This is a genomic window from Mycobacterium ulcerans subsp. shinshuense (genome assembly GCF_002355775.1).
In the GTDB taxonomy this organism is placed as follows: Bacteria; Actinomycetota; Actinomycetes; order Mycobacteriales; family Mycobacteriaceae; genus Mycobacterium; species Mycobacterium marinum.
Map to the genome: position 1 here is coordinate 4323468 of NZ_AP017624.1, position 461373 is coordinate 4784840.

Here is a 461373-nt window from a genome sequence, read left to right on the forward strand (position 1 = left end):
AACTGCGACACTTTCTGACTGCCTCTCAGCCAGGTAGAGCTGAGACATATCATTCCCACAACCCCGCACACACAACCCCTACCCGGTTAAACATGCGTGCGGTTTAGCCATTCTCCGCGTTCGCTCGCCACTACTTACGGAATCACAATTGTTTTCTTTTCCTACGGGTACTGAGATGTTTCACTTCCCCGCGTTCCCCCCCGCACCCTATATATTCAGGTGCGGGTAACACGACATCACTCGTGCTGGGTTTCCCCATTCGGAAATCCTCGGATCCACGCTAGGTTGACAGCTCCCCGAGGCATATCGCAGCCTCCCACGTCCTTCATCGGCTGTCGATGCCAAGGCATCCACCATGCGCCCTTAGACACTTATAAACACAAAAACCAAAGAATAAAATTGCACAACAGAACACGCCACCAAAAGGCAGCGCATCCAATTGATGCTCGCAACCACTATCCAATTCTCAAACACCACACCCCACCACCAAGATGGTGGGACAACATCCCGAAACCAACAGAGATGTTGCCTCAGGACCCAATAGTGTGTCTGGCTTGCTTGTTGTTGTGCACCCGGCTTCCGTCCACTACAGACGAGAACCCCTCACGGCTTACACCCCACCAATTGGAGTGTTTCTCGTGGTGCTCCTTAGAAAGGAGGTGATCCAGCCGCACCTTCCGGTACGGCTACCTTGTTACGACTTCGTCCCAATCGCCGATCCCACCTTCGACAGCTCCCTCCCAAAGGGTTAGGCCACTGGCTTCGGGTGTTACCGACTTTCATGACGTGACGGGCGGTGTGTACAAGGCCCGGGAACGTATTCACCGCAGCGTTGCTGATCTGCGATTACTAGCGACTCCGACTTCACGGGGTCGAGTTGCAGACCCCGATCCGAACTGAGACCGGCCTTAAAGGATTCGCTTAACCTCGCGGCATCGCAGCCCTTTGCACCGGCCATTGTAGCATGTGTGAAGCCCTGGACATAAGGGGCATGATGACTTGACGTCATCCCCACCTTCCTCCGAGTTGACCCCGGCAGTCTCTCACGAGTCCCCACCATTACGTGCTGGCAACATGAGACAAGGGTTGCGCTCGTTGCGGGACTTAACCCAACATCTCACGACACGAGCTGACGACAGCCATGCACCACCTGCACACAGGCCACAAGGGAACGCCTATCTCTAGACGCGTCCTGTGCATGTCAAACCCAGGTAAGGTTCTTCGCGTTGCATCGAATTAATCCACATGCTCCGCCGCTTGTGCGGGCCCCCGTCAATTCCTTTGAGTTTTAGCCTTGCGGCCGTACTCCCCAGGCGGGGTACTTAATGCGTTAGCTACGGCACGGATCCCAAGGAAGGAAACCCACACCTAGTACCCACCGTTTACGGCGTGGACTACCAGGGTATCTAATCCTGTTCGCTCCCCACGCTTTCGCTCCTCAGCGTCAGTTACTGCCCAGAGACCCGCCTTCGCCACCGGTGTTCCTCCTGATATCTGCGCATTCCACCGCTACACCAGGAATTCCAGTCTCCCCTGCAGTACTCTAGTCTGCCCGTATCGCCCGCACGCTCACAGTTAAGCCGTGAGATTTCACGAACAACGCGACAAACCACCTACGAGCTCTTTACGCCCAGTAATTCCGGACAACGCTCGCACCCTACGTATTACCGCGGCTGCTGGCACGTAGTTGGCCGGTGCTTCTTCCCCACCTACCGTCAATCCGAGAAAACCCGAACCTTCGTCGATGGTGAAAGAGGTTTACAACCCGAAGGCCGTCATCCCCCACGCGGCGTCGCTGCATCAGGCTTGCGCCCATTGTGCAATATTCCCCACTGCTGCCTCCCGTAGGAGTCTGGGCCGTATCTCAGTCCCAGTGTGGCCGGACACCCTCTCAGGCCGGCTACCCGTCGTCGCCTTGGTAGGCCGTTACCCCACCAACAAGCTGATAGGCCGCGGGCCCATCCCACACCGCAAAAGCTTTCCACCACAGGACATGAATCCCGTGGTCCTATCCGGTATTAGACCCAGTTTCCCAGGCTTATCCCGAAGTGCAGGGCAGATCGCCCACGTGTTACTCACCCGTTCGCCACTCGAGTATCTCCGAAGAGACCTTTCCGTTCGACTTGCATGTGTTAAGCACGCCGCCAGCGTTCGTCCTGAGCCAGGATCAAACTCTCCAAACAAAAACCCCTCGATAACGAGGTGAATTCACAATCAGAGATACCTGACAAGACGCCAATCAACTGGCATCTAAAAAAACGACTACTCTCTCACACGGGGGTGATAAGGTGTAGTCAAAAAACAACAACAAAACATAACACCAAACACACTATTGAGTTCTCAAACAACATTTCTTACTTGCACTCGCCCCTCTTCGGGGCAACCCTGCCAGCTTAATACAGATCCGGCAGAAAAGTCAAACTCGGATTTTCGATCTTCTCAGTGAAGTCCGCGCCTTCGAGCTTGGCCTTGGCTACTGTACCCGCTCAATCTCCGCTCCCAAAATCCCCAGGTACTCGACGAAAAGTGGGTAGCCACGGTCGATGTGGAACACGTCGTGAACCTCGGTATCGCCGTCAGCGACCAAGCCCGCCAACACCAAACCGGCGCCGGCGCGGATGTCGGAACACCAGACTGGAGCGCTCGACAACTGAGGCAGACCACGCACCACGGCATGGTGTCCGTCGGTGCGGGCATCCGCTCCCAGCCTGATCATCTCTTCGACGAATCGGAACCTGGCCTCGAACACGTTCTCGGTGATCATCGACGTGCCGTCGGCGATCGACGCCAGTGCGATCGCCATTGGCTGCAAATCGGTCGGAAACCCCGGAAACGGCAAGGTCGCGACATTGACAGCCTTGGGCCGCTCGTACTGCACGATGCGAAAACTGTCGTCGGTCTGCGTAACGGTGGCACCGGCGTCGTACAACTTGTGCAAAACCAGCTGCAGATGCGATGGATCGATACCCGTCACGGTGATGTCGCCACGGGTCATCGCCGCAGCGATACCCCAGGTAGCGGCGACGATGCGGTCGCCAATCACGTGGTGCTCGGTCGGGTGTAACCGGGGAACGCTGGTAATCGTCATCGTCGGCGAGCCGGCACCCTCGATCTGCGCCCCCATCTGATTGAGCATCGTGCACAGGTCAACCACATCGGGCTCGCGCGCCGCATTGTGGATGGTCGTCACGCCCTCGGCGACCACCGCGGCCATCAAGATGTTCTCGGTAGCCCCGACCGAGGGGAATTCCAGCTGAATCTCCGCGCCGCGCAGGGTGTCTGCCTGGGCCACCACACACCCATGCTCGATATTGCACTGCGCGCCCAGTTGACGCAGGCCAGCCTGGTGCATGTCCAACGGCCGGGACCCGATCGCATCTCCGCCCGGCAGCGCAACCTTGGCCCGTTTACATCGTCCAACCAGGGGTCCGAGCACACATACGGAAGCCCGAAACTGCCGCACCGCCGCGAAGTCTGCGTCGTATTTCGGCTCGTCGGGCGAGGTAATGCGGGCCACATCTCCGTCGAGTTCGACGGTGGCGCCGAGCCCGCGCAACACCTCTGCCATCAGCGGCACATCGAGGATGTCGGGGCAGTTGGTGATTGTGCTGGTTCCCTCGGCCAGCAGCGTCGCTGCCATGAGCTTGAGCACACTGTTTTTAGCGCCCCCAACAGCGACTTCGCCTGACAACCGGTTCCCACCGGTGACCACGAATCGCTCCGCCACCCGCGTCAGTCTAGTGAAGCGCTATCAGCTTGTCAGTCAACCAGGTAAGTCATCCGGGTACCGTTTGATCATGGCGATCCATCTGACCCGTATCTACACCCGGACCGGCGACGACGGAACGACAGGATTGAGTGACTTCTCCAGGGTTTCCAAGAACGATCCGCGCCTGGTGGCCTACGCAGACTGTGACGAAGCCAACTCCACGATCGGCGTCGCAGTCGCGATGGGCAGCCCCGATCCACAACTCGCCGACGTGTTGCGGCAGCTCCAAAACGACTTGTTCGACGCCGGCGCGGACCTGTCTACACCGCTGAAACGCTCCCAAGACCAGCCAGAGCACGCTGCGCTGCGCATCACCGAGGCCTACATCGAACGGCTCGAGGGCTGGTGTGACAAATATAACGAGACCCTGCCCGCCTTGAATTCCTTTGTGCTGCCGGGTGGTTCGCCTTTGTCCGCACTGCTGCACGTCGCCCGGACAGTCGCACGGCGGGCCGAGAGGTCAGCCTGGGCCGCTGTCGAAGCGGACCCCGAAGGCGTCAGTGCGCTGCCCGCGAAATATCTGAACCGGCTCTCGGATCTGCTGTTTATTCTGGCGCGAGCCGCCAACCCGGACGGCGACGTGCTGTGGCGACCGGGCGGCAACAGGCCCAGCGCCGGATAGATCAGAAGCTAAGCGCTCCAACAGGAACTGCCGACCGGTGCGTCGAGCAGCCACTGTTCGGGCCGCTACTCACCGCGCGAACGAGAGCCGTCAGCGGCTCCGCTTTTGGGCACGAGGCGAAGGACGAGACTCGAGCCAAGACAGAAATGCGGTCAACGCACCCTGATCGAGCGCGAGTTCGGAGCCGGGTCTGCGGTCCTGGGTGCTGTCGCGCAGTTCGAGAACCACGATCTTGTCGGTCATGATGTCGTACTCGTCGCCGCGGGGTCCCCGCCGAGCGATGATCTCGACACCTCGTCGGCTGAGCCGCCGATCCGGCCATAAGCGCAAACTCGACAAGCGGTAGAACCGCGCCTCGCCGCCGCGGTAGCGGATGACGCCGTGACGCCACCCGTGTCCTCCGATAGCCGGGATATCACGCATTATCCCGGCGGTGCCGCCCTGGCGCAGCTTCCATAACCGGTAGCTCAGGGCAAGCACCGCCATACCCAACAGGACAACCAGCACGACCATGCCAACCATGGGCGCGCTCACCAGGCTGTTAGTCGATCGCGCCGACGGCGCGCAATCTAGCGCGACCCCTGGCGGCGGTACGGGGATCGTCGGATTCGGAGTCCTGCCTGGCCACAGCCTCATCGATCTCGGACTCGAACTCCGCGGATTCAGCCAGAATGATGACCCCGGCGTCGGTCACCGACATGAAGCCACCGTCCACTGCGATCCGCAGATCCTTGTCGCCATCGCGTTCAACGCGCACCATCGCGTCGTCGACCAACTGGGCCACCAACGGGATATGGTTCGGCAGAATTCCGATCTCACCGACGGTAGTGCGGGTGAAAAGAAACGTTCCCGCGCCCGACCAGATCTTCCGATCAACAGCAACGATCTCGACGTTCAATTCGGCCATGTCACACCACCTTTCGACTTAGCAGGAGACCAGCCACTACAGTTTGGCGCCGAGGCTCTCGACCTTCTTAGCCAAGTCGTCGAGCCCACCGATGAGGAAGAACGCCTGCTCGGGCACGTGGTCGAACTCGCCCTTGCACAACCGGTCAAACGCTTCGATGGTCTCCTTGACCGGCACCGTCGAACCCGGCCGACCAGTGAACTGCTCGGCCGCCATCATGTTCTGGGACAGGAACCGCTCGATCCGGCGGGCCCGGTTGACCAGCTGCTTGTCCTCTTCGGACAGCTCGTCGATACCCAGAATCGCGATGATGTCCTGAAGGTCCTTGTAGCGCTGCAGGATTCGGATGACTTCCTGCGCCACCCGATAGTGCTCGTCACCAACCACACCGGGGTCCAGGATGGTCGAGCTGGATGCCAGCGGGTCCACCGCGGGGAAGATGCCCTTGGAGAACACCGCACGCGAGAGCTCGGTGGTGGCGTCCAGGTGCGCGAACGTGGTGGCCGGCGCCGGGTCGGTGTAGTCGTCAGCGGGCACATAGACGGCCTGCATCGACGTAATCGAGCGTCCCCGCGTCGAAGTGATTCGCTCCTGCAGCTCGCCCATCTCGTCAGCCAGCGTGGGCTGGTACCCCACGGCTGACGGCATGCGGCCTAGCAGTGTGGACACCTCCGAGCCGGCCTGGGTGAACCGGAAGATGTTGTCGATGAACAGCAGCACGTCCTGGCCGGCCTCATCGCGGAACCACTCCGCCATGGTCAGCGCGGACAGCGCAACCCGCATACGGGTGCCGGGCGGCTCGTCCATCTGGCCGAACACCAGCGCGGTGTCCTTGAGCACGTTGGCTTCCTGGAGCTCGACCCACAGGTCGTTGCCCTCACGGGTGCGCTCCCCCACGCCGGCGAACACCGAAGTACCACCGAAGTTGCGGGCGATACGGTTGATCATCTCCTGGATCAGCACCGTCTTGCCCACGCCGGCACCACCGAACAGCGCGATCTTGCCACCACGCACATACGGAGTCAGCAGGTCGACGACCTTCAGGCCGGTCTCCAGCATCTCGGTGCGGGGCTCGAGGTCCTCGAAGGCCGGCGGCTTGCGGTGAATCGACCAGTGCTCGAAGTCTTCTCCGTAGCCGGGTTCGTCCAAGCAGTCCCCGAGCGCGTTGAAAACGTGCCCCTTGACGCTTTCACCAACCGGAACCGAGATCGGCCGCCCCGTGTCAGTGACCTCCGTACCACGGACCAGGCCGTCGGTGGGCTGCAACGAAATCGTGCGCACCAAGCTGTCGCCGAGGTGCTGCGCCACCTCCAACGTGAGGGTCTTCGCGAGCGACCCGAAGTCGATCTTTGCGTGCAGAGCGTTGAACAACTCGGGAACGGACCCGCGGGGGAACTCGACGTCGACGACGGGCCCGGTGACCCGCACCACGCGGCCGCTGGTCTCTGAACTTGCAGACTTGTCAGTCTTTTCGGCTGTAACAGTCATATCTTTCTTCGCTTCCTCGTGGGCCTGTCTAGCGAGCGTCCGCCAGCGCGTTTGCGCCACCGACGATTTCGCTAATCTCCTGGGTGATCTGGGCCTGGCGCTCCCGGTTTGCCATCAGTGTCAGCGCCTTGATCAGGTCGTCGGCGTTATCGGTCGCCGACTTCATCGCCCGCTGACGCGACGCTAGCTCCGACGCCGCGGATTCGAGCATTGCCGCATACACGCGGGTAGTCAGATACCTCGGCAAAAGAGACTCGAACAGCGTGGTCGCATCCGGTTCAAATGAGTACAGCGTCCGCGGGCCGGTTTCCTCGACATATTCCACGACTATGGGCGCCATCCGGCGGGCCTCCGTCGACTGCGACAACATCGATTTGAACTCGGTAAACACAATGTGCAGTTCGTCGACGCTCTGCTCGTTGTTGGTCTGCAGGTCCTCGCCTTCGCCAGCACCCAGCATGAACGCATCTACCAGGGTGGAAGCGATCTCCGCGGCGTTCTCGTACTTGGGCTGCTCGGAGAAACCCGTCCACGATTGGGCGATGTCCCAATTGCGGAAGGTGTAGTACGCCAACGCCTTGCGGCCCACAACATAGAGAACCGGTTGCTTGCCCTCGTCACGCAGCAGCGAGAAGAGCTCCTCGGACCGCCGGAAGACATTGGCGTTGTACGCACCGCAAAGACCGCGGTCAGACGACACCACCAAGACCCCCGCCCGCTTCGGCTGGGGATGCTCGACCAGCCACGGATGGTCCAGAGCGGCGTCGGCGGCCAAAGTGGTGAGCATCTGTGTGATCTGGTCGGCGTAAGGCCGGGCGGACTCGAGTCGAGCCTCCGCCCTGGCGATGCGCGACGTCGCGATCAGCTCCTGAGCCTTGGTGATCTTCTTGATCGATCCGGCCGAGCGGATCCGTCCACGCAGTTCGCGATGTGTGGCAGCCATCTCATATACCTACGTGTGCTATTTCTTCTTCTGCGGCGCGGGCTTCTTGACCTTCACCGATTCTTTGCCCAGATCTTCCTCATCCATGGCCTCGACATGCTCGTCGAGGACCACCGATTCACCAGTGGACGACGCGAAGCCCTTCTTGAAGTGGTTGATCACCTTGGTCAGGGCTTCCTCGGTCTCCTCAGTGAGCTTCTGTGTGTCGCGAATGGTGCTCAGCAGGTTCTCTTCGGAGGCCCGAATGTGATCCAGCAGTTCGGTTTCGAAGCGCCGGACGTCCTCGACGGGCACCGAGTCCAGGTGACCGCCGGTACCCAGGAAGATGGAGATGACCTGCTCTTCGACCGGCATCGGCTGGTACTGCGGCTGCTTGAGCAGCTCCACCAGCCGGGCGCCGCGGTCCAGCTGCGCCTTCGACGTGGCGTCCAGGTCGGAAGCGAAAGCGGCGAAGGCTTCCAGCTCACGGTACTGCGACAGATCCAGACGGAGGCTTCCCGCCACCTCTTTCATTGCCTTGATCTGGGCCGCACCACCGACGCGGGACACCGAGACACCGACGTTGATGGCCGGGCGAACGCCCTGGTTGAACAGGTCGGTCTCGAGGAAGCACTGGCCGTCGGTGATCGAAATGACGTTGGTGGGGATGTAGGCCGAAATGTCGTTGGCCTTGGTCTCGATGATCGGAAGACCGGTCAACGAGCCGCCACCGAGTTCGTCGGACAGCTTCGCGCAGCGCTCCAGGAGCCGCGAGTGCAGATAGAACACGTCGCCCGGATATGCCTCACGGCCAGGCGGACGGCGCAGCAGCAGCGAGATCGCCCGGTATGCCTCAGCCTGCTTGGTCAGGTCGTCGAAGACGATCAGGACGTGCTTACCGTCGTACATCCAGTGCTGAGCGACAGCCGAACCAGTGTATGGGGCAAGCCATTTGAAGCCGGCGGAGTCGGACGCGGGCGCCGCGACGATGGTCGTGTAGTCCATCGCGCCGCCCTCTTCCAGGGCGCGCCGCACCGAAGCGATCGTGGTGCCCTTCTGCCCGACGGCCACGTATACGCAGCGCACCTGCTTCTTGGGATCACCGGTCTCCCAGTTCTGGCGCTGGTTGAGGATGGTGTCGACGCAGACCGCGGTCTTGCCGGTCTTGCGGTCGCCGATGATCAGCTGGCGCTGACCGCGGCCGATCGGGGTCATGGCGTCGATCGCCTTGATACCGGTCTGCAGCGGCTCCTTGACGCTTTGACGCTGGACCACCGACGGCGCCTGCAGCTCGAGGGCGCGCCGCGTCTCGGCCTCGATGTCTCCGCGGCCATCGATCGGCTGACCGAGCGGGTTGATCACCCGGCCCAAGAACGCGTCGCCGACGGGAACCGACAAGACTTCGCCGGTGCGCTTGACCTGCTGGCCTTCTTCGATGTTTTCGAAGTTACCCAGGATCACCGCGCCAACACTGTGTTCGTCGAGGTTGAGGGCCACGCCGAGCACACCGCCGGGGAACTCGAGCAGCTCCTGAGTCATCACGGACGGTAAACCTTCGACGTGCGCGATACCGTCCCCGACGTCGACAACGGTGCCGACTTCCTCCCGGGAGGTATCCGAGGTGAAGGAGCCTACGTACTCTTCGATCGCGCTCTGAATGTCATTAGCGGAGATTGTCAACTCGGCCATGGCTGCTGTCTTCCTACTTTTGGGTTGTGCTGGCTAGTTCGTGTTCAATCGGGCTTCGTCATCAATCAGGCAACTGAGCCTCGGCAGCGGTCAAACGCGACGAGAGCGTTCCGTCGATCACTTCGTCACCCACGGCAATCGACAGACCCCCCAACAAGGTGGGATCCGTTTGAAGCTGCACGGTCACGGGGTGACCGTAGATGCGACTCAGCACCTCAGTAACGCGGGTGCGCTGTGCATCGCTGAGCTCGGCGGCCGCGCTGACTTGTGCGACAACCTCCCCGCGGCGGGCCACGGCCACCTCGGCCAGCAGCAGCGCCGCGTCCTCGGCCGGCTGACCTCGCAGGAGTTCGACCGTCTGAGACAGCAATGCGACGGCAATCGGATTGACGCTACCCGCGCTGTCGAGGACTTTGCGCAGCAATCCAACTCGGCCCTCGGCCGGAACCACATAGTCGCCGAGCAGGATGGAAAGGCGCGGTTGCGCGTCCAAGATGCGGGAGAACCGGAACAGCTGGTCCTCAACCTCGTCGACCTGTCCGTCACGCTGGGCGACTTCCAGTAGGGCCTGCCGAGACACGTGCTCGATCGCGTCGATCAAATCCGAGCTTGCCGACCACCGCTCCGTGACGGCGGCTCGCAGGATATCCAGCGCGGGATTGCCGACCTGGCCGGATATCAGCCGCTCCAACAGCCGAATCCTGGGTGCTGCGTCTTCGGCGGGCACCGTGAGGTAGCGGGTGACGATGACTTCGCGTTGGAGCAGTTGGGCTACCGACACGAGGTCGCTGGCGAGAGCCGAAAGCGCCGCATTGTCCAGGCCCTTGGCCAAACCGGCGAACTTGTCGACCAAGCTGCCCAGCGCCCGCCGGCTGGCCGACCGCATCTTGGCCGCCACCGGACGCTCGACTTCCGCCGCTGCCGGCGCCATCGCGTCGAGCTCGTCGAGGAAGCGGTCGACCGTGGCCGCCTGCTGCCCTGGGTCGGAAACGTGGTTGCGCACCAATTCGCTTGCCTGGCGGACTGATTCGTGGCCCAGCTCCAATCGCAGCTGACGGGTCAGCTGAGTCCGGAGCAGCTCGACCTGACGAGACCCTTGGACCTTGATCCGTTCGGCTTCGACACCCGCCTGGGTCTGCATCTGCGCCGTGATGCGCTTGGCATCTTCCTTGGCCTCTGCGACGACCTGCTCCGCCTCCGCCTTGGCGGCCTCCACCGCCTTACTGTGCGCGGTGGTCGACTCCGTGAGCCGCACGGCGGCGGTAGCCGCGTCTGCCAATTGCTCGCGAACCGTGTCCTGGCGCGCTGCCATCATGCGCCGCACCGGCGGCACCACGTAACGCCACACCAGAAAAACGATGGCCGCGAAACCAACCAGCTGTCCGATGAATGTCGACATGGTTTGCTACCCCGCCGCGGCTGGGGTAGTCACGTCGACACCGACGATCCGGTTGGCCAGCGTCGCCGACATCGCTCCCACGTTGGCACGCAAATCCAGTTCCACAGCGTCCCTCTCGCGCTTCAGTTGCTCGTTGGCCTGCTGCAATGTCGATGCCACTTCCTGTTCAGCGTGGGCACGCGCATCCTCGACGACCTTACGACCCTCGGCCCGGGCGTTGTCGCGATAGGACGACGCCTGTACCCGGGCCTCGGCCATGGCTTTCTCGTAGTCGGCCTGGGCGGCCGCGAACTGCTCGGCCGATTTCTTGTTGTCGGCCAGCGTCTTGGCAACCATCGCGTCGCGTTCACGCAACACCTTCAGGATCGGCGGTACGACAAATGTGCCGATGACCGCAAGCACCACCAAGAAGATGGCCAGCACGAAGAAAAACGTCCCGTTGGGAACGAGGAAGTTGTTTGTACCGCCTTCCTCTGCTGCCTGGCCCGCAGCCAGGAAAATAGAGTTCACGTCATCCATTACTACCCATCACAACCATTTCAACGGTTACAGCTGCCGAATTACTTAACGGGCGTGGCGAAGACGAACAGCGCCATAAACGCCAGGTTGATAAAGTAGGCGGCCTCAACCAGACCGACGGTGATGAAGAACGGCGTGAACAGCCGTCCCTGCGCCTCAGGTTGGCGGGCAACGCCGGAGATCAGAGCGTTACCGGCGATACCGTCACCGATACCGGCGCCGATCGCGCCGCCAGCCATGATCAGTCCACCGCCGATGAGGGCGCCGGCAGCGATAGTGGGGTCCATTACTTTATCCTCCTTGATAACTCTGGTAGCGGTTTACCAGGTCCCAGTACTGGTATTGGGTCGGGATTTTCTAGGCAGTTTCTCGCAGTTTTAGTGGTGGTCCTCTTCTAGCTCCATCGCTTGGCTGAAGTACAAGATCGTCAGCAGCGCGAAAATGAAGGCCTGAATCGCGCCGACGAACAAGTCGAAGGACTTCCAGATCGCATTCGGCGCCCACATGATGTAGGGCGGGAAGAGCGCGATGAGCGCGACCAAAATGCCGCCGGCAAAGATATTGCCGAAAAGGCGCAGCGACAGCGAGATCGGCTTGGCGATTTCTTCGACGAGGTTGATCGGCGCCAGGATTGCCACGTGCCCCTTGAGCAGCTTGATGGGGTGGCCGACAATGCCGCGACGCCAGATACCGGCCGCGTGGTAGCAGACGAAGACGAACAGCGCCAGCGCCAGCACGTAGTTGATGTCTGCGGCGGCGGGCTTGAGCAACTCGGTGGTCTGCCCGTGTTCGTCGGTGTACTGCACCGGGAGGACCGACAGCCAGTTCGAGATCAAGATGAAGACGAAGATGGTCACCGCGAGCGGCAGCACGAAGGGCGCGATCCGCATCCCGATTGCGCTTTCTACCTGGCCGCGCATCTGGATGGTGATCGCTTCGAAGAACAGCTGCACCCCACCGGGCACCGCGGTCGAGGTGACCTTCGAGCGCAGGTAGAACGCCAACGCGAGCACGATGAGCGCGGCGATCGCCGTCGACAGCACCGTGTCGGTGTTGACGGTCATGCCCAGCCAGGTCGCGGTGTGGTGCTCGCCGACCTCAATCTGGGCGGCCAGGATCGACTCAGTCATCGCTGGCGGTACTCCCTTCCGATCCCTTGAAAACGCCACTATCCGAGCCGACGGGCTGGTTCTGCGCATCGTCGGCCGCAAAGTCCCCGGTACGCAGCTTCTTCCAGACCGGCAGTGCCGTGGATGCCACCAGCAGCAGCTGGAAGAGCGCCAACCCGAACACCACGCCAAGTCCGGCCGGCCGGAAAATATACGCGATGATCAGCGCCATGATGGTAATGACCGCGACTCGAGAGGCCGAGTTGAGGGCCATCGACCTTTTCAGCGGGTGGTCCCGGCCGGTGATCGACTCCACCGAACGCCGGACCAACAGGGCGTTGAGCAAACCGAGCAGCAGCCCGATGCCAAGAAACACTCCGACCATCAGGTGACCGAAGAGTCCGGCGACCACAGTGGCAACCGCGGTGAGTCCAAGGCTGATCACCAATAGACGAACCGGACGGAAAGCAACAGAGGGAAACACCAACGGCGCGTCCTGCGCTGGTGTTGTCACTGCAGCACCTCAATCCCCGGTTAGTGGAGCGGAAACCGCCCGGTCGACTGATCGGTGGCCCGCCGAGCGTATCGCAACGGTTGGGCTGGTTTCACCCAAGGGGTAGCTCCCTGTGTCGGTCGTTAACTGGCGCGGTCGGATAGGCATCCGCCGGGCCGGGGGGCCGGCAACCCACGAGGTTTATTTCGGGGCTCTACCAGGACCGTACCACAAGGTAGATGCCACTACTACCGCCTGTCGTAGACGTGCCCTAGTCCGGGTCGTAGTAGTCGTCGCGACGACGCAGCAACGGGATCGCTGTCACAACCCCGGCGACGACCAGTGCGCCGAGCATCACCGCCGCGGTGTGGCGAGGGTCCACGAAGATCGTGCTGGCCGCCCCGAAGGCGACGATGCCCACCCATAGGTAGATGAGCAGCACGACCCGGCGATGCGAATGGCCGATCTGCAGCAAGCGGTGGTGAAGATGCATCTTGTCGGGGCTGAATGCGCTTCGTCCGGCGCGGGTGCGGCGCACGATTGCCAGTAACAGGTCCAGCATCGGCACGAACATCACCGCCACTACCAGCAAGAACGGCGATAGCAGGGCAAACACGTCCCGGGCCCCATAGGCGTTCTGGGAGATGGGCCCCGCGGCGGTGGTGGAGGCCGCGGCCAGCATCAACCCGACCAGCATCGAACCGGAATCGCCCATGAAGATCTTGGCTCGGTGGAAATTGTGCGGCAAGAACCCGAGACAGGCCCCTGCGAGCACCACCGAGATCACCGCCGGCGGATAGAACAGGACGTCGCCGCCATGGTCACGAAGCAACCCCACCGAGAAGGTGCAGATCGCCAAGGCCGTGATGAGGCCCAGCCCAGCCGCCAGCCCATCGAGTCCGTCGACGAAGTTCATGGCGTTGACGATGGACACGGTCAACGCGAGGGTGAGCAAAATGGACGAGGCTTGGTCCAAGACGATGGTCCCGACACCACCCAGCGGGATGTAGAGCACGCTCCAGGCGACGCCCATGGTGACCAGCACGCTAGCTGCGGTGATCTGACCGGCAAACTTCGTCAGGGCATCCAGACCCCACCTGTCATCGATCAGACCGATACCCATGATCACCGCACCCGCGACGAGCACCGCGGGCATGCCGGTCGAATAGACGAACCCGCGGGTGAGGGCGGGAAGTTGGGAGGCGAGAAAGACCGCGGCGAGCACCCCGAGGAACATCGCCAGCCCACCCATGCGAGGGGTGGGTGTCACGTGGACGTCGCGTTCGCGCGGGTAAGCGACCGCGCCCAGGCGAGTCGCCAAGACGCGAACCGGCCCGGTCGCGAAATACGTGATGATCGCTGCGGTTAACCCGACGAGCGCAAGCTCACGCAGCGGGACACCGGCGCTGCGAACCGAAAGGGCGAGCAAGCCGTCGGCAACGCTGGACACCACGAGACCCTACTTCACCAACCTGAGAACCCGAATAGCCGCGCCCGGCCGCAGCGCCCAGCGGCAGCCACCACGACGGTGCTATGCGGTCAGCGTTGTCGCGTCCACTCCGAGCACGTCAGCGATCCGCTCGGCGCTGACCGGTCCCGGACGCAGGATGCGCGGGGCCCCGGTGAGGTCGACGATCGTCGAGGCGGCCTGCTGCGCCGCGGGACCACCATCCAGGTAGACGTCGACCAGATCGCCGAACTGATTACGTGCATCCGCGACGTCGACCGCCGGCGGCTGCCCCGAGACGTTGGCGCTGGAAACCGCCATGGGGCCCACCTGGCGCAACAACTCGATGGCCACCGGGTGCAACGGCATGCGCAGCATCACGGTGCCGTGCGCGTTGCCGAGGTCCCACTGCAGGGACGGCGCTTGCGCCACAACCAGGCTCAAGGCGCCCGGCCAGAATGCACGGATCAGTTCACGCGCTCCAGCGGGCATCGAGAAAACCAGCCCCTCGATGGTGTGCCAGGAGCCCACCAGCACGCCCACCGGCATATCGCGCCCGCGCCCCTTGGCCGACAGCAGCGCGTTCACCGCGGCACTGTCGAATGCGTCGGCACCGATCCCATAGACGGTGTCCGTCGGCATGACGACCAGCCGACCGGCTTTGAGCGCCCCTGCCGCAGAAGCGATCCCGTTGGAACGCTGGTCGGGGTCGGCGCAGTCGAACACCTCACTCATGGGCGCTGGCCCTCCTTCGCATTCGCTTCGCCCCGCATCCTCACCGCAGCCGTCACCGAACCAGCCTCTTGACGGCGGTCACGAACCTTGGCCGCCCGGCCAGATCTTGCCGAGCCACGATGTCCTCGAAAACGCCTGCGCTTTCGATACATTTAACGGTCTGCCGCGCGGTGGTGTCGTCGTGTTCGACGGCGAACCGCCCACCGGGACGCAACCAACGGCCGGCCAGCCGTACGACGTGGGGTATCACCGCCATCCCGTTCGGCCCTCCAAACAGCGCACGATGCGGATCATGCTGTGCTACTTCAGGTTCCAGAACAGCGCCGTCGGGAATGTATGGCGGGTTGGTCACCACGAGGTCGACCTGTCCATCGAGTTCGGGCATCAGCCCCGGGGTGGTGACATCGGCTCGCACCAGTTCCACCTTGGTGCCCACGGAATTGCGGTGTGCATACTCGAGCGCAGCGGCCGAATCGTCGACGCCAAGAATCCGCGCCGTGGGCCAACGGTTGGCCAACGCGACTGCCAACGCGCCGGATCCGGTACACAGGTCAACAATGACGGGGTCTTCGGAAAGCTGTTGTGCACCAGCCCATTCCAACACTGCCTCGGTCTCTGGGCGCGGCACGAAGACACCCGGACCGACCTGCAAGTCCACCGACCCAAACTGCACCGTGCCGATGAGATGCTGCAACGGCACCCTGCGTGATCGGGCGGTCACCATGTCTTGGTACTGACCGAGAGCATCGGAATCAAGCGGATCGTCAGGCAGGTACAGCAGACCGCGGTCGGTGCCGGTCAGGTGAGCGGCCAACCATTCGGCATCACCACGTGCAGAGTCGATCCCGGCTTCGGCAAGAAGCGCCGCAGCGGAGTCGATCGCGTGGCGCAGCGAGGTCATGACTGCTGCAGCCGGGCCTGTTTGTCAGCGGCAGCCAGTGCGTCGAATAGAGCGTCCAGATCGCCATCGAGGACCTGGTCGAGGTTGTGGGACTTGTAGCCGATTCGGTGATCGGTGATCCGGTTCTCGGGGAAGTTGTAGGTGCGGATGCGTTCGCTACGGTCCACGGTTCGTATCTGGCTGGCCCGATCCGCCGAGGCGTCAGCCATCGCCCGCTCTTCGGCGATCGCCTGCAGACGAGCCCCGAGCACCTGCATGGCACGGATCTTGTTCTGCAGCTGTGAGCGTTCGTTTTGGCAGGTGACCACGATCCCGGTGGGCAGGTGGGTAATCCGCACCGCGGAGTCGGTGGTGTTGACCCCCTGGCCGCCCTTGCCCGACGAACGGTAGACGTCGATGCGCAGGTCCGACTCGTCGATCTGCACCTCGCCGACTTCCTCGGGCTCGGGGTAGACAAGTACGCCGGCCGCCGAGGTATGCACGCGACCTTGAGATTCGGTTACCGGGACCCGCTGCACCCGGTGCACCCCGCCCTCGAACTTCATCCGCGACCACACGCCGTCGGCCGTGTCGCCCTTGCTGGCGATGGCCAGCGTCGCGTCCTTGTAGCCGCCCAGATCCGAGGTGGTCTCCCCGAGCACCGTCACGGTCCAGCCGTGCCGTTCGGCATAGCGGATATACATTCTGGCCAGGTCGGCAGCGAATAGCGCCGATTCTTCGCCACCCTCGCCAGACTTGACTTCGAGCACGATGTCGTCGGCGTCATGCGGGTCCCGCGGCGCCAACATGTCGGTGAGCTGCGAGTCCAGTTCGGCGACCCGGGCCTCCAGTTCGGCGGCTTCGGCGGCAAACGACTCGTCGGTGGCCGCCAATTCGTGCGCGGTCTCCAGATCTTCGCGCGCGGCTACCAGCTTGCGGTAGGTGGCCACGATCGGCGCCAAGCGGGCAAACCGACGTCCGGCTTTGCGCGCCTCGTCGGGCCTGCTGCGCAGTTCTGGTTCCGCCAACGCGCGCTCAAGGTCTGCGTGTTCGGCGAGCAGGACGTCAATCGTCTGCACCGGCGCTGCCATCTCACACCTCCTGCCAGCTCTTACCGCAAACACGAACCGACGCCCGGCCTGTGCTGCTCATGCACAGTTCGGGCGTCGGTAATCCAGCTACTTGTCGGCCGCCGCCTGGTCCTTGTCGGCTCCGGCCTTGCGCTTGCCGTAGCGACGCTCGAAGCGGGCAACCCGACCACCGCTGTCGAGGATCTTCTGCTTGCCGGTGTAGAACGGATGGCACTGCGAGCAAACCTCGGCCACGATACGGCCGCCCTGCTTGGTGCTCCGCGTCTGGAACGTGTTTCCGCACCCGCAGACCACGGTGGTCTCCTCGTAGGTGGGATGAATGTCAGATTTCATGCTGTCCTCTTCGATCGTCGGCCGCTCGTGGCCTCCGGTGCTCCCCGATGTTCAAGCGGCGGTCAGGCTTAACTCAAGAACCTGAGGCGGTTCTGGGTGGTCGAGCCTCGATTATGCCAGGTCAACCACCATCACCCCAAACACCGAGATTTGCGCGGGCATTCCCTGGCACCCGCAGCCGGTGTATTGCTCTAGTCGTTGTCCATATTCCCTGGTGTGGTCTTGGAGACCTGCACGAGGAACTCGTAGTTGTTCTTGGTCTTACGCAGCTGCGACATCAGCAGGTCGATGGCCTGGTGGGAATCCAGGCCGGACAGCACGCGACGCAGCTTGTGGACGATGGCGAACTCATCAGGTGAGAGCAGCAGCTCATCTTTACGGGTACCCGACGGGTTCACGTCGACCGCGGGGAAAACGCGCCGCTCGGCGATCTTGCGGTCCAGCTTGAGCTCGGCGTTACCGGTGCCCTTGAACTCTTCGAAGATGACGGTGTCACCGGTGGAGCCGGTCTCGACCATCGCGGTCGCGATGATGGTCAGCGAGCCGCCCTCTTCGATGTTGCGTGCCGCACCCAGGAATCGCTTGGGCGGGTACAGCGCGGTGGAGTCGACACCGCCGGAGAGAATCCGGCCCGATGCCGGCGACGCGTTGTTGTAGGCACGTCCCAACCGGGTGATGGAGTCCAGCAGCACCACGACGTCTTTGCCCTGCTCCACGAGGCGCTTGGCTCGCTCGATGGCCAGCTCCGCGACCGATGTGTGGTCGGATGGCGGACGGTCGAACGTTGAGGCGATGACCTCACCCTTGACCGAACGCGTCATGTCGGTGACCTCCTCGGGCCGCTCGTCGACGAGCACGACCATGAGGTGGCATTCCGGATTGTTCTTGGTAATGGCGTTGGCGATGTCCTGCAGGATCGTCGTCTTACCGGCCTTGGGGGGCGAGACGATCAGCGCGCGCTGGCCCTTGCCAATCGGCATGATCAGATCGATGACCCGCGTGGTCAGCCGCTCTGTGGTGGTTTCCAAGCGAAGACGCTGGTTGGGATAGAGCGGCGTCAGTTTGCCGAATTCGGGCCGCTTCTTGGCGTCCTCGACCGATCCCCCATTGACGCTGTCCAAACGCACCAGCGGGTTGAATTTTTGTCGTTGGTTAGGCTGCTCGCCTTCACGCGGAACCCGAACGGCGCCGGTGACCGCGTCGCCGCGGCGCAGGCCGTTCTTGCGCACCATGTTCATCGACACGTAGACGTCGTGCGGGCCGGCAAGGTAGCCGGAGGTACGGACAAAGGCGTAGTTGTCGAGCACGTCAAGAATGCCGGCGACCGGCTGGACGACGTCATCCTCACGCAACTCGGCGTCGGAACCGTCACCCGAGCGCTCCCCACGACGCCGGCGGTCGCGGAATCGGCGTCCTCGCCGGCCCTGCCGCCCTTCGCCATCGTCTTCGCCGCGCGATTGCTGGCCACCCGAGCCCTGCTGGCCGGCGCCTTGGTCACCGCCCGACTCCGCTGCTCCCCCGTCAATCTTGGCGTCTTCTTGAGCCTTTTCCGGCGCCTTCTGATTGTTGTCGGCATCGCCGCCGGCGGCCCGCTTCCCGCGTTTATCTGGGCTTTCGCCAGCCGAGTCGGCGCCGTCACGTGACGACGTTTCCGAGTCACGCGAGGATCTGCGCCGCTCGCGGCGCACCGTGTCGCCGGATGAGGCGTTTTGCTCCTGTTGAGGAGCGTCTTTGGTGGCCTCGTTGACCGCTGGGGCCTCGGTACTCGCCGAGGACTTCTGTTCGCCGGAATCTGGGGTCGGCTCGGCGGCCGCGGGCGTGCCGTTGGCGCGGTCCCGAAATTCTTGGATCGCGGCGATCAGCTCGTTCTTACGCATGCCCGACGTCCCCTTGACACCAACTTGGTTGGCCAGCGCGCGCAGTTCGGGCAGCACCATGGTGGCCAGCGCGCCGGTCGGCGCAGCAGTATTGAGGTCGGAACTGTCTTTTGTCACGGAATCCGACTTCTTATCAGCGTCGGTGCTTTCGCCAGCCGTGATGAGGTCCGTATCAGTCACGGAATTCCTTTCTTTCCCTCGCTTGATTACGTCATACGAGGGTTCGTTGCATTCAGCCAAATTGCCGAGTGCGCCCAATCATCGACTCCCCAACGGTGGTCGCCAGGATCTGCGGCGAATACGGCGAACCTCGTCCCCGAGAAGAATTGGTGGTGTCCTAGCTGCAAGGCAGTATGTGTGCAGAAGCAGATGCTGCGATTGCTGGACGGCTCCGAGGATAGCCCGCTTCCTGGCCGGAAGCAAGCAAACCCCCCGCAGGTTGTCAATCAGTCGCTGAATGCCACTCCGGGCTTCCACCGGACCCTGTCACCCGCGGTCATCGCGGTAATTGTGAATCCATTTGCGGCGCCGTACTCGACCGCTTCCGGCGGCAAGTCCGGGTTGGTGGTCAACGCAATCAGCGCCGGTCCAGCCCCAGAAAGAGTCGCTGCCACTTTATGACGCCGCAACAGCTGCAAATATTCCGCCGAGGCCGGCATTGCCGAGGCACGCTGGGGCTGATGGAGGACGTCTTCGGTGGCCGCCATCAACAAATCGGGCCGTTGGGTGAGGGCAACCACAAGCAATGCGGCGCGGCTGATGTTGAATCGCGCATCGTCATGGCTGACCAAGTCAGGCAGCAGCACCCGAGTCTCCGCGGTCGAGGAGCGCACCTCGGGAATCGCCGAGAACAAGTGAATATCGGGGTGAAGATCTAGCTGCACGGCCGAGTAGTCGGCACGGTCACCGCAACGCTCAATCCAAGAAACCACCGCACCGCCGAGCACAGCGGCCGCGGCGTTGTCGGGGTGGCCTTCAAATTCCGAAGACAGCTGGATCAGCTGCTGGTCGCTCAATGGCACCCAGCCAGCTTGTGAGACAAGGCCGTTGACGGCGGCGAGGCCACCAACTACCGCCGACGCGGACGACCCGAGACCACGGGAATGCGGAATATCGTTGCGGCAGCACACAATTAGGCCAGCCGCGGAAACGCCCACGGCTCGCAGCCCGTGCTGGATGGCGCGCACAACCAAGTGTTCAGAGTTGAGCGGAACCTGGCCGGCCCCCTCGCCTTCGACCACCACTTCCAACCCGGAATCGGTTGTCTCAAGCACGATTTCGTCATAGAGACTCAATGCGAGGCCGAGACTGTCGAACCCCGGGCCGAGGTTGGCACTTGATGCCGCTACGACGGCACTCGCCACCAGACCCGAGGGCAATACCTGTGTCACCCACAGGCCTCAGCAAACTGCGCTGCGCCCGGCTGCGCCGCGCTGGCGATCACCACTACGCCAACCCCAGCTTCTCAACCACCGCGACTGGGTCAACGGGTACCGGAGACACCTTCGGCATGTCTTTGAGCGCAGTGTCGGGGTCCTTCAGGCCGTTGCCGGTGACCGTGCACACCACGGTTGACCCGCGGGCCACCCACCCGTCGTCGATGGCCTTGAGCAGACCGGCGATGCTGGCCGCCGAGGCGGGCTCGACGAACACCCCCTCGGCGCGCGCGACCAGGTGATAGGCGGCAAGGATTTCCTCATCAGTCGCCGCCAGGAAGCGCCCCTTGGACTGCTGCTGCGCCTCCACGGCCGACGTCCACGACGCCGGCGAGCCAATGCGAATCGCGGTGGCGATGGTCTCCGGGTGGTTCACCGGTTCGCCGAGAACCAACGGCGCCGCACCCGCGGCTTGGGTGCCCAACATGCGAGGCAACTTCTCGATAATGCCGTCTCGGTGATACTCGGTGTATCCCTTCCAGTACGCGGTGATGTTGCCCGCGTTACCGACTGGAAGTGCGTGCACATCCGGTGCGACGCCAAGCGCGTCGACGATCTCGAACGCCGCGGTCTTCTGGCCCTCGATACGCACCGGGTTCACGGAGTTGACCAATGAGATGGTCGGGAAGTCGGCAGCCATCTTGCGCGCCAGTTCCAGACAGTCGTCGAAGTTGCCGTCAATCTGGATGATCTTGGCCCCGTGCATGACCGCCTGAGCCAGCTTGCCCATCGCAATCTTGCCCTGCGGGATCAGCACCGCACAGGTGATTCCAGCACGGGCGGCGTAAGCCGCCGCCGACGCCGACGTGTTCCCGGTCGATGCGCACAACACGGCCTGTTGCCCACGCGCCAGCGCGTCGGTCACCGCCATGGTCATGCCCCGGTCCTTGAAGGATCCGGTGGGGTTGAGGCCCTCGACCTTGAGGTGGATCGTGCACCCGGTCTGCTTGGAGAGCCGGGGAGCCGCGATCAGCGGAGTACCGCCCTCGACCAGGGTGACAGGAGCCCAGTCATCGGCCACCGGGAGGCGGTCCCGGTACGCCGCGATCAAACCGGGCCAGGGCTTGTGGACCGCGGTCGGCGAGGCGCTCACAGGTCGTTGCCTTCCAGTCGCAGCACGCTGGCCACATTTTCGACGACGTCCAAGTCCGCAAGCGCTTCAACGGTTTCCGAAAGTGCGGCATCGGTAGCCAGGTGGGTGACCACCACGATCCGGGCCCCGATGCGTTGGCCGTCTTGGTCCACGACCCCTTCTTGACGCACCTCGGCGATGCTTACGTCGCGCTTGGCGAACTCGGCCGCTACCGCCGACAACACACCCGCCTTATCGGCGACATTTATGCTGACGTAATAGCGCGTAGAGATGAAACCCATTGGTGCCACCGGTAGTTGAGCATATTTGGATTCGCGTGGGCCACGGCTGCCGAGGACCCGGTTGCGCGCGGCCATCACCAGGTCGCCGGTCACCGCCGAGGCGGTTGGCGCCCCACCGGCGCCCTGACCGTAGAACATCAATCGCCCAGCGGCCTCGGCCTCGACCACCACGGCATTGAACGCACCATTGACCGTGGCCAACGGGTGCGACAGCGGCACCAACGCCGGATACACCCGGGCCGAGACCCGTTGCTGACCTTCGTCAGTGGTGAGGCGCTCACAAATCGACAGCAGCTTGATGGTGCAGCCCAGAGCGCGGGCCGAGGCGAAGTCCGCGGGCGTGATCTTGGTGATGCCCTCGCGGTAGACGTCATCCGCGGTCACCCGGGTATGGAACGCGATCGAGGCCAGGATCGCAGCTTTGGCCGCGGCATCAAAACCCTCGACATCTGCGGTGGGATCGGCTTCGGCATAGCCGAGCGCGCCCGCATCGGCCAGCGCTTTCGCGTAGTCGGCCCCGGTGCTGTCCATTTCGGACAGGATGTAGTTGGTGGTGCCGTTGACGATGCCGGCCACCCGCAACACCGTGTCGCCGGCCAGCGACTGGGTCAACGGCCGGATGACGGGAATGGCGCCGGCCACCGCGGCTTCGAAATAGAGATCGACATGTGCGCTTTCGGCCGCCTGCGCCAGTTCACCAGTAGAGGTGGACAGCAACGCCTTGTTGGCGGTCACGACGGATTTGCCGTGCTCGAGCGCGGTCAGGATCGCCTTGCGTGACGGCTCCATCGGACCCATCACTTCGACGACGATGTCGACGTCCTCACGCGAAACGAGCTTCTCAATGTCGTCGGTCAGTAGGTCGATGGGTACACCGCGGTCGTCCGCAACTCGACGCACTCCGACGCCGCGCAGCACCAGTGGGGCGCCGACACGGGCCGCGAGATCATCAGCGCTTTCCTCGATGATGCGGACAACTTCACTACCAACGTTGCCCAATCCGAGCACCGCTACACCGACCGGCTTTACGTCACCGGACACGGGTTACCTCACCTCCAGACTCAAAAGATCATCAACCGTCTCGCGGCGCAGGACCAGACGCGCCTTACCCGCGCGCACCGCCACCACCGCGGGACGGCCAATCATGTTGTAACGACTCGACAGCGAATAGCAGTACGCACCGGTCGCAGCCACGGCCACCAAGTCGCCCGGCTGCAGGTCGTCGGGCACCCACGTGTCACGCACGATGATATCGCCACTTTCGCAGTGTTTTCCGACCACGCGAGCCAGCATCGCCGGCGCATCACTGACGCGCGAGACCAACCGGACGTCGTACTGAGCGTCATAGAGCGCGGTGCGGATGTTGTCACTCATGCCGCCATCCACGCTGACGTAGCGCCGGTTCGCCGTGGCGCTCACGTCAACGTCCTTGACCGTGCCGACTTCGTACAGCGTGATGGTGCCCGGTCCGGCGATGGCACGTCCGGGCTCGACCACCAACCTGGGCGCGGGCAGGCCCACGGCCGCCGACTCATTGCTCACGATCGCGCCCAGCTTGTCGGCCAACTCCCCTACCGGCGGCGGGTCGTCGGATGACAGATACGAGATACCCAGGCCGCCGCCAAGATCGACCGTCGCAAGCTGCGCGGTCTTTTCCGAACCGAATTCAGCGACCACCTCGCGCAGCAGGCCGATGACACGGTGGGCGGCCAGTTCAAAACCATCCACATCGAAGATCTGGGAACCGATGTGGCTGTGCAGTCCGACCAGCCGCAAGTGGTCGGTCGCAAAGACCCGGCGCACCGCTGCCATCGCCGCGCCGCTGGAGATCGAGAGCCCGAATTTCTGGTCTTCGTGCGCGGTGGAGATGAACTCGTGGGTGTGCGCCTCGACCCCGACGGTGAGACGCACAAAGACGTCCTGGACGATGCCCGCCTCACCCGCGATGGCGTCGAGACGCTCGATCTCGATCATCGAGTCCAGCACGATGTGACCGACGCCGGCTTTGACCGCGGTCGTCAACTCTGCGACCGACTTGTTGTTGCCGTGCAGGGTAATCCGCTCCGGCGGAAAATTGGCGTGCAGTGCGACTGCCAACTCTCCACCGGTGGATACGTCGATCGAGAGTCCCTCTTCGTTCACCCAGCGCGCGATCTCGCTGCACAGGAAGGCCTTGGCCGCGTAGTTGACGTTGTGGCCACCGCCGAATGCCGCCGCGATCTCTTGGCACCGCGAGCGAAAGTCGTCTTCATCGATGACAAACAGCGGCGTCCCGTATTCCCGGGCCAGCTCGGTAAGCGGTACCCCGGCAATCCGGGCACAACCCTGTTCATCACGGGCTGTGTTACGCGGCCAGACATTCGGCGCCAGGTACAACAGCTCTTCGGCAGACTGCGGCCGCTGCGGGCTTTCCGGGTGGCGGCTCTCTTCGGCGTGCCGAGGGCCGGCTGGGTGGACGTTCACATTCTCTCCGGGGCAGTCACTCCGAGAATTCCCAGACCGTTGGCGATGGCTTGCCGCGTGGCCTGACACAGGGCCAAGCGCGCGGTATGCAGCTGCGTGGGCTCCTCGTCTCCCTGCGGCAAGACCCGGCAGGAATCGTAGAACCGGTGGTAGTCACCGGCCAGGTCCTCCAGGTAGCGGCACACCCGGTGCGGCTCCCGCAGTGAGGCAGCGGCCTTGAGCATCCGCGGGAAATCGCCGAGGGTGCGCAGCAGCACGCCCTCCTTCTCGTGGCTGAGCAGCTCGAGATGGTCGGTGTCCGGGATCAACCCGAGTTCGGCCGCGTTGCGGGCCAGCGCCGAGAGCCGGGCATGCGCGTACTGCACGTAGTAGACCGGGTTCTCATTCGACGCCGAGGACCACAGCGCCAGGTCGATGTCGATGGGAGTGTCCACCGAGGAGCGGATCAGGCTGTAGCGCGCCGCGTCCACGCCGATCGCCTCGACCAGATCGTCGAGGGTGATCACGGTGCCGGCGCGCTTGCTCATCCGGACCGGTTGACCGTCACGGACCAGGTTGACCATCTGTCCGATCAGCACTTCGACGGTGGCCGGATCCTCGCCGAAGGCAGCTGCGGCGGCCTTGAGCCGGGCGATGTAGCCGTGGTGATCGGCGCCGAGCATGTAGATGCACAGATCGAAGCCACGTTCCCGCTTGTCCAGGTAATACGCGAGGTCACCGGCGATATAGGCCGGCTTGCCGTCACTCTTGATCACGACACGGTCCTTGTCGTCACCAAAAGAACTGCTGCGCAACCACGTTGCGCCATCTTTTTCGTAGATGTTGCCGGTCTCACGCAGCCGCGCGACGGCCTGATCAACCCGCCCCGTGCTGTGCATCGAGTCTTCGTGGGTATAGACGTCGAAATCCGTGCCGAACTCGTGCAGGGACTCTTTGATGTGGCTGAACATCAGGTCGACGCCGATCTCACGGAACGTCTCGCGCATCTGGGCGTCGGGCAGGCTCAGCGCGTCGGGCGCCTTTTGCAGCACCCGCGCGGCGATGTCGTTGATGTAGGTACCCGCGTAGCCATCGTCGGGAGTCGGCTCACCCTTGGCGGCGGCAATCAGGGAGTTGGCGAATCGGTCGATCTGGGCGCCGTGGTCGTTGAAATAGTATTCGCGCACCACGTCGGCGCCCTGCGTGGACAGCAGCCGGCCCAGGGCGTCGCCAACCGCGGCCCAGCGGGTCCCCCCGATGTGGATGGGTCCGGTCGGGTTGGCCGAAACAAATTCCAGGTTGACCTTGTGCGCAGCCATCAGCTCGGAGTGCCCGAAGCCCGAACCGGCGTCGATGATCGTGTTGACGATCTTGGCCTGCGCCGAGGTCTCGAGGCGCAGGTTGATGAAGCCCGGTCCGGCCACCTCGGCAGAGGCGATGCCGTCGGCCTTCGTCAGCGCCTCGGCGATCCATCCGGCCAGCTCACGAGGGTTAGCACCGACCTTCTTGGCGAGTTGCAGGGCCACATTGCTGGCGTAGTCGCCGTGCTCGGGATTGCGCGGCCGCTCCACCACGACGGTCTGAGGCAGAGCAGACGTGTCGAGGGCATGTTCGCTCAACACCACGGTAGCGGTGGTTTTGAGCAGCTCAGCCAGGTCGGCGGGGGTCACGATCGTCCATCCTATGGTCTGAGGTGCTCGCACCCCGAATCCATAGCGGTGGCAACGCAGTCACCGCGATGCGCTAGTCTGGCGGAGCTTGTTCATGCCCTATGGCGCAGCGCGAAGCAATATGCAGTCGATGCGCCCCCGTAGCTCAGGGGATAGAGCGTCTGCCTCCGGAGCAGAAGGCCGCGGGTTCGAATCCTGCCGGGGGCACCACGGGCTTAGGCAACTAGAAGCCGTTTTCGGCCGCCCGCCTAAACATCGAGCGCCCCGGCGTGCACTTCGGAATCCAATCCGTCTGGTTTCAGCAAGTGCAGCACTGGCGGAAGGCTCCAATGACGCACAACACCACCACCCCGACCGAGGCGCACACCGCGCTCAACAACGCTCTGCAGCACCGACGGCACGCGAGCCGTTGCGCCGCCCTGGTGTGCTCGGTGTCCGGCGGCTACGACTTGGCCTACCGGACGAGTACGGAGCCGTCCTCGCGGCCGCTGCGACACGCGAAAGACCGCCAACCTGCGGGAAGAGTGCTGTGGCCCGCCGCGGATGGGCAGCGTTCACCGGAGCCGCAATCGCGGGCGCGGCGTGGGTGCTGCTGCACGCTGACCCGGTCGCGTTCAACCCGGCCGTCGTCGGCTGGCCCCGCAGACTGGGCGCTACTCGGCGTTGCCGGATCAGGAGCAGGATTGATCAACTGTGCCACCAAATAGCACCACATACCTCGTCATCGCAGTCGCGGTCGTCGCCGCATGCCTAGCCGGCGCCATCGCAGGGTTCGCGTTCGCCCGACTTCGGCCAGGCGTGCTGCACGCGCGTCGCTACGTCGCAATCATGGGTTTTGCCTGGCTTCTACTGGCTGTCAGTGCAATCGCCAACGCAATACGGGGATCGCTGTGGGGGACCGTTGGCAGCCTTGTGCTACTGGTCCTAATCCCCACAGCGGTGTACTCGAAGCTACGTAACAATTCCCCAAGCTAGAGCAGGTCACCAGCGCCAGAAGGCCATCCCGACCGGCGACCGCACCCGAGAGCACTTTGTTGCCGCAGCCGGTGCGCACCGGGCGCCACCCTGACATTCGACGACACAGAAGCCGTCTCGAGACATCAGCACGCGCCGGGCTAGATAAACACGTACGGACGCCCATTCACCAGCGAATAGAGTCCGACAAACGCAATCAGCAAGAAAAATAGGGCACTGGACGCCACCTGAGCCAACGAGGTTGCCACATACTGGCCGCCGTACCGCCACAACAGATCCCAAGCCGATTTCACGCCCGCCGACAGGCCGGACAAAGCGTTGGAGACGGCGGTTCCCGCGGCGACCACGACAAGATGCGGGTTATCGAACAAAGCCTGCAACGAGACGGCGTTGGCGGCCTCCGCGCTGGCATACCCACCGGCGCTGGCGTTCACCTGCGCGGCAAACCGATCGTGAAAAGCCACCGCTTGGCTGGCCACCTTCTGATAGTCCTCGGCATGCTCGGAGAACAGGTGCGCGATGCCGGCCGACACTTCGTCGGCGGCCGCGGGCAGCAACTCGACCGTCGAGGCGGCCGCAGCCGCATGCGCCTCGCCCAGCAACACGCCAATCTTCGCGTAATCGTTGGCCGCGGCCGCCACCAGTTCCGGGGCCACCATTACATCTGACATATCGGCCCTCCCACCCAATCGTGGTTTGATCCATCGGCCAGGGGCCAATATCACACCAAGCCGGCAGCCCAGCAGGCCCTTGCAGCAAACTTTTCTGCCCGATGACAGGCCAGCACCTCGGACCGGGTGTGGCCCTCGACGATGACGGCAGCGACAACCAGGAGAGCATTCGACACCCACCGGCAGTCACGCAATGACCCGATTCGGATGTCTTAAGGCACGCCATTCGCACCATGCGTGGCATGACCGCCATCACCCCTGGTAGTGAAATCCGTAGGGCCTGATGCAGCGAGCGGGCGACGTGCGTGATTCGATCAGGGCGCTGTGCCAGCGGCGCGCAGGCATTCGGCTCCGACAGTGCGGTCCCCACCCGCCCCGTCCGATCAGCCCATTAGTACCCCCAACGTAGGGCCTTCGGACCCTCGTTAGGCCTGACCACGGATGCGTAGCATCGGCTCATCCGCGAGGCACACCGCGCCTCTTCCCGGTTTGAGGACCCGATCATGACAACGACACCAACCGAGTCCGCCTCCCCCGTCGAAGCACCCGCGATCGACAACCTACGCACCGCCGAAATCGACGCCATTGTTGATACCGCCGCTGAGGCGGCCCGCGCCTTCCGCAAGCTTGACCAGCAGCAGGTCGACGCGATCGTCGAGGCGATGGTGCGGGCCGGGGTGCGCGCGGCCGGCGAACTGGCCGGTGTGGCGATCGAGGAGACGGGCTTCGGCGTCTTCGAGGACAAGGTCGTCAAGAACTATGTGGCCACCGAATTCCTGCACGACTATCTGCGCGGCAAGAAATCGGTGGGCGTCATCGACGAGGACGTCGAGCACAACATCGTCTATGTGGCCGAACCGATCGGGGTGGTGCTCGGCATTACCCCGGTGACCAACCCGACCTCGACGGTGTTGTTCAAGGCGATCGTGGCCGCAAAGACCCGCAACGCCATTCTTTTCCGACCGTCACCGTATGCGGTGCGCTGCTGCGAACAAAGCATCGAGATCCTGCGCACCGCGGCCGAAGCGGCCGGGATGCCTCCCGGGGCGCTGCAGGTCATCCCCGATGCCGCTCACGAGGTGACGCACTGCTTGTTCAAACACCCGAAGGTCGACTTCATCTGGGTGACCGGCGGGCCCAAGATCGTCGCGTTGGCGAACTCGGCAGGAAAGCCGGGGCTCAGTGTCGGTCCTGGGAATGCGCCGATCTACATTCACAAGACCGCAGACCTCAAGGGCGCGGTGGTCGACATACTCATCTCGAAAACGTTTGACTCATCGGTCATCTGCCCGGCCGAGCAGACCTGCATCATCGACGACGAGATCTACGACGAGATGATCGCCGAGTTCGAGCGGATGGGGGCCCAGTTGCTCACCGCCGACCAGGCGAAGGCGGTGGCCGAGTTCGCGTTTGGTTGTGGCGACAAGGTCTCCCTCGATGCGGTCGGGCAGAAGGCGCCAGAACTGGCCGCCCGGGCCGGATTCAGCGTGCCTCCCACGGTGAAAATGCTGCTGGCGCAGTTGCCGTCGGACTTGGACGAACTCGCCGCCCACCCACTGGTGCAGGAGAAGCTGATGCCGGTGCTCGGGGTGGTGCGCGCGCGCAGTGTGCAGCACGGCATCGACGCCGCCGTCTTGGTCACCGAGCACGGCGGGTTGGGCCATACCTCGGCGATCTACGCCAACGACGACGACGTCATCGAAGCATACGGGTTGGCGGTTCGCACCGGCCGCATCCTGGTCAACGCGCCAACCGCGGTCGGAGCGCTCGGCGGGGTCTACAACAATCTGACACCCACGTTCTCGCTGGGCTGTGGCACCTGGGGCGGATCGAGCACCACCGAGAACGTCAACTATCGCCAGTTGCTCAACATCAAGACGGTGTCGCGGCGGCGCACGCCGCCGCAATGGTTCCGCGTGCCGTCCAACACCTACTTCAACGAAGGGGCACTGGACAATCTGCGCGAGCTCGACTGCGAGACCGTCGTGGTGGTAACCGACGCACTGACCGAGGAGCGCGGCGTGGTGGAGGCGCTGCGTGGCAAGTTGCGCGCCCAGCACGTGCAGGTGTTCAGCGAAGTGACACCCGAGCCCGACGAGACGACCATCCGCCGCGGTGTCGCGCTCATGCAGCGGGTGCAGCCCGATCTGCTGATCGCCATCGGCGGCGGTTCGGTGCTCGACGCCGGCAAGGCGATGCGGCTGTTCTACGAGCACCCGGAGAAAAGCCTCGACGCTTTGACGATGCCCTTCCTCGACCCGCGCAAGCGGGTGGCTGACTATCCGACCGACCGTCATCGCATCCAACTAGTCGCTGTCCCAACGACATCGGGCACTGGGTCGGAAGTTTCGCCGGCGGCGGTGTTGACCGTTGGCGGGAAGAAGGAGACGCTCGTCGACTACAGCTTGGTCCCCGACCTGGCGATCGTGGACCCGGTGCTGACCTCGTCAATGCCGCAGAAGCTGACCACGGACACCGGCATCGACGCGCTGACCCACGCGCTGGAGGCGATCGTGTCGATCTTCGCCTCGCCCTACACGGATGCGTTGTGCGCCCAGGCGGTACTGCTGATCTTCGATGCCCTGCCCAGGGCGTACGACGATCCCGACGATCTGTCCGCCCGAACGAGCATGTCCAATGCGGCGACGCATGCCGGCCTGGCCTTCTCGAATGCCTTCGTCGGGACCAATCATGCCCTCGCCCACGCCGTTGGTGCGAAATTCTCGGTCCCCCATGGCCGGGCGAACGGCATCTTCCTGCCGCACGTGCTGCGCTACAACGCAAGTCTGCCTACCAAGTTCATGCCCGCGCCTGGATATTCGGCGTACATCGCACCGGATAAATACGCGCAACTCGGCCAGCTGGTGTTTGGTGGCCATCTTCCCGACGACAGCCGCCACCGATTGTTCGCAGGGGTCGACGATCTGCTGGACCGACTGGACATGCCGAGATCGCTGCGGGAATTCGGGGTTGACGAGCAGGGATTCCTGGTCGCGCTGCCGACGCTGGCGATGACCGCGTTCGAGGACCTCAGCAACCGCACCAACCCGCGGATGCCGCTGGTCAGCGAGATCACCGATTTGCTTCGGCTGGGCTACTACGGTGACACCGGCGTTGGGGAGCCGGCCCTGGCGCCGATCAAGCCCGGGGATGTTGATGGACGGTCCGTTTAGGCGGCGCCAATGATTCGTCATTGGCCACCGGTTCGCCGCGCAGGTTCAAACTCCACGAGATCTTCGGAGTCACCCGCAGATACGGCTGATCACCGGCTACCACCTCGGCGGTGCCGTACACACGCAGAAACCGGGGACTCCAGGGCTGCGTGGACACCAAATCGTCGATGACCAATGCGATCTTGTTGTTGCCGTCCAAGACGTTGTGGTGGCGCCGTGTCTTCGATGGCTCAAAGCCGCCGATGTTGATGTAGGTCCCATCGAACTCGAAACCGACCGGGACGACATCGGGTTGACCGTCATCGTCGACCGTCGCGATCCTGGCCAGCGGCTGGCTCTTCATGAATGCGACCTCATCATCACTGAAACTCATCGAAATGCCTTTCTGGACAGTGCAGAAATTACTTAGCCCGGAAAAGATCACCGGTCATGGCGCCACTAAGAGAGGCGGTTCGCGATGGTACCGTCATGGACGAACCACGGCCTGATCCGATAGGTCCTGGCTCCGCTGGTGTGCATGGGATCGGCGTCAGCGATCGCCTGGGCCTCGACCACCGAGCCGGCGCGGTAGATCAGCAATCCGTCGCCTTCGAAGTAATCGCCGTCGTCGGTCCACAACGGGCCGGCGGCAAAGAGCACGCCACGGTCTTCCAACTCCCGCAGGTAGCCGAGGTGATCCTCGATATACGCTTGCACGGCGTCCAATCCCTGCGCCACCGAGGTGACCACGTAAAGCGTCAACCCAACCGGGCGGCCGAAATCCTGGATGACTTTGCGCGATTCGAGTCGGTCAGGCACGGTCGGCTCCATCTTGGCGTTCGCGCACGTCGAGGACGAAGGCGCGCACGGCCGCGCCAATCGCGTCCGGGGAGTCCTCTTGCAGGAAGTGACGGCCGGCGACCTTTACTTCGCGCTGGTTGGGCCACGAGCGCGCGAAGTCGAGCTCGCTGCCCCCTTCATGCAGGATTGCGCCCGGTTCCGCGACTATGAGAAGTTTCGGAATGTCGCTGCGCGATAAGAAGTCTGCATACTCCTGTACCAACGCCTGCACGTCAGCCGGCTCACCCTCGACCGGGATCTCACGGGCCCAGAGCAGCGTGGGGATGCGGCTCTGGGGCGTGGGGTAGGGCTTGCGATAGACGGCCATCTCCTCCTCGGTCAGCTGGCGTTGCACACCTCCAGGCACCACCTTCTCCACAAAGACGTTCTCCGCCAGAGCCATCCGCTCGCCCTGTTCGGTGCGCAGCGCCCGCATCAGGGGCTCATAGTCGGTGAAGCCCGCCCAGGTCCTGGGCTGCACGAGCGCATCCATGTAAGCGATACCGGCAATCTGCTCCGGATAGCGCAGCGCGCGGTAGAAACCCAGCGCCGAACCCCAGTCGTGCACCACCAACACCACGTTCTCGGTAATCCCGACGGCCTCGAACCACGCGTCGAGGTACCGGACATGGTCGGCGAACCGGTAGGAGAAGGTCGGAGAGGTGCCGGAGGCCCCCATGCCGATCAGGTCCGGCGCCAGGCATCGACCCACGTCGCTGAGATGCGGGATCACGTTGCGCCACAGGTAGGACGAAGTCGGGTTGCCGCGTAAGAAGACAATGGGATCGCCCTGCCCCACGTCGATATAGCTCATCGCGCTGTCGAGCACGTCGACCCGTTTCATCGGCCCGGTGACCGCTTCCCGAGGGGCTCCCCCGCTGCCCTGGCCGGCAGTCACGACTGCAGCTCCGACGACTGGGCGGGCAACACTGGAAGGTGCAACCGCGAAGAGGAACGGATGGTGTTGCGGCTGCTGGTGCCGACACTGGCGTGCCGGAAGCTCATGATGGCCGGAGTTGCCGGGTCCTGGTCGTCGCTGGTGAAGATCAGCCGAATGCGGCAGCCGGCCTTGAACCGTCGAGCGTTGGCCACCAACGGTATCCGGTAGACGACATCCTCACCGATGGGTACGGCCTCCATTTCGCGGCACGGCAGGATAGGCGCGCCGCGCCGGCTGGCCTTCTCATCGACGCGGCGCATGCTGGCCCGAAGCCACCCGGCTGTGACGTCGGATACGGTGCCGTCTCGGGCAACTTCGTGCAGCGTCGCGATCCACGCGGTGTCCATTGCGGTAGCCGCGGCAACGAGACGCAGTTCGATATCGCCGACTACATCAAGGTCCCGGGTAAGCGGCGCACTGGTCCAGGTGAGCATCGAGGGCGGATCGATCGCGCTGGCGGCGGCCCGATTCAAACCACCGCCGAGGACCAGGTACTCACGAGCGCCCGGCTCACCCTCGTCATCGCCGAGTTGCCCGTCAGCGCGCAGCGCAAATTCCCGGTAGACAACGCCGGGCGGCGGCCACGTCTCGGTGGTCCGCCATCCCTCGGCGCCGGGCAACACGTAGCGGATGGCCGGCCCGGCCAGGATCCCGGTGTCGCGGCTCTTGAGCCAATGGTCAAACCACGCCAACGCCTCGAGATGAAGACTCTCCCACGGCCAGGTCAAGCCGAACTCCCCGAGCATCCCCATCCGGGTAGAGGGCCCGTCCGCCAACGCTTCCCACGCCGCGAAGGTAGACGGAAGGTGCAACGGGACGTTCTGCCAATCGAAACCCAGATATACCGGCACATCGATCCGGTCCAGCAGAGGATTGAGATCGCGTTCGTCCCACCACTCATCGCGGGTGGGATGCTCGACCGCCGCCGAGAGCCACAACAGGTCCCACGGGCGCGGATTGTGATGAATCTTGGTCAATTGACGCAGCATGGTCAGGGCGGCTTCGCCGTTCATGGCCGCAAACTTCTGATGCAGCCGTGGGGTGTTGAGGACCCGCCGGACCAGCCCGACCAGCTTGCCCCGCCACAGCGCGTCGCTTCGTTCCGACGTAATACCCACCATCGTCAGAAACGGACTGACGAACGACGAGCTGAACAGGCCGTGGTGCACGGCAGCCTCGTAGAGGTCAGTGGTCGCCGCCACTGGGAAGATGGCCTTCAGATGCGGTGGCCGCTCCACGGCCGCCTCCAGCTGCGTCATGGCGAAGTAGCTGATGCCGATCATCCCCACGTTGCCGTCACACCAGGGCTGCGCGGCCGCCCACTCCACCAGATCGTGCATGTCACGGCGTTCGGTGGCGTCGAAGAACCCGAAGGTACCCCCCGAACCCCCGGTACCACGCACGTTCGCGATCACGTGGACATAGCCCCGAGGCACCCAGAAATCGGTGACGCCGGCCTCGATGAACCCCATCGGGGCACCGAGATCTTGGATTTGCCGCGGATACGGTGAGGCGGCGATCAAGGCGGGAAAACGGCCCTGCGCATCGGGCCGGTGCACATCGGCCAGCAACACGGTGCCATCCCGCACCGGGATCGCAACATTGTTCTCCCGCATCGTGTTGTATTGCGGCTCACTAATATTGGCGTATTCACGGCCGGTTGCCTGCGGCCCGTTGAGTTGCCGCTCACCCTTGCCCAAGCCGGATGCTTTTTCTAACCGACGAGCACTGCTCTGCACGGCCATGAGGCCTCCCGCCCTGCGGCTTTAGTTTCATCACTCGTTGAGACTATGACCACAGTACTTCCGGGATAATTTCAACGCAAGTGGTAACTTTGTTTGTCGTCGGCCGGCACTGCCGCGCCGTGGGCAGGGGGCAGATTCACGATGGGTGGCAGACGGGTGAAGCCGGGTCCGCGCGACGAGAAGGGCGTACTCGCCGCCCAGATCCTTTTCGTAGCTCGGGATTCCTTCGCTGAAAACGGTTCGGCTGGAACCACTGTCCGCTCGGTTGCGCGGGCCGCCGACGTCGACCCTTCGCTGATCTATCACTATTTCGGTTCAAAGGAAGGGCTGCTCGACGCAGCGACCACGCCACCGCAACGGTGGCTCGACACGGTCGCCGAGACATGGACCACCCCGAAGGCCGACCTGGGCCGCCGGCTCTTGCAGACCCTCCTGGATAGCTGGGCAGACGACGAGATCGGCCCGTCACTGCGGGCCATTTTGTTGACGGCTGCGCATGAGGACGCCACCCGCCTGAAGTTGCGACGCATTGTCGAGAGTTCTTTGATCGGAGTGTCGCAGCTCGACACCGACGAAGATGACCGCCTCACGCGAAGCGGCCTGATCGCCAGTCAATTGATCGGCCTGGCCATGACCCGGTACGTCTGGCAGATCGAGCCAATCGCGTCAATGAGCGATTCCGAAGTCCTCGCGGCGATAACGCCGAACCTGCAGCGCTATATCGACGGCGACCTGCATCCCACGAAGAAGTCGCCCGCCCAACGTCCTCGACGCACACGCAGACCGTGAGTCGCGCGACTAGATCAAAGCCACTTGCCCGGTAAGCACCTGGGTCACCGCCTCGATCATGGCCACAAGAAGCGTGGCGGCGACAGCGCTGAGCAAAATGAAGCCCAGCAGGGCGGGATACAGACTCTCGGGAGCCGAGGTGAGCAGTCCCATCAGCACCGTGCCGGTGACTCGGACTATCTGAGCCTCCACGGCGGTCCCGAACGAACGCACCATCGTCTTCAACCCGTCCAACAGTGAGACCAGCGCCGCATCAATGCCGAAATACGAGGTCGCGCTCGCCGTGAGGTTCTGAACGAACTGCTCATGAAATGCGGCCGCCTGCCCGGCCAGCGTCTGATAGTCCTGGGCGTGGGCGGAGAACAGTTGCGCGATCCCCACCGACACCTCGTCGCCGGCGGCGGGCAGCACCGCAGCGGTTGGGGCCGCCGCCAGGTGCGCCGCACTCAGTGTCGAACCGATAGTCGCCAAATCCGTTGCCGCCGCGGCCATCAACTCCGGCTCTGCTATCACAAACGACATTCCGACCTCCCGGCAAACCAGACAGCCCAGCCATGGGCCGCCGATCCGTCACCGAAATCGTAGGCCGGATTTCGACCACAACGTGGGAAAACCGAATTTCACCTGACCCGCACGAACGCAAGATTGAATTTCAGTCGTATTGATGTTGCGCGTCAAAGCCCTCGGCCAGCGCGGTGCGAAACGCCACCACCGCCGGGTGGGCGGTGCGTGATGTACGGGTCAACGTAAACAACTGGCGTTTCGGCGAAGCGGGCAACGGGGCAAGCCGCACCCCGCGCATCCGGTCTTGGCCGAGCAGGGCGGGCAAGATGGCAACCGCGAGCCCTGCCTGCACCATCTGCAGATGCACCAGCAGATCCACTCCGTCGAAGCGCACATCCGGTTCGAAACCGGCGGCGCGACACACGCTGCGCGCCCACCGGCCGGGCACAGTGGGTTCTGGGTCCAGGGCCCACGACGCGTATTCCAGGTCGGACAGCGTCGTCGCGTCGCTCCAGGGCCCGATCCTCGGCATCGCGAGAAACAGCTCGTCAGTTCGCAGGTCCACGCGATCCAGACTCGGGCTCGGCGGCAGCGGCCCGCCCGGATACTCCTCCCCCAGCACCACATCGAAGGTGCCGGCCAGCAGACCCGAAGTCGCCTCATCAGCCTCGCGCTGCGCGACTTCGACGCGCAGGTCGGGGTAATCGCGAGCCAGCGCATCAAGCACCCTGGGCAGCAGTGAGAGCAGCAACGTCTGAAATGCCGCGACCCGCAACCGACCGGCTACCCGCCCTTGGCTGGCTGCCAGCAGGGCCTCGGCCCGCTCCAAGGTAGCGATCGCCAACCTGGTGTGCTCGACGAGCGCCTCACCCGCATCGGTCAGCCGCACGCCCCGGCCCACGGGTTCGATCAAGGCCATCCCGCATTCGCGCTCGAGCTGCGCCAGCTGCTGTGAGACCGCCGATGGACTGTATGAAACCGCCTTCGCCACCGCGGCCAGCGTGCCCCGTCGCTGCAGTTCGTGCAGCACGACCACCCGCTGCAAATTCAACATCCGCCGACCCCATATTCATCACATTTGCTTACTAGATTAGATCAGAATCATTCGCTGGACTATTCAATCTGGGCCTGACAGGCTCATTGCATGGCGTCACGCACACCGTTGCCCGTTCTCATGATCCTGGGATCGTGCATTTCACTACAGCTGGGCGCGGCGATCGCGACGCCGCTGCTGGCGCACTTCGGCGCCGGGCTCACCACCGGCGTGCGACTGTTGTTTGCCGCCACCTTGCTGATGGCAATCCACCGGCCCCGCGCGTTCGGCTGGGACCGACAACAGTGGAGATCAGCAGCGCTGTTTGCGGTGGCATTGGCGGGCATGAACGGCTTCTTCTTTGCCGCGATCGCCCGCATCCCGCTCGGTGTCGCAGTCACCATCGAGTTCGCTGGACCGCTGATGCTCGCGGCGGCATTCTCCCGCCGCCCACGCGACCTCGGCTGCGTGATGGCGGCCGCGGCCGCCATCGTGGTCCTCAGTTGGGGCGGCTCGAAATCCGCAGCGCTGAGTCCCGATCTGGCGGGCGTAGCCTTCGCCCTCGTCGCGGCATGCTTCTGGGCGCTCTACATCTTGGCCGGCAAACGCATCACCGGTCAGCAAACGGGTCACGGAGCCCTTTCCGTCAGCAAGTTCATTGCAGCCATTGTGGTGCTGCCCTTCGGGATACCCGCCGTACCCACATTGACCGGGCAACCAGAGAAGCTGATCCCCCTGCTGGGGGTCGCGGTGCTGTCGTCGATGCTTCCGTACTCGTTGGAATTCGCGGCGATGCGCCGCTTCAGCGCCCACACATTCGGCGTGCTGCTCAGTCTCGAACCCGTGGTCGCCGGGCTCGCAGGCTGGATATTGCTGGGCCAGACGCTCGGCTGGGTCCGGGGGCTGGCGATGGTTGTGGTTGTCGCCGCATCCATCATCTGCACCCTCAGCCAGCCATCGCCCGCCTCGGAGCCATCTTCCGCGAAGGAACGGACCCCAACACGCGATCGAGCGCAAGGCAGCGCTGTGGGCCGCCCGCTCGCCCGGGTTCGCAACGGGCTTCAAACGGCACAGCGCCGCGAGCCCGTGGCCGGGCGAGCGGGTGTTCCGTCGCCTGCCGCCGAATGGCTGGACGCCGATGTATCCCTAGGAGATTCGGGGCGCTTTGGTGACAAGATCGCCCGAATAAGCCACCGCGCCAACCCAGTCGACGGCGGCCGCGGCGAGAAGGCACCCATTCGGTCGGCGGCCCAGGTTGGACCCCACTTCGGTGCAACCGGCTCAGCCACTAATCATTCGGCCACAGATGTGCCACGTTGGGCAGATGAGCACCATTCGCCTGCTACCCACGTCACGTCTCAAAGCATTCTCCGACGGCGTGTACGCCATCGTCATCACCCTGCTCGTCCTGGACCGGAAGGTGCCGGAATCCAGCAATGACCTTGGCGGGGCGCTGCTGCGGTCCTGGCCGGCCTTTCTCGCCTATCTGGTCAGCTTCGTGTTCATCGGCAGCTCGTGGCTCGCGCACACCAGATTGACCGTTGCGCTGGTGACCGCGGACGAGGTGTTCAACACGATGAACTTGTTGTTGCTGCTCCTGGTCACATTCCTGCCATTCAGCTCCGCCCTGATGTCCCACTATCTCGTCGGACCGGGGCAGCGGCTGGCGGTCGGTTTGTTCGGCGTGAACGTGACGCTGGCGACAGCGGCAAGCGCCGTCCTGGCCAGCTACGGTCGCTACAAGAGCGAGCTGTCCAGCGCGAAGGATCGCGCGACGCTGGCCGAAATTGCCCAGTCGCGTTGGATGTTCAGCGCACTGATGGGTCTATCGGTAGTGGTGGTGCTGCTGCTGCTGCCGAGCGTGGCCGTGGCGTTTTACCTCTTGCTCTCGGCGCTGATGCTGATGCGCCCGCTGCGCATCTTGACGCTCGGCGGCCGACGGCAGGACGATACCGGCGAAAACGGTGCCTAGGCCCCGGCGTCCGGGTCACTGCCATCGCCGCCGTGAGCGGTCCTGGCTGGGCTGGTCGATGGACCCGTCATCATCGACGCGGTAGGGACATCCTCTCGCCGCAACGGCCAAAATGCCACGTTCAGACGCACCTGAATAAACTAAGCTGACGCCACCATGTTGGCCAATGAGACAGTGTGGACTAGGCGGACTCGGTGGTGAAGACGGTGACGCGTCACGACGGCTCGTTATTGGAAAGCCCGGCCTACGGTTCCTGGCTGCTCGGGGATCTGAACGAAAGCCAGCGCGACCGTCGGATCCGCATCCAAGGCATGTTGACTGCTGTCATTGCGGCCACCAACGTCATTGGAATCTGCGTCGGATTGGTACTGGCGACCGTGGCCGCGCCGGCACCACACGTGTTGTCAGACGCCCCCTTGTGGATCACCTTCGCGGTCATGCCGGCCTACGTCGTGATTGCATTTGCCCTTGGCAGCTATTGGCTTACCCGGCGAACCACGCAAATGTTGCGCTGGGCAATCGAGAGACGAGAACCCAGCCCCACCGACCAGCGCAATACGCTACTGGCCCCATTTCGGTTTGTCATCTTTCATTTCCTGGTGTGGGGAACCTTCACCATCCTGCTGACCGCCCTCTACGGCATGGCCAACAGCATGTTCATCCCGAGATTCCTTTTCGCACTGAGCTTTTGCGGTCTTGGTGTCACCACCGCCAGCTATATGTTCACCGAGTTCGCGCTACGCCCGGTGGCAGCCATGGCGTTAGCGGCAGGCCCACCGCTGCTACGTTGGGCCCCGGGGATCAGGGGCCGAACGATAGTCGTCTGGCTCACCGGTTCGGGCGTACCGCTGATTGGCATGGCCCTGGTGGTGATCTTCGATGAATCACTATGGCAAATAAGCCAAGCCGAGTTTTCGATATCGGTCGTGATCGTATCGTCGGCAATGCTGGCGCTTGGCTTGCTGCTGATGTGGATCCTGTCCTGGCTCACCACGACACCGGTCAAGGTGGTGTGCGCGGCACTCAAGCGCGTCGAGATGGGCGATCTGCCGGGCGATTTGGTGGTGTTCGACGGAACCGAACTTGGCCAGCTGCAGCGCGGTTTCAACGCCATGGTCGCCGGGCTGCGCGAGCGTGAACGGGTACGCGATCTGTTCGGCAGGCACGTCGGGCGGGAAGTCGCTGCCGCTGCCGAACGCGAACGCCCCAAGCTGGGCGGGGAGGATCGCCACATCGCGGTCGTCTTCATCGATATCGTCGGCTCCACGCGGCTGGTGACCACTCAGCCTCCCGCCGAAGTGGTCAAACTACTCAACCGGTTCTTCGCGATCGTGGTCGATGAAGTGGACCGCCACCGCGGCCTGGTGAACAAGTTCCTGGGTGACGCCGCACTGGCTGTCTTCGGCGCCCCGAACCGTCTCGAGCAGCCAGAAGACCAGGCGCTGGCCGCCGCGCGTGCCATCGCCCGCCGGCTGGCCGCCGAAGTTCCCGAATGCCAGGCCGGGATCGGGGTGGCGGCAGGTCAAGCCGTCGCCGGCAATGTCGGCGCCAACGAGCGGTTCGAGTACACAGCGATCGGCGAGCCGGTGAACGAGTCGGCCCGACTCTGTGAACTGGCCAAATCGTTCCCCGGCCGGCTACTGGCATCGGCGGAAACACTTGCCGGAGCCAGCGAAAGCGTCAGCGCCCAATGGCGTTTGGGCGACTCGACGCTGCTGCGTGGACTCGGCCAGCCCACGCGGTTAGCGACGCCGATCGAAACCGCCGAGCTAGACGAGTAGTCGCGCTCAGCGACCACGCCCCGATTCCGGCATTACGGGCTCATCCTGCCTGTCCACCCGATGTCTCGATCTCGACAAGAAGTTATTGAGGATTCGTAAAGACGCCGCGCTGATTCTGAGGTCAAGCCAAAGAGCTAACCAATCAAATCAGCAAAGGAGTCCAAAATGTTCACTCGCCGCTTCGCCGCCTCCCTGGCCGGAACCACCCTGACCGCTGCCAGCCTGGGCCTGGCCGCACTCGGCTTCGCCGCCACCGCCACCGCCACCGCAGGCTCAACCGACGACGCCTTCCTGGCCCAGATCCAAGCCGACGGGATCACACCGCCCAGCGCGGCACGCGCCATCAGCGACGCACACGCCGTCTGCACCGCGCTCGACGAAGGCAACTCACCCACCACGGTCATCAACGCGGTCGCCGAGTCGACCGGTCTGAGCTCCAAGGGCGCCAAGACATTCGCGATTGACGCCGCTTCGGCATACTGCCCCGAATACGTCACCTCGAGCTAGCAACAACCACAGTGTGGGGACCCCGGACGACGGGTCCCCACATTCGTCTGCGCCGTCGACCGCAATCCCAACCTCCACCCGCCCAGCGAGCCGGCCGTCACCGTGGGCCGTGCCCCGATTCCAGACCGGGGCACTTTCGCGAAACGAACTGCCGGTGCGCCCCCTCGCTTGCGGCCATATGACTCCGGCAAACCTTCCACGTGAGCTATCGGACGGGTGCATGCTGGATCGGTGAGCGCAAATAGCCTGATCAGCCGCCGCAAAGCGATACTGGACTACCCGCAGGGCACGGTCTGGGTGCTACCGCTAGTCGGCGTGGTGGTCGGCCTGGGATCCGGCGCCATCCTGTCCCTGATTCCCGTCAAGCCTGACTCACTGATCGACAAGTTGATGTTCCAGGGCACGGCCGGCGATGCCCGCGGCGTACTGATCGTGGTGTCCGCCACGATGATTACCACCATCGGAATCGTCTTCTCGCTGACGGTCCTGTCGCTGCAGATCGCATCGAGCCAATTTTCGGTGCGGTTGCTGCGCACCTTCCTGCGGGACATGCCCAACCAAATGGTGCTGGCAATCTTCGCCTGCACCTTCGCCGACAGCACCGGCGGGCTGCACACCGTCGGCCAGCACGCCGACGGGAGCGCGTTCCTTCCCAAGGTCGCGGTCACCGGGTCACTGGCGCTGGCATTCCTCAGTATCGGGGCGCTGATCTACTTCCTGCACCACCTCATGCATTCGATCCAGCTGGACACGATCATGGACAACGTCGGGCAGCGAACACTGGGGCTGATTGACGACTTGTATCCCCGCCCGGACACCCCGGATCGGCGAAGGGAAACACCGCCAACCCCTCCCGCTGAGGCGGTTGCACTGCTGGCCCCGCAATCGGGCTATCTGCAGATCGTCGACACCCACGACATTGTGGCGGCCGCGGCGGCCAGTGGGCACACGGTGCTGCTGGTCACTTTCGTCGGCGACTACGTCACCGCCGGGGGCCTGTTGGGTTGGTGCTGGCGCCGCAGCAGCCCGCCGAGCCCGGCGGGGTCGAACTTTCAGCAGGACTGCCTGCGCCACCTGCACATCGGCTACGAACGCACCCTGCAACAGGACGTTCGGTTTGGCCTGCGCCAGCTGGTTGACATCGCGCTGCGAGCCCTGTCTCCAGCGGTCAACGACCCGTACACGGCAATTCAAGTCGTGCATCACCTTTCGGCCGTGGAGTCGGTGCTGGCGTCCCGTGCGCTGCGAGACACGGTGCGCCGCGATCGCGCCGGGGAGCTGCTGCTGTGGCTGGTCAGACCGGATTTTGCCGCCTATCTGCACGTCGGATGTTCTCAGATCCGCCGCTACGGGGTGCGTGAACCGCTGGTGCTGACAGCGCTGCTACAGCTGTTGAGCGCCGTCGCCCAAAACTGCGCGGACCCCGCGCGCCGGGCCGCCGTGCAGACCCAGATCGCCCTGGTGGTGCGGGCGGCCCAACGTGAATTCGCCGGCGAATCCGACCGGGCCATGGTGCTCGGCGCAGCCGCCCGGGCAACCGAGGTCGTCGACAGACCTGGGACCTTAGCGCCGCCGTCCTCCGCGTTCGGCCAAGTGGCCGCCGCTCGGGCGGCAGCGTCGACGGTCGCGCCAGCCAACGCAGCGTCGTTGGCCAGAGACCCCAGAGACCTGGGCCGCCACAGCGCGGTGCCTCCGGCCAACCGCTCCTAGGCTGACCAACCCCCGATCGGATCAGCGGGGGATCTTGGCGCTACCCAACCGGCGCCCAGTCGCTCCACGAGTTGCCGAAGTCGAGCGCGACCAACGATGACCGGTCCACGTTGACGATCTCGCGGAAATGATCTTGCCACCCCCACCACGCGCTGACGAAGAACACATGATCAAACCAGCTGAGCTGGTAATCGGGGGGAATCACTTCGCCCTTGTTCTCCGGGGCAAACACCGCGATGGCCAACAGCCCCAGGATGGCAGTTTTCGGTAGCTGGATCTTCCCGTCACTGGCGACCCGTAGTGCCGCACTCCCGTTCACGTACGGAGATACTTCGAACCCGGTAGCCGATTCCTCATCGTGTCCGTGCAACCAACGGTGAATCCCGTACAGGACGTCCGCGATGTCAGGGCGCATCTCGGGCGTCAGGTCCGATCTCACCGCAACCGGAAAGCGCGTATTTTCCAGGTCGACCCCGGGGGTGGCCATCACACCGTAAATGTCGACCGCATCTCGGATCACCCGCCGAAAGCGCGTGCCGGCGCCGAGCGAGGGATAGCGCTTCCTGCTGGTGTCATCCACGGCGTTACATGCGTGAAGCATCGCCACATCCCACATTTTGCGGTCCCACTGTTCGAGCGACTGCTTGACTGATGCACCGACGGTCATGCCGAAAAGGGTATCGGCCGCCGGCAGTTACCCCGATATTGCACCCACCCCACGCCCATTACCGTGTCGCCGCTGATGGCGAATCACTGCCCACACCGATGGGCAGCGACGTCCTCACGATCCAGCGGGAAGCGCCGCTACCGGCATTTGCACCGTGCCCTGGCAGGGGCCGCCGACAATGTCGGTGTGCCAGGTGCCGCGCAGCGACCCGTCCGGCTGAGGCGCGTAATAGGCCCACGACCTCGCCGGTGCCCACACTTTGGCAGCGCCTTCACCCATGTAGCAGTCCCATTGAAAGTCGAAGCGTTCCACCCACTTGGCCCCATTCCAGAAGTAGCGGGACGGCTGGGGCAAGGTCGGATTCTTCGGGGTAGGCCCGTTGGTGGCGGTGGCAACGCACTGTTCGGCCGAACAAGCGGTGGCAAAGACGTAGTCGGCGCTAAACGTTGGTTCCATCTGGCTGGCGGCCATGCTGGTGCCGGCTTTTTGTTCGGCGTAGCGCACGAGCGAGTATTTCCCGTTCCACATGGGCATGGCGGCGTGTGCCGGAGTCGACGGTGGCGCGAACATCGCGGCCGCGATGCCGCCGAGCACCCCTAACACCTGAAGGCGAAGCCTCGATCGCGCACGCATCGTGTCCATGGTGCGGCTTGCAGGACGCGGTGCGATCTCAGCGGGGACACGATCGTGTGCAACAACTACGGCCGGATGGGTGGGGCACGCACGCGACAACTCCGATCGCGTTGGCGCAACGAGGTTGCGCTGCCAGCCCGCCAGACGCCGGCGGCAGGACTATCCCCGATGCAGCAGGAACATGCCGTAGGCGGCGATCGACTGGGAGTCGACGATCCCTCCGGTGCGGATCATCTGCTCGACTTCGTCGCGCGCAAACCACGCACTGCGCATGTCCTGTTCTTCGTGCTCGCGCTCCGACTCCCCCTCGGTTATTCCGGTAGCCAGGAACACCCAACCGCGCTGGCTGGTCAGTCCCGGGGCGGTATCGAGCTGACCGAGCGACACAAACGACGCCGCTCGTAGTCCGGTCTCCTCGCGCAGTTCGCGCGCCGCCAGCTCGGCCGGCTCGACGTCGGACAAGTCGGGAGCGGTCCCTTGCGGAAACTCCCACCGCCGCGCACCGACGGGATAGCGGAACTGCTCGACCAATCGGAATCGGTTCCCGTCGTGCGCGATCACAAGCGCATAGGCCGGTTTGTCCACCACGCCGTAGATGCCGGGACTGCCGTCCGGGCGTCGAATGTCGTCCTCACGGAGCACCATCCAGCGGTTGCGGTAGATCTCCCGGGAAGCGACGGGTTCGATGAAGGGCACACAGCCAGTATCACTACCGACACTCGTGGCGCCGGCAACCGCATCGGGTGGGCCCCAGGCGGGGTCGAGGACACACCATCGTCGCCGATCCGGCGGCGCCGGCAAACCCGTTGCGCCCGTCTCTCGGCGACGGTTGCGGTTGCGCAAGCCGTGCGGGCTGGTTGAAATCTGTACGGTGCGCATAAGTGAGCGCGAACAGCGAACACCAACAAAGGTGGGTGTACCTATGCCGAACGATCCCGGACCACGGCGAGACCTGTGAGCATGCGGCGTCACATCATCGTCAGCGGCGACGACGCGCTAGCGAACACCATTGTCGAGGAGCTGAACAGCGCCGGCGTCACCATCCTCAAGCTGGCCAGCGACGAGGTCAATGACGCCCAGCTCGCTCAGGCCATCGCGGTCATCTGCGCCGGCGACGACGACGCGCGAAACCTCGAAATCGCATTGTTGGCAAGAAGAGCCGACCCGCACGTACGAGTGGTGGCCCGACTGGCCAACGATGTGCTGCGTGAGGCGATGGCCGCTGACAACGGTCCGGGAGCGATCCTTGACGTTGCCGATCTTGCCGCGCCATCGGTCGTCGAGGCGTGTCTGGCCCGCACCGTGCACCCGTTCGAGGCCGCCGGCATCGAGTTCGTCGTCTGGCGCGCGGAGGCGCCGCGGGATGCGACCCTGCGCGAGATCTACGGCGATCTGGCCCCGGTGGCGGTGGTCCGGGGAAAAAACTCGCCCACCCCCGGTGAGGTGTTGACCTGCCCGGGGCGCGACCTGCGGGTCCATGCCGGCGACGAGACGGCGATGGTCGGCACCGCCGAAGACTTGGCCGCCCGCGGCATCAAGGTTCCCCGACCGACCTCGACGCGTTTTCGTCTGCTGCGGCTTCGGCAGATCTCCGATGCGGCACGCGCGCTGCGCAACGACGTCAACCCGATGTTCTTCAAGGCTTTGGCCGCGATGGCGACGCTGCTGGCCGTATCGACGACCTTGTTGCGCTTTGCCTACCGCCACCCTCCGGGGATGACGTGGCTCGATGCGCTCTACTTCAGCACCGAGACCATCGCGACGGTGGGCTATGGCGACTTCAGCTTCTCCCACCAGCACCCCTGGATGCGAGTATTCAGCATTACGTTGATGTTCGCCGGTGTGACCACCACCGCCATCCTGGTGGCATTCATCGCCGACCTGCTGCTGTCGCGCCGCTTCACCCGCGCGGCGGGCCGGCGGCGGGTACGCCAGCTGCGCAACCACGTGATCGTCGTCGGACTGGGTTCATTCGGCATCCGGGTGGTCAGGGATCTGATCGCCGCCGGTTACGACGTCGCGGTCACTGAGCTCGACGAGAACAGCCGCTTTCTGGAGTCGGCGGCCGAGCTGGACGTGCCCGTCATCTTCGGCGACGCGACGCTGCCGCAAACGCTGGAATCGGCTTGCATCGCCCACGCCCGCGCGATGGCGGTACTGACGCAAGACGACATGGTCAATATCGAGACCGGGATCGTGCTGCGGGAAATGTTGGGCGCGGTGAAAGCCAATCGTCGCGATATCCCGCTTGTCCTGCGCGTCTATGACCGTGAGCTGGGAGGCGCGGTTGCCCAGCGGTTTGACTTCGAGAGCGTGCGCTCCACTGTCGAATTGGCCGCGCCCTGGTTCATTGGCGCCGCGATGGGGTTGCAGGTGCTGGGCACGTTCTCGGTAGGACAAAGCTCATTCATGGTGGGCGGGATGCACGTGTCAGCGCAAAGCGAACTCGATGGTCTGTCAATGCGTGAGCTTGTCACCGGAACCCGCGTCATTGCGATCACCCGCCCCGACGAGCCGCCACAGTTACATCCGCGCCGCGACACCCGGCTGCGAGCCGGAGACACCGCCTATCTCGTCGGCCCGTATCGCGAACTGTTGGCGACGTTGCGCAAGGAACAGCCTCCCCAGCAGCCCGCCAGCGGCGATGGGCACTGGCCAGAAGTGGCGACGGTCGACAACGTTGGCCCGCTGGACCGGCCGAACTGAACCGGCTCTCACCCCGATGCGCCGGTAGCGCCGGGAGTACCGGACAGCGTTCCGCCGGCCCCGCCAACCCCGCCGTCGCCGGGCGGCGCGCTGTTGCCGCCGGGCGCCCCCGCTCCACCGTCGCCGCCGTTGCCGATCAGCCTGGCATCGCCACCGCGCCCGCCGGACCCGCCAGTGCCACCGATCGTCCCGAATCCGTTCCCGCCGGATCCGCCGGCACCGCCGCCGCCGCCGTCGCCATAGAGCCACCCTCCGGTACCACCCGCCCCGCCATCGCCGCCGGACCCACCTGGCCCCACGAAACTGCTGAGGTGTAGCCCGCCGTCGCCACCAGCACTTCCCGCGCCGCCGGCACCCACCAGCAGGCCGCCCGCGCCTCCGCCGCCGCCGTTGCCGCCAGCCTCACCCAAGATGCCCAACCCGGCCCCGCCGTTCCCGCCGGCGCCGCCGGCGCCCACCAGTCCGGCTGCCCCGCCGCCACCACCAGCTCCGCCGGCGCCGCCCACCCCGCCGTCCCCACCGAATCCGCCGGTCCCGCCGTCGCCATAGAGCAGCCCACCGTGGCCTCCGGCGCCGCCAGCGCCACCGGCGAAGTGCGAACTGGCAGGACCGCTTGTCGCACCCGCACCACCGGTCCCGCCAGATCCGCCGGCGCCGAGCAGCCCGGCGTCCCCGCCTGCGCCACCGGCTCCGCCGTTGCCGCCTTTGGCGAACCCGCCGTCACCACCCGTGCCGCCACTGCCGTACAACCAGCCGCCATGGCCACCATGGCCACCGGCTCCACCGGGACCGAGACCGGTGGCGGCTCCTCCGAAGCCGCCGTTGCCACCGGCACCGAACAACCAGCCCCCGTTGCCTCCGGCGCCCCCGGCCGCACCGCCGCCGCCGGCGCCACCGAAGCCGCCGTTGCCGATCAGCCCGGCGTCCCCGCCGGCACCCCCGGCCACCCCGGTGTTTGTGCCCGCCGCACCGCTACCGCCGTTGCCGTACAGCAGTCCCCCAGCCCCGCCGCCTTGCCCGGGTGCCGTCCCATCGGCGCCGTCGCCGATCAGAGGACGTCCCAGTAGCGCCTGGGTGGGCGCATTGAGCACGCCAAGCAGGTCTTGCTCGAGGGTTTGCAGTGGCGAGGCGTTGGCCGCATCGGCGGCCGCATAGGCGCCGCCGGAAAGGTTCAGCGCCCGCACGAACTGGGTATGAAACGTGCTCGCCGCGGTGCTGAGCGCCTGATAGGCCTGCGCATGGCCGGCGAACAACGCCGCGATTGCCGTGGACACGTCGTCTGCGCCGGCGGCCAGTATCCCCGTCGTCGGGAGCGCCGCGGCCACGTTGGCAACGCTGAGAGCCGCACCGATGCTGTCCAATTCCGTTGCCGCCAGCGCTAACTCGTCCGGTACAGCAATGAAATAAGACATTGCTAGCCTCCTGGCTGCGCCGCCGCGAGCAACAACAGCGTATCGCCGCGCACCCGCGACAGCCAGGGTCTACCTGACGTGTTCGCCGACCCAGGACTCAGGCCGCACCGAACCTCGTCACCACATCGATTGCCCGACGAAGTTGCTCGACGTCCGAAGACGTCGGGATGAGCTGGACTTCGTCGGTGCCGATCTCTTCGAACCGTCGCAGCACGGCAAGCAGCTCGTCTTCGCTGCCCGCCCAGCCCGTCGTGGGCGCCATCGCATCGACGTACTCGGCCGGGATTCAATTCATGTAGCGCCGCAGATGCCGATGCACCTGTGCGCGCGCGTCGGCCTGCGGCCCGAAAGCGAACCAGAACGACGTCGCCAGGTGCGGCTTGGGCTTGCCCGCCTGCGCCCACGCGGCCCGCGCGACGTCGAATAGCTCATTTTGCTTGGCGACGTCGAGGTCCAGGGTGGTACCCGCTAGACCGTCGGCCCAGGGTGCGGCGCTGCGCAGGGTCTTGGGCCCGATGGTGCCGACCAGCAGTGGCGGGCCTCCCGGCTGGACCGGTAGGGGTCCGACGGGCCGCACCGACTCGCTGATCTGCTCACCCGCCCACACCCGCTTCATGACTGCCACCCGCGTTGCCATTCCGCCCATCGTCTGGGTCTTGGGGTCGGCCCCGACGGCGAGGTAGTCCTCACGCCTACCTCCCACCCCGATTCCCACGGTCAACCTCCCACCGCTCAACATGTCGCCGGTGGCCAGCGCTTTGGCCAGCATGACCGGGTCATGCAACTGCGGCACAATAACGGTCGTCACCAACCGCACCCGATCGGTCCAGGCGGCCAATGCCCCGAGCAGGGTCGAGCTGTCGGGGTTGTCGAATGCGATCCGCTCGCCCCAGCACAGCGCGGAGCACGGGCCTTCGTCGACGGCACGCGCCCAGGTCTTTAGCACATTCGCGTCCAGATCGGGCTCCATTACCGGCATCGTCATAGCTATCTGCACAATCGCGATTCTGGCAGCATGGGACGGATTGGTGTATCGAGCACATCAATCGGGCACGTCCGGCTCACCGTTACCGACATCGAGCGATCGCGGCGGTTTTACGAGAGCGTCTTCGAGTGGCCCGTGCTGATCGAGCTTCCCGCGAACGCCGACGAGGCAACACGGCGCCAGCTGGCGTTTCTGTACGGCGGGGTGATCTACGACCTCGGCGGGGCATTACTGGGGTTGCGCCCGGTCGCCAATGACAGCTTCAACGAGAATCGAGTCGGCCTGGACCACATCGCCTTCCGAGTGGGCAGCATCGACGAACTAAATAGTGCGGCAGCGCATCTGGATGACCTCGGCATTGCGCACGAGCCCGTCAAGGACATTGGTCCGTCCTACATCCTGGAGTTCCGCGATCCCGACAACATCGCTCTGGAACTCACCGCACCCAAGTAGCCGGCCGGGCGGCTTGCGAGCGTGCGCGAAATGTCAGCGTTAACGGCGTGTCGAGGTGCCGACACGCACGCTCGGCACGGACAGGGGTAACGATGGCCATCAGCTTCAACCACACCATTGTCGCGTCACACGACAAGCGAAAATCCGCGGAGTTTCTGGCAGAGCTGTTGGGTCTGCCGAGTCCAGTGACATTCGGCCCCTTCCTGGTGGTCGCGCTCGAGCACGACGCCAGCCTCGACTTCGCGGATGTGCCCGAGGACGTGGAGATTCACCCCCAGCACTATGCGTTCCTCGTCTCCGAGCAGGAATTCACTGAGATCTACGGCAAGATCTCCTCGCGCGGCTTGCCGCACTGGGCAGACCCGGGTGCCCGACGTCCCGGCGAAATCAACCACCGCGATGGGGGTCGTGGGGTGTATTTCCCCGACCCGGCCGGGCACTCGATTGAGATCCTCACCCGACCGTACGGCTCAGGCTCCTAGTCGCCGCTGCGCGCCGAGCCGTGCCGCTCGAACTCCTGCGCCCGGTAGGCGTCGGCGAGTTTCGCGACGTGTCCGGGCAGCGCCCCCGTGGCGACATCGGCCAGCGTCGTCTCTTCCAACACTGATCGCATGCTGGCGCGCAGGGCCCGCCAGACATCGGTCAGCACCGTGGTGGGCCCGGAGTAGGGCAGGTCGCCCAGCCCGATGTCACGAACGCTGGCCAGGGGCCCGTCGATGCAGCGCAGCACGTCGGCGATGCTGATGTCGGTCCCGGGACGCGCCAGTTCATAGCCACCGTCGCGCCCGCGGTGGCTGCGTACCAGGCGGTCGGTCCGCAGGTTGGTCAGGATGTCGACGAGGAACTGCGGCGGTATGCCTTGAGCCTGCGCCAGGTCCTCGGTCTTGATCACCGTCCCGCTGTCGGCTGTCGCAAGTTGGACCATCGCGCGCACCGCATATTCCGCTTTGGCCGACATCCGCATGCTCAGGATTGTGCCATCCGCCCCCGGTTACCAGACGCGACGCCAGATGTTGCTGCAAAGAGCCGGGGAATCCGGCCCGCCGAGGCGACCGAACTAGGGCCGCAGCTCGAGCAAGTCGATGACGTCTTGCGCTTGCTGGTCGAGGCTACGTGCCGGCGTGAGGCGCAGGTCAGGATGCTTCGGGCGCTGGTAGGGGCTGTCTATCCCGGTGAAATGGGTGATCTCACCCGCACGCGCCTTCGCATACAGACCTTTGGGATCGCGCCGCTCGCAGTCGGCCAGCGGGGTGTCACAGAACACCTCGACGAAGTCGAATCCGGCGTCGGTGTGCACCTTGCGAGCTAACTCACGATGCTCGGCCAGCGGGCTGATCGCCGGAACCAAGACGACATGACCACAATCTGCGAGCAGCACCGCGACATGGGCCAGCCGACGCAGGTTCTCCGCGCGATCGGCCATGCTGAAGCCCAAGTCCGCGTTCAATCCGTGTCGTAGGTTGTCGCCGTCCAGGACGTACGCGGCGACGCCTTCTTCTAGCAGCTTGCGCTCGACAAGCATGGCCACCGACGACTTGCCGGCACCCGACAGGCCGGTGAGCCAGACGGTCCTGCCCCGCGGCCGCTCCGTCGTGGTGACCAGCGACTGGTGGCGCACCGTGTTCGGACTCGGTGTGTGGGTCGAGACGTCGCGCAACACCATGCCCGCCGCGACCGTACCGTTGGTGTCCGGGTCAATGAGAATGAAAGAACCCGTGCTCGAGTTTCGGGTGTATTCGTCGAGCAACAGCGGCACCTGGGTACGCAGCGAAATGCGACCAAGTTCGTTGAGCTTCAGTGCAGTTGCCGTCTTGTCGCGATGCAGGGTGTTGACATCAAGCCGGTAGTCCAGCGCGGTGACCCTTGCGCGGGTGGTCCGGGTGGTGTGCTTGATGACGTAGTCACGCCCTGGCTCCAACACCCCCGAATCCGCCATCCAACACACGGTTGCGTCGAAGTCCTGCGCGACTCTGGGCTGGTTGTTGGTTCGGGCAATCATGTCGCCACGCGAGATGTCGATCTCGTCGGCCAGGCTCAGCGAGACGGCCATCGGCGGAAATGCTTCCGGCACCGGACCGTTGGGGCCATCGATCGCGATAATCCGGGTCGCCTTGCCGATCGGCAGGACAACGACCTCATCCCCTGGGCGCATCACCCCACTGGCGACGGTGCCCGCGTAGCTGCGATGGTCCTGGTGCTCCAAGGTGTGCGGCCGGATGACGTACTGAACCGGGAATCGCACGTCAACCAGGTTGCGGTCACCGGCGATGTAGACCTCTTCGAGATGGGGCAGCAGTGAGGGCCCTTCGTACCACGGCGTCTGGTCCGATTTGGTCACCACGTTGTCGCCATGCAACGCCGACATCGGGATGGAGGTGACGTCTTGCACATCCAGGCGGGCGGCAAAGGCGTGGAACTCGTCGCGAATCGCCTCGAATTTTGCCTTGTCCCAACCGATCAGGTCCATTTTGTTGACGGCGAGGACAAGGTGACGAATGCCCAGCAGCGATGCCAGGAAGGCGTGCCGGCGTGATTGTTCCAGCAGGCCGTGCCGGGCATCGACCAACACGATCACCAGCTGCGCGGTGGACGCACCGGTAACCATGTTGCGGGTGTACTGGATGTGCCCCGGGGTGTCGGCGATGATGAATTTCCGCTTCGGAGTAGCGAAATAGCGGTAGGCGACATCGATGGTGATGCCCTGCTCACGCTCGGCCCGCAGGCCATCGGTGACCAGCGCGAGGTCGGTGTATTCGTGACCACGTTCCTTTGAGGTCTGTTCCACCGAGGCCCACTGGTCTTCCATCACGGCCTTGGAGTCATACAACAGGCGCCCGATCAGCGTGGACTTACCGTCGTCGACGGAGCCGGCGGTTGCCAGGCGCAACAGCGTGGTGGATGCGGACATCAGAAATACCCCTGCCGTTTGCGGTCTTCCATTCCAGACTCGGAAATGCGGTCGTCGGCCCTGGTCGCCCCCCGCTCGGTGAGCCGCGCCACGGCGGTCTCCGCGATGACCTCCGCAACGGTTGCGGCCTCCGATTCCACACATCCGGTGCACGTCACGTCCCCGACGGTGCGGAACCTCACCGTCGCCTCGAACACCGGCTCGTCCGCGCCGGGCTGCATGTGCCGATTGACGGCCAACAGCATGCCGTCTCGCTTGAACACCTTGCGCCGATGCGCAAAGTAGATCGACGGCAGCGTGATGTGCTCGGCGCCGATGTAGGACCAGATGTCGAACTCGGTCCAGTTGGACAGCGGGAACACCCGGATGTGCTCGCCTTTGTGGTGGCGTCCGTTGTAGAGATTCCACAGCTCCGGCCGCTGCGCCTTGGGGTCCCACTGGCCGAACTCGTCGCGGAAACTGAACACCCGCTCCTTCGCGCGCGCCTTCTCCTCATCGCGGCGGGCACCCCCGAACGCCGCGTCGAACCGGTTCTCCCGGATGGCACGCAGCAGCGTCATGGTCTGCATCGGGTTGCGCGACGGGAAGGTCTCGACGACCCGTCCGGCGTCGATGTCGTCCTGCACCGATGCCACCACCAACCGCACTCCTGACGCTGCGACCAGCTCGTCGCGGGTCGCGATGACCTCGTCAAAGTTCTGGCCGGTATCCACGTGCATCACCGGGAACGGCAGCCGCCCAGGACGAAACGCCTTGATGGCCAGGTGCAGCATCACGATGGAGTCCTTGCCGCCGGAAAACAGCAGCACCGGACGTTCGAACTCGGCGGCCACCTCACGAATGATGTGCATCGCCTCGGCTTCCAGCGAGCGCAGATGACTCAATTCGTACTGGCCGACGGCGGGGCCCGTTGTTACACCACTGGTGGTCATGGCTTCACCTAACATGCAAAATCAGAAACTCAATACCTGATAATTCTGGTAGAACTGACCACATTTTTTGCTATTGTTACCTATGGAACCAGTCCTGCCCTGCCGCTGTCAATGAAACTTTTGGGAAGCGCGCGGGCAGCTTTGGGAACTTCTTTTCCAGCCGTCGTCGATACGCCAGCATGGACGGATGTCCAATGCTTCAGGTTCGGCCGACAATGCCAGCGGTCGCGACGTCATCGCGCAGTTTCTGCCGCAGTCGCCGTTCGTCACGAAACTGGGAATCGTCGCAGATCACCTCGGTGCCGATGAGGTGCGGCTTCGGCTGCCGTGGGACCCGTCCAACGTCACGATCGGCGACATGGTGCACGGCGGGGCCATCGCTACCCTTGCCGACCTGACGGTCATGGCCGCCGCTTGGTGCAGCGGGCAGGCGCCGCCCGAGCTGCGCGGCGTCACGGTGTCGCTGGCGCTGGACTTCATGGCGCCGGCACGGGCCACAGACGTGATCGGGGTGGGCCGGGTGCTGCGGCGTGGGCGCTCCTTGGTCAACTGCGAGGCCGAGATCGTCGACCCCGAAGGCACGCTGCTCGCCAAGGCCCTGGCGACCTACCAGGTGGGTTGATGTCACGCTAGAGCGTGACCTCGTTGAGCTTGCCGGTGGCGACGTCGAAAACAAAGCCGCGCAATGAGACGTGCTTGGTGACAAACGGGCTGTTCTCGATGCGGCGCAGCGACTGCTTGACGTCCTCCGCCGCATCCGGGAACGCCTCGGCCGCCCACGGGGGTTTGACTCCAGTCTCGTCCTGGATTCCACGCTTGAAGTCGTCATCGGTGAAAGTGAGCATGCCGCAGTCGGTGTGGTGAATCAGCACGACTTCTCGGGTCCCCAGTAGCCGCTGACTGATCGCCAATGAGCGAATGGCGTCGTCGGTGGCCACGCCCCCTGCGTTGCGAATGACGTGCGCTTCGCCTTCGTTGATGCCGAGCAGGCGATAAACGTCCAGGCGCGCATCCATGCAGGCCAAGATCGCAATGTGTTTACTCGGCGGCATCGGCAGCGGACCTTCGAAGCCACTCGCGTAATCCGCGTTGTTAGCCAGGTAGTCGTCGGTAACCGTCACGCACGTCTCCTTATATGTCCCGGCAGAAAATTTGCTACACAAAGCGAAGCCGCGCAGGAGTTTAACAACCGAATGCCCGAATTTCACCGGTGAAAATCAGCAGGATCGCAAAGCGATCGACCCACCCCCGGCGTTGCCGTACCGGCCGCCGCCCGCATCACACGAACCCGTCCCACCGAAATTGAGCGGCAACGCGTGCAGTTGCTGCAAACGCCGAAATCAGCGAGGACCGTCGACATCGGGGGCCGTCTGGTCGGCGTTGTCAGCGACGCTACACACCCGCTTCTCGCTACCCTGTCCCAATGCAACACGGTGGATGGGCATGACACGATTTCTGGCGCGCCGGTTGCTCAACTACGTTGTGCTCCTCGCGCTGGCCTCGTTCTTGACCTACTGCCTGACCTCGCTGGCCTTCTCGCCGCTGGAAAGCCTGATGCAGCGCAGCCCACGCCCACCTCAAGCGGTGATCGACGCGAAGGCCGCCGAGCTCGGATTGAACAAGCCGATACAGGTGCGCTACGCCCACTGGGTCACCCATGCCGTTCGCGGCGACTTCGGTGTCACCATCAGCGGTCAGCCGGTCTCCGCGGAACTGGGCCGCCGCATCGGAACCAGCTTGCGGCTGCTGCTCATCGGATCGGTAGTCGGCACCGCGCTCGGCGTGGCGATCGGCGCATGGGGTGCCATCCGCCAATACCGGTTCAGTGACCGGGTGATCACCATGCTGGCATTGCTGGTGCTGAGCACCCCGACCTTCGTCGCGGCAAACCTGCTGATTCTGGGCGCACTGCGGGTGAATTGGGCGCTGGGATTTCAGCTGTTCGACTACACCGGCGAGACCTCACCGGGCGTGGACGGTGGAACCTGGGCAGCATTCGGTGACCGCCTGAAACATTTGGTCCTGCCATCGTTGACGCTGGCGTTGGGCGCCGCGGCGGGCTACAGCCGATACCAGCGCAATGCGATGCTCGACGTGCTGGGCCAGGACTTCATTCGCACCGCCCGCGCCAAGGGCCTCACCCGCCGGCGCGCGCTCATCAAACATGGGCTGCGAACCGCACTGATTCCGATGGCAACGCTGTTCGCCTACGGGGTTGCCGGACTGGTCACCGGCGCGGTGTTTGTCGAAAAGATCTTCGGCTGGCACGGCATGGGTGAATGGGCGGTCCGGGGCATCGCGACCCAGGACACCAACATCGTCGTAGCGATCACGGTGTTCTCCGGGGCCGTGGTCTTGCTGGCCGGCCTGCTCTCCGACATCTTCTATGCGGCGCTCGACCCGAGGGTCCGGGTTTCATGACCGATCAAGCCACGCAAGTCGAGTTCACCTCACGCCGCACGCTGGTGCTGCGCCGGTTCCTGCGTAACCGGGCCGCGGTGGCATCGCTGGCGGTGCTGGTGGTGCTGTTCGTGGGGTGCTATGCGCTGCCCTCGGTGCTGCCCTACTCCTACGAGGACCTCGATTTCGACGCGCTGCTACAGCCACCGAGCACCCGTCATTGGCTGGGCACCAATGCGCTAGGTCAGGACTTGCTCGCGCAGACGTTGCGGGGCATGCAGAAATCCATGCTCATCGGCGTCTTTGTGGCGGTGATCTCCACCGGAATCGCCGCCACCGTCGGTGCCGTCTCCGGCTATTTCGGCGGGTGGCGAGACCGAGCCCTGATGTGGTTGGTGGACCTGCTGTTGGTGGTGCCCAGCTTCATCCTGATTGCGATCGTCACTCCGCGTACCAAGAACTCGACCAACATGATGTTTCTGGTGCTGCTGCTGGCCGGATTCGGCTGGATGATCAGCTCCCGCATGGTGCGTGGCATGACCATGAGCCTGCGCGAGCGCGAGTTCATCAGAGCGGCAAGGTATATGGGCGTTTCCAGCCGGCGGATCATCACCGGCCACGTGATACCCAATGTGGCGTCGATTCTGATCATCGACGCGGCACTCAATGTCGCGGCCGCCATCCTGGCCGAAACAGGCTTGAGCTTCCTCGGTTTCGGCATCCAGCCACCGGACGTGTCGTTGGGCACCCTGATCGCCGATGGCACCCAGTCGGTAACCACGTTCCCGTGGGTGTTCCTGTTCCCGGCCGGGGTCCTGGTGTTGATTCTGGTCTGCGCCAACCTGACCGGTGATGGCTTGCGCGACGCACTGGACCCGGCCATCAAGACGCTGCGAAGTGGTGACCGATGAACCCGCTGCTCGAGGTGACCGATCTGGCCGTCACCTTCCCCACCGAGAACTATCCGGTCACCGCCGTGCGCGGCATCAGCTACCAGGTAGCCCCCGGCGAAGTGGTCGCGATGGTGGGCGAATCCGGATCGGGCAAGTCCGCGGCGGCCATGGCCGTAGTCGGTCTGCTACCCGAGTACGCCAAGGTCCGTGGCTCGGTCCGGTTGCAGGGCACCGAGCTACTGGGGCTGGCCGACGACGCGATGTCGCGGTTCCGCGGCAAGGTGATCGGCACCGTGTTCCAGGATCCGATGTCCGCTTTGACCCCGGTCTACACCGTCGGCGATCAAATCGCCGAAACCATCGAGATACATCAGCCCACTTTCAGCAGGAAGGCGGCGCGGCGGCGTGCGGTGGAGCTGCTTGAACTGGTTGGTATCGCACAACCCGAGCGACGCGCCCGCGCGTTTCCGCATGAGCTTTCCGGCGGTGAACGCCAACGGGTGGTCATCGCCATCGCCATCGCCATCGATCCCGATCTGTTGATCTGTGACGAACCCACCACCGCTCTGGACGTGACCGTGCAGGCCCAGATCCTCGACGTGCTCAAGACGGCTCGGGATGTGACCGGGGCCGGAGTGCTCATCATCACCCACGACCTGGGTGTGGTTGCCGAGTTCGCCGATCGAGCGCTGGTCATGTACGCCGGGCGAGTTGTGGAAAAGGCTACGGTCAACGACCTCTACCACAATCGCCGAATGCCTTACACCATCGGACTATTGGGTTCAGTCCCCAGGCTCGATGCCACGCAGGGCACCCGATTGGTGCCAATCCCGGGTGCCCCTCCGTCGCTCGCCGGCCTCGATCGGGGCTGCCCGTTCGCACCCCGCTGTCCCTTGGTCATCGATGAATGCCGCTCCGACGAACCCGAGTTGATCGAGGTCGGCCAGAATCACCGGGCTGCCTGCATTCGCACCGATCAGGTGAACGGGCGCAGCGCCGCCGACATCTATGGCGTGCAGACCGAGGCCACCGAGCCGGCGCCCGCCGACTCATCGGTGGTCGTCCGGGTCAGCGACCTGGTCAAGACATATCCGCTGACCAAGGGCGTGCTGCTGCGGCGATCGATCGGCGAGGTGCGCGCGGTCGACGGCGTGAGTTTCGAACTCCGCCAGGGCCACACGTTGGGCATCGTGGGTGAGTCTGGATCAGGAAAATCCACTACCTTGCATCAGATTTTGGAGCTCGCCGCGCCACAATCGGGATCGATCGAAGTTCTGGGCACCGATGTCACCACTTTGACCGCGTCGAGTCGCAGAGCGCTGCGACGCGATATCCAGGTGGTCTTTCAAGATCCGGTCGCCTCACTGGACCCTCGACTGCCGATCTCCGATTTGTTGGCCGAACCACTGCAAGCCAACGGCTTCAACAAGACCGATACCCAGGACCGGGTTGCCGAACTGCTTGACATCGTCGGGCTGCGTCGTAGCGATGCCAGCCGCTATCCCGCCGAATTCTCCGGCGGACAGAAGCAACGGATCGGTATCGCACGAGCGCTGGCGCTGCAACCCAAGATTCTGGCGCTCGACGAACCGGTGTCCGCCCTCGACGTCTCGATCCAGGCCGGAATCATCAACCTGCTCCTGGACCTGCAAGCGCGGTTCAAACTGTCGTACCTGTTTGTCTCCCATGACCTCTCAGTGGTCAAACACCTCGCCCATTCCGTGGTCGTCATGTTTGCCGGCAGCATCGTCGAGCAGGGCAACAGCCAGGAGGTTTTCAGCAATCCGCAACACGAGTACACACAGCGTCTGCTGGGCGCGGTGCCACAACCGATTCCGGGCAATGCTGACTAACGCAGATCGACATGACGGCGTCCAGCCCGGGCCTGGCGCGAGGTCGCGGCGGCCGACTCGCCCCTGGGCACGGCGTCGAATCCGGTGTGCCGGTGACGCATTGCTCACCGTGACGCTCCTGCTTGCCGGCTGTTCGGCCAGCACCCAACTCCCCGCCGCGACCAGCGGGTCCACCGCGGTCGGCAGCAGCAGCGATATCAACCCGCAAGATCCCGCCACCCTCGAAGACGGTGGTGACCTGAGGCTCTCGCTCACCGACTTCCCACCCAATTTCAATATCTTGCATATCGACGGCAACTCGGCGGAGGTTGCGGCGATGGTCAAAGCCACTCTGCCGCGGTCCTTCATCATCGGTCCAGACGGTTCGACGACGGTCGACCACGACTACTTCACCAGTGTCGAACTCACCAAGACCAACCCGCAAGTGATCACCTACACCATCAATCCCAAAGCATTCTGGTCTGATGGCACGCCGGTCACCTGGCGTGACATCGCGAGTCAGATCCACGCGACCAGCGGCGCGGACAACAGATTCGAAATCGCCTCGAGCGGGGGCTCCGACCGTGTCGCGTCAGTGACCCCGGGAGTCGATGATCGTCAAGCCATGGTGACGTTTGCCAAACCCTACGCGGAGTGGCGTGGGATGTTTGCCGGCAACGGGATGCTGCTGCCCAGCAGCATGACCGCCACGCCCGAGGCGTTCAACAAGGGACAACTCACCGGACCCGGCCCCTCCGCAGGCCCGTTCATCGTCACCTCACTGGACCGCAGCGCACAGCGAATCGTATTGACTCGCAACCCTAAATGGTGGGGAAAGAAGCCGCGCCTGCACAGCATCACCTGCCTGGTTCTCGATGACGCCGCGCGGATACCTGCCCTGCAGAACTTCACCATCGACGCGACCGGGATCGGTTCACTCGATCAACTCACCATCGCCGAGCGCACCAAGGGGATCTCGATCCGGCGCGCGCCGGCTCCCAGTTGGAGCCATTTCACCCTCAACGGTGCCCCGGGAGCGGTCCTCGCCGACCCGGCGCTGCGGTTGGCCGTCTGCAAGGGGATCGACCGCCGGACGATAGCCAAAGTGGCACTATACGGCCTGACCAATGATCCGGCGCCGTTGAACAATCATGTTTTCGTCGCCGGGCAGGAGGGCTATCAGGACAACAGCAGTCCCTACGATCCGGAGCAGGCCAAGCGGGAGCTCGACGCCCTGGGCTGGAAGCTCAACGGCAAGTTCCGGGAGAAAGACGGCCATCAGCTCGTCGTCCGCTTGCTGTTCTACGAAGCTCAGAGCAGTCGCCAATTCGCGCAGGTCGCTCAGTACAGCCTGGCCCAGATCGGCGTCAAACTCGAACTGCAATCGAGGTCGGGCAGTGGCTTTTTCAGTAACTACGTCAATGTCGGGGCCTTCGACATTGCGCTGTTCGGCTGGGTCGGCGACGCTTTCCCCCTCTCCTCGCTCACCCAGATCTACATGTCCGACGGGGAAAGCAACTTTGGGAAGATCGGCAGCCCACAGATCGATGCGGCGATCGAGCGGACGCTGCAGGAGCTGGATCCGGCCAAGGCCCTCGCGCTGGCCAATGAGGTGGATAAGCTCATCTGGGCCGAGGGGTTCAGCCTGCCGTTGACCCAATCACCGGGAACGATTGCCGTCCGCAGCACGCTGGCAAATTTTGGCGCCAGGGGCCTCGCCGATCTGGATTACACCGCGATCGGATTCATGCGGAGCTGACCCGGCGATGCAGCAGCGGCGCCGGTAGCGCGTGCTCCGCCATAGCCGCCAGTTCGATCGCTTTCCACAAGGCGCGGATCGGCAGCCGCGCCGGCATTGCGTCCAACTCCGCCCCTCGACCGGTGAGCGCGCCGAACTCCCCCCGACATACCGCCCCGGCAATGGCCAGGGCCGCGGGCTCACGGAAGTCAAGGGCGCTGTGCGCCATGGTCGGTAGCTCTATCAGGACCGCGTTGGGCGGCAATGATGCGATATGTTCGGCGACCATGGCCGGGGTAGTGAGATCGTGCCCGCCCGAAACAACCACGGTTGGCCAGCCGAATCTGGGCATCTCGGCCACCAAGTCGTACGGCTCGGACTCGAACTGATCTGTCGCCGCAATAGTTTCGCGAATCGCCTGAGCGGGATCGAACGGTAGGCCGTCGGGCTCGGCAGCGTAGTCCAGTTCGCGGAACGCGATGCGACCGACCAGGTCCATCTCGTAGCGGTACGGCACCTTGCGTGCATACATGGCAGAGAACCGGAAAAGCACGTGCCACAAGATCATCCGGCCGCACAGCAGGAGATCCAATTGGCGTTCCAGAAGCCGCGCTCCGCCGTACCCGTAAACCGCCGCTGCGACCTGGGATGCGCGGGCCGTCATCACCCCGGCATCGACCAGCTGCCGAACCTTGGCCGCCAGCGCGGCGGTCTCCGGGCTATCCCCGTCGAGTAGCCGCCTACGAATGGTCTCGCGCGCAAGCGCAATGTCATCGCGAGACAGCAACGGCGAATCGAGAATCATCGACCGTACCCGGGCCGGGTGACGGACGCCGACTCCAGCGGCAATGTAGGTGCCGTATGACGTGCCGTAGATGACAGCCGAGTCGACATGGGCGTCATCGAGCACCGCGGCAATATCGTCGACGACCTGATCGATTGTGAAAGCTTCTGGCGGTAGGTCGGCTCCGGAGTCATCGTGGCGCCACATCCCCACTCCGCGGTGCTCGATCATGATGATATCCAGACCGGCAGCGGCGGCACGCCGGCGCAACCCCTTGTACACCAGCATCGACGCCACTCCCGGCCCGCCCGGGATGATGACCAGCGGATGCGCCGACTTTCGGCCGGCGCGCACGTAGTACAGATCAAACTCGCTGTCGTTGCCCGGCGACACCGGCCGGCGCACCGGCCGCACACCCGGCATTCCCGCGAGTTTCTCGTGCGCCCGGCGCCGTTTGTCGCTCAACGTCATCGGCGTCGGCCCATCATGGGCAGTATTCTGCCCAGACGGGCTGTCGTCGGCAGCTCAAGGGGCCGTCGGTTGGGCCCCTAGAACCCGGCTCAATTGCGGATCAGGTCGGCAGCCTTGGCGCCTATCAGCACCGATGGGGCATCAGTGTGTCCACGCACCGTGCTCGGCATCACCGACGCGTCGGCGACGCGCAGGCCGTCGACCCCGCGCACCCGTAACTGCGGATCCACCACGCTCGCCTCGTCGCTGCCCATCCGACAGGTACCCAAGGGGTGATACAGGGTGTGCGAACAGGTGGTGAGGGCCAACTCGAGGGTTGCTTCATCGAGCTCGCTGCTGTTGTGCGGCCGCGCCACCGGCCCCAGCAGGCCGCGGAGCGCGGGCGCCTGGGCGATACGTGCGCAGATCCGCAGGCCTTCCATCATCGCGGCACGGTCCACACCGCCGGGGTCGGACAGGTAGCGGGCTTCGATGATCGGCTTGGCATGGGGATCGGCAGACCGAAGCGTGATCTGACCCCGGCTCTGTGGGGCAACCAAGATCGGCCCGAAAACCACGCCGTGGCCCGGCGGGTGCGCGGGCAGTCCTTCGTCGTAGAACGGTGCCGGCGCGAAGATCAGCTCCAGGTCGGGTAGGTCCAGACCCGGCCGGCTGCGGACGAATCCGTATGCTTCGCCGACGTTGGAGGTCAGCATGCCCCGGCGCCGCAACAGATAGTTGATCAGCTGCATGGGCTTTTCGGCGGCGGCCAGACTGTCCCCGGCAACGTCGAAGCCCAGCCGCGTGATGAGGTGGTCCAGTAGATTCTGGCCCACTTCTGGCGCGTGGTAGACGGTTTCGATTCCGTGATCGGCGAGATGACTACGGTCTCCGATGCCCGAGAGCATCAGCAGCTGCGGGCTGTTGACCGCGCCGCCGCACAGCACGACCTCCCGGCGGGCATGCACCGTGCAGTGTTGCCCCTCGCGCTGGTACTCGACGCCAGTCGCCCGGGTACCGTGGATGACGATTCGGGTCGCCGTCGCACCGGTGAGGATGCTCAGGTTCCTGCACCCCATCGCCGGTCTGAGATACGCGTCGACGGTGCTCCACCGGGAGCCGCGGCGCTGAGTGACGATCGTTTCGCAAAAACCTTCCGGCTCTGCGAAATTCGGCTGCACCGGCGGGAACCCACAGTCGCGTGTGGCGGCCAGCCAGGCCGCAGTCAGCGGACTCGGACTCCGTTGACGGGAGATCTGTAGCGGACCCGTCACACCGCTGTCGTCACCATTGACGAAGTGCCAGGCGGCAGTGACGTCTTCAATCTGGCGGAAGTAGCCGAGCAGCTCGCCGTAGGACCAGTGCGAGCCGGCGAGCCGAGCCCATTCGTCATAGTCGGCGGCAAAGCCGCGCACCCACATCATCGCGTTCATCGAGGACGAGCCGCCGAGCACCTTGTCCCGGGGCCAGTAGATCTCGCGCCCGCCCAGCTGCGGCTCCGGTTCGGTCGTGTAATCCCAGTCGACTTCGCTGCGGAACAGCTTGGGAAACGCCGCCGGAATCCCGATGAAGCGATTCTTGTCGCTCGGCCCGGCCTCGAGCGCCACCACCGAGGTGCCCGAATCGGCGCTAAGCCGATTGACCACCGCCGCCCCAGCTGAGCCCGTACCGACCACTACGTAATCGCACTCAATGTCCACCGCTCATCCCCGTTTTGGGATCAGTGTATGACGCGGGGCGGCCCGATCACTAAAGATTCAGATCGATCCGGTGCGCGCCGGCGACACCGTCGTATCGGTCAGGGCTGCACGTCAGCACGATCACCTGACCATGGGTTCCCACGGTATCGAACACTCCCCCCATCTTGGCCAGGCGGTCTGGATCGGTGAATCCCAGTGCATCGTCGACCACCACCGGAACGGTGTCCTCCTTGGCCACCAGCGCCGCGCCCGCAAACCGGGCCAATATGCCGAGCTGCTCTTTGGCGCCGCCGGACAACGACTCGTAAGGCACCGTGACATCGTCGAGAGTCCGGCTGCGGATCCGTAGATCGCTACCGACATCGACCTCGAACGTGGGCCCGAACACCGGGCGCCCGAGTCGCTGTAGCTCCATTCGATAGGGCTCGACGTAGCGCTGCCGGGTGGTATCGCGATGCCGTGTCATCACCGATCGCAACAGCTGGGCGGCTCTGGCGCGGCGTCCGATGCGGGCGTGCTGACTAGCGGCATGCTCACGTTCGGTCTCTGCCGCATCAAGCTTGCTCTGCCGACCTTCGCTGCCGAACACCGAGAGTTCGACGCTGATGTCGCGCAGCGCGGCGACAACGGCATCGTGGCGCTCATCCAGTGACTGCGCGATCTCGGCGGCTTCCCGTGCTTCGGCGGCTACCGCCTCGGGCTCGGCAGCGTCCAGCACTTCGGTCAGTTCGGCGAGTCGACGCTGCGACGCCTGCAGCACGTGCAGATCGGCATCGGCCGCCGACGCGAGGTCGGCATCGCTAACCGCGGCCCGCGCGGTGGCCAGCCGCGAGGTGGCCGCTTCGACTTCGGCCCGCCCGTTTTCCAGCCTGCTCTGCAAAACCGTGGCCGAAGTAGAGGTTTCGGCGAGACGCCGGCTTGCCGCGAGAGCGAGCTTGCGCTGATCCTCGCACTGCTTGCCGGCCGTTATCCGGGCGGCCTCGGCCGCCTCGAGTTCGGCACGGGCAGCCGTGGCATCGGTCGCAAACAGATCGGGCTCAGCGGGCTGGCTGGCCTGCAGCTGTGCAAGCCGGCAGCGGAGTTGGTCTACCTGCTCGTCACCACACAGCCCGGCCAGGGTGGCGTTCAACTGGTCGCGGCGCCCCAACAGTTCGCGGCGGCGCTGTTCGACCGATCGGGCCTCCGCCAAGGTTGCCACGCCGCCCGCGGCCAATGCCACCGCAAGTTCTTCTTGTGCTGCAACATATTTGGCCTGCGCCTCCAGCGCGGTCGCCCCCTGGGCGATCCGCGCCGTCAGGACCCCGGGGACCTCGACCTCCGCGGGGCCGGTGGCCGTCATCGACCAACTCGAACCCGCCGACAACTGCACCCGTTGACCGCCAACCACCAGCTCGATATCGGCGGCCGCAGTGAACTCCACCGCCGCGGAAATCAACGCGAGTTGCCCGTCCACCCGATCCACGCTCGCCGCAGCGGATTCGATTCGTTTCAGCAGCGCCTCGGTAAGTGTCACCTCGGATAGCTGGGCGCAGACCCGGTCATGGTCACACTGGACCTCTCCGATCCTGGCCAGTCGGGCGCTCAACCGTTGCGCCTGTTCGCGGTCGGCGATCTGGTCGAGAGAGCGCCGGGCGGCTTCGGCACGGCGTTGAACCGCCGTCAGGCTAGCCGTGGCTTCCTCGACCGCGACGGCGCACCGCTGCGCATCGGCGCTCGCCATCGCCCGCTGGTCGGCGGCGTGCTGCGCATCGATTTGCAGGGCCTCGAGCGCCTTGGCGCGACTGTCGATTTCCTCGCACAGGGCACGCCGTTCAGCATGAGCGGCCGCCGAAGCCGAGCTGGTTGCGGCCTTCGCAGCGGTGACGAGCTTGGCCTCATGCGCTTCTGCCTTCAGCCCCGCGACCTTGTCGGCGGCCTGCCGCGCAGCCGCCAGCCGGGAACCGGCTGCAGCCAACTTCGGCGCCAATTCTGCTGCCTGCCTAGTTAGTTCACCATGGCGACTGATGCGCTCGTCGACCTCGGATACCGCCGCGGCGCACTCCGCTACCGCAGTCTCGGCTCCGCTCAGCCGAGCGAGGGTTGCCGCCCATTCGCCGGTGGGACGTCCGGTTGGGGTGAAGTAGCGCGAATACTCGGCATCGATGCGTTCAATCAGCACTGGCTCGGCACCCGAGAGCGCCACGTCGGTGGCCGAATGGGCGGCGGCAATATCGAGCGCGCGGGAAAGCGCATCACAGCTGGACAGATCCACCGCCGTGGTCGACGCGGCCTGCAGCACCCGCTGGGCACGCCACAACTCGGTGTCCACCGTCTCCGCCAAGATCGCCCGGACCCGCTCATGGGCTTCGTCGCCGGTCAACTGTTCGCGACGAGGCGCCAGCACCGTCAGCTGTGTTTCACACTTCTTGTGAAAACGCTTCCGGTAGACGAAACGGTAAGGACCACTGCTTATTTCGGCAGTGACCTCGGATCCGACGTCGGCATTGGTCGGTTTGACCTGCTTGATTTCCTTTTTCGCCGAGCGATCCTTGAATTCCAGTAGGAGATCCAAAGCCTCGATCATCGAGGACTTTCCAATCTCGTTGGCGCCGCACACAACCACCACACCGTGGTCTGGAAACTCGATCTCCCGATGCGCGATCCCGCGGTAGTTGGTCAGTACCAGCCGGTGCAACTTCATGCCGCGCCCCGATCTGTGAGCCGCAGCAGCAGAGCCAACGCCGCCTGAGCATCGACTGCGGATCCGTCGGCACCCGAACGAGCGGTTGCGACCAACTCGTCAACGGCGGCCGCAGCGAAACCGCCGATGCCGAGGTCGCTGAACTCACCATCCGCCGGAATCACGGCCAGGTCGGTGTGGCGTTCCCACAGGCCCAGCCAGGCGAACAACCGCGCATACCTGTCCAGGCACGCATCCAGCGCGGCACGGTCGGTGACGGTCAACGAACCGGTCAGGGCCAACCGCACCACGGTGCGGTCCTTGTCGGTCATCAGATCCAGATTCAGATCGAGGTCGGCAATGTCACGGCTGGTGTCCACTTCCCGGCGCAGCGTGACAAACCGCCAGCAGCCGACCCGCCTGGCTGTCACCGAGACCGGGCGGCACGGGTCGGTTTCGTCAATGTCGACGACGAGGACGTGGCCGGGGTCAGATTCGACGTCGTCGAAGTTGGTGACTTCCGGCGATCCCGAGTACCACACCCTGCCGCTGCCACCAACCTGAGTCAGCGAATGCTTGTCCCCGAGCGCCACATAATGCAACATTCCTCGCGCCACCGCGTCCTCGAGCCCAGCGAGCCGGATCAGCGAGGGCTTGCCGGGATCCGGGTCCAGCGCATCGATTCCCCCGTGGGCGACCAGCAATCGGGTGCCAGCCCCTTCGGACAGTCCCGCCAACACGTCGGCGACAAGATCGGTGGTGGGAGCCTTGGACCGCCACGGAGCGGCGACAAGCTCCACTCCCGGACGCACTTGGTGACTACCGCAGCGATCGAGAACGACAACGTTGTCCGGACATTCAGTACGAAACAGTGCGCCGGTGTATACCGAAGAAGCGTCCAGCGGGTCGTGATTGCCCGGAAGCAGGTAGACCGGAACACCGATGGCGCGCATGGCCTCCAAGGACTGGCTGATGACCTGGGGCGTGAGCTGATTGTGTTCGAAGACGTCACCGGCCACAACCACGAACTCGGCACCCACCTCGGCAGCCAGCGCCCCCAGACCGGCCACCGCATCGCGGCGCGCCGCCGAATAGCGCGGCTGCGCGTCACCGGCGAGAAAGTGGCGGGTCATGCCCAGCTGCCAGTCGGCGGTGTGCAGGAATCGCATCCTGGTGACCTCCTAGCGAAAAAGCGTGTCTATCAGGGCAACGCGAGTGTAGGTCTGGGCACCGACAAGACGCGGGACCTCGCCCGGCAGGTTCGGCTCGCAAGCGGTCGGCACGGGATCGAGGACCCACGCCGCCCGCCGTAGTCGAACATCCATTCGCATCGCGGGCAGCGCAGGGCGGGTCGCCATCTGGTGCGCGGCGAAGTGCGCACGGTGTTCGCCACCGAGCTGATGATTCGCACGCGCGTCGGTGCCGCCAACCCGGTTGGCCTTAGGGTGGGCCGAATGAGTGACCGGCACACGCTGTTGTTGATGCGGCATGCGAAATCCCAATATCCGCCTGGTGTGGCTGACCATGAGCGACCGTTGGCACCGCGCGGGCGTCGCGAGGCCGGATTGGCCGGAGACTGGCTGCGCGGCAATGCGCCAGCCGTCGACGAGGTGTTGTGCTCCACCGCGATCCGTACCCGAGAGACGCTGGCACGCAGCGGTATCGATGCACCGGTGCACTATTCCCAGCGGCTCTATGGCGCCGTGCCCGGCACGCTGATCGGCGAGATCAACCGGATTGGCGAGGACGTCGCGACCCTGCTCGTCGTCGGGCATGAGCCAACGATGTCCGAGGTGGCACTGGGCCTCGCCGGCGCCACCGGCACCGACGCTGCCGCCGCCGAACGGCTCTCGGCGAAATTCCCGACGTCGGCGATTGCGGTGCTGCAGGTGGCCGGCCGCTGGGAAGATCTCGAACTCGGTGGCGCTGCCCTCATCACGTTCCACGTGCCGCGCTAGCGAACCGTCGCCCGACGCGGACCCCCGGGGGTAGCACCCATCCCCGGGTGTCCCGCCAGTCAGGAGTTGGTGGCCAGCGTCAGCTCCATCAGCTTGATGGCCTGCGAGCAGGCATCGATACCGGGGGCCTGAGGATTGACCCACCAGCCGACAACTCCGGCGGCGTCGCTTGCCACGCCGCATGCGCCGTTGGGGTCATTGGGTCGCATCACAATCGAGTCGACGCCCTGAATGGTGCGACTCTCGACCTGATACTTCAGTCCCTCGGCCACCTTGCGTTCGTTGCTCAAGCTGCCCTGCTCGAACCAGTACCGGGTGATGTCGATCAGCCCGGCCGGGTTGGCCGCCTGCCAGCGGCAGATCGCGCCGACGAACGTGCTCTGAATGTCGAGCGGATCGGCGCCCACCGTCTTGGCCAGGATGTCGGTGGTCAGCACTTCACATTCTTTGAGCAGGTTGGGGTACTGCTGCTCGGAATTGTTGTTGCGTGGGACCCCACCCCCGCCCGCTTTGATGGCGTTGCCCGAAATCGACCTCGAGCAGCCGGTTGTCGACACCAGCACCGCCAGCAGCACGGCCGCCGCGCGCAGGCCTGCACCATTACCGCGCCGAGATCCACGACGCATCCCACCGCTCATTTCGAGTTCGCAATCGACTGACGAGTGAGTTCCCTGGCGACGTCACACGGCGGCGGGAATGGCTTCTGGTTGAAGCTCACCGACCATTCGATGAAGTCGTCCTGGAACTGGATCCCTACCTCACACAACGAGTCGCCCAGGGTGGGCTCGTTGCCGATGGCGATGAAGCCGCTGTGGCCGTCGATGTTGATGTCCTCGACACTCGCGCGGGAGAGCTCCTCGGTCTTGCGCTCACGACCGATTGGACTGCCGCGGTACCAGGAGAAGGAGAAGTGCGGGCCCATGATGCCGCCGCCCGCCAACCACTGGCACCCCACCGAGTTCTGAGCCGTGTTGATCAGGCCACTGATCCTGGTCAACTGTGTCACTGTCTGGTCGCTGACACCGCCGCACTGCGGAAAGAACGGTCCGTGACGGCCCTCGGAGCTGCCCGGGGTCGACGAAGCCGTCGCACCGGGATTGTTGTCACCGGAATTGGAGCACCCTGCAACTGCGGGACTCAGAGCCATCAATGCCGCCGCAGCCAGGGCCAGCGTCGTCAAATTACGCCGCACCGCTTACCTCTCTACTGCTGGTCACAGCATGCACTGTAGCCGCAGCCCCGCGGGTCAACCACCGACACGCCACCTGATCAGGCATTTCGTCCTGACCGATGCTGCCGGCCCCAGCACCGGGCCGACACGGTATGCGACAGTTACCCCATGCTCCTGGCACTGCTGCGCCAGTACATCCGGCCGTACCGTCGGCTGGTCGCCGCGCTGATGGCGCTGCAGCTGATCAGCACCCTGGCCTCGCTGTACCTGCCCACGGTCAACGCCGCGATCATCGATGACGGAGTCGCCAGGGGCGATACCAACACCATCATCCGGCTGGGTGTGGTGATGCTCGGCGTGACCGGACTACAGGTGCTGTGCGCGGTGGGTGCCGTCTACTTCGGAGCCCGCACCGGGACCGGCTTCGGCCGCGACCTGCGCGCCGCGATGTTCGAGCATGTGATCACCTTTTCCGAACGCGAGACGGCCAGATTCGGCGCGTCGACGCTGTTGGCCCGCAGCACCAACGACGTCCGCCAGATTGTGTTCCTGGTGCAGACGACTGCCACCATGCTGGTGGCCGCGCCGATAATGAGCATCGGCGGCATCATCATGGCGGTTCATCAAGAGGCCGCGCTGACCTGGCTGCTGCTGGTCAGCGTTCCGATCTTGGCGCTGGCGAACTACTGGATCATGACCCACATGCTGCCGTTGTTTCGCAGCATGCAGGCGTTGATCGACGGCATCAACCGGGTGCTGCGCGACCAGCTGTCCGGCGTCCGGGTGGTTCGCGCGTTCACTCGGGAGCCCTTCGAGCGGGACAGGTTCGCCCAGGCGAACACCGCGTTGGCGAGCACCGCGTTGCGGGCCGGCAATTGGCAGGCGCTGATGCTGCCGGTGACCACACTGACGATCAACGTGTCCAGCGTCGCGGTGATCTGGTTCGGCGGCCTGCTGATCGACCAAGGCCGGATGCAGGTCGGCTCGCTGAGCGCATTTCTGTCGTACTTCGCCCAGATTCTGATGGCGGTGCTGATGGCAACGATGACCTTGGTGGTGCTGCCGCGAGCCGCCGTGTGCGCGGAGCGCATCACCGAGGTGCTCTCGACTCCCGCCGCACTGAACAACCCGCAACACCCCAGATTCCCCGCTGCCGGCATCACCGGCGCGGTCCGGTTGGAAAACATCACCTTCAGCTATCCCGGCGCCGACTGCCCGGTGCTGCAAGACATCTCCTTGTCGGCACCGCCGGGAGCCACCACCGCGATTGTCGGCAGCACCGGTTCGGGCAAGTCGACGCTGATATCGCTGATCTGCCGGCTCTACGACGTTACCGGCGGCACCGTGCTGCTGGACGGGATTGATGTCCGCAACTACCAGACCGAGCGGTTGTGGGCGGCGATCGGGCTGGTGCCCCAGCGCGGTTACCTGTTCTCCGGCACCGTCGCCGACAACCTGCGCTACGGCAAATCCGACGCAACCGACGAAGAGATGTGGGAGGCGCTGCGGGTCGCGGCCGCAGAGGAATTCGTCCGGGCGCACGGCCTGCAGATGCGTGTCGCGCAGGGCGGGATCAACTTCTCCGGTGGGCAGCGTCAACGACTCGCGATCGCCCGGGCGATCATCGGCCGACCCGCGGTCTATCTGTTCGACGACGCATTCTCCGCCCTTGATGTGCACACCGATGCGCGGGTCCGCGCATCGCTGCGAGAACTTGCCACAAAGTCGGCCATTATTATTGGCACACAACGCGTTTCGACTGCCGCACAGGCCGATCAAGTGATCGTGATCGACGATGGCAGAGTTGTCGGGGCGGGCACTCACGATTCCCTCCTGATCGATTGCCCCACCTATGCCGAATTTGCCGTCTCGCAGTCGGTGACCGCCGACATCAGGGGCGTCTCGTGACCGCGGCACTCAACCAGCGACCCCGAGGCGGCGCCCCGGCGCCAACCCGATCGCGCGACTTCTGGGGTTCGGCGACGCGGCTGGTGAAACGGCTCGCCCCACAACGACGGCGCAGTCTTGCGGTGATCGCCCTGGGCATCGTCGGCACCGCGATCGGGGTGGCCGTTCCCCGAATCCTCGGCCACGCCACCGATCTGCTGTTCAACGGCGTGATCGGACGCCAGTTGCCCGCCGGAATCACCAAGGCGCAAGCGATTGCCGGCGCCCGGGCCCGCGGTGACAATACCTTCGCCGAACTACTGTCGGGAATGAAGGTAACCCCCGGCCAAGGCGTGGCCTTCGGTGCGGTGGTACGAACCCTCGCACTGGCGTTGGCCCTGTATCTCATTGCTTCCCTGCTAATTTGGGGGCAAGCCCGGTTGCTCAACGTCACCGTGCAGCGCACCGTGGCAGCGTTGCGCGCCGACGTCGAGCACAAGCTGCACCGGCTGCCACTGTCCTACTTCGACGGACGTCAGCGTGGCGAACTGCTGAGCCGGGTCACCAACGACATCGACAACATTCAGTCGTCGCTATCGATGACGATCAGCCAGCTGGTGACCGCGATCCTGACCGTGGTCGCGGTGCTGTCGATGATGGTGTGGATCTCGCCGCTGCTGGCACTGATCACCCTGCTGACCGTGCCGTTGTCGTTGCTGGTGACGCGAGCGATCACCCGACGTTCACAACGGCTGTTCGTTGCGCATTGGACCAGTACCGGACGCCTCAACGCACACATCGAAGAGACCTACAGCGGCTTCACGGTCGTCAAGACCTTCGGCCACCAGGCCGCAGCACGCGAGCAGTTTCACAACCTCAACGATGACGTCTACCAGGCCAGTTTCGGCGCCCAACTGCTCTCTGGCCTGGTGCAGCCGGCGACCACGTTCATTGGCAACCTGGGCTATGTAGCGGTCGCGGTGATGGGGGGCCTGCAGGTGGCCACCGGTCAAATCACATTGGGCAGCGTGCAGGCGTTCATTCAATATGTCCGGCAATTCAACACACCGGTGTCGCAGGTGGCGGCCATGTACAACAGCCTGCAGTCCGGTGTGGCCAGCGCAGAGCGGGTGTTCGAGCTGCTCGACGAACCCGAAGAAGCCGCCGACCCCGCGTCGGCGCTGCAACCGCCGGTCAGCCGGACCGGCCGCGCCCCGGCCCTGACCGGTCGCGTGGAGTTCGAGCGGGTGAACTTTGCCTATCACCCGGGCCATCCGGTGATCCACGACTTGTCACTGGTGGCCGAACCGGGCAGCACGGTGGCGATCGTCGGACCGACAGGTGCCGGCAAGACCACGCTGGTCAACCTGCTGATGCGGTTCTATGAGGTCGATTCCGGCCGCATCCTGGTCGACGGAATCGACATCACCACGGTGAGCCGGCGGTCACTGCGGTCGCACATCGGCATGGTGCTCCAGGACACCTGGTTGTTCGACGGGACGATCTCGGAGAACATCGCTTACGGGCGTCCGGAGGCCAGCCCGGACGACATCATCCAAGCCGCCAAAGCGGCCTACGTCGACCGGTTCGTCCACATGCTGCCGGCCGGCTATCAGACCCGGATCAGCGGAGACGGCAGCAACATCAGCGCCGGCGAGAAGCAACTGATCACCATCGCCCGCGCATTTCTTGCCCGCCCGCAGTTGTTAATCCTGGACGAGGCCACCAGTTCGGTCGACACCCGCACCGAGCTGCTCATCGCACGGGCAACCGCCGAACTTCGCCGGGATCGAACCAGCTTCATCATCGCCCATCGCCTTTCGACGATTCGTGACGCCGACCAGATTCTGGTGGTGCAGGCGGGCCAGATCGTCGAACACGGCACCCACGCGGAGCTGCTGGCCAACCGGGGCGCCTACTACGCCATGACGCGGGCCTAGAACGATTCTGGCGATGCAGCCCCGCTGGCGGTGGTGGCGCCAAAGCGCGCGGTAACCGTACCGGGTCAGCCCGCTGCGCCGTCGGCGCCGGTACCGCCCTGCACGCCGTTATGGCCGCTGATGCCGTTGTAGGTTGTCCCGACGCCTGGATCGCCACCCACGCCACCGTCGCCACCGACAGCGCCGGCGCCGCCCGCACCGCCAGTCCCACCGATGCCGTTGGTACCCGAGTGACCGATCAACCACCCGCCAGTGCCACCGGCACCGCCGGTGCCGAACCCTCCGCCGGAGCCGCCGTCGCCCCCGGTTCCGCCGTCCGTGGCATCGCCGCCGGAGCCACCGGCCCCGGTGCCAGACGAACTGCCGTCACCGCCAACTCCGCCATTCCCACCGGCGCCGCCGATGCCGCCGGTACCACCGACTCCGCCGTCGCCACCCGCACCGCCGTCGCCGCCATTTCCGAACAGCAGCCCGCCGGCACCGCCGCTGCCGCCAACCCCGCCAACCCCGCCGGTCCCGCCGTCGCCGCCGGTGCCCGCAATGTCGCCGTCGCCGCCAATATTGGCGTCGGCCACGCCACCGTCAGTCGAGCCGGCGGAACCACCAACCCCGCCGGTCCCCCCCGGCGCCCCCGGTGGCGCCGATGCCGCCGGTGCCCCCGGTGCCCCCGGTACCGCCGATGCCGCCGTCGCCGACCAATATCCCGCCACGACCACCGTTACCCCCGCCGCCGCCGGTCCCGCCGGTGCCACCGGAAGCGCCGCTGGCCCCATTGCCGCCGGTCCCGCCAATACCCGCATAGGCGCTGCCGCTGGAAGTGACGGCAGGCCCGCCCAGTCCTCCATCGCCGCCCGAAGCTCCAGGAGCTCCGCCGTTGCCGCCGGTCCCGCCGAAACCTCCATAGGCGTCACCGCTGCCGTCATTGATGGCGAACCCGCCGACCCCACCGGTGCCTCCGGTCACCCCCGAGCCCCCATCGGCACCGCTGCCACCGTTACCGCCGTTGGCATCGCCAATCGAGGTTGTAACGTTGTTGCCCCACGCGCCGGGGCCTGCTGTGCCGTTAGAGGTGTTCACGCCGTCCGCGCCGGCCAGGCCGGTGCCGCCTTGCCCGCCGCTGCCGCCGTTGCCGCCGTTGCCGAACAGGTAGGCGTTGCCACCTTGCCCGGGGTCGCCGCCACCGATACCCGCCGCGGCCGCACCACCCTGCCCGCCCGCACCGCCGTCGCCGTAGAGCCACCCACCGTTGCCGCCGGCACCCCCGGCCGCACCGCTACCGCCGATCCCACCGGCCCCGCCCTGGCCGAACAGCCAGCCACCGTTGCCACCGGCACCCCCGGCCGCGCCAAGCCCCCCGGCCCCACCTGTTCCGCCGGCGCCGATCAACCCCGCGCTTCCACCGGTACCGCCGATCTGGCCGGACGCTCCGGAGCCGCCGTCGCCCCCATTGCCGTACAAGATCCCGCCGTCGCCTCCACTCTGTCCAGTCCCCGCCACCCCATCGTCGCCGTTGCCGATCAACGGGCGCCCCAACAGCGCCTGGGCGGGCGCATTGACCACGTCGAGCACTGCCTGCAACGACGAGGCGTTGGCGACCTCCGCGCTTGCATACTTCCCCGCAGCCGCGTCAAGGGCGGTTACCAACTGGTCGTGAAACGCCGCCACTTGGGCGCCGAGCGCTTGATAGGCCTGGGCATGTCCGGAAAACACTGCGGCGACCGCCGCCGACACCTCATCGGCACCCGCGGCCAGCGCGCCCATGGTCGGCACCGCGGCGGCGACGTTAGCCTGACTGATCGCCGAGCCGATGCTTGCTAGATCCCTGCCCGCCACCGCCAATACCTCTGGCGAGACGACGACAAACGACATCACAACCCTCCCACCTGCTCGTGTTCACCCCAGCAGCCGCGCTGTCTTCTTCGCACGATGCGTCGAGGCGAATCGTATCGTCTTCCTACGCAACATATGTCGCATTTTGGTTAACTTGTCATCGCTACACAAAAGGTGAAACGCATTCACGTTCAGCAACATTGGCCACGAAAGCCATCCGGGCTGTGACCAGCAGATACTTCGCACTCCAACCGCTAAACTCGAAAACCACTCGCATTGCGCCACACTGACCGCCAACCGCAGTCGACACCGTAGACAGCCCAATTTCGCTGCCTAGCCATCAAACGCGAAAATTGCTCGCATAGAGCCACACTGACGTCCACTATCGTCCACGCCGAAGCCAGACTAACTGTGCCGAGCATCGCAACTTTCACGGTCGGACACAACGCCTACCACCAGAATTCGGTTGCTCTCCTTGCTTATAGATCCATCAGGGCATTTGCCGGGAGGAACCACGCAGGAGCGGGCGCGAAATCGTGATCCAGGTCAACGGTGCAGCGCTACAGCCCAATGCCGGCAACGGGAGCGGCATATGGCCAATGGCGCGGATCGAGCTCGCGCGGGCTAGCCACGATGCCGGCGCGCAGCCGCCGCGACGCCATCACTGGAGTGCGCCAAGAAGTTGTTGAGAATCCTTGGAGCGGCCGGCCCGATGCTGGGGTCATCCAGCCAGGGAAACCAGAGCAAAGGACCTCAGCAATGTTCTCAACCCGCATCACCGCAGCCGTCACCACCGCAATCGGCGCAGCCGCCGTCGGGCTAGCCATCGCGACCGCAGGCAGCGCTGCGGCCAGCACCGACGACACCGCCTTCATCTCACAGATGGAGTCGGTCGGGGTCACCTTCTCCTCACCTCAGGCGGCCGACCGGGAAGGTCACCAGGTCTGCCAGGAATTGGCCAGCGGCAAGACGGGCACCGACATCGCCGAGGAAATCCTCAGCCAGACCGACCTGACCTCCAAGCAAGCGGCCTACTTCGTGGTCTACGCCACCAAGGACTACTGCCCGCAGTACGCCAGCCAGCTCGCCTAGCCCTTCGCCAACCACGCGGGGATCCCGGCCCGGGATCCCCGCTTCGGCCTGCTATCGGCGAGTTCAATTATGCGACAGTGCTTTTCAAACCAATCTCAGTGTGCCGATCATCGCCAAGGCGGGTTGGCGGACGGGCGCCAAGAACTTGCCAAGAACTTATTTAGAATCCGCCAAGGCGCCGGCCTCAAGGTGAAATCACCAACGGAAAATCACCGACAGAGGATCGCCACCATGTTCTCACCGCGCATCACCGCAGCCATCACCACCGCAATCGGCGCCGCCGCAATCGGCCTCGCCATCGCCGGCGCCGGCGCCGCGAACGCCAGCACCGGTGACGAGACCTTCATCGCCCAGATGAAGGGAGTCGGCGTCACCTTCTCCTCAACTCAGTCGGCCGTGCGCCAGGGCCACCAGGTCTGCCAGGAATTGGCCAGCGGAAAGACGGGCACCGACATCGCCGAGGAGATCCTCAGCCAGACCAACCTGACCACCAAGCAAGCGGCCTACTTCGTCGTGGACGCTACCAAGGTCTACTGCCCCGAATACGCCAGCCAGCTGACCTAGGACCAACCGACCGGGCGTGCGGGGATCCTGATTTCCGGATCCCCGCATCCGTCGTTTCCGGTCCGAAAGCGGAGCTTGGGGACTTGCCGGCGGATCCGCAATCCCAGTGTCCGCAAGGATCTGCACCCAAAACTTTCACACCCACTCGGGCCCTTCGAGTTCGGTGGTGGATTGTTGACTGCGCCGCTCACAGATTGCTAAGCACGACAATGCCGTGGGCCAACATAAGGAGAATTCCGATGAAGCATCCGCCTCGTTCCGTTGTCGCCACCGCCGTCACACTGGCAGTCGTGCTCGCGATCGGGGGCTGCTCGAGCAACGGTGGTTCCGGCGGACCCGGGACGGCCACCGGCACCACCGTCACCACCAGTAGCGCCGAGGCGGCCACCATCCTCAAGCAGGCCGCCGAGGCCATGCGCAAGGTCACCGGAATGCATGTGAACCTCACGGTGGACGGCGACGTGCCGAACTTGCGCGTGACCAAGCTCGAGGGCGACATTTCCAACTCACCGCAGACCGTGGCCACCGGAAGCGCGACGATGCTCGTCGGCAACAAACAAGAGGACGCGAAGTTCGTCTATGTCGACGGTCATCTGTATTCGGACCTGGGACAGCCCGGCACATATACCGATTTCGGTGACGGGGCATCCATCTACAACGTTTCGGTGTTGCTTGACCCCAACCAGGGGTTGGCCAACCTGCTGGCCAACCTCAAGGAAGCATCCGTCACCGGCAGCGAGCAGGTGAACGGTGTAGCCACCACCAAGATCACCGGGAACTCGGCCGCGGACGACATCGCCACGCTTGCCGGCTCGCGGCTTACCTCCGCGGACGTCACCACGGTGCCCACCACCGTCTGGATAGCTACCGACGGGTCCTCTCACCTGGTGCAGATCAAGATCCTGCCGACCCCGGCCACATCGGTGACGCTGACCATGTCCGACTGGGGCAAGCAGGTCACCGCAACCAAGCCGGTCTAGCCATTGTCGTGAGCGCAGTTCATCGCAGTTCATCGCAAGCCGTTGAAACCGCCGGAGCACCGGCACTTGGAAAGGACTCACCAATGACGACGATCTCCCGTCGGCGGCGGTTAGCGGTGGCCGTCGCCAGTGTGGCTACCGCCACGGCAACTACCCTGACGCTCGCACCCGTCGCTGATGCCGCCGACCAATACGGCGCGATCGCCTACTCCGGCGACGGCTCCTGGGGACGAGCGTCGCACTACCCGACCCGAGCGGCCGCCGAAGCAACCGCCGTCAAACTATGTGGCTACTCCGACTGCAAAGTGCTCACCACCTTCACCGCCTGTGGGGCGGTGGCTGCCGACGGCAAGACTTTCGAAGGCGGTGTCGGGCCCACCCTGAGCGCCGCGATGAAAGACGCGCTGAGCAAGCTCGGGGGCGGCTACATCGACACCTGGGCATGCAACTGAACCTGCCCGACCCATGCGATGACCACCGTCGACCGGCGGGCAGCAGATCACCCCAAGAATTCGTGGAGATAACAAAAAGGCCTACATAAGAACCTTTTCTCAACGCCCACTCCGCACCCGCGGAACTGAGAAAAGGACAGACGATGAAGATCAACAAGATCGCCACCGCCCTCAAGACAGCCACCTTCGCGATCGCCGCCGGTGCCGTTGCACTGGGACTGGCCAGCCCGGCCGGTGCAGCGTCCGGCACGATGTACGGCGACCCAGCGGCTGCCGCCAAGTACTGGCGCTACCAGAAATACGACGACTGCCTCATCATGGCCGTCGCCGACGTGGTCGGTCAGGTGACCGGCAAGGAGCCCTCGGAGCAGGCCAACATCAAGGTGGCCCAGACGACCCCCAGCGCCGTGCACCCCGGGTCGATCTACACCAAGCCGGCCGACACCAAGAACCCGAACTCGGGCCAGGGCACCAGCCAGGCCGACATCGCGACGTTGCTGGCGCACTACGGCATCGACGCTGTTCTTACCAACCTGGACAACGCCCCGAGCAACGGAGTCCTCACCGGCATGGAGGCCCTCGAGCACCACCTGGGCAACGGTCGCGCGGTGATCGTCAGTGTCAACGCCGAAATGATCTGGGGCGTGACCATCGACAACAAGGACGAGGCCGGCAACCCGGTTTCTGACCACGCGGTGGTCGTGACCGGTGTCGACACCGCCAACGGGGTCGTGCACCTCAACGACAGCGGCAGCGACGAGGGGCGCGACGAGCAGGTCCCGATGGCCCTGTTCATGCAGGCATGGGCCACCAGCCAAGACTTCATGGCCGTGACCACCCAAGCCAGCAATTGACCATCGATCACCACCGCGGGCGGCCCACCCGGTGCACACGCACCGGACCGGCCGCCCGCACGGGCATGTTCGCAAGCACACCAAGACAATTCGCATGCAATACCAGTGATCGTCTTGGCAGCGCGGGCATTTCAACGGCCATCGTGGTAACCATCTGCGGCCAGAACCAACGGCCGACACCGATGCCGGACGGCCCCGACACCTCGCCGACGTGCCGGGATCCCCGGTTCTCACCGCATCGGCGAACTTGGTACCACAATAACCAGTAACGACAAACCAGTAATGACACCCGACTGCTAGGGATGCGAACGCGAGTGAAGCCGCGGAGGACCCGGAATGGCTGGTAGCGCAATGGTGGACAAACGTCTCGAATTCGGTCTACTCGGACCGTTGGAGATGACTATCGACGGCGAGCTGGTGCCGCTGGGCACACCCAAGCAGCGCGCGGTTCTGGCCATGCTGGTGATCAACCGCAACCGGCCGGTCGGGGTCGACTCACTGATCACCGCCCTGTGGGAGGAGTGGCCGCCGGCGGGGGCGCGGGCCAGCATTCACTCCTACGTGTCCAATCTGCGCAAGCTTCTCAGCGGCGCCGGGGTCGATCCACGGGCCATGCTGGCCGCCGCCCCGCCGGGCTACCGGCTCAGCATCCCGGATAGCACGTGCGATCTGGGGAGGTTCATCGCCGAGAAGACCGCCGGCGTGCATGCGGCCGCGGCCGGCAAATTCGAGCAGGCCAGCCAGCACTTGTCGAGGGCGTTGGCCCAATGGCGTGGACCCGTACTCGACGACCTGCGAGACTTTCAGTTCGTCGACGCGTTCGCCACCGCACTGGTCGAGGATAAGATCCTTGCCCATACCGCGAAGGCGGAAGCCGAAATCGCCTGCGGCCGGGCGGCCGCGGTGATCACCGAACTTGAAGCGCTGACCGCCGAGCATCCCTACCGCGAGCCGCTGTGGACGCAGTTGATCACCGCCTACTACCTCACCGATCGCCAATCCGACGCACTAGGTGCCTATCGCCGGGTAAAGACGACCCTCGCCGAAGACCTCGGCATCGATCCCGGCCCGACCCTGCGGGCCCTCAATGAACGAATCCTGCGTCAGGAACCACTCGACGCCAAGATGAACGCCAAGTCCACCGCCGTTGGCACAGTCACGGTGCTCGACCAGCGCACAATGGTGTCGGGCCAGCAGGCCGTCGCCTACTTGCACACCATCGCGTCGGGTCACGACTACCCGATTCGGACCGCGGCAACCCGAATCGGGCGGCTCAGCGACAACGACATCGTCCTGGACAGCGCGAACGTCAGCCGCCACCACGCCGTCATCATCGACACCGGAACCAACTACATCATCAACGACCTACGGTCATCCAACGGAGTGCATGTACAGCACCAGCGGATCCGCGGCGCCGTCACGCTCAACGATGGCGACCACATCCGTATCTGCGACCACGAATTCACCTTCCAGCTCACCGCACGAAACCCCCGGTGAGCCAGCTCGTCCAACCGGGTTGTTTAGCAATGCTTTTCGGCGCGCAACGCTTGATCGACGGGCTGGCCTGCGACGCAATCCGAGATCGCCACAAGGCTTTTGGCCAAAGCCATCTCCGTCTCCGCGGCCGTTCCGGCCGGCCGCACCAGCCCGGCTGCCCCACTGACGCCGTCCCACCTTTTGACCGCGACCGGTCGGCACCCGCGAACCCGGGCGATGTGGCCGTTTTCATGCGAGCCGACTAGCGAGGGCTTACCGTCAATGGTTGCTGGGCCGGTGATTGGACTCGGGACGACACGTCGGGCCTGTTGATAAAGTCGCCAGGATTCGGGTTGGGTTGAGGAGGTCAGCAATGGGCGAGGCGCCAGACTCGCGTGTGGGGTCGATGTTCGGCCCTTACCACCTCAAACGGCTCCTGGGCCGGGGTGGCATGGGCGAGGTCTACGAGGCCGAGCACACCGTCAAAGAGTGGACAGTGGCGGTCAAGCTGATGACCACCGAATTCAGCAAAGACCCGGTGTTTCGCGAGCGGATGAAACGCGAAGCGCGCATCGCCGGACGTTTGCAGGAACCCCACGTGGTGCCGATCCACGACTACGGCGAAATCGACGGGCAGATGTTCCTGGAGATGCGCCTGATCGAGGGCACCGACCTGGACAGCATCCTCAAGCGCTTCGGCCCCCTGACCCCGCCACGTGCGGTGGCCATCATCACCCAGATCGCCTCGGCGCTGGACGCCGCGCACGCCGACGGGGTCATGCACCGCGATGTCAAACCGCCCAACATCCTGATCACCCGCGACGATTTCGCCTACCTGGTCGACTTCGGGATCGCCAGCGCCACCGGCGACGAGAAACTGACCCAGTTGGGCACCGCGGTGGGCACCTGGAAATACATGGCGCCCGAGCGGTTCGCCAACGAAGAGGTCACCTACCGCGCCGACATCTATGCGCTGGCATGTGTGCTGTTCGAGTGCCTTAACGGATCCCCGCCCTACCGGTCAGACAGCGCAGGCACGCTGGGCACCGCCCACTTGATGGATCCTGTCCCGCAAGTAAGCACGGTGCGCTCGGGGATCCCCAAGGCCTTCGACGCGGTAATCGCCCGCGGCATGGCAAAAAAGCCCGAGGAACGCTATGCGAGCGCCGGGGATCTAGCCCGCGCCGCCCATGACGCACTCAGCAACCCCGATCAGGACCACGCGGCCGACATCCTGCGGCGCAGTCGGGAATCCACGCTGCCCGGCACCGCCGCGATCACCCCCCAACCGCCGACCATGCCCGCCGTCACCCCGCCACCGGCCATGCCGTATGCCGATCCGGCCAGTTCGGGGCCGTTGCCTCAGTCCGCACCGACCGGGCAGCCCGGGTGGGCGCCCGCGAGCGGTCCCATCCCGGCCGCACACCAACCGGCCCAAGTCCCGCTGTACTACCAAAGCGGCAGCTGGGCAAGCACGCCGCCAGGCACGCCACCGCAACAACCCGTCGGGCCGACGCCGTGGAACCAGCCACCACCCAAACGCAATCCCTGGCCGATCGTTGCCGGCGTTGCCGCACTGGTGTTTGTCCTCATCGTTGGCGGGATCGGCGTCTGGCTGGTGACCAATTCCGACTCCACCCCCAAAGCGGGCCCCGGCACTACGGGCAGCACCACCACTACTTCCCCCAAACCGGAGACCACCAGCCCCGAGACGACGACCACCCCGGCCGGTGACCCTCAGGCCCGGTTGCTGAGTTACCTGCCGTCGGGCTACGCCAGTGGTGTCTGCACCGCAACCACGCCCAAACCCAACAGCGTTTGGACGGGGGCGGTGGCGATGTACAACTGTGGGCAGAACACCAACGATGGCGGACCAAGTCGCGCTGTTTATGGGCTGTTCCCGAGTCTGGAAGCACTCAAGCAGGCCTTCAACGACGACATTGCCGCGGTGGATCTGGCCAATTGTCCGGGCGAGGGCCCGTCTCCCGACGGGTGGCACTATGACCGGACACCGGACGTGACGGCCGGAATGATCGCCTGCGGGACCTACAAGAACCACCCGAACGTGATCTGGAGCAACGACGACAAGCTGATGCTCAGCGACGCCTTCGGAGACCCGGCCACCCTCGACGAACTCCACACCTGGTGGGCGAAGTACGGGTGAACCACTCCTCGCCGGTGCGCCGATCGGCGCTGCGGTCACCGGGTGGCGTTCCGGAACAGACGGCCGTGCCCCACTAGTGGGGCAGGCGACCGCCGAGCATCCTCGTGGCTTGCGCCGCGGCGCTTAGCACGTCGGCGAGCAACCCTTGGGCCCGCTGCGGGGCAGCCGGAAGCTGGGTCCGCTGATCATCGAACACCGGCGCGGACAGTCCGGCGGCACCTTCGTCACGCTTACCGGCGGTAAACGAGAAACCGCTCCGGCAGGTCTGCCAGGTTCGCCGCCAGTCGGTGCACGGTAGACGCGGGAAAGCCGGTGCGAGAATGGATTTCGGCGAGAGTCAGTGCCGGCTCGGCAGGGGTCAATGCATCGAGAACCCCGCGGACCTTCGACCTATACTCCCGCCGCAGAAACCCGGTGACCGTAGCAGCCAAGCGCTGTCTCGCGGAATGCGACCGCCGACGAAGGCAGACATCTGTCCGCGATCCACCCGATCGCGATGGGCCTGACCAGTTGCGCATCATCAATCGCGATTTCGATGATGTCAGCGGGCCTTGCCGTCGCCTGCGGCAGCACCCCGACCCCGAGATTCGCTCCGATCAAGCCACGCAGCGTCCCGACGTCGGTCCCTTCGAACGCCGGGGTCGGATCTATGCCGTGGCGGGCGCACGCCGCATCAACGATGCGACGCAAAGTGTGGTCACGGTCGAGCACCACGAACGGATAGGCGGCCAGTTCGGGAAATCTGATCAGCCGGCGACCGGCGAGTGGATGATCAGTGCTGACCACCGCATAAAGTTGCTGAGTGAATAGCGTCTGCCAGGCTATCTCGCCGTAGCCTTCGAAGGCGGCCGGAAAACTCAAGCTCACATCGGTAACACCGCTGACCAGGTCGCTGAGCACACCTTGACCGGAACGTTGATGCAGTTCGAACCGCGCCTGCGGAAACCGGCTGTGATGCAGGCGAATCAGATGCGGCACCGTCTGCATCCCCAGGGAGTGAAGAAAGCCCAGTGCTACCGTCCCGCCGCTGACACCGGCGAGCTCACGCACGTTGTCGATTGCCGAAGAGACGCTGCGTTGGGCCAGCCGGCTGCCCACCAGTAGAGCCTGTCCATATCGATTGAGCTCGTTGGTGCGGCCTCGCCGGGTGAACAGTTGCACGCCGATCTCAGCCTCGAGCAGCGTGATGGCACGACTCACCGCAGACTGCGACACCAAGAGCTGCTCGGAGGCGCCCCGAAGCGTGCCGCATTCCGCAACGGCCTGAAAGTAGCGCAATTGATAGAGCTCCACCGGCCCAGGATACTTGCGCAAAACTGAACAGTTCTTCGAAACCTTGTGCTAGACGCAAACCTGGTTGGTTCCTAGCGTGGTCGTAGACCCCGAGGAGACCACAAGATGAAACCCATTCCGCGCAGTTTGTTGTTCACACCGGCAACCAAAACCCAGCACTACCTGACCGCGGCAGCGGTGCATGCCGAGGCACTCATCCTCGATCTCGAGGACTCGGTGGCCCCCCGCGACAAGGCGCAGGCTCGCCGGGACGCGCTGAATTTTCTTTGCACCACAACGCCGGCGAAGACGATGGCGGCCATCCGGGTCAATGCCCCCGATACCCTGGATGGCTGGCGGGACCTCACCGCGTTGCTCGACTCTGCGGCCGACCCAGATTTTCTGATGCTCCCAAAGGTGCAGTCCGCGGCCGAGATCGGCCTGGTCAAACGCCTGCTTCGGCAGTCACAGAAGACAACTCGACTCATCGCGACCGCCGAAACCGCTGTTGTGGCGGCAAATCCGGACTGCGCGCTCGACCCGCGCCTGGTCGACGCAGTCATCTTCGGCAGCGCCGAAATGGCAGCCGACCTAGGCGCAGAACCGTCCGCCGCCGTTGTGCGACATGCTCGCAGCACCATCCTCAGCCACGCCGCCGCCGCAAAGATACCGGTCATCGATGCCCCGTTCTTCGACATCGACGACATACCCGGACTGCGCCAGGCCGTCCGCGAGGCCGTCGCAGAAGGATTCGCCGGGAAGGCGGCAATCCATCCCGATCACGTAGCGCTCATCAATTCCGGATTTCTTCCCGGTCAATCCGAAATCAATTGGGCACGCGAGGTATTCAAGTCTGCTCAGGCAGGCGCCGGGTCCGTTGGCGGTCGAATGGTGGACGAGGCGATGGCCCGCCGCGCGCGCGGCATCCTTGCCAGAGCTCAGGGTGTGAACGAGGAGGAACCATGCATGAGCTGATTTCGGCCTATCGGGAAGTCGCGCCCGGCGTGTACCGGGAAACCGCGGGCTTGTACTACGAAGATTTCGTCGTCGGCGACACTTTCGAGCATCGACCAGGCCGAACGATCACCGACACCGACAACATCTGGATGACCCTGCTGACCATGAATACCCAGCCCGTGCATTTCGATGCACGCTATGCGGCAGCTACCGAGTGGCAGAAGATGCTTGTCGATTCCACGTTGACCATCGCGATGCTGACGGGGATGAGTGTTCGGACCGTCAGCGCCAAGGTAGTTGCCAATCTGGGGTGGGACAACGTTCGCGCCTGCCACCCCGTTTTCGCAGGCGACACGCTTTACGCCAGCTCCACCGTGCTCGCCAAACGCGAGTCGAAAAGTCGTCCGAGCCAAGGCATTGTGTCGGTTCAAACCCAAGGGACCAACCAGGACGGAGTCGTCGTGATGACCTTTGAACGCACCATGCTGATCTACAAACGTGCCGGTTCACCCGCGGGTGAGGCGAACTACTGATGGAAAATTGCGTTGCAGTCAAGGACCACGCCGCCCTATACCGCGCCAAGCTAGCCGATCCCGACACCGCCATACTGGCGGTCACCTCTGGATCGGCGGTGGCAGTCGGCCAAGCCGCCTGCCAGCCACCAGCGCTGCTCCAGGCTCTCGCGGCCCGCGCCGAACGCCGCGAGATCGATCGCGTCCGGCTCTTCTACTACCACGCCGAGCGGCCGATGGCCGATACCGTACTGCGTTACGAATTGATGGGGCGGTTCCTGCCCAACTCGATGTTCCTGCAAGCCGCCGAGCGAGACTTGATCGCCCATGGCGAACACGACGGACGCAAAGTTGTGCAGTTCATTCCGAATTCGTTCAGCAATGCGGTACGGCTATTCACCGAAACCATCTCTGTCGATACAACTATCGTGACGGTCTCCCCGATGGATGAGCAAGGCTACTTCACGTTCGGAACCAACAACGACTACACCAGTTCGGTGGCCCGGCAGGCCCGCCACCTCATCGTCGAGGTGAACCCCAACATGCCACGAGTCTTCGGACACTCGATGCTGCACGTCGATGAGGTCGACGCCATCGTCGAAAACGACGCCCCCTTACCCGAGCTGCCGCAACGCCCCATCAGCGAGCTCGATCGGGTCATCGCAACCCATGTTGCCGCGCTAGTGCCCGAGCAAGCCTGCCTGCAGATCGGCGTGGGTGGACTGCCTCAAGCGGTATGCGAACAGCTAAGAGACCGTAGCGATCTTGGTATCCACTCCGAGGTATTCACCCCTGCGCTGGCCGACCTGGTGCGCCGAGGAGTTGTCACCGGGCGACACAAGGCGATCAATCGGGGCGCAGCCGTCTTCACTTTCGCGCTCGGCGATCGCAAGACCTACGAATTCATGGACAACAACCCCAAGTTGGAGAGCTACCCCGTCGACTATGTCAACGATCCTGCGGTGATCGCCCGCAACGACAACGTTGTCTCGGTGAACTCGACGATCGAGATGGACCTAACGGGCGCGTGCAACTCCGAGCATGTCAATGGGCACCAGTTCACCGGCGCGGGCGGTCAACTGGACTTCGTGCGTGGTGCCTATGCCTCGCGCGGGGGCAAGTCGATCATCGCATTCGCATCGACCACCCGCGGCGGGACGATCAGCAAGATCGTTCCGCGACTTTCCGGACCCGTAACCACGCCGCGCAACGAAACACACTATGTGGCTACCGAGTTCGGAACCGTCAATCTGAAGGGCCTGTCGAGTTCCGCCCGCGCCGAGGCGCTGATCGGGCTCGCGCATCCCGACTACCGACCGTGGCTAGCCGAGTGCGCACAACACATGCACCTCATCTAGAAGGGAACCTTGCACCGATGATGAACAACGACAGCCCGGACAGTCAGCTTGATGAGGACGAGGCGATGCTGGTGGCTACTGTGCGGGCCTTCATCGACCGCGACGTGCGGCCCAGCGTGCGCGAGGTCGAACACGCCAACACCTACCCGCAGGCCTGGATCGAGCAGATGAAACGCATCGGCATCTACGGCCTGGCCATCGGGGAAGCCTACGGCGGATCGCCGGTGTCGATGCCGTGCTACGTCCAGGTCACCCAGGAGCTGGCCCGCGGATGGATGAGCCTGGCCGGCGCCATGGGCGGACACACCGTGGTGGCCAAACTGCTGATGCTCTTTGGCACCGACGAACAAAAATCCACCTACCTGCCAGCCATGGCCACCGGCGAGCTGCGCGCCACCATGGCCCTGACCTACCCGGCGGCGGTTCCGAACTCCAAAACATGTCCACCACCGCGATGGCTGACGGACCCGACCAGCTGCTGATCACCGGCGCCAAGACCTGGATCAGCAACGCCCGCCGCAGCGGGCTGGTCGCCCTGTTGTGCAAGACCGATCCCCACGCCACACCCCGCCACCACGGCATCTCGATCGTGCTCGTGGAACCGGGCCCCGGCCTGAACATCTCAGCCGACCTGCCCAAACTGGGATACAAGGGCGTGGAAGCCTGCGAACTGTCCTTCGACAACTACCGGGCACCGACCTCCACGATATTGGGAGGCCAACCCGGTCAAGGGTTTTCACAGATGATGAAAGGACTCGAAACCGGCCGCATCCAGGTCGCCGCCCGCGCCCTGGGCGTGGCCAGCGCAGCACTCGACGACGCCCTGGCCTACGCCCAGCAACGCCACAGCTTCGGCCAACCGATCTGGAAACACCAAGCCATCGGAAACTACTTGGCCGACATGGCAACCAAACTCACCGCCGCCCGCCAACTCACCCACTACGCCGCCCAACGCTACGACAGCGGCCAGCGATGCGACATGGAGGCCGGCATGGCCAAACTCTTCGCCTCCGAAACCGCCATGGAAATCGCGCTCAACGCCGTCCGAATCCACGGCGGCTACGGCTATTCCACCGAATACGACGTCGAACGCTACTTCCGCGACGCACCCCTGATGATCGTCGGCGAAGGCACCAACGAAATCCAGCGCAACGTGATCGCCAGACAACTGATAGCCCGCGGCGGAATCTAACCGCCGCCGGGCGTCGTCAGCAGCCCGTTGTTCATCGCGCCCAGTGTTGGGCTTCCCGAGGTGAGTCGACTAGCACGGCGTCGAGTCCGACCTTCTTGGCGAGCTGGTAGTCGTCGGCAGTCTTGACGGCGAAGCCCATGACGTTCATCGGGGATCCCGACTTGAAGCACTCGACGGCGGCCGGGTCCCATAGCTGCGCGTCTACCTTTGAGGTCCCAACACCCAACGTGAATTCTTCGGTGATCGTGATGCTCCGGTGCAACTCAAAGCCGGCCCACTTGCCAGGATCCGGCGCTGGGTCACAGTGATGGTTCAGCGCCATGTCGAGAAGTCGCTGGCGGGTGATGTCACGGCTTTCGGCGACTCGCAGATGCTGCTGAGCCGCTGCCTCGGTGATGGTCGCATCGGTGGAGTAGACGGTCGCCCGTTCCGCCGCACCGGTCTGGTTCAGCACCCGCGCGACCGCCGATACCACCGGCTGTGCGGGAGTCTGCTTGAGATCCAGAAACAGCGCGATATCGGGCGGGACCGCGGAGATTGCCTGTTCGAGCGTGGGTATCGGCGTAGGCCGCTGCCGGTAGGGATAGCCGTCGACGCCCGGCTCGGTGAAATTCCAGCCCGCGTTGAGCTGCTGTAACTGCCCGGCGGTCTTGGAATTCACTGGTCCCGCTCCGTCGGTCAACGTCGCCAGATCACTCGGCCGGTACAACACCGCCACCCCATCCTCGCTGGCCTGCACGGTCAGCCACACACCGTCGACACCGGATGAAACCGCGTTCGTTATCGCTAGCAGGGTGTTTTCCGGGAAGTCGGCCGCGCCCGCGCGATGGGCGATGATCATCGGCCCGGAAGCCGCAGTGGACGGCGCCGCCCCTGCCACGCAGCAAGCGCCTCCCAGCACGGCAACCGCCGCGACCGCACCCAAAATTGCCGATCTCATTCGTCGATTCCCTTCACGAGTCCCCGCCCTACAGCGCCACACCGCTGCGCAGCGAGGGTCAACCATGCGCGGTCATTGTGACCAAAGTAACTGCCCGACAGCGCATCTGCCCGGACCGGACTGCTCTTCGAGCCATACCCTAGCTGCCGGATGGAAACGGTGACACGGTCCGCTCCCGCAATGGGTTTGGGTTCAGTGCTGGGATCGCAGTGCGATGCGTGTTTGGGTTTGGGCCACCCCTGCGGCGGCTTTCAGCCTGCGCAGGAGGCGATCTAGGTCGGCGGTATCGCGAACCCGGATGTGCAGGAGGTAGTCATAAGGCCCGGTTACGTGGACAGCGTCGCTGATGGCGGGGTCCTTGGCCGCCCATGCCAGAAACTGGTCGCCGTCCTGTTCTGATCGAAGACGCACGTCGACGAATGCCTCGATTCCTCCGTTCGGAGCCTTTTCTGCGGCGAGCACTGCCCGGTAGCCGAGGATGACGCCGGTGGTCTCTAGCCGTCGGACTCTTGCCCCGACGGCGTTCGTGCTAAGTCCGATGGCGCGCCCCATGGCACTGAAAGATGCTCTGCCATCCTGGGCCAAGATGTCGACAATTTCACTGTCAATGTCGTCCATACTGAGAATTTACTGGCTGAGCTGAGACATTTGTCATCGCAAGGTTGGACTCGGCGCGATAGTGGGTAGCCATGTCAGTTGTTGCGGGGATTGCCTCGGCGTTCGGAGTCGGACTGGCCGCCGGGCTTGGCGTCGCGGTGCCGTTAGGCGCGATTGGCGTGCTGCTGCTGCGAGAGGGAGTCGAGCGAGGAGTTCGTCGCGCCGCGGTGGCGGCGGCCGCGGTGTCGTGTGTCGATGTGATGTATTGCGCCGCAGCGATGCTGGTCGGACGTTTTGCGGGGCCGGCGGTCGAAGGCTTGGGCTCCTGGCCCGAAGTCATCGGCGCACTCCTGCTGGTTGTGGTGGCCGCGGCGGGAATCGCACGAGGGTTGCGGCGTTGCGAGCCGGCGACTCAGCACTGGCAATCACCGCGCTCTAGCGATCGATTCGCGTTCTTTTTTGGCCTGACCGCGATCAACCCCGTAACGTTGGTCTATTTCACCGCGATAGCCGCCACACTGGAACAGTCGCTGGGGGGCAGCGCCGCGATCGCCGTTGTCACCGGCGTCGGGCTGGCGTCACTGCTGTGGCAGTTGTTGCTGGTCTGGATCGGTGCGGTCGTTGGCGCTGGTAGCACTGCCCGCACCCGGCGCCTGACCATCCTGGTGGGTAACGTCGTCGGCGGCGCCCTCGGGGTAGTCATGCTGGCCTCCGCGGCCCGGTGATGCCTCACCGGCCGGCGCCACACGGACAAACCGACCGACGATGTCCACTGATGTCCACGGACGAATCGTCAAACGCCAGTGAGCCGTTGGTCCGGCCCGCCATCAGCGTCCAGGTAGTTCGACAGTTCGACGAGGTTATTGCCGGGGCCGCGCACATACACACTGATGATCGGCCCACAGGCGCCGGTTCGCTGTACCGGCCCGTCCACGATCGGCACTCCCGCCGCGTGCAGTTGCGCCGCGACCGCGTCCATCGGATCCTCCACGATCAGACAGAGATCGGCGCTTCCGGGGGTGGGACGCTGGGCTTTCGGCTCGAACTCGGCGCCCCGCTGGTGCAGGTTGATCTTCGACCAGCCAAATCGCAGCGCTCTACGCCCGCCGCCAAACGTTTCCTGCTCCATGCCCAGCACCCGCGTGTAAAACCTGATGGTGGCGTCGATGTCGGCAACCGTGAGGACTAGGTGGTCGAGGCGGTGAATCTTCATGGCTTCCCTATCCGTCTGTGCCGACTGTTACTCGGCGGGCCCCGAGGGGGGACGGGACACGGCGCACGGAGCACGGCTGGCGGCGCGGTGCGGGTGCGATGTGACGGCCCAACTCGAGGGCGCGCCTAGCACCCGGTGCAACGCCGACGATGTCGCCCGCAATCGGCCCTGTCGACCACATTGGGTAATGCAACCCACAGTATGGCAACGGACTCCTCCGGCCACCCGCCCGTCTGGCCGGCATGTCCGGCACGCTCCCGGCATCGTTTGGGCACCGGGTAGCCCGCAGAGGCCGCGAACTCACCCGCCAGCGAGCCACGTCCGGCCCGGAGCAAAGCTGCACCCCAACCCTTTTCGGCACGACGACGCGGCGCAGCGGCGACAGCCCGGATGGGTTTGCTGCATTCATATCATTCACACATACATCGCTAGCAGCTCTCAGGATCTGTGTCCCATGGCAACATTTGCCTGCGAGTCACGCCGCACCGCCCAATGTGATCTTGATCGCTGATCTTCTGGCCAGCAGCGACGGTAACTGCACCTGGGTGAAACCCAGGCCTCGCGCGAGGCCCGCAAGGCCGGGACTCCATTGCGGTCCAGCACGTCGCAAACCCGTCCCACCATGCAGAATTGCCGCAATGGCTTGGTAGCAAACCGCCACGGATATCGGGCACCTCGGCACGTCCACTCCAAAGCCTTTCGAGTTTCCGGCTGCTCGCGGAACCCGCTAAACGCGAACCACAGCTGCGGCAATTCGCAATGGCATTCGCCGCGAGAATTCGCGACATTTATACACCAGAGATCGATAATAGTTAATAGTTCGATGCCATTAATAGTGTGCCGCGAAACTCTGTCGACCCAAATACCGAGACGGACGTCAGCCACGGACACTTTCCCCATCCCCAAAGGTATTGCGGACCATTTCGGCATCGGCCGAGTCGCCCAGCGCACGCGACGCCCGGGTAACTGGGACGATCGTACAGCGCAACTCCGCCACCGGCCGCTAGCGTGACGCCGAGGCGGCTCGGCCGAGGACGCTTCCCCAGGCCGATGCGCCGGCCCCACGAACGCACGCTGGCCGTGAAGCCGCCGCGAGAAGCGGCCCCACCAGCGCCTGAATCAACTCTATAGCAACATATCTCGCACGCGCGACGCCCGTATCTGATGCATCGACTCGAGGCGGATACCGATTCCGATACGCCCGCCAATGCCCCGCGGAGCGGTTGCCAGCGCCCGGGTCCAGCAACCCGACACGACACTCAGCAAAGTCACAGCAAAGCACCTGGCAACCGAAGCCCATCGAGTCGATCACCAAGCCGAGGACGACTCCAGCTTCAGGATCGTCAACAAAAAAATCGTTGACATCTACCGGAATCAGGATTACTAAGAAGGGCCAAGCCTGTAATTCAATCCGCGCATGCGGCAGGGCTCCGGCGTTGTTGATTAGCAGGCTTGTGAGCTGGGGAATTGTGGATTGAGGAGGTCTAGGCGGCGGTTGGCGGTCAAAGCGGTGATCCGGCAGGCTTCGGCGATGTTGTCGGCGCCGTTGAGGCGGTGCAGATTGATCGCGGTGTTGCGTAGCGTTGCTAGGACCTGTGCGCCGTTTCCGGTATGTGCCCTTTGACGGTCTTCGTCGAAGGTGACGTCGCGTATCCAGTGCAGGCTGTTCTCGATTCCCCAGTGTTGACGCATCCAGGTCATGATCGCGGTAGGGCGGGCGTGCTCGAACGGCAGGCTGCAGATGGCATAGACCACCTCCACGCTGCGCTGGTCGGTGGCGGTGATCAAGCGTTCACGAGTGATCCGGATGATTTGTTTTGCGTAGGGGAAGCCGATTCCTCGTGCAGCGGTGATGATTTGCAGGGTGCGGGTCTCGACACGGCCGTGGCCGCGGGAGTCGTCGGTAGCGGCTGCGGGCACCTCGGCCCAGGGCAGCGCGGTGATACGCGCAAGTATTTTGGCTTGGTTGGACTTGACGATCATCAGGTAGTGCGACTTCAAGGTGGCGCAGATCAACTTCGCGGTGACGACCTGGGTATGCATCGCATCCACGGTGACCAGCCACCGCAAGCTACCCGGCAGCAGCGTGAGCAGGGCACGTACGCAGGGAATTTCATTGCTTTTCTCGGCGACAGCGAGTTGACCGAGCACCAATCGGGCACGGTGGGCGAACACCGACACGAGATGCGTGGCTGTCGCTTTGGCGCGTAAAGCACCACGCAGCATCTTGCCGTCCAACGCGATCGGCACCAATCCACTGGGGTCGCTGCTGGCCACGTGTGCAGTGAAGTAACTGCCCATCCTGGCGTTGAGGTCGGCGGGGTCTAGCCGAGACAAAACAGCGCGGAAGGTCTTCTCACTGGGCCGCCGGAACCGGACCCCTAATTGGGCCAACACATCATCGGGAGCGGTGGCCGCCCATGTGGCAAAACCAGCATAGCCGCGCATCCCCGCGGCAGTGGCCAGAACCGCGATCGCCAACAAAGCCATCAGCGAATACCTCCGACCGCGTGGGTCCCTCGGGTCTGGCACCGAGGCCAACACATCGAGAAACTCCGATCCGATGAGCCCGCTGCGCTCACCAGGACTCCAGCGGTCGAACACCTCTGGAACCGACGACACAGGCAATACTGAAACGATAGGCACGGGCAACTCCAGACCAACGACGAACAGTAACCAACTCGATCGTTCTCCAGATAGTCCGTGCCTACACTCCGGCCCCAATAGCGCGGCACCAAAGATCATCAACCCAGCTCACAAGCCTGCTAATCAACAACGCCGGAGCCCTGGCGCATGCGGTGTGCGCGGAATCGACAACCGTTGGGCAGGTAGTAGCCATGAGCAGAGCCTTCATCATCGATCCCACGATTAGCGCGATCAACGGTTTGCACGCTCTCCTTGGGATTGGATTGCCCGAAGACGGCGGCATCATCGACTCCGCACTGTCGTTCTTTGGCAAGGCCCTAGATGACCTAGGGTCGGCGTTCCCCGGCGATGGTTGGCTGGGTTCGGCCGCCGATCACTACTCCAGCAAGAACCGCAAGCACGTCAATTTCTTCAAAGAGCTGGCGGAGCTGGATCGTGAGCTTCAGAAGCTGATCGCCGATCAGGCCAGCGCGGTCAAGACAACGCGCGAGATCCTCGAGGACGCGAAGAAAGGCCTCGAGTTCGTCCGTCCGGTCGCCGTGGACCTGACCTACATCCCGATTGTCGGGTGGGCCATGTCGGCCGCGTTCCAGGCACCGGTGTGCGCGGCGGCGATGGCCGTCGTCGGCGGAGCGCTTGCCTATCTGGTCGTGAAAACCCTGATCAACTCGATGAAGTTGGTCAGCCTGCCGGCCCAACTCGCCAAGTTGTTGGCGGAGGCCGTGGCGGACGTCGTTTCGGACGTGGTCGACATCATCAAGGGCATCCTCGAAGAGGTGTGGGAATTCTTGACCCACCCGTTCGAATTCCTCAAGGACCTGCTGAACAAGCTCGTCTCCTGGGCTTCCTCACTGCTGTCGCAATGGGGATCAAAACTGCAGTCCTTCTTTGGCGGCATCCCCGGCTTGAGCGGTATGGGCGGCGGCTTGTCCCAATTGACCAGTTTCTTCAGCTCAGCCGGGGCAGCCGGTTCGGCCGGGTCGGTCGGCGCGGCGGATTCGGCCAGCCTGGTCAGCTCGGCCGGCTTGCCCGGCGGGCTCGGCCTTGGCGGCGGGTCCGGCTTCGGCTCCATGCCCAACGTGGCCCAGCTGCGTTCGGCCGCGACACGCCAGGATCCGCGTCTGACCAGCGAGGGCCCAACCCGAGTCTCCAGCGCACCGGTCGGCGAACATGCGCAAGCGGCTTCCGCGCAGGGGGGCCAGGGCATGGGCGGGATGCATCCCGCGTCGGCCGGATCGAAAGGCGCGACCAGCAACAAGAAGTACTCGGAAGGCGCCGCGGCGGGCACCGAAGATGCCGAACGCGCGCCAGTTGAAGTTGGGGTGGGTGCCGCTGCGCGGATCGCGGAGCGACGCGCCGGCTAGCCCCACCTGACCAGCCGGATCGACCGCGCAAAGCAACGCTAGACGGAAGGGATACCACCAATGACGGAGAACCTGAAAGTGCAGCCCGAGCTCCTCGGTGTGCTGGCGTCGCACCACGACAATGCGGCGGCCAGCGCCACCTCCGGGACCGAAGTCGCCTCTGGGCTAAGCGAATCGGTGACGGTCACTCACGGTTCGTACTGCTCGCAGTTCAACACCACGTTGAAGATGTATGAAAGTACCCGTTCCGCCCTTGGCTCCTCGCTCAATAGCGACGGTATCGACCTCGCCAAGAATTTGCGCACGGCGGCACGCGCATACACCGAGGCCGACGACACGTGGAGCAAGGCGCTCGGATCGTTATTCAGCTGAACAGCTTCGGTGCGTGCGTCGCGCTGCGGCGTACACACGGGGCAGCTTTTCGATTTGGCCGACGCGTGCGCGCGAAGCCAACTTCGCCATGCTCGACACCAAGGTCAGAAGGGACGCGGTGGTGAACTTGCCCGGAAACGACTTCGACAGCGATGATTTCGATGCCGTAGATCTCTGGGACCCAGACGGAAAGCAGCGGTGGACAGCCGACCCGATTGTCGGCTTCGCCGGGGCAGGGGCCCAGGACAGCGAAGCCAGCGCGGATGACTCCCCCGCGCCACAGGAGCAACCGGAAGAAGACGAGATCGCAGTATTCACCGTAACGAATCCTCAAGGAAGCGTAGCGGTTTCGGCGTTGATGGACGGCCGGACCGAAGATATAGAGCTGTCGAAGAAGGTGGCACGGATGAGCGAGTCGCAGCTCGCCTCCGAGATCCTGGTGCTGGCAGACTTGGCTCGCCAGAAGGCGCAGGCGGCGCAATATGCCTTCATCCTCAACAAGCTCACGCACGCCGCGGACGGAGATCAACAACGCGTCCAACAGTTGCAGGACTTCGTTGGCAACACGTGGAGCTTGCCATCGCCGGAGGAAGCGGCCGCCGCGGAGGCTGAGGTGTTCGCGACCCGCTACGGCGACGACCGCTCCGCCCACGACAGCGCCAGCGAGCAATGTGGTTTCGCCTGACCAACGAGGTTGACCGCCGCAACGGGTGCGTGCCCGCTCGCTGACCCGCGCACGGCGAACTCGAGCCCGCATGGTTGCCCCGACCGAGTAGCCACCACGACCCGACACAATCCTGACACCCGTTTCCTGGGTCCAACGTTGCTAGTGTCGGCTGGGTCGCGGTTGGTTTGGAGGGTCAACGATGAGCGAGGCGCCCAGTGCGCGCGCAGGGTCGATGTTCGGCCCCTACCGCCTCATCCGCCCTCTGGGCCGTGGCGGGATGGGTCAGGTCTACGAGGCCGAGCACACCGTCAAAGGGTGGGCCGTCGCGGTCAAGTTGATGTCGGAAACCTTCAGCAGCGATCCGGTGTTTCGGGAGCGCATGAAGCGCGAAGCCCGCATCACCGGCCGGTTGCAGGAACCCCACGTGGTGCCGATCCACGACTACGGCGAAATCGATGGGCAGATGTTCCTGGAGATGCGCCTGATCGAGGGCACCAACCTGGACAGTTTGCTCAAGCGCTTCGGCCCCCTGACCCCGCCACGCGCGGTAGCGATCATCACCCAGATCGCCTCGGCACTGGACGCCGCGCATGCCGACGAGGTGATGCACCGCGATGTCAAACCGCCCAACATCCTGATCACCCGCGACGATTTCGCCTATCTGGTCGACTTCGGCATCGCCAACGCGGCCACCGACGAGAAACTCACCCAGATGGGCGCCGCGGTAGGCACCTGGAAATACATGGCCCCCGAACGGTTTACCAATGACAGGGTCACCCACCACGCCGACATCTACGCGCTGGCATGCGTGTTGCACGAATCCCTGACCGGGTCTGCGCCCTACCAGTCCAACAACGCCGGGTTGTTGATCAGCGCCCACATGATGGAGCCCATCCCCAAGCCCAGCGCGGTCCACCCGGAAATCCCCAAGGCCCTCGATGCGGTGATCGCGCGCGGCATGGCCAAGAAACCCGCAGACCGCTACGCCAGCGCCGGGGACCTGGCCCGCGCCGCCCACCAGGCGCTCAGCACCCCCGATCAGAACCAGGCAGAGACCATATTGCGGCGCAGCCAGCAATCCACCCTGCCAGGCCAGGTCGTCGAGCAACCTACCCTCGAACACCGGCGGGAGCCCCGTTGCGGGCCGGCCAACCCCCAGCACAGCTCTGGCCCAATGCCCGCCTACAGCTCCGAACCGATCCCCAGGTCGGGGCCCTCAGGGCCGACCCACCCGCCGTCGGGTCCCATCGGCCAGCCGGCCTGGTCCCCCGGCGCGCATCCCGCTGCCCCGGCACACTCCCCCGTTGCGCCCCCGCCCTGGGATGGCGGCATGTCCCCCGGCGCGGCGCCACGCGCGCTGGCGCCGCAACAGCTTGGCGGTACGCCGGCATGGAATCCAGGTGTCCCACAGCGGCCGCCGCGTGCTCGAAATCCCTGGGCGATTGTCTCCGGCGTCGCCGTAGCAATCCTGGTCATGATCCTCGTCGCGATCGTCATCTGGGCGGCCACCCACGATGACAACCCGCAACCAACCGGACAACGAACCACCTCCACCACGGCACGAACCACAACCGGCAGCACGGCCACAACCACACCCGCACCGTCGACCACATCGCGGCGCCCCGACGCCCAAACCCGCTTGATGGGCCTGCTGCCGTCGGGCTACCCCGCGGGTGCGTGCACGCCCGAGACGCGGCCGATGCCGGGCGCAGTGGCATCGGTGAAGTGCAAGAAGAACACCGATGCCGACGGGCCTACCGTGGCCGCCTACGGGCTGTACGCCAACCTTTCGGCGCTCAAGAACGCATTCACCGCGTTCATCGGAACCTTTTCGATCCTCACCTGCCCCGATGGAAAGGCGTCACCAGGAACGTGGTGGCACACGCAGGACCCCAACACCGTCCTCGGCCAGGTCGCCTGCGGCATCTACAAGGGTGCCGAACCGCAGGTGATGTGGAGCAACGAGCGAACGCTGGTATTCGCACTCGTCGCCGCAAAACCGCCCGGACCCAACCTCGACCAGCTCTACGCCTGGTGGTCCTCACACTCATGAACAACCACGACAATCGGAGCTGGGTAGACGCACCGGAGGCGATGCATGCACGACAGGATCGGTGACGCGACGACGAATCCGCCCCGCCTGGAACTCCGGGCCGCCGGACGCACCTGGCATGCCACACCAAACCGGGCCTGGACCATCGGTCGGGCCGCCGAAGCCGATATCCGCCTGGACAATCCACGGGTCTCGCGACTGCACGCGGTCCTCGAGCCGACGCCGGCGGGATGGGTGCTGGTCAACCGCAGCCGCAACGGATCGTTCGTCGGCGGCACGCCGGTGCAGCGCGTGCCGATTCACCAGCCCGTCACGGTGCTGCTGGGGTCCGCGTCTTCCGGACAGGCGATCGAGCTCCACCCCGCTATCCAGGCGCCCGAGGCGCAGCCGGGGCGCAACGTCGCCGCTGCGCCAGACCCGCTGGACGGAACGACAGTCGCCCGGGCGCCGACCACGGTGCACGCCATCGACCAGCTCGTCGTCACGATCGGCCGCGGAGCGGACAACAACGTGGTGTTGAACGACCTGCTGGTGTCTCGGCGCCATGCCGTGTTGCGGCGCTCCGGTGACCAATGGGAGCTGGTCGACAACCACAGCGCCAACGGGACCTACGTCAACGGCAACCGCATTACCCGCGCGCTGATCGGGCCCAACGACATTGTCGGCATCGGGCACCAGCTGATGCACCTCTCCGGTGACCGGTTGGTGGAGTACGTCGACACCGGCGACGTCTCCTATGAAGCGTCCAACCTGCGGGTGGTAACCAAGAAGGGTCGGGTGTTGCTGTCCGACGTGAGCTTCGTGCTGCCACAGCGCAGCCTGTTGGCCGTGGTGGGGCCAAGTGGCGCGGGCAAATCCACGCTGCTGGGCGCCCTAACCGGATTCCACCCGGCGACCAGCGGCACAGTGCGATACGACGAACGCGACCTCTACGACAACTACGCGGAGCTGCGACACCGCATCGGATTCGTTCCCCAAGACGACATCCTGCACACCCCACTGACGGTGCGGCGGGCGCTGAATTATGCGGCGCAACTTAGGTTTCCCCAAGACGTCTCCGCTGAGGAGCGCCGACAGCGCATCGAAGAAATCCTGGCCGAGCTCGGGCTCACGACGCAGGCCGACCAGCGCATCGACAGCCTGTCGGGGGGCCAGCGCAAGCGCACCAGCGTCGCACTGGAGTTGCTGACCAAACCGTCGCTGCTGTTTCTGGACGAGCCCACCTCAGGGCTGGATCCCGGCTATGAGAAGTCGGTCATGCAGACCCTGCGCTCCCTAGCCGATGATGGTCGCTCCGTGGTGATGGTCACCCACAACATCGCCCATCTCAACATGTGCGACCGGTTGCTGATCCTGGCTCCTGGCGGACGTCTGGCCTATTTCGGTCCGCCGCAGCAAGCCTTGAGCTACTTCAACTGCACAGACTTCGCCGACCTTTTCACCCTTCTCGAGCAGGACAAAGCCACCGACTGGACGGCCCGGTTCAATGCCTCACCCCTGCGCGCGGCGCTGACCCCGCACCCGGCCCAACGCCCGGCGCACCCCGCCGCCGCGCGCACCACCAAGCCGGTCGCACAGCAAAGCGCGTTCGCGCAATTCGCGATCCTGTGCCGGCGATACGTGGCGGTCATCGCTGCCGACCGTCAGTATGCGGTGTTCCTGCTGGTCCTGCCGTTGCTGCTGAGCCTGTTCGCCCATGCCGTGCCCGGCAAGGCCGGGCTCTCGCTGGCCAAGGCGATCGAGCTGCGGTCGACCCAGCCCGCGCAGTTGCTGGTGTTGCTGATCATCGGCGGCGCGCTCATGGGCTGCGCCGCGTCGATCCGCGAAATCGTCAAGGAGCAGGCAATATATCGCCGCGAACATGGCATCGGCATGTCCGGCGGCGCCTACCTGGCCTCCAAGCTGGTTGTCCTCACCGCGCTGACCACCGCGCAGGGCCTGATCCTCGGGTTCCTGGGCCCGGCGTTTCTACCCGCGCCCGACCAGTCCATCGTCATGCCCTGGCCGACGGTCGAAGTGGCCGTGGCGGTCGTCGCGGTCACCGTCGTGTCGATGATGATCGGCCTGCTGATTTCGGCGATGATCGGCAACGCCGATCGGGGCATGCCGCTGCTGGTGCTCGTGGTGATGGACCAGCTGGTGCTGTGCGGCGGAATGTTCGGCGTCAAGGGCCGGATCCCGCTGGAGCAGTTGGCGTGGCTGTCGCCGTCGCGCTGGGCCTACGCGATGGCCGCTTCCACCTCAACGACCTGCGTCGCGCCGCGGGCGGCGACCAGGATCCGTTGTGGGATTACAAGGTCAGCAGCTAGCTGATCGCGGCCGGCGCGTGTGTGGTGCAGGCGGCGGTACTGGTGACCCTGATCGCCTGGCGACTCAGGCAGCTCGATCCGCAACGAAAAGCCCGCAGGTGAAACCGGGCTGTCTCAGACGTGCTTCACGACGAATGGGACTGCGCACACGGCCAGCGGCCCGCACGACAGTTGCAGCGACAACAGCCGATACCCGACGTTGTAGACAACGTATGACCAACCGCGCCCGCCAATGCCACCCCACCGCAGCGACAGCATCGTCTTTCCTTCCAATAGCGGGTCCGCCGACAGGGTCGGCGGGGTTCGGCGTTCGGGAAAGCATGTGCCGCAGCGCTTGCCGCATTATTGACGGATCCTTGCCGGCCCATCGGTCAGCCGAGGCCAGGGATTTTGGGCGCGGCGCTGCCCGTCTTGCGCGGGTCGAACGGTCGCCGCTCGCCGCCGGCGGCTTCCCCCTTGGTGATTTGCGAGTGACGCCGCCGTTCCCAGGAAATTGGTAGGGTCGCGACATTGCGAGTTGATTGGGAGGATCAACGATGAGCGACGCGCAGGGCTCGCGAGTGGGGTCCACGTTCGGGCCCTACCGCCTGACGCGGCTGCTGGGCCGTGGCGGGATGGGCGAAGTCTACGAGGCCGAGCACACCGTCAAAGAGTGGACCGTCGCGGTCAAGTTGATGTCGGAAACCTTCAGCAAGGACCCGGTGTTTCGGGAGCGCATGAAGCGCGAAGCCCGCATCACCGGCCCGTTGCAGGAACCTCACGTGGTGCCGATCCACGACTACGGCGAAATCGACGGGCAGATGTACCTGGAGATGCGCCTGATCGAGGGCACCGATCTGGACAATTTGCTCAAGCGCTTTGGCCCCCTGACCCCGCCACGCGCGGTAGCGATCATCACCCAGGTTGCCTTCGCGCTGGACGCGGCCCACGCCGCGGGCGTGATGCATCGCGATGTGAAACCGCAAAACATCCTGGTTACCCGCGAGGATTTTGCCTACCTGGTCGACTTCGGCATCGCCAGCGCCACCACCGACGAGAAGCTGACCCAACTGGGCACCGCGGTGGGAACCTGGAAATACATGGCGCCTGAACGGTTTTCCAACGACGAAGTCACCTACCGCGCCGACATCTATGCTTTGGCGTGCGTGCTGCACGAGTGCTTGACCGGGAGCCCGCCCTATCGCGCCGACAGCGCCAGCATGCTGGTCACCGCGCACATGATGGATCCCATCCCGCAGCCCAGCACCGTCCGCGCCGGCATCCCCAAGGCCTTCGACACGGTGATCGCGCGCGGCATGGCCAAACAGCCCGGGGACCGTTACGCCAGCGCGGGGGATCTGGCGCTGGCCGCCCACGAGGCGCTGAGCAACCCCGATCAGGATCACGCCGCCGACATCCTGCGCCGGAGCCAGGAAGCAACCCTGCCCGGCCCTCCCGACCCCGCCGCTCCCCCGACCATGCCGGCCACCGCGGCCACTCCTCCGGCGCGGCCCGGCCCGGCGGCCACCCCGCCGCGACCTGCGCCCACGCCGCAACAACCGCCCTACTACCCGGCCGCCGCAGCTCCGGCTGCCGGCTCGCCCCCTTCAGGCCCCTCGGCGGTCGCCGGGCCGCCCCGCGGCGTGGCGCCGTCCGGACCCGCGGGACCGTCCGGGCCGATACCCCGGCCCCCGGCGGCCGGCCAGCCCGGCTGGCAGCAGGCGAGCGGCCCCATCCCCGCGAGCCAGCCCACCCCCAGCCCGCCGTACTACCAGGGAGCCGGTTGGGGCGGAGCACCGCCGCCCGGCCAACCCGCCGGCCCATCGACCTGGAATCAGGGCCCGCAGGGTCCGGGACCGCGCGGCCGCAACCCATGGCCGATCGTGGCCGCCGTGGCGATCGTGCTGGTTCTCATCGTCGGTGGAATTGGTGTCTGGATGATCACCCAACCGCCCAAGCCCTCGCCGCCGCCCAAACCGATAGCCGAGGACCGGCTGAGCTCTCTGCTGCTGAGCCCCGCCGAAGTCAACTCCGTGATGGGGGCATCCAATATCCAACCCGGTAAACCCATCACCTCGATGGATGCGTCACCGGTGACGCTGTCGCTGCCGGAATGCCAAGGCGCCCTGTATACCAGCCAAGACCCGGTCTACTCGGGCACCGGATACACGGCTATCAGTGGCCTGGTGGCCTCGGAACCCGGCGATAACAACGACCACTGGGTCAATCAGGCCGTGGTGTCGTTTCCCACGGCCGCCAAAGCCAGCTCGTTTGTGGAGACCATGGCGGGCAAGTGGAAGAACTGTGCCGGTAAGACGGTGACGGTGACGAACAAATCCAAGCCCTACCGATGGACGTTCGCCCAGGTTGTTGGTAGCCCGCCTCGGATCACCATGCTCGAAACCCAGGAAGGCGCCGAAGGCTGGGAGTGCCAGGGCGCGATGAGCGTGGCCAACAACATGATCGTCGACATCAACTCGTGCGGCTACCACATCACCGACCAGGGCGGTGCACTCGCCGACAAGATCGTCGACAAGATCCACAAGGAAACCAAGTACTGAGCTTTGGGCGGTCAGGCCTGCAGATCAGGCCCCTGCGCGCGCAGGTCATCGACCGCTGACATCGCGGTCCGCAGCTTGTCCAGCCACTCCTCGGTGTGCTCACCGACCAGCTTGACCGACCACGCGGGAGCATCGGCGCGGGACCGGGCGACGCCGGCGTCGACAAGCGTGTCCAACACCTGGCGTTCCGGCTGCTTCAGGCGCGTCATCACCGGAACCGCGATGTGGGTGAACAGGATTCGCTCCGTGCCGGCGTCGGAGACAACGTCGACGCCCCAGGACACCTTGCGCGCGTAGCGCTCCTGTGCCTCGTCGGCGATATTCATCCGTTCGGCCCGGGTCTCTTCGCGGAATCGCGAGGCTCGCCCTTCTGAATGCGCCTTGCTCTGCTCCGATCCGGAATTCTCGGGTGCCCCCAACGTGCCGATCACAGTGATCTCCTCCCGGTCCACAACGACGGCGGGGGCGCCCTCGAACCAGTCCTCCGGAAGCCGTCCAGCAAACCAATCGGCGGTATCGCTGGCGTCAGGTTGTTGGGCTTGCTGCCAGCCGCCGGAGCGCCCGTGCCGGCGCCCGTGCATGTGATGATGTGCTTTCATGATTACATGATTACATGATTACATGATTACATGATTACATGATTACATGTGAAAGCAATCGTTGTTCGCCGGCGGCGAACCCCCAACGGACCACCGCCGCCTCGCAAATGTTGCACCCAACAGCACAAAAACCGTTGCTATCAGCGGTTCATGGTTGTATTTTTGTTAGCGAAGCAGGCCCGGAACAGACCGAACTCAAGTGCCGGAGAATGGGGTGGAATCCGGCCGCGTAAGCGCCGCGTAAGACGGACCAAACGCCCCCGGGAGTCGCTCCGGGCCTGCCCATATGACGTCGAGTCAACCTCAGCCCACCGCTAACGGCCCTCTGTTGCGGTGTCGGCCGCAAGGTCCGCAAGGTTTCGCCGAACCCGGAACAGCTTGGTTTCGTTCTTGATTCCCTTCAGACGCCGCGGCCCGGCAAATGACCACTCGAATCCAGCACCGGCGGCCGTGTCACGAACGGCGTCACACACCGAATCCGCGGCCAGCACCGTGCCGGGTCTCGCGACCCCGGTGATCCGGCTCGCCGCGTTCACCGGGCTGCCGAACCAGTCGCCGGCCCGGCTCACCGCCCGACCACACGCAACCCCGGCCCGCAGCCGAGGGAAGGCATCGTCGGTGTCGACGACCTCGACCAGATTCAGCACCGTGTCCAACAGCGGCGCCGAATCCGGACAGACCAGCATCACGGCGTCGCCGATCGTCTTGATGAACCGCACCGGCGGGGCGGTCAGTTCCCGAGCCAGATCGGCCAGCCGGCCGGCGAGCTGGCCCAATTCCTCGGCCGATACCACCTCACCCAGCTTGGTGAAGCCGACCAGGTCGGCGAAAGCGACGCTGACCTCACGTGCACCTGGCAACGGCTTGCCGGCCGCCCGCTCACCGGCGTTGACGGCTTCGGTCTCCATCATGTGCCGCAGCTGCATGAACAGCATCTCCTGGATCATCGGCCCCAGCAATGGCGCGATCTGACTCACCAGCGCCTTCGACCCCTTCGCGATGTCCAGTTCGGTGGCTCCCGGGTGCATGATCGCCTCCAACGCCGTGTAGCGCATGACTTCGGCCGCGCGGGAGAGGCCCTCGGCGAGCACGCGCACCACAAGCACGATCTGATCTGGGTTCAGCCCCAACTCAATGAACCGCTGCGTGTATGCGGCGGCTTCGCCGTCTGCGCGCATGTGGACGACGGCATCCGGGTCATCCACTCTCGCCAAGCCGACCGCACGCTGTACGCGCTGCAGCAGATCCAGGTCGATGCCGTAGGTTTCGCTGATCTCGCGGCTGGACACGTAGGTGCCGTCATCGCCGATGACGTGGCGAGTGGCCAGCAGCAGCGGCGGGTTGGTCGTGCGGATCTCAGCTGCGGTGATGCCCTGGCCGAACAGCCAGTCGAACAGCTCGGCACGTTCCGCGCGGGCGGCACCCTCGAGTCCTTCGAGTAGATCGTCGGTGTTCTGGCCGGCCGGCTCGGGTGCCCGGTCCACGCTGTCCTCCACGACGTCAACGTATAACGCCGCGACGCCACCGGGCGCGCTGATGCCCGCCCCGCGGCACGACACCGCCCCGGGGCCCGCCGGCGGCGGTAACATCCGATCATGCCGTTGCCCCCCGGCTCCGCTTTTGCCGGATACACCATCGTGGGATTGCTCGGCTCCGGCGCAATGGGCGAGGTATACCTTGCGCAACACCCCCGATTACCCCGCCGTGATGCGCTAAAGGTGCTGCCCCCCGACGTATCCGCGGACACCGCGTTCCGCGAGCGATTCCAGCGCGAAGCGGATCTGGCCGCCACCCTGTTCCACCCACACATCGTCGGCGTGCACGACCGCGGCGAGTTCAACGGCCAGCTGTGGATCTCGATGGATTACATCGAGGGAACGGACGCCGCCGCGCTAATCCGCAGCCAGTATCCGGCCGGCATGCCCGTCGCCGAGGTGGTCGCCGTCGTGACCGCCGTGGCCGGAGCGCTCGATTACGCTCACCAGCGCGGCTTGCTGCATCGCGATGTCAAACCCGCCAATATCCTGCTCACCGGGCCGGACAACGCCGGGGGGCCGCGAATCTTCTTGGCGGACTTCGGGATAGCCCGCCAGCTTGACGACATCAGCGGAATCACCGCAACAAACCTGACGGTAGGCACGGCCGCGTACGCTGCGCCCGAGCAGTTGACGGGCGCCGACGTCGACGGCCGCGCCGACCAGTACGCGCTGGCCGCCACCGCATTTCACCTTCTCACGGGGGCCCCGCCATACCAGCATGCCAATTCGGTCGCGGTGATCAGCCAGCATCTCACCGCACCACCACCGGCGTTGGGCGATCGGCGCCCCGAGCTTGCGCCGTTGGACCGAATGTTCGCCGCCGCGCTGGCCAAACAGCCCAACGAACGCTATTGGCGATGCGCCGATTTTGCCCAGGCGCTATCTCAAGTCGCGTCACCCCAGGGCGCGGCCGCAGCGGTTTCGCCGTCGGATCCCACCTTGCCCGCCGCCATCTCCGTGCCTCCCGAATACGCTGCCGCCACCCAAGCCGCCCCCGCACCGATGCCGTGGTACCCGACGGCGCCGGCACCGGCGCGGCCACGGCGCCAGGTCAGCACGATTGTGGTTCCAGTGGTTGTGGCCCTGCTGCTGGTATCTGCCGTCGCGTTCGCCGTCACCCAGGTGTTACGGCCGGACCCGCGGCAGACAACCGCGGCCCCGGCCGAGGCGCCCCAGTGGCAGCCCTACGTCGACCATGCCAAACAGTTCGCGATCTCCTTGACGAGCGTCAACCCGCAGACCATCGATGCCGACATCCAGCGCATCCTGGACGGGTCGACCGGAGCATTTCACAGCGATTTTGCCGACAAGAGCGCCCAATTCAAGCAGTCAATAGTGGACGCGGGCTCGGCGATCCAAGGCAAGGCCACCGGCGCAGGCCTGGAGTCCATCAGCGGCACCACCGCCCACGTAGTTGTGTCGGTGACCTCGAACATCACCAAAAGTACCGGCGTACAACAAGAGCCACGGCAGTGGAGGTTGCGAATCCAGATCGAGAAGATCGACGACGCCTATCTGGCGTCGCGGGTGGAGTTCGTCACGTGACCCAGCATGGAGCACCGCGGGCCGCCTGGTGGGTGGTCGTCCTCGCGCTCACCGCCGCGACGATGATGGCCGCAGCACTGGGCGGCTGGCAGATGCTGGCCAAGAACCGGCAATTGCCGCCCGTCGCCGGCCCAGCACTGGTCGCCGGCCAACCCGCGGCCCGAGAAGCCGTCCTGAAGGTCGCCAAAACCAATGTGGCCAAGATCCTGACGTACACACCTCAGAACGTGGAAGAGGTCGCGAGCGCCGCCGAACGGCTGTTGACCGGCGAATTCCTGTCCTATTACCGGAAATTCACCGGCCAGACAGTGGTCCCCACGGCCCAGCGCGAGGGCATCAGCACCACTGCGACCGTGAGCGGTGCCGGAGTCGAGTCCCTGACCAGCCAGCGGGCCTCGATCTTGGCGTTCGTCGACCAATCCACCACCACTCGGGACCAACCGTCTCCGAAAAGGGCTACCAGCTCCGTTCGGGTCGGCCTGACCAAGGTGCAGGGCACCTGGCTGATCGACTCCTTCAAACCGACCTAACCGCACCCCGCTGTCACGACACCGGAGGTCGCCGATCGGCCCACGGTCGGGCGGCTTCGATCTGCGCGGACAACGACAGCAGTGTCGCCTCGTCGTAGGGCTTGCCCACCAGCTGTATCGAGATCGGCATGCCGTCGTCGTCGAAGTCCCACGGGACGACGGCGGCGGGCTGGCCGGTCAGATTCCAGACCTGCACATACGGAACCCGCTGCGCTACCAGAAGCAGCGTCGACACCGCGCCCCGGCGCTGGTAGGCGCCGATTCGGGACGGACCGTTGGCAGTGCCGGGAGTGATGACGACGTCGACGTCGTCGAAAATCGACTGGATCCGTTTGTTCAGCGCGGCCTCGGCGGCTCGCAGGGCCGCCATCCGGCGGTCCGAGAAGAACGAACCCACCCGCGCGATGGCACGGGTGCGCTCTTCGAGACGATGCGGGTGGGCCAGCGCGTCCGCGTCGTCGCTGATACCGCGAAGGTAGCGGGGCAGGTAATTGGCGTAGAGGGCGGCCGGATAGTCGGGGTCGCGGTTGATCACCTCATGGCCCAGCTCACGCAACAACCCACCGGCCCGATACACGGCCGCCACCTCGGCCTGGCCGACCCGGACCGGAAGCGGCGTAGGAATCTTTGTGCTCAGGGCAATTCGCAGTCGGCCGGGCTCGCGCTGAGCAGCGTCGGCAAACTCGGCGTCGGGACCCGGCACTGTTGTCGTCGCGTCCAGCAGCAGCGCAGCGTCGAGCACCGAACGCGCTATCGGCCCGTTCACGCTCAATCCGTACCAGGCACCGTCGTGGGGCTCTAGCGAGATCCGATCCCGCTGGGTCTTCAAACCGAACACACCACACCAGGTCGACGGGATGCGGATTGATCCGCCGCCATCGGATCCGAAGGCCACCGGCGCCAGTCCCGCGGCGACCGCGGCGGCGCTGCCCCCGCTGCTGCCCCCAGGTGTGCGAGCGGGGTTCCACGGATTGCGGGTGGCCCCGAAGGTCAGCGACTCGGTGTAGGGCATCATCATCAGCTCGGGCACATTGGTCTTGCCGATGATGACCGCACCCGCTGCCCGCAACCGCCGCACCATTTCCGCGTCGGAGCCCGCCGGCGCGCCATGCCCGCCGCTGCCGTAGGTCGTCACCTCACCGGCGACGTCGACGTCGTCTTTGATCGCGATCGGAACACCGAGCAGCGGAAGCCTTTCCCCGGCGTCGAGGCGCTGTTGGGCGACCTCGGCCTCCTCGCGCGCGGCGTCGTAGCGCACCACCCGGTAGGCCCGCAGCTCGCTGTCGAGGCGTTCGATCCGTTCCAGGTAGACCTCGAGCAGCATGGGCGCGGTGACTTCACCGTCAGCGAGCATCCGGGCCTGGGCGGCTGCTCCGGCGAAGGCAAGATCGGACGGGTCCACTGCCGCAGCGTATCCCTCTGCACCAACCGGCAAATCGGCCATCCCCGACCGGCTCGGCGGGGCCAGGCCCGGCCCCCGCCACCGGAGCAGTACCGTGGCGACATGTCCTGCGTGTTCTGCGCGATCGCTGCCGGCGAAGCTCCGGCCATCCGGATCTACGAAGACGACAACTGTCTGGCCATCCTGGACATTCGGCCGTTCACCCGCGGACACACCCTGGTGCTGCCCAAGAAACACACCGTGGATCTGACCGACATTCCGCCGGAAACCCTGGCTCAGATGGCCACCATCGGACAGCGGATCGCAAAGGCGGCCCGGGCCACCGAGCTGGCCGATGCAACCAATATCGGCATCAATGACGGCAGTGCGGCGTTCCAGACGGTGTTCCACATCCATCTGCACGTGCTACCGCGGCGCGACGGGGACAAGCTATCGGTCGCCAAGGGCCTACTGTTGCGCCGCGACAACGATCGGGAAGCCACCGGCCGAATCCTGCGCGACGCGCTGGCCCGCATCGAGGCCAGTCAGTAAGACTGGCCTCATGAGCAATCTCACGCCGTTCGAGCAATACGTGGGCATCCCCATCCTGCGTCTGCACGACACGATCTACCGCAAGACCAACGGCCGAATCGGCCATCGCATCCCGGGTGTGCCGCCCAGCCTGCTGCTGCACACCGTCGGCGCCAAAACCGGCCAGGCGCGCACCACGTCGCTGACGTATGCGCGTGACGGCGACTCGTATTTGATCGTCGCCTCCAACGGCGGTGACGAGCGCTATCCGGGCTGGTACCACAACCTGCGTAAGCGTCCCGATTGTGAAATCAACGTCGGCCCGAAACGAATCGCGGTGACCGCGCGGCGGGTCACCCCCGACGATGCGGACTACCAGCGGATGTGGCAGCTGGTCAACAAGAACAACGCCAACCACTATGACAGCTACCAGCGGCGGACGTCACGGCCCATCCCCATCTTCGCGTTGACACCGGCGGCGTAGGGCTGCGGCTAGAACAGTTCCTTGGCCAGTAGCTCACACGTCGCCACCCGCGCCGGTGCCGTGGCCGGGTCGGTGCCGCGATGCGCGGAGGCAACGGGGTGGACCATGACCTCATCAACACCGAACCGCTGACCCAGAGCGCGCACCTGCTCGGCGGCCTCCTCAGGTGAGCCGACGACAGCCCGCTCGAGTCCGCTGTCCACGATGCGTTGCTGCTCGGGGGTCAACCTGGCGTCCTGGGCTTCTTCGACGAGCTGCACGGCCCCGAGCGGCTGGCCGGTGCGCAGCCGCGCCATCATGTGCAGATTGGGCATCATCAATGCGGTCGCTTCCTCGCGGGTATCGGCCACCGCGGCATTGACGGTCAGGAAGGTCACCGGCCGGGCTGCCAGCGCACTGGGGACGAAGCGGGATCGGTACAACTCGAGCGCCTCTTCGGTGCCCTTGCCGGAGAAGTGATGCGCGAACACGTAGGGCAGCCCCTTTGCCGCGGCCAGCCGCGCCGAATACATCGATGACCCCAATAACCACAGTCGCGGCTGGGTGAGCGCCGCCGACGTGGCCTTGAGGATGTAGTCACCGGATTGCAGCGGTACGCGCACGCCCCGCGCACTCATCAGTGCGACCACATCGTCGAGGTAGTCGGGAAAACTCTCGATATCGCGTTCCTGTTGCGCCGGTGAGCGGCCACCGCGCAGAGCGTAGGACGTGACCGGGTCCGAGCCGGGTGCGCGGCCGATGCCCAGATCGATACGACCGGGGGCGGCCGCCTCCAGCAGAGCGAACTGCTCGGCCACCGCCAGCGGCGCGTGGTTGGGCAGCATCACCCCGCCCGATCCCAGGCGCAGGTGCGTGGTCTGCGCGGCCAGGTAGGCGATCAGGACCGGCGGGTTGGTGGCGCCCACCGATGCCATGTTGTGGTGCTCGGCAACCCAGTAGCGTGTAAAGCCGAGGCGCTCGGCAGTCTGTGCCAGCGACACGGTGGCTGCCAGCGCATCCCGAGTCGACTGATCGGTGCGCACCGGGACGAGATCGAGAACGGAAAGACGCACGCTGCCCACAACGCCTACGGCAGCCCGAACCTTCCCACCGATCCGATCAGCCCTGCCGGTAGTCCTCGAGCTCCAACGAGTTGACGATGCGTTCGAACGCTTCCTCGGGTATCGGCTCTCCGCCGGGGATGTTGTCGGTGACCAGCCATTGATTGCGCTCGCCGAAGCCGCTGAATTCGGCATGGTAGTTCGCGAAACCGCGCTGGTAGTCGTTTCCGGCGGCGGCCAGCTCACCGGCCAGGATGTAGGCGCCCAACACGGCGACACTGGCCCCTTGGCCCGACAGCGGCGAGCAGCAATAGGCGGCGTCGCCGACGAGCGCCACCCTGCCCTTCGCCCAGCTATCCATGACGATCTGGGCCATTTCATCGAAGTAGAAGTCCGGTGCGCTGCGCATGTAGTGGAGCAGCTGCGCACGTACCCAGCCGTCCTCGATCATCCGCCGTTCCAGCTCGGCGAATTGAGCCTCGGTATCGCGGTAGTCGATCTGCAGCTCGGTGTCCATGAAGCCCAGCGCCGCGCGAGCCTCGGAGTTGTCGCGGGCGCTATAGACCCCGGCCATGGTGTTGTCGCCGTAGTGCCACTTCTGCCAGTAGTCCAATTCCAGGAAGTTGGGCACGGTGAAGATCGCCGCGTAGGTGCCCAACCGCTTGATGAACTGCTCCTCCGGGCCGAACACCTTGCGGCGCACATTCGAATGCAGACCGTCGGCTCCGATCAGGAAGTCGAAGGTGCGGGTGCCGGACCGGACGAAGGTCACCTCGACGGCCGCGCCGTCATCCTGCAATGTGGCAATGCTGTCGTCGAAGATGAACTCGGTCATCGATTGGATTGTGCCGTAGAGCAATTCGATGAGATCGTCCCGCAGCAGCTCGATGTTGGGGCTGTCGATGGGACCGCCGGTGGGGGTCGACTCGGTATCCCGGGAGACCTCGTTTCCGTCCCGGTCGACCACCGAAGCTCCCCGGATGCCGGTCTTTCGGTCCCGGGCGGCGTCCAATATCCCCATCCGATCCAGCACAGTCAGCGCCGGGCCTCGGACGTCAATCGCTTGGCCGCCAGGCCGCAGCCCAGGGTGGCGCTCCACGATTGTGACCGAGTAGCCTTGTTGTTCAAGCCAATATGCCGTCGTCAAGCCAGCCACGCTGGCTCCGGAAATCAGAACTTTTTGCACCCCGACCACTTTCTACCCAATCCCGCCAAGTTTCTTGGCATCGCGGAACACGTCATCGAGCATCGCCGGAGTCAACCTACCCGTGAACATGTTCTGTTGGCTCGGGTGGTAGCACCCGAGCAACTGCACACCCGACCCCAGCTCAGCCACGACACCGTGGCCGAAGCGGGGCCTGGGGGCACCCAGCGACCCAGGCAATCCCAGCGCGATCTTCCACGCAAATCCGCCCAGCGCAACGATCACGCGGACATCGTGGGACACCAGCCGCCATTCGGCGTCGAGCCAGGGCGCGCAGGTCTTTCGTTCGGCCGGTGTCGGGGCATTGGCCGGGGGTGCGCAACGCACCGGTGCGACGATGCGGATCCGTTCGGCCCGCAAGCCGTCGGCGGCGTCGACGCTGGTCGGTTGGCCGACCAGGCCGGCACGGTGCAACGCCGCGTACAGCTGATCACCGGACCGGTCGCCGGTGAACATCCGCCCGGTCCGGTTGGCGCCGTGAGCGGCAGGCGCCAGGCCCACGATCAACAGCCATGGCCGCTCCGATCCCCAGCCCGGCACCGGGCGCCCCCAATACGGTTGGTCGGCGAAGGCGCGCCGTTTGGCCACCGCGACCTCTTCACGCCAGGTCACCAGTCGTGGGCAGGCCCGGCACACACTTATCGCAGCGTCGAGTTCGGCGATCGAGCCCGCCCGGCCGGCCAGTTCGGCGACACGCGCCGCCTCGGCCGCGACCGGGGTCTGCGATGACGCCGGATCCCCCGGCCAGCCGGTGCCGGGACGAACCGGCGACCCGAACGGCTGGCCCGTCCTCGGATGGGTAAGCACACGATCATCCTGCATGGCGCCATCGGTCGCCGCGATAATTCGGTGGCTCCGATGGTGGATCGCCGCTAGATTCAGCCGCGATACCCATGAGAAACAGCAGCCGAGGCCCGGCATTCCTGATCCTTTTCGCCACCTTGGCGGCCTGCGCCGGCAATGGCATTTCGATAGTCGCGTTCCCGTGGCTGGTGCTCGAGCGCGAAGGCAGCGCGGGGCAAGCGTCCATCGTGGCCGGAGCGATCACCCTGCCGCTGCTGTTCTCCACGTTGGTCGCCGGCACCGCCGTCGATTACTTCGGACGCCGGCCGGTATCCATGGTTTCCGACGCCCTGTCCGGGTCGGCCGTGGCCATCGTTCCGTTGATCGCGTGGGCGTTTGGCGACGACGCGGTCAGCGTCGCGGTGCTGGCAGCGCTGGGCGCCTGCTCGGCCACCTTCGATCCGGCCGGGATCACCGCCCGGCAGTCGATGCTGCCCGAGGCCACCGCCCGTGCGGGGTGGTCACTGGATCGGATCAACAGCAACTACGAGGCGATCCTCAACCTCGCGTTTGTCGTGGCCCCCGGGATCGGCGGCCTGATGATCGCCACCGTCGGCGGGATTACCACGATGTGGATCACCGCCGGGGCATTCGGGTTGTCCCTCCTCGCCATTGGCGCGTTGCGGCTCGAGGGAGCGGGCAGACCGCACCACGAGACACGACCCGACGGGCTGGTTTCCGGCGTCACGCAGGGACTGCGTTTTGTGTGGAACCTGCGGGTGTTGCGGGCGCTGGCGCTGATCGACCTCACCGTGACGGCGCTGTATCTGCCGATGGAAAGCGTGCTGTTCCCGACGTACTTCAGCGACCGCCAACAGCCCGCACAGCTGGGTTCGGTCCTGGTGGCGCTGTCGCTGGGCAGCCTGGTCGGCGCGCTGGGCTACGGGATGCTGTCGAACTACGTGTCGCGGCGAACGATCATGCTGACCGCGGTGCTGACCCTGGGTGCCGCGACAACCGGCATCGCGCTGCTGCCCCGGTTACCGGTCATCCTGGTGTTGTGCGCACTGATCGGCGTGGTCTATGGCCCCATCCAACCGATCTACAACTACGTGATGCAGACCAGGGCGCCGCACTATCTCCGTGGCTGGGTGGTCGGCGTGATGACGTCGCTGGCTTATGCCGCCGGCCCGTTGGGCTTGCTGCTGGCGGGTCCGGTGGCGGACGCGGCCGGGCTGAAGGTGGCTTTCTTCGCCTTGGCACTGCCCATCGCCATCACCGGGCTGATGTGTATCCGACTGCCGTCGCTGCGCGAATTGGATCACGCGCCCACCCAGGACATCAGCGAGACATCGCTGCTGTAGCCGCGCTCGCTGACCCCGCGGGCCGCAGGCCCCGTAGGATCGGGCCGTGAGTGCCTCGTGAACGCGGATGTGCTGGCCAGCCTGATCGCCGGCTTGCCCGACGGCATGGTGGTCACCGATCCCACCGTCACCGAGGGCTACCGACAGGACCGTGCCCTTGACCCGTCGGCGGGCAAGCCGCTGGCCGTGGTCCGGCCACGATGCACCGAAGAGGTGCAGACCATCCTGCGGTGGGCCGGCGCGAACCGCGTTGCCGTGGTGACCCGCGGAGCCGGTTCCGGGTTGTCGGGCGGGGCCACCGCCCTGGACGGCGGAATCGTGCTGTCCACCGAGAAGATGCGCGATATCACGATCGACCCGGTCACCCGCACCGCGGTCTGTCAGCCCGGCCTGTTCAACGCCGAGGTGAAGAAGGCCGCCGCCGAACACGGACTGTGGTATCCGCCGGATCCGTCGTCGTTCGAAATCTGCAGCATCGGGGGCAACATCGCCACCAATGCGGGCGGATTGTGCTGTGTGAAGTACGGCGTCACCACTGACTACGTGCTGGGCATGCAGGTCGTGCTCGCCGATGGCACCGCGGTGCGGTTGGGCGGTCCGCGGCTCAAGGATGTCGCCGGGCTGAGCCTGACAAAACTGTTCGTCGGCAGCGAGGGCACCCTGGGCGTCATCACGGAGATGACGCTGCGCCTGCTTCCCGCGCAAAACGCGGCCGCCGTCGTGGTGGCCAGCTTCGCGTCGGTGGAATCCGCGGTGGACGCGGTGCTCGGTGTTTCCGCGCGGATTCGTCCCTCGATGCTCGAATTCATGGATTCGGTGGCGATCAACGCGGTAGAGGACACGCTGCGCATGGACCTGGATCGCGGTGCCGCGGCGATGTTGGTGGCCAGCTCCGACGAGCGCGGACAGGCCGGCCGCGACGATGCCGAACTGATGGCCGCGGTATTTGCCGAACATGGTGCAACAGAAGTGTTTTCCACTACCGACCCCGACGAGGGCGAGGCGTTCGTCGCGGCCCGCCGCTTCTGCATCCCGGCGGTAGAGGCCAAGGGATCCCTGTTGCTCGAAGATGTCGGCGTGCCGCTACCCAATCTGGGCAAGCTGGTCACCGGAATCGCCCGGATCGCGCAGGAGCGCGACCTGATGATCTCGGTGATCGCGCATGCGGGTGACGGCAATACGCACCCCTTGCTCGTCTACGACCCCTCCGACGCCGCCATGGCCGAACGCGCACAGCTCGCCTATGGCGAAATCATGGATCTTGCGGTCGGCCTGGGCGGAACGATCACGGGCGAACACGGCGTGGGCCGGTTGAAGCGGCCGTGGCTGGAAGGCTATCTCGGGCCCGACGTGATAGACCTCAACCGCCGCATCAAACAGGCGTTGGACCCCCTGGACATCCTCAACCCCGGTAGCGGGATCTAGATCTCTGCGTTCTGCACTCGGCACTCGACGCGGGTGCGGGCGCTCGACGCGGGTGCGGCATCGAGTGTGCCGTCACGGCCTTGAGCGTGCGCTCAGGTCGGGAATCTCGGGCAGGTTGCGCCCGGACTGCACGGTGGAAGCCAAGGATGCACACCGGCTATGCGCAGGTGTTGACATCTATACAACTATGTCGTACCAATAAGACATGTCAGTGGATGTGTCTCACCGCGCGCCTGTTGCGTTCCAGTTGGCCACCGCCGCAACCTGGCCGGATCCCTGGCCGATGTACCGGGCGCTGCGAGACCAGGATCCGGTGCACCACGTCATCCCGACCCACCAGCCCGACCAGGACTACTACGTGCTGTCGCGCCACGCCGACGTGTGGGCAGCGGCCCGCGACCACCAGACCTTCTCCTCGGCGCAGGGCTTGACCGTCAACTATGGCGATCTGGAAATGATTGGGCTGCAAGATAACCCGCCCATGGTCATGCAGGATCCACCAGCCCATACCGAGTTCCGGAAGTTGGTGTCACGCGGTTTCACCCCGCGCCAGGTCGAAGCGGTGGAGCCCAAGGTGCGCGATTTCGTCGTCGAGCGAATCGAGCGGCTGCGCGCCCAGGGGGGCGGCGACATCGTCACCGACCTGTTCAAGCCCTTGTCGTCGATGGTGGTCGCACACTATCTCGGGGTACCCGAACAGGACCGGGCACAGTTCGATGGGTGGACCCAGGCCATCGTCGCGGCCAACACCGCCGAGGGCGGCATCGCGGGCGCGTTGGCCACGGTCGGCGATGCGGTCGGGTCGATGATGGCCTACTTCACCTCGCTGATCGAGCGCCGCCGCGCCAAACCCGAGGACGACCCGATTTCTCACCTGGTTGCCGCCGGAGTCGGCGCGGACGGCGACATCGCGGGCACGCTGTCGATCCTGGCGTTCACATTCACCATGATCACCGGCGGCAATGACACCGTTACCGGAATGCTCGGCGGCTCCATGCCCTTGCTTCACCGGCGACCCGACCAACGCCGGCTTCTGACCGACAATCCAGAGCTCATCACCGATGCGGTCGAGGAACTGCTGCGGCTCACCTCGCCGGTGCAGGGCCTGGCCCGCACCGTCACCCACGACGTGACGATCGGGAATGTCACCATCCCCGCCGGTCGCCGAGCGCTGCTGCTCTACGGTTCGGCCAACCGGGATGAGCGCCAATACGGTCCTGATGCCGGCGAACTCGATGTACGGCGCTGCCCGCGCAACATCCTGACGTTCAGCCATGGCGCGCACCACTGCCTGGGCGCGGCCGCGGCCCGGATGCAGTCCCGGGTCGCGCTGACCGAACTATTGGCGCGCTGCCCGGACTTCGAGGTCGACGAGTCACGCATCGTGTGGTCCGGCGGCAGCTACGTCCGGCGCCCGCTGTCGCTGCCGTTTGAAGTGAGGTCTTGATGGGCCGAACCGACTGGCTGGCAGCGCACCGCAGCGAGGTCGCCGCCGACCGGATACTCGACGCCGCCGAGCGGCTCTATACCGAGCACGACCCGGCTTCGATCGGGATGAACGAAATCGCCAGGGCGGCAGGCTGTTCCCGGGCCACCCTGTATCGATACTTCGAGAGTCGTGAGGCGCTCAGAACCGCCTACGTGCACCGCGAGACGCTCCGGCTGGGGCGCGAGATCATGCAGCAGATCGGCGACATCGATGATCCACGCGATCAGCTGATCACCAGCATCACCGCCACCTTGCGAATGGTCCGCCAGCGGCCGGCCCTGGCGGCGTGGTTCGCCTCCACTCGACCACCGATCGGCGGTGAGTTGGCCGGACAATCCGAGGTGATCGCGGGACTGGCCGCCGCATTCCTGCAGTCTTTGGGCCCCGAAGCCCCCGCCGCGGTGGAGCGCCGGGCTCGTTGGACCGTGCGGGTGATCGTCTCGCTGTTGATGTTCCCCGGCCAGGACGAAGCCGACGAGCGGGCGATGCTCGAGGATTTCGTCGCTCCGGTTGTAACACCGTTTCCCACCCCCCGTTAGGCCACCAACGCCCATGATCTGGGCATGCCCCCGGTGGCCGGCGTACGCCTGGGCCGTCCCGACGAGGGAATCGGGGACCGAGTTGTCCATCGGGTGACAGTCGGCCAAGTCTCTTGGGCGAGAACAGAGCCGCGCCGCCAGTGGCTGATCGGACTGATCCGCGAAGTGCACGTCGCCTTCCGTGGCACGTGTCGGTCCTGATGACCCAGGCTGGCATCTGCGGCCTGCCTGACCCGGTGCGCCTCAACGGCTGCAGGGATTGGCCACCGCCGATGATCTGGTCAACCGCAAGTTCCACCGGCTTCGGCCAAATGAGTTGTGGGTTAACGACATCACCCAACCCTGCACCTGAGAAGGAGGGCTGTTCTGCTGTGCAGTCCTCAACGCCTTCAGCTGCAACGAAACTCGACCTGTGGGATGGCTGGGAAGTGCCTGATAGCGGCGCTGGGCCGCTGGGAGTGAGATTATCTTGCCGAAACGCCTGGGGGCGATGAGAACTTGATGGGAGACGGGCGATGGCGTATTTGACGGTATTCCCTGACATGTTGGCGGGCGCGGCAGGTGATTTGGTCGGTATCGGCTCACAACTGGCGGCGGCGAACACCGCGGCTATTGGCCCTACCACCACGGTGCTGGCTGCTGGTGCTGACGAGGTGTCAGCGGCGATCGCGGCGGTGTTTTCTGGTCATGGGCAGGCCTATCAGGTGCTGAGCGCCCAGGTCGCGGCGTTTCATCAGCGGTTCGTAGAGGCGCTAAACGCTGGAGCGCAGTCCTACGTCGGAGCCGAAGCGGCCAATGCCACGCCACTGCAGACCCTGGAGCAAGACGCACTGGGCATCATCAATGCACCGACTCAGGCTCTGGTGGGCCGCCCGCTGATTGGAAACGGCGCCAATGGCACCGCGGCGAACCCCAACGGTGGTGACGGTGGCCTGTTATATGGCAACGGCGGTAACGGGTTCGCGCAGACCGGGAACAACAATGTCGCTGGCGGCGATGGCGGTAATGCCGGGCTGATCGGCAACGGCGGAGCCGGCGGTGGCGGCGGGACGGCCTTCGCTGGCGGCAATGGCGGTCACGGTGGCCTGCTGTACGGCAACGGCGGGGCCGGTGGGATCGGCGGGGACGGGACCGGCAACGGTTTCGGCAGTCTTAGTGGCGGCGGTAGCGGCGGCAGTGGCGGCGGCGCTGGACTGTGGGGCGTCGGTGGCGCCGGTGGCAATGGCGGCGCCGGTGGAAGCCCCACAGTCCCCGGGCACGCCGGCGGCAACGGCGGCATCGGCGGCGCAGGCGGTGTGTTCGGCAACGGCGGAGCCGGCGGCAACGGCGGTATCGGAGGTACCGGAGGTACCGGCGGCAACGGCGGTATCGGCGGCAACGGCGCTGCTGGAGGCGAGGGAGGGTTGTGGGGGGACGGCGGCGTCGGCGGGAATGGTGCGGTCGGCGGTAACAGTGGTGGCGGGTTCGGTGTCATGAACGACGGTGGCTCTGGCGGCCATGGCGGCGACGCCCGCCTGTTCGGGAACGGGGGCAACGGCGGGGCAGGCGCGGTCGGGGGTGCCGGCGGCAACGGCGCCGATGGCGGCATCGGCGGTCAGTTCTTTGGCAACGGCGGTGATGGTGGGGCCGGAGGCATTGGCACTGCGGGACTAGCCGGGTCCGGGGGTACGGGTGGCAGCGCCGTGGGGCTGGTGGGCAACGGTGGGACCGGAGGGGCCGGAGGCCTTGGTCCCATCGGTGGGTCCGGCGGCAACGGCGGCGGCGGTGGCGTAATTGGCAACGGCGGCAACGGCGGTGCGGGTGGCGCGGCGAGCGCCACTGTGGGAACACCCGCGCCAGGCGTCGGCGGGAATGGCGGTGCAGCAGGGCTTTTCGGAGATGGCGGTAACGGCGGGGCCGGGGCTCCTGGCTTGTCTGGGCTCGGCGGGGCCGGCGGCAGGGGCGGATACCTGATTGGAAGCGGGGGTAACGGCGGTGCCGGTGCCGGTGGCGGGGATGGCGGCTACTTGTCCGGAAATGGCGGCAACGGCGGCGACGGCGTCATTGTTGGAAATCGATCGGCTGGCGGCGCGGGCGGCAACGCACTCGGGTTGTTTGGCCACGGTGGCGCAGGTGGAGCCGGTGGCTATGACGTCACCACCCAGGCGGGTTTGACCGGCGGGAATGGCGGAGTCGGCGGCAAGTTGGTCGGGGACGGTGGTCTCGGCGGCGACGGCGGCATTGGTCTGGCCGGTACCGGAGGCAACGGCGGCAACGGTGGTGATGCTGTTGGTGTCATCGGCAACGGTGGGGTGGGCGGGGCCGGCGGAGTCGGTGCTTTCGGCAGCGGTGGCACTGGCGGCAACGGCGGCGCAGGCGGTGCAGTCGGTAACGGCGGTGCTGGTGGCGACGCCGGTAGCAGCGGTAACTTGAGTCCGGCTGGCGGCGGTAAGGGCAGCAACGCAAAACTGGTGGGCAACGGCGGTGATGGCGGAGCTGGCGTCTTTGGCGGGCTCGGCGGCGACGGCGGCACGGGTGGTCAGCTTTTCGGCAATATGGGCTTGAACGGACCCGCGTAGCCTGACAAGACACACCTACGGTCGTTCGTTGGCCGTTGCCCATCCTTGTCGCATCAGCAGCGCTGGCGCTTGTTGGTCCGCCCTTTTCCCGAGCTACCAGCCAGAGTTCAATGATCGTGATCATTTGCCTGCGGCCACACCGGTCGACGAAAGCTACGAAGCCGCCGCACGCCACTTCTCACCGAACCGGCTCAATCCCGACATTCTGACGGCCGCAACGATCCGCACCAACACCATATCACGAAACATGCTGTCGCCCTTGGCTACTGACTCGAATTCCAGAGGCCGATCGCCCTCCCCCACCATGCGCTCGTCTGCGACGACGGGATCTGCAACGCGCCTGCCCCCAGAATGACCGGACACAGTCACCGGCACGGAACAGCCTGTCAACATATTTCGTCCAAATCGCTGACGAACTCACCTAGCGGCGATATCTTGTGACTGATCGGCCACCGTCAGGCGGCCGTCAGAAGTGCAATGTCGTCACGGAGGTGCAAGACGACATGTCAGCGGTATACCGGAAGCCGTTCCCGCTCAGCGCATCTCACATTGCATCTGCGCCCGGGAGCCGGATAGCCGACGATCAGGCAGCCGGAAAATGCGGCCACTCAATTGGGTCCGTACGGTAAGGATTAGCGATGACCTATCCCATGTTTCCTCCGGAAATCAATTCGGCGCTCATCGAGGCCGGCCCGGGATCGGCGCCAATGCTGGGAGCGGCGGCGGCGTGGTGCGGGTTAGCCAGCGAGTTGCGCGCGGCGGCGGAGTCCTTCGCATCGATCACGTCAGACCTGGCCAGCGGGGCATGGCAAGGCCCCGCTGCGACCGCGATGACACAGGCTGCCGCACCGTATGCCGCGTGGCTTTGCACCGCGGCCGCCCAGTCCGAGAGCGCTGCCAGTCAGGCGGGCGCGGTGGCGACGGCATTCGAGGCGGCCCGTACCGCCATAGTGTCCCCGGTCATCATCAACGCCAATCGCGCGCTAACCGCCCTGCTGGCCAATACGAACTTCTTCGGTTTGAACTTTCCCGCGATCGCGGCCGCCGAAGGTCTTTATGAGGAGATGTGGGCCCAGGATGTCGCGGTGATGAGCGGCTACCACGCCACCGTGTCGGAGATATGGTCACAGCTGTCGCAGTGGCCCCCGCTTCAGCAACTGCTGCGCCTGCTGCCCGGTTGCAAAGCGCCGTCTTCGTCGGGCGGTTCCCCGTCGCCGACACCGAACCCCAACCCTGATCCATCACCCACACCTGACCCGACGCCGACACCGACACCTGACCCGACCCCGACACCGACACCTGACCCGACCCCGACACCCACGCCCGAGCCGACCCCAGCGCCCGCACCCGAGCCCGCGCCTGAACCGACACCGGTCGAACCTGCGCCGGTGACGGTGCTACCCACGATGTAGTCGGCAGTGCTTGACGTTGCGCCGGTGATCCGCTGACCCACCAGACCCGCCACTTGATTTCGGGTGAGCTGGCCCGCCGTCGCGATGGGTTTACTCGGATCTGACCCGGGTAAAGCGGTGTAGCACCCAGGCCAGCGGGATCGTGATGACCATGGTGGCGATGAACAGGTTCAGCATGGAGCCGGTGTACACCCGGTACCGGACCACGTAGACCATCGCGAATTCCATCGTCACCAGGTGGACCAGGAAGATCTCATAGGAGATTTCACCGAGCCAGACCATCGGCCGGCTGGCCAGCAGTTGGGAATACCAGCCCTGATCCCCCAGGGCCAATGGCGCTACGGCCAGCGTGGCGATCACGGTATAGAAGCAGGCTTTGACCACGGCTTCGGTCAACGCCGAGGGCGACGTGGTGGGGGCACCCGCGATCGGCGTGGCGACGATGAAATAGCAGATGGTGGCCAACGGTAGCGCCGCGAGTGCATAGCATTGCACCTTCATCGCCTGTAGGACCGTCAGCAACATGCCGCCCAAGAACCAGGCGAGATAGCTGGGCAACCACAGGCGAGCTCCGTCGGGAAACAACGAAACGGTGTGTATCAGCACCAGCCAGCCCGGGGTGATGGTGGCCATCGCGAGCAACGCACCGACCACCAACTTCGGCTGCCAGCGGCGTCGGCTGATCACCACCAGCAGCAGGTAGGCCAGGAACGGGAGCAATACGTAGAAGGAGGCCTCCACCGCCAGGCTCCACATTTGGGTCAATCCCTGATGCAGGTATGAACCCAGGTACCCGTCGGTGTAGATCTGGGTCAGCGTGAGGTTGCGCACCAACCCCATCCAGCTGTGTCCGGGGTTCGGTCCGGCGATGCGGTAGTGGTAGATCACGTAGGCGATCAGCACGACGACCACATAGGCAGGCATGATGCGGCGCACCCGGTGTGCCGTGTAGCGGCGCAATGAAGGCGGAGGAGCGCCGGTGACCGCGGAGTGCACCCACGGGCGGAACAGCAGGAAGCCGGATAGCACGAAGAAGATCGGCACGCCGATCTCCATCCGGGCCGACACCAGGCCCCAGTAGCCATGGGTGTACTTGCCGGTGGTGTAAGCCGCGTGGGTGGCGACCACCAGCAGTGCGGCGACCGCACGGATTCCGGTCAGCGACGCAACCCGATCCACGTGCGAGATCTGCTCGAGTCCGCCTTGGGCGTCGGTGGCTTCGGGCAGGGTCATCCGAGGCGTTTCCGCCGAGGTTTGCCACCATCGTTGCGGCGCGCCTTGTACGCCTTATCGGCGGGGCGGTCGGGGCGAAGGTTGATCAACACACCCGAAATCCTGGTTTGTTCGAGCTTTTTCAGTGTTTCGCGGGGCAGTTTGACCGGCAGCTCCACCAGCGAGAAATCCGGCCCGATAGTGATGTGGCCGAAGTCGCTGCGGTGCAACCCGCCCTCGTTGGCGATGGCGCCGACGATCGCGCCCGGACCGACTTTGTGCCGTTTGCCAACCGAGATGCGATACGTGCTGAAGGCGCCGCCGCTTCTGCGACTCTCCGGACGTTCCTTGCGCTCATTGCGGGGATGACGCTCGCGCTGATCTGGTGGCGGATCGGGCGCCAGCAGGAATTCCTCGCCGTCGCGCGACTGCAATGCCAGCGCCGCAGCGATGTCAGCCATCGGGACGTTGTGCTCGCGCTCGTAGTCCTCGACCAGCCTGCGGAACAACTCGATGCCCGTATTGCTCAGCGCGTGGGTGATGGAATCGGCAAACTTCGCCACCCGCTGGGCGTTGACGTCTTCCACGGTGGGCAACTCGGCCTCGGTCAGTGTTTGCCGAGTGGCCTTTTCGATCAGTTTGAGCAGGTGTCGCTCCCGCGGGGAGACAAACAACAATGCCGCACCCGAACGCCCGGCCCGACCGGTGCGCCCAATTCGGTGCACGTAGGACTCGGTGTCGTGCGGGATGTCGTAGTTGAGCACATGCGATATCCGCTCGACGTCCAGCCCGCGCGCGGCCACGTCAGTGGCGACCAGGATGTCGATGCCGCCGTCGCGCAGCGCCGTGATGGTTCGCTCGCGCTGTCCCTGCGGAATATCGCCGTTGATGGCCGCCGCGGAAAACCCTCGTGCCCGCAGCTTCTCGGCAACCTCCTCGGTGGCCTGTTTGGTGCGGACAAACACGATCATCGCCTCAAACGGCTCGACCTCGAGCACCCGGGTAAGCGCATCCATCTTGCGCGGACCGGCCACCTGGATGTACCGCTGCGAAATATTTTCGGCGGTAGCGGTTTTCGCTTCGGATTTGACTTCCAGCGGATCGTGCAGATATCTAGTGGTGATTTTTCGGATTGCCGGCGGCATGGTCGCCGAGAACAATGCGACCTGCTTGTATTCCGGGGTTTCGGACAGGATGCGTTCAACGTCTTCGGCGAAGCCCATGGTGAGCATCTCGTCTGCCTCGTCGAGCACCAAGTAGTCCACCCGGGACAGATCAAGCGTTCGTCGTTCCAGGTGGTCGATGACCCGCCCGGGTGTCCCCACCACAACCTGCGCGCCGCGCCGCAGACCGGCCAGTTGTATGGCATACGACGACCCGCCATAAACCGGAAGCACGTTGAGGCGCGATAGATGGGCGCCGTACCGACTAAACGCCTCAGCCACCTGAAGGGCCAGCTCGCGGGTGGGGGCCAGCACGAGCGCCTGGGTTGCGGTGCTGGTGGTGTCGATTTTCGACAGAATCGGGATCGCGAACGCCGCCGTCTTGCCGGTGCCGGTCTGCGCCAGCCCCACCACGTCGGAACCCGCCATCAGCGCGGGGATGGTCGCAGCCTGAATCCCCGTCGGGGACTCGTAACCGACGTCGGCGATTGCTCGCATGACCGACGGATGAATCTGTAGGTCGGCGAAGGTGGCAGGGGGTACCGCAGGCGGGTTTTCGGGGTTGGCCATCAAGACATGGAGTTTAGTGGGGATCGCGCGCCCGGCGACGCCGGGCGCCACGGGTCACCACCAACAGTTCCCGCGGGGATCGCAAGCCCGGCGACGCCGGGCGCCACGGGTCGCCACCATCAACTCCCGCGGGGATCGCAAGCCCGGCGACGCCGGGCGCCGCGGGTCACCACCATCAACTCCCGCGGGGATCGCAAGCCCGGCGACGCCGGGCGCCGCGGGTCGCCACCAGAAGAGGGTGATCGCGCGGCCACGCCTGCCACACCTGAGGGCCCCGCGACGGTACGGTGCGCGGTGTGAAGTCGCTCCCGTGCCCAGTCGCGCCGCTTACCGGCGCGCTCGCATTGGTTGCCGCGACACTGACCGGTTGCGGCTCGGGAGACTCGATCGTCGCCAAGACTCCAGAAGCCAGAACCACCACCTCAGCCGTCAATTCCAACGAACCGAATGCGGCCGACCCACCCCCGGCGGCCGCCGAGCCCCCGAGCAGCCCCTCGCCGGCCGACCCCTGCGCCGTCAACCTCGCCTCGCCCACCATCGCAAAGGTTGTTTCCGAATTACCCCGCGATCCGCGCAGTGAGCAGCCCTGGAATCCCGAACCGCTGGCGGGCAACTACAACGAGTGTGCCCAGCTGTCGGCGGTAGTCATCAGGGCCAACACCAACGGCGATAATCCGACCACCAGAGCGGTGCTGTTCCACCAAGGCAAATTCATCCCGCAGGGCGTGCCCGATACCTACGGGTTCAACGGGATTGACACCTCGCAGTGCACCGGTGACACGGTTGCGTTGACGTACGCCACCGGCATCAGCGGGTTGGGCAGCGTCGTGAAGTTCCGATGGAATGGCAACGGCGTCGAGCTGATCAGCAATAAGACCGGGTAACCAAACCGGCCGCACCCCTGAGCGCTAAGCCGCCGAGACCGATGCAGATCGGTCTCGACCGGCCCTCATTAGAGTGGCTGCTGTGTTCGTCGCCGGCGACGTCGTCGTCTACAGCGCCTCGGATCTTGCTGCCGCCGCGCGGTGCGAATTCGCGTTCCTGCGCCATTTTGACTCGAAATTGGGCCGGGGTCCCGCCATCTCCGCCGAGGACGATCTGCTGGCGCGCACCACCGAGCTCGGGAATGAACATGAAAGACGCACACTCGACCGGCTGCGCGACCAGTTCGGTGAGATCGCGGTCATCGGCCATCCGGCATACACCCTGGCTGGGCTGACAGCCGCCGCTGAGGCCACCCAACGCGCCATCGCCGACCGCGCGCCCGTGGTGTATCAAGCCGCGATGTTCGACGGCCGCTTCGTCGGGTTTGCCGATTTCCTGATTCGCGACCGCGAACGCTATCGGATCACCGACACCAAGCTGGCGCGCTCACCTAAGGTCACCGCGCTGATGCAGCTGGGGGCCTACGCCGATGCCCTGACCGGCGCGGGTGTACCGGTGGCCCCGGAGGCCGACCTGGAACTCGGGGACGGCACGGTGGTGCATTTCCGGGTCAGCGATCTGATCCCGGTCTACCGGGCCCAGCGTGCCGAGCTGCAGCGGCTGCTCGACGAGCACTACGCCGCGGACACCGCGGTGTGCTGGGACGACCACGGTGTGCGGGCATGTTTCCGCTGTGAGCTCTGCATGGAGGAGCTGCGTCGTCGCGATGATCTGCTGCTGGTCGCGGGGATGCGGGTCAGCCAGCGAGAAAAGCTGCTGGACGCCGGCATCACCACAATCGGCGGGCTGGCAAGCCACACCGGTGCGGTGCCCGAACTCTCAGCGAACGCCCTAGCCAAACTTGCCGCGCAAGCCAAAGTTCAAGTGCAGCAACGCGATACCGGTACACCGCAGTATGAGATCAGCGACCCGCAGCCGTTGGCGCTGCTACCCGAACCAAATCCTGGCGATCTGTTCTTCGACTTTGAGGGCGATCCGCTGTGGACGGCGGACGGCCACGAGTGGGGCCTGGAGTACCTGTTCGGGGTGTTGGAAGCGGGAAAGAAGGGAGCCTTCCGCCCACTGTGGGCGCATGATCGCAGGGACGAACGCAAGGCGCTCACCGACTTTCTGGCTTTGGTGGCCAAACGTCGCAAGCGTCACCCCAACATGCACATCTATCACTACGCGCCGTATGAGAAGACGGCGCTGCTTCGGCTTGCCGGCCGCTACGGAGTCGGCGAGGACGCCATCGATGATCTGCTCCGAAACGGAGTGTTGGTTGACCTATACCCTGTGGTGCGCAAGAGCTTTCGGGTTGGCGCAGAGTCGGTCAGTTTGAAGGCGCTCGAGCCGCTGTACATGGGGGCACAGCTACGTTCCGGCGAGGTCACCACCGCCACTGACTCGATCACTTCCTACGCCCGCTACAGCCAACTGCGTGCCGACGGGCGGTTGGATGAGGCCGCGACCGTGCTCAAGGAGATCGAAGACTACAACCACTATGACTGCCGCTCCACCCGCGAATTGCGGGACTGGCTGCTGATCCGCGCTTGGGAGGCCGGAGTCACACCGATCGGGGTGCAACCCGTTCCTAGGCGGGACGCGATCGAAGACCACGACGAACTGGCGGCAACGTTGTCGGATTTCGCCGGCGACGCAGCGTCCGGCAACCGCACCGCCGAACAGACGGCGGTCGCACTGCTGGCTGCCGCCCGCGGCTATCACCGCCGGGAAGACAAGCCGTTCTGGTGGTCTCACTTCGACCGGCTGAACTATCCCATCGACGAATGGTCGGACAGCACAGACGTTTTCATTGTCGATCACGCCTCGGTCACCGTCACATGGCATACGCCTGCGCGAGCTCGCAAACCACAGCGGCGAGTCCGATTGACCGGAGAGCTCGCACGTGGAGATCTCAAGACCAGCGTGTTTGCGCTCTACCAACCCCCGGCTCCGCCCAGCATGACCGCCGACCCCGACCTGCGAGCCGCAGGCCACGCCGAGATTGTGGAACTCGACGATCCGAGTCTGCCCACCGACGTGGTCATCCTTGAACGGACCGGCGCAGACGGCGCGACCTTTCAGCAGCTGCCGTTCGCACTGACCCCCGGGCCACCGGTACCGACCAGGGCGTTGCGCGATTCCATCGAAGCCACCGCCGCGGCCGCGGCCGCCGAGTTACCGCGGCTCCCCCGCACCGCGTTGATCGACGTGCTGCTGCGATGCCCGCCACGCACCCGCAGCGCGGCGCCACTACCGCGTAGCGGCGATACGGTCGCCGACATCACCGCCGCGGTGCTGGACCTGGATTCGTCCTACCTGGCGGTGCACGGGCCGCCGGGCACCGGCAAGACCCACACCGCCGCGCGGGTGATCGGGCGACTGGTGCAAGAACATTGCTGGCGCGTGGGCGTGGTCGCGCAATCGCACGCCACCGTGGAAAACCTGCTGGACTGCGTGATTGATGCCGGGCTCGACCCGGCACGAATAGCCAAGAAGCGTTACGACCACGGCGCACCCCGCTGGCAGGAGATCGACGGCAACCACTACGCGGCCTTCATCGCCGACCACCCAGGATGCGTCGTCGGCGGTACGGCCTGGGATTTTGCCAACGGCAATCGGGTGCCTCCGGGCAGTCTGGATCTGCTGGTGGTGGATGAAGCCGGCCAGTTCTGCTTGGCCAATACCGTCGCCGTGGCACCGGCGGCGGCGAACTTGTTGCTGCTGGGAGACCCGCAGCAGCTACCGCAGGTCAGTGAGGGCAAACATCCCGAACCCGTCGATGTCTCAGCACTGGAATGGCTGGTTGACGGCCAGCGCACACTACCCGAGGAGCGGGGATACTTTCTGGATCGCTCGTTCCGCATGCATCCCGCGGTCTGCCATGCCGTCTCGATGCTGTCCTACGCGGGCAAGCTGCATTCCCACACCGAGCGCACCACCGCGCGTCGGCTCAGCGCAAGCCCGCCCGGCGTCCACGTGCTTGCCGTCGAGCACCAGGGCAATACGATCGAGAGCGCCGAGGAAGCCGAGGCGATCCTGGCCCAGATCCAGCGGCTACTCGGCTCGCCCTGGACCGACGAACACGGCACCCGCCCCCTGGCCACCCGCGACCTGCTGGTGCTGGCACCGTACAACGCCCAGGTGGCCCTGATCCGGCAGCGACTGCTGTCCGCCGGCCTGAATGGGGTTCGGGTCGGCACCGTCGACAAGTTCCAGGGCGCGCAGGCCCCCGTCGTCTTCGTCTCGATGACGGCCTCATCTGTGGACGACGTTCCCCGCGGAATCTCGTTTCTGCTCAACAGGAATCGCCTCAACGTCGCCATCAGTCGGGCGCAGTATGCCGCGGTGATCGTGCGCTCCGAGCTGCTGACCCGGTATCTGCCCGGCACACCGGCCGGCCTGGTGGATTTGGGCGCATTTCTGGCTCTGACCGAACCAGGCTGAGAACGCGCTCAGGGCAACGAGTGCCCGGACCCGGCGGCGTCGTCCTGGTCGGGGGCCGGCAAGAAGTCGGCGACCGGACGAAATCGGCGCCTGGCATCGACCCGGGCGCCATTGTGTTCGATCGGGGCAGCGTGACCATCGGCGGCATCGTCGCGCCACTTTTCGAACCTGGCCGAGTGTGGTTGTTGCCCGCGGCCGGCCACCGCTGGCCCATTCCCGCTCGCCCCGCTGAGGGGACGTCGGATTTCGGTGTGCCGGTGTGTCCCGACGGCAGGCTCCGGCCGCAGGACGAACTCGACATAGTCGTCATAGTCGTCTTGCTCGCCAAAGTCGTCTTGCTCGCCATAGTCGCCATAGCCATAGTCGCCGCGGTCGACATGGTCGTCACGGCGTGGCTGGCCCGATCGTGCGCGCGCACCAGCGCCGTGCGCGAGCGGACCAGGAACAGGGCGGCAATGATGCCGAACACGGCGATGAATGCGGGCAGCAGCATCGATTGCGACATCGCCGCCCAGAACGGCGTGCGCACCACCTCAGGCAGTTGCAGCCCACCGTCGCCGCCGCTGAATCCGCGGTCTGCGTCGAACCCCGGCGGCATCTCGGCGGTGATCCGCCACGTCATGAACGCAGCCATGCTGGCGCTGCCCAGTACCGCCCCGAGCTGGCGGGTGGCGTTGTAGACACCCGAGCCCGCACCGGCCACATGCGCCGGCAGATTGCGAGTCGCGGTGGCGGCCAACGGAGACCAGACGAACGCCATCCCGGCACCCATCGCGGCAAACGGCAGCACCAGCCGCCAGACTGGCGTTTCGGGCACCATTTCGATCGAAAGCCAGGTCATCGAGATCGCCAGCGCGGAGAAACCGAATCCCAGCACGGGCAGCGGATGCGACCGATCCACCAGCATTCCGACCACCGGTGCGAGCACACCGCTGGCGAGCGCCACCGGAGCTATCAGCACCGCCGCCCGAGCCGGCGACAGCCCACACACCGACTGCGCATAAAACGTCAGCGGCAACATCGGCGCCGTCGTCGCGAATGCGGTGATCCCTACCCCGATGTTGCACAGGCTGAACTCCCAGTCCCGAAAGATCGCCAGCGAGATCAACGGCGCCCGATGGTTGAGCGCCTGCCAGTAGACGAACATCGCCATGAACCCCACACCGGCGACCAGCACCGCCCAGATCCACGGCGCCCAGTCCGCGGCCTGACCTTCCTGAAGCCCGAAAACCAGCAAGAACATGCCCGCCCCGGACAACCCGACTCCGATCAGATCGAAGCGCTGCGCGTGCACGGGCAGATCCGGGACCAGCAAATAGGCCACCACCAGGCCGGCCAGGCCGATGGGGATGTTGACGAAGAAAATCCACTCCCAGCCCAGACCGCTGACCAGGACCCCACCAATCAGCGGTCCGACCAGGCTGGCGACGCCGGCCGCGGCTCCCCACAGGCTCAGGGCGGCGCCGCGGCGGGTTGCCGGGAAGATGCGGGTGATGGTCGACAAGGTCTGCGGCGTCAGCAGCCCGGCACCGATGCCTTGCACCGTCCGAGCGGCGATCAGCATGGCGGCGGTGCCGGCCAGGCCACACCACATCGATGCGGCGGTGAACACCGACAAGCCGATCAGGTAGAGGTTCTTGGGACCGAACCGGTCGCCGAGCCGGCCCGCCACCAGCAACACCACCGCATAACCCAGCAGGTAGGCGCTGGTCCCCCAGACGACGTCGGCATAGCCGATATGCAGCTCAGCCATGATGGTCGGGTTGGCGATCGAGACGATGGTCGAGTCCAACATGATCATGAAGAAGCCGATCATCATCGCCGACAGCGCGTTCCACGGGTTCCCCGAGTAGCCCTTGTCGAGCACTCGACTGGTCACCGCGGTCATGTACGCACCTCGTTTCGGCTCCTGACGGTTGGTCTGAGGTCGCCCAGGAGTCCAGCGTGCATTATTCCGGGTGTGCCAAGGGGCCGTTCGGTCGCCCAGGGGCCGCCAAATCATTGCCGCGGGCGACTCTTGCCCGGTCCGTTACTTCAGTCGGTCTGCAATTCGCGCGCCGGGCGCTAGCCTGAAGGGAAGTCGTTCTCTAGAGAGGCAACATGAGCGCCCGACGAACAAGACAGTCCGAGCCGGCCGCGCAGCCAACCGGGATCATGGGCCGGCCCAAAGCGTCAACGCGGGCATTGGCGCAGGTCATCGAGCGGAGTTCGCACATACAGAGCCCGGCGGCGGAGGCATATGTGGCCCGACTGCGTCGCGCCCATCCGGCGGCCAGCCCGGCCGAGATTGTCAGCAAGATCGAGAAGCGGTTCCTGGCTGTGGTCACCGCCAGTGGAGCCGCCGTGGGCGCGGCAGCGACGTTGCCCGGGATCGGGACCCTGGCCGCGTTGTCTGCGGCCGCCGGAGAGACGGCGGTATTCCTCGAGGCCACCGTGCTGTTGGTACTCGCGCTGGCGTCGGTCTACGATAATCCGCTCGATCACCGGGAACGGCGGCGCGCGCTGGTCTTGGCGGTGCTGGTCGGCGACAACAGCAAGAATGCGGTGGCCGAGGTGATCGGGTCCGGCCGCACGAGCGGGGTCTGGGTATCGGAATCGATGGCCTCGCTGCCGCTGCCGGCCATATCGAAGTTGAACACGCGAATGTTCAAGTACTTCGTCAAGCGTTTCGCGCTCAAGCGTGGCGTGCTGTTGTTCGGCAAACTGCTGCCCGCCGGCATCGGGGCGATCATCGGCGCGATCGGCAATCGCTTGGTCGGCAGGAAGCTGGTCCGCAATGCCCGCTCGGCGTTCGGCGCCCCGCCGGCACGCTGGCCGGTGACCCTGCATGTACTGCCCAACGTTCGTGATGCCAGCTAGCGCTGCTTGACTGGTCTCTCTGGCGAATCGTCAGCAAAGCGTTAGCCTTTATGGGGCGAGACGTTCCGAACCGCCGGGGATGTGAAGCGCCCCGCCAATCCGGGGCTGGAAGAAGTCGCAGGCGTCGCGCGTTGGCGCTTGCAGGACGTTTAGAACAAGGAATTGAGGCGAACAGCGGCCGTGGCCAACATAAGTTCACCATTCGGACAAAACGAATGGCTGGTCGAGGAGATGTACCGCAAGTTCCGCGACGACCCTTCGTCGGTCGATCCAAGCTGGCACGAGTTCCTGGTTGACTACAACCCCGAGTCGACTCAGGAAGCGACGGAACCCGCCGTGGAAAAGCCCGCCGTAGCCCCGGCGAAGCCCGCCGCCGCTCCGGCGAAGCCCGCGCCCGCACCGGCGCCCGCCAAACCCGCCGCCGGCCCGCCCGCGGCGGGTAACGGCTCGCCCGCCGCGGCACCCAGCGCCAAGCCAGCCGCGGCTCCAGCAAAGGCTCCCGCGCCGCCACCCGCCGAGGGCGACGAGATGCAGGTGCTGCGCGGCGCCGCCGCGGCGGTGGTGAAGAACATGTCCGCATCGCTGGACGTGCCGACCGCAACCAGCGTCCGCGCGGTGCCGGCCAAGCTGTTGATTGACAACCGGATCGTCATCAACAACCAGCTCAAGCGCAATCGCGGCGGCAAGATCTCGTTCACGCACCTGCTGGGCTACGCCCTGGTGCAGGCGGTCAAAAAGTTCCCCAACATGAACCGGCATTACCTCGATGTCGACCGCAAGCCAAACGCGGTCACGCCGGCGCACACCAATCTGGGCCTGGCTATCGACCTGCAGGGCAAAGACGGCAAACGCGCGTTGGTGGTGGCCGGGATCAAGCGGTGCGAGACCATGCGGTTCGCGCAGTTCGTCACCGCCTACGAGGACATCGTGCGCCGGGCCCGCGACGGCAAACTGACCGCCGAAGATTTTTCCGGCGTGACGATTTCGCTGACCAACCCCGGAACCATCGGCACCGTGCATTCGGTGCCGCGGCTGATGGCCGGTCAGGGCGCCATCATCGGTGTCGGCGCCATGGAATACCCGGCCGAGTTCCAAGGGGCCAGCGAGGAGCGCATCGCCGAACTCGGTATCGGCAAGCTGATCACTTTGACCTCGACGTATGACCACCGCATCATCCAGGGTGCGGAATCCGGCGACTTCTTGCGCACCATCCACCAGATGCTGCTCGCCGACGAGTTCTGGGACGAGATCTTCCGCGAGTTGAGCATTCCCTACTTGCCGGTGCGCTGGCGCCCCGACAACCCGGACTCGATCGTCGACAAGAACGCCCGGATCATCGAGCTGATTGCCGCCTACCGCAACCGCGGTCACCTGATGGCCGACATCGATCCGCTTCGCCTGGACAAGACCCGCTTCCGCAGTCACCCCGACCTGGACGTGTGCACCCACGGGCTGACGCTGTGGGATCTGGACCGATCGTTCAAGGTCGGCGGCTGCTTTGCCGGACCGCAGAACATGAAGCTGCGCGACGTGTTGTCGATCCTGCGCGACGCCTACTGCCGTCATGTCGGCGTCGAGTACACACACATCCTCGAACCCGAACAGCAGCAGTGGCTGCAGCAACGCGTCGAGGCCAAGCATGTCAAACCGACTGTGGCCCAACAGAAATACGTGCTGAGCAAGCTGAACGCCGCCGAGGCTTTCGAAACGTTCCTGCAGACCAAGTACGTGGGCCAGAAGCGTTTCTCACTCGAGGGCGCCGAGAGTGTCATCCCGATGATGGACGCCGCGATCGACCAGTGCGCCGAGTACGGCCTGGACGAAGTGGTCATCGGCATGCCGCACCGCGGCCGGCTCAACGTGCTGGCCAACATCGTCGGCAAGCCGTACTCGCAGATTTTCAGCGAGTTCGAGGGCAATCTGAACCCGTCGCAGGCGCACGGCTCCGGCGATGTGAAGTATCACCTCGGTGCCACTGGCGTCTATCTACAGATGTTCGGAGACAACGACATTCAGGTGTCGTTGACCGCCAACCCGTCACACCTGGAAGCCGTGGACCCGGTGCTCGAGGGTCTGGTCCGGGCCAAGCAGGACCTGCTCGAACATGGCGAGACCGACACCGAGAATCAACGCGCTTTCTCGGTGGTGCCGATGATGCTGCACGGCGACGCCGCCTTCGCCGGACAGGGCGTGGTCGCCGAGACACTGAACCTGGCGAATCTGCCTGGTTACCGTGTTGGCGGCACCATCCACATCATCGTCAACAACCAGATCGGCTTCACCACCGCCCCCGAGTACTCGCGGTCCACCGAATATTGCACCGACGTCGCCAAGACAATCGGGGCACCGATCTTCCACGTCAACGGTGATGACCCCGAGGCATGCGTGTGGGTGGCCCGGCTGGCGGTGGACTTCCGGCAGCGGTTCAACAAAGACGTCATCATCGACATGCTGTGCTACCGCCGGCGCGGACACAACGAGGGCGATGACCCGTCGATGACCAACCCGCGGATGTACGACGTCGTCGACACCAAACGAGGGGTCCGCAAGAGCTACACCGAAGCCCTGATCGGCCGTGGCGACATCTCGATCAAGGAAGCCGAGGACGCGCTGCGCGACTACCAGGGCCAGCTGGAGCAGGTGTTCAACGAGGTCCGCGAGCTCGAGAAGCACGGTGCCCAACCCAGCGAATCCGTCGAATCCGACCAGATGATTCCGGCGGGGCTGGCCACCGCGGTGGACAAATCGCTGCTGGCCCGCATCGGCGACGCGTTCCTGGCCGTGCCGGACGGGTTCACTACCCATCCACGGGTCCAGCCGGTGCTGGAAAAGCGCCGGGATATGGCCTACGAAGGCAAGATCGACTGGGCTTTCGCCGAATTGCTGGCGCTTGGCTCGCTGGTCGCCGAAGGCAAGCTGGTGCGGTTCTCCGGGCAGGACACCCGGCGCGGCACCTTCTCGCAGCGTCATTCGGTGATCATCGACCGCCACACCCGCGAGGAATTCACCCCCCTGCAGCTGCTGACCACGAACAAGGACGGCAGCCCGACCGGCGGCAAGTTCCTGGTTTATGACTCACCGCTGTCGGAGTACGCGGCGGTGGGCTTCGAGTACGGCTACACGGTGGGCAACCCCGACGCCGTCGTGCTGTGGGAAGCGCAGTTCGGCGACTTCGTCAACGGCGCGCAATCGATCATCGACGAGTTCATCAGCTCCGGCGAGGCCAAGTGGGGCCAGCTGTCGAACGTGGTGCTGCTGCTACCGCACGGGCACGAGGGGCAAGGCCCCGACCACACCTCCGGGCGCATCGAACGCTTCCTGCAGTTATGGGCGGAGGGCTCGATGACCATCGCGATGCCGTCGACTCCGTCGAACTACTTCCACCTGCTGCGCAGGCATGCTCTCGACGGGATTCAGCGCCCGCTGATCGTCTTCACGCCCAAGTCGATGCTGCGCAACAAGGCCGCGGTCAGTGACATCAAGGACTTCACCGAGATCAAGTTCCGCTCGGTGCTCGAGGAACCCACCTACGAGGACGGCGTCGGCGACCGCAACTTGGTGAACCGAATCCTGCTGACCAGCGGCAAGATCTACTACGAGATGGTGGCCCGCAAGGCCAAGGACAAGCGTGAGGACGTGGCGATCGTGCGGGTCGAGCAACTCGCTCCACTGCCCAGGCGCCGGCTGCGCGAAACGCTGGACCGCTACCCCAACGCCAAGGAGTTCTTCTGGGTGCAGGAGGAGCCGGCCAACCAGGGGGCGTGGCCACGGTTCGGTCTGGAGCTGCCCGAGCTGCTGCCCGAAAAGCTGAGCGGCGTCAAGCGCATTTCCCGCCGGGCCATGTCGGCACCGTCATCAGGTTCGTCGAAGGTGCACGCCGTCGAACAGCAGGAGATCCTGGACACCGCGTTCGGCTGAGGACATGCCGCCCGCGACCTGCCCACCATGGGCTGGACGTGCTCCCGGCGCCAGGAGTCCGGCTGAGGGCCGGCTCCCGTTCTCACCCCTACTAACGAGGACCGCCGGTACCGGTTAACCTCGATCACAAGTGGGCTGACGCGAGGAAGGGTGTTCATGGAGGGCTTCGCCGGGAAAGTCGCCGTCGTTACCGGGGCGGGATCGGGTATCGGGCGGGCGCTCGCGATCGAGTTGGCCCGGTCCGGTGCCAAGCTAGCGATCAGCGACGTCGACACCGAAGGATTGGCGCAGACCGAGAAGTTGGTGACGGCGCTCGGCGCTGAGGTCAAGACCGATCGACTCGACGTGACCGAGCGTGAGACATTCTTGGCCTACGCGGACGCGGTCAACGAGCACTTCGGCAAGGTCAACCAGATCTACAACAACGCCGGCATCGGCCACACCGGCGATGTCGAGGTCTGCGCGTTCAAGGACATCGATCGGGTGATGGACGTCGACTTCGGCGGCGTGCTCAACGGCACCAAGGCGTTCCTGCCCTATCTGATCGCCTCAGGAGACGGCCACGTCATCAACGTTTCGAGCGTGTTCGGGTTGTTCTCAGTTTCTGGACAGGCCGCCTACAACGCGGCCAAGTTCGCGGTGCGCGGCTTCACCGAGGCGCTGCGCCAGGAGATGATCCTGGCCGGCCATCCGGTCGGGGTCACCACCGTGCACCCGGGCGGCATCAAGACAGCGATCGCCCGCAACGCCACCGCCGCCGAGGGACTGGATTCCGACGAACTGGCCAAGATGTTCGACAAGCGGGTGGCCCGCACCAGTCCGGAACGAGCCGCCAAGATAATCCTGGGGGCGGTCCGCAAGAACAAGGCCCGCGTGCTGGTCGGCCCGGACGCCAAAGCCCTGGACATCGTGGTGCGTCTGACCGGTTCTGGATATCAGCGGCTGTTCATGCCGGTGCTGGGCCGGCTGGTGCCGGCCTCGCACCGCTGAGGTCTGCGGGCCCCGCGCTTAGGACGGTGAAACCGCTCAACGCCCCAGCGGATGCTCGCCCAGCCAACCGGCGGCCACCGCCTGCGGGTCCGCACACCCGGCAACCTGGCGGCGCATGTCCACCAGCGCCGCGGTGTCCAGCACACCGCCCACCTCGTTGACCGCCAGCAGCTGACGTTCGTTGAGCGCGTTGCGCCGATACAGCGGCACCACGTTCTCGGCCCTAATCAGCGCGGGCTTGCCGTCGGTCAGCATGACCAGGCCGGCGGGAACAGCGGGGTTGGCGGTGCTGGTCCATGCGGCGGTCAGCCGTCCGTCGCGCAGCCGGGCGAACATCGCGGCACCGTCGGGAAATTCACCCGCCGCGGGCAGCCGGCACGGGCCCACCATCGCCGGGGTGGCGCCGCCGCCGACCTTCCCGACCACCAGCCCGTCGCAGTGGCGCGCCAGCACGGACAGTTCGCTGCTCCCCCACCCGTCGGCGGTGGCTTGGGTGATCATCAGTGCGGGTTTGTCTTCGGCGGCGGTGGCGTAGTCACCAGCGGCAATGCCTTCCGGCAGCGCCGAGACCATGGCCCGGTAGACCTCTTTGTCAGAAAGCGCCGTGGCGCTTGGCTGTAGCGCCCGCAAGACCTCACCGGTGAAGGCGGGGACCACGGTAAAGTCACCGGAGTCCAATTTCGCCATCGGGTCGGCGGCGGTTGCGGCCCGCGCCGGGAATCCGTATGACCGCAGGGCCGCGACGTAGATGTCGGCCAGCAGCGTCGACTCGGAGTCGGCCGTGGCTCCGACCACCAGCTCCGCGGCGCCGCGACGGTCGCCACTCCCACAACCGGCGACCACAAGCGCCGCCGTCAGCAGCAGCGCGGCCAGCCTGCCGATTTTCACACCCGGGCGCCTCAGACGTCGGAAGCGATCGCCACTGCGGCGGCGACGGCTTCCCCGACCCGGGGATCCAACGGACTCGGAACGATCTTGTCGACCGCGAGATCGTCACTGACAACCGAGAAGATCGCCTCGGCGGCGGCAACCATCATCCGTTGGGTGATCCGGCGCGCACCGGCATCGAGCGCGCCACGAAACACCCCGGGGAACGCCAGGACGTTGTTGATCTGGTTGGGGTAGTCGCTGCGGCCGGTAGCCACCACCGTCGCATACTTGGCGGCAATATCGGGATGTATCTCCGGGTCCGGGTTAGACAGCGCGAAGACGATGCCGCCGGGAGCCATCGTGGCAATCAGTTCTTCGGGAATCAGACCGCTCGACACCCCGAGGAACACATCGGCCCCGTCGAGCGCTTCGGCCATACCGCCGGTGAGACCACGGGGGTTGCTGCGCCGGGCCAGGTCGAGTTTCACGCTGTTCATGTCGCCGCGCGAGGTGTGCAGAATGCCGCGCGAGGTGTGCAGAATGCCGCGCGAGTCGAGCACGGTGATGTCGAAGACCCCCATGGCAAGCAGCAGGTTGGTACACGCGACGCCGGCGGCTCCGGCGCCGGAAACCACCGCCCGCAGCGAGGTCATGTCTCGGCCAAGCAGCTTGCTGGCACCCATCAGCGCGGCCAGCACGACGATCGCAGTGCCGTGCTGGTCATCGTGCATGACGGGGCAATCCAGCGCCTCGATGACCCGGCGTTCGATCTCGAAGCAGCGCGGTGCGGAGATGTCCTCGAGGTTGACCGCGCCGAAAGTGGGCCGCAACCGCACCAGGGTTTCAACGATCTCGTCGGGATCCTTGGTGTCCAGCACGATCGGGATCGCGTTCAAGCCACCATAGGCCTGGAACAGCGCGGCCTTACCTTCCATTACTGGCAGCGCTGCGGCCGGCCCGATGTCGCCGAGACCCAGGACCGCGCTGCCGTCGCTCACGACGGCAATCAGCCGGTTGGCCCAGGTGTAGCGGGCGGCCAGAGCCGGATCGGCGGCAATCGCCCGACTGACCTGCGCCACCCCCGGGGTGTAGGCGATCGACAATGCGCGCTGGGTGTCCAGCGGCGCCTTGAGCGCTACCGAAAGCTTGCCGTCTACGTGGGCCCGGAAGATCTCGTCGTTGTCGATGACAACCTGCGGGCTCAGTGAGGATGGGCTACTCAGGGCTTTCGCTGGTTTCAGCGCTGAAGTCGCGGTATCTGGCACCGCCCTAGGGTACTGGCCGCATAGGCGAAACTATCCACTGGCCACGTTATGCCTGATCAGAGATCGATAGTCGGGAGAGCCGGCGCGCGGGGCCGAAACGGCAACACCGGCCACGTCGGGTGATGCCTACCCCGTCATGGCCGGTGCTGCGCGAAGAACTAGATCAGGCCGAGCTCGGTGACCGCCTTGCGCTCGTCGGCCAGTTCAGCGGTCGTCTTGTCGATGCGACCGCGGGAGAATTCGTCGATCTCCAGGCCCTTGACGATGCTCCAGTTGCCGTCCTTGGTGGTGACCGGGAACGAGGAGATCAGGCCCTCGGGCACACCGTAGGAACCGTCGGAGAGGACAGCCATCGAGACCCAGTCGTCGGCGGGGGTGCCGAGCAACCAGGAACGGGCTGCGTCGACGGTCGCCGACGCGGCCGAAGCGGCCGAGGATGCGCCGCGCGCGTCGATGATCGCCGCACCACGCTTGGCGACGGTCGGGATGAAGTACTCCTCGATCCACGCCTGGTCATTGACCACCTCGGCCGCGTTCTTGCCCTTGACTTCGGCGTGGAAAAGGTCGGGGTACTGGGTGGCCGAGTGGTTGCCCCAGATGGTCATCTTCTTGATGTCGGTGACCGCGACACCGGTCTTGGCGGCCAGCTGCGAGATCGCGCGGTTGTGGTCCAGGCGGGTCAGCGCCGAGAACCGCTCCCGGGGGATGTCGGGGGCGTTGGTCATCGCGATCAGGGCGTTGGTGTTGGCCGGGTTACCGGTCACTCCCACGCGGATGTCGTCCGCGGCGACCTCGTTGAGCGCCTTACCCTGAGCGGTGAAGATCGCGCCGTTGGCCTCGAGCAGGTCGCTGCGCTCCATGCCCGGACCGCGCGGACGCGCGCCGACGAGCAGGGCCAGATTCGCACCGTCGAAAATCTTGTTCGCGTCCGAGCCGATCTCCACGCCGGACAGCAGCGGGAACGCACAGTCGTCAAGTTCCATCACGACGCCCTCGAGCGCCTTGAGCGCCGGCTCGATCTCGAGCAGGCGGAGCTCGATCGGACGATCCGGGCCCAGCAGCGAGCCGCTGGCCAGGCGGAACAACAGGCTGTAGCCGATCTGGCCGGCGGCACCGGTGACGGCAACCTTGAGGGGACTTGCGCTCACGTCGGGGTACTCCTTATGGAGAAGGCTGCATATTGGGGTTTGGGTTTCGGGTCGAAACTAGCGCACCCGCACCGACCCGGAGTATCCAGACCCATGCCGATACCTCCGGTCCCACGTTGACGTGCCGAAACGGCGTAGCATGGAGCACCGCCCGGTCAAACCTGCACTGCGATCGGAGGTGACATGTTCCAGGGATTTGACGCGCTGCCCGAATCGCTTAGGACCGTCGCACGACCTCGACCACAACAGACTGATGCCGAGCCCGCGCCGCGGGCCCAGACATTGGTCGACTGTGGCGTCTACGTCGAAGGTCGGCGAATACCCGGCAAGTATGAGTACGCCGATGTCTTGAACGAGGTGCGCGAGATCGAACTGGCGGGCCAGGAAGCATTCGTCTGGATTGGGCTGCACGAGCCCGACGAGAAACAGATGCAAGACGTGGCCGATGTTTTCGGTTTGCACCCGCTGGCGGTCGAGGACGCCGTGCACGCCCACCAGCGGCCCAAGCTGGAACGCTATGACGAGACGCTGTTCCTGGTCTTGAAGACCGTGAACTACGTTCCGCACGAATCGGTGGTGCTGGCCCGCGAGATCGTCGAGACCGGCGAAATCATGATCTTCGTCGGGAAGGATTTTGTGATCACCGTGCGCCACGGTGAACACGGCGGCCTGTCGGAAGTGCGCAAACGAATGGACGCTGACCCCGAACATCTGAAGCTGGGGCCCTTCGTGGTGATGCACGCCATCGCCGACTACGTCGTCGACCACTACTTGTCGGTCACGTCTTTGATGGAAACCGACATCGACAGCATCGAGGTAGTGGCCTTCCAGCCGGGCCGCAAACTCGACGTAGAACCGATCTACCTACTAAAACGCGAAGTGGTGGAACTGCGCCGGTGCGTGCACCCGCTGTCGGTCGCCTTCGGGCGCATGCAGACCGACAACAAAGATCTGATCTCCAAAGAGGTCCGGCGCTATCTGCGCGACGTCGCCGACCACCAGACCGAGGCCGCCGAGCAAGTTTCCAGCTACGACGAGATGCTCAACTCGCTGGTGCAGGCCGCACTGGCACGGGTCGGCATGCAGCAGAACATGGACATGCGCAAGATCTCGGCCTACGCGGGCATTATCGCGGTGCCCACCATGATCGCCGGCATCTACGGGATGAACTTCCATTTCATGCCAGAGCTGGATGCATGGTGGGGCTACCCCGCGGTGATCGGCACCATGGCCATCATCTGTCTGATCCTCTACCGCAGCTTCCGGCACCGAAACTGGCTGTGAACGCTCAGTTGACCGACGAGTGAGCCACCGGCAGCGCAGCCGAATGCGGCGATGACCCGTGCGGCCGATGCCATAGTCGTTTGCGTTCGAGGATCGGCAGCACGCCCTCACCGAACCAGTAGGCCTCTTCCAGATTCGGATATCCGGACAAGATGAAGTGGCTGATTCCGAGCCGGGCGTACTCGATGATGCGTTCGGCGACCTCTTGGTGCGAGCCGACCAGGGCCGTCCCGGCTCCCCCACGCACCAATCCCACACCGGCCCAGAGGTTGGGCGCGATCTCGAGTTGATCGAGGACGCCCCCATGTAGCTCGGCCATCCGTCGCTGTCCCTCGGACTCACTGCGCGCCAGATTGGCCTGCATCCGTTCGATGTCGGCGGGATCGATTCCGGCCAGCAGCCGGTCTGCCACTCGCCACGCCTCTTCGGCGGTATCTCGGGTGATCACATGGATGCGCAGTCCGTACGACAGCGCCCGACCATGGTCGGCGGCCAGACCCCGGATCCAATCGATCTTCTTGCCTACCGCGCTGAGGGGCTCACCCCAGGTGAGATAAGTGTCGGCGTAGCGGGCCGCCACTGCCCCGGCGCTTTCCGACGAGCCGCCGAAGAACACGGGCGGCGGCGGGTCGGGCAGGCGCCCCAACTGAGCCTGGTGCACGTGAATGTGCTCGCCTTCGAAGGTGACCGGTTGACCGGAAGCCCAGAGTTGGCGAACCACGTGCAGGAACTCCCCGGTGCGGCGGTAGCGCTGTTGCTTGTCCAGGAAGTCGCCGTAAGCGCGCTGCTCGTGTGCCTCCCCGCCGGTGACGACATTGAGCAGCAGCCGTCCCCCCGACTGCTGCTGAAAGGTCGTGGCCATCTGCGCGGCCAAGGTCGGGCTGACCAGTCCGGGCCGCAGTGCTACCAGGAATTTCAACGTTTCGGTGGTCCCAACCAGCATCGCCGTGGTCAACCAGGCGTCCTCGCACCACAATCCGGCCGGCGTCAGGACCGCCTCGAAACCGTTGCTCTCCGCCGCGGCCGCAATCTGATTCAAATACCGCAGGATCGCAGGCCGATTGCCCGACATCGGCAGACCATGCCCGCCGGCGACAAGCCCGCGTGAATCGCCGTAGGTGGGCAGGAACCAATGAAATAACAGTGCCATGTACCTAGTTCTCCTAACTTCGATCGACCCATGCTGGCTTAGCCAGCCGGCGTCGTCACGATTTCAAATCTGTACGGATGCAATCCGAATGGGCGTCAGCGATGCCGCCGGCACGGGATATTCGGCACGGTTTGCTCGACCCGGCGCATCGGGTTGTCTGAGATGCCAAGCCCTGCGGCCGGTAACGCCGGCGCCGCGCCCGCGCCGACATCAGGGTGGATCACTTCGTCTGGCACGCCGGTTACCCGCATCTTTGCGCACAGGCAGGCATCGGCACGCCCGGTTGGAACGCCCGCGCCGCGACGGTCGCGTTCCTGGCGACCGCAACCCGGCGCCGGCGACGGACCTCGTAGGTGGCCAGAATGAGCACCAGGGTTACCCCGCTCATCAGGAACTGTGACCGGGTGGCCGACAACGCCGCCATCGCCAGGATCACGCTGGCCATCAGGGCGATGGTGGCGTAACTCAACCACGGGAAAAGCCACATCTTCAGCCGCAACCCCCCGGGGTCTTCACGTTCGGCGCGGCGACGCAGGATCACCTGCGAGATCGCGATGATCAGGTAGACGAAAAGCGCTACCGCACCGTAGGAGTTGACCAAGAACTCGAATACCACATCGCCCCAGACGTAGGTCGCAACGACCGACGCATAGCCGACGGTGGTACCCAAGATGATCGCTCGCCGCGGCACGCCGCTGCGGGAAAGCTTGGTGAAAAACCGTGGTCCGTCACCGTGGATGGTCAGGGCGAACGCCATCCGCGAAGTGGTGTACAACGCCGAATTCAGGCAGGACAGGACCGCAGTCAGAACGATCGCGTTCATGACCGTGGTAACCCCGGGAATGCCGATGACCGCGAGCGCGGACGCATACGGGCTCACCCCAACGCTTTTGGTGTTCCACGGCACCACGGCGACTACGACCAATATGGACCCGACATAGAAGGCGATGATGCGCGCGACGATCGATTTCATCGCTCGCGAAACCGCGCGCTCCGGCTCGGCGGACTCCGCGGCGGCCACCGTGACGATCTCGGCACCGGTATAGAACGCGACGCACGGCACCACGGCGGCCAGCACCGCGCCCCAACCCAGTGGCGCGAAACCACCGAAGTCGACCAGCTTGCCCAATCCGGGTGTGGCAGCGGGCCATAATCCCATGGTCCACAACAACCCCAGACCCAGAAAGACAACTACCGCGATCACCTTGATGGACGAGAACCAATATTCGAATTCGCCAAAAGACCTGGCCGACACCAGATTCGTTGCGGTCAACGCCAACAGCAAGCCAAGGCTGAGCACCCATCGCGGAATCTGCGGCACCCACAGTTGCAGGATCCGCCCGCCCGCGACGGTTTCCACCGCGACCACGACAACGAAGAAGTACCAATACATCCAGCCGGTCACGAAGCCCCCGCGCGGGCCTAACGCTTGGCGCGCATAGACGTAGAAGGACCCGACCACAGGCTGAGACGCCGCCATCTCGGCCAGCATCCGCATGATCAACATCGTGATCAGACCGGCGATGAGGAAGGAGATGACCGCCGCGGGTCCGGCGCCGGCAATCACCACCCCGCTTCCGACGAACAAGCCCGCTCCGATGACCCCACCCAGTGCTATCCAGCTCAGATGACGCTGGCGCAGGCCCTTGCCCAACGCGATCTCGTGCTCGGTATCCGCACCTGCCATGTTGCCTCCATCGGATCCCCTGCGCACGGAACGAATCCACGCGGCCAGGTTTTGAGGAAAGCTGTCAAGATTGGCCGGGCTAGACAACCCATCGGCTCATGTCGCGCGAAACTCCGCGACCGACGTACCTGCCGGCCAGGCGCCCGGGTGCTGGCGTTTTGGCAGTTCAGCGCGGGTCAGGGCCCGTTGACCCGCGTCGGGCATCGCCGACCCGCGGCAGCCCCCTGTGGCGGATCTAACTGCTGATCAGCGCCGAATTCCGGGTCCGCGCCCGGCAGGGTCAGCCGGGTTGGGCGGCCTTGCGGTACGGGTCCAGCACATCCACCCCATCGTTGCGCCATGCCTGGCGCATGGCCTCAGCGCCCTTGAGCCGCACCCAGGCCGCCTCGGTCGCGGTGATGGGCGTCGCGCAGAGAAACTGCACCGGGTCGCGCGGTTGCTGCTGCGGCAGATCCGGGATGTCGCTGCGGCCCAGCAAGACCGCGGTAAAAGCGACCCGCTCCGATGGGCGTGCCCACAACGGGGTGCCGAGATCGATCAACGCGTCCGCGACCAGCACCACGCCGTCGACCGCGGGGGGCGCAGCAAGTATCGCGATGCTGCGCGCCAGACCGCTGGCCGGCTCCGGATTGCGCAGGCTCAGCACAACTTCGGCGCGTGGTCCACGGTGGGGATCGGCGACCAGCTGGGTCGAAACGTTCATCGACTGACGCGAACACCCTAGCGACACATAGTGGACCAATCCGCTCGCCGCGGAGCGGAACCGAAGTACCTCGATCGGATCAGCGCCCAGAAACGTCACACTCGCCGTGTCGGGCTCGGACTCGAAGTAGCCGTGCAGGTGAGTGCGCACCTGGTCCAGAATCTGGGTCACTGGACCGCAGCGATCGGGTTGGTCAGGTTGGCACCCGTGTCGGCATCGAAAACGGTGAACCTGGTGGTGTCGAATGCCAACTCGATCGGCCTCCCCAAGGTCGCTCTGGATTCGGCAGAAACCCGTGCCACGAAACGATTTTCGATCACTTCCGAGTCTCCCTCCAGGCCTGCCAGCTCGTCGAGCTGAGCCGAGTGCACATCACAACCCGCGGTCGAAAAGTACACGTACTTGTCCGAGCCCAGTGACTCCACCAAGTCCGTGTTGACCTCGAAAGTCAGCGCCCGAATACGTTGGTAGGCATCGATCAATGCGGCGTCTTGGATCTGCTCGGGCCGGATTCCGACGATGATGTTCGCGGGTCGAGGATGCTGGGCAATCACTTGCTGGACTTGCGGATCCAAGGTCACCTCGCCAAATGGCAGGGTCAGCCCCGTCGGCGTCAGAACCGCTGGGAAGAAATTCATGGCCGGTGAGCCGATGAACCCGGCTACGAACAGATTGGCCGGCCGTTCGTACAGCTCTTGGGGAGTGCCGATCTGTTGTGCCGCGCCGGCGTGCATGACCACAACCCGATCGCCCAATGTCATGGCCTCGGTCTGATCATGGGTGACATAGACCGTGGTGGTGCCCAGCCGCTTCTGCAGCCGGGCGATCTCCCCACGCATCTGGACCCGCAACTTGGCATCCAGGTTCGACAGCGGTTCGTCCATCAGGAACGCCTTGGGATGGCGCACGATTGCCCTGCCCATGGCGACGCGCTGGCGCTGGCCGCCGGACAGCTGCGACGGTTTGCGATCGAGAAAGCTGGTCAGATCGAGGATCTTCGCCGTCTCTTCCACTTTCTGCGCAATCGCCGCCTTCTTCATCTTGGCCAGCGTGAGGGGAAAGGCGATGTTTTGTCGCACCGTCATATGCGGGTACAGCGCATAAGACTGAAAAACCATGGCGATGTCGCGGTCCTTGGGCGCCTTCTCGTTGACTCGCTCGCCGCCGATCCGCAGTTCCCCCGAAGAGATATCCTCAAGGCCGGCAATCATGTTCAGCGTCGTGGTCTTACCGCAGCCGGAAGGTCCTACCAGGATCAGGAATTCGCCATCGGAGATGGTGATGTTGAGGTCTCTTACCGCCGTGTGGCCGTCGGGGTAGCTCTTGTTGACGTGCTCGAGCACTATCTCGGCCATTGCGCTACCCCTTCACAGCGCCAGAGGTCAACCCGGCGACAATCCGTCGTTGGAAGATCAGTACGAAGACGATAATCGGCACCGTGATCACCATCGCGCCCGCCGCGATCGATCCGGTCGGTTCCTCGAATTGAGAGCTACCGGCGAAATTGGCGATCGCAATCGGTGCGGTGATCGATGCTTTGGTCGCGGTCAGCGACAGCGCCAGCAGCAGATCGTTCCAGGCGAAGATGAACACCAGAATCGCGGCCGTCACCAGCCCGGGCGCGGCCAGCGGGACAATCACCTTACGAAACGCCTGATACGGTGTCGCCCCGTCCATTTGCGCGGCCTTCTCCAGGTCCCATGGAATCTCCCGGAAGAACGCCGACAGCGTGTAAATGGCCAGCGGCAGTGCGAAAGTGATGTAGGGCAGGATCAGTCCGGGCCAGGTGTCAAACAGCCCGATCCGGCGTTCGATGTTGAACAACGGGGTCACCAGCGAGATCGCCGGAAACATGGTGATCAGCAGTGTGACCCCGACGAGCAGTCGTTTGCCCGGAAAATCGAGCCGTGCGACGGCATAGGCCGCCATGGCACCGAGCAGCACCGCTATCACGGTGGTGGTCAATCCGATCCCGATCGAGTTGATCAGCGCCGAGCTGAACAGGTCTCCGCCGAAGACGCCGCGATAGTTGTCGAGGGTGACCGACGACGGAATCAGTCTGCCGTCCTTGACCGTTGATGTCGGCTTGAGCGACAGGCTCAAGATCCACAGCACCGGGAGCAGGGCGTAGACCACGACCATGGTGTCGATGGCCACCCAGAACGTTCGCCGCCCGCTACCCGTCGACACGGTCCCAGTCTCAGCGCGCATCGATGACACCACCTGGCGCAGAATGGAATTGATGGGCGCCGAACAGCGTGATGAAGACAACCGCAATGAGAGTGACACAACCGAAGATCAACACGCTGATCGCCGAGCCGAGTCCCACATTGAATCCCTCGAACAGGTTGTCGTAGCCCAGAATCGATACCGACGCGGTGTCGTTGTCGCCCCCGGTCAGCACGTAGATGTTGTCGAAAATCCGGAAAGCGTCCAGGGTGCGGAACAACAGCGCCACCAGCACAGCCGGTTTGATGAGCGACAGAATGATCTTGGTCAGTCGTCGCCAGGCTCCCGCACCGTCCACCTGCGCCGCCTGCAAAAGGTCTTCGGGAACCATGGCCAACCCGGCCAGAAGCAGCAGCGACATGAACGGCGTGGTCTTCCATACCTCGGCGATCACGACGATGCCCAGCGACGGAATCTGCTGGGTCAGTGGCGCAATCCCCTGCGGCAGCAAGTTCGCCAGATAGCCGGTGCCCGGCGTCCACGCGTAGTACCAGCTGTATGACGCGACCACCGTGACGATTCCGTAGGGAACCAGCACCGCCGTACGCACCAATCCTTTGGCCACCAGGCTGCGGTGCATCACCAGCGCCAGAGCCAGGCCCAGCACGAATTCGCACGCTACCGAGACCACCGTGATGGCGGCGGTCACCGCAAGAGCCGTCCACCAATAGCGGTCGACCAAGATGGTCTGGTAATTGCCCAAGCCGATGAACCGGGTTTCGTTCGGGGTGGCCAAGTTGTTGCGCTGCAGACTCAGCCACATCGCGTAGCCGATGGGATAGCCGATCACCAGCAGCATCAATATCGTCGCGGGCGCCACCAGGGCGAACGCCAGGCGCCGTTCCGCACGGCGTCCCCTGGAGCGCAGGAAGGCGGTCACGGAAGCAGGCCCTTGCCGTCAATGGCCTGCTGGACCTGCGCGGCGAGCTTGTCGGCCGTCCGTTCCGGGTCGATCTCGGTGACCGGACTCAGTTCCGCCGACAACCGCAGCGACACGGCCTGATAGACCGGCGTCGCGGGCCGCACTGCGGCCTCGGTGAGCTGCTGACGAATGATCCGGTACATCGGATACTTCGCCTGAAACTGTGGATCGGCGTACAAAGACGTCCGCACCGCCGGCACACCGCCTTCGATGGCGAGACGTTTCTGGCTCTGCGGGTCACGCAAGCACCTGACGGCTTCGAACGCTTCCGCTTTGTGGCGACTCGTGCTGGCCACCGCCAGGTTCAGCCCGCCGATGGTCACCCTGGCCGGCTGTCCCGGTAATACCGCGGGATAGGGCGCAAAGCCAAACACCTTCTGGCTGGCCAGATATGCAATGCGGAACTGCTCGTCGGTAGGCACAAACGTCCCGACGTCGTTGATGCTGCCGGCCAGTTCGGGAAGCCGGTCAAGCGGCAGGAATGGCACGCCCCCCTTCACCGCGTTCTCGAGCATCGAGGCGAACACATAGGGCCAGTTGAGCTCGAGGGCCGCCTTACCCTGTTCGAAAGCCAACCGGGCCGTTCCCGCCTCGGCGCGCGTGATCGACGGGTCGGCTCCGGGCGCCGTCGCCACCGATTTGAGGACCCGCAGGGCCGCAACGGTTGCGGCGCGATGCGCGGGGGTATCGGTCAGGGTGACCCGGGTGCCGTCGTCGGAAAGCACTTGGCCACCAACACTGCTCAGCACGGTGTTGAACCAGACCATCAAACCCTCGCCCTGGTTGGCCTGCACCGCGATCCAGGTTGGCTGACCGGCCGCACGCAGCCGACCCGCTTCCGCCACCACCGCGTTCCAGGTCTCCGGCGGTTGAGCAACCAAATCTGGTCTATACCAGAGTAATTGGGTATTGGTGGTGACCGGAGCGGCGTATAGCCGATGCTTCCAGGTGGCGGTCTTCAATGGACCCGGCAAGGTATCGATCGTCGCGTCCGTCTCGGCGAGTCCCGCCGGATCCTCCGACAGCGGCAGCGCCCACCCCGCTTCGGCGAACTCCGCGGTCCACATCACGTCCAAGCCCATCACGTCGAGGGTGCGGTCGTTTCCGGCCAGCCGCCGAGCGAGTTGCAGCCGCTGCTCATCGGGAGATCTGGGCAAGCCGACGTACGCGATGGTGTACCTGCCGGCGGCTCGTTCGCTACAGCGCTGCGCGACCGCGGCGAACGTGGTCGCATCGGCGGACGGCGTGTAGAAGCCGATTACCAGGCCACTGTTGCCGGACCGGCAGGCAGGCAGCGCCAACAGCGCCGATGCGATGGTCAGCGCCGCCAACACGGCCGTGCCCGGCGGCCACACCCGCCCGCGATGGCTGCGCGGTTGACCTGCGCGCATCCGGCGGGTGTCAGATTGCCAGGCGGGCCAGCAGATCTCGCGCCTTCTCAGCATTCTGCGGATCGCAGAGCACGTCATAGCGGCCGGCCACCAATTGCATGGTGGAGCTGAAGTCTCTGGTCCCGCGCGCCATTGCGTACGGAACCGCTGAGGTAATCAAGCCGAAGAACACCCCGGCAACCAAGCCGGTGACCAGAGCACCCCATGGGTTGGGACTGAAGAAACCGAGTACCAGGCCGATGAACAGACCCAGCCACGCTCCGCTGAGCACCCCACCGGCGAGCACCTTGGGCCAAGTCAGCCGACCGGTGACCCGCTCCACCTGCATGAGATCGACGCCGACGATCGTCACTTGGTGGACCGGGAAGTCCTGTTCAGACAGATAGTCGACCGCGCGTTGCGCCTCGGCATAGGTGGGATAGGACCCCACCGGCCAGCCCTTTGGCGGGGTGGGCAATCCAGGCACACCGCGCCGGCCCGCAGCGCCGGCGGGCGACGTTGAGCCGGGAACCTGTCCGGGCTGGAAGGGGCTAGTCATCGGTCCTCATTGGTCCTCATTGGTTCTTGTCGGTCCTTATCGGTCCGTATTAGTCCTCATTTTTGTATGCCTTGGCCATCGTTTCACCTTCGGGATGTCCGTGCACGCATCGCGTGACCCCGAGTAACCGGTAAACGCCTGGACCAGGCCCATCATGCCTGGATAGGGCCCCGGGCCGGCCGCGCGGGAGGTCGCTTGACGGACACAACCCACGGCGTACATATAGGTTAGGTTGTCACCATGACAGCACCCGGCGGCTCCTTCGACGAGGGTGCCCACGACGGCGCTGCCTCACCCCCACCCGGTGAGCAGCCTTCCGAACAACCCTTTTCCCCACCGCCCGACGCCCCCTGGGCTGCCCCGGAAGCGGCATCACCAGCCGACGACTACCCAGCGCCGTCCTATCCGCCGCCCGCCTACCCGCCGGAGCCGGTCGGACCGGGCGGATACCCACCCGACTACGCGACCGGGTACCCACCCCCGCCCGGCTACCCACCGCCCGGGTACCCGCCCTACGGCGCAGCCGCGGGCGAGTACGGGGGCACCCCGTACCCTCCGCCCCCGCCGCCCCCCGCGCCCATGGCGGCACCTTACGGCGCGCCGCCACCCAACTACCCGCCGCCGTCCTACCCCGGCGGGTACTACCCGCCACCGGATCCGATGGCGGGTTATGGACCGGCGCTGCCCGGCATGAACACCATGGCGATCGTCGCGCTGGTGTCCTCGTTGGTCGGTGTGTTCTGCTGCATCGGCTCGGTCGTGGCGATCGTGGTCGGCACCATCGCAATCAACCAGATCAAGCAAACCCGCGAAGATGGCTACGGCCTGGCGGTGGCCGGCATCGTGATCGCGGTCGCGACGCTGTTGATCTACCTGGTAGTCGGAATCTTCAGCATTCCCTCTCACTAGCGGTTCATCGGCGCGACAGCGGTCAACTAGCGACACGTTCGCGGCAATCGGCAACCCGGCTCGGTACCCCGCCGAGGGGGGCTGCCTACGCTTTCCACCATGGGATCGGTCAACAGGGTGTACGTGGCACGGCTTTCACGAATGATGGTGCTGAGGCCATTCGGGGAAACCTTCGGGCGGGTCCGCGACGTCGTCATCAGCATCAGCATCGTGCGCCAGCAACCGCGAGTGCTGGGGCTGGTCGTCGATTTGGCCACCCGTCGCAGCATCTTCATACCGATGCTGCGGGTTGCCGCAATTGAGCCGAACGCGGTGACACTGAGCACCGCGAGCGTGTCGCTGCGCCACTTCGAGCAGCGGCCGGGCGAAGTGCTGGCGATTGGCCAGGTGCTTGACACGCCGGTGCGGGTGAACGACCCCGACCTGCCGGAGCTGGCCAACGCCGACATCGTGATCACCGACCTGGGGATCGAGCAAACCCGAACACGCGACTGGATGGTCACCAGAGTCGCCGTCCGCAGCCCGCGACGGCTGGGACGCCGCGGGCCGCTACACGTCGTCGACTGGCAGAACGTGCGCGGGCTGACTCCATCGGCCCTAGCGATGCCCGATCAGGACGTGGCTCAGCTGCTCGACCAGTTCGAGGGGCGGCGGGCGGTCGACGTCGCCGACGCCATCCGCGGGCTTCCGTCGAAGCGCCGCTACGAGGTGTTCAAGGCTCTCGACGACGAGCGGTTGGCCGACATCTTGCAGGAGCTGCCCGAGCTGGATCAGGCCGAGGTGCTCTCCCAGCTGGGTACCGAGCGCGCCGCAGATGTGCTCGAGGAGATGGATCCCGACGACGCCGCGGACCTGCTCGGTGTGCTGAATCCAACCGATGCCGAGGTCTTGCTGACTCGGATGGACCCCGACGACTCCGATTCGGTGCGCCGCCTGCTGCAGCACTCTCCCGACACCGCGGGTGGGCTGATGACCTCGAATCCGGTGGTGCTGACCCCAGACACCTCGGTTGCCGAGGCGCTGGCCCGGGTGCGTGATCCGGACCTGACCCCAGCGTTGTCATCCATGGTTTTCGTGGCGCGCCCGCCCACGGCGACGCCCACCGGCCACTACGTGGGCTACGTGCATCTGCAGCGACTACTTCGCGAACCACCGGCCGAGCTGGTCGGCGGAATCGTGGATACCGACCTACTGACCCTGACACCAGAGACCCCCTTGGCCGCCGTGACCCGCTACTTCGCCGCCTACAACCTGGTGTGCGGGCCTGTGGTCGACGACCAGAACCACCTGTTGGGAGCCGTCACGGTCGACGACCTGCTCGACCACTTGCTGCCCCATGACTGGCGGGTGGACGTCCAGCAGCTCGACCCCGCCGGCAGACCTGCCAGATCCGGAGGAGCCTTGTGAGCAAGACCCCAGCGGCACGACGGCTGTACACCCCTCGGACATCACGCGCCTTTGCACCGCGACTGGATCCCGAGGCGGTCGGGCGAACGACCGAGTCCATCGCACGCTTCTTCGGAACCGGGCGCTACCTGCTGGTGCAGACGCTGATCGTGGTGATCTGGATATCGCTGAACCTGTTCGCGGTCAAGCTGCGCTGGGATCCGTACCCTTTCATCCTGCTGAATCTGGCTTTCTCCACTCAGGCCTCCTATGCGGCACCGCTGATTCTGCTGGCCCAGAACCGGCAGGAGAACCGCGACCGTGTCCTGCTCGACGGTGATCGCCGCCGCGCCGCGCAGACCAAGGCCGACACCGAGTATCTGGCCCGCGAGCTGGCCGCCTTGCGCCTGGCCATCGGCGCGGTACCGACTCGGGATTACCTGCGCCACGAGCTGGAGAGTCTGCGGGACCTGGTCGCGGAACTGCAGTCGGACCAACCCGATACGGAAACCGACGGGACCGAGCGGCGGGCCAAGAAAACCTACTGAGATCCGAGTACCCCATTGCGCCACTCGCGTCACAGGAGTTATGTATGGTGATCTAGTTCACGAAGTTATCGATATGTAAGTTTCCCGACGCCATACATAAACATCGAGGACGGTCGAGGTGCGCATAGGGGGCCGCTGGGTTGCTCACCCGGCCGTCGCATCGGTGCGGCAACGAGCACTCCGTGCCAAAACGCCGGTATTCGGCATCGCCATGATCACCCCATTGGTATTCGCGGGCGCGGTCGGCGCCACGGCTCCCGCGTCATACGGGAAGACACCGGCCGTTCGGGCTGCCATCACGCCGGTGGCGGCGGTGGCACCGTCGCCCGCCATCGACCTGTCCGGCCCGAGCATCGTCGCCGTCGAGCGCCCTCCGACCAACTTCCACATCGCTGCGGGCACCACCGCGGCCCCACCGCCGGCGAGAGTCGTGAATGCCCCCGGAGCCCTGGGCATTCCCATCATGGCGCTGACCGCCTATCGAAATGCCGAGCAGAAAATGGCCACCGCCGCTCCGGCCTGTGGCATCAGCTGGAACCTGCTGGCCGGCATCGGCCGCATCGAATCGATGCACGCCAACGGCGGGGCCGTTGACGAACGCGGCACCGCGGTGAACCCGATCTATGGGCCCGCCCTGGATGGCACCCTGCCCGGCAACGAAGTGATCATCCAAAGCAAGGTCGGCAACCGGGTCACCTACGCCCGGGCAATGGGCCCAATGCAGTTCCTGCCCGGCACCTGGGCGCGCTATGCCTCCGACGGCGACAGCGACGGGGTGCCCGACCCACAAAACATCTTCGACTCCACGTTGGCCGCCGCCCGGTACCTGTGCAGCGGCGGGCTGAACCTACGGGATCCAGGTCAGGTCATGGCCGCAATCTTGCGGTACAACAACTCGATGCCCTACGCGCAAAACGTGCTGGGCTGGGCCGCGGCGTACGCCACCGGCGTGCTGCCCGTCGACCTGCCGCCGATTACCGGGCCGCCCCCACCGATTGGCGACGCTCACCTGGAGCATCCGGAAGGCCTCGGCCCGAATTTGCCGTTGAACGCCAACGGCTTGGAGCCCGCCGACCCGCTCTCCCACATGCCGTTGATCGACTTTGCCCCGCCGCAGATGCCGGCGCCTCCCCCGCCGATGTTCCCGTGGATGCAGCCCACGCCGCAGCCGTTGGCGCCACAGCCCGGGTGCACCCTGATCTGCGTCACCAACCCGCCCGAGGCGGTCCCGCCACCCGCTCCGATGCCGTTCGGACTCATGCCGCCACCGCCTGCCCCCGCCGCGCCGCCACCGCCAGATCCACTGGCTCCACTGGGCGCTCCCCCGGTCGGCGGTCCGCCGGCGGCTCCCGCACCCGCACCGGCTGGCCCGCCGGTACCCCGGTCCGGCACCGGCCGGCCCGGCACCTGCACCCGCTGGCCCGGCACCGGCACCCGGCGCACCGGCGCCGGCTGGGCCTGCTCCCACCCCCACACTCAGCGGGCCGGCTCCCGGCGAACCGGTACTCACCCCGGTCCACTGACCACTTGGCTGGCCGCAGGGCCGTAGCCGCAGCCGCATAGACTCGGCAGTGATGTCCGGAACCCCAGATAACGCCGCCGATCAGTCCTCGACAACCCAAGCCATCCGGTCCGCACTGGCCAAGGTGGTTGATCCCGAGCTGCGCCGCCCCATCACCGAACTCGGAATGGTCAAGAGCGTCGAGGTCGCCCCCGACGGCGCGGTGCACGTCGAGATCTACCTCACCACCGGTGCGTGTCCGAAAAAGACCGAAATCAGCGAGCGCGTCACCCAAGCGGTGGCCGACGTGCCCGGTACCGGGGACGTGCGGGTCAGTCTGGATGTGATGAGCGACGAGCAGCGCACCGAGTTGCGCAAGCTACTACGCGGGGACGCGCGCGAACCGGTCATCCCGTTCGCCCAACCCAGCTCATTGACGCGGGTATATGCGGTCGCCTCGGGCAAGGGCGGCGTGGGGAAGTCCACCGTCACCGTCAACCTGGCGGCCGCAATGGCCGCCCGCGGCCTGTCGGTGGGCGTCCTCGATGCCGATATCCACGGCCACTCCATTCCGCGGATGATGGGCACCACCGACCGGCCCACCCAGGTCGAGTCGATGATCCTGCCGCCCATCGCCCATGAGGTGCGGGTGATCTCGATCGCCCAGTTCACCCAGGAAAACACACCGGTGGCGTGGCGGGGACCGATGCTGCACCGGGCCCTGCAGCAGTTCCTGGCCGACGTGTACTGGGGCGACCTGGATTTGCTGCTGCTCGATCTGCCGCCCGGTACGGGCGATATCGCCATTTCGGTGGCTCAGCTGATCCCCAATGCTGAGATCCTGGTCATCACGACGCCGCAGCTGGCCGCTGCCGCGGTGGCCGAACGCGCCGGCAGCATCGCGCTACAAACCCGCCAGCGGATTGTCGGCGTGGTGGAGAACATGTCTGGACTGACGCTGCCCGATGGCACCACGATGCACGTATTCGGTGAGGGCGGTGGCCGGCAAGTGGCAGAAAGGCTGACCCGCGCGGTCGGCGCCGACGTGCCGCTGCTCGGACAGATCCCGCTGGACCCGGCACTGGTGGACGCCGGGGATTCGGGAATGCCGATGGTGCTGCGCGCACCCGACTCCGCGGTGGGCAAGGAGCTGCTCAGCATCGCCGACAGCCTGGCCTCGCGACGCCGTGGGCTGACCGGCATGTCGCTGGGATTGGACCCGAAGCGGCGCTGAGCGCTCGCTTACGGTCTAGGTTGCGTCGGAATCAAACGGCGGGCGAACCGGCTCATCCGGCGCCTCCTGGGCGGATGCCACCGCATCCACGGCCGGAGTTGCAGACGCCGCCTTGTCGAAATTCCCGGTGAAGATCGAGTCGTCGCCGTCGAGCAGGTGTTTGGTCAGCGCCGCACGCGGCGTCATCCCCCGCAGCTTCTGTAACTCGCCGAGCTGCCCGCGCAGATCATCGAACTCAGGCCCCATGTCGTCGCGGAGTTGGCTGGTGACCCCGCTGAGATAGTCACGCGCCTGACGCAACGCGCCCGAACTCCAGCGGATGGCGCCCGGGAGCCGTTCCGGCCCAAGCACGACCAGCCCGACCACGACGAGCACGAGCATTTCCCCCCAGCCGATGTTGGCGAACACTAGCTGGAATCGGGGTCGGGTTTGACGGTCAGCGTGACATGGCGACCATCGCGGACGACCTCCACCGGGGCGTCTTGCCCGATGGTCAGCTGACGCACGGCGACGACGAATTCATCGGAGTCGGCAACACTGCGGTTGCCGATCTTTACGATCACGTCGTTTTCCAGGATTCCGGCCTTCTGCGCGGGGCTTCCGGCCTTCACGTTGGCCACCTGCGCACCCGAGGCAATCGCGTTGCTCACCGAGCGCGTCGTGATCCCGATCGTCGGGTGCACGATCTTCCCGTCTTTGATCAGGGTTTCGGCGACGAACTTCATCTCATTGACCGGGATTGCGAAACCCAGCCCGCTGGCACTGTCCGACAGCGACTTGCCGGCGGTATTGATGCCGATCACCTGGGAGTCCATGTCGATCAGCGGACCGCCGGAGTTGCCGTGGTTGATCGAGGCATCGGTCTGGATGGCGTCGATGACCGTGTCGGTGTCGGAGCCCTCCCCCGACAGCGGGACCGGGCGATGCAGCGCACTGACAATGCCTTCGGTCACCGTGCTGCGCAAGCCCAGCGGCGCACCGACCGCCAGCACCTCATCGCCAACCCGGACCTTGTCGGAATTGCCGAGGCGGGCCACGGTCAGATTTTCGACGTTGTCGACCTTGAGTACCGCCAGGTCGGTCTTGGGGTCGCGGCCCACCAGGCTGGCCGGCACCTCCTTGCCGTCGTTGAACACCACGGTCGTCTTGAACTGGCTGCGGTTGTTGGCGGCCTCGGAGATCACGTGGTTGTTGGTGACGATGTAGCCACGCCCATCGACGATGACACCGGAACCCTGCATGCCCTCCTGGTCGCTCTTGGTCTCGATAGTTACCACCGAGTCGGCGACCGCGGCCGCCACCTTGGTGAACCGGCCCGCCGGCTCTTGGGCGTTGCCGTTGGTGGACAAGGTCACCTTCGACGTTGTGAACGCCTCGACGACTTCGGCCGTCTTGCGGCCGATGACACCGCCGAGCGCCCCGATCACCAGCGCGATCACGGCCAGCACAATCAGCGCCAGGTAGGAAACCTGGCCGCCGAACAACACGTCACGAACGCCGAGCTTGCCGGTTCGGCCCAGCGCGCCCTGCGGTAACGGCGCGGCTACCGCGGGGGTACCCAATGCTGCCGCAGCACCCGGATCGCGCCATGGGTCATCAGCCTCGTCCGCCTGGCCACCGTCTTTCTCGGCATCCAAGGCGCCGGCGTCGATGGGGTGGCGCTGCAGCGAGTCGGCACCGCCGACGGGACGGCTGAAGGCCTCCTCCAATACCGGGTCCGCCGGTTGATCGTGGGGCTCGTACTCGGACTGGTCGCGATACCGCTGCGGGCGCACCCGCTCGGCCACAAACGATCCCTGGACCCCCGATGGACGCCCGAACGTTTGCCGCGCCGCGGAATCGACTGGTGGCCGGGAGATGGGGCGGGGCGCCAGGCGGGGGCCGCCGTCTTGGCCACTGTTGTTGCCTTGGTCGGAGGTCACGTGATCCTCTTCTACATCCTCAATTGAGCGTTCGAGACGGGAGTCAACACGAGCCGTCCTATTGGCACGGCGTTGTCGGTGTCCACCCTAGTATCCATGGATCCCGGCTAGTCGGCATGAACCCGCACGCAGCAACTCCCGGGCCGTGCGTATCGGCGCGCAGCTGCCAAGCTAGCGCCGCTTCCGCTGATCACGGGCCTGGCGCTCGGCGAACGAGTCGGCGAGCCCGGTGGTGTCCTCGGGGGCGCCCTCCGAAGGATGATGCGGAATCTCCGACAGCATTCCCAGCAGCGCGGTTGGGATGCGGATGGGATGGGAGTCACGCAGCGCCGCCCGCGCCCGGGTGTGGTCCTCTACCTCGGCCGCGCATTGCGGACACATCGACAAATGATGCGCGGCCCGCAGGTGTGCGTTCATCCGCAGCTCACCGTCGACAAACGCCGCAATCGCCTCGATGGACAGGTGCTCGGTAGAGCGGAAGCGACGAGGCGCACCTACCGGCGCATCGCTTTGAGAAGCGAACTGAGCAGGAAGCCAGGAGAACGCGCGCCGAAACACATGCCCCCGGTCGGCCATCACCAGCTCCTTCCCGCCATCGATATGTCGAATGTAGCGCGGTCCGGTGCCTGATAACCATTATTGGCCAGTAGAACCCCAGGATTTGGGATCAGTTGGCAACCATACGGAAGCCAAACCGATGGTTCGACGCACGTTCGACGAGCTATCGGGCGGTACCGACAAGCCTCGGGCTCAGTTCGCTGTGTTCGGGATGCGCGGCGAGGTAGTCACGCAACGCCTGCCGTCCGCGGTGAATCCGGCTACGCACGGTGCCCAGCTTCACGCCCAGGGTGGCGCCGATTTCCTCGTAGGACAGACCTTCGATGTCACACAGGACGACCGCGGCGCGGAACTCCGGCGGCAGTGAATCGAGCGCCGCCTGCAAGTCGGGTCCCAGCCGTGAGTCGTGGTAGATCTGCTCGGGGTTGGGGTCGTCGGCAGGCACCCGGTCGTAGTCCTCGGGCAACGCTTCCATCCGGATGCGCGACCGGCGGCGGACCATGTCGAGAAAGAGGTTGGTAGTGATGCGGTGCAACCAGCCCTCGAAGGTGCCCGGCTGGTAGTTCTGGACGGACCGGAACACCCTGATGAACGTTTCCTGAGTGAGATCCTCAGCGTCCTGTTGATTGCCCGACAGGCGATAGGCCAGCCGGTACACCCGGTCGGCGTGCTGGCGCACCAACTCATCCCACGACGGCATCGCAGCCTTGTCACCGGTCGCATCGAATACCGCGGTGCCCAGCAACCCATCAGAGGTTTCGGCCCACTCGTCGTCGCGGACCAGTTGGGGGTGAGACATGGTCGTGGTGCTCAAGGTGGTGATAGTGTGTTCCTCCGGCTTTTCCCTGCCATCAGACATCGGCAGTTCGTCACCGACGGCAACGCCCAGTTGCCATTCTGTATTCCCGAGCCCGCGTCCTCCACGTTCCATGCCGTTACCGTCGCGTACCGGCGTATGGGCGGCATATGAGCAAACTGAGGTTTAGCTGAGAAACCAATTCGTTACCTGCGTTATCCTGCAGTTATACACTCGTTATGAAGCTCGATTGCATCGTCAGCCTTGGGCGTGTCGGCTTGCGTGATGTCGCGACGCCACTCCTGGCAACGGGCGCGCCTGCCCGACTGCGTCGCCAATCCGACATACGCTGCGGGCATGCATGGCACCGATAGCAGCTCAGACACCCCAGGCCAGCCGGCCCCGAGTCGAGCCGAATTGCTGTCTGCCCACGCTGAGGGATCGATCTCGGAAGACACGATCCTCAAGACCGCCCGGGACCGGGCTGTCGACATCGGCGTTGGGGCGGTAACACCCGCGGTCGGCGCGCTCTTGAGCATGCTGGCCAAGCTCAGTGGCGGCAAGGCGGTGGCGGAAGTAGGCACCGGCGCCGGTGTCAGCGGCTTGTGGTTGCTATCCGGCATGAGCGATGACGGGGTGTTGACCACGATCGACATCGAGCCCGAGCATCTGCGGGTCGCCAAGCAGGCGTTCACCGAAGCCGGTATCGGACCCTCGCGCACCCGGCTCATCAGCGGCCGCGCTCAAGAGGTGCTGACGCGACTCGCCGATGACTCTTATGACCTGGTGTTCGTTGACGCCGACCCGATCGATCAGCCCGACTATGTGGTCGAGGGCGTGCGGTTGCTGCGCTCCGGCGGGGTGATCGTGGTGCAACGGGCCGCTCTTGGCGGCCGGGCCGGCGATCCGGCCGCGCGCGACGCCGAGGTGACCGCGGTACGGGAGGCGGCACGCCTGATCGCCGAGGATGAACGGCTCACCCCGGCGCTGGTGCCGCTGGGTGACGGTGTGCTGGCCGCGGTCCGCGACTAGTTGAGGCGGGCTTGCGGATCTCGCCGTGAGCGCGGCGATCGACGGTCGCACCGACTAGGACGTCACGAGCGGCCGAAGAAGCCCGACTGGTAGTCGCCCGCGTTGAATCCGCCCGAGTTGTAGTGGCCCGAATTGCCGAAGCCCGAGCTATTGCTGCCCTGGTTGCCCACGCCCGTGTTGTGGTCACCCGAGTTGAAAAGACCGGTGTTGTAGTAGCCGGTGCTGGCCAAGCCCACGACGTGGTCCCCGGAGCTCAGCCAGCCGACGTGTAGGCCGCCGTCGCCGTAGTTGAAGAAGCCGGTGTCGGTGCCACCGGCGCTGGAATTGAAGAAACCCACGTTGTATCCACCGCCGCCTGAGTTTCCGACACCGGAGCTGTACCCCCCGGCCGACGAGTTGATCAGGCCCGAGTTGTAGCTACCGGAGTTGAAGAAGCCGGAGTTTCCGGTTCCCGAGTTACCGAAGCCGGAATTGCCGCTGTGGGTGCCTGTGCCACCCACACCCGTGTTGACGTTGCCCGTGTTCCACAGACCGGTATTACTGTCGCCCGCATTGAAAAGTCCGGTGTTGGCGTAGCCGGCATTGAAGAAGCCAGTGTTGCCGGCCTGTCCGATGGTTCCGGCCCCAGTCACCGGGTTTGCGTCGTTGCCCCCGACGTTGAAAGCGCCCGTGTTGCCGATACCCGCGTTGGCCCAACCCACGTTGGCAAAGACCGCGTTGAACATGCCTACGTTGTGGTTGCCCGCGTTGAAAAAGCCGATGTCATGACCGAAGAGCGCGGAGGTGCCGCCGCCGGAGTTGAAGCCGCCCAGATTGCCGTTCCCCGAGTTCGCCAAGCCGAGGTTGACGTTGCCCGCATTGAATAGGCCGTCGTTGACACTGCCCGCGTTCCACCAGCCGGTATTGGTGCTGCCGATGTTGCCGATGCCGGTGTTGAGGCTGCCCGAGTTCACTGCGCCCCAGTTGGTGCTGCCCGTGTTGGCAAGGCCCCAGTTGTCAGAGCCCGAGTTGAAAAAGCCACTGTTACCGGCGCCCGAATTGAACAAGCCAGTGTTGCCGGCGCCGGAGTTCCAGCCCCCGAAACCGATTTGGTTGTCCCCGGTCAGCCCGATACCGATATTGCCGTCGCCCGTGTTCGCCAGGCCGATGTTGCCGTTGCCGGTGTTGCCGAGACCGATGTTGAAGCTGCCGTCGTTCCCGAACCCGAGATTCCAGCCGGCGCCGTTGGCGTTGAACCCGCCGATACCGATCTGATTGTCGCCGGAAAGCCCGATACCGATGTTGTTGTTGCCGACGTTGCCGAGGCCAATGTTGTTGATACCGATGTTGCCAATGCCCCAGTTATGGCTGCCGATGTTGGCGGCACCCACGTTGGACGCAGACGGGTTCCCGGCCACGGCGGTGACCAGATTCCCGTTACCGAAGCCGATGTTGCCGCTGCCGAAGTTGCCCAGACCGATGTTGAACTGTCCGATGTTGCCGGCACCCACGTTGTAGGAGGACGCCCCTGGGTAGGACGAGCCGGGGACGCCCAGAGCCGCATTTCCGTTACCGGCGCCCACGTTTGAGTTGCCGTAGTTGCCGAAACCGATGTTGCCGATGCCCCCACTGGTGGAGCTGGGACCGCTGTTGCCGCCACCGAAGTTGTAGCTGCCGAAGTTGCCGCTACCGACGTTGAAGTTCCCGATGTTGCCGATGCCGAGATTGACACCCGACAGACCCGGCAGGTTTTGCAGCACTGTTTGCCACGGCGCCAGCGCTGCCGCTGAGGCCGAAACCCCCGCGTGGTAGCCGGACATCGCAGCCACGTCCTGCGCCCACATCTGCTCGTACTGGGCTTCGACCGCCGCGATCGCCGGCGCATTAAAGCCGAACAGATTCGAGCGCACCAGCGACACGAACTGAGATCGGTTTTGTCCCACCGCGACTGGATGAATCATCGCCACCCAGGCGGCCTCGAATGTCGACGCCACGGTCTTGGCCTGACCAGCCGCGGACTGGGCGCGGGCCGCCGCCACCGATAGCCAAGCCGAATACGGGGCCGCGGCGGCGGTCATCGCAGCTGCCGCCGGCCCCTGCCAGGATCCGCCGACGAGGCCCGATGTCACCGACCCAAAAGAGTCGGCGGCCGAACTCAGTTCCGCCGCCAGCCCATCCCAGGCGGCCGCGGCCTGCAGCATCGGGCCGGATCCCGCCCCGGCAAAGATTCGCGCCGAGTTGATCTCCGGCGGCAATATCGAAAAGTTCACCGCTCCCCCGAACTTCGTAGACCGGCCTTCGCCGATATTGGCGATATCAAGATCGGTAACGCGAGTTACCGTACCCCGATCGGGGCGAGCTTTGGCCGCGTTTGATCAAAGTTCACCAGCCGCATTCGGGCTATTGCGACGCCGGCGATTTCCACCAGGTAGCCAGTCCTTGACGATGCCCTGAACGTAGGTTTAGTGTGTTGAACATGCGTTCAGTCGACTTGACTGCGGCGGCGCGCATCAGGGATGCGGCGATCGAGCAGTTCGGTCAGCACGGCTTCGGTGTCAGCCTGCGCGCCATCGCCGAAGGTGCGGGAGTGAGCGCGGCGCTGGTCATCCACCACTTCGGCTCCAAGGAGGGCCTGCGCAAGGCCTGTGACAACTACGTCGCCGAAGAGATCCGCAGCGAGAAGTTGACGGCGATGCAGTCCAACGACCCGGCCACCTGGCTCGGCCAACTTGCCCAAGTCGAGTCATACGCACCGCTGATGGCCTACCTGGTACGCAGCATGCAGTCCGGCGGCGAGCTGGCCATGATGCTGTGGCAGCAGATGATCGACAACGCCGAGGAATACCTTGCGGAGGGCGTTCGAGCCGGCACCATCAAAGCCAGCCGCGACCCGAAAGCCAGGGCGAAGTTTCTGGCCATCACCGGGGCTGGGGGGTTTCTGCTGTATCTGCAAATGCACCAGACGCCAACCGATTTGCGTGCGGTATTGCGTGACTACGCGCGGGACATGCTGCTGCCATCGCTCGAGATCTATACCGAAGGCCTGATGGCCGACAGCACCATGTACGACGCCTTCCTCGCGCAGGACAACCAAGGAGAATCTCATGGCCACTGACATCGGCTCGACACCCATCGAGAACCGGGGTCTAACCAAGAACTTCGGTTCGTTGCGCGCACTCGATGAACTGGACTTGACGGTGCGCGAGGGAGAGGTTCACGGCTTCTTGGGCCCCAACGGCGCCGGGAAGTCGACGACCATCCGCATCCTGCTGGGCCTGGTGAAGGCGGATAGCGGAAGTGTGCGCCTGTTGGGCGGCAATCCGTGGACCGACGCAGTCGAGCTGCATCGCCAGATCGCCTACGTGCCCGGTGATGTCACACTGTGGCCGTCGCTGACCGGCGGCGAGATCATTGATCTGCTCGCCCGGATGCGCGGAGGTATCGATCAAGATCGTCGTGCAGAGTTGATCGAGCGCTTCGGCCTGGACCCGCACAAGAAGTCCCGAACGTACTCGAAGGGCAACCGGCAGAAGATTTCGCTGATCTCCGCCTTTTCCTCACGGGCCCGGCTGCTGTTGTTGGACGAACCCTCCAGCGGCTTGGACCCATTGATGGAAGACGTGTTTCAGCAGTGCGTCGACGAAGCGCGCGGCAGGGGGGTGACGGTGCTGCTGTCCAGCCACATCCTGGCCGAAACCGAGGCGCTGTGTGAGCGGATAACCATCATCCGGGCCGGAAGAACCGTGGAGAGCGGTTCGCTGGCCTCCATGCGCCACCTCAGCCGCACCTCGATCAAGGCTGAAATGATCGGCGATCCAGGAGATCTCACCAGGATCCAAGGAGTCGAAGACGTCACCGTCGACGGCAACACGCTACATGTCCAGGTCGACAGCGAGAGCCTGGGCGAGCTGGTGCGGGTACTGGGCGAAGCCGGCGTACGCAGTCTCGTCAGCCAGCCACCGACTCTGGAAGAGCTGTTTCTGCGCCACTACAGCGTTGGCCCCGATGGCGAGGCCCAACACCGCAGCGGCACCGGAGTCGCAGCGCGATGAGCACCACGGTCCTGGACCGGCCAAGCCGGCCCGCACATCGCGAACCGCAACGCGCATCGGGGCTCGCCGGGACGCTCCGGCTATTGCGCCTGTACCTGCGCCGCGACCGAGTTGGGTTGCCGCTGTGGGTGATGCTGCTGTCGGTGCCGCTGGCCACGGTCTACGTCGGCAGTATTCAAGCGGTCTACCCCGACCAGGCGGCCCGCGCCGTCGCCGCGGCCGCCATCATGGCCAGCCCCGCCCAGCGCGCGCTCTACGGCCCCGTCTACAACGACAGCCTCGGTGCCGTCGGGGTCTGGAAAGCCGGGATGTTCCACACCCTGATCGCGGTGGCCGTCATCCTCACGATGATTCGTCACACCCGAGCCGACGAAGAAACCGGCCGTGCCGAACTGGTCGAGTCCACCGCGGTGGGCCGGTATGCGAATCTCACTGCCGCACTGCTGCTGTCGTTCGGCGCGTCGGTCGCCACCGGTGCGATCGGCGCGGCGGGCCTACTCACCACCGACGTGCCCGCGGCCGGGTCACTGGCGTTCGGTGCCGCCCTGGCCGCCTCCGGGCTGGTCTTCACCTCCGTTGCCGCGGTTTGCGCACAGCTGTCGCCAAGTGCCCGGTCCTGCCGCAGTGCCGCGTTCGCCGTGCTGGGCACCGCATTCACCTTGCGGGCGATCGGTGATGCCGGTTCCGGCGCGCTGTCCTGGTTCTCCCCGCTGGGGTGGTCCCTGCTGGTCAGACCCTATGCAGGTGAGCGGTGGTGGGTGTTGCTGTTGCCCTTGGCGACAACGGCGGCGCTGACCGTGCTGGCCTATCGGCTGCGCGCCGGCCGCGACGTCGGCGCCGGGCTCATCGCCGAGCGCGCCGGCGCCGGAGCCGCCGCGCCCATGCTGAGCAACACGTTCGGGCTGGCCTGGCGGCTCGACCGCGGCGCACTGCTGCTGTGGACCATCGGGCTGTGCCTGTACGGCCTGGTGATGGGCAGCGTGGTGCACGGAATCGGCGATCAACTGGGCGACAACACCGCGGTGCGTGAGATCGTCACCCGGATGGGTGGCACCGCTGCGCTCGAGGAAGCCTTCGTCACGCTGGCCTTCACCCTCGTCGGCATGGTTGCCGCCGCATTTACCATTTCGCTGACCCTGCGCTTGCATCAGGAAGAGACCGGCCAGCGCGCCGAGCCGCTGCTGGCCGGATCGGTTTCCCGGACTCGTTGGCTATCAAGCCATCTGGTGATGGCACTGGCCGGGTCGGCCGTGGCCACCGTGCTCTCCGGTTTGGTCGCCGGAATCGCCTATGGCATCGCGGCAGGCGATGTCGGCGCCAAACTAGCGACCGTTGTCGGCGCCGCTGCGGTACAGCCTCCCGCCGTGTGGCTGCTGGCGGCGGTAGCCGTTGGGCTATTCGGTCTGGCTCCACGATTCACGCCGGTCGTGTGGGGCGTGCTGATCGGATTCGTCGCACTGTACCTACTTGGTTCACTCGCGGGAGTTCCACAGTGGCTGCTCGACCTGGAGCCGTTCGCCCACCTTCCGCGAATCGGCCGTGATTTCACCGCCGTACCGCTGCTGTGGCTGCTGGCCATCGATATCACGCTGATCTTGCTGGGCGCCCTGGCTTTGCGGCGGCGCGATCTAGGTTGCTGAAATAACGGCCGACCTGACTGGGAGCAAGATGAAAACCGTTGTTCGAGTGGCGCTGTCATCAATCGTCAGCCTGGTCGCGTTCGGCCTCATCGTGTTCATCCCGGCCGGCACATTCGACTATTGGCAGGCCTGGGTCTTCATGGCAGTCTTCGCCGTCGCAACGTTGGTACCCAGCATCTACTTGGGACGAACGAATCCCGCTGCGCTGCAGCGACGTATGCACGCCGGACCTCGAGCGGAAAGTCGAGGTATCCAAAAGGTCATCATCACGGCGGCATTTGTTGCGCTGTTCGCGATGGTGGCGCTCAGAGCGCTCGACCATCGATTCGGCTGGTCGTCGGTCCCGACGGCGGTGTGCCTGATCGGCGACCTGCTGATCCCGACCGGGCTAGGGATCGCGATGCTGGTGGTCATCCAGAACGGCTATGCGGCGGCGACCATCACCGTCGAATCCGATCAAAAGGTGGTATCCACCGGCCTCTACAGCCTGGTGCGACACCCAATGTATGTCGGGAATGTGATCCTGATGCTGGGCATACCCCTGGCACTGGGTTCCTACTGGGGTCTGGTGATTGTCCCGCCGAGCGTGCTGGTTCTGGCCTTTCGCATCCTCGACGAGGAGAGCGCACTGGTTGACCAACTGGACGGGTATCGCGACTACATGCAACAGGTGCGGTATCGATTACTGCCGCGGGTGTGGTAGCGAACTGGGATCAGCGCCAGGAAAGCCGCTTGCCTGCCGACAGCGCCTAACGGGCACACCCCTCCCCCAGCACGCAACGACGTTGACGAAGCACCCACCCACACCCGGCGCAGCGGATATGAGTCTGGCGGAATCACCAGACCACCGTTGCGGGTCGCGCTACGTTGTTGCTCGTAGCTGGTCCGTTGCGGACCGTTCGGTGGAGGTCAACGATGTCGTACCTGGTGGCGGTGCCCGAGATGTTGGCCTCGGCCGCGTTGGATCTAGACAACATCGGTTCGACGATCACCGCGGCCAATGCGGCGGCAGCGGCGCCGACCACTGCGGTGCTGGCGGCCGGGGCCGACGAGATATCCGCGGCGGTCGCGGCGCTATTCACCGGGCACGCGCAGGCCTACCAATGGCTGGGTGCCCAGGCCGGGGCTTTTCATTCCCAGTTCATCCAGGCCTTGACCGGATCGGGAAGCGCGTATGCGGCCGCCGAAGCGGCCAACGCCTCGCCATTGCAGACCGCGGCACAGGAGCTGCTTGCGGTGATCAATACGCCCACCCAGACGTTGTTAGGGCGCCCGCTGATCGGCAACGGCGCTGACGGGGCCCTCGGACAAGCCGGCGGGGATGGCGGCCTGCTCTACGGCAACGGCGGCAACGGCGGCACCAGCACCACCGCCGGCTTCGCCGGCGGGGACGGCGGGGCGGCCGGGTTGATCGGCAACGGTGGTGCCGGCGGTGGCGGCGGGGCCGGCGCCCTCGGCGGCAACGGCGGGGCCGGCGGCTGGCTCTACGGCCAAGGTGGCGCCGGTGGCAATGGCGGCACCGCGACTCTGGCCGGAGGGGCCGGTGGGGCGGGCGGCGTCGGTGGCAGTGCGGGCCTCTGGGGAACCGGCGGGGCCGGCGGCAACGGCGGCTTTGGTGCGCTCAACCTGGCCGGCGACGGAGGGGCCGGCGCGGGTGGCGGTGACGGCGGTCGCGGTGGATGGCTGTACGGCAACGGCGGTGTCGGTGGCACCGGCGGAACCGGCGGGATCGGATTACAAGGTGCCAGTGGCGGCGACGGAGGGGCCGGCGGCGGCGCCGGTGTGTGGGGTACCGGTGGCGTCGGCGGAAACGGCGGCACCGGTGGCATCGGTCTGGATGGCGTTGCCGGCCCGATCGGCGGCGGCAATGCCGGCAACGCAGGCAATGGCGGCACCGGCGGCAGTGGCGGGTTGCTGATCGGCAACGGCGGTGACGGTGGCCACGGCGGCACCGGCGGTGGCGGCGGTCGCGGTATCAACGGCGCCGACGGCGGCCACGGAGGCGATGGCGGCAACGGCGGCGCCGCCGGTAGCGCAGGGCTGCTGTTCGGCGATGGCGGTACCGGTGGACACGGCGGCGCCGGCTTCGGCGGGGGCAATGGCAGCGGCAACCCCATAGGCGGCCAGGGCGGCAATGCTGGTGTCGCAGGTAATGGCGGCGCCGGGGGGAGTGCGGCGATGCTCTTTGGCAACGGAGGGGCTGGTGGGAACGCTGGCTCCGGCGGCGACGGCGGCCACGGCGGCAACTCCGCCCTTTCTGTGCCCGGCAGCATTGGCGGCGACGCCGGTGCCGGCGGCACCGGAGGTTCCGCCGGGAAGTCCGGGCTGTTGTTCGGCGCCGGCGGAGCCGGCGGGCAGGGTGGCGGTGGCGGCACCGGCGGAAACGGCGGTGACTGTGCCGGCGCCAACATCGGCGGAGACGGCGCTGCCGGGGGCGCCGGCGGCCTGGGCGGCAACGGCACCGACGGTGGCTGGCTATACGGCAACGGCGGCGGCGGCGCAGGCGGGCAAGGAGGCGACGGAGGGCACGGTGGTAGCCCCGTCGGATTCGACGGCAAGTCAGGAGTCGGCGGCGACGGGGGCGACGGCGGCAACGCCCGAATCATCGGCAACGGTGGCAACGGCGGAAACGGTGGCAACGGCGGCGTGGGCAGTACCGACGGCGATGGCGGGCAGGGTGGCGCAGCAGGGCTGTTGTTCGGCCAACCCGGTTCTATGGGGACCTAGCCACCAGTTCCCTCGGCGAGCAGACACAAAATCGCCCATTTTCGCCACGGCCAATGCGATTTTGTGTCTGCTCGCGGTGGTGAGCCGCCGGGCAGCGGGAACTTTGCCGGCACGCCGGAAGCCGGGGAATCGACGAAGTCCGGGTGAACCAGCAGCGGGTGGGACCAGGTCGGGATACGTTGTTTTCACCGTTTTCACCGTTTTCACCGAAGGTTCGACCACGACCCAGGGGGGCCGGTCAGCAATGTCGTTTTTGGTAACCGCGCCAGAGATTTTGGCGGCGGCAGCAACAGACTTGGACGGTATCGGCGCAGCGATCGGCGCTGCCAACGCCGCGGCTGCGGCTCCCACTACCGCGGTGCTGGCCGCCGGTGCCGACGAGATATCGGCCGCGATGGCGTCGCTGTTCACCGCTCATGCGCAGGCCTATCAGGGGCTCAGCGTTCAGGTGGGGGCGTTTCATAACCAGTTCGTGCAAGCGTTGACCGGCGCGGGGGGCGCCTACGCGGCCGCCGAGGCGGCGAACGTCTCGCCGTTGCAGGCGGCGGCGCAAGACATGCTGACGGCGATCCGTGCCCCCGCCCAGGCGTTGCTGGGGCGCCCGCTGATCGGCAACGGTGCCGACGGGGCCCCCGGACAAGCCGGCGGGGATGGCGGATTGCTCTACGGCAACGGCGGTAACGGCGGCACCGGCACCACCGCGGGCGTGGCCGGCGGCGCCGGCGGGTCCGCGGGACTGATCGGCAACGGCGGAGCCGGTGGCGGCGGCGGGGCCGGCGCCGTCGGCGGCAACGGCGGGGCCGGCGGGTGGCTCTTCGGCAATGGCGGGGCCGGTGGAGCCGGCGGCGCGACACCGGGCATCGGTGGGGGCGGTGGGGCAGGCGGGGCCGGTGGGATCGGCGGGGCCGCCGGATTGTTCGGCAACGGCGGGGCAGGCGGTGTCGGCGGCGACGGAGGACTCAACTACTACGGCGACGGAGGTGTGGCCGGGGCCGGCGGCGACGGAGGCCGCGGCGGGTGGCTGCACGGCGACGGCGGTGACGGTGGCGCCGGGGGTGACGGCGGACGGGGCCTGCCCGGCGGTGACGGAGGACGCGGTGGCGCCGGGGGCGGCACCGGGCTATGGGGCTCCGGAGGCGCCGGCGGACAGGGCGGTACGGGTGGCACCGGACTCGACGGCAACGCCCCCTTCGCCGACGGCCAGCATCCGGTGATTCTTGACGGCGGCCACGGCGGCACCGGTGGCAACGGCGGCGCTGCCGGCAACGGCGGGTTGCTGTTCGGCAACGGCGGCAACGGCGGGCTGGGCGGCATGGGCGGCGGCGGCAACGGTCTCCCCTCAACAGGAGTCGGCGGAGATGGCGGCGACGGCGGCAATGGCGGCACCGTCGGCAACGGGGGCTGGCTGATTGGCAACGGCGGGACCGGAGGCCAGGGCGGAGCCGGTTTCGCCGGCGGGACGGGAGCCGACAATGTCGCGGTCGGAAGACCCGGCGGGGCCGGCGGCACCGGCGGCATCGGTGCCGGTGGCGGCAACGCCGGGCTCATCGGCATTGGCGGCAACGGCGGCAATGGCGGCATGGGCGGCCACGGTGGCGACAGCGGCTACGGCGACCAAACGGGCGGCCAAGGCGGAAATGGCGGCATGGGCGGAGCTGGCGGCGCCGCCGGCAATGGCGGCTTACTGCTTGGCAGCGGCAGCCGCGGCGGCGACGGCGGCGACGGCGGCAACGGCGGCTGGCTTTACGGAGACGGCGGGGCCGGCGGTGCTGGCGGCAATGACGGTTTCGGTGGATCAGGCGTTCAGAACGGCGCCGGCGGCGACGCCGGCAGCGGTGGCGACTCCCGGTTGATCGGCGATGGCGGTTCCGCCGGCGCCGGCGGAACCGGCGCACCCCCCGGTGCCGACGGACACAGCGGCGCCGATGGGTTGTTGTCCGCGGCGCTGGGGGCCTGAGCCAGCAGATCCGCGTCGCGAGCAGACGCAAAATCGCCCTGTTGAGTTCGAAAAGGCGCGATTTTGTGTCTGCTCGCGCGGGAAAGGTGACCTAGATCCAGACGCCCTTGCCCACGGCCACCACGCCGCCGGCGCTGATCGCGAACCTTTCCCGGTCCTTGTCCAAGTCCACGCCGACCATCTCGCCGGGCCCGACGACGACGTTCTTGTCCAGGATCGCGTGCCGCACCACCGCGCCGCGGCCAACCCGCGCGCCCGGCATGATCACACTGCCCTCCACGATCGCGCCGTCCTCGACCACAACGTTGGACGACAACACCGAATTGCGTACCGAGGTGGCCGAAATGATGCTGCCCGCACCCACCACCGACTCCTGCGCAGAGCCGCCGTTGACGAACTTCGCGGGCGCCAGGTTCTCCGACTCACCGCGGATCGGCCAGCGCTTGTTGTACAGGTTGAACACCGGATGCACCGACACCAGGTCCATATGCGCGTCGTAGAAAGCGTCCAGGGTCCCGACGTCACGCCAATATGCCCGGTCGCGGTCGGTAGCGCCCGGTACTTCGTTGTTGGAAAAGTCGTAGACCGCCGCCATCCCGTCGGCGACCAGTCTCGGGATGATGTCCCCACCCATGTCGTGGTCGGAATGGTCGTCGTCGGCGTCGGCCCGAATCGCATCGATCAGCACCTTGGTAGTGAAGACATAATTGCCCATCGAGACGAACGTGCTGGTGGGGTCGTCGGGTGTGCCGGGCGGCTCCAGCGGCTTCTCCACGAAATCGCGGATGGTCCCCGCATCGTCAGCGTCGATACAGCCGAACGCGCTCGCATCAGCACGCGGCACCCGGATACCGGCCACCGTGACCCCGGCCCCGCTGTCGATGTGAAACCGAACCATCTGTTCGGGATCCATCCGGTAAACGTGATCGGCCCCGAAAACCACTATGTAGTCCGGATCTTCGTCGTAGATCAGATTGAGTGACTGGTAGATCGCGTCGGCGGAGCCGGTGTACCAGCGCGGACCGAGTCGCTGCTGAGCCGGAACCGGGGTGATGTATTCACCGGCCAAACCCGACAACCGCCAGTTCTGCGATATGTGCCGGTCCAGCGAGTGCGACTTGTATTGGGTGAGAACACAGATCCGCAAATACCGAGCATTGACCAGGTTGGAGAGCACGAAATCGATCAGTCGGTAGGCGCCGCCGAAGGGAACCGCGGGCTTGGCGCGGTCGGCAGTCAGCGGATAAAGCCGCTTGCCCTCACCGCCGGCCAAGACGATGCCAAGCACGTGTGGTGCTTCCCTCATGGCCTCAAACCTAACGGCACCCGCGAAGCGCTGCCAGCGGATCCCCGGCCTGTGCCCGTTCTGTCCGGCTGTCCGTCAGGCCAATTGACCACTTCGACGGGTATGAATCCAGCCGATTAGGCGCATTTTGTCGCTCTTTCCCGCAAAGCCGCCGACCGCGGGTCGGCCCGAGGTGCGAGCGGTGCGGCCACCGCACTACGGTGCCGGGTATGCGAGTGGCGATGTTGACTCGGGAGTACCCACCGGAGGTCTATGGCGGAGCTGGGGTACATGTCACCGAGCTGGTGGCTCGATTACAGCGCCTGTGCACCGTCGACGTGCATTGCATGGGCGCACCCCGCCCCGACGCGTCGGCCCATCAGCCCGATCCGCGGCTGGCGAACGCCAACCCGGCACTGGCCACATTGTCCGCGGATCTGGTGATGGCCAATGCCGCCGACGCAGCCAGCGTGGTGCACTCACATACCTGGTACACCGGCCTGGCGGGGCATCTGGCCGCCCTGCTCTACGGCATTCCGCACGTCTTGACCGCCCACTCGCTCGAACCGATGCGGCCCTGGAAAACCGAGCAGCTCGGCGGCGGCTATCAGATCTCGTCCTGGGTGGAAAAGACCGCCGTCCTGGCCGCCGACGCGGTAATCGCGGTCAGCTCCGGAATGCGTGATGACGTCCTGCGCCTGTACCCCGGGCTGGATCCAGGGATGGTGCATGTCGTCCGCAACGGCATCGACACCGAAGTGTGGTTTCCGGCCGGACCGGTTGGTACCGCTTCGGTGCTCGCCGAACTCGGGGTCGACCCGAACCGCCCCATTGTGGCGTTCGTCGGGCGGATCACCCGGCAAAAGGGCGTACCGCACTTGCTGGCAGCGGCACACCAGTTCAGCCCGGACGTCCAGTTGGTGCTGTGCGCGGGTGCTCCCGACACCCCGGAAATCGCCAATGAAGTGCAGTCCGCGGTGGCTCAACTGGCCAGCACTCGTAGCGGGGTGTTCTGGATCCGCGACATCCTGCCCGTGCAGAAGCTTCGCGAAATACTTTCGGCCGCAACAGTTTTTGTTTGCGCATCGATATACGAGTTTTGTTTGCGCATCGATATACGAGCCATTGGGCATCGTGAACCTCGAAGTAATGGCCTGCGCGACCGCGGTGGTGGCCTCCGATGTCGGCGGCATCCCCGAGGTGGTCGCCGACGGAATCACCGGCACGCTGGTGCATTACGCGGCCGACGACCCCGCCGGTTATCAATCCAGGCTGGCACAGGCGGTAAATGCACTGGTCGCGGACCCAGCCAAAGCCGAACGCTACGGCCAAGCCGGACGGCAGCGTTGTATCGAGGAATTCTCCTGGACACAGATTGCCGAGCAGACGCTGGATATCTATCGAAAAGTGTGCCGATAGGGCACACTTTTCGCGATCTGAGCTAGCTCGTCACACCCTTGAGCTCGTCACCCAGCGCCGCGGCTTCATCGGGTGTCAGCTCGACGACCAACCGGCCACCTCCCTCAAGTGGTACCCGCATCACGATGCCGCGCCCCTCTTTTGTTGCCTCCAGAGGACCGTCGCCGGTCCGGGGCTTCATCGCCGCCATCGAGTGCTCCCTCCAGATTCGAGCTGGCCTGCCGTGGCAGACCTGGCCGGCGCCGAGCATGCCCCATGAATGGATTTCCAGCCATACCCGACATTGAACTGCCAAATCACCCCCCCATTGTTCCCTATCCAGGTCACAAGGTGCACAAGACCCGACTTGTGGCGTCACCGGACTATCGGCGGGACCCAGCAACCACGGAGGTGATCGTCGACCATTCCGGTCGCCTGCATCAGCGCATATGCGGTGGTGGGGCCCACAAACCGGAACCCGCGGCGTTTCAACTCGCGCGCCATCGCTTTCGATTCGGCAGTGGCCGAGGGTATTTCAGCCAGTGTGGCGGGCCGCGGCCGCGTCGGGGGCGCGAACGACCACAACAACTCCGACAGGTCTTGCTCCGATCCGAGGCCGATCACGGCGCGCGCGTTGGAAATCGTGGCCTCAATTTTTGCCCGGTTGCGCACAATCCCCTCGTCAGCGAGCAGCCGCTGCACGTCGGCGTCGGTGTAGCCGGCCACCTTCTCAATGTCGAATCCGCAGAACGCCCGCCGGAAATTCTCCCGCTTGCGCAAGATGATCAACCACGACAGGCCGCTCTGGAAGGCCTCCAGGCTCATCCGTTCAAACAGCGCGACCTGGCCATATAGCAGGCGTCCCCACTCCTGGTCATGATAGTCGCGGTAGGTCTGCGCGTCGGGTCCCGGACGAATCTCGGCCCAGTCACAGCGCCGCAGGCCATCGTTCACGTGGAATCGGCTCCATTCGAAACCGCGGGTTGGCTGCCCGGCGCGTCGCTGTCTTCGGGCCCGGCCGGACTTTCGCTGGTCGACGAGGTGTGCACCGCGGCGAGCTGCTCGCGTAATTCCTCCAGCTCACGCCCCAATCGATCCAGCACCCAGTCGACCTCGCTGGTCTTGTAGCCGCGCAGCACCTGGGTGAACTTGACCGCGTCGACGTCGGCGCGAGTAACGCCATAGGCGGGCAGCACGGTCGAGGTCGTCGCCCTGGGCAGCGGCGGCAGCTGCTCACCATGCCCGAACAGCAGGCTTGCCACGCCGAACAACACGACCGCCACCAAGACAAGTACCACCAGGTACAGCAACACCAACGCCACGCCGTCGATCTTGCCCTACCGGACCGACAGGTCAGCGTAGGCCGGGGCTCACCGGGGGCGGAGCACACTCATGGGGGGCCGGTCGGCCAGCGACACCGGCGAGGTGCATTCGGTGTAGCCGTCGCCCTCCGCGAAGAACTGGGTCAACCCCACCCCAGAATCGGGGATCCCGCACCGGGACAGCAGCGTGGCGATGACCTGGCGACTCATCACACCCAGCTCGGCCAGGGGCCGGTTACGGTGCGCCCGCACACCCAGGTTGACCTGCGCGATCGCGTCCAGCCCCAGCCGGTCGAAGGTGTCGACCAACAGGCCGATTTCCACCCCGTATCCCGGAGCGAAGGGCAGCGACGTCAACAGCTCGCGGCTGGCCGCATACTCACCGCTCAGCGGCTGCAATACACAGCCCAGCTCGGGTCGCAGCGCCGCCAACAGGGGCCGCGCCGCCAGTTCGGTGACGCGCCCGCCGCCGGTAGCGCCCGCGGCGCCGCTAGCGTCACCGACACTGAGCGGGCGTCGGTAAAAGCTCTTGACCAGGTGGATCCCCTCGCCGGTGAGCAGCGGGCCGACCAGCCACGGCACGAACATCGGGTTGGGGTTGACCAGATCCGAGTCGATGAATACCACGATGTCGCCGCTGGTGGCCGCCAACGAGCGCCACAGCGCCTCGCCCTTACCGGGCTGGGGCGGCACCTCCGGCAACGCCTGTTCGCGGCTCACCACTCGAGCCCCGGCGGCAATCGCTCGGATCTCGGTGTCGTCGGTAGAGCCGGAATCGAGCACGATCAGTTCGTCGACCAAGCCATCCACCAGCGGTGAGATGCTGTCGATCACCGATTGGATGGTTTCTTCCTCATCGAGAGCCGGCAGCACCACCGAGATCGAGCGCCCGGCCTTGGCCTCGACCAATTCGTCGATCTTCCAGCGCGGACGGTTCCAGCTGCGGTCGCATAACCAGGTGTCCCCCGGCCGGGCCGGGATGAGGACTCCCTCACTGGTGAGGTCCCCGGTGACCAGATCCGATGCGGTCATGCGAGTCCCCTCACCGTGCGTGTCGGCGGGCGGGTCCCCTGGATCGACGCCACCATTTCCAGGACCCGGCGGGTCGCTGCGATCTCATGCACCCGAAACATGCGCGCACCGGCGGCCGCCGCCAATGCGGTGGCCGCCAGCGTTCCCTCGAGCCGTTCGGTCAGATCCACGCCCAGAGTCTCTCCGACAAAGTCCTTGTTGCTCAACGCCATGAGTACCGGCCACCCGGTCTTAACAAGATCGGCCACGTGCCGCAACAGCAGCAACCCGTGCCAGGTGTTCTTGCCGAAATCGTGAGCCGGGTCGATCAACACGCGGTCGCGGGCAACTCCGGCCGCAACCGCCCGCTCGGCGGCCGCTGTGACCTCGCGAATCACGTCGTCCACCACGCCGCGGGTAGTCGTACCGTAACTCACCCGGAAGGGACGCATGCGTGGTCGCGCTCCCCCGGTGTGCGCGCATACCAGGCCCGCACCGAATTCGGCGGCCACCTCCACTATCGCGGGGTCAACCCCGGCCCAGGTGTCGTTGATCAGGTCCGCACCTGCCGCACAGGCCCGCCGGGCCACCTCCGAGCGCCAGGTGTCGACGCTGATCACCTGCTCGGGGTAGGCGTCACGGAGCCACTCGACAAACGGCACCAACCGACCGATCTCGGTGTCGGGGTCGACGTCCTGGCCGGGCCCGGCCTTGACACCTCCGACGTCGATGACGTCGGCGCCTTCGGCGACCGCTCGATGTACCGCGTCGCGAGCGGCCGCGTCAGAAAAGGTCGCGCCCTTGTCATAGAACGAGTCCGGGGTGCGGTTCACGATCGCCATGATCAGCGGGCGGTCCCCTGCCACCGGGCGGCCACACAGCGTTGCCTGCACGCCTACATAGTGCCTGGTGCACGAAGAGCCATCGAGCCTGCGTCCACGGCTAGCCGCGGTCTGGCCCGGCCTCGGCGCGCCGAATCACGCTAGCCCTGGGGCCGCTTACCTGCCGCTACCTCGTCGGGATACGCGTCGTAATAGGGCACGTAGCCCTCGCTGCGGCCGGCCAATACGTACAGCGGATCATCGACGTCGGCGCCGTAGGCCTGCTCGCGCAGCTCAACCTTGCGGCTCTTGAACGTCGTGGTGTGCGCCATCGCCTGCACCAGCCGCACGAACAGCGGCAGTGCGTAGGCGGGCAGCTGATCGTAGACGGCGCGGACCAGGGACTGGCCGTCGAACTCGGCGCCGTCGCGTAGCTTGACCGCAGCCATCCCGGCGCGACCTCCGGTGTTGGGCACCTCAACCCCGTAGACCGTGCACTCCTCGACGGAGGGGTCAGACGCCAGCGCCGCCTCCACCTGAGTGGTGGCCACGTTCTCGCCCTTCCAACGGAAGGTGTCACCCAGCCGGTCGACAAACGCCGCGTGCCCCATCCCCTGCGGGCTCATCACGTCACCGGTGTTGAACCAGCAGTCTCCCTTCCGGAAGGCATCACGGACCAGCTTTTTCTCACTGGCGGCCGGGTCGGTGTAGCCCTCGAACGGCTGCAGCCTGTTGACCCGGCTCAGCAACAGTCCGGGTTCACCGGCAGGCACCCGACGGACCCGACCGGACTCGTCGCGCAGCGGGGCGCCGGTGTCCGGGTCGTAGGCCACGTAGGCCAGCGGCATCGGCGAGATCCCGGTGCTTTTGGGCACGTTGAAGATGTTGATCAAGGCCGAGTTGCCCTCGCTGGCGGCATAGAACTCACACACCCGGTCAATGTCGAACCGTTTGGTGAACTCACCCCAGATCTCGGGCCGCAACCCGTTGCCGGCGATCACCCGCACCTTGTGCTTGCGATCGGTCGGTTTGGTCGGCTGGTTGAGTAGGTAGCGGCAGACCTCGCCGATGTAGATGAAGGCGGTGGCGTTGCTGGCGATCACCTCGTCCCAGAAGCGCGACGCCGAGAACGACTTGCCCAGCGCCAACGTCGCCCCGGAATTGATCACCGAGGACACCGCCACCGTGAACGCGTTGTTGTGATACAGCGGCAGACCGCTGTAGAGCGTGTCGGAGCTCTTCAGCCGTAGTCCCAGCCCACCGAAGACCGCCAGGGCCCGAAGCCACCGGTGGTGGGTCATCACACTGGCTTTGGGGAATCCGGTGGTGCCCGACGTGAAGATGTAAAACGCCGTGTCCTGAGCCTGCACGGCCGACGCCGACGCCGGGTTGTTGGCCGGGGCGGTCGCGGCGAAGCGCTCCAGGTCTTCGATGGTGACCACCTCACCGGCCGCGCCACCGCTTTCGCTGACGGCGCTGACCAGATCGGACTCCGCCACCAGCACCTTGGCATCGAGCAGTCCCAGACTGTGCGCCAGCACCTCGCCGCGCTGGTGGTAGTTGAGCATGCCGGCGATAGCGCCACACTTGACGACAGCCAGCATCGCCACCACCGTGTTGGGCGAGTTGCGCAGCATGATTCCCACGACGTCGCCGGGGCCGACGCCACGCGCGGCCAGCACCGCCGCATAGCGGTTGGCGGTCGCGTTGGCTTCGCCGTAGGTCATCTGTTGGTCGCCGAACTTCAAGAAAACCCGGTCCCCGAAGCGAGCGGCCCGGTCCTGGAACACGGTGCCGATCGACGCCTTGGACTTGGGCCGGGGCAACAGGCCGGTCACCGCCCCCCGCATGATCGACGGCGCGTCGATCAGTAGACCGGGCACCCGCGCAGCGACGTCGGTGAGCTTGACTCGCGTGCGGACATGACTTTGGCGATCGGACAACCTGATCCCGCGATTCGTTCTCAGAGTTCGGCGGCCAGCCTAATCGGGAGCGAATGGTCGTCAATAGGCCTCAGCCGGGTGCGCACGCCTGCAACGCGTCATCGAGGTTATCCACCACGATCAACCGCTCCATCGCTGTCCGCGAGACGTAGCCGGTATCGGCCAATTCGGACAACCAGGCGCGCAGCCCATCGAAGTGGCCCCAGGGATCCAGCACGACGATGCTCTTGTCGTGCATGCCCAGGTATCCCTCGGTCCACACGTCCAACAGCTCGTCGAGGGTCCCGACGCCGCCCGGCAGGGTGATGAACGCGTTTGCGCGGTCCTCCATGACCTGCTTGCGCTCCCACATTGTTTCGGTGACGACCAACTCGTCGGCGTCATGGTCAGCCAACTCGCGATGCACCAGCATCTTGGGAATCACTCCGACCGTCCAGCCGCCGTGCGCCCGCGCCGCCGAGGAGACCGCCCCCATCGCCGAAACGTGGCCCCCGCCCCACACCAACGTCCAGCCCCGGGCGGCGATCGCCGCACCGACGGCGGCGGCGAGCTCCAACAACTCAGGATGTGTCGGCGCGGCTGCACAGTACACCGCCACTGTCCAACGGCCGGGTTCGTCGCTTTTCGCGGTCACATACCGAAACGTAGACCAGCGTCCCCCACCCCGGACAACTTTGGGCCCTATCGCCACGCGCACCCTTGACGCCATAAACTCCGGGCAATGCCAATTCGATGGAACGTCCCCCAACACGCGGCAGCCTTGGAGCAGTTGGACGTTGCGTTGACCGGCCTGGCGCGCCCCGGCGCCGTCATCCTCGGACCTGACGGCGTCGGAAAATCCACCCTGGCGCGATTGGCCGCCGAGCACTTCGCCCAACGGCACCCGGCCACCGTCATCCGCTGGGTCACCGGAACCCCGACCGAACGCACGGTCCCGTTAGGCGCCTTCAGCCACTTGGTGGAGATCGCCGAGCTGGGCAAGCCGGCCGCGTTGTTGCGAGCGGCCCGAGCGTCGTTGGGCCGCAAGGTGCGCCAGGGCGAGCTCCTTCTCATCGTCGACGATGCCCACGATCTGGACATCCTGTCGGCCACGCTGGTGTACCAGCTGGCGCTGGCCGGCGCGGCCCGGATGATCGTCACCGCCCGCGCCGAGGTCGCGCCCGAAGCCATCGCGGCCCTGTGGACCGACAACCTGCTGGATCGGATCGATGTCGCACCGCCGGACGGCCAGACCAAGCAATCCGAGCCCGCCGATGTCGACGAGTTCATCGCCGAGCTGCCCGCGCCGGCCCGAGCGGTGCTGGACTATCTCACCGTCGAGGAGCCGTTGTCGCTGGCCGATCTCACCGTGCTGGCCGGAGAGGGGGCGGTGCAGCAGGCAGTGGAGTTGGGCGCGGCGGAAACCCGCGTGCGCGGAGAACCCGACGAGCCTGCGGTGGTCTACACAGCACATCCTTTGTTCGCCAAACGAGCTCGCGTCGCTTTGGGCGACGACGGTGCGCGACAACGCCGCACCGAATTGGTGACCCTGCTGTCTCAGCACCCCAACGAGCACCTCAGCGATCGGCTCCGGCTGGCGTCGCTGGCTTTGGACACCGACGCTTTGCAGCCGGTGGATGACGTCGTCGAGTCCGCCGAGCAGGCCTTACGGCTCGGCGATCTGACACTGGCCGAGCGGTTGGCCCAGGCCGCGCTGGATCGTTCGGGGGGACTTCAGGCCCGACTGGTGCTGGGCCAGGCGCTGGCCTGGCGTGGCCGCGGCCGAGAGGCCGGCCAGGTACTCACCGCCGTGGACCCCGGCCAGCTGAGCGAGGCGGAGCTGATGGCCTGGGCGGTGCCGCAGGCGGCGAATCAGTTCTGGATGCTCGGCGAGCCGGAGCGGGCCACCGCCTTCCTGCAAACGACGCGCAACCGAGTCACCGATCTGACCGCGCGCACCACCCTCGATGCATTGACGGCAACCTTTGCCATGAACTCCGGAAACGTGCCGCGGGCCATCACGCTGGCCACCGAGGTGCTCGCCGAACCTTCGGCCGACGACACAGCGATCGCCTGGGCGGCCAGCGCCGCCGCATTGGCCTCGGCCCGGATGGGCCGCTTCGCCGACGTCCCGCAGCTGGCGCAACGAGCTTCGGAGGCCGAACATCCCGGTTTGCTGCGGTTCACCGTGGGACTGGCCCAGATCACCACACTGCTGATGGCGGGCGAGGTGGCCCAGGCGCAGGAGCTGGCCCAGCGATTCACCGACTTCGCCGAGCTGCAACAACCGGGCCGCGCCATCGGCGAGGTGTTGCTCGCGCACGTGCTGATCGTCAAGGGGGAATTCGGCGCTGCGGCTGCGATGCTCGAGCCCGCCGCGGCCGAACTCGAACGCACCGGCTATTCCTGGGGCCCGCTGTCGCTGATGTTGTTGGCGACGGCCATCGCCCAGCAAGGCAACATCGCCGAGACAGCGAAAGCGTTGCGGCGAGCTGAAACTCGGCACGGAACGAAGTCTGCATTGTTTGCCCCCGAGCTGAGCCTGGCCCGCGCCTGGGCCAAGGCGACCGTCCGGGACCAAGCCGGTGCCCTGTTCGATACTCGCGAGGCGGCAAGGGCAGCTGAGCGGGGCAAGCAGTCGGCGGTGGCGTTGTGCGTGTGGCATGACGCGGTCCGGCTTGGCGACACTCGCGCGCTAGCTCCGGTAACCAGGCTGGCCGCCGAGATCGATTGCAAGGTAGGCAATATCGTTGTTCGGCATGCCCGCGCGCTGGCCGACAACGACGCTGGGGCGCTGGCGTCGGTGGCCGATGAGTTGGCCGCGATCGGCATGCACGCCGCGGCGGCCGACGCCGCCGCGCAGGCCGAGCGTGCCGGCGGCCGATAGCGGCACGGTGGACGCGGCTTCGATGGGCTAGGTGCTCAGGTAGCGGCGCAACGTGTCCGCCACAGTGGTGATCGTGGCGACCGGCACTCGCTCGTCGCGGCAATGCGCCAGATTGGGGTCCCCGGGGCCGTAATTGACCGCGGGGATGCCCAGAGCCGCGAAGCGGGACACATCCGTCCAGCCGTATTTCGCTCGGACCTGCCCACCGGCAGCCTCAACCAGTGCTTTGGCGGCGGGTTGCGCCAGACCCGGCAGCGCGCCCGCCGCCGCGTCGGTCTGCTCGATCTGCACGTCGAGCCCGTCGAATACCTCACGCACGTGCTGCAGGGCGGCCGGAACCGACCGGTCGGGGGCAAAGCGATAGTTGACCGTTACCGAAGCCGCGTCCGGAATCACGTTGCCCGCCACGCCACCGTCCACGCGTACCGCCGACAAACCCTCTCGGTATGTGCAACCGTCGATGTCGACGCTGCGCGCCGGGTAGCGCGCCAGCCGGTCCAGCACGGCACTGAGCTTGTGGATTGCGTTGTCCCCCAACCAAGAACGCGCCGAGTGCGCGCGGGTCCCGGTCGCGCTGATGACCACTCGTAACGTGCCCTGGCAACCGGCTTCTATGTAGCCCGACGTGGGCTCTCCCAGGATGGCGACATCTGCGGACAGCCACTCCGGGAGCTCCCGCTCGATGCGCCCCAAACCGTTTGCCGCCGCCTCGATTTCCTCACAGTCGTAGAACACCAGCGTCAGGTCGTGCACCGGTTCGGCCACCGTGGCCGCCAGATGCAGAAACACCGCGTCACCGGACTTCATATCGGCCGCGCCACAGCCGTGCAGCTGCCCGTCGGCGCGACGGCTGGGCAAGTTGTCGGCCACCGGCACGGTGTCCAAATGTCCGGCCAGCAGCACCCGCGAGGGCCGGTTCAGCCGGGTCCGGGCAAGCACCGCGTTGCCGTTGCGGATGATCTCGAAGCCCGATGTCTGCGCACGCAACGCCGCCTCTACCTCATCGGCGATGCGCGCCTCATCCCGAGATTCGCTGGGGATGTCGATCAGTGCAGCGGTCAGGTCGATCGGGTCCCCGCGCAAGTCCAGCACGAACCAAGCCTAGTGGGTCCGCCGTCGCGCCGAGCAGACGCAGAGTTGCACGCGGCGGCCGCGCCGGCGTGCGACTCCGCGTCTGCTCGCGGGCGTCAGCACATCTAGTAGCGTGTCGAGGCGTGACTGGAGCAGCAGGCATCGGACTGGCAACCCTGGCTTCCGACGGATCGATCCTGGACACCTGGTTTCCCGCGCCGGAGTTGACCGAGTCAGGTACCAGCGCGACATCACGCCTGGCGTTGTCCGACGTTCCCGCGGAGCTGGCCGCATTGGTAGGCGGCGACGACGACCGCGGCACCGAGGTGGTGGCGGTCCGGACCGTCATCGGCTCGCTAGACGATGTCGCCGCCGACGCGTACGACGCCTACCTTCGCCTGCACCTGTTGTCGCATCGTCTGGTGGCGCCGCACGGGCTGAACGCCGGCGGCTTGTTCGGCGTATTGACCAATGTCGTGTGGACTAATCGCGGACCATGCGCAATCGAAGGTTTCGAGGCAGTGCGGGCACGGTTGCGCCGCCACGGAGCGGTGACGGTCTACGGCGTCGACAAGTTTCCCCGGATGGTCGACTACGTGATGCCGAGCGGCGTGCGCATCGCCGATGCCGACCGGGTGCGACTGGGCGCCCACCTGGCGCCGGGCACCACCGTGATGCATGAGGGTTTCGTCAACTACAACGCCGGAACCCTGGGCGCCTCCATGGTCGAGGGCCGAATCTCCGCGGGCGTGGTGGTCGGCGACGGCTCCGATATCGGCGGTGGGGCCTCGATCATGGGCACGCTCTCCGGTGGGGGGACCCAAATCATTTCCATGGGCAAGCGCTGCCTGCTCGGCGCCAACGCCGGGCTGGGCATCTCCCTGGGCGACGACTGTGTGGTGGAAGCCGGCTTGTACGTCACGGCCGGCACCAAGGTCACCACACCCGATGGCATCACCGTCAGGGCACGCGAACTGTCCGGCAGCAGCAACCTGCTGTTCCGCCGCAACTCGGTGACGGGCGCGGTCGAGGTGGTGGCCCGCGACGGTCAGGGCATCGCACTCAACGAGGTTCTGCACGCCAATTAGTGGGGCCGCATGGGCCGGTAGGCGCATGCCGTTGCGGTGCGCGGTTGCGCACCATCACCACAGGTCCGGCTCGCGATAGAGGTTGGCGGGATCGAATTCCACCGCCCCGCGGGCAGCTTCACCGACGGCGTCGAGGATCTGGTGCAACTGCTCGACTCCGTCGGCACCGACACGCTGTTGGATCGCCCGGTCGAGTGCGGCAGCCGCACGCTGACGCGCGGCCAAGTACTCCATCGCCTTTGGCGTCAGCTCCACGACCTTCTCACGCTGATCCGTCGGCGACGGGGCGGTCTGCACGTAGCCGCGATCGCGCAGCTCGGCGACGAGCTTGCTGGCCGCCTGGCGGCTGACGCCGAACTGCCTGCCCATCTGCGATATCGTCATAGGTCCCGGCAGCGCATAAAGGGCGAACACATAGTTCATGGAGAAGCGCCGCCGCTCGAAACCCGCGGCCTCCATGTCGGTGTCAACCCGATGAACGTAGCTCCACCACGCAATCCGCAGCACCTGGCCGAGCGGTGTTTGCGGCGACCGGTAGCCATTTCTGTCAGCCATGGTTGACAATCTAGCCGATTGGCACTAGGCTTCAAATTGTCAATCATAGATGACAGTTAGATGGTGAGGATTCCACAACCTGGCATGCAACGACCGGCTCTCCCGGCCACCCATGTCAACAAGCCCGAGTTCTTCAGCATCGACAGCGCGAGCTTTGTTCGGGAAGCCCCTGCCACCCAGAAAGGAAAGTGAAATGTCAAAGATTCGCACCTTGTCGGCAGGTGTTCTGTGTGCAGTTGGCTTAGCGCTGACGGGAGCCGTGGTGGCACCCGCAGTGGCGTTCGCGGACCCGGGCCCAGGCCCCGCTCCGCACCCGGGCCCAGCGGCCCCCGCCCACCCGGGGCCGGCCGCCGCGCCCCATCCAGGTCCGGGCGCCCCGGGAGGCCCGATGCATCCGGAACCGGGAGTTCCGATGCATCCCGTCCCTCCCCCCACTCACCCGATCTACCACTACGGCGATGACATGACCCACCCGGTCTGGTCTGTCACGCACCCGGCCTGGGCGCTGGCCCCCTAATTGCCGCCTAGTCGGCATCCAGGGCTCCGGCGTTGTTGATTAGCAGGCTTGTGAGCTGGGGAATTGTGGATTGAGGAGGTCTAGGTGGCGGTTGGCGGTCAAAGCGGTGATCCGGCAGGCTTCGGCGATGTTGTCGGCGCCGTTGAGGCGGTGCAGATTGATCGCGGTGTTGCGTAGCGTTGCTAGGACCTGTGCGCCGTTTCCGGTATGTGCCCTTTGACGGTCTTCGTCGAAGGTGACGTCGCGTATCCAGTGCAGGCTGTTCTCGATTCCCCAGTGTTGACGCATCCAGGTCATGATCGCGGTAGGGCGGGCGTGCTCGAACGGCAGGCTGCAGATGGCATAGACCACCTCCACGCTGCGCTGGTCGGTGGCGGTGATCAAGCGTTCACGAGTGATCCGGATGATTTGTTTTGCGTAGGGGAAGCCGATTCCTCGTGCAGCGGTGATGATTTGCAGGGTGCGGGTCTCGACACGGCCGTGGCCGCGGGAGTCGTCGGTAGCGGCTGCGGGCACCTCGGCCCAGGGCAGCGCGGTGATACGCGCAAGTATTTTGGCTTGGTTGGACTTGACGATCATCAGGTAGTGCGACTTCAAGGTGGCGCAGATCAACTTCGCGGTGACGACCTGGGTATGCATCGCATCCACGGTGACCAGCCACCGCAAGCTACCCGGCAGCAGCGTGAGCAGGGCACGTACGCAGGGAATTTCATTGCTTTTCTCGGCGACAGCGAGTTGACCGAGCACCAATCGGGCACGGTGGGCGAACACCGACACGAGATGCGTGGCTGTCGCTTTGGCGCGTAAAGCACCACGCAGCATCTTGCCGTCCAACGCGATCGGCACCAATCCACTGGGGTCGCTGCTGGCCACGTGTGCAGTGAAGTAACTGCCCATCCTGGCGTTGAGGTCGGCGGGGTCTAGCCGAGACAAAACAGCACGGAAGGTCTTCTCACTGGGCCGCCGGAACCGGACCCCTAATTGGGCCAACACATCATCGGGAGCGGTGGCCGCCCATGTGGCAAAACCAGCATAGCCGCGCATCCCCGCGGCAGTGGCCAGAACCGCGATCGCCAACAAAGCCATCAGCGAATACCTCCGACCGCGTGGGTTCCTCGGGTCTGGCGCCGAGGCCAACACATCGAGAAACTCCGATCCGATGAGCTCGCTGCGCTCACCAGGACTCCAGCGGTCGAACACCTCTGGAACCGACGACACAGGCAATACTGAAACGGTAGGCACGGGCAACTCCAGACCAACGACGAACAGTAACCAACTCGATCGTTCTCCAGATAGCCCGTGCCTACACTCCGGCCCCAATAGCGCGGCACCAAAGATCATCAACCCAGCTCACAAGCCTGCTAATCAACAACGCCGGAGCCCTGAGTCGGCATCGATGTTCTGCCCCGGTCACTGCTAGCCCCAGTGGCCGGGGCAGAACCTTTTGCCGCGAATGGTGAAGACGTTGGCGGGCTTGCTAATCAGCGTCAATTCCGATTCCGGACACCTCCCCCGCCGGTGGAATGACCCCGTACGGCATCATGACATTCCAACCTCCACTCGAACTGGCGCCGGCCGACCATCATGGGGCGCTCGGATCCACCGAACTGCGTACCCTGCAGGCGAATTCATTGAAGTGGAGACCGGCGCCCGGCGGGCCCGCGATCCCGTGGTCCACGCCAAGGTCCGGGTTGTGTTTGGCAACGGCCAGCACCCGCCGCGCCGCCGGGACGGGCGCCGCAACTAGGCGGCGGTCAGTGGGGCGCCGGCGGTCTCGGGGAGCAGATAGGTGCACAGCAGGCTGGCGGCCACCAGTGCGGTCATCATCAGGCCGACCGCGGAGCTGCCATAGCTGGCCAGCAGGGTACCGGCGATCAATGGCGGCGCGGCACCCCCAACGATGCCCGCCACGTTGAGCGCCAGGGCCGTGCCGGTGTAGCGGTAGCGGGTAGCGAACAGTTCCGGGATAAGCGAGGCTGCAGGCCCAAATCCACTGGCGGCCACGGCATACAGCCCCAGCAGCGCCACCGTGAACCCGACGGTATCGCCAGAGCCGATCAGCGGCATTACCAGCGGCGACCAGAAAAGGCCCACTGCCCAGCCGACCAGCATGACGCGCCGGCGCCCGAAGCGATCGCACAGAATGGCAGAAAGTGCGACAAAACCGATGCAGACCAGCCCGCCCAGCACACCGATCAGCAAGACGAGGTTTCGCGAATACCCCAGGTGCAGTTGCGCGTAGGAAGGCAGGAAGGTGCTGGCCAGATACCGGCACCCGAAGGCCGCCAGCATGGCGCCCGCGGCCAGCACTATCTCACGGCGTTGCCGGCACAACACCGCCGCCAGCGGTGCCCGCGCGGCGGCGGTTGATTCCTGATCATCGGCCTGCGCCATCGCACGAGCGAATACCGGGGTCTCGTTGATCTCCAAGCGGACGTACAGGGCGAAGGCGATCAGTAGCGCGCTCAACAGAAAAGGGACACGCCAGCCCCACTGCAGAAACGCCGAACTGCTCTCTCCGATGGTGTAGTTCACCCCGAGAAAGGTCAGACGGCTCACCACAAGCGCAACACCGCCACCGAGCACGGTGAACATGCCGTAGTACCCACGCTTGTGCGCTGGCGCGGACTCGATACTCAGCAGCGCCGAACCAGCCCATTCGCCGCCGACGGCAAAACCCTGGAGCAACCGTAAGGCGACCAGGATCAGCGGGGCGGACACCCCGATGGTTGCCGTGCTGGGCACCACCCCCACCGTCACCGTCGATAGGGCCATGATCAAAAGGGTGGCAACGAGAGTCTTCTTACGCCCCAGCCGGTCCCCAAAATGCCCGAAGACGGCCGCGCCGAGCGGCCGGGACAGAAACGCCGTGGCAAAAGTCCCCATCGATGCGATGGTCGCCAGGGCTGGACTGAGACCGGGGTAGAAGACCGCCGGAAAGACCAGCGCCGCAGCCGTGCCGTAAATGCAGAAGTCGTAGTACTCGACTGTTGAACCGACGACACAGGCGAGGGCGACCCGACTCATGGGTGTTGCTCCCGAGCTGGGGTCACCGGTCCCGCCGCCGGCCGTCGCGAGGCCAGCTGCATCCACAGTTGCGTACACAGCGACGACGATATGCCGCGACTAGGGGCTTAATCCGTTCTCACGCCGTCAGTTTACTGCCAACATGCTGGACGGTATGCGCCCGCGCCACCAGCTCGCGCCGCAGCTCGTCACGCATCACGACCCGAAATGCCCTACCCCCCTTGTTAATTAGCTGCGCTCACCAAGATTCGAATCCCGGTCGATCAGCGGGTGTGCTCGCGCCCGATTCCGCACCCGGGCGCCCGCCAACCGGCGGCTCGAGCCGCACCAAGCGCCACCCGCAAACTTCCCGACCCTCCGGAATTCCGTTGCCCCCTAGCCTGTTACGACTCGAATCCAAATGACGCGGGCGGGTCCGCCACCACACCGTCGGCGACACCCGACGCCGCATGATTCGCCGACCGACCAACCACCCTGTCAATCACAGTTGACAATGATGGAAAACGGTCTTACTCTCAGATTGTCAACCACATATGACGATCATCGGGTTGGCGGTGACCTCAACACGGCGATGCAGCCATTGGGCCCGAGTTCTTCGGTGTCGACAACACGGGCTCCGTTGAGCCAAACACCCCAGCCCGGAAAGGAGTGGGAAATGTTGAGAATTCGCACCCTGTCGGCGGGTGTCCTGTGCGCCCTGGGCCTCTCTTTTGCAGGGGTACTGGTGGGACCGGCCATCGCCTCCGCTGCCCCCGGGAACCTGGGGCCGATACACCCCGGCGGAGGACAAATCCACCCCGGCGCGAGTCTCGTGCACCCGGGCGAGGGCCCGCTGCGTCCCGGCGAAGGCCCGCTGCGCCCGGGCGAAGGCCCGCTACGCCCTGGCGAAGGTCCGTGGCGACTGGGTGAAGGCCCCTGGCGCGAAGGCGAAGGCCAGTGGCGCGAGTTGTCGCCGCAGAACCACCCGATCTACCACTACGGCAATGACGTGACCCACCCCGTTTGGTCTGCCGCCCACCCGGTCTGGGCGCTTGCCCCCTAGTCCTTTGATCTAACTGGCACACTGCCCCCGACCATCGCTTAATGGCCGGGGGCAGACCCCGTTGGCCGGCCGGGTGACCATCCAGACATAGGCCGCCAAGCCGGCAGGGCCGCAATGTTCGCCGGCAGCCGGCACATCACGAACCCGCCATCGGCACTATCCCGCGGCTGGAGGGCGTGGCATCACATAGGCCTTGGGCGTGACTCGCAGCACACCGCTAACGCCGTTGCCCCCGTTGCCGGCCAGCTGCCCAAATGGCATGCCGGGCAGCGGGGCCCCGTGAGCGCCCTCAACAGCACCGGTTACCGGCGAGATCGGCAACGCCCGGGCCGCCGGGACAACCGACTGGTTTGCTTCGGCCCATGCCTGCGGCACCTTCAGTCCGCCAACCGACAGCGCCTGGCCTACGCCGCCCTGTGGCGCCCAACCCCCGATCCCCGCGGGACCTCCCCCGCCAACCATCGACACCGCGTTCCTAGCCGCGTGTTCGACCGCGGTTTCGGCAGCCTTGCTAGCCGGAGGAATGAAACCCTTGACGCTATCGCCCATGGTCTTGAAGATCGATGCGCCTGAGTTCGCCATCGACAAGTGGGTGTTTTCCATCCCCACGATGGTGCTGAGGTTCGACAAGGAAAAGCTCGAAGTAACGCTTTGAAGCAGCGACTTCGGTGCGGTCGCGGTCGACGCCCCTTGCGGAGCAGGCGCGGCGAGCTGTTGCAGGGCTTGGGGAACGTTGGACATCAGCTGGCCGGCCGCGGCGGAATCGATGGCCTGACCGACGGCGGCGGTCTGGTTGACGAGCCCACCAGCGTTGGCAACTTCCGGAGCCTCTTCAAACGGCGTCAGCGTCTCGGCTAGCATCGCGGCCGAACCCGCGTAGCCATACATCGCGGCGGCGTCCTGGGCCCACATCTCGCCGTACTCAGCCTCGGTAGTCGCGATCGCCGGGGTGTTCTGGCCGAAGATATTGGTTGCGATCAGCGTGACCAATTGAAGGCGGTTTTCGAGGATCAACGCCGGGGGCACCGTGGCCGCGAACGCGGACTCGTAGGCCACCGCCGCTCCCCTGGCCTGGTTGGCCGCGAGTTCGGCCTGCGTGGCGGTGGCACCGAGCCACGCGACATATGGCGCGGCGGCGGCCCCCATCAAACTTGCCGACGCGCCCACCCACTGCCCAAACGCCAGCCCCCAGATCACCGATTGGCAGGAGGACGCGGCGCTGTACAGATCGACGGCCACGCTGTCCCACGCCTCAGCGGCGACCAGGATCGAGCCCGAACCCGCGCCGGCGTACATCTTGGCGGAATTGATCTCCGGTGGTAGCGAACCGAAATCCATCAATGTCTGTCCCTCTCCTCGAATGTCGTCAGGTCGCAAACTGCGTCGCAAGCAGTTCGGAAACCTCATCGGCGGCCGGCGGCAACACCCCGGTCATTGGAGCGGCGGCGGCGGCATTCCCGGCGCTCAATGCCGCTCCGATAGACCCCAAGGTGCCTGCCGCCGCAGCCAACGCTTCGGGTCGAGCCGTAACAGAAGACACGTGCTTACCTCCTCGTGGAGCCGGGTGTTGGCCCGGCGGTACGGGTTATCGCTGAGCCGGCGTTGGCTCCCGTCCTCCGCCACTGGATGGGGGTTGGCGGTAACGAACTGACGACAATGCTTGCGAACTTGCGGCGCCCGGAATAGGTACATTCCCCCCGAACAGTGCGGACCGAAGGTGCACAATGCACCCGCCCGTCGGGCCGGAGGTGAATTGTTCTCAATTCACCGTTGCGCGCGGTGCAAATTGCACACAGCTATCGAGTGGAAGGTCACACCAGGGGTTCGGCCGGCGCAACGAGGTTGCGCACCACGCAGGGGTCTATCAGGTCGACGAACAAGAATTCGGGGGTGTACCGGGCTGCCCCGTTGGCCGCTAGCCCGCGGCGACGGCGGGGTCTACCAGCGCTCGCCAGGCGCCGCGATTGCAGCAACAGCCCAACCAGCAAAAGGAATTACGTCCCAGACGCTCAACTCAAATGCACCAACCCGACCAGGTTTCTATTTGTTCACCAATTGTTTCCATATCATTCATGTAGTAGTCGCCGAAGCTCATGGGTCCGTCCCCCGGCCCAAAGCCGACCGCGGTGGCGACCCGCCCCAGTCAGTGAGACAGCTAACATCAAACCCTCTGCTGTGACCGTGCCCTCACCGGCTTGAGTGCGCTTGGGACGCAACGCGTTAATTCCACTCGAACACTCGAGGACATGCAGTGCGCCCCACCGCCGCCGTGACTCGGATCGGCACGTGCCCTGGCAACGACCCTCGTCCCGGATACGCGAACTGATCCGGGAGGGAGCCCGCAGGGCACTCAACGCGGGACCGGAATGGATCGAGGAACTGGACCGGGAAACGGTATCGGCCAACCCGACCATCGCCAACGATCCGGTGCTGGCAAAGGTGGTCAAACGAGCCAACCGCGCCAATCTGGTGCACTGGGCGGCGGCCAACGTGCGTCATCCCGGCGCACCGGTGCCGGCCAATCTCGGCGGGGAGCCGTTGCGCATGGCCCGCGATCTAGTGCGTCGCGGGCTGGAGACCCTGACGCTGGACATATATCGGATCGGCCAATACATCGCCTGGCGGCTCTGGATCAACATCGCTTTCGATCTCACTTCCGATCCGCAGGAACTGCGCGAGCTGCTCGGCGTTTCCGCCAAGTCTGTCAATGAGTTCATCGAGGCCACGCTGGCCGGCATCGCCGCACAAGTGCAACTGGAACACGACGAGCTGACCCGCGGCAACCATGCCGACCGCCTGGAAGTGGTGGGCCACCTGCTAAAAGGCGCCCCTATCAGCCGCGAGCGCGCCGAGACACGGTTGGGCTACTCCCTTATTCGAGCCCACACCGCCGCCATCATCTGGAGCGACGACTTCGACGGCGACCACAGCAATCTGGATAGAGCTGCCGACGCGTTTTGTCACGCCGTGGGATCGTCGCAAGATCTGACCGTGGTCGCCAACGCGGCTACCCGTTGGGTGTGGTTGGCCGAGGCCACCAACCTCGACATCGATACGATCGAGCAGGCGGTGGACAACGCATCGGGTGCCCGAATTGCCATCGGCACCAAGGCAAGTGGAATCGAGGGCTTTCGGCGCAGCCACCTCGAGGCGCTCACCACACAACGCACCCTGGCGCGACTGAAATTCGACCAACGGGTGGCCTTTTTCTCGGACGTCCAGATCGTCGCCCTGATCACCCAAAATCCGCAAGCCTCTGACGAATTCATCACGAGCACGCTCGGTGAACTGGAATCGGCGGCTCCCGAACTTCAGGCCACGTTGCTGATGTTCATCAACGAGCAATGCAACGCTTCCCGCGCCGCAAAGCGCCTCTACACCCACCGCAACACGCTATTGCGCAGAATTGAAGCCGCACAACGACTCTTGCCGCGACCGCTGGCCCATACCTCCGTCCACGTCGCTGTCGCTCTGGAAGCACTGCAGTGGCGTGGCGACAACATCGCCAAGCTCCCCACCCCCACCAGCCAAGACGACGAAGTGCCGGCCTAGGCTCAGCCCTCTGACAACAGCTGCTTCTTGAGCACCTTGCCCAGCGCGTTGCGCGGCAACGACTCCACGATCCGCACCTCGCGTGGCCGTTTGTGGACCGAAAGCTGTTGCGCGACAAAATCGATCAATACGTCGGGATCGATACGGTCCGAACCCACGATGTAGGCCACGATCCGCTGGCCCAAATCCTCGTCAGGCAATCCGACAACAGCTGCCTCTTGAACCTCCGGATGCCCCAGTAGCACCGTCTCGATCTCCCCGGCGCCGATACGGTAGCCACCAGACTTGATCAAATCAACCGACTCACGGCCGACGATGCGATGCATGCCACCGTCGTCAACGACCACAACGTCGCCGGTGCGATACCAGCCGTCGGCATCGAACGCCTCAGCCGTGGCCTCAGGCCGATTCACGTAGCCATCGAACAGTGTCGAGCCCCGAACCTGCAGCTTCCCAACGGTTTCCCCGTCATGCGGGACCGGGTTGCCGTGATCATCGACCAGCCGGGTCTGCACTCCGGCCAGCGGCAGGCCGACCCAGCCCGCGCGGCGGTCGCCGTCAGCCCGGGTAGACAGGGTGATCAGCGATTCCGAAGAGCCATAGCGCTCGATAGGGCGGTGCCCGGCGAGGTGCACCAGCTGATCGAACACCGGGACCGGCAAGGCCGCGCTGCCAGAAACCAATAGCCGAGCCGGCCGTAACGCCTCGGCGGCCGCCCGGTCCGCAGCCACCCGCGACCAGACCGTGGGCACCCCGAAATACAGGGTTCCGCCTGCTTGCGCGTATCCCGCCGCCGTCGGCTTTCCGGTGTGCACGAAGCGATTTCCAACTCGCAGCGATCCCAGCAAGCCGAGTACCAGACCGTGCACATGGTAGAGCGGCAAGCCATGCACCAAGACGTCTTCTGCATTCCATTGCCAGGCCTGGGCCAGCGCGTCCAAGTCGGCTGCAATCGCCCGCCGGCTCAGCTGCACGCCCTTGGGCAGCCCCGTGGTGCCCGAGGTGTAGATCACCATCGCAACCGAGTCCGGCGGCGGCTCGGGGTAGCGGTGCCATGATCGTGCGTGCAGACGCACCGGTATCTGCGGCAGTCCGTCGGGCTCCGCGGCCTGGGCGGGCGCCGGGCCCAGCCAGGCCACGGCGCCGGAGTCGGCCAGCATGTGGCGGCGTTCGGCCACACCGACATCGGCCGGCACCGGGACCACGGGCACCCCGGCGATCAAGCATCCGGTGACCGCCAGCACCGTCGATACGGTGGGCGTTGCCAGTACGGCAACCCGATGCGCGCCAGCGATACGCTCCGCCACCGCTGTTGCGGCGCCGAGCAGATCGCTGCGGCTGAGGTCGACGCCGTCGATACGAACCGCGTCGGCGATGTCGTCAGCCGATACGGCGGCGGGGTTCAGTGAGGCCAGCAGCACGTCAGCGAGGCTACCCGTGACACCGGCCGCGGTCTCAACGCAGGCTAGCTCGCGGCGTGCAGAGTATGTGGCCGGGGAAACAGCGGCCGCAACACCGTCGGGGGCCGGAACGGGGCCCAGGTATCCACCGGCTGGGCCAACCGATCCGCGATGGCCCAGACCGTGGCCGGGTGATGACCGTAGCCGATGTGGCTGCTCAGCACGGCGATGTTTTCCGCACGTTCCGACGGCGTGTCGAGGCAGGTCTGCCAGGCGACCATGCCGTCGTAGCGCGAATAGATCGCGGTGCTGGGCACCGGAAGCGGTTCGGCTTCGGCCGGCAACGGCAACTCGTGTCGCTCGGCGTGCAGACGCTGGAAGATCCTGAAGTGCCGCGCGGCCCGAGATTGGGATTCGTCTTGCATCCGGAACGGGCTGCCAAGGGTGATCACTTGACGTACCGCCTCGGGGTGACGCCGCGCCAGGGTGCGCGCGAAGATCCCGCCCAGACTCCAACCGACCAGACTGACGGGTGTGTTGTAGCGGGCGTGCAGCACCTCCAGGCGCGCGCTCATCCCGTCCACAACCTTGCTGGTTGGGCCGATGTTGAGGCCCAGCCGCCAGCCATACGCCCGGTAACCGAGGCGGCCCAGCAGCCACCGCAGTGTCCAGGTGGAGCCGTCACCGGCCAACAAGCCGGGCAACACCAAGACCGGGTGCCCGTCACCGACCGGCAACGCCTTCTGCAGTGGGAACAGCGAAACCAGCTGCCCGTACTCGGCCACCGCGCGGGGGATGTCGCTGAGATAGAGCCCCATTTTCGGGGCACCCGCGGAGACAACGTGAGGGGCGGCAGTGGGGAATTCCACAGCCTCAGCAGCCACAGACATCGATCAAGCCTCCTCATCCCAAATCTTCATTAGCGTAGCCAGGATTTCCTCGCCGCGCCCCAGCCCGGCGAGGTGACTTTCGCCCGGTAAGTGGAACAACTCTGCATTGGGCAGTCGCGAAACGACGTGCTCACCATGGGAGAACGGGATGATGTGATCGTGGTCACCGTGCCACCAACGGACCGGTACCGACACGTCCTCGAGCCGGAATCCCCAGTCGCGGGCGAAAACGATCACGTCGTTGAACGGTGCGGCCAGCTGTTTGCGGCTTCCGTTGAGCAGATCGTCAAGAAACATGGCCTTGAACTCCGGCCGGGCGAGTAGATGCCGGTCCGCTTGCGGCGACATCAGCCCATAGACATCCAGGGCCGGGGAAGCCACCGGGCGAGCCATCCGGATCAGCACGCTGGCGCTCAGCCGTAGCGGGCTCCCACCGACTCTCAGTAGCGGCGCCACTCGTCGACCCAGGTCCATCAGGCCGCCACTGATCGCATCCGGTCCGCGGGTCGGCGCCACCCCGCCGAGCACCCCCGCTGCCACTACCCGGTCCGGCAGACCGGCAGTGCAGGCCAGGGTGTAGGGGCCGCCCCCGGACAAGCCGACGACCGCCATTTTGTCGATCCCCAGCGTGTCGGCGATGGTCCGCAGGTCGTCGGCAAAGGCCGAGACGGTCCCGTACTGGTGGGGTGTGGACGAGCCGATGCCGGGACGATCGACGCCGATCAGGCGCACGTCGTGGTGTTCGGCGTAGACCCGCGCCTCGGTTGGTATCTGCCGGCGGGCGCCCGGAGTGCCGTGGAACCAGAACACCGCACGCCCTTGCGGCGCTCCGAACTCGGCAAATCCGATCTGACGGTCTTCGCCGACGGCGATGTTTCCCTCGAGCTTGGGTCGGGCGATAGCGACGGCCATGCCCAGCAGCATCGCATGCGATGACGCGCCGATGCACCTTTTTGGTAGGGCATGCAACAATTCGATAACGAATGCCTATCAAGCGCGCTGACGCTGAGCACCGAGCCCCCTTGTCCGAGCGTCACGCCAGCGTGGCGGTCGTTTCCCACGGCCACGCTGGCGTGACGCTGGCCGCCGCAGGTCAGCCAGGCATGCCGATGGCCTTGGGCTCCATGTACTGGTGCAGCCCGGCAATTCCGCCGCCCTCCCACCCCAGGCCGCTCTGCTTGAAGCCGCCGAACGGCGCGTCACCAGGACCGAAGCCGTTGACCGCGATCTGGCCGGTCCGGATCCGGCAGGCGACCCTGACGGCGCGGTCAGCGTCGCCACCCCACACGGCGCCAGACAGGCCGTACTGCGAATTGTTGGCGATCGCCACGGCGTCGTCGTCGTCGCGGTAGCGCAGCACGCTCAACACCGGCCCGAAGACTTCGTTTTGGGCGATGTGGGCGTCTGGTGTGACGCCGGTAAGGATCGTCGGCTCGTAGTAGAAACCTGCCTCCGGCGTGGCCGGTCGCCTGCCACCGGCGGCCAGCGTGGCCCCATCCCGCAGCGCGCGGGCTACCTGGTCCTCGACCCGGCTGCGCTGAGCGGCGCCGATCAGCGACCCCATCTGCACATCCGGATCGGCGGGATCACCCACCCGGACCGCACGGGCCAGCGCGACGAGCCGGTCAACGATCTCATCGTGCATCGCCTCGGGTAGCAGCAGCCGACTGTGCATGATACAGGCCTGCCCGGCATGCAGCAAGCAGGATTCGAACAACATTCGCGCCAGGAGTTCGTCACTGCACTCGGCGTCGTCCAAGACAATGCTGGCCGACTTCCCGCCACACTCGAGCAAGACGCGTTTCATCGTGCCGGCCGCCGCGGCCATCACCTCGCGACCGACCGCCGAACTCCCGGTGAAACTGACCATGTCGATACGGGGGTCGACGGCCAGCACCTTGCTGGCCTCGATGCCGCCGGGCGTGACGACGTTGACCACCCCGGGTGGGATATCGGTGTGCTCGTGGATGATTCGGGCCAGCGCCAGGCCCGCGAGCGGCGTGAGCGGGGACGGTTTGAGCACGACGGTATTGCCGCCGGCCAGCGCCCGGCTCAATTTCATGACGTTGAGGCTGTGCGGGAAGTTCCAAGGCGTCAGGATCGACACGACACCGAGCGGCTCATGGCACAGCACCGCGGCGCCGGACGCTGACTGAATGGGCTGATCGCCAAGTGTGCCCGCAAGATGACCCGCACGCCGGGCCGCGCTGGCCGAAGCGTCGATCTGCAACCGCCGCTCGTTGGCCGTGCAGCCCCATTCGACCTGAGACAGCGCAAAATACGCGTCGGCGTAGTCCTGCAGCGCGGCGCCCAACTGGGCAAGGCAATGACCGCGCTCCTGGTGGGACATGGCCGGCCACGGGCCCGCGTCGAATGCGCGACGCGCGGCATCAACCGCATCGCCTACCTGGCTGACGCTCGCATCGGGTGCGGTCGAGATGACCATCCCCGTCGACGGTGACACGTCGTCGTAGCGGCCGTTTTCCGGTTCGACCCAACGCCCGTCGATATAGAGCTGATACGTATCGACCAGGGATTCCGGAAGTGCCCGCTCAGCCATCTGATTCCTAACCCGTAGGCGTCGGTCATATACGCACTTGGTGTACACCGCGGGCGTTCAGGCGTCAATGACCTCCCAGGATGAATCGCCACCAAATTCGACGATTTGCAGTTGCATTGACACGCTGCCGGGCCCGGGAGTAGACACGACTCGGCAGACATATTGCGCAGATGTGTCCGATCAGCGGCGATCAGGGAGGTACCGGGTGGCGTGGGTACGGCGACCCGCCCGATGACCAGACGCCGTTCTGACGCGTCAACAAGTCAGGAGGACAACCGGGTGACTGACTCCGAAACCGAGTTTCTCTTCAGACTGCGCTCACTCGTCGGACAGCCGACAGGTGGAACGGGACGGCCCTCAGTGGCACCGGATCCGGTGAACCAGCCGATGATTCGGCACTGGGCGCATGCGCTCGACGACATGAATCCCGTCTACCTCGATCCGGAATTCGCGGCCGCATCCAGGTTTGGCGGCATCGTTTCACCGCCGGTCATGTTGCAGACGTGGACAATGCCGGCACCGAAGCTGGAAGGGATTCGGGAGCGTGGCGGCGCCCCCGTTGAGATCAAGACCAACCCAACCGCGTTCCTCGACGAGGCCGGCTACACCAGTACGGTGGCGGTGAACTCGGAGTTCGAAATCGAGCGCTACCCACGCCTGGGCGACCTGATCAGCGCGACGACGGTCTATGAGGAGGTCTCCGAGGAGAAGAAGACGGCACTGGGAACCGGCTTCTTCCTCACCTGGGTCACCACCTATGTCGACCAGCACGGGGAGGCGCTCGGGCGGCAGCGGTTCCGGGTGCTGCGATTCAGGCCCCAACGCTGATGGCCTCCCGACTGGCGCCGGCAATCAGCCCGGACACCGAGTTCTTCTGGCACGGGCTGCGCGAGCACAAACTGCTGATCCAACGCTGCGCCGAATGCGGGGAACTACGTCACCCGCCACGCCTCATGTGCCCCAAATGCCGCTGTCTGCACTGGGATACCGTCGAGTCTGGGGGCCTCGGCACCGTCTACAGCTTCGTGATGCCCCACCAACCGAGGTTTCCGTTCTTCGATTACCCCTACATCGTCGTGCTGGTCGAACTCGATGAGGGCGTCCGGCTGGTTTCGAACCTGTGTGGCATCGATCCGGCTGACGTCACGGTCGGGATGGCGGTCGAGGTGTTCTACCAAGACTTCGATGGGCCAGACGGAAGCTTTGTGCTGCATCAATTCCGGCCCGTCGCCCTTGACTCGGAGGCAGTTCGATGACCACTACCACCGGCCGCTACCAGACCCTTGGATGGAACGACATCGCCGTCGGCGACGCGGTGACTGCGTTGGAGATCCCGATCACCACAACGGTGATCGTCGCGGGGGCAATCGCGTCACGGGATTTCATGCCGGTACATCACGACCGCGACTACGCCAACAAGCAAGGCCCGCCGAATCTGTTCATGTACATCCTGACCACCAACGGGCTTTGCGTGCGTTTCCTCGCCGACTGGGCCGGACCAGAAGCGATGGTCAAGAAACTGTCGATTCGCCTTGGCGTGCCCTGCTTTCCGGATGACCCGCTGCACTTCACCGGCAGCGTAACCGGCAAGTCGGCCGGTAAAGACGGGGAAAACTTCGTTGAAGTCACTTTCCAGGGCGCCAACAGCCTTGGCAATCACGTTTCCGGAACCGCGGTGCTCAGCCTCCTCGCTGCGACCCAGCCGTGACTGCCCCGCTGGCCGGTGCCGCAGCGATCGTGGGAATTGGCCAGACCGAGTTCTCCAAGGAGTCCGGGCGCAGCGAGTTGCAGCTGGCGTGCGAGGCGGTCAGCGCAGCCCTTGACGATGCCGGGGTGACACCCGGCGAGGTCGACGGCATGGTCACGTTCACGATGGACGCCAGCGACGAGATCGATGTCGCACGCAATGTGGGTATCGGTGACCTCAACTTCTTCAGCCGGGTACCGCACGGCGGCGGCGCCGCGGCCGGGACCGTGGCACACGCCGCGATGGCGGTGGCCACCGGGGTCGCCGAGGTGGTGGTGTGTTATCGCGCGTTCAACGAACGTTCCGGCATGCGGTTCGGGGGTAGCGGGCGCACCAGCACCGAAACCCCGCTCTTCATGGCCCATTATGCGCCCTTTGGACTGCTGACTCCCGCAGCATAGGTCGCGCTGCACGCACAGCGCTACATGTCGACTTATGGAGTCACCAACGAGGACTTCGGCCGGATCGCCGTCGTCGACCGTGCCCATGCGGCACGCAACCCCGACGCCTGGTTCTACCAGCGCCCGATCACGCTGGCCGACCATCAGAATTCGCGCTGGATCATCGAACCCGTACTGCGCCTGCTGGACTGCTGCCAGGAAAGCGATGGCGGCGTCGCTCTGGTCGTGACGAGTACCGAGCGGGCGCGGGATCTGCGCCAGCCGGCGGCGGTCATCACCGCGGCCGCCCAGGGGGCGGCCGCCGAGGGCGAGATGATGACTAGCTACTACCGCGAGGACATCACCGGACTACCGGTGATGGGAGTGGTGGCCAAGCGTCTGTGGCGCGATTCGGGCCTCAAGCCTGCCGACATTCAAACCGCGTTCATCTACGACCATTTCACCCCGTTCGTATTCACCCAGCTCGAGGAACTCGGCTTCTGCGGACGCGGTGAGGCCAAGGAGTTCGCCACAGTGGAGAACCTGTCGCTGGGTGGGTTACTGCCGATCAATACCAACGGCGGCCTGCTCGGCGAGGCCTACATCCATGGCATGAACGGCATAACCGAGGCGGTGCGTCAGGTGCGTGGCACTTCGTACAACCAGGTCGACCACGTCGAACACGTACTGGTCACCTCGGGAACCGAGGTACCGACCAGTGGACTGATTCTTGCCCCCGCCGGATGAGCTCGTGATGCCCCAGTCCGCCGCCCTGCCTCAGGCAACCGACACCCGCGAACTCATCATCGGGTCGGCGTATGTGTGCTTTCGCCGGCAGGGCTTTCAGAAGACCACGATTGTCGACATCGCCAGACTGGCGAACGTGTCTCGAAGCACCATCTACGAGTACTTCCGCGACAAGGCCGCCATCATGGAAGGCTGCGCCGAACGCGCTTCCGAACAGTTCTATCGCGAAATGTCCAAAGCGATGGACCGAGGTGGATCGCTGCAGGAAAAGCTCTGCCAAGCCGCCGTATTCGTGACTCAGTCCCGGCAGGCGATCGCTTCGGCCAAGTACTTCGACCAGGACGCGATCAGCCTGTTGCTGACCAAGGATTCCGCCGTTCTGCTGCGCGAATGCATCGACTTTTTCGCCCCTTACCTCACCGCGGCCAAGCTCACCGGCGAGGTCCGTAAGGACCTCGACGTCCAGGCGGCCGCCGAATGGTTCGCGCGCATTTTGTTCTCGCTGTTCAGCACGCCATCACCGATACGCGACATGGATGACGCCCAGGCCGTCACCGAGTTCGTCCGCGCGCACGTGGTGGACGGATTCTCCGATAGCCGTTGGCGACCGGCCCGCGGCGTTTCGAAAGTACACTGACGGCTGCGAATACCCTCAGCGCGAGGTCATTTCACCAGTGCGCGCAGAAAGAAGCCGAGATTCGCCGGGCGTTCGGCCAGCCTGCGCATGAAGTAGCCGTACCACTGGGTACCAAACGGCACGTACACGCGCACCTGGCTACCGGCGCCGACCAGTCGCCACTGTTCCTCGTCACGAATGCCGTACAACATTTGGTATTCGAAATCGTTTGCGCTGCGCCCTGACTCGTGGGCCATACCGGCAACAGTGGCAATGATCTCCGGGTCGTGCGACGCAACCATGGGATACCCGGAACCTGCCATCAGTACCTGCAGACACCTCAGATAGGAGTCGGTGACCTCGACCCGGTCGCGGTATGCCACCGATTCGGGTTCGCCATAAGCGCCCTTGCACAAGCGGACCCGGGCCCCCACCGACGCGAGCTCCTGACAGTCGTCGAGCGTGCGCCTCAGGTAGGCCTGAACAACGGTACCCAGCCAAGCAAAGTCGACACGTAGGTCGCCGGCGATGGACAACGTCGACTCGGTGGTCGTGTGGTCTTCAGCATCCACGGTGACCCAGACACCGACCTGCTCGGCCCGCTCGCAGATGGTGCGGGCGTTGTCCAACGCGATTTTCTGCCCGTCGCGTTCCAGGGCCTGCCCCAGGGCCGAAAGCTTGACCGACACCTCCAACGGCCGCACTCCATCGCGCCCGGCATCGTTGCGCCGCCCCATCACGTCGAGCAAGTTCAGGTAGGCCCGAACCGTCTCGGCCGCGTCATCGACATCGGTGACGTTCTCGCCGAGATAGTCGATGCTGACGCAGCGGCCCGAATCACGCAGCGCACCAACAACGTCAAGGACACTGTCGACGGTCTCACCGGGCACAAAACGGCGCACCACTCGACGGGTTACCGACGAGTGTTCCAGGGTGCGCCGCAACCGGTCGGCCCGGCTGGCCGCGAGCATGGCGGGGCGGACCGTGTGGGCGAATAGGCGGGTCATCAGTCCGACTCCATGTGCGGGTAGGTGTGGTCGGTCGCCGGGACGAATGTCTCTTTGATGGTGCGCGTCGACGTCCAGCGCAACAGATTCTGTGGCGATCCAGCCTTGTCGTTGGTGCCCGAGCCGCGCGAGCCACCGAAGGGCTGGCGGCCAACGACCGCACCGGTCGGCTTGTCGTTGATGTAGAAGTTTCCTGCCGCGAACCTCAGCCGGTTCTGAGCGGTCAGCACGGCATTGCGGTCGTCGGCGATGACGGCGCCGGTCAGCGCATAGCGGGAGCCGGTGTCGATGACATCGAGGATCCGTTCGTACTGGTCGTCGGGGTATACGTGCAGCGACAGCACCGGTCCGAAGTACTCGGTCGCAAAGGACTCATCGGTCGGATCGTCGGATAGCAGCACGGTTGGTCGCACGAAATATCCAACGCTGTCGTCATATTCGCCCCCCACGGCGATGGTGACGCCGGCTGCGCCCTTCGCTCGTTCGATTGCGTCGACGTTCTTGATGAAGGCGCGGCGATCGATGAGTGCGCCACCAAAGTTGGACAGGTCGGTGATGTCGCCGTATTTCAGCCCGGCGGCGGTGTCCAGGAAAGTGTCGCCCATCTGTTGCCAGACCGAGTGTGGGATGAATGCTCGCGATGCCGCCGAGCATTTCTGCCCCTGGTACTCGAAGGCACCCCGGATCAGCGCCGTAGCCACCACCTCCGGGCGCGCGGAGGAATGAGCGACCACAAAGTCCTTGCCGCCGGTCTCGCCGACCAACCGGGGGTAGCTCTGGTAGGAAGCGATGTTGGCGCCGACCTGTTGCCACAGGTGTTGGAAGGTCGCCGTCGACCCGGTGAAGTGGATGCCGGCCAGCCGCGGATCGGTCAGCGCGACATCCGAAACCGCCAGTCCGTCACCGGTGACCAGGTTGATCACCCCGGGCGGCAGTCCGGCGGCCTCGAGCTCCTGCATGGTCAGATAGGCCGCCAAGGTCTGGGTAACCGACGGCTTCCACACCACGGTGTTGCCCATCAGTGCCGGTGCGGTCGGCAAGTTCGCGGCGATCGCGGTGAAGTTGAACGGCGTGATCGCGTAGACGAAGCCTTCCAGTGGGCGGTGATCGGTGCGGTTCCACTCCCCCTTGGCGCTGACCGGTTGCTGGTCCAGGATCTGGCGAGCAAAAGCTACGTTGAAGCGCCAGAAGTCGACCAACTCGCACGATGCGTCGATTTCGGCCTGGTATGCCGACTTCGACTGGCCGAGCATCGTTGCCGCCGCGATCTTTTCCCGCCATGGCCCGGCCAGCAGGTCGGCCGCCCGCAGGAAAACCCCGGCGCGCTCGTCGAACGGCATGGCGGCCCAGCCGTTCTTGGCGGCCATGGCGGCCTCTATTGCCGCCGTGGCGTCAGCGTGGACGGCGTTGGTCAAGGTGCCCAGCCGTTCGGCGTGCCGGTGTGGCTGCACGACGTCGATACGTTCGCCGTCGCCCATCCGGTGTTTACCGCCGATCACGTGCGGCAGGTCGATCGGCTGTTGCGCCAAAGCGATCAACTCGCTTTTCAGGCGAGACCGTTCGGGTGAGTGCGGCGCATAGCTGTGGACCGGCTCGTTGGCGGGAATCGGCACCTGGGTAATCGCGTCCATGCCTGCCAGCATCCCTGCCGGCAGGCTCGAATCGATTAGCCGATCGGACAAGATTGACGATCAGCACTAGTACTATCGGACAACATGGGAGTGGCTGGCGTCGGCTTGGGCCAACTACTGCTCGCCCTGGATGCGACGCTGGTCAGCCTGGTGGAAGCCCCGCGTGGCCTAGACCTTCCGGTGGCCTCGGCAGCCTTGGTCGATTCCGACGATGTGCGGCTGGGTCTGGCGGCGGCGGCTGGCTCGGCCGACATCTTTTTCCTGCTCGGTGTCACCGACCACGAAGCGTTGCGGTGGATCGACGGGCAGGCCGGGACCCCGGTGGCGATATTCGTCAAGCAACCGTCGGACGCGGTGGTGGCCAAGGCCGTCCGCTCCGGGGCAGCGGTGGTGGCGGTGGAGCCCCAGGCCCGCTGGGAGCGGCTGTACCGTCTGGTCAACCACGTACTCGAGCACCACGGGGACCGGACCACCGATGACTCGGGCACCGATTTGTTCGGCCTGGCCCAGTCGCTGGCCGACCGTATCCACGGCATGGTCAGCATCGAGGACGCTCAGTCTCACGTACTCGCCTATTCGGCTTCCAGCGACGAGGCCGACGAGCTGCGCCGGCTCTCCATTCTGGGGCGTGCGGGTCCACCCGAGCATCTCAAGTGGATCGACCAGTGGGGCATCTTCGATGCGCTTCGCTCCGGCAGCGAGGTGGTGCGCGTGGCCGAGCGCCCCGAACTAGGCTTGCGTCCGCGATTGGCCATCGGTATCCATCAGCCACCGGTCGCCGCACGGCGCCCACCGGTGTTCGCCGGATCCATCTGGGTTCAACAAAGCTCCCAGCCGCTGGCCGAGGACGCCGACGAAGTGCTGCGCGGCGCGGCGGTTCTGGGCGCCCGCATCATGACACGCCTGGCATCGCGCCCATCCACGCACGCCCGGCGAGTGCAGCAGCTACTGGGCCTAGCCGATCCTGACCCCACCGCGGCACCCGCGGACGTCACCGCCATCGCGCGCGAACTCGATCTATCCGCTGACGGAAACGCCGCCCTGATCGGGTTCGACACCATCGAAGCCGTCGACAAGCAGTCCCGTCTCGCCGATGTACTAGCGCTGAGTGCAAGCGCATTTCGGCGTGACGCCCAAGTTGGCACCAATGGATCGCGCATCTACGTCGTGCTGCCGCAGACCGCGACCGCGCGTTCACTGACCTCCTGGGTTCGCGGCACCATCAGCGCGCTGCGCAGCGAGCTGGGGGTGGAGTTGCGGGCAACCATCGCCGCACCGGTTGCGGGCCTGGATGGACTTGCCTCGGCGCGTGTCGAAGTGGATCGCGTGCTGGACAGCGCCGAGCGCCACCCCATTTCGATCGGTCGGGTGACCTCACTGGCCGAAGCACGCACCACCGTGCTGCTTGACGAGATCGTCACCCTGGTCGGCAACGATGCACGGCTGATAGATCCCCGGATACCCGACCTGCGCGCCAAGGATCCAGTGCTGGCCGACACGTTGCGTGTCTATCTCGACAGCTTCGGCGATATCGGCCTAGCCGCGCAGTCACTGCAGGTACATCCCAACACCGTTCGCTACCGCATTCGGCGCGTCGAGAAGCTGTTGTCAACCTCCTTCGCCGATCCCGATGTACGGCTGGTCTTTTCGCTGGGCTTACGGGCTACCGACCGCTCCAGTTAGCCAACTGCGGTCGCATACAAGAGTAATCTTCAGCGTGAACCCAATTTTCGCCCTTGCCGCGAATTTGCCACGCGTTAGTCTTCCTTCGTGGCAGATAGCCCGTCGTCGTATCTGGTTCTAGCCTCCCAGCGCAGCGGCAGCACGCTGTTGGTCGAATCATTGCGCGCCACCGGCGTCGCCGGCGAGCCTCAGGAGTTCTTTCAGTATCTGCCCACCACCAGCCAGCCTCCACAGCCGCGCGAGTGGTTCGCCGGCGTCGAGGACGCCTCGATCCTGCGCCTGCTCGATCCGCTGGACGAAGGTAAGCCGGATCTGGCGCCGCCCGAAATCTGGCGTGACTACGTCCGCACCGTAGGGCGAACACCCAACGGGGTCTGGGGCGGCAAACTGATGTGGAATCAGACTCCCCTGCTGCTGAACCGGGCAAGGCAGCTCCCGAATCGATCGGGCGACGGGCTGTCGGCCGCGATCCGCGACGTGATCGGCGAGAACCCCCTCCTGGTCTATGTCTACCGTCCCGATGTGGTGTCGCAGGCAGTGTCGTTCTGGCGCGCGGTACAGACCGGAGTCTGGCGAGGCCACCGCGACCCGGCACGCGACGCTCGTGCCAGCTATCACGCCGGCGCGATCGCCCATGTGGTGAGCATGCTCCGCGCGCAGGAACAGGGTTGGCGAAGCTGGTTCGCCGAAGAGGGCATTGCACCGATGGAGATCTCCTACCCGGTGCTGTGGCGCAATCTAACCGAGCTGGTCGGCAACATCCTGGAAGCGTTGGGGCTCGACGCACGGCTGGCGCCCACCGCACCGCTGGTTCGACAAGCCAACGAACGTTCCGACGAGTGGGTGGACCGCTATCGCGCAGATGCCGAAAGAGCGGGCCTACCCACGTAGCCCCCGACATCAACCTTCAGCGGCCACCTCGGCCCCTGAGCGCGTCCGCAATTGATTAAGTACGGCAGCACATTTCACCCACACAATGGCGGGCGCTACCACCCCGACGCGGAGTTGCGGCACGACGCGGCCATCGTCGATCGCACCGTAGCCGCGCCCTGCCCGGAAAGCCACACCCACAGTCTGGACATACCGATGAAGTCAGCTGGAAGTCTGCTGTGCATCCCCCCGGTCGAGTTGTCGGAACACCATAGCTCGGTTTAACTGTCAACCTATAGCTTCAAGGAAGTTATAAAGGTGCGCCGGGGCGATTGCGGCGCATAACGGCGGTGGGGCTCGCCATAACCGCCCGTCGCGAAAGCGATGGCCAACGGTCCCTGCGGAACAGTCAATACGTGACTGCCAATTGTGCAGCCACCTGTGACGCGGGGAAGGGGGCCTTGTGACCGTTGGTTTTTCATACTCGACTACGGTCGGCACCGCGTCGCACTTGCGCCGGCCCCCTCGCACAACTTCGGCTCGCACGACTTCGGCAAGCAGCTCTACTGCGGCGAACTCGGCCGCGCATCGTACTGCTGTCAAGAAATTCATGCAACACCCGTGCGGGACAACGCCTGCCCACGTGCGCATTCCCCGGGTTCCCGTCGCTGAGACCGACGCCAACCCGCTGGACGCTCGATTGCCTTTCGGCGCGGCACAGCCCAAGGCAAGCACCCCGGCATCGCCGATCGCCGTCCACCATCAACCCGAAAGGTTCGCAGCCTATGGCGCGCTCGCGCATCACTGACTGGCATCCAGAAGACACGGTGGCCTGGGCAAACGGGAACTATGCGATTGCCCGCCGGAACCTGACCTGGTTAGTTCTCAATGCGCACATCGCCTTTTCGGTTTGGTACCTCTGGTCGGTGATGGTGCTGTTCATGCCGCAGTCCATCTACGGTTTCACCACCGGCGACAAGCTACTGCTGGACGCCACCGCATCATTGGTCGGAGCGCTGGTGCGCATCCCATATGCGATTGCGGCCAACTGGTTTGGCAGAAGCACCTGGACCACAATCTCCTCACTTGTGCTGTTGATCCCCACCCTCGGAACCATCGTGCTGCTGGCTCACCCGGGCCTGCCGCTGTGGCCCTACCTCGTGTGTGCCGCGTTCACCGGTTTAGGGGGCGGCAACTATTCGGGTTCACTGGCCAAGGTCGACGGCCTTTTTCCGCAACGACTCAAGGGCTTTGTGCTCGGCTTGACCGGCGGCATGGCCAACCTCGGATCTGCCGCCGTCCAGATGGTCGGACTCGTTGTCCTGGCCACCGCGGGCCACGCGGCTCCCTATTGGGTATGCGCAATCTATTTGGTGCTGCTGACCATTGGCGGCATCGGTGCGGCATTGTTCATGGACGACGTGGTAGCCCACCGCACCGGTCTGTCGTTGAACAACCTGCGGTCGATTCTCACCGTGCCCGATCCGTGGACGATCTCGCTGCTTTACATGTGCGCGTCGGGCTCGTTCCTCGGCTTCGCGTTCGCGTTCGGCCAGGTGCTGCAGCACAACTTCGCGGCAGCCGGGGAAACCCAGGCGCATGCGTCACTGCACGGCGCCCAAATCGCGTTCATCGGTCCCCTGTTGGGCCCACTGGCAAGGATCGTCGGGGGCAAGCTCAGCGATCGCTTTGGCGGTGGTCACGTCACTCTCACCGTCTTCTCTGCGGCGATCCTGGCCGGCGGATTCTTGGTCGGCGTCAGCATCTACGCCGACGCGGCGGAGGAGCGCGGCGATCCGGTGACCGGCTTCATGATGGCCGGATACATCGTGGGCTTTATCGCGCTGTTCATCGTCTGCGGAGCGGGCAAGGGCGCGGTGTACAAGCTGATTCCGTCGGTGTTCGAGGAACGCAGCCGCGGGCTGAGCCTGAACGCTGCCCAACGCCACCACTGGGCACGAGTCCGGTCCGGAGCCCTGATCGGGTTCGCCGGTTCCTTCGGCGCGTTGGGCGGGGCCGGGATCAACATGGCACTGCGGCAGTCCTACGTCAGCACCGGCACGGAAACGCCCGCATTCTGGATCTTCTTCGCGTGTTATATCGGCGCGGCCATCCTGACCTGGGTGCGCTACGTGCGGCCGACGGAAACCGCCGCCGGTGCGGCGGGCCGGCCCGCTCCACTTCCGGCATCCGCACCCAGGGCTCCGGCGTTGTTGATTAGCAGGCTTGTGAGCTGGGGAATTGTGGATTGAGGAGGTCTAGGCGGCGGTTGGCGGTCAAAGCGGTGATCCGGCAGGCTTCGGCGATGTTGTCGGCGCCGTTGAGGCGGTGCAGATTGATCGCGGTGTTGCGTAGCGTTGCTAGGACCTGTGCGCCGTTTCCGGTATGTGCCCTTTGACGGTCTTCGTCGAAGGTGACGTCGCGTATCCAGTGCAGGCTGTTCTCGATTCCCCAGTGTTGACGCATCCAGGTCATGATCGCGGTAGGGCGGGCGTGCTCGAACGGCAGGCTGCAGATGGCATAGACCACCTCCACGCTGCGCTGGTCGGTGGCGGTGATCAAGCGTTCACGAGTGATCCGGATGATTTGTTTTGCGTAGGGGAAGCCGATTCCTCGTGCAGCGGTGATGATTTGCAGGGTGCGGGTCTCGACACGGCCGTGGCCGCGGGAGTCGTCGGTAGCGGCTGCGGGCACCTCGGCCCAGGGCAGCGCGGTGATACGCGCAAGTATTTTGGCTTGGTTGGACTTGACGATCATCAGGTAGTGCGACTTCAAGGTGGCGCAGATCAACTTCGCGGTGACGACCTGGGTATGCATCGCATCCACGGTGACCAGCCACCGCAAGCTACCCGGCAGCAGCGTGAGCAGGGCACGTACGCAGGGAATTTCATTGCTTTTCTCGGCGACAGCGAGTTGACCGAGCACCAATCGGGCACGGTGGGCGAACACCGACACGAGATGCGTGGCTGTCGCTTTGGCGCGTAAAGCACCACGCAGCATCTTGCCGTCCAACGCGATCGGCACCAATCCACTGGGGTCGCTGCTGGCCACGTGTGCAGTGAAGTAACTGCCCATCCTGGCGTTGAGGTCGGCGGGGTCTAGCCGAGACAAAACAGCGCGGAAGGTCTTCTCACTGGGCCGCCGGAACCGGACCCCTAATTGGGCCAACACATCATCGGGAGCGGTGGCCGCCCATGTGGCAAAACCAGCATAGCCGCGCATCCCCGCGGCAGTGGCCAGAACCGCGATCGCCAACAAAGCCATCAGCGAATACCTCCGACCGCGTGGGTCCCTCGGGTCTGGCGCCGAGGCCAACACATCGAAAAACTCCGATCCGATGAGCCCGCTGCGCTCACCAGGACTCCAGCGGTCGAACACCTCTGGAACCGACGACACAGGCAATACTGAAACGGTAGGCACGGGCAACTCCAGACCAACGACGAACAGTAACCAACTCGATCGTTCTCCAGATAGCCCGTGCCTACACTCCGGCCCCAATAGCGCGGCACCAAAGATCATCAACCCAGCTCACAAGCCTGCTAATCAACAACGCCGGAGCCCTGCATGGGTATCGAACTGACTCAAGAGGTTTCTGGCAGGCTGGCCTCCGACCACTACGGGTGGCTGACCACCGTCGCCAAATCTGGACAGCCAGTGCCGCGACTGATCTGGTTCTACTTCGACGGAGCCGACCTCACGGTGTACTCGATGCCCAAGGCGGCCAAGGTCGCCCATATCCTGCAGCGCCCCCACGTCAGCCTGAATCTCGATTCCGACGGCAACGGCGGGGGCATCATCGTGGTCGGCGGGACGGCTGACGTGGCAGCCACCGATGTCGACTGCCGCGAAGACGAGCCGTACTGGGCCAAGTACCGCGACGATGCCGCGAAGTTCGGTCTGACCGAAGCGATGGCTTCCTACAGCACCCGACTCAAGATCACCCCGACCCGAGTGTGGACGACGCCGACGGGCTGAAGTTCGACTCGCCAAGGTGCGGGTCTGCATAACGACACGCCGCTTTGGCGGGCATTCTGCGCACGTTCGGGCGCACTAGCGGAAGTCACGGGAACGCGAGCCGACCGCCAGGCTGATGCGCCCCATCCGCTCCGCCACGACGGTGACTGCGCCACTGGCGTTTTGCACCTGACCACGGATGAGCAGTGCGGGCGCCGTATTCGCCAGTTTGCGATGCCGCATCCACACCCCCGGCGTACAGAGCACATTGACCATCCCGGTCTCGTCTTCCAGGTTGATGAACGTCACCCCCTGGGCCGTCGCGGGTCGCTGTCGATGGGTCACCGCGCCGGCGATCAGCACCCGCTCCCCGTCGGGCACCGAGAGCAGCGCAGCTGCGGCCAACACCCCCAAGGCGTCCAGGTCTGCTCGCAGAAACTGGGTCGGGTAGCTGTCCGGGGAGATGCCGGTGGCCCACACGTCGGAGGCGGCCAACTCCAGCTCACTCATTCCCGGCAGCGTCGGGATGTGCGATGACGAGCCCACCCCGGGCAACCGGTCCGGCCGTTGGGTGGCCGCGGCCCCGGCCGCCCACAGCGCCTCCCGCCGCGACATCCCGAAACAGCCCAGCGCTCCAGCCGTCGCCAGCGCTTCGGTCTGCGACACGCTGAGCTGCACTCGCGATGTCAGATTCAGCAGGGAAGCGAACGGCCCGTTGTCGTTTCGTTCCGCGACCAGACTTTCGGCGAGGTCATCTCCGATATGGCGGACGGCTCCCAGACCGAGGCGGACCTGCATTCCGGCATTCTCCAGAGTGGCGTGTGCCAGGCTCGCATTGACATCGGGCCCGTGCACCAATACACCGTGCCGGCGGGCGTCGGCCACCAGCGACTGTGGTGAATAGAAGCCCATCGGCTGAGCCCGCAGTAACGCGGCGCAGAACGCCGCGGGGTGGTGCAACTTGAACCACGACGAATAGAACACCAGCGACGCGAAGGACAGTGCATGGCTTTCGGGGAAACCGAAATTCGCGAACGCCTCCAGCTTTTCGTAGATCCGATCGATCACCTCGTCCGGGGCGCCATGCAGCGCGCGCATACCGTCGTAGAACCGGCCGCGCAGTCGGCGCATGCGCTCGGTCGAGCGCTTGGATCCGATGGCACGCCGCAGCTGGTCGGCCTCGGCGGCGGAGAAGCCCGCGCAATCGACGGCCAACTGCATCAGCTGTTCTTGGAAAAGCGGCACTCCCAGCGTCTTACGCAACGCCGATTCCATGGACGGGTGCTCGTAGACGACCGGGTCGATACCGTTGCGCCGCCGGATGTAGGGGTGTACCGACCCGCCCTGAATGGGCCCGGGCCGGATCAGCGCGACCTCTACCACCAGGTCATAGAACACTCGGGGCTTGAGTCTGGGCAACGTGGCCATCTGAGCCCGTGACTCCACCTGGAACACACCGACGGAATCGGCACGGGCCAGCATCTCGTACACCGCCGGTTCGGAAAGGTCCAGCCGGGCCAGATCCACTTCGATGCCTTTGTGCTCGGCCACCAGGTCTCTCGCGTAATGCAGAGCCGAGAGCATGCCCAGCCCGAGCAGGTCGAATTTCACCAACCCGATTGCCGCGCAGTCGCCTTTATCCCACTGCAAAACACTGCGATCGGCCATGCGCGCCCATTCCACCGGGCACACGTCGGCGATCGGGCGGTCGCAGATCACCATGCCACCGGAATGAATACCCATATGCCGTGGCAGATTCCGAATCTGGGCTGCCAGATCGATCACCTGCTCGGGAATGCCCTCGACATCGTCGGGCGTCGCGTTCCAGTGGCCGATCTGTTTACTCCAGGCATCCTGCTGGCCCTGCGAGAAGCCCAGCGCGCGAGCCATATCGCGCACCGCGCTGCGCCCCCGGTAGGTGATGACGTTGGCGACTTGAGCGGCATAGTCCCGGCCATATTTGTTGTAGACGTACTGAATGACCTTTTCCCGCTGATCCGACTCGATGTCGATATCGATGTCGGGCGGTCCGTCGCGCTCGGGTGACAAGAAGCGTTCGAACAGGAGCTCGTTGGCTATCGGATCCACAGCGGTGACACCGAGGGCATAACAGACCGCGGAGTTGGCCGCCGATCCCCTGCCCTGGCACAGAATGTCGTTACGTCGGCAAAACTGGGTGATGTCGTGTACTACCAGGAAATAGCCCGGGAAGCTCAGTTGTGCAATGACTTTCAGCTCATGCTCGATCTGGGCGTAAGCTTTCCTGGCCCGCGGCGACCGCTCGGTCGAACCGTAGCGCTCGCGGGCACCCGACATGACCAACGACCGCAACCAACTGTCCTCGGTGTGCCCGTCGGGAACATCGAACGGCGGCAGCCGCGGCGCGATGAGCGCCAGCCCGAACGCGCACTGCTCGCAGAGTTCGGCGGCGGCGGTCACCACGTCGGGCCGCTGCGCGAACAGCCGGGCCATTTCCGCGCCGGAGCGCAGATGCGACCCGCCCAGCGGCGCCAGCCACCCGGCCGCGGAGTCCAGGGACTGGCGGGCCCGGATGGCGCCCATCGCCATGGCCAGCCGGCTGCGCGCCGGATGGGCGAAATGCGCCCCGGTCGTGGCAACGACGCCAACACCAAAGCGGGGCGCCAGCCCGGCCAGCATCGCGTTGTTCTCGTCGTCGAGCGGGTGACCGTGGTGGGTTAGCTCGACGCTGACCCGGCCGGCCGTGAACCGGTCCACCAGATCGGCCAGCGCCCGCTCCGCCGCATCCGGCCCACCTTGACGAAGGGCTTGGCGCACATGACCTTTCCGGCATCCGGTCAGGATGTGCCAGTGCCCGCCCGCGGCCTCGGTCAGCGAGTCGAAGTCGTAGCGTGGCTTGCCCTTCTCACCGCCGGCCAGATGCGCCGCGGCCAGTTGCCGTGACAGCCGTCGATAGCCTTCCGGACCTCGGGCCAGCACCAGTAGATGCGGTCCGGGCGGATCCGGCTGCTCGGCGCGGGCCTCCGGCCCCAGCGACAGCTCGGCACCGAACACGGTGCGCACGCCGAGCCCGCTGGCCGCTTCGGCGAACCGCACCGCCCCGTACAGGCCGTTGTGATCGGTCAGCGCCAGGGCGCGCAGATCCAGGCGGGCAGCTTCCTCGACCAACTCTTCCGGCGTGCTGGCGCCATCGAGAAAGCTGTACGCCGAATGCGCATGCAACTCGGCGTATGCGATGGACGAGTCGACCCGGTTGGCGTCCGGCTTGGGCGCATACGTCTCGCGCTTGCGCGACAACGGACCGTCCCACCCGGCCTCGGCCGTGGGGCCGGCCGCATCCGGCACGCCGGCATGACGCGGCTTGCCATCCAGCACCCGCTCCATTTCCGCCCAACTCGGCGGGCCATTGCCCCAGCCCACACCCACAGCTTATCGAAAATATGTTCGAATGCCGAGGGGGGTCGGAGCGAGCGATCGCTCAGCATAAAAGTGAGACATATCACCGCTGTTAAACACATCTTTAACTGAAAAACACGTTCTTAACCTGGCAGGCCTATCGCGCCCAACGCATCGGGACAGATACTGGTACTGATTCACAAACTGACGGGTGGGGACTTGTGATAGCACAATTGACGACACTGGACGCTGGCCTGCGCAGGGCCCAAGAACCGGACTGGGACGCAAGCCTGGCAATCGGCGCAGTCGCCGTGATCAACGGCGCCGTTCCCGACTTCGAACTTCTCAAAACGACTCTGGCACAGCGGCTTAGGTGAATCCCCCGGCACGCGCAGGTGCTGCGGACGCAGTGGATCGACCAACCCGAATTCGATTTTGACGCGCACATCCAACGGGCGGCGCTGCCCGAGCCGGGCGACGAAGCGGAACTGTTTCGGGCCATCGCACACGCCCTGGAACGCCCCCTCGACTTGGACCGTCCGCTCTGGGAATGCTGGGTAATCGAGGGCCTCGAGCACAATCGGTGGGCGATCCTGCTCAAGCTCCACCACAGCATGGCTGACGGTATTTCGGCGGTCCAGATCCTGACCAGACTCTGCGACGACGCCGACCACACCGGCGCAAATCATGTTGCCGTTAAACCGGTTCCGGATTCAGATGCGGGCGCGCGCAGCTGGCCGGACTCCCTGGCCACAAACATCGTCAAGGCGGCCGCGCGTGCCGTCAGCTGGCCCACGATGTGGTTGTCGTCGGTCGATTCGCCGATCACCATGCGCCACTACACCGCGGTTCGCTTTGCGCTCGCCGACGTGGACCGGGTGTGCCGCAAGTTCGGGGTAACCGCCAACGATGTTGCGCTGGCAGCCATCAGCGAGGGCTTTCGAACGATGCTGCTGCACCGCGGTGAACAGCCCCGCGCCGACTCACTGCGCACGCTGGAGAAACCCGCCAACCAGATCTCGGCCCTGCTGCCTTACCTGCCGGTCGACCAGAACGACCCGATCACCCGACTGCGCACCGTGCACAGCCAGCTGAACCCGGCCCCGGCCGCGGTCCGCACAAAATCCGCCAGTCTTGCCGATTACACGCCTCTTGCATTGTGCACCAAAGCTATTCAGACCTTGGTACGTCTCCCCCAGCGAAGTGTCGTGACGCTGGCAACCGATGCACCAGCGCCGCGCCACCGGCTCCAGCTGATGGGACAACCGATGGAGCAGGTGCTGCCGATCCCGCCGACTGCTCTGCAGCTGAGCACCGGAGTTGCCGTGCTCTGCTACGACGACGAGCTGGTATTCGGTATCACCGCCGACTACCAGGCCGCGACCAACCTGCGACAGCTTGCCGCCGGTATCGAACGGGGGATGGCGCAGCTGGTGGCACTCAGCCAGGACTCCGTTCTGCTGTTCGGCAAAGATCGCCGCAAGCGCAGGCACCGTAGCCGGCCCGGCGGGGTGGCGGGGCGGACGTTGGTGTCGCCGGCCCGGGTGCGACGCTGACCCGAACCGACCCGTAAAAGACGGCATTGCCCACCATGAGAAGGTGGGATCATGTCGGTCACCATCGACCCGCGCCGCCATGATGCCGTCTTGTTCGACACCGCATTGAACTCGACACAAGCACTGGTCCGGCAACTTCAGCAAGCCCGCGTCGGCACCGCCACCTTTGCCTCCGGCGGTGGCGGGCACGACGCCGCGATCCAGGCCCTGATCGAATCGGCCGACCGCGTCGGCGCGCGGCCCGGCCGCTGCGTGGTCATCACCGCAGACGCGGCGAGCGTAGCCGCCGCCCGCGACAGCGGATTCGCGCTGGTGATCGGGGTGGACCAGGCCGGGCACCGCGACGCCCTACCTGACCACGGCGCCGACACCGTCCTCGCCGATCTGGACGAGGTGCGGGTGCGCGCCGGCGACCGGCACATGTCCGAGCTTCCCGACGCATTGCAGGCACTCGGACGACCCGACGGCCTGACCGTGCCGCGGCCCGCGGTCTTCTTCGATTTCGATGGCACGTTGTCCGAGATCGTCGACGATCCGGATGCGGCCACGCCGACGGCCGGCGCCGTGGCGGCACTGCAACAGTTGGCCGCGCAGTGTCCGGTAGCGATACTCAGCGGCCGCGACCTCGCCGACGTATCCCAACGCGTGGGACTGCCCGGAATCTGGTATGCGGGCAGTCATGGGTTCGAGCTGACCGCGCCGGACGGAACGCATCACCAGAACGAGGCCGCCGCGGCGGCGATACCGGTGCTCGAACAGGCGGCCGCCCAGCTTCGCGACCGGCTCGGGTCCATCCCCGGGGTGATGGTGGAGCACAAGCGGTTCGGCGTGGCCACCCACTACCGCAATGCCGCCCGCAACCGGGTGGGCGAGATCGCTGCGGTGGTGCGTGCCGCGGGCCAGCGCGACGGGCTGCGGGTGACGACCGGCCGCGAGGTGATCGAACTGCACCCGGACATCGACTGGGACAAGGGCAAGACGCTGCGCTGGGTAATCGATCACCTGCCTGATCAGCGGGCCGCTCCCCTGGTGCCGATCTATCTCGGTGACGACATCACCGACGAGGACGCGTTCGACGCGGTAGGCCCCAATGGCGTTGCGATCATGGTGCGGCACAACGAAGATGGCGATCGCGCCACCGCCGCACTGTTCGCGCTCGAGAGTCCGGCTCGGGTTGCCGAGTTCACCGGACGGTTGGCGAGCCAGCTGTCGACGCTTGGGTGAAACGGCTGACGACTCAGCCCTGCACGTATTCCACCGCACCGTCATCGAGCACCACCCGGGCGTCGGACCCATCGGTGCCGGCCACCACGGTGCGATACACCGCCTTGCCCGGCTCGGTGCGCCAGATCAGCGTGGTCAGCGTTTCGCCGGGAAACACCGGCTTGGTGAACCGCGCGTCGATCGAGGTGATGTTGGCGGCCACCCCGCCGCCCAGCTCGGCCACCAGCGCCCGCCCCGCCACGCCGTAGGTGCACAGCCCGTGCAGAATCGGCTTGGGGAACCCAGCCAATTCCTTGGCGAACCAGGGGTCACTGTGCAGCGGATTGCGATCGCCGGAGAGCCGGTAGATCAGTGCCTGGTCTTCCCGGGTCGGCAGGACAACCCGGGCATCAGGCTCGCGATCGGGAATTTCCGGTGCGGCCGGACGCTCACCCGGCACTCCCCCGAACCCGCCCGCCTGGCGAATGACCAGCGTGGTGAACGTCTCGGCGATCAGGGTTCCGGTTTCTGGATCGGTGCCACGGCCGCGCAGCATGATGACCGCGTTCTTGCCCTCGCCCTTGTCCTGGATGTCGGCAACCTCGGAGACCACCGACAGCTTTCCCGCGGCGGGCAGGGGCGCATGCAGGCGGATGCCCTGGGAGCCGTGCAAGAGCATGGCGTGGTTGAACGTGCCGATCTTGCCCGCCGCCCCGAATGCCGGGCAACAGATCACCGCGTAGGTTGGCAGCACCTGCTGCGCGATGTCGTGGCTGTTCTCAGTGGTGAACGACAAGTCGTCGATACCCGCGCCGACGCCCAGTGCGTAGAGCAGCGTCTCCCGGTCTTTCCACTCGCACGACATCGGCTCGGTCGTCGCGCCAACGGCACCCGGATCGATCGCCATGCGGGTCTCCTCTCGATTGGGAAATTCGAGCCTTTTCTGCAGTCAACCATCGCAAACCCTTCCCACCGGTGCGGTCGGTAGGGCAGGCTATCGCCATGGCCAAGCGCAGCATGATCTGGAACACCTCCAAAGTCCTAGCTCTACTCGCCACGGCAATGCTGCTCGGCGCCTGCGGCGGCGGAAGCCCCCAGGCCCGCAGCATCACGCTGACCTTCATTCGCAATGCACAATCGCAGGCCGACGCCGAGGGGATCATCGCTACCGAGTTGCCTGGAACCGGACTGAGCTCCGACGGTAAAGATCAAGCGCAGCAGCTGACCCATCAGTTTGGGCGCAGCGAATTCGACAGCATCTACACATCGCCGATGGAGGCCGCCCAGCAGACCGCCGCTCCCCTGGCCAGGGAGTTGAGCAAGCAAGCCGAGATCGTTCCGGGCCTGCAGTCCATCGATGCCGGCTGGTACAACGGCAAACCCGATTCGATGGCCGACCGCACCTACATGGTGGCGCCGGTCAGCTGGATCGACGGCAACGTCGAAGCCAGCATCCCCGGGTCAACCTCGGGCAGCGATTTCAACAGCCGATTCACCGGCGCCATCCGCAAGATCTACGACGGCGGCCACAACAAGCCGGTCGTGTTCTCCCAAGGCACGGCGATCATGGTGTGGACGCTGATGAACGTGAAAAACCCCAAGACCAACCTGCTCAACACCCATCCCCTACCGAACATCGGCCGCGTGGTGATCAGCGGCAATCCGGCAACCGGCTGGAAGCTGGTGGACTGGGACGGCATCCGTAACTTCGGCTGACCGGTTGACGGGTGCGGCCGCGGCCGCCACCATGGCTGCATGCGGTATGTCGTTACCGGCGGTACCGGGTTTATTGGGCGCCGCGTCGTGTCCCGTCTGCTACAGAGCGACGCCGACGCACGGGTGTGGGTCCTGGTACGGCGCCAATCGCTGAGTCGTTTCGAACGCCTCGCCACCGACTGGGGCGATCGGGTCAAACCCTTGGTCGGCGAGTTACCTGAGCTGCCGGTGACCGAGCAGATCAGCGCCGAACTGGGGCAGATCGACCATGTCGTGCACTGCGCGGCGGTCTATGACATCACCGCCGGGGAGGACCAACAGCGGGCCGCCAACGTCGATGGAACCCGCGCCGTGATCGAGCTGACCCGGCGACTGGACGCGACATTGCACCACGTGTCGTCGATCGCCGTGGCCGGCGACTTCGCCGGCGAGTACACCGAGGCCGACTTCGACGTCGGCCAGCAGCTGCCCAGTCCGTACCACCGGACCAAGTTCGAGGCCGAATTGCTGGTGCGCTCCAGCACCGGGCTGCGGTACCGCATCTACCGCCCGGCGGTCGTGGTCGGCGACTCACGCACCGGCGAGATGGACAAGATCGACGGCCCGTACTACTTCTTCGGCGTACTGGCCCGGCTGGCCGCGCTGCCGTCACTGACCCCGATCCTGTTGCCCGACACCGGACGCACCAACATCGTCCCGGTCGACTACGTGGTGGATGCGCTCGTCGCCCTGATCCACGAGGACAACATGGCATTCCCGAACGGGCGGACCTTCCATCTGACCGCACCACAATCGGTGGGATTGCGCGGCATCTACCAAGCAGTGACCAAGGAGGCCGGACTGCCCCCGGCGCGGGGGGTACTCCCCGGCTCGGTGGTCACCCCGGTGCTCAAGGCACGGGGCCGCGCGAAGGTGCTGCGCAACATGGCGGCCACCCAGCTGGGGATTCCCTCCGAAATCTTCGACGTCTTGGACCTCAAGCCCACCTTCATCAGCGACGAAACGCAGAAAGCGTTGCGCGGCAGCGGTGTGCGACTGCCCGACTTCGCCGGCTACGCCCCCAAGTTGTGGCGCTATTGGGCCCAACACCTTGACCCCGACCGTGCCCTCCGCGACGATCCGAGGGGCCCGCTGGTGGGCCGGCACGTCATCATCACCGGGGCATCCAGCGGCATCGGGCGAGCTTCGGCGCTCGCGGTCGCGCAACGGGGCGGATGCGTATTCGCGTTGGCCCGCAACGCCGACGCGCTCGACCAACTGGTCGCCGAGATCCGCGCGGGCGGCGGCCAGGCCTACGCTTTCACCTGCGACATCACCGACTCCACCTCCGTCGAACACACCGTCAAAGACATCCTGGGCCGCTTCGGACATGTCGACTACCTGGTCAACAACGCCGGCCGGTCGATTCGCCGCTCGGCGGTCAACTCCACCGACCGCTTGCACGACTACGAACGGGTGATGGCCGTCAACTATTTCGGCGCGGTCCGGATGGTGCTGGCGCTGTTGCCACACTGGCGCGAACGACGTTTCGGGCATGTCGTCAACGTTTCCAGCGCCGGGGTGCAGGCTCGCAACCCCAAGTACAGCTCGTATCTGCCCAGCAAGGCGGCGCTGGACGCGTTCGCCGACGTGGTCGCCTCCGAGACGCTGTCCGACCACGTCACCTTCACCAACATCCACATGCCTCTGGTAGCCACCCCGATGATCGTGCCGTCGCGACGGCTCAACCCGACGCCCGCGATCAGTGCCGAGCACGCGGCCGCCATGGTGGTGCGCGGACTCGTCGAGAAGCCGGCGCGAATCGATACCCCGCTGGGCACGCTCGCCGAAGTCGGCAACTACGTCGCACCGAAACTGTCCCGGCGGATTCTGCATCAGCTCTATCTGGGCTACCCGGATTCTGCTGCAGCACAAGGAATCTCGCCGCTCAATGACGCTCAGGAGCACCGGCCGGTGCGCCGCCCCAAGCGGCCGGCCCTAGCCGTGACGGGCATGCGGATCCCCAAACCCGTCAAACGGCTCGTTCGGTTGGCACCCGGCGTGCACTGGTAAGCGGACTCCCGATTCCGGCCCGGCCGCGGCGTATCGTTGCCGCGGTGAACCCCGTGTTCGTCGACGCCGACACCGGCATCGACGACGCGCTGGCGTTGATATATCTGTTGGCCAGCACCGACGCCGATCTGGTGGGCATCGCATCGACGGGTGGAAACACCTCGGTCGATCAAGTGTGCACGAACAACCTCGGTGTGCTCGAACTGTGCCGGGCCGGTGACATACCGGTGGCAAGAGGCGCCGACCAACCACTAACCGGGCAGTGGCCGCATCGGGCAAACACGCACGGCCCCAAAGGTTTAGGGTATGCCGAGCTACCCCCGACCAACCGGGAGCTGGCCACCTATGACGCCGCGGCGGCTTGGGTGCGAATGGCACACGCCTATCGCGGAAAACTGACCGGACTGGTCACCGGACCGCTGACCAACCTGGCGCGAGCGCTGCGCGCCGAACCCGCATTGCCGGCGATGCTGAGCCGGCTGGTGATCATGGGCGGGATGTTCGACGCGGACGGCAACGATGTCGGGGCCGACTGGAACATCAGGGTGGACCCGGAGGCCGCCAGCGAGGTGTTCGCGGCCTGGACAGGGCAACAACGACTTCCAATCGTGTGCAGCTTGAACCTGACCCGCAAGGTTGCGATGACACCGGACATCCTCGCCAGGCTGACCTGCGCCGCCGGCCCGTCCGCGTTGACCCGGGTGATCCAGGACGCGATGCGGTTCTACTTCGAGTCCCACCGGGACCGCGGATTTGGATATCTGGCGTATCTGCACGATCCGCTGGCGGCCGCGATTGCACTCGACCCGCAGCTGGTGACGACCCAGGTGGCGACGGTGGACGTGGTGTTGGCGGATATTCCGACGCGCGGCATGACGGTTGCCGACCGGTCGGGGAAGCACCCTCCCAACGCGCGGATCGGGGTCAGCGTCGACCCGGCCGTGTTCTTCGAGAGGTTCATCCAACGAGTCGCAGCGTTCGCGCGCCGAGCGTGAACTGGCTGCGAAACTACGGCCGGATTTTCACACCGGCGTCACGCTGGACGCGGCTAAGACTGGTCTGCGGTGTCACTCGTAACTCCCTTCGAGGTACCACCGCCGCTGCCGATAGCACAGCAGTAGCGCGCGCTCGTCCCCCAGCAGCACCTGGGCGCGGGCGGTGCGGCCTTTACCGAGATCGGGGTCCCACCACCGTTCGTCGACTGGCCAAGGTCCGGCCCACCAGTGCAGCCGGTCATCACGGCCGCCGACGACCAGTCTCGCGGGGGCAGTGGAGAACATCCCCCGGCTGGTTACCCGTACCGGATTTCCTTGGACATCAAGCAATTCCACCGGGTCGTCGAGCAATACCGCCGGCGAGGGCGCGGGTAACTGCCCTGGCCAGGGCTGCCCCGGATCGGCCTGCGGCACCGGCTCATCGCCCAGCGCGGTCAACGTGATGCGCTCGGTCGGCCCGCGACCGCCGGACAGCACCGGCACCTGAACCGCCTCCGGACCGAGCAGGCCTTGCACCCGTACCAGCGCGCGACGGGCCCGAAGCCTGTCCTCTTCGCCCAAACCACCCCACAACGGCAACTGCAGCGCTTCAGCGGACACCACTTCGAGCGCCTGCAGACGCAACTGCGTCACTGGCGCGGTGGGCCGGTTCCTGGCGTTGCGACTGCTCAGCCATCCGTCCAGCTGCCAGCGCACCCGGTCCGCGGTGGCCTCCTCGGTCAACGGCTCGGCACACCGCCACACCCGGGTGCGCTCTTCACCGCTGTCGGTGACGGCGTGAATGGCCAGCCGGGTGCACCCCACTCCGGCGGCCAGCAACGCCTGGTGCAGCTCACTGGCCAGCGCCCGGCCGGCGAATGCCGCGGCGTCGACCCGATCGATCGGCGGATCGCAGCGCAGCACCGCCCCGAGTTCCGGCGGTGGTTCGCACCCGGAGGGAAGGCGTTCGGGCTCGCCGCGGGCGAACCGGTGTGCGGCCACCGCGTCAGCGCCGAACCGGGAAGCGACGTCGGTGCGGGAGAGCGCGGCAAATTGTCCGACGGTACGAATCCCCATCCGCCACAACAAATCCGTCAGTTCGTCACGCCCGGGTCCGGACAGGCTCGGCTCGGCGGCGAGCTGACGGACCGAAAGGGCCGACAGAAACCGTGCATCGTGTCCCGGTTCCACCACACGCCCGGCCCGCGCGGCGAAGACCGCGGTGGACAACCGATCGGCAATCCCGACCTGGCACTCGGCGCCGGCGGCGGCCACCGCGTCGATCAACCGCTCGGCCGCCTGCTGCTCAGAACCGAAGAATCGCGCCGCTCCTCGCACCGGCAGCACCAGGAGCCCGGGACGCAGCACCTCGGCGCGGGGCACCAGATCGTCTACCGCCGCGACCACCCCTTCGAAGAAGCGAGCATCACGGTCGGCGTCGGCGGTCGCGATGTGCAGTTGCGGGCAACGGGCCGCCGCCTCCCGGCGCCGCAGCCCGCGCCGCACTCCAACCGCACGTGCTGTCGACGAGCAGGCAATCACCCGGTTTGCCAAAGTAACCGCGACCGGCGCCGTCACGGGCTGATCCGCGGCGGCCGCGGCCGCGACGGCGGGCCAGTCCATGCACCAGATCGCCAACACTCGGGAAGGGGGCCCTGAATTCACCCGAACTCACCCCGTTCGCACCCGACCGATCGATCGTCCCGCACATATCCCGCTGACCTGTAACCGCACGGCGCTGATGCGCCCGAATCCCGGTGTCGGCGCGCCCCGGTTACCCACCGTGATCTCATAGCCGCAAACCCGGGCCTCCAACCGCGTCGGTGCCCCCTCCCAGTCACCGTCGGTGACTAGCAGGGTGCAACCTCTATGACGGGCCCGGGCCACCACCGCCCGCGCCCGTGTCCGTGACACCCGCTGGCCATCAAGGCCGAGCACCACCAGGTCCATGCCATCGACGAGCACCGCCGCCACCTCCACCGGATCCGTTCCGGGATCCGGGATGACCGCGAGCCGGCTCAGATCGGCCCCCATCTCCACGGCGGCGAGCAGTCCGATATCCGGCTGGCCGACAATGGCGGCGTTGCCACCGGCCGCCGTCACCGCGGCCACCATGTTCAGCAGCAGTGACCGGGCCCCGGACAGCACCGCTACCGTGCCCCGGGGCAGGGCCACCCCAGCCACCCCAGCCGGAATCGCCAGCGGGTCAGCGGAAGGCTCGACGGCTTTCCCAGCCGGCTTCCCGGACAACACGGCGATCTGCCGACGCAGCGATTCCAGCTGTTCAGCGCGGTTTTCGTGCCGCCAATCGGAGGCCAAAGCCGTGGTCATGACAGGCCTCCTACCGATTTTCCAACCGAGCATTTTCGAAAGTATGTTCGATAGAGTCGAGTAAACACCGGGCCACGAACCCCGTCAAGACAGCCCTCAAACGCCCATGAGACGCTGCATTGTGCGGTCCCGAAGAACCCTCTCAGCGCTGGCGGCGTTCTTGGTGGCGTGCGGCGGCTCGTCTTCCTGGGTGGCGCCGGCCCCCGCCAGAGGCGAGGAACCAGCATGCCGGCCGGCGGAGATATTCGCCACCAACAACACCGCCGTCAGCACCGATCCCGACTCCAGCCAATCGCACGACCAGTTGCAGCTGTTCGAGATGCAAGCTGCCGCCACGATCGCGCAAAACGGTGCGGCGATGACGGGATCGAGACTGGTCAATGGGGTGCTGTGGTCAGACGAGCTGCACCAGAACACCTACGAGCGCTCGCGCGAATTCCACGTGTGCGTTGTCGATGCACCCACGTTGCACAACGTCGCCGAGGCACTGCGCAACCAATTCGACCAGGGATCTGTGCTGACCTTCGAATACCTACCGCAAGGTGCGCCCGCGGCGAATGCCTTCACCATTGACGTGCCGGACATCGATGCCCCGCGCTTGGGCCAGGCGCTGATGGCAGATGCGGTTGCCCGGGACCGACTGCTGGGCGGATCGATCAGCACTGACGACCACACCCTGATCCTGGTCGCCGGCAACGATGATGTGGATATCGCACGTCGGCTCGTCAACGAGGCCGGGGGCTGCTGGCGCACCGCGACCATCACCTACGGCAGGCGCGAACTCGTCGAGACTTAAACCACCGCGACTCGCGCCGGCGCGTCTTCGCAACCGGTTAAGTGTCGCGGCTCTCTTATTCCCACTCTTATTCCCACTCTTATTCCCACTCTTATTCCCACTCGATGGTGCCCGGCGGCTTGCTGGTGACATCCAGCACCACGCGGTTGACCTCGGGCACCTCGTTGGTGATGCGGGTCGAGATGCGCTCGAGCACCTCGAAGGGCACCCGGGTCCAGTCAGCGGTCATGGCGTCCTCGCTGGACACCGGCCGCAGCACGATCGGATGCCCGTAGGTGCGGTTGTCGCCCTGCACTCCGACCGAGCGGACATCGGCCAGCAGCACCACCGGACACTGCCAGATCTGGTTGTCCAGGCCCGCCGCGGTCAACTCCTCGCGCGCGATCGAGTCGGCGCGACGCAGCGTGTCCAGCCGCTGCCCGGTGACCTCCCCGACGATCCGGATGCCCAAGCCCGGCCCCGGAAAAGGTTGGCGCGCAACGATCTCCTCCGGCAGACCCAACTCCCGCCCGACCGCGCGCACCTCGTCCTTGAACAGCAGCCGCAACGGCTCGACCAGGGTGAACTTCAGATCGTCGGGCAGACCGCCGACATTGTGGTGGCTCTTGATGTTGGCGGTGCCGCTGCCTCCGCCGGATTCCACCACGTCCGGATACAGCGTGCCCTGCACCAGAAACTCGATGTCGCGGCCATCCAGCACATCGCGCACCGCGCCCTCGAACGCCCGGATGAACTGGCGACCGATGATCTTGCGCTTGCCCTCGGGGTCGGTCACACCCGACAGGGCCGCCAGGAAGGTGTCGGCCACGTCGACGGTGACCAGATTGGCCTTGGTCGCGGCCACGAAGTCGCGCTCCACCTGCGCACGCTCGCCGGCACGCAACAACCCGTGATCGACGAAGACACAGGTCAACCGGTCACCGATGGCGCGTTGCACCAGCGCCGCGGCCACCGCGGAATCCACCCCACCGGACAGTCCGCAGATGGCGTGGCCATCGCCGATCTGCGTGCGTACCTGCTCGATCAGCGCATTGGCGATATTGGCGGGGGTCCACCGGGCGCCGATCCCGGCGAAGTCATGCAGAAACCGGCCGAGGATCTGTTGCCCGTGCGGGGTGTGCATCACCTCCGGGTGATATTGCACCCCGGCCAGGCGTCGCTCCCGGTTCTCGAAGGCGGCCACCGCGGCACCGGCGCTGCTGGCCACGACCTCGAATCCGTCCGGGGCCGCGGTGACCGCGTCACCGTGGCTCATCCAGACCGGCTGGATGTCGGGCAAGTCTGAATGCAAGTCGCCGCCAAGGACTTTCAGCTCCGTCCGGCCGTACTCGCTGGTCCCGGTATGAGCGACCGTTCCGCCGAGCGCCTGTGCCATCACCTGGAAGCCATAGCAGATACCGAACACTGGCAGACCCAGGTCGAACAGCGCCGGATCAAGCTGCGGAGCGCCCGGCGCATACACGCTGGCCGGCCCCCCGGAAAGCACCAGCGCCAGCGGGTCACGGGCCTTGATCTCCTCGATCGAGGTGGTGTGCGGGATCACCTCCGAGAACACCCGCGCTTCCCGGACCCGGCGGGCGATCAATTGCGCATACTGCGCACCGAAATCCACCACCAACACCGGCCGGCCCACCGGTCCAGCCACATCGAGGTCAACGGGTTCTGCCACGGGCAATCAGTCTAGAGGCTGAGCACCAGCGGGTTCGCCGACCGGTGCTGCCTCACCCGCCGGCACCGATTCCCGACACTAGGACCGGCCGTCGGCGCCCCTGGCTCGCGGCGAATTCCCCGACAACGAAAACGCGGTGCACAGCGCGTCGATGGCGCCGGGGTCGCCATCGAAGTCGATCCGCCCCAGGGCCGCTTTTCGGGTGGCTTCGTCAGCCCCCAAACGGGCCGTGACAAGGTCTAGCGCAGCGGCGCTGATCGTCACCGTCGGGGCCCCGCGGGCGGGCCCGAGGCGACCGCGCTCCACCGCGAACTCGAAACGGCGCCCGTCGATCTCGGCACGGTAGGTCGCAGCCAATCCCGGGGCGCGGGCCGGGTCGAAGCCCAGCAGGATTCCGGCGAGGAAGCCGTTCAACGGCGAAACCACGCTCGAGTCGTCGATCGGATCAATGAGGTCCAGGCCGAACCACGCGAGGGTCTGCAAGACCGGCAACACCCGCCGCCAGCCGCCGTCGCTGAGGGTGTAGACGGTCCGCCCGATCGGCGGGGGCAATTCGGTTCGGTCGACGAGCCCGCGCTCTTGGAGCTCGGCGAGTCGCTGCGCCAGCAAGTTGGTGGCAATGCCGGCCAACTCGGCGCGCAGGTCGCCGTAGCGGCGGGGCCCGCCGACCAACTCGCGCAGGATCAGCAAGGTCCACCGCTCCCCGAGGATGTCGAGCCCGCGGGCGATGGGGCAGTTCTGGTTGTAGTTGCGGGCAGACACTGCGTCACCCTACCACCGTAGACACTTTATTCCAATCGCGGATTGATTTATCTGTCTATCAGCTTTAGCGTCTTGTCCATGCGTATTCAGCCCGTCTTCCGGGATCACCCGATCCTCGCGCTTGCCGTTATCTGCCTATCCGTCTTCGTGATCAGCGTGGACGCCACCATCGTCAACGTCGCCCTGCCCACGCTGTCGCGCGAACTGGGGGCAGATACCGCACAACTGCAGTGGATCGTCGACGCGTACACCCTGGTCATGTCGGGACTGCTGCTGTCGGCCGGCAGCCTTAGCGACCGCTACGGCAGGCGAGGCTGGCTCAGCGCCGGCCTCATCTTGTTCGCGCTCACTTCCGCCCTTGCCGCACAGGTGAATTCGGCGGATACGTTGGTTGCGGCGCGCGCCGCCATGGGCGTCGGAGCCGCGGTCATCTTTCCGGCCACGCTGGGATTGATCACCAACATCTTCACCGACCCGGTTCCGCGCGCCAAGGCGATCGGGCTGTGGACGGCCATGGTGGGCGTCGGGGTCGCGTCGGACCGATCACCGGCGGCTGGCTGCTCGAACACTTCTCCTGGGGCTCGATCTTTTTGGTGAACGTTCCGATTGCGGTCGCAGCCATGGCCGGCGCCATCCTGTTCGTACCGACCTCCCGCGACCCGGCGGCACCCCGCGTCGACGTTCCCGGCCTGATGCTGTCCGCGGTCGGCATCACGGCGCTGGTCTACACCATCATCGAAGCGCCCAACTGGGGATGGACCAGCACCCGCGCCAGCGGCGGCTTCATCGCGGCGGCAATCGTTCTGGTGGGATTCGCGCTGTGGGAGCGGCGCAGCAGCCATCCGATGTTGGACGTATCGGTGTTCGCCAACCGCCGGTTCTCCGGTGGCAGCCTGGCGGTGACCGCGGGCTTTTTGACGCTGTTCGGGTTCATCTTCGTCATCACCCAGTACTTCCAATTCATCAAGGACTACACGGCATTGCAGACCGGGGTGCGGTTGCTACCGGTCGCCCTCTCGATTGCACTGGCCGCCATCCTGGGACCCCGCCTGGTGGAACGGGTGGGCACCACCGCCGTGGTCGCCGCCGGCTTGGCGGTGTTCGCCGCCGCGCTGGCGTGGGCGTCCACGGCCGATGCGACAACCCCGTATACCCAGATCGCACTGCAGATGCTGCTGCTGGGCGGTGGCCTGGGCCTCACCACCGCGCCGGCCACCGAGGCGATCATGGGATCGTTGCCGGCCGACAGGGCCGGAGTCGGCTCGGCGGTCAACGACACCACCCGCGAACTCGGCGGCACCCTCGGCGTCGCCATCGCGGGCAGCGTCTTCGCATCCGCCTACTCCGGCCAGCTCGGCTCGGCGTCGGCCTTGGCCACCCTCCCGTCCGACGTGCGTTCGGCCATGAAAGGTTCGATGGCGGTGGCGCACAAGGTGATCGACCAGTTGCCGGCCGGACCGGCCGCCGGGGTACGCGACGCCGTCAATCATGCGTTCCTGGACGGCCTGCAGGTCGCAACCCTGGTTTGCGCCGGCATCGCACTGGCAGCGGCGATCGTTGTCGGCTGGCTACTGCCGGCCCGGGCCGGGCAACCGACACCAGCACAGACCGAGCCGGCACTCGCGCAGGTCTAACCGGCCGGGCCGGCCCGCAGGCACAACCACGCCGCGTCGGCAAGGATCGCCGCGTCAGCGGCATTCGGGGGGGCGGCGAGGTTGCCGAGCAACCAGGCCCGCACCAACTCCTGGGCCGGTCCCAGCCAGAGCGCCTGGCTGTGCGCCGGGCTCAGGGGGCGTAGCGCCCCGTAGTGAGCGTGCGGGCGCCACCACGTCTGCACGGCGGTCGCGAAGCGCTCGTTGTGCGACCTCAGCTCGTCGGCGGCCGCGCGGTGCACGGCGGGCTCGGTCATCGTGATGAGAAATCGCGCCATCTCCGGGTGCTCGGTGCACCAGCTCAGGTGCATGCCGACAATCCCGCGCACCGCCGACTCCGCATCCGGGTAGCGCGCCAGATCCTTGAGCAACGCCTGCTGGTAACGCGTTACGCAGTCGACGTAGACGGCCGCCGCCAGCACTTCCTTGCTCGGGAAATGGTGGAAAAAACTGCCATTGCTGACACCGGCATCGCGCTGGATCTGCCGCAGTGCGGTGGCGTCGATGCCTTGGCTGAGAAACCGATTCAGCGCGGCCTCGATGATCGCCGCGCGCCGATCACCGCCGGCACGGGCGGTTGTCCGGGTGGCGGCCATGCTCCTAGAGTAACACTCTAGAAAACTAGAGAATTACTCTAGGATTGCCCATGCACCGAGAACAGGCCATCGAGCTGGCCGAGCGGCTCCTGCAAGCCTGGAACACCCAGGAAGTGGACCGCGTCGTCGGCTGCTACACCGCCGACGTTCGCTATCGCGACCCGAACACCCGCGGCTTCGTGGAGGGGACTGAGGCCCTGCGCCACTACTTGACGAAGCTTTTCGACCGCTGGCGGATGCACTGGACCTTGCGAGAGGCCTATCCCCTGCGCCACGAGGACGGCGCCGCGGTGCTCTGGCGGGCCAGCTTTCGGTTCATCGGTCGTGATACCGAGGTCGAGATCGACGGCATGGATCTGGCTTTGACGCACGGCGATCGACTGAGCCGCAATGACGTCTACTTCGATCGCACGCCATTGCAGCGCCTGGCCACCCTCGCCGCCTGACCCCACCAGACAACGCATTTCCGGGCTTTTCCGGATCGTTGCACCAGTGACCTGCGCGAGCGCCCGAAGCCGACGCGACGCACCTGCACGTAGCGGCCGCGTTTGGTACACCGGTGGGCAGTAACCCTGCGCGGTACCCGAGCGGGCATGGTGAACTGGTAGCGCCCGAACAACCCGGAAGCGAGGTCCCCCGTGCTGGGTCTCCCAGAGAAGGTCCGTGCCTGTCTGTTTGACCTGGACGGTGTGCTCACCGACACCGCCAGCGTCCATACCAAGGCCTGGAAAGCCATGTTCGACGCATACCTCTCCGAGCGTGCCGAGCGCACGGGCGGGCAGTTCGTCCCCTTCGACCCAGCCGCCGACTACCGGCAGTATGTGGACGGCAAGAAGCGAGAAGACGGGGTGCGCTCCTTTCTGAGCAGCCGGGGTATCCAGCTTCCCGACGGCAGTCCCGATGATCCCGGCGACCTCGAAACGGTGTACGGCCTGGGCAACCGCAAAAATGACATGTTCCAAAAGGTGCTGAAGAAGGACGGCGTGGACGTGTTCGAGGGTTCCCGGCGCTATCTCGAGGCAGTCTCGGCCGCGGGCCTGAGCATCGCCGTGGTGTCGTCGAGCGCCAATACCCGCGACGTGCTCGAGATCACCGGCCTGGGCCGGTTCATCCAACAGCGGGTGGACGGCGTGAGGCTGCGCGAGGAACACATCGCGGGCAAGCCGGCTCCCGACTCCTACCTGCGGGGAGCGCAGCTGCTCGACACCGCCCCAGATGCGGCGGCGGTGTTTGAGGACGCAATTTCGGGCGTGCAGGCCGGTCGAGCCGGTAACTTCGGCTACGTGGTGGGTGTTGACCGAGTGAGCCAGGCCGAAGATTTGCGGCGCAACGGCGCCGACGTCGTAATAACCGATCTCGCCGAACTGCTGCAATCATGATCAGCGAAGAAGCCTTTCCCGTCGAACCATGGCAGATTCGCGAGACGCGGCTGGACTTGAATCTGCTGGCCCAGTCCGAGTCGATCTTCGCCCTGTCCAACGGGCATATCGGCTTGCGCGGCAACCTCGACGAGGGTGAGCCCTACGGCCTGCCGGGCACCTATCTGAACTCGTTTTTCGAGATCCGCCCGCTGCCCTATGCCGAAGCCGGGTACGGCTACCCGGAGGCCGGCCAGACCGTCGTCGACGTCACCAACGGCAAGATCCTGCGACTGCTGGTCGACGACGAACCCTTCGACGTGCACTATGGCGAATTGCCCTCCCATGAGCGCGTTCTCGATCTGCGTGCCGGGACACTGACCCGCAGCACCCACTGGCGCTCGCCGGCGGACAAGCAGGTCAAGGTCGTATCGACCCGGCTGGTATCGCTGTCGCATCGCAGCGTCGCGGCCATCGAGTACACCGTGGAGGCCGTCGACGACTTCGCCCGGATAACCGTGCAGTCCGAACTGGTCACCAACGAGGACCAGCCGGAAACCTCGGATGACCCGCGCGTGTCGGCAATCCTGGAGCACCCGCTGCAGGCCGTCGACCACGAGAACACCGAGTGCGGAGCGCTGCTGATGCACCGCACCCGCAGCAGTGCCTTGATGATGGCCGCCGCGATGGACCACGAGGTCGAGGTGCCCGGGCGGGTCGAGATCACCACCGACGCACGTCCCGACCTGGCCCGCACCACGGTGATCTGCGGACTACGGCCCGGACAGAAACTGCGCATCGTCAAGTACCTGGCGTATGGCTGGTCGAGTTTGCGTTCGCGCCCCGCGCTGCGCGACCAGGTCGCCGGGGCACTGCACGGTGCCCGCTACAGCGGTTGGCAGGGACTGATCGACACGCAGCGCTCCTACCTCGACGAATTCTGGGACAGCGCGGACGTCGAGGTGGAGGGCGACCCGGAGTGCCAGCAAGCGGTACGGTTCGGGCTTTTCCACCTGCTGCAGGCCAGCGCCCGCGCCGAGCGCCGGGCGATCCAGAGCAAGGGGCTCACCGGAACCGGCTACGACGGCCACGCTTTCTGGGACTCGGAAGGCTTCGTGCTGCCCGTGCTGACCTATACGGCACCACACGCGGTGGCCGACGCATTGCGGTGGCGGGCCTCGACGTTGGACCTCGCCAAGGAGCGCGCGGCCGAGCTCGGTCTGGACGGGGCGAGCTTTCCCTGGCGCACCATCCGCGGGGAGGAATGCTCTGCCTACTGGCCGGCCGGAACGGCCGCCTGGCACATCAACGCCGACATCGCCATGGCATTCGAGCGGTACCGCACCGTCACCGGCGATCACTCGCTGGAAAAGGATTGTGGCCTAGCGGTTTTGATCGAGACCGCCCGGCTGTGGATCTCGCTCGGGCACCACGACCGCCACGGTATCTGGCACCTGGACGGGGTCACCGGCCCCGATGAGTACACGGCGATCGTTCGAGACAACGTCTTCACGAATCTGATGGCGGCCCACAACCTGATCACCGCGGCCGACGCCTGTCTGCGCCACCCCGAGGCCGCCCAGGACATGGGTGTCACCACCGAAGAGATGGCGGCCTGGCGGGATGCGGCCGACGCGGTGAACATCCCCTACGACGAAGAGCTGGGCGTACACCAGCAGTGTGAGGGGTTCACCACCCTGGCCGAGTGGGACTTCGAAACCAATACGACCTACCCGCTGCTACTGCACGAGGCCTATGTGCGCCTCTACCCCACCCAGGTAATCAAGCAGGCCGACCTGGTGCTGGCAATGCAGTGGCAGAGCCACGCGTTTACCGCGGAACAGAAGGCCCGCAATGTCGACTACTACGAGCGTCGCATGGTGCGCGACTCGTCGCTGTCGGCGTGCACCCAGGCGGTGATGTGTGCCGACGTCGGTCACCTGGAGCTGGCCCACGACTACGCCTACGAGGCGGCCTTGATCGACCTGCGCGATCTGCACCGCAACACCCGTGACGGCCTGCACATGGCGTCGCTGGCCGGGGCCTGGACCGCGCTGGTCGGCGGCTTCGGCGGCCTGCGCGACGACGAGGGCATCCTGTCCATCGATCCGCAACTGCCCGACGGCATTTCGCGATTGCAGTTCCGGCTGCGCTGGCGCGGCTACCGGCTGACCGTCGACGCCAACCACTCCACCGTCACCTTCACCCTGCGCGACGGGCCGGGTGCGGAACTGACCATCCGCCATGCCGGCAAGGATCTCGAGCTCAGCTCGACCAAGCCGACTACCATTTCGGTGCACAAGCACAAGCCGCTATTGCCGCCACCGCCACAGCCGCCGGGCCGTGAGCCGGTGCACCGGCGCAACATGGCTGCCAAGGTGTGGGCGTCAACCGCGACCTGAGGGCTCGATGATGCGCGCGACCTCATCGGTCACCGCCTGCCGCAGATCGGCGTCGGCCAGTTCGTCCAGACCGGTCGCCGAGCGCAGCATGGGTTCGAACAGGCGCCAGCCCAGGCACAGCGCGATGGCATTGGCGACCGCCAGCCGCGCGGTGGTGTCGTCGCCGTGATGGACACGCACCTGGCCGAGTAGCTCGGCGACGTTGGGAAAGCGCGTCTGCAGCTGCTCGGCCGGATATCCGTCGAGCAGGGTGCGCGCCCACACTCTCATCTGCCGATCCAGCGCCCGCTCGAGGTCATCGGCGGGTGTCCCGGCACGCAACAGCTCCGTCAGGTGGGTGCCCAGGTAGTCAAGGACGGCCCCGACCAGTTGTTCTTTTGCGCCGAAGTGGCGAAACACCAACCCGTGGTTGACCTTTGACCGGGCCGCGATATCGCGGATGGACGTCGCCGCCGGGCCCCGCTCGGCGAACAGATCCGCGGCGGCTTCCAGCACCGCCGCGGCTACCTCTTCCCGTCCGGTGGGGGTCTTTCGAGAACGGATTGCCGAACCTGTAGTCACACGACTACACTAGCCGATGTAGTCAACTGACTACACCCTACGTTTGCTTAAGGAACAGCAATGACAGACCTGATAACAGTCAAGAAGCTCGGCAGCCGGATAGGCGCCCAAGTCGATGGGGTGAGCCTGGGAGCCGATCTCGACGCGGCCGCCGTCGACCAGATCCGCGCGGCACTGCTCGAGCACAAGGTGATCTTCTTCCGCAACCAACACCACCTCGATGACCAGCAACAACTCCAGTTCGCCGGGTTGTTGGGCACTCCGATCGGCCACCCGGCCGCGGCGGCCGCGCTGCCCGATGCGCCGATCATCACGCCGATCAACTCCGAGTGGGGCAAGGCCAACCGCTGGCACACCGACGTCACCTTCGCCGCGAACTATCCGGCGGCCTCGATCCTGCGCGCGGTCACTCTGCCCAACTACGGCGGGTCGACCCTGTGGGCAAACACCGCGACGGCCTACGCCGAACTACCCGAACCGCTCAAGTGCCTCGTGGAGAACCTGTGGGCACTGCACACCAACCGCTACGACTACGTGGCCAACGAGGCGATCCAGGCATTGACCGACACCCAACAGGCGTTCCGGCAGGCATTCCAGAAACCCGATTTCCGCACCGAACATCCGGTGGTGCGGGTGCACCCCGAAACGGGCGAACGCACGCTGTTGGCCGGCGACTTCGTCCGCGGTTTCGTCGGTCTGGACAGCCAGGAATCGAGCGCGCTGTTCGAACTGCTGCAACGGCGAATCACCTCGCCAGAGAACACCATCCGCTGGAATTGGGAATCAGGTGACGTGGCCATCTGGGATAACCGGGCAACCCAGCATCGGGCCATCGACGACTACGACGACCAGCATCGGCTGTTGCACCGGGTGACGCTGATGGGCGACGTTCCGGTCGACGTGCACGGGCAGCGCAGCCGAGTGATCAGCGGAGCGCCGCTGGCGCTGGCCGGCTAGCCGCCGGCCTGCGCGCCGCCCGGCGTCAGCCCGCGCTGCTGACCCGGCTGACCGGATCGATGGGCAGCCAGCGCAGCGCGCCGGGCGCGTCGGCGGGCACCACCGGGTGTTCCGGCTGAACCGGGGACAGCCGACTGTAGCCGTCGCCCTGCAGCGGCCGCTCATCGTTTTGGCCCTTGTTGGGCCAGAGCGAGGCGGCACGCTCGGCTTGTGCGGTGATGGACAGCGAGGGGTTGACACCAAGGTTCGCCGAGATCGCGGCACCGTCGACCACGAACATGGTCGGGTAGCCGTAGACGCGGTGATACGGGTCGATGACCCCGCTGTCGGGGTTGTCGCCGATCACCGCACCACCCAGGAAGTGCGCGGTCAGCGGGATGTTGAACAACTCACCCCAGGTACCGCCGGCCACCCCGTCGATCTTCTCGGCAATGCGGCGGGTCACCTGGTTGCCGACCGGGATCCAGGTCGGGTTCGGTTCGCCGTGCCCCTGCTTGCTGGAATACCAGCGGATGCCCAACTTGCCGCGCTTGGTGAACGTGGTGATCGAGTTGTCCAGGTGCTGCATGACCAGCGCGATCACCGTGCGCTCGCTCCACTGCCGGGGGTTGATCAGCCGAAACATCCTGCGCGGACTCTCCCCGGCCTGGTCGAGCAGCTGGCGCCAACGCGCCACGTCGGTGCCGCTGGGACCGGAACCGTCGGTCATCAGCGTCTGCAACAACCCCATCGCGTTGGAGCCCTTGCCGTAGCGGACCGGCTCGACGTGGGTATCCGGCGTCGGGTGAATCAACGACGTGATCGCCACCCCGTGGGTCAGGTCCAGGTCCGGGTTCACCTTCAACGTCGCGGCGCCGACGATGGATTCGGAGTTGGTTCGGGTCAGCACGCCCAGCCGCTTGGAGAGCCTGGGCAACTTGCCCTTGTCGCGCATCTTGAACAGCAGATGCTGGGTCCCCCAGGTACCGGCGGCCAAGATCAGGTACGAGGCGGTGAAGGTACGCCGGTCCCGTCGTGCCCAACTGCCGGTGCGAACCGTCCGAACCTCCCACAACCCGTCCGGCCGCTGCTCGAAGCCCTTCACCGTGGTCATCGGAATCACCTCGGCACCAGCCGATTCCGCCAGACCGAGGTAGTTCTTTACCAGGGTGTTCTTGGCGCCATGGCGACAGCCGGTCATGCACTCGCCGCATTCGGTGCAGCCGGTTCGCGCGGGGCCGGCACCGCCGAAGTAGGGGTCGGGCACCGTCTTGCCCGGCGTCTTGGTGCCGTCGGGACCGAAGAACACCCCGACCGGGGTGGGCACCCAGGTGTCACCGAATCCCATCTCGTCGGCGACTTCCTTGACGATGCGGTCCGCGTCGGTGAACGTCGGGTTTTTCACCACGCCCAGCATCCGCTGCGCCTGCTGGTAGTGCGGCATCAGCTCGTCGCCCCAGTCGGTGATGTGTTTCCACTGCTGGTCGTTGAAGAATGGGTCCGGCGGAACGTAGAGCGTGTTGGCATAGTTCAGCGATCCGCCGCCCACCCCCGCGCCGGCCAGGATCATCACGTTTTTCAGCGGGTGGATGCGCTGGATGCCGTAGCAACCCAGCTTGGGCGCCCACAGGAATTTGCGCAGATCCCAGGATGTCTTGGCGAATTCGGCATCACTGAAGCGCCGGCCGGCCTCCAGCACGCCGACCCGGTAGCCTTTCTCCGTCAGGCGCAGCGCACTCACACTGCCCCCGAAACCCGAACCGATAATCAAGACGTCGTAATCCGGCTTCATGGCTGCAGTATGACCTTCTTTACATTCGATCCGCTACGGGACACCCGATACTTCACTACACGCTATTCGCACGCCGGTGCGGCCGCGCCTAGTTGAAGAAACCCGACTGGTCATCGCCGGTGTTGAAACCGCCCGAGCTGTTGGTGCCCGAGTTCGAGATGCCCGAACTCAACGCACCCGAGTTGGCGATGCCGAAGGTGGCGTTGCCCGAGTTGGCGATTCCCGCGTTGCCAAAGCCCGTGTTGAACAGGCCCACCTGGTAGTCGCCCACGTTGTTGATTCCCGAGGTAAAACCGAAGGTTGTGGCGACGTTCATAAAGCCCGAGGTGGCGTCCCCCGAGTTATTGAAGCCCGAGACGCCCGCGCCGGCGTTACCGAAACCCGAGATCGAACCCGGTTGGGTATCGGGACTGCCGATGCCCGTGTTCACGCTGCCCGCGTTGAACAGACCCGTATTGGTGGAGCCGGAGTTGAAAAAGCCGGTGTTCACGTAGCCGGAATTGAAGCTGCCGGTGTTTCCGCCGTTGGGGCCATTGTCGCCGCCAGAGTTGAAGCTGCCGGTGTTCTCGGTGCCCGAGTTCCCGAAGCCCAGGTTGCCGCCACCGCCGTTGCCGACGCCGACGTTGGCGGCACCCCCATTACCAAACCCGAGGTTGAAGTTGCCCCCGTTACCGAAGCCGGTGTTGACCCGGCCGGCATTCCAAAAGCCCGTGTTGGTGTCACCCGCGTTCGCGAAACCGAAGTTCCGATCCCCGGAGTTGAAGAAACCCACGTTGTTGCTGCCCGAGTTGAAGAACCCCACGTTGTTGTCACCGGAGTTGCCCAAGCCGATGTTTCCGATGCCGCCGTTGAGTCCGGCGAAGTTGATGCCCACCTGGTTGTTTCCGGTCAGGCCGAAGCCGATGTTGTTGTCGCCGTTGTTCCCGAAGCCCAGATTGTTGCTGCCGAGGTTGCCAAAGCCCACGTTGGAAAAGCCGTTGTTACCGCTACCCAGGTTGGTGTCACCAAGATTTCCGTTGCCGAAGTTGGCGTTGCCAAGGTTGCCGCTGCCCAGGTTGGCATCGCCGACGCGGTTTCCGAAGCCGAAGTTTCCCTGGCCGAGAAAGTTTCCGAAGCCCACGTTTGCGTTGCCTAGATTTCCGCTGCCCCAGTTCAGATTCCCGCGGTTACCGTTGCCGAAGTTGCTGTTGCCGGTGTTACCGCTACCCAGGTTGGCATTTCCGGTGTTTCCGCCGCCCAGATTGAGGTTGCCGGCGTTTCCACCGCCCAGGTTGAAGTCGCCGATGTTGCCGATGCTCAGGTTTCCCACGCCGGTGTTGCCAATGCTCAAACCCGGGATGACCGACGCGGCCGGGCCGGCCAGCCCCTGCAGCGCCTGCTGCCACGACGCCAATCCCGACGCCGCGGCGGATGCCCCGCCGTGATAGCCCAGCATCGCGGCGACGTCGGCGGCCCACATCTGCTCATAGCTGCCCTCGGCCGCCGCGATCGCCGGGGCATTCTGCCCGAACAAGTTCGTCAGCACCAGCTGCACCAGCGCATTTCGATTCGCCGCAACCGCCAACGGATGGATCATGGCCGCCCGCGCGGCCTCAAACGCGCTGACCACCTCTTTGGCCTGAAGCGCTGCCTCACCAGCCCGCACCGCCGCAGCATTGAGCCAGCTCACATAGGGCGCGGCAGCGGCCGACATCGCCGCTGCCGCCGCCCCTTGCCACGACGAACCCACCAGCCCCGACGTCACCGAGCCAAACGATTCGGCGGCCGATCCCAACTCGACCGCCAGCCCATCCCAGGCCATGGCCGCGCTCAACATCGGCCCCGATCCGGCACCAGCAAACATCCGCGCCGAATTGATCTCGGGGGGCAACATCGGAAAGTTCATTTCAGCAGTCCCTTCCCGGAACCGAGCCGTCGGCGCACGAGCTTGTTTGCTGGCCGCAGCCCATTGCGCTAACTGCGGACCATAATCGGATACCAGCCCAATGTTGGTGGTTTGCGCGGACCATCGGTGACGAGACCGATCGGCGAGTGCGTCCGGGCGCTCCAGCCGATGCGGGTGGCGTCAGCCGCCGACTGCCAAACCGACCTTCTGGAACTCTTTGAGATCGCAGTAACCGGCCTTGGCCATCGATCGGCGCAACCCGCCGACCAGGTTGAGGGTGCCGAACGGGTCGTCGGAGGGCCCATTGAGGACCCGCTCCAGCGACGGCCGCTCGCCCATCGCGATCTGCAGCAATGCCCCGCGCGGCAATGACGGGTGCGCGGCGGCGGCCGGCCAGAACCAGCCCTCGCCGAGCGCCTCGGCGGACTCGGCCAGCGGCGTACCCAGCACCACCGCATCGGCGCCACAGGCGATTGCCTTGGCCAGCTCGCCGGAGGTGTGGATGTCGCCATCGGCGAGCACGTGCACGTAGCGGCCGCCGGTCTCATCGAGGTATTCGCGCCGTGCGGCGGCGGCGTCGGCGATCGCGGTGGCCATCGGCACACTGATGCCGAGCACCTCGTCGCTGCTGGTCATCCCCTCGGTGGACCCATAGCCGACGATGACCCCGGCGGCCCCGGTCCGCATCAGGTGCAGGGCCGTGCGGTGGTCCAGGACGCCACCGGCAACCACCGGGATGTCGAGCTCGGAAATGAAGGTCTTCAGGTTCAGCGGTTCGCCATCGCTGGAAACATGCTCGGCCGAGACGATGGTGCCCTGGATGACCAGCAGATCGATGCCGGCCTGCACCAGCACCGGCGTGAGCGCCTGAGCATTCTGCGGGCTGACCCGCACCGCGGTGGTCACACCGGCTTCGCGAATCCGTGCCACCGCCGCACCCAGCAGTCCGGGGTCCAGCGGTGCCGCGTGCAGCTCCTGCAGCAGCCGGATCGCCGCCGTCGGCTCGGGTTCCTTGCTGGCGGCCTCGACGAGCTGGGTGATCTTGGCCGCGACGTCGGCATGCCGACCGATCAGACCTTCCCCGTTGAGCACCGCCAGCCCGCCCAGGCGGCCGAGCTCGATGGCGAACTCCGGGGACACCAGGGCGTCGGTCGGGTGCGCCACCACCGGAATTTCGAACCGGTATGCGTCGAGCTGCCAGGCCGTGGAGACGTCCTTGGACGAGCGCGTCCGGCGCGACGGGACGATGCTGATCTCGCTGAGTTCATAGGTGCGACGGGCGGTGCGGCCCATGCCGATTTCAACCATCATCTGCCGTCAGCGTGCGTAGTAGTTGGGCGCTTCGACGGTCATGGCGACGTCGTGCGGATGGCTCTCTTTGAGGCCAGCGGGCGTGATACGGACAAACTGCGCCTGTTGCAGCACCTCGATGGTGGGCGAGCCGGTGTAGCCCATCGCGGCGCGCAAACCGCCGGTCAACTGGTGGATCACCGAGGCCAGCGGGCCGCGGAACGGCACCCGGCCCTCGATGCCCTCGGGTACCAACTTGTCCTCGCTCAGGGCATCGTCGGCGAAGTAGCGGTCCTTGGAGTAGGACTTCGCCCCGCCCCGGCCCTGCATGGCACCGAGGGAACCCATACCGCGATAGCTCTTGTATTGCTTGCCGTTGACGAAGATCAGTTCACCGGGCGCCTCGGCGGTACCGGCCAGCAGTGACCCCAGCATGGCCGTCGATGCACCGGCGGCCAGCGCCTTGGCGATGTCACCGGAGTACTGAAGCCCCCCATCGGCGATCACCGGGATGCCCGCCCGCCGGCACACCGCGACCGCTTCCAGGATCGCGGTGATTTGCGGGGCGCCGACACCGGCCACCACCCGGGTGGTGCAGATCGACCCCGGGCCCACGCCAACCTTGACCGCGTCGGCGCCGGCGTCGACCAGGGCCGCGGCCGCCGACCTGGTGGCCACATTGCCGCCGACCACTTCGACCCGCTCACCGACTTCGAGTTTGAGTTTGCTGACCATGTCGAGCACCAGCCTGTTGTGGGCGTGCGCGGTGTCGACGATCAGCACGTCGACCCCGGCGTCCACCAGCATCATGGCGCGGACCCAGGCGTCGCCCCCGACACCGACGGCCGCGCCCACCAGCAGCCGGCCGTCGCTGTCCTTGGTGGCCAGCGGATGTTGCTCGGTCTTGACGAAGTCTTTGACCGTGATCAGCCCGGTCAACCGGCCGCTTCCGTCGACGACCGGCAGTTTCTCGATTTTGTGCCGGCGCAACAGGCCCAGGGCCGCCGACGCACTGACCCCCTCCTGCGCGGTGATCAGCGGGGCCTTGGTCATCACCTCGGCGACTTGCTTGGACTGGTCGACCTCGAAGCGCATGTCCCGGTTGGTGATGATGCCCACCAGCGCACCCGCGTCGTCGACCACCGGCAGGCCAGAAATGCGGAATCGGGCACACAACGCGTCGACCTGGGCCAGGGTGTTGTCCGGCCGGCAGGTCACCGGATCGGTGACCATCCCCGCCTCCGAGCGCTTGACCGTCTCGACCTGGCTGGCCTGCTCGGCCACCGGCAGGTTGCGGTGTAGCACCCCCATGCCGCCGGCCCGGGCCATCGCGATCGCCATCCGGGACTCGGTGACGGTGTCCATCGCAGAGCTGACCAGCGGCACCTTGAGCCGGATCTTCTTGGTGAGCTGACTGGACGTGTCAGCGGTGCTGGGCACCACGTCCGAGACGGCCGGCAGTAGCAAGACGTCGTCGAAAGTCAGCCCGAGCATCGCCACCTTGTGCGGATCGTCGCCGCCGGTGGGCACCGAGTCGCCGGACAGGTCCCCAACACGGGCATCGCGCATGTAGGGGCTGTCGACCAGGTCGGAACTGTCTTCCAAGTGGGACATGCCACGGGACATCGGTGGGGCCTCCATACGCATGGCGGAGTGAAAGTCCCATCCTATCGGCTCCCAGACTGTGACCGAGCCGCAGCTTGGGGTGTGGCGCGAGTCCAAAACAGACCGCAAGGCGCGCCCACGCAATTTCTGGCGCGATGGCTGCCTGCCTGCGTAGGCTAGGGGGGTGCGCGACCACCTCCCGCCGGGTTTGCCGCCCGATCCTTTTGCCGACGACCCCTGCGATCCGTCGGCAACCCTGGAAGCCGTAGAACCCGGCCAGCCGCTGGATCAGCAAGAGCGGATGGCGGTGGAGGCCGATCTGGCCGATCTCGCGGTGTACGAGGCGTTGTTGGCCCACAAGGGAATCCGTGGACTCGTGGTGTGCTGCGACGAGTGTCAACAGGATCACTATCACGACTGGGACATGCTGCGCGCGAACCTGCTGCAGTTGTTGATCGACGGCACCGTCCGCCCACACGAGCCGGCCTACGACCCCGAGCCGGACGCTTACGTCACCTGGGATTACTGCCGCGGTTACGCCGATGCCTCGCTCAACGAAGCGACATCCGACGCGGACGGGTTCCACCACCGCCACTGAGCGAGTGTTGCAACGGCTGGACGCGAGCCGTATCCGCTACTGAGCGCCCCCGCCAGCCCGTCAGGAAACTGGGCCTGCTGGTGCGGGTTCCACCGGTTCTGGCTGTCCGGACGTTTGAACCACCGGACTTCCCGGGTTGGTCGCGTCGCCGGGTGCTGCCGACTTAGCCGGCCCCGGTGCCGCAACGCCGGCGGCCGCCGGCGAGCCAGGCGCCACCACAGACGTGTCGGCGGCCGTCTCGCCTGGGACAACCGCCGAAACGGGCGGCGTTGGGACCGACGTGGGCGCCGGACTGGTCGCGGTCGCGCCCGCGGGCGGTAGCGATGCCGACGGCTTGGCCCCCGTCGTGGTTGGCGACGCACTGGGCGCCGGTGCCGATTCCGGTGCGCCCGATTCGTTCGGCGGCACGGGCGACACCGTTTCCGGAGCCAGGGGTGTCAGCGAGTTGCCCGGAGGAACCTGCGGTGCGAGCACCCCGGTGGGCCCGGACTGTGGCGGCCCGCCAGCTGGCAGAGTCGCATTCGGATCGCGCTTTTCGACCTTGGTGTTGAGCTGATTCAGCTCGTTTAGCAGGTGCTGTCGGCGGCTGCCGTCGTTGACGGTCTGCAGGGTGCTGCTGACCTCGGCCAGCTGGCTCTCGGCTTGGTCCCATTGCCCCTGCGCGATCATCTGCTCGGCCTTGGCGAGATCGGCCTTGGCGGACAACATGATCTGGTCTTCACTGACCCGCGGCTCGTTGAACAGCATCGCGTGCAGGCCATAGAGCAGGTCGCCGGGACGGGCGTCGGCCACCACGGCGCCAAGCCCGCTCAATGCCAGCAATGTCGCCGCAACCGAGCCGATCGCTGCCCACGCGCGGCGCGACCGGCGGCGTTCGGAAAGCCCCAGGATCAGCGCATCAACGGCCTCATTCTGCGACACCAGCGCGCTGGCCGGCGGCCAGCGCAGGTCGTCGCGCCATTCGCCCATCAGGGCGGCCAGCGCGTCATCGTCGGGATCGTTGAGGCTGAACCGTTCGCGGCCGGCGAGCGCATCGAGAAGCAGATCGGTGCGAGCCACCTCGTCCAACCCCGGCTGGTCGCCGAGAGTAAATCCAGATTCAGGCATAGTCACCCGCCGCGACGATTTCGTCCTTGAGCCGTTGAAGTGCGCGGTGCTGGGCCACCCGGACCGCCCCGGTGGTGCTACCCACAGCGGCCGCGGTTTCCTCGGCGGACAGGCCGACAACCACGCGCAAAATCAGAATTTCACGCTGTTTGGCCGGCAGTATCTCGAGCAATTCGTTCATCCGGGTGACCGAATCGGCCTCGATGGCGAGTTGCTCGGGACCGGCATCGGCGGATCGGCGCTCTGGAACCGATTCGGCCGGGTAGGCAAGATCGCGCCCGGCGGCGCGATGCGCGTCGGCAACCTTGTGTGCCGCGATGCCGTACAGAAAGGCCAAGAAGGGGCGCCCTCGGTCCCGATAGCGCGGCAACGCCGTAATGGTGGCCAAACAGACCTCCTGTGCCACATCATCTGCTGAGAGGCCACTGCGCTCGACCGTGCCGACGCGAGCTCGGCAATACCGCACAACGATCGGACGAATGGTCTCCAGCACCTCCCGAAGCGCGTTCCGGTCTCCTGCCACGGCCTCCGCAACCACAGCGTCGAGACGTTCCCCTTCAATTGTCATCGACGGCGATATCTCCAACGTTACGAACCGGACACATCCCGGGCTAACTAACGGGGCTAGCTAACGGATTGACAATAACGGTCGAACAGCAATTCAAGCGGGACGCCAGGTTCCACCGGCGCGCCACACCTGATCTGCGCAGATATCGCGAATCTCGCGCAACTGACTTACCGGAAGCGTGACGCTTTCGGTATCGATCAGCAAGCAAGCCAGCGCCCAGCGCAGCGGGATCAGCCCCAGCCGTCCGGCATCGTCGAGGGCCGCCTCGCCGATCACGCGCGCTTTATCGATGACGCCGGCGCTGCATAACGCCGCCGCCAGCACCACATCACTTTTGACCCGATGCCTGGCCGACGCACCGCCGCTGGCGCGGGCCAGCTCGACCCCCCGCTCGGCAAGACCCACCGCGGTACGGCCGTCGCCGGAGAACATGGCCAGCTCCGCCCCGACCCAGCAGCGGCGCACCGCCAGCCGGTCGGCCACCTGGGGCGGCAATTGCGCGGCGGCGACGACGGTGTCGGCACGACTCAGCAGCGCCGCCGACGCGGCGAAGCGGCCGACACCCAGCGCGTCGGCAGCAAGGCCCACCAGCGCATCGGTTGCGGCCTCGGGATCGGCACCGGCCAGCGCTAGGGCACGACCGTCCCAACGGCGCGCCCGCGTGTGCCACCCCAGTTGGCGCAGAAATGACGCGTGCGTGCTGTGTGCCAGCGAGGACCAGCGATCGGCCGGCACCCGGCGCCGCAGCAGCGCCAGATCGCTATACGCACTGCCGTAGCGGCCCTGGCCGCCGGCGGCGACGGCACGCAGCCACAGCTGACGCGGCGTGATCGCCGCAGGCAGCGGCCAGCGGTCTGGCCTACTTCCGAACGCGGCATCGTCGAGCGTTGACTCGATCGCCGACGCGACGACCGCGAAGTTTCGATCATCGCTCTCGGTGATGCCGGGCCCCACACATGCGCCCATTGATCCTTAAAGTTATCGGAGGTGTTGGCGCCCCGACAATGCCGGCACCCGGGGCGACCGGCGGCGTCCGCGACCTGCGCAACACGACTCACCTGGATGACAAGCGCTCGAGCGAATATGGTAAAGGCACGCGGTACGCCTCGAGTGCCGAACAAGACTGTGATATTCGACCATCCACTCGACGTCAATGGTAAAAAGTTTGTGCTTTCCATGTTACGGCAGTATTACTCACAGCTATCTTCAGAATAATTACAGGTAGCCCACAGTAGGCCAGTGACCTGGGGGAATCGGGATATCTAGGTCGTCTTCCTAGCACGCTTTGTCTTCCACAAATGCGAGGCAGATGAACGCGGAGTTAATTCTCATCCAACGCCCAGGTATTTCATGGGCAACGGTGGCTATTGACGGAAATTCGGCAACGCCCCTAGCGTTTACCTTTGTTCGGGTAGTCATCGTTGACGCCTCTGAAAAGTCAGTGCACAACTCGCGAGTCGCGAACCTAAAACCTCGGGTGTGCCGTGCAGAGAGGGAATCGGCAATGCCACAGCCAGAGCAGCTACCTGGGCCCAACGCCGACATCTGGAACTGGCAGTTGCAGGGCCTATGCCGCGGTGTCGACTCATCGATGTTCTTCCACCCCGACGGCGAGCGCGGCCGGGCCCGCATGCAACGCGAACAGCGCGCCAAAGAGATGTGCCGGCGCTGCCCGGTGATCGAAGAGTGCCGCTCCCACGCACTCGATGTGGGCGAGCCCTACGGCGTTTGGGGCGGTTTGTCCGAGTCCGAGCGTGACCTGCTGCTCAAGGGCGGCATCGGACGCACTCGGGGGATCCGCCGCACTGCCTGATCGTCCCGGCTCTCCCCCGGGTTGGCCCGCTATCGCGGCCTGGGCCTACGACGACTGCGTCGCGGGCTCGCGATAGATCGTGCGCCCCTCTTTGATGGTCTCGAGGACCGCGATGTCCTTTAACTTCATCGGATCCACGGTCAGTGGATTGTTGTCCACGATCACCAGATCGGCGAGCTTGCCCACCGTGATCGAACCCTTGGAATGCTCCTCGGAGTACTGATATGCGGCGTTGATGGTGATCGCCTTCAGCGCCTCGAGCGCTGTTACGCGCTGATCCGCCCCAATGACTTCCCCACTGCGCGAGACGCGATTGACCGCCGTCCACAACACGAACATCTGGTCCAGGGGCGTGACGTTGAAGTCGGTGTGGTTGGTCGGACGTAGCCCCATGTCGATGGCGGCCCGCATCGGGCTGAGGAAATGGGCCTGCTCCTTGCCGCGCAGCCGCACGTGGGTGTCGCCGAAGTAGAACGCGTGCTCGGTGAACAGTGAGGGAATCAGGTTGTACTCGACATACTTCGCGAGCTGATCCCGCCGCACGAACTGGGAATGAATCACCGTGGTGTGGCGGTCTTTGGTGGGGTCATCGGCGGCCGCGTACTCATGCGCGGCCAGCAGGACGTCAATCGCCCCATCTCCGTTGGCGTGGATGTTCAGCGGCAAACCGAGGTCGTAAACCCGTTTGAACCACCCGTTGACGGTCTCCTGTGAGAAGGGCAGCTCGCCGGACCAGTTCTTTTCGCCGCCGGGCCCATCGGCCAGGTAGGGGGTGGTGAAGAACGCGGTTCGGCCCTGCGGCGAGCCGTCGAGAGTGATTTTCACGCCGCCGAGCTTGAGCCGGTTGTGGTACGTCCCGAATGTGTCGGCCGGATTTTCCGGCAGTACCTCGTCGAGTTCGAGGATGAACGGGTACGCGATGACGTCAATGAGGTCGACGCCACCGGCGGCCGCCCGCCGCAGCAAGGCAATGTCGGCCGCGTGGGTCAAGCCCTCGTGCGCGGTGGTGATACCGACCGCCGCGTACAGCAGTTGACCGGCAATGCTCCATTGCACCTCTTGCTCCGGCGTGGGCTTGGGCAGCGAAGCGAAAATCGGCAGGAACGCGGTTTCCATGATCAGGCCGTCGGGTTCGGTGGAACCTTCCTTGCGCACGATCACCCCGCCCGGCGGCGTTTCGGTGTCCGCCGAGATGCCAAACTTTTGCATCGCCGCGGAATTGAGCACGGCCCCGTGCAGGGATACGTGCCCGACCAGCACCGGGTTGTTCGGGAAGTCCGCGTCGAGGTCTTCGCGATGCAGTGTGCGTCCATCGGGCATGACCGTCTCGTCATATCCGTAGGCCATGATGATCTCGCCGTCGGCGATGTCGCGCGCGTCCCGGAACTTCTTGAGCTCCGCGACAATCGCCTCGACATCTGCCGCCGGGCCGGCTGGCGGTGCGAACACGTTGACCTGGTTGGCCACCGTCAGTGCATTGATGTAGTGGCTGTGCGGGTCGATGAATCCCGGTAACAAGGTATTTCCGGCAAGATCGACGCGCCGTGTGTGCGGCCCCAGATGTTCGCGAACCACATCGTCGTGGGCCCCGACCGCAACGATGCGCCCATCCTTGACCGCGACCGCTTCGGCTATTGGCTGCTCATCGTCAACTGTGACGATGTCACCGTTGGTGTAGATGGCATCGGCGTCACCGGTCACGTAGACCCCCTCTTGATTGCCGTCATCCTACTGCGACCTCGAACAACACGCGCAACATCGGTTGCTTCATCTGCCCAGCGGTCAAGGCCGACCATGTTGTGGCACAAGGCATTACCCGGCAGACAACCTCGCCCCGAGACGCCACCAACACTCGGGGAGACCGTGCACCCACAACTCTCATTAGAGCTGGCCGTCAACCTGGGTCCGGCCCGGTGCAAAGACGAAAATCCGAGTTGACATCGCGGTGGCGGTCCTAGCATTCCTGGCGAATTGCGATTCCACGGCGGCCTGGTCGCCGCCAGAGCAGCAAACGATACGGGCAGGGGCCGACCATGACGAACTTTGCGATGTTGCCACCCGAGGTCAATTCGTTGCGGATGTTCACCGGTGCGGGATCGGCACCGATGCTCGACGCCGCGACGGCCTGGGACAGCATGGCCTCGGAGCTGGGTGTGGCGGCATCGTCGTTTTCGTCGGTGACCTCCGGATTGGCCGGAGATGCCTGGCAAGGCGCGGCCAGCGCGGCGATGACGGCCGCGGCCAGCTCCTATGCGAAATTGTTGGGCGCGGCCTCGACCCGAGCTGCCGCGGCGGCCACCCAGGCCAAGGCGGTGGCCGGTGTGTTCGAGGACGCGCGCGCGGCGATGGTCCATCCGTTGGCCGTGGCGGCCAACCGCAGCGCGTTCCTCAAGTTGGTTCAGTCAAATTGGCTGGGGCTCAACGCACCGGCCATCATGGCCACCGAGGGCCACTACGAGCAGATGTGGGCCCAGGACGTGGCCACGATGGCCGGCTACCACGCCGGGGTGTCGTCAGCGGCAGCCGCGTTGCCCGGCGGTCTGCAGCAGCTGCTGAAAACCCTGCCCAACCTGGGCATCGGAAACATCGGCAACGCAAACATCGGCAACGGAAACATCGGCACCGCAAACATCGGCACCGGAAACAGCGGTGTGGGAAACACCCCGATCACACCTGGAATCGCGGGCAACTACAACATCGGCGGCGGAAACAACGGCAACAACAACCTCGGCGCCGGAAACTACGGCAACTTCAACTTCGGCTTCGGCAACAAGGGCGACGGGAACATCGGCTTCGGCAACGGCGGCCCGGCCAACCTGTCGAGACTGAACCCGTTCGCCCTGCAACCGGCGCCGGGCAACAACAACGTCGGCATGGGCAACACCGGCAACAACAACTTCGGCCTGGGCAACCTCGGCGACGGCAACATTGGCGGCGGCAACTACGGCAATAACAACATCGGGCTCGGCCTGCTGGGCAGCAATTTGGTCGGCGTCGGCGGTGCCTACTACGACACGGCCGCCGGCTAGTTCCATTTCGACGGCCTGAACACGGGCAGCGGCAACATCGGCATCGGGAACTCGGGCAACAACAACATCGGCTTCTTCAACTCCGGCGACGGCAACATCGGCGCCTTCAGCTCGGGCACCAATTCGGTGTTCCCGGGCCAGCTCAACAGCTTTGGCGTCGGCAACTCCGGCAGCGGCAACTTCGGCGTCGGGAACGCGGGCGCGGGAAACTTCGGCGCCGGAAACTCCGGCCTGCTGAACACCGGGGTCGGGAACGCCGGCTCGATTGATACCGGCGCGTTTAATGGGAACAACCTCAACACGGGCTTTTTGAACTCGGGCAAGACAAACACCGGCTTTGGGAACTCCGGCCACGAGAACACCGGCTTTTGGAATTCGGGCGACGTGAACACCGGCGTCGGGGCCACCACCAGGGCTCCGGCGTTGTTGATTAGCAGGCTTGTGGGCTGGGGAATTGTGGATTGAGGAGGTCTAGGCGGCGGTTGGCGGTCAAAGCGGTGATCCGGCAGGCTTCGGCGATGTTGTCGGCGCCGTTGAGGCGGTGCAGATTGATCGCGGTGTTGCGTAGCGTTGCTAGGACCTGTGCGCCGTTTCCGGTATGTGCCCTTTGACGGTCTTCGTCGAAGGTGACGTCGCGTATTCAGTGCAGGCTGTTCTCGATTCCCCAGTGTTGACGCATCCAGGTCATGATCGCGGTAGGGCGGGCGTGCTCGAACGGCAGGCTGCAGATGGCATAGACCACCTTCACGCTGCGCTGGTCGGTGGCGGTGATCAAGCGTTCACGAGTGATCCGGATGATTTGTTTTGCGTAGGGGAAGCCGATTCCTCGTGCAGCGGTGATGATTTGCAGGGTGCGGGTCTCGACACGGCCGTGGCCGCGGGAGTCGTCGGTAGCGGCTGCGGGCACCTCGGCCCAGGGCAGCGCGGTGATACGCGCAAGTATTTTGGCTTGGTTGGACTTGACGATCATCAGGTAGTGCGACTTCAAGGTGGCGCAGATCAACTTCGCGGTGACGACCTGGGTATGCATCGCATCCACGGTGACCAGCCACCGCAAGCTACCCGGCAGCAGCGTGAGCAGGGCACGTACGCAGGGAATTTCATTGCTTTTCTCGGCGACAGCGAGTTGACCGAGTACCAATCGGGCACGGTGGGCGAACACCGACACGAGATGCTTGGCTGTCGCTTTGGCGCGTAAAGCACCACGCCGCATCTTGCCGTCCAACGCGATCGGCACCAATCCGCTGGGGTCGCTGCTGGCCACGTGTGCAGTGAAGTAACTGCCCATCCTGGCGTTGAGGTCGGCGGGGTCTAGCCGAGACAAAACAGCGCGGAAGGTCTTCTCACTGGGCCGCCGGAACCGGACCCCTAATTGGGCCAACACATCATCGGGAGCGGTGGCCGCCCATGTGGCAAAACCAGCATAGCCGCGCATCCCCGCGGCAGTGGCCAGAACCGCGATCGCCAACAAAGCCATCAGCGAATACCTCCGACCGCGTGGGTCCCTCGGGTCTGGCACCGAGGCCAACACATCGAGAAACTCCGATCCGATGAGCTCGCTGCGCTCACCAGGACTCCAGCGGTCGAACACCTCTGGAACCGACGACACAGGCAATACTGAAACGGTAGGCACGGGCAACTCCAGACCAACGACGAACAGTAACCAACTCGATCGTTCTCCAGATAGCCCGTGCCTACACTCCGGCCCCAATAGCGCGGCACCAAAGATCATCAACCCAGCTCACAAGCCTGCTAATCAACAACGCCGGAGCCCTGGGGCCACCACCGACAGCGGCCTGGCTACCTCGGGATTCGGCAACACCGGCGAGGTCGGAATCTCGGGCTTCGGAAACACGGCCACAGGCGGTTTCCGCAGCGGCGACATGTCGGGCTTCTTCAACACCGCCGCGGGCGGCTCCAGCTATACCGGCGTCAGCTCGGGCTTTTTCAATACCGGTCTCACCGACCCCATCGGCCCCTTTGCCAGCGGTGTGCTCAGCGGCTTCAACTCGGGCATTTTCAATACCGGCATCGCCGTGTCGGGTTTATTCAGCCTCAGTCAGCTGGCGCGATGATCGGATTGGCCCGGGCGCCGGACTGCGCCCCCATGCATTGCACCGCGAGCAGATCTTCGAACTTGGCGGTGTCTAGCCGGCGGAACCCATCCGGAGGCGCATCTCCAGCGAGGACTTGGACGACAACCCCGGCCGGTATCGGGACGAACTTCGTCTCCCACCCTGCACAACCCGCCGGCGCGGCCGCGCACGCTCGCATTGTTGCGCACCCTTGCCCGGCGACCGGCTGGAGCACCCTCTCTCGACGAGTCATGTTGTGGCGCGAGGGGTTACCCGGAAATCCGCGGAAGCGCTCGAAGGCCGGGCCGACCCGGCCGGCGCCCCGCGAAGCCTCAGGTGGGCGTCGCATCAAGGGGTGCCATTTGCTCGCCTGTGGGCGCGCGCTCAGCATAATTGACGTGCCAGATCGACCGATCAAGCTTGATCGGAATTCTGGCCAAAAGGCCAATATCGAAGAAGACAACGTCGTAGCATTCGTGGCGAATTGCTCGATTGCACGGCGACACAGTCGCTTCCAGAGCAGCAAACGCTACAGGTAGGGGTCTACCATGACGAACTTTGCAATGTTGCCGCCGGAGATCAATTCATCCTTGATGTTCTCCGGTGCCGGATCGGCCCCGATGCTTGATGCGGCCGCGGCCTGGGAGGGCCTGGCCTCCGAGCTCGGCACGGCGGCATCATCGTTCTCATCGGTGACCTCGGGTTTAGTCAGCGACGCGTGGCAGGGCGCGGCCTCGGCGGCGATGAACGCCGTGGCCACCCCGTACGCGCAGTTCTTGAGCGCAGCGTCAACCCAAGCCGCAGGGGCGGCCTCCCAGGCCAAAGCGGTGGCCGGAGCGTTTGAGGTCGCGCGCGCCGCGATGATTCATCCGCTGGAGGTGTTGGCCAACCGCAACGTGTTCGTCCAGCTGATTCGAACCAACTTGTTCGGGCTCAATGCGCCCGCAATCATGGCCACCGAGGGCCAGTACGAGCAGATGTGGGCCCAGGATGTCGCCGCGATGGTCGGCTACCACGGCGGGGCGTCATCCGCGGCGGCAAGCCTGCCGAGCGGGTTGCAACAGATACTGCAGAGCCTGCCGAACCTGGGGCTGGGCAACAAGGGCAATGCGAACCTCGGTAGCGGCAACACCGGGATCGGCAACATCGGCGTCGGCAACAGCGGCGAGGGAAACAGCGCACTGGTGCCCCGCAGTCGGGGAACTACAACATCGGCGGCGGAAACAACGGCAACAACAACCTCGGCGCCGGAAACATCGGCAACTTCAACTTTGGCTTCGGCAATAACGGGACCGGTAACTTCGGCTTCGGCAACGCCGGCCCCGCAGACCTCTCCAATCCCAACCTGTTCACCTTCCACGTGACGCCCGGCGAGAACAACATCGGTATCGGTAATACCGGCAACGGCAACTTCGGCCTCGGCAACACCGGAGACGGCAATATCGGCGGCGGCAATACCGGTATTGGCAACATCGGGTTCGGACTCAATGCCAACAATTTGGTCGGTGTCGGGGGTGCGTATTACGACACGGCGGCCGGCCAGTTCCACTTCGACGGCCTGAACACGGGTAGCGGCAACATCGGAATTGGTAACTCGGGCAGTAACAACATCGGCTTCTTCAACTCCGGCGACGGCAACATCGGCGCCTTCAGCTCGGGCACCAATTCGGTGTTCCCGGGCCAGCTCAACAGCTTTGGCGTCGGCAACTCCGGCACCGGCAACCTCGGGTTCGGGAACGCGGGCAGCGGAAACGCCGGCTTCGGCAACAGCGGCTTGCTCAACACCGGCTTCGGCAACGCGGGCTCGATCAATACCGGTGGATTCAACGGGAACAACCTCAACACGGGCTTCTTGAACTCGGGCGAGGTCAACACGGGCATCGGCAACTCGGGCCACATCAACACCGGATTCCTGAACGCGGGCAATGTCAACACCGGCATCGGTAACGCCACCGACGCCGGCGAGGTCGGCCTCACCGCAACGGATAGCTCGGGATTCTTCAACACCGGTTACGGCGTTTCAGGATTCGGAAACGCGGCAGACGAGAGCAGCTATGGTCACGGCGTCTCGGGCTTTGGAAACACCGCGGTCGGAACGGCATTCGAGGTTGGCGTCAGTTCGGGCTTCTTCAACACCGGCTACTCGGAGGCCATCGGCCCCTTCGCGCTGGGTCAGGTCAGTGGCTTCAACTCTGGCTTCTTCAACTGGGGCACCGCCAACTCGGGCCTGTTCAGCCTCAGCAAGCTGGCCATCAAGTCCTGATCCCGGTTCCGGGTAGCTAGAAGCCCGCACCCGCCTCGGTTCGACGAGATCGCGGCAGGCGGCCGTCAACGCACGCGCATAACCCGGCGGCAGCCGCCGACATCGCGCACACTTCTGCACCACCCATACCCGCAATTTGGTCGTTTTTGCACCTTGGTAGGCGGCGCTGGGCCGCTGATCATGGAGAGCATCAAGCACTTCACCGGGCAACGGAACCCGGTCGGACCAGATAGCGACAGAAAGAGAACCCCGATGAGGAACTTTCAACGACGCGGCGCCGCGATCGCCGCATTCGCGTTCGCATTCGCTGCGGCGCCGGTGATCGGACTCGGCGCACCGGCGATCAGCCGGGCCGATGACCACAACTGCATGTCGGGGTGGACCTGGGACAACGTGGCGCAACAATGCGTGATCAGCCCGGTGCCCGCAACCACGGCGCCTGCCCAAAATGGGCCGCCGCCGCCAGGCACCCCGGGCGGCGTGTACGGACCCGGTGGATGGGGTGGCCCCGGGGGACCGGGTGGACCTCCCGCCCCCGGCGAACCGTATGGACCGTATGGGCCCCAAGTTGGCACGCCCGGAACCCCGGGGTGGCCCGGCGGAATCGCAGGACCCACCGCCGCCGGCGGGCACGCCGGGATGGGCGGGATCGGCGGAATGGACGGAATGGGTGGGATGGGACGACACTAGTCGTCCCGGCTCCCCCTCCCCCGAAACCAGAATCGCCTAGGCGGGCGGATTGCCGCGCCACTGCAGCGCTTCGAGGGCGACGGCAACATGCACGCTGCTGTGGCCCAAAGGCCGTGGCAACAGTTGCTGAGCGCGGTCGAGTCGGCGCAGCAGGGTGTTGCGATGCGTGTAGAGCACCTTGGTGGCGCGCCCGATGCTGCACTGCTCATTGACGAAGGTCAGCACCGTCTTGTGCAGCTCAGCACCGGCCGACTCGAAATCCCCGAGCGTGTTCTTGATGAAATCATTTGCGGCTTCGGGGTTTTGTGCAATCAAGGCGATCAACTGGATATCGGCAAACAACGCGACTCGCTGGCGAGAATTCAGCCCGGCCACCATCCGCTGGGTGGTTAGCGCCTCCAGATGGCTGCGCCGGAAGCCCTCGATTCCCGTCGCGGCGGCGCCGATGGCGATTCGCGCTCCGGGAACGTCTCGGACCGCCTGCTCAACCTGTTCGACGTCAAGGGTGGCGTTAGCCGCATTGGCCACCCACACCCAACGGGTGGCCGCGCCGGCGATCACGGTCAGCGGCCGCGCAAAATCGGCGGCGCGGCCGAAGGCGTCGACGACCCGGTCGAGCCGCTTCAGGTCGCCATCGGGCTCGTCACTCCAGATGACGGCGGCGGTATGTGTGCGGTTGAGGGCGTATCCCAATCGAGCCTCGGCGCGCTGGCGGCTGATCGGCGCACCGTCGAGGATCAAAGCGGTGACTTCTCGTCGTTCGGCGTGTGTGCCGCGAGCCAGTTCGTCACGTTCGCGCTGCATCTGGGCGGCGATGCCGGCAGAGGTGGCCTCGACGAACTCGCTGATCGACCGGTAGGTCACCTCGAACAGCTCGCGCAGTTCGTCGGGATCGCTGGTTAACCCAAAGGCGACGCCCATCCACAACCGCCAGCCCACCGTTTGCGCGATCCGAAACGTGAACGGGTCTAGGCCGCGGCGCACCATGTCGCGGGCAATGCTTAGCGGCTCGGGGCCGAGATTGGGCGCGACCGGAGCACCGGGGTTGCTCACGTTGGCCGCGGCCCAGTGAATCAGGCTGGAGCGGATGCTGCGGCGGGTCGCCTCGGCCAGGACGGGATCATCGGCAATGGCGGGGTCGGCCGCCATGGTCACCCGGTCGTACTCGTCCAACCATTGCTGAGAACCGTCCAGTACGGCTTTCGCCCCCTGCCGGATCAGCTCACCCACCCGCGGGGACGGACCTTGCCACAGCACTCACTCACGGTAGCCCGCGGGCGCACACTCCTGCACCATCGAGCACCTAGATTTGACTGTTTTGTGCATGGCCGGTTAGCCGCGGTTCAGCCAGCCCGCGACACTTAAACCTCCGCGACAACACGCCGTAGATGCTCGCAAGGGATTAAGTCTCGCGTGCCCGAGGCAATCTCGCGTGAGCGCCCCTTCAGCCTCAGACACGAAAACACCCCCGGCCGCGAAAGACCGGGGGTGTTTCGGATGCCTGCGGCTAGTGCGCGTGGCCGTGATGGCCGTGGCCATCGTCTTCTGGCTCGGCCGGCTTGTCGACAATCGCCGTCTCGGTGGTCAGCACCATACGTGCCACCGATGACGCGTTGAGCACTGCCGAGCGGGTCACCTTGACCGGGTCGACGATGCCGTCGGCAGCCAAGTCGCCGTAGGTCAGGGTGGCCGCGTTCAGACCGTGTCCGGCCGGAAGCTCGCTGACCTTGTTGACCACGACCGAACCGTCCAGACCGGCGTTGGTGGCAATCCAGTACAGCGGCGCGGCCAGTGCCTCGGAGAACACGTCCACGCCGACCGCCTCATCGCCCGACAACGACGCTCGCAAGTCCTTGAGCGCGTTGCGAGCCTGGATCAGGGCGGACCCGCCCCCGGCCACGATGCCCTCCTCGACGGCAGCCTTGGCCGCCGCGACCGCGTCCTCGACGCTTTCCTTGCGCTTCTTGAGCTCGGTCTCGGTGGCGGCACCAACCTTGATGACGGCCACGCCGCCGGCCAGCTTGGCCAGCCGCTCGCCCAGCTTCTCGCGGTCCCACTCGGAGTCACTTCTGTCGATCTCGGAGCGCAGCAGATTCACCCGCGCCTCGACCGCTTCCGGGGCACCGCCGCCGTCGACGATGATGGTGTCGTCCTTGCTGACCACGACGCGCCGCGCCGAGCCCATCACCTCCAGGCCCACCTCCCGCAGCACCAGGCCGGCGTCGGGGTTGACCACCTCGGCGCCGGTCACCGCGGCCAGGTCTTGCAGGAAGGCCTTGCGCCGGTCGCCGAAGTAGGGCGACTTGACCGCGATCGCCTTCAGCGTCTTGCGAATGGAGTTCACGACCAGGGTCGCCAACGCCTCGCCCTCGATGTCCTCGGCGATGATCATCAACGGCTTGCCCGATTCGGCGACCTTCTCCAGCAACGGCAGCAGGTCGGGCAGCGAGCTGATCTTGTCCTGGTGCAGCAGGATCAGCGGGTCTTCGAGAACAGCCTGCTGAGCGTCGAAGTCGGTGACGAAGTAGGCCGAGAGGTATCCCTTGTCGAAACCGACACCCTCGGTGAACTCCAGCTCGGTGCCCAGCGTCGAGGATTCTTCGACACTGACCACACCGTCGTGGCCGACCTTGCTCATCGCCTCGCCGACCAGATCACCGATCAGCTGGTCGCGCGAGGAGACCGTGGCGACCTGCGCGATGGCGTCCTTGCCCGACACCGGCGTGGCCGAGGCAAGCAGGGCCTCCGACACCGCGTCGGCGGCCTTGCCGATTCCCGAACCCAGCACGATCGGGTTGATTCCGGCGGCGACCAACCGCAGGCCGGTCTTGACCAGCGCCTGGGCCAGCACCGTCGCGGTGGTGGTGCCGTCGCCGGCGACATCGTTGGTCTTGGTGGCCACCGACTTCACCAGCTGGGCGCCCAGGTTCTCGAACGGGTCTTCCAGGTCGATGTCACGGGCCACGGTGACGCCGTCGTTGGTGACGGTGGGGCCACCGAACGACTTGGCCAGCACCACATGCCGACCACGCGGGCCCAGCGTCACCCGTACCGTGTCGGCGAGCTTGTCCACGCCCGCCTCCATGGCGCGGCGCGCAGTTTCGTCGTACTCAATCAGCTTGCTCATCAGGCTCCTTATGCCCAGCTAGTCCGCTAACGCATGCCGCCCCGGAAATCACCCGCGCTTGAACACGGGGATCGCCGGGGCGGTACACGGGGTTACTTGGAAACGACAGCCAGCACGTCGCGCGCCGACAGGATCAGGTACTCCTCGCCGCCGTACTTGATCTCGGTGCCGCCGTACTTGCTGTAGATGACGGTGTCACCCTCTGCCACGTCCAGCGGGATCCGCTTCTCGCCGTCCTCGTCCCAGCGGCCGGGGCCGACTGCGACGACGGTGCCCTCCTGGGGCTTCTCCTTGGCGGTGTCAGGAATGACCAGACCGGACGCGGTCGTGGTCTCGGCCTCGTTGGCCTGCACGAGAATCTTGTCCTCGAGTGGCTTGATGTTCACCTTCGCCACGATTGGAGCCCTCCACTAATTCGATCGGATCCGGTGCTGTCGCCCCGGATTATCTTGATTCGGATCCGGGACTATTCGCCCGGACCGGAGTTTTCGGCCGGTCCGGGGCGCGCCCCGAACCGTCCGAATTATCAGGTGATTCGGCATCCGTCCGTGCCCTCGCGTCGTCGTCGCGGGTGCCGGCGCTGGGGTCGTCCGACTGCCACCTAGCACTCTATACATGAGAGTGCTAGCACTCAAGGGCGCCCCGGTGCTTCTCGCGTGTCGGTTCGCCCACGGCGTATTCCGCACCGCCGCCGCGGCCGCACCGGGATCAGCTGACCTGGCCCTTGACCACCGGCAAGCCGGGGTCGCTGGGCACATCCAGCGGCGAGGGAGCCGCCTTCGCGGCCACCAAATGCGCGGCGAACGCGGCGATCATGGCGCCGTTGTCGGTGCACAGCCGCGGCCTGGGGATACGCAGCGTCAAGCCGGCCTCGCTACAACGTTGGGTTGCCAACTCGCGCAATCGTGAATTGGCCGCCACACCCCCGGCGATCAGGAGGGTCGATACCCCCAGGCCGGTGGCCGCGCGCACCGCCTTACGAGTCAGCACGTCGGCCACGGCTTCCTGGAAACCGGCCGCGACATCGGCCGGCCAAAAATCTGGATGGGCCTCCACGTAGCACGCCACCGCGGTCTTGAGACCGGAGAAGCTGAACGCGCATGGATCGTCGGACGGCCCGGTCATGCCGCGCGGAAACACGATGGCATCGGGGTCGCCGGAGCGCGCCAGGTCGTCGAGCACCTTGCCGCCCGGATAGCCCAGCCCCAGCAGCCGCGCCACCTTGTCGTAGGCCTCGCCCGCGGCGTCGTCGACGGTGGCCCCCAGCTCGACCATCGGTTCGCCCAACGAACGCACATGCAGCAAGTGGGTGTGCCCGCCGGAGACCAACAACGCCACACACTCGGGCAGCGGTCCGTGTTCGTACACGTCGGCGGCCAGGTGTCCGCCCAGATGGTTGACCGCGTAGAACGGCACTCCCCAGGCGGCCGCATACGCCTTGGCCGCGGCCACCCCCACCAGCAGCGCACCCGCCAGCCCCGGCCCGATGGTGGTGGCGACGACGTCGGGCCGCACGATGCCTGCCGTCGTGAGCGCACGGCGCATCGCCGGGCCCAGGGCTTCCAGATGCGCCCGCGAGGCGATCTCGGGGACCACGCCGCCGAACCGCACATGCTCATCGACGCTGGAGGCCACCTCGTCGGCCAACAGGGTCAAGGTGCCGTCGGCCTCCAGTCGCGTGATACCGACGCCGGTCTCATCGCAGGAGGTCTCGATGGCCAAGATGACGGTCCCCGGCATTTACCGCGCACCCCCTGGATCCCTGCGCATCGTGTATGCGTCGGCACCGCTGACCCGGTAGTAGCGCCGGCGCAGTCCGACCTGCTCGAAACCAACGCTGCGATACAGCGCTATCGCCGGCTCATTATCGGTGCGGACCTCGAGGAAAACCACGCCGCCGTCGGCGAAGGCCAACAGTTCGTCAAGCAGCCGGCGGCCGATGCCCCGCCCCTGATAGGCCGGGTCGACACCGATGGTGTGTATCTCGTATTCGAAAGGCGCAACACGGCCCAGCCGCGAGACACCGGCATAGCCGACCAGGTTATCCGCGCACCGGGCGCCCACGTAGTGATTGCGCCCGCTGGCCAGCTCGCGCTCGAAGGCCACCTCCGGCCACGGGTCGTCGCCATCGAAAAGTTGCGCCTCCAGCTCGGCGCAGCGCCGGCCATCGGCGCGGGTCAGCGCGCCGATGGTGACGGGCCCGAGATCGGCGGTCATGGGCGCGCCGCCAGCGGCTTGGCATCGGGCCGGCGCAGATACAACGGCACCAGGGGCGCCGGGTCCTGCGCCCAGTTCACCGCGGCGGCCAGGCCCGCCACGGTCGGGTAGCTGGGCTCGCACCGGGGCAGGTCGAACAACCCGGCGTGCTCGGGTGATCCCGCTACCGCGTGCGCGGTGCCGGGATCGACGTCGCCCGGGGCGTTGACCGCCGGGCCGTGAGTGCGCACGCCATCGCGGTAGCGCGCCCAGTAGACCTCGCGGCGACGGGCGTCGGTGACTACCAGCGTGTCACCGGTGGTGAGTCCACCGATGGCATCGAGGCTGCACACCCCATACACCGGGATGTCCAGCGCATGCCCGTAGGCGGCGCCGGTGGCCATTCCGGCCCGCAGCCCGGTGAACGGGCCGGGACCGCAGCCCACGACCACCGCATTCAGGTCGGCCATCGTCAGCGCCGCACCGGCCAGCGCCGCCAGCACGTTGGGGGTCAGCCGTTCGGCGTGCGCCCGGGCGTCGACGGTGACCCGCTCGGCCAACGCGACGCACTCGGACCCCGTCAGCTGCACCACCCCCGCGGTCACCGCGGGGGTACAGGTATCCAAAGCGAGAATGATGGTCATCGGCCGGCCCACGCCCAGGTCGCGATCCGCACGTCGGAGTGACTGACCCGCTCCAGCCGAATGTCGAGATGGCGCTCGGAGAGTCGCTCGGCCAGGCCCTCCCCCCACTCCACCACCACGACCGAGTCCGTCAGATCGGTGTCCAGATCCAGCGAATCGAGCTCACCGAGCAGGTCGGCGCTCCCGTGATCCAACAGCCGATAGACATCAACGTGAATCATCGCCGGGCGGCCCGGCCCACGCGGCGAATGCACCCGCGCCAACACGTAGGTCGGCGAGGTGACCGGGCCATCGACGTCCATCGCCGCGGCAATGCCCTTGGCCAACACCGTTTTTCCAGCACCCAATGGGCCCGAGAGCACCACCACGTCACCGGCGCGCAGCTGCTCGCCCAGCCGGGTTCCCAGCGCCACGGTGTCCGCCACGCGTTCCAGCGTTGCCGTGCCCGAATCGTGCTGCTCAGCCATGGCGGCGCCACCGATCCCGCAACCGCTCGCCGACCCGCCGGTACCGCAGCGTCAACTTGCCCGGAAGGGCGCAGTCGACGAGCCGGACCAGCCCTTCGTTGATGACGTCGGGCTTGTCCAACAGGGCCAGATGACTGGCCCCGCCCACGATGACCAGTTCGGATTGTGGCAACGAGGCCGCCATCTTTCGAGAGTATTCGTCGGGGGTCATCAGGTCGTGATCACCACAGGCAATCAAGGTCGGGATCCGCAGCAGCGTCCACAGCCCGGCGGTTTCGTCGTGCACTTCCAGCGCGTGCAGGAAACCCACCAGGGTGGCGATGGGCGTGTCGTTCATCATCTGCTGCGAGAACGCATCCAGGCTGCGGCTCACCTCCAGGTCACTGTAGGACGCGGCCCGCAGGATCGGGCCGATCAGTGACCGGGACGCGGTGCGGCCGCGGTGCATCAGGCTCGGCGCGGACCGGGCGGTGAACCGGACCGCCTCGAGCGCCGGGTTTTTCAGGAACTCGCCCAACGGCGAGCGGGTCACCCCTTCGGCCGCCGAAGAGATGGCGGCGGCACCCACAATCCGCCGGCCGTAACGCTGCGGGAACTGACGGGCGTGTGACAACACCGTCATGCCACCCATCGAATGCCCGACCAGCACTATCGGCCCGCGCGGAGCGGTCGCTTGCAGCACCGTTTCCAGGTCTTGTCCGAGTTGGGTCAGCGTGTAGGTCTGCGGATCGGCTTCGCCGGACTGGCCGTGCCCGCGCTGGTCATAGAAGACCATCCGCACCCGCGAGCCCCATTGTTCGCCGAGCCGCATGCGCTGAAAGTGGAAGGCACCCATGCGCAGGCAGAAGCCGTGGGCGAACACCATGGTCAGCGGGGCGTCCACCGGCCCCGCCTCGCGCACGGCCAGCGGCACGCCGTCCGGTGTGGTAACCACCCGGGCGCGATCGCTGTCCAGCCGCTCGAAATCCTCACCCGCGTACGGGTCGTCGCAGACCGAGCCGCGTTCAGCCAACGAGCGCCGGGCCGAGGCGCCGACGATGGTGGCGACCGCCGTCAGCCCGGCGCCTCCGGCAAGCCAGGCTCGCTGGCGCCGGCGAGTTTCCTCAGCGCTCAACGGTTTCGGCCTCGCGGTAAACCCTGGTGATGCGCCCGCACGGGCTGGTCACCACCTCGTAGTGGATGGTGCCGACCAGATCGGCCCAGTCCTGCGCGGTGGGTTCACCGCGGGTACCCGGCCCGAACAGAATCGCCTCGTCGCCTTCGGCCACATCGAGCGGTCCGGGGCCCAGATCGACGAGGAACTGGTCCATGCAGACCCGGCCGACGCCCGGCCGGCGTTTGCCGTTGATCAAGACCTCCAGGCGCCCGCCCAGCGACCGGAAAACCCCGTCGGCGTAGCCGATCGGCAACAGCGCCACATTCGTGTCGTGGGGCGCAATCCAGGTGTGCCCGTACGACACGCCTTCGCCCGCGCTCACCGATTTCACCAGCGCGACTGCGCATTTCACGGTCATCGCCGGAACCAGTCCCATGTCGCCCAACCTGGGCACCGGGCTCAGCCCGTACACCGCGATGCCGGGCCGCACCAAATCCAGCGTCAGATCGGGACGAGCCATGGTTGCCGAGGAGTTCGACAGGTGTGCCACCTCGAATCGCACTCCCTGGTCGCGGGCGTGGTCGAGCATCTGCTTGAACCGCTGGGACTGGATGTCGTTGATCGGCTTTTCCGGTGCGTCGGCGTGCACCATGTGCGTCATCAGCCCGCGTAGCCGAATCGCGTCTTCGGCGACGGCCTGGCGCAGCCTGGTCACCATCTCCGGGTAGAGCGCCGGCGCCACGCCGTTGCGGTTGAGGCCGGTGTCGATCTTGACCGTGACGGTCGCCGTCGTTCCGGCCCGGCGCGCGGCATCGAGCACTTCGTCGAGTTGGCGGATCGAAGAAATGGCGATCTGGACGTCGGCGGCCAGCGCGGGCCCGAAATCCATGCCGGGTGCGTGCAACCAGGCCAGCACCGGGGCGGTGATGCCGTCCGCGCGCAACGTCAGCGCCTCGTCCACCGACGCGACTCCGAGTTCGACCGCACCGGCTGCCAGCGCGGTGCGGGCGACCGCGGTGGCGCCGTGACCATAGCCGTCGGCCTTGACGACCGTCATGACTTGTGCGCTGCCGGCACGTTCGCGCAGCAGCCGCACGTTGTGGGCGATAGCGCCCAGGTCCACCACCGCCTCGGCGAGGACCCCGGGCGTCAGAGATATCGGGGTGGTAGTCATCGACTCGATTGTCCCAGAGCCGCGCGAAGGTGCTCGCCCAGTCCGCGTTGACCCCCGGCGGCCGGGCCGGCAACCAACCTCCCCGCTTAGTGCGCGAAGTGCTGTCCGTCGTAGTTGCCGCCCGGCTTGACCTTGTCCAGCGTGCGCAGTGAGGTGACGGCATCATCGTGCAGGGCGCGTGCCATGTCGGCGGACAGACCTTCGCGCACCACGATGCGCAGCACCGATACGTCGGTGGCGTTGTCCGGCATGGTGTAGGCGGGCACCTGCCACCCGAAGGTTCGCAGCTCGTGGGAGAGGTCGAACTCGGTGTAGCCGCGGTCGCCGGCCAGCCGGAAGGCGACCACCGGGATCGCCGAACCGTCCGCTATCAGCTCGCAGTGATCTACCTCACGCAGCTGCGCGGAGAGCCAGCGCGCGGTCTCCGACAGGGCCTGCATGACGTTGATGTAGCCCTCCCGGCCCAGCCGCAGGAAGTTGTAGTACTGGCCGACGACTTGGTTACCGGGCCGGGAGAAGTTGAGTGTGAATGTGGGCATATCCCCGCCCAGGTAGTTGACCCGGAAGACCAGATCCTCCGGCAGGTATTCGGGGCTGCGCCACACGACGAATCCGACGCCGGGATAGGTCAGCCCGTATTTGTGACCGCTGACATTGATCGAGACCACCCGCGGCAGCCGGAAGTCCCACTTGAGGTCTGGATGCAGGAACGGCACCACGAAGCCCCCGCTGGCGGCGTCCACGTGCACGGGCACATCAACGCCGCCGCCGGCCGTCAATCTGTCCAGCGCCGCGCAGATCTCGGCAACCGGTTCCAGCTCGCCGGTGTAGGTGGTGCCCAGGATCGCGACCACACCGATGGTGTCCTCGTCGACGGCGTCGACGACCTGTTCGGGGGTGATGACGTAGCGCCCCTTCTCCATCGGCAGGTAGCGCGGCTCGACGTCGAAGTAGCGACAGAACTTCTCCCACACCACCTGGACGTTGGAGCCCATCACCAGATTCGGTGTGCGGCCTTTCCAGTCCTTGCCGACCTTCTGCCGCCACCGCCACTTCATGGCCAGGCCGCCGAGCATCACCGCCTCGCTGGAGCCGATGGTGGACACCCCGGTGGCGCTGGACGGGTCGTCGCCGCGCAGTCCCTCGGCGTGAAAGAGGTCGGCGACCATCGACACGCAGCGGGTCTCGATCGCCGCGGTCGCCGGGTATTCGTCTTTGTCGATCATGTTCTTGTCGAACGTCTCGGCCATCAGCTTGCCGGCCTCGGGATCCATCCAGGTGGTGACGAAGGTGGCCAGGTTCAGCCGCGAGCTACCGTCGAGCATCAGCTCGTCGTGGATGAACCGGTAGGCGGCTTCGGGATCCATCGACTCCTCGGGCAGCCGCAACGCCGGTACCGGAGCGGTGAACAGCCGGCCGGTGTAGGCCGGAGCGATCGAATGTGCGGGTACCGACGAGTGGCTACGGGACACGGTGGATCCTTTCATTGCCGAGTCGAGCTACTGACTTCACAGAGCCGCCAGGGCGGCCCGGATGTGGCGGAGAATTCGCGACGCGGACGTCGGTGCGCCATCGGGCCCCGGATCGAGGGCCGATAGCTCGGCGGCACGGGCGTGGACGAACGCCGCGGCCGCGGCGGCCACGGTCGGTGCCAGCCCCGCCGCCAGCAGGGCCCCGATCATTCCGGACAACACATCACCCGATCCAGCGGTGGCCGCCCAGGACTGCCCGGCCGGACTCAGGTACACCCGGCCGCCGGGATCGGCGATGACGGTGACATTGCCCTTGAGCAGCACGGTGGCGCCGAACGCATCGGCCAGCTTTCGGGTTGCGCCGACCCGGTCGTCCCCCGGCCCCGAGCCCGCCAACCGAGCGAATTCACCGGCGTGCGGCGTCAGCACCGTCGGGGCGCTGCGATTGACCACCAATTCGGGATGCGCCGCCAGCATCGTCAGCCCATCGGCATCCACGATCACCGGGAGATTGGTTTCCAGCGCGAACCATAGTGCGGCCGCCCCGGGTTCATCGGTGCCCAGGCCCGGCCCTACCACCCAGGCCTGTACCCGTCCGGTCGTGGAGGGGGTGGGCGAGGCGATGACCTCCGGCCAGCGCGCGAGCACCTCGCCCGTCGCGCTGCCGGCGTAGCGGACCATGCCCGAGGTGGCTGCCACCGCGGCGCCACTACACAACACCGCCGCACCCGGATACGTCGAAGAACCCGCCAGCACACCGGTCACGCCCTGGGTGTACTTGTCATCGCGAGGGCCGGGCACCGGCCAGTGCGCGGCCACGTCGGCGGCCTGCAACCCCAGCACCTCGGTGTCAGACAGGTCCAGTCCGATGTCGATCAGCACGACACGACCGCAATCGGCCAGCGCGTGGACGGGTTTGAGTCCGCCGAAGGTAACCGTCAGCGCGGCGCGCACCGCGGGGCCGGTAATCGCCCCGGTCGCCACGTCGATGCCGCTGGGGATGTCCACGGCCACCACCGGGATGCCGGCGGCGTCCACCGCGGCGAACACCTCGGCCGCCGCGGGCCGCAGCGGCCCGGAGCCGGAGATGCCCACCACCCCATCGATAACGAGATCGGTTGCCGCCGAGACGTTTTGTACAACGCGGCCACCAGCCTTGGTGAATGCCGCCAGCGCCTTGGGATGGGTGTGTTGCGGATTGAGCAGTACCGCGTCCGCCGCGGCGCCGCGGCGGCGCAGGAAGGTCGCCGCCCATAGCGCGTCACCACCGTTGTCGCCCGATCCGACCACCGCGCACACCCGGCGACCGATAATTCCGCCGCTACGGCGGGTCAGTTCACGCCCGATTTCGGTGGCCAGGCCAAAGGCCGCCCGTCTCATCAGCACCCCGTCGGGCAAGCTGGCCAACAGCGGCGCTTCGGCGTCGCGGATCGCGTCTACAGAGTAGTAATGCCGCATCACTGCCAGCATTGCATGTTTGGGACGGGCTCAGGCCGGTGCCTCACGGGAACGGAGTTTTCGCAGAACTTCTCTGATTTTCGCGGGACCCCACGTCGGGCTCCCGCGTTCGCGGGCCATCGGATAGAAGGCCAAACCGATCAGTATCGCGGTGAAATGGCCGATGGCGGTGAAGTCGAGCTCGGTCTTGTCCATTGTAAGCAGCGGAAAGCCGAAGATGACGAGCAACACCGCCAGGTATCCCCATCGCCACGGTTTGACGATGTGATAGGTGAGCACCGCCATCACCCCGACCAAGAAGTAGCTGACCCCGATGTCACGCGAGTACACCAGCCGTTCGGCGGCCTCACGCGTCTGGATCGCGTAGTAGAGCAGGCCTTCGCTGATATAGGTGGCGCCGATGTGGGAAGTCAATCCCACCGTCAGCCAGCGCAAGTGGCCAAGCCAATGCTCGGCCGGCGCCAGGAACAGCGTGAACAGCACCAGATACGGTTCCAGATTCCGGCCGTCGATCCACAGCAGACTGGAAAACAGGACTTCCAGCGGATCGCGCCCCAGGTGGCTGATGTTGGTGGACCGATGCAGGATCACCGAGTGCAGCTGGCGTCCGGCCAGGCTGTTTTGAATGATCGTGGTGATCGCCAAGACGACCAGCCAGGTATAGGTCAGGGGCGCGCTGCTGACGAAATGCCACACCGCGAGCGCCATGCTTCGCACTCGTGCGGATACCGGTGCGCTCGCCACGGCGTCAACTCTTACACGCCCGCCGTTGCCCGTGCGACATCGGCAGTGGTCTCAGGCCGGCTTGTCGGAGGCGGGTTTCAGGTGCCGCCACCAGCAGGAAATGTAGATCGCCATCGAAATGACCAACACGACTATCACCCAGACCACGACCCGGACATCGATCCAGGCCCCGAAGGGAGGCGCGTTGGGCAGCGCATTGCGCAGCGGCACCACCGCAAACAGCATCGCCGCGTACCACGTGATCATGGGCGGCTGGAATGGTCGTCGATCACGTGCGGTCTGCACCGCAACAAAAAGAGCCAGCCCGGCGATCGTGACCAGGACACCGATGATGAGCAGGGCAAACGCGGCGGTGCTCGGTGATCGCTGCAACGCCAACCGGTAGGGCGTAACCCCGGTGCCGTCTCCTGCGGTCGGAATGTCGATCTGCCAGCCGGCGAGGCTGTCGACGAATCTCACCTTCGCCCGCTGGGGCACCTTCGCCGCACCGCTGAACAGCTCGACCGTGATCGGCCCGGAACGGTAGTGATCGAAGGGCCAGTCCGCCACGTTGCCGGTGATGGCCAGCGGAACGGGGAAGACACCGGGCAGCATGCCCTTGGACCAGGTGCGCTTGGTCGGCGTCACCGAGGAGGTGACCACGACGCTGAGGTCGTCGGACAGACCCTCGGTTCGCGGATCCAGCAGCCCCGGCCCCGGCGTGACGGCGAGATTGGCCGACAGCACGGTGTTACTCGACTGAACCTCTTCCAGGCTGATGGTGACCGTGGTCCCATCGGCGGTCGGACGGCCTTGGGTCAGGTCGTGCGGCCCCTTGCCGGCGTTGCCGTACAGCAGTGTCGAGCCGACATAGGCCACGACGAAAAGCACCAGCCCGACAAATCCCAGCTTCATCGGCCAGGTCCTGACCTACCGCGCTCAACCGCCGACAAGGGTCCCCCTCATTGCCTGCTCCGGACTATTCGACCGTGACCGACTTGGCTAGATTTCGCGGCTTGTCGACGTCGTACCCGCGTGCCTGTGCGACGGCCGCGGCGAACACCTGCAGTGGGATCGTCGACAACAGCGGCTGCAACAGGGTCGACACCGCCGGAATCTCGATCAGGTGATCAGCGAAAGGACGCACGGTGTCGTCGCCCTCTTCGGCGATCACGATGGTGACCGCGCCGCGGGTCTGGATCTCACGAATGTTCGACAACAACTTGGCGTGCAGTGTGGCCGAGCCTTTGGGAGAGGGCATGATGACGATGACCGGCAGCTCGTCTTCGACCAGCGCGATCGGACCATGCTTGAGCTCACCGGCGGCGAAGCCCTCGGCGTGCATGTACGCCAGTTCTTTGAGCTTGAGCGCGCCCTCCAGGGCCACCGGGTAGCCGACGTGGCGCCCCAGGAACAACACGGTCGAGGACTGCGCGAACCGGTAAGCCAGGTGGGCCACCGGCTTGATCGCCGAAATGACCCGGGCCACCAGATCGGGCATCGCTTCCAGCTCGCGGTACTCCCGCTCGACCTCGTCGGGATATTTGGTGCCGCGCGCCTGGGCCAGCGCCAAGCCCAGCAGATAGTTGGCGGTCACCTGGGCCAGGAAGGTCTTGGTGGAGGCCACCCCGATCTCCGGGCCGGCGCGGGTGTAGAGCACCGCGTCGCATTCGCGCGGGATCTGCGAGCCGTTGGTGTTGCAGATCGCCAACACCTTGGCCTTCTGCTCCTTGGCGTGGCGGACGGCCTCGAGGGTGTCCGCGGTTTCACCGGACTGAGAGATGGCCACCACCAGGGTGCTGCGGTCCAGCACCGGGTCGCGGTAGCGGAACTCGCTGGCGAGCTCCACCTCCACAGGAAGGCGGGTCCAATGCTCGATCGCGTACTTGGCGAGCAGACCCGAGTGATAGGCGGTGCCGCAGGCGACCACGAAGACCTTGTCGATCTCCCGCAGCTCCTGGTCCGATAGCCGCTGTTCGTCGAGGACGATGCGGTTGCCCACGAAGTGGCCGAGCAGAGTCTCGGCGACCGCGGTCGGCTGCTCGGCGATCTCTTTGAGCATGAAGTACTCGTAGCCGCCCTTTTCGGCGGCCGCGAGGTCCCAATCGATGTGAAACTCCCGGTAGTCGGTACCGGCAAGCAGGTCGTCGTTGCCATCGAAGTCGCTGATCCGGTAGCCATCGGCGGTGATCACCACCGCCTGGTCCTGCCCCAGCTCAACGGCGTGCCGGGTGTGCGTGATGAACGCGGCGACGTCGGAGCCGACGAACATCTCGCCGTCACCTATGCCGAGCACAAGTGGCGTGGAGCGGCGGGCCGCCACGATGGTGCCGGGGTCATCGGCGTTGGCGAAAACCAAGGTGAAGTGGCCCTCCAGCCGCCGCAGCACCGACAACACCGAGGCCGGGAAGTCGCCGGCCGTCTCGCCGTGGTGAAACGCCTGCGCGACCAGGTGCACCGCAACTTCGGTGTCGGTGTCGCTGGCGAACTCCACGCCGGCGGCCTCCAGCTCCTGGCGCAGGACGGCGAAGTTCTCGATGATGCCGTTGTGGACGACCGCGATTTTCCCGGCGGCATCACGATGGGGGTGGGCATTACGGTCGGTGGGGCGCCCGTGGGTGGCCCACCGGGTATGCCCCAGGCCGGTGGTACCGGTCAGCGACTCCGCCGGCATTTCGGCCACCGCCGTCTCGAGATTGGCGAGCCGGCCGGCGCGGCGACGCACCGTGAGCTTGCCGCTGCCGTCGACCAATGCGATCCCCGAGGAGTCGTAGCCTCGGTACTCCATCCGGCGCAGCGCATCCAGGACGACTTCGCAGGCAGGACGCTGGCCTACGTAGCCGACAATTCCGCACATAGCAGACCAGGGTAGTGCAGCCACCCCCATCCGGACGTCCGCATAACGCTGACCGCTAGCTGACCAGCGACTGACCGGGGCGGCTCGCGAGCCCCCGGATGAATCCGGCGGTATGGTCGAAATGGCCCTACGGCGCGAAAGGCCCGATTTGTCCCACCCTTACCAACCCCCTGTCCAGGCGGATCGGTACTACCTCAAGCTGATCAAGCACACCGGCGACCTGATCTTCTGGCAGCAGCGCAGTTATTCGGTCTACGGGGCGCTGCCGGAGTGTGAGGCGGCCTACCGTTCGGCCCAGACCTACAACCTGCTCGCCGGTTGGTGGAGCCTGCTGTCGCTGCTGCTGTTCAACTGGATCGCCTTGATTTCCAATGCCAACGCGATGCGCCAGCTGCGCAACGCGGTCAATTCGGGTGGCCAGGCACCGGCGGCGCCCGTGCCTGCCTCGCGGCCCGCATCGGCGCCGGTATCGACGCCGGTATCGATGCCGGCGGGCTGGTACCCCGATCCTCATGGGGCCGGACAGCGCTATTGGGACGGCACAACGTGGGCGAACTGGACCCATCCCCCGCGCCACCGCTAACGTCGACGGGTGGCCCGCATCCGCAACCTCGTTGCCGCCCTCAGCCGCCGAGGCCCACACCGCGTTTTGCGCGGTGACCTGGCCTTTGCCGGACTGCCCGGGGTGGTGTACACCCCTGAAGCCGGTATGAACCTGCCGGCGGTCGCCTTCGGGCATGACTGGCTCACCGGGGTAGCCCGCTATTCGGGGCTGCTCGAGCACCTGGCGTCCTGGGGCATCGTTGCCGGTGCGCCCGACACCCAACGCGGCGTGGCGCCGTCGGTGCTCAACCTGGCCTTCGACATGGGCGTTGCCCTCGACATCGTGGCCGGAGTGCGCCTTGGGACCGGCGATATCAGCGTGCACCCCGCCAAGCTCGGGCTGGTGGGCCACGGTTTCGGCGGCTCGGCCGCGGTCTTCGCGGCGGCCGGCATGCCGGCCAAGCCCGCCGGGGTGGTCGCGATCTTCCCGACCGTCACCGCGCCCCCGGCGCAGCAGCCGGCCGCGGGCCTGAAGGCGAAGGGTTTGATCCTGAGCGCACCCGAGGATCCCAAGACGCTCAATTCCAACGCACTCGAGCTGTCGCACGCCTGGGACGCCGCCACGCTGCGCGTTGTCAGCAAGGCCAATCCGGGCGGTCTGATCGAGGGTCGGCGATTGACCAAGGTGGTGGGGCTGGCCGGCTCCGACCGCAAAACCCAGCGTTCGGTCAGGGCGCTGGTGACCGGCTACCTGCTGCACACCCTCGGTGGCGACAAGACCTATCGCGACTTCGCCGATCCGGACGTGCACCTGCCCAAGACCGACCCGGTGGATCCGCACGCCCCGCCGGTTACGCCCGAAGAGAAGCTTGTCGCGCTACTGAAGTGACGAGCGCGGCCCATGATGCGAATCGGTATCGCCCTGGACTACTCGGGCGGCTTCCATGAGGGCCTCGACCGCGTCGTGGAACTCGAGAAATCCGGAATCGACGTCGCCGTGGTGGCAGAGGCATATGCCTTCGACGCCGTCAGCCAACTCGGCTATCTGGCGGCCAAAACAACCCGCGTTCAGCTGGCCTCCGGGGTGCTGCCCATCTATATCCGCACACCCTCGCTGTTGGCGATGACGGCTGCGGGCCTCGATTATGTGTCGGGCGGCCGGTTCAATCTCGGAATCGGTACGTCCGGACCGCAGGTGATCGAGGGATTCCACGGCGTCGAATTCGATGCGCCCATCGGCCGCACCCGCGAGGTGGTGGAAGTCTGCCGGCACGTCTGGCGGCGGGAGACGCTGCGTTATGCGGGCGCCCACTACCAGATCCCGTTGCCCGCGAATCGCGGCACGGGTTTTGGCAAGGCCCTCAAACTCATCAATCACCCACTACGGGAACGCATTCCGATATCCATTGCGGCGCTGGGCCCCCGCAACGTCGAGCTGACCGCCGAGATCGCCGAGGGCTGGCAGCCGGTCTTTTTTTATCCGGAGAAGGCCGCGTCGGCCTGGAGCGAGGCGCTGGCGTCGGGCACCGCGAAACGCGATCCCGCGCTGGGCCCGTTGGATGTCACGGTGCACGCCTCGTTGGCGATCGGGGACGACGTCGAGCAGCGGCTGGCCCGGGTGAAGCCTCAACTTGCCCTGTACCTGGGCGGCATGGGCGCCAAGGGCCGCAATTTTTACCACAACCTGGCCACTCGTTACGGGTACGGCGATGTCGCAGACCGAATCCAGGAGCTGTACCTGGCTGGGCGCAAGCACGAGGCCATAGCCGCGGTGCCGGACGAGCTGGCGCGGGGAATCTCGCTGATCGGCCCACGCGGGTTCGTCGCCGAACGGCTGGCCGCCTTTGCCGAAGCGGGTGTGACGACCATGCTGGTGAGCCCGTTCAGCACCGATCGCCGCGAATACGTGCGCCACGTCGAGCAGCTGCTGGGGCTGCGTCGCGCCTGAGTTGGTCTGCGAGCTGTCTCGAGTTGTTACGGCCCGGCCTTGGGCAGCTCGTCTGCGGCTATCTCGCAGGGACTCGATGCCTCGCCGGCCGGCGCCGAACCGTCGTGCGGCGGCGCCTCGGGAACTCGCGGCGGCTGGGCGACCGGCGTGGCGGCCCCCTCGGGCACCGGCGTCCTGGCTTGTTCGCCAATCGGCATCGCGGACCGCTCGGCGCCATCGCCCGCCGGCGCCCCCGGCGGTGAACCGTCGGCGGCTTCCGGTGCCTCGCCGCCATCGGACTTCTCGTCACTCGCGCCGGTTTCGGTTGCCGCGTCGGGCTTTCGCGGCTCGCTAGGGTTCTCATCGCCGACGTCGTCGACCGCGTCCGCACCGGACCGATCTCCCCCATCCGCCGGGTCCACCGACCCGAGCGGATCGGCGATCGGTACCGCCGCCGTACCGAGTAGTTCTGCCAGCGCGTCGACAATGCGTCCGGCAAGCCCCGCTAGCCCACCGAACCCGCCGGTTCCGGCGGCACCCAAGCCGCCGGGGCCGCCGAAATCACCGAGCGCTCCGAAATCGCCGGCATCTGTGGGTAGTTCGAGGCCAGCTCCCGGCGCCGGCGCGATGCCAGCCGGCACCGCCGGCGACGCGGCGAAGGCCGGTTCCGGATCCGGCGCAGGCGCGGAGGTGGCGGCCGCAGGTGCGATCGCCGCCAGCGCCGATGGGACCGGCGGCGATTGGCGTCCGGATCCGAGGTCGTCTGGGTGGTCGAAAGACACCGGCACCGACGAGGTCAGTCGATCGGCCAACGTCGTGTAGGCCGCGCCGATGCCGGCCGTCGCTGCGCGCATCGCGCCCAGCCAGTCGTCACGAATATCGTTGTCCAAATAGGGATTTATCTGATGGCGAACCAGCTCGGCGGCCGCACTGCCGGGCGCTGCTCCGGCACCGACCTCAGCGCAGGCGGCCAACCACGCCGGCCGCCGCGCCAGTGTGCGATCGTCGATGGCGATCACGCTTTCCACCTTCATGTCGACCAGACGCCATAGGCCCTCGCGCAACGATTCGCAGCCCAAAGCCGCCGCCCGAACTTCGGCAACAATGCGCTGCCCCGCCTCAACATGGCGTTGCAGAAAGTTGACCGCGGCGTCGGCTCCAGGCCCCGTCCAGGCCATCGCCAGCGCGCCGACCTGGCCGCGCTGCATCCCAAGCGCCTCAGCGATCGTGGCGCCGGCGGCGCGCAGTCGCGCGCAGTCACCGTCGAGTAGGTAGAGATCGAGGCCGTCTTCGCTGTCGTAGCGGTCGCCGATCGGATCAAAGCCCCTGGCCAGAAAGGGATCTTGGTAGCCGAGCTGTTGGCAGGCGCGTAGGTACCGCCGCGTGTGGTCCACGGCGGGCCGCCCTTCGTCGAGGCGCTGTGCCACCGCTAGCCCGTTGGTCACGATCAGGCGATCCGTGCCGCGGCGCCACGATCGGCATCAACGTAGTGGTTCACGGCGGCGCGCATGGCGACCGCTATATCGACTGTGGCGCTGGACCATTGGGATAGCTGCGCACCCAAGCGCTCCAATCCGGCGCGCAGTGCATCACCGTGCGAAGGGTAGTCCCGGCCTGCCGCGGCCCCATCAAAAGTGAGCCTTGCCCAATGGTCGGCGATGGCGTTATCGATCAGCTCCGCCGCGGCGCACAGTCGCTCGGCCACTACCTGCACCGCCGCAACATCGATGCGTGAGTTTCTCGCGAGTTCGGGTCTCATGGATAGTCCGACGCCGGCCGGGGCGTCGAGGTTCCCGCTGAGCCGGGATTGGTCACCTCGATGGCGGTGACGGCAGCGAGCAACGAAATTCAGACGCCTCGTGGCTAGCCCGCGGCACTGACCGCGTCGGCGACGCTGGTGGCCAACCGATGCGCGGCTTTCTCGTCGGCCGCCTCGACCATCACCCGGATCAGCGGCTCGGTTCCAGAGGGCCGAAGCAAGATGCGGCCGGTGTCACCCAGCTCGGTTTCGGCCCGGTCTACCGCCGCCTGAACCGAAGGTGCCGCAGCCGCGGCCGCCTTGTCGGTGACCTGGACGTTGATCAGCACCTGCGGCAACGTTTGCATCCGCGATGCCAGAGCGGCCAGCGAGGCGCCGGTCGCCACCATGCGCGTCATCAAACGCAATCCGGTGACGATGCCGTCACCGGTCGAACCGAGTCCCGGCATCACGATGTGGCCGGACTGCTCACCACCGAGGCTGTAGTCCCCGGCGCGCAATTCCTCGAGCACATAGCGGTCCCCGACGCCGGTGGTGCGCACGTTCACGCCGGCCTCGCGCATGGCCAGGTGCAGACCGAGGTTGCTCATCACCGTGGTCACCAACGTGTCGGAGGCCAATTCGCCCGCCTCCTGCATCGCCAAAGCAAGGACCACCATGATGGCGTCCCCGTCAACGAGGTCACCGTTGGCGTCGACGGCCAGGCAGCGGTCGGCATCTCCGTCGTGGGCCACACCCAGGTCGGCGCCGTGGGCAAGCACCGCCGCGCGAATCGCCTCCAGGTGGGTCGATCCGCAGTCGTCGTTGATGTTCAACCCGTTGGGGTCGGCGTTGATCTCGATGACCCGGGCTCCGGCGGCCCGATAGGCGCGCGGCCCCACTTCCGAGGCGGCGCCGTGGGCGCAATCGACCACGACGGTCAACCCATCGAGTCGCGTGGTGCAGGCCTTGCTCACATGCCGCAGATAGCGGTCGGCGGCGTCCTCGGCGTCGATCACGCGGCCGATCTCCGAGCCAACCGGTCGCAACCCGGGTCCGGCCGCAACCAGACTTTCGATCCGGTCCTCGGTAGCGTCGTCGAGTTTGTGTCCGCCCGGACCGAAGATCTTGATGCCGTTGTCGGGCATCGGGTTGTGCGACGCCGAGATCATCACCCCGAAATCGGCGTCATAGGCACCGGTCAGGTAGGCCACGGCGGGAGTGGGAAGCACCCCGACGCGCAGGGCGTCGACACCTTGACTGGTCAAGCCCGCGATGACGGCGGCCTCGAGCATTTCGCCACTGGCTCGCGGATCGCGGCCAACCACGGCTACTCGCCTGCCCGGTCCGGTCGAACTGGCCAGGTGCTGCGCGGTAGCGGCGCCAAGGGCCAGGGCCAACTCGGCGGTCAATTCGCGATTCGCGACCCCGCGCACTCCGTCGGTGCCGAATAGTCGACCCATGCGGACAAACCTCTCACAGTTGACGTTCTCGCGCCTAACGTGCGCTTCCCTTTCTGCCCGCAACCGTGCGCGTTGACGCGACGACACGCCGAAGGCACACCGAAAACAACGCACAACGTTGCACGGTCGCGGCCAGAAAGTGATCGTTGATCAGCGCTTGCTGTACTGAGGCGCCTTGCGGGCCTTCTTCAGGCCGTACTTCTTGCGCTCGGTAGCACGCGGGTCACGGGTGAGGAAGCCAGCCTTCTTCAGCGCGGGCCGGTCCTCCGGGTTTGCCACGATCAATGCCCGGGCGATACCCAGCCGCAGCGCGCCGGCTTGACCCGAGGGGCCGCCGCCGTGTAGCAGCGCAAAGATGTCGTAGCTCTCCAGCCGGTCGACGGTGACCAGCGGAGCCTTGATGAGCTGCTGGTGGACCTTGTTCGGGAAGTAAGCCTCGAGGCTGCGCCCGTTGAGGTCGAACTTGCCGCTTCCGGGCACCAGGCGCACCCGCACCACGGCTTCCTTGCGACGCCCGACGGTCTGGATGGGCCGCTCGAACACGAACGATTCGCTGTAAGTCACTTCAGCCTCGACAGCGACTTCCACTTCTGGGGTGGTTTCGGTCATTGCGCCACCTGCTTGATCTCGAACGGAACCGGCTGCTGCGCGGTGTGTGGGTGCTCCGGACCGGCATAGACGCGAAGCTTGCTCTGAATCTGCCGACTGAGCTTGTTCTTGGGCAGCATGCCGACGATCGCCTTTTCCACGACGCGGTCGGGGTGCTTTTCCATCAGCTCGCCGATCGAACGTTTGCGCAGACCGCCGGGATACCCCGAGTGGCTGTAGGCCATCTTGTTACGCAGCTTCTCGTTGCTGATGGCGACTTTGTCGGCATTGATGACGATGACGAAGTCACCGCCGTCGACATTGGGCGCGAACGTCGGCTTGTGCTTGCCACGCAGCAGGTTGGCTGCTGCGACGGCAAGGCGGCCAAGCACCACGTCCGTGGCGTCGATGACGTACCACGACCTCGTGGTGTCACCCGCCTTGGGCGCGTATGTAGGCACAGCGCTTACCTTCTCTTCTCTCGGGTGGATCCCGGTGTGACCCGGGTGCCGGTCAGGCGTTCACGGAGGGGCTGTCTCGGCGACCGGCATTGACCCGAGGCCCCGGCGTACCCGCACGCCAACCGAGCAGCTTACCGACGCGCATCCCCGCAGGTCAAAATGACTGTGTGGCCCCCACGGCTCTCCTCCGTGGGGACCACACAGGGTCTGTCGGGTGCCGCGGGGTCAGATGGCGTGGCTAGCGGGCCCATCCGCCGGCCGCGCGGCGGTCGGCGCCGGCGACCTCGTCGGCGCCGTCACGGACGGCGTTACCCAGCTCGACCAGGATCTGGTTGAGCGCAGCGGCCGCTTGATGCCATTTGAACTGCTCGGTTTGATACGCGGCCGCCGCCTCTCGGGACCACAGCTGCTGCAGCGGTGCGATCTGTGACCGCAGCTGCTCGAGTGCGGCGTTGAAACGCATCGAAGTGATGTGAATCTCTTGGCGAACCGTGTGCTCGATCGCGTCAAAGTTGTACGACAGGACAGGGTCCACGGCGAATCCCTCCGATCACAGGTCCGCGCCGGCGGCGCCGATGTGGTGTGCGTGGTTCTGGCCGGCCTCACGCAGCAGGGCCTCGTTGTGCCGAATGGTCTCAGCGATCGTGTGCAGGGCGTGGTAGAGCCGTGTCGACTCTGCACCCCATCGATCCATCGCGTGTTTGAATCGCACCGCCGCCACCCCACCCCACACTGAGGCGGGCACATCGTTCATGCGGCCGATGAACGCCTGCAGCAGCGCCCGGATTTCTTCGTTGCGGGCGTCGGTGGTGGCGGCGACCGTGCGCATCAGGTCGAAGTCGGCACTCAACGTGTTCGACGCAGTAGACGTAGTGAACGGATTGGCACCTGCCGGACTACTCATACCCCTTAAGACCGGCGGCAGGCCGATTTGGTTCCACCCGGATGCCGCCCACCGTGCGCGGATCAGTGGACCGCGTGCGCGGATCGCACGGCCCGTTCACACACCTCGCGAATGGCCTCGGCCGCGCCGGTTCGGCTTTGGCATCCAATGCTGATCCGTACCGCCGTGTCCAGCACCACCGTCCATCGCACGTCGTGCCCGGTACGCACCTCCCGGTAGGTCACCGCAGGCCGGCCGGCGCTGACACCGGAGGGATCGAAGTCGACGAACACACCGGCGGGTTCGGCGTCGATCGCCCGTTTCAGCCGCTCCGCGGTGCCCGCAAGCGTCTCCCCCGGCACCGGCGATTGGGTCACGTGCAGGGCTACCTCGGGATCTGCCGGCGAGGTGATCTGTACCCGCATTGACCCGGGTCCCCCAATCACACGCTGCGTCGGCCAGCCCGTGGGAATCGCGACCGCGACGTGGCCCTCCACCAAAACCGTCGTCGGCGTTGCCACAACCGCGGACACCGCGCGCCGGTCCGGCCGGGCAAGACCCGCCACCATGAGGACGGCCACAACGGTCGCGCCGATGCCGGCCACCGCTGGGCCCGCCAATCTCGTGATGCTCCGGTGCGGCGGTGCTGGAGCGGACCCCAACACCGGCTCCGTGGTCGCCGACCTCGCCAATCCGATCAGTCGCGGATCGTTGACCTGCGCGATGCGCTGGCCACCGACCAGGGCGGCGCAGATCGATGCCCCAAGCTCGGATGCCCCGGCAACCGCGCCCGGCGCGTCGATGACCACCGCTGTCCGGATGCCCGGCGTCATCGCGTCAACGGCGGCGGCGACCTCTTCGGCGGTGCGTTCGGGCTCGGCGCGACGCGGCACCGCGGTTCGATGCTCGCCGACGACCGCAACCAACCGATCGGCGATCTCGACCACGACGGTGGCCTCGGTTGTGGCCCGCCGCAACAGCCAGGACCGCGGTCGCAGCCAGACCTGGGCTGCGCGGTCAACGTGTGTGTCATCGGCTTCGTCGCCCGCGGCCCGGGCGGCGCGGGTAACCACGGCGACGCGCGCCGCCGACCACCACGACGGATGCACAACGATCATGCCGGCGCGATGGCCTTCGGCCAGGCGACGCAGGGTGGTCGACCAAAGGGACCACACCTGGACCGGCCGGTCACCCACCAACGCCACCGGGTCGTCGATGGCAGCCAGCGCGGCCGCGCACACCTCGATGTCAGCGACAGTCTCGGTGCCACAACACAGTCGGCGGATTGCCTGCGGGCCCGCCTCGATCATGGCGCGGTGCGCGTTCATCCGGGCTCAGTCCAGGCCACTTGGACCAGCCGCTCGTCACCGGCCCGGGTGACCAGGACGGCGCGGCCGGGCGGCAAGCGCATCGGCCGACCGGAGCCGAACAATGGTCCCTCATCGCAACGTCCGCTCATCATCAGCGCCATGCAGCCGAAATCTCGCAGCGCGGCGAGCAGCGGCTCGAACAGGGCCCGTGTGGCTCCCCCGCTGCGCCTGGCCACGATCAGATGCAATCCGAGATCGGTTGCGTAAGGCAGGTATTCGAGCAGCGCCAGCAGTGGATTGCTGGCCGATGTGCATATCAGGTCGTAGTCGTCGACCATCAGGTAGATCTCCGGCCCAGACCACCACGACCGGTCGCGCAACCGAGCCTGGCTCAGGTGCGGGGCCGGCATCCGGGCCCGCAGCAATTCGACCAGTCCCGGCAGGAATGCACCCAATCCCCCCGCAGCTATCGCATGGCCGCCCAGGTACTCGGACTCGCTGAGACCGAGCAGTTCCCGCCGGAAGTCCACCAGGAAAAGCCGTGCCTGCGCAGCGGTCTTGGTCCGGGTGATCTCGCGGCACAGGGTGCGCAACGCGCTGGATTTTCCGCACGCATTGTCACCGAGTATCAGCAGATGGGCGTGGTGTTCGAAATCGACCGCGACCGGTTGTAGCCGGCGCTGCTGCAGACCCAGGAGGATCCGCCCGGATAGGGCTGCACCCGCGGCCTCGACCACGTCGCGATGCTCAACCCGCTGCGGCAACAGCGGGACCGCAGGCGCCCCCGAGCCGGCATGTTGTTGACTCACAACGACTTCAGCGACATTGGGCAATGCGATCATCATGTGCATCCCGTCGTCGCACAGGCCGCGGCCCGGCCGGTCCCGGGGTACCTGGCGCGCGCCTCGGCGATCCACCTCGGAATCAGCAGGATCCCCCAGGCGCAGCTCGATCCGGGTGCCCAGCTGATCCTTCAGTGACCCCCTGAGGTGAGCCCAGCGCGTCGCGGAGACCACCACGTGCAGGCCGTAGGAAAGTCCTTGCCCCGCCAGCGCAGTGATCGGTTCCTGCAGCTCTTCGAACTCATGGCACAGCGTGGCCCAACCATCGATCACCACAAACAGGTCGGCGAGCCGCTGGGCGCCTGAATCGGCCCGGAGCCGGCGATACGCGGCGATCGAGTCGATGCCCTGCTCACCAAAGAACGACTCGCGGGTCCGCAGGCAAGACTCGAGTTCGGCGACGATGCCCCGGATCAGGTCCGGTTCACCCCGGCCGGCGACCGCACCGACGTGGGGCAGGTCGCGGACCGCGGCCAGGGCGCCGCCACCGAAGTCCAGACAGTAGAACTGCACCAGGTCCGGGTCGTGGGTGGCCGCCAATGCGGTTATCAGCGTGCTCAGCGTGGTGGACTTTCCCGACTGCGGCGCGCCCACGACCGCGACATTGCCCGCGGCCGCGGTGAGGTCGATGGTCAGGGGTGTGCGGGACTGATCGAACGGCCGGTCCACCACCCCGATCGGCACGGCCAGTTCAGCGTGCTCTGCCGCACCCTCGCTCAACAGCGACGCCAGCGCGGGCGCCCGGTCCAACGGTGGCAGCCAGACCTGATGCGCGCGCGGCCCGTGGCCAGCGATCCGGTCCAGCACGGTCTGCAGAACGGTTGGCCCGGTTGCGGTATCCGCGCCGTCAGCGCCGCCCGTCCTGACGTCTCCGGTGGCTTCGGAGGTGAACGGCCGCACCGCGGCAGGTAGCGCCACAGAATCGGCATCGGGCGGGCCCGCCGGAACCGGTCCCGATACAAACGCCGTTTCGAACCGGGTCAGCTCTGCGGTGGGAGAAGACAACAGGCCGGAGCCGGGGGTGTTGGGCAGCTCAAAGGCGTCCAGCGTTCCCAGGGCGGTCCGTGACTCGATGGCGGACAGGGTCTTGAGGCACACGCGATAGGACAGGTGGGCTTCGAGTCCACGCAATCGCCCCTCCTCGAGCCGCTGGCTGGCCAGTAACAGGTGCATCCCCAGTGATCGGCCCAGCCGGCCGATGGCGACGAAGACCTCGGCGAAATCGGGATGCTGACTGAGCAGTTCGGCGAACTCGTCGACGATGATGAAAAGCGTCGGCAGCGCGGCCAGGCCGGCGCCACGGCGGCGGACATCCTCGTAGGCCGCGACGCTGACGAAATTTCCGGCCGTCCGCAACAGGTGTTGGCGCCGGTTCATCTCGCCGGCCAGCGCCTCCCCCATCCTCGCGACCAGCGGCGCTTGGTCGGCGAGATTGGTGATGACCGCGGCCACGTGCGGCGCCTTTTCCAGGTCGAGAAATGTAGCGCCGCCCTTGAAGTCGATCAGCAGTAGATTCAGTACCTCTGGCGAGTTGCGCACCATCATGCCCAGCGCGACGGTGCGCAGCAGCTCGGACTTTCCCGATCCGGTGGCCCCGATGCAGAGCCCATGTGGCCCCATCCCCCGCGCCGCGGGCTCCTTGATGTCCAGCAGCACGGGTGATCCGTCCGCGGTCGCGCCGATCGGCACGCAAAGCCGTTCGCGTTGATTCCGCTTGTGCCAGTGGCTTACCGGGTGATAGGTGGCGATTTCGCCGATGCCCAGCATCCTCGCCCAGTCGCCGGGGTGACCGCCGGCGCGGTCACCGCAACGGTGCGGCGCCAATAGGCGGGCACATACCAATGCGCTGACCTGATCCAACTCGTCGGGCCGCCTCAACGTCGTCGTTTCTCCGGCCCGCTTGACCACCACCTGCGTGCCGTCGGGTCCGCACCCCACCTCGAGGACGGTGACACCGGCCGGCAACTGCTTGCCCTTTCGTCGGTGTCGACGATCACCATGACCGGCAGCGCCACGGCATCGAAGGCGGCGCTGGCTTGCGTGATGTTGGGGTACACCATTCTTTCGGCCCCCACCTCGTCGTGGTGACTCGGATGCTGGTTGTGCGGCAACCATTTCAGCCACTCCCACCCCGGCCGGTTGCGGTCGCTGACCACCGCGGCGACCAGCAGCTGATCTGGACCGTGCAACACAGCCATTTGGCACACCATCGCCCGAAGCAGCGCCCGTACCCGCGCCGGGTCGCCGCCGATGGTCACCACACCGGCGCCGTGTAGCGCGATGGCGATCGGGACATCGGTAACCCGCGCGTGGGCCTCGAGGAAGCGGCGCAGCGCGCTGACGGTGACCGGATCCGATCGGTGCGGGGGTGGCAGCGGCGCGGCCACCAGGCGAGTGGCCAGCGGCTGGGTTCCAAGGCCAATGCGGATTCGGCAGAAATCGGCATCCGCGGGCCGGCGCTCCCACATCCGGGAGCCGCCAATCAACGTCCACACGGTGTCGGGTTCGGGATGGGTTCGGTTCGACGATATTCGCTGGGCTGCCGCGATTTCGGTGACGCGTTGCCGAAGCTCGCTCAGATATTGCAGATACCCCACCCGGTCTTGGTCGAGCCCGGCACCCCGGCGCCGACCGCGTGCGCTGACCGCCATCACCATCAGCGACAGCGACATCGTCGCCGGGAGGATCAACATCGTTGGGTTGCGCGCGCTCGGGGCGCCCGAGACATAGGTCGCTGCCATGGCAATCAAGGTGGCGATCGACATGGCCAGGGGCACCAGGCGCAGCAGCGGACCGGTCGACGTTGTCTGGGCCAGCTCCGGTGGTGCGGCAACCACGAGGTCCTCGGTCACAGTGCGACGACGCTAGGCAGCGGCCCGAGCGCCGGCAAGTCGCCTGTGCACAACCGGATACGACGGCGCCGGAGGCGAACTAGCGTGCCAGTGATCCACCTGTCAGGGGGCCCGATGTTGTCTGGATCCGAACCGGGATTGTGCCGTGTCGCCGTGCATTCCGGGACTGCTGTCGTCGATCTTTCGCTACCGGCGGCACTCCCCGTCGCCGAGTTGATCCCCGCCATCGTCGAGAGTCTGGGCGGCCGCGATATCGGCGCGGCGCCCACGCGCTATCAGTTGTGTCCGCTGGGCGCGGGGGCGCTCCCGCCGTCAAAGTCTTTGGCGCAACGCGGCATTCGAGACGGCACCGTCTTGTCGTTGAGCCGTTGCAGCGCCGAGCCGGCACCCGGGCCGCATGATGACGACGCTGACGCGGTACTGGCAACGCTTCGCGGTAGCACCCGGCCGCCGTCGCGGCGCGCCAAGGAACTCACCGGCGCGCTGACCGCGGGTGGGGTTGGCGGGGTCGGCGCCGTGCTGCTGGTTCGCGACGCGCTGGGCAACACCGACCGCCACGGCGCGGCAACCGCGGTCGTGGCGATCACGTCCCGCGTCCTGGCCTTGCTCGTCGCCGGCATGACGCGACGGACCGGCCGGGAGCCTACGGCGGTGTTCACGCTGAACGTCATCGCCACGACGTTCGTGGCGGTCGGCGCACTGCTGGCGGTTCCCGGTCGGCTGGGTGTGCCGAATCTGATGCTCGCCGCGATGGGAGCGTCGGTCGCCGCGGCGCTGGCGATCCGGCTGACCGGTTGTGGTGGGGTCACCTTCACCGCCGTCATGTGCTGCGCGCTCGTCATCGCCGCGGCCGCGCTATGCGGTGTGATCACTGGCGCCGCGTTGTATGTCGTCGGTTCATTGACCACGTTGGCCGCCCTGGTTGCGCTGGAAGTGTCGGCCCGCGTGTCGATGGTCGTGGCAGGTTTGTCCCCAAAGCTTCCCGCAGCGCCCGGGTCCGAGGAAGCACCCGAGTTGGCGGCCCCGGATCTGTTGGCGACCAGGGCCATCCGGGCCGATCGCTGGTTGAACGGCCTGCATGGCGGATTCTCATCGGCTGCGGCCCTGGGCGCCGTCGTCGCCGTGCTTGGCAGTCAGCGCGCCATCGGACTCACCGCGGTCACCGGCGCGGTGTTGTTGCTACGTGCGCGCGCGCAGGTCGACGGGAGGTCCCGGTTGATGTTTTTGATCGCCGGATATGTCGCGGGCACAGCCGCATTCGCTGTCGCGGCCCCCGGCCTCGCCCAGCACGGGCCGTGGATCGCCATCCTGACCGCGGCATTGACCGCCCTGGCGCTGCATCTGGGGTTCATCGCGCCCACCCGGCCGCCTTCGCCCATCGCTTGTCGACTCATCGATGCGCTGGAGTTCAGCGCATCGGCCAGCCTGCTGCCGCTGGCCTGCTGGACCTGCGGTGTCTTCAGCGCCGTTGGTGGCCTGGGACTGACGTGGACATGACCTCGCGATTCGGACACCTGCTGGCGGCGTGTGCGCTCGCCGCACCGTGCTGGTGCGCCATGCCGGCGGCGCACGCGGTGACACCACCCCCGGTGGACGAAAGATGGTTGCCGCAACCCGCGCCGCCGGGCCCGCCCAGCCGCACCCGGCAGCGCGAGGTGTGTGCGGCGGCTACCTGGGCACCCGAGCGACCCGAGGCCGCCGCCCAACTCGCCGGCCTCGACCTACCCGAAGCGTGGCGGCTCACTCGCGGATCCGGTCAGCGGGTGGCCGTGATCGACACCGGGGTGGCACACCACCGACGGCTGGCACACCTGGTGGCGGGAGGCGACTATGTCTTCACCGGAGACGGCACCCAGGATTGCGATGCGCACGGCACCATCGTCGCCGGCATCATCGCCGCCGCACCTGACTCCGCGACAGACCAATTCAGCGGTGTGGCTCCCGATGCCACGGTGATCGGCATCCGCCAGTCCAGCGCCAAGTTCTCCCCCGTCGGCAACCGCTCCAGCACCGGAGTCGGCGACGTCGACACCATGGCCCGAGCCGTTCGCACGGCTGCCGATCTGGGCGCATCGGTCATCAACATTTCGACGATTGCCTGTGTTGCGGCCGAGAGCCCACCCGATGACCGAGCCCTCGGCGCGGCTTTGGCGTACGCCGTCGATGTGAAGAATGCCGTCATCGTGGCCGCGGCCGGAAACACCGGCGGTGCCGCCCAGTGCCCATCCCAGCGCCCCGAGACAACCCGGGATACCGCGACCGTCGTCGTCAGCCCCGCCTGGTACGACAACTACGTGCTGACCGTCGGTTCGGTCAATGCCAACGGGGAGCCCTCGGCGTTCACCCTGCCCTCACCCTGGGTCGACGTCGCCGCCGGCGGCGAGAACGTGACCTCGCTCAACCCCGTCGGCGACGGAACCGTGAACGGCCTTGACGACCACGGTGGCTTCCGACCGCTGTCGGGCACCAGCTACGCCGCTCCCGTGGTCAGCGGACTGGCCGCGCTGATTCGCGCTCGGTTTCCAGCGTTGACCGCGCGCCAAGTCATGGCGCGGATCATCTCGACCGCCCATCATCCGCCCCATGGCTGGGATCCCTTCGTCGGCAACGGCACCGTCGATGTGCTGGCGGCGGTGAGCAGCGACCCCGCCGTGCAGCCGGCTCCGGCCCAGCCAGGTTCGCCGACCCCAGCCGCGCCGGTCACCACGCCGCCCACCCAACCGGATCGCCGGGCCCGGATTACCGCATTGAGCGGATCAGCGATCTGCTTGATGGGGTTGCTGGGGGCATTGGCCTCCCGGGCATTCGGTGGCCGGTCCGGGAGCCGGCACCGGCGGATCCACCACGACGACGTCGTAGGCGACTGACGCGCTCGCCCCGCTCAGTTCCGGCCCCTCCGGCAATGTCGCCAACATCGGCCACGGCGCCGCCGTCGGAGTCAACAGCCCTAGGTGACGCGCCGTGTCCTCGTCGTGAATCAGATACCGCACTCCGGCATCGGTGACGAGGTAGCGTCGGCCCAGGGGGGCATCCGAACCGGAGAGCCCGCGCGATGTCACATAGGCGCTGCGGCCCGGCGGCAGGTAGACGGCGTCCAGCGCGGGGCCGCGCCCGTCGACCTGGACCAGGGGCAGCGCCCTCGCCCCAGCGGGCACGGGCAGACCGTCGCCGGCCAGAAACGCGACGTCGGGGCGACTTGCGTGCCTGCTCACCCAACTCAGGCACAACGTGGTGACGCCGGCGTCCAGCGGTTCGGACACCGTGTCGGGATACCCGGTGACCGGCAACGTCTCAACGATGGGCGCGGCACGGATCACGTCGGGGGCCACCGCGATCGCGTTGGCCGCCCCCTGCGAGTCGCTGAAACGCAGCAAGTCAGCGGCGACCTGGCCGATCCGCTGCACGCCCTGCGCCAACACCACGTAGTACGCAGCGCCACCCCCCGCTGTGATACTCAGCACAGTGCCGACCGAGAAACCGAGTTTCCCGGCCAGCGCCGGTTCGCCCGCATGGCCGATCCGCAACACGCTGATCGGCGGAACTTCCGGCACCGCGCTCAGCAACGACCGCGAGACGCGGTAGGGGGTCCGGCCTTCCAGCCGCAGCGCCCGCCGAACCGCGGGATCGGCCAGATCGACCACGGCCCGATGCCCGTCGTAGAGCAGATACGCCGGCGAACCCGACTCGGTCGCCACCAGAATGGTCTGCTCGGCGACAAGGCGACGAACCGACTGCTGGGCCGGACGCCCCACCAACAGGGTGGTCGCCGCACCACGGTCGGTGTCGCAGATCGTCCACGCCGACTCCTGCACCGGCAGCGACTGGCCAACGAACTGAGGTGCCCCCGGGATGCCCAGCAGCGGGCCACGTTTGGCGCGGATCACCTCCGCCTCGCGCACCGGTTTTGGGTTGGCGCCGGTCCCGGCGATCAAACGGGCCGAGGCCAGGTTGAGCACCGGATGCCAGGTATCGCCCACGCGCACATACAGCGCGCCGGATTCGCGGCCCACCACGATCTGGGCATCGCCCAGCCCGACCTGCGGCCGCAGCAAAGCGCTGATCACACAGCCCACGAGGACGACGACCGAAAGCACGCAGCCCGCCGCCAATGACACCGCGGACGCCCGCGGGCGCCCGTCGGCCGGGTCCAGACCCCCGCGCAGCAACGCGCACTCGAGGCGCCGGACCAGAAAGCGGTAGGCGCTGACCTGCAGCCACGTCGTCGGCCGGCCAGGCGGCCAGCCCCGAGAATCCCCCGCATCCACACCGCCACGCTAGGCAGGTGAACGCGACATTCTTTGCGTTCATCCACAGGCCCGGGCCGGGGCCCGATTCGTTCGAGGTTTTACGAAGTCCGATTGCGGGTAAAATTTCGGCGTAAACAAGCACCCATTGGCCGTGCTGGTCGGCGCTCTGGTCACCGCGACCGGCCTGTTGGCCGCCCCCAGCATCACTGGAACCGCCATCCCGTCGGCGTCCGCAACGGACTGCCCCGACGCCGAAGTCGTGTTCACACGCGGAACCAGCGAGCCACCCGGCATCGGCCGGGTGGGTGAGGCCTTCGTGGACTCGTTGCGCCAGCAGACCGGCAAGAACATCGGTGTGTACGCGGTGAACTACCCCGCCAGCCGTTTGCAGCTGCACGGCGGCGACGGAGCCAATGACGTGATTTCACACATCAAATCGATGGCCTCCTCCTGCCCCAACACCAAGATCGTGCTGGGCGGCTATTCACAGGGCGCCGACGTGATCGACATCGTGGCCGGAGTCCCGTTGGCCGGCATCAGCTTTGGCAACGAGCTGCCCGCCCAGTACGCGGACAACATCGCGGCGGTCGCGGTGTTCGGCAACGTGGCCAACCGCTCCGGCGGATCATTGACCACCCAGAGTTCGTTGCTGGGTTCCAAGTCCATCGACCTGTGCAACCCCAGTGACCCGATCTGTCACTCCGGCCCCGGCAACGATTGGAACGGGCACACCGACGGTTACGTCCCCACCTACACCACCCAAGCGGCGAGTTTCGTTGCGGCGAAGCTGGCCGCATCGTCGATGGCACCGGTGGTCCAGTTGCCTGGGCCCGTGCCGCGGGCGCCCGGCCCCGCTCCGCAGGCCCCCGGACCCGCTACGGCATCGCCCGGAACCCCAGTCGGGGCGACAGGCACCCTCGTCGGCGCTCACTGACCCACTGTCAGCAAGCCCGTAAAATTGCGCCATGTGGCTATTTCCCCTGGACGCACAGAAGTGGGCGCGCTCGGGTCGCGGCCGAACACGACTCGCACGGCGCTGTGCCGGGTTGGTGGCCACCACGATTGCGGCGTGCGCGGTATTGCTCGCGTTTCCATTGGTGCCTAAGGCAGCCGCGGCCTGCCCCGATGTCCAGGTGGTTTTCGCCAGGGGCACCGGCGAACCACCCGGTCTCGGCCGGGTGGGCAACGCCATGGTGGCCTCGCTACGGCAGAAGACCGACCAGAGCATCGGCGCGTACGCGGTGAACTACCCCGCCAACAAGGACTTCCTGGCGGCCGCCGACGGCGCCAACGACGCCAGCGACCACGTCCAGCAGATGACGAATGAATGCCCCAACACCAAACTGGTGCTCGGTGGTTATTCCCAGGGTGCCGCGGTCATCAACATCGTTACCGCCGCACCCCTTCCCGGCCTTGGCTTCACCCAGCCGCTGCCGGCCCAAGCCGCCCAGCACGTGGCCGCGGTCACCCTGTTCGGGAACCCATCGGGCCGAGCGGGTGGATTGATGACGGCGCTGAGCCCGCACTTCGGCGGCAAGATCCTCAACCTGTGCAACACCGGCGACCCGATCTGCTCGGACGGCGACCAGTGGAAGGCCCACACCGGCTACGTTCCGGGCCTGACCAACAAAGCCGCCAGTTTCGTCGCAGGCCGGATCTGAATCAGCCCCACTCGCGAATCGGCCGAGCCGATTCAGCGCGCTTGTGAGGCGACTGGGCAAGCCCTTGGGCTTGCCTGTACCGGAACGCTTCCGGTGGCAGACCCCTGCAACCAGGGTTACGATCACGCTGAACCTCAACGAGGCGTACCGAACGCGCCAACGAAGGTTCTCTTTGCCGCTGTACACGAAGGCAAATGCGCGATGCGCGCCGTGGCGATTCTGATGCGCCATTGTCCGGCGATTGCGCCCAGGAGGATCGATGCAGGATACCGACGTATCGCAGGTATCACCCTCAGCCCCTGCGGATCTTGCTGAAATCACGGCGGCCAAGAAAACCCTCGAGGACTACACGCTGCGGTTTGCGCCGCGCAGCTACCGCCGGTGGTCGCCGGCGGTCGTCGGGATCTCCGCCCTGGGCGGTATCGCCTACCTGGCCGACTTCGCGATCGGCGCCAATATCGGGATCACGTGGGGAACCACCAATGCCCTCTGGGGCATAGCCATCTTCGCCGCGGTGGTCTTCACCACCGGATTGCCCCTGGCCTACTACGCGGCCCGCTACAACATCGATTTGGATCTGATCACCCGTGGCAGCGGTTTCGGCTACTACGGGTCGGTGGTGACCAACGTCATCTTTGCCACGTTCACCTTCATCTTCTTTGCACTCGAAGGTTCGATCATGGCCCAGGGACTGAACCTGGGTCTGCACATTCCGTTGTGGCTGGGGTATGCCTTCTCGACGCTGCTGATCTTTCCGCTGGTGATATACGGCATGAAAGTTCTTTCACAGCTGCAACTTTGGACCACGCCGCTGTGGCTGATCCTGATGGTGGCCCCGTTCGGCTACCTCTTGATCAGCCATCCCGAGTCGGTCGCGCAGTTCTTCGCCTACGCAGGCAAGGACGGTCGCGCCACGGCCAGCATCGGCTCCGCACTGATGGCGGCGGGCGTATGCCTGGCGCTGATCGCTCAAATCGCGGAGCAGATCGACTATTTGCGGTTCATGCCGCCACGGACGCCCAAGAACTCACGTCGGTGGTGGGCCTGGATGCTGCTGGCCGGGCCCGGCTGGGTCATCTTCGGCGCGGCCAAACAGATCATCGGCCTGTTCCTGGCGGTCTATCTGCTCTCCAACGTCGCCGGTGCGGCCGATTTCGCCAATCAACCGGTCCACCAATTCATGCAGATCTACCGCAACTTCATGCCGGTTTGGCTGGCGCTGACATTGGCGGTGATCTTGGTGGTGCTCAGCCAGGCCAAGATCAACGTGACGAACGCGTATTCGGGTTCGCTGGCCTGGACGAATTCATTCACCCGCGTCACCAAGCACTACCCCGGGCGAGTGATGTTCCTCGGCGTGAATCTCACGATTGCCCTGATCCTGATGGAAGCCAACATGTTTGACTTCCTCAACACAATCCTCGGCTTCTACGCCAACTGCGGCATGGCCTGGGTGGTGACGGTGGCATCTGACATCGTCTTCAACAAGTTCCTGCTCGGCCTGTCGCCGAAGACACCGGAGTTCCGTCGCGGCATGTTGTATGCCATCAACCCGGTTGGCTTCGGGTCCATGCTGTTGGCAGCGGGCCTTTCGATCGTCGCGTTCTTCGGCGGCCTCGGTGAGACGCTGCGCCCGTACTCGCCGTTGGTGGCGATCAGCGTCGCCTTGGTGATGCCACCGATTCTGGCCATTGCCACCAAGGGCAAGTACTAGCTGCGACGCACCCACGACGGCATCGAGCTGCCCATGTACGACGAGCACGGCAACCCGTCCGCCGAGCACCTGAATTGCCATGTCTGCCGGCAGAACTTCGACCGACCCGATATGGCGGCCTGCCAGACCCACGATGCTCACGGTTGTTCGCTGTGCCTGTCCACCGACAAACAGGCCGAACACGTCTTGTCAGCCCATCCCTAACCCGACGATGTGGAGCCACAAGTAAATCGTGCCGAACCTTTGCCTTTGGCGATTGTTTTTATTGGTCATATAATCGGGGCCTTGTTGCTTGTGGGTGATCAATAGTTCCCGTTGATCCGACGACGGCGATGTCGCAGGAGGCTGCACTCACCGCTGTTGAGGAGGATCTCGTGGTCGTTGACACCTCGCCGGTCGACGCCGGCGGCTACGTGTCCGTCCCCGTGCTCCTCTCTGATTTCGGCTCGCTGTCGCCGGAGATCAACTCCGGGCGCATCTACGCCGGTCCGGGATCTGGACCAGTGCTGGCCGCGGCGGGAGCCTGGGATGCGCTGGCCACCGAGTTGGGCGCCACCGCATGCGGATACAGCTGCGTGATCACCCAATTGACGAGCTTGCCGTGGTCGGGGCCCGCCGCCGCGGCCATGCTTACCGCGGTCACGCCGTACGTCTCCTGGTTGACCACGATGGCCACGCGCGCCGAACAGGCCGCCATGCAGGCCAGGGCCGCCGCGGCGGCCTATGAGGCGGCCTTCGCGATGACCGTGCCCCCGCCGGCGATTGCAGTCAACCGAGTCCGGTTGCTGGCGCTGATCGCAACCAATTTCTTCGGGCAGAACACGCCGTCGATCGCGGCTACCGAAGCCGAGTACGCCGAGTTCTGGGCGCAAGACGCCACCGCGATGTACTGCTACGCCAGCACCTCGACGTCGTTTCTGGCACTACCCGCCTTCCCCGGGCCACCACGCACGACCGACCCGGCAGGATTGGCCGGACAGGCCGCCGCGACCAGCCAATCCGCGGCGTCGGCGACCTCCTCATCGGCAATCCAGGCGCTTACCCAAGTCTCGTCGTCGCTAGCCGCGGCCGGGCATTGGCTGCCCATCCTCTCGACCGCGGAGTGAAACACCTTGGTCAACACCTGGGGCCTGGCCTATTTCGGCGCGGGAATCTTCCAGTTGGGCACCCTGTTTGCCCAACAACTCTTGCCAGATGCTGCGGCGGCGCCGTCCGCGGCCGCGGCCGCGGCATCGACCGCCGTGGCCGCACAACTGACAGCACCCGTTGCCGCCACGCCGGTTTCGGCCGTATTCGCGCGGGCGGACACCATCGGACCGATGTCGGTACCGCCAAGTTGGACCACCGCCGCACCGGCACCCACCGCCGGGGGCGCCGCGATCTCTGGCATCGACGTCGCGGCCGGGCGCCCCCAAGCACCCAACGCCCTGCTTCCCAATCTGCGCGACAACAGCCGAGCAACGACCTTCGCTCGGCGCCGATACGGCATCCGCCTGACGGTGATGTTGCGCCCACCGGAAGCCGGATAGGCACCCAAGCTTCGAGGAGAAGAGCAGATGGCACAGGCAGCCACACAGGTCAGGTAGGGAGTTGATAGCAATGGACTTTGGGATACTGCCGCCAGAGATCAACTCCGCTCGCATGTACTCCGGCCCCGGCTCGTCACCCTTGTTGACGGTGGCCTCGGCGTGGAGCGGCCTGGCCGCCGAGTTGAGCGCTACCGCCAACGACTACGAGACCGTGATCTCCGGGCTGCAAAGCCAGGGTTGGGTCGGGCCTTCGCCGGAAGCGATGGCCAACTCCATCTGGCCCTATGTCGCGTGGCTGCGCGCCACTGCCGCCGCGACCGAGCAGTCGGCAAGCAAGGCTCGCGTAGCGGCCAGCGCGTACGAAGCCGCCTTCGCCGCAACGGTGCCGCCGCCACAGATCGCCGCCAATCGCGCCGAACTCACCGGGTTGATCTCAACCAACGTGGTGGGCCAAAACAGTGCCGCGATAGCCGCTGCGGAAGCCCAATACGGCGAGATGTGGTCCCAGGATGCCGCGACCATGTATGCCTATGCCGCCAGCTGCGCAACCGCCACGTCCGTGACACCGTTTGTGTCGCCGCCGCAAACCACCAGCCCGACCGCGGCGGCGACACAAGCCGGCACCCTCGCCCGGGCCGCCGCCGCCACCGCCGGTACCGCACAGAGCACCTTGTCACGGCTGATCTCGGAGGTACCGGGTGTGCTGCAAATCCTTACGTCGCCGTTGGCCTCGGCCGCATCATCGACGGCCGGCCCCATCGAGCGGTTCTTGGAGTGGTACGCGCCGTTCGCAAATTTCTTCTACGACACCCTCGGCCTGCCGTTCTTTGGCGCCGGCATCACCAGTTTCTTCGCGGCAACGGCCAAGACGGCGGGGGCGATTGGCCCCGCGGCCGCCGCACCAGCGGCCACCGTCGCCGCCACGGGTGCGGCCGAAGCGGTGGGCGCTGGGCCGGTTTCGGCGAGTCTGGCTCAGGCCAGCACGGTCGGCAAGCTGTCGGTACCCCACACCTGGGAAGGGGCCACCCGGCGACAAGCCCCACCACCGCATCGAAATTCATCAGCGACGTGATCGAACCGGAAAGCGTGGAGGCGGGCGGCAACGTCATCGGCGGAGTGCCGATGCCCGGTCCAGGCGAAGGTTCGGCGGGTGCGGGTCCCCGCTACGGGGTACGCCTCACCGTCATGCCTCACCCACCGTCGGCGGGCTGAGTTGAGCACACATCTCAGGCATGGGGCAGCCGCCACCCGAGCGCCGGGTCTGGGTGGTTGCCCCGGCCATTCCACATCACTGAGCACCCGCGGATTCCGGGCGCCGCCGCCGATCCGGCCCTCGCCCACCCATCCAGCACGCCTCGACGTCCCGCAGTCGGCTGATGCCGTGTCCACCATTCGGGGGATAACGCCTCAGTGCAGCACCGCAACGGGGCTGGTGCCTATAAACTCGACCGCTCCGCCCCGATCTGATGAGGACGCTCATTGATGCCTGAAGATGTTGCTACCTGCCAACCCACCGAATCAACGCCGCATCTTCATCGGGGTCTTTCCAACCGACACATTCAGTTGATCGCCATTGGCGGGGCGATCGGCACCGGCCTGGTCATGGGGTCCGGCCGCACCATCTCGCTGGCCGGCCCGGCGGTGATAGTCGTCTACGCGGTCATCGGGTTTTTCGTCTTCTTCGTGCTGCGCGCGATGGGCGAGCTGCTGTTGTCGAACTTGAACTACAAGTCGTTCGTCGACTGTGCCGCCGACCTTCTGGGCCCGGCGGCCGGCTACTTCATGGGCTGGTCGTACTGGTTCGCCTGGATCGTCGCGGGCATCGCCGATCTCGTCGCCATCACCGGCTATAGCAAGTTCTGGTGGCCGGACGTACCCACCTGGGCACCGGCACTGGTCACTATCGCCGTCATGCTCTCGATCAACATGTTCGGTGTCAGCAAGTTCGGCGAGACGGAATTTTGGTTCGCCCTGATCAAGGTTGCGGCGATCCTCTGCCTCATCACCGTGGGCGCGATCTTGGTCATCACCGGCTTCACCTCGCCCGACGGCGACCGGGCGGCCCTGGCGAATCTCTGGAACGACGGCGGGTTCTTCCCAACCGGGTTCGTCGGTTTGGCGAGCGGGTTTCAGATCGCCTTTTTCGCCTATATCGGAGTGGAACTGGTGGGTGCGGCCGCGGCGGAAGCCGCCGATCCCAGCCACACTCTCCCCCGTGCGATCAACGCCGTCCCGCTGCGGGTGGCGATCTTTTATATCGGGGCCCTGCTGGCGATTCTCTCCGTCGTCCCGTGGCGACGGTTCGCCAGTGGCGAGTCGCCGTTCGTGACCATGTTCGCCTTGGCCGGACTCGCCGCGGCCGCATCCGTCGTCAACTTTGTCGTCATCACCTCGGCCGCGTCCTCGGCGAACTCCGGCGTGTTCTCCACCGGCCGCATGCTCTATGGCCTGGCCGACGAGGGCAGCGCGCCGGGAATCTTCGGTCGACTCAATAGCCGCGGAGTGCCGGCACCGGCCCTGATCCTCACCGCGGCGCTGTTGTTGTCCGCCATCCCGCTGCTCTACGCCGGCGGTTCGGTGATCGGTGCCTTCACCCTGATCACCACCATCTCGTCGCTGCTGTTCATGTTCGTCTGGACGATGATCGTGATCAGCTACCTCGTCTATCGGCGCCGACACACACAACGCCACGCCGATTCGGCTTACAAGATGCCCGGTGGCGTGGTGATGTGCTGGGCCATACTCGGCTTCTTCGTATTCGTGATCTGGACGCTCACCACCGAAACCGAAACCGCGACCGCATTGGTGTGGTTCCCGCTGTGGTTCGTGATCCTCGGGATCGGCTGGGCGCTCGTCCGGCGCCGCCCCGGCCACCTCGAGCAATACCACCGGTTCCAGGCCGAAATGAACGGCACCGCCGAGGGGGTACTCCCGCCCGATGCCTCAGCCCGGACCTAGTCGATACGTAATAAGTCAGTCGGTACGCGAGCGCAGATCGCGGGTAATCAAGACCCGCGATGCGAGCTGGTCATCGGGCGGATAGTCCACCTTGGCCAGGACCAGACCGTGCGCCGGTGCGGCCGCGAAGTCACTGGAACGCGCGGTAGCGGTGAGCAACTCGCGACACCAATCTGGCGTACGCCGGTGTTCGCCCACGGCCAGCAGCGCGCCCACCAATGAACGCACCATCGACCAGCAGAACGCGTCGGCGCTGACCTGCGCGGTGACCAGGTGCCCGTTGCGCGACCAGTCCAGCCGTTGCAGGTCACGGATGGTGGTAGCCCCCTCGCGACGGCGGCAGAACGCGGCAAAATTGTGCAGTCCCAATAACTCTCGGGATGCCACCGTCATCGCATCGATGTCCAGCTCCCGCGGCCATACGGTCACATAGCGAGCCTGCTGCGGCTCGACACCGTAGGGGGCCGTCGACAAGCGGTAGACATAATGGCGGCGAAGTGCCGAAAATCGGGCATCGAAAGCCGTTGGCGCACGCGCGATATCGAGGACGCGCAGATCAGCCGGCAAGAAGCGGGCCAAACGTCGCACCAACGGCAGGAATTCCGGATCGCCCGCGCGCGCCGAACGCGAATAGGCGTTCGGCAACGCGTCGACTGGAACATCGGCGTGGGCCACCTGGCCGGTGGCGTGGACCCCCGCATCGGTACGCCCGGCGGCACGCAGGCGCACCGGTGTGCGCAGGACCGTCGTCAGCGCCTCATCAAGGACGCCAGCGACCGTACGCTGCCCCGTCTGCGTCGCCCAGCCTGCGAAATCCGTACCGTCGTAGGCAATGTCGAAGCGCAGACGAACTGCGTCACTAATTCTGCGGTGCCTCGTCAGCGTCGGTGTCAGCGGAGCCGGCCTCGGCGTCGGTGGCCTCGGCGTCGGCAGGCGCTGCCTCGGCTTCGGTAGCGGCCACCGCCTCCTCGGCCGCCGGCTCCTCGGCTGCCTGCGGCTCCGAAGGCGCGTCCTGCGACGCGGCCTGGGAGGCTTTCACCCGTCGTGCCCGGTCGGCCTCAGACGTCACCGTCTTCTCCCGCACCAACTCGATCACCGCCATCGGGGCGTTGTCGCCCTTGCGCGGTTCGACCTTGATGATGCGGGTGTAGCCGCCCTCACGATCGGCAAAGAACGGCCCGATCTCAGCGAACAGGGTGTGCACCACGTCCTTGTCGCGGATCTTCTTGAGCACCTCGCGCCGATTGTGCAGTGCACCCTTCTTCGCGTGGGTGATCAGCTTCTCCGCGTACGGCCGCAACGCCCGCGCCTTGGGCTCGGTGGTCTTGATTCGGCCGTGCTCGAACAGCGAGGTGGCCAGGTTGGCCAGTAGCGCCTTCTGGTGCGAGGACGACCCGCCGAGGCGAGGGCCTTTGGTGGGCTTGGGCATTGCGGCTATCTCCTATTCGGGGCCGGTCCCCGTATCAGGTAGGACCGGGACGGATCTTGGTTAGAGCTGTTCGGTTTCGGCGTAGTCCTGGTCGTCGTAGGCGCCCTCGATCGACCAGGTACCGGTGGCCACGTCGTAGCCTGCGACCTCAGACGGGTCGAAGCTCGGCGGGCTGTCCTTGAGCGACAGGCCCAGCTGGTGCAGCTTGACCTTGACCTCATCGATCGACTTCTGACCGAAGTTGCGGATGTCGAGTAAGTCCGACTCGGTGCGCGACACCAGTTCGCCGACGGTGTGCACGCCCTCGCGCTTGAGGCAGTTGTACGAGCGCACGGTCAGATCCAGGTCGTCGATCGGCAGTGCGAACGAGGCGATGTGGTCGGCCTCGGCCGGCGACGGCCCAATCTCGATACCTTCGGCCTCGACGTTGAGTTCACGTGCCAGACCGAACAATTCGACGAGCGTCTTGCCCGCAGATGCCAGCGCGTCGCGCGGGGTGATCGAATTCTTGGTCTCGACATCGAGGATCAGCTTGTCGAAGTCGGTGCGCTGCTCGACACGAGTCGCGTCCACCTTGTAGGTGACCTTGAGCACCGGCGAGTAGATGGAATCGACCGGGATGCGGCCGATTTCGGCGCCCGAAGCCCGGTTCTGCACTGCCGGGACGTAACCGCGGCCGCGCTCGACGACGAGCTCGACCTCCAGCTTGCCCTTGTCGTTGAGGGTGGCGATGCGCATGTTGGGGTTGTGCACCGTGACACCGGCCGGCGGCACGATGTCGCCCGCGGTGACCTCACCGGGCCCCTGCTTGCGCAGGTACATGGTGACCGGCTCGTCTTCCTCCGAAGAAACGACCAGGGCCTTGAGGTTCAGGATGATGTCGGTGACATCATCCTTGACTCCGGGCACCGTGGTGAACTCGTGCAGCACGCCGTCGATGCGGATGCTGGTGACGGCTGCCCCGGGAATCGAGGACAGCAGCGTGCGACGCAGCGAGTTGCCAAGGGTGTAGCCGAATCCGGGTTCCAGCGGTTCGATGACGAACTGGGACCGGCTGTCGGTGAGGACTTCCTCGGACAGAGTCGGCCGCTGAGAGATCAGCATGGTGTTCTTGTTCTCCTTCTCGGCACCCGCTATTTGATGCCGTTAGGTGATCCGTCGCTGCGGCCGCAGCGACGGAAGACGGGGCTTACTTCGAGTAGTACTCGACGATCAGCTGCTCGGTGAGCGGGACCTCGATCTGTGCCCGCTCGGGCAGCTGGTGGATCAGGATGCGCTGACGCTCCCCCACGACCTGCAACCAGCTCGGGATCGGACGGTCACCCGCCGTTTCGCGCGCAATCTGGAACGGCACCGTGTTGAGCGAGTTGTCCCGCACATCGATGATGTCGTACTGCGAAACCCGGTAGCTGGGCACATTGACGTGCACGCCGTTGACGCTGAAGTGCCCGTGGCTGACCAGCTGACGAGCCATCCGGCGGGTACGTGCCAACCCGGCCCGGTATACGACGTTGTCGAGCCGGCTCTCCAGGATCTTCAGCAGCTCCTCACCGGTCTTGCCGGAGTGGCGAACGGCCTCTTCGTAGTAGCGGCGGAACTGCTTTTCCATCACGCCGTAGGTGAAGCGGGCCTTCTGCTTTTCCTGCAACTGCTGGCGGTATTCACTGTCCTTGACCCGGGCGCGGCCGTGCTGGCCGGGCGGGTAGGGACGCTTTTCGAATGACTGGTCGCCACCAACGAGGTCGGTGCCCAGCCGGCGTGACTTGCGGGTGACGGGTCCGGTGTAACGAGCCATTGGTATATCCTCCTAGACCTAGACGCGCCGACGCTTGGGCGGGCGGACACCGTTGTGCGGCTGCGGGGTGACATCGGAGATCGCACCGACCTCCAGGCCAGCGGCCTGCAGCGACCGGATCGCGGTCTCGCGGCCCGAACCCGGCCCCTTCACGAACACGTCGACCTTGCGGACACCGTGCTCCTGGGCCTTGCGCGCGGCGTTCTCGGCGGCCAGCTGCGCTGCGAACGGTGTCGACTTGCGGGATCCCTTGAAGCCGACGTGACCCGACGACGCCCAGGCGATGACGTTGCCCTGCGGGTCGGTGATCGTCACGATCGTGTTGTTGAACGTGCTCTTGATGTGCGCGGCACCGTGCGGGACGTTCTTCTTTTCCCGGCGGCGGGTCTTCTGGCCCTTCTTGGGGCCCGTGCCGCTGGCTTTCTTCGGTGGCATCGGTTACCTGGCCTTCTTCTTGCCTGCGATGGTGCGCTTGGGGCCCTTACGGGTCCGCGCGTTGGTCTTGGTGCGCTGGCCACGTACCGGCAAACCACGGCGGTGCCGCAGGCCCTGGTAGCAGCCGATCTCGATCTTGCGACGAATGTCGGCCTGCACCTCGCGGCGCAGGTCACCCTCGATCTTCAAGTTCGCTTCGATGTAGTCACGCAGGTGCGTCAGCTGGTCGTCAGTGAGATCGCGAGTGCGCAGGTTACGGTCAATGCCCGTAGCTGCCAAGATCTCGTTCGACCGGGTACGGCCGACGCCGTAGATGTAGGTCAGGGCGATCTCCATCCGCTTGTCGCGCGGTAGATCGACGCCGACTAGTCGAGCCATAGGTGGCGTTTCCTCTTTTTCTCAGCGGAGGTCTTATCCCAGTCCGTTCCCGCAAGGTTTGCGGGGCCCGGCCTCCGTCCGGGCGCGGATGAACTGGCCCATCACTATTGATGCCAGCCGCTCATTGGTGCTGGGAGGTCTGCATTCAGTTGTCTGCGCTTCGCGCTAGCTAGCTGCTGCTAGCCCTGGTCTACCCCTGCCGCTGCTTGTGGCGCGGATCGGAGCAGATCACCATGACCCGCCCATGCCGACGGATCACCCTGCACTTGTCACAGATCGGCTTGACGCTCGGGTTCACCTTCACGGCAGTCTCGGTCCTGTTCTCTGGGTGGTTTGGCTATTTGTACCGGTACACGATGCGGCCCCTGGACAGGTCGTAGGGAGACAACTCCACCACCACGCGATCTTCGGGCAGGATACGGATGTAGTGCTGCCGCATCTTGCCGCTGATGTGGGCGAGCACCTTGTGGCCGTTCTCCAGCTCAATGCGAAACATGGCATTAGGCAGGGGCTCGACCACGCGACCCTCGACCTCTATGGCACCGTCCTTCTTGGCCATTACTTTCCGGCGATCCTCACTTCTTGTTCGTGCACCTGGTTTGGCGCAGCACCCGTCCTGACCGCAAAACGTGATCCGGTGGTGGAAATTCCGCGAAACGATCCGAGAAATTTCGGGACTGGGCACGCCAGGAGTCGGCGCGAGACGTCGCACCGCCGTCCCACGATACCCGCACTGCCGCGCTCGGCGCAAAACGCCACAAAGCCGGGCCGGAATAGCCGCCCCGACCCAGCCGGTTGGACCTAGCATGCCCGCCCCTGAGACCGACTCTGACGCCAGATCTTCCGCGAGTCCAGCCGCCGGTAAGCCCAACCTCGGCCGGTTCGGATCCTTCGGCCGCGGTGTCACCCCGGCCCAGGCCAGAGACATCGAAGCGCTGGGCTACGGCGCGGTCTGGGTCGGCGGGTCACCGCCGGCGGAGCTGGCCTGGGTGGAACCGATCCTGGCGGCCACCACCACGCTGCAGGTAGCCACCGGCATCGTCAACATCTGGTCGGCGCCCGCCAAGCCGGTAGCCGAGTCGTTTCATCGCATCGAGGCCGCCTACCCCGGCCGTTTCCTGCCGGGAATCGGCGTGGGCCACCCGGAAGCGATCACCGAGTACCACAGCACCGGCAACGCGGTGGACGCCCTCATCGAGTACCTCAACAGGCTCGACGACTACGGGGTGCCGGCCAACCGACGGGTGGTGGCGGCGCTGGGCCCGCGGGTGCTGCGGCTCGCGGCGCGACGCAGCGCCGGCGCGCACCCCTACCTGACCACACCGGAGCACACCGGCGCGGCCCGCGAACTCATCGGCCCGTCGGCGTTTCTGGCTCCCGAACACAAAGTGGTGCTGACCACCGACGCGCAACGGGCGCGTGCCGTCGGGCGCAAGGCCCTCGACATCTATCTCAACCTGGCGAACTACCTGAACAGCTGGAAGCGGCTGGGCTTCAGCGAGCGCGACATCGCCCGCCCGGGCAGTGACCGCCTGGTTGACGCCGTGGTCGCCTACGGCACTCCCGCGGCCATCGCGGCGCGCCTCAACGAACACCTGCAAGCCGGCGCCGACCACGTCCCCGTACAACTCCTGACCAAAAGTGAGAACCTGGTACCAGCGCTCGCCGAGTTGGCCGGGCCGCTCGGGCTGGCCGGCGCCTGAGCTTCAAGCAGGCACGGGGGAACCAGATGACCAACGCAGTTTCACTCAAACCCGAGCTGGGCCGGTTCGGCGTATGGCTGGGTAGCCGCTCCATCACCCCCGAACTCGCCGGGCAGATCGAATCACTCGGCTACGGCGTGGCCTGGATCGGCGCATCACCGGAGGCCGATCTGGCTTGGGTCGAGCCCGCCTTGGAGCAGACCACATCACTGCAGCTGGCGACCGGAATCGTCAATATCTGGTCGGCGCCGGCCGATGAGGTGGCGGCGTCGTATCAGCGGATCGAGAGCGCCCACCCGGGCCGGTTTCTGCTGGGTGTCGGGGTAGGCCATCCCGAGCACACCCAGGAGTATCAGAAACCCTATGACGCGCTGGTGGCCTATCTCGACGACCTGGCCAAGGCGATGGTGCCGGACAGCAGGCGGGTATTGGCGGCGCTGGGCCCCAGAATGTTGCGCCTGGCCGCGCAGCGTAGCGCCGGCGCCCATCCGTATCTGACCACGCCCGAGCACACCGGCACCGCCCGCCAGTTGGTCGGCAACACCGTGTTCCTGGCGCCCGAACACAAAGTCGTGCTCACCACCGATGCGGCGCAAGCCCGCGCGGTGGACCGCAAGTTCATCGATTTCTACCTGGGACTGAGCAACTACGTGAACAACTGGCTGAAGCTGGGCTTCACCGAAGACGACGTGCGCAAGCCCGGTAGCGACAGATTGATCGACGCCCTGGTGGCCTACGGCACCCCTGATCAGATCGCCCGGCGGCTCGGCGAACACCACGAAGCCGGCGCCGACCATGTGGCGATTCAGGTGCTGCGCCCGTCCCGGGAGGACAAGTCGATGGCGGCGCTGACCGAACTGTCAGGGGCGCTCGGGCTCACCCGTTAGGGTTTGACCATGCGACTGCTAGTCACCGGTGGAGCGGGCTTCATCGGCGCGAACTTTGTGCACAGCAGCGTGCGCGAGTACCCCGACGACGCGGTGACCGTGCTCGACGCCCTGACCTATACCGGCCGGCGCGAATCGTTGGCCGATCTCGAAGACGCCATCAGGCTGGTCGAGGGCGACATCACCGATGCCGAGCTGGTTTCCCAGCTGGTGGCCGAGTCCGACGCGGTGGTGCATTTCGCCGCCGAATCCCACGTCGACAATGCGCTGGACAACCCGGAACCATTCGTGCACACCAACGTGCTCGGGACCTTCACCATCCTGGAGGCGGTGCGGCGGCACGGCGTACGGCTGCACCACATCTCCACCGACGAGGTGTACGGGGACCTCGAACTGCACGACCCCGCGCGATTCACCGAGGCGACCCCGTACAACCCGTCGAGTCCGTATTCGGCAACCAAGGCCGGCGCGGACATGTTGGTCCGGGCCTGGGTTCGGTCCTATGGCGTGGCGGCCACCATCTCCAACTGCTCCAACAACTACGGCCCGTATCAGCACATCGAGAAGTTCATTCCTCGGCAGATCACCAACGTGCTGACCGGGCGGCGCCCCAAGCTGTATGGCACCGGCGCCAATGTCCGGGACTGGATCCACGTCGACGACCACAACAGCGCGGTGCGGCGGATCCTGGAGAAGGGGCAGATCGGCAAGACCTATCTGATCAGCTCCGAAGGCGAGCGCGACAACCTGAGCGTGCTGCGCACGCTGCTGCGGATGATGGATCGCGACCCCGACGACTTCGATCACGTCGTCGACCGCGTCGGCCACGATCTGCGCTATGCCATCGACCCATCTTTGCTCTACAACGAGTTGGCGTGGGCGCCCAAGCACACCGATTTCGAGGAAGGCTTGCGCACCACCATCGACTGGTACCGGGCCAACGAATCATGGTGGCGTCCGTTGAAAGACGCCGCAGAAGCCCGTTACCAAGAACGCGGTCAGTGACATGCAGGCACGCGAACTCAAAGTTCCAGGCGCGTGGGAGATCACCCCGACCATCCACGGCGATTCCCGCGGCATGTTTTTCGAATGGCTCACCGACAGCGGGTTCACCGCCTTCTGCGGTCATCGCTTCGACGTCCGCCAAGCCAACTGCTCGGTGTCGTCAGCCGGCGTGCTGCGGGGTCTGCACTTCGCCGAGCTGCCCCCCAGCCAGGCCAAGTACGTCACCTGCGTATCCGGCGCGGTGTTCGATGTCGTCGTTGACATCCGTTTGGGTTCACCGACATTCGGCCAGTGGGACTCGGTACTGCTCGACGATCGCCACCGATCGATTTACATCTCGGAAGGACTTGCGCACGGTTTCCTTGCGCTGCAAGACAAATCAACGGTGATGTACATGTGTTCGGCCGAGTACAACCCGCAGCGCGAGCACACGATCTGCGCGACCGACCCCGAACTGGCGATCGACTGGCCCCTGGTCGACGGCGCCCCTCCCAGCCTGTCTGAACGCGATGCGGCGGCCGGCAGCCTCGATGAAGTGCGCGCTTCGGGGGTCCTGCCCACTTGGGAAGAGACCCAGAGGTTCATCGACGGCCTGCGGGGTACCTAGCCAGCCTCCGCGTGCGAACCGCCCCGCCCGAGCCCAATTGTCGCCGTGGCCGGCGGTACCGACACATGGCCGCGCCGAATGCCCGGGTGGCTATCGCTAGCCTTCCAGGCATGTCAACCACACAGATCGCCTGGGACGGCGTCGATGACGGCGAGCCCGCAGGTGAATGAGACTGAGGGCAGGCCGGTAGTCGGGCGTCCCGGTGCGGTGTTGTTCACCGTGTGCGCCGCCCTGTTCTTGGTTGTGGTGGATGTCACCGTGCTGCACGTGGCCGCACCAAGAATCGCCGAGGAGCTGAGTCCCTCACCCACCGAATTCCTGTGGATCGTCGACATCTACCCGCTGATCATGGCCTCATTGATGCTGATGGCGGGAGCCGCTTCAGACCGGTTTGGCCGCAAGCGCCTGCTGATGACTGGTCTGGTGATCTTCGGGCTGGTCTCGATTCCGGCGGCCTTCGCGGCTACACCGTTGATGCTGATCCTGGCCCGTTCGGTGATGGCAGTGGGCGCGGCGATGATCCTTCCCGCCACGGTATCGCTGTTGCGGGTCGCGTTCCCGGACCGCGCCGAACGGATGCGCGCGGTGGGGATCTGGTCTGCGGTGTCGGCGGTGGGGGCGGCGATCGGCCCGTTGATGGGCGGGTTGCTGGTCGAGTACTTCTGGTGGGGCGCGATATTCCTGATCAACGTCCCCCTCGCGCTGCTGGTTCTGCTGCTGGTGTGGCGGCTTGTCCCGGAGTCACGCTCGCAGGCCCGGCTGGTGTTGGACGGTCTCAGCGTCAGCCTGTCGATCGTCGCAGTGCTCACGTCGGTGCTGGCGATCAAGCAGGCGACTCACCACGGGATCGATCCTGCGGCAGTTGGTTACGTCGTCATCGCCAGCGTCGGGTTGTGGTGGTTCATCCGCCGCCAGATCAGCAGGCAGCGCCGCGGGATCGAACCGCTGCTCAACGTGCACTTGTTCACCCGAGCGCCGTTTACCATTGCGGTCCTGGCCGTGCTACTGGCGGTGTGTTCCATCGTCGGCCTAGACCTGGTGTTCGCGCAGTATCTGCAGAATTTTCTCGGCTTCACGCCGATCAAGGCCGCGCTCCTGCTCACGCCGATGGCGGCCGCGACGGTCGTCGGTTCTCTGTCCGCGCATCTGATCGTGGGTCGCTGCGGCACCCGTGTCGCGATCGGCGCCGGCCTCGGCCTTACCGCAAGCGCATTGCTCCCGCTGCTGACCCTGGGCCACAATGGGCAGCTTCTGGTGTTCGTGGGTTCGCTGACGGTGGTCGGGTTCGCCCTCGATGTGGTGCTGGTTTCGGCAAACGACGCGATCATCTCCGCGGTCTCCGAGGATTACGTCGGCCAAGCCGCCGGTGTCGAAGAAGTCGCCTACGACCTCGGGGGTGGGCTGGGCATTGCGGCGCTGGGCTCCGTCCTCACGGCCACCTATACCGCAGCTTTCGACCCAATTTCGGGGCTGACCGACTCGCAGTTGGCAACCGCTCAGGAGTCCATCCGAACCGCCAATGATCTCGCCGACGCGACCTCCGCGCCGGCGCTGGCGTCCCAGATCCGTATTGAGGCGCACACCGCTTTTCTGGCCGGCTTTCACACCACCATCGTGGTCGCGATAGCGATCCTCGCCGCAGCCGCCGTGGCCGCCGGCGCCCTGCTCTCGACCAAGACCTTGCCCGAACCGGCCGGTCAAGATGCCCCCGATCCGAGCGCATAGCGCCGGGCCGACCGGCCCGCTACCGCGTCGGTACCACACCTTCGGGACCAGCATCGGCACGCTTGCCACGATGATTGGGGCCATGTTCGTCAAGAGTCCGTTGCGTACCACCGACGAGATTTACTAGGATGTCCAAGTATCGGGTCTCCCCGCCGCACGCGACCGTTATGGAACACGCTATGACCACACAAATTCCGCATTTCATCGATGGACGCCGCACTCCCGGGCAATCCACCCGCACCGCCGATGTCCTCGACCCCAATACCGGCCAGGTCCAGGCGACGGTACCGATGGCCGCGCAGGCCGACATCGACGCCGCGGTCGCAGGCGCCGCCGAAGCGCAAATAGGTTGGGCCGCCTGGAATCCTCAGCGGCGGGCGCGGGTGTTGATGCGCTTCATCGAGTTGGTCAACCAGAACACCGACGAGTTGGCCGAGCTGCTATCACGCGAGCACGGCAAGACAGTGCCCGACGCCCGCGGTGACATCCAGCGGGGCATCGAGGTGATCGAGTTCTGTCTCGGCATCCCCCACCTGCTCAAGGGCGAGTACACCGAGGGCGCCGGCCCGGGCATTGACGTCTACTCGCTGCGGCAGCCGCTCGGCGTGGTCGCCGGCATCACCCCGTTCAACTTCCCCGCGATGATCCCGCTGTGGAAGGCCGGCCCCGCCCTGGCATGCGGAAACGCCTTTGTGCTCAAGCCCAGTGAGCGCGACCCGTCGGTTCCGTTGCGACTGGCCGAACTGTTCGTCGAGGCCGGCCTACCCCCCGGCGTCTTCCAGGTCGTCCACGGCGACAAGGAGGCCGTCGACGCCATCCTCAATCACCCCGAGATCAAGGCGGTCGGCTTCGTCGGCAGCTCCGACATTGCCCAGTACATCTACTCCGGGGCGGCGGCCACCGGCAAGCGTTCGCAGTGCTTCGGCGGCGCCAAGAACCACATGATCGTGATGCCTGACGCCGACCTCGACCAAGCCGTCGACGCGCTGATCGGCGCCGGATACGGCAGTGCGGGCGAACGCTGCATGGCGATCAGCGTCGCGGTGCCGGTGGGCGAACAAACCGCGGATCGGCTGCGCGCCAAGCTGGTTGAACGCATCAACAACCTGCGAGTCGGACACAGCCTGGACCCGAAAGCCGACTACGGCCCATTGGTCGCCGAAGCCGCACTCACGCGGGTGCGCGACTACATCGGCCAGGGCGTCGCCTCCGGCGCCGAATTGGTCGTCGACGGCCGCGAGCGGGCCAGTGACGATCTGGCCTTCGGCGACGCGAACCTGGAAGGCGGCTACTTCATCGGGCCGACCCTGTTCGACCACGTCACCACCGACATGTCCATCTACACCGACGAGATCTTCGGACCGGTGCTGTGCATGGTCCGCGCCCACGACTACGAAGAGGCGCTGCGGTTGCCCTCCGAGCACGAGTACGGCAACGGCGTGGCGGTCTTCACCCGCGACGGCGACACCGCGCGCGACTTCGTGTCCCGGGTGCAGGTGGGCATGGTCGGGGTCAACGTCCCGATCCCGGTTCCGGTCGCCTACCACACCTTCGGCGGTTGGAAGCGTTCCGGATTCGGCGACCTCAACCAACACGGCCCGACGTCGATCCAGTTTTACACCAAGGTCAAGACCGTCACCTCCCGGTGGCCGTCGGGCATCAAAGATGGCGCCGAGTTCGTCATCCCCACGATGAAGTAGCCGCCATGTTTACCCTCAACGACGACGAGCGGGTGATCACCCAGACCGCCGCCGCTTTCGCCGATAAGCGGCTGGCCCCCTACGCGCTGGAATGGGATGCCACCAAGCACTTCCCGGTCGACGTGCTGCGCGAAGCCGCCGAACTGGGAATGGCGGCGATCTACTGCCGAGAAGACGTGGGCGGTAGCGGGCTGCGCCGGCTCGACGGCGTGCGCATCTTCGAACAGCTGGCCATCGCCGACCCGGTCACCGCCGCGTTTCTGTCCATCCACAACATGTGCGCCTGGATGATCGACAGCTTCGGCACCGACGAGCAACGCAAGGACTGGATTCCGCGGCTGGCCACGATGGACGCCATCGCCAGCTACTGCCTGACCGAGCCGGGTGCCGGCTCCGACGCCAGCGCGTTGAGCGCCCGGGCGGTGCGGCAGGGTTCGGCCCCGGGGTCGGACTATGTGCTCGACGGCGTCAAGCAGTTCATCTCCGGTGCGGGCGCCTCGGACGTCTACGTGGTGATGGTGCGCACCGGAGCCGAGGGGCCGCGCGGCATCTCGGCGTTCATTGTCGAAAAGGGCACGCCGGGGCTGAGTTTCGGGGCGCTCGAAGAGAAGATGGGCTGGCACGCACAGCCCACCGCACAGGTGGTGCTCGAAGGAGTTCGGGTGCCTGCCGACGCGATGCTGGGCGGCGTTGACGGAACGGGCGCCGGATTCGGCATCGCGATGAACGGCCTCAACGGTGGCCGGCTCAACATCGCGGCGTGTTCGCTCGGTGGCGCCCAGTCCGCCTTCGCCAAGACGGGTGCCTACGTGCGCGAGCGCCAGGCGTTCGGCGCCAGCCTGCTCGACGAGCCCACCGTCCGGTTCACCCTGGCCGATATGGCCACCGGTCTGGAGGCGTCGCGAATGCTGTTGTGGCGGGCGGCAAACGCACTCGACGAGGACGACGCGGACAAGGTGGAGCTGTGCGCGATGGCCAAGCGTTTTGTCACCGACACCTGCTTCGACGTCGCCGACAAGGCTCTGCAACTGCACGGCGGCTACGGCTACTTGCGCGAGTACGGTCTGGAGAAGATCGTCCGTGATCTGCGCGTGCACCGGATCCTGGAGGGGACCAACGAGATCATGCGGGTGGTCGTCGGCCGGGCCGAGGCCGCACGGTTTCGCGCTAGCGCATAGGAAAGGGGCCTCATGACCAAGTCTTGCCAGATCGCGTTCTTGGGGCTCGGCCACATGGGTGCGCCGATGTCGGCGAATCTCATCGGCGCCGGCCACACCGTACGCGGGTTCGACCCGGTGCCCGCGGCCGCATCCGCCGCGGCCGCCAAGGGCGCGACGATGTTTGACAGCGCCGCCGAGGCGGTGGCCGGGGCCGACGTGGTCATCACCATGCTGCCCAATGGCGCGGTGGTCAAGCGCTGCTACGCCGTGGTGCTGCCCGCGGCCCGATCGGGTGCGCTGTTCATCGACAGCTCAACGATTTCGGTCAACGATGCGCGCGAGGTACACGCCCTGGCCGAATCGCACGGCATGGCTCAACTCGATGCACCGGTCTCCGGTGGGGTCAAAGGCGCGGTGGCCGGAACACTGGCGTTCATGGTCGGTGGCGACCAGAGCGCGCTGGCGCAGGCCCGGCCGGTGCTGGAGCCGATGGCGGGCAAGATCATTCACTGCGGCGCGGCCGGCGCGGGACAGGCCGCCAAGGTATGCAACAACATGGTGCTGGCAGTGCAGCAGATCGCCATCGGTGAGGCGTTCGTCCTGGCCGAGAACCTCGGGCTGGATGCGCAGTCGCTGTTCGACGTCATCACCGGCGCGACCGGAAATTGCTGGGCCGTGCACACCAACTGCCCGGTTCCCGGCCCGGTGCCGACATCGCCGGCCAACAACGACTTCAAGCCGGGATTTGCCACCGCGCTGATGAACAAGGACCTCGGTCTGGCCATGGACGCGGTGACCTCGACCGGTTCGGCAGCACCGCTGGGCAGCCACGCCGCCGAGATCTACGCCAAGTTCGCCGCCGACCACGCCGACCAGGACTTCAGCGCGGTGATCGAGATGCTGCGCGGCAGCTAGTTCACCGCGGCGTCACTGCACCTTTCGGCCCAGGAATGCCGCCAGCTGATCGGCCGGTGAAAGCTCCGCCGAGCAGGGCTGCTCCTGCCCAAAGGGCTTGCCCGGCCCACGGAACTGGGGTCCGACGAACGCGCGCACCGCGGCGAGCTGCTGGGTGGCCAAGTCGGGATCAAGATCGCCGGGCTGACCGGTTGCCACCGCCAGGTCCCAGGCATGGGTCAGCACATCGCTGGTGCGCATCCCGATGAAGACCTGTCCGGGGATCTCACCGAACGGCAGCTTGAACACCGTCGCCATCCCGTCCGGTGCGGCGAAGACCTGTTGGGCGGCGGCGGTGGCCCGGTGCGCCGCGACCATGTCGTCGGGCCGGGCGGCGGGCCTATCGGCGCCGCCCGACCATATCCCGACATGCTCGTTGCCGCCGATGACGTGCTCGATCAGATCGCTGACCGTCCATTCCGAGCACGGGGTCGCGGCCCCAAGCTGATCCGCGCTGACATTGGCAAGGACACTCCCGAACGCGTCCTGGGCACGCTGGTGAGCAGTTAGTGGATCCATCGTCCTGCCTCTCTGTGTTCTTCTCAGAAATCGCCGGCGCTGCGCCGCAACGTTTCGATCGATGACACCAGTGCCTCCGATTCCCCGGTGGACATCCCGATGTTGGCGAACACGTGCTCATTGAGCGTGACGGTCGCATCCTCGACGGTGGAGCGCCCCAGATCGGTGATCTGCACCAGGGTGGTCCGGCCGTCGGTGGGATGGGGAACCCGCCGCACCAGCCCGTCGGCTTCCAGCCGGCGGATCGCGTGGGTGACGCTGGTGACGTGGACCTGCAACCGGTCGGAGGCCTTGGTGATCGGCAATGCGCCGGTGCGGCTGAACGCCAATAGCCGGAGCAGTTCGTAGCGGGAGAAACTCAGGTCATAGGGGCGCAGCGCGGCCTCGACTCGGGCCAGCAGAATCTGATGCGCCCGCATGACCGATGTCACCGCAACCATGCCCTGCGCCACGTCACCCCAACCGCCGGCTTCCCAGTTGGCCCGCGCCGCGGCGATCGGGTCACGTTTGTTGTCCGGGGCCACACCCTTTCTTACCGCACAATCCCCCGGGTCCGGTTATTGCTTGCGATATTGGCGCGAGCACCGCCGTCGGGCGCGGGTCGCCGGCCTCAGAGCGAACGCTGCAGCAGAACCTCGCCGCTATCGGCGGAGACCACCTGCACGGCCGCGATCTGGTCGACCGGCATCGAGATGCTGCCGGCGGGGGTGGCGGTGTGCCCCGGCTCGGCGACCCAGGTCGCCAGCCGGGTTTGGCTGCCGTCACGTCCGACCACGACCATGGCCAGCGTGTCATGGTGGGCATCCGGTGGCGCCAGGCAGACGCATCGCAGATTGATGAACGTCCCCCAGTGCATGCCGTCGACCGAAACCGTCGACTCCAGCAGGTGCGTCCCGACCTGAGCCATCGGCTGGGCGGACGCGGTTTGCACCGGCGCAGAAGCAGAATGGCCCACCACACCAACCAGCACACCGATCCCCAAAAACACCGCGGCCGCAGATGAGGCCACCCAGATCGCCAACCGGGTACGGCGGCGGCGCCACCGCACCGTCGCCAGCAACGTCGGCAGCAGCTGCGACGACATCTGCGGTGAGCCCGATGTGGTCCCCGCCGCCACACCGGGCTCACCGATAGCCGCCACCTCGTCGGCGCCCAGCTGCGACAGCAGCGCCGGCACACCACAGAGTTCGGCCACGGCCGCGCGGCACGACGCGCAGCCGGCCAGGTGCGCCTCGAATTCGCGGCGGTCGGCCGCCGATAGCGACCCCAGCACGTAGGCGGCGTCCCACATCAAGTAGGGGTGTTCCCCCTCGGTGGGTGCGCCCAGTCCTGTGACTGGCGTCCTGATGTCATCCATTTCCGGTCACCCTCAAGCATTCCAAGCCAACAGCTGTGCGCATGGATCCCCCGAAAAACCCCGCCATGAGCACGGCCGTCATCGTGTAACTCCAAGTTCCTGCAGAGTGAGCCGCAATGCCCGCACGGCATAGTATAGGCGCGACTTCACCGTTCCTTCGGCGATCTCCAGGTCCTTCGCGATCTGTGCGGTGGTCCAGCCGCGGTAGTAGGACCGCTCGATGACCGCGCGATGCTCGCCGGAGAGCTGTGCCAGCGCGTCGGCGATCAGCAGCCGGTCCAGCGCGGCACCCACTTCGTCGGGCGTGGATTGCTCCGGCGCACCGTCCGCGTCGGTGGAGCTGACAACGTAGCGGTACCGCGCGCTGCGCCGGTCATCGATGATCATGTTGCGGGCCACTGTGAACAGCCATGCGCGTGCAGACCTCCCGCGCTCGTCGATGACTTCCGGATGCTGCCAGGCGCGCAATAGCGTCTCCTGGACGATGTCGTCGGCATAGCTGGCATCGCTGGTCAGGCGCATTGCGTAGCGCCACAACACCGCCGCATGCTCGTCGTAGAGCGCCTGCATCAAGGCGGCTTCAGCCGCTCCACCGCCAGCAACGCGAACCACTCGATCACCTCCCGCTTCTGACACGAGCCGAGTAGGTGTTTGGTTCAGCCGGCTAGCCGAGGGTCAGGATGCGTGGCCCGTTCTCGGTGACCGCCACCGTGTGTTCCCAGTGTGCAGCACGTGACCCGTCGGCGGTGATGACCGTCCATTGGTCATCGAGCACCACCGTCTTGCGGGTGCCCAGAGTCAACATGGGTTCGATGGCCAGCACCGAACCGGCGACCAACGTCGGCCCCCGCCCCGGGGCGCCCTCGTTGGGCAGAAACGGATCCATGTGCATCTCACGGCCGATGCCATGACCGCCGTATCCGTCGACGATTCCGAAGGAACGCTGGTAACGGGCCTCGGCGGCGCGGGTTTCCGTCTCGATGGCATGCGCGACGTCGGTCAACCGGTTACCGATCACCATCGCCGCAATTCCGGCCTCCAGCGACTCCCTGGTCGCCTCCGATAGCGCTTCGTCGACGGGAATGAGCGTGCCGATCCCGAAGGTTATCGCCGCGTCGCCGTGCCAACCGTCCAGCACCGCGCCGCAGTCGATCGATACCAGGTCACCTGGCCCGAGGATCTCGGTCGCCGACGGGATGCCGTGCACCACGCGATCGTTGACCGAAGCGCAGATCGAGGCCGGAAAGCCGTGATAGCCCAGGAATGAGGGCGTGGCGCCGGCCTCCCGGATCGCCGATTCCGCAATCTCGTCCAGCTGCAGGGTGGATACACCGGCCACCGCGGCCGAGCGGACGGCCTGGTGCGCGGCAGCCACGACGGCGCCCGCCGCAGCCATTGCATCCAACTCACCGGCGGTGCGCTGTGGCACCACTCTGCGACCCCGCAGCCGGGCCAGGGCCCGCATGACTACTTCCCCAGTGCTTGCAGGGCGCGAGCGAAAACCTCATCCAGGGTGCCGATGGCGTCGACGGTTTTCACCTCGGTGTCGTAGAACTCCAGCAGCGGCGCGGTCTCGTCCCGGTAGACCTTCATCCGGTTGAGGATGACCTCGTCGGTGTCATCAGCGCGGCCACGGCCCTTCAGCCGCTGCAACAACTCGTCCTGCGATACCCGGAACTCGAGCACCGCGTCGATGTCGGTGTCGCGGCGCCGCAGCATTTCGTGCAGGGCCTTGGCCTGCTCGACCGAGCGGGGGTACCCGTCCAGGATGAAACCGGCAGCCGTGTCCGGCTGATCCAACCGATCGTCGACGAGCTGGTTGGTCAGGTCGGAGGGCACCAGGTCACCAGCGTCCAGATACCGTTTGGCCTCGACGCCGAGTTTGGTCCCGTCCTGGATGTTTTTCCGGAACAGCTCGCCGGTGGAGATTTGCGGAATCCCAAGCTTCTCGGCCAGCTTCTGAGCCTGCGTACCCTTGCCCGCCCCAGGCGGCCCCAGTAAAACGACTCTCACTTGAGGAACCCTTCGTAGTTGCGCTGCATGAGCTGACTCTCGATTTGTTTGACCGTATCCAAACCGACACCGATCATGATCAGGACCGCGGTACCCCCGAAGGGTAGGTTCTGGACTCCCCCGCTGTTACCGATCTGGAGGAATAAGTTGGGCAGTACCGCGATCACACCAAGGTAAATCGACCCCGGCAAGGTGATCCGGCTCAGCACATAGCGCAGATAGTCGGCGGTCGGGCGCCCCGGACGAATACCGGGGATGAAGCCGCCGAACTTCTTCATCTCGTCGGCACGCTCGTCGGGATTGAAGGTGATCGACACGTAGAAGTACGTGAAAAAGATGATCAGCCCGAAGTAGATCGCGATGTAACCGAGGTTGCTCGGGTCCGACAGGTAGGTACCGACAAACTTGTCCCACCAACCGTGTCCGACACCGCCGCTGCCGCTGCGGACCAGCTGGGTGATCAGATGCGGGATGTAGATCAATGACGAGGCGAAGATCACCGGGATGACGCCGGCCTGGTTGACCTTGAGCGGCAGGTAGGTCGACGTTCCGCCGTACATCCGGCGGCCCACCATGCGCTTGGCGTATTGAACCGGGATCCGGCGCTGCCCCTGCTCGACGAAGACCACCCCGACGATGATGATCAGCGTGGCCGCGCAGACCGCCGCGAAGATGACCCCGCCACGGCTCTCCATGATCTGGTTTCCCTCGGCGGGGATGCGGGCCGCGATGCCGACGAAGATCAACAGCGACATGCCGTTGCCGATGCCACGTTCGGTGATCAGCTCACCCATCCACATCACCAGCGCGGCGCCGGCGGTCATCACCATCACGATAACCACGAGAGTGAAGATGCTCTGGTCGGCGATGATCTCGAGCGAGCAGCCCTGCAGCAAGCCTCCGTTGGCAGCCAGCGCCACGATGCTGGTCGCCTGCAAGACCGCCAGCGCGATCGCCAGATAACGCGTGTACTGCGTCATCTTCGCCTGGCCCGACTGGCCTTCTTTGCGCAGCTCTTCGAACCGGGGAATGACGACCGTCAGCAGCTGCACGATGATGCTGGCGGTGATGTAGGGCATCACCCCGACCGCGAACACGGTGAGCTTGAGCAGCGCGCCGCCGGAGAACAGGTTAATCAGCGAGTAGATCTGTCCGGCTTCGCCACTGCTGGCTTCCTTGATGCACTGCTGGACGTTGGGGAAATCAACGCCAGGCGACGGAAGCGCTGCACCGAGGCGGTACAGAACGACGATGCCCAGCGTGAAAAGGATCTTCCGTCTCAAATCGACTGTACGCAGCGATGAGATGAAAGCCGAAAGCACTCTTCCTCCTGCGCGGCCGAACTCTTGGTCCCGTAATGCCAACCGGGCTTGGTCTGGCCGGCATTTGCTAAATCGTGCGTTTACGCGCCCACACCCGCAGGCCAGCACGTACGGCGTCGCGCGTCAAACCGTGTACGAGACTAACAGCTGGTGCGGGCAGGTCTTTCCAGGGTGGCCGCGGCGGCGCAGAACCGCACAATGAAGCGTACAGTCTCGAATGGTAATTACATTGGCTAAGTATCAAGCGAGGGGCGGTGCAGACGAAGATGAGCAGCGCACGTTTCGACGGTGACACCTGGGATCTGGCCTCGAGCGTCGGGCTGACGGCCACCATGGTCGCGGCGGCACGGGCGGTGGCAGCCAGGGACCCCGAGGGGGCCGGTGCGGTAGCCACCGACCGCTTCGCCGAGCCGCTGGTGCGCGCGGTCGGTGTCGACTTCTTCACCCGGATGGCCACCGGCGAGTTGGATGCCGCCGAACTCGACGAGGAAACGGCAATCGGCATGCGCCACTTCGGCGCCGCGATGGCGATCCGTACCCGGTTCTTCGACGACTTCTTTCTCGACGCCACCGCGTCGGGCATTCGTCAGGCCGTCATCTTGGCTTCCGGCCTGGACTCGCGCGCGTACCGGCTGCCCTGGCCGGCGGGCACCAGGTTGTTCGAAGTCGATCAGCCACAGGTGATCGACTTCAAGATCGCGACCCTGTCCGAGTTGGGGGCCCAGCCGACGGCAGATCGGCGCGCGGTGGCGGTCGACCTCCGTGAGGACTGGCCGGCGGCCCTGCGCCAGGCCGGGTTCGACCCCACCGAGCGCACCGCGTGGATCGCCGAGGGCCTGCTGGGTTACCTACCCGCCGAGGCGCAGGACCGACTGCTCGATCAGATCGCCGCCCAAAGCGCTGCGGGCAGCAGGTTTGCCACCGAGGGCCTCCCGGACGTCAACGACGTCAAACAGGAAGAACTGCGGCGACGGATGCAGCGCCAGAACGAGCGATGGAATCGGCATGGTTTCGATCTCGACATGGCGGCTCTGGTGTATTTCGACGACCGCACCGACGCGGGGACCTATCTGGCGGCCCAGGGCTGGCAGGTCACCAGCGCCAGTAACTCCGAGCTGTTCACGCAACACGGTTTGCAGCCGCTCAACGGCGATGACGCGCCGTTCGGCGAGGTGCTGTACCTCAGCGCGGTAAAAGACACCGCAGCGGCGGCATAAGGGAGGGACTACGCACATGACACGCACCGATCAAGACAGCTGGGATCTGGCATCCAGCGTCGGGGCCACCGCCACCATGGTCGCGGCCGCCCGCGCGCTGGCCAGCGCCGAGGCCAATCCCATCATCGACGACCCGTTCGCGGCACCGTTGGTGCGGGCAGTCGGCCTGGACTTCTTCACCCGCCTGGCCGAAGGCGAGATCGACCACGACGAACAGGCCCAGCTCGATCGCCAGCTGGTGGCCGATTCGATCGCCGTACGCACCCGGTTCTTCGACGACTTCTTCCTCGATGCGGCCCGCCGCGGGGTGCGCCAGTCGGTGATTCTGGCCGCCGGACTGGACGCGCGCGCCTACCGCTTGGCCTGGCCCAGCGGCAGCGTGGTCTATGAAGTCGATCAGCCCGACGTCATCGACTTCAAAGACACCACCATGTCGGCGTTGGGCGCGGTCCCCACCGCAACGCGGCGAACCGTCCGGGTCGACTTGCGCGACGACTGGCCGGCAGCCTTGCGCCACAACGGATTCGACACGACGCAACCCACCGCGTGGAGCGCCGAGGGATTGCTGATGTACCTGCCGCCCGACGCACAGGACCGGCTGTTCGATGCCATCTCCGGGCTGAGTGCCCCCGGGAGCCGGCTGGCCACCGAATACCATCCCGACCCTGGCTCAACCATGGCCGAGCGCGCCCAACAGTTCAACCAGCGCTGGGTCAGATTGGGGTGCGACATCGACCTGTCGGGACTGTTCTACGAGGGTGAGCGCAGCAACGTCGTCGACTACCTGACCGAACACGGCTGGCACGTGGCCGCGCGGCCCCGCCAGGACCTGTTTACCGACTACGGCCGCGTTTTCCCGGACGCCGACACGTCGCAACTGCGCAGCATCGTCGCCGTCACCGCCACGTTCGGGGAGGCCGGCTAGACCGCACTGCCGGCGCTCCCCCGCACCCCGCCGGGTGCCGTGGGCCCGGATCAGGCCGGGTTGGCAGCGGGTGCGCGCACGACCATCGGCACCGCCGGAAATGCCCATGCCATCTCGGACCGCGACTTGCGCAGCGCCGCGGTGCCGTAGCCCTTCTTGCGGTGCTCGGGGTGGATCCAGATGCGGACGTCGACCTCACCGTGGACCAGCTCGCCGAACACCATGCCGACCTTCTCCCCGGCATCGATGGCGACAAACCAGGCAGCTTCTTCATCATCGACGCGAGCCAACGCCGCCTTGATCTCATCGTCGACAGTGCCGGCCGGCCCCCCGGATCCGTCGCCCGCCGCGCCCATTTCCTCGGTCCGCGCAGCAAAGATGTCGCGGTCCTCGGCGGCGGAGAACGGGCGCAACTCCAAGCTCTCACCGGAACTGGCCGGACGTTCGGTCAACGTGAAACTCAGTTGCTTGTTGAGGTCGTCGAGCTCGGCGATGATCTTCTTGCGCGCGTCCTGGGTGAGTTGCTCGAAGGACATGCTCATCACCGCTTCGGCGGCCAGGTGGGACGTAGCCAGCAGTGTCACAATCGCCTCAACCGCAGCGGCCTTGTTCTCGGCTTCCACGATGGCGTCGGCAACCTCATGCCGACGTTCGAGTGCGGCGAGCAGGGCATCTGCGATTTCGCGACGGGCTGCGGTGTGGTCGTGGTCTGTCATTGCATAAGCGTAGAACGACGCCGTGGGAATTGCGCTACCCGCATACCCATCCGGCCGGCCCACCCGCGGCGCGACTCGCCCCGACCCCGGGGCCACCCCCGCCCCGTCACCAACCACCTTGGCGGGCACTGGCTTTAGCGGGCCGACTCAGGCCAGTGGTGATCCACTGAGCTCGAGAAATCGGCGATAGCGGTCCTTGGTGGGGCCCACCCAGTCGGGGCGCGGTTCCACGATGCGATCGGTGCGGGCCCAGCGATCGGCGTCGGCGATTGACGATTCCAGACCGGCCGCCATCCGCGCGAGGAAGGCCGCCCCCAGCGCGGCCCCCTCGGCCACGGCCGAGACGTGTACCGGCCGCCCGGTGACATCGGCGATGGCCTGCATCCAGGGCCGCACACACGTACCGCCACCGGATGCCACGATGCGCAACACCGGCGCGCCACTGAGCTCGACCAGATGCCGGACGACGAAGCCCGACGCCTCGTAGGCCGCCCGCCGCACTGCCGCGGCGCCTTGCGTGAGGTCGAGCCCCTCGAGACTCGCCCGCCGATCGGGATCGTGGAACGGTGTGCGCTCACCACGTATGTAGGGCAACCAGATCGGCACCCGCCGCGGATCGACCCGGTCCTGCTCGCCGTCGCGATCGGCGGGGCCGGTAACGCGCTCGACCCAACTCAAGAACAGGCCCCCGGCGTTGCTGGCGCCGCCGATCTGACTTTTACCGGGGGCGGTGTGGGGAATGGTCCACAGGCCCGGCACCTGACGGGACCCGGAGATGGTCGTCCACACGATCAGGGTGGTGCCGCAGAGCACCAGTACATCGCCGTGGTGGTCGGCTCCGGCCACGATCTGCTCGCACACCGCATCGATGCCGCCGGCCCCCAGCACCGCATCGGTGCCGTGTACCTGGCCGACCGCGGTGCCGAACGTCTCGACCCGCGGCATCCGATCGGCGCTGGCACCACAGTCCGCACACGCCTGGGGATTCCAGCCCGTCCCGTCGAACAGGGGAAGGCTGGTAATCGCGGTGGCGAAGTCGATCACCGGTTCGCCCGACATCGCGTAGTTGGCCACCGCCGCCGCGGGCCAGTATCCCGCCGCCTCGGGTGCTTGTGCGGCGGTCCAACGCAGAAACTGCGCGGCTTCGCCCACCGACGGCAGCGGTTGGGCGCGCTGGTTGGCCGCCCCGGGTACCCAGCCCCTGCTGTCGCCGTAGAGCAGTCCGGGCGTGATGGGAACACCGCCGGAATCGACCGCGGTCATCGACGGCACCATCGCCGACACGGCCACCGCCCGTATGTCGGGCCCGGCCAGCCGCTCCAGCGCCGTCAGCGGGCCCCGTCGCCACGCCTGGTCGGCGTCGTGCTCGAGTTGGTCGGGCGCACCAACCCGCAACTGGTGTGGAATCCGCAGCCGAGCGGTCACGTTGCCATCGGCGTCGGCAACCACCGCTTTGACCGCGGTGGTGCCGATGTCGATGCCGATTGTGGCGTCTTCACGTGACACGGGCGCCACGGTACGCCAGCATGGACACCCGTGAGGTCTCGACCGCGCGCACTGGTTACGGCCCCGCTTCGCGGTTCCGGCTTGGACAAACTCCGGCAACTGGTGGACGTCGTCTATGACCCATGGATAGGCGGGCTCGAAGGGGGCCCGCTGCGCATCTACAGCGCCGAGCAACTGGCCGAGCGGATCACCAGCGAGTCTGTCGACATTGTTGTGGTGGAGGCTGATTCGGTCAGCGGAGCGGTGTTGCAGCTGGGTTTGCGCGCCATCTTCTCCACCCGCGGGGATCCCAACAACGTCGACATCGCCGGGGCCACCGCGGCCGGCATCCCGGTGCTCAACACGCCGGCCCGCAACGCCGATGCGGTCGCCGAGATGACGGTGGCACTGCTGCTGGCCAGCACCCGCCACCTGCTGACCGCGGACGCAGACGTCAGATCCGGCAATATCTTTCGTGACGGAACCATCCCCTATCAGCGATTCCGCGGCTGGGAAATCGCCGGGCGCACCGCCGGGCTGGTGGGCCTGGGGGCGGTAGGCCGTGCCACCGCGTGGCGGCTGACCGGCCTGGGCCTGCGGGTCATCGCGCACGATCCGTACTGCGCGGACGCGCGACACGGTCTGGCGGAGCTGCTGGCCGAGTCCGACATCGTCTCCCTGCATGCGCCGGTCACCGACGACACCGTCGGCATGATCGGCGCGCAACAATTCGCATCGATGCGCGACGGCGCCGTCTTCCTCAATACGGCGCGGGCCCAATTGCACGACACCGACGCACTGGTGCAGGCCCTGCGCGCCGGCAAGGTCGCCGCCGCCGGCCTGGACCATTTCGTCGGCGAATGGCTGCCGACCGATCACCCACTGGCCAGCATGCCCAATGTCGTGCTGACTCCCCATATCGGCGGGGCCACCTGGAACACCGAGGCGCGACAGCCGCAGATGGTCGCCGACGGTCTGCAAGCATTGCTGTCCGGAACCAGACCCACCCATATCCTCAACCCGGAGGTGCTGGCCCGGTGAAATTCGTTGACAACGCCCAGGTCGCGGTGCTGGCGGCGGCCAAGGACATGCTGCGCCGCGGCCTGGTGGAAGGAACGGCCGGCAACATCTCCGCGCGGTGCGCGGACGGCAACCTGGTGATAACGCCCTCCTCGGTCGACTATGCGGACATGACGCTGGACGACCTGGTGCAGGTCGACGCCGACGGCACGGTGCTGCATGCCAAAGCCGGGCGCGCGCCCTCAACCGAGATGCACCTGCACCTGGCGTGTTACCAGGCGTTCGACGACATCGGCAGCGTCATCCACGTTCACCCGGTATGGGCGACCATGTTCGCCATCGCGCACCAACCGATTCCGGCCTGCATCGACGAATTCGCGGTCTACTGCGGCGGAGACGTTCGCTGCGCCGAATACGCCGCATCCGGAACACCCGAGGTCGGCCGCAACGCGGTTGCAGCGTTGCAGGGCCGCGCCGCCGCGTTGATCGCCAACCACGGACTGGTGGCCGTCGGGCCCCGCCCCGACAAGGTGCTACACGTCACGGCACTGGTTGAGCGCACCGCCCAAATCGTCTGGGGCGCCAGAGCTCTCGGCGGTCCGGTGCCCATTCCCGAAGACGTGAACCGTAACTTCGCCGGCGTGTACGCGTATCTGCGCGCCAATCCGATGTAGCCCGCCGTGGGGCGCCGGCGGGATCAGTGCCGGGGCGGTAGCGCCCGCCACTGCCGCGGTGAGGTGCCATGCGCTCTGCTGAACAGTCTGCTGAAATAGCCGGGATCGGAGATCCCCACCCGTCTGGCAACCTCGCCAACCGCAAGGTCCGTGGCGACCAATAGCTCGCGCGCCTGGGCCATGCGGCGCTCGATAATCCATTCCTGCACGGTGCGTCCGGTGCGGCGACGCACGATCGTGGTCAGGTGTCCTGGCGTCATGCCGACCTCGGCCGCCACGTCGCGCAGCGACAACGACTCGGCGTGGCGCCGGTCGATCACCTCGAACACCTCGGCCAGTAGCGGTTCGCCGCTGCGCCGCAAGTCCCCGACCACGTCGCGGGCGAGGCGGGCGAGTTCGATGAGCAGCAGCGTGAGGTGCGCCGTAACGGCCTGGCCGTAGCCCTGCTGACGCGTGGTCAACTCCGCTTCGATCGCCGCGATCGCACCATCCCACGTCGATCGTCGGGCCGCGGGCACCTCCAGCCTCAGGATCCCGCCCGAGTGTCCGTGCAGAAACGGGAACAACAACGGATGCGTCCGCCACGACGGCCAGGGCGACCCTCCGTCCCCGCCGAGGGCGGCAGGATCGAAAAACATCGCAACCCCAGCCTGGAGGGACCCGAATTGCGTGGGCTCGAGCACCTGACCGGCAGCGGCGATGTACACCAGCCCGGCTGCGGGTACGTACCACAGCGCAGGGAAGTCGTGGATGTGACGAGCGCGGTCGCCCAGATCTTCAGGTCCGGGCCGCAGCACCGACACCCGTGGAATATCCGGGTCGGTGCGATATCCATAGATGGGTACCCCACTGCGGTGCTGGATCAGCCGTGCGGCCTGGGCCATGCGCCAAAGATAGTCCAAATTTCAACAAAGATTGCCAAATCTTGTTTCCTATCAGGCCTACACAATTGGATGTATGACCAATCATCATCCACGTTTCGGTCTCCAGCACAGCGGCGAATCCCGCGACTACTTGCCCGCGGCCGGCCATGATGCGCTGCTTCCCGCGTATGACCTGCTGTCCCGCCTGCTGGGCATGAACAAGATCCATCGGACGCTGATCACCCAGTCCGAACTCGCCGACTGTGGTCGCATCCTGGAAATCGGCTGCGGCACTGGGAACCTCGCCATCAAAGCCAAGCGCGCTCAACCCCGGGCTGAGGTGATCGGATCCGATCCCGACCCGCGCGCGCTGCAGCGCGCGCAACGCAAGACGGGCAATGTCGAGGGAGTTCGTTTCGACCAGGGCTACGCTCAGCGGCTGCCCTATGCCGAGGGCGAGTTCGACCGGGTGCTGTCCTCGATGATGCTGCACCATCTGGATGAGGACGCTAAATCCGCTGCGGCGGCGGAAGCATTTCGGGTGCTGCGGGCCGGTGGCCGGCTGCATCTGGTCGATGTCGGCGGCGACATGTCCGCCCATGACGGCCTGGCGTCGCGCTTCATCAGGCACAACCTCCATGTAGCGGGCAACCTGGGCGATGGGATTCGACGCCCGCTGGATACCGCCGGGTTCGACGTCGCCGAGGTCGGCGCCCAACGCCACCCGCTGCTCGGCCGGCTCGTCTACTATCGCGCCACCCGCCCGTGCGCCTGAGGCCTCGGTCAACGTTGATCGAAGGCCACCTTCACCGCTCCGCTTTCGCCTTGGTTCGCAATCGCCAGGAAGGCGTCGCGCCATTGCGGTAGCGCGAAGGTATGGGTGAGCATGCTCCGCAAGTCCAGCCGGTCGTCGGCGACCAGGTCGAAATAGTGGGCGATGGCATGCTTGCGCACCCCCTCGACCTCCTCGACGCCGAACGCGTTGGAACCGACCCAGCTGATCTCCTTGAAATACAGCGGACTCCACTCCCACCGCCCCGGCGCGTGAACGCCGGCCTTGACCAGGGTCCCGCGCGAGTTGAGGACCCGCACTCCTACCTCGAACGTCTCTGGCTTGCCCACCGTGTCGTACACGACGTCGACGGCCCCGGGGTGCGCCATCGGCAAGCCCAGCAGAGCCTGCCGTAGCCGGCCACCGCCCCAGGCGACCAACTCCTCGATGATCGCCAGCCGCGGTTCGTGAGCCACGACTTTGGCGGCGCCAAACCGGCCGGCCAGCTCGCCCTGGGCGGCAAACCGTGCCACCACGGCCACCGCCACGTCCGGGTACAGCGCCCGCAGGATCGCGATCGCGCACAACCCGAGTGATCCCGCGCCGTAGACCAGCACCCGGCCGGATCGCGGCGGCGGATGGCGGGTGATCGCATGCAGGGACACCGAGAACGGATCGGCGAACACCGCCGCCTCGTCGCTAATTGGCCCTGGAACCGGAAACAGCATGCTGTCGTGGGCGGGCATCAGTTCGGCGTATCCGCCGGTTACGTCCGCCGACACCCCGGTATGGATGCCCGGCTGGATGCCACCGTCGGTGAAGCTCCAGCACAGGCTGTAGTCACCGCTTTGGCAGGCCGGGCACGGTGGTTCGATCCCCCGTGGCCGGCACGACAGCCACGGGTTGAGCACCACCCGCTGACCGACTTCGAGCCCACCCGCCTCGGGCCCCAGCTCCACCACGTCGGCGACCACCTCGTGGCCCATGACTTGCGGGAACGAGCAGAAGGCGGCCAAGGCGTTGTCGGCGTCCTGCTCGCCGCAGTCGAGCAGGATCTGCTTGGAGTCAGACCCGCAGATGCCCGTCAGCCGCGGCCGGGTGATCACCCAATCCGGTCGCAGCGGCCGTGGATCTGCCAGCTCGCGCAGCGCCGTCGGGGTGCGGGCCAGGTTGCACGCCAACGGGTTCGCCGGCTCATCGATCTCGAATGGCTCGGGGGCTACGCCGTAAACCAGGGCTTTCATTGCCAGGTCATGGCCGCCGCGGCGGTGAGAAACGTATCGAGGTCGGCATTCTTGGCATCCACGATGTCCTTCAAAGCCATCATCTCGGGCAGGTAGTGCTCGAAGCGGTCGCTGCCGATGGCCGCGATGATGCCCTCGACCACCAAGTCGGCCGGAACCTTGGGCCCGCGGTAGAGCGGATCCTCATTGTCGGGCCGGTCCCAGATTTCGGTGTCGACGGGACCAGGCTGGATCAGTCTTACCGAGACACCGCTTCCCGCCAGGTCGACCGCGATCGACTCACTCCAGCCGCACAGCGCGAACTTACTTGCGCAATAGGCTGATTCATGAATGATGCCGAGGCGACCGCCGACGCTGGACACGTTGACGATGGTGCCCGATCCGCGCGCCAACATCCGCGGCAACAAAGCCAGGGTCATCCGCATCGGGGCAAAGAAGTTGACCCCCATGACCTGCTCCACCTCGGTCGGCCGCAACGCGCTCACTTCCCGACGTTTCGGGATCGCGGCGTTGTTGATCAGCACGTCGATGCCGCCCATCGCCTGCCAGGCTTGCAGAGCCAGCCGGGCGGCCCCGGCGGTGTCGCAGAGATCGGCCACCCACATCACCGATTGCGGCGAGGTCTTGCGGCAATCGGCCAGGACCTCCTCGAGCCGGTCGCGCCGACGGGCGATCAACCCGACCGTCGTGCCGCGGGCGGCCAGCATTCTGGCCAGGGCCGCGCCGACCCCGGACGATGCACCCGTGATCAATACCCGCCGGCCGGCCATCGTGTACGACATGCCTCCAGGTTGCCGCGTGCGAACTCAGCCCGGGGACGGTTTAGGCAGGAAAGTGGATCCGATCCCGGCACCTGGTTGACCGGTGTGATGGCAGGACCGCGCGGTGCCAGCCACCGGATCTTTGCCCGGTCCAGCGCCAACGCCGACCGCCCGAAAGCTTGTTACACTATCTAAATATTGACGGGGCTGAACCACTAGCTGCGAACGGGGCACCATATGACCTCCACCGGTTCCACCAGGTATGACGGCGACAGCTGGGATTTGGCATCAAGTGTCGGGGTGACCGCGACCATGGTGGCCGCCGCCCGCGCGATGGCTACCCGTGCCGAGAACCCGCTGATCAACGATCCCTACGCCGAACCATTGGTGCGAGCCGTCGGAGTGGACCTCTTGACCCGGCTGGCGACCGGCGAATTCAACGTTGCCGACCTCGATGACGATCCCCAACGCCCGCTTGGCCCCATCGGCGACGTTGCCGACAACATGGCGGTACGCACCAGATTTTTCGACGACTTCTTCCTGGATGCGACGCGGGCCGGCCTCGAGCAGGTCGTCATCCTCGCCTCGGGACTGGACGCCCGCGCATACCGGTTGCCATGGCCGCCCCAGACCGTGGTCTACGAGATTGATCTGCCGCAGGTGATCGATTTCAAATCCCGCACCCTGGCCGATCTGGGGGCCGCCCCCACCGCAGACCGCCGAGTGGTGGCCGTCGATTTGCGGGAAGACTGGCCCGCGGCGTTGCGCGCCGCCGGTTTCGACCCGAATCAGCCGACCGCATGGAGCGCCGAAGGTCTACTGGGATACCTGCCGCCGGAGGCTCAGGACCGGCTGCTCGACACCGTCACCGAACTCAGCGCCCCCGGCAGCCGGCTGGCCGCCGAATGCCTGAGCAGTGTGGATCCGGGCGAAGAGGAACAGATCAAAGAGCGCATGCAAGAGGTCTCTGCGCGCTGGCGCGCTCATGGTTTCGACGTCGACATGGTCGGACTCGTCTATTTCGGCGACCGCAACGAGGCGGTGCCCTACCTCTCGGACCGCGGTTGGCTCTTGACCAGCACCCCGTTGCCTGAACTGCGCGCGGCAAACGGACTTGCACCGGCTGCGGTCGACGACGACGGCCCCTCGGTAGACATGCTCTACGTCAGTGGCACCCTCTACACGACGCCCCGGCCGGACCCGGTGCCATGAACCGGCGGACGGACGCGGACAGCTGGGATCCGGCGTCCAGCGTGGGAGCGACGGCGACGATGGTCGCGGCTTCGCGGGCACAGGCCTCCCGGGGACCCGATGCGCTGCTCGACGACCGGCTCGCCGAGCCGCTCGTCCGTGCGGTGGGGCTGCAGCCGTTGGTTCGCATGATCGATGGTGACACCGCGGTCGACGATCCGCCGTCAAGCCCCCGGTCGCTAAACGAACAGATCGCGGTGCGCACCAGGTATTTCGATGACTTCTTCACTGCTGCCGGTGCGGGCGGTATCCGCCAGGCGGTGATCCTGGCGTCAGGTCTGGACACCAGGGCTTACCGATTGAACTGGCCATCGGGCATGACGGTCTACGAAATTGACCAACCGCAAGTGATCGAGTTCAAGACGCGCACGCTGGCCGAGTTCGGCGCACTCCCCTGCCCCGACCATCGGCCAATCGGTATCGACCTGCGCGAGGATTGGCCGAGCGCGCTGCGGCAGCGCGGTTTCGACGCCGGGCAACCGACCGCATGGATCGCCGAGGGCCTGCTGGTCTATCTGCCGCCCGAGGCCCAGGATCGGCTGTTCGACAACATCGCCGAGCTCAGCACGCCGGGAAGCCAGGTCGCCACCGAGCACTTCCCCGACCCCAACGGCTTCTCCGGGCCGCGTGCACAGCGGCTTTCCGAACGCTGGCGCCGGATGGGGCTGGATCTGGACATGGCCGAGCTGATCTACCATGGCGACCGCAACACCGTCATCGACTACCTTGCCGACCACGGATGGCGGGTGCGGGCCCGAACGTTTGAAGAGATGCACGCACACAATGGGTTTGAGCCGCCCGACGATGAGATGATGGCGCTGTTCGGCGGGATGAGCTACGTCACCGGGATCCGCAAGTAGAACCTCAGATAGGACCGACATGGCACGCACGCACGATGACAAATGGGATCTGGCCTCCAGCGTCGGCGCCACCGCCACCATGGTCGCCGCGGGCCGGGCGATGGCATCGAGGGATCCCCGTGGTTTGATCGACGATCCGTTCGCCGAACCGCTGGTGCGCGCCGTCGGTGTCGACTTTTTCATCAAGATGATGGACGGCGAGTTCGATCTGAGTGTCCTGCAGAATGTTTCGTCGGTAAAGGCCCAGGCGATGGTGGACGGAATCGCGGTACGCACCAAGTACTTCGACGACTACTTCGGCGACGCCATCAAGAGCGGGATCCGGCAGGCGGTGATCCTCGCGTCGGGGCTGGATGCCCGCGCATACCGGTTGCCGTGGCCGGCCGACACCGTGGTCTACGAACTCGATCAACCTCAGGTGATCGAATTCAAGACCAATGTTCTGGCCGACCTCGGCGCCGAACCCAGGGCAACCCGGCGCGCAATCCCCATCGATCTGCGTGGGGACTGGCCGGTGGCGCTGCGGGCAGCCGGCCTGGACACCACGGCACCCACGGCGTGGCTGGCCGAAGGCCTGCTGATCTACTTGCCGCCCGAGGCCCAAGACCGGTTGTTCGACAACATCACCGCGCTCAGCGCGCCGGGCAGCACCGTGGCTACCGAATTCGTGCCCGGCATTGTGGATTTCGATGTCGACCGGGCGCGGCAGATATCAGGTCCGTTTCGCGACCATGGTTTGGACATCGACATGTCGTCGCTGGTCTACACCGGCGCGCGCAATCACGTCGTCGACTATCTGCGCGCCAAGGGCTGGGACGCCGAGGGCGTGACCCGAAGCGAGCTTTTCGAGCGCAACGGCATGGCCGTTCCCGCCCCCTCCGACGACGACCCGCTCGGCGAAATCATCTTCATCAGCGCCGCCCTGACCGGCTAGAACCGCGACCGCCCCAGCCACAACACGTTGGCCCCGGTCAACGTCTGCTCCACCTGTCCGACGGCGCCGGCCACCGAGCGGACAACCAGCGCGCCCACGGCTTCGGGCACCGAGGCCGCCACCGGCCGAGACGACCCGCGCGGCCACAGCAGATCCAGCAGCAACGAGCCCGGATAGCCGACCAGGCGGACCTCGGTGTCCTCATCCAGGCCGGCCAGCACCTTGGCGCGTCGGACCGCGGTGCGAAAGCCGCCGAGCTCGTCGACCAAGCCCCGCTCCAGGGCATCGGCACCGGTCCAAACTCGCCCTCGGGCAACCGCATCCACGTCTTCGGTGCGAAGGTTGCGGCCCCGGGCTACGCGTTCCACAAAATCGGTGTAGAACATGTCTGCCTCGGCCTCACGTCGGGCGCGCTGCTCGTCGGTAAATGGTGCGTCTATCGACCAGGCGTCAGCATTGGCGTTGGTGCGCAACGTCTCTGACCCAACGCCCAGCCGATCCTTCAGATCACGGACCACCAGCTTGCCGGTGATCCCTCCGATTGAACCGGTGATCGTGCCCGGATTCGCGACGATTGCATCCGCACCCATCGATACGTAGTAGCCGCCGGAGGCCGCGATCGAGCCCATCGAGGCCACCACCGGCTTGCCCCGGTCGCGGGCCCGCTGCACCTCACGCCAGATGGTCTCCGACGCGGTGACCGAGCCGCCGGGACTGTCCACCCGCAACACAATCGCCGACACCTCGTCGTCGGCCGCCGCCTCACCCAATGCCGATGCGATGGTGTCGCCACCGGCGCTGGACGGACCCAACGGCAACCCCTGTGGGCCACCCCGGCCGTTGACGATCGGCCCCTCGACGCTGACAACGGCGATCGTGGGCTTGCCCCGGCGCCCCGGGATCGACGGCACGGGCGGCGCCAGACGCGGCCTGGCGGTGCCGGCATAGCGCGCCAGATGCATTCGCGGCAGTTTGTCTGCGGTGTCGATCGATTCCGGCGAAACACCCTACACGCCAGCCAATTCCGCGATCCTGGCATAGGCCTCGTCGTGGAATCCGATCCGATCGATCAGACCGGAGGACAGCGCCCCATCCCGCAGCAGCGGAGCCTTGTCAGCCAGTTCATCAAGTACACCCGCGTCGATCTGGCGCGATTGGGCGACCGCCTGCCACACCTGGTCTTGCAGGCTTTCCAGCATCCTGGTGACGGCTTCACGGTTGGCGTCGGTGTAACCGTCCTCAGTGAAAAGGTCTGCCGCCGACTTGTATTCGCCTCGCGCCACGAACTGGGCTTCGATGCCCACCTTGTCGAGCGCATCGCGCAGGAACATCGCGTTGCTGGCAAAGCCGATCAGCCCGGCCTCCCCGGAGGGCTGCATCCAGATCTCCCGAAACGCCGTCGCCAGGTAGTAGGACAGCGTACCCGGATACGTTTCGGCCCAGGCCACCGACGGTTTCACGGCGCTAAACGCCGCGATCGCCTCGCGAAGTGCCTGAACCGCCCCGATCGGCGCCGGTGGAAGCTGCACCCGGGCAATCAGGCCACCGACCCGAGGGTCCTCGGCACCGCGGTGCAGCGCCGCAACAGCATCGCGCAGCGCCATCGGCCGGCCGCCCCCGGAGATGATCAAAAACGGGTCGAAACCGTTGCTCTCCGCCGGCATGGTGCGCAGGTTGAATTCCAGGATGCAGCCGTTGGGTACCCCGTGGTGACGGGCGGTGTCGACGCGTTCGGCCAGTGCGCGCACGTCGTCCCCCACACTCGACAAGCTGGGCAGGAAGGGCAGAAAGGCGAACATATTTTTAGCGTACCGATGGCCAGGCCCCGGCATCGTGGCCCATCGGCCTGGGTACCGGGCCCCTGGGCACGTCGTACGGTGGCGAGGTGAGGTTTTCGATAGCGATCCCCCAACTCGACACCGACGGCTTTGACGCCGCAGGACTACGCGCCTATCTCGCCCGCGCCGAGGAACTCGGGTTCGAGGGCGGGTGGGTACTCGAGCAGATCATCGGCAGCTCGCCGCTGCTGGCACCGCTAGAGCTACTGGCATACTGCGCTGCCTGCACCAATCGGCTTCGGCTGGGGGTCGCCGTGTTGGTGACGTCCCTGCACGATCCGCTGCAATTGGCCTCGTCTGTGACCGCCGTGGACAGTCTCAGCAACGGCCGCCTCGACCTCGGCGTCGCGGCCGGCGGCGGTTCACGCAAGTTCGCGGCTTTCGGGGTGGACCGCGCCACCCATGTCAGCTATTTCACCGAGGGCCTGCAGTTGATGAAGGCGGCCTGGTCCGATGAGCCACGGGTGAGGTTCCATGGCCGCTTCCGCGATGTCGATGACCTGCCCATCCAGCCCAAGCCGGTGCAACGCCCGCACCCTCCGATCTGGTTCGGCGGGCGCGCGCCCAAGGTCCTGGCCAGGGCGGTCCGGCACGGTGACGCATTCCTGGGCGCGGGCTCCTCGACGACGGCCGACTTCGCCACGGCGGTGACCACACTGCGTCACGAACTGGCCGAACAAGGCCGCGATCCCGCCGGCTTCACTATCGGCAAACGGGTCTATCTGATGGTGGACGACGACCCCGAGCGGGCCCGCGAGCGCGTGCTGGCGGGTTTGCGCAGTATCTACGGAAAGATGGGCGGCCTGGATGCGGTGGCGGTGGCGGGCACTCCCGACGACGTCACCCGCGGGCTGGCTGAGGTGATCGCCGCGGGGGCGCAAACGCTGTTGCTCAATCCCGTGGGCCCCGATGTCGGGCAGAACCACGAGCAGATGGAGCGCCTCGCCGCGGAGGTCATTCCGCGGCTGCGCTAGCTCGCGAGCAGACGCGAAATCGCACAAATCGCCGTGGCGTTGTGCGATTGAGCGTCTGCTCGCGGTACTACAGTTCGGTGACGGATCCGCCGGCGGCGGTGATCTGCTCCCGGGCGCTACCGCTGAACTTGTGCGCGGTGATATCGACCTTGACGGTCAGCTTGCCGTCGCCGAGCACCTTCACCAGCGAGTTCTTGCGAACCGCTCCCTTGGCGACCAGCTCGTCGACACCGACGGTGCCGCCCTCGGGGAACAGCCTAGCGATGTCGCCGACATTGACGATCTCGTACTCGGTGCGGAACCGGTTACGGAAACCCTTGAGTTTGGGCAGCCGCATGTGGATGGGCATCTGCCCACCCTCGAACGTCGTCGGAACCTGTTTGCGCGCCTTGGTGCCCTTGGTACCGCGGCCCGCGGTCTTACCCTTGGAGCCCTCACCGCGACCCACGCGAGTCCGCGGGGTTTTCGATCCGGGCGCCGGGCGCAGATCGTGCAGCTTGATGGTCACTGTGCCTTACCTCCGGTGCCATTCTGGGCGGTCTCCACCTCGACGAGGTGGCGCACCACCGCGATCAGCCCGCGGGTCTGCGCGTTGTCGTCGCGGACCACCGTGTGGCGGATCCGGCGCAAGCCCAGGGTGCGCAGGCTCTCGCGCTGCTTCCAGCGCGCCCCGATGGTGCTGCGCACCTGGGTGATCTTGAGCTGATTGGTTGCTTCACTCATGGTTGTGCCCCCGAAGTTTGGGCCTCGCGTACAGCAGCGGCGGCCAGCGCTTCGCTTTCGCGGCGCGCCTTGAGCATTCCGGCCGGGGCAACGTCCTCGATGGGCAGTCCGCGTCGGGCCGCCACTTCCTCGGGACGCTGCAGCATCTTCAGCGCGGCAACGGTGGCGTGCACCACGTTGATCGCGTTGTCGCTACCCAGCGACTTGGCCAGGATGTCGTGCACGCCGGCGCATTCCAGCACGGCGCGCGCAGCGCCACCGGCGATCACACCGGTACCCGGGCTGGCCGGACGCAGCAGCACCACACCGGCGGCCGCCTCGCCCTGCACCGGATGGGTGATGGTGCCGCCGATCAACGGCACCCGGAAGAAGCCCTTGCGAGCCTCCTCGACGCCCTTGGCGATCGCGGCCGGGACCTCTTTGGCCTTGCCGTAGCCGACACCGACCATCCCGTTGCCGTCACCGACGATGACCAGGGCGGTGAAGCTGAATCGCCGACCACCCTTGACCACCTTGGAGACGCGGTTGATCGCAACCACACGCTCCAAGTAGTTGCTCTTGTCGCTGTCGCGGCCACCGCGGCCACCGTCGCGCCGGCCGCGGCCTTCGCGTGAGTCGCGGCTGTCGCGGCCTTCAGGGGCTCCTTGCCCACCGGCCGACTGCTCCGCCATTATGCGGTCCTTCCAGTGTTGTTCAGGTTCCCAGTCATCAGAACTTCAATCCATTCTCGCGCGCGGCATCGGCCAGCGCCGCGATCCGTCCGCCGTAGGTGTACCCGCCGCGGTCGAATACCACGGTGACGATACCGGCGGCCTTGGCGCGCTCGGCGATCAACTGGCCCACCCGAACACTGCGGGCTTTCTTGTCTCCATCCAGGCCACGCACATCGGTTTCGATCGATGAGGCGGCGGCCACGGTGGTGCCGTTGGCGTCGTTCACCAACTGCACGTGGATGTGCCGAGCGGACCGGTGCACCACCAGGCGCGGACGTTGTTGGGTGCCGGCGATCCTCTTGCGCAGCCGTGCGTGCCTGCGCAGCCGGGAAACCCGGCGGGTAGCGGATACGCTCTGCCCCACCGGCTTCCGCGCGGCGGTGTCAGCCTGTGTTTGCGCCATGACTACTTACCTGTCTTTCCGACCTTGCGGCGGATCTGCTCGCCTTCGTAACGCACGCCCTTGCCCTTGTACGGGTCGGGACGGCGCAACCGGCGGATGTTCGCCGAGATCTGGCCGACCTTCTGCTTGTCGATCCCAGAGACCGTGAATTTCGTCGGCGCCTGGACGGCGAAGGTGATGCCTTCGGGCGCCTCGATCACAACGGGGTGGCTGTATCCGAGTGCGAACTCCAGGTTGGCGCCCTTGAGCTGCACGCGGTAACCCACGCCGTGGATCTCCATTTTGGTGGTGTATCCCTCAGTCACGCCGGTCACCAGGTTGGAGACCAGGGTGCGTGACAACCCGTGCAACGAACGGTTGCGCCGCTCGTCGTTGGGGCGGGAGATCACGATCGCGCCATCATCGTTGCGCGACACCGTGATCGGCTCGGCGACCGTCAGGTCCAGGGCGCCCTTGGGCCCCTTCACCGAGACCTTCTGTCCCTCGATCATTAAGTCGACTCCGGTGGGAACCGGAACCGGCTGCTTACCAATACGCGACATGGTTACTCCCTCACCACACGTACGCGAGGACTTCGCCGCCCACGCCCTGTCTGGCTGCCTGGCGGTCGGTCAGCAAGCCTGAGGAGGTCGAAATGATCGCCACACCCAGGCCGCCGAGTACCCGCGGCAGGTTGGTGGACTTGGCGTAGACCCGCAGCCCGGGCTTGGACACCCGCCGCAAACCGGCGATGCTGCGTTCCCGGCTCGGCCCGTACTTGAGTTGAACGATCAACGATTTGCCAACTCGCGCGTCTTCGGTATGGAAGTCGCTGATGTAGCCCTCGTTCTTGAGGATCTGGGCGATGTTGGCCTTGATCTTGGAGTGCGGCAAACTCACCTCGTCGTGGTACGCCGAATTGGCGTTACGCAGACGAGTCAAGAAGTCTGCGATCGGGTCCGTCATGGTCATGACAGCGTCTGTACCCTTCCTCGCGGCGGTTCCCGGTCAGGGCCTACCGCGCACCTGTATCTGGGGGTTGGTCTTTTTACCAGCTGCTCTTCTGCACGCCGGGCAGCTCACCTGCGTGAGCCATCTCGCGCAGGCAGATCCTGCATAGTCCGAACTTGCGAAACACCGCACGGGGGCGGCCGCACTTGCTGCATCGTGTGTAGCCGCGCACCGCGAACTTGGGCTTGCGTGCGGCCTTGTTGACCAGTGCCTTCTTCGCCATCTGCTCAGTTCTCCTTGAACGGAAAGCCGAGGGCCCGCAACAGCGCTCGCCCTTCCTCGTCGGTCGTCGCCGAGGTGACAACGTTGATGTCCATACCGCGGACACGGTCGATCTTGTCCACATCGATCTCGTGGAACACCGACTGCTCAGCCAGCCCGAAGGTGTAGTTGCCGACACCGTCGAATTGCTTGGGCGACAAACCGCGGAAGTCACGAATACGCGGCAACGCGATCGAGGTGAGCCGGTCGAGGAACTCCCACATCCGGTCGCCACGCAGCGTCGCCCGCACGCCCACGGGCATGCCCTCACGCAGTTTGAACTGCGCAACGGACTTGCGGGCCTTGCGGATCTCCGGGCGCTGACCGGTGATCAGTGCCAGGTCGCTCACCGCACCGTTGATCAGCTTGGCGTCCCGCGCGGCCTCGCCGACTCCCATGTTCACCACGACCTTGGTGACGGTCGGGATCTGCATGACGTTGCCGTAGCCGAACTGCTTGTGCAGCACATCGCGGATCTCGCTGCGGTAGCGCTCCTTGAGCCGCGGCGGAATCTTCACTGCGCTATCAGTAGTGCTCATGCCTGAATGTCCTTGCCATTGCGCTTGGAGATACGGACCCGCTTGCCGGTCTCCTCGTCGACCCGGTAGCCGATCCGGGTGGGCTTGCCATCGGAGTCGACGACCATCACGTTGGAGACGTGGATCGGCGCTTCCTGGGTAACGATCCCGCCCGACTTTGCACCACGCTGGTTGGTCGAAATCGCGGTGTGCTTCTTGATTCGGTTGACACCCTCGACCAACACCCGGTTGCGTTCCGGGTAGGCCTGCAGGACTTTGCCCTTGGCGCCTTTGTCTTTGCCGGAAACAACCAGCACGGTGTCGCCCTTGTGGACCTTCATCTACAACACCTCCGGGGCGAGCGAAATGATCTTCATGAACCGCTTCTCGCGCAGCTCGCGACCCACCGGGCCGAAGATGCGGGTACCGCGCGGGTCGTTGTCCGGCTTGATGATGACGGCGGCATTCTCGTCGAATTTGATGTAGCTGCCGTCGGGACGCCGGCGCTCCTTGACGGTGCGCACCACAACGGCTTTGACGACATCGCCGCGCTTGACGTTGCCGCCCGGGATGGCGTCTTTGACGGTGGCGACGATGATGTCACCAATCCCGGCGTAGCGTCGCGACGATCCGCCGAGCACGCGGATGCACAAGATCTCCTTGGCGCCGGTGTTGTCGGCGACCTTCAGCCGCGATTCCTGCTGAATCACTAGATCTCCTGACTCGGGTGGACGTGTGCACAGCAGGAATGCAGCCCAAATGGGCCTAAGCGAGCCTCAACGGACAAGGCCCACCACAAACCTGACATGCGCGGTCTTTCGTTACCGAAGGGCACGCGGGGCCAGCCGACAAGCTTTGGGGCTTGTACGCACCGGCCGAGGTCTGCCCAAGGCAACCCCTAGAGTCTAGGGGACGAGCTGCTCAGAGCCAAATTTGCACTGTGGCCGGCTTTGCAGCGGCTCATTCAGACACGCGATACCAGGCGACAACGTACACCACCATGGCCGTGGCCAGCGCAATTAGCACCCAGATGACGATGGCTTGGTCGATCCACGCACCCGCGGGCGGAGAACCCGGAAGGATGTTGCGCAACGGCACCACGGCGAACAGCATCGCCGCATACCAGGTGCCGAACGGTGGCTGAAACTTTCTCCGGCGGGTCTTCATCTGGATCGCGACGAACAAGGCCAACGTCGGCAGGGTGATCAGGACCAGGCAGATGCCCAGGTCGAAGACCAGCGGCCCCTTGGCCCGCTGGAAGGTCACGATGACGTTGTCGGGGCGGTCGGAGGTCTGACTGGCGTCCCCTACCCGCTCGACGCTGATGTCCCAGCCCTCCAGCGATCCGGTCACTTCCACCCGGGTGGCCTTGTACTGACGGTTCTCACCGGTTCCCACCAGGACATCGGCTTGGATGGTGTCGGTGGTGTGCCGGTCGAATGGCCAGTTACCGGGGTCGCCGTGCGCTTCGATGGTGGTGGCTACCTGTGCGGGTGACTTGCCCACCGGGTACTGCAGGTCGCCCAGTTCATTTTCCGGGTAGAAGCGCACCGAGGTGTCCACGGTGAGCACGTTGAGCCGATGGTCGATCATCGAATCGTCGGGCATCACCAGAACTTTCACATCGAGGCGATTTGCAACGGTATGCAGCGCCTCGAAGCGGACCAGGGCCACCGTGTCGTCGGTGGTGCCGACGTCGGGTTTGGGCAGCGGCCCCGGCGTGCTGGCCAGCCAGTGGTAACCGACCAGCGAAAAGATGTAGACGACGATGACGCCCACAATGATTGTGGTGTCGAGCACGAGGTGCTTGCGCCGCGACATGTGCTTGGGTTTGGGCCGGGCATTCGCCGGTGGATCCGGGGCGGCGGCCGCACCCGGCGCAGCGTTGTTATCTGCCATCCGCGGTTACCGCCGGAGATGGCACTGATGCGGCCGAGCCCCCGTCACGAGACACGGTGACAGATCGTAGCAACCGGGGTGCCTTGCGGCGGCGTTTCCAAATCAGTTCGCGACCGGTCCGGTTGCCGGCTAGCGATCTGCCACGCAGCGGAATCCGATATGGGTGGTCGCGGTGTCCTGGGACTGCGGCGAACGGGCCGCCGGCCGGTAGCGGTGGCAATACTCGGGCGCGCACAGGTGCGAACCACCCTTGAGGGTCTGGCTGATGGTCGGATCGGCGGGCCCGGCCGGTGCGCAGCACGCCTTGGGCGGCTGATCGATGCGGTGATGCGCTGAAAACGGGGTTGTGGTCCACTCCCAGACATTGCCGATCATGTCGAACAGGCCGAACCCATTGGCCGGAAAGGTTCCCACCGGCGAGGTCCCGAACCAGCCGAGTGCTCCGTCGTTGCGGTAGGGGAACTTGCCCTGCCAGGTGTAGGCCATCAGTTGTCCGGCGGGCTTCTCTTCGTCGCCCCATGCGTAGGTGGTGGTGGTGGCACCGCGGGCCGCGTACTCCCACTCGGCCTCGGTCGGTAGCCGACGACCCGCCCACCGCGCGTAGGCCGCGGCGTCCGGATAGGCCACCTGCACCACCGGGTGATCGGCCCGGTCGTCGACGTCGCTGTCCGGCCCCCACGGATGACGCCAGCTCGCGCCGGGCGCCCAATCCCACCACTGACGCCAGTCACGTAGGTCGACCGGTCCCGCGGTGGGACGAAACACCATCGCACCCGGACGTAGGTCATCCGGATTGACCCCCGGATACAACGCGGGGTCAAGGGGCTGCTCTGCAACCGTCACATAGCCCGTCGCCGCCACGAACTCCGCGAACTGGGCGTTGGTCACCGGGTAGCGCTCGATCGCGAATGCGTGCACGGACACGCTATGGATCGGCGCTTCCTCCGGGTAAAAGCTCGTCGACCCCATGCGAAACGATCCGCCCGGCAGGTCAACCAATTCGGTCAGCACGACTTCAGGGTATGAGGACGGCAAAGTTTTGCATCAATGTGGATTTCGCCGCAGTGAAGCCAGCCACCCCGGCCGGGCCCTCCAGATGCACGGCCACCAGGTACATCTTGGTGTTGGTCCAGATGTGGGTGATGCGGTCAGCGAACTGGATTGCGCCCGACGGACCCTGCAGAGTGCCGGTCAGCAACTCGCTGCTGTACCCACAGAAGGGTGCCCCCGCGACGGCGAAGTTGAGCCGGCGCATCGAACCTCCCAGATGTGCGGTGTACTCCTGGAAGGCACGCTCTGGCAGCGCGTCGGTTGCGGTGATGGTCACCGTCGCCGCCATCCCATCGGGGCCGGTCAGGTTCAGCGCCGTGTCACCGCTTCCACCACGCGCGGTCCAGCCGTTGGGCACGCTGAGTGTGACTCTGGGGGCGTCCTGGTCCGCCGCCGCGGCCGTGGTGGCCCGGCCCTCCCCCGTCAGCGACGGAGCGCAGCCGACTGTGTGGGGCGGTATTTGTTCCGGCTGGGTCGCTACGACTCCCGGTACTGGTCTAGCGGGGTCGGGATGCACGCCGGGTGAACCCGACCCGCCGCGCTCCGCGCAGGCGGACAAGACGCCGGACAGGCACACCAGGCTCACCACACCCAGAGCCGCGGACAACGATCGGGCCAGCCGGTCAGTCCCTTGAAAAGGCAAGTGCAAGTTTTTTTTCCACGTCTTCATATGGTCGTCCGGATAGGTCAATGGTCACTCGGGCGATGCTTCCGCCAGTGAAGGCAAAGGGCGCCTTGTAGCGACTCGACACTGCAGAACCGCCATTGCGGCCGACGGTGATGCCCGCACCGGCAAGGCCAAACGTTCCGGGGTGGGTCGTCACATCTGCAAGCGAGCCCACTTCGTTGTGGTCGAAGTACATCGTAAGGTCGCCCAGCGGCGTATGGCTGTTGGCCACCGTGCCCGTCCGCGCATAGCGCACCCCGAACAAGTGATGGCCCAGCGGAATCGGCCTCACCGAGGACAGCAACTGCTGGCGTTCACCGAGGAAGTTGTAGACGTAGTGCAGGCGACCGTCGGCGATGAACAACACGTGACCGCCGTGCGCACCACCCTGCTTGAACAGCACGCCCTCGGCGCCGGTGGTATCGACGGTGACCTCGGCCACCAAGGCGAACGAGCGGCCGCGAATCTCGGCCCCGGCACCGATGCCGACCTCAGCACAGTCGGGGTAGTAGATGTAGCTCGTGCGTTCGACGACCAGATACGGGCGCGACCGCATCATCGTCTCCATGATGTTCAGATCACCCAGCGGCAGCCCGTTGTACTTGGCGGCCTCGGAGAACCACAGTGCCTTGAGTTCCTCCAGTTTGTCGGGGTGCTCGGCGGCCAGATCATGGCACTGGCTGCGGTCTTGGGCGATGTGGAACAGTTCCCAGCGGTCGGCGTCGAAATGCGACCATCCCGCCGGGGCCGCGGCGTGCACGGTGTTGGCGAACCAGCCCTCATGCCAGATGCCGCGGGTCCCCAGCATGGCGTAGAACTGGGTCTTCTTGCCGGTATCGGCGGCGGGATCGGTAAGGGCCGCTTTGAAACTCACACCGTCCAGCGGCTTTTGCGCGATGCCCTTGACGACCTCCGGCGGCGTCATGTTTAACAGGTCGTAGACGGTCGGCGTGACATCGCAGACGTTGATGTAGTGGTCCCGGACTTCACCGTGCGCCGCGATCCCGTCGGGCCAGGAGATGATCGCCGTGTCGGCGATACCGCCCTCATGCGAGGCGTAGCGCTTGAACAGCTTGTAGGGCGTGTTGAAAGCCATCGCCCACCCGATCGGATAGTGGTTGTAGGTCTGGGGCCCGCCGAGGTGGTCGAACAGTTTCATGCTCTCTTCGACGGTGTCGATGTAGCCGTTGAAGAACTTGCCTTCGTTCACCGATCCGTTGGGACCGCCCTCGCCGCTGGCGCCATTGTCGGAGATCACCACGATGATCGTGTTGTCCAGCTCGCCGGATTCCTCGAGATAGTCCAGGATCCGCCCGATCTGCGCGTCGGTATAGCTCAGGAAACCGGCGAACACCTCGACCATCCGGCTGAACAGCTTTTTCTCTTCCTCGTTCAGCGAGCCCCAGGGCCGCACCGTGTCCTGCATCGGCCACGACTCGCCCGAGGGGCCTTTGACGTCGAGATAGGGGTTGATCGGCGACAGCTCGGTGTCGGGCGGCACAATGCCCATCGCCTTCTGGTTTTTCAGCACGATCTCGCGGTAACGCTCATAGCCCATGTCGAACTTGCCGGCGTACTTGTCGGCCCATTCCTTGAAGACGTGATGGGGCGCGTGCCCGGCACCCGGGCACACGTAGCTGAACCAGGGCTTGTCAGGCGCGACCACCTTGGCGTCACGAATGAACTGAATCGTCTTGTCGGCAAGGTCCTTCGACAGGTGGTAGCCATCCTCGGGGGTGGCGGGCGGGTTGACCGGATGGTTGTCGTACACCAGGTCGGGGTACCACTGGTCGGTCTCCCCACCCATGAACCCGTAAAACCGCTCGAAGCCGCGCGAGACCGGCCAATGCCGTCGCGTCGCCGCCATGCTGGACTCTTCCATCGGCGTCAGATGCCACTTCCCGACGCAGTAGGTGTTGTAACCACGTTCGGCCAGTACCTCGGACAGCAGCGCCGTATCGGCGGGGATACGGCCACTGCAGTTGGGGAACCCGTCGGTGAACTCCTCGATGGTCGCCATCCCCACGGTGGTCGCGTTGCGCCCGGTCAGCAGCGACGCGCGCGTCGGCGAGCACAGCGCGGTGGTGTGGAACTGGGTCGGTCGCACGCCGCGTTCGGCGATTCGTGACATGGTCGGCATCTGCACCAGCCCGCCAAAGCAGTCCCAGGTGGCAATTCCGGTGTCATCTCAGACCAGGTACAAGATGTTGGGCGCATTCTCGGGCGCGGTGGGCGCCGCGTACGGACCCCAATCCGCTTCCGAGTCGCGGATATCCAACTCGATCTTGCCCTTGAATTCGGTCGACCCCGTTGTCCCATTCACCACTGGCCAGCCTCACTCCCGTTGTGGACCTGCTTGCCCTATCTCGTGTGCAGAGTGCACCCGCTGCCAGGGTAGCCAGCCAAATGCAAAATCGCCCGAGACTGCAAGTCTCGGGCGATGTCGCCGGCGCAACGGTTATGAGACCGTCACTTGGCCTTCTCGAGGATTTCGACGAGCCGCCAGCGCTTGGTGGCCGACAGCGGGCGCGTCTCCATCAGGGAAACCCGGTCGCCGATGCCGGCGGCGCTGTGCTCGTCGTGCACCTTGACCTTCTTGGTGGTGCGAATGATCTTGCCGTAGAGCGGGTGACGCACGCGGTCTTCGAGCTCGACCACGATGGTCTTCTGCATCTTGTCGCTCACGACGTAGCCGATGCGCGTCTTGCGACGACCGCGCGGCTTAGGAGTGCTCGGCGTGTGCTTGGGACCCTTTTCCTTGGAAGCGCCATCGGCCGCGCCCGCCGCTGCGGACTTGGTGGCCTTCGCGCCAGTCTTCGCCTCTGCCATCACGATTCCTTACCATCGGGTTCGCCGGGTCCAGCCGCCAGACCCAATTCTCGTTCGCGCAACACGGTGTAGACGCGTGCGATTTCCTGACGCACCGTGCGCAGCCGGCGGTTGTTGTTGAGCTGTCCGGTCGCCATCTGGAAACGCAGGTTGAACAGCTCTTCCTTGGATTCGCGCAGACGCTCGGTCAGCTCTTCTTCGGTGAGCTCGCGCAGTTCGCCAGGGGAAATTCCCACTGCCATCAGAACTGCTCCTCTCGGGTGATGATGCGTGCCTTGATCGGCAGCTTGTGGATCGCGCGGGTCAGCGCCGCTCGTGCGATCGCTTCGTTGGGGTAGCTGAGTTCGAACAGCACCCGGCCCGGCTTGACGTTGGCCACCCACCACTCCGGGGAGCCCTTACCCGAACCCATCCGGGTTTCGGCCGGCTTCTTGGTCAGGGGACGGTCCGGGAAGATGTTGATCCACACCTTGCCGCCACGCTTGATGTGCCGGTTGATGGCGATACGAGCGGACTCGATCTGCCGGTTGGTGACGTAGGCGTGCTCGAGGGCCTGGATCCCATAGTCGCCGAAGTTCACCGACGTCCCGCCGCTGGCGATGCCACGCTGGCGGGGGTGGTGTTGCTTGCGGTGCTTAACCTTACGGGGAATCAACATGATTTAGCTCTCCGTGCTCTGCGCTTCGGGGGTGGTAGCGCTTTCTGCGGCGGCGGGCTCTTCGCTACCCACGGCACGTCCGGCTTCGGCGCCGGTGGCCGTGGTGCCGGAAGCACCGCTGCGGCGCGGACGGCTGCCCGCCGGCCGCTCGCGGCGCGGACGGTCGGCGCCCGCGGGAACGGCGGCGGCCGATTCGCGCTTGCCGCCGACGATGTCGCCCTTGTAGATCCACACCTTCACACCGATCCGGCCGAAGGTGGTCTTGGCCTCATACAGGCCGTAGTCGATGTCCGCGCGCAGCGTGTGCAGCGGAACCCGGCCCTCGCGGTAGAACTCCGACCGGCTCATCTCCGCGCCACCAAGACGACCCGAGCACTGCACCCGGATGCCCTTGACGTTGGGTTGGCGCATCGCGGACTGGATGGCTTTACGCATCGCCCGGCGGAACGCCACCCGGTTGCTCAGCTGCTCAGCGACCCCTTGGGCCACCAGTTGCGCTTGCGACTCAGGGTTTTTGACTTCGAGGATGTTGAGCTGAACCTGCTTGCCGGTCAGCTTCTCCAGATCCGCACGGATGCGGTCGGCCTCGGTGCCACGGCGGCCAATGACGATGCCCGGACGCGCGGTGTGGATGTCGACCCGGACCCGGTCACGGGTGCGCTCGATCTCCACATCGGCGATTCCGGCGCGCTCCAGGCCGCTGGACAGCAGCCGACGGATGGCGACGTCTTCCTTGACGTAGTCGGCGTACTGCTTGTCGGCATACCAACGCGACTTCCAGTCGGTGGTGATGCCCAAGCGGAAGCCGTGCGGGTTGATCTTCTGGCCCACTAATCTGAGCCTCCCTTCGCTTCAGAAGTCTCAGAAGTCTTGGACTCGGCTTTGGTGGCGGCCTTCTTCGCCGGCGCCTTGCTGGCCGAGGACTTCTTCGCGGGCGCCGTTGCGGCGGCCTTGCTGCCCTCGGCGCGGCGAGCCCGCGACGACTTCGAAGACCGCTGGTCCTTGCTCGGCCGGCTCTCCACCACCACGGTGATGTGGCTGGTCCGCTTGCGGATCCGGAACGCGCGTCCCTGCGCCCGCGGGCGGATGCGCTTGGCGGTCGGGCCCTCGTCGGCGTAGACCGTGGCCACGATCAAGGTCGCCGGGTCCAAGCCGTTGTTGTTCTGCGCGTTGGCGGCCGCACTGGCGATCACCTTGGCGACCGGCTCGCTGGCGGCCTGCGGCGCCCAACGCAGGATGTCGAGCGCGTCTGAAACCGACCTGCCACGCACCAGGTCAATTACCCGGCGCGCCTTTCTCGGCGACACCCGCACGAACCGCGCCTTGGCGGTCGCCGACGGGAATTCAGTGGTGGTTGTCATCGATACCCTCTGCTCTTAGCGCGAACGCTCATCGCCGCTTGCTCTTTCGGTCGTCCTTGATGTGCCCCTTGAACGTGCGCGTGGGGGCGAATTCACCGAGCTTGTGACCGACCATCGACTCGGTGACGAACACCGGGACATGCTTGCGGCCGTCGTGCACCGCGAAGGTGTGGCCGATGAAGTCCGGGATGATGGTCGAACGCCGCGACCAGGTCTTGATGACCTGCTTGGTGTTCTTCTCGTTCTGCACGTCGACCTTCTTCAGCAGGTGGTCGTCGACGAACGGGCCCTTCTTCAGGCTGCGTGGCATAGTTCGCTACTCCTCGACTTCCTAGCGCCCGTGCTTCTTGCCGGTGCGCCGGCGTCGGACGATGAGCTTGTTGCTCGCTTTGTTCGGGTTGCGGGTACGGCCTTCTGGCTTGCCCCACGGGCTCACCGGGTGACGGCCACCGGAGGTCTTACCCTCACCACCGCCGTGCGGGTGGTCGACCGGGTTCATCACCACACCACGGACGGACGGGCGCTTGCCCTTCCACCGCATACGACCGGCCTTACCCCAGTTGATGTTTGCCTGCTCGGCGTTGCCCACCTCACCGACCGTGGCGCGGCAGCGAACGTCGACCCGACGGATCTCACCGCTGGGCATACGCAGCGAGGCGTAGCTGGCTTCCTTACCGAGCAACTGGATGCTCGATCCCGCCGAGCGGGCAAGCTTGGCGCCACCGCCGGGCCGCAACTCCACGGCGTGCACCAAGGTGCCGGGCGGGATGTTGCGCAGCGGCAGGTTGTTGCCGGGCTTGATGTCGGCGTTGGCACCCGACTCGACGACGTCGCCCTGGGAAAGACCGTTGGGCGCAATGATGTAGCGCTTCTCGCCGTCGAGGTAATGAAGCAGTGCGATGCGGGCGGTGCGGTTGGGGTCGTACTCGATGTGCGCGACCTTGGCGTTGACCCCGTCCTTGTCGTTACGACGGAAATCGATCACCCGGTAGGCACGCTTGTGGCCACCACCCTTGTGGCGAGTGGTGATGCGGCCGTGTGCGTTACGCCCGCCATGACCGTGCAGCGGGCGAACCAGCGACTTCTCCGGAGTCGAGCGAGTGATTTCGGCGAAGTCCGACACGCTCGCGCCGCGCCGACCCGGGGTCGTGGGCTTGTACTTGCGAATTGCCATGTCTAATCAGGTCCTTGTCTCGCGCCCGGCTAGGCCGGCGCTCCGAACAGATCGATCGGCTTGCTGCCCGGCGCCAGGGTGACGATGGCGCGCTTAGTGCTCTTGCGCTTGCCGTACCCAGTCCGGGTGCGCTTGCGCTTACCCTGCCGGTTGGCGGTGTTCACCGATGCGACCTTGACCGCAAAGATCTTCTCGATAGCGATCTTGATCTGGGTCTTGTTCGAATCGGGGTGCACCACGAATGTGTACACGTTGTCATCGAGCAGCGCGTAAGACTTCTCCGAAATCACCGGCGCCAGAATGATGTCGCGCGGGTCAACGATGGTCGCCATTAGGTCGAAACCTCCTCGGACGTGTTGGCGGCGATATAGGCGTTGAGCGCCTCAACACTGAAGACCACGTCGTCGGCGCGCAGCACATCGTAGGTGTTGAGCTGGTCCGGGGACAGAATGTGCACACCGGGCAGGTTGCGCACGCTCTTGACGCCGGTCTGGTCATCGCGTCCGATGACCACCAGCACCTGCTTGCGGTCGGTGATGGTGGCCAGGAATGTCTTGGCGCTCTTGGTGGACGGAGTCTGGCCGGCGACCAACTCGGTGACGGCGTGGATACGCCCGTTGCGCGCCCGGTCCGACAACGCCCCGCGCAACGCGGCCGCGATCATCTTCTTGGGGGTGCGCTGGCTGTAGTCGCGCGGTTTCGGACCGTGCACCACACCACCGCCGGTGAACTGCGGGGTCCGCGTCGAACCTTGACGGGCGCGGCCGGTGCCCTTCTGCCGGTATGGCTTACGGCCACCGCCACTGACGTCGCCGCGTGTCTTGGTCGAGTGCGTACCCTGACGGGCCGCTGCACGCTGAGCGGTCACCACCTGGTGCATCAGGGCGATGTTCGCCGGAACATCGAACAGCTCGGCCGGCAGCACGACGGAACCGTCGACCTTGCCGTCCGGCGCCTTGACCTGAATTTCCAAGTCTTTCTGGGCGCTTTGGTTTTGCGCAGCCATTACTTCTCACCTCGTTTGATCGCGCTGCGGACTATTACGAGCCCACCGGTGCGGCCGGGAACCGCGCCCTTGATCAACAACACACCTTGCTCGGCATCGACCTTGTGCACCAACAGGTTCTGCACGGTCACCCGGTCGTTACCCATCCGGCCGGCCATCCGCGTGCCCTTGAAGACGCGCGCGGGAGTGGCACAGCCACCGATGGAACCCGGCCGGCGGTGCACCGCCTGGGCGCCGTGGCTGGCGCCCTGGCCGCTGAAGCCGTGACGCTTCATGGTGCCGGCGAAGCCCTTGCCCTTGGAGGTACCGGTGACATCGACGTAGCTGCCGTCGGCGAAGATCTCCGCCGTCAGCTCCTGGCCGACTTCGTACTCGGTGACCGCCTCGGCATCGTCGAGCCGCAGCTCAGCCAGGTGACGCCGGGGGTTGACGCCCGCGGCGGTGTACTGGCCGGTGACCGGCTTGTTGACCTTGCGCGGACTGATTTCGCCGTAGGCCAGCTGCACTGCGCTGTACCCGTCGCGCTCCGGTGTGCGGATACGCGTTACAACGTTCGGCCCCGCCTTGACCACCGTCACAGGTACGACTTTGTTGTTCTCGTCGAAGACCTGCGTCATGCCCAGCTTGGTACCGAGAATGCCCTTTCGTGCCATGCTCTCAGAACCTCCTACTGGATGTTGACGTCGACACTGGCCGGAAGGTCGATGCGCATGAGTGCGTCAACCGTCTTCGGCGTCGGATCGATGATGTCGATCAACCGCTTGTGCGTACGCATCTCGAAGTGCTCCCGCGAGTCCTTGTACTTGTGCGGTGAGCGAATGACGCAGTACACGTTCTTCTCGGTCGGCAACGGCACCGGACCAACCACGCTGGCGCCGGTACGGACCACCGTCTCGACGATCTTGCGCGCCGAAGCGTCAATAGCCTCGTGGTCGTAGGCCTTGAGCCTGATGCGGATCTTCTGTCCCGCCACGCTTCTCCTACCTCACTCTAAAAACTTGAGGCCCGTGTTCGGACCTGGTGCCCCCAGCCCGCCGATCGGCCCGGTCTCTGCCGGGTCGAACTGCGCGCGCTGGATACTGCGCCGCTGTTTACCTGTCGTGGTACACCGGCCCCCGCGGTCAGGCGTGTCACCCGCACGCAGCCTTGTAGGCGCCAAAATCTGGTCGCACTCCAAGGATGGGACCGGACGCGCCCGTGTGGACGCCGGTCGGATGCCCGGCCAGGCCTGATCCCGGCTCAAGACGACCTGAACAGTATGCCTCAGATCAGCGGTTCGGCCAAATCCCAGGTGACGTCACCGACGAACTGGATCATCGGCGCAGCGCGACCCTCCTCGGGCGGCCGTTTGGCCAGCGCCCGGACCGGACCGGATGACCATCGATCATGCCAAGACGACCGACCGGGTGCGCTCACCAACGGCAGCGCGGTGCAACGCCCCGCACCGGTCGGGCCCCGCCTGCCCAACGCCACCCGCCCGTCGTCCAGGGCCGGCGCGGCCGCCGTGGCCGTCTGCTCAGAACTGGCCACAGTTGGGCGCGGCGGGAAGGCCGTTGAATCGGTCGGCGACCCACTGTAGAGCACGCTCGCCGTCCACCCAGAAAGTCAGCGCATGGTTGACCGAGGCCTTGTTGAGAAACGGCGGCTCCTCGTTGGTCCAGAACTCGACCTGTGCACCCTGCGCACACCAATCGCGCCCGAGTTGGCTGGCTTGGGTCCAGGGCACCAACGGGTCGTAGCGGTTGTTGACGATCAGGACCGGCGCCGACGGCTGGTGCCGTCCGAGTCGCTGGGCTTCGAACAGCGTCTTGAACGGCTCCTCACGGACCAGTTGGTCCAAGTCCTTGGTGAAGTAGCCCCGAAGATGGCGGAACATGAACTTGAACGACGTCTCCTGGACGCACTGGTGACGCGTCTTGGCGAGCAGGTCCTCCCCGCGCGGGGTCATCCGTTCGTGAATCGCATCCGCCAGTTCCGGGTAGGCGTAGATGAATCCGTTGATCAGGTAGCCGGCGGCGCCTACCAGTACGTTGCCATCCATATAGGGCAGCATCTCGACGAGATCGGCGGGCGGCGCACCCGCATACGTGTCCACCACATCGAGTTCGGGCGCGTAGCTCGACACGAGTTCGGCCACCGAGGCCGCGGCCCCACCGCCTTGCGAATACCCCCAGAAGGCAACGGGGCCGTGTGGGTCCAAGGATGTTCCCGGCAGTCGCTGGGCGGCGCGCGCGGCGTCGAGCACCGCGTGCCCCTCGGCCAGCCGATTGACATAGGTATGCGTTCCGGGAGTCCCCAGCCCCTCGTAGTCGGTCATCACGATGGCAAACCCGCGGGCCACCATGGTCGCGACGAACGTCTCTTCGTAGTTGACCATCAGGTCCAGCCACGGCGACCAGTGGATGCCTTGGTTGAAGACCCGCGACAGCGCGCACTGATCCCCCTGCCCGACGGTGCCTGGCGCGTAGCTGAGCAGCGGCCGCGGCCCGCTTCCCGGCCAAGGGTTATCGGGCTCGAAATACGTGCCGGTGACTGCGATCGGGTTTCCCCGGGTGTCGGTGCTGCGGTACATTATGCGTGTTCCGGTTGCCATGATCGCGCCCAGCTGACCGGATGGTTCCAGCACCAGTCGCGATGGCTCGGTGCGGATCACGTCGCCCGGCTCGCCGGGCGGCAGCGGGTCTGGCGGAGTATAGAACTGGTCGTATTGGCTTTGATCGCCTTCGGATTCGAAGCCGCCGTCGGCGCGCGCCGAGTCCGGCGCAACAACGGTGATTGTCGCGCAGGACAACATGGCCACCACCACGACCTGCAGCCGCGATTGAAGGCGACCCCTCGCAGCACGCATACCACGAACGAATAAATCGCGTTTCTCAATTATCATATTTGGCCGGTCAATTTTGTGAGCAACAAAAGACATACGGACGGCGCTCACTTGAGAAAAATGCATCAGCGATCGATCGCGACCAGGTAATTCAGACGAATCGGACAGGGCCGGCTCGCCCGTCGGCAGCCGATACGACTACGGCGTCTCCGGTCACCGCACGGAGCACAGCAGCGCCGACAGAACGCCCATATTCGGCTATCTAGACGTACTTTCAGCACTACCCGCGCAGGCTGGCCGACCGCCGTCACACCCCCGCTTGTCCGGTCCCGGATCAGCGCAGGGACCGTCATTCAATGCACTCACAACCGCTGTTTTCGCCGTCCGGAGATTACAGCCGACGACCACAAAACAGCCGCACCGATTGCGCCGCCAGTCCCATATCAAACCTCGACGCGGGGGCTATCTGCGGTCTGTCGATTACCGCTTTCATTTCTACCCCAGTCCGGCCCCCTCATTCGATATCAAAACCATGGCCTCGGAGAGGCGGGTGCCGGGCATTCACCACCCGGCCGTGTTTCACGGCACGTTGCTCCCGAAGAAGCCCGAAAGGTTGCTCCCGATGTTCGCGAAGCCGGAGATCAGGCCCGTCAACGAGAACGGCCGGACACCGGTGTTGGCAAAGCCCGACACCCCGCTGCCCAGATTTGAGAATCCGGAGGAAAGTCCCCCGTAGTTCTGGTACCCTGAACCCCCCAGCAACCCGACGGGGTTGGTGTTGAACCAGCCGGAAAGCCCGGATCCGTTGTTGCCTAGACCCCAGGGCTCCGGCGTTGTTGATTAGCAGGCTTGTGAGCTGGGTTGATGATCTTTGGTGCCGCGCTATTGGGGCCGGAGTGTAGGCACGGGCTATCTGGAGAACGATCGAGTTGGTTACTGTTCGTCGTTGGTCTGGAGTTGCCCGTGCCTACCGTTTCAGTATTGCCTGTGTCGTCGGTTCCAGAGGTGTTCGACCGCTGGAGTCCTGGTGGGCGCAGCGGGCTCATCGGATCGGAGTTTCTCGATGTGTTGGCCTCGGTGCCAGACCCGAGGGACCCACGCGGTCGGAGGTATTCGCTGATGGCTTTGTTGGCGATCGCGGTTCTGGCCACTGCCGCGGGGATGCGCGGCTATGCTGGTTTTGCCACATGGGCGGCCACCGCTCCCGATGATGTGTTGGCCCAATTAGGGGTCCGGTTCCGGCGGCCCAGTGAGAAGACCTTCCGTGCTGTTTTGTCTCGGCTAGACCCCGCCGACCTCAACGCCAGGATGGGCAGTTACTTCACTGCACACGTGGCCAGCAGCGACCCCAGTGGATTGGTGCCGATCGCGTTGGACGGCAAGATGCTGCGTGGTGCTTTACGCGCCAAAGCGACAGCCACGCATCTCGTGTCGGTGTTCGCCCACCGTGCCCGATTGGTGCTCGGTCAACTCGCTGTCGCCGAGAAAAGCAATGAAATTCCCTGTGTACGTGCCCTGCTCACGCTGCTGCCGGGTAGCTTGCGGTGGCTGGTCACCGTGGATGCGATGCATACCCAGGTCGTCACCGCGAAGTTGATCTGCGCCACCTTGAAGTCGCACTACCTGATGATCGTCAAGTCCAACCAAGCCAAAATACTTGCGCGTATCACCGCGCTGCCCTGGGCCGAGGTGCCCGCAGCCGCTACCGACGACTCCCGCGGCCACGGCCGTGTCGAGACCCGCACCCTGCAAATCATCACCGCTGCACGAGGAATCGGCTTCCCCTCAGGGCTCCGGCGTTGTTGATTAGCAGGCTTGTGAGCTGGGTTGATGATCTTTGGTGCCGCGCTATTGGGGCCGGAGTGTAGGCACGGGCTATCTGGAGAACGATCGAGTTGGTTACTGTTCGTCGTTGGTCTGGAGTTGCCCGTGCCTACCGTTTCAGTATTGCCTGTGTCGTCGGTTCCAGAGGTGTTCGACCGCTGGAGTCCTGGTGAGCGCAGCGAGCTCATCGGATCGGAGTTTCTCGATGTGTTGGCCTCGGTGCCAGACCCGAGGGGCCCACGCGGTCGGAGGTATTCGCTGATGGCTTTGTTGGCGATCGCGGTTCTGGCCACTGCCGCGGGGATGCGCGGCTATGCTGGTTTTGCCACATGGGCGGCCACCGCTCCCGATGATGTGTTGGCCCAATTAGGGGTCCGGTTCCGGCGGCCCAGTGAGAAGACCTTCCGCGCTGTTTTGTCTCGGCTAGACCCCGCCGACCTCAACGCCAGGATGGGCAGTTACTTCACTGCACACGTGGCCAGCAGCGACCCCAGTGGATTGGTGCCGATCGCGTTGGACGGCAAGATGCTGCGTGGTGCTTTACGCGCCAAAGCGACAGCCACGCATCTCGTGTCGGTGTTCGCCCACCGTGCCCGATTGGTGCTCGGTCAACTCGCTGTCGCCGAGAAAAGCAATGAAATTCCCTGCGTACGTGCCCTGCTCACGCTGCTGCCGGGTAGCTTGCGGTGGCTGGTCACCGTGGATGCGATGCATACCCAGGTCGTCACCGCGAAGTTGATCTGCGCCACCTTGAAGTCGCACTACCTGATGATCGTCAAGTCCAACCAAGCCAAAATACTTGCGCGTATCACCGCGCTGCCCTGGGCCGAGGTGCCCGCAGCCGCTACCGACGACTCCCGCGGCCACGGCCGTGTCGAGACCCGCACCCTGCAAATCATCACCGCTGCACGAGGAATCGGCTTCCCCTACGCAAAACAAATCATCCGGATCACTCGTGAACGCTTGATCACCGCCACCGACCAGCGCAGCGTGAAGGTGGTCTATGCCATCTGCAGCCTGCCGTTCGAGCACGCCCGCCCTACCGCGATCATGACCTGGATGCGTCAACACTGGGGAATCGAGAACAGCCTGCACTGGATACGCGACGTCACCTTCGACGAAGACCGTCAAAGGGCACATACCGGAAACGGCGCACAGGTCCTAGCAACGCTACGCAACACCGCGATCAATCTGCACCGCCTCAACGGCGCCGACAACATCGCCGAAGCCTGCCGGATCACCGCTTTGACCGCCAACCGCCGCCTAGACCTCCTCAATCCACAATTCCCCAGCTCACAAGCCTGCTAATCAACAACGCCGGAGCCCTGGCCTAGACCCGAGTTGCCACCCGCACCGGAATTGAAGAAGCCCGATGAGGGGGTAGCGCTCGAGTTCAGGTAGCCGGGCCCCGCTGGGAATGCGAACTCCCCGATGGTGGTGCCGGGCAGATGGATGCTTGGGATCGTGAGCGGCGGTGTGGTGAACGACCCCAAGCCGATCGGCGGGTTGGTTATTGGCGCCGTGGTGAACTGCGGGGTACTGATCTGGGGCAACGTGAACCCAGCCACCGAAACCGGATCAATCGTGAACGGCGCCGTCGTGAACTCCGGAGTACTGATCTGCGGCAACGTAAACCCAGCCACCGAAACCGGATCAATCGTGAACGGCGCCGTCGTGAACTCCGGAGTACTGATCTGCGGCAACGTAAACCCAGCCACCGAAACCGGATCAACCACCAACGGCGGAGTCGTGAACTCCGGAGTCGTAATCTCCGGCAACGTAAACCCAGCCACCGAAACCGGATCAACCACCAACGGCGGAGTCGTGAACTCCGGAGTCGTAATCTCCGGCAACGTAAACGCGCCCACGATCGTGGGCGGAATGCCGATGGGCGGGATGGTCAACTCGGGCAAGGTGAAGGCTCCAACGTCGATCTGGGGAAGCGAGAAGCCGATGCCGCTGATCGCGAAACCTTGGATGACGATGTCGCCCGTAGAGATGTATGCCTGGTGCTCCAAGCCACCGATTTGGGGGATGACTCCGGGTTGACCCGTTTGCAGGAATTCTATGTTGTTGGGAATGAAGGCAACAAAGTTGTTCACCCTGACTCCAGGAATTGTCACCGTCGGCAACTCCAGGTAGCCGGTGCTGGACACGGTGCTGATGGCGGGGGTCCTAAATCCGCCCGCGTCTATTCCACCGACGGTGATCGATCGCGTCTGTAGGGCAGGAAGGTCAAAGCCGCCGACCGTGGTCCCAGCAGGCACCGTCAAGGACGGTATCGTCAACGACGGAATGCCCAACTGCGGCAGACTAAACGCACCCACCGTCGTACCCTCCGCCAACGTCAAAGGCGGAATCGTCAACGACGGAATACCCAACTCCGGCAGACTAAACGCACCCACCGTCGTACCCTCCGCCAACGTCAAAGGCGGAATCGTCAACGACGGAATACCCAACTGCGGCAGATCGAACCCACCCGCCACAACATTGGCCGGCGTCGTCGCCGCCGGAATCGTCAACGCCGGCACCGTCACCCCCGGCAAATCAAACCCACCCACCACAACATTCGCCGGCGTCGTCGCCGCCGGAATCGTCAACGCCGGCAACGTCACCCCCGGCAAATCAAACCCACCCACCACAACATTCGCCGGCGTCGTCGCCGCCGGAATCGTCAACGCCGGCACCGTAATCGGCGGCAAATCAAACCCACCCACCACAACATTCGCCGGCGTCGTCGCCGCCGGAATCGTCAACGCCGGCAACGTCACCCCCGGCAAATCAAACCCACCCACCATAACATTCGCCGGCGTCGTCGCCGCCGGAATCGTCAACGCCGGCACCGTAATCGGCGGCAGGCTCAGATTGGGGATGGTAATTCCGGGGATTTCAAGAGGCGGCAGGGTCAGGTCGGGCGTAGTGATGGAGAAGTAGAAATTGCCCTGGCCAACGCCACGATAGAAGATGCCGTTGTTCATCTCGCCCGTGTTCAACAGGCCGTTGTTCATGTCGCCGATGTTGAATGCGCCGGTATTGAGGCTGCCCGTGTTGAACCAGCCCGTGTTGGCGGTGCCCGTGTTGAGGGCACCCGTGTTCGATGGGCCGGGGTTGAAGGAACCCATGTTGAAGCTACCGGTGTTGAGGCTGCCGGTGTTCGCGTTGCCGACGTCAAGCAGGCCGGTGTTGAACGAACCCGCATTGAGCAAGCCCGTGTTGGCCTGCCCGGAGTTGAAGAGTCCGGTGCCGTAGGCACCAGAGTTTCCGATGCCGAAGTTCCCGGTACCTGAATTGAACAGGCCGACGTTTCCGGTGCCCGAGTTGAACAGGCCGAAGTTGCCGACGCCGGAGTTCAACCCGCCGATACCAACCTGATTGTCGCCGGTCAGCCCGATGCCGATGTTGTTGTTTCCGGTATTGGCAAATCCAAAGTTGCCGGAACCCGCGTTGGCAAACCCAGTGTTGAGACCGCCCAGGTTCCCCCAGCCCAGGTTATTACCACCACTGTTTGCGCCACCAATGTTGTTGCTACCCAGGTTCGCCCAGCCGGCATTGGAGCTGCCGAGATTTCCGGATCCGAGATTGAAGTCGCCGAGGTTGCCGCTGCCGAGGTTGCCGATGCCGTTGTTCGCGTTACCGACGTTGCCGCTACCGATATTGGCGAGCCCGAAGTTGACAGTGCTGGCGTCTGCCGGTAGCCGCAGCGCCGTGACCGCAGCGGTGACCGTGGTTGCGGGCGCACCATTTCCGAATGCCGCGATCACCCTGCCCGGCAGGTCCGACAGATTCTGTAGAGGCTGTGCCAGCGGTGTCAGCGATGCTGCCGCCGCTGAAGCACCGGCATGGTAGGTCGCCATCGTTGACACATCCAGCGCCCACATCTGCTCATACTCGGCTTCGACGGCCGCGATCGCCGGCGCGTTTTGGCCGAACAGGTTCGACAGCACCAGCGACACCAGGCTGGAACGGTTAGCCGCGAGCAGGAAGGGCTGCACCATCGCTGACTGCGCAGCGGCGAACTCGGCCACCAACGCCTCAGCCTGGGCGGCGGCCTGTTCGGCATGGGCCGCCGCCGCGTTCAGCCACCCGAGGTAGGAGCCCCAGCGGTCCCCATCGCTACCGACGATGCTCCCTGCCACGCGCCGCCGACCAGCCCCGAGGTCACCGAAGCGAAAGAGTCTGCCGCGGACTCCAGTTCCACGGCCATCCCGCCCCAGGCCGTCGCAGCCGTGCGCATCGGCTCCGCCCCGGGCCCCGTGAATATCAGCGCGGAGTTGACCTCCGGTGGCAACACTGAAAAGTTCATCGCCCAACCCTCCCGGTCTGGCCGCGGGCCAGCACTCGCGCCGAGTACCGCCTTGCTTATCGAGTCGACTTCCGAAGCAGCAGCGAAATGACAATGGTCGCCTTCAGCACACTTTCGCTGCATGAATTCCCGCTTGAAAGCGTGATTTAATCCTGGCGCGGGGCCGCCACAAAATTTGGTGTACCAAAAATTCATTCCCCCGACTGCAGATCGAAATATAGCGGCAGCTCACGTAGGGCCGCAAGCGTTTCGGCTGATAGGGCGCGTTATGAACCAGCCCCGTCCATTGCGAGACGCCAGTGTTGCAAACGTGACATCGCGGTCTCCAATTGCGGCTGGAATCTTAAATAACGGCGCCTGGTCGCATTGTTTCGGAGTTAGCTTTCCGGCAGGTGTACACCAATTCGCCGCACCGACAAAAGGAGGAATGACTGATGGACGTTACGCGAAATAGGCGACTGTTCACACTCCGCGCGCTGGGCGCCGTGGTAGCCGCCACGATCGCCGCTGCGGCGTTGTCAAGTTGCAGCAGCTCAGGGGATCCAGGCATCCAGGATCCGACGATACAGGGCGCCGCGAGTTCCGCGGACCTGATTAACGCGGGGTAGCTGCGGGCTAACTCGAGGTCGTTCGCACTCTCATCCGATGCGTTGTTTCTCAGACGCATCGGATGAGAGTTGCGTTTTGAGCCGGTTGGCGGGCTATGGGATGCTGACCGCTGGACCAAGGAAGGGCCGTGCTGATGTTGGCGAGTTTTTCGGTGTTGCCCCCGGAGATCAATTCGGCTCGGTTGTTTGGTGGCGCGGGATCGGCGCCGATGCTGGCCGCCGCGACGGCCTGGGACGGGCTGTCTGCCGAGTTATCCGGTGCGGCTGGCTCCTTCGGGTCGGTCACGTCGGGGTTAGCAGCCGGGGTGTGGCAGGGTCCGGCGTCGGCCGCCATGACGGTGGCGGCCGGCCACTATGTCGGCTGGTTACGCACCTCGGCCCTACATGCCGCGGGGGCGGCCGCCGCCGCGCGCGCAGCGGCGGCCGAATTCGAAGCCGCCCTGGCGGCCACGGTGCATCCGGTCCCGGTCGCGGCCAATCGTGCACAGCTGGCGTCGCTGGTGATGACCAACCTGTTCGGCCAGAACGCGCCGGCGATCGCGGCCGCCGAATCCTCATACGAGCAGATGTGGGCCCAGGATGTCTCGGCCATGGCCGGCTATTACGGCGGCGCCGCGGCGGTGGCCGCTCAGTTGGCACCCTGGAGCCAGCAATTGGGCACGATCGTAGGCGCTGTGGGCGGCAGTGCCGGCGCCGGGCTTTCCCGGGCCTCCGGCCTCAGCGCAACCGCCGCGAACAACAGTTCCATCGGCACGAATGTTACTGCCGCACAAACGCTTGCGGAAGTGATGGGCGGCAGTGGCATTTCGATGCCCTCGCGACGCTACGTGCAACTCGCCAACTCCCTCTATATCGGCCGCAGTGTCGGGGGCGCGGTCGCGCAGGCGTTGTTCACCCCCGAAGGCCTCTACCCGGTGACCGGGGTCAAGAACCTGACGTTTGACACCTCGGTGGCCCGGGGGGTGGTCATCCTGGAGAGCGCGATCCGCGAGCAGATCACCGCCGGCAACAACGTCACCGTGTTCGGCTACTCCCAGAGCGCCACCATCTCGTCGCTGACGATGACCAAGCTCGCCGCATCGATCAACCCGCCCACGCTAGATCAGCTCTCGTTCACGCTGGTGGGTGACCCCAACAATCCCAATGGCGGAGTGGCCACCCGGTTCCCGGGACTGTCGCTGCCGAGTCTGGGGATCACCGCCAGCGGCGCCACACCGGACAATCTCTACCCGACCAGGATTTACACCCTCGAGTACGACGGCGTCGCCGACTTCCCGCGCTACCCGCTCAACCTGGTATCCACCCTCAACGCGCTAGCGGGTGCCTACTACGTGCACACCGACTACTTATTCCTAACTCCCGCCCAGATCGATGCGGCCGTGCACCTGACCAACACGGTGGGCCCGATCATGACCGACTACTACGTGATCCGCACCGAAGACCTCCCGCTGCTCGAACCACTACGAGCACTGCCCGTACTCGGAGACCCGCTCGCCGACCTGGTCCAGCCCAACCTCAAGGTCATCGTCAATCTGGGCTACGGCGACCCCGCCTACGGATACTCGACCTCACCGCCCAACGTCGCTACCCCCTTCGGGCTCTGGCCCTAGGTGAGCCCGCTGACCATCGCCGACGCACTCGCCGCCGGCACCCAGCAAGGAATTCACGACTTCGGCTACCACATCAGCCATCTGGATCTACCGCAGATCACCAACGGGTCCAGTTCACCGGTGGGCAATCCGCAGGCCGCTCCCACCACCGGACCCGCCGCGCCGATGGTCTCGATCAACACCATCATCGACGACCTACAGGCGGCCAATAGCCAGGTTGCCAACACCTTCACCGAGGTGGGTGCCGCCAGCTACGCAGCCCTGCTGCCCACTGCCGACATCGCCAATGCCGCCATCACCAGCGTGCCGTCCTATAACATCAACCTCTTCCTCGACGGCATCCAACAAGTCGCCAACGGCGACCCGATGGGTTTCGTCAACGCCGTCGGATACCCCCTGGCGGCGGACGTAGCCCTGATTACCGTGGCCGGCCTCCTGCAAGCCTTCGTCCTGGTAAACGCGGGCCAGGCAATCGCACATGCGATCACCACGCCCATCGGCTGATCAGTTACGGACGCAGATCGGGGACCACGCCGCCCACCCAGCGCCCGGAGGCCGCCACCCGCACGAACCCAGCAGATTGAGACAAAATTGCATTCGCTGAGATAATTTTGTTTCAGATGATGTACTATCGTCTCATGGCACTGGATCACGAACGCCTTCTTCGAGCCGCCGCAGAGTTCCTCGGCCGGAGGCCTAACGCAACCCAAGACGAGATCGCCGCGGCAATCGGCGTCAGCCGTGCGACATTGCATCGCTACTTCGCCGGCCGCGCCGCGCTGATCGATGCGCTAGAGCAGCTCGCGTTCGGCCAGATGCGCGAAGCGCTGAAAAGCGCTCGCTGGCAAGAGGGATCGGCTACCGAGGCGCTGCGGAGGCTGGTGGCGGCATGCGAATCGGTATCCGGGTACCTGACGTTGCTCTACGCCTACAGTCAGGATTCCGACACCAATGAGCTCAAGCAGGGCTGGCTGGAAATCGACAGCGAGATCAAGGAGCTGTTCCTCCGCGGTCAGCGCCAGGGCGAGTTCCGGCCCGACCTGGCGGCCGGGTGGCTGACCGAAGCGTTCTACAGCCTGGTCTCCGGCGCGGGCTGGTCGATAAACACCGGACGGGCGGCCCCGCGCGACTTTGCGCCCATGATTGCCGAACTCCTGCTGCACGGCGTGAGCCACTCCGGTCAGCCGAGCACCAACAATCACCACGCCCCGGAGCGCCGCCGGCTCGGTAGCGAGCCGATGCGGCCGATGATCAACTCGCGGGCTACCCGATGAATTCCGCCGCCCGGTGACCCAGCATCACGATTGTTGCGTGCGGACCACGGCTGGGAATCAGCGGCAGGATGGATCCGTCAACCACCCAAAGGTTTTCGATACCACGCACCCGGCACTCGGGATCGACGACGGCCGTCGGGTCGGCATCGACACCCATCGGTGCGCTACCGCACAGATGCTGCGATGTCGACCATCCCGGCTCCCCCGCCACTGCCGACCCCGCTAACTCGCGCGCCAACTCGGTCCCCCGCTGCAGAGCCGCGACATCGGCCGGCTCACTGTCGTAGTGGTGTCCGATCCGGGGAGGCACTGAAGGGTCGGGCGATGCCAAGGTGACCCGGGCGCGAGACCGCGGTCGCATCAGCGCCACTCCGAGGTGCGGCCAGTCCCGATGCCCCTTAGCAGCTGCGCCCGCCATTGCTTCGAATCCTGTTGTGTATGGCCTAATTTCGATGCCGTCAGTGGTATTGAGTACCGCCTCCAACACCGGCCGTCCGGCGGCGACGGTCCATGTGGTCGGCAACGCCCATTCAGGATGGTCGCTGCAATTCATCCCGACGGGCAACGCCTGCACCACCGGGACCCCGGCGGCCCGCAGCATCGCATGGTCGCCGATACCCGAGAGCATCAGCAGGTGTGCGGATCCAATTGCTCCGGCACAAAGCACAATTCGATCCGCCCACAGAGTCATCGGCCCCCTCGGACCGACGGCATCGACGCCCACCGCGGTCGCGGCGGAAAAGCGCACTTGCTGGGCCCGGGTTTCTTCCAGCAGGGTCAGGTTGGGGCGGCCCAGCGCCGGCAGCAGATATGCGGCCCCCGACCCGGTCCGTACCCCGTCAACGATGTTCAGCGGGACCGCGCCCACGCCCGCGGCGATATCCGGACCAACATCGTTGAGATCGGCGATCCAGCCGAACCCGGCACGCTGAGCGGCCGTGACGAATCGCTGCGTGACTCCGGTCTGATCGCGGATCCGGCGCACCGGAATGGGACCCGTGCGGCCATGCACGGGCGTGTCGAAGTCCAGGTCGGTCTCGATCGCCCGGAAGTGTGGGAGCACCTGCGACCATGACCAGCCCGGTATCGCGGCACCATCGAAATCCCGCGCCAGCCCGCGGCAGAAGTACCCGCCGTTGACCGCCCCAGAGCCGCCAAGTGTCACCCCGCGCAGGATCGGAGTTCGACGAACTGGATGATCCGTGAGCTGGCTCTGATAGCGCTGAACCAACGGACTGTCAGCACTGATCGGTAGCTGCAGCCCGTTGGCAGTTTGAGCCAGCAACCGTGGATCAGCAAGGCCGGGCCCCGCCTCGACCAACGTCACCGCGCAACTCGGATCGGCGGAAAGACGCGCGGCCAGGACCGATCCGGCGCTTCCGGCGCCGACGACCAGGACATCACTGTGGCGCAGCGCCGCGGTCAAGGCCGCCGTTACCGTCGGATCTGCGGCTTGAGCGCGCCCGCGTTGCGTTCACGCATCACCCCGTACCACAGGCCGAGCCCGTAGGCGAGGTCGTCAATGCGCTTGAGCAGTAGGTAGGTCAGCAACCCAATCGGTTCGGAGTCGCCGTCGGGGTCCTCTCTGCGGCGCAGCCAGTCGACCACACCGTCGATGACCGCAGCCACCAGCACGACCCGCCTACAGTGCCGGGACACAATGACTGCGATCAATGTCACCGGCCAGTAATGCCGGCAAATGGCCGACGCCAACTGCAGTGCGGCCGACCATAATCCGCGCGCCGCGACCACCACCACATCCCACGATGAGGTTTGGGCACTACGCAGTGCCGTGGCAATTCGCCGGCCCGTCAACACCGCGATGATCAGCGAGGCCAGCTGCGTTGCTCGGGTACCCAGCGACATCAGCACCCAGGCAGTCAGGGCCCAGCCGGAAATCACCAACGGCGCGGTCTTGTCCGGGTGGCGCACCGACAGCGGCGCCGCCGACCCCCCGTAGAACGCCTTGCGCGCGATCCAGGCACGCAATTGGGTCCGATGCTCATGACCAACCAGTGCAATCGGCTCGTAGCGCAGCCGGGCACCGGACTCGATAAGGCGCCAGCACAGATCGACGTCCTCACCGGAGTGCATGGTTTCGTCGAACCCGCCGACCTGACGGATGGCGGAGCAACGGCAGATGATCGCGGCGCTGGGAACGTAGGACACCGGGCTGTGCGGCAATATCGGCGCTTCCCGCTGACCAAGGTCCAGCGATGAACGCACGGCCTCATAGCGGGCCACCAGATTCTCACTCGGCGCCAGGCCCACAATGCGAGGCGCGACCAACGCCACGGTGGGATCGCAGAAGTGCCCGAGCAGGGCCTCGAGCCAGCCGCGGCGTGGCGCCACGTCGGAATCCAGAAATGCCACGAACTCGGTCGTGCAGGCTGCCAACCCTGTGTTGCGAGCGGCGGCCGGCCCCTTGCTGCGCCGGTGGTGCAGCACTTCGATATCGCAGTGCGCCCCCGCGAAGTCCTCCAGCTCGACCGGGCTCGACGACCCGTCATCCACCACGATCACGCGCAGGCCACGCAGTGAGGCAACCAGCCGGCGCACGCCGGATGCATTGTCTCGCACCGGTATCACGACAGTGACATCGCGATGCGATGGCCCGCTCGCCGGCCGGGGATGCGCTACCGTCGCGTCCAACAGCGTGCGGGCCAGCTCAGCGCTGATGTCGTCGCGAACCTTCAGACGGCCGTCACAGAGCATGTCCTGGGCGGCAGGCGCCAGACGTAGCAATCGGGTCGGCGACCCACCGAGCAGGGCCGACCCGCCGCCGAGCACCCGCACGCGACGGTCAACCTGAACCGCGAACCCGTCAGGTAGTCGGGGTTGCGTCATGTCAGCATCCCGTCGGGCCCGGGGGTCCACCGGGCAATTCGAGACACGCAATCATCGACCATCTCTGCGAAGATTCGCCTTCCCTCTACTGCGGTCGCCGCGGTCGGATCGCCCAGCACACCTATCGGGCTGACCGCCGCGACGCCACCGCGGCGCAACGACGGCAGCAATTCGGCCAGCGGCGCCGCGTTCCCCGCACTCAGCCGGTCGGTCAGCACCACCTCCGGTGAAATATGCAGCAACACTGATGTTTCAGTATGGCCGGCATGAGCGTCACCGCCCGCCGAGCCACAGGCAGACCATCCGGCGTCGCGACCTTCGGCGCGCAGCTGCCGAACCGCACCACGCAAGGCCTCGACATTGCCACCGTGCCCGTTGACGAAAACCAGCCGATCAGCCCAGCAGGCGGCCGACCTCCCGTACTCGAGCAGCAGCACCCTCAGAGCCTCGGCGCCGATCGAGATCGTTCCGGCAAAACTCTGATGCTCACCGCTGGCACCGTATGCGATCGGGGGCGCCAACAGCCAACCGGGTTGACACTGAGTCAGGCGGCCGTGCATGCGCGTGGCAACCGCCCGGCCGACCGCGGTCGCGATCCGGGTGTCGGTATCCAACGGCAGGTGCGGTCCGTGCTGTTCAGTTGACCCCAGCGGGATCAATATTGACGGCGAGGTGCTTGGTAGCTGGCTCGACGTCGAAGTCCCCAATTCGCCGAGTACGGGCACTCGCCGATGGTAGGACGAATTCACCTGGCGTGCACCGATTGTTACCTTTTCTACGGATTTTTTTCTTCGGGTCGACGCCTGACCGGCCCGAACTCAACTCGCCGGACCGGCGGCGGCGCCCGACCTCACAGATTCTTGATACGGCCGCTCAACTTTGTGGTAAGGCAGGCCCGGATTCCTACCCGCCCAGGCGCCGGACGAAATCGCCGGGGATCAGAATGTCGTCTGACCGCAGGTCATGGATCGAACTATGGCCCAGACCCATCAGCGCCGAGTCGATGCCGCCGCGCAGAATGTCAAGGACGTTCTCGACGCCGGCCTGACCGTTGGCGGCCAGTCCCCACAGGTAGGCGCGGCCAACCAGCACCGCCCGGGCACCCAGCGCAACCGCCTTGACCACGTCGCTCCCCCGCCGGATGCCGCCATCCAGCAGCACCTCGACCTGGTCGCCGACCGCTGCCGCCACGGCGGGCAGGGCCCGAATCGACGCCGGCGTCCCATCGAGGTTGTTTCCACCGTGGTTGGACACCGAAATCGCCGAAACTCCAGCGTCAACAGCCCGTTTGGCGTCGTCGACCCGCATGACCCCCTTGAGCATGAAAGGTCCACCCCATAGCTCACGCAACCAGGCAATGTCATCCCAGGTCGGTGGCGGGGTGCCCATCCATTCTCCGTACGCGGCGAAAAACGCGGGACCGGGTTCGCCGCGCCGCCCCTGATTTGGCACCCGCAGATCCGGTGGCCGCAATGTCTTACCGAACTTCCACAGCCACCTGGGGCGAACAATCGCCTCCGGCGACAGGCGCAGGATGGTCCGCAGGTTCATCTGTTCGGGGATCTTGGGGCTGCCCCAGTCACGCCCGTGGGAGAACGTCCAGTCCGTGGTGACGATCAGGCCCACCGCTCCGGCCTGACGGGCCCGCTCGACACGCTCGGCAATCGCGTCGCGCCCGCCGAGCCAGTAGATCTGAAAGAAGATTTTGGGGTTGGCGGCGATGACATCTTCGATCGTCTTGCTGGCAAACGACGACAGGCCCATCGCCGTGCCACGTGCGGCCGCTGCGCGGGCAACGGCCACCTCACCGTCGGGATGCACCGCTTGAACGCCGGTGGGCGAGATGAGAACAGGCATCGAAATATCCTGTCCCATAACGGTGGTCGACATATCGCGCTTTTCAGCTGCGCCGATGACATGCGGTGCGAAGCCGAGTTCGCTAAACGCCGCCACATTGTCGGCCACCGTTATTCCCTTTTCGCTGGCCGAAATCAGGGATGAGTAAACAGATTTCGGGAGACGCCGTTTCGCCCTCTGCTGGGCGATGGCGACCGTTTCAAACCACTCATCGGCCATGACTACACGGGACTTTCGTTGCACAGGCGCGCGGGCGGGCGCGTCGTCAGCGTCAGGGGCACCGGCGCGCTCACTCGGCTGCCCCGCGAGTGATCCACCCGCGGACGCGGCGCATGGCGCTCCTGCGCCAGTGCCGGCGCACCGTACCCCTGGACGCACTCGGGGTCGGGCCCATCGAGCGGAAGACCGGTAAAGAACTTGGCTGCCATGCAACCACCGCGGCAGCTGTCGTAGTGCCCACAACTGCCGCAGGCGCCCGCCGACTGCGGCTCCCGCAGCTGCCGGAACAACGGCGCGTTCTTCCAGACCTGGTCAAAACCGCCGTCGGTCAGGACGTTTCCAGCTAGGAAGCGGTCGTGGATGGCGAACGGGCAGGCGTATACGTCACCCACCGGATCGATCAGGCACACCACCCGCCCGGCTCCACACATGTTCAGACCGGCCAGCGCGCCCGAGGACCCCAGGGGCGCCAGGTGAAAGAACGAATCACCGGTCAGTACCCGTTCGCCCTTGGCGACCAACCAGTCGTAGAGCGCGACCTGCTGGGCCGCGGTGGGGTGCAATTCCTCCCAGACGTCCGCACCGCGCCCCGACGGCCGTAGCCGGGTGATCCGCAGCGTGGCACCGTAGCGGTCCGCCAGCGCGGCGAAATCATCGAGTTGGCCGACGTTGTGCCGGGTCACCACCACGGAGATCTTCGCGTCGGCGAAACCCGCGGCCGCCAGGTTCTCGAGCGCGCGCACCGCCATGGCGAACGATCCGGCACCCCGGACGGCGTCATTGACTTCGGCGGTCGCGCCGTCGAGCGAGATCTGGACATCGACGTAGTCGCTGGCAGCTAGCCGCGCGGCGACCTCCGGGTTGCTCCGAACCCCGTTGGTAGAGAACTTCACTCCGACGTGGTGTGCGGTGGCGTAGTCCACCAGCTCCCAAAAGTCCGGACGCACCGTGGGTTCGCCACCACCGATGTTCACGTAGAACACCTGCATGCGTTCCAACTCGTCGATGATGTCCTGGCATTGCCGGGTGGACAACTCACCCGGATCCCTCTTGCCTGAGGACGAAAGGCAATGCACGCAGGCCAGATTGCAGGCGTAGGTCAGTTCCCACGTCAAACAAATCGGCGCGTCGAGCCCATGCTCGAACTGCTCGATCAGCCGCGGTACTGCGGTCGTCATTGATCAGCCTCCTGGGGAACCAGCATGTGAGAGCCGGCCAGAACCGACAACGCGTGCAAGTAGGGAGCGTGTTCGGAGTCATCAACCCCCGCGGCGCGGCAGGCCGAGCGAACATCGGGATGGTCGGCCAGTGACCGAACGACCGCCAAGATGGTGCGATTTTTCAGAAATGACAGCTTGCGGGTGCCGAAGTGATAAAGCAGCGCTCCAAACGGCTCCGGCCGCACCGCCACTTGCGCGTGCAGCCGCCAGCCCCGATCAGGGTCGAAAGCCCCGGCCCCGGCCGCCGCCTGCGCCCGCGCGGGCACGGTCAGTAGACCCCGCACATGCCGTCGATGGACACCTCTTCGACCAGCGACTCGGTGACCAGCTCGGCAGTCTCGGCTTCAGTTTCGCGGTCCATGTGAGTTGCCTTTCGTCATGGGCGTTAACAATGAGGTGACAATGAGCGGTGGCGCTAGTCACAGTCAGCGTCACAGTCAGCGTCAGCGATGCCAGAATATGGCATCGAGTGCCGAAATGGAAGGGTGGAACCGATGGCGCATGAGTCGCGGGCCGGTCGGCGCCCCTCGACGACCAAGCGCCACATCGCCGACGTTGCCATCGACTTGTTCGCCGCCCGCACCTTCGCCGAGGTCAGCGTCGACGACGTTGCCCAAGCCGCCGACATCGCCCGACGCACCCTGTTCCGCTACTACGCCTCGAAGAACGCGATCCCCTGGGGCGACTTCGACACCCACCTTGCCCAGCTGCAGGATCTGCTCGAGCGCATCGACGGGCACGTTCGGTTGGGCAAGGCGCTGCGGGAGGCGCTGTTGGCGTTCAACACCTACGACGAATCCGAGACCATTCGGCATCGCCAGCGGATGCGCATCATTCTGCAAACCGCTGAGCTGCAGGCGTATTCGATGACGATGTATGCCGGCTGGCGTGCGGTGATCGCCGGTTTCGTGGCCCGACGACTCAGTGTCAAACCCACCGACCTGGTGCCCCAGACGGTTGCCTGGACGATGCTCGGCGTCGCGTTGAGCGCCTACGAACACTGGCTCAGCGACGAATCCGTCTCGTTACCGGAAGCGCTCGGGAATGCCTTCGACGTCGTTGGCGCCGGCTTGGAGAAGCTGGACTGATGCAGGAGGCAAAGAGTGGGGGTATCGAGCATCTGCTGCACACCCTGCGGTCACAGGGCCGGTTCTGCGCCCGATCCGGATCGCCGATGTATGGCGAGTTGTTTGAGTTGGTCGCCGCCGATGTCGAAGCGGGCGGCGTATTCGCCCCCATCCTGGCCGGCCACGAGGACGACCCGTCCCGGTATGCCACCCCGCTGCGGCTGCTCGGCGGCCTGCACCGAATGGTGCTCGACGGCCGGGCACCCACGTTGCGCCGCTGGTATCCCAGCACTGACGGCAGCTGGGACGCCAAGAGCGCCTGGCCCGAAATCGAACTCGTCGCGGCCAACCACACCGAAGCCTTGCGCGGCGCTCTTGACCAGCCCCCACAGGCCAACGAAGTCGGCCGGTCGGCGGCACTGATCGGTGGCCTGCTGCACATTCGCAACGAATTCAACTTTCCGGTAGGACTTTTCGAGATTGGGGCCAGTGCCGGACTGAACCTGCGGGCTGACCGCTACCACTACCGCTACGCCGGAATGACGTGGGGCCCGATCGACTCCCCGGTGATTATCGAAGATGCTTGGCGCGGTGAGTTGCCGCCCGCGCTGGCACTACAGATCGTCGAACGTCACGGCTACGACATCGCACCCATCGATATCTGCGGCACTGACGGCGAAATGACCGTGTTGAGCTATGTCTGGCCCGACCAGCACGCCCGGATGAAGCGGCTGCGCGGCGCGATCGCCGTCGCGCGGGACGTCCCGGCACAGCTCGAACGCAAGACCGCCGCCGACGGCGTCGCCGGGCTGACGCTGCAAGACGAAACGCTGACGGTGTTGTGGCATTCGATCACCTGGCAATACCTGGCCGCCCAGGAGCGTGCCGCGATCCGCGACCGAGTCGCGGAGCTGGGCGCACAGGCCGGCCCCCGCTCACCCTTCGCCCACCTCACCCTCGAGCCCGCACGCGACGAGGGTGAGGTGGGCTCAAGTTCCTGGTACGTCTGGCCAGCTGGCCGTCCGGCGAGGCCCGGGTTCTAGGCCAATGCCATCCGCACGGGCCACCGGTGAACTGGCAGTAGCTTTCTCGGCGCGCCATCGCCCAGATTTCGTTAGCGTCGGCCACCGCACAAGCGGGCCACCCGGGCCGGCGCCAGGCGCCGGTATCCGCGCGGATGTCTAGCCCTGCGATTCGTCCAGCATCTCGGAGATGGGCACGGCGGCGGCGATTTTGGCACGTACCTTCATGACCTTGCCCGGCACCCCGCCACCGACCACGCCAACGAGCACACCATCACGCTCGTAGTAGGCAAGGAACTTTCGTCCGTCGTCCTCGACCAGGTGCACCACATCGGTCGAATGCGGCTCACCAAGGCATTGGATCTTGACGTCGTACTGGTCACTCCAGAAGTAGGGCACCACCACGTTCGAGGACACTTCGCGCCCCAACATCGCCGGCACCACTACCCGTGCCTGATCGGCTACATTGCTCCAATGTTCCACGCGGACTTGGTGTCCCATTTGATCCCGCCAGGATGCAACATCACCGAGCGCCCACACGTTGGGCGCGCTGGTACGTCCGGCGGCGTCACAAACCACGCCGTTATCGACCGCGATGCCGCTACCGTCGAGCCACCCGGTCGCCGGGTGCGAACCGATGCCGACAACCACCAGATCGGCGTCGAGTTGCGTGCCGTCGGCCAGCACCACGGTGTCGACATGGCCGTCGCCGCGGACCTCAGCCACCCCAACCCCGGTGCGAACATCGACGCCCTCACTACGATGCAGCCGCGCCACCAGCTCGCCGATCTGCTCGCCGAGCACCGCCGCCAGCGGCGTTGGCTGTGGTTCGACCAGCACCACCTCCACCCCGAGACCACGCAGACTGGCCGCCACCTCACACCCGATGAAACCGGCACCAATCACGACCGCGCGCTTGGCGGCCGAGGCGTGGCTGCGCAGCGCCATACATTCGTCAAACGAGCGCAGCACCCGAATGCCCTCGAGTTCGGGGAAGGCCGGAATGCGCCGGGGCACCAATCCGGTTGCGATAACCAGCTCGTCGTAGCCGAGCACCGTCCCGTCGGCCAGCGTCACGGTTTGCGCGGCGGTGTCCAAGCCGGTTGCCGCCGAGCCCAGCCGCAGGGTGATGCCCTTCTCGTCGTACCACTCGCGTGGCTTGAGCGACACGTCGTCGACCTCACTGCGCAGCACCTCTTTGGACAGCGGCGGTCGGTCATAGGGCAGGTGCACCTCGTCGCTGACGATCGTGAGCTGACCCTCATAGCCGGCCCGACGCAGCTGCTCGGCGGTGCGGGCGGCCGCCAGCCCGCCGCCGATGATCACAATCCCGTTGGCCGCCGTGGCGCCGGGATCCTGGGTCACACCTTCACTACTGGTCACGTGGTGTTCATACACGATGGCGTGTCAGTACTTCAAGGCGCCCTTGTCAACGGGGATCTGTGCCCCGCTCAGCGTGCCAGAGCCGTCGCCGGCCAGCCAGACCACGACATCGGAGACCTCCTCGGAGGTCATTAAACCTTTGTACTGCAATGGCATTGGCGGGAAGCTATGCAAGAAGCGGGGATGCTCGCCGAATACCTGCATCATCACGTCCGGCTCGATCATCGGCGTCTCGACCGAGTACGGATGAATGGAGTTGACCCGGATGTCGTACTCGCCGAGTTCGATGGCCAGGGTGTTCGTCAGCGCCACGAGCCCGTGCTTGCTCGCCGCATAGTGACCGTTGCCCGGTGTGGCCTTCAAACCTGCCGACGAGCTGACGACGATGATCGACCCGCCATTGCCAGCCTCGATCATCGCGGGCACCGCCGCGCGCAGCGTTCGCCAGGTGCCGCTGAGGTTGACGCCGATCACGGTGTCCCACTGCTCATCGGTGAGTTCCCAGAGCCTGCCCCAGCCCAACACCCCGGCATTGGCTACCACCACGTCAAGCCGACCGAATTCCTCGACCCCATCGGCGACCAGTTGCTGCAACGCCGCACTGTCGCGGACATCCGCCTGGCGCGCTAGTACCTTGCGACCTTCGCTCTCCACCGCGCGGATCGTCTAGCTGAGGTCTGCCGCGGTGGCCGGTGCGTAGGTGATGCTCTCGGATACCGGTCCGCAGATGTCCATGGCGATGATGTCGGCACCCTCGCGCGCCAACCGCACCGCATGCGATCGCCCCTGCGCGCGCGGCCCCGGTGACTAAGGCCACCCGTCCATCCAGTGATCCAGTCTGTGCAGCCACGTACACCCCTCTCGCCGAATGTCAGGCTAGCAGCGAAACTGAAACGTGTTCTAACGCGCCCGCCGGCGCTGGCATGTCGTGGCGCCCGGCACGCCACCGGCCCGACGCGCCTGGCGGGGCGCCAGGATTCGGCTCAGATCTCGGAGATGATCTGGGCACGCCTGCTGGCGTACTCCTGCGCGTTCAGCGCCCCACTGGCATGCAGCGATTCCAGCTCTTGGAGGCGCTCGGCGATGGAGGCTTGTGGGGTCGCACTCGGCTGGGCCGCACCCGCGGGCATCTGCTGCTGGGCCGCACGGCGCACCACCGCTTGGATCTGTTGGCGCAGGACCGGATTCGATCGGATGTCCACCATTCGGTTTAGCGGAATCCCGTTGGCCTTGAGGATCTGCAGAATCTCCATCAACGGACCGGCCTGTCCGCTGAGGTCGTATGTCCTGTTGTCTTCTGCGACGGTGAACTGTGCCGGGACCAGGCCGTTGACCAGCGCACTGCGCTCCCAGTCGATCAGGTATTCCCGAGTGGCGGGGTTGACCAGCACGACGAGTTTGCGCGCGGTGAGGTTGCCGAGGCGGGTCACGCTGGCGATGACCCGGTCTTCGCTGTCGAACGCCGCGATCCCAGGACCCGAGATATGCAGGTGGACCTTCACCAGGGGGCGGTCGTTGATCCGGGTGCCGGTCTCGGTCAGGCCGGTGATTTGGGCCAGCGCCAACACTCCGCTCTGCTCGAGCTCAGCGGACTTGGCCGCCGATTTCGCGCCGAAACTGGTCAGCGCCAGCGCAATCAACACATCGGCCACGGTGATGAGCAGGCCCACATACAACATCCACGACAACAGGCTGCCCACGTCGAGGGCAAAGTAGACGATCAGGAAAATCGGCCCGACCAGACCGCCGCAAAGCAGCACCAGCAACTGCATCTTCAGGTAGCGCGCCAGCATCTTGTTCTCCTCGGGTCGCCGGGAAATTGATGCCAGATTAGCGCCCTTTGAACTGGGCGAAGACCAAACACGACCGTCGGGTGGCGCCGGTGCCGCGATCGATGGCCGCCGACCGCGCACGTTGCACGGCGGCAAAGGTGATCCGGTTCTGGTGCAGGCAATTCGGCGGCGGGCAGACAAACACCAGGCCCGGATAGCCGATCTCGGCTATCCGGGCCTGGTTTTGACTGGTGCTGGATCCGGTTCGATCTACTTGATGATCTTGACGACCCGGCCGGCGCCGACGGTGCGGCCACCTTCACGGATCGCGAAGCGCAGACCGTCGTCCATGGCGACGGGCTGGATCAGCTTCACCGAGATGTTGGTGTTGTCACCGGGCATCACCATTTCGGTGCCCTCCGGCAGCGTCACCACACCGGTCACGTCGGTGGTGCGGAAGTAGAACTGCGGACGGTAGTTGTTGAAGAACGGCGTGTGCCGACCGCCCTCGTCCTTGGACAGGATGTAGACCTGGCCCTCGAACTCGGTGTGCGGTGTGGTGGTGCCGGGCTTGACGACGACCTGACCGCGCTCGACGTCCTCACGCTTGATACCACGCAGCAGCAGACCGACGTTGTCACCGGCCTGGCCCTGGTCCAGCAGCTTGCGGAACATCTCCACACCGGTGACCGTGGTCTTGGTGCTGGTCGGACGGATGCCGACGATCTCGACTTCCTCGTTCACGTTGATGATGCCGCGCTCCACACGACCGGTAACCACGGTGCCGCGGCCGGTGATGGTGAAGACGTCCTCGACGGGCATCAGGAACGGGCGGTCGGTCTCGCGGACCGGGTCCGGGATCGACTCGTCCACCGCGTCCATCAGCTGCTCGACGGACTCGACCCACTTCGGGTCGCCCTCGAGCGCCTTGAGCGCCGATACCCGCACCACCGGTGCGTCCTCGTCGAACTCCTGGGCGGCCAGCAACTCGCGGACCTCCATCTCGACCAGCTCGAGCAGCTCCTCATCGTCGACCGCGTCAGACTTGTTGAGCGCGACCAGGATGTAGGGCACACCCACCTGGCGAGCGAGCAGCACGTGCTCACGGGTCTGCGGCATCGGACCATCGGTGGCCGCAACCACCAGAATCGCGCCGTCCATCTGAGCCGCACCGGTGATCATGTTCTTGATGTAGTCGGCGTGACCCGGAGCATCGACGTGGGCGTAGTGCCGCTTCTCCGTCTGGTACTCCACGTGGGAGATGTTGATGGTGATACCACGCTGACGCTCTTCGGGCGCGTTGTCGATCTGATCGAACGCGCGCGACTCGTTCAGCTCCGGGTACTTGTCGTGCAACACCTTGGTGATAGCCGCGGTCAGCGTGGTCTTGCCGTGGTCAACGTGACCGATGGTCCCGATGTTGACGTGGGGCTTGGTCCGCTGGAACTTCGCCTTCGCCACTTCTGTGTCCTCCTGGACTGTTGGTGCTTAAAAAAGCAGTGTGTTGTTGATGTTTTCACTTATGCCGCGGAGTAACCGAGCCAGGTTACTCCCTGCCACCCTGGTGCCTTGCTCGGGTTCCCAACTCATACCGCCAGGCTCCCGGCTTGCCGGCCTTTACCTACTGCTGGGCTCCGTGCTCGTGGCTCACTCGCCCGTCGCCTTCGCGATGATCTCCTTCGACACGTTCGCCGGAACTTCGGCGTACGAGTCGAACACCATGGAGTAGTTCGCCCGGCCTTGAGTCTTGGACCGCAGGTCGCCGACATAGCCGAACATCTCCGACAGCGGCACGTGCGCCTTGACGACGCGAGCACCACTCCGCTCCTCCATGGCCTGAATCTGACCACGGCGGGAGTTCAGGTCGCCGATCACATCGCCCATGTAGTCCTCGGGCGTGGTGACCTCGACGGCCATGATCGGTTCCAGGATCACCGGGTGCGCCGCTGCCGCGGCCTTCTTGAGCACCTGTGAACCAGCGATCTTGAATGCCATTTCCGAGGAGTCGACCTCGTGGAAGGCACCGTCAAGCAGGGTGACCTTCAGGTTCACCAGCGGGTAGCCGGCCAGGACGCCGTACTGCATCGCATCCTGCGCACCGGCGTCGACCGACGGAATGTACTCCCGCGGGATACGACCACCGGTGACCTTGCTCTCGAATTCGTAAGTTGCACCGTCTTCGCCGGTGAACGGCTCGATGCAGATCAGCACCTTGGCGAACTGACCGGAGCCACCCGTCTGCTTCTTGTGGGTGAACTCGACCTTTTCCACCAGCCGCTTGATGGTCTCCTTGTAGGCGACCTGCGGCTTGCCGACGTTGGCCTCAACCTTGAATTCCCGGCGCATGCGGTCCACCAGGATGTCCAGGTGCAACTCGCCCATACCGCCGATGACGGTTTGGCCGGTCTCTTGATCCAGGTGCACCTTGAAGGTGGGGTCCTCCTCGGCGAGCTTCTGGATCGACAGACTGAGCTTCTCCTGGTCGCTCTTGGTCTTGGGCTCGATCGCGACCTCGATAACGGGATCAGGGAAGGTCATCGACTCGAGCACGATCTGGTTGTTCGGATCGCTCAGCGTGTCACCGGTGGTGGTGTCTTTGAGGCCGATCACCGCGTAGATGTGACCCGCCGACGCGGTCTCCACCGGGTTCTCCTTGTTGGAGTGCATCTGGAAGAGCTTGCCCAGACGTTCCTTCTTGCCCTTGGTGGAGTTGATGACCTGGCTGCCAGAGTCAACCTTGCCCGAGTACACCCGGACGTAGGTGAGCTTGCCGAAGAAGGGGTGCGTGGCGACCTTGAATGCCAGCGCCGAGAATGGCTCGTCGGTCGAGGGCTTGCGCACGACCTCCTCGTCCTCTTTGCCCGGCACGTGGCCGATGGCGGCCGGCACGTCCAGCGGGGAGGGCAGGTAGTCGATGACGGCGTCCAGCATCGGCTGCACACCCTTGTTCTTGAACGCGCTGCCACACAACACCGGATAGGCCTCCGAGGTGATGGTCAGCTTGCGGATCGCGCCCTTGATCTCGGCTTCGGTGAGCTCTTCGCCGCCGAGGTACTTCTCCAGCAGCGCTTCGTCGGTTTCGGCGACGGCCTCGAGCAGCTTGGTGCGGTACTCGTCGGCCTTCTCCTGCAAGTCCGCGGGGATGTCGACGACGTCGTACTTCTCGCCGAGCTTGGCGTCGGCGCTCCACACCTTGGCCTTCATCTCGACCAGGTCCACGACGCCTTCGAAGTCGCCCTCGGAACCGACCGGCAGCTGGATCGGGATGACGTTGGCGCCCAGCCGCTCCTCCATGGTGCGCACGGAGAAGTAGAAGTCGGCGCCGATCTTGTCCATCTTGTTGACGAAGCAGATGCGCGGGACGTCGTACTTGTCAGCTTGGCGCCACACCTGCTCGGACTGCGGCTCGACACCTTCCTTGCCGTCGAACACGGCCACGGCACCATCGAGCACACGCAGGCTGCGCTCCACCTCAACGGTGAAGTCGACGTGGCCCGGGGTGTCGATGATGTTGATCTGGTTGTCGTTCCAGAAACAGGTGGTGGCCGCGGAGGTGATGGTGATCCCGCGTTCCTGCTCCTGTTCCATCCAGTCCATGGTGGCGGCGCCGTCGTGCACCTCACCGATCTTGTAGCTGATACCGGTGTAGTAGAGGATGCGCTCGGTCGTCGTGGTCTTGCCAGCGTCGATGTGCGCCATGATGCCGATGTTGCGGACCTTGGTCAGGTCGGTCAGCACGTCCTTCTGTGCCACAGAAGTCTTCCCACTCTTTCGGTTGCTTAGTTAGCTATCAGTTGCCGCCGGGTTTGCTCCGACAGCTCGCCCCAGGACTCTTACCAGCGGTAGTGCGCGAAGGCGCGGTTCGCCTCGGCCATCTTGTGCGTGTCCTCACGCCGCTTGACGGAGGCACCCAGGCCATTGCTAGCATCCAGGATCTCGTTCGCCAGGCGCTCGATCATGGTCTTCTCCCGGCGTTGCCGCGAGTAGCCGACCAGCCAGCGCAGCGCCAGCGTGGTCGACCGGTCCGGCCGCACCTCGACGGGCACCTGGTAGGTCGCACCACCGACGCGGCGGCTACGAACTTCCAGCGCGGGCTTGACGTTGTCGAGAGCCCGCTTGAGGGTGATGACCGGATCGGTGCCGGTGTTGTCGCGCGCCTGCTCGAGCGCACCATAAACAATGCGCTCAGCGAGCGATTTCTTCCCCTGCAACAGGACTTTGTTCACCAGTTGCGTGACCAGCTGGGACCCGTAGACGGGGTCGTTGACCAGCGGACGCTTGGGCGCGGGCCCTTTGCGCGGCATTAGCTCTTCTCCTTCTTGGCGCCGTAGCGACTGCGAGCCTGCTTGCGGTTCTTGACTCCCTGGGTGTCCAGCGAACCGCGGATGATCTTGTAACGCACACCGGGAAGGTCCTTCACCCGGCCACCACGAACGAGCACCATCGAGTGCTCCTGCAGGTTGTGGCCCTCGCCCGGGATGTAGGCCGTGACCTCAACCTGACTCGTCAGCTTCACACGGGCAACCTTCCGAAGCGCCGAGTTCGGCTTCTTCGGGGTGGTGGTGTACACGCGAGTGCATACACCACGGCGCTGCGGGCTGCCCTTCAGAGCCGCGGTCTTGACCTTGCCGATCTTGTCCCGACGACCCTTGCGGACCAGCTGCTGAATGGTTGGCATCTACCGGCTTTCTTTCTCGCTGTTCACGTTTGCTGCGGGCCCCGTAACACTGCCCGCGCTATTTTGAAGTTCCTGTACTGCAGTTATGCCCGCAGCTGCACCCCGCGGCCGGGTGTGTCGCATACGATGGCCCCGAACTCAATCCGCTTGGCCGCCAAAAACATGGACATGCGAATTGGCCCGGCATCCACGCCCTCACGTCAGGCGCTGTAGGCCGCCAGGCACGAGCAACCACAATACCCGCCTGCGGTTAGGCAGGTCAAAGCGGCGGCTGAACTGACCATAGAACAGCCAATCAAGCGCCCTCGGCCCGGCCCCACCCCACCCGCGAGACACTCGAGCCGCGGGCCGGCACCCAAGATCATCGGGCGACGTCAGAGCGATTCCGCGCCGGTATGCGAGATGCGCTTTTCCATCCCCGCCGCCAGGCGCAGCACCATGTCGGAGAAGACCGCGTCGGTGTCGATCTCTTCCATCAAACCGGTCATTTCGAGCAGCACGAACCCGTGCAGTGCCGACCAGAACTCCAGCGCAGCGTGGAAAGCCTGCTCGCCTTCGAGGCCATATGAGGACAACACGGCGATCACCGGCGCGGCGGCGGCCCTGGTCGCGGCGGCGTACTCGGGGTCTTCGCCGCCCGGAGGCATCCGGGTGAATGCCGAGTACCGACCGGGGTGGTGGTGGGCATAGCTGCGATATGCACCGGCCATGACCAGCACCGCGTCATCGCGCGAACGCCCCTCGCCGACCCTGTTCAGCATCATGATGATGTCGTCGATCACCCGGACCCGCACCGCACCACGCAGGTCCTCGAGGCTGACCACGTGGTTGTACAGCGATGGCCCCTTGGTCCCCAGCTGAGTCGCGAGCGCATTGATGGTCAGCGAATCCCAGCCCTCTCGATCCAGGAAGGTCAGGGCACCGTCGACAATGGCATCGCGGCTCAGCTTGGCGGGGCGCGACGTAGATTTCGCGGCTCGCGGGCGCCCAGCCGCAGACGGCCCTTCCGCCGAAGCTGCCATGACTATCGCCCTTCAATTGCACTGGAGCTGGTCGCCGCCGCTGCGCGGCGAACTGCAGTTGAACTAATGACTCTAGTTGACCGGACCCACAACGACCGGGCCCGATGAGGCGGTGTCGGAAGTCGCCCGGGCAAAGCCGAGGCCGCACCGGTTGAAGCCGGTGCAAAATCCGTTGAAGGGCTGTCGCCGTGCCGGCCGGTACACCTAGGCTGAGTACACGGCTCAATCGAGTGCGAAGACGCGCCCGACGAAGGGGGCCCGCAGTGAAATGGACAACCGTCGCCGGATCGCTGGCGACCAGCGCGCTCGCCGTGGCTGTCCTGTCAACTGCCCCGCCGCCGGTCGCGAATGCCAAAAACGGTGACACCCATGTCACGGGGGAAGGCATCGTGCGCACGCTGGACTGCAACGACTCCACGTTGTTCGTCAACGGCACGGGGAACATCATCACCGCGAAGGGAACCTGTTGGGCGGTCACGGTTATGGGTTCGTCCAACACGGTCGTGGCCGACACCGTGGTCAACGACATCACCGCCTACGGCTGGGACGAATCGGTGTTCTTCCACAACGGCGATCCGTTCATCTGGGATCGTGGCCGTGAGCTGGGCATGGTAAACCGGCTTCAGCGAGTAGGCCCCTGAGGCCACACCAAGTAATCGTCCCCTCCCCCGCCTAGGAATTGAGGAGCCCATGCGCGCCCACCTACCGATGCCCCGACTGGCTGCGATCGCGCTGACGGCGATCGCCGTCCCAACAGTTCTCGGGCTGGCCGGCTGCAGTGAGACCGCCAGTCCCCCCGGGCCCTACAGCACCTCCGGGTCAGCCACGCCGACGAGCGGCCCAACCGCGGCGCCGACCACCTCCGGCGGCCCGACCACGACCGCGTCGATCGAAATCGGCAACATGCTCAACTACGGATCGATCGGGACCACGGCCACCCTCGACTGCGCCGACGGCAAGTCGTTGAATGTCGCCGGCTCGGAGAACAACCTGACCGTGACCGGCACCTGCGCGGCGGTGACCATCGGCGGGACCAACAACAGGATCACCTTCGACAAGATCGATCAGCGACTCACCGTCTTGGGCATCGACAACACGATCACCTACAAGGCGGGCGAACCCAAAGTCGACAACATCGGGTCGGGCAACAACATCGAGAAGGGCTGACGCGGGCCCACCGCGCGACGAGCGGCCCGAGCAGGGCCGAAGTTGGCGCTCAGGCGTCCCCCTCTTCGCCGCACTGGCCGTAACGCCCCAGAGCACCGGCGAGGACTTTCTCCATGTACGCCAACAGGTCCCGCATTTCATGCAGGCGTCGGCTTCGCTCCGGCGGGGCACCACCCAGTGCCTTGAGGCCGGTGTCCGCCAGGTTCTGCAGGTCGGCCATGGTTCGCAGACGCTCACGCTCGCCTGCCGCGAAGGCGTTGGGCCGCAACCGATAAAAGGTGCGCCGATCCCCGGCGACCGCGAGTCGCTCGATGAACCCGAATTGGATCAGCATCCGGGCAGTGGTGCTGATCCCACCACTACTGGCCGCCAACGCAGTCGCCAGTTCCTCTGAGGATTGGCGCTCGGGATCACACACCAATAGCCAGCCCAGCAATCGGCCCGCCAACCGAGTCAGACCGCTGGACTCGAAATATCCGCCCATCTGCTCGACGAATTCCATAATGTCAGCCTCGGTGCCGGCACGATCGACACCCTCGTTGACGCTCACAAGTTTCACCGTACTCTGAAACCTTAGTAGATTTCATCTAGACTGCCCGGTAGGTCTACAACAACTTCATGCGCAGGAGGGGAAGCCACCGATGAGCGCTCCAGGCTTCACCACCGGGCAAGGCGATCGAAGCGGACCGCTTCGGGTCGGCAAGCCCATCTGCAAGATTCCTCGGGGAAGACGATGATTGGCATTCTCAAGCGTGCGTGGATACCGCTGCTCATTCTGGTTGTGGTCGCGATCGCCGGTTTCACGGTCCAGCGAATCCGGACCTTCTTTGGGGCCGATGGCATCTTGGTGACGCCGAAGGTCTTCGCCAACGACCCCGAACCGTACGACCCCAAGGTGGTGAAGTACGAGATCTCGGGCTCCGGTAGCTACGCCAACATCAACTACCTGGATCTGAACGCGAAGCCGCAGCGCATCGACGGCGCCTCGCTGCCGTGGTCGCTCACCTTACAGACCACGGCACCGTCGGCCGCCCCCAACATCCTGGCCCAAGGCAATGGCAGTTCGATCAGCTGCCGGATCATCGTCGATGACGTGGTGAAGGACGAGAGGACCGCAACCGGCGTGGACGCCCTGACCTACTGCTTTGTGAAGTCCGCATGACCGCGACCACGACCGACACGCCGACCGACGTGGTCCCACCGGCCGAACACCCGCCCCGACCGTTCATCCCGAGGATGATCCGCACCTTCGCAGTGCCGCTCATCCTTGGCTGGGTGTTGCTCATCGCCGTCCTCAATAGCGTTGTGCCGCAACTGGAAGTAGTCGGGCAGATGCAGGCGGTGTCGATGAGCCCCGACGCCGCGCCGTCGATGATCTCGATGAAACACATCGGCAAAGTGTTCCGCGAGGGCGACTCCGACAGCGCGGCGATGATCGTGTTGGAAGGCCAGGAGCCGCTCGGCGCCGCCGCCCACAAGTTCTACGACAAGATGATCACCAAGCTTCGCGCCGACACCAAGCACGTCCAGTCGGTGCAGGACTTCTGGGGCGATCCGCTGACCGCGACAGGTGCACAGAGCGGCGACGGCAAGGCCGCCTATGTGCAGGTGAAGCTCGCCGGCAACCAGGGCGAATCCCTGGCCAACGAGTCGGTGGAAGCGGTGAAGACAATCGTCGACAGCCTGCAGGCGCCACCCGGCGTCAAGGTGTATGTCACCGGTTCGGCCGCGCTGGTCGCCGATCAGCAGCTGGCCGGCGACCGCAGCCTGCAGTTGATCGAGATGGTCACGTTCACGGTGATCATCGTGATGCTGCTGCTGGTCTACCGGTCGATCATCACGGCGGCGATCATGCTGACCATGGTGGTCCTCGGGTTGCTCGCCACCCGTGGGGGCGTGGCATTCCTTGGTTACCACCGGATCATTGGGCTCTCGACCTTCGCAACCAACCTGCTCGTGGTGTTGGCGATCGCGGCCGCCACCGACTACGCCATCTTCCTGATCGGCCGATATCAGGAAGCGCGCGGGCTCGGTCAGGACCGAGAATCGGCCTACTACACCATGTTCGGCGGCACGGCCCATGTCGTGCTGGGCTCAGGTCTGACGATCGCCGGTGCCACCTTCTGCTTGAGCTTCAACCGACTTCCGTACTTCCAGACCCTCGGTGTCCCACTGGCGATCGGCATGGTCATCGTCGTCGCCACCGCGCTGACCCTGGGTCCGGCGCTGATCGCCGTAATGAGCAGGTTCGGCAAGCTGCTCGAGCCCAAGCGAATGGCCCGGGTCCGGGGCTGGCGCAAGATCGGGGCCGCCATCGTGCGCTGGCCCGGCCCCATCCTGATCGGCGCGGTGGCCCTGGCGCTGGTCGGACTGCTGACCCTGCCCGGATACAAGACCAACTACAACGACCGCAACTACCTACCCGCCGACCTACCCGCCAACGAAGGCTATTCGGCCGCGGAACGCCATTTCTCCCAGGCCCGGATGAACCCCGAAGTCCTGATGGTCGAAAGCGACCATGACATGCGTAATTCGTCTGACTTCCTGGTGATCAACAAGATCGCCAAGGCCATCTTCGGCGTCGAGGGGATATCCCGCGTGCAGGCCATCACGCGGCCGGACGGCAAGCCGATCGAGCACACCTCGATCCCGTTTTTGATCAGCATGCAGGGCACCAGTCAAAAGCTGACCGAGAAGTACAACCAAGACCTGACCACCAGCATGCTGCAGCAGGTCAACGACATTCAGACCAACATCGACCAGATGGAGCGGATGCACGATCTCACCCAGCAGATGGCCGATGTCACCCACCAGATGGTCATCCAGATGAAGGGGATGGTGGTCGACGTCGAGGAGTTGCGTAACCACATCGCGGACTTCGACGATTTCTTCCGCCCGATCCGCAGCTACTTCTACTGGGAGAAGCACTGCTTCGACATCCCGGTTTGCTGGTCGCTGCGGTCTGTGTTCGACACCCTCGATGGCGTCGACCTGATGACCGAAGACATCAACAATCTGCTGCCGCTGATGGAACGCCTGGACACGCTCATGCCCCAGATGACGGCGATGATGCCCGAGATGATCCAGACCATGAAAAGCATGAAGGCCCAGATGCTGAGCATGCACTCCACCCAGCAAGGGCTGCAGGATCAGATGGCCGCGATGCAGGAGGATTCGTCCGCGATGGGCGAGGCCTTCGACTCGTCGCGCAACGACGACTCCTTTTATCTGCCTCCCGAGATTTTCAACAACCCCGACTTCAAACGGGGGCTGGAACAGTTCCTGTCCCCGGACGGGCACGCCGTGCGGTTCATCATCAGCCATGAGGGCGACCCGATGAGCCAGGCGGGCATCAACCACATCGACAAGATCAAGACCGCCGCCAAGGAAGCCATCAAGGGCACGCCGCTGGAGGGATCCACGATCTACCTCGGCGGTACGGTGGCGATGTTCAAGGACCTGTCCGACGGCAATACCTTCGACTTGATGATCGCCGGCATCTCCGCGCTCTGCCTGATCTTCATCATCATGCTGATCATCACCCGCAGCGTCGTTGCGGCCGCGGTGATCGTCGGCACGGTGGTCTTGTCGCTGGGCGCCTCGTTCGGGCTGTCGGTGCTGATCTGGCAACACATCCTCGGCATCGAACTGCATTGGTTGGTGCTGGCGATGGCGGTCATCATCCTGCTGGCCGTCGGCGCGGACTACAACCTGCTGCTGGTTGCCCGGCTCAAGGAGGAGATCCACGCCGGAATCAACACCGGCATCATCCGTGCGATGGGCGGCAGCGGGTCGGTGGTGACCGCGGCCGGGCTGGTGTTCGCCTTCACCATGATGTCGTTTGTGGTCAGTGAACTGACCGTGATGGCTCAGGTCGGCACCACTATCGGCATGGGCCTGCTGTTCGACACCCTGATCGTCAGATCGTGTATGACACCGTCGATTGCGGCCCTGCTGGGCAAGTGGTTCTGGTGGCCCCAGGTTGTCCGCCAACGGCCAGCTCCGCAGCCGTGGCCCACGCCGGCACCGACACCGCCACCGGCCACCACCTCCGTCTGAGTTCACCCAGCACGCAACCCGATGCGGCGCCCGCCCGGCGGCTCAACGGGTTGCGCTCAGTCGTGGCTCGCCTGGGCGCCGTGGCGACCGGCACCCGCGGCGAAGCGCCCGGCCCCCTCCAAGGCCTCGGCGGCCACTCGGGAAATGCTGGCGAATTCCAGATCGAGAGCCGCGGATTCGGGCAAGCCCCATTGCTGAAGCGCTGAGAGGCGATCCGATCGCAGGCATTGTTGCGGCAGCGCCGCCAGCTGGGCCGCCAACTCCTCGGCCGCTTGCCGGGCTTGTCCGTTGGGTACCACCCGATTCGCCAACCCGATTGCCAGCGCCTCGTCGGCCTGCACCGCACGACCGGTAAGGATCATGTCCATCGCCCGGCTGTGGCCGATCAGCCGCGGCAGCCGCACCGTGCCGCCGTCGATGAGCGGCACGCCCCACCGCCGACAGAACACGCCGAATACCGCGTCCTGTTCGGCCACCAGCAGATCGCACCACAACGCCAGCTCCAGTCCCCCGGCCACCGCGTAGCCACTGACCGCGGCGATCACCGGCTTGGACAGCATCATTCGCGACGGGCCCATCGGGCCCGGACCCGTCCGGTGCACGGCGTCGGCCTCCGCGGTGCCGAAAGCCTTCAAATCCGCTCCCGCGCAGAATGTTCCGCCATTTCCGCACAAGACGGCCACCGAAGCGGATTCATCCCGGTCGAATTCGGCGAATGCCGAGTAGAGCGCGGCAGCCGTCGGACCGTTGACCGCGTTGCGCGCCTGCGGCCGGTTGATGATCACGGTGGTTACCGGACCGTTGCGCTCGACCTGTACTAGATCACTCACTTCGCCTCCAGGAGTTGGTTTGTGCCGCGGCGTTTCGCCAGTTCAGTGGCGAAGTCGTGGTAGGCGCTACGAAGCTGAGCCCCCGGCCACTTCGCGGGCAGCAGCTCCTCGGGCAACATCGGATCCGAAAGCAGGTGGCGCACCATCGCCGCGGCCAGGGCGAACTGTCCCGGAATGTCTGCTGCCTCTGCCATTTCGGCCATCTCGCCGAGCAGTCGGTCACCTACCCCAGCCCATTCGGTCAGGTCCCACAGTTGCCCGGCCAACTCGGCCGGGGCGTCGTCACGCGCCGTGAGCACCCGCACCCGCTCGGCGACGTCGGCGGCCAGTTCCAGGTCGAGATTGTCGGGACGCAGCCATACCCCTTCGCGCAGTTCTGCGAAACGCTTGTCGTGCATGGTTGTTCGCAGCGCAGCACGGGTTCGCGCATCCGTGCCGACACTGGTCACAATCACCAGGTGCCAGTTCCCCTGCCAGGGCCGCACCCGCGGGCGCATGGCCTCGTCCTGCCGCGCTTGGCGCGCCAGCAACCGATCCGAGAGGCGATAGCCATCGGCCGAGCGGATCAGGTCGCCGCCGCTGACCATGCGGGTCAGGGCGACCCGCAGAGCCGTCTCCTTGATACCGAAATCGGCGGTGAGCCTGATCAATTCGCTGGCACTGGCCCAAGCGGGATGAGCACCCAGCAAAACGCTGAGCACCACTGATCGCGCTGTCATCGCCGCCACGGTGGCACCCTTCTCAAACCGAAGACGCCCGGCGGCCGTAGTCTCCGAACGGCTCGTCTCGATGCTTCACCGCATCCCGGAAGCCATGCTCGACCGCGTCGGCGACAAAGGCGTGCCCCTCGGGGGTGTGCCGAGCCACGCCGTCGAACACCGTGCTGAGCATCCGGCTGTTGACCACCCCTTGCTGCAGCAGTGCCGAGTTGAGCGCCAGCTTGATCATGATCAGCTGATTGACCGGCAGCGCGGCGATCCGCTCGACCAGGCGCTCCGTGCGCCCATCCAGGTCCTTGGGGTCGGGGGCCTCGACCGCGAGGCCCCACTCGGCGGCCTGCGCACCGGTGATGCAATCGCCGGTGAACAACAGCCGTTTGGCGCGTTGGTCACCGAGCCGGTGTGCCCATAGGCCCGCCGCCGGAACACCCCATACCCGCGTCGGCGGGTAGCCGATTTTCGCGTCGGCGGCGGCGATCACCTGATCGGCGTGCAACGCGATGTCGGTGCCGCCCGCAACGCAGTAACCGTGGATCTTTACCACGGTCGGCTTGTCGGCATGCATCAGGCTGGAGAACCCGCGCACAAACCGGCTCATCATCTGATAGTCGATCATCGGGTCCCAGGGCTGATTGGGTAAGTGGTTGACGGCCTGGGCCTTGCCGTCGAGCACCGTTCCGCGATAGCCGCCCTCGGCGCCGGATGAGGACGACCCCTCGGAATAGGCCGACAGGTCAAATCCCGCGCAGAATCCCTCGCCCCGGCCGGACACCAGAATGACGTGCACCGCCGGGTCAAGATCGGCGCGCTCCACCAGCGCCGAGAGCTCCAATGGGGTGTCCGCGACGATCGCATTGCCCTTCTCGGGCCGATTGAAGGTGATCCGAGCAACCCGGTCGGTGACCTCGTAGGTCATCGTTTTCAGGTTGTCGAAGTCGACCGGCCTGATGGCATGTGTCATCTCGGGGCTCAGCCCTTGACCAGGGCACGTTCGAGGATGGGCGCGAGATCCAGGCCGGTGGGCATGGTCCCGAATGCCCCACCCCACTGACCGCCGATCCGGGTGGCCAGGAACGCCTCGGTCACCGCCGGATGCCCGTGCCGGATGAGCAGCGATCCCTGCAGCGCCAGGCAGATGTCCTCGGCGATCTTGCGGGCCCGGTAGCCAATGGTTTCCAGGTCACCCAGTTGGCGCCGCAGCCCCTCGACGTGGTTGTCCTGGCGGGCATCCTGGCCCGCGCTGTGCGCCAGTTCATCGAAGAGCACCTCGACGCATTCGGGCTTAGTTGCCATGGCACGCAACGTGTCCAGCGCACTGACGTTGCCCGACCCTTCCCAAATCCCCATCAGGGGCGCTTCGCGGTACAGCCGCGGCATGCCGGACTCTTCCACGTAGCCGTTGCCGCCCAGGCATTCCAGCGCTTCGGCGGCGTGCGGCGTGGAACGCTTGCACACCCAATACTTGCTGGCCGCCAATCCGATGCGGCGGAACAGCGCCTCGGTCTGGTCACCGCGCACCGCCTTGTCGGTGACACCGGCCATGCGCATGGCCACGGTCGTCGCGGCCTCGGCCTCCACCGCCAAGTCAGCCAGCACATTGCGCATCAGCGGCTGATCGATCAGGTAGGCGCCAAAGGCCTTGCGGTGCTGGGCGTGATGCATCGCCCGGGTCAGCCCGGAACGCATGCTGGTGGCGCTGCCCAGGGTGCAGTCCAGCCGGGTGAGGTTGACCATCTCGATGATGGTCGGGACTCCGCGCCCCTCCTCCCCGACCAGCCACGCGGTAGCGCCGTCGTATTCGACCTCGCTGGAGGCGTTGGCATGGTTACCGAGCTTGTCCTTGAGCCGCTGCAGGAACATCCGGTTGCGGGTGCCGTCGGGCAGGATGCGCGGCAGCATGAAACAGGACAGTCCGCCTGGAGCCTGGGCGAGCACCAGGAAGATGTCACACATCGGGGCCGAGGTGAACCACTTGTGCCCGGTGAGCCGGTAGGTGCCGTCGGAGTTCGGGGTTGCCTGGGTGGTGCCGGCGCGCACGTCGGAGCCGCCCTGTTTCTCGGTCATCGACATACCGGCGGTGATGCCGGGCTTGGTGCTGGCCAGCCGCAGTTCCGGGTCGTATTCACGACTGGTCAGCAGGGGTTCGTACACCGCCGCCAGCTCCGGGTTGTAGCGCAGCGCGGGCACCACCGCATAGGTCATCGAGATGGGACAGATGTGGCCCGGCTCGACGGTCCACACCGAGGTTTTGGCGGCCCGCACCACGTGGGCACCCGGCCGATCATCGGCCCACGGCGCCGCGTGCAAGCCATGGCCGATCGCGGTGCGCATCAGCTCGTGGTACGCCGGATCGAACTCCACCTCGTCGATGCGATGACCGACTCGATCGTGGGTATGCAGGATCGGCCGGTTGCGGTCGGCCAGCTCGCCCCAGCGCTGCGCTTGGGCGCTTCCCGAGATCGCACCGAGTTCACTCACCTCTTCCAGGCCCCACTGTCCGCCCTCCTGGATCAGCGCTTCGACCAGCATCGGCGACGTCGCGGGGTTGTGGTTCTCCAGCAGCGGAACCTGGTTGGTGACGACATGGGTATCTGACATGCGATCAATGTTACATTTTTCCAACAACCGCACAAGAGGTGTAAGGCTGGTGATGGTCCGGCTACCGGGGATGCAGGGCGAAGAACTCCCACAGCATCTCGGTGGCCGCCAGCGGCCACTGATGGCCGCCATCATCGATGCTGACCAGCACCACACTGCGGTTGTTCGCACAGCTTGCGACGGAGGTGGCAACCAGACCGCTGACCGTGGCGACCGGCGCGTCACACCGATCCACGTGGCGCCAGAACGCATTCAGGTCCGGCACCGGCGGCCCCGCAATATGGGAGGCGGCGCCGGCCCCGGCGCCCCCCGCGTAGCGAACCAGCGGATCTCCGGTGCCGTGGATGTGCATCACCGACACCGGATGTGGAGACCGGCACGGGTCTAGCTGCGTCCCCGAGACCGGGCCGATCGCCGCGAAAATGCCGGTGTTGCAGGCCATGGTGTAGGCCATCATGGCGCCGTTGCTCATCCCCGCGGCATAGACCCGGTTCGCGTCGATGCCGAGGTTGTGGGCGACGTCGGCCACCGCCGCACCGATGAATGCGACGTCGTCCACGCCATCGCGCGCGGACCGGCCGCAGCAGCCTCCGCCGTTGACGTTCCAGGCCCTGTTGAGTCCATCCGGATAGACGACCACGAACTTCTCCGAGTCGGCCAACTCATCCCAGTCGTAGGAGCGTTCGGCCTGGCGAGCATTGCCGAACCCGCCGTGCAGCATCACCACCAGCGCAGCACCCGCGGGCAATCCCTCGGGCTGGTAGAGCCGATAGGTGCGATCGACACCGCCAACATCGATCGTGTGGAAACTGGTGCCCTCGGCAAAGCCGGCGGGCGGCGGTGCTCCCCGGTGCCCACAGCCGGCCAGCGCCACCAGAACGGCCAGTAACGTGAACAAATGGCGGCGCACAGATTAACCGTAGGCGCCATTAGCCGTGGTTACGCGCCAACGAAGCCGAAAAAAATTGCTGAAAATCAGCTGTTGAGTTTTTCCCGCAGGAACGCGATGTCATCCTTGCGGCCTTCTTCGGCGGTTTCGCAGATGATTGGGGCATCCGCGGCGCGTACCGCCGCCACGAGCAGTTCCGGATCGATTTGCCCGGCGCCCAGATTGGCGTGGCGGTCCCGACCCGATCCCGCGGCATCCCTGGAGTCGTTGCAGTGCACCAGGTCTATCCGGCCGGTGACGGCCTTGATCCGGTCCACACCATGAACCAGCTGCTCACCGGCCGCCCACGCGTGACAGGTGTCCAGGCAGAATCCGATGCCGGTGTCGCCGATGACGTCCCAGAGCCGGGCGATGGTGTCGAAATGACGCGCCATGGCGTGCTCCCCGCCGGCCGTGTTCTCCAGATACACCGGAACATCGGTCTGCAGTTGGTCAAGCGCCTTGCGCCAGCGCTGGAAACCCTCGTCGAGGTCGTTGTCGTCGGCGACGTGGCCGCCGTGCACGATCACCGCCGCCGCGCCGATGTCCGCGGCCGCATCACAGGTCTGCTGCAGGATCTTGCGCGAAGGGATGCGCACCTTGTTGTTCGCCGATGCCAGGTTGATCAGGTAGGGCGCGTGCACGTAGATCGGCAGCGCGGCGGCCTTGAGTTGTGCGGCGTCTTCACGGGGTTTGGGCGCTTTCCAGCTCTGCGGATTGCCCAGGAATATCTGCACTATCTCAGCGCCCTCGGCCTGAGCCGCGGCCAACGGATCCTGCGGACTGACATGCGAACCGATAAGCACGACGTCAGTCTAGCTAGGCACTGCGGTCGCCCAACTCGATGACATCGCTGTGGGCGACGGCCCGAGTTGCCATGGCGGACTTACCGTGCCCGATCGGTAAGCGCGTCCAGGTACTCCGACCAGCGGGTGCGGTCGACAAAACCGTAGTGGCCGGCTCCAGGCCAAACGCCCGCGGTGGCGTCGGGCAGCCGTTCGGCGACGCGTCTTGGCATGTCCGGCGAGATGATGTCGTCCGCGTCTCCGTAGAAGACGTGAAAAGCGCACGCACGTCCTCGAGCTCGAAGCCCCAATCCCACAGGGCCAGCGTCATCTCGTAGAGCCCTTCGCCGCCCTGCTGCGTCCCGGCGATGAAGTTGGCCTCAAACATTGCCCGCTGCGCCGGGTCGCACAGCAACGTCGGCGCGTCCGAGGCGTCCCTATGGGCCATGTTGTCCAGGTAGCCGCCGATGTCGCGCTGGGCCTTCCTGCTTTCGATGTGGTAGATCCACTTCAGCAGGCGCCGCAGGCGGCGACGCCTGACAACGTATCTGAGGTCCCGCATGGCCAGCAGCTTGGCGAACCCGTCCTGGTCCAACGGCCCGACCGGTGCGGCCAGGACGCCGTGGATGACTCGATCTGGCAGCCGCACCGCGATCGAAAGCGCGTGCGGGCTGCCACCCGAGTGGCCGGCGACCGCAAAGGCGCCAAGACCCAGGTGATCAGCGAGTTGCTCCATGTCCGCACCCCAATCCACCATCCTGCGGCCGGGCCGGGGCGTGGATCCTCCGACACCAGGCTGGTCGGCGGCAATCATCCACACACCCAGTGATGCGGTCAGATCGTCGTCGGGGTTTCGGATCACCGCCGAATCCGCGAAACCATGGCTGAAGATGACGGGCAGACCGCCGGGATCGCCGTAGGTCAGATACGTCAGTGTCCGGCCATCGGCCAGCGTGAGAGATTCCATCGGTCCTTCCCAGAATCACACCCGGCGTTTCCCATGACGCTAGGCCTACTGCCAACGTCTGGTCACGGGGTCTGCGGCCGGCCAGCACCGGCACACGCTCGGCGCGGGGCGCGTTGTGGTGGGGATAGGATGCCCGCGGGCCGCACTTTGCCAGTGCCCGTGAATTCGCCGGCGTCGTGGAGGATGAGGATTTGGCAATGCTTTCAGTCGGACGCGGCATCGCTGACATCACCGGTGAGGCGGCCGATTGCGGCATGCTCGGATACGGCAAGTCCGACCAGCGCACCGCCGGCATCCATCTTCGGCTCCGGTCACGGGCGTTTGTCTTTCGCGATGATTCCCAAGACGAGAACCCACGATTGCTGTTGGTGGTGGCCGAGCTGCCGTTGCCCATGCAAAACGTGAATGACGAAGTGTTGCGCCGCTTGGCGGAGTCCTATGGCGACACCTACACCGAGCAGAACACCCTGATCACCACGACGCACACGCACGCCGGGCCCGGCGGGTACTGCGGATACCTGATGTACAACTTGACGACAAACGGTTTCCGGCCGGCGACCTTTGCCGCGATCGTCGACGGAATCGTCGAGTCGGTGACCCACGCCCATGACGACGTGGCCCCCGCCGAGGTGATGCTGTCGCATGGCGAGTTGCACAGCGCGAGCATCAACCGGTCCCCATCGGCGTTCGACCGCAACCCGGAGGCCGACAAGGCTTTCTTCCCCAACCGCATCGACCCCCAAACCACGCTCGTGCGTATCGATCGGGGCGAGCACACCGTGGGCGCCATCCATTTCTTCGCCACCCACGGCACCAGCATGACCAACCGCAACCGCATGATCTCCGGCGACAACAAGGGCTTCGCGGCCTACCACTGGGAACGCACCGTCCGCGGCGCCGATTACCTCGCCGGGCGGCCCGATTTCATCGCCGCTTTCGCGCAGACCAACCCCGGCGACATGAGCCCGAACGTCGACGGGCCGCTGCCGCCCGGCGCCGCGCCGCAATGTGCTCTGGAGAACACCCGCCAGATTGGGTTGCGCCAGTTCGAGGATGCCTCCACCCAATTGGGCGCCACCACATCCATCGGCACCGGCATCGATGCCCGGTTGACCTATGTCGATCTCAGCTCGGTACGGGTGCGCGGCGAATTCACACCGGATGGTCAGGAGCATCGCACCGGGTCTCCGACCGTCGGCGCCGGTGGCATGGCCGGAACCGAAGAAGGCAAGGGCTTCCAGGGCTTTCACCAGGGCCAAAACCTGTTCTGGGACAAGCTGTCCGGGGCCATGTTCCGATTGGCCGGGGCCCTCGGCGCGACGCAGGCCCCCAAAGGCATCGTGGTACCCGCGGGCCTGCCGAACCGGGTACATCCGTTCGTCCAGGAAATTGCGCCTGTGCAGTTGGTGCGCATCGGGCGGCTCTATCTCATCGGCATCCCGGGCGAGCCGACCGTGGTCGCGGGGCTTCGGCTACGGCGCACCGTGGCCTCGATCGTCGGCGCCGAGCTGGCCGACGTCCTGTGCGTCGGCTACTGCAATGCCTACATCCATTACCTGACCACGCCCGAGGAGTACCTGGAGCAGCGCTATGAGGGCGGCAGCACGCTCTTTGGCCGATGGGAACTGCCCGCCTTCATGCAGATCGTGGCCGGCCTTGCCGAGGCGATGCGAGACGGTCGGCCGATCGCGCCCGGTCCCCGTCCGCGGCTTGCCCGGCCACTGAGCTGGGGGCGTGCCGCCCCCGCCGATACCGGTTCGTTCGGAGCCGTCATCGCCGAACCCGCCGCCAGCTACCGCCCCGGTGAGGCGGTGCAAGCCGCATTCGTCAGCGCGCTGCCCTCCAATGATCTGCGCCGCGGCGACACCTACCTCGAGGTGCAGCGCCGCGAGGGCCAGGACTGGGCGCGAGTCGCCGACGATGGCGACTGGTCGACCAGCTTCCACTGGGAACGGCAAGGGCGAGCCGGCTCACGGGTCAGCATTCGCTGGGAGATCCCCTGCGAAACCGTCCCTGGGCAATACCGCATCGTCCACCACGGGGCCGCGCGCAATGGGGTCGGCGCGCTGACACCGTTCACCGCGACGACTCGCGAGTTCACCGTCGGGTAGCTAGTCACTGCTGAGGTGGCCGCGCGGCAAGGTCAGCCACCCGCCCCACCGATCCCGGCGCCCCGTCGGTGCCGTTGCCGATCAACGGACGGCCCCAGCAACGCCTGGGTGGGTGCGTTGATCACATCCAGCGCTTCGTCGCGCGCAGTCCGCAGGATCGAGTGATTGGCGGCCTCGGCGTCTGCGTCGGCCAATATCTCCGGAACCGCCACGGCGTAAGACACCGATGTTCCCCCCTGCAGGTTATTCGGCGACTATTCGCGTCAATCGATACGCATTGGCGTCCGGAGCCCCCGAAGATCCATTTGCGCATTATCGTTAGCAGGCAGGAAAATTCGCTTTCAAGTCGCATTCTCCACCTTTGTTGCGCCCCAAAAGCCGCTGCTTGGAAAGCAATTGAATGGCGCGTTGTGACTTCCACTCGTATCACCGTCGCGCGAAATTCCATTGGCCGAAACGCGCCATTGTCCGCGGCCCCGAAAACGATCGCCGCCAGGCTGCGAGCAGGGGCGCGACGGGTGGCCGGACCTGCACACCCGGCAGTGCCACCTTGGCCCCCAGGTCGTTCCGGGGCCCGAAGCCATCGAAATATGTTGTGGTGGAATTCTTTTCGAGCAATGCATGAGGAACTGCAGGGCCGCGTACCTGGATAGGGCGCGCCCCGGGGCGGATGAGACGGCTCTGCCCATCTCACATCGCTGCAGGCCTCGTACGGGCACGGCCGCAACGTCCACAGCGGTGCGCCGTCGGCTCTGGGCCGAGCGCGGCAAAGGGTGCCACTGCGACGGTGGTGTTACCGAGGCGAGTACTCATCCGCCCTCGGCAACCGACATAAGCAAGGCGACCCGAGGCCTAGGGCCTCGGGTCGCCTTCCCTGACGTCTAGCTACCGGTAGTCGCTGTAGCCGTAGTCGTCCAACGGAACCGCAGCACCGGTCGCCTGGCCGAAGTCCGGGCTGTAGTACTGGTCCTCGTAGGACGGGATCGTGTACGCCGCGGCACGGGCCTCTTCGGTCGGCTGCACCGCGATGTTGCGGTAGCGGTTGATACCGGTACCAGCCGGGATCAGCTTTCCGATGATCACGTTCTCCTTCAGACCGTTGAGCTTGTCGCTGCGGCAGTTGATCGCCGCATCGGTCAGCACTCGCGTGGTCTCCTGGAACGACGCCGCCGACAGCCACGAGTCGGTGGCCAGCGATGCCTTGGTGATACCCATCAGCACCGGACGACCGGCCGCGGGCTCGCCGCTTTCGGCCACCACCCGGCGGTTCTCCGCCTCGAACTCCGCACGGTCGATCAGCGAGCCGGGCAGGAACTCCGTCGCGCCCGAGTCGATGATGGTGACCCGGCGCAGCATCTGGCGCACGATCACCTCGATGTGCTTGTCGTGGATCGACACACCCTGCGCCCGGTAGACCTCCTGGACCTCGCGGACCAAGTGGATCTGCACCTCACGCGGGCCCTGCACACGCAGCACCTCGTGCGGGTCGGCAGAGCCTTCCATCAGCTGCTGGCCCACCTCGACGTGGTCGCCGTCGGAAAGCACCCGCTCCGAGCCGTCCTCGTGCTTGAACACCCGCAGCCGCTGCCGCTTGGACAGCTTGTCGTAGACGACTTCCTCGCCGCCATCGTCGGGGACGATGGTGATCTTGTAGAAGCGCTCACCGTCCTCGAGCCGGACCCGACCGGTGACATCGGCGATAGGCGCCTTACCACGCGGCACCCGAGCCTCGAAGAGCTCCTGGACACGCGGCAGACCGCCGGTGATGTCCTCACCCACACCACCCTGGTGGAAGGTACGCATCGTCAGCTGCGTGCCGGGTTCACCGATGGATTGGGCGGCGACGATGCCGACTGCCTCACCGATGTCGACCAGCTTGCCGGTCGCCATCGAACGTCCGTAGCAGGTCGCGCACACACCGGTGCCCGTGGTGCAGGTCAACACCGAGCTTACCTTGACCTGGGTGATACCCGCCGCCAGGCAGGCCTCGATCTCCGGGTCGCCCAAGTCCTCACCACGCGCCACAACGACATTGCCGGCCTCATCGACCGCGTCGGCGCCCAGGGTCCGTGCGTACGCCGAGGTCTCGATGTACGGGTCGCGGATCAGCGTGCCGTCGCCCTGACGCTCGGCCAGCTCGACCATGATGCCGCGCTCGGTCTGGCAGTCGTGCTCGCGCACGATCACGTCCTGGCTGACGTCCACCAGACGACGGGTCAGGTAGCCGGAGTCGGCGGTACGCAGTGCGGTGTCCGCCAAGCCCTTTCGGGCACCGTGGGTGTTGATGAAGTACTCCAACACGGTCAGGCCCTCACGGAACGAGGACTTGATCGGGCGTGGGATGAACTCACCCTTGGGGTTGGTCACCAGACCCTTCATGCCGGCCAGCGTTCGAGTCTGGGTGAAGTTACCCGTGGCGCCCGAGTCGACGATCGTGATGATCGGGTTGTCGGCCGGGTAGTGTTCGCGCAGCGCCTGGCCGACCTCGTCGGTGGCTTCCTTCCAGATCTCCACCAGTGCCTCGTTGCGCTCGTCATGGTTCAGAGCACCACGCTGGAACTGCTTCTCGACCTTCTCCGCCCGCTCCTCGTAGGAGTCGAGGATCTCCTTCTTGCGCGGCGGCACCAGCACGTCGGCCATCGAGACCGTGACACCACTGCGGGTCGCCCAGTAGAAACCGGAGTCCTTGAGCTTGTCGACGGTCTGCGCGACCACGATCATCGGGTAGCGCTCGGCCAGGTCGTTGATGATCGCGGCCTGCACCTTCTTGTGCATCTGCTTGTTCACGAAGGCGTAGCCCAGCGGCAGCAGCTCGTTGAACAACACACGACCCAAGGTGGTCTCGGCCGTCCACGCATCGCCCGGCTGCCAGCCGTTGTGGCCGAACAGCGCGTCCTCGATCTCGGCCGGGGGACGCAGTTGCGTCAGCCGCACCTTGATCTTGGCGCGGACCGAGAGCACGCCCCGGTCGGCCGCCATGATGGCTTCCGCCGGTGACGAGTACACACCCGTCTCCGGGCTGTCCTGCCCAGCGGGCTGGTAGGCACCCTTGTCACCCTCGACCTCGGTGGTCAGGTAGTACAACCCGGTCACCATGTCCAGTCGCGGCATGGCCAGCGGGCGACCCGAGGCCGGCGACAGAATGTTGTTACTCGACAGCATCAGAATGCGGGCCTCGGCCTGAGCCTCGGCGCTCAGCGGCAGGTGCACGGCCATCTGGTCACCGTCGAAGTCGGCGTTGAACGCCTCACACACCAACGGGTGCAGCTGAATGGCTTTGCCTTCCACCAGCATCGGTTCGAAGGCCTGGATGCCGAGGCGGTGCAGGGTGGGCGCGCGGTTGAGCAGCACCGGGTGCTCTGCAATGACTTCCTCGAGCACGTCCCACACCTGCGGACGCTGGCGCTCCACCATCCGCTTGGCGCTCTTGATGTTCTGCGCGTGGTTGAGGTCGACCAGTCGCTTCATCACGAACGGCTTGAACAGTTCCAGCGCCATCAGCTTGGGCAGACCACACTGGTGCAGCTTGAGCTGCGGACCGACCACGATCACCGAACGGCCCGAGTAGTCAACACGCTTACCGAGCAGGTTCTGACGGAACCGACCCTGCTTGCCCTTGAGCAGATCGGACAGCGACTTGAGCGGGCGGTTACCCGGACCGGTAACCGGCCGGCCGCGACGGCCGTTGTCGAACAGCGCGTCCACCGACTCCTGCAGCATCCGCTTCTCGTTGTTGACGATGATCTCGGGTGCGCCGAGGTCGATCAGCCTCTTGAGACGGTTGTTGCGGTTGATCACGCGGCGGTACAGGTCGTTGAGGTCGCTGGTGGCGAAGCGGCCACCGTCGAGCTGCACCATCGGGCGCAGCTCCGGCGGAATCACCGGCACCGCATCGAGCACCATGCCCATCGGAGCGTTGCCCGACTGCTGGAAGGCGGCGACCACCTTCAGGCGCTTGAGGGCACGAAGCTTCTTCTGCCCCTTGCCATTGCGAATGACGTCCCGCAGGATCTCGGCTTCGGCGTCGATGTCGAAGGTCTCGATCAGCTTCTGGATCGACTCCGCGCCCATGGCACCGGTGAAGTACTCACCGTAGCGGTCCTGCAGTTCCCGGTAGAGGTTCTCGTCGACGATCAGCTGCTTGGGGGCCAGCTTGGTGAAGGTGCTCCAGATGTCCTCGAGCCGGTCCAGCTCACGCTGGGCCCGGTCGCGCAGCTGACGCATCTCGCGCTCACCGCTGTCACGAACCTTGCGCCGTGCGTCGGCTTTCGCGCCCTCGGCCTCCAGCTCGGCCAGGTCGGCCTCCAGCTTCTGGGCACGGGCTTCCAGATCGGCATCGCGCTGGTCCTCGACGGCCTTGCGCTCCACCATCATTTCGGCCTCGAGCGTGGACAGCTCGTTGTGGCGCATTTCGTTGTCGACCGAGGTGATCACGTATGCGGCGAAGTAAATGATCTTCTCGAGATCCTTCGGCGCCAGGTCCAACAGGTACCCCAACCGCGACGGGACGCCCTTGAAGTACCAGATGTGGGTGACGGGCGCGGCCAACTCGATGTGGCCCATCCGCTCACGACGCACCTTGGCCCGAGTCACCTCGACGCCACAGCGCTCACAGATGATGCCCTTGAAGCGAACGCGCTTGTACTTGCCGCAGTAGCACTCCCAGTCGCGAGTCGGTCCGAAGATCTTCTCGCAGAACAGGCCGTCCTTCTCGGGCTTCAAGGTCCGGTAGTTGATGGTCTCCGGCTTCTTGACCTCGCCGTAGGACCACTGACGGATGTCCTCCGCGGTAGCCAGGCCGATCCGGAGTTCATCGAAGAAGTTGACGTCTAGCACGTAACTCCCTTTCCCCTTGCGGGTTTAGTAACTACTAGCTGGTTCCAAAAGATCAAGCGAGATCTTCGACAGACGCAGATTCGTTGCGAGACAGGTTGATTCCGAGGTTGGCCGCGGCCCGTTCGAGGTCTTCGTCCTCACCTTCGCGCAGCTCGATCGCTGCACCATCGGACGAGAGCACCTCGACGTTGAGGCACAGCGATTGCAGCTCCTTGAGCAGCACCTTGAACGACTCGGGAATACCCGGCTCGGGGATGTTCTCGCCCTTGACGATCGCCTCGTAGACCTTGACGCGTCCGACGGTGTCGTCGGATTTGATGGTCAACAGCTCCTGCAGCGTGTACGCCGCGCCGTAGGCCTGCATGGCCCAACACTCCATCTCACCGAACCGCTGGCCACCGAACTGCGCCTTACCACCCAACGGCTGCTGGGTGATCATCGAGTACGGGCCGGTGGAACGGGCGTGGATCTTGTCGTCCACCAGGTGGTGCAGCTTCATGATGTACATGTAGCCAACCGTCACCGGGTACGGGAACGGCTCGCCGCTGCGGCCATCGAACAGCTTGGCCTTGCCGTCACCGTCGACGAGCACCTCGCCGTCACGGTTGGGCAGCGTGGCCGACAGCAGGCCTTGGAGCTCGGCCTCCTGCGCGCCGTCGAACACCGGGGTGGACACGATGCTGTCCGGTTGAGCCGAGAGCAGGTTTTCGGGCAGCTTGCCCGCCCACTCCGGCACTCCGTTGGCGACGTCGATGTTCCAGCCGGACTTGGCGACCCAACCAAGGTGGGTTTCCAGAATCTGACCGATGTTCATCCGTCGCGGCACACCGTGGGTGTTCAGGATGATGTCGACCGGCGTGCCATCCGGCAGGAACGGCATGTCCTCGGCGGGCAGGATCTTGCCGATGACGCCCTTGTTGCCGTGACGACCGGCCAGCTTGTCACCGTCGGAGATCTTGCGCTTCTGGGCCACGTAGACGCGGACCAGTTCGTTGACACCGGCCGGCAGCTCGTCGTCGTCCTCGCGGGAGAACACCCGAATGCCGATCACCTTGCCGGACTCACCGTGCGGCACCTTCAGCGAGGTGTCGCGGACCTCGCGGGCCTTCTCACCGAAGATCGCCCGCAGCAGCCGCTCCTCCGGGGTCAGCTCGGTCTCACCCTTGGGGGTGACCTTGCCGACCAGGATGTCGCCGTCGCGGACCTCGGCACCGATGCGCACGATGCCGCGCTCGTCCAGGTCGGCGAGCACCTCATCGGAGACGTTCGGGATGTCCCGGGTGATCTCCTCGGCGCCCAGCTTCGTGTCGCGCGCGTCGATCTCGTGTTCCTCGATGTGGATCGAGGTCAGCACGTCCTCTTCGACCAGGCGGTTGGACAGGATGATGGCGTCCTCGTAGTTGTGTCCCTCCCACGGCATGATCGCCACCAGCAGGTTCTTACCCAGCGCCATCTCACCGTTTTGAGTACACGGACCGTCCGCAATCACCTGGCCGGCCTCGACGCGCTCACCAGCGTCCACGATGGGGCTCTGGTTGGCGCAGGTGCCGTGGTTGGAGCGGGCGAACTTGCGCATCCGGTAGGTGTGCCGGGTGCCGTCGTCGGCCATCACGGTGATGTAGTCGGCGGACACCTCCTCGATCACCCCGGCCTTGTCGGCAACGACGACGTCGCCGGCGTCGATCGCCGCGCGCAACTCCATACCGGTACCGACCAGCGGTGCCTCTCTGCGCACCAGCGGGACCGCCTGGCGCTGCATGTTGGCACCCATCAGGGCGCGGTTGGCGTCATCGTGCTCGAGGAACGGAATCATCGCGGTGGCCACCGACACCATCTGGCGCGGCGACACGTCCATGTAGTCCACCTCTGACGAGGGCACGTACTCGACCTCGCCCGCCTTCCGGCGGACCAGCACGCGCGGCTCGACGAAGCGGCCCTGCGCGTCGATCGGCGAGTTGGCCTGCGCCACGACGTGGCGGTCCTCCTCGTCGGCGGTCAGGTAGTGGATCTCGTCGGAAACGACCCCGTCGACCACCTTGCGGTAGGGCGTCTCGATGAACCCGAACGGGTTGACCCGGGCGTACACCGACAGTGAACCGATCAGACCGATGTTCGGCCCTTCCGGCGTCTCGATCGGGCACATCCGGCCGTAGTGCGACGGGTGCACGTCACGAACTTCCAGACCGGCGCGCTCACGGGACAGACCGCCCGGCCCCAGCGCCGAGAGGCGGCGCTTGTGGGTGAGACCGGAGAGCGGGTTGTTCTGGTCCATGAACTGCGACAGCTGGCTGGTTCCGAAGAACTCCTTGATCGCGGCAACGACCGGACGGATGTTGATCAGCGTCTGCGGCGTGATCGCCTCGACGTCCTGGGTGGTCATCCGCTCCCGGACCACCCGCTCCATCCGCGACATGCCGACCCGGATCTGGTTCTGGATCAGCTCACCCACCGTGCGCAGCCGGCGGTTGCCGAAGTGGTCGATGTCGTCGGTCTCGACCGGCACCTCGACACCGCCCGGAGCGGTCATCGCGGTCTGGCCCTCGTGCAAGCGGACCAGGTATTCGATGGTGGCGACGACGTCTTCCTCGGTCAGCGTCGAGCTGGTGATGGGCTGGCCGGCGTTCAGGCCGAGCTTCTTGTTGACCTTGTACCGACCCACGCGAGCCAGGTCGTAGCGCTTCTCCTTGAAGAACAGGTTCTCCAGCAGGGTCTGCGCGGACTCCTTGGTCGGCGGCTCGCCCGGACGCAGCTTGCGGTAGATGTCCAGCAGCGCCTCATCGGTGCCGGCGGTGTTGTCCTTCTCCAGCGTCCCCATCATGATCTCGGAGAAACCGAACCGCTCGTGGATCTGCTCGTTGGACCAACCCAGGGCCTTGAGCAGCACGGTAACCGGCTGGCGACGCTTGCGGTCGATACGCACGCCCACGGTGTCGCGCTTGTCGACGTCGAATTCCAGCCAAGCACCACGGCTGGGAATCACCTTGACGCTGTGCAGCAGCTTGTCGGTGGACTTGTCGATGGTCTCGTCGAAGTAGACACCCGGCGACCGGACGAGCTGGCTGACCACCACACGCTCGGTCCCGTTGATGATGAAGGTGCCCTTCTCGGTCATCATCGGGAAGTCACCCATGAACACCGTCTGGCTCTTGATCTCACCGGTGTTGTTGTTGATGAACTCGGCCGTGACGAACAGCGGGGCCGCGTACGTCATGTCCTTGTCTTTGCACTCATCGACCGGTGCCTTGACTTCGTCGAAGCGGGGGTCGGAGAACGACAGCGACATCGATCCGGAGAAGTCCTCGATCGGCGAGAGCTCGTAGAGCACCTCTTCAAGCCCACCTACCGGGGTGGCGTCACCGCGCTGGGCAGCCGATTCGCGCCAGCGCTGCGAGCCGATCAGCCACTCGAACGAATCGGTCTGAACGTCCAGCAACCCGGGCACTTCAAGAGGTTCGCGAAGCTTGGCAAACGAAACCCGGTTGGGCGCCCCCGGTACGGAGCTGTTTGAAGAACTTTGCGGGCGACCCTGATGGAGACTAGCGTCTGTCTGGCGGAAATCAGCCAAGATGCGTCCTTCCAGCACCTCGTGCGACTAACGAGGACCAAGAAGAGTCCGGTGCGAGCCGGTGCCCACCAAGCCTGTTCGCCGCAGATAATTGTGTCGGTTTTGGCCGGCGAACGAACTACCCGGATCTCGCGCACGCAACCGAACGGCTGAGCCGCAAGCGGCTCAGGCTAGGACCACAGCGTCAAGTGGCGGGTGAGGTGGGCAGGAAGTAGCCAGCGCAACGTCCAACAATAGCGCAGGACGGCGCATTCCTCAAATGCCCATGACAATTACCTATCCGCGGGCATCGGCGCTGGCTGGCGATCTCGACTTCCCTCGGACACATAGGACACATGCTGACCAACAGATTGACCCGTTTGCGCCCCGCCGTCAAGGGGGACGGGCCGCAAGTTACGCCGAGTTATCCGGAATTTCGGCAACCTCGACTCGCTGAACCGGTTCAGCCCACATGCGCCGGACGACACGCCGGGCAGCGTCTGCCAACACGGGCTTGCGCCGCCCCGGATACCGACGATTTGGCCCACCCAAACCCCGACGTAGGTTCCCCGGAAACGCAATTCGGATTTGCCGCCCGCGGCCGCGCGACGCGCTAGACCCTGGACGGCGGTCAGCGGTGGGTGCCCTCGAGGTCCTCGAGGATTGCCGCCTGGGCGTCCTTGGGCAGCGTGTGCAGCATCTCGCGAACCCGTGCCTGGCGGCGGGCGACGGCCTTACGTTCCGGCATGCCCGGAGTCGCTTGGATCTGCGGTGGCACACCCTCGATGTCCTCGGCGCCGCCGGCGTGCTGTCCGGCGTCGATCATGGCCTGCTCTTCGGCCATGGTGGCCTCGTCCTTTTCCTCGGACATGCCGATCGGGCCGATGCGGCGGCCGTTGAGGAACTGCCGAACCACGGGCTCATCGCTGGTGAGCAGCACCTCGCGGGGGCCGAACATGACCAGGTGCTTACGGAACAACATGCCCATGTTGTCCGGCACGGTGCGCGCGATGTTGATGTTGTGCGTCACGATCAGGATGGTGGCATCGATCTGGGCGTTGATGTCCATGATCAACTGGCTCAGATAGGCGGTACGGACGGGGTCCAGACCCGAGTCGGGCTCGTCGCAGAGAATGATCTGCGGGTCGAGAACCAGCGCCCTGGCCAGGCCGGCGCGCTTGCGCATACCACCGGAGATCTCACCGGGGAACTTCTTCTCATCACCGGTAAGACCGACCATGGCCAGCTTCTCCATGACGATGTCACGGATTTCGCTTTCCTTCTTCTTGGTGTGCTCACGCAGCGGGAAGGCGGTGTTGTCATAGAGGTTCATCGACCCGAACAGCGCACCGTCCTGGAACAACACACCGAACAACGTCCGGATCTCGTAGAGCTCCTTGGCCGAACATTCGATGATGTCGGTGCCATCGATGAGGATCGAGCCGCGCTCTGGGCGCAGCAGACCGATGAGGGACTTCAGGAACACCGACTTGCCAGTACCGGAGGGACCAAGCAACACGCTGACCTCCCCGGCCGGGATCGTCAGCGTGACGTCTTCCCAAATCCTCGAGGATCCGAAGGACTTTGTCAGTCCGTTGACCTCGATAGCGACGCCCATGGGAAATCCTTCCAATGCCGATGCCCGTGACCTGCACCGTTGATGTGGCTTGAGTCACTGTAGCGCACGTCATGGGCGGGATATCAGGGTTGGATAGATAACAAATCTCCCGCAGGCCACGCCAGCCACCCGCAGGCACCGGTCACACGCCCGTTACGCGCCCGTCATTGGGCGCCGGTCATGTCGAGGCCGACCAATTGCCATGGAAGCCTAACGGCACCCGCTGCGGAAGATGCACGCACGCCGCCAGCTCCAGCGTCTGGGCGTCCAGCAACACCAGCTGCCCCTCGTCGGAGCCACGGTGATAGCCGTATCCCATCAGGACCCCGTGATCCTCGGCGGCGGCCGTCGGGCTCGGCACGAAGGCCATCTCACCAAGCAGCAGGTCCGGATCGAGCGGGGCGACTTGGCTGGACCCGGTCGCATAGTCCTGCTTGTACAGCGAGGTCGACATGTCCGACGTGCCACCCGTGAGGTAACCGCCGTCCACGCCCAGGGTGTAGCCAAACCGGTGCCGCTTGCCCAACAACGTCTCGTTGATCCGGGGAAACTCCTGGGACCGGTCGTCACGGCACTCGGTGCTGGCCGCGCCGGTGGTCAAGTTGATCACCCAGCGATCCAGCGAGGGACTGGTATCTCCGGGGCCACGACGGTCACGGTCGAACATCCGCCGGTAGCGGACCACGTCGAGTATCAACACCTCGGCCCCATCGCGGTGCTCCGAATACGCGTTGAGCGGGTGGTAGACGTAGCAGGGCTCGATATCAAACCATCTGACATCCCGGTTACCACCCTCCCGGGGCATGACCCCGATCCGGGCCGGGTAGGCGGGGTTCCATGCGTAGGGCAGCCGGTTGGACGGCTTGGGATTGCGGTTCAGCATTGCCGCGATCGGGCTGGGCACCCGGACATTTCCGATCAACGAGGCCATCACCAGCCGGGCCGGCACCCCGAGCCAGCTGGGCATTTTCACCGGCATCACCTGTGCCGAGTCGAAGGTGACCGGCAGGTCGTAGATCACGACGTACTTATCGGTCAGCGAGAAGTCGTGCATCATGGGCGACCCGGTGACCTCGATGTCAACGGTGCGACGCGCCCGCCCCTGGGTGTCGATCACCGAGTACTGCACCGTGTGCCCGCGGGTAAACGAGTAGGACACCGCGTGCAGCTCGCCGGTCTGGGGGTCGCCGTGCGGATGGGCGGTGTAACCGCCGGGCAGGGTGCCGTCGAAGTCGCAGGTGCCCACGGTGTCGAGGTCGTCGGTGAGCTCATAGTTTGCGACGCCCCCCTCCACCAGGGCGAGGGTGCGCCCAGCGTGGCTGAGCACGTTGGTGTTGGCCCCCAGCCCCAGCATGCCCGCCCGGGGGTCAAGCCTGGCGGGCGGCGACTCCCCCAGCGCAGCACATACCGGCATGCTGCGCACCCAACGGTTGCGGTACCAACTGGCCCGCCCGTCGCGCAGCGCGACCCCGTGCACCATCCCGTCGCCGGTGAACCAGTGGTAGGTGGCGGGGTTGACCTCCGCCACCGGGTTGGGCCCATTGCGCAGATAGCGCCCGTCGAGGTAGTCGGGGATGCGCCCGGTGACCTCCAGGTCGGTTGCGGTCACTTCGGCGCGCACGGGGGCCAGAAAGCCCTCGAGATAGGGATTCCGGGGTTGGGCGCTGCGCATGGTCGTCACGTCTGAGCTACTATAACATTGTTATTTCGCTGTTATTGAGGCCGTACGCTCCCAATGAGAAGATGGCAATGATGATTGGAGAAACAACGTCACCGACCCAACGCAGCGACGTTCGCGACGAGATGCTGCATGCCGCCGTCGCGCTGCTCGACGCGCACGGGCCCGATGCGCTGCAAACCCGCAAGGTGGCGGGGGCCGCCGGCACCTCCACGATGGCGGTCTACACCCATTTCGGCGGAATGCCCGAACTGATCGCCGAAGTCGCCGATGAGGACTTGCGACAGTTCGACACCGCGCTCGCGGTGCCACCATCCGATGACCCAGTGGCCGATCTGGTGGCCACCGGCGCCGCCTATCGCCGGTACGCCATCGAGCGCCCGCACATGTATCGGCTGATGTTCGGCAGCACCAGCGCGCACGGCATCAACGCGCCCGCACAAAACGTCCTGACCCCGACGATCTCGCAGATCGAGCAGCGCCATCCCAGCTTTGCGCACGTGGTGCGGGGTGTCCGGCGGTCGATGCTGGCCGGGCGAATCACCGTGAACGGCGGGGACGACCGCAATCGGGCGGCGGCACCCGATGGTCTGGCCACGGACGTTCCCGACGCGGAGATCGTCGCGACCGCTGCCCAGTTCTGGGCACTGATCCATGGGTTCGTGATGCTCGAACTAGCCGGCTTCTTCGGCGATGAGGGAGCGGCCATCGAGCCGGTACTCGCGTCGATGACAACGAACTTGCTTGTCGCGTTGGGAGATTCGCCCGAGCTGGCAAAGCGGTCGCAGCGCCTGACGACCGGCGCGGGCTGAATACAGCAAACCCCCGGAAACCAGGAACGGCTCCGGGGGTTTGCGTGGGTTCTGCGTGCAGACCTACTTGACGCTGACGCTGGCGCCAGCGGCCTCGAGCTTGGCCTTGGCCTCCTCGGCGGCCTCCTTGGCGACCTTCTCCAGCAACGGCTTGGGTGCGCCGTCGACCAGGTCCTTGGCTTCCTTGAGGACCAGGCCGGAGACGATCTCACGGACCACCTTGATGACGCCGATCTTCTTGTCACCGGCGGCCTCGAGGATGACGTCGAATTCGGACTGCTCCTCGGCGGCCTCAGCGGCACCGCCGGCCGGGGCGGCACCAGCGGCCGCGACGGCGACCGGGGCGGCCGCGGTGACCTCGAAGGTGTCCTCGAACTTCTTCACGAAGTCGGAGAGCTCCAGCAGGGTCATTTCCTTGAACGCGTCGAGCAGCTCGTCGGTCGAGAGCTTTGACATGGTTTGGGTCCCTTCCTAGTTTCTTGGGGGTTTCTTGGGTTATTTGGTGGTTTCTCGATACAGGTGGCTATTCGGCGTCGGTCGCCGTGTCAGTCGCCTCGGGGGCTTCGGAGGCTTCAGCGGTTCCCGCGGCTTCAGGAGTCTCGGTAGCTGCGGCCGGCGCCGAGCCGGGCTCCTCTGCCTTCTTCTCCTGCAGCGCCGCCGCCAACCGGGCGAACTGCGAGGCCGGCGCATTGAACAGCCCGGCAGCCTTGGCGAGGTTGCCCTTCATCGCGCCGGCCAGCTTGGCCAGCAACACCTCGCGGGTCTCCAGGTCGGCGATCCGCTCAACTTCAGCGACGGTCAACGCGTGACCGTCCATGTAGCCGCCCTTGATGACCAGCGCCTTGTGTTCCTTGGCGAAGGTCTTGAGGGCCTTGGCCGCGTCGACCGGCTCGCCCTTGACGAACGCGATCGCGGTGGGGCCCGCGAACAGCTCGTCGAGGCCTTCGACACCGGCCTCCGAAGCTGCGCGCTTGATAAGGGTGTTCTTGGCTACGGCGTAGGTGGCCGACTCGCCCAACGACCGGCGCAATTCGGCCAGGTTGGAGACCGTCAAACCACGGTATTCGGTAATGACAGTTGCGGTCGACGCCTTGAAGTGCTCTGCGATGTCCGCAACGGCAGTGGCCTTGTCAGCCCTGGCCATGCATGCCTCCTGAAGTCGAAGTCCGGTGGAAGTTTCCGGTATTAGCTGGTGCGACGTGTCGTCTGTGATCGCCGCAAAACGTCGAACGCCCCGGCGCAGGATGCGGCCGGGGCGTGAATGCGCGCCAGCACAAGGGCCGGCGATACTTGCCTCGTCCTCCTGCGTGGGCCGCCGGGATTACTCCCGGACCTTCAACCGATTTCTCGGTGACCGACGGTCTTCGGTGGATCGGACACCACAATAGCGCGGCCCGCCCGATCAGCCAAAACGGGCGAGTATGCCCCCCGCAGCGCCGCACGGGAAGTTGGGCCCGAACCGCCACGCGAGGCCGCCCAAGCCACTTCAGCTACTCCAGCCACTTGAGTAACGCGGATCTATGGGGCGTGGCCGCCGGCCCCGCCGGTGCCTCCACCACCGCCGGTGCCGTCCTGGTAACCCACATCGCCGGGCAGGCCGGGCCAGCCGGGATAGTCCGAGCCGTCGATATGTGCCACACCACCGTGACCGCCGTGACCACCCGGCTGCCCATGCAGGGCGTGGCCGCCGTCGCCGCCGTTACCACCGTTACCCGACACCCCGCCAAAACTGTTACCACCGGTGCCGCCGAAACCGCCGTTGCCGGCCTTGCCGACCAGCGAGGCGTGGGCGCTGCCGCCTGGGCCACCGTTGCCGCCGTTGCCGGCGTTGAAACCGGATCCGCCGTTGCCGCCGTAGCCACCGTCGCCGGGGTGGCCGCCGCCGTCGGGATTGTCTCTACTGCCATCGCCGCCATGGCCGCCATGACCGCCATGACCGCCATTGCCCATGATTCCGTCGTCGCCCGGGGCGGCGTGGGTGGAGCCGTCACCACTGATTCCGCCGATGCCACCGACACCGCCCGCCGCGCCGTAACCACCGTTGCCACCGTTGCCACCGTTGTGCCCGTTCTCGAACCCGATGGGATTCGGACCGGAACCGCCGTTACCACCGTTGGCGCCGTTACCGCCATTACCGCCGGCGCCCCCGAACCGCCGGCACCGTCGGCGCCGTCGAGGAATCCGCGTGCGTGGGACACACCGCCCGCGCCGCCGTCACCGCCGTTGCCACCGTTACCCGCGTGACCGCCTCTGCCGCCCGATTCGCCGTCCGTGCCGGTACCGGCCTTCCCCGACAACCCCGTGGCGCCATCACCGCCGGTGCCGCCCTGACCGCCGACGCCACCTGACCCGCCGGCACCGCCGACACCACCCTTTGCACCACCGCCGCCGCCGGCACCGCCAGCACCACCGTGCCCGCCATCACCGGCATTGAACCCGTCTTCACCCGCGGTTCCGCCATGGGCGCCCGGACTACCTGCCCCGCCCGCACCGCCGTTACCGCCGACTCCTCCGTTGCCATAGGCACCGCCGTCGCCGCCCCGGCCGCCGGCGCCGCCAGCACTACCGGCCCCGCCTTCGACGCCGACGGCGCCGCTGCCGCCGTGACCGCCGTTGCCTCCGTTACCGCCACTGGTCGGGCCAATCCCGTCAAGGCCGGCGGTACCTGCAACAGAGCCGCCCCCAGCGGCGCCACCCTCGCCCCCAGCACCCGGATCGCCACCTCGCCCACCATCGCCGCCAGCCAACCCCGAGCCCGCCGCGGCATCGGCACCACGGCCGCCATCACCGGCCACGCCCCCGCTCCCGCCGTGGCCTCCGTCACCACCGGCGCCCTGGAGGCCATCGGAGTAGCCGCCCGCCTGCGCATGACCTGCGTCGCCACCGGTGCCGCCGGCCCCACCATTCCCGCCGGCACCGCCAACCCCGCCGGCACCGCCGTTCATGTCTATGCCGATGTGCCCGGCCAGGCCGGTGGTGCCGGCACCACCATTCCCGCCGGCACCGCCGGCCTCGCCCGCGAAGCCAGCCTCACCGCGGAGCAAACCTGAGGCCCCCGCTTCACCGGCCTTGCCCACACCGCCGTCACCACCGTCTCCGCCGTGGCCGAACAGCCCGCCGTTACCACCAGCCCCGCCAGCCCCACCCGATTTGCCAGGCGCTATCGCGTCGGCGCCGCGGCCCCCGGCGCCACCATTACCACTGATCGGACGCGCCCCCTCCGCGCCGTGGGCACCTGTCACGGAGCCGGCCCCACCGGCTCCCCCGGCCCCGCCGACACGCGCGTTGCCGCCGTCGCCCCCTGGACCTCCGATACCGGTACCGCCGGCAAACGTGCCCGCCGCGCCTCGGCCACCGTCGCCAGCCAATCCACCGGCACCGCCGGCTCCGCCGGCACCGCCAGCGCCCCGCTGACCCAGAAAGCCGCCCTCGCCGCCGGTCCCGCCAACTCCGCCGGTCCCGCCAACCCCACCGTCGCCGCCAGTTCCGCCGGCGCTGCCCAGGACAACCCCGTCCCCGCCGGCACCACCCGCACCACCGGTGCCCCCGACACCGCCGAGCCCCCCGACGCCCCCGTTGCCGACCAACCAGCCACCGCGACCACCGGCACCGCCGTTGCCCGCGTGGCCGCCCGCACCACCGGCGTCACCAGCCCCGCCGGAAAGGCCAGCACCACCATCGCCGCCGGCACCACCGGCGCCACCGAGGCCGTACAACCCCGCGGCTCCCCCGGCACCACCATCACCACCGTTGGTACCGTTCGCGCCGCCGGGGCCACCGGCACCACCGGCGCCACCGGCACCACCGGGGCCGAACAGCGCTCCGGCGTTTCCGCCGATTCCGCCGATTCCGCCGGTGTCGCCCAGTCCCAGCCCACCAGCTCCGCCGGTCCCGCCAGCACCGAAGAATCTCGCGGCCCCACCAGCCCCGCCATTGCCCCCGGTGAGCACGCCTTGGCCGCCAAGGCCACCGGCGCCTCCATTGCCGTACAGCCATCCGCCGTTGCCGCCCGCACCGCCGGTCGCACCCACGGCCGAGACTCCACTGACTCCGCCGGCGCCGCCGGCACCGCCATGGCCGAGTAGAGCCGCGGACCCGCCGGCCCCGCCGGCCTGACCTACTCCACCTGAGCCACCGTTACCACCGTTGCCCCACAACAACCCCCCGTTGCCGCCCGCCTGCCCGCTACCGGGCGCGCCGTCGGTGCCGTTGCCGATCAACGACCACCCGAACAACGCTTGAGTGGGCGCATTGATCACGTCCAAGACGCACTGCTCGACGGTCTCCAAACCGGCTACCGCCGATATGTTGGCAGCTTCAACTTCCGCATAGCCCCCCGAGGCGGCGGCCAGCATCTGCACAAACCGCCGGTGAAACAGCGCCACCTGAGCGCTGAGCGACTCGTACTCGCGCCCATGAGCGACGAACAATGCCGCCAGCGCCACCGAGACCTCATCCACCCCGGGAGGCAGCACGGCCGTCGTCGCACCAGCCGCCGCATTGGCCTCATCGATCGATGACCCAATCTGTGTCAAGGCCGCCGCATCATCGATCACTAGCTCCGGCGAAACACTCACAAACGACATGACCCCACCCCCATCAGCCCAGCCAAGAATGCCGCCCCAAGCGACTGCCAACACGCTATACACGCAGGTAAACGGCGTACAACGCGAATCGACGGCACCGCCAAAAACTGAACAATGCCCGGCGCAGCGCCCGGCCGGCACGCGTCTCACCGCGGCAACTCAACCGGCAACAACGACGGCCAAAGCGCGGGGTTGCGTCTCACCGCTAAGACGCATCAATGAGCTCGAGCGCGGGAACCGCGTCTAGCCAGGGGCCACTAATTGCCGGCTCGTCGCCCAAGAAAAATCGCCGTCGGGATTGCGCGACACCGGCGTGAAATCAGCACGACACGAGGACGAGAAACCCCCGTGACATCGGGGACCCCAACTCGTCTGTGCGAGGGGTCGGCCGGGACGCGGACGTCGTTCGCCACAGCCGGCTAGCCGAGCCCGGCAAGGCGGGCGGCACCGACCAGACCGGCCTGTCCGCCTAGCTCGGCGGGCACAACGCGCAGGCCGGCCAAGAAGTCCAGCCCGAGGTAGTCGGCCAATGCCGCGCGCAGCGGGTCGAATAACAGGCGCCCGGCTTTGGCGGCCCCTCCCCCGATGACAACCCGGTCGAGGTCGCACACCGCGCCCACCGAGGCGATCATGGCGGCCAGGCCACGGGTGCCCCGGCGAAAGGCCGCCAGCGCCACGGCATCTCCGGCGGCTGCCGCGGCCGCCAATTCCCTGGCGCCCGCTTCGGGCCGCGCCGACCAACCGTTGGCCCGAGCCCATCGAACCATCGACGGGCCAGCGGCGATCGTCTCGACACAGCCACGGCCACCGCAGGAACACCGCAGGCCATCCTGATCGACCACGACATGCCCCACGTGTCCCGCGTTGCCGGTGCGGCCCGGATACGGGACGCCGCCGAGCACCAGCCCCCCGCCGACACCGGTGGACACCACCATGCCCAACAGGAAACGTGCTCCCCGTCCCGCACCCAGCCAGTGCTCGCCGAGCGCCATGCAGACCCCATCGCCGCCCAGCCGCACCGGCACATCGGGCACCATGGCCGCAACCCGGTCTCGCAGCGGGAAGCCGCGCCAGGAGCCGATATTGATCGGGCTGACCGTCCCGCTATCCAGGTCGACCGGCCCGGCCGAGGCGATACCCACCGCAGCCACCGTGGCGTCGGCCACCCGCAATGCCTCGGCGATCGCCTCGGCGACCGCGGCCCAGACCTGCTCGGCCGCGCATCGCGCCGGGGTCGGCACCTGGGCGGTGTGCACCAGCGCGCCGTCGGCGTCGGCCAGCCCGACGGCGACCTTGGTGCCGCCGATGTCCAGACAGAGGGTCAACATGAGCGCTCAGTGCCGGTGGGTGTTGTCGGGTTGGCGCGGATCGCCGGGATGCTCATAACCCGGGGCCAGTTGGACCAGCGCGGCACGGCGCCCGTCCAGCCACACCCGGAACGCGCGTCGGCGCGCGGCCCCCAACAGGTGCTCGGCGATCGCGTCGCGCACCCGCTCCAGCGGCGGGGCGGCCACCGGCGGGACATGCCAACCGTGCCGCCCCGGCACCGGAGCCGCAAACCGCAGCGGGTTGCGGGCGTGGTAGGCGGCCACCTCGTCGTCACCGACCCGGACGTCCACCGTGACCTCGGCGAACAGCGCCCGCACCCGCGGATAGGCAAGCACCGCAGCGGCCACACTGCCGATCTCCAGGCGCGCGGTGACATCGGGCAGCAGTTCGGCCTCCGACGGCGCCGGATGCCCGGTGACGCCGCGCGCTGTGGCTTCGTCGGCAAGCACCCGCTCGGTCGCGATCAATTGCGCCAGCCAGCGCCGCAGCTGCCGCCCCTCGCTTGTGCCGCTGACCGGCAGCGCGGCCGCCCGCGGGCCGTTGCGCAGCCGCGCTTCGCGCGCGTCGACCTCACCGACGGCAATGGGTGCGCCCGCGACGGTCGCAACCAGGGAACCGGTCATGTCACCGTCACCCGTACCGCTGGGGAGTAGACCAGTCGGCCGGCGCAGCCGACCCGCACCAGCGCCCACCACTGTCCCGGGGCCAGCCAGCCCGGCGGGGCCACATCGAAAACGAGTTCGGCGCTGCCGCAGGCAGGCAGCACGGCCCCGGCCGCGGCCGGGGCCATCCACTCCCAGGTACCCCAGGGGCTGATGAGGTGCGCCTCGAGCGTCAGGTCGGTTTGGGCGCGGCTGCCGACGGTCACCGCAAGCCGGGCCGAACTTCCGGCGGCCTGCTCCAGGTCGGCCGGTTCCTCGGCGAGATAGACGAGCTGGCTGAGATCGGTCCCGACGGCCACCACACAGACATCCTCGACCATCTGCCGCCACGCCGCCGGGACTTCCGGCTCGGTAATGCTCAACTGGGCGCGCACCGGATACAGCCCGGGTCCGGCGGTGGCCGGAATCCTCACCATGACGTTGGTCTCCACATACTCACCGGCGCCCAAGTCGAACGGCAACCGGCGGGGTGCGACCGACCAGCCATCTGGAAACCGCACCTCGATCAGGCCACACAGCGAGGAATCGGTGCAGTCGCTGGCGGTGGTCAAACGCAACGTCACCTGGCTTCCCGGCTCGGCCGTCACCTGCTCGGGGTGCAGGTAGGCGACGGCGGGTAGCCCGCCCAGTGGTGCGGGGCCCCGATTTTGCAGCCAATACCGCGCGTAGAGCGGTTGAGCCGCCTCGTGCTGCGGCGCAAGCGCGTCAGAACACGACAGCACCGCGGGCATCTCGAGCCGGGCCAGCGTGGTGGCGACATGAAAGCCATGCAGATTAACCCCTGGGGTAGCTCGCTGCGGATGCTCGAGCAGGTCAGCCATCCGAAGCTCGCTCAGCTCGCCCAATTCGCAGCGCAGCGTCACCGGCGCCGCCGCCCCGGTGGTTTCCACCAGGCGCAGCGTCACCGCGGCGGGGTCGACGGACCGGGCACTGCCGGCGGTCAGCGGGTTACCCGCCGCCTTGAGCGCGTCCAGCTGCACCGAGCCGGCCGGCTCGATCTCTAGCAGCGATCCGACCTGCGCCAGCTTGCCCGCGCGGTCGCGCGCAGTCACGGCCAGCAATGGTTGGGAGAACTCAGCGCTGCGGGCCGGGATGTCGGCGCGCCGCCAATCGCCGTCGGCGCAGACCAGGGCGTAGTCGAAATCGTGGGTCCAGTGTTGCAGCTGGAAGTTGGAGCCGTCGGGCGCGGTGCGGCGGGGCTCGTCGATCCAGACCCTGGACGGCCAGCCGGTGCAGGACCGCATCAGCGCGGTATGCAGGGTGCCCTCGGAGTCGACGGCAAAGCTGGGCATTCCGCGGTTGAACAACGCGATCGTGCGGGCCTCGAACGGTTCCATGTCTGCCGGCGCCTGCTGCCGGACGGAGATCTCGGCATCGGCCAGATCGTCGACCAGCGCGGCGATCGCCGCGGCGAGATCCGTGTCGTCGCGACCGTCGATCACCAGCACCGGCAGCGCACGTGGCGCGCGCAGGTCCGCCCCGGGCACCCAGACCGACGCCAACGAGGTCGCGGCCGGCACCCACACCCGGGCCCGCCCGCCGCTGGCCAACTGGCGCTCCAACTCGGCGGTGTAGCCCGGATCCGCGTCCGCCAGCACGGCCTTGGTGAACACGTTGCGCGCGGGCCCGCCCAGCGCGATCCGGACGTCGGGCAAATTGGAGTCCACGTCGAGGTTTCCGTAGCGCGGTTTGTCGGCGCCACTGCAGGTGGCCGTCACACCGGCGCGCACCAGCGCGACCATCAGCTCGCGCGCCAGCGGGCCCGATGTCGCCTCCGAGGGGGACACCACCTCGGCCACCGATACCGCGCGCACCGCGTCGCTGCCGGCGCGGACCCGCACCGCCGAGAACAATCCGAACCAGCCGTAGGCCGGGTTGTCCAATGTCCACAGGTGTTGGGCCGTGTCCACCGACCGAGCTCCCGATTCACCGACCGGGTGCAGCAGCGCGAAACCTCGCCCGACGACGGCATCGCCCACCTCGCTGACCGCCATCGCGCCCGGCACCGGGCAGGGCCACCGCAAGCGCACCAGCTGGTCGTTGCCGCTGAAGTCATCGATGGTGGTGCGACAGTCCACCCGGGCCACGCCCCGCCACAAGGTCAGGGTCTGGGTATAACGCAGCAGCGTGCCGATCCGGCCTCGCACCACCAGCCGCTGCCCAATCGGGCAGCGGTAGCCGCGCACTTCGGCGGCCGATTCCGACGAGCACACCACCGGCCCGTTGGGCAACAGATGCCACGGGCCCTCGCCCTGCGTCGGGTGCGATGGATATTCCTGGTAAACCGCAAGCTCGTTGCCCACCCGCCCGTCCGCGATGAGCTGGCGGTGGTCCCGCACCAGCGATTCCACGCCGCCACCGCGTTCGGGATCCACGCGCAGGCGGTAGTGCTCGTTGGCGATCTCGGTCCCGGTTACCGGTTCCCAGCCCGTAGCCGCGTCGGTCGGGATCAACTGGTAGGTCTTCCAGCCCAGCGAAGGGACATCGCTGGCCAGCCAGCTGACGGTCCGCCCGTCGGCATCGACGTGCGCCGGGGTGTGTGCACCGTCGGGTCCGCGCACCGCCACGCCGACGCCCAACGGCCGCTGCAGCTCAATCGTGACGATGTCGGTGCGCCGCCGGGTCAACGGGTTCCACACCACGACCGCCTCCCCCGGGCCGGCCACCGCGCGCGAGAGCAGCTGCAGCGAGTTGTCCCGGACGGTGCGGCCGATCTCCCACGCGTCGCGCCATCCGGTGAGTAGATCCAGATAGACCTGGCCGGACTCGGAGTCGGTGATGGCGTCGTGATGTGCCCCGTAGGCCAGTTGCACCCACGCTTTGGCCAACGCCGCCTGCGGATACGGGGCACCGCAGAGGACCCCGGCGAACACGGCGAAGCGCTCGGCCTGCAGGACCGCGTTCTCGGCGGCCCGGTTGGCTTGTTTGGTGTCGATGTAGGACACGTCTTTGCCCGTATAGATCGGGTTCATGTCGCGCGTCTGCGGCGACGCGACCGCACCACGGTCGGCCAGTTCGGCACGCACCGCGGCAAAAAACTCCCTCGGCAGGCCGCAGACAAATCGCGGCCAGGTGTAGCGGGCGGCCCAGTCGCGGTGGATTTCGCTAACCCACTTGTTCGGCGGGGTGTAGTCGGTTCCGACCGGCAGCAGCACGTTACGGGTCAAGGCGACCCTTTTGAGCTCGTCGAAAAGCGCGTAGGTGGCCGCCGCGGCCTCAGCCAGCGAGCTCGACGAGTCCATCCACCAGCCCGCCGAATAGTGCGCCGGCATGTAGTGGGTGAGCAGGCCCCGACCCGATGGCGAAATCCACTCGAACTCGCTGCAAAACTGCATCCGTTCGACACCCTCGCCCCGGCCGCCCTGCGCGGGACCCCATTGGTGGTGCGGTCCACGCGCCCACGAGCTCGACGTCAAGCCGGCGTCGGCGGCCATCCCCGGGAACTGTGGGTCGTGGCCGAACACGTCGAGCTGCCATGCGGTGGCCGGGTCGGCGCCCAGCACGTCACGCTGAAAACCGATGCCGTGCACCAAATTACGAATGGTCGTCTCTGGGCTGGTGAGGTTTGTGTTGGGTTCGTTATAGGTTCCGCCCATCACTTCCACCCGGCCCTGCGCCAGAAACCGGCGCAGGTCGGCACGGTCCTGCGGATGGGTGTCCCAGTACGGCTTGAGGTAGTCGACTTCGGCCAGCACGAACTTGTAGTCGGGATCGCGGCGCGCCATCTCGAGATGGGCGTGTACCAGTTCGAACCCGTTGGTCTGACGGGCGCGCCCGGGCGGGTCTTCGTGCCACTGGCTGGTGTAGGCCCCCTGGGTGTTCCACCACACCGGGTCGTAGTGGAAGTGGCTGACCATGAACATCGTCCAGCCCGGCTCGGCCACGGTGAACGTGAATGTGAATGTGCAGGCTGCGCCGGCGGAACCCGCCCAGACCCGCGCATCCCGCCGTTGTCCCACGACGGGGTCCTCGAGCACAACCGGCACCTCGAGGATTTCGGCCCCCACCGCGGCGAGGGCCTGTCCGCTCAGGCCGGCACCGTCGACACGGATTGATGTCGGCTCGGTGCACTCGGCGATCCTCACCCGGACCAGCTGCAGTGGGGCATCCGGCGGGCCCACGAAAAGTTCGGTCGATTCCGCCGAAACCACCTGCATGACCGCACCCTACGGCGCCGTGGCGACTCGACAAAGCTATTGGGCAACCCTTTGGCGGCCCTTTGGCACAGCATGTCGGCCATCGAATGCTGCCCGTGTTCGCTACGTTGATCAACCGTGGCGGATGTGAGCGACATCGATCCGTGCTACGCAACGATCGCTGAGCTTTCGCACGCGTTCGCGACTCGGGCGCTCTCTCCGGTGGAGGTCACCAGAGCGCACCTGCAACGCATCGACCGGCTCAATCCCGTGCTGCACCCATATATGACGGTGCTGGCCGACAGCGCACTCGATGAGGCGAGACAAGCCGAGGAACAGATCGCACGCGGTAACCACCGCGGCCGGCTGCATGGTGTTCCGATTGCCGTGAAGGATCTCTGTTTTACCCAGGGGATCCCAACCACCGCGGGCATGGCGATCCATCGGGATTTCAGACCCAGCTACGACGCAACGGTGGTTTCCCGTTTGCGGCGGGCCGGAGCGGTGCTGCTGGGGAAGCTGCATATGTGCGAGGCCGCCGGCGCCGAGTACCACCCGGATTTCCCGGCGGTGGTGAACCCGTGGAGCGCCGAGCGCTGGGCCGGAGCGTCGTCCAGCGGCTCGGCCGTGGCCACCGTCACCGGGTTGTGCACGGCCAGCCTCGGCGGCGACACCGGCGGGTCGATTCGCACTCCGTGCACGATGACCGGAGCCACCGGCCTCAAGCCGACCTGGGGACGCGTCAGCGTCCACGGTGTGTTCGCGATGGCGCCGTCACTGGACACCATCGGACCGATGGCGCGAAACGCCGAGGACACCGGCCATGTGTTGCAGGCGATCGCCGGTGCCGACCCGCAGGATCCAACCGCCACCAGAGTTGGGGTACCCGAGTACGTGACGGGTTCACCCGAGGTTCGCACCGTGCGGATCGGGTTCGATCCGGAGTACGCGCTCGGCGGGGTCGAGCCCGATGTGGCGCGGGTGGTCCGCACCGCGCTGCGCGTGCTGGCGAACCTCGGCGCGGACATTCGCGAGGTGTCGCTGCCGTCGACCGCGGCGCTGGCGGCCGGGTGGGGGGCTTATGTGGGGGCCCAAATCACCGTCGTGCACGAGCGGACCTATCCGTCCCGATCCGCGGAGTACGGCCCATTCGCAAGCCAGCTCCTGGACGCCGGTCACGCGGTGTCCGGCATGGAGATCGCCCGCATCCAGCGCGAGCGAAACCTGTTCGCCGGGAGACTGGCGGCGCTGTTCGAGGATGTCGACTTGCTCGTCGCGCCCGTCTTGCCGCTGGCGAACCTGACCCTCGATCGGTTCAGGGAGTTGCTGTTCAATCCCGAGACTCTGCCGGACTTGCTGCGCTTCACCGGACCGTTCAACTTCTCCGGCAGCCCGACGATCACTCTGCCGGGCGGCTTCGATTCCCACGGCGGACCGATCGGTTTCCAATTCGTGGCTCGACACTTCGATGAACCGCTGCTGATCCGGGCCGGGCGAGCCTTTCAAAGCGCCACCGACTGGCATCTTCGCCGCCCACCCGTGCAATGAGCCTCGTGCCGCCGCGACGCGGGCGTCGCGGCGGTAGGTAGAAATGAGGCGTGCGCACCAGCAGCGGCGTTGCGCGCCGCGAGACGACTACGGGCGACGTCGAACTGTTCTACGAAGAACTGGGCCTCCCGAGCGGTCAGCCGGTGCTGCTCATCATGGGTTTAGGCGCCCAGCTGCCGATGTGGCCGGACGAATTCTGCGCCCGCCTGGTCGCGGCCGGCTACCGCGTCATCCGATTCGATCATCGCGACACCGGTCTGTCGGCCAAGATGCGCGGGATGCGCGCACCGGGCTCGGTCTACCGACGGATAGGGCGCTACCTGCTGGGCCGGCCCAGCCCGGTGCCCTACACCCTGCTCGACATGACCGAGGACGTTGCGGCCCTGCTGGACCACTTGTCCATCGCCCGGGCACACGTGGTGGGGGCGTCACTGGGCGGCATGATCGCCCAGATCCTGGCCGCCGATCAGCCCCAGCGAGTGGCGTCGTTGGGAATCATCATGTCGACCACCGGAAAGGCGTTCTCGGCGCCACCGGCGTGGCGGGTCATCAAGCTGGCGTTCGGCCAGCCCGGCCCGAACGCGTCTGCCGAAGAGAAGCTGGCATTCGAGGTGCGCAACGTCGCCGTGTTCAACGGGCCCAACTTTTTGCCGCCTCAAAGCGACCTGCGCCAGCGCGTGCGGCTACTCGCCGACCGCTGCAACTACCCGCCAGGCATGCTGCGCCAGTTTGATGCCGTGCTGGGCACCGGCAGCCTGCTCGGGTACAGCAAGGCGATCACTGCGCCGACGGTGGTGCTGCATGGTTCGGCAGACCCGATGGTGCGGCCGCGCAACGGGCGGGCGGTCGCCGCGGCGATCCCGGACGCACGCTTCGTCGTGGTCGACGGAATGGGCCATGATCTCCCCCAGCCGGTATGGCGCCCAATATTGGAAACCCTTACCGAAAACTTCTCGCGAGCCGCGCCGCCGCACGTGTAATCATTGCGAAATTCCGGCCTGATTTTCGCAATGGAGGCACGCTCGGCGAGCATTACCCAGCGCGTGAATGGGCTCACAACAATTGTGACTTGACACTGTCGATTTGGCACACTGCTCAAATGACTACTACCAAACACCGCGAGGTGGCCAAGCTGGACCGGGTGCCGTTGCCGGTCGAAGCGGCCCGGGTAGCCGTCACTGGTTGGCATGTCACCCGCACCGCGGCTCGCTTCGTCACGAAGCTACCGGGCAAAGGATTCGCCTCGTCCTGGCAGCAGAAGATCATCAAGGAGATCCCGCAGACGTTCGCCGACCTGGGCCCGACCTACGTCAAGTTCGGTCAGATCATCGCGTCCAGCCCGGGAGCGTTCGGCGAGTCACTGTCGCGGGAATTCCGCGGACTGCTGGACCGGGTGCCGCCGGCCGACACCGACCAGGTGCACAAGCTGTTCGTCGAGGAGCTCGGCGCCGAACCGGCCGAACTGTTCGCCGCTTTCGAAGAAGAGCCCTTCGCATCGGCCTCCATCGCGCAGGTCCACTACGCGACGCTCAAGACCGGCGAGGAGGTGGTGGTCAAGATCCAGCGCCCGGGCATCCGCCGCCGGGTGGCCGCCGATCTGCAAATCCTGCAGCGCTTTGCTCAGGCCGTCGAACTGGCGAAATTGGGCCGTCGACTCTCGGCTCAAGACGTTGTCGCCGACTTCTCCGACAACCTCGCCGAGGAGCTGGATTTTCGTCTCGAGGCGCAGTCGATGGATGCCTGGGTCGCACACCTGCACGCGTCCCCGCTGGGCCGCAACATCCGGGTGCCACAGGTGCACTGGAACTTCACCAGCGAACGGGTGCTGACGATGGAGCGGGTGCACGGCGTCCGCATCGACAATGTCGCCGCCATCCGCAAGGCCAGCTTCGACGGCACCGAGCTGGTCAAAGCGCTGCTGTTCAGCGTGTTCGAGGGCGGGCTGCGGCACGGGCTGTTCCACGGCGACCTGCACGCGGGCAACCTCTACGTGGACGAGGAAGGCCGCATCGTCTTCTTCGATTTCGGCATCATGGGCCGCATCGATCCGCGCACCCGATGGCTGCTGCGTGAGCTGGTGTACGCGCTGCTGGTGAAGAAGGACCACGCCGCGGCCGGCAAGATCGTGGTGCTGATGGGCGCCGTCGGGACGATGAAGCCCGAGGCGCAGGCCGCCAAGGACCTGGAGAAATTCGCCACGCCGCTGACGATGCAGTCGCTGGGCGACATGTCCTACGCCGACATCGGTCGTCAGCTCTCGGCGCTGGCCGACGCCTACGACGTCAAGCTGCCTCGCGAGCTGGTGCTGATCGGCAAACAGTTCCTCTACGTCGAGCGGTACATGAAGCTGCTGGCTCCGAAGTGGCAGATGATGTCCGATCCGCAGCTGACCGGTTACTTCGCCAATTTCATGGTCGAGGTGAGCCGCGAGCATCAGGGCGACGCCAGCGACGCCAGCGGCGATGCCAGCGACGTCGAGGCGTAGCGAATCGCGATGGAAATCCGCACCGGCTATGCCCAATCAGGGGTCGGATCGGGGGCCACGTCCGAGCGGCAGCCCGCCGGTGATCTGAAGCTGTACTACGAGGACATGGGCGACATCAACGCCCCGCCCGTCCTGCTGATCATGGGCCTCGGCGCCCAGCTGTTCCTGTGGCGCACCGGGTTTTGCCATAAGCTGGTCGACCAGGGCCTGCGTGTCATCCGCTACGACAACCGCGATGTCGGCCTGTCCACCAAGATGGAGCAGCCCAGCGCCAGGCAACCCCTGATGCCGCAGTTGATCCGCTCCTGGCTGGGCCGGCGCAGCCAAACGCCATACACGCTGGAAGACATGGCCGACGATGCGGCGGCGCTACTGGACCACCTCGATATCGAACGGGCCCACATTGTCGGGGCCTCGATGGGCGGCATGATCGCCCAGATCTTCGCCGCACGCTTTGCCGAGCGGACCAACTCGCTGGCGGTCATCTTCTCCAGCAACAATCGCCCGTTTCTGCCGCCGCCGGCACCCCGGGCCTTGCTCGCGGTGCTCAACGGCCCGCCCCCGGGCTCGCCGCGCGAAGTGATCATCGACAACGTCGTGCGGGTCACCAGGATCACCGGCAGTCCGGGTTACCAACCGACCGAGGAGTGGATTCGCGCTGACGCCGCGGAGAACTACGACCGCAGCTACTACCCGTGGGGCATCCCCCGACAGTTCAGCGCGGTCCTGGGCAGTGGCAGCCTGTTGGGCTACAACCGCCGGACCGTGGCACCCACCGTGGTGATCCACGGACGCGCCGACAAGCTGGTGCGCCCCTTCGGCGGGCGGGCCGTCGCCAAAGCCATCAACGGCGCCCGGATGGTGGAATTCGACGGGATGGGCCATGACCTGCCACGGCAACTCTGGGACCAGGTGATCGGCGTCCTCACGAGCAACTTCGAGCAGGCCGAATAGCCCGTAATAGGGCGCCCGGTATCTGATACGGCTTTCTCACGACCAGTTTCGGTGATTGCCGCCGAGCGGTACCGTTGGCGCAGGAGGTTGCGCCAAATGGCCGAACTGAAACCGTATTTTGAAGACTCCCAAGCAACATACGACATTTCAGACGAATTCTTCGGCCTGTTCTTGGACCCCACCTGGGTATATACCTGCGCCTACTTCGAGCGCGACGACATGACCCTCGAAGAAGCTCAATTGGCGAAACTCGATTTGGCGTTGGACAAGCTGCACCTCGAGCCCGGGATGACCCTGCTCGACGTCGGCTGCGGCTGGGGCGGTGCGCTGGTCCGGGCGGTCGAGAAATATGACGTCAACGTCATCGGTCTGACCCTCAGCCGCAATCACTGCCAGCGCAGCCAGGACCGGCTGGCCGCGCTCGGCACCAAGCGGCGGGCCGAGGCGCGGCTGCAGGGCTGGGAAGAGTTCGACGAGCAGGTGGACCGGATCGTCTCATTCGAGGCGTTCGATGCCTTCCGCAAAGAACGCTATGGCGCATTTTTCCAGCGCTCCTACGACATCCTCCCTGCTGGCGGCAGCCTGTTGTTGCACAGCCTGTTCACCTACGACCGCAGGTGGCTACACGAACAGGGCATAGCCCTGACCATGAGCGATCTGCGGTTCCTCAAGTTCCTGCGGGAGTCGATTTTCCCGGGCGGCGAGGTGCCGTCCGAATCCGACATCGTCGACAATGCCCAGGCCGCCGGTTTCGCCGACGAACAGATCCAACTCATGCAGCAGCACTACGCGCACACCCTGGACATCTGGGCCGCCAATCTGGCGGCCGCCCGGGATCGGGCCATCACCGTGCAGTCCGAACAGGTCTATGACAACTTCATGCACTACCTCACCGGATGCGCCGAGCGATTCCGCCGAGGCCTTGTCAACGTGGGCCAGTTCACCCTCACGAAATAGCGGCGAAGGAGGCGCTCAGCACACTGGTTCGCGGTTTCGTGTGTCACCCCCGAATCGGATAACATCCCCCCAGAACGCTAGGGGGACGTTCCGGTGCCAATGCGCGCACCGCAGGGTCGGTTTCGGCCCGGAAAGGCATCAGGGTCATGGCCAAAGAGCTAAAGCCGCATTTCGACGACGTACAGGCGCATTACGACCTATCCGACGATTTCTTCCGGCTTTTTCTGGACCCCACCCAGACCTACAGCTGCGCCTACTTCGAGCGCGATGACATGACGCTGGAAGAGGCGCAGATCGCCAAGATCGACCTGGCGCTGGGCAAGCTGGGCTTGGAGCCCGGCATGACACTGCTCGACGTCGGCTGCGGCTGGGGCGCCACCATGCGCCGCGCGATCGAGAAATACGACGTCAACGTCGTCGGCCTCACCCTGTCCAAGAACCAGGCCGCCCACGTGCAGAAATCGTTCGACCAGCTGGACACCGCACGCACCCGGCGGGTGCTGCTGGAGGGCTGGGAACAGTTCGATGAGCCCGTCGACCGCATCGTCTCGATCGGCGCGTTCGAGCACTTCGGTCACGACCGTTACGACGACTTCTTCACCCTGGCCCACAACATCTTGCCCAGCGACGGGGTGATGCTGCTGCACACGATCACGGGGCTGACCTTCCAGCAAGCCACCGACCGCGGCATGCCGTTGACGTTCGAGATAGCCCGGTTCATCAAGTTCATCGTGACCGAGATCTTCCCGGGCGGGCGGTTGCCGCCGATCGAGAAGGTGGCCGACCATTCGTCGAAGGCGGGCTTCACGCTGACGCGCCGCCAGTCGCTGCAGCCGCACTACGCCAGGACCCTGGACCTGTGGGCCCAAGCCCTGCAAGCCCGCCGGGACGAGGCCATCGAGGTTCAGTCCGAAGAAGTCTATGAGCGCTACATGAAATACCTGGCCGGCTGCGCCGACGGCTTCCGCGTCGGTTACATCGACGTCAACCAGTTCACCCTGGAGAAGTCGTGATATCGCGGCGGTCCGATTCGGATCGACGCGGACCAGCGGGAACGCCGTCAAATGCATAGGAAACGCTTCGCCGCGTGTAGGGTGCCGATGAATGGTCACCTCGTGAGGGTGTCGGTCCCGATCGGGAGGGCAAATGTCCGGTAAAGCAGTAGCCGCTTCGCGCAAGCGGTCCAATCTCGACGATGTTCAGGCTCATTACGACCTGTCCAACGAGTTTTTTGCGCTGTTCGTGGACCCGACCAGGACCTACAGCTGCGCCTACTTCCCGCGCGAGGACATGACCTTGCAGGAAGCGCAGATCGCCAAGATCGATCTGACGCTGGACAAGCTGGGACTGACACCCGGGATGACGTTGCTCGACATCGGTTGCGGCTGGGGTTCGGTGCTCAAGCGGGCCGTCGAGAAGTACGACGTCAACGTCGTCGGGCTGACCCTGTCCAAGAACCAGCACGCGTACTGCCAGCAGGTACTCGACGAGGTCGACACCAATCGCTCCCACCGGGTCCTGCTGCGCGACTGGGCGGAATTCGATGAGCCGGTTGACCGTATCGCCACCATCGAAGCGTTGGAGCACTTCGGCTTTCACCGTTACGACGACTTCTTCAAGTTCACCTACGAGGCCCTGCCCGCCGACGGCGTGATGCTGCTGCACGCGATCACCGGGTTGCACCCCAAGCAGGTCATGGAGCGCGGCATCCCGTTGACCATGGAGATGGCCAAGTTCATCCGGTTCATCGTGACCGACATCTTCCCGGGTGGGCGGTTGCCGATGATCGAGACCGTCGAAGAGCACGCGGACAAGGTGGGGTTCAAGGTGGCCCGGCGGCAGTCGCTGCAACTCGACTTCGCCAAGACACTGGACTTCTGGGCCGAGGCCTTGGAGGAGCGCAGGGACGAAGCGATCAAGATCCAGTCAGAAGAGGTCTACGAGAGGTACATGAAGTACCTGACCGGCTGCGCCCGCGCATTCCGGATCGGCTACATCGACTGCAATCAGTTCACTCTGGCCAAGTAGACTTTCCTGCCACAGTAAGGGGTACGGGCGCGGGCTAACCTTCCGCGCCGCCAGTTAATGCGAGAATCCCGTACGGGCGCATAGTCAGAGCGAGGCTTCGCGGGTGCGTCGCAGCTGCGAACATCAGGAGAACAGGACGACAATGGCTGAAATTCCGCCGACACCAACGAAGATGCGGACGCGCTCGGAAGACATCCAGGCGCACTACGACGTCTCCGACGATTTCTTCGCCCTGTTCCAGGACCCCACCCGGATCTACAGCTGCGCGTACTTCGAGCCGCCGGAGCTCACCCTCGAAGAAGCCCAGTACGCCAAGATCGACCTCAACCTTGACAAGCTGGACCTCAAGCCGGGCATGACCCTGCTGGACATCGGCTGCGGCTGGGGCACCACCATGAAGCGCGCGGTCGAGCGGTTCGATGTCAACGTGATCGGCCTGACGTTGTCCAAGAATCAGCACGCCCGCTGCGAGAGTGTGCTGGGCGAGATCGACACCAACCGCTCACGGCAGGTGCGGCTGCACGGCTGGGAAGACTTCAACGAGCCAGTCGACCGGATCGTCTCGATCGAGGCCTTCGAGCACTTCGGGCACGAGAACTACGACGACTTCTTCAAACGATGCTTCGACATCATGCCCGAGGACGGCCGGATGACCGTCCAGAGCAGCGTCAGCTACCACCCCTTCGAAATGGCCGCCCGCGGCAAGAAGCTGACCTTCGAGACGGCGCGCTTCATCAAGTTCATCGTGACCGAGATCTTCCCGGGCGGGCGGTTGCCGTCGACGGGGATGATGGTCGAACACGGCGAGAAGGCCGGTTTCGTCGTCCCCGAGCCGCTTTCGCTGCGCCCCCACTACATCAAGACGCTGCGGATCTGGGGCGACAACCTCGAGGCCAACAAGGAAAAGGCCATCGAGGTCACCTCCGAAGAGGTTTACAACCGCTACATCAAGTATCTGCGCGGCTGCGAACACTACTTCACCGACGAGATGCTGGACTGCAGCCTGGTGACCTACCTCAAACCAGGTGCGGTTAGCGCCTGATTTCCGCGTATCCGGGCGCGGGTGTCGGATTGCCGCCACCTTGTTCGTCAAAAGGGTAGAGAGTGAGACAACGGGTTTCGCTCGCTATCCGGAGGTGACCGCAAATGCACTACTTCGCCTTGTTGATCAGCAAGGAGCGCGACCGCACACCCAGCGAGGGGGGCAGCCGAGATGGCGGCCTACGAAGCGTTCCATGCCCTCGCCGCCTCGGCGATCCGCGGCGGCGACGCGCTACTATCCGCCGCTGACGCCGCGCAGATCACCGGGGGCCCGAATGCGCCGGTCATTACCGACGGCCCGTTCGCCGAAGGCGCCGAGGTCGCGGGCGGATACTACGTATTCGAAACCGAGAACCTCGATGAGGTACTCGAACTGGCCCGTGCTATTCCGGCCGCCAAGTACGGTGCGGTTGAGGTGTGGCCGATGGCCGGGCCGGGTCTGCCCACACAGCCACTGCAGGGCAGCAATTGGATTGCGCTGTTGCTCGAGCCGCCCGAGCGAGCGGTCGCGCCCGGCACCCCGGAGTGGGAGGCAATGGCCGCACAGCACCAGCAGTTCGGCGCGGCGGCCAGCGAGCACATCAAGGCCGGCGCCGGCCTGCATCCGTCGTCCACGGCCACCACGGTGCGGGTGCGCGATGGCCAGGTTCTCATCACCGACGGCCCGTATGTCGAAGGCGCCGAGGTCGCCAATGGCTACTACGTGCTCAGCGCCGCAGACCGGGACGAGGCCGTCAAGTTGGCATCGATGATCCCCGCCTCGACCGTGCTGGTGCGAGGACTGGCCGGCGTTTCGGGCCTCTAGCCTCAGACGTCACCAATGGCCAACCTGGACGGCGTCTTCCGCCGGGAGTGGGGATCTGCCGTCGCCGCGCTGGCGCGGTGGTCCGGCGACCTCACCATCGCCGAGGACGCCGTCCAGGAAGCCTGTGCCGAGGCGCTGCGCGCCTGGCCCCGGGACGGCCTACCCGACAGTCCCGGCGGCTGGCTGGTCACGGTGGCGCGCAACCGCGCGCGAGACCGGCTCAGACGCGAATCCGCTCGTCCCGCGAAAGAATTGGCCTACGTCGTGAACGACATCGGTGCTATCCGGGCGCGAACCGAACACAGCGACCCACATCCGGTTCGCGACGATGAGCTGCGCATGATGTTCGCCTGCGCGCACCCGGCACTGGACCGCCAATCGCAACTGGCACTGACGCTGCGGTTGGTGTCCGGGTTGACCGTCACCGAGATCGCCCGGGCACTATTGCAGACCGATGCGGCCATCGGTCAGCGCATCACCCGCGCCAAGAACAAGATCCGCCATGCCAACATCCCGCTGCGGGTGCCGCCCGCGGAACTGTTGCCCGAACGCACGCCTCACGTACTGGGCTGCATCTACTCGGTGTTCACCGAGGGGTATTGGGCGACGGGAGGCCCGTCGGCGATTCGCGACGAGCTCTGCGATGAGGGGGTCCGGCTGGCGCAAGAGCTGTGCGCGCTGATGCCGCAGGAGCCGGAGACGCATGCCCTGGCGGCGCTGGTGTTGCTGCATGATTCACGACGGGCGACGCGGGTGGACGAGGCCGGGGCCCTGGTGCCCCTCGACGAGCAAGACCGGTCCCGATGGGATCACGGCCGCATCGCCCGTGGGCTGGACCGGCTGCGGCGGGCCAGCGGATCCAGGGGCCCCTATCTACCGCAAGCGGTGATCGCCGCATTGCATGCGAGCGCGCCGTCCTGGGAGCACACCGACTGGACCACCATCTGCGCGGCATATGACCGGCTGTTGCAGCTGACGGACTCGCCGGTGGTGGTAGCCAACCGCGCGCTGGCGGTGGGTTTCCGCGATGGTCCCGACGCCGGCCTGGCCGCGCTGGAAGAAGTGGCCCACGACCCGCGGCTGAGCCACTCGAACCTGGTTGCGTCGGCGCGGGCCGACCTGTTGCGACGAGCCGGACGAGGCGCCGACGCGCTCCGGTGGTATCGAGTTGCGCTGGACTCCAACGGCTCCGAACCGAGCCGCGGGTTCCTGCAACGGCGCATCGCCGAATGCCAGGGGTAGACCTACCCGCCGAGCAGACACATAATCGCATCGCCTCGGCGATTTGGGTGCGATTTTGTGTCTGCTCGCGAGGGGGTCGCGAGGGGTTAGGCCTCGGTGAAGTTCCGGGTGACCGACGGGTCGACCGGGATGCCCGGCCCCGTGGTCGTCGACACGGTGATCTTCTTGAGGTAGCGGCCCTTGGACGCCGACGGCTTGAGCCGCAGCACCTCATCGATAGCGGCGCCATAGTTCTCCGCCAGCTTGTTCTCTTCGAAGGACGCCTTGCCGATGACGAAGTGCAGGTTGGCCTGCTTGTCCACCCGGAAGTTGATCTTGCCGCCCTTGATGTCGGCGACGGCCTTGGCGACGTCGGGAGTGACGGTGCCGGTCTTGGGGTTGGGCATCAGACCGCGCGGGCCCAGCACGCGGGCAATGCGCCCAACTTTCGCCATCTGGTCAGGCGTCGCGATCGCGGCGTCGAAGTCCAGGAAGCCGCCCTGGATCTTCTCGATCAGGTCGTCGCTGCCGACGATGTCGGCTCCGGCGGCGACGGCAGCGTCAGCCTTCTCACCCACTGCGAACACCGCGACACGGGCCGTCTTACCGGTGCCGTGCGGCAGGTTGACGGTGCCACGCACCATCTGGTCGGCCTTACGCGGGTCGACACCAAGCCGGATGGCCACCTCGACGGTCGCATCCTGCTTGGTCGATGAGGTCTCCTTGGCCAGCTTGGCGGCCTGCAAGGGGGTGTAGAGGTTGCTGCGGTCCACCTTCTCGGCCGCGGCGCGGTATGCCTTGCTGTTCTTGCTCATGTGTTATCCAATCCGATGTTGGGTCGTGGTTATCAAGCAGGCCGAAGCTGGCCCTCCCACGAGTCTTGATTTGTCGGTGCTGCAAACCTATTCGACGGTGATGCCCATCGACCGGGCGGTGCCGGCGATGATCTTGGCAGCGGCGTCGATGTCGTTGGCGTTGAGGTCCGTCTTCTTGGTCTCGGCGATTTCGCGAACCTGATCCCAGGTGACCTTGGCGACCTTGGTCTTGTGCGGCTCCGCGGAGCCCTTGGCCACGCCCACGGCCTTGAGCAGCAGCTTGGCGGCCGGCGGCGTCTTCAGCGCGAACGTGAAGCTACGGTCCTCATAGACCGTGATCTCCACCGGAATAACGGTGCCACGCTGGCTTTCCGTCGCGGCGTTGTACGCCTTGCAGAACTCCATGATGTTGACGCCGTGCTGGCCCAACGCGGGGCCGACTGGCGGTGCCGGGTTGGCCTGCCCAGCTACGATCTGCAGCTTGATCAGACCGGCGACTTTCTTCTTCGGGGCCATGACGTCTCGATTGTTCCTTCCCTGATTAAAGACCTGGTTTGCCCAGTTAGATCTTGGAGACCTGGTTAAAGGTCAATTCCACCGGTGTTTCCCGGCCGAAGATGGAGACCAGCACCTTGAGCTTCTGCTGCTCCGCGTTGACCTCGTTGATTGTCGCCGGCAGGGTGGCAAACGGTCCGTCCATGACGGTGACCGATTCGCCGACTTCGTAGTCGACCTCGAGCACCGGGCGTTCCAAGCCGCCCGCTTCGGCGACGGCGGCGGTGCTGGCGGCCTTGGCGGTATTCTTCGCGGCACCCCGCGGCAAGAGGAACTTCACCACGTCGTCAAGGGTGAGCGCCGACGGACGCGAGGTCGCACCGACGAACCCGGTGACTCCGGGCGTGTTGCGTACCGCGGCCCAGGAATCATCGGTCAGGTCCATCCGCACCAGGATGTAGCCGGGCAGCACCTTGCGGTTGACCTGCTTGCGCTGGCCGTTCTTGATCTCGGTCACCTCTTCGGTGGGCACTTCCACCTGGAAGATGTAGTCGCCGACGTCAAGGTTCTGCACACGGGTTTCGAGGTTGGCTTTGACCTTGTTCTCGTAGCCCGCGTAGGAGTGCACGACGTACCACTCGCCGGGCTTACTGCGCAGCTCCGCTTTGAGCGCAACGGCCGGGTCGACCTCTTCAGCCGGGACCTCTACGTCCGCAGGGATACCGGGCTCTTGCAGGTCGACCGCCTCACCCGCGGACGTGTCACCGTCGAAGGTAGTCACGGTCTTCAGTCCTCTCTATCACTTCGAAGTCTCAGCCGAACACCAACAGCATGAGCTTGCTCAAGCCCAAATCGGCGCTGCCGACCAGCGCCACCATGAAGGCCAGAAACACCAGCACCACTGACGTGTAGGTGAGCATCTGCTTGCGGTTGGGCCAGATCACCTTCCGCATCTCGGCTACAACCTGCTTCAGGTAGTTGTAGACGAATACGAACGGGCTGGCGGCCCGCGCCGCCGGCTTGCTGGCCGTCTTCGGCTTCTTGTCCTTGGCAGCCTTCGACGTTTCCTTTTTGGCGTCCTTTTTGGCGCCTTCCTCGGACGCCTGGGGCTCGGTCGATGACTGCTCGTCGTCGGCGTCTTCGGCTGCCGTCGCGCGCTGCCTGGACCGCTTGCCGGTCGGGCGTTGGGGACGCGCCGCCGATTTGGTTACCAGGGCAGTCCGGCCACCGCTGGCGCGGTCGTCCTCAGTTGCGCCGCCGTCACTCGTGGCGTCGTTGGCAGCGTCGCCCTCGTCGCTCACCGCGTGCTCCTTTGTTCGCTAACTGTCCCGCTGGCCGTCCCGCCGGCATCGGGGGACCCTCCCAGTGTCCAGCATGGCACGTTACCTATGGTCCGCCTCCTCCTCAGGCCATCGGGACCTGCATCGTCGTCGGACGTCTTGCCTTCAGCAGGGGCGACAGGACTTGAACCTGCAACCTGCGGTTTTGGAGACCGCTGCTCTGCCAGTTGAGCTACGCCCCTTCGCGGTTGGCGAGCCAACCAGCTTGTGCTCGGGGCTTACATGACACGCGCGCCCTCCGGTCGGTGATCGCGAACCGACGGACAGCGCGCTGATGTTGGGAAAACCCCGAGGTCCGAGTGTACATCGGCACAGGAGTCAGATACTAATTACGCGGTTCTGATGACCTGCCCGGTCTCTTTGTCCCATTTGAGCTTGGCGGAGCCGTCACCCTGCTGGCCCATCAAGGTGGTGTAGGCCTCCAGCACAACCTCCCCGTCGTCGTTGTGACAGACGTTCTTGGTGACAACGATGTCGGCACCGAAACGCTCATCCACCGAGTGCACTTCCATCCGGGCCCATAGCTTGTCCCCGGCCAACACCGGCTTGTAGAACACGAAGCGCTGGTCGACCTGGACGATCTGCATGGTCTCCATGCCGACGTCAACGTTGCGGAAGAAATCGGACTGAACCAGCTTGGCCAGGATCGACACAAAGGTCATCGGCGCGACGATGCCGCCATAGCCCAGTTTGGCGGCCGCGTCCTCTTCGTAGCAGGCGGCATCGTCGCACTGGACCGACCGCGCAAACCCGCGAACCTGCTCGCGACCGACCACAAAGCAGTCTGGATATTTCCAGCTCATCCCGCGGATATCGGTCTTGAGAGCCATAGCTGCCCTCCTAAGCTAGCTTGGCCGAAGCGATCGCCCGACCGAAGATTTTCTTGCCACCGGTGGTGGCCGTCAGCGCGATAGTCACCGACTTGCTGTCCGGATCCACCGACTTGACCCGGCCGTTGAAAACGAGTTCAGCGCCCTTGCCGTCGTTAGGCACCGGCACCACCGCCGTGAAACGCACGTTGTATTCGGTCACCGCGCCCGGGTCACCGACCCAGGACGTGACATAACCGCCGCCGATACCCATCGTCAGCATGCCGTGGGCGATCGCGGTGTCCAACCCGACCAACTTGGCGATCTCGTCGTCCCAGTGAATCGGGTTCAGGTCGCCCGAAACACCGGCGTAGTTCACCAGATCCTGGCGGGTCAGCGGGTAGGTCCGTTCGGGGAGCTGGTCTCCGACGTTGACCGAACTGAACTCACGCAGTGCCATCAGAAAATCCTTCTTCCCCGTCCTCGCCTACCCGACCCGCCAGGGTCGTCAAGGTCTCTTGGACGATCTCGCCTGCTTCGTTGGTGACAATGTTCCTGGTCACGATGATCTGCGTGTCGTGCGCCTCACGTACCGAATCCACATGGACATCGCAATGGAGGATGTCGCCCGCGACGATCGGCTTGGAGAATTTCAGGACCTGGTCCACCTGGACGATCTGCTGATCGCTGACCCCGATATTCGCGTGCTTGAAAAAGGCAGACTGGGCCTTGTACCCAAACACGCTGATGAACGTCAACGGAGCCAACAAACCCTTGTGTCCGAGGTCCGCGGCCGCCCCTTCCTCAAAGAACGACGCGTCGTCGTTCAGGACAGCCACGGCATACTCGCGGATTTTTTCCCGCTCCACCACATAATGATCGGGATACCGGAAATGCATCCCGACGATGTCTTCGGTCAAGACCACGGTTCTAAAACCTACCTAATCACCGCAAACGACTCGTCGAGCACGGCCGGTTAACGCGTTTCGCGGTGAGCCTGGTGCGAACCGCAGTTGCGGCAGAACTTCTTCAGTTCCAGCCGGTCCGGGTCGTTACGACGGTTCTTCTTGGTGATGTAGTTGCGGTGCTTGCACACCTCGCATGCCAAGGTGATCTTCGGCCGGACATCGGTACTTGAAGCCATGGCGCTTTCTCTCTCAAATCTCTGTCAAAAATCTCGTTGTTGTGTTGTAGCGATGGCCGGACTCGAACCGGCGACCTAACGATTATGAGTCGTTCGCTCTAACCGACTGAGCTACATCGCCTCTGACCCAACCCGACTTGGGTCGGGGCCGCCCGCCTGCTCGGCGTCCGCCGAGCCCCCTAACGGAATCGAACCGTTGACCTTTTCCTTACCATGGAAACGCTCTACCGACTGAGCTAAGGGGGCCGTGCACCCGCGGCGACCGGTCGTGCCACGGGCAAAAAAGAGGGTACAACCTGCCCCGTGGCCTAACCAAACCACGAGCAAGATCGCGTGCGTCGCCCACCGATCTTCCCATCACCGCCGGAGGGTCGCGCACCACTGGGATCAGCCGCTACGACCGCCTTTGTGCGGATCCCAGACGCTGAGATCGCTGAACTCGTCGTACTCGTCGTCGCCACCACCGTTCTCGCCGGCCTCGGCGAGAAGGGTTCGTAGTGCGAGGTGGACGACCTCTCGCGGACCCGCCAGACGGTAGCGACGGATCGCTTCTTGGACCAGATCGTCGTCAATCTCGATCTCGACCTTCTTCAGCATGGGCCAACAATACCCACAGGGATGCCATGAGGAGCGACCAGGAGAACCCAGAGATCCCGCAGAAGTCACGGCGTCCGCCCCACCGGAATTGGACCTGTAACCGCGCGGATCTAGGCTGAAGGCGTGTCAGATTCGGATCGGTTGTACTTCCGGCAGCTGCTTTCCGGCCGCGACTTCGCCGTCAACGACATGATCGCCGCGCAAATGCGCAACTTCGCCTACCTGATCGGCGACCGCGAGACCGGGGACTGCGTCGTGGTCGACCCCGCCTACGCCGCCGGAGATCTCGTCAACGCGCTGGAAGCCGATGACATGCATTTATCCGGGGTTTTGGTGACCCACCATCATCCCGACCACGTCGGCGGCTCGATGATGGGTTTCGAGCTCAAGGGACTGGCCGAGCTGCTGGAGCGGGTTAGCGTGCCGGTGCACGTGAACACCCGTGAAGCGGTGTGGGTTTCGCGCGTCACCGGCATCCCGATGAGCGACCTGACCACCCACGAGCACCGCGACAAGGTCAGCGTCGGCGATATCGAAATTGAGCTCCTGCACACGCCGGGCCACACCCCGGGCAGTCAGTGTTTCTTGCTCGATGGACGGTTGGTGGCCGGCGACACGCTATTCCTGGAAGGCTGTGGACGGACCGATTTTCCGGGCGGCGACTCCGATGAGATATTCCGCAGCCTGCAACAGCTTGCCGCGCTTCCGGGCGATCCGACGGTGTTCCCCGGGCATTGGTATTCGGCGGAACCGAGCGCGTCGCTGTCGGAGGTCAAGCGTTCCAATTTCGTCTACCGCGCCGCCGATCTGGCCCAGTGGCGCATGCTGATGGGTGGCTGACGGGCCCGCTCGCGTCCGGTTGCCGGGTACCCGCGAGGCGGCCATCGCTCACGTCGCCGCCGATTACACCCACGACAATGCGTGGGACGGCCGTCTACGATCAGGTCAGTTGGAGTTCGCCGCGTAATCGCTGTGGTGGTACAAGCGAAAGGTGCAGTCCATGGGGTAGGGGCAAAGCAATAGCTGGCAAGTGATGGCTGGGAAAGCCGGGACGGCCGGGTTAGGCAACGTCGAGTCCAGCACCTGGTAGGCCATTGCCGCCTGGGCAGCGCTGGCGGTTGTCGCCGTGGCGCTGATCGTGATGTATCGCCAGATCCAGCGCAACCAGCAGCTGACCTCCGAGCAGGCCAGACCCTACGTATCGATGCTGATGGAGCCGCACATCACAGACTGGCATGTGATCGAGCTGGTGGTCAGGAACTTCGGCCGCACCGCCGCCTACAACGTTCAGTTCTCCTTTCCCCGTCCTCCCACAGTGGCCGAATACGAGAATGCGTCCGACGGCTACGCCGATGTCGTGGAACTGCAGTTGCCCCGCGAGTTGCCGACGCTGGCACCCGGTCAGGAATGGCGGATGGTGTGGGACTCCGCGCTGGACCGCGCCGAAATCGGTCAGGGGGTTGAATCCCGCTTCGAGGGGACCGTGACCTACTACGACCGTCCCGACCAGCCGCGCGGGTGGCGATTCTGGCATCGGCCGCGGCGCCAACTGCAAACGCAGGTGGTGCTCGACTGGGAGGCGCTGCCGCCCGTCCAGCGGATCGAGCTGATGACCACCCACGATCTGGCAAAGCGGGAGAAGCAGAAGCTGAAGCTGCTGCGCAGCGTGCTGACCTATTTCCACTACGCCAGCAAGGAGACGCGCCCCGACGTCTTCCGCAGCGAGATCGAGCGGATCAATCGCGCCGTGGCGGAAACCCAGGACCGGTGACGCACCCGGCAGGTCGACCAGCCCACCGACGTCAGCCTGCGCTGGGGCGATGTCGAAAACGAGCTGGGCAAACACCGCAACCAACAGGTCTGACGGTCCACAACATCCGGTCGCGCGGCACGCCGCCATGGTGATCTGATTCAATCGACGGGCTGCCGTATCGAAGGAGTAACCATGAGCGGGCCGGTCACCTACACCCACGACGACGCCATCGGCGTCATCCGAATGGATGACGGCAAAGTCAACGTGCTGGGCCCGACCATGCAGCAGGCACTCAACGAAGCGATTGACGCCGCCGACCGCGACAACGTCGGTGCGCTGGTGATCGCGGGCAACCATCGAGTGTTCAGCGGCGGCTTCGACCTCAAGGTGCTGACTTCGGGCGAGGCAAAGCCCGCGATCGACATGCTCCGCGGCGGATTCGAGCTGTCCTACCGGCTGTTGTCCTACCCCAAGCCGGTGGTGATCGCCTGCACCGGCCACGCGATCGCGATGGGCGCATTCCTGTTGTGCTCCGGCGACCACCGGGTGGCCGCCCACGCCTACAACATCCAGGCCAACGAGGTCGCGATCGGTATGACGATCCCCTACGCGGCGATGGAAGTGTTGAAGCTGCGGCTGACCTCGTCGGCATACCAGCAAGCCGCCGGACTAGCCAAGATCTTCTTCGGCGAAACCGCGCTGGCGGCCGGATTCATCGATGAGATCTCGCTTCCCGAGGTGGTGCTCAGCCGCGCCGAAGAGGCCGCGCGCGAATTCGCCGGACTCAATCAGCAGGCCCACAACGCCACCAAGTTGCGGGCCCGCGCTGAGGCACTCAAGGCCATCCGCGCCGGCATCGACGGGATCGAAGCAGAGTTCGGACTGTAGAAGTCCCCGTCGCCGGCCACCGCGCCGGCTAGCCGAACCGCCGGAACCGGTGCAGGTAGTCGGCCCAGTCCCAGGTCGACAGAAACGCCTCCGCCGCCGCATAGCCCCGCTGGTATAGCTCTTCCAGGCGGGCTCTGCCGATACTGAAATCGAGCACGCCGACGTCGGTCGATGCCACCGCGATCGTGCGGGCGCTGACCCACGGCTGGCTGAGATGGGCTTGATCGTGACCGACCAGCATGGTGGTGAACAGGCTTTCCAGCAGTGCCGACTGCTGCAGGAAACGCAGCGGCCGCAACGCGGGAAACGCCTGTTCGATGCCCTCCGCCAGTTTGGGTATCACCGTGATCCCGAAGGTGGGCCAGCGCGGCGGCTTGGTGTCGGTGCGGTCCAGTGAGTCGACCGGAAAGTTCGACAGCACACCGCCGTCGACGAGGGTGGAGCGCAGCCCGTCGCTGCTGGTCAGCGTGACCGGTGGATAGATGAACGGAATCGCCATCGATGCGCGAACTGCCGATGCCACCGATTGTTCGGCCGGGTCCACCCCGTAGACCCGGCGATAGTCCCACGGCAGCCGCACCAGCTGCGCCCTGGTCACATCCGCGACCGTGATCGCCACCCGGTAGCGCTCTTCGGCCGGCAGCTCGTCGTCATCGAGGGCTAGATCACCAAATGTCGTCACGCCGAGGTTCTCGAGTTCGCTACGGATCCAGTCATATGCGGCGTCGCCGCGGTACATTGCCGAATCTCGCACCAACCCCCACGCGGAACCGAGGATCGGAACCGGTGCCGCGTCACGCCATGTGCTCAGCGGCACCGACAATGCGAGTTCGCGGATCTGGTCGCTGGAGAGCTGGTTACCCTGCGTCCCGGCGGCCGCGATCACCGCCACCACCGATCCGGCCGAAACGCCCGACACCCGATAGGGCTGATAGCCGTCGTCCATGAGCCGGGCGATCGCTCCGACCAAGCCCATGAACTTGACGCCGCCCCCGGACAAGACCAGGTCCACGGGCTTGGAACCGTGCTTCATCGACTGACCGCCCGCAATACCGTTACCCGCGGTTGTCTTCTGCCGAAACCCACTGGTAGGGAAGGAACTTTCCGTCCAGGGTCAGCACCACCCGGTCCCCCGTCGGATGGGATTTCTTGTGCATGTCAACGCTGAAGTTGATCGCGCTCATGATGCCGTCGCCGAACTGCTCGTGGATCAGCTCCTTGATGGCTCCGCCGTAGACCTGAAGCGCCTCGTACAAGCGGTAGATGGTGGGGTCGGTCGGAACCGCGTCGGGCAGCCCGCCACGCATCGGCGGCGCCGCGAGCACCGCAACCACGGACTCGTCCAGGCCCAGCATCTCGACCAGAACCTTGCCCAGCTCGACGGGAATGGGGTGCTGGCCGAGCAACGCCGAGGTGGTCCACAGCACCGGCCGGTCGATGGCATCGGCAAGTTGTTGCCACGTCAACCCGCGCACCAACCGGGCGACGACGATCTCTTCGGTGATCTGGTTTCTGTTCATGGCCCCCAGCATGCCGGTCGGCGACGACGCCGCCTGCCTCAGGTGCTACCGGCAGGACCGGCCGCCGCCGGCCCGCCCGGGTGGATCACCAGCGTCCGTAGTGCACGACCTCGGCGAAGGCCCGCCGATTCGGCTTACGGATAGGAACGAGCGGGCGGTCAGCGGGATATCCGACGCCAAGCAGGTAGGCGACCAGGTGGTCGTCGGGGACACCGAGGATCGCGCGCGCCTTGTCCTGGTCGCCCACCGAGGAATGACCGGTGCCGATCCCCAAGTCGGTGGCCGCGATCATCATCGCCATCGTCGCCTGACCGACGTCGTACTGGTCTATCACCTTCCTGCGCTCATCCGGCGGGACCGGAATCACCAGGGCGATCGCGGCCGCGGCCGCGGCAATATGGCCGGCGCCCATCCAGACCGTCGAGAGTTCCTGCAGCGCAGACCGTTCGGTGACGAGGACAAAGTGCCACGGTTGGCGGTTCTTGGCCGATGGGGCCCGCCACCCGGCCTCGGCGATCCGGTTCAGGTCGTCCTCTGACACCGGCTCCGGCAGGTACTGACGCACATTGCGCCGCGCGCAGATCGCATCCCAAGCTTGCATGCAACCCATGCTGCCATCGCCGTGGTCGGGCCGGTCTATCGTGGCGGCCGATGCCCCTTCACCTCCACCGCGCCGAGCGTACCGATCTACTTGCCGATGGCCTCGGCGCGCTCCTGGCTCAACCGCTGGCGGATCCGTTCGCCGAAGAGTTGGTATTGGTTCCGGCACGCGGCGTGGAACGCTGGCTCAGTCAGCGTCTCTCGCACCTGTTGGGACATGCACCCGGCGGCGGCGACGGGGTGTGTGCGGGTGTGTCCTTCCGTAATCCGCGATCGTTGATCGCCGAAATCACCGGCACCGCCGCCGACGATCCCTGGTCAGCGGAAGCGATGACCTGGCCCCTGCTGGAAGTCATCGACGGTTCACTGGAAGAACCCTGGTGCGCGACGCTGGCAAGACATCTGGGCCACTTCGACGTCGGGCCTGAGGCCGAGTTGCGTCGGGGACGCCGGTATTCGGTGGCGCGCCGCCTGGCCGGACTGTTCGCCTCCTACGCCCGGCAGCGTCCCCGGGTGCTGTCCGATTGGCTCGATGGCGGGCGGGGCGGCCTGGATCCCGATCTGAGCTGGCAGCCCGAACTGTGGTGCGCGCTGGTCGCGGTCGTGGGCGCCGATCCCCCACACCTCCGCCACGAAAAGACCCTCACCGCGCTGCGTGCCCGACCGGCCGGCCTGCCGCCGCGGCTGTCGCTATTCGGTCACACCCGGATGGCGGTCACCGACATCGAGCTGCTGGGCGCGCTGGCCACCCATCACGAACTGCACCTGTGGCTGCCCCACCCCAGTGCGGCCTTGTGGCGCTCGCTGGCCGACCTGCACGGTGTGGTGCCGCGGCGCGCCGACGCCAGCCATCGCCGCGTCGTCCATCCGCTGCTGGCGACCCTCGGGCGGGACCTGCGCGAGCTGCAACGCGGCCTCCCCGCCGATCCGGCGACCGACGAGGCACTCGGCGCCACTACCCGACCGGACACCCTGCTCGGCTGGCTGCAGTCCGACTTGGCCGCCAACCAGGTCCGGCCGGAAAACCGAACGTTGGTCGCCGGCGACCGGTCCATCCAGGTGCACAGCTGCCACGGGCCCGCCCGTCAGATCGACGTGCTGCGTGAGGTCCTGCTCGGCCTGCTCGCCGATGACCCGACGCTGGAACCTCGCGACATCCTGGTGATGTGCCCCGACATCGAAACGTATGCGCCGTTGATCGTCGCGGATTTCGGGCTCGGTGACGTGATGCACGGCGTGCACCCCGCGCATCGGCTTCGGGTACGGCTCGCCGACCGCTCACTGCTGCAAACCAATCCGCTGCTCGGCGTGGCGTCGCAGCTGCTGATGCTGGCCGGTAGCAGGGTCACCGCCAGCGAGGTGCTCAACCTCGCCCAGGCCGCCCCGGTGCGGGCCCGGTTCGGCTTCGCCGACGACCACCTCGAGGACATCACCAGATGGGTCCGGCAGTCGAATATCCGGTGGGGTTTCGACCAGGAGCACCGCAAGCCCTACGGGGTCGACTTCGTGCACAACACTTGGCGTTTCGGCATCGACCGGGTGCTGGCCGGCGTCGCCATGTCGGAAGCGTCGCACGCCTGGATCGACGCGACGCTGCCGCTCGACGATGTCGGCAGCAACCGGGTGGAATTGGCCGGTCGATTCGCCGAATACATCGACCGGCTGCGACAGGTGGTCGATTCGCTCACCGGCACCCGACCGCTGCGGGAGTGGCTGGCCGCGTTGACCGACGGCATCGCCCTGCTGACCCGCGTCGACGAGGGCGAAGCCTGGCAGTCCGATCAGATGCAACGCGAGTTCGCCGAGGTATCGCGCACGGCCGGACGGTGGGTCGAGACGATGTTGCGGGTGCCCGACATCCGCGCGCTGCTGCAACGGCACCTCGCCGGACGGCCCACCCGCGCCAACTTCCGCACCGGTACCTTGACCGTCTGCACCATGGTTCCGATGCGCTCGGTCCCCCACCGGGTGGTCTGCCTGGTCGGCCTCGACGACGGCGTGTTTCCACGCCAAGGTGTCGTCGACGGCGACGACGTGCTGGCCCGCAGCCCGATGACCGGTGAGCGTGACATCCGTTCGGAGGATCGCCAATTGCTGCTCGACGCGATCGGTGCGGCCACCGAGAACCTGGTCATCACCTATACCGGCGCCAATGAGTATTCGGGTCAGCGCAAGCCACCGGCGGTACCGCTGGCCGAGCTACTCGACACCCTGGACATGACCACAACAGAGCAGGTCCGCGGCCGCGTCGTGGTCGAGCACCCGTTGCAGCCGTTCGACGTTCGCAACGTGACGCGCGGGGCGCTGATGCCCGGCGTGCCGTTCAGCTTCGATCCGACCGTGCTGCGGGCGGCGCGGGCGGCCGCCGGCGAACGCGCACAGCAGCCGAGGTTCATCGGCGCACCCTTGGCACCCCCACCCGCCGATGACGTGGCGCTCGCCGACCTGGTCGCCTTCTTCAAGGACCCGGTGAAGGGTTTCTTCCGGGCCCTCGATTACACGCTGCCGTGGGATGTCGACGGTGTCGAAGACGCCATGCCGGTCGACATCAACGCGCTCGAGGAGTGGACGGTCGGCGATCGGATGCTGGCCGACATCCTCAGCGGCATGGCACCGGATGAGGCCCGACAGGCGGAATGGCGGCGCGGCACGTTGCCGCCCGGCCAGCTCGGCTGGCGCAAAGTGACCGAAATCCGTGACCAAGCGGCCTTGCTGGCCGCCGCGGCGCTGCGGCACCGCCGAGACGACGCGGCGGCATATGACGTTGACATCGACCTGGGTTCGCGAAGGTTGACCGGCACGGTGGCGCAAGTGTTCGGCGATCGTCTGGTGTCGGTGACCTATTCCAAGCTCGACGGCAAACATCTACTCGAATCCTGGATACCGTTGTTGGCGTTGTTCGCTCACGCTGGGGCCCACGACTGGTCGGCCGTCTGCATCGGCCGGCAGAAACGGGGTACCGTGCCCCGTCAGGCGGGGCTGGGGCGCCCCCGCGAACAGCCGGTGGAGCTGCTTCGAGATTTGGTGGCGATCTATGACGCTGGACGCCGTGAGCCAATTCCGTTGCCGATCAAGACATCCTATGCCTGGGCGGCCGCCCGGCACTGCGGCGACGATCCGGTGCGGGAGGCGTCATTTCGGTGGAAGTCCAGCGACCGCTACCCGGCTGAGGACCAGGCACCGGCTCACGTTCGGACCTGGGGAAGGAACGCGAGACTGACCGATCTGATGCAACCGGTGCATGCCGAATCCGAGCGTGCGGCCTGCCCCAACGGTGAAGACAACCGGCTGGGGGCCTTCGCCGCGCGGCTCTGGCTGCCGATGCTGCGCGCCGAGCGGGACCCCGGCTGATGCGCCCCTTCGATCTGCTCGGCCCACTGCCCGCCGAGAATTCCACCACGGTGCTCGAAGCCAGCGCCGGAACGGGCAAGACATTCGCGTTGGCCGCGCTGGTGACCCGCTACGTCGCGGAGGGACGGGCCCGGCTCGACGAGATGCTGCTCATCACCTTCGGGCGGGCGGCCAGTCAGGAACTTCGTGAGCGGGTCCGATGCCAAATGGTCGATGCGGTGCGGGTTTTCCACGACTCCCGCAACGGCTCCGATGACGCGGACCCCGCCGGCGACAACCAACTGCTGGCTCACCTGCTCGACGGCACCGCCGCCGAGCGCGACGCGCGTCAGCAGCGCCTGCGCGACGCGCTGGCCGGATTCGATGCGGCAACCATTGCCACCACACACCAGTTCTGCCAGCTGGTGCTCGAGTCTTTGGGCGTCGCGGGTGACACCGACACGGGTGTGACGCTGGTCGAAGACCTCGACGAGCTGGTCACCGAGATTGTCGACGATCTCTACCTGGTGCACTTCGGCCGTGACCGCGATGACCCCCCGCTGACCTACCGCGACGCACTGCGGATCGCCAGGGCGGTGGTCGCCAACCCGTCCACCCAGCTGCGGCCGCTGGATGCGCCGCCCGGATCCCGGGCCGCGGCCTGTGTCGGTTTCGCCCATCACGTTCTCGAAGAGCTGGAAACCCGCAAGCGGCGTCGGGGCATCCTCGGCTACGACGACCTGCTGCTGCGGCTGGCCGATGCCCTCGCTAGCGAGGACTCTGCGGCCCGGGCGCGAATGCAGCAGCGCTGGCCGGTGGTCATGGTCGATGAGTTCCAGGACACCGACGCGGTGCAGTGGCAGGTGATCGACAGCGCGTTCAGTGGGCGCTGCACACTGATTCTCATCGGCGACCCCAAGCAGGCCATCTACGCATTCCGCGGTGGCGACATCGTCACCTACCTGCACGCGGCGCAAACCGCCGGGGACAAGCGGACACTGGCCACCAACTGGCGCAGCGACAGCGCGCTGGTCGATCGGTTGCAGGTGGTGTTGCGTGGCGCTGAACTCGGCGATCCCGCAATCGTGGTGCGCGATGTCAAGGCCCACCACCAGGGCCACCGGCTCGCGGGCGCGCCGCACAACGACGCCCTGCGGCTGCGGGTGGTGCGCCGGGCCACGTTGGGCCGCAGGGGAATCCAGAACCTGCCCATCGATATTCTGCGCGATCACATCGGCCGTGATCTCGCCTCCGACATCGGTGCGTTGCTGGCCTCCGGGGCAACATTTGCCGGCAGAGCACTGCAGGCCAATGACATCGCCGTGATTGTCGAGAAGCACAAGGACGCGCGGGCCTGCCATCGCGCGCTCACCGACGCCGGGATTCACGCGGTCTACACCGGCGACACCGATGTGTTCAGCTCCGAAGCCGCCGACGACTGGCTAGCGCTGCTGGAGGCGTTCGACCAGCCGCATCGCCCCGGGATCGTGCGCGCCGCCGCCGCGACGATGTTCTTCGGCAAGACCGCCAACGATCTTGCCCGCGGCGGCGATGCGCTCACCGATCGCGTCGCAGAGACCCTGCGGGAGTGGGCGGACTACGCCCGCGAGCGGGGGGTGGCCGCCATCTTCGAGGCCGCGCAGTTGGGCGGTATGAGCGACCGCGTGCTGTCGTGGCAGGAGGGCCAGCGGCACATGACCGACCTGGCCCACGTGACGCAGCTGCTGCAGAAGGTCTCCCACCGGGAGCGCTATACCCTTCCGGCGCTGCGAGACTGGCTGCGCGGCCAGCGCGAGGATCGCGGTGGCGCTACCGAGCGCAACCGCCGGATCGATAGCGACGCCGCGGCCGTCCAGATCATGACGGTGTGGGTGAGCAAGGGTCTGCAGTATCCGGTGGTGTACCTGCCATTCGCCTTCAACCGCAACATTCAGGAACGCGAACTGGTGCTGTTTCACGACCGGGGCACGCGCTGCCTGCATATCGGCGGGAAGGACTCCCCTGATTTCGGCACGGTCGAGAGGCTGGGCGCCAAAGAGGCTGCCAACGACGACAGCCGATTGACCTACGTTGCGATGACGCGGGCGCAGTCGCAAGTGGTGGCCTGGTGGTCACCGGCCTATGACGAACCCAACGGCGGGCTGTCACGGCTGCTGCGGGGCCGGCGTCCCGGCGACTCGGTGGTACCTGACCGCGCCACCCCTGCCAAGATCACCGACGAGGATGCCTGGGACCGGTTTCAGCAATGGCAGGCCGCCGGAGGGCCGACGGTGGAAGAGTCCGTCATCGCCGCGGCACCGGCGATTGCCGGCCAGCCGGCGCCGTCCGAGCTGGCCACCCGCCGGTTTGACCGCGGCATCGACATCAGGTGGCGGCGCACGTCGTATTCGGGATTGATCAGGATGGCCGAGGCGACCGGCGTCAGCAGTGAGCCGGAGGTGACCGAACGCGATGATGAAGTCGCCGAGGTTCCGTTGACCGAGGTGGTGATGTCCGGCCCCGAGCAGCCTTCTCCCATGGCGGATCTCCCATCCGGCGCGAAGTTCGGCTCGCTGGTGCACGCCGTGCTGGAGACCAGCGATCCCTTCGCCATCGATCTCGCCGCCGAGCTGGAATCCCAGATCCGGGTGCAATCCGCGTGGTGGCCGGTGCAGGTGCCCGCGGCCCAGCTTGCCGCGGCGTTGGTCCCGATGCACGACACCCCGCTGGGCCCGCTGGCCGGCGGATTGACGCTGCGCCAAATCGGGCTACCGGACCGATTGCGGGAGATGGACTTCGAGTTTCCGTTGGCCGGAGGCGATGAGGCTGATGCCGGGGGCCACGCACCCGATCTCCGGCTGGCCGACGTCGGGGCGCTGTTGCGGGCGCACCTGGACGCATCCGACCCGCTGGCGCCATATGCCGATCGGTTGAGCGGGGACGCGCTTGGTGGTCAGACGCTGCGCGGATATCTCAGCGGTTCGGTCGACGTGGTGTTACGGATTCCCGACGGGCCGGGCCAGCGGTATCTGGTCGTCGACTACAAGACCAACTGGCTGGGTGACCCCGACCGCCCGTTGACCGCCGCCGACTACCACCGTCCCCGGCTGATCGAGGCGATGTTGCACTCCGACTATCCGTTGCAGGCGTTGCTGTACACCGTTGTGCTGCACCGTTTTCTGCGCTGGCGCCAGCCAGGATACGATCCGGCCCGACACCTGGGCGGCGTGCTGTACCTGTTCGTCCGCGGGATGTGCGGTCCCGACACTCCCATGCTCGACGGTCACCCCGCCGGGGTGTTCAGCTGGTCGCCTCCGGCCGCACTGGTGACGGCGCTGTCCGATCTGCTTGATGCGGGCAGGGCGGTCGCATGACCATCGAGGTTGTCGACCCGGCGGACTGGCGGCAGGCGGCGAGCGCGTCCGGACCGCTGCGGACGTTCAACGAAGCCGGTGTCATCGATGCGGCCGATGTCCATGTCGCGCAACGCCTTGCGGCCATGTCTGGCGAGTCCGACCCGGTGGTGTTGCTGGCCATCGCGTTCGTGGTGCGCGCGCTGCGGGGCGGTTCGGTGTGTTTCGACCTGTCCACCATCGAGGCACAAGTCGGGATCGCCGACCTCCCCTGGCCGGCGGCCGGCGAATGGCTGGCCGCGGTTCGGGCCAGCCCACTGGTCGGGTCACCGGCGGTGCTGCGCCTGCACGAGGACAATCTGGTCTATCTGGACCGGTACTGGCGCGAAGAACAGCAGGTCGCCGACGACATCCTGGCCCTGCTGGCCGCCCGGGCCAGCGCATCGGGCCCGGCTATCGAGGTCAACCGGCTGTTTCCACCCGGCTACGAAGAGCAGCGCGCGGCCGCCAAGATTGCGCTGGCGCAGGGCTTGACGGTGCTGACCGGTGGACCGGGGACCGGCAAAACCACCACGGTGGCGCGGCTGTTGGCCCTATTCGCCGAGCAGGCACAGCTCGCCGGCAAGGCGCGACTGCGCATTGCACTGGCCGCACCGACCGGCAAGGCCGCGGCCAGACTGCACGAGGCGGTGCAGTCGCAGATCGACAAACTCGATGCCATCGATCAGCAAAGGGTTCGTGGGCTACAGGCGACCACATTGCACCGGCTGCTGGGCAGCCGGCCCGACACCTCATCACGGTTTCGCCATCATCGCGGCAACCGGCTGCCGCATGACGTGATCGTCATCGATGAGACGTCGATGGTGTCGCTGACCATGATGGCTCGCCTGCTCGAAGCGGTGCGTCCGCAGACGCGGCTGCTTCTTGTCGGCGATCCCGACCAACTGGCGTCGGTGGAGGCGGGCGCGGTGTTGGCCGACCTGGTGGACGGGCTGGGCGCGCGCCACGACACCCACGTCGCGGCACTGCGCAGACTGCATCGGTTCGGCGAGTCGATCGGCCAGTTGGCGGCGGCCATCCGCGGCGGCGACGCCGACCGGGTTGTCGAGATCTTGCGGGCGGGCGACGACCACATCGAGTGGATCAACGCCGCCGACCCGACCCCGCAGCTGCGCAATGTGCTGCTTCCACACGCCCTTGAGCTTCGACGCGCCGGCGCGCTCGGTGATACCGCGGCCGCGTTGGCAACACTCGACGAGCAACGGCTGCTGTGCGCACACCGGCGTGGACCGTATGGAATCGCGCACTGGAACCACCAAGTGCAGAGATGGCTCACCGAAGCAACGGGCGAGCCGATCTGGTCGAGCTGGTATGCCGGACGGCCGGTGTTGGTGACCGCCAACGACTATGGGCTCGGCGTGTACAACGGCGACACCGGGGTGGCCGTCCTGGATGGCACGAACCGCGCCGCGGCTCCGGGCGCGCTGCGGGTCGTCATCGCCCGCGCGCAGGAGCCGCTGAAGTTCGCGACCAGCCGACTATCTGATGTGGAAACCATGCATGCCATGACGATCCACAAGAGCCAGGGCAGTCAAGCCGACGACGTGACCGTGCTGCTGCCGCCGGCGGATTCCCGGTTGCTGACCCGGGAACTGTTCTACACGGCGGTCACCCGGGCCGCCCGCAAGGTGCGCATCGTCGGGCCGGAGTGCGACGTACGGGCCGCGATCGCGCGCCGGGCGATCCGGGCGACCGGGTTGCGTTCCCGATTGCAGCCGTGACGGCGCCCGCCTAGTCGCGACTAGTTGCGCTGCGCGGCCACAAACAGGTTCGTGGGCACCCGGTCCTCGACCTGAGCTGCGGCCGCGCGGCCGTAGCCGGCCATCAGCTCGCCCGACGGCGTCACCGTAACGTCCCAGTCGTGACGCCGGAACCAGTCGCCGACGTCTTCGCGTTCCTCGAAGTACCACAGTTCGTCGGTGCGGGGGATCTCCCGCTGCGGCTCCACGTGCGCCATCACCGCCCGGATCCGCTCCATCCGGGCACTTCGGTTGGCCCGAACCTGCGGGTCGAGGAACTTCGGCCCCAGCGCCTCGACGGCGATGCGGCTTGCGCGCACGGTCAGTCCCTGAACCCGTTCGAACAGCAGGTCCTGGGCCACCGCGGGCAAGTACGGCATCAGCCCTTCGGCGGACCAGACGCTGGGCACCGAAGGGTCAAAACCGGCCTGGCGCAGCGCGGTCGGCCAGTCCTGACGAAGGTCCACCGCGACCGCGACCCGGCCGCAGGCGGGTTCGGCCCCGTGCTCGGCCAACGTCGCAGCCTTGAACTCCAGCACCCTGGGCTGGTCGAGTTCGAACACCGTCGTGCCGGCTGGCCAGGGCAGCCGCCAGGCGCGCGAGTCCAGTCCGGCCGCCAGGATCACCGCCTGACCGATCCCCGCGCGCGTCGCGTCCAGGAAGAACTCGTCGAAAAACGCCGTCCGCGAGGCCATGTAGCTGACCATCGCCTCCATCTGCAGCGGCAGATCCGGTTCGATTTCGAGCAGTTCGGCCGGCAGTTGCGGCGCCGAGTGCCAGTTCCACACGCCGTCGCCGACCGCGTCGAGGAATACCTGTGCGAATGGATCGCTGATCAACGGATGCTGGCTTCGAGTCTCGGCCGCCCGCGCCGAAGCCACACCCAGCGCCGTCGCCCCGACGCTCTCGGTGATTTCCCAGCTGTCGTCCTCGGTCCGCGCCATGCCCGGCTCCTCCCGTCGATCAACGCCTCCCTGGCGAACATACGTCAGCAGCACGCGCACCGACGTGAGCCGCCGGCGGTTCAGGCGCGGGGATACACGTAACCTACAAGCACACTCGACGAGGAGCCCGGATGGAACCAAACGAGCTGCATATCTCAAACGTCAAGGTCTTCGACAGCGTCGAAGACCGGATCACCGGGCCGGTCGACGTGACCGTCCGCGGCCCCGTGATCGCCAGCATCGCACCGGCGGGCGCCGCGGCATTGTCCGGCCCAGCCATCGACGGCACCGGCAAGACACTGTTACCCGGGCTGATCGATGCGCACTGGCATGCGATGTTCACCACCATCCCGGCAGCGCTGGCCCAGGTCAGCGAGTTCGGCTACGTGGTCGCCAGGGCCGTGGTCAGTGCCCGCGAGACACTGTTGCGCGGCTTCACCACCGTCCGCGACCTCGGTGGTCCGGTGTTCGGCGTCAAGCAGGCGATCGACGAGGGCTCGATTCCGGGCCCGTGGATCTACCCGGCGGGCGGCTTCATTTCCCAGTCGGGCGGGCACGGGGATTTCCGGCTGCCCAACGAGGTGCCGCGTGGGGTGTGCGGCCACCTGAGCTACACCGAGATCATCGGCGCGGCCGTGATCGCCGACGGCGAGGCCGAGGTATTGCGCGGGGCGCGGGAGATGCTGCGCCGCGGCGCGTCACAACTGAAGCTGATGGCCGGCGGTGGCGTCACCTCCGCATACGACCCGCTCGATGTTGCCCAGTTCACCGAGACCGAAATGCGCGCGGCGGTGGAGGCCGCCGAAAACTGGGGCACCTACGTCACCGTGCACGCCTACACCCCTCGCGCCATCCGGGCCGCGATCGCCGCCGGTGTCCGCTGCGTCGAACACGGTCAACTGATCGATGAACCGACCGCCGCGCTGCTCGCCGAAAAGGACATCTGGTGGTGCCTGCAACCGTTCCTGGATGACGAGGACGCGGTGGCGGTGCCTCCCCCGAGCGTGCCCAAGTTCAAGCAGATGGTCGCGGGCACCGACACCGCGTATCAGCTGGCGATCAAGCACGGCGTCAAGATCGCGTTCGGTACCGACACGTTGTTCGACGCCAAGCTCGCCAGCCGCCAGGGTGCTCAGCTGGCAAAGCTCACGCGCTGGTTCACGCCCGCCGAGGTGTTGCAGCAGGCGACGATCCGCAACGCCGAGTTGCTGGCGATGTCGGGGCCGCGCAACCCGTACCCGGGGCGGCTGGGCGTGGTTGCCGAAGGCGCGCTGGCCGACCTGATCCTGGTCGACGGGGATCCGATTGCCGACATCTCGCTGATCGCCCGACCCGACGAGACGTTCACCACCATCATCAAGAACGGCCGGGTGGTCAAGGGTGCGGCGAGTTAGTCCAGCAACGGCACCGGAAAACGGTGTCCGTTAGGTCATTTCCCAAGCATCAGGTGCCCAGTCACGCGGGTCTTCACCGCCAGACGTTGACCCGGCCCGTATCACACCCGCCACATTGCCTCGCGCTGGCATCGAATTGTGCTGCACGCCAAGCACCGTGGCTACTCGTTCGCCGGCTGGACCTGCCGGTCGCCTCACCGAAGTGCATCAGGTGAGCGACTGGGCCGACTGTGGGCGAACCGAAAGCTCAACAACCCCACCACCGAATGGATTCCTGCGGCGCACCTCGACGCGGTTGTGGGTAACCGGGCCCGCACCAACGCCTTTTTCATCCGCAGCGGTTCTGACGCAGCGACAAGGAAGGTCCATGAACATCGCGGGCGCCGATTCGCGTGCGGCGGTTTGGATTGCCTAGGCCCACCTGTCATCCTGTTCCCACAGGTAAGTTGTCGGCGAGCCATGGAGAGGGGAATCGGTCCACCGGACCGTTGGGCATATGCGAGTTGGCGGACGCGAGATCACCGTTTCCGGTAGCTTGCTGCCTCCGATAACCAGACGCACCAACGACATCATCTGGCTGGTCGTAGCGGTGGTCTTCCTCGTGGTCGTGGTGACGAGTTCGGTGATCACCCGCCCGCGGTGGGTGGCATTGGAGAAATCGATCTCCGAAATTGTCGGCGTTCTTACCCCCACCCAATCCGATCTGGTTTACCTGGCTTACGGTGCGGCGATTCTGGCGTTGCCATTCGTGATTCTGATCGGGCTGATCGTGAGCCGACAATGGAAACTGCTCGGCGCCTACGCGGCCGCGGCAATCATGGCCGTTCTGCCGTTGTCGATCAGCAGCAACCGAATTTCGGCCCCCCGGTGGCATTTCGACCTGTCCGAGAAGCTCACCACCCTGCCGGTCCAGTTTCTGGATGACCCGCGGTGGATAGCGATGGTCGCGGCGGTACTCACCGTGTCAGGCCCCTGGCTGCCCGCCCGCTGGCGACATTGGTGGTGGGGCTTGTTGTTGGCCTTCGTGCCGACCCACCTGGTCATCAGCGCCATCGTGCCGGCCCGTTCGTTGCTGGGACTGGCCGTGGGGTGGTTCGTCGGCGCGCTGGTGGTCCTAGTCGTTGGCACGCCCGCTCTCGAGGTGCCCTTGGAAGGTGCGGTCCGCGCCATGGCCAAGCGTGGATTCGCGGTATCGATGCTCACGGTGGTGAGGCCGGGCGGCGCCGGTCCACTAGTGCTGGCGGCCACCTCCCCCGACCCCGAATGCCGGGCGGCTATCGAGTTGTACGGCCCGCATCAGCGCAGCGGCGGCGCGCTGCGGCAACTCTGGTGGAAGCTGCGACTGCGCGGCTCCGAAACCGCGCCGCTGCAGGCCTCCATGCGCCGCGCGGTCGAGCACCGCGCCCTGATGGCCATCGCGATCGGGGAGGCGGGTGTCGCCAATACCTCGACCATCGCGCTGGCCGCGCTCGACCGCGAATGGACGCTGTACGCGCACAACCCGGTACGCGGGACACCGCTGGATGAATGCACCGCCCAGACACCGGTTGGCCGGGTGTGGGAATCGTTGCGAACGCTCAACGACTACCAGATCTCGCACGGGGACTTGCGCTGCCACGAGATCACAGTCGATGAGGACAAGGTCCTGTTCGGGGGGTTCGGCAACGCCGAATATGGGGCCACCGACGCCCAACTCCAGTCGGATATCGCCCAACTCCTGGTGACCACCTCGGCACTGTACGGCGCGCAGCCCGCGGTGAGCGCCGCGATCGAAGCACTCGGCAAAGACACCATCCTGATGGCCTCGCGCCGGCTCACCAAATCCGCCGTGCCCAAGCGCATCCGCGAATCTGTGGCCAACGCCAAGACCGTCATCGCCGGCGCCCGCACCGAGGTCAAGCGCCAGACCGGTGCCGATCAGATCGAGAGCCAGACGATCACCCGGTTCAGTCGCAGCCAGTTCATCCAACTGGTGCTGATCGGCGCGCTGGTGTACGTCGCGTATCCGTTCATCAGCACCGTGCCGACCTTCTTCTCCCAGCTCAGAACCGCCAACTGGACGTGGGCACTGCTCGGGTTGGCGGTGTCGGCACTGACCTATGTCGGTGCTGCGGCGGCATTGTGGACCTGCGCCGACGGGCAGGTCAGCTTCTGGAAGCTCTCGATCGTGCAGGTGGCCAATACCTTTGCGGCAACAACCACCCCGGCCGGCGTCGGTGGCCTCGCGCTGAGCACCCGTTTCCTGCAGAAGAGCGGTCTGAGCGCGTTACGGGCCACCGCAGCCGTAGCGCTGCAGCAGTCGGTCCAGGTGATTGTTCACCTGGCGTTGCTGATCCTGTTCAGCACCGTCGCGGGAACCTCAACCGATCTATCGCATTTCGTGCCCACCGGCACCGTGGTGTACCTGATCGCGGGTGTGGCGCTGGGCATCATCGGAACGTTCTTGTTCGTGCCCAACTTGCGGCGCTGGCTGTCGACGGAGGTGCGGCCCAAGCTCAAAGAGGTCACCAGCGACCTGATTGTGCTGGGCCGGGAGCCCAAGCGATTGGCCATCATCCTGCTGGGTTGTGCGGGAACCACTCTCGGTGCCGCGCTGGCGCTGTGGGCCAGCATCGAAGCCTTCGGCGGCGGAACCACATTTGTCACCGTCACGGTGGTGACGATGGTCGGCGGGACGCTGGCCTCGGCCGCGCCGACACCCGGCGGTGTCGGCGCCGTCGAGGCGGCACTGATCGGTGGGCTGGCCGCGTTCGGGGTGCCCGCGGCGATCGGCGTTCCCTCGGTACTGCTGTACCGCGTGCTCACCTGCTGGTTACCGGTGTTTCTGGGCTGGCCGATAATGCGGTGGCTGACCAAGAGCGAAATGATCTAGCGCTGGCCGCGGCGCGCGCGGGTCACTCGTCATAGCCGAGGACCACAACCAGCACGGTCGATGTCCGGCTGGTTGCACCGGCGGTGGTGGTCAGATACGTCAGGTAGTACTCGTTGTCGACCGACTTGTCCACCGTGATTCCGACCCGGGTCGTGGCCGATCCATTCTCGGCGAATCGTCCCGAGGTGGGTACCACCGTGATCCCGCCGGTCGAGGACTCTCCGGTGATGGTGAACTCGTCTATGCCGGTGATCATCCGTTGTAGGTCGACCCTGACGGTTCGTGTCGTTCCGGGCGCAATCCTGATGATGGGTTGCGGGACATTGACCGTCACCGCCGAGCCGCCCGCGCCGAACGACGGTGGCTCCGATGACGGTCCGCTACCCCAATGCTTGTTGGGAACGGCGGCAAGCTCGAAGGCGACGTCGCCGCCTGTCGTGATGATCGACTCCGGAAGATAGGTCTGGTCAGTGGCCGCACCGTTGATGCGCAGCCCACTGATGTACCTCATGTGGCTGGGCGCGGACGCGCCGGGCGCGGAAAGCCGGATGAATTTGTCTGCGGGGAGGCTGATTACGGCCCGGTCAAACAATGGGGTATTCACCGTCAGGATCGGAGTCCCCGCCGTGATCGGATACAGACCGAGGGCCGCCCAGACATACCAGCTGGACAGCGCGCCCAGATCGTCGTTGCCGGGCGCGCCGTCGGGCGTGGCCGCGAACAGGCCGCGCACTCGGTTGACCGTCCGCTGCGTCTTCCACGGCGCTCCCAGGTAGTTGTAGATCCACGGCACCCCGAAACCCGGCTCATTGCCGGCCCACAGGTAGGGCTGGTTTGGGCCCACGTTGAGCTTCTTGGTGAAGCGATCCAGCCGGTTTTCCGCCGCCGCACGGCCGCCCAGCGCTGTCACCAGGCCGGCGATGTTTTGCGGCACCATCCACAGATATTGCTCGGCGTTGCCCTCGTCGAATCCGTCCTGACCAAACCCCTCCGGGATCTCGGTGAATCCCGGGCCGTCGGGGAAGAATCCCATCCGATCCCGTGGCGAGATGAAACCGGTGCTGGGGTTGAACAGGTTCTGCCAGTACTGCGACCGGTGCTGGAATTCGGCGGCGGTCTTGTCGTCGCCCAACGCCTGCGCGAATCGGGAGATGGTGAAGTCGTCGATGGCCCATTCCAGGGTGATCGATGCGCCCGCGATGCGCCCGCCGGTAGCGAATTCGCTCACCTGCGGCCCGAAACCCAACTCTTGGTAGGTGGTGATTCCCGGCCGCTCGACATAACCATTGAGGCCGACGCCGCCCCGCGTCGCCGCGTTCACCATGTAACGCAGCGCGGTGTGAACGTCGAAGTCCTTGGCGCCGAAGGTATAGAGATTTACGATCAGCGGCACCGCATTGTCCCCGGTCATCATGCCCGTCGACGAATTCGCAAGGGGCCAGCGCGGAAACGCACCGCTCTGCTCTGCGTCGTTGACCAGTGACTGGGCCATGTCGCTGGCCTGGCTGGGGAAGAGCAGCCCTTGCAGAGCGGCCAGGCTGCGATAGGTGTCCCAGTCGGAGAAATTGGCATATTGGATATGGCCCTGGGGCACCGTGTGAATGGCACCGTCAAACCCGAGGTATCGACCGTCGGCATCGTTGAAGGTGTTGGGGTGCAACAGTGAACGGTAGAGGCAGCTGTAGAAGGTCACCAGTTCGTCGGGGTCACGGCCGGCCACCGCGATGCGCAGCAGCGCCGCGTTCCACTCCCTCGCGGCGGCGGTGCGAACATCGTCGAAACTCGCCGCCCCCTCGACCGCGAGGTTCGCTCGTGCGCCGTCGATGCCCACGTAGGAGATCGCGGTTTGCACCTCGAGTGCGGCGCCGGACGGAAACTCCACATAAGCCCCGCTGCGCCGGGAATGCGCGCCGCGGACCCCGGCGTAGACGGCGTAGCCGTCCCACGCGCCGTAGGAGATGAACGGCTGGTTGAACTTCATCGCGACGTACACGGTGTAGGTGTTGTTCTTGCCGCAGAATCCGCCGCTGGTCGCCGAACCGGTGATCGTGGTGTTGTCCGCCCCGAGCTGGATTGTCGAGCGCGAGTTGCCCGCCAGCGACGCCCCGGACTGCACCCGCAGCAAGGCCGGCCGGCCATCGCGCGGGTAGCTGAACCGGCCGAAGCCGGTGCGGGTGGTGGCAGTGAGCTCCGCGGTCACCCCGGTGGCCGGAAAGTGCACCGAGTAATAGCCGGGGACCCCCACTTCGCTGTCATCGTGGACAATCCGCTCGGCCCCGCGCCAAGGTTGCACACTGATCGCGGTGGTGGTGGGCAACACCGAAATGTCGCCGAAGGCAGCGCAGCCCACCGAGGCGTGCGTCATGCTGAACCCGGTGGAACGGGGATTCTGGTAGTCGTAGCCGGCATAGTTGTCGGTGGTGTCCGGCGAGTACTGCACCATGCCAAACGGCACCGCTGCGCCGGGGAAATTGTTGATCTCCCCGACGATCTCGCCCCCGGTCCCGGTGCCGACCAGCGTGTCGACGTAGTCGACGGGGTTAGCCACCAACGACGGTTCCCCGTCGTAGGCACGCGGCGGCGCGGCCGCAATCAACGGCAGCAACAGGCCCAGCACCGCGAGGAGCGCAGCAAGGCCCCGCAGCAACCTCGGTGACCGCATACGTGTCTCATTACTGCACGCCGAGCCTTCCTGTGGGGATTTCGGCATTAATCCAGGCCGATGACAGGACAATGCGCGCCATCACATTTTCGGCGATCGGTTCCAGGGCAACCGCCGGCATCCGCCGGCTCGACACCGTTAGCACCGGTAGTTGGGGCATTGCCGCAACGCTGCGCACCGGTTGGGCTAATGTCGGTCCGGATGTCGCCGGAGCAGATACCGGGGCCCCAAAATTCAGGAGATGCAAGACATGAAGGACCTCACCGCGGTGCTGGCAACTGCGGCGCTAAGCCTGACGCTGGTTGCCTGCGGGTCTGGCACGACGAGTGACAACAAGACCTCCACATCGACGTCCACGTCCACGTCCACGTCGACGTCCACCACGACGTCGGCGACCAGCCCAACACCGGGCGCCCAAGCCAACTACACGATCGCTGACTACATCCGGGACAACGACATCCAGGAAACCCCCGTGCACCACGGCGACCCCGGATCCCCGAACATCGATCTGCCGGTACCCGACGGCTGGCAACTGCTACCCGAAGGCTCGGGCGCACCCTACGGTGGCATCGCCTACACCCAACCCGCTGATCCCAACGACCCGCCCACCATCGTGGCGATCTTGTCCAAACTCACCGGCAACGTCGAGGCCGCCAAGATTCTCGAATTCGCCCCGGGCGAGCTGAAAAACCTGCCCGGGTACGAGGGCAGCAACAACGGCAGTGCCTCCACACTCAGCGGCTTCCAGGCATGGCAGCTCGGCGGTTCCTACACCAAGAACGGCAAGCAGCGGGCGGTCGCGCAGAAGACGGTGGTGATCCCCAGCCAGGACGGCCTGTTCGTGCTTCAGCTCGACGCCGATGCCCTCGACAGCGAGCAAGACGTGTTGATGGATGCCACCGGCGTGATCGACGACCAGACCAAGATCACCCCCTAGCCGGGCGCGCCAACCAAAACGCACCGCGGAGCTGCACGCACTCCGCGGTGCGTTTTTCCTATCCCGTCCGCCAGGCCGGCGTGGCGCCGTCGCCTTGCGGGGCAGGCCGACCCGCAATCAGTCACAATCGTCAGGTCGGACAAGCGACTCAGCTTCCGATCAAGCCGCTGGCCGGTGTTCGTTGACATGACGAAGAGCGCCCATTGATACCACCGACCCGACTCATCGTTGCGCTGTTGGCAGTGGCGACTCTGCTTGGCGGCGTCAGCGGTTGCTCGACCGATCGACCCACCAGCCCAGCATCCGGCGATCACGGGTCCGGCTGTCGTGAACTCGACGCGTCCCTTGAATGGCATGACGGCGTACGCGAGTTTCTGCAATCCGCCATCAATGCCAACAGCAAGTGCACCGGCACCGCCGACGGCGCTGCACACAAGGTCGCGATCTTCGACTGGGACAACACCGTCGTCAAGAACGACATCGGTTATGCGACCAATTACTACATGCTGACGCACGATTTGGTGCTGCAGCCCGCCAACCAGGATTGGCACAACACGGGGCGCTACCTGACCGATGCGGCCGCCGACGCGCTGAGTGCGGCTTGCGGCAAGGATGCGCCCGCCGGCGAGCCGCTTCCGACCAGCAGCAATGCGTTGTGCGCGGACGAGATCCTGTCGCTTCTTGGGGGCCAAACGACGACGGGACGGCCCGCTTTTGCCGGCAGTGACGCGCGTCGCCTGGAGGGTTCCTACGCCTGGGGCAACGCGCTGTCGGCCGGCTACAGCGCCGAGGAACTCGCCCAATTCGCCGCCGCGGCAAAGCAACAGAACCTCGCCGCCAATGTCGGCGCCACCCAGAAGGTGGGCACTGAGGATGTCGACGGCTACATTCGCGTCTATCCGCAGATCAAAGACCTCATCGCGACTCTGCAGGCCCATGGCATCGACGCCTGGGTGGTGTCGGCATCTCCCGAACCGGTCATCAAGGTGTGGGCGGGCGAAGTGGGCATCGATGACCAGCACGTCGTGGGCGTCCGCAGCGTTGCCGACCGATCCGGGAAACTGACCGCTCATCTCCTCGGCTGCGGCGGGGTTCGCGACGGCGAGGATTCGGTGGTGCCGTTTGCCGACGGCAAGCGTTGTTGGGCCAATCAAGTCATCTTCGGCGTTGACGGCCCGCAAGCCTTCGACCAACTCCCGCAGGACCGTCGCCAGGTGCTTGCTGCGGGTGACTCGAACAGCGACGCCACCTTCGTGGGCGACGCGACCGCGGTGTCACTGGCCATCAACCGCAACAAAGCCGAGCTCATGTGCCGGGCCTACGACGGCCTGTACGCCAAAGGCGGCAAGTGGGCCGTCAACCCGATGTTCATGGACCCGCTCCCCCAGCACCCGCCGTATCCGTGTGGGCAGGCGTTCGTCAACTCCGACGGGTCGAAAGGACCGGTCCGCGACGCCGCCGGCAACCCCATCGCGGACCAGGTCGACTCGATCTTCTGATCGGTGGGTGCCTGCCACTGCGACGCTGCTGGGCGGGGCCGGCGTGATCGCCGAACAGAGCTGCACTCGCGGCGGCACTGCCGCGCACCATCGTGTTGTCCTACGGTGTTTGCATGACAGAGCAGTCGTATCCGGTGGAGGCGGGGCATCCACCGTCAGCACTACTTCGTGCCATCAACCCGGTGCTCGGTTTTCTCTTGCGCACACCGCTCGCCGGCTCACTGGGCAACCAGCTGATGGTGCTCGACTTCACCGGCCGCAAGTCGGGACGGTACATCTCACTTCCGTTGAGCGCCCATGTCATCGACAACGTGCTGTACGCCCTGACCGGCGCCGCATGGAAGTACAACTTCAGCGGTGGCGCCACCGCCCAGGTAGTGCACAACGGGAAGACGACCGCCATGCGCGGCGACCTCATCCGGGACCCGGACGTGGTCGCCGACCTGTGTCTGCGATGTGCCCGGTCTTACGGCCCGCGCCGCGCGCAGCGGATGATGGGTTTGAAGTTTCGCGACCGGCGGATCCCCACGCTCGAGGAGTTCACCGAGGCCGTCGACCGGCTGCAGTTTGCCGCGATCAAGTTGACTCCGGCCGGGTGACACTTCAGAAACCGTGCGAAATACATTGTGAAATAACGCTTCCCATGTTCTACGCGGGACCATGGCCTGGCTGTTGTGTGTGGTGATAGCGGTGAGCCTGGTCGCGTGTGGCGGTGGGCGCCAAAAGACTCACTACGACGCGGCGCCATGTCCGGAGCCGAATTTTCCCGGCGTGCCCCAGGCGGAGCTGGGAGCCAACTACAGCTGCGGTTATCTCACCGTCCCGGAAAATCGCCTCGATCCGCAGAGTCGCACCATCCGACTCCTGGTGGCACGGGTAAAAGCGGTCAGCGACAAGCCCAAGGCCGACCCCATCGTCTACCTCGCGGGTGGACCCGGGGGCGCCGCAACACTGAGCGCACCCCGGGTTGTCGCCGGCGGTTTGAACGCCGACCGCGACGTCATCTTCGTCAACCAGCGCGGCACCCTACACAGCGATCCACACCTGAGCTGTCCGGAAATGGATGACTTCGCGGTGCGGGCCCTCGATTTGGACTTCGAGGCCCCGGCTACCGCGGATCTGGACGCGGCGGCCGTCACCGCATGCCGAAACAGGCTGGTGGCTGAGGGCTTTCATCTGGCGTCCTACAGCTCACGGGAGAACGCGGCGGACATCGCTGCGCTACGCAAGCAACTGGGCATCGAGAAGTGGAACATCTACGGGGTCTCATACGGCAGCGACCTGGCGCAGCAGCTGCTGCGTACCCACCGCGAAGGCATCCGGTCGATGGTGTTGGACTCGGTGGTCCCGACGTCGTTCAACCTGATCGACCGCTGGTGGCAAGCCCCCGCAAGCGGCCTGGCCGCGATCATTGGAGCGTGCAATGACCAACCCGGGTGCGCGCAAGCCTATCCGGATCTGGCAACGGTGTTCGTCAACGTGGTCAGCACGCTGAGCCGGAAACCCTTGAAGGTCAGCACCTCTGATGCCAACGGCGACCCGGTGCAGGTCACTATCGATGGGTTCAAGGTGGTGCCCCTGGTGCTCAGCTGGAGCGCCGACCCAGCCAAGGTGACCGACATTCCGCGGATGATATTCGCGCTGGCCAGGGGTGAGGGCAGGCTCGCCGCCGCCGGGATTGCCGAGACTGTCCCGCCACCCGAGCAACGCGGCCTGCTGGGCGCCGGTCTGGCGCTGGGCACCTACTGCCAGGAGATGGCTAACTGGACCACGCCGGAGCAGGCGCTGTCGCGGGCACGAACAGCGATCCCCGGCCTGCCCGATTCGGTGCTGCGCATCACCCCGACCGGCAGTGGGATCTTCCGCGAGTGCGCCGCCTGGGGGTTGGGTAGATCCGACACTGCCGAGCGTCTGTCGGTGTCCAGCGGGGTGCCCACCCTCATCCTGTCGGGCACGTTCGACTCCAGCACCGCGCCACAGTGGGCCCATGAGATCACCCCCGGGCTGGGCAACTCGCAGCTGGTGCGGTTTCCCGGGGTGGGCCATGGTGTCCTGTCGAATTCGGCGTGCGCCCAGTCGATCGTGACGGCATTCGTCGACGATCCGAGCCGCGACATCGACAAATCCTGTGTCTGGAAAATGACGATGCCCACCTTCAGTCTGCCCGAGCCGGCCCGCTAGCCAGCTGGCCGAGGATTGCCTGCACCAGCCCGGCCAGCCGGGCATGATGGGAGCCGGCCCAGTAGATCCGTCCGCAGTCCGAGCAACGGCTGAAATCGTCGTAGTGCTGGCGAGTCAGCGGCTCCAGGCGATCGATGACCTCTTCCTTGGCAACCGGGACCAAGCGGCCGTTGCACCGCACGCAGCGCGACAGGGGCGCCAACCGCTGCCGCAGGTCCAATCGCCGTATCACTTCGAGCAGCTATTCCTGGGGTTGCTGGGAGTGCACGAACAGGCCATGGGTGACCGCACGACGCTTCAGCAGCCCGCGGTCGCGGGTGAGCAGGATCCGCTGCTCGGCCAGGCTGATGTCGACCAGCGCCGGGTCGTCGGCCACGCTGGACCACCAAACATCGAGTCCGAGTAGTCGCATCAGCCGGGCGAGCCGACCGAGATTGACGTCGACCACAAACCGTGGATGACGCAGCGGCACCGGCCGCAGCCTGCTGGTCAGCCCGATGTCGAGCGCCTCGAACATTGGGTACATGGCGATCCGGTCGCCGGCCGCCGGCCGGTGGCCGAACTCTGCGGGTTCTCCGTTCACCAGGATGAGATCGATCTCGGTGTGCGGGATGCCCATCGCCTCCAGCACATCCTTGACCGTCTGATGGCTGCGGAACGGCCGGCGCACGGTCGCGCCGCGTGCCTGGGGCTCCAGGAAGTCGCCGAGTTCGGCGTAGGCCCGGACGTCCAGATAGCCGTCCATCATTCATATGTACCGCGCGGGACGCCCGGCGAGCCCATCCACCCGATCCGCGGCATGCTTTCCGTAACGTCGTGAGCAGCGACTAGACCACAAGAAGGATGGTTCGGGGTGTCCCATCGAGATGACGTGCAGGGCCGGCCGGCCGTTGACACCCGGATACCGGAGTCGATGGCGGCACGTTTGCAGCGGGCACAGAGCTGGGCAATTGGCTCCGACCCCGGACTGCTGCGGCTACGGATGGCCACTCGGACCACCGCGGCGCTGGGCTGTTCGCTGCTGGTGTTGTACCTGCTGACGATGGCGACCGGGCAGCCGTTGACCGTCGCTCTGATCGGTGTCGTCATCACCATGATCGCGGCCCGTTCCGTCGACGATCCCGACTCCCGACAACAGCAGATCACCATGGCGCTGCTGCCGGTACCCGCGGCGCTGTCGATCAGCGTGGCCGCGCTGCTCGCGCCGCACCTGATCGCCGCCGAGGTGGCGTTCGTGGTGATCGTGTTCGCCGCGGTCTATGTCCGCCGCTTCGGGCCGCGTGGACGGGCGCTGGGCATGGTCGCATTCATGGCCTACTTCTTCAGCCTGTATCTGCGGGCCGGGGTGGCCCAGTTGCCCTGGATGATCGGCGCCGTGCTGGTGGGCACCCTGTGCACGTTTGTGATGAGCACCTATGTGCTGCCCGACCGCCCAGAAAGTGTGCTGCGCGCCACGATTCGCTCGCTGCGAGCGCGGATGGCGATCGTGGTGGACACCGCCGCCGACACCGTGCGAGCGGGTCGGCTCGATGAGCGGCGGCGCCGCCGCATGCGGGCCCGGATTGCCCGGCTCAACGAGACCGCTTTGCTGGTGCAGAGCCAGATCGAGGACAAGACCCATCCCGCCACGCTGTGGCCGGGGATCAGCGCAGAGCAACTCGCACCGTGGCTGTTCGACGCCGAACTCTCGGTCGAATGGGTCGCCATCGCGGGCCACCGTGCCATGGCCATCGCCGAGGAGATACCGGCCGCCACCCGTATCGAGCTGGCTGACACGCTTACCCAACTCGCGTGGGCCATCCGGGGGCCGCGAACCGAGGGCCTGCACCAGGCCGCCAGCCGGGCTCAGCGGCTCCTGGACGGTCAGCCCGCCCCGGCCCCGACCGACGACCCGAGCCAGGGCGCCGTGCGCCGCCTCGGCCTGGCCATCGTCGCCGCGGCGACGGCCACTTCGGAGGTCCGCGAGCTCATCGGTGATGCCACCGCGGCCCCGCCCGATCCGGACAACAACGACGTGGTGCAGCCGGTACCCGAGGACACTGCGGCAGATGGTGGGCCCGGCGAAGCCGGGCTGGCGCCCACCACACGACAAGCCATCCAGGTCAGCATCGCGGCGTCACTGGCCATCGTCACCGGTGAGTTGGTTTCGCCGCTGCACTGGTATTGGGCGGTGATTGCGGCATTCGTGGTCTTTGCCGGCACCAATTCGTGGGGCGAAACCCTCACCAAGGGTTGGCAGCGGTTACTGGGCACCGTGCTCGGCGTGCCCTGCGGCGTGCTGGTCGCCACGGTGGTCGCCGGCGACAAGGTCTTCTCGGTCGTCATGATCTTCGCGTGCCTGTTCTTCGCCGTCTATTTCATGCAGGTCACCTACAGCCTGATGACGTTCTGGATCACCACGATGCTGGCGCTGCTCTACGGGCTGCTCGGCAAGTTCACCTTCGGTGTGCTGATGCTGCGGATCGAGGAGACCGTGATCGGCGCCGTCATTGGCATTGCCGTCGCAATCCTGGTGCTGCCGACCACCATTGGCACGGTGGTACGCCGCGATACCCGGGCCTTCTTGACGACGCTGTCCGAATTGATCGAGATCTCCATCGCGACCATGTTCGACGACGACGTGACCGACAGCCCCACCGAGCGGGCGCGTGAACTCGACCGAGACCTGCAGCAGTTCCGGGTCACGACCAAACCGATGCTCGCTGGTGTCGCCGGATTCGCCGGCCGAAGAAGCATCCAGCACTCGGTGCGGTTGCTCACCATCTGTGACCGCTACGCACGGATTCTGGCCCGCCGAAGCGAGCAATACCTGGATCCGGGATGTCCCCACGGACTTTCCGATGCCATCACGACCGCGGCGGCCCAGATCCGGCGCAACATCGACGCGCTGGTCACTGCCCTCGACGGGACCCAGGACGTGGCCATCACGCCCGCCGCCGGCTCCCTCGATGCGGCCGAGGCGGTGGTCAGGCAGCACGCCGATGGCCTCGATCGGGCCGACCCCGGGTCCAATCCGCGTCACCTGCTGGCCGCGGTGAACTCGCTGCGCCGGATCGAAGGTGCTGTCGTCAACGCGGCCGTCCATTTCGGCGCCGACGCAGACCTGATGGCGCACGATCAGCCAGGGTGAATCGCGCCGGCGCGGCTGCCGAGTCGGTCCGCAATTCCGCGGCTAACCGGCCGGCGTAATCAACCCGTAGTGCCCGTCATAGCGGTGGTATAGCACCCCGGCGCGGCCCTGGGCGGCATCGATGAAGAACAAAAACGGTAGACCAAGGACGCCAAGTCGCTCGGCCGCCTCCGCCTCGGTCAGAATGGGCGCCGGATGCGGGCTGATGGACAGCGGCAGCTCGAACGGGCTGAGCTGATCGGCGGTAGCGGGTGCAACCAGCGCCAACCGATAGCCGGTCGGACCGCCGCGGTAGAGGACGCCGGCCATGCCCGTGCCCTGCTCGGTGAAAAGGTGGAAATCGTAGTCGAGCAAACCCATTTCGGTGGCGGCGTCATCGACCGTGCAGGGCGCCATGGTGAACGACTTGCGGCGGATGACCTCGCGTTCCTCGGGCGGACGCGGAAAGTAGGTGTCGCGTTGCCGGGGCTCGGATTCGTGCCGCCATTCGGCGCGACCGGCGTCGGGCTGCTGACCGCGTCGCGCCTCCCAGTGCTCGGCCACCCGCTCCAGCCGGCGCCGCAGTCGCGCATCGAGCCGATCGATCGCCTCCTGCGCGGTAGCGCCATGAACCTGGGCGCGGACCAACCGCCCGTCGACGTTGAAATTGGCCTGCGCGACCACCGGTCGCGACACCGCCGGATCGGGATGCTGGGAGATTCGAACGCGGGCAGAAAGCACCGGCCGGTGCGCCAAGCGGCCGAGTTGGCCGATCTTGATGCGCGCGTATTCGGCCGCACCGGGCAAGTCGCCGCGGGCGCTCACCTCGACATCGATAACGGGTGGCAGATCTGCTTTGTGCCGCATGACTCATTCCTACGCGGCGAATCTGGATGCGGGGCAGGGCCAAAGGTCCTCGCGCCAGGGACGGAAAGTCACCCCCGGCAAGTCCGGGCCTTGACGATCGGCCCATCCACCGCACGTCCGAGCACTGTGCAATTTGCCCTTTCGCCGCCTACCTGTGAGTGGGACTCTTCGAGCAGAAACATCGCGACCGGGATGCATTCGGCTGCAGCGTCGCATCTGACTGCAATACGCCTTGCTGGCATTAACTGGCATTGAACCTAAGCCGATAAGCGGGTTACCAGGATCTCTCGGAGGGGCACATGTCGTTCACGGTCGTGGAGCCGCAGATGTTGACGGCGGCCGCCGCGGATCTAGCGAAGATTGGTGCGGCGATCGATACGGTGAGCACCGCGGCAGCCGCCTCGACCACCAACTTGCTGCCCGCGGCCGCTGATGAGGTGTCGGCGGCCATCGCCTCGCTGTTCGGCACCCACGCCCTGGCGTATCAAGCCATTGGCGCGCAGGCTGCGACGTTTCATGACGGGTTTGTGCAAGCGCTGTCGCGGGCGGCGAGTCGGTATGCGGCCAGCGAAGTGGCCAACGTCGAGCAGAACCTGCTGGGGCTGATCAACGCGCCGACGCAGGCGCTGTTCGGTCGCCCACTGATCGGCAACGGCGCCGATGGCGCACCCGGTACCGGACAGACCGGACAGGCGGGCGGGCTCTTGTGGGGCAATGGCGGCGCCGGCGGATCTGGAGCGCCCGGCCAGTCCGGCGGCAACGGCGGGGCCGCCGGATTCATTGGCTCCGGCGGCAGCGGTGGAACCGGCGGCCTCGGTGCTGCCGGCGGCGCCGGCGGCTCGGCGTGGCTGCTCGGGACCGGCGGAACCGGCGGGGCAGGCGGTTGGGCCGCCGCGGGAGCAACCGGTGGCATCGGCGGGCAGGGCGGCGCCGGCGGATGGCTTTACGGAAACGGTGGAATCGGTGGGCAGGGTGGAGCCGGTGCGCTGGGCGGGGCGGGCGGTAGCGGCGGGGCCGCCCGGCTCTTCGGCATCGGCGGGGCCGGCGGCCACGGAGTGGCCGGCACCGCGGGAACCACGGCCAGCAGCGCGGATGTTTCCGGCACCGATGGCGGGGCCGGCGGCATCGGCGGTGATGGCGGAGCCGGCGGCGCCGGCGGGCTGTTGATCGGTAATGGCGGGGCCGGCGGGGCCGGCGGCCTCGGCGGATTGGGTGGGGTCGGCGGGGATGGCGGCAACGGTGGGGCCGGCGGGGCCGGCGGGGATGGTGGCGGCGGGGGCAAGAGCGGCTGGCTCGGCCTCGCGGGTGCGCACGGCGGCGGTGGGACGGGCGGATCCGGCGGCGCGGGTGGGGCTGCCGGTGACGGCGGCGACGGCGCTACCGGCGTCAGCGGGGGGGACGGGAGTTCCGGCGGCAACGGGGGCAATCCGGGCGTCGGCGGGGCCGGCGGAGCCGGCGGCACCGGTGCCGGCGGAGCGCGCGCCGCAGACGGCGCCACCGGCAACAGTCCCACCAGCGGCGGCAACGGCGGCAACGGTGGGGCCGGCGGTAATGGCTTCCTGGGGGCACCCCCATTTTCCAGCAATCCCGGCGGCAACGGCGGCAACGGTGGGGCCGGCGGAGCCGGCGGAAACGGTGGGGCCGGCGGAGCCGGCGGAAACGGTGGGGCCGGCGGAGCCGGCGGAAACGGTGGCATCCAGGCCGGTAACGGCGGTGATGGTGGCGCGGGCGGACACGGTGGTGCCGGGGCGACCGGCGGCAGCGGCACCAACGGTTTTGACGGGGCTTTCTCAGGCGCCGACGGCTCGCCCGGCGGTAACGGGGGCAAGGGCGGCACGGGTGGAGCCGGCGGCAACGGCGGGACCGCCGGTCTGGCGCTGGCGGCCACGGGTCACGACGGCGGCCACGGTACGGGTGGGGCCGGGGGCAACGGCGGGGCGGGCGGCTCCGCGGGTAACGGGGGCAACGGCGCCAAGGGAGTCAGCGGCGTCAACAACGGCACCGGCGGCAATGGCGGCGACGGCGGTACCCCTGGCATCGGCGGGACCGGTGGGGCCGGCGGCGACAGCGGCGGCGGCAGCCACGGGGCCACCGGCTCCGACGGCGCCACCCCCCACAGCGGCGGCAACGGCGGAAAGGGTGGCGACGGCGCTGATGCCACCGGCTTTGGCCAAACCGGCGGTAATGGCGGTCGTGGTGGCAATGGTGGCCTGGTCGGCAACGGCGGCGACGGCGGGACGGGCGGGGCCGGCGGGACCGGCCTGGGGGGCCTGACCAACAGCTTCCCCGGCTCGTCGGGCACCGGCGGCGATCCCGGTGGCACCGGCGGCAACGGTGGCGCTGGCGGCTCCGGCGGCTTTTTTGCCGGTGACGGCGGCAACGGCGGCGCCGGTGGGGTCGGGGGCACCGGCGGTGACGGCGGCAACGGCGCTACCGGCGGCACCGGCGCCACCGCGGGTGCCAACGGTCAAGACGGCGGCAACGGCGGGACCGGAGGAACCGGTGGGCAGGGCGGGGCGGGCGGGGCCGGCGGGGCCACCTTCACCGGCAAGGCGGGGACCCAAGGCGCGGGTGGGGCCGGCGGAGACGGCGGGGCCGGCGGCAACGCGGGCAACGGCGGCAGCGGCGCTATCGGTGCCGACGGCGCCACCGTCGGCACCGGCGTGGACGGTCAAGACGGCGGCAACGGCGGTGCAGGCGGGACTGGCGGGCAGGGCGGCGCTGGCGGCGACGGCGGAGCGGGCAGCACCACCGGCAACCAAGGCGGCGGCGCGGGCGGTAACGGCGGAGGCGGCGGTGCGGGCGGTAACGGCGGCAGTGGCGCCAACGGCGCGGACGGCAGCATTTCGGGCCTCGGCGGCCAGGCCGGCGGCAACGGCGGCGATGGTGGCGACAGCGGGGGTCGGCGGTTCCGGCGGGGATGGTGGCGCCGGGCTGACCGTGGGCGCACACGGTGCCACCGGCAACGTCGTCGCAAACGGTGGCAATGGCGGCCAGGGCGGCAACGGCGGCAACGCCCTGATCGGAACCAGCGACGGCGGAGCGGGCGGGGCCGGCGGGGCCGGCGGTAAGGCTTGGCTGATGGGCGACGGCGGTTCCGGCGGCCACGGCGGCAACGGCGGCGCGGGCGGCTCCAGCCCGCAGGGCAGCGGCGGAGGCGGCGGCAACGGCGGCGCCGGCGGTACCGGAGGCGACGCCGGGCTGCAGGAGGGTGGGGGCGGAACCGGCGGTGACGGCGGCAACGGCGGCGCCGGCGGCACCGGCAAGGCCAGCAGCGCCACCGGCGGCATCGGCGGGGCGGCGGCAACGGCGGCGCGGCCGGGCAGGTCGGCGACGGCGGAGGCGGCGGAACCGGCGGCAACGGCGGCAACGGCGGCGCCGGTCGCGACGGGGCCATGGGCGGAACCGGCGGCACCGGCGGCGACGCGGGGATGGTCGGCAACGGCGGGGGCGGCGGAACCGGCGGCAACGGCGGCAACGGCGGCAACGTCAATGCGGGCGGCGGGCCCGGGATCGGCGGCAACGGCGCCGAGGGCGGCGCCGGCGGCAGCGGGGGCAGTAGCTCGGGCAACGGCGGCGCCGGCGGCAAGGGTGGGTCCGGTGGCACTGGAGGTGCGGGGCAGTTCGGCAACACCGGCGGCACCGGCGCCAACGGCACTTTCGACAATGGCGGGGATGGTCGCGGCGGCGCTGGCGGCACCGGCGGTACCGGCGGCACCGGCGGCAACGGGGGCGTAGGCGGAAATGGCGGGACGGGCGGCAAGGCGATCTCGCCAACGGCCCAGGATGGCGCCCAGGGCGCCGGCGGAAATGGCGGAGCCGGGGGCACCGGTGGAAACGGCGGCTTCGGCGGTAGCGGAGGCAGCGGCGCGGACGGCACGCTGTTCAGCAGCCTGGCCGGGACGGGCGGCACCGGTGGTAACGGCGGCACCGGCGGCGACGGTGGAGCCGGTGGTGCGGGCGGCGCTCCCGGCACCGGTTTGATCCCGGGTAGCACTGGCGCGGCGGGTGCAACCGGCCGCGCCGGAACGGGCGGATTCGGCGGGAACGGGGGTTTGGGCTCGGCCTTCGGTCCCGGCGGCACCGGCGACGGCGGCAGCGGCGGCTCCAGCAGCACCAGCGCCGGCGGTGGCGGCGGGACCGGCGGCGCCGGCGGGACCGGGTTCGACGGCAGTGCTGGTGGGGCCGGCGGGAACGGGGGCCAGGGTGGCGACGGCCTCGGGACGGCCGGAGACGGCGGCAACGGCGGCACGGGCTCCAACGCCCCCATCGGCTTCTCGTTCGGCGGCGCGGGCGGCAAGGGCGGAACCGGTGGCACCGGCGGAACCGCGCACCTGGGCCCGTTGGCCATCCACGGCCAATCCGGCGATCCCGGTCAGTCGGGGCCCCCCGTGGTTGACGGCAACGGCGGAGCCGGCGGCCAAGGTGGGCCTGGCGGCGCTGGCGGCAGCTTCTAGCTCCCCGGGTCTGCCCGTATCGGGCTGGTCAAGCCCGTTGGGTGCACCGGCCGGCGGCCGGTGAAGGCGATCAGCCGATCAAGCACCGGGGCAAAGGCGCCGACCGCCACCGGCGCGGCGAAGCCCGCGGAATTGCGTGCTGCCGGGGTGATCACCTTGCCGGCGACCGTGAGCACATACTCGGTCACCGTGTCGGACACCACCACCCGCCGATCGGTTGCGAACGCGAAATCCCAAGCATGAACCAGCAATTCCAGACAGAGAATGCCCACCGGCACCGCGGCAGGAACTTGGTTGGCGTTCAGTTCGACGGTGCCGTCCACGCCCCGTCGCCGCCACGCTTCCAGCACGGCCTGGCCCGCATCCGCCACTTGGGTTTCCAGGGGCGCATCCAGATCGCGCGGTGGCAGCTGTGCACCGGCAGCGCTGCCGATGATCGTCAGAGAACGCATCAGGTGGTCGGCAAGCTGCACGACATCGTATTGGCTGCACGGCGTTTGGCGCGCCAGGTCGGCGGGCTCGAGCGCACGCAGCACGTGCTGAACCACTGCCAATGTCGCTTCCGCACAGGATAATTCGTCAAGCGGATCGGGAACCGCCGCCCATTCATCGGGGCCGGCGTCCCCCTGCAGGGCGGCGGGGACCAGCCGATCCAGATAGTGGCTCCAGCCCTCGGCGTGACGAGCGGCCTGTTGCTCGGTCAGCCCCTCGTGGACCAACCGGATCTCGGTGCCGTCGGGGGCCGGCGCCAGCGTGACGGTCACCGTCGACTCCCCCGGCACTGGATCGCCGTGGCCTTCCCAGCCCCAGGACAAGACCAGCCGCTGACCCGGGTCCGCTTCGACAACGGCTCCCACCGCGGTGTGTCCCGGAGTCACCGTCCAGCGGTACACACCCGCGTCGTAAGGCTCGATGCGAGCCGTGATGGCCATCCAGCGCCGCAGGTCTTCGGGTCGGGTGAACAGCGCGAAGCTCTGGGCTGGATCCACCGGCAGAACGACTGCATTTTCCAACGGCATGGCGCGCTCTCCTGAGACGGTTTCCGCCGGTCGACCAGGCGGGGCTGGCTCATAGCCCGAGTCTAGGCTCTCTGGCGAGTTCAACTTCGCGCGTTGCCGCGCAGCGGGCCGGCTCCCGCCGCGGCATGGGCTCGGGAGATCGCCGGCGGTGGGTAACCGGCGCCACGCACCTCGCGGTGCACCGCTGCGATCACGGCTTCCACTCCGGCTTCGACCACCAAGGCGATCACGCAGCCGCCGAACCCCCCGCCGGTCATTCGGGCGCCCAGGGCACCCGCGCGGACCGCGGCATCGGCGATCAGGTCGATGTGTTCGGTGGTGATTTCGAAGTCGTCGCGCATCGACGCGTGCGAGGCGGTGAAGATGCGCCCGGCGGCGGTGAAGTCGCAATCACGCAGCGCGGCAACGAATTCATGCACGCGCCGGTTTTCGGTCAGCACGTGGCGGGCGCGACGAGCATCGATGGGGTCGCCGATCGCGGTCAGCGACGAGAGCTCCGCGACGTCGCGCAAGGACGGCGCGTGCAGCGCCTTGGCCGCCCGCTCACACGAGGCGCGCCGTGCCGCGTATTCGCCGCCGGCGTGCCGATGCCGGGCCCGGGAATCGATGAGCAGTAGGGCAACCCCGTGGGCATCCGGATCAAACTGGACCGCCTGCACGCTCAGGTCCCGGAAGTCGATCAGCAGCGCGGTCGCCGGCGCCCCGAAAAGCGCGGCCAGTTGGTCGAGTAAACCCGTTGGGGCCCCGACGTATTCGTTTTCGGCCCGCTGCGCGAGCCGGGCCTGCTCGATCCGGTCGATCTCGATACCGGCCGCCGACGTGATCGCCCCCAGCACCGCACACTCGAGCGCGGCCGAGGATGAGAGCCCCGAGCCGATCTCGACGTCGCTGCTGATCGATATCGCGCCACCGGACACCGGATGACCCGCGCAGCGTAGCGCCCAGATCACCCCGGCCACGTATCCGGCCCAGCCGCTCACCCCACCGGGCACGGTGTCCAGCGGAATCCGCACCGCGCCGTCCATCAGGTCGCTGCTGGCGGTGAGCGCATCGCCGTGGTCGGGCACAAGCGTCGCCACCGCGCGCTGCGGCAGCGCGATCGGCAGCGCCCAGCCCAGGTTGTAGTCGGTGTGCTCCCCGATCAGATTGATCCGCCCCGGTGCGGCGTAGCGGATGGTCACCCGAGTTCCCGCAGCCGCTCGGCCACCGTTTCCGGTGTCACGTCACTGATGAACGCGCCCAACGCCGACTCGGAGGCGGCGAGGTATTTCAGCGCCGTCGCGCTGCGACGGATAGACATCAGCTCCACATGAAAATAGCCCTCGCGCTGGGCTTCGGTGTCGCGGTATTGATGCAGCGCGGAAATGTAGGGCAGCGGGCCCGAATACATCCGGTCGAACCGGCGCAACACGTCGAGATAGATCTCGGTGAACTCGTTGCACTCAGCGGCATCGAGATCAACAAGGTTGCGCACGAACCTATTCGGGTAGATGTGCACCTCGACCGGCCAGCGCGCGGCGAACGGCACGAACGCGGTGAACCGGTCACCGCGGGCGACGATGCGGCTACCGTCGGCAACCTCGCGTGCCAGCAGATCTTCGAACAGATTGCAGCCGTGCCGCATTCGATGCCGGCCGGCTTGCTCGAGCATGACCGAGGTGCGGGGGGTGAGGAACGGGTAGCCGTAGATCTGACCGTGCGGATGGGTGAGGGTCACGCCGATTTCCTCACCACGGTTCTCGAAGCAGAACACCTGCTCGATACCCGGCTGACCGATCAGGTCGCCGGTGCGATGCCGCCACGCCTCGATGACCAGGCGGGCATGCGGAGCCGGCAGATCGGCGAACGAGCCGCCGTGGTCGCTGGAGAAGCAGATCACCTCGCAGCGGCCATCGCCCGGCGCCGACACAAAGCCGTCGCCACCCGGTGGCGGCCCACCACTGCCCGACAGGCTCGGAAATCGGTTCTCGAAGACCACGACGTCATAGTCGCGCGCCGGCACCTCGCTGGTCAGCCCGGTCGGGCTCGGACACAGCGGACACTGATCCGGCGGCGGTTTGTAGGTGCGGTCCTGACGCAGGGCCGCGACGATCACCCACTGCCCCGTTGATCGGTCGAACCGCAACTCCGATTGATGCGGATGCCGTGGCGGCAGCGGGCGGCGGTCGGCCACCGGCGCCGGAACGTTCCCGGGCAACGCGAAAAAGAGCACCTCACGGCCATCGGCCAGCTTCGCCCGGGTCGGCGCCGTCACGATATCGAACACTAACCGAACCGAGGCGAGGGCAGCGGCCATCCCCGCCGTTGCTGGCGTGCGGTGTGATCCCCGCCGCACACAGAATCATGCCGCGGGGCACAATTGCAGTGTGAAAGTAGCGATCAGCGGCGCCGGCGTAGCGGGAGCGGCACTTGCCCACTGGCTGCATCGAACCGGCCACACCCCGACATTGATCGAGCGGGCACCGAAACTCCGTACCGGCGGCTACATGATCGACTTTTGGGGCGTTGGCTATCAGGCGGCCAAACGAATGGGCATCGAGGACCCGGTCCGCGCCGCGGGATACCAGATTGAGCGATTGCGTTCGGTCGGCTCCCGCGGCGAAGTCAAGGCCGACCTGAACGTGGACGTCTTTCGCCGGATGATCGGCGAGGATTTCACCAGCCTGCCCCGCGGTGACCTGGCCGCCGCGATCTATGCCACGGTCGAGGACAAGGTCGAAACGATTTTCGGCGACTCCATCACCGCCATCGACCAGCACAGCGACGGCGTCCATCTCACCTTCGAGAAAAATGCGCCGCGCGATTTCGATCTACTCATCGGCGCCGACGGATTGCACTCCAACGTGCGCCGTCTGGTTTTCGGACCGGAGCACGACTATGAGCACTACCTTGGCTGCAAGGTCGCGGCCTGCGTGGTTGACGATTACTGGCCGCGCGACGAGCTGACGTACGTCCTCTACAACATTCCCGGAAAGCAAGTGGGGCGCGTTGCGCTGCGCGGCGCGCGCACCATGTTTCTGTTCGTCTTTCGCGATGAGCACGACGGCGCCGACCTCACACCAAAAGAGCAGTTGCGCAACCAATTCGGTGATGCCGGCTGGGAGTGTAATGAAATCTTGGCCGCACTGGACAACGTTGATGACCTCTACTTCGATGTGGTGAGCCAGATCAAGATGGACCGCTGGTCACGCGATCGGGTGCTGCTGATCGGAGACGCGGCCGGGTGCATCTCACTGCTCGGCGGCGAGGGCACCGGTCTGGCCATGACCGAGGCGTATGTGCTGGCCGGGGAACTGGAGCGCGCCGGCGGCGACCACCGCCGCGCTTTCGATGCCTACGAGGCGCAGTTGCGCCCCTTCATCGCGGACAAGCAGGCCGGGGCGGCCAGGTTCATCAGGTTTTTCGCCACGCGCACCCGATTTGGTTTGTGGTTCCGCAACATTGCGATGCGCACGATGAACATCG

The 461373-nt window shown here is 65.8% G+C and carries 374 protein-coding genes, 4 tRNA genes, 2 rRNA genes and 32 pseudogenes (2 of these 412 running past the window's edge); 165 read left to right on the forward strand and 247 right to left on the reverse strand.

What is annotated here, in order from left to right:
* From SHTP_RS19295 to murA, 3 genes are all read right to left on the reverse strand, one after another.
* A 23S ribosomal RNA gene (locus SHTP_RS19295) occupies nt 1–377 on the reverse strand; it reaches 2728 nt to the left of the window's first position.
* Nucleotides 378–652: 275 nt separating this feature from the next.
* Nucleotides 653–2183, reverse strand: a 16S ribosomal RNA gene (locus tag SHTP_RS19300).
* Together the 16S and 23S rRNA genes form the textbook arrangement of a ribosomal RNA operon.
* A 290-nt stretch (nt 2184–2473) precedes the next feature.
* Nucleotides 2474–3727: a UDP-N-acetylglucosamine 1-carboxyvinyltransferase gene (gene murA, locus SHTP_RS19305; protein ID WP_096371478.1), complete on the reverse strand. Its 1254-nt coding sequence runs from the start codon at nt 3725–3727 to the stop codon at nt 2474–2476.
* Between the two features lie 70 nt (nt 3728–3797).
* On the opposite strand from murA, the gene SHTP_RS19310 reads away from it, so the two are divergent.
* Nucleotides 3798–4391: a cob(I)yrinic acid a,c-diamide adenosyltransferase gene (locus SHTP_RS19310; protein WP_096372558.1), complete on the forward strand. Its 594-nt coding sequence runs from the start codon at nt 3798–3800 to the stop codon at nt 4389–4391.
* Nucleotides 4392–4481: 90 nt separating this feature from the next.
* Here SHTP_RS19310 and SHTP_RS19315 read toward each other — a convergent pair whose 3' ends face one another.
* From SHTP_RS19315 to argS, 21 genes are all read right to left on the reverse strand, one after another.
* On the reverse strand, nt 4482–4925 hold the full coding sequence (locus SHTP_RS19315) for a DUF2550 domain-containing protein (protein WP_011741622.1): 444 nt from the start codon (nt 4923–4925) through the stop codon (nt 4482–4484).
* A gap of 7 nt (nt 4926–4932) precedes the next feature.
* Entirely contained in the window at nt 4933–5298 is a 366-nt protein-coding gene (locus SHTP_RS19320; protein ID WP_096371479.1) for a F0F1 ATP synthase subunit epsilon, read from the reverse strand.
* A 36-nt stretch (nt 5299–5334) separates the two neighbouring features.
* Nucleotides 5335–6786, reverse strand: a complete 1452-nt coding sequence (atpD, locus tag SHTP_RS19325; RefSeq protein ID WP_096372559.1) for a F0F1 ATP synthase subunit beta — start codon at nt 6784–6786, stop codon at nt 5335–5337.
* Nucleotides 6787–6814: 28 nt separating this feature from the next.
* Nucleotides 6815–7729 carry a F0F1 ATP synthase subunit gamma gene (locus SHTP_RS19330; protein ID WP_096371480.1) on the reverse strand — a complete coding sequence of 305 codons (915 nt, stop codon included), beginning with the start codon at nt 7727–7729 and terminating at the stop codon, nt 6815–6817.
* A gap of 18 nt (nt 7730–7747) precedes the next feature.
* Entirely contained in the window at nt 7748–9397 is a 1650-nt protein-coding gene (gene atpA, locus SHTP_RS19335; RefSeq protein WP_096371481.1) for a F0F1 ATP synthase subunit alpha, read from the reverse strand.
* Between the two features lie 61 nt (nt 9398–9458).
* Nucleotides 9459–10796, reverse strand: coding sequence for a F0F1 ATP synthase subunit B/delta (locus tag SHTP_RS19340; protein ID WP_096371482.1), 1338 nt, complete (start codon nt 10794–10796; stop codon nt 9459–9461).
* A 6-nt stretch (nt 10797–10802) separates the two neighbouring features.
* On the reverse strand, nt 10803–11315 hold the full coding sequence (locus SHTP_RS19345) for a F0F1 ATP synthase subunit B (protein WP_096371483.1): 513 nt from the start codon (nt 11313–11315) through the stop codon (nt 10803–10805).
* A gap of 41 nt (nt 11316–11356) precedes the next feature.
* Nucleotides 11357–11602, reverse strand: a complete 246-nt coding sequence (locus SHTP_RS19350) for a F0F1 ATP synthase subunit C (RefSeq protein WP_011741629.1) — start codon at nt 11600–11602, stop codon at nt 11357–11359.
* Nucleotides 11603–11692: 90 nt separating this feature from the next.
* Nucleotides 11693–12445 (reverse strand): F0F1 ATP synthase subunit A, encoded by a 753-nt coding sequence (atpB, locus tag SHTP_RS19355; RefSeq protein WP_012395675.1) that lies wholly within the window; start codon nt 12443–12445, stop codon nt 11693–11695.
* Nucleotides 12438–12938: an ATP synthase subunit I gene (locus tag SHTP_RS19360; RefSeq protein ID WP_020788147.1), complete on the reverse strand. Its 501-nt coding sequence runs from the start codon at nt 12936–12938 to the stop codon at nt 12438–12440. The genes atpB and SHTP_RS19360 overlap by 8 nt, the downstream gene beginning before the upstream one ends.
* Nucleotides 12939–13188: 250 nt before the next feature.
* Entirely contained in the window at nt 13189–14370 is a 1182-nt protein-coding gene (rfe, locus tag SHTP_RS19365; protein ID WP_011741632.1) for a UDP-N-acetylglucosamine--decaprenyl-phosphate N-acetylglucosaminephosphotransferase, read from the reverse strand.
* Nucleotides 14371–14448: 78 nt separating this feature from the next.
* Nucleotides 14449–15099 (reverse strand): L-threonylcarbamoyladenylate synthase, encoded by a 651-nt coding sequence (locus SHTP_RS19370; RefSeq protein WP_096371484.1) that lies wholly within the window; start codon nt 15097–15099, stop codon nt 14449–14451.
* Between the two features lie 52 nt (nt 15100–15151).
* A complete protein-coding gene (gene prmC / locus SHTP_RS19375) occupies nt 15152–16000 on the reverse strand; it encodes a peptide chain release factor N(5)-glutamine methyltransferase (RefSeq protein WP_096371485.1) in 849 nt (282 codons plus the stop codon).
* Nucleotides 15997–17070 carry a peptide chain release factor 1 gene (gene prfA / locus SHTP_RS19380; protein WP_096371486.1) on the reverse strand — a complete coding sequence of 358 codons (1074 nt, stop codon included), beginning with the start codon at nt 17068–17070 and terminating at the stop codon, nt 15997–15999. The genes prmC and prfA overlap by 4 nt, the downstream gene beginning before the upstream one ends.
* 87 nt (nt 17071–17157) lie before the next feature.
* Entirely contained in the window at nt 17158–17403 is a 246-nt protein-coding gene (gene rpmE, locus SHTP_RS19385) for a 50S ribosomal protein L31 (protein WP_011741636.1), read from the reverse strand.
* Between the two features lie 191 nt (nt 17404–17594).
* Entirely contained in the window at nt 17595–19460 is a 1866-nt protein-coding gene (gene rho, locus SHTP_RS19390) for a transcription termination factor Rho (RefSeq protein ID WP_096371487.1), read from the reverse strand.
* Between the two features lie 266 nt (nt 19461–19726).
* On the reverse strand, nt 19727–20671 hold the full coding sequence (gene thrB, locus SHTP_RS19400; protein WP_096371488.1) for a homoserine kinase: 945 nt from the start codon (nt 20669–20671) through the stop codon (nt 19727–19729).
* A 55-nt stretch (nt 20672–20726) separates the two neighbouring features.
* Complete coding sequence (gene thrC, locus SHTP_RS19405) at nt 20727–21809, reverse strand: threonine synthase (RefSeq protein ID WP_096371489.1); 1083 nt, start codon at nt 21807–21809, stop codon at nt 20727–20729.
* Entirely contained in the window at nt 21806–23131 is a 1326-nt protein-coding gene (locus SHTP_RS19410; RefSeq protein WP_096371490.1) for a homoserine dehydrogenase, read from the reverse strand. Before SHTP_RS19410 ends, thrC begins: the two co-directional genes overlap by 4 nt.
* A gap of 3 nt (nt 23132–23134) precedes the next feature.
* Nucleotides 23135–24469, reverse strand: coding sequence for a diaminopimelate decarboxylase (gene lysA / locus SHTP_RS19415; RefSeq protein WP_231991516.1), 1335 nt, complete (start codon nt 24467–24469; stop codon nt 23135–23137).
* A gap of 80 nt (nt 24470–24549) precedes the next feature.
* The gene (gene argS / locus SHTP_RS19420) at nt 24550–26202 is read right to left on the reverse strand and encodes an arginine--tRNA ligase (protein ID WP_096372560.1); all 1653 of its coding nucleotides are present in this window, start codon (nt 26200–26202) and stop codon (nt 24550–24552) included.
* Between the two features lie 134 nt (nt 26203–26336).
* Here argS and SHTP_RS19425 point away from each other — a divergent pair.
* Nucleotides 26337–26412, forward strand: a tRNA-Arg gene (locus SHTP_RS19425).
* A gap of 905 nt (nt 26413–27317) precedes the next feature.
* On the opposite strand, the gene SHTP_RS19440 is transcribed toward SHTP_RS19425, so the two are convergent.
* Nucleotides 27318–27848 carry a PE family protein gene (locus SHTP_RS19440; protein WP_096371492.1) on the reverse strand — a complete coding sequence of 177 codons (531 nt, stop codon included), beginning with the start codon at nt 27846–27848 and terminating at the stop codon, nt 27318–27320.
* A gap of 503 nt (nt 27849–28351) precedes the next feature.
* On the opposite strand from SHTP_RS19440, the gene adhE reads away from it, so the two are divergent.
* Nucleotides 28352–31021 (forward strand): bifunctional acetaldehyde-CoA/alcohol dehydrogenase, encoded by a 2670-nt coding sequence (gene adhE / locus SHTP_RS19445; protein WP_096371493.1) that lies wholly within the window; start codon nt 28352–28354, stop codon nt 31019–31021.
* On the opposite strand, the gene SHTP_RS19450 is transcribed toward adhE, so the two are convergent.
* From SHTP_RS19450 to SHTP_RS19465, 4 genes are all read right to left on the reverse strand, one after another.
* Nucleotides 30987–31394, reverse strand: a complete 408-nt coding sequence (locus SHTP_RS19450; protein ID WP_015356710.1) for a PPOX class F420-dependent oxidoreductase — start codon at nt 31392–31394, stop codon at nt 30987–30989. The two genes, adhE and SHTP_RS19450, sit on opposite strands and share 35 nt — an antisense overlap.
* A gap of 65 nt (nt 31395–31459) precedes the next feature.
* Nucleotides 31460–31819 carry a YciI family protein gene (locus SHTP_RS19455; RefSeq protein ID WP_015356711.1) on the reverse strand — a complete coding sequence of 120 codons (360 nt, stop codon included), beginning with the start codon at nt 31817–31819 and terminating at the stop codon, nt 31460–31462.
* A complete protein-coding gene (locus tag SHTP_RS19460; RefSeq protein WP_172900573.1) occupies nt 31812–32684 on the reverse strand; it encodes a haloalkane dehalogenase in 873 nt (290 codons plus the stop codon). The genes SHTP_RS19455 and SHTP_RS19460 overlap by 8 nt, the downstream gene beginning before the upstream one ends.
* 50 nt (nt 32685–32734) lie before the next feature.
* A complete protein-coding gene (locus SHTP_RS19465) occupies nt 32735–34525 on the reverse strand; it encodes a CocE/NonD family hydrolase (protein WP_096371495.1) in 1791 nt (596 codons plus the stop codon).
* A gap of 141 nt (nt 34526–34666) precedes the next feature.
* Here SHTP_RS19465 and SHTP_RS19470 point away from each other — a divergent pair, with 141 nt between their 5' ends.
* Nucleotides 34667–35314, forward strand: coding sequence for a TetR/AcrR family transcriptional regulator (locus SHTP_RS19470; protein ID WP_096371496.1), 648 nt, complete (start codon nt 34667–34669; stop codon nt 35312–35314).
* A 9-nt stretch (nt 35315–35323) separates the two neighbouring features.
* Here SHTP_RS19470 and SHTP_RS30045 read toward each other — a convergent pair whose 3' ends face one another.
* A complete protein-coding gene (locus SHTP_RS30045) occupies nt 35324–35836 on the reverse strand; it encodes a PE family protein (RefSeq protein WP_096371497.1) in 513 nt (170 codons plus the stop codon).
* A gap of 130 nt (nt 35837–35966) precedes the next feature.
* Nucleotides 35967–36872, reverse strand: coding sequence for a LysR family transcriptional regulator (locus SHTP_RS19480; RefSeq protein ID WP_096371498.1), 906 nt, complete (start codon nt 36870–36872; stop codon nt 35967–35969).
* Nucleotides 36873–37082: 210 nt separating this feature from the next.
* Here SHTP_RS19480 and SHTP_RS19485 point away from each other — a divergent pair, with 210 nt between their 5' ends.
* The 5 genes from SHTP_RS19485 to SHTP_RS19505 all read left to right on the forward strand — a co-directional run bounded on the left by SHTP_RS19485 (nt 37083) and on the right by SHTP_RS19505 (nt 42821).
* The gene (locus SHTP_RS19485) at nt 37083–38291 is read left to right on the forward strand and encodes an EamA family transporter (RefSeq protein ID WP_231991804.1); all 1209 of its coding nucleotides are present in this window, start codon (nt 37083–37085) and stop codon (nt 38289–38291) included.
* Complete coding sequence (locus SHTP_RS19490; protein ID WP_231991169.1) at nt 38230–38823, forward strand: TMEM175 family protein; 594 nt, start codon at nt 38230–38232, stop codon at nt 38821–38823. Before SHTP_RS19485 ends, SHTP_RS19490 begins: the two co-directional genes overlap by 62 nt.
* A 194-nt stretch (nt 38824–39017) precedes the next feature.
* Nucleotides 39018–40604: an adenylate/guanylate cyclase domain-containing protein gene (locus tag SHTP_RS19495; protein ID WP_096371501.1), complete on the forward strand. Its 1587-nt coding sequence runs from the start codon at nt 39018–39020 to the stop codon at nt 40602–40604.
* Between the two features lie 165 nt (nt 40605–40769).
* Nucleotides 40770–41111: a DUF732 domain-containing protein gene (locus SHTP_RS19500; protein ID WP_011741656.1), complete on the forward strand. Its 342-nt coding sequence runs from the start codon at nt 40770–40772 to the stop codon at nt 41109–41111.
* A 207-nt stretch (nt 41112–41318) separates the two neighbouring features.
* The gene (locus tag SHTP_RS19505; protein WP_420866675.1) at nt 41319–42821 is read left to right on the forward strand and encodes a DUF2254 domain-containing protein; all 1503 of its coding nucleotides are present in this window, start codon (nt 41319–41321) and stop codon (nt 42819–42821) included.
* Between the two features lie 40 nt (nt 42822–42861).
* Here the strand turns inward: SHTP_RS19505 and SHTP_RS19510 are convergent, their stop codons facing one another.
* From SHTP_RS19510 to SHTP_RS19520, 3 genes are all read right to left on the reverse strand, one after another.
* Complete coding sequence (locus SHTP_RS19510) at nt 42862–43488, reverse strand: hypothetical protein (RefSeq protein ID WP_012395703.1); 627 nt, start codon at nt 43486–43488, stop codon at nt 42862–42864.
* A 114-nt stretch (nt 43489–43602) separates the two neighbouring features.
* Nucleotides 43603–44130: an Rv2253 family sensor-like surface protein gene (locus SHTP_RS19515; protein ID WP_096371503.1), complete on the reverse strand. Its 528-nt coding sequence runs from the start codon at nt 44128–44130 to the stop codon at nt 43603–43605.
* Nucleotides 44131–44280: 150 nt separating this feature from the next.
* Nucleotides 44281–44817 (reverse strand): NUDIX domain-containing protein, encoded by a 537-nt coding sequence (locus SHTP_RS19520; RefSeq protein ID WP_020788166.1) that lies wholly within the window; start codon nt 44815–44817, stop codon nt 44281–44283.
* Nucleotides 44818–45081: 264 nt separating this feature from the next.
* On the opposite strand from SHTP_RS19520, the gene SHTP_RS19525 reads away from it, so the two are divergent.
* Nucleotides 45082–46827: an NAD-binding protein gene (locus tag SHTP_RS19525; protein ID WP_096371504.1), complete on the forward strand. Its 1746-nt coding sequence runs from the start codon at nt 45082–45084 to the stop codon at nt 46825–46827.
* 11 nt (nt 46828–46838) lie between these two features.
* Here SHTP_RS19525 and SHTP_RS29870 read toward each other — a convergent pair.
* Nucleotides 46839–48239: pseudogene (locus tag SHTP_RS29870) on the reverse strand (PE family protein); the annotation flags it as partial.
* Between the two features lie 97 nt (nt 48240–48336).
* A pseudogene (locus SHTP_RS19535) lies at nt 48337–49224 on the reverse strand (LLM class flavin-dependent oxidoreductase).
* A 39-nt stretch (nt 49225–49263) separates the two neighbouring features.
* Between SHTP_RS19535 and SHTP_RS19540 the strand changes: the two are divergent.
* Nucleotides 49264–49677 carry a VOC family protein gene (locus SHTP_RS19540; RefSeq protein WP_012395709.1) on the forward strand — a complete coding sequence of 138 codons (414 nt, stop codon included), beginning with the start codon at nt 49264–49266 and terminating at the stop codon, nt 49675–49677.
* A 92-nt stretch (nt 49678–49769) separates the two neighbouring features.
* The gene (locus SHTP_RS19545; protein ID WP_096371506.1) at nt 49770–50159 is read left to right on the forward strand and encodes a VOC family protein; all 390 of its coding nucleotides are present in this window, start codon (nt 49770–49772) and stop codon (nt 50157–50159) included.
* Here the strand turns inward: SHTP_RS19545 and SHTP_RS19550 are convergent.
* The 3 genes from SHTP_RS19550 to cysD all read right to left on the reverse strand — a co-directional run bounded on the left by SHTP_RS19550 (nt 50156) and on the right by cysD (nt 53532).
* Entirely contained in the window at nt 50156–50641 is a 486-nt protein-coding gene (locus SHTP_RS19550) for an Rrf2 family transcriptional regulator (protein WP_096371507.1), read from the reverse strand. The two genes, SHTP_RS19545 and SHTP_RS19550, sit on opposite strands and share 4 nt — an antisense overlap.
* A 93-nt stretch (nt 50642–50734) precedes the next feature.
* Entirely contained in the window at nt 50735–52585 is a 1851-nt protein-coding gene (cysC, locus tag SHTP_RS19555; RefSeq protein ID WP_096371508.1) for an adenylyl-sulfate kinase, read from the reverse strand.
* Nucleotides 52585–53532 carry a sulfate adenylyltransferase subunit CysD gene (gene cysD, locus SHTP_RS19560; RefSeq protein WP_420866615.1) on the reverse strand — a complete coding sequence of 316 codons (948 nt, stop codon included), beginning with the start codon at nt 53530–53532 and terminating at the stop codon, nt 52585–52587. The genes cysC and cysD overlap by 1 nt, the downstream gene beginning before the upstream one ends.
* Nucleotides 53533–53704: 172 nt before the next feature.
* Here cysD and SHTP_RS19565 point away from each other — a divergent pair, with 172 nt between their 5' ends.
* Nucleotides 53705–54139: a PaaI family thioesterase gene (locus tag SHTP_RS19565; protein ID WP_096371510.1), complete on the forward strand. Its 435-nt coding sequence runs from the start codon at nt 53705–53707 to the stop codon at nt 54137–54139.
* A 7-nt stretch (nt 54140–54146) separates the two neighbouring features.
* Here SHTP_RS19565 and SHTP_RS19570 read toward each other — a convergent pair whose 3' ends face one another.
* A complete protein-coding gene (locus tag SHTP_RS19570; protein WP_011741665.1) occupies nt 54147–54638 on the reverse strand; it encodes a beta-class carbonic anhydrase in 492 nt (163 codons plus the stop codon).
* A 322-nt stretch (nt 54639–54960) separates the two neighbouring features.
* On the opposite strand from SHTP_RS19570, the gene SHTP_RS19575 reads away from it, so the two are divergent.
* The 4 genes from SHTP_RS19575 to SHTP_RS19590 all read left to right on the forward strand — a co-directional run bounded on the left by SHTP_RS19575 (nt 54961) and on the right by SHTP_RS19590 (nt 60401).
* Nucleotides 54961–55938 (forward strand): ABC transporter permease, encoded by a 978-nt coding sequence (locus tag SHTP_RS19575; RefSeq protein ID WP_096371511.1) that lies wholly within the window; start codon nt 54961–54963, stop codon nt 55936–55938.
* On the forward strand, nt 55935–56828 hold the full coding sequence (locus SHTP_RS19580) for an ABC transporter permease (RefSeq protein WP_096371512.1): 894 nt from the start codon (nt 55935–55937) through the stop codon (nt 56826–56828). The genes SHTP_RS19575 and SHTP_RS19580 overlap by 4 nt, the downstream gene beginning before the upstream one ends.
* Nucleotides 56825–58663 carry a dipeptide ABC transporter ATP-binding protein gene (locus SHTP_RS19585; RefSeq protein ID WP_096371513.1) on the forward strand — a complete coding sequence of 613 codons (1839 nt, stop codon included), beginning with the start codon at nt 56825–56827 and terminating at the stop codon, nt 58661–58663. Before SHTP_RS19580 ends, SHTP_RS19585 begins: the two co-directional genes overlap by 4 nt.
* 100 nt (nt 58664–58763) lie before the next feature.
* Complete coding sequence (locus tag SHTP_RS19590) at nt 58764–60401, forward strand: ABC transporter family substrate-binding protein (protein WP_096371514.1); 1638 nt, start codon at nt 58764–58766, stop codon at nt 60399–60401.
* On the opposite strand, the gene SHTP_RS19595 is transcribed toward SHTP_RS19590, so the two are convergent.
* The 4 genes from SHTP_RS19595 to SHTP_RS19610 all read right to left on the reverse strand — a co-directional run bounded on the left by SHTP_RS19595 (nt 60388) and on the right by SHTP_RS19610 (nt 67142).
* The gene (locus SHTP_RS19595) at nt 60388–61635 is read right to left on the reverse strand and encodes an alpha/beta hydrolase (protein WP_096371515.1); all 1248 of its coding nucleotides are present in this window, start codon (nt 61633–61635) and stop codon (nt 60388–60390) included. The two genes, SHTP_RS19590 and SHTP_RS19595, sit on opposite strands and share 14 nt — an antisense overlap.
* 89 nt (nt 61636–61724) lie before the next feature.
* On the reverse strand, nt 61725–63314 hold the full coding sequence (locus SHTP_RS19600) for a GMC family oxidoreductase (RefSeq protein WP_096371516.1): 1590 nt from the start codon (nt 63312–63314) through the stop codon (nt 61725–61727).
* 49 nt (nt 63315–63363) lie between these two features.
* Nucleotides 63364–65994: an AAA family ATPase gene (locus SHTP_RS19605; protein WP_096371517.1), complete on the reverse strand. Its 2631-nt coding sequence runs from the start codon at nt 65992–65994 to the stop codon at nt 63364–63366.
* Nucleotides 65991–67142, reverse strand: a complete 1152-nt coding sequence (locus tag SHTP_RS19610; protein WP_096371518.1) for a metallophosphoesterase family protein — start codon at nt 67140–67142, stop codon at nt 65991–65993. The genes SHTP_RS19605 and SHTP_RS19610 overlap by 4 nt, the downstream gene beginning before the upstream one ends.
* Nucleotides 67143–67427: 285 nt before the next feature.
* Between SHTP_RS19610 and SHTP_RS19615 the strand changes: the two genes are divergently transcribed.
* On the forward strand, nt 67428–67931 hold the full coding sequence (locus tag SHTP_RS19615) for a SixA phosphatase family protein (RefSeq protein ID WP_012395721.1): 504 nt from the start codon (nt 67428–67430) through the stop codon (nt 67929–67931).
* Nucleotides 67932–67990: 59 nt separating this feature from the next.
* Here SHTP_RS19615 and SHTP_RS19620 read toward each other — a convergent pair whose 3' ends face one another.
* Entirely contained in the window at nt 67991–68569 is a 579-nt protein-coding gene (locus SHTP_RS19620) for a DUF3558 domain-containing protein (protein WP_231991170.1), read from the reverse strand.
* Nucleotides 68566–69078 carry a DUF3558 domain-containing protein gene (locus tag SHTP_RS19625; protein ID WP_369797362.1) on the reverse strand — a complete coding sequence of 171 codons (513 nt, stop codon included), beginning with the start codon at nt 69076–69078 and terminating at the stop codon, nt 68566–68568. The genes SHTP_RS19620 and SHTP_RS19625 overlap by 4 nt, the downstream gene beginning before the upstream one ends.
* A gap of 192 nt (nt 69079–69270) precedes the next feature.
* On the opposite strand from SHTP_RS19625, the gene SHTP_RS19630 reads away from it, so the two are divergent.
* Complete coding sequence (locus SHTP_RS19630; RefSeq protein WP_096371519.1) at nt 69271–71010, forward strand: ABC transporter ATP-binding protein; 1740 nt, start codon at nt 69271–69273, stop codon at nt 71008–71010.
* On the forward strand, nt 71007–72929 hold the full coding sequence (locus SHTP_RS19635; protein WP_096371521.1) for an ABC transporter ATP-binding protein: 1923 nt from the start codon (nt 71007–71009) through the stop codon (nt 72927–72929). The genes SHTP_RS19630 and SHTP_RS19635 overlap by 4 nt, the downstream gene beginning before the upstream one ends.
* Nucleotides 72930–72994: 65 nt before the next feature.
* Here the strand turns inward: SHTP_RS19635 and SHTP_RS19640 are convergent.
* A pseudogene (locus SHTP_RS19640) lies at nt 72995–74798 on the reverse strand (PE family protein).
* Between the two features lie 720 nt (nt 74799–75518).
* Here SHTP_RS19640 and SHTP_RS19645 point away from each other — a divergent pair.
* The 7 genes from SHTP_RS19645 (at nt 75519) to SHTP_RS19685 (ending at nt 82341) form a co-directional block, all read left to right on the forward strand.
* Nucleotides 75519–75851, forward strand: a complete 333-nt coding sequence (locus SHTP_RS19645) for a DUF732 domain-containing protein (RefSeq protein WP_011741678.1) — start codon at nt 75519–75521, stop codon at nt 75849–75851.
* Nucleotides 75852–76082: 231 nt separating this feature from the next.
* Nucleotides 76083–76415: a DUF732 domain-containing protein gene (locus SHTP_RS19650; protein WP_012395726.1), complete on the forward strand. Its 333-nt coding sequence runs from the start codon at nt 76083–76085 to the stop codon at nt 76413–76415.
* A gap of 239 nt (nt 76416–76654) precedes the next feature.
* Nucleotides 76655–77395, forward strand: coding sequence for an LppX_LprAFG lipoprotein (locus SHTP_RS19655; protein WP_015356739.1), 741 nt, complete (start codon nt 76655–76657; stop codon nt 77393–77395).
* 83 nt (nt 77396–77478) lie between these two features.
* The gene (locus SHTP_RS19660; RefSeq protein ID WP_015356740.1) at nt 77479–77847 is read left to right on the forward strand and encodes a DUF4189 domain-containing protein; all 369 of its coding nucleotides are present in this window, start codon (nt 77479–77481) and stop codon (nt 77845–77847) included.
* A gap of 143 nt (nt 77848–77990) precedes the next feature.
* Nucleotides 77991–78701: a C39 family peptidase gene (locus SHTP_RS19665; protein ID WP_096371522.1), complete on the forward strand. Its 711-nt coding sequence runs from the start codon at nt 77991–77993 to the stop codon at nt 78699–78701.
* A 336-nt stretch (nt 78702–79037) separates the two neighbouring features.
* A complete protein-coding gene (embR, locus tag SHTP_RS19675; protein ID WP_015356742.1) occupies nt 79038–80198 on the forward strand; it encodes an ATPase/transcriptional regulator EmbR in 1161 nt (386 codons plus the stop codon).
* Between the two features lie 352 nt (nt 80199–80550).
* The gene (locus SHTP_RS19685) at nt 80551–82341 is read left to right on the forward strand and encodes a serine/threonine-protein kinase (protein ID WP_096371525.1); all 1791 of its coding nucleotides are present in this window, start codon (nt 80551–80553) and stop codon (nt 82339–82341) included.
* 230 nt (nt 82342–82571) lie between these two features.
* Here SHTP_RS19685 and SHTP_RS29875 read toward each other — a convergent pair whose 3' ends face one another.
* The 3 genes and pseudogenes from SHTP_RS29875 to SHTP_RS29225 form a co-directional block, all read right to left on the reverse strand.
* Nucleotides 82572–82772: a helix-turn-helix domain-containing protein gene (locus tag SHTP_RS29875; RefSeq protein WP_081435744.1), complete on the reverse strand. Its 201-nt coding sequence runs from the start codon at nt 82770–82772 to the stop codon at nt 82572–82574.
* Entirely contained in the window at nt 82732–83391 is a 660-nt protein-coding gene (locus SHTP_RS19695) for a LysR substrate-binding domain-containing protein (protein ID WP_231991806.1), read from the reverse strand. The genes SHTP_RS29875 and SHTP_RS19695 overlap by 41 nt, the downstream gene beginning before the upstream one ends.
* A 69-nt stretch (nt 83392–83460) precedes the next feature.
* Nucleotides 83461–83634 (reverse strand): annotated as a pseudogene (locus SHTP_RS29225) (LysR family transcriptional regulator); the annotation flags it as partial.
* 105 nt (nt 83635–83739) lie between these two features.
* On the opposite strand from SHTP_RS29225, the gene SHTP_RS19700 reads away from it, so the two are divergent.
* From SHTP_RS19700 to SHTP_RS19715, 4 genes and pseudogenes are all read left to right on the forward strand, one after another.
* A complete protein-coding gene (locus SHTP_RS19700) occupies nt 83740–84588 on the forward strand; it encodes an aldolase/citrate lyase family protein (RefSeq protein ID WP_096371526.1) in 849 nt (282 codons plus the stop codon).
* Nucleotides 84576–85103, forward strand: a complete 528-nt coding sequence (locus SHTP_RS19705; protein WP_012395734.1) for a MaoC/PaaZ C-terminal domain-containing protein — start codon at nt 84576–84578, stop codon at nt 85101–85103. The genes SHTP_RS19700 and SHTP_RS19705 overlap by 13 nt, the downstream gene beginning before the upstream one ends.
* Entirely contained in the window at nt 85103–86440 is a 1338-nt protein-coding gene (locus SHTP_RS19710; protein ID WP_015356747.1) for an acetyl-CoA hydrolase/transferase family protein, read from the forward strand. Before SHTP_RS19705 ends, SHTP_RS19710 begins: the two co-directional genes overlap by 1 nt.
* Nucleotides 86441–86457: 17 nt before the next feature.
* A pseudogene (locus SHTP_RS19715) lies at nt 86458–87632 on the forward strand (acyl-CoA dehydrogenase family protein).
* 31 nt (nt 87633–87663) lie between these two features.
* Here the strand turns inward: SHTP_RS19715 and SHTP_RS19720 are convergent.
* Nucleotides 87664–88572: a glycerophosphodiester phosphodiesterase family protein gene (locus SHTP_RS19720; protein WP_020788201.1), complete on the reverse strand. Its 909-nt coding sequence runs from the start codon at nt 88570–88572 to the stop codon at nt 87664–87666.
* Between the two features lie 192 nt (nt 88573–88764).
* Entirely contained in the window at nt 88765–89190 is a 426-nt protein-coding gene (locus SHTP_RS30175; RefSeq protein ID WP_096371528.1) for an Lrp/AsnC family transcriptional regulator, read from the reverse strand.
* 71 nt (nt 89191–89261) lie between these two features.
* Here SHTP_RS30175 and SHTP_RS19730 point away from each other — a divergent pair, with 71 nt between their 5' ends.
* Complete coding sequence (locus tag SHTP_RS19730; protein ID WP_096371529.1) at nt 89262–89894, forward strand: hypothetical protein; 633 nt, start codon at nt 89262–89264, stop codon at nt 89892–89894.
* Between the two features lie 68 nt (nt 89895–89962).
* On the opposite strand, the gene SHTP_RS19735 is transcribed toward SHTP_RS19730, so the two are convergent.
* Together SHTP_RS19735 and SHTP_RS19745 are read right to left on the reverse strand one after the other, a co-directional pair.
* Complete coding sequence (locus SHTP_RS19735) at nt 89963–90382, reverse strand: VOC family protein (protein ID WP_096371531.1); 420 nt, start codon at nt 90380–90382, stop codon at nt 89963–89965.
* A 1443-nt stretch (nt 90383–91825) separates the two neighbouring features.
* Entirely contained in the window at nt 91826–93028 is a 1203-nt protein-coding gene (locus SHTP_RS19745; protein ID WP_420873027.1) for an ISAs1-like element IS2404/ISMul1 family transposase, read from the reverse strand.
* A gap of 191 nt (nt 93029–93219) precedes the next feature.
* Between SHTP_RS19745 and SHTP_RS19750 the strand changes: the two genes are divergently transcribed.
* The 6 genes and pseudogenes from SHTP_RS19750 (at nt 93220) to SHTP_RS19780 (ending at nt 102333) form a co-directional block, all read left to right on the forward strand.
* The gene (locus SHTP_RS19750; protein WP_096371534.1) at nt 93220–94392 is read left to right on the forward strand and encodes an EspA/EspE family type VII secretion system effector; all 1173 of its coding nucleotides are present in this window, start codon (nt 93220–93222) and stop codon (nt 94390–94392) included.
* A gap of 60 nt (nt 94393–94452) precedes the next feature.
* Nucleotides 94453–94764: an ESX-1 secretion-associated protein gene (locus tag SHTP_RS19755; protein WP_096371535.1), complete on the forward strand. Its 312-nt coding sequence runs from the start codon at nt 94453–94455 to the stop codon at nt 94762–94764.
* 121 nt (nt 94765–94885) lie between these two features.
* Nucleotides 94886–95449 (forward strand): secretion protein EspD, encoded by a 564-nt coding sequence (locus SHTP_RS19760; protein WP_172607302.1) that lies wholly within the window; start codon nt 94886–94888, stop codon nt 95447–95449.
* A 181-nt stretch (nt 95450–95630) separates the two neighbouring features.
* On the forward strand, nt 95631–97484 hold the full coding sequence (locus SHTP_RS19765; protein ID WP_096371537.1) for a serine/threonine-protein kinase: 1854 nt from the start codon (nt 95631–95633) through the stop codon (nt 97482–97484).
* Nucleotides 97485–97529: 45 nt separating this feature from the next.
* Nucleotides 97530–99895: pseudogene (locus SHTP_RS19770) on the forward strand (FHA domain-containing protein).
* 434 nt (nt 99896–100329) lie between these two features.
* Nucleotides 100330–102333 carry a serine/threonine-protein kinase PknH/PknJ gene (locus SHTP_RS19780; protein WP_096371538.1) on the forward strand — a complete coding sequence of 668 codons (2004 nt, stop codon included), beginning with the start codon at nt 100330–100332 and terminating at the stop codon, nt 102331–102333.
* An 11-nt stretch (nt 102334–102344) separates the two neighbouring features.
* On the opposite strand, the gene SHTP_RS19785 is transcribed toward SHTP_RS19780, so the two are convergent.
* Both SHTP_RS19785 and SHTP_RS19790 read right to left on the reverse strand, forming a co-directional pair.
* Entirely contained in the window at nt 102345–102932 is a 588-nt protein-coding gene (locus SHTP_RS19785; RefSeq protein ID WP_197706199.1) for an ATP-binding transcription factor AbmR, read from the reverse strand.
* 314 nt (nt 102933–103246) lie between these two features.
* Nucleotides 103247–104428: an adenylate/guanylate cyclase domain-containing protein gene (locus tag SHTP_RS19790; RefSeq protein ID WP_420873028.1), complete on the reverse strand. Its 1182-nt coding sequence runs from the start codon at nt 104426–104428 to the stop codon at nt 103247–103249.
* A 99-nt stretch (nt 104429–104527) separates the two neighbouring features.
* Between SHTP_RS19790 and SHTP_RS19795 the strand changes: the two genes are divergently transcribed.
* Nucleotides 104528–106015 (forward strand): serine/threonine-protein kinase, encoded by a 1488-nt coding sequence (locus SHTP_RS19795; protein ID WP_096371539.1) that lies wholly within the window; start codon nt 104528–104530, stop codon nt 106013–106015.
* Complete coding sequence (locus SHTP_RS19800) at nt 106012–106545, forward strand: hypothetical protein (RefSeq protein ID WP_096371540.1); 534 nt, start codon at nt 106012–106014, stop codon at nt 106543–106545. Before SHTP_RS19795 ends, SHTP_RS19800 begins: the two co-directional genes overlap by 4 nt.
* Nucleotides 106546–106558: 13 nt before the next feature.
* Here SHTP_RS19800 and SHTP_RS19805 read toward each other — a convergent pair whose 3' ends face one another.
* A complete protein-coding gene (locus SHTP_RS19805) occupies nt 106559–107947 on the reverse strand; it encodes an amidase (protein WP_096372564.1) in 1389 nt (462 codons plus the stop codon).
* A gap of 102 nt (nt 107948–108049) precedes the next feature.
* On the opposite strand from SHTP_RS19805, the gene SHTP_RS19810 reads away from it, so the two are divergent.
* Nucleotides 108050–108478, forward strand: a complete 429-nt coding sequence (locus SHTP_RS19810) for an HIT family protein (protein ID WP_096371541.1) — start codon at nt 108050–108052, stop codon at nt 108476–108478.
* 10 nt (nt 108479–108488) lie between these two features.
* Entirely contained in the window at nt 108489–108941 is a 453-nt protein-coding gene (locus tag SHTP_RS19815) for a nitroreductase family deazaflavin-dependent oxidoreductase (protein WP_096371542.1), read from the forward strand.
* Nucleotides 108942–108949: 8 nt separating this feature from the next.
* Here the strand turns inward: SHTP_RS19815 and SHTP_RS19820 are convergent, their stop codons facing one another.
* Genes SHTP_RS19820 through SHTP_RS19830 form a run of 3 tightly spaced genes read right to left on the reverse strand, consistent with a single transcriptional unit; the run spans nt 108950 to nt 112007 of the window.
* A complete protein-coding gene (locus tag SHTP_RS19820; protein ID WP_096372565.1) occupies nt 108950–109993 on the reverse strand; it encodes an LLM class flavin-dependent oxidoreductase in 1044 nt (347 codons plus the stop codon).
* Between the two features lie 46 nt (nt 109994–110039).
* Nucleotides 110040–111167, reverse strand: a complete 1128-nt coding sequence (locus SHTP_RS19825) for an FAD-binding protein (RefSeq protein WP_096372566.1) — start codon at nt 111165–111167, stop codon at nt 110040–110042.
* Between the two features lie 12 nt (nt 111168–111179).
* The gene (locus tag SHTP_RS19830; protein WP_096371543.1) at nt 111180–112007 is read right to left on the reverse strand and encodes a uracil-DNA glycosylase; all 828 of its coding nucleotides are present in this window, start codon (nt 112005–112007) and stop codon (nt 111180–111182) included.
* Nucleotides 112008–112078: 71 nt separating this feature from the next.
* On the opposite strand from SHTP_RS19830, the gene tap reads away from it, so the two are divergent.
* The 7 genes and pseudogenes from tap to SHTP_RS19865 all read left to right on the forward strand — a co-directional run bounded on the left by tap (nt 112079) and on the right by SHTP_RS19865 (nt 120755).
* Nucleotides 112079–113332, forward strand: coding sequence for a multidrug efflux MFS transporter Tap (tap, locus tag SHTP_RS19835; RefSeq protein ID WP_096371544.1), 1254 nt, complete (start codon nt 112079–112081; stop codon nt 113330–113332).
* Between the two features lie 57 nt (nt 113333–113389).
* Nucleotides 113390–114757, forward strand: a complete 1368-nt coding sequence (locus tag SHTP_RS19840; protein WP_096371545.1) for an FAD-binding oxidoreductase — start codon at nt 113390–113392, stop codon at nt 114755–114757.
* Nucleotides 114758–114962: 205 nt separating this feature from the next.
* Nucleotides 114963–116204 (forward strand): cytochrome P450, encoded by a 1242-nt coding sequence (locus tag SHTP_RS19845; protein WP_096371546.1) that lies wholly within the window; start codon nt 114963–114965, stop codon nt 116202–116204.
* Entirely contained in the window at nt 116204–116785 is a 582-nt protein-coding gene (locus SHTP_RS19850) for a TetR/AcrR family transcriptional regulator (protein WP_096371547.1), read from the forward strand. The genes SHTP_RS19845 and SHTP_RS19850 overlap by 1 nt, the downstream gene beginning before the upstream one ends.
* Before the next feature lie 123 nt (nt 116786–116908).
* Nucleotides 116909–117206, forward strand: a pseudogene (locus tag SHTP_RS19855) (IS3-like element ISAar24 family transposase); the annotation flags it as partial.
* 94 nt (nt 117207–117300) lie between these two features.
* A complete protein-coding gene (locus SHTP_RS30050) occupies nt 117301–119343 on the forward strand; it encodes a PE family protein (protein ID WP_096371548.1) in 2043 nt (680 codons plus the stop codon).
* Between the two features lie 638 nt (nt 119344–119981).
* Nucleotides 119982–120755, forward strand: coding sequence for a PPE family protein (locus tag SHTP_RS19865; RefSeq protein WP_096371549.1), 774 nt, complete (start codon nt 119982–119984; stop codon nt 120753–120755).
* A gap of 90 nt (nt 120756–120845) precedes the next feature.
* Here SHTP_RS19865 and SHTP_RS19870 read toward each other — a convergent pair whose 3' ends face one another.
* Nucleotides 120846–121988, reverse strand: a complete 1143-nt coding sequence (locus SHTP_RS19870; RefSeq protein ID WP_020729960.1) for an acyltransferase family protein — start codon at nt 121986–121988, stop codon at nt 120846–120848.
* Nucleotides 121985–123700: a DEAD/DEAH box helicase gene (locus SHTP_RS19875; RefSeq protein ID WP_096371550.1), complete on the reverse strand. Its 1716-nt coding sequence runs from the start codon at nt 123698–123700 to the stop codon at nt 121985–121987. Before SHTP_RS19875 ends, SHTP_RS19870 begins: the two co-directional genes overlap by 4 nt.
* Before the next feature lie 287 nt (nt 123701–123987).
* Between SHTP_RS19875 and SHTP_RS19880 the strand changes: the two genes are divergently transcribed.
* Together SHTP_RS19880 and SHTP_RS19885 are read left to right on the forward strand one after the other, a co-directional pair.
* A complete protein-coding gene (locus tag SHTP_RS19880) occupies nt 123988–124584 on the forward strand; it encodes an LppP/LprE family lipoprotein (RefSeq protein ID WP_015356769.1) in 597 nt (198 codons plus the stop codon).
* Between the two features lie 82 nt (nt 124585–124666).
* Entirely contained in the window at nt 124667–128074 is a 3408-nt protein-coding gene (locus SHTP_RS19885; RefSeq protein ID WP_096371551.1) for a TM0106 family RecB-like putative nuclease, read from the forward strand.
* An 8-nt stretch (nt 128075–128082) separates the two neighbouring features.
* Here SHTP_RS19885 and SHTP_RS30180 read toward each other — a convergent pair.
* Nucleotides 128083–129962, reverse strand: a pseudogene (locus SHTP_RS30180) (MFS transporter).
* A 212-nt stretch (nt 129963–130174) separates the two neighbouring features.
* Between SHTP_RS30180 and SHTP_RS19895 the strand changes: the two are divergent.
* From SHTP_RS19895 to SHTP_RS19905, 3 genes are all read left to right on the forward strand, one after another.
* Nucleotides 130175–130933: a hypothetical protein gene (locus SHTP_RS19895; RefSeq protein WP_096371552.1), complete on the forward strand. Its 759-nt coding sequence runs from the start codon at nt 130175–130177 to the stop codon at nt 130931–130933.
* A 180-nt stretch (nt 130934–131113) separates the two neighbouring features.
* Complete coding sequence (locus tag SHTP_RS19900; protein ID WP_096371553.1) at nt 131114–134851, forward strand: multifunctional oxoglutarate decarboxylase/oxoglutarate dehydrogenase thiamine pyrophosphate-binding subunit/dihydrolipoyllysine-residue succinyltransferase subunit; 3738 nt, start codon at nt 131114–131116, stop codon at nt 134849–134851.
* 156 nt (nt 134852–135007) lie between these two features.
* A complete protein-coding gene (locus SHTP_RS19905) occupies nt 135008–135841 on the forward strand; it encodes an SDR family NAD(P)-dependent oxidoreductase (RefSeq protein ID WP_096371554.1) in 834 nt (277 codons plus the stop codon).
* Nucleotides 135842–135877: 36 nt separating this feature from the next.
* On the opposite strand, the gene SHTP_RS19910 is transcribed toward SHTP_RS19905, so the two are convergent.
* The 3 genes from SHTP_RS19910 to SHTP_RS19920 all read right to left on the reverse strand — a co-directional run bounded on the left by SHTP_RS19910 (nt 135878) and on the right by SHTP_RS19920 (nt 139124).
* Nucleotides 135878–136729: a glycine betaine ABC transporter substrate-binding protein gene (locus SHTP_RS19910; protein ID WP_096371555.1), complete on the reverse strand. Its 852-nt coding sequence runs from the start codon at nt 136727–136729 to the stop codon at nt 135878–135880.
* An 11-nt stretch (nt 136730–136740) separates the two neighbouring features.
* Nucleotides 136741–137934 carry an NAD(P)-dependent malic enzyme gene (locus SHTP_RS19915; RefSeq protein WP_096372567.1) on the reverse strand — a complete coding sequence of 398 codons (1194 nt, stop codon included), beginning with the start codon at nt 137932–137934 and terminating at the stop codon, nt 136741–136743.
* A 200-nt stretch (nt 137935–138134) separates the two neighbouring features.
* Nucleotides 138135–139124 (reverse strand): malate dehydrogenase, encoded by a 990-nt coding sequence (locus SHTP_RS19920; protein ID WP_012395771.1) that lies wholly within the window; start codon nt 139122–139124, stop codon nt 138135–138137.
* 183 nt (nt 139125–139307) lie between these two features.
* Between SHTP_RS19920 and corA the strand changes: the two genes are divergently transcribed.
* Nucleotides 139308–140408, forward strand: coding sequence for a magnesium/cobalt transporter CorA (gene corA / locus SHTP_RS19925; protein WP_096371556.1), 1101 nt, complete (start codon nt 139308–139310; stop codon nt 140406–140408).
* Between the two features lie 4 nt (nt 140409–140412).
* On the opposite strand, the gene SHTP_RS19930 is transcribed toward corA, so the two are convergent.
* The 8 genes from SHTP_RS19930 to SHTP_RS19965 form a co-directional block, all read right to left on the reverse strand.
* Complete coding sequence (locus SHTP_RS19930) at nt 140413–141558, reverse strand: LLM class flavin-dependent oxidoreductase (protein ID WP_096371557.1); 1146 nt, start codon at nt 141556–141558, stop codon at nt 140413–140415.
* A gap of 241 nt (nt 141559–141799) precedes the next feature.
* On the reverse strand, nt 141800–143245 hold the full coding sequence (locus SHTP_RS19935; protein WP_096371558.1) for an amino acid permease: 1446 nt from the start codon (nt 143243–143245) through the stop codon (nt 141800–141802).
* 280 nt (nt 143246–143525) lie between these two features.
* Nucleotides 143526–144119: a suppressor of fused domain protein gene (locus tag SHTP_RS19940; protein WP_096371559.1), complete on the reverse strand. Its 594-nt coding sequence runs from the start codon at nt 144117–144119 to the stop codon at nt 143526–143528.
* Nucleotides 144116–145303, reverse strand: coding sequence for an ABC transporter ATP-binding protein (locus tag SHTP_RS19945; protein WP_096371560.1), 1188 nt, complete (start codon nt 145301–145303; stop codon nt 144116–144118). The genes SHTP_RS19940 and SHTP_RS19945 overlap by 4 nt, the downstream gene beginning before the upstream one ends.
* Before the next feature lie 4 nt (nt 145304–145307).
* A complete protein-coding gene (locus SHTP_RS19950; protein ID WP_096371561.1) occupies nt 145308–146159 on the reverse strand; it encodes a carbohydrate ABC transporter permease in 852 nt (283 codons plus the stop codon).
* Nucleotides 146149–147057: a carbohydrate ABC transporter permease gene (locus SHTP_RS19955; protein ID WP_096371562.1), complete on the reverse strand. Its 909-nt coding sequence runs from the start codon at nt 147055–147057 to the stop codon at nt 146149–146151. Before SHTP_RS19955 ends, SHTP_RS19950 begins: the two co-directional genes overlap by 11 nt.
* On the reverse strand, nt 147054–148490 hold the full coding sequence (locus tag SHTP_RS19960) for an extracellular solute-binding protein (protein ID WP_096371563.1): 1437 nt from the start codon (nt 148488–148490) through the stop codon (nt 147054–147056). The genes SHTP_RS19955 and SHTP_RS19960 overlap by 4 nt, the downstream gene beginning before the upstream one ends.
* Before the next feature lie 10 nt (nt 148491–148500).
* Complete coding sequence (locus SHTP_RS19965; RefSeq protein ID WP_096371564.1) at nt 148501–149028, reverse strand: YflT domain-containing protein; 528 nt, start codon at nt 149026–149028, stop codon at nt 148501–148503.
* Between the two features lie 240 nt (nt 149029–149268).
* Between SHTP_RS19965 and SHTP_RS19970 the strand changes: the two genes are divergently transcribed.
* From SHTP_RS19970 to SHTP_RS19990, 5 genes and pseudogenes are all read left to right on the forward strand, one after another.
* Nucleotides 149269–149937: a DUF4190 domain-containing protein gene (locus SHTP_RS19970; protein WP_012395781.1), complete on the forward strand. Its 669-nt coding sequence runs from the start codon at nt 149269–149271 to the stop codon at nt 149935–149937.
* Between the two features lie 99 nt (nt 149938–150036).
* Nucleotides 150037–151344: a magnesium transporter MgtE N-terminal domain-containing protein gene (locus SHTP_RS19975; RefSeq protein WP_096371565.1), complete on the forward strand. Its 1308-nt coding sequence runs from the start codon at nt 150037–150039 to the stop codon at nt 151342–151344.
* Complete coding sequence (locus SHTP_RS19980) at nt 151341–151871, forward strand: DUF1003 domain-containing protein (protein ID WP_015356783.1); 531 nt, start codon at nt 151341–151343, stop codon at nt 151869–151871. Before SHTP_RS19975 ends, SHTP_RS19980 begins: the two co-directional genes overlap by 4 nt.
* A gap of 118 nt (nt 151872–151989) precedes the next feature.
* Nucleotides 151990–153394, forward strand: a pseudogene (locus tag SHTP_RS19985) (lytic transglycosylase domain-containing protein).
* Between the two features lie 51 nt (nt 153395–153445).
* The gene (locus tag SHTP_RS19990) at nt 153446–154606 is read left to right on the forward strand and encodes an Mrp/NBP35 family ATP-binding protein (protein ID WP_096371566.1); all 1161 of its coding nucleotides are present in this window, start codon (nt 153446–153448) and stop codon (nt 154604–154606) included.
* A gap of 15 nt (nt 154607–154621) precedes the next feature.
* Here the strand turns inward: SHTP_RS19990 and tatB are convergent, their stop codons facing one another.
* The 4 genes from tatB to sigE all read right to left on the reverse strand — a co-directional run bounded on the left by tatB (nt 154622) and on the right by sigE (nt 158017).
* A complete protein-coding gene (tatB, locus tag SHTP_RS19995; protein WP_011742078.1) occupies nt 154622–155014 on the reverse strand; it encodes a Sec-independent protein translocase protein TatB in 393 nt (130 codons plus the stop codon).
* On the reverse strand, nt 155014–156528 hold the full coding sequence (htrA, locus tag SHTP_RS20000; protein ID WP_172900574.1) for a serine protease HtrA: 1515 nt from the start codon (nt 156526–156528) through the stop codon (nt 155014–155016). Before htrA ends, tatB begins: the two co-directional genes overlap by 1 nt.
* 171 nt (nt 156529–156699) lie before the next feature.
* Nucleotides 156700–157104: an anti-sigma E factor RseA gene (gene rseA, locus SHTP_RS20005; protein WP_011742080.1), complete on the reverse strand. Its 405-nt coding sequence runs from the start codon at nt 157102–157104 to the stop codon at nt 156700–156702.
* Nucleotides 157105–157249: 145 nt separating this feature from the next.
* Complete coding sequence (gene sigE, locus SHTP_RS20010; RefSeq protein WP_096371567.1) at nt 157250–158017, reverse strand: RNA polymerase sigma factor SigE; 768 nt, start codon at nt 158015–158017, stop codon at nt 157250–157252.
* Nucleotides 158018–158239: 222 nt separating this feature from the next.
* Here sigE and SHTP_RS20015 point away from each other — a divergent pair, with 222 nt between their 5' ends.
* Nucleotides 158240–158914: an O-methyltransferase gene (locus SHTP_RS20015; RefSeq protein WP_096372569.1), complete on the forward strand. Its 675-nt coding sequence runs from the start codon at nt 158240–158242 to the stop codon at nt 158912–158914.
* 62 nt (nt 158915–158976) lie between these two features.
* Here the strand turns inward: SHTP_RS20015 and SHTP_RS20020 are convergent, their stop codons facing one another.
* Nucleotides 158977–161163 carry a PPE family protein gene (locus tag SHTP_RS20020; protein WP_096371568.1) on the reverse strand — a complete coding sequence of 729 codons (2187 nt, stop codon included), beginning with the start codon at nt 161161–161163 and terminating at the stop codon, nt 158977–158979.
* Between the two features lie 206 nt (nt 161164–161369).
* Between SHTP_RS20020 and SHTP_RS20025 the strand changes: the two genes are divergently transcribed.
* The 6 genes from SHTP_RS20025 (at nt 161370) to SHTP_RS20050 (ending at nt 169269) form a co-directional block, all read left to right on the forward strand.
* On the forward strand, nt 161370–162008 hold the full coding sequence (locus tag SHTP_RS20025) for a TetR/AcrR family transcriptional regulator (protein WP_036456181.1): 639 nt from the start codon (nt 161370–161372) through the stop codon (nt 162006–162008).
* Nucleotides 161998–162945 (forward strand): ABC transporter ATP-binding protein, encoded by a 948-nt coding sequence (locus SHTP_RS20030; RefSeq protein ID WP_096371569.1) that lies wholly within the window; start codon nt 161998–162000, stop codon nt 162943–162945. Before SHTP_RS20025 ends, SHTP_RS20030 begins: the two co-directional genes overlap by 11 nt.
* Nucleotides 162942–164585: an ABC transporter permease gene (locus SHTP_RS20035; protein ID WP_096371570.1), complete on the forward strand. Its 1644-nt coding sequence runs from the start codon at nt 162942–162944 to the stop codon at nt 164583–164585. Before SHTP_RS20030 ends, SHTP_RS20035 begins: the two co-directional genes overlap by 4 nt.
* A 28-nt stretch (nt 164586–164613) precedes the next feature.
* Entirely contained in the window at nt 164614–165288 is a 675-nt protein-coding gene (locus tag SHTP_RS20040) for a methyltransferase family protein (RefSeq protein WP_096371571.1), read from the forward strand.
* 212 nt (nt 165289–165500) lie between these two features.
* Complete coding sequence (locus SHTP_RS20045) at nt 165501–167312, forward strand: PE family protein (RefSeq protein ID WP_096371572.1); 1812 nt, start codon at nt 165501–165503, stop codon at nt 167310–167312.
* A gap of 244 nt (nt 167313–167556) precedes the next feature.
* Nucleotides 167557–169269: a PE family protein gene (locus SHTP_RS20050; RefSeq protein ID WP_096371573.1), complete on the forward strand. Its 1713-nt coding sequence runs from the start codon at nt 167557–167559 to the stop codon at nt 169267–169269.
* 91 nt (nt 169270–169360) lie between these two features.
* Here the strand turns inward: SHTP_RS20050 and glgC are convergent, their stop codons facing one another.
* Nucleotides 169361–170575 (reverse strand): glucose-1-phosphate adenylyltransferase, encoded by a 1215-nt coding sequence (glgC, locus tag SHTP_RS20055; RefSeq protein ID WP_096371574.1) that lies wholly within the window; start codon nt 170573–170575, stop codon nt 169361–169363.
* Between the two features lie 209 nt (nt 170576–170784).
* On the opposite strand from glgC, the pseudogene glgA reads away from it, so the two are divergent.
* Nucleotides 170785–171973 (forward strand): annotated as a pseudogene (gene glgA / locus SHTP_RS20060) (glycogen synthase).
* Between the two features lie 22 nt (nt 171974–171995).
* Here glgA and SHTP_RS20065 read toward each other — a convergent pair.
* The 7 genes from SHTP_RS20065 to SHTP_RS20095 all read right to left on the reverse strand — a co-directional run bounded on the left by SHTP_RS20065 (nt 171996) and on the right by SHTP_RS20095 (nt 177683).
* The gene (locus tag SHTP_RS20065; protein ID WP_003406247.1) at nt 171996–172163 is read right to left on the reverse strand and encodes a DUF3117 domain-containing protein; all 168 of its coding nucleotides are present in this window, start codon (nt 172161–172163) and stop codon (nt 171996–171998) included.
* A 164-nt stretch (nt 172164–172327) separates the two neighbouring features.
* Nucleotides 172328–172906 carry a DNA-3-methyladenine glycosylase I gene (locus SHTP_RS20070; protein ID WP_096371575.1) on the reverse strand — a complete coding sequence of 193 codons (579 nt, stop codon included), beginning with the start codon at nt 172904–172906 and terminating at the stop codon, nt 172328–172330.
* Nucleotides 172903–173274: a DivIVA domain-containing protein gene (locus SHTP_RS20075; protein ID WP_096371576.1), complete on the reverse strand. Its 372-nt coding sequence runs from the start codon at nt 173272–173274 to the stop codon at nt 172903–172905. The genes SHTP_RS20070 and SHTP_RS20075 overlap by 4 nt, the downstream gene beginning before the upstream one ends.
* A 48-nt stretch (nt 173275–173322) precedes the next feature.
* Entirely contained in the window at nt 173323–174306 is a 984-nt protein-coding gene (locus SHTP_RS20080; RefSeq protein WP_096371577.1) for a glucosyl-3-phosphoglycerate synthase, read from the reverse strand.
* The gene (gene folP, locus SHTP_RS20085) at nt 174303–175127 is read right to left on the reverse strand and encodes a dihydropteroate synthase (RefSeq protein ID WP_231991524.1); all 825 of its coding nucleotides are present in this window, start codon (nt 175125–175127) and stop codon (nt 174303–174305) included. The genes SHTP_RS20080 and folP overlap by 4 nt, the downstream gene beginning before the upstream one ends.
* Nucleotides 175128–175267: 140 nt before the next feature.
* Nucleotides 175268–177049, reverse strand: coding sequence for a long-chain-acyl-CoA synthetase FadD6 (fadD6, locus tag SHTP_RS20090; RefSeq protein ID WP_096371579.1), 1782 nt, complete (start codon nt 177047–177049; stop codon nt 175268–175270).
* A 70-nt stretch (nt 177050–177119) separates the two neighbouring features.
* Nucleotides 177120–177683 carry a cytokinin riboside 5'-monophosphate phosphoribohydrolase gene (locus SHTP_RS20095; protein ID WP_011739201.1) on the reverse strand — a complete coding sequence of 188 codons (564 nt, stop codon included), beginning with the start codon at nt 177681–177683 and terminating at the stop codon, nt 177120–177122.
* 87 nt (nt 177684–177770) lie between these two features.
* Between SHTP_RS20095 and SHTP_RS20100 the strand changes: the two genes are divergently transcribed.
* The gene (locus SHTP_RS20100) at nt 177771–179915 is read left to right on the forward strand and encodes an AAA family ATPase (RefSeq protein WP_096371580.1); all 2145 of its coding nucleotides are present in this window, start codon (nt 177771–177773) and stop codon (nt 179913–179915) included.
* A gap of 27 nt (nt 179916–179942) precedes the next feature.
* On the opposite strand, the gene dapE is transcribed toward SHTP_RS20100, so the two are convergent.
* Nucleotides 179943–181007: a succinyl-diaminopimelate desuccinylase gene (gene dapE / locus SHTP_RS20105; protein WP_011739199.1), complete on the reverse strand. Its 1065-nt coding sequence runs from the start codon at nt 181005–181007 to the stop codon at nt 179943–179945.
* 122 nt (nt 181008–181129) lie between these two features.
* Here dapE and dapD point away from each other — a divergent pair, with 122 nt between their 5' ends.
* Nucleotides 181130–182074 carry a 2,3,4,5-tetrahydropyridine-2,6-dicarboxylate N-succinyltransferase gene (gene dapD, locus SHTP_RS20110; RefSeq protein WP_020788272.1) on the forward strand — a complete coding sequence of 315 codons (945 nt, stop codon included), beginning with the start codon at nt 181130–181132 and terminating at the stop codon, nt 182072–182074.
* Nucleotides 182075–182128: 54 nt separating this feature from the next.
* Here the strand turns inward: dapD and SHTP_RS20115 are convergent, their stop codons facing one another.
* The 3 genes from SHTP_RS20115 to SHTP_RS20125 all read right to left on the reverse strand — a co-directional run bounded on the left by SHTP_RS20115 (nt 182129) and on the right by SHTP_RS20125 (nt 186173).
* Nucleotides 182129–182581 (reverse strand): MarR family winged helix-turn-helix transcriptional regulator, encoded by a 453-nt coding sequence (locus SHTP_RS20115; protein ID WP_231991657.1) that lies wholly within the window; start codon nt 182579–182581, stop codon nt 182129–182131.
* Between the two features lie 604 nt (nt 182582–183185).
* Complete coding sequence (locus SHTP_RS20120) at nt 183186–184388, reverse strand: ISAs1-like element IS2404/ISMul1 family transposase (RefSeq protein ID WP_420873029.1); 1203 nt, start codon at nt 184386–184388, stop codon at nt 183186–183188.
* Nucleotides 184389–184889: 501 nt separating this feature from the next.
* Entirely contained in the window at nt 184890–186173 is a 1284-nt protein-coding gene (locus SHTP_RS20125; protein WP_096372570.1) for an MFS transporter, read from the reverse strand.
* A 655-nt stretch (nt 186174–186828) separates the two neighbouring features.
* Between SHTP_RS20125 and SHTP_RS20130 the strand changes: the two genes are divergently transcribed.
* Complete coding sequence (locus SHTP_RS20130) at nt 186829–187215, forward strand: hypothetical protein (protein ID WP_231991625.1); 387 nt, start codon at nt 186829–186831, stop codon at nt 187213–187215.
* Between the two features lie 156 nt (nt 187216–187371).
* Here the strand turns inward: SHTP_RS20130 and SHTP_RS20135 are convergent, their stop codons facing one another.
* Nucleotides 187372–188553 carry a PPE family protein gene (locus SHTP_RS20135; RefSeq protein ID WP_096371583.1) on the reverse strand — a complete coding sequence of 394 codons (1182 nt, stop codon included), beginning with the start codon at nt 188551–188553 and terminating at the stop codon, nt 187372–187374.
* Between the two features lie 31 nt (nt 188554–188584).
* Nucleotides 188585–188755, reverse strand: a pseudogene (locus SHTP_RS20140) (PE family protein); the annotation flags it as partial.
* A 746-nt stretch (nt 188756–189501) separates the two neighbouring features.
* Between SHTP_RS20140 and SHTP_RS20145 the strand changes: the two are divergent.
* A complete protein-coding gene (locus tag SHTP_RS20145; protein WP_096371584.1) occupies nt 189502–190767 on the forward strand; it encodes an Rv1453 family transcriptional regulator in 1266 nt (421 codons plus the stop codon).
* 2 nt (nt 190768–190769) lie between these two features.
* Here SHTP_RS20145 and SHTP_RS20150 read toward each other — a convergent pair whose 3' ends face one another.
* The 4 genes from SHTP_RS20150 to SHTP_RS20165 form a co-directional block, all read right to left on the reverse strand.
* Nucleotides 190770–192188, reverse strand: a complete 1419-nt coding sequence (locus tag SHTP_RS20150; protein ID WP_096371585.1) for an acyl-CoA synthetase — start codon at nt 192186–192188, stop codon at nt 190770–190772.
* Nucleotides 192189–192232: 44 nt separating this feature from the next.
* Nucleotides 192233–192985, reverse strand: a complete 753-nt coding sequence (locus SHTP_RS20155) for an esterase/lipase family protein (RefSeq protein WP_096371586.1) — start codon at nt 192983–192985, stop codon at nt 192233–192235.
* A 75-nt stretch (nt 192986–193060) separates the two neighbouring features.
* Nucleotides 193061–193969, reverse strand: a complete 909-nt coding sequence (locus tag SHTP_RS20160; protein ID WP_096372572.1) for an alpha/beta fold hydrolase — start codon at nt 193967–193969, stop codon at nt 193061–193063.
* 181 nt (nt 193970–194150) lie between these two features.
* Nucleotides 194151–195617, reverse strand: a complete 1467-nt coding sequence (locus tag SHTP_RS20165) for an aldehyde dehydrogenase family protein (protein WP_096371587.1) — start codon at nt 195615–195617, stop codon at nt 194151–194153.
* A 279-nt stretch (nt 195618–195896) separates the two neighbouring features.
* On the opposite strand from SHTP_RS20165, the gene SHTP_RS20170 reads away from it, so the two are divergent.
* The 5 genes and pseudogenes from SHTP_RS20170 (at nt 195897) to SHTP_RS20190 (ending at nt 199128) form a co-directional block, all read left to right on the forward strand.
* Nucleotides 195897–196445 (forward strand): FAS1-like dehydratase domain-containing protein, encoded by a 549-nt coding sequence (locus SHTP_RS20170; protein ID WP_096371588.1) that lies wholly within the window; start codon nt 195897–195899, stop codon nt 196443–196445.
* On the forward strand, nt 196445–196873 hold the full coding sequence (locus SHTP_RS20175; RefSeq protein ID WP_096371589.1) for a Zn-ribbon domain-containing OB-fold protein: 429 nt from the start codon (nt 196445–196447) through the stop codon (nt 196871–196873). The genes SHTP_RS20170 and SHTP_RS20175 overlap by 1 nt, the downstream gene beginning before the upstream one ends.
* A complete protein-coding gene (locus SHTP_RS20180; RefSeq protein WP_096371590.1) occupies nt 196870–197325 on the forward strand; it encodes a MaoC family dehydratase in 456 nt (151 codons plus the stop codon). The genes SHTP_RS20175 and SHTP_RS20180 overlap by 4 nt, the downstream gene beginning before the upstream one ends.
* Nucleotides 197322–198491 (forward strand): annotated as a pseudogene (locus SHTP_RS20185) (lipid-transfer protein). The gene SHTP_RS20180 and the pseudogene SHTP_RS20185 overlap by 4 nt, the downstream one beginning before the upstream one ends.
* Before the next feature lie 7 nt (nt 198492–198498).
* Complete coding sequence (locus SHTP_RS20190; protein ID WP_096372573.1) at nt 198499–199128, forward strand: TetR/AcrR family transcriptional regulator; 630 nt, start codon at nt 198499–198501, stop codon at nt 199126–199128.
* A gap of 26 nt (nt 199129–199154) precedes the next feature.
* Here SHTP_RS20190 and SHTP_RS20195 read toward each other — a convergent pair whose 3' ends face one another.
* Together SHTP_RS20195 and pruA are read right to left on the reverse strand one after the other, a co-directional pair.
* The gene (locus tag SHTP_RS20195; RefSeq protein ID WP_096371591.1) at nt 199155–200114 is read right to left on the reverse strand and encodes a proline dehydrogenase family protein; all 960 of its coding nucleotides are present in this window, start codon (nt 200112–200114) and stop codon (nt 199155–199157) included.
* Entirely contained in the window at nt 200114–201745 is a 1632-nt protein-coding gene (gene pruA, locus SHTP_RS20200; protein ID WP_096372574.1) for an L-glutamate gamma-semialdehyde dehydrogenase, read from the reverse strand. Before pruA ends, SHTP_RS20195 begins: the two co-directional genes overlap by 1 nt.
* Before the next feature lie 84 nt (nt 201746–201829).
* Here pruA and SHTP_RS20205 point away from each other — a divergent pair, with 84 nt between their 5' ends.
* The 3 genes from SHTP_RS20205 (at nt 201830) to SHTP_RS20220 (ending at nt 206550) form a co-directional block, all read left to right on the forward strand.
* Nucleotides 201830–203428 (forward strand): PucR family transcriptional regulator, encoded by a 1599-nt coding sequence (locus SHTP_RS20205; protein WP_096371592.1) that lies wholly within the window; start codon nt 201830–201832, stop codon nt 203426–203428.
* Nucleotides 203429–203515: 87 nt separating this feature from the next.
* On the forward strand, nt 203516–204319 hold the full coding sequence (gene stf0, locus SHTP_RS20210; RefSeq protein WP_096371593.1) for a trehalose 2-sulfotransferase: 804 nt from the start codon (nt 203516–203518) through the stop codon (nt 204317–204319).
* 764 nt (nt 204320–205083) lie between these two features.
* Nucleotides 205084–206550, forward strand: coding sequence for an MFS transporter (locus tag SHTP_RS20220; RefSeq protein WP_096371595.1), 1467 nt, complete (start codon nt 205084–205086; stop codon nt 206548–206550).
* Here SHTP_RS20220 and SHTP_RS20225 read toward each other — a convergent pair.
* On the reverse strand, nt 206516–207718 hold the full coding sequence (locus SHTP_RS20225; protein ID WP_420873030.1) for an ISAs1-like element IS2404/ISMul1 family transposase: 1203 nt from the start codon (nt 207716–207718) through the stop codon (nt 206516–206518). The genes SHTP_RS20220 and SHTP_RS20225 overlap by 35 nt on opposite strands.
* 144 nt (nt 207719–207862) lie before the next feature.
* Between SHTP_RS20225 and SHTP_RS20230 the strand changes: the two genes are divergently transcribed.
* A complete protein-coding gene (locus SHTP_RS20230) occupies nt 207863–208273 on the forward strand; it encodes a TIGR03667 family PPOX class F420-dependent oxidoreductase (RefSeq protein ID WP_020727346.1) in 411 nt (136 codons plus the stop codon).
* A 75-nt stretch (nt 208274–208348) separates the two neighbouring features.
* On the opposite strand, the gene SHTP_RS20235 is transcribed toward SHTP_RS20230, so the two are convergent.
* Nucleotides 208349–211651: an error-prone DNA polymerase gene (locus SHTP_RS20235; RefSeq protein ID WP_197706200.1), complete on the reverse strand. Its 3303-nt coding sequence runs from the start codon at nt 211649–211651 to the stop codon at nt 208349–208351.
* Nucleotides 211652–211851: 200 nt separating this feature from the next.
* Between SHTP_RS20235 and SHTP_RS20240 the strand changes: the two are divergent.
* A pseudogene (locus SHTP_RS20240) lies at nt 211852–213183 on the forward strand (wax ester/triacylglycerol synthase domain-containing protein).
* A 51-nt stretch (nt 213184–213234) separates the two neighbouring features.
* Nucleotides 213235–214407, forward strand: a complete 1173-nt coding sequence (gene otsB, locus SHTP_RS20245) for a trehalose-phosphatase (protein ID WP_096371598.1) — start codon at nt 213235–213237, stop codon at nt 214405–214407.
* 13 nt (nt 214408–214420) lie between these two features.
* On the opposite strand, the gene SHTP_RS20250 is transcribed toward otsB, so the two are convergent.
* On the reverse strand, nt 214421–215293 hold the full coding sequence (locus tag SHTP_RS20250; RefSeq protein ID WP_096371599.1) for a MaoC/PaaZ C-terminal domain-containing protein: 873 nt from the start codon (nt 215291–215293) through the stop codon (nt 214421–214423).
* 95 nt (nt 215294–215388) lie between these two features.
* On the opposite strand from SHTP_RS20250, the gene SHTP_RS20255 reads away from it, so the two are divergent.
* Genes SHTP_RS20255 through SHTP_RS20265 form a run of 3 tightly spaced genes read left to right on the forward strand, consistent with a single transcriptional unit; the run spans nt 215389 to nt 219149 of the window.
* Nucleotides 215389–216102: a histidine phosphatase family protein gene (locus tag SHTP_RS20255; RefSeq protein ID WP_015354756.1), complete on the forward strand. Its 714-nt coding sequence runs from the start codon at nt 215389–215391 to the stop codon at nt 216100–216102.
* A gap of 39 nt (nt 216103–216141) precedes the next feature.
* Nucleotides 216142–218154, forward strand: coding sequence for an SDR family oxidoreductase (locus tag SHTP_RS20260; protein ID WP_096371600.1), 2013 nt, complete (start codon nt 216142–216144; stop codon nt 218152–218154).
* Between the two features lie 44 nt (nt 218155–218198).
* A complete protein-coding gene (locus tag SHTP_RS20265; protein WP_015354755.1) occupies nt 218199–219149 on the forward strand; it encodes a nucleoside hydrolase in 951 nt (316 codons plus the stop codon).
* A gap of 72 nt (nt 219150–219221) precedes the next feature.
* Here SHTP_RS20265 and SHTP_RS20270 read toward each other — a convergent pair whose 3' ends face one another.
* Nucleotides 219222–220751 carry a DNA polymerase Y family protein gene (locus SHTP_RS20270; RefSeq protein ID WP_096372576.1) on the reverse strand — a complete coding sequence of 510 codons (1530 nt, stop codon included), beginning with the start codon at nt 220749–220751 and terminating at the stop codon, nt 219222–219224.
* 48 nt (nt 220752–220799) lie between these two features.
* The gene (locus SHTP_RS20275) at nt 220800–221459 is read right to left on the reverse strand and encodes a DnaE2-dependent mutagenesis accessory factor ImuA' (protein ID WP_096371601.1); all 660 of its coding nucleotides are present in this window, start codon (nt 221457–221459) and stop codon (nt 220800–220802) included.
* A gap of 190 nt (nt 221460–221649) precedes the next feature.
* Between SHTP_RS20275 and SHTP_RS20280 the strand changes: the two genes are divergently transcribed.
* The gene (locus SHTP_RS20280) at nt 221650–222255 is read left to right on the forward strand and encodes a hypothetical protein (protein ID WP_231991658.1); all 606 of its coding nucleotides are present in this window, start codon (nt 221650–221652) and stop codon (nt 222253–222255) included.
* A gap of 91 nt (nt 222256–222346) precedes the next feature.
* On the opposite strand, the gene guaA is transcribed toward SHTP_RS20280, so the two are convergent.
* A complete protein-coding gene (gene guaA / locus SHTP_RS20285; RefSeq protein ID WP_020727355.1) occupies nt 222347–223924 on the reverse strand; it encodes a glutamine-hydrolyzing GMP synthase in 1578 nt (525 codons plus the stop codon).
* 78 nt (nt 223925–224002) lie between these two features.
* Complete coding sequence (locus SHTP_RS20290) at nt 224003–224686, reverse strand: winged helix-turn-helix transcriptional regulator (protein ID WP_020727356.1); 684 nt, start codon at nt 224684–224686, stop codon at nt 224003–224005.
* A 78-nt stretch (nt 224687–224764) separates the two neighbouring features.
* Between SHTP_RS20290 and SHTP_RS20295 the strand changes: the two are divergent.
* Nucleotides 224765–226320: pseudogene (locus SHTP_RS20295) on the forward strand (DHA2 family efflux MFS transporter permease subunit).
* Here the strand turns inward: SHTP_RS20295 and SHTP_RS20300 are convergent.
* Nucleotides 226317–226934, reverse strand: a complete 618-nt coding sequence (locus SHTP_RS20300; RefSeq protein WP_012393028.1) for a TetR/AcrR family transcriptional regulator — start codon at nt 226932–226934, stop codon at nt 226317–226319. The pseudogene SHTP_RS20295 and the gene SHTP_RS20300 overlap by 4 nt on opposite strands.
* A 50-nt stretch (nt 226935–226984) precedes the next feature.
* Between SHTP_RS20300 and SHTP_RS20305 the strand changes: the two genes are divergently transcribed.
* The 3 genes from SHTP_RS20305 to SHTP_RS20315 all read left to right on the forward strand — a co-directional run bounded on the left by SHTP_RS20305 (nt 226985) and on the right by SHTP_RS20315 (nt 230694).
* Nucleotides 226985–227380, forward strand: coding sequence for a nuclear transport factor 2 family protein (locus SHTP_RS20305; RefSeq protein ID WP_096371603.1), 396 nt, complete (start codon nt 226985–226987; stop codon nt 227378–227380).
* Nucleotides 227381–227572: 192 nt separating this feature from the next.
* Nucleotides 227573–228313 carry a beta-phosphoglucomutase family hydrolase gene (locus tag SHTP_RS20310; RefSeq protein ID WP_096371604.1) on the forward strand — a complete coding sequence of 247 codons (741 nt, stop codon included), beginning with the start codon at nt 227573–227575 and terminating at the stop codon, nt 228311–228313.
* Nucleotides 228310–230694: a glycoside hydrolase family 65 protein gene (locus SHTP_RS20315; RefSeq protein WP_096371605.1), complete on the forward strand. Its 2385-nt coding sequence runs from the start codon at nt 228310–228312 to the stop codon at nt 230692–230694. The genes SHTP_RS20310 and SHTP_RS20315 overlap by 4 nt, the downstream gene beginning before the upstream one ends.
* Here SHTP_RS20315 and SHTP_RS20320 read toward each other — a convergent pair.
* Nucleotides 230680–231255 carry a TetR/AcrR family transcriptional regulator gene (locus SHTP_RS20320; RefSeq protein ID WP_011739157.1) on the reverse strand — a complete coding sequence of 192 codons (576 nt, stop codon included), beginning with the start codon at nt 231253–231255 and terminating at the stop codon, nt 230680–230682. The genes SHTP_RS20315 and SHTP_RS20320 overlap by 15 nt on opposite strands.
* A 60-nt stretch (nt 231256–231315) precedes the next feature.
* Here SHTP_RS20320 and SHTP_RS20325 point away from each other — a divergent pair, with 60 nt between their 5' ends.
* Nucleotides 231316–232212 carry a TauD/TfdA dioxygenase family protein gene (locus SHTP_RS20325; RefSeq protein WP_096371606.1) on the forward strand — a complete coding sequence of 299 codons (897 nt, stop codon included), beginning with the start codon at nt 231316–231318 and terminating at the stop codon, nt 232210–232212.
* A gap of 25 nt (nt 232213–232237) precedes the next feature.
* Here the strand turns inward: SHTP_RS20325 and SHTP_RS20330 are convergent, their stop codons facing one another.
* The 4 genes from SHTP_RS20330 to guaB form a co-directional block, all read right to left on the reverse strand.
* Nucleotides 232238–233983: a GMC oxidoreductase gene (locus SHTP_RS20330; RefSeq protein ID WP_096371607.1), complete on the reverse strand. Its 1746-nt coding sequence runs from the start codon at nt 233981–233983 to the stop codon at nt 232238–232240.
* Between the two features lie 88 nt (nt 233984–234071).
* The gene (locus SHTP_RS20335; RefSeq protein WP_096371608.1) at nt 234072–235868 is read right to left on the reverse strand and encodes a PPE family protein; all 1797 of its coding nucleotides are present in this window, start codon (nt 235866–235868) and stop codon (nt 234072–234074) included.
* A gap of 180 nt (nt 235869–236048) precedes the next feature.
* On the reverse strand, nt 236049–237176 hold the full coding sequence (locus SHTP_RS20340) for a GuaB3 family IMP dehydrogenase-related protein (protein ID WP_012393022.1): 1128 nt from the start codon (nt 237174–237176) through the stop codon (nt 236049–236051).
* Nucleotides 237177–237185: 9 nt separating this feature from the next.
* Nucleotides 237186–238784: an IMP dehydrogenase gene (gene guaB / locus SHTP_RS20345; RefSeq protein WP_096372577.1), complete on the reverse strand. Its 1599-nt coding sequence runs from the start codon at nt 238782–238784 to the stop codon at nt 237186–237188.
* A gap of 163 nt (nt 238785–238947) precedes the next feature.
* Between guaB and SHTP_RS20350 the strand changes: the two genes are divergently transcribed.
* Entirely contained in the window at nt 238948–239361 is a 414-nt protein-coding gene (locus SHTP_RS20350; protein ID WP_011739151.1) for a DUF5319 domain-containing protein, read from the forward strand.
* A 60-nt stretch (nt 239362–239421) separates the two neighbouring features.
* Here the strand turns inward: SHTP_RS20350 and SHTP_RS20355 are convergent, their stop codons facing one another.
* The 3 genes from SHTP_RS20355 to SHTP_RS20365 form a co-directional block, all read right to left on the reverse strand.
* Nucleotides 239422–240468 (reverse strand): anti-sigma-D factor RsdA, encoded by a 1047-nt coding sequence (locus tag SHTP_RS20355; protein ID WP_096371609.1) that lies wholly within the window; start codon nt 240466–240468, stop codon nt 239422–239424.
* Nucleotides 240461–241036, reverse strand: coding sequence for an ECF RNA polymerase sigma factor SigD (sigD, locus tag SHTP_RS20360; protein ID WP_015354741.1), 576 nt, complete (start codon nt 241034–241036; stop codon nt 240461–240463). The genes SHTP_RS20355 and sigD overlap by 8 nt, the downstream gene beginning before the upstream one ends.
* A gap of 93 nt (nt 241037–241129) precedes the next feature.
* A complete protein-coding gene (locus SHTP_RS20365; protein ID WP_096372578.1) occupies nt 241130–241990 on the reverse strand; it encodes a hypothetical protein in 861 nt (286 codons plus the stop codon).
* A gap of 550 nt (nt 241991–242540) precedes the next feature.
* Here SHTP_RS20365 and whiB3 point away from each other — a divergent pair.
* Nucleotides 242541–242849 (forward strand): redox-responsive transcriptional regulator WhiB3, encoded by a 309-nt coding sequence (whiB3, locus tag SHTP_RS20370; protein WP_012393017.1) that lies wholly within the window; start codon nt 242541–242543, stop codon nt 242847–242849.
* Nucleotides 242850–242894: 45 nt separating this feature from the next.
* Here whiB3 and SHTP_RS20375 read toward each other — a convergent pair whose 3' ends face one another.
* Entirely contained in the window at nt 242895–244550 is a 1656-nt protein-coding gene (locus SHTP_RS20375; RefSeq protein WP_096371610.1) for an amidohydrolase, read from the reverse strand.
* Nucleotides 244551–244882: 332 nt separating this feature from the next.
* On the opposite strand from SHTP_RS20375, the pseudogene SHTP_RS20380 reads away from it, so the two are divergent.
* Nucleotides 244883–246289, forward strand: a pseudogene (locus tag SHTP_RS20380) (PPE family protein); the annotation flags it as partial.
* Nucleotides 246290–246308: 19 nt separating this feature from the next.
* Here SHTP_RS20380 and SHTP_RS20385 read toward each other — a convergent pair.
* Nucleotides 246309–247511, reverse strand: a pseudogene (locus tag SHTP_RS20385) (ISAs1-like element IS2404/ISMul1 family transposase).
* 250 nt (nt 247512–247761) lie between these two features.
* On the opposite strand from SHTP_RS20385, the gene SHTP_RS20390 reads away from it, so the two are divergent.
* From SHTP_RS20390 to SHTP_RS20405, 3 genes and pseudogenes are all read left to right on the forward strand, one after another.
* Nucleotides 247762–247953: a hypothetical protein gene (locus SHTP_RS20390; RefSeq protein ID WP_231991659.1), complete on the forward strand. Its 192-nt coding sequence runs from the start codon at nt 247762–247764 to the stop codon at nt 247951–247953.
* A gap of 548 nt (nt 247954–248501) precedes the next feature.
* Nucleotides 248502–250216 (forward strand): annotated as a pseudogene (locus tag SHTP_RS20400) (PPE family protein).
* Nucleotides 250217–250468: 252 nt separating this feature from the next.
* Nucleotides 250469–250906 (forward strand): hypothetical protein, encoded by a 438-nt coding sequence (locus tag SHTP_RS20405; protein ID WP_096372581.1) that lies wholly within the window; start codon nt 250469–250471, stop codon nt 250904–250906.
* A gap of 36 nt (nt 250907–250942) precedes the next feature.
* On the opposite strand, the gene SHTP_RS20410 is transcribed toward SHTP_RS20405, so the two are convergent.
* The 14 genes from SHTP_RS20410 to glmS form a co-directional block, all read right to left on the reverse strand.
* Entirely contained in the window at nt 250943–252163 is a 1221-nt protein-coding gene (locus SHTP_RS20410; protein WP_096371611.1) for an Rv1453 family transcriptional regulator, read from the reverse strand.
* 250 nt (nt 252164–252413) lie between these two features.
* Nucleotides 252414–254033 carry a chaperonin GroEL gene (gene groL / locus SHTP_RS20415; RefSeq protein ID WP_096371612.1) on the reverse strand — a complete coding sequence of 540 codons (1620 nt, stop codon included), beginning with the start codon at nt 254031–254033 and terminating at the stop codon, nt 252414–252416.
* A gap of 92 nt (nt 254034–254125) precedes the next feature.
* On the reverse strand, nt 254126–254428 hold the full coding sequence (groES, locus tag SHTP_RS20420; protein ID WP_011739140.1) for a co-chaperone GroES: 303 nt from the start codon (nt 254426–254428) through the stop codon (nt 254126–254128).
* 313 nt (nt 254429–254741) lie between these two features.
* Nucleotides 254742–255773, reverse strand: a complete 1032-nt coding sequence (gene tsaD, locus SHTP_RS20425) for a tRNA (adenosine(37)-N6)-threonylcarbamoyltransferase complex transferase subunit TsaD (protein WP_096371613.1) — start codon at nt 255771–255773, stop codon at nt 254742–254744.
* A complete protein-coding gene (rimI, locus tag SHTP_RS20430; RefSeq protein ID WP_096371614.1) occupies nt 255774–256250 on the reverse strand; it encodes a ribosomal protein S18-alanine N-acetyltransferase in 477 nt (158 codons plus the stop codon).
* Nucleotides 256247–256873, reverse strand: coding sequence for a tRNA (adenosine(37)-N6)-threonylcarbamoyltransferase complex dimerization subunit type 1 TsaB (gene tsaB / locus SHTP_RS20435; RefSeq protein WP_096372582.1), 627 nt, complete (start codon nt 256871–256873; stop codon nt 256247–256249). The genes rimI and tsaB overlap by 4 nt, the downstream gene beginning before the upstream one ends.
* Nucleotides 256870–257340 (reverse strand): tRNA (adenosine(37)-N6)-threonylcarbamoyltransferase complex ATPase subunit type 1 TsaE, encoded by a 471-nt coding sequence (gene tsaE / locus SHTP_RS20440; protein ID WP_096371615.1) that lies wholly within the window; start codon nt 257338–257340, stop codon nt 256870–256872. The genes tsaB and tsaE overlap by 4 nt, the downstream gene beginning before the upstream one ends.
* The gene (locus SHTP_RS20445) at nt 257333–258454 is read right to left on the reverse strand and encodes an alpha/beta fold hydrolase (protein WP_096371616.1); all 1122 of its coding nucleotides are present in this window, start codon (nt 258452–258454) and stop codon (nt 257333–257335) included. Before SHTP_RS20445 ends, tsaE begins: the two co-directional genes overlap by 8 nt.
* Nucleotides 258444–259610 carry an alanine racemase gene (gene alr / locus SHTP_RS20450; protein WP_096371617.1) on the reverse strand — a complete coding sequence of 389 codons (1167 nt, stop codon included), beginning with the start codon at nt 259608–259610 and terminating at the stop codon, nt 258444–258446. Before alr ends, SHTP_RS20445 begins: the two co-directional genes overlap by 11 nt.
* An 86-nt stretch (nt 259611–259696) precedes the next feature.
* Nucleotides 259697–261082 (reverse strand): glutamate decarboxylase, encoded by a 1386-nt coding sequence (gene gad / locus SHTP_RS20455; RefSeq protein ID WP_096372584.1) that lies wholly within the window; start codon nt 261080–261082, stop codon nt 259697–259699.
* A gap of 36 nt (nt 261083–261118) precedes the next feature.
* Nucleotides 261119–262540, reverse strand: a complete 1422-nt coding sequence (locus tag SHTP_RS20460; protein WP_096372583.1) for an NAD(P)H-hydrate dehydratase — start codon at nt 262538–262540, stop codon at nt 261119–261121.
* A 30-nt stretch (nt 262541–262570) separates the two neighbouring features.
* Nucleotides 262571–263284: a rhomboid-like protein gene (locus SHTP_RS20465; protein WP_096371618.1), complete on the reverse strand. Its 714-nt coding sequence runs from the start codon at nt 263282–263284 to the stop codon at nt 262571–262573.
* A 51-nt stretch (nt 263285–263335) separates the two neighbouring features.
* A complete protein-coding gene (locus tag SHTP_RS20470) occupies nt 263336–264178 on the reverse strand; it encodes a DUF4436 domain-containing protein (RefSeq protein WP_096371619.1) in 843 nt (280 codons plus the stop codon).
* Between the two features lie 64 nt (nt 264179–264242).
* Nucleotides 264243–266120, reverse strand: coding sequence for a glutamine--fructose-6-phosphate transaminase (isomerizing) (gene glmS / locus SHTP_RS20475; RefSeq protein ID WP_096371620.1), 1878 nt, complete (start codon nt 266118–266120; stop codon nt 264243–264245).
* 112 nt (nt 266121–266232) lie between these two features.
* Between glmS and SHTP_RS20480 the strand changes: the two genes are divergently transcribed.
* From SHTP_RS20480 to SHTP_RS20490, 3 genes are read left to right on the forward strand one after another with little or no spacing between them, the layout of a single operon-like run.
* Nucleotides 266233–266703: a DUF2510 domain-containing protein gene (locus SHTP_RS20480; RefSeq protein ID WP_096371621.1), complete on the forward strand. Its 471-nt coding sequence runs from the start codon at nt 266233–266235 to the stop codon at nt 266701–266703.
* A gap of 9 nt (nt 266704–266712) precedes the next feature.
* Complete coding sequence (locus SHTP_RS20485; RefSeq protein WP_096371622.1) at nt 266713–267552, forward strand: dienelactone hydrolase family protein; 840 nt, start codon at nt 266713–266715, stop codon at nt 267550–267552.
* Nucleotides 267553–267567: 15 nt separating this feature from the next.
* Nucleotides 267568–268611 (forward strand): LLM class F420-dependent oxidoreductase, encoded by a 1044-nt coding sequence (locus SHTP_RS20490; RefSeq protein ID WP_172900575.1) that lies wholly within the window; start codon nt 267568–267570, stop codon nt 268609–268611.
* 26 nt (nt 268612–268637) lie between these two features.
* Here the strand turns inward: SHTP_RS20490 and SHTP_RS20495 are convergent, their stop codons facing one another.
* From SHTP_RS20495 to eccCa, 9 genes and pseudogenes are all read right to left on the reverse strand, one after another.
* Entirely contained in the window at nt 268638–270035 is a 1398-nt protein-coding gene (locus tag SHTP_RS20495) for a hypothetical protein (protein WP_096371624.1), read from the reverse strand.
* A gap of 2 nt (nt 270036–270037) precedes the next feature.
* Nucleotides 270038–270349 (reverse strand): type VII secretion target, encoded by a 312-nt coding sequence (locus tag SHTP_RS20500; RefSeq protein ID WP_096371625.1) that lies wholly within the window; start codon nt 270347–270349, stop codon nt 270038–270040.
* A gap of 104 nt (nt 270350–270453) precedes the next feature.
* Entirely contained in the window at nt 270454–271791 is a 1338-nt protein-coding gene (gene glmM / locus SHTP_RS20505; RefSeq protein WP_096371626.1) for a phosphoglucosamine mutase, read from the reverse strand.
* A gap of 150 nt (nt 271792–271941) precedes the next feature.
* Nucleotides 271942–272400 (reverse strand): 30S ribosomal protein S9, encoded by a 459-nt coding sequence (rpsI, locus tag SHTP_RS20510; protein ID WP_012392994.1) that lies wholly within the window; start codon nt 272398–272400, stop codon nt 271942–271944.
* Nucleotides 272397–272840 carry a 50S ribosomal protein L13 gene (gene rplM / locus SHTP_RS20515; protein WP_012392993.1) on the reverse strand — a complete coding sequence of 148 codons (444 nt, stop codon included), beginning with the start codon at nt 272838–272840 and terminating at the stop codon, nt 272397–272399. Before rplM ends, rpsI begins: the two co-directional genes overlap by 4 nt.
* Before the next feature lie 238 nt (nt 272841–273078).
* Nucleotides 273079–273375, reverse strand: coding sequence for a WXG100 family type VII secretion target (locus SHTP_RS20520; RefSeq protein WP_012392992.1), 297 nt, complete (start codon nt 273373–273375; stop codon nt 273079–273081).
* Between the two features lie 15 nt (nt 273376–273390).
* The gene (locus SHTP_RS20525; RefSeq protein WP_012392991.1) at nt 273391–273744 is read right to left on the reverse strand and encodes a WXG100 family type VII secretion target; all 354 of its coding nucleotides are present in this window, start codon (nt 273742–273744) and stop codon (nt 273391–273393) included.
* Nucleotides 273745–273806: 62 nt separating this feature from the next.
* Nucleotides 273807–275051: a type VII secretion-associated protein gene (locus SHTP_RS20530; RefSeq protein ID WP_096371627.1), complete on the reverse strand. Its 1245-nt coding sequence runs from the start codon at nt 275049–275051 to the stop codon at nt 273807–273809.
* Nucleotides 275048–278727 (reverse strand): annotated as a pseudogene (gene eccCa, locus SHTP_RS20535) (type VII secretion protein EccCa). Before eccCa ends, SHTP_RS20530 begins: the two are co-directional and overlap by 4 nt.
* 114 nt (nt 278728–278841) lie before the next feature.
* On the opposite strand from eccCa, the gene eccD reads away from it, so the two are divergent.
* Both eccD and mycP4 read left to right on the forward strand, forming a co-directional pair.
* Nucleotides 278842–280224: a type VII secretion integral membrane protein EccD gene (gene eccD / locus SHTP_RS20540; RefSeq protein ID WP_172900691.1), complete on the forward strand. Its 1383-nt coding sequence runs from the start codon at nt 278842–278844 to the stop codon at nt 280222–280224.
* Nucleotides 280221–281594, forward strand: coding sequence for a type VII secretion system ESX-4 serine protease mycosin MycP4 (mycP4, locus tag SHTP_RS20545; RefSeq protein ID WP_096371628.1), 1374 nt, complete (start codon nt 280221–280223; stop codon nt 281592–281594). The genes eccD and mycP4 overlap by 4 nt, the downstream gene beginning before the upstream one ends.
* On the opposite strand, the gene eccB is transcribed toward mycP4, so the two are convergent.
* Complete coding sequence (gene eccB, locus SHTP_RS20550; protein WP_096371629.1) at nt 281484–282992, reverse strand: type VII secretion protein EccB; 1509 nt, start codon at nt 282990–282992, stop codon at nt 281484–281486. The genes mycP4 and eccB overlap by 111 nt on opposite strands.
* Before the next feature lie 127 nt (nt 282993–283119).
* On the opposite strand from eccB, the gene SHTP_RS20555 reads away from it, so the two are divergent.
* The 7 genes and pseudogenes from SHTP_RS20555 to SHTP_RS20580 all read left to right on the forward strand — a co-directional run bounded on the left by SHTP_RS20555 (nt 283120) and on the right by SHTP_RS20580 (nt 290836).
* Complete coding sequence (locus tag SHTP_RS20555; RefSeq protein WP_096371630.1) at nt 283120–283908, forward strand: cutinase family protein; 789 nt, start codon at nt 283120–283122, stop codon at nt 283906–283908.
* 31 nt (nt 283909–283939) lie between these two features.
* Nucleotides 283940–284635, forward strand: a complete 696-nt coding sequence (locus SHTP_RS20560; RefSeq protein WP_011739114.1) for a cutinase family protein — start codon at nt 283940–283942, stop codon at nt 284633–284635.
* A 259-nt stretch (nt 284636–284894) separates the two neighbouring features.
* Nucleotides 284895–286553 (forward strand): annotated as a pseudogene (locus SHTP_RS20565) (purine-cytosine permease family protein).
* Between the two features lie 128 nt (nt 286554–286681).
* Complete coding sequence (locus SHTP_RS30485) at nt 286682–287455, forward strand: PPE family protein (RefSeq protein ID WP_420872919.1); 774 nt, start codon at nt 286682–286684, stop codon at nt 287453–287455.
* A gap of 6 nt (nt 287456–287461) precedes the next feature.
* A complete protein-coding gene (locus tag SHTP_RS30490; RefSeq protein ID WP_420866618.1) occupies nt 287462–287878 on the forward strand; it encodes a PE/PPE C-terminal domain-containing protein in 417 nt (138 codons plus the stop codon).
* A 70-nt stretch (nt 287879–287948) separates the two neighbouring features.
* A pseudogene (locus SHTP_RS20575) lies at nt 287949–289090 on the forward strand (PPE family protein).
* Between the two features lie 270 nt (nt 289091–289360).
* Nucleotides 289361–290836 carry an amino acid permease gene (locus SHTP_RS20580; protein ID WP_096371631.1) on the forward strand — a complete coding sequence of 492 codons (1476 nt, stop codon included), beginning with the start codon at nt 289361–289363 and terminating at the stop codon, nt 290834–290836.
* A 15-nt stretch (nt 290837–290851) separates the two neighbouring features.
* Here the strand turns inward: SHTP_RS20580 and truA are convergent, their stop codons facing one another.
* The 8 genes from truA to infA all read right to left on the reverse strand — a co-directional run bounded on the left by truA (nt 290852) and on the right by infA (nt 295432).
* The gene (gene truA, locus SHTP_RS20585) at nt 290852–291769 is read right to left on the reverse strand and encodes a tRNA pseudouridine(38-40) synthase TruA (RefSeq protein ID WP_373121765.1); all 918 of its coding nucleotides are present in this window, start codon (nt 291767–291769) and stop codon (nt 290852–290854) included.
* Nucleotides 291696–292265 carry a 50S ribosomal protein L17 gene (gene rplQ, locus SHTP_RS20590; RefSeq protein WP_011739110.1) on the reverse strand — a complete coding sequence of 190 codons (570 nt, stop codon included), beginning with the start codon at nt 292263–292265 and terminating at the stop codon, nt 291696–291698. Before rplQ ends, truA begins: the two co-directional genes overlap by 74 nt.
* Before the next feature lie 60 nt (nt 292266–292325).
* Nucleotides 292326–293369, reverse strand: coding sequence for a DNA-directed RNA polymerase subunit alpha (locus SHTP_RS20595; RefSeq protein ID WP_096371632.1), 1044 nt, complete (start codon nt 293367–293369; stop codon nt 292326–292328).
* Nucleotides 293370–293454: 85 nt separating this feature from the next.
* Complete coding sequence (rpsD, locus tag SHTP_RS20600; RefSeq protein ID WP_096371633.1) at nt 293455–294060, reverse strand: 30S ribosomal protein S4; 606 nt, start codon at nt 294058–294060, stop codon at nt 293455–293457.
* Between the two features lie 18 nt (nt 294061–294078).
* Nucleotides 294079–294495: a 30S ribosomal protein S11 gene (gene rpsK, locus SHTP_RS20605; RefSeq protein WP_011739107.1), complete on the reverse strand. Its 417-nt coding sequence runs from the start codon at nt 294493–294495 to the stop codon at nt 294079–294081.
* A gap of 3 nt (nt 294496–294498) precedes the next feature.
* Nucleotides 294499–294873: a 30S ribosomal protein S13 gene (gene rpsM / locus SHTP_RS20610; RefSeq protein WP_011739106.1), complete on the reverse strand. Its 375-nt coding sequence runs from the start codon at nt 294871–294873 to the stop codon at nt 294499–294501.
* A 190-nt stretch (nt 294874–295063) separates the two neighbouring features.
* Complete coding sequence (rpmJ, locus tag SHTP_RS20615; RefSeq protein WP_003879483.1) at nt 295064–295177, reverse strand: 50S ribosomal protein L36; 114 nt, start codon at nt 295175–295177, stop codon at nt 295064–295066.
* A gap of 33 nt (nt 295178–295210) precedes the next feature.
* On the reverse strand, nt 295211–295432 hold the full coding sequence (infA, locus tag SHTP_RS20620) for a translation initiation factor IF-1 (RefSeq protein WP_003418601.1): 222 nt from the start codon (nt 295430–295432) through the stop codon (nt 295211–295213).
* A 247-nt stretch (nt 295433–295679) separates the two neighbouring features.
* Between infA and SHTP_RS20625 the strand changes: the two genes are divergently transcribed.
* The 8 genes from SHTP_RS20625 (at nt 295680) to mmsB (ending at nt 304575) form a co-directional block, all read left to right on the forward strand.
* Nucleotides 295680–296576 (forward strand): LLM class F420-dependent oxidoreductase, encoded by an 897-nt coding sequence (locus SHTP_RS20625; RefSeq protein ID WP_096371634.1) that lies wholly within the window; start codon nt 295680–295682, stop codon nt 296574–296576.
* A gap of 26 nt (nt 296577–296602) precedes the next feature.
* On the forward strand, nt 296603–297463 hold the full coding sequence (locus SHTP_RS20630) for an LLM class F420-dependent oxidoreductase (protein ID WP_096371635.1): 861 nt from the start codon (nt 296603–296605) through the stop codon (nt 297461–297463).
* 9 nt (nt 297464–297472) lie between these two features.
* Nucleotides 297473–298468: a dTDP-glucose 4,6-dehydratase gene (gene rfbB / locus SHTP_RS20635; protein WP_096371636.1), complete on the forward strand. Its 996-nt coding sequence runs from the start codon at nt 297473–297475 to the stop codon at nt 298466–298468.
* 1 nt (nt 298469) lies between these two features.
* Nucleotides 298470–299075 (forward strand): dTDP-4-dehydrorhamnose 3,5-epimerase, encoded by a 606-nt coding sequence (rfbC, locus tag SHTP_RS20640; protein WP_012392974.1) that lies wholly within the window; start codon nt 298470–298472, stop codon nt 299073–299075.
* Between the two features lie 162 nt (nt 299076–299237).
* On the forward strand, nt 299238–300800 hold the full coding sequence (locus SHTP_RS20645) for an MFS transporter (RefSeq protein WP_096371637.1): 1563 nt from the start codon (nt 299238–299240) through the stop codon (nt 300798–300800).
* A gap of 179 nt (nt 300801–300979) precedes the next feature.
* Nucleotides 300980–302500: a CoA-acylating methylmalonate-semialdehyde dehydrogenase gene (locus SHTP_RS20650; protein ID WP_096372586.1), complete on the forward strand. Its 1521-nt coding sequence runs from the start codon at nt 300980–300982 to the stop codon at nt 302498–302500.
* A 5-nt stretch (nt 302501–302505) separates the two neighbouring features.
* Nucleotides 302506–303678: an acyl-CoA dehydrogenase family protein gene (locus tag SHTP_RS20655; RefSeq protein WP_096371638.1), complete on the forward strand. Its 1173-nt coding sequence runs from the start codon at nt 302506–302508 to the stop codon at nt 303676–303678.
* 12 nt (nt 303679–303690) lie between these two features.
* Nucleotides 303691–304575, forward strand: a complete 885-nt coding sequence (gene mmsB / locus SHTP_RS20660; protein ID WP_096371639.1) for a 3-hydroxyisobutyrate dehydrogenase — start codon at nt 303691–303693, stop codon at nt 304573–304575.
* A gap of 12 nt (nt 304576–304587) precedes the next feature.
* On the opposite strand, the gene SHTP_RS20665 is transcribed toward mmsB, so the two are convergent.
* The 7 genes from SHTP_RS20665 to secY all read right to left on the reverse strand — a co-directional run bounded on the left by SHTP_RS20665 (nt 304588) and on the right by secY (nt 309825).
* Nucleotides 304588–305133, reverse strand: a complete 546-nt coding sequence (locus SHTP_RS20665; RefSeq protein WP_096371640.1) for a TIGR03086 family metal-binding protein — start codon at nt 305131–305133, stop codon at nt 304588–304590.
* Between the two features lie 23 nt (nt 305134–305156).
* On the reverse strand, nt 305157–305657 hold the full coding sequence (locus SHTP_RS20670; protein ID WP_011739096.1) for a MarR family transcriptional regulator: 501 nt from the start codon (nt 305655–305657) through the stop codon (nt 305157–305159).
* A gap of 86 nt (nt 305658–305743) precedes the next feature.
* Nucleotides 305744–306490: an anti-sigma factor family protein gene (locus SHTP_RS20675; RefSeq protein WP_012392968.1), complete on the reverse strand. Its 747-nt coding sequence runs from the start codon at nt 306488–306490 to the stop codon at nt 305744–305746.
* 78 nt (nt 306491–306568) lie between these two features.
* Nucleotides 306569–307102 (reverse strand): sigma-70 family RNA polymerase sigma factor, encoded by a 534-nt coding sequence (locus SHTP_RS20680; protein WP_096371641.1) that lies wholly within the window; start codon nt 307100–307102, stop codon nt 306569–306571.
* Nucleotides 307103–307154: 52 nt separating this feature from the next.
* Nucleotides 307155–307955: a type I methionyl aminopeptidase gene (map, locus tag SHTP_RS20685; RefSeq protein WP_096371642.1), complete on the reverse strand. Its 801-nt coding sequence runs from the start codon at nt 307953–307955 to the stop codon at nt 307155–307157.
* A 2-nt stretch (nt 307956–307957) separates the two neighbouring features.
* A complete protein-coding gene (locus tag SHTP_RS20690) occupies nt 307958–308503 on the reverse strand; it encodes an adenylate kinase (protein WP_011739092.1) in 546 nt (181 codons plus the stop codon).
* Nucleotides 308500–309825, reverse strand: coding sequence for a preprotein translocase subunit SecY (gene secY, locus SHTP_RS20695; protein ID WP_096371643.1), 1326 nt, complete (start codon nt 309823–309825; stop codon nt 308500–308502). Before secY ends, SHTP_RS20690 begins: the two co-directional genes overlap by 4 nt.
* Before the next feature lie 266 nt (nt 309826–310091).
* On the opposite strand from secY, the gene SHTP_RS20700 reads away from it, so the two are divergent.
* Nucleotides 310092–311042: an SAM-dependent methyltransferase gene (locus SHTP_RS20700; protein ID WP_096372587.1), complete on the forward strand. Its 951-nt coding sequence runs from the start codon at nt 310092–310094 to the stop codon at nt 311040–311042.
* A gap of 16 nt (nt 311043–311058) precedes the next feature.
* Entirely contained in the window at nt 311059–311967 is a 909-nt protein-coding gene (locus SHTP_RS20705; RefSeq protein ID WP_096371644.1) for an SAM-dependent methyltransferase, read from the forward strand.
* 50 nt (nt 311968–312017) lie between these two features.
* On the opposite strand, the gene SHTP_RS20710 is transcribed toward SHTP_RS20705, so the two are convergent.
* Together SHTP_RS20710 and SHTP_RS20715 are read right to left on the reverse strand one after the other, a co-directional pair.
* Nucleotides 312018–312683: a GNAT family N-acetyltransferase gene (locus SHTP_RS20710; RefSeq protein WP_096372588.1), complete on the reverse strand. Its 666-nt coding sequence runs from the start codon at nt 312681–312683 to the stop codon at nt 312018–312020.
* A gap of 147 nt (nt 312684–312830) precedes the next feature.
* A complete protein-coding gene (locus tag SHTP_RS20715) occupies nt 312831–314189 on the reverse strand; it encodes a xylulokinase (RefSeq protein ID WP_096372589.1) in 1359 nt (452 codons plus the stop codon).
* A gap of 30 nt (nt 314190–314219) precedes the next feature.
* Between SHTP_RS20715 and SHTP_RS20720 the strand changes: the two genes are divergently transcribed.
* Nucleotides 314220–315209, forward strand: coding sequence for an NAD(P)-dependent oxidoreductase (locus SHTP_RS20720; RefSeq protein WP_096371645.1), 990 nt, complete (start codon nt 314220–314222; stop codon nt 315207–315209).
* Nucleotides 315206–315862 carry an L-fuculose-phosphate aldolase gene (locus SHTP_RS20725; RefSeq protein ID WP_096371646.1) on the forward strand — a complete coding sequence of 219 codons (657 nt, stop codon included), beginning with the start codon at nt 315206–315208 and terminating at the stop codon, nt 315860–315862. Before SHTP_RS20720 ends, SHTP_RS20725 begins: the two co-directional genes overlap by 4 nt.
* A gap of 23 nt (nt 315863–315885) precedes the next feature.
* Here the strand turns inward: SHTP_RS20725 and SHTP_RS20730 are convergent, their stop codons facing one another.
* Nucleotides 315886–316746, reverse strand: a complete 861-nt coding sequence (locus SHTP_RS20730; protein ID WP_096371647.1) for a helix-turn-helix transcriptional regulator — start codon at nt 316744–316746, stop codon at nt 315886–315888.
* A gap of 73 nt (nt 316747–316819) precedes the next feature.
* Here SHTP_RS20730 and SHTP_RS20735 point away from each other — a divergent pair, with 73 nt between their 5' ends.
* Nucleotides 316820–317500 (forward strand): class I SAM-dependent methyltransferase, encoded by a 681-nt coding sequence (locus SHTP_RS20735; protein ID WP_096371648.1) that lies wholly within the window; start codon nt 316820–316822, stop codon nt 317498–317500.
* Nucleotides 317501–317508: 8 nt separating this feature from the next.
* On the opposite strand, the gene SHTP_RS20740 is transcribed toward SHTP_RS20735, so the two are convergent.
* Together SHTP_RS20740 and SHTP_RS20745 are read right to left on the reverse strand one after the other, a co-directional pair.
* Nucleotides 317509–318741 (reverse strand): zinc-dependent alcohol dehydrogenase, encoded by a 1233-nt coding sequence (locus tag SHTP_RS20740; protein ID WP_096371649.1) that lies wholly within the window; start codon nt 318739–318741, stop codon nt 317509–317511.
* Nucleotides 318738–319511 carry an SDR family NAD(P)-dependent oxidoreductase gene (locus SHTP_RS20745; protein WP_096372590.1) on the reverse strand — a complete coding sequence of 258 codons (774 nt, stop codon included), beginning with the start codon at nt 319509–319511 and terminating at the stop codon, nt 318738–318740. Before SHTP_RS20745 ends, SHTP_RS20740 begins: the two co-directional genes overlap by 4 nt.
* A gap of 228 nt (nt 319512–319739) precedes the next feature.
* Between SHTP_RS20745 and SHTP_RS20750 the strand changes: the two genes are divergently transcribed.
* The 3 genes from SHTP_RS20750 to SHTP_RS20760 are packed head-to-tail and all read left to right on the forward strand — an operon-like array spanning nt 319740 to nt 322547.
* Nucleotides 319740–320714, forward strand: coding sequence for a class I SAM-dependent methyltransferase (locus SHTP_RS20750; RefSeq protein WP_096371650.1), 975 nt, complete (start codon nt 319740–319742; stop codon nt 320712–320714).
* Nucleotides 320711–321613 carry a class I SAM-dependent methyltransferase gene (locus SHTP_RS20755; protein ID WP_096371651.1) on the forward strand — a complete coding sequence of 301 codons (903 nt, stop codon included), beginning with the start codon at nt 320711–320713 and terminating at the stop codon, nt 321611–321613. Before SHTP_RS20750 ends, SHTP_RS20755 begins: the two co-directional genes overlap by 4 nt.
* A gap of 19 nt (nt 321614–321632) precedes the next feature.
* Nucleotides 321633–322547: a class I SAM-dependent methyltransferase gene (locus SHTP_RS20760; RefSeq protein WP_096371652.1), complete on the forward strand. Its 915-nt coding sequence runs from the start codon at nt 321633–321635 to the stop codon at nt 322545–322547.
* On the opposite strand, the pseudogene sppA reads toward SHTP_RS20760, so the two are convergent.
* A pseudogene (gene sppA, locus SHTP_RS20765) lies at nt 322544–324346 on the reverse strand (signal peptide peptidase SppA). The gene SHTP_RS20760 and the pseudogene sppA sit on opposite strands and share 4 nt — an antisense overlap.
* Before the next feature lie 86 nt (nt 324347–324432).
* Here sppA and SHTP_RS20770 point away from each other — a divergent pair.
* A complete protein-coding gene (locus SHTP_RS20770; protein WP_096371653.1) occupies nt 324433–325359 on the forward strand; it encodes an LLM class flavin-dependent oxidoreductase in 927 nt (308 codons plus the stop codon).
* 67 nt (nt 325360–325426) lie between these two features.
* Here SHTP_RS20770 and rplO read toward each other — a convergent pair whose 3' ends face one another.
* The 28 genes and pseudogenes from rplO to SHTP_RS20910 all read right to left on the reverse strand — a co-directional run.
* Entirely contained in the window at nt 325427–325867 is a 441-nt protein-coding gene (gene rplO / locus SHTP_RS20775) for a 50S ribosomal protein L15 (RefSeq protein WP_011739078.1), read from the reverse strand.
* Entirely contained in the window at nt 325864–326082 is a 219-nt protein-coding gene (gene rpmD, locus SHTP_RS20780) for a 50S ribosomal protein L30 (protein WP_096371654.1), read from the reverse strand. Before rpmD ends, rplO begins: the two co-directional genes overlap by 4 nt.
* The gene (rpsE, locus tag SHTP_RS20785; protein ID WP_012392951.1) at nt 326079–326753 is read right to left on the reverse strand and encodes a 30S ribosomal protein S5; all 675 of its coding nucleotides are present in this window, start codon (nt 326751–326753) and stop codon (nt 326079–326081) included. Before rpsE ends, rpmD begins: the two co-directional genes overlap by 4 nt.
* Nucleotides 326754–326790: 37 nt before the next feature.
* Nucleotides 326791–327159: a 50S ribosomal protein L18 gene (rplR, locus tag SHTP_RS20790; protein ID WP_096372591.1), complete on the reverse strand. Its 369-nt coding sequence runs from the start codon at nt 327157–327159 to the stop codon at nt 326791–326793.
* Between the two features lie 41 nt (nt 327160–327200).
* On the reverse strand, nt 327201–327740 hold the full coding sequence (gene rplF, locus SHTP_RS20795) for a 50S ribosomal protein L6 (RefSeq protein ID WP_096371655.1): 540 nt from the start codon (nt 327738–327740) through the stop codon (nt 327201–327203).
* Between the two features lie 10 nt (nt 327741–327750).
* Nucleotides 327751–328149 (reverse strand): 30S ribosomal protein S8, encoded by a 399-nt coding sequence (rpsH, locus tag SHTP_RS20800; protein WP_011739073.1) that lies wholly within the window; start codon nt 328147–328149, stop codon nt 327751–327753.
* Nucleotides 328150–328225: 76 nt separating this feature from the next.
* On the reverse strand, nt 328226–328411 hold the full coding sequence (locus SHTP_RS20805; RefSeq protein WP_011739072.1) for a type Z 30S ribosomal protein S14: 186 nt from the start codon (nt 328409–328411) through the stop codon (nt 328226–328228).
* Between the two features lie 4 nt (nt 328412–328415).
* A complete protein-coding gene (gene rplE, locus SHTP_RS20810) occupies nt 328416–328988 on the reverse strand; it encodes a 50S ribosomal protein L5 (protein WP_096371656.1) in 573 nt (190 codons plus the stop codon).
* Nucleotides 328985–329308: a 50S ribosomal protein L24 gene (gene rplX / locus SHTP_RS20815; RefSeq protein WP_011739070.1), complete on the reverse strand. Its 324-nt coding sequence runs from the start codon at nt 329306–329308 to the stop codon at nt 328985–328987. Before rplX ends, rplE begins: the two co-directional genes overlap by 4 nt.
* A complete protein-coding gene (gene rplN, locus SHTP_RS20820; RefSeq protein WP_012392948.1) occupies nt 329309–329677 on the reverse strand; it encodes a 50S ribosomal protein L14 in 369 nt (122 codons plus the stop codon).
* Between the two features lie 250 nt (nt 329678–329927).
* Nucleotides 329928–330866 (reverse strand): DUF4436 domain-containing protein, encoded by a 939-nt coding sequence (locus tag SHTP_RS20825; protein WP_096371657.1) that lies wholly within the window; start codon nt 330864–330866, stop codon nt 329928–329930.
* A gap of 129 nt (nt 330867–330995) precedes the next feature.
* Entirely contained in the window at nt 330996–331877 is an 882-nt protein-coding gene (locus SHTP_RS20830; RefSeq protein WP_096371658.1) for a formylglycine-generating enzyme family protein, read from the reverse strand.
* Between the two features lie 4 nt (nt 331878–331881).
* The gene (locus tag SHTP_RS29245) at nt 331882–332523 is read right to left on the reverse strand and encodes a hypothetical protein (protein WP_231991660.1); all 642 of its coding nucleotides are present in this window, start codon (nt 332521–332523) and stop codon (nt 331882–331884) included.
* A gap of 16 nt (nt 332524–332539) precedes the next feature.
* Nucleotides 332540–334909 (reverse strand): annotated as a pseudogene (locus SHTP_RS20840) (arylsulfatase).
* A 143-nt stretch (nt 334910–335052) separates the two neighbouring features.
* Nucleotides 335053–335415 (reverse strand): 30S ribosomal protein S17, encoded by a 363-nt coding sequence (gene rpsQ, locus SHTP_RS20845; protein WP_369797336.1) that lies wholly within the window; start codon nt 335413–335415, stop codon nt 335053–335055.
* Nucleotides 335412–335654, reverse strand: a complete 243-nt coding sequence (gene rpmC, locus SHTP_RS20850; protein ID WP_011739065.1) for a 50S ribosomal protein L29 — start codon at nt 335652–335654, stop codon at nt 335412–335414. Before rpmC ends, rpsQ begins: the two co-directional genes overlap by 4 nt.
* Nucleotides 335654–336070, reverse strand: a complete 417-nt coding sequence (gene rplP / locus SHTP_RS20855; RefSeq protein ID WP_011739064.1) for a 50S ribosomal protein L16 — start codon at nt 336068–336070, stop codon at nt 335654–335656. Before rplP ends, rpmC begins: the two co-directional genes overlap by 1 nt.
* A gap of 3 nt (nt 336071–336073) precedes the next feature.
* On the reverse strand, nt 336074–336901 hold the full coding sequence (rpsC, locus tag SHTP_RS20860; protein ID WP_096371660.1) for a 30S ribosomal protein S3: 828 nt from the start codon (nt 336899–336901) through the stop codon (nt 336074–336076).
* Nucleotides 336901–337431: a 50S ribosomal protein L22 gene (gene rplV, locus SHTP_RS20865; RefSeq protein WP_012392942.1), complete on the reverse strand. Its 531-nt coding sequence runs from the start codon at nt 337429–337431 to the stop codon at nt 336901–336903. The genes rpsC and rplV overlap by 1 nt, the downstream gene beginning before the upstream one ends.
* 28 nt (nt 337432–337459) lie before the next feature.
* A complete protein-coding gene (gene rpsS, locus SHTP_RS20870) occupies nt 337460–337741 on the reverse strand; it encodes a 30S ribosomal protein S19 (RefSeq protein WP_011739061.1) in 282 nt (93 codons plus the stop codon).
* 21 nt (nt 337742–337762) lie between these two features.
* Nucleotides 337763–338605 carry a 50S ribosomal protein L2 gene (gene rplB, locus SHTP_RS20875; RefSeq protein ID WP_096371661.1) on the reverse strand — a complete coding sequence of 281 codons (843 nt, stop codon included), beginning with the start codon at nt 338603–338605 and terminating at the stop codon, nt 337763–337765.
* Between the two features lie 29 nt (nt 338606–338634).
* Nucleotides 338635–338937, reverse strand: a complete 303-nt coding sequence (gene rplW / locus SHTP_RS20880; RefSeq protein WP_012392940.1) for a 50S ribosomal protein L23 — start codon at nt 338935–338937, stop codon at nt 338635–338637.
* On the reverse strand, nt 338937–339611 hold the full coding sequence (gene rplD / locus SHTP_RS20885; protein ID WP_096371662.1) for a 50S ribosomal protein L4: 675 nt from the start codon (nt 339609–339611) through the stop codon (nt 338937–338939). Before rplD ends, rplW begins: the two co-directional genes overlap by 1 nt.
* The gene (gene rplC / locus SHTP_RS20890; protein WP_015354684.1) at nt 339611–340264 is read right to left on the reverse strand and encodes a 50S ribosomal protein L3; all 654 of its coding nucleotides are present in this window, start codon (nt 340262–340264) and stop codon (nt 339611–339613) included. The genes rplD and rplC overlap by 1 nt, the downstream gene beginning before the upstream one ends.
* 14 nt (nt 340265–340278) lie before the next feature.
* Nucleotides 340279–340584, reverse strand: a complete 306-nt coding sequence (gene rpsJ / locus SHTP_RS20895) for a 30S ribosomal protein S10 (RefSeq protein WP_003403578.1) — start codon at nt 340582–340584, stop codon at nt 340279–340281.
* A 290-nt stretch (nt 340585–340874) separates the two neighbouring features.
* Complete coding sequence (locus SHTP_RS20900; RefSeq protein ID WP_096371663.1) at nt 340875–341141, reverse strand: hypothetical protein; 267 nt, start codon at nt 341139–341141, stop codon at nt 340875–340877.
* Complete coding sequence (locus SHTP_RS20905; RefSeq protein WP_420866619.1) at nt 341128–342459, reverse strand: lipase family protein; 1332 nt, start codon at nt 342457–342459, stop codon at nt 341128–341130. The genes SHTP_RS20900 and SHTP_RS20905 overlap by 14 nt, the downstream gene beginning before the upstream one ends.
* A gap of 555 nt (nt 342460–343014) precedes the next feature.
* Nucleotides 343015–343254 (reverse strand): annotated as a pseudogene (locus SHTP_RS20910) (hypothetical protein); the annotation flags it as partial.
* Between the two features lie 144 nt (nt 343255–343398).
* Between SHTP_RS20910 and SHTP_RS20915 the strand changes: the two are divergent.
* Nucleotides 343399–344220: pseudogene (locus SHTP_RS20915) on the forward strand (ISAs1-like element IS2404/ISMul1 family transposase); the annotation flags it as partial.
* A gap of 144 nt (nt 344221–344364) precedes the next feature.
* Nucleotides 344365–345567, forward strand: a complete 1203-nt coding sequence (locus SHTP_RS20920) for an ISAs1-like element IS2404/ISMul1 family transposase (protein ID WP_420872962.1) — start codon at nt 344365–344367, stop codon at nt 345565–345567.
* Here SHTP_RS20920 and SHTP_RS20925 read toward each other — a convergent pair.
* Nucleotides 345564–348562, reverse strand: a pseudogene (locus tag SHTP_RS20925) (PPE domain-containing protein). The gene SHTP_RS20920 and the pseudogene SHTP_RS20925 overlap by 4 nt on opposite strands.
* 742 nt (nt 348563–349304) lie before the next feature.
* Between SHTP_RS20925 and SHTP_RS20930 the strand changes: the two are divergent.
* Together SHTP_RS20930 and SHTP_RS20935 are read left to right on the forward strand one after the other, a co-directional pair.
* Nucleotides 349305–351284: pseudogene (locus SHTP_RS20930) on the forward strand (PPE family protein).
* Nucleotides 351285–351418: 134 nt separating this feature from the next.
* Nucleotides 351419–352054, forward strand: coding sequence for a TetR/AcrR family transcriptional regulator (locus SHTP_RS20935; RefSeq protein WP_096372593.1), 636 nt, complete (start codon nt 351419–351421; stop codon nt 352052–352054).
* On the opposite strand, the gene mftG is transcribed toward SHTP_RS20935, so the two are convergent.
* From mftG to mftA, 7 genes are all read right to left on the reverse strand, one after another.
* Complete coding sequence (gene mftG / locus SHTP_RS20940; RefSeq protein ID WP_096371664.1) at nt 352044–353480, reverse strand: mycofactocin dehydrogenase MftG; 1437 nt, start codon at nt 353478–353480, stop codon at nt 352044–352046. The genes SHTP_RS20935 and mftG overlap by 11 nt on opposite strands.
* Before the next feature lie 8 nt (nt 353481–353488).
* A complete protein-coding gene (gene mftF, locus SHTP_RS20945) occupies nt 353489–354901 on the reverse strand; it encodes a mycofactocin biosynthesis glycosyltransferase MftF (RefSeq protein WP_020788571.1) in 1413 nt (470 codons plus the stop codon).
* A complete protein-coding gene (gene mftE / locus SHTP_RS20950; RefSeq protein WP_096371665.1) occupies nt 354898–355650 on the reverse strand; it encodes a mycofactocin biosynthesis peptidyl-dipeptidase MftE in 753 nt (250 codons plus the stop codon). Before mftE ends, mftF begins: the two co-directional genes overlap by 4 nt.
* A gap of 154 nt (nt 355651–355804) precedes the next feature.
* Entirely contained in the window at nt 355805–356977 is a 1173-nt protein-coding gene (mftD, locus tag SHTP_RS20955; RefSeq protein ID WP_096371666.1) for a pre-mycofactocin synthase MftD, read from the reverse strand.
* Nucleotides 356978–356979: 2 nt separating this feature from the next.
* The gene (gene mftC, locus SHTP_RS20960) at nt 356980–358155 is read right to left on the reverse strand and encodes a mycofactocin radical SAM maturase (RefSeq protein WP_096371667.1); all 1176 of its coding nucleotides are present in this window, start codon (nt 358153–358155) and stop codon (nt 356980–356982) included.
* The gene (gene mftB, locus SHTP_RS20965; protein WP_197706201.1) at nt 358152–358481 is read right to left on the reverse strand and encodes a mycofactocin biosynthesis chaperone MftB; all 330 of its coding nucleotides are present in this window, start codon (nt 358479–358481) and stop codon (nt 358152–358154) included. The genes mftC and mftB overlap by 4 nt, the downstream gene beginning before the upstream one ends.
* Nucleotides 358466–358558 carry a mycofactocin precursor MftA gene (gene mftA, locus SHTP_RS20970; RefSeq protein ID WP_071498352.1) on the reverse strand — a complete coding sequence of 31 codons (93 nt, stop codon included), beginning with the start codon at nt 358556–358558 and terminating at the stop codon, nt 358466–358468. The genes mftB and mftA overlap by 16 nt, the downstream gene beginning before the upstream one ends.
* Before the next feature lie 133 nt (nt 358559–358691).
* On the opposite strand from mftA, the gene mftR reads away from it, so the two are divergent.
* A complete protein-coding gene (mftR, locus tag SHTP_RS20975; protein ID WP_096371669.1) occupies nt 358692–359285 on the forward strand; it encodes a mycofactocin system transcriptional regulator MftR in 594 nt (197 codons plus the stop codon).
* Nucleotides 359285–360348: pseudogene (locus tag SHTP_RS20980) on the forward strand (DUF2332 domain-containing protein). Before mftR ends, SHTP_RS20980 begins: the two are co-directional and overlap by 1 nt.
* Nucleotides 360349–360445: 97 nt before the next feature.
* Here the strand turns inward: SHTP_RS20980 and SHTP_RS20985 are convergent.
* From SHTP_RS20985 to SHTP_RS21020, 8 genes and pseudogenes are all read right to left on the reverse strand, one after another.
* Nucleotides 360446–361684, reverse strand: a complete 1239-nt coding sequence (locus SHTP_RS20985) for an NAD(P)/FAD-dependent oxidoreductase (RefSeq protein WP_020788576.1) — start codon at nt 361682–361684, stop codon at nt 360446–360448.
* A gap of 9 nt (nt 361685–361693) precedes the next feature.
* Nucleotides 361694–362519 (reverse strand): annotated as a pseudogene (locus SHTP_RS20990) (mycofactocin-coupled SDR family oxidoreductase).
* A gap of 133 nt (nt 362520–362652) precedes the next feature.
* Nucleotides 362653–363462 (reverse strand): SHOCT domain-containing protein, encoded by an 810-nt coding sequence (locus SHTP_RS20995; protein ID WP_020788578.1) that lies wholly within the window; start codon nt 363460–363462, stop codon nt 362653–362655.
* 249 nt (nt 363463–363711) lie between these two features.
* On the reverse strand, nt 363712–364902 hold the full coding sequence (tuf, locus tag SHTP_RS21000; protein ID WP_011739036.1) for an elongation factor Tu: 1191 nt from the start codon (nt 364900–364902) through the stop codon (nt 363712–363714).
* A gap of 186 nt (nt 364903–365088) precedes the next feature.
* Nucleotides 365089–367194: an elongation factor G gene (fusA, locus tag SHTP_RS21005; protein ID WP_096371670.1), complete on the reverse strand. Its 2106-nt coding sequence runs from the start codon at nt 367192–367194 to the stop codon at nt 365089–365091.
* 80 nt (nt 367195–367274) lie between these two features.
* On the reverse strand, nt 367275–367745 hold the full coding sequence (gene rpsG, locus SHTP_RS21010) for a 30S ribosomal protein S7 (RefSeq protein WP_096371671.1): 471 nt from the start codon (nt 367743–367745) through the stop codon (nt 367275–367277).
* Nucleotides 367745–368119, reverse strand: a complete 375-nt coding sequence (gene rpsL, locus SHTP_RS21015) for a 30S ribosomal protein S12 (protein WP_003879423.1) — start codon at nt 368117–368119, stop codon at nt 367745–367747. Before rpsL ends, rpsG begins: the two co-directional genes overlap by 1 nt.
* A gap of 374 nt (nt 368120–368493) precedes the next feature.
* The gene (locus tag SHTP_RS21020; RefSeq protein WP_011739032.1) at nt 368494–369141 is read right to left on the reverse strand and encodes a TetR/AcrR family transcriptional regulator; all 648 of its coding nucleotides are present in this window, start codon (nt 369139–369141) and stop codon (nt 368494–368496) included.
* Nucleotides 369142–369404: 263 nt separating this feature from the next.
* Between SHTP_RS21020 and SHTP_RS21025 the strand changes: the two genes are divergently transcribed.
* Both SHTP_RS21025 and SHTP_RS21030 read left to right on the forward strand, forming a co-directional pair.
* A complete protein-coding gene (locus tag SHTP_RS21025; RefSeq protein ID WP_096371672.1) occupies nt 369405–369782 on the forward strand; it encodes a DUF3060 domain-containing protein in 378 nt (125 codons plus the stop codon).
* A gap of 49 nt (nt 369783–369831) precedes the next feature.
* Entirely contained in the window at nt 369832–370308 is a 477-nt protein-coding gene (locus SHTP_RS21030) for a DUF3060 domain-containing protein (RefSeq protein WP_096371673.1), read from the forward strand.
* 49 nt (nt 370309–370357) lie between these two features.
* Here the strand turns inward: SHTP_RS21030 and SHTP_RS21035 are convergent, their stop codons facing one another.
* Entirely contained in the window at nt 370358–370858 is a 501-nt protein-coding gene (locus SHTP_RS21035) for a GbsR/MarR family transcriptional regulator (protein WP_012392918.1), read from the reverse strand.
* Between the two features lie 183 nt (nt 370859–371041).
* On the opposite strand from SHTP_RS21035, the gene SHTP_RS21040 reads away from it, so the two are divergent.
* Nucleotides 371042–371470 carry an MmpS family transport accessory protein gene (locus SHTP_RS21040; RefSeq protein ID WP_096371674.1) on the forward strand — a complete coding sequence of 143 codons (429 nt, stop codon included), beginning with the start codon at nt 371042–371044 and terminating at the stop codon, nt 371468–371470.
* Nucleotides 371467–374367 (forward strand): MMPL/RND family transporter, encoded by a 2901-nt coding sequence (locus tag SHTP_RS21045; protein WP_096371675.1) that lies wholly within the window; start codon nt 371467–371469, stop codon nt 374365–374367. The genes SHTP_RS21040 and SHTP_RS21045 overlap by 4 nt, the downstream gene beginning before the upstream one ends.
* Before the next feature lie 56 nt (nt 374368–374423).
* Here the strand turns inward: SHTP_RS21045 and SHTP_RS21050 are convergent, their stop codons facing one another.
* The 7 genes from SHTP_RS21050 to SHTP_RS21080 form a co-directional block, all read right to left on the reverse strand.
* Nucleotides 374424–375197, reverse strand: a complete 774-nt coding sequence (locus tag SHTP_RS21050) for a crotonase/enoyl-CoA hydratase family protein (RefSeq protein ID WP_096371676.1) — start codon at nt 375195–375197, stop codon at nt 374424–374426.
* Entirely contained in the window at nt 375194–375925 is a 732-nt protein-coding gene (locus tag SHTP_RS21055) for a PaaX family transcriptional regulator C-terminal domain-containing protein (protein WP_012392915.1), read from the reverse strand. The genes SHTP_RS21050 and SHTP_RS21055 overlap by 4 nt, the downstream gene beginning before the upstream one ends.
* A 13-nt stretch (nt 375926–375938) precedes the next feature.
* The gene (locus tag SHTP_RS21060) at nt 375939–376877 is read right to left on the reverse strand and encodes a crotonase/enoyl-CoA hydratase family protein (RefSeq protein WP_096371677.1); all 939 of its coding nucleotides are present in this window, start codon (nt 376875–376877) and stop codon (nt 375939–375941) included.
* Nucleotides 376878–376885: 8 nt separating this feature from the next.
* Nucleotides 376886–378514: an acyl-CoA dehydrogenase family protein gene (locus tag SHTP_RS21065; RefSeq protein WP_096371678.1), complete on the reverse strand. Its 1629-nt coding sequence runs from the start codon at nt 378512–378514 to the stop codon at nt 376886–376888.
* Nucleotides 378515–378575: 61 nt separating this feature from the next.
* A complete protein-coding gene (locus SHTP_RS21070; protein ID WP_096371679.1) occupies nt 378576–379424 on the reverse strand; it encodes a CE1 family esterase in 849 nt (282 codons plus the stop codon).
* A gap of 65 nt (nt 379425–379489) precedes the next feature.
* Nucleotides 379490–380248, reverse strand: a complete 759-nt coding sequence (locus SHTP_RS21075) for a deoxyribonuclease IV (protein ID WP_096371680.1) — start codon at nt 380246–380248, stop codon at nt 379490–379492.
* A 13-nt stretch (nt 380249–380261) separates the two neighbouring features.
* A complete protein-coding gene (locus tag SHTP_RS21080; protein WP_231991175.1) occupies nt 380262–381194 on the reverse strand; it encodes an alpha/beta fold hydrolase in 933 nt (310 codons plus the stop codon).
* 197 nt (nt 381195–381391) lie between these two features.
* Here SHTP_RS21080 and SHTP_RS21085 point away from each other — a divergent pair, with 197 nt between their 5' ends.
* A complete protein-coding gene (locus tag SHTP_RS21085; RefSeq protein ID WP_096372594.1) occupies nt 381392–383305 on the forward strand; it encodes a neutral ceramidase in 1914 nt (637 codons plus the stop codon).
* A 49-nt stretch (nt 383306–383354) separates the two neighbouring features.
* On the opposite strand, the pseudogene SHTP_RS30500 reads toward SHTP_RS21085, so the two are convergent.
* The 5 genes and pseudogenes from SHTP_RS30500 to SHTP_RS21110 form a co-directional block, all read right to left on the reverse strand.
* Nucleotides 383355–383442, reverse strand: a pseudogene (locus SHTP_RS30500) (PE family protein); the annotation flags it as partial.
* 748 nt (nt 383443–384190) lie between these two features.
* The gene (locus SHTP_RS21095; protein ID WP_096371681.1) at nt 384191–388141 is read right to left on the reverse strand and encodes a DNA-directed RNA polymerase subunit beta'; all 3951 of its coding nucleotides are present in this window, start codon (nt 388139–388141) and stop codon (nt 384191–384193) included.
* Nucleotides 388142–388193: 52 nt separating this feature from the next.
* Nucleotides 388194–391706: a DNA-directed RNA polymerase subunit beta gene (rpoB, locus tag SHTP_RS21100; RefSeq protein ID WP_420866622.1), complete on the reverse strand. Its 3513-nt coding sequence runs from the start codon at nt 391704–391706 to the stop codon at nt 388194–388196.
* Nucleotides 391707–392316: 610 nt separating this feature from the next.
* On the reverse strand, nt 392317–393303 hold the full coding sequence (locus SHTP_RS21105; RefSeq protein ID WP_096371683.1) for an ABC transporter ATP-binding protein: 987 nt from the start codon (nt 393301–393303) through the stop codon (nt 392317–392319).
* 178 nt (nt 393304–393481) lie between these two features.
* The gene (locus SHTP_RS21110; RefSeq protein WP_420866677.1) at nt 393482–394975 is read right to left on the reverse strand and encodes a carotenoid oxygenase family protein; all 1494 of its coding nucleotides are present in this window, start codon (nt 394973–394975) and stop codon (nt 393482–393484) included.
* A 77-nt stretch (nt 394976–395052) separates the two neighbouring features.
* On the opposite strand from SHTP_RS21110, the gene SHTP_RS21115 reads away from it, so the two are divergent.
* Entirely contained in the window at nt 395053–395793 is a 741-nt protein-coding gene (locus tag SHTP_RS21115) for a TetR/AcrR family transcriptional regulator (RefSeq protein ID WP_096371685.1), read from the forward strand.
* A 63-nt stretch (nt 395794–395856) separates the two neighbouring features.
* On the opposite strand, the gene rplL is transcribed toward SHTP_RS21115, so the two are convergent.
* The 6 genes from rplL to SHTP_RS21145 form a co-directional block, all read right to left on the reverse strand.
* A complete protein-coding gene (gene rplL, locus SHTP_RS21120; RefSeq protein ID WP_096371686.1) occupies nt 395857–396249 on the reverse strand; it encodes a 50S ribosomal protein L7/L12 in 393 nt (130 codons plus the stop codon).
* 67 nt (nt 396250–396316) lie between these two features.
* Nucleotides 396317–396937, reverse strand: coding sequence for a 50S ribosomal protein L10 (gene rplJ / locus SHTP_RS21125; RefSeq protein WP_096371687.1), 621 nt, complete (start codon nt 396935–396937; stop codon nt 396317–396319).
* Between the two features lie 346 nt (nt 396938–397283).
* Nucleotides 397284–400379: a PE family protein gene (locus SHTP_RS21130; protein ID WP_231991661.1), complete on the reverse strand. Its 3096-nt coding sequence runs from the start codon at nt 400377–400379 to the stop codon at nt 397284–397286.
* Nucleotides 400380–400798: 419 nt separating this feature from the next.
* Entirely contained in the window at nt 400799–401707 is a 909-nt protein-coding gene (locus SHTP_RS21135; protein ID WP_096371688.1) for an ROK family protein, read from the reverse strand.
* A gap of 6 nt (nt 401708–401713) precedes the next feature.
* The gene (locus SHTP_RS21140; RefSeq protein WP_096372595.1) at nt 401714–402331 is read right to left on the reverse strand and encodes a DUF7158 domain-containing protein; all 618 of its coding nucleotides are present in this window, start codon (nt 402329–402331) and stop codon (nt 401714–401716) included.
* Entirely contained in the window at nt 402328–406527 is a 4200-nt protein-coding gene (locus SHTP_RS21145; protein WP_096371689.1) for a glycoside hydrolase family 38 N-terminal domain-containing protein, read from the reverse strand. The genes SHTP_RS21140 and SHTP_RS21145 overlap by 4 nt, the downstream gene beginning before the upstream one ends.
* A gap of 126 nt (nt 406528–406653) precedes the next feature.
* On the opposite strand from SHTP_RS21145, the gene SHTP_RS21150 reads away from it, so the two are divergent.
* The 10 genes and pseudogenes from SHTP_RS21150 to SHTP_RS21195 all read left to right on the forward strand — a co-directional run bounded on the left by SHTP_RS21150 (nt 406654) and on the right by SHTP_RS21195 (nt 417566).
* Complete coding sequence (locus SHTP_RS21150) at nt 406654–408054, forward strand: amidase (protein WP_231991662.1); 1401 nt, start codon at nt 406654–406656, stop codon at nt 408052–408054.
* Nucleotides 408055–408104: 50 nt separating this feature from the next.
* Nucleotides 408105–409034 carry an alpha/beta fold hydrolase gene (locus SHTP_RS21155; RefSeq protein WP_096371691.1) on the forward strand — a complete coding sequence of 310 codons (930 nt, stop codon included), beginning with the start codon at nt 408105–408107 and terminating at the stop codon, nt 409032–409034.
* Nucleotides 409035–409153: 119 nt separating this feature from the next.
* Nucleotides 409154–410539 carry an ABC1 kinase family protein gene (locus SHTP_RS21160; RefSeq protein WP_197706202.1) on the forward strand — a complete coding sequence of 462 codons (1386 nt, stop codon included), beginning with the start codon at nt 409154–409156 and terminating at the stop codon, nt 410537–410539.
* A 9-nt stretch (nt 410540–410548) separates the two neighbouring features.
* Nucleotides 410549–411493, forward strand: a complete 945-nt coding sequence (locus SHTP_RS21165) for an alpha/beta fold hydrolase (protein ID WP_420866623.1) — start codon at nt 410549–410551, stop codon at nt 411491–411493.
* 96 nt (nt 411494–411589) lie between these two features.
* The gene (mmaA1, locus tag SHTP_RS21170; protein ID WP_096371692.1) at nt 411590–412450 is read left to right on the forward strand and encodes a mycolic acid methyltransferase MmaA1; all 861 of its coding nucleotides are present in this window, start codon (nt 411590–411592) and stop codon (nt 412448–412450) included.
* Between the two features lie 146 nt (nt 412451–412596).
* The gene (gene mmaA2 / locus SHTP_RS21175; protein ID WP_096371693.1) at nt 412597–413463 is read left to right on the forward strand and encodes a cyclopropane mycolic acid synthase MmaA2; all 867 of its coding nucleotides are present in this window, start codon (nt 412597–412599) and stop codon (nt 413461–413463) included.
* A 133-nt stretch (nt 413464–413596) separates the two neighbouring features.
* Nucleotides 413597–414478, forward strand: a complete 882-nt coding sequence (mmaA3, locus tag SHTP_RS21180; protein WP_096371694.1) for a methoxy mycolic acid synthase MmaA3 — start codon at nt 413597–413599, stop codon at nt 414476–414478.
* Nucleotides 414479–414620: 142 nt separating this feature from the next.
* On the forward strand, nt 414621–415520 hold the full coding sequence (mmaA4, locus tag SHTP_RS21185) for a hydroxymycolate synthase MmaA4 (protein ID WP_015354646.1): 900 nt from the start codon (nt 414621–414623) through the stop codon (nt 415518–415520).
* A 104-nt stretch (nt 415521–415624) separates the two neighbouring features.
* Nucleotides 415625–416324: pseudogene (locus SHTP_RS21190) on the forward strand (YciI family protein).
* A 15-nt stretch (nt 416325–416339) separates the two neighbouring features.
* Nucleotides 416340–417566 (forward strand): RNA polymerase sigma factor, encoded by a 1227-nt coding sequence (locus SHTP_RS21195; protein WP_096371696.1) that lies wholly within the window; start codon nt 416340–416342, stop codon nt 417564–417566.
* An 86-nt stretch (nt 417567–417652) separates the two neighbouring features.
* Here SHTP_RS21195 and rplA read toward each other — a convergent pair whose 3' ends face one another.
* From rplA to SHTP_RS21255, 12 genes are all read right to left on the reverse strand, one after another.
* Nucleotides 417653–418360 (reverse strand): 50S ribosomal protein L1, encoded by a 708-nt coding sequence (gene rplA, locus SHTP_RS21200; RefSeq protein ID WP_012392888.1) that lies wholly within the window; start codon nt 418358–418360, stop codon nt 417653–417655.
* An 87-nt stretch (nt 418361–418447) separates the two neighbouring features.
* Entirely contained in the window at nt 418448–418876 is a 429-nt protein-coding gene (gene rplK / locus SHTP_RS21205) for a 50S ribosomal protein L11 (protein WP_096371697.1), read from the reverse strand.
* A gap of 46 nt (nt 418877–418922) precedes the next feature.
* Nucleotides 418923–419636 carry a transcription termination/antitermination protein NusG gene (nusG, locus tag SHTP_RS21210; protein ID WP_172900576.1) on the reverse strand — a complete coding sequence of 238 codons (714 nt, stop codon included), beginning with the start codon at nt 419634–419636 and terminating at the stop codon, nt 418923–418925.
* A 31-nt stretch (nt 419637–419667) separates the two neighbouring features.
* Entirely contained in the window at nt 419668–420156 is a 489-nt protein-coding gene (gene secE / locus SHTP_RS21215) for a preprotein translocase subunit SecE (protein ID WP_012392886.1), read from the reverse strand.
* A 148-nt stretch (nt 420157–420304) separates the two neighbouring features.
* Nucleotides 420305–420377, reverse strand: a tRNA-Trp gene (locus tag SHTP_RS21220).
* A 147-nt stretch (nt 420378–420524) separates the two neighbouring features.
* Entirely contained in the window at nt 420525–421025 is a 501-nt protein-coding gene (gene hadC, locus SHTP_RS21225) for a (3R)-hydroxyacyl-ACP dehydratase subunit HadC (protein WP_011738998.1), read from the reverse strand.
* 10 nt (nt 421026–421035) lie between these two features.
* Nucleotides 421036–421464: a (3R)-hydroxyacyl-ACP dehydratase subunit HadB gene (gene hadB, locus SHTP_RS21230; RefSeq protein ID WP_011738997.1), complete on the reverse strand. Its 429-nt coding sequence runs from the start codon at nt 421462–421464 to the stop codon at nt 421036–421038.
* A complete protein-coding gene (gene hadA, locus SHTP_RS21235) occupies nt 421451–421930 on the reverse strand; it encodes a (3R)-hydroxyacyl-ACP dehydratase subunit HadA (RefSeq protein WP_096371698.1) in 480 nt (159 codons plus the stop codon). The genes hadB and hadA overlap by 14 nt, the downstream gene beginning before the upstream one ends.
* 50 nt (nt 421931–421980) lie before the next feature.
* A complete protein-coding gene (gene rpmG / locus SHTP_RS21240) occupies nt 421981–422148 on the reverse strand; it encodes a 50S ribosomal protein L33 (protein WP_011738995.1) in 168 nt (55 codons plus the stop codon).
* A gap of 47 nt (nt 422149–422195) precedes the next feature.
* Nucleotides 422196–422269 (reverse strand) — tRNA-Met (locus SHTP_RS21245).
* A gap of 52 nt (nt 422270–422321) precedes the next feature.
* Nucleotides 422322–422394 (reverse strand) — tRNA-Thr (locus SHTP_RS21250).
* A 141-nt stretch (nt 422395–422535) separates the two neighbouring features.
* Nucleotides 422536–422745: a type II toxin-antitoxin system VapB family antitoxin gene (locus SHTP_RS21255; RefSeq protein ID WP_012392884.1), complete on the reverse strand. Its 210-nt coding sequence runs from the start codon at nt 422743–422745 to the stop codon at nt 422536–422538.
* Nucleotides 422746–422868: 123 nt separating this feature from the next.
* On the opposite strand from SHTP_RS21255, the gene SHTP_RS21260 reads away from it, so the two are divergent.
* The 3 genes and pseudogenes from SHTP_RS21260 to SHTP_RS21270 all read left to right on the forward strand — a co-directional run bounded on the left by SHTP_RS21260 (nt 422869) and on the right by SHTP_RS21270 (nt 425386).
* Nucleotides 422869–423585, forward strand: coding sequence for an MBL fold metallo-hydrolase (locus SHTP_RS21260; RefSeq protein WP_231991176.1), 717 nt, complete (start codon nt 422869–422871; stop codon nt 423583–423585).
* 253 nt (nt 423586–423838) lie between these two features.
* Nucleotides 423839–424513 (forward strand): annotated as a pseudogene (locus SHTP_RS21265) (hypothetical protein); the annotation flags it as partial.
* 177 nt (nt 424514–424690) lie between these two features.
* The gene (locus SHTP_RS21270) at nt 424691–425386 is read left to right on the forward strand and encodes a crotonase/enoyl-CoA hydratase family protein (protein ID WP_096371699.1); all 696 of its coding nucleotides are present in this window, start codon (nt 424691–424693) and stop codon (nt 425384–425386) included.
* 28 nt (nt 425387–425414) lie between these two features.
* On the opposite strand, the gene SHTP_RS21275 is transcribed toward SHTP_RS21270, so the two are convergent.
* The 3 genes from SHTP_RS21275 to SHTP_RS21285 form a co-directional block, all read right to left on the reverse strand.
* Nucleotides 425415–426419, reverse strand: coding sequence for a patatin-like phospholipase family protein (locus tag SHTP_RS21275; RefSeq protein WP_096371700.1), 1005 nt, complete (start codon nt 426417–426419; stop codon nt 425415–425417).
* A 22-nt stretch (nt 426420–426441) separates the two neighbouring features.
* The gene (gene cynS / locus SHTP_RS21280) at nt 426442–426906 is read right to left on the reverse strand and encodes a cyanase (protein WP_020727456.1); all 465 of its coding nucleotides are present in this window, start codon (nt 426904–426906) and stop codon (nt 426442–426444) included.
* Nucleotides 426907–426991: 85 nt separating this feature from the next.
* Entirely contained in the window at nt 426992–427507 is a 516-nt protein-coding gene (locus tag SHTP_RS21285; RefSeq protein ID WP_096371701.1) for a nitroreductase family protein, read from the reverse strand.
* 50 nt (nt 427508–427557) lie between these two features.
* On the opposite strand from SHTP_RS21285, the gene recC reads away from it, so the two are divergent.
* From recC to recD, 3 genes are read left to right on the forward strand one after another with little or no spacing between them, the layout of a single operon-like run.
* Nucleotides 427558–430857, forward strand: coding sequence for an exodeoxyribonuclease V subunit gamma (recC, locus tag SHTP_RS21290; protein ID WP_096371702.1), 3300 nt, complete (start codon nt 427558–427560; stop codon nt 430855–430857).
* Nucleotides 430857–434189 (forward strand): exodeoxyribonuclease V subunit beta, encoded by a 3333-nt coding sequence (recB, locus tag SHTP_RS21295; RefSeq protein ID WP_096371703.1) that lies wholly within the window; start codon nt 430857–430859, stop codon nt 434187–434189. The genes recC and recB overlap by 1 nt, the downstream gene beginning before the upstream one ends.
* Nucleotides 434186–435949 (forward strand): exodeoxyribonuclease V subunit alpha, encoded by a 1764-nt coding sequence (gene recD, locus SHTP_RS21300; protein WP_096371704.1) that lies wholly within the window; start codon nt 434186–434188, stop codon nt 435947–435949. Before recB ends, recD begins: the two co-directional genes overlap by 4 nt.
* 20 nt (nt 435950–435969) lie before the next feature.
* On the opposite strand, the gene SHTP_RS21305 is transcribed toward recD, so the two are convergent.
* Entirely contained in the window at nt 435970–436911 is a 942-nt protein-coding gene (locus tag SHTP_RS21305; protein WP_015354634.1) for a class I SAM-dependent methyltransferase, read from the reverse strand.
* 131 nt (nt 436912–437042) lie between these two features.
* On the opposite strand from SHTP_RS21305, the gene SHTP_RS21310 reads away from it, so the two are divergent.
* Nucleotides 437043–438305, forward strand: coding sequence for a metal-dependent hydrolase family protein (locus SHTP_RS21310; protein WP_096371705.1), 1263 nt, complete (start codon nt 437043–437045; stop codon nt 438303–438305).
* A 496-nt stretch (nt 438306–438801) separates the two neighbouring features.
* On the forward strand, nt 438802–441177 hold the full coding sequence (locus tag SHTP_RS21315) for a lysylphosphatidylglycerol synthase transmembrane domain-containing protein (RefSeq protein ID WP_096371706.1): 2376 nt from the start codon (nt 438802–438804) through the stop codon (nt 441175–441177).
* Between the two features lie 22 nt (nt 441178–441199).
* Here the strand turns inward: SHTP_RS21315 and SHTP_RS21320 are convergent, their stop codons facing one another.
* The gene (locus tag SHTP_RS21320; protein WP_096371707.1) at nt 441200–443839 is read right to left on the reverse strand and encodes a GH92 family glycosyl hydrolase; all 2640 of its coding nucleotides are present in this window, start codon (nt 443837–443839) and stop codon (nt 441200–441202) included.
* A gap of 250 nt (nt 443840–444089) precedes the next feature.
* Between SHTP_RS21320 and lpqN the strand changes: the two genes are divergently transcribed.
* The 4 genes from lpqN (at nt 444090) to SHTP_RS21340 (ending at nt 448456) form a co-directional block, all read left to right on the forward strand.
* Complete coding sequence (lpqN, locus tag SHTP_RS21325) at nt 444090–444776, forward strand: envelope biogenesis lipoprotein LpqN (RefSeq protein ID WP_096372600.1); 687 nt, start codon at nt 444090–444092, stop codon at nt 444774–444776.
* Nucleotides 444777–444979: 203 nt separating this feature from the next.
* Nucleotides 444980–446275 carry a haloacid dehalogenase-like hydrolase gene (locus SHTP_RS21330; protein ID WP_096371708.1) on the forward strand — a complete coding sequence of 432 codons (1296 nt, stop codon included), beginning with the start codon at nt 444980–444982 and terminating at the stop codon, nt 446273–446275.
* Between the two features lie 113 nt (nt 446276–446388).
* Nucleotides 446389–446874, forward strand: coding sequence for a hypothetical protein (locus tag SHTP_RS21335; protein WP_096371709.1), 486 nt, complete (start codon nt 446389–446391; stop codon nt 446872–446874).
* 61 nt (nt 446875–446935) lie between these two features.
* On the forward strand, nt 446936–448456 hold the full coding sequence (locus SHTP_RS21340) for an alpha/beta fold hydrolase (RefSeq protein WP_096371710.1): 1521 nt from the start codon (nt 446936–446938) through the stop codon (nt 448454–448456).
* Here SHTP_RS21340 and SHTP_RS21345 read toward each other — a convergent pair.
* Nucleotides 448431–449201, reverse strand: a pseudogene (locus tag SHTP_RS21345) (Mut7-C RNAse domain-containing protein). The gene SHTP_RS21340 and the pseudogene SHTP_RS21345 overlap by 26 nt on opposite strands.
* Before the next feature lie 168 nt (nt 449202–449369).
* Between SHTP_RS21345 and SHTP_RS21350 the strand changes: the two are divergent.
* Entirely contained in the window at nt 449370–451586 is a 2217-nt protein-coding gene (locus SHTP_RS21350; RefSeq protein WP_172900692.1) for an FUSC family protein, read from the forward strand.
* A gap of 42 nt (nt 451587–451628) precedes the next feature.
* Here the strand turns inward: SHTP_RS21350 and SHTP_RS21355 are convergent, their stop codons facing one another.
* Nucleotides 451629–452432 carry a sigma 54 modulation/S30EA ribosomal C-terminal domain-containing protein gene (locus tag SHTP_RS21355; RefSeq protein ID WP_096371712.1) on the reverse strand — a complete coding sequence of 268 codons (804 nt, stop codon included), beginning with the start codon at nt 452430–452432 and terminating at the stop codon, nt 451629–451631.
* A 299-nt stretch (nt 452433–452731) separates the two neighbouring features.
* On the opposite strand from SHTP_RS21355, the gene SHTP_RS29890 reads away from it, so the two are divergent.
* Complete coding sequence (locus SHTP_RS29890) at nt 452732–455503, forward strand: PE family protein (RefSeq protein ID WP_157759938.1); 2772 nt, start codon at nt 452732–452734, stop codon at nt 455501–455503.
* Between the two features lie 324 nt (nt 455504–455827).
* Nucleotides 455828–456889, forward strand: coding sequence for a PE-PGRS family protein (locus SHTP_RS30505; RefSeq protein ID WP_157759939.1), 1062 nt, complete (start codon nt 455828–455830; stop codon nt 456887–456889).
* Here the strand turns inward: SHTP_RS30505 and SHTP_RS21365 are convergent.
* From SHTP_RS21365 to galT, 3 genes are read right to left on the reverse strand one after another with little or no spacing between them, the layout of a single operon-like run.
* Nucleotides 456886–457992 carry a TIGR03086 family metal-binding protein gene (locus SHTP_RS21365; protein WP_231991178.1) on the reverse strand — a complete coding sequence of 369 codons (1107 nt, stop codon included), beginning with the start codon at nt 457990–457992 and terminating at the stop codon, nt 456886–456888. The two genes, SHTP_RS30505 and SHTP_RS21365, sit on opposite strands and share 4 nt — an antisense overlap.
* On the reverse strand, nt 457989–459089 hold the full coding sequence (locus SHTP_RS21370; RefSeq protein ID WP_096371714.1) for a galactokinase: 1101 nt from the start codon (nt 459087–459089) through the stop codon (nt 457989–457991). Before SHTP_RS21370 ends, SHTP_RS21365 begins: the two co-directional genes overlap by 4 nt.
* On the reverse strand, nt 459086–460174 hold the full coding sequence (gene galT / locus SHTP_RS21375; RefSeq protein WP_172900577.1) for a galactose-1-phosphate uridylyltransferase: 1089 nt from the start codon (nt 460172–460174) through the stop codon (nt 459086–459088). Before galT ends, SHTP_RS21370 begins: the two co-directional genes overlap by 4 nt.
* 100 nt (nt 460175–460274) lie before the next feature.
* Between galT and SHTP_RS21380 the strand changes: the two genes are divergently transcribed.
* Nucleotides 460275–461373 carry the 5' portion of an FAD-binding domain gene (locus SHTP_RS21380; RefSeq protein WP_096371716.1) on the forward strand. 71 nt of this gene lie beyond the right edge of the window, so 1099 of the gene's 1170 nt are visible here — the first part of the coding sequence; its start codon is at nt 460275–460277; its stop codon lies beyond the right edge, outside the window.

Coding starts and splice junctions, on each gene's coding strand:
- SHTP_RS19310 (WP_096372558.1), top strand. CDS start 3,798: ATGGCGATCCATCTGACCCGTATCTACACCCGGACCGGCGACGACGGA.
- SHTP_RS19320 (WP_096371479.1), bottom strand. CDS start 5,298: ATGGCCGAATTGAACGTCGAGATCGTTGCTGTTGATCGGAAGATCTGG.
- atpD (WP_096372559.1), bottom strand. CDS start 6,786: ATGACTGTTACAGCCGAAAAGACTGACAAGTCTGCAAGTTCAGAGACC.
- SHTP_RS19330 (WP_096371480.1), bottom strand. CDS start 7,729: ATGGCTGCCACACATCGCGAACTGCGTGGACGGATCCGCTCGGCCGGA.
- atpA (WP_096371481.1), bottom strand. CDS start 9,397: ATGGCCGAGTTGACAATCTCCGCTAATGACATTCAGAGCGCGATCGAA.
- SHTP_RS19340 (WP_096371482.1), bottom strand. CDS start 10,796: ATGTCGACATTCATCGGACAGCTGGTTGGTTTCGCGGCCATCGTTTTT.
- SHTP_RS19345 (WP_096371483.1), bottom strand. CDS start 11,315: ATGGATGACGTGAACTCTATTTTCCTGGCTGCGGGCCAGGCAGCAGAG.
- SHTP_RS19350 (WP_011741629.1), bottom strand. CDS start 11,602: ATGGACCCCACTATCGCTGCCGGCGCCCTCATCGGCGGTGGACTGATC.
- atpB (WP_012395675.1), bottom strand. CDS start 12,445: ATGACTGAGTCGATCCTGGCCGCCCAGATTGAGGTCGGCGAGCACCAC.
- SHTP_RS19370 (WP_096371484.1), bottom strand. CDS start 15,099: ATGAGTGAGGTGTTCGACTGCGCCGACCCCGACCAGCGTTCCAACGGG.
- prmC (WP_096371485.1), bottom strand. CDS start 16,000: ATGACCTCGCTGCGCCACGCGATCGACTCCGCTGCGGCGCTTCTTGCC.
- prfA (WP_096371486.1), bottom strand. CDS start 17,070: ATGGCAGCGCCGGTGCAGACGATTGACGTCCTGCTCGCCGAACACGCA.
- rpmE (WP_011741636.1), bottom strand. CDS start 17,403: ATGAAATCTGACATTCATCCCACCTACGAGGAGACCACCGTGGTCTGC.
- SHTP_RS19440 (WP_096371492.1), bottom strand. CDS start 27,848: ATGTCAGATGTAATGGTGGCCCCGGAACTGGTGGCGGCCGCGGCCAAC.
- adhE (WP_096371493.1), top strand. CDS start 28,352: ATGACAACGACACCAACCGAGTCCGCCTCCCCCGTCGAAGCACCCGCG.
- SHTP_RS19450 (WP_015356710.1), bottom strand. CDS start 31,394: ATGAGTTTCAGTGATGATGAGGTCGCATTCATGAAGAGCCAGCCGCTG.
- SHTP_RS19460 (WP_172900573.1), bottom strand. CDS start 32,684: ATGAAACGGGTCGACGTGCTCGACAGCGCGATGAGCTATATCGACGTG.
- SHTP_RS19465 (WP_096371495.1), bottom strand. CDS start 34,525: ATGGCCGTGCAGAGCAGTGCTCGTCGGTTAGAAAAAGCATCCGGCTTG.
- SHTP_RS19470 (WP_096371496.1), top strand. CDS start 34,667: ATGGGTGGCAGACGGGTGAAGCCGGGTCCGCGCGACGAGAAGGGCGTA.
- SHTP_RS30045 (WP_096371497.1), bottom strand. CDS start 35,836: ATGTCGTTTGTGATAGCAGAGCCGGAGTTGATGGCCGCGGCGGCAACG.
- SHTP_RS19480 (WP_096371498.1), bottom strand. CDS start 36,872: ATGTTGAATTTGCAGCGGGTGGTCGTGCTGCACGAACTGCAGCGACGG.
- SHTP_RS19500 (WP_011741656.1), top strand. CDS start 40,770: ATGTTCACTCGCCGCTTCGCCGCCTCCCTGGCCGGAACCACCCTGACC.
- SHTP_RS19510 (WP_012395703.1), bottom strand. CDS start 43,488: ATGACCGTCGGTGCATCAGTCAAGCAGTCGCTCGAACAGTGGGACCGC.
- SHTP_RS19515 (WP_096371503.1), bottom strand. CDS start 44,130: ATGGACACGATGCGTGCGCGATCGAGGCTTCGCCTTCAGGTGTTAGGG.
- SHTP_RS19525 (WP_096371504.1), top strand. CDS start 45,082: ATGCGGCGTCACATCATCGTCAGCGGCGACGACGCGCTAGCGAACACC.
- SHTP_RS19545 (WP_096371506.1), top strand. CDS start 49,770: ATGGCCATCAGCTTCAACCACACCATTGTCGCGTCACACGACAAGCGA.
- SHTP_RS19550 (WP_096371507.1), bottom strand. CDS start 50,641: ATGCGGATGTCGGCCAAAGCGGAATATGCGGTGCGCGCGATGGTCCAA.
- cysC (WP_096371508.1), bottom strand. CDS start 52,585: ATGTCCGCATCCACCACGCTGTTGCGCCTGGCAACCGCCGGCTCCGTC.
- cysD (WP_420866615.1), bottom strand. CDS start 53,532: ATGTTAGGTGAAGCCATGACCACCAGTGGTGTAACAACGGGCCCCGCC.
- SHTP_RS19565 (WP_096371510.1), top strand. CDS start 53,705: ATGTCCAATGCTTCAGGTTCGGCCGACAATGCCAGCGGTCGCGACGTC.
- SHTP_RS19575 (WP_096371511.1), top strand. CDS start 54,961: ATGACACGATTTCTGGCGCGCCGGTTGCTCAACTACGTTGTGCTCCTC.
- SHTP_RS19580 (WP_096371512.1), top strand. CDS start 55,935: ATGACCGATCAAGCCACGCAAGTCGAGTTCACCTCACGCCGCACGCTG.
- SHTP_RS19585 (WP_096371513.1), top strand. CDS start 56,825: ATGAACCCGCTGCTCGAGGTGACCGATCTGGCCGTCACCTTCCCCACC.
- SHTP_RS19595 (WP_096371515.1), bottom strand. CDS start 61,635: ATGACGTTGAGCGACAAACGGCGCCGGGCGCACGAGAAACTCGCGGGA.
- SHTP_RS19605 (WP_096371517.1), bottom strand. CDS start 65,994: ATGAAGTTGCACCGGCTGGTACTGACCAACTACCGCGGGATCGCGCAT.
- SHTP_RS19610 (WP_096371518.1), bottom strand. CDS start 67,142: ATGCGATTCCTGCACACCGCCGACTGGCAGCTGGGCATGACCCGCCAC.
- SHTP_RS19615 (WP_012395721.1), top strand. CDS start 67,428: ATGAGTGACCGGCACACGCTGTTGTTGATGCGGCATGCGAAATCCCAA.
- SHTP_RS19620 (WP_231991170.1), bottom strand. CDS start 68,569: ATGAGCGGTGGGATGCGTCGTGGATCTCGGCGCGGTAATGGTGCAGGC.
- SHTP_RS19625 (WP_369797362.1), bottom strand. CDS start 69,078: ATGGCTCTGAGTCCCGCAGTTGCAGGGTGCTCCAATTCCGGTGACAAC.
- SHTP_RS19630 (WP_096371519.1), top strand. CDS start 69,271: ATGCTCCTGGCACTGCTGCGCCAGTACATCCGGCCGTACCGTCGGCTG.
- SHTP_RS19645 (WP_011741678.1), top strand. CDS start 75,519: ATGTTCTCAACCCGCATCACCGCAGCCGTCACCACCGCAATCGGCGCA.
- SHTP_RS19650 (WP_012395726.1), top strand. CDS start 76,083: ATGTTCTCACCGCGCATCACCGCAGCCATCACCACCGCAATCGGCGCC.
- SHTP_RS19655 (WP_015356739.1), top strand. CDS start 76,655: ATGAAGCATCCGCCTCGTTCCGTTGTCGCCACCGCCGTCACACTGGCA.
- SHTP_RS19660 (WP_015356740.1), top strand. CDS start 77,479: ATGACGACGATCTCCCGTCGGCGGCGGTTAGCGGTGGCCGTCGCCAGT.
- SHTP_RS19665 (WP_096371522.1), top strand. CDS start 77,991: ATGAAGATCAACAAGATCGCCACCGCCCTCAAGACAGCCACCTTCGCG.
- embR (WP_015356742.1), top strand. CDS start 79,038: ATGGCTGGTAGCGCAATGGTGGACAAACGTCTCGAATTCGGTCTACTC.
- SHTP_RS19685 (WP_096371525.1), top strand. CDS start 80,551: ATGGGCGAGGCGCCAGACTCGCGTGTGGGGTCGATGTTCGGCCCTTAC.
- SHTP_RS19700 (WP_096371526.1), top strand. CDS start 83,740: ATGAAACCCATTCCGCGCAGTTTGTTGTTCACACCGGCAACCAAAACC.
- SHTP_RS19705 (WP_012395734.1), top strand. CDS start 84,576: ATGCATGAGCTGATTTCGGCCTATCGGGAAGTCGCGCCCGGCGTGTAC.
- SHTP_RS19710 (WP_015356747.1), top strand. CDS start 85,103: ATGGAAAATTGCGTTGCAGTCAAGGACCACGCCGCCCTATACCGCGCC.
- SHTP_RS19720 (WP_020788201.1), bottom strand. CDS start 88,572: ATGAGATCGGCAATTTTGGGTGCGGTCGCGGCGGTTGCCGTGCTGGGA.
- SHTP_RS30175 (WP_096371528.1), bottom strand. CDS start 89,190: ATGGACGACATTGACAGTGAAATTGTCGACATCTTGGCCCAGGATGGC.
- SHTP_RS19730 (WP_096371529.1), top strand. CDS start 89,262: ATGTCAGTTGTTGCGGGGATTGCCTCGGCGTTCGGAGTCGGACTGGCC.
- SHTP_RS19735 (WP_096371531.1), bottom strand. CDS start 90,382: ATGAAGATTCACCGCCTCGACCACCTAGTCCTCACGGTTGCCGACATC.
- SHTP_RS19750 (WP_096371534.1), top strand. CDS start 93,220: ATGAGCAGAGCCTTCATCATCGATCCCACGATTAGCGCGATCAACGGT.
- SHTP_RS19755 (WP_096371535.1), top strand. CDS start 94,453: ATGACGGAGAACCTGAAAGTGCAGCCCGAGCTCCTCGGTGTGCTGGCG.
- SHTP_RS19765 (WP_096371537.1), top strand. CDS start 95,631: ATGAGCGAGGCGCCCAGTGCGCGCGCAGGGTCGATGTTCGGCCCCTAC.
- SHTP_RS19780 (WP_096371538.1), top strand. CDS start 100,330: ATGAGCGACGCGCAGGGCTCGCGAGTGGGGTCCACGTTCGGGCCCTAC.
- SHTP_RS19785 (WP_197706199.1), bottom strand. CDS start 102,932: ATGAAAGCACATCATCACATGCACGGGCGCCGGCACGGGCGCTCCGGC.
- SHTP_RS19795 (WP_096371539.1), top strand. CDS start 104,528: ATGCCGTTGCCCCCCGGCTCCGCTTTTGCCGGATACACCATCGTGGGA.
- SHTP_RS19810 (WP_096371541.1), top strand. CDS start 108,050: ATGTCCTGCGTGTTCTGCGCGATCGCTGCCGGCGAAGCTCCGGCCATC.
- SHTP_RS19815 (WP_096371542.1), top strand. CDS start 108,489: ATGAGCAATCTCACGCCGTTCGAGCAATACGTGGGCATCCCCATCCTG.
- SHTP_RS19830 (WP_096371543.1), bottom strand. CDS start 112,007: ATGCAGGATGATCGTGTGCTTACCCATCCGAGGACGGGCCAGCCGTTC.
- tap (WP_096371544.1), top strand. CDS start 112,079: ATGAGAAACAGCAGCCGAGGCCCGGCATTCCTGATCCTTTTCGCCACC.
- SHTP_RS19845 (WP_096371546.1), top strand. CDS start 114,963: ATGTCAGTGGATGTGTCTCACCGCGCGCCTGTTGCGTTCCAGTTGGCC.
- SHTP_RS19850 (WP_096371547.1), top strand. CDS start 116,204: ATGGGCCGAACCGACTGGCTGGCAGCGCACCGCAGCGAGGTCGCCGCC.
- SHTP_RS30050 (WP_096371548.1), top strand. CDS start 117,301: ATGGCGTATTTGACGGTATTCCCTGACATGTTGGCGGGCGCGGCAGGT.
- SHTP_RS19865 (WP_096371549.1), top strand. CDS start 119,982: ATGACCTATCCCATGTTTCCTCCGGAAATCAATTCGGCGCTCATCGAG.
- SHTP_RS19870 (WP_020729960.1), bottom strand. CDS start 121,988: ATGACCCTGCCCGAAGCCACCGACGCCCAAGGCGGACTCGAGCAGATC.
- SHTP_RS19875 (WP_096371550.1), bottom strand. CDS start 123,700: ATGGCCAACCCCGAAAACCCGCCTGCGGTACCCCCTGCCACCTTCGCC.
- SHTP_RS19895 (WP_096371552.1), top strand. CDS start 130,175: ATGAGCGCCCGACGAACAAGACAGTCCGAGCCGGCCGCGCAGCCAACC.
- SHTP_RS19905 (WP_096371554.1), top strand. CDS start 135,008: ATGGAGGGCTTCGCCGGGAAAGTCGCCGTCGTTACCGGGGCGGGATCG.
- corA (WP_096371556.1), top strand. CDS start 139,308: ATGTTCCAGGGATTTGACGCGCTGCCCGAATCGCTTAGGACCGTCGCA.
- SHTP_RS19930 (WP_096371557.1), bottom strand. CDS start 141,558: ATGGCACTGTTATTTCATTGGTTCCTGCCCACCTACGGCGATTCACGC.
- SHTP_RS19935 (WP_096371558.1), bottom strand. CDS start 143,245: ATGGCAGGTGCGGATACCGAGCACGAGATCGCGTTGGGCAAGGGCCTG.
- SHTP_RS19945 (WP_096371560.1), bottom strand. CDS start 145,303: ATGGCCGAGATAGTGCTCGAGCACGTCAACAAGAGCTACCCCGACGGC.
- SHTP_RS19950 (WP_096371561.1), bottom strand. CDS start 146,159: ATGCGCGCTGAGACTGGGACCGTGTCGACGGGTAGCGGGCGGCGAACG.
- SHTP_RS19960 (WP_096371563.1), bottom strand. CDS start 148,490: ATGCGCGCAGGTCAACCGCGCAGCCATCGCGGGCGGGTGTGGCCGCCG.
- SHTP_RS19965 (WP_096371564.1), bottom strand. CDS start 149,028: ATGACTAGCCCCTTCCAGCCCGGACAGGTTCCCGGCTCAACGTCGCCC.
- SHTP_RS19970 (WP_012395781.1), top strand. CDS start 149,269: ATGACAGCACCCGGCGGCTCCTTCGACGAGGGTGCCCACGACGGCGCT.
- SHTP_RS19975 (WP_096371565.1), top strand. CDS start 150,037: ATGGGATCGGTCAACAGGGTGTACGTGGCACGGCTTTCACGAATGATG.
- SHTP_RS19990 (WP_096371566.1), top strand. CDS start 153,446: ATGTCCGGAACCCCAGATAACGCCGCCGATCAGTCCTCGACAACCCAA.
- rseA (WP_011742080.1), bottom strand. CDS start 157,104: ATGGCCGACCGGGGGCATGTGTTTCGGCGCGCGTTCTCCTGGCTTCCT.
- sigE (WP_096371567.1), bottom strand. CDS start 158,017: ATGGAACGTGGAGGACGCGGGCTCGGGAATACAGAATGGCAACTGGGC.
- SHTP_RS20015 (WP_096372569.1), top strand. CDS start 158,240: ATGCATGGCACCGATAGCAGCTCAGACACCCCAGGCCAGCCGGCCCCG.
- SHTP_RS20025 (WP_036456181.1), top strand. CDS start 161,370: ATGCGTTCAGTCGACTTGACTGCGGCGGCGCGCATCAGGGATGCGGCG.
- SHTP_RS20030 (WP_096371569.1), top strand. CDS start 161,998: ATGGCCACTGACATCGGCTCGACACCCATCGAGAACCGGGGTCTAACC.
- SHTP_RS20035 (WP_096371570.1), top strand. CDS start 162,942: ATGAGCACCACGGTCCTGGACCGGCCAAGCCGGCCCGCACATCGCGAA.
- SHTP_RS20040 (WP_096371571.1), top strand. CDS start 164,614: ATGAAAACCGTTGTTCGAGTGGCGCTGTCATCAATCGTCAGCCTGGTC.
- SHTP_RS20045 (WP_096371572.1), top strand. CDS start 165,501: ATGTCGTACCTGGTGGCGGTGCCCGAGATGTTGGCCTCGGCCGCGTTG.
- SHTP_RS20050 (WP_096371573.1), top strand. CDS start 167,557: ATGTCGTTTTTGGTAACCGCGCCAGAGATTTTGGCGGCGGCAGCAACA.
- glgC (WP_096371574.1), bottom strand. CDS start 170,575: ATGAGGGAAGCACCACACGTGCTTGGCATCGTCTTGGCCGGCGGTGAG.
- SHTP_RS20065 (WP_003406247.1), bottom strand. CDS start 172,163: ATGGCGGCGATGAAGCCCCGGACCGGCGACGGTCCTCTGGAGGCAACA.
- SHTP_RS20080 (WP_096371577.1), bottom strand. CDS start 174,306: ATGACCGCATCGGATCTGGTCACCGGGGACCTCACCAGTGAGGGAGTC.
- folP (WP_231991524.1), bottom strand. CDS start 175,127: ATGGCGATCGTGAACCGCACCCCGGACTCGTTCTATGACAAGGGCGCG.
- SHTP_RS20100 (WP_096371580.1), top strand. CDS start 177,771: ATGCCAATTCGATGGAACGTCCCCCAACACGCGGCAGCCTTGGAGCAG.
- SHTP_RS20125 (WP_096372570.1), bottom strand. CDS start 186,173: ATGAGTCGGGTCGCCCTCGCCTGTGTCGTCGGTTCAACAGTCGAGTAC.
- SHTP_RS20130 (WP_231991625.1), top strand. CDS start 186,829: ATGTTGAGAATTCGCACCCTGTCGGCGGGTGTCCTGTGCGCCCTGGGC.
- SHTP_RS20135 (WP_096371583.1), bottom strand. CDS start 188,553: ATGGATTTCGGTTCGCTACCACCGGAGATCAATTCCGCCAAGATGTAC.
- SHTP_RS20155 (WP_096371586.1), bottom strand. CDS start 192,985: ATGGGGCTCTATCTCAGCGACATCCCCCGCGCGGTGGCCGAGTACGGG.
- SHTP_RS20160 (WP_096372572.1), bottom strand. CDS start 193,969: ATGGCCGTCGCTATCGCCCGACCCAAGCTCGAGGGAAACATCGCCGTC.
- SHTP_RS20165 (WP_096371587.1), bottom strand. CDS start 195,617: ATGGCTGAGCGGGCACTTCCGGAATCCCTGGTCGATACGTATCAGCTC.
- SHTP_RS20175 (WP_096371589.1), top strand. CDS start 196,445: ATGGCCTCCCGACTGGCGCCGGCAATCAGCCCGGACACCGAGTTCTTC.
- SHTP_RS20180 (WP_096371590.1), top strand. CDS start 196,870: ATGACCACTACCACCGGCCGCTACCAGACCCTTGGATGGAACGACATC.
- SHTP_RS20190 (WP_096372573.1), top strand. CDS start 198,499: ATGCCCCAGTCCGCCGCCCTGCCTCAGGCAACCGACACCCGCGAACTC.
- SHTP_RS20195 (WP_096371591.1), bottom strand. CDS start 200,114: ATGACCCGCCTATTCGCCCACACGGTCCGCCCCGCCATGCTCGCGGCC.
- pruA (WP_096372574.1), bottom strand. CDS start 201,745: ATGGACGCGATTACCCAGGTGCCGATTCCCGCCAACGAGCCGGTCCAC.
- SHTP_RS20205 (WP_096371592.1), top strand. CDS start 201,830: ATGGGAGTGGCTGGCGTCGGCTTGGGCCAACTACTGCTCGCCCTGGAT.
- SHTP_RS20220 (WP_096371595.1), top strand. CDS start 205,084: ATGGCGCGCTCGCGCATCACTGACTGGCATCCAGAAGACACGGTGGCC.
- SHTP_RS20230 (WP_020727346.1), top strand. CDS start 207,863: ATGGGTATCGAACTGACTCAAGAGGTTTCTGGCAGGCTGGCCTCCGAC.
- otsB (WP_096371598.1), top strand. CDS start 213,235: ATGTCGGTCACCATCGACCCGCGCCGCCATGATGCCGTCTTGTTCGAC.
- SHTP_RS20250 (WP_096371599.1), bottom strand. CDS start 215,293: ATGGCGATCGATCCGGGTGCCGTTGGCGCGACGACCGAGCCGATGTCG.
- SHTP_RS20255 (WP_015354756.1), top strand. CDS start 215,389: ATGGCCAAGCGCAGCATGATCTGGAACACCTCCAAAGTCCTAGCTCTA.
- SHTP_RS20260 (WP_096371600.1), top strand. CDS start 216,142: ATGCGGTATGTCGTTACCGGCGGTACCGGGTTTATTGGGCGCCGCGTC.
- SHTP_RS20270 (WP_096372576.1), bottom strand. CDS start 220,751: ATGGACTGGCCCGCCGTCGCGGCCGCGGCCGCCGCGGATCAGCCCGTG.
- SHTP_RS20275 (WP_096371601.1), bottom strand. CDS start 221,459: ATGACCACGGCTTTGGCCTCCGATTGGCGGCACGAAAACCGCGCTGAA.
- SHTP_RS20300 (WP_012393028.1), bottom strand. CDS start 226,934: ATGGCCGCCACCCGGACAACCGCCCGTGCCGGCGGTGATCGGCGCGCG.
- SHTP_RS20305 (WP_096371603.1), top strand. CDS start 226,985: ATGCACCGAGAACAGGCCATCGAGCTGGCCGAGCGGCTCCTGCAAGCC.
- SHTP_RS20315 (WP_096371605.1), top strand. CDS start 228,310: ATGATCAGCGAAGAAGCCTTTCCCGTCGAACCATGGCAGATTCGCGAG.
- SHTP_RS20325 (WP_096371606.1), top strand. CDS start 231,316: ATGACAGACCTGATAACAGTCAAGAAGCTCGGCAGCCGGATAGGCGCC.
- SHTP_RS20330 (WP_096371607.1), bottom strand. CDS start 233,983: ATGAAGCCGGATTACGACGTCTTGATTATCGGTTCGGGTTTCGGGGGC.
- SHTP_RS20335 (WP_096371608.1), bottom strand. CDS start 235,868: ATGAACTTTCCGATGTTGCCCCCCGAGATCAATTCGGCGCGGATGTTT.
- SHTP_RS20340 (WP_012393022.1), bottom strand. CDS start 237,176: ATGGTTGAAATCGGCATGGGCCGCACCGCCCGTCGCACCTATGAACTC.
- guaB (WP_096372577.1), bottom strand. CDS start 238,784: ATGTCCCGTGGCATGTCCCACTTGGAAGACAGTTCCGACCTGGTCGAC.
- SHTP_RS20355 (WP_096371609.1), bottom strand. CDS start 240,468: ATGCCTGAATCTGGATTTACTCTCGGCGACCAGCCGGGGTTGGACGAG.
- sigD (WP_015354741.1), bottom strand. CDS start 241,036: ATGACAATTGAAGGGGAACGTCTCGACGCTGTGGTTGCGGAGGCCGTG.
- whiB3 (WP_012393017.1), top strand. CDS start 242,541: ATGCCACAGCCAGAGCAGCTACCTGGGCCCAACGCCGACATCTGGAAC.
- SHTP_RS20390 (WP_231991659.1), top strand. CDS start 247,762: ATGTCGGGCTTCTTCAACACCGCCGCGGGCGGCTCCAGCTATACCGGC.
- SHTP_RS20405 (WP_096372581.1), top strand. CDS start 250,469: ATGAGGAACTTTCAACGACGCGGCGCCGCGATCGCCGCATTCGCGTTC.
- groL (WP_096371612.1), bottom strand. CDS start 254,033: ATGAGCAAGCTGATTGAGTACGACGAAACTGCGCGCCGCGCCATGGAG.
- tsaD (WP_096371613.1), bottom strand. CDS start 255,773: ATGCCGGGGACCGTCATCTTGGCCATCGAGACCTCCTGCGATGAGACC.
- rimI (WP_096371614.1), bottom strand. CDS start 256,250: ATGACCGCCGATCTCGGGCCCGTCACCATCGGCGCGCTGACCCGCGCC.
- tsaB (WP_096372582.1), bottom strand. CDS start 256,873: ATGACCATCATTCTCGCTTTGGATACCTGTACCCCCGCGGTGACCGCG.
- tsaE (WP_096371615.1), bottom strand. CDS start 257,340: ATGGCTGAGCAGCACGATTCGGGCACGGCAACGCTGGAACGCGTGGCG.
- alr (WP_096371617.1), bottom strand. CDS start 259,610: ATGACTACCACCCCGATATCTCTGACGCCCGGGGTCCTCGCCGAGGCG.
- SHTP_RS20460 (WP_096372583.1), bottom strand. CDS start 262,540: ATGCGGCATTACTACTCTGTAGACGCGATCCGCGACGCCGAAGCGCCG.
- SHTP_RS20470 (WP_096371619.1), bottom strand. CDS start 264,178: ATGAAGCTGGGATTTGTCGGGCTGGTGCTTTTCGTCGTGGCCTATGTC.
- glmS (WP_096371620.1), bottom strand. CDS start 266,120: ATGTGCGGAATTGTCGGCTACGTAGGCCAGCGTCCTGCCTGCGAAGTC.
- SHTP_RS20480 (WP_096371621.1), top strand. CDS start 266,233: ATGGTCGAAATGGCCCTACGGCGCGAAAGGCCCGATTTGTCCCACCCT.
- SHTP_RS20490 (WP_172900575.1), top strand. CDS start 267,568: ATGCGAATCGGTATCGCCCTGGACTACTCGGGCGGCTTCCATGAGGGC.
- SHTP_RS20500 (WP_096371625.1), bottom strand. CDS start 270,349: ATGAGACCCGAACTCGCGAGAAACTCACGCATCGATGTTGCGGCGGTG.
- glmM (WP_096371626.1), bottom strand. CDS start 271,791: ATGGGTCGACTATTCGGCACCGACGGAGTGCGCGGGGTCGCGAATCGC.
- rpsI (WP_012392994.1), bottom strand. CDS start 272,400: ATGACCGAAACCACCCCAGAAGTGGAAGTCGCTGTCGAGGCTGAAGTG.
- SHTP_RS20525 (WP_012392991.1), bottom strand. CDS start 273,744: ATGAGTAGTCCGGCAGGTGCCAATCCGTTCACTACGTCTACTGCGTCG.
- SHTP_RS20530 (WP_096371627.1), bottom strand. CDS start 275,051: ATGAACGCGCACCGCGCCATGATCGAGGCGGGCCCGCAGGCAATCCGC.
- eccD (WP_172900691.1), top strand. CDS start 278,842: ATGTTGTCTGGATCCGAACCGGGATTGTGCCGTGTCGCCGTGCATTCC.
- mycP4 (WP_096371628.1), top strand. CDS start 280,221: ATGACCTCGCGATTCGGACACCTGCTGGCGGCGTGTGCGCTCGCCGCA.
- SHTP_RS20560 (WP_011739114.1), top strand. CDS start 283,940: ATGTGGCTATTTCCCCTGGACGCACAGAAGTGGGCGCGCTCGGGTCGC.
- SHTP_RS30485 (WP_420872919.1), top strand. CDS start 286,682: ATGTCGCAGGAGGCTGCACTCACCGCTGTTGAGGAGGATCTCGTGGTC.
- SHTP_RS20580 (WP_096371631.1), top strand. CDS start 289,361: ATGCCTGAAGATGTTGCTACCTGCCAACCCACCGAATCAACGCCGCAT.
- rplQ (WP_011739110.1), bottom strand. CDS start 292,265: ATGCCCAAGCCCACCAAAGGCCCTCGCCTCGGCGGGTCGTCCTCGCAC.
- SHTP_RS20595 (WP_096371632.1), bottom strand. CDS start 293,369: ATGCTGATCTCTCAGCGGCCGACTCTGTCCGAGGAAGTCCTCACCGAC.
- rpsD (WP_096371633.1), bottom strand. CDS start 294,060: ATGGCTCGTTACACCGGACCCGTCACCCGCAAGTCACGCCGGCTGGGC.
- rpsK (WP_011739107.1), bottom strand. CDS start 294,495: ATGCCACCGAAGAAAGCCAGCGGCACGGGCCCCAAGAAGGGCCAGAAG.
- rpsM (WP_011739106.1), bottom strand. CDS start 294,873: ATGGCTCGACTAGTCGGCGTCGATCTACCGCGCGACAAGCGGATGGAG.
- infA (WP_003418601.1), bottom strand. CDS start 295,432: ATGGCCAAGAAGGACGGTGCCATAGAGGTCGAGGGTCGCGTGGTCGAG.
- SHTP_RS20625 (WP_096371634.1), top strand. CDS start 295,680: ATGCCCGCCCCTGAGACCGACTCTGACGCCAGATCTTCCGCGAGTCCA.
- SHTP_RS20630 (WP_096371635.1), top strand. CDS start 296,603: ATGACCAACGCAGTTTCACTCAAACCCGAGCTGGGCCGGTTCGGCGTA.
- rfbB (WP_096371636.1), top strand. CDS start 297,473: ATGCGACTGCTAGTCACCGGTGGAGCGGGCTTCATCGGCGCGAACTTT.
- rfbC (WP_012392974.1), top strand. CDS start 298,470: ATGCAGGCACGCGAACTCAAAGTTCCAGGCGCGTGGGAGATCACCCCG.
- SHTP_RS20650 (WP_096372586.1), top strand. CDS start 300,980: ATGACCACACAAATTCCGCATTTCATCGATGGACGCCGCACTCCCGGG.
- SHTP_RS20655 (WP_096371638.1), top strand. CDS start 302,506: ATGTTTACCCTCAACGACGACGAGCGGGTGATCACCCAGACCGCCGCC.
- mmsB (WP_096371639.1), top strand. CDS start 303,691: ATGACCAAGTCTTGCCAGATCGCGTTCTTGGGGCTCGGCCACATGGGT.
- SHTP_RS20665 (WP_096371640.1), bottom strand. CDS start 305,133: ATGGATCCACTAACTGCTCACCAGCGTGCCCAGGACGCGTTCGGGAGT.
- SHTP_RS20675 (WP_012392968.1), bottom strand. CDS start 306,490: ATGGATGACATCAGGACGCCAGTCACAGGACTGGGCGCACCCACCGAG.
- map (WP_096371642.1), bottom strand. CDS start 307,955: ATGCGGGCCCTGGCCCGGCTGCGGGGTCGCAGAGTGGTGCCACAGCGC.
- SHTP_RS20700 (WP_096372587.1), top strand. CDS start 310,092: ATGAGCAGCGCACGTTTCGACGGTGACACCTGGGATCTGGCCTCGAGC.
- SHTP_RS20705 (WP_096371644.1), top strand. CDS start 311,059: ATGACACGCACCGATCAAGACAGCTGGGATCTGGCATCCAGCGTCGGG.
- SHTP_RS20710 (WP_096372588.1), bottom strand. CDS start 312,683: ATGACAGACCACGACCACACCGCAGCCCGTCGCGAAATCGCAGATGCC.
- SHTP_RS20730 (WP_096371647.1), bottom strand. CDS start 316,746: ATGGCCCAGGCCGCACGGCTGATCCAGCACCGCAGTGGGGTACCCATC.
- SHTP_RS20735 (WP_096371648.1), top strand. CDS start 316,820: ATGACCAATCATCATCCACGTTTCGGTCTCCAGCACAGCGGCGAATCC.
- SHTP_RS20740 (WP_096371649.1), bottom strand. CDS start 318,741: ATGAAAGCCCTGGTTTACGGCGTAGCCCCCGAGCCATTCGAGATCGAT.
- SHTP_RS20745 (WP_096372590.1), bottom strand. CDS start 319,511: ATGGCCGGCCGGCGGGTATTGATCACGGGTGCATCGTCCGGGGTCGGC.
- SHTP_RS20750 (WP_096371650.1), top strand. CDS start 319,740: ATGACCTCCACCGGTTCCACCAGGTATGACGGCGACAGCTGGGATTTG.
- SHTP_RS20755 (WP_096371651.1), top strand. CDS start 320,711: ATGAACCGGCGGACGGACGCGGACAGCTGGGATCCGGCGTCCAGCGTG.
- SHTP_RS20760 (WP_096371652.1), top strand. CDS start 321,633: ATGGCACGCACGCACGATGACAAATGGGATCTGGCCTCCAGCGTCGGC.
- rpmD (WP_096371654.1), bottom strand. CDS start 326,082: ATGAGTGAAGCAACCAATCAGCTCAAGATCACCCAGGTGCGCAGCACC.
- rpsE (WP_012392951.1), bottom strand. CDS start 326,753: ATGGCGGAGCAGTCGGCCGGTGGGCAAGGAGCCCCTGAAGGCCGCGAC.
- rplF (WP_096371655.1), bottom strand. CDS start 327,740: ATGTCGCGTATTGGTAAGCAGCCGGTTCCGGTTCCCACCGGAGTCGAC.
- rpsH (WP_011739073.1), bottom strand. CDS start 328,149: ATGACCATGACGGACCCGATCGCAGACTTCTTGACTCGTCTGCGTAAC.
- SHTP_RS20805 (WP_011739072.1), bottom strand. CDS start 328,411: ATGGCGAAGAAGGCACTGGTCAACAAGGCCGCACGCAAGCCCAAGTTC.
- rplE (WP_096371656.1), bottom strand. CDS start 328,988: ATGAGCACTACTGATAGCGCAGTGAAGATTCCGCCGCGGCTCAAGGAG.
- rplX (WP_011739070.1), bottom strand. CDS start 329,308: ATGAAGGTCCACAAGGGCGACACCGTGCTGGTTGTTTCCGGCAAAGAC.
- SHTP_RS20825 (WP_096371657.1), bottom strand. CDS start 330,866: ATGGCAGATAACAACGCTGCGCCGGGTGCGGCCGCCGCCCCGGATCCA.
- rpmC (WP_011739065.1), bottom strand. CDS start 335,654: ATGGCAGTGGGAATTTCCCCTGGCGAACTGCGCGAGCTCACCGAAGAA.
- rplP (WP_011739064.1), bottom strand. CDS start 336,070: ATGTTGATTCCCCGTAAGGTTAAGCACCGCAAGCAACACCACCCCCGC.
- rplV (WP_012392942.1), bottom strand. CDS start 337,431: ATGACAACCACCACTGAATTCCCGTCGGCGACCGCCAAGGCGCGGTTC.
- rpsS (WP_011739061.1), bottom strand. CDS start 337,741: ATGCCACGCAGCCTGAAGAAGGGCCCGTTCGTCGACGACCACCTGCTG.
- rplB (WP_096371661.1), bottom strand. CDS start 338,605: ATGGCAATTCGCAAGTACAAGCCCACGACCCCGGGTCGGCGCGGCGCG.
- rplW (WP_012392940.1), bottom strand. CDS start 338,937: ATGGCGACCATCGTTGACCCGCGCGACATCATTCTGGCGCCGGTGATT.
- rplD (WP_096371662.1), bottom strand. CDS start 339,611: ATGGCTGCGCAAAACCAAAGCGCCCAGAAAGACTTGGAAATTCAGGTC.
- rplC (WP_015354684.1), bottom strand. CDS start 340,264: ATGGCACGAAAGGGCATTCTCGGTACCAAGCTGGGCATGACGCAGGTC.
- SHTP_RS20905 (WP_420866619.1), bottom strand. CDS start 342,459: ATGCGTGCTGCGAGGGGTCGCCTTCAATCGCGGCTGCAGGTCGTGGTG.
- SHTP_RS20935 (WP_096372593.1), top strand. CDS start 351,419: ATGGCACTGGATCACGAACGCCTTCTTCGAGCCGCCGCAGAGTTCCTC.
- mftF (WP_020788571.1), bottom strand. CDS start 354,901: ATGACGCAACCCCGACTACCTGACGGGTTCGCGGTTCAGGTTGACCGT.
- mftD (WP_096371666.1), bottom strand. CDS start 356,977: ATGGCCGATGAGTGGTTTGAAACGGTCGCCATCGCCCAGCAGAGGGCG.
- mftC (WP_096371667.1), bottom strand. CDS start 358,155: ATGACGACCGCAGTACCGCGGCTGATCGAGCAGTTCGAGCATGGGCTC.
- mftA (WP_071498352.1), bottom strand. CDS start 358,558: ATGGACCGCGAAACTGAAGCCGAGACTGCCGAGCTGGTCACCGAGTCG.
- mftR (WP_096371669.1), top strand. CDS start 358,692: ATGGCGCATGAGTCGCGGGCCGGTCGGCGCCCCTCGACGACCAAGCGC.
- SHTP_RS20995 (WP_020788578.1), bottom strand. CDS start 363,462: ATGCTGGCGCGCTACCTGAAGATGCAGTTGCTGGTGCTGCTTTGCGGC.
- rpsG (WP_096371671.1), bottom strand. CDS start 367,745: ATGCCGCGCAAAGGGCCCGCGCCCAAGCGTCCGCTGGTCAACGACCCC.
- rpsL (WP_003879423.1), bottom strand. CDS start 368,119: ATGCCAACCATTCAGCAGCTGGTCCGCAAGGGTCGTCGGGACAAGATC.
- SHTP_RS21020 (WP_011739032.1), bottom strand. CDS start 369,141: ATGGCAGCTTCGGCGGAAGGGCCGTCTGCGGCTGGGCGCCCGCGAGCC.
- SHTP_RS21030 (WP_096371673.1), top strand. CDS start 369,832: ATGCGCGCCCACCTACCGATGCCCCGACTGGCTGCGATCGCGCTGACG.
- SHTP_RS21040 (WP_096371674.1), top strand. CDS start 371,042: ATGATTGGCATTCTCAAGCGTGCGTGGATACCGCTGCTCATTCTGGTT.
- SHTP_RS21045 (WP_096371675.1), top strand. CDS start 371,467: ATGACCGCGACCACGACCGACACGCCGACCGACGTGGTCCCACCGGCC.
- SHTP_RS21060 (WP_096371677.1), bottom strand. CDS start 376,877: ATGACACATGCCATCAGGCCGGTCGACTTCGACAACCTGAAAACGATG.
- SHTP_RS21065 (WP_096371678.1), bottom strand. CDS start 378,514: ATGTCAGATACCCATGTCGTCACCAACCAGGTTCCGCTGCTGGAGAAC.
- SHTP_RS21080 (WP_231991175.1), bottom strand. CDS start 381,194: ATGGAATCTCTCACGCTGGCCGATGGCCGGACACTGACGTATCTGACC.
- SHTP_RS21085 (WP_096372594.1), top strand. CDS start 381,392: ATGCTTTCAGTCGGACGCGGCATCGCTGACATCACCGGTGAGGCGGCC.
- SHTP_RS21105 (WP_096371683.1), bottom strand. CDS start 393,303: ATGGGCGTCGCTATCGAGGTCAACGGACTGACAAAGTCCTTCGGATCC.
- SHTP_RS21110 (WP_420866677.1), bottom strand. CDS start 394,975: ATGCGCAGCGCCCAACCCCGGAATCCCTATCTCGAGGGCTTTCTGGCC.
- SHTP_RS21115 (WP_096371685.1), top strand. CDS start 395,053: ATGATGATTGGAGAAACAACGTCACCGACCCAACGCAGCGACGTTCGC.
- rplL (WP_096371686.1), bottom strand. CDS start 396,249: ATGTCAAAGCTCTCGACCGACGAGCTGCTCGACGCGTTCAAGGAAATG.
- rplJ (WP_096371687.1), bottom strand. CDS start 396,937: ATGGCCAGGGCTGACAAGGCCACTGCCGTTGCGGACATCGCAGAGCAC.
- SHTP_RS21130 (WP_231991661.1), bottom strand. CDS start 400,379: ATGTCGTTTGTGAGTGTTTCGCCGGAGCTAGTGATCGATGATGCGGCG.
- SHTP_RS21135 (WP_096371688.1), bottom strand. CDS start 401,707: ATGTTGACCCTCTGTCTGGACATCGGCGGCACCAAGGTCGCCGTCGGG.
- SHTP_RS21140 (WP_096372595.1), bottom strand. CDS start 402,331: ATGACCGGTTCCCTGGTTGCGACCGTCGCGGGCGCACCCATTGCCGTC.
- SHTP_RS21145 (WP_096371689.1), bottom strand. CDS start 406,527: ATGCAGGTGGTTTCGGCGGAATCGACCGAACTTTTCGTGGGCCCGCCG.
- SHTP_RS21160 (WP_197706202.1), top strand. CDS start 409,154: ATGACTACTACCAAACACCGCGAGGTGGCCAAGCTGGACCGGGTGCCG.
- SHTP_RS21165 (WP_420866623.1), top strand. CDS start 410,549: ATGGAAATCCGCACCGGCTATGCCCAATCAGGGGTCGGATCGGGGGCC.
- mmaA1 (WP_096371692.1), top strand. CDS start 411,590: ATGGCCGAACTGAAACCGTATTTTGAAGACTCCCAAGCAACATACGAC.
- mmaA2 (WP_096371693.1), top strand. CDS start 412,597: ATGGCCAAAGAGCTAAAGCCGCATTTCGACGACGTACAGGCGCATTAC.
- mmaA3 (WP_096371694.1), top strand. CDS start 413,597: ATGTCCGGTAAAGCAGTAGCCGCTTCGCGCAAGCGGTCCAATCTCGAC.
- mmaA4 (WP_015354646.1), top strand. CDS start 414,621: ATGGCTGAAATTCCGCCGACACCAACGAAGATGCGGACGCGCTCGGAA.
- SHTP_RS21195 (WP_096371696.1), top strand. CDS start 416,340: ATGGCCAACCTGGACGGCGTCTTCCGCCGGGAGTGGGGATCTGCCGTC.
- rplA (WP_012392888.1), bottom strand. CDS start 418,360: ATGAGCAAGAACAGCAAGGCATACCGCGCCGCGGCCGAGAAGGTGGAC.
- rplK (WP_096371697.1), bottom strand. CDS start 418,876: ATGGCCCCGAAGAAGAAAGTCGCCGGTCTGATCAAGCTGCAGATCGTA.
- hadC (WP_011738998.1), bottom strand. CDS start 421,025: ATGGCTCTCAAGACCGATATCCGCGGGATGAGCTGGAAATATCCAGAC.
- hadB (WP_011738997.1), bottom strand. CDS start 421,464: ATGGCACTGCGTGAGTTCAGTTCGGTCAACGTCGGAGACCAGCTCCCC.
- rpmG (WP_011738995.1), bottom strand. CDS start 422,148: ATGGCTTCAAGTACCGATGTCCGGCCGAAGATCACCTTGGCATGCGAG.
- SHTP_RS21255 (WP_012392884.1), bottom strand. CDS start 422,745: ATGCTGAAGAAGGTCGAGATCGAGATTGACGACGATCTGGTCCAAGAA.
- SHTP_RS21270 (WP_096371699.1), top strand. CDS start 424,691: ATGAGCGGGCCGGTCACCTACACCCACGACGACGCCATCGGCGTCATC.
- SHTP_RS21275 (WP_096371700.1), bottom strand. CDS start 426,419: ATGAAGCACGGTTCCAAGCCCGTGGACCTGGTCTTGTCCGGGGGCGGC.
- cynS (WP_020727456.1), bottom strand. CDS start 426,906: ATGAACAGAAACCAGATCACCGAAGAGATCGTCGTCGCCCGGTTGGTG.
- SHTP_RS21285 (WP_096371701.1), bottom strand. CDS start 427,507: ATGCAAGCTTGGGATGCGATCTGCGCGCGGCGCAATGTGCGTCAGTAC.
- recC (WP_096371702.1), top strand. CDS start 427,558: ATGCCCCTTCACCTCCACCGCGCCGAGCGTACCGATCTACTTGCCGAT.
- recB (WP_096371703.1), top strand. CDS start 430,857: ATGCGCCCCTTCGATCTGCTCGGCCCACTGCCCGCCGAGAATTCCACC.
- recD (WP_096371704.1), top strand. CDS start 434,186: ATGACCATCGAGGTTGTCGACCCGGCGGACTGGCGGCAGGCGGCGAGC.
- SHTP_RS21305 (WP_015354634.1), bottom strand. CDS start 436,911: ATGGCGCGGACCGAGGACGACAGCTGGGAAATCACCGAGAGCGTCGGG.
- SHTP_RS21310 (WP_096371705.1), top strand. CDS start 437,043: ATGGAACCAAACGAGCTGCATATCTCAAACGTCAAGGTCTTCGACAGC.
- SHTP_RS21315 (WP_096371706.1), top strand. CDS start 438,802: ATGCGAGTTGGCGGACGCGAGATCACCGTTTCCGGTAGCTTGCTGCCT.
- SHTP_RS21320 (WP_096371707.1), bottom strand. CDS start 443,839: ATGCGGTCACCGAGGTTGCTGCGGGGCCTTGCTGCGCTCCTCGCGGTG.
- lpqN (WP_096372600.1), top strand. CDS start 444,090: ATGAAGGACCTCACCGCGGTGCTGGCAACTGCGGCGCTAAGCCTGACG.
- SHTP_RS21335 (WP_096371709.1), top strand. CDS start 446,389: ATGACAGAGCAGTCGTATCCGGTGGAGGCGGGGCATCCACCGTCAGCA.
- SHTP_RS21340 (WP_096371710.1), top strand. CDS start 446,936: ATGGCCTGGCTGTTGTGTGTGGTGATAGCGGTGAGCCTGGTCGCGTGT.
- SHTP_RS21350 (WP_172900692.1), top strand. CDS start 449,370: ATGGCGGCACGTTTGCAGCGGGCACAGAGCTGGGCAATTGGCTCCGAC.
- SHTP_RS21355 (WP_096371712.1), bottom strand. CDS start 452,432: ATGCGGCACAAAGCAGATCTGCCACCCGTTATCGATGTCGAGGTGAGC.
- SHTP_RS29890 (WP_157759938.1), top strand. CDS start 452,732: ATGTCGTTCACGGTCGTGGAGCCGCAGATGTTGACGGCGGCCGCCGCG.
- SHTP_RS30505 (WP_157759939.1), top strand. CDS start 455,828: ATGGGCGGAACCGGCGGCACCGGCGGCGACGCGGGGATGGTCGGCAAC.